The sequence below is a fragment of the Palleronia marisminoris genome, from assembly GCF_900172315.1.
Lineage (GTDB): Bacteria > Pseudomonadota > Alphaproteobacteria > Rhodobacterales > Rhodobacteraceae > Palleronia > Palleronia marisminoris.
In genome coordinates this window covers 167,702-496,243 of record NZ_FWFV01000002.1, presented here as the reverse complement: position 1 = coordinate 496,243, position 328,542 = coordinate 167,702, and the positions used below count along the sequence as shown (strand labels likewise).

Here is a 328,542-nt window from a genome sequence, read left to right as displayed (position 1 = left end):
TGACGGGCACGGTCCAGCTGGCCGAGGGCACCGAGATGGTGATGCCCGGCGACAACGTCTCGTTCGGCGTCGAGCTGATCGCGCCGATCGCGATGGAAGAGAAGCTCCGCTTCGCCATCCGCGAAGGTGGCCGCACGGTCGGCGCCGGCGTGGTGTCGAAGATCCTCGAGTAAGCCACGCGCTAGCGTGTCGCGGGGGTGCGCCTGTCGGGCGCACCCTTTCCAATTGGTCCGATGTGGGCGGGGAATGAGCCCCGTCCACCTCTCGACCGCCACCCTGCCCAGGGAATGAGAACAATGGCCGCAAGCCAGAATATTCGTATCCGCCTGAAGGCGTTCGATTACCGGGTGCTCGACAGCTCGACCCAGGAAATCGTCTCGACCGCCAAGCGCACCGGCGCGTCCGTCCGCGGGCCGATCCCGATGCCGAACAAGATCGAGAAATTCACCGTTCTGCGTGGTCCCCACGTGGACAAGAAGTCGCGCGATCAGTTCGAGATCCGCACGCACAAGCGGATGCTCGACATTGTAGACCCGACTCCGCAGACCGTGGACGCGCTGATGAAGCTCGACCTGGCTGCCGGCGTTGCCGTCGACATCAAGGTAATGGGGGCCTGATCATGCTGCGTTCTGGTGTTATCGCCAAGAAGGTCGGCATGACGCGGATCTTCCAGGAAGATGGCCGGCAAGTGCCCGTCACCGTCCTTCAACTCGACAAGCTTCAGGTCGTTGCGCAGCGCACCGCCGAAAGCCACGGCTACACGGCCGTTCAGCTGGGCGCGTGCAACGCGAAGCCGAAGAACGTCTCCAAGGCCATGCGCGGCCACTTCTCGATCGCCAAGGTCGAGCCCAAGCGCAAGATCGCCGAGTTCCGGGTTGCACCCGAGAACATGATCGACGTGGGCGAAGAGATCACCGCGAACCACTACTTCGCGGGCCAGTTCGTCGACGTCTCCGGCACTTCGATCGGTAAGGGCTTCCAGGGGGCCATGAAGCGGCACAACTTCGGTGGTCTTCGTGCCTCGCACGGCGTGTCGGTCTCGCACCGCTCGCACGGTTCGACCGGCCAGTGCCAGGATCCCGGCAAGGTGTTCAAAGGCAAGAAGATGGCCGGTCACATGGGCGCCGCCCGCGTGACCACGCAGAACCTGCAGGTCGTCCGCACCGATGCCGACCGTGGCCTGATCATGGTCAAGGGCGCGGTTCCCGGCTCGAAGGGTGGCTGGGTCACGATCAAGGACGCGGTGAAGAAGCCGACGCCCGAAGGCGTGATCTATCCCGCCGCGCTGCGGTCTGCCGCCGAGGAAGCGGAGCGCGCCGCGCAGGCCGCTGCCGAGGAAGCCGCCGCCGCGGAGGCCGCCGAGCAGGAACGCCTGGCCGCCGAGCAGGCTGCCCAGGAAGAGGCCGCCCTCGAGGAGGCCCAGGCCGACCTCGCGGAAGAGCAGTCGGATGCCGACAACTCGGACGCCGAGAAGAAGGAAGGTGACCAATGAAAACCGATGTCCTGACGCTCGACGGCGCGACGAACGGTTCGGTCGATCTCGACGACGAGATCTTCGGCCTCGAACCGCGCGCCGACATCCTGCACCGCATGGTCCGCTGGCAGCGCAACAACGCGCAGCAGGGCACCCACAAGGTGAAGACGCGGTCCGAGACCAGCTACTCGACCAAGAAGATCTATCGCCAGAAGGGCACCGGCGGCGCTCGTCACGGTGACCGGAACGCACCGATCTTCCGCAAGGGTGGTGTCTACAAGGGTCCGACCCCGCGTTCGCACGGCCACGACCTGACCAAGAAGTTCCGCAAGCTGGGCCTGAAGCACGCGCTTTCGGCGAAGGCGCGCGAGGGCAACCTGATCGTGATCGAGTCGGCCGATCTTGCCGAAGCCAAGACCAAGATGCTTGCGTCGAAGGTCAAGGAGCTGGGCTGGAAGCGCGCGCTCATCATCGACGGTCAGTCGGTGAACGAGAACTTCGCCAAGGCCGCCCAGAACCTCGAAGGTCTGGACGTGCTGCCGTCGATGGGCGCCAACGTGTACGACATCCTCAAGCGTGACACGCTCGTGATCACCAAGGCGGGGATCGAAGCTCTGGAGGCTCGACTGAAATGAGCGACAAGATCAAGCACTACGACGTGATCCGGAAGCCCGTGATCACCGAGAAGGCGACTATGGCGTCCGAGCATGGCGCCGTGGTGTTCGAAGTGTCCAAGGATGCCTCGAAGCCCGAGATCAAGGCTGCCGTCGAAGACCTGTTCAACGTCAAGGTGAAGGCCGTGAACACGACCATCACCAAGGGCAAGGCCAAGCGGTTCCGTGGCATCATGGGGCGCCGCAACACGGTCAAGAAAGCGTATGTGACCCTCGAAGAGGGCAATACCATTGACGTGACTACGGGCCTGTAATAGCAGGCTGCATCTTGGCGGCCCTGGGGTAACTCGGGGCCGCTTCGTTTGGGGACCTTCGGGGCCCTTCATCACTCGCGGCCCCACAATCGAGGGTCGCCACAGAAACGGAAGACAGAAAGCATGGCACTCAAGTCGTACAAGCCGACGACGCCGGGCCAGCGCGGGCTGGTACTGATCGACCGTTCGGAGCTGTGGAAAGGCCGTCCTGTAAAGGCCCTCACCGAGGGTTTGAACAGGCATGGCGGCCGGAACAACACCGGACGTATCACGATGCGCCGCATCGGTGGTGGGGCAAAGCGCCTCTACCGCGTCGTCGATTTCAAGCGCAACAAGCACGACGTCGAGGCTGTCGTCGTTCGGATCGAATATGACCCGAACCGGACCGCCTTCATCGCGCTGATCCAGTACACCGATGGCGAGCAGCGCTACATCCTGGCGCCGCAACGCCTTGGTGTCGGTGACAAGATCATTGCCGGCCGCAAGGTCGACGTGAAGCCCGGCAACGCGATGCCGTTCATGGGCATGCCGATCGGTACCATCGTTCACAACATCGAACTGAAGCCCGGCAAGGGCGGTCAGATCGCGCGGGCTGCGGGCACGTATGCCCAGTTCGTCGGTCGTGATGGTGGCTACGCGCAGATCCGCCTGTCCTCGGGCGAGCTTCGCCTGGTTCGCCAGGAATGCATGGCCACGGTTGGCGCAGTGTCCAACCCGGACAACTCGAACCAGAACTTCGGCAAGGCCGGCCGGTCGCGCCACCAGGGCAAGCGTCCCTCGGTTCGAGGTGTCGTCATGAACCCGATCGACCACCCCCATGGTGGTGGTGAAGGTCGGACCTCGGGCGGCCGTCACCCCGTGACGCCGTGGGGCAAGCCCACCAAGGGCGCGCGCACCCGCAACAAGAACAAGGCGTCGCAGAAGCTCATCGTGCGCTCGCGTCACGCTCGCAAGAAAGGCCGGTAATCGATGTCTCGTTCCGTCTGGAAAGGGCCTTTTGTCGACAGCTATGTCCTCAAGAAGGCTGAAAAAACCCGCGAGTCGGGCCGCAACGAGGTCATCAAGATCTGGTCGCGCCGCTCCACCATCCTGCCGCAATTCGTCGGCCTCACCTTCGGTGTGTACAACGGCAAGAAGCATGTGCCGGTGAACGTGACCGAAGACATGATCGGCCAGAAATTCGGCGAATACTCTCCGACGCGGACCTACTACGGTCACGCCGCGGACAAGAAAGCCAAGAGGAAGTAAGCCAATGGCGCAGGAAAAGAATCCCCGCCGCGTGGCCGAAAACGAGGCGATGGCGAAGACGCGGATGCTCCGCACTTCTCCGCAGAAGCTGAACCTCGTGGCCGGCCTGATCCGTGGCAAGAAAGTCGAGAAGGCCCTGCAGGACCTGACATTCTCGAAGAAGCGCATCGCGCTCGACGTGAAGAAGTGCCTGCAATCCGCCATCGCGAATGCCGAGAACAACCACAATCTCGACGTCGATGAACTCGTCGTCGCCGAGGCTTACGTGGGCAAGAACCTGGTGATGAAGCGCGGTCGTCCGCGGGCGCGTGGCCGGTTCGGCAAAATCGTCAAGCCGTTCTCGGAAATCACGATCAAGGTCCGCCAAGTCGAGGAGCAAGCCTGATGGGTAACAAGGTCAACCCGATCGGCATGCGGCTCCAGGTCAACCGGACCTGGGACAGCCGCTGGTATGCCGACACGAAGGATTACGGCGACCTCCTCCTGGAGGACATCGCGATCCGCGAGTTCATCAAGGAAGAGTGCAAGGCTGCCGGCATCAGCCGCGTGATCATAGAGCGTCCGCACCGCAAGTGCCGCGTCACGATCCACACGGCTCGTCCGGGCGTCATCATCGGCAAGAAGGGCGCGGATATCGAGACGCTGCGCAAGAAGCTGTCGAAGATGACCGATAGCGAACTGCACCTGAACGTGGTCGAAGTTCGCAAGCCCGAGCTCGACGCCACGCTGGTCGGCGAGTCGATCGCTCAGCAGCTCGAGCGCCGGGTATCGTTCCGCCGCGCGATGAAGCGCTCCGTCCAGAACGCCATGCGCATGGGTGCGCTCGGTATCCGTGTGAACCTCGCCGGCCGCCTCGGCGGCGCCGAGATCGCGCGGACGGAGTGGTATCGCGAAGGTCGGGTGCCGCTGCACACGCTCCGCGCCGATATCGACTTCGCGAACATCGAGGCGAAGACGGCTTACGGGATCATCGGGATCAAGGTCTGGATCTTCAAAGGCGAGATCCTCGAGCATGATCCGCAGGCCCGTGACCGCCGCGCCCAGGAACTGCAAGACGGCCCGACGCCTCGCGGCGCCGGCGGCCGTCGCTAAGGAGGGCTAGCCATGCTTCAACCGAAGCGCACAAAATTCCGCAAGATGCACAAGGGCCGGATCCACGGCGACGCGAAGGGCGGGTCTGACCTGAACTTCGGGTCGTTCGGTCTGAAGGCTGTCGAGCCCGAGCGTATCACCGCACGCCAGATCGAGGCCGCCCGTCGTGCCATGACGCGTCACATGAAGCGTCAAGGCCGTGTGTGGATCCGGATCTTCCCGGACGTGCCCGTGACCGCCAAGCCCATCGAAGTTCGTATGGGTAAAGGCAAGGGTTCGGTCGATCGCTGGACCGCGAAGGTCAAGCCCGGCCGCGTGATGTTCGAGCTTGACGGCGTGACGGATGGAGTCGCCCGCGAGGCCCTTCGCCTTGCGGCGATGAAGCTGCCGATCAAGACCCGCGTGGTTGCCCGCGAAGACTGGTAATCCGGTCGTCGTGCAAGTTTCGAAGCCCCCGTCGAGTGATCGGCGGGGGCTTCGGTCGTTAATGAGTAGGGACGCATGGCGCGGTACGTGGTGTTTTTGCGGGGTCGCATGACGGTCTACCGCGCCTGCACCGAGCGGATGGCCGCCGCCGACCCGGCCGCGATGATGCCCCACCTGAACGTCCAGGAGATCTCGCGCCGTTGCTGGATGCGGGCGCGCCTGACGTCCGATGGTGTAGCGGGGTTCATCTATTATGGTCCCGAGCCGACCTGTCCGTAGTTTCATTTTCTGCGTGTCGCGGGTAACCAGAACGCCAAGTAGAACTCACCTCTTCCAAGGTCCGCCATGCCCGATTTGTCATCCCTCTTCGTGACCCGCCTCTATCGCGCTCCGCTCGGGGAGCATGGTCCTGCAATAGACCAGCCCGAGTTGGAAGCGACGTGCTACTCCATCGCCGAGGATGACGAGGCGGGGCAGGAATGGTGCGAAGAGAACGGCTATCCCGGCTACACCTCCTACGCGTCGTTGACTGATCTGGCGTGGCGGATGCCGATTTTCGCTGATCTGGTGAAGTCGCTCGACGCCCACGTGGCAGCCTTTTCCGAGGAACTGTGCTTCGACTTGGGCGAAGGGCGACTTGAGCTCGAGGATCTCTGGATCAACATTCTGCCTGAAGGTGGCAGCCATTCCGGCCATCTCCATCCCCATTCGGTGATTTCGGGCACGACCTATGTCGCGATGCCGAAGGGGACGAGCGCCATCAAGTTCGAGGACCCGCGCTTTCCGATGATGATGGCGGCACCGCCGCGCCGGAAGGATGCGGCGGACGAGTTGAAGACGTTCCGCTATGTCGCGCCGGAGGTGGGCGAGGTGCTCCTGTGGGAGAGTTGGCTTCGCCACGAAGTGCCGATGAACTTGGCCGAAGAGGAGCGGATCAGCGTCAGCTTCAACTACAAGTGGGTATGATCTCAGCTCCCGGCGTGAACGGGGGCGGCCCAGCCGCCTGCCGATATTGGACGGGTTGCGTCCCGAACGGGATGCCCCTATAGGGACCGTTCACCTACCTCCACCGGGAATCAGGGTGACCCCGACGCGGTATCGAACAGGGGCCCACCGGTGATGTTGACGAAGGAGACCGCGATGGCGCTCGACGCCCAAGACCTCCGGGGCAAGACTCCGGACGAGCTGCGTGATCAGCTCGGACAGCTCAAGAAAGAGCAGTTCAACCTGCGCTTCCAGCAGGCCACGAACCAGCTCGAGAACACCGCCCGCATGCGCATCGTCCGCCGTGACGTCGCCCGGGTGCAGACGATTCTGAACGAAAAGGCGCGCGACGCCGCCAAGTCGGAGGCCTGAGACCATGCCGAAGCGTATCCTCAACGGCGTCGTCACCTCGAACCAGAACGAGCAGACCGTGACCGTCTCGGTCGAGCGTCGCCTGACGCACCCGATCTACAAGAAGACGATTCGCAAGTCGAAGAAGTACCGTGCCCACGACGAGACCAATCAGTTCAACGTCGGTGACAAGGTAAGCATCCGTGAATGTGCACCGCGCTCGAAGACGAAGCGTTGGGAAGTCATGACGGACGAGATGATGCAGGCCTATCTCTCCGAGAAGGCCGAGTCTGCCAAGGCACAGCAGGTGTCCGACGAGCAGCGCCATGAAGAGAAGGAAGCGGCCGAACACTGATCGGTCGTCCATCCGGGGCCCACGCGGCCCCGGTTCCATTAGCGAAACCCCAGGGCGAGAGTCCCTGAAGGTCGGGAGACACATCCATGATCCAGATGCAGACCAATCTGGATGTCGCTGACAATTCCGGAGCCCGGAAGGTTCAGTGCATCAAGGTCCTCGGCGGGTCGAAGCGGAAATATGCCTCCGTGGGCGACGTCATCGTCGTCTCGGTGAAAGAGGCCATTCCGCGCGGCCGCGTCAAGAAAGGCGATGTGCGCAAGGCCGTCGTCGTGCGCACCGCCAAGGAAGTGCGCCGCGAAGACGGCACCGCGATCCGTTTCGATCGCAACGCCGCCGTGATCCTCAACAACAACGGCGAGCCCGTCGGAACCCGTATCTTTGGGCCGGTGGTGCGTGAGCTTCGTGCCAAGAACTACATGAAGATCATCTCGCTTGCTCCGGAGGTGCTGTAATGGCTGCCAAACTCCGCAAAGGTGACAAGGTCATCGTCCTTGCCGGCAAGGACAAGGGCAAGCAGGGCGAGATCCAGACGGTTCTGCCCGCGAAGGGCAAGGCCGTGGTCGAGGGCGTGAATGTCGCCATCCGCCACGTGCGTCAGAGCCAGACGAGCCAGGGCGGTCGCACGCCCAAGGCGATGCCCATCGACCTGTCGAACCTCGCCCTCATCGACGCCAACGGCAAGGCGACCCGCATCGGCTTCCGTGAGGAAGACGGCAAGAAGGTCCGCTTCGCCAAGACCACGGGAGACGCGATCTGATGCTCGACCAAGCAAACTACACCCCGCGTCTCAAGGCGAAGTTCCGCGACGACATCCGTGCGGCTCTGAAGGAGGAATTCTCCTACAAGAACGCCATGCAGGTGCCGCGTCTCGAGAAGATTGTGCTGAACATCGGCGCGGGCTCCGAGGCCGTTCGGGACTCCAAGAAGGCGAAGTCGGCTGCCGACGACCTGACGAAGATCGCAGGTCAGAAGGCGGTCATCACCAAGGCCAAAAAGTCCATCGCGGGCTTCCGGGTGCGTGAGGACATGCCGCTCGGCGCGAAGGTGACCCTTCGTGGTGACCGGATGTACGATTTCCTCGATCGTTTCGTCACGATCGCGCTGCCGCGCGTGCGTGACTTCCGTGGCGTGAAGCCGTCCTTCGACGGCTACGGCAACTTCGCCATGGGCATCAAGGAACACATCGTCTTCCCCGAGATCAACTTCGACCAAGTGGACGAAGTCTGGGGCATGGACGTCATCATCGTCACCACCGCCAAGACCGACGCGGAAGCCAAGGCGCTGTTGAAGCATTTCAACATGCCGTTCAGCAGCTGAGCCTGGGAAGGAATATCATGGCCAAGAAAGCAATGATCGAACGCGAGAAGAAGCGTCAGGCTCTGGTGGACAAGTATGCCGCCAAGCGTGCCGCTTTGAAGGAAGTCGCTCGCGATGAAGAGAAGCCGATGGAAGAGCGGTTCAAGGCCCAGCTGAAGCTGGCCAAACTGCCGCGCAACTCGTCGGCTACCCGTCTGCATAACCGTTGTCAGCTTACCGGCCGTCCCCACGGCTACTACCGCAAGCTGAGAATGAGCCGGATCGCGCTCCGGGACCTGGGCTCGCAAGGCCAGATCCCCGGCATGGTCAAGTCGAGCTGGTAAGGAGGGTTACAAATGATGAACGATCCTCTCGGCGATATGCTGACCCGCATCCGCAACGCGCAAATGCGCGGCAAGTCCACCGTCCGCACGCCGGCCTCCAAGCTTCGCGCCTGGGTCCTCGATGTGCTGCAGGCCGAGGGCTATATCCGCGGCTACGAAGACATGACCGACGACCGGGGCCACCCGATCATCGAGATCTCCCTCAAGTATTACGAGGGCGATCCGGTCATCAAGGAAATCAAGCGCGTTTCCAAGCCTGGCCGCCGCGTCTACATGGGCGTGTCGGACATTCCGTCGGTCCGTCAGGGCCTCGGCGTTTCGATCGTCTCGACCCCCCGGGGCGTGATGTCGGACCAGGCTGCTCGCACCGCCAATGTTGGCGGCGAAGTGCTCTGCACCGTATTCTAAGGAGGGAGAAATGTCTCGTATCGGAAAACGTCCCGTCGAGCTGCCCTCGGGTGTCGAGGCGAATATCGACGGTCAACGGATCGAAGTGAAGGGCCCCAAGGGTTCCCGCTCGTTCCAGGCCACGGACGACGTGACGCTGGCGGTTGAAGACAACGCCGTCACCGTCACGCCGCGCGGAAGTTCCAAGCGGGCGCGCCAGCAATGGGGCATGGCCCGGACCAACATCGCGAACCTCGTGCAGGGCGTGACGATCGGTTTCAAGAAAGAGCTCGAGATCACGGGCGTGGGTTACCGCGCGCAGATCCAGGGCAACGTCCTGAAACTGAACCTTGGCCTCAGCCACGACGTGGATTTCGAGGTTCCCGAGGGCGTGACCGTCACTGTTCCCAAGCCCACCGACATCATCGTCGAGGGCATCAACGAGCAGCATGTCGGCCAGGTCGCCGCGAACATTCGCGACTGGCGGCGTCCCGAGCCCTACAAGGGCAAGGGCATCCGCTATAAGGGCGAGTTCATCTTCCGTAAGGAAGGCAAGAAGAAGTAAGGAGCCGGACATATGGCAAACAGCAAACTCCAGCTGTTCCAGAAGCGCCGCCTGCGCGTCCGGAACAAGCTTCGCAAGGTGAACAACGGGAAGCTCCGGCTTTCCGTGCACCGTTCGAACAAGAACATCCACGCCCAGCTCATCGACGATGTGCAGGGAATCACGCTGGCTTACGCCTCGACCCTCGAGAAGGATCTTGGCGTGATCGGCAAGAACAACGTGGATGCGGCGGCCAAAGTCGGCTCCGCAATCGCGGAACGCGCCAAGGCGAAGGGGGTCGAAGAGGCCTATTTCGACCGCGGTGGCTTCCTCTACCACGGCTCCATCAAAGCGCTCGCGGATGCGGCGCGTGAAGGTGGTCTGAAGCTGTGACCGCGCAGGCCGGGGAACCTCCCCGGCCTCGATGATCCGGGCCTTCGGGCACCAGGATTGGATTCTAAGGGCCACTCGGCCCGAACCGGAAGGAGCTGGCATGGCCAGAGAAGATCGCCGGAACAATCGTCGCGAGCGCGACGAGACCCCGGAATTCGCCGATCGCCTTGTTGCGATCAACCGCGTGTCGAAGACCGTCAAGGGTGGTAAGCGCTTCGGCTTCGCCGCGCTCGTCGTCGTTGGCGACCAGCGGGGCCGTGTGGGCTTCGGCAAGGGCAAGGCCAAGGAGGTCCCCGAGGCCATCCGCAAGGCCACCGAGTCCGCCAAGCGCAACATGATCCGCGTCCCCCTGCGCGATGGCCGCACGCTGCACCACGACGGCCTCGGCCGTCACGGCGCCGGCAAGGTTGTCATGCGGACCGCGCCGCAAGGTACCGGCATCATCGCCGGTGGTCCGATGCGCGCCGTGTTCGAGATGCTGGGCGTTCAGGACGTGGTCGCGAAGTCGAACGGCTCGCAGAACCCGTACAACATGATCCGCGCCACGCTGGATGGCCTGAGAAATCAGACGTCCCCGCGTTCCGTGGCACAACGCCGTGGCAAGAAGGTTGCCGACATCCTGCCCAAGCGGGATCAGCAGCCTGACGCCTCGAGCCAAGTCGCCGAGGAGGCGTAAACCATGGCCAAGACCATCGTCGTCAAGCAGATCGGCTCGCCGATCCGCCGCCCCGCCGTCCAGCGCCAGATCCTCGTCGGGTTGGGCCTGAACAAGATGCACCGCACGCGCGAACTCGAGGATACGCCCTCGATCCGCGGCATGGTGAACAAGGTCCCGCACCTCGTGCAGATCGTCGAAGAGCGCGGCTGAACGCCTCGCTCGGTCGAATTGAAGCGCCCCGGCCGATGTGGCCGGGGCGTTTTTGTTTGGAGCGGTGCTTTACCTTACAGCAGTTGGGCGTTCAGCATTCTCCAACATGGTGATACAGGCGGCGACCGGGTTCACAGAGACATGCTCATCCGCCCGCGCCTCGTTGCCTGTCACCGGCTTCAGACCCGCCAGTTCGTCGAGGTTTCGATATTCGCGCCTCCATGGGCTTTGCGCATGGCGGAAGGCGAAGTTGAATTGCAGAATTCGCGCATTCCCGCGATTGCGCGCTCATCGTCAGCGGCGGTGACCGGCTGCAACTCCCACTCGGTCGAGGCGAAGCCAACGACCACGGTGCCGGCCGTGCCGCCGTCCATCCGCCCGAGCTTCATTGTGGAGTAGGGCTGGTCGAGGCGGCAACCCGCAGGGGCAGGGTGCTTCACTCTTGCCTGCGGTCCAGCAAGCGCGAGACGACGCGCGCGGCGAAGATGTTGGCCTCGCCGACCTCTGGCACGTCCAGCACGCGGACCCGCGCCCCAAGCACTCCGAGGTTCGAGATCGTGGAAACGCAACGAAATCGGATAAGTGCTGCTTTGCCGCCGACGGACGCATCGATTGAACACCGATTACGCGAATATTCATATAGCCAATCGTCCCTTCCACTTGCCTCAGGATCGGCACGGTGATTTCGATGTCCCCATCCTTCATCCAGAGTGCGGGCATGACGGTGGACCACCATGTCGGGGGCGCAGGAAGGTCTGGTCCGTCTCGTGGATCGAGACGGTGTGCGCGCCCCAGTCGGGCAGGATACCCCCCAGTCCGGCAGAAGGGCGCGTGGCAGCCGGCGAGACTAAGATCGCGGACTCCTCGTTCTGGAACGGGCGGCCGTCCCAGGTCAGGTGCGGCACGGGCGTCGAAGCCGGACGGCAGCAGGGGGCGATGGCAGGGCAGTCGCCCGAGGCGTCGCCGGTCCCCATGATGCCGTCGCAACAGGTCTCGGCCATGCCGCGTTCGACCTGCTCCGTGCCGCCGTGGAAGAGGAGGCCGAGGCGGCCCCGGGTCGAGGGGTTGGAACCGCACCCGCGCAGGCGTATTGCGGGGCAAGGCAACCAAAGGAGGGTGCGATGGACGACGCGCGGCAGAACGATCAGTTGGGACAATGGGATCGCGATAGCTTCCTGCACCCGTCCACGCATCTGGGGCAGCACGCACGGGGCGAGGCGCAGGGGCGCATCATCCGCACGGGCGAAGGCGTGTATATCGAGGATCGCGACGGCCAGCGCTGGCTAGACGGGTTCGCCGGGCTCTATTGCGTGAACGTAGGCTACGGTCGGCAGGAGATCGCGGACGCCATTGCCAAGCAGGCGCAGGAGCTTGCCTATTATCACGCCTATGTCGGCCATGGGACCGAGGCCTCGATCACGCTGGCGAAGATGGTGACCGACCGTGCGCCCGACCACATGAACAAGGTCTATTTCGGGCTTTCGGGATCCGACGCGAACGAAACGAACCTCAAGCTGGTCTGGTACTACAACAACATCCGTGGACTGCCGCGGAAGAAGAAGATCATCTCGCGCTGGCGGGGCTATCACGGGTCGGGGCTGATGACAGGCTCGCTGACCGGCCTGCCGCTGTTCCACGACAAGTTCGACCTGCCGCTTTCCCCGATCCTGCACACGACCGCGCCGTATTTCTATCGCCGCGACAATTTCGAGCAGAACGAGGCGGAGTTCGTCGCCCAATGCGCCTCCGACCTGGAAGAGATGATCGAGCGCGAGGGCGCCGACACCATCGCCGCCTTCTGGGCCGAGCCGATGCTGGGCACGGGTGGCATCGTTCCGGCCCCCACCGGCTATTGGGAGGCGATCCAGCCGATCCTGGACAAGCACGACATCCTGCTGGTGGCCGACGAGGTCATCACCGGCTTCGGGCGCCTCGGAACGATGTTCGGGTCCGAGCATTACGGGATGAAGCCCGACTTCATCACCATCGCGAAGGGGCTGACCTCGGCCTATGCGCCGCTGTCGGGATCGATCGTCAGCGACAAGGTGTGGAAAGTGCTAGAGCAGGGCACGGACGAGAATGGCCCCCTGGGCCACGGCTGGACCTATTCGGCTCACCCGATCGGGGCTGCGGCGGGTGTGGCGAATCTCAAGCTGCTGGACGAGCTGAACCTCGTACAGAACGCGGGCGAGGTCGGCACCTATCTGAACCGTCGCATGAAGGAGGAACTGGCAGACCATCCGCATGTGGGCGAGGTAAGGGGCGAGGGGATGCTCTGCGCCGTCGAGTTTGTCGAGGACCGCGCGCGGCGGACGTTCTACGACCCCTCCCGCAAGATCGGCGCGAAGGTGGTGGCCGAACTCGCCAAGTCGCATGTGATCGGCCGTGCCATGCCGGGCGGCGACATCCTGGGCTTCGCGCCCCCGTTCAGCCTGACGACGGACGAGGCCGACCGGATCGTCGAGGCAACGGTCAAGGCGGTGAACGGCGCGGGGCTCTAGGGTCGCATCCGCTTGCGGCCCAGGAACACCACGACGCAGATGCCCATCAGGCCCATCGATAGCAGGAAAGGCAGCCCCGGCAGGTAGATCGGGGCGTTCTCTGCGGTCGCGAGCCAGAACACCTGGCTCATCACCAGGGGCGAGACGATCATGGCGAGCGCGCCTGCGCTCGTCAGAAGGCCCTGCAGACCGCCTTGTGCGTTGTCGGGGATCGCGCGGCTCATCATCGCCTGCAGGGCCGGGATGACCACGCCGCCGATGGCAGCCAGCGGGGTCAGCATCAGCGCAATCGTGCCGTCCTCGAGCACTCCGAGCAGCAGGAACACGACGGCGTTGAACAGAAGGCCCCACAACACGGTGCCGCGGTCGCCGAACCAGCGCAGGACGTAGCGGATCAGCCAGCCCTGCACGATGGCCAGGGAGATGCCGAACAGGCCCAGCGACAGGCCGATCGTGCGGGGGGACCAGTCGAACCGCTCGACCGCGAAATAGGCCCAGATCGCGGGATAGACGAAGAAGGCGGTCTGGTAGAGGAAGAACAGGAAGGTCAGCCGCCCGACCCTTTCGGTGCGCCCCAGGTCGAGCAGCGTGCTCCACGGGTTCGCACGTTTCCAATGGAAGGGGCGGCGGATCTCGTCGGTCACGGTCTCGGGCAGGATGAACAGGCCCAGAAGCATGTTCGCCAGTGCCAGCGCTGCGGCGGCCCAGAACGGCGCGCGCGTTCCGAACTCGGCCAGAAGGCCGCCCAGCAGCGGGCCGGCAACGAATCCCAGCCCGAAGGCCGCCCCGACGAGGCCGAAGCGCGCGGCCTTCTGCTCGGGGGTCGAGATGTCGGCGATGAAGGCCGTGGCGACCGACCGGGTCGAGGCCGCGATCCCGCCCATGACCCGCGCGCCGAGCAGCAGCCAGACGCTGCCGGCAAGTGCCACGATGACATAGTCGAGCGACATGATCGTCAGGGTGATCAGTAGCAGCGGCCGCCGTCCGTAGCGGTCCGACAGCGCGCCCAGAAGCGGGCCGCACAGGAACTGCATCAGCGCGTAGACCGTCGAGAAGATGCCCCCCCAGACCGCGGCCGAGGCGATTGTGCCGCCCTCGATCTCGCGGATCAGCGCCGGCATCACCGGGATCACCACGCCGATCCCCATCGCGTCGATGGCGAGCGTCATGAAGATGAAGAGAAGGGGCAGGCGGTGGCGCATCGGATCTCCGGTGGATCGGCGCGGTATCGGGGGGCCGCTTTCGCAGGTCAACGCTGTAAGTGCGAATTCTTCGGCGGTGCGGTGGTATCGCCGCGGCCCCGTCAGATGCAATGGCCGATCCGTGAGAGGAACCTGCCGATCCTTGGCGCGACCTCTTGGGGTGCGTCCAGTACCGCGACGTGCCCCGCGCCGCGCAGCAACACGACCTCTGCGCCCGGGATGAGCTGAGCCGTCTCGCGGGCGAGGTCCGGGGGCACGGCGCGATCCTCGGTCCCGGCAAGGATCAGCGCAGGCAGGCGCAGGGTTGCCGTCGCTGCCATCAGGTCAGTCCCGGCGATGGCCGTGCAGGCGCCGCGATAGCCGCGCGGGTCGCAACGCAGGAGCCTGTCCCGCAGTGCTTCGGGTTCACACCGCCGAGGCACCCAGGCGCGGGCGCGGTCGGTGGCGACGGCCTCCATGCCGCGTTCCGCCCACCTCGGCCTCGGCGTGCCATTGCGCTGCCGTGCCCCTCTTTGCGGCGCTGCCGGTCAGGACGAGGCCACGGGCGAGGTCCAGCCGCTTCACGGCCAGCGCCTGCGCAATCATCCCGCCGAGCGCGTGGCCCACGAAAACCGCGTCCTTCACCCCGTGATCGTCCAGCGCCGCCTCGATATCGCGAACGAGCGCACCCATGGCGTAGGGCGGCTCCGTGACCTCGGATCCGCCATGCCCGCGCAGGTCCACGGACAGAACGCGGCCGGCAGGGTGAGCCCGTTCCAGATCGACCCGTGGAGCCCCTCGCCATGCAGCAGAACGACCGGCGCGCCGCGGCCGCTTTCGCGGATCGCGAGGGGGCCATCAGAGGGTCAGCGCGCGGGCGAGCGTCTCCGGGTCGGCGTTCCCGCCGGAAACGACGACAGTCACCGCGTCGCCCTCGATCTGGTCCTGCCGGAACAGCGCGGCGGCCAGCGACACGGCACCGCCCGGTTCTGTCGCGAGCTTGAGGCGGATCGCCGCATGGGCCATGGCGTGCAATGCCTCGTCGTCGGTGACCACGAGGCCCGGCCCCGCCAGGCGTTGCAGGATCGGAAATGTCAGCTCTCCGGGCGCGGGTGTCAGGATCGCGTCGCAGATCGACCCGCTGAGCCGGTCGTTCGTCACGCGCTGACCCGACCGCAGCGACCGGGTCGTATCGTCGAAGCCCGCAGGCTCGACCGGGCGGACCCGCAGATCCGGGCGCCTTGCCTCGAGCGCCAGCGCGACGCCCGAAGACAGCCCGCCGCCGCCGCAGCAGACCAGCACATCGCCCTGCACATCGGCGGGCAGCTGATCGGCCAGCTCCAGCCCGACCGTCCCCTGTCCCGCGATCACGTCGGGGTCGTCATAGGGCTTCACGAGGTGCAGGCCCCGCTCGGCCGACAGCGCGGCGCCGATTTCTTCGCGGCTCTCCCCGGCCGCACGGTCATACAGCACGACCTCAGCCCCCAGCGAACGGGTGTTCTCGATCTTCAGGGCCGGAGCATCGTCCGGCATCACGATCACCGCCTCGCGACCCTGAAGCCGGGCGGCCATGGCCACGCCCTGCGCGTGATTCCCCGAGGAATAGGCGAGCACGCCGAGCCCGGAGGGCAGGGCCGACAGCGCCGATAGCGCGCCGCGGAACTTGAAGCTGCCGGTCACCTGCAGCGGTTCGGCCTTCACGAAGACCCGCCGCCCCGCGATCTCGTCCAGGAACGGAGAGGTCAGGATGGGCGTCACGCGGGCCAGCCCGCGGATCCGCTCTTGCGCGGCTTCGATCCGGTCGATGTTCACAGGAGTTCTCTCCATTTCGCGATGGCTTGCAGCGCTTCGGGTTCGTCGAGGAATGGCACGTGGCCGCGGTCGGGCACCTCGGCGACGATCATGTCGGGCCGGCGCGCCAGCATCGCCGCGACGGTCCCGGGGGCCAGAAGGTCCGAGTTCGCGCCCCGGATGCAGGCCAGCGGAAGCCCCCGGGTCGCGTCGAACAGCGGCCAGAGATCCGGTGCGGCGCCGTCACCTTCGAGGGTGCGGGCCAGCGCGGGATCGTAGGTGATGACGAGGCCGTCGGGCGTTTCCTCGTAGTGTTTCATCACCTCTTCGCGCCAGCGGCTTTCGGGAATGTTGGCAAAGCCCGGCAGCAGCGCCGCGCGGCCGGCGAGCGCCTCGTCATACGTGCGGGCGGCGGGGTTCCGGCCGACATAGCCCCGGATCGCGTCGAGGCCGGCGGGCGCGATATCGGGCCCGATGTCGTTCAGGCAGATGCCGGCGACGCGGTCCCTGGCGGTGGCGGCCAGCAGCATCGCGATCAACCCCCCGCGCGAGGTGCCGATGATCGCGGCGCGGTCCAGCCCGAGGTGGTCGAGAAGTTCCAGCGCATCCCGCCCCTCCGTCTGGATGTTATAGCTGTCGGGGGCACCCCAGTCGGACATGCCCCGACCGCGATAGTCGAGCGTGATCATCCGCGCGTCCGACAGGTGCGGGGCAAGGTAGTCGAAATCGCGACCGGTCCGGGTCAGGCCGGACAGGCACAGGATCGGCTGGCCCGTGCCGCAATCTTCGTAATGCAGGCGCAGGCCATCCGAGGTGGTGAAATCGGGCATGGGAACTCCTTGCGCGCGACCGTCGCATGGGGCGGTGCGCCGCACAAGATGGCTGATTTCCGTGGAAAAGGCAGAAAATCACGCGAGAATCGGGATTATTTGGCGGACACCGGTTGAGACACGGGGCCTGCTGCCCCATGTCGAAGGGGTCTCACCGAGTACCCGCCGAGACTGGCGGCCTCGACAAACTCTCACTCCCCACACGGAAGGATTAGACATGAGCCAGGCAAAGGCAGGCGATACCGTACGTATGCACTACTCCGGCAGCCTCGCTGACGGGACGCAATTCGACAGCTCCCAAGGTCGCGACCCGCTCGAGTTCCAGCTCGGCAGCGGCCAGATCATCCCGGGCCTCGACAACGCGCTGCAGGGCATGGCCGAGGGCGACACCAAGCAGGTGGTCGTCGAGCCCGCCGAAGCCTATGGCGACCGTGACCCGGCCCGCATCCAGGCTGTCCCGCGCGAGCAGATCCCGGATCACATCCCGGTCGATCCCGGCACGCAGCTGCAGATGCAGACCCCCGACGGCCAGACGCTGCCGGTCATGGTGACCGAAGCGAATGACAGCGAAGTCACGCTTGACGCGAACCACCCGCTCGCCGGTCAGAAGCTGACCTTCGACGTCGAACTGGTCGAGATCAAGCAGGCCAGCTGATCCAGTCACCGACTGCGTGATCCCCAGGTGCACTGCTGCGAGGTGGTGCACCTTTTTCGTCTAACGGCCCCGGGACTCTCCCAAAGCAAAGGACGAGACAATGTCCGACTTCAAGAACCGCGTCAGTGAAATCTGGACCCGACTGAACCCGTCCGAGCCGGGGGTTGCCTACCTGTCGAAGCTGATGGCGTTCATGATCGGCGCGTTCATCATCGGCCTCGTCCTCGGGCACTTCTGACCCAGCCCACCAGATAGGCTACGTTGCCGACTACTTCCCGCGCCCAGGCTTTCGCCGTGACGGACCGACGCGGTGCGGGGATTGACCGGTGCGCCGAGGCGAGCTGCACCGACAGCCCCTCGGTTTGGAAGGCAACCCATATCCGCGTCAGGTGATACCGGTCCGAAACCGCCGTTATTCGCGCATAGGGCGGAACCATCCGCGCGACGTTTTGCGCGGTCTCGATCGTGCGGGTCGCGTGCCGTTCGGGTCGGATGGCCGATTCAGGCACCCCGGCGGCGATCAGCAGATCGGTCATCACGTCCGCTTCGGCCGGGGGATGCTTGCCCACGCCGCCCGAGGGGATCACCGCGTCGAACCCGCCTTCATGCCAAAGCACTGCGGCCGCCGCGCAACGGCGCCGCAGGGTAGGAGAGGGCGCGCCTTCGGCCCAGACAGCGGCGCCCAGGACGACGAGGACCCGCTCAGCCCTGGATGTTGTCGACCTGGGGCATTCCGAGGACATGGAACCCTCCGTCCACGTGGAGGATCTCGCCGCTGGTGCAGGCACCGCCGTCCGAGGCGAGGTAGACCGCCGTGGCGCCGATCGCCTCGAGCGTCGCGTTGGCGCGCAGGGGGGCGTTCCGCTCGGTGAACTTGAACGTCTTGCGCGCGCCGCCGATGGCCGCTCCGGCGAGGGTCTTCATCGGGCCGGGCGAAATCGCGTTCACGCGGATGCCGTCGGGGCCGAGATCGTTCGCGAGATAGCGCACGGCCGATTCCAGCGCGGCCTTCGCCACGCCCATGACGTTGTAGAACGGGGTGACCTTGTTCGAGCCCTGGTAGGTCATCGTCAGGATCGTCCCGCCCTCGGTCATCATCTGCGAGGCACGCTTCGACACGTCGATCAGGCTGTAGCACGAGATCGACAGCGAGTTGCGGAAGTTCTCGCGGCTGGTGTCGATGATCCGGCCCGTGAGCTCGTTCTTGTCCGAGAACGCGATGGCGTGAACGACGCAGTCCAACCGGTCCCACTTCTCCTGCAGGGCGACGAAGGCGGCGTCCATGCTGGCATCGTCCGACACATCGGCCGGGATCAGGATGTCGCTGCCGACGCTCTGGGCCAGCGGTTCGACCCGCTTCAGCATCATCTCGCTCTGGTAGGTGAAGGCAAGCTCTGCCCCCGCATCGGCCATGGCCTTGGCGCAGCCCCACGCGATCGAGCGCTCGTTCGCGACCCCCATGATCAGGACGCGTTTGCCGTCTAGTGCGCCCATCGGGTCAGTCCTTCCACTTGGTCAGCAGCATCGACCCGTTGGTTCCGCCGAAGCCGAACGAGTTGGTCATCACCGTGTCGAGGCCGGCGTTTTCCACTAGGGAAGTCGCGATCTCGCCCTCGTGGATGGCCGGGTCCAGCGTTTCGACGTTGATCGACGGGGCGATGAAATCATGTTGCAGCATCAAGAGGCAATATACCGCCTCCTGCGCGCCGGTGGCGCCCTGGCTGTGGCCGGTCATCGACTTGGTCGAGCTGATCGGCGGGGTCTTTCCCTCGCCGAAGACGCGGCGCACCGCCTCGACCTCGCCCACGTCGCCCACCGGCGTCGAGGTGCCGTGCGCGTTGATGTAGCCGATGCGGGACGGGTCGAAATCGCGCAGAGCGCGGCGCATGGCACGCTCGCCGCCCTCGCCCGATGGGGCCACCATGTCGTGACCGTCGCTCGTCGCGCCGAAGCCGGTGACCTCGGCGTAGATCTTTGCTCCGCGGGCTTGCGCGTGTTCGAGCGACTCCAGCACCACCATGCCGCCGCCGCCGGCGATGACAAAGCCGTCGCGGTCCTTGTCGAAGGCGCGGCTGGCCTTTTCGGGCGTGTCGTTGAACTTCGACGACATGGCGCCCATGGCGTCGAACAGGCAGGACAGGGTCCAGTCCAGTTCTTCGCCGCCGCCTGCGAACATCACGTCCTGCTCGCCCAGCATGATCTGCTGCGCGGCCATGCCGATGCAGTGCAGCGAGGTGGAGCAGGCCGAGGTGATCGAGAAGTTCATCCCCTTGATCTTGTACGCCGTCGAGAGGTTCGCGCTGACGGTCGAGGACATCGCCTTCGGCACCGCGAAAGGCCCAATGCGCTTAGGGCTGCCCTTTTCCTCGACAATCTTGTGCGCCTCGTAGAGCGCGCTGGTCGACGGCCCGCCCGACCCGGCGATCAGGCCGGTCGCGGGATTCGACACCACCTCTTCGGGCAGGCCGGCATCGGCGATGGCCTGTTGCATCGCGATATGCGCGTAGGCCGATCCCGGCCCCATGAAGCGCAGGGTCCGCTTGTCGACATGGTCGGCCACGTCGATCTTGAGCGTTCCGGCAACGCGGCTGCGAAAGCCGTGCTCGGCCATTTCGGCCGAGGCTTCGATGCCCGAGCGGCCGGCCTTGAGGGCCTGTGTGACTTCCTCGGCCGAGTTGCCGATGGGCGATACGATCCCGATGCCTGTGACCACGACGCGGCGCATGGGTCTCTCCCTGTTGTTGGGGTCAGCTCTCGGAAAGAGCGACCTTCATGTCCTTGACCTGATAGATCAGCTCGCCGTCGGCGTGAACAGTTCCATCGGCGACGCCCATCGTCAGGCGACGGGTCTGGACGGCCTTGGTGAAATCGACGTTGTAGGTCAGCATCTTGCGGTCGGGACGGACCATGCCCGTCAGCTTGACCTCGCCCACGCCGAGCGCGTAGCCGCGCCCCTGCCAGCCGCGCCAGCCGAGATTGAAGCCGGTCAGCTGCCACAGCCCGTCGAGGCCCAGGCAGCCGGGCATGATCGGGTTGCCCGGAAAGTGACATTCGAAGAACCACAGGTCGGGCGTGATGTCGAACTCGGCCACGACGTGGCCCTTGCCGTGGCTGCCCCCGTCGCCCGAGATGTCGGTGATGCGATCCATCATCAGCATCGGCGGCAGCGGAAGCTGCGGATTTCCTTCGCCGAAAAGCTCGCCCTTCGCGCAGCGGATCAGGTCGTCCTTGTCGAAGGAAGTGGGGTAGTCGGCCATGGGCTGCCCTCCTGGCGGCGTGCTCACATTTGGGCGAGGCCCTATCAGAGCCGTCGCGCACGGTTCAAGGCAGTCATAGATTGAAACTCCCCGCGGGTAAGGCCTATATAGCAGGAAATGGCTATTATCGACACACGCATAGACGACGCGAAGATCGCCCTCGGGCGCCAGTGGCTGGCGACGGCGGAGCTTCGCCCGACGAAACAGCGCCTGTCGCTCGCCGCGCTTCTGGTCGGCGACGGGGAAGATCGGCACGTCACGGCCGAAGCGCTTTATGCCGCAAGCCGCGAGGCGGGCGAGGCGGTGTCTCTGGCGACCGTCTACAACACGCTGCGCGCGTTCTGCGGCGCCGGCCTGATGCAGGAAGTCCATGTCGAAGGCGCGAAGAGCTATTTCGACACGCGGACCGAGGATCACCCCCACTTCCTGTTCGAGGAAGACGGCCGCCTTGTTGATGCCTCGCCGCAAGAACTGAAGATCGAAAGCCTGCCGCAAACGCCCGAGGGCTACGACGTGGCCTCGGTGGACGTGATCATCCGCCTGCGGCGGAGCTGACGCTCAGAACCACTGGCCGGGCTCCATCAGCCCGAGATCGAGCAGCTGCTGCGAATCCCACTCGAACGGGACGGACCGGTGCCACATGAAGGTGTCGATGGCGTCCCGCGAGCCCGCGTTGCGCATCAACGCCTTGGCAGCCCGGAAGGAACAGATGCTGGCCGTCAGGTTGTGATGCCACGGGCAGGCGTAGGTGTTGTATTCCGGTGCGCTGAACGTGTGGTCGTCGCGCAGATCGACACGGTGCACCGCGCGGAACAGGCCGATTCGGTCGATCCGCCGCCGCTGCGGGGGCACGTGTTCCTCGAACCTCCAGCGCAGACCGCCATGGAAATTGAGCTGCCGTTCCATTGGGTGACCGTGATTGGCCGGGTCGGGGCGGGCCTCGGCGAAGTATCCCGATGCATCCAGATGCGCGCGCTCACGCGATACCGGGCCGACCCCGCGCAGATCGTCGGAATAGAGGTCGACGACGTAGGTCAGCATCGAGTCGCGGCGTTCTTCGGTGTGGAAGGTCAGCATCTCGCCCACACTCCGCGTTTCGCAGAAGGGGAAGTACAGGTACTCGGCGTTGAAGCAGTAGTGCATCCAGAGGCCCGGCCCCTTCCGTGCCACCGCGTTGACGGCTGCCGGGACCGCCCCGCGCTGCGCGTTCCGCCAGCCCACCCTGAGCATGTGCGTGCCGTCGGGCGGGGTGAGGGAGATCGCTTCGGGGCCCATGGCCACGATGCTGCGAAAGCCGATGCGGGCCATGTGGTCGAGCGATGATTGCGCCTCGACCTCGTCTTCGACCAGAAGGATGCCCACGGGGCCCTTGTCGAAGGATGCGGTCGATCTTTCGAACGCCGCCGGGTCGTCATATGTCTCGATCCGCGTCACGCGAGGGGGTTTGCCTCGCCGCGCTGTGACTTGGCAAGCGCTCGGGTCGGTTGCGACAAACGCCGGGCCGGGATAGATGCGTTGCTCGCACAGTGGGGGATCCGCCATGACCGCGCCCAAGAAGCTCTACATCAAGACCTATGGCTGTCAGATGAACGTCTATGACAGCGAACGCATGGCCGAAGCGCTGGGCGCGTCGGGCTATGTCGAGACCGGATCGCCCGATGACGCGGACATGATCCTGCTGAACACCTGCCACATACGCGAGAAGGCGGCGGAAAAGGTCTATTCCGAGCTCGGGCGCTTCCGCGATCTGAAGGATGCCAAGCCGGACCTGAAGATCGGCGTGGCGGGCTGCGTCGCGCAGGCCGAGGGCGAAGAGATCCTGCGCCGCCAGCCGATGGTCGACCTCGTCGTCGGTCCCCAAAGCTACCACCGCCTGCCCGAGATGGAGGCGAAGGCGGGGAAGGGGGTCAAAGCGCTCGACACCGACTTCCCCGAGGAAGACAAGTTCGAGCGGCTGAAATCCCGTCCCAAGGCCAAGCGCGGACCTACTGCATTTCTGACGGTGCAGGAGGGCTGTGACAAGTTCTGCGCCTTCTGCGTGGTGCCCTACACCCGTGGATCCGAAGTCTCGCGCCCCGCGTCGCGGGTGTTGGCCGAGGCACAAGACCTGGTCGAGCGTGGCGTGCGCGAGTTGACCCTCCTGGGCCAGAACGTGAATGCCTATCACGGGGCATCGGACACTGGCGAGATGACCCTCGCCCGCCTGATCCGCGAGCTGGCGAAGATCGACGGGCTCGAGCGGATCCGCTTCACCACGAGCCACCCGAACGACATGGATGACGACCTGATCGCCGCCCATGGCGAGGTGGAAAAGCTGATGCCCTATCTCCACCTGCCCGTTCAATCGGGCAGCGACCGGGTGCTGAAGGCGATGAACCGCAAGCACACCGCCGAAAGCTATCTGCGCCTGATCGAGCGCATTCGCGCCGCGCGGCCCGACATCCTGATTTCGGGCGATTTCATCGTGGGCTTCCCGGACGAGACCGAAGAGGATTTCTCGCAGACCATGGCTCTGGTCGAGGCGGTCGAATACGGCCAGTGCTACTCATTCAAGTACTCCACGCGCCCCGGCACCCCTGCGGCCGAGCGCGCGCAGGTGGACGAGGCTGCCAAGGACGATCGTCTGCAACGCCTTCAGGCGCTTCTGCGTGACCAGCAGGTGGCGGTGCAGGATCGCATGGTGGGCAAGGAGGTCGGCGTGCTGTTCGAGAAGCCGGGTCGCGAGGCGGGACAGATGGTGGGCAAGTCCGACCACCTGCACTCGGTCTTCGTGGAAGGCGAGGGGCTTTCTCCCGGCGACCTGCGCAAGGTCCGCATCACGCGAAGCGCGTCGAATTCGCTCGCCGGGACGCTTCTCTGACAATCTGTCGGATTTCTCCGTCCTGTGACCACTCCTGGTAAACCAATGGCGGGCTAAAGGGGATGAAGCCGGTCCTCGGGACCCGCTGGGTTCTGAAGGAGGTCGTGGTGTTGCTCAGCTTTTCCGCCCTGTTCCGCATGGCTCTTGCAGCGTTGCTCGTCGTCGCGGGGGCGGGGACCATGCACGCTCAGGAACGGGCGGTCGGCACGATCTGGATCGACCCCGATGGCTGCGAGCACTGGGTGCGCGACGACGGCTGGGAGGGCTACGGCTCGAACCGGCTGGCCCGCGACGGCACCCCCGTCTGCCACAAGGTCGAGACTTGTGGCGTGGTCAGTTCGGACATCCTGTTCGCCACCGACAGCCACAGGATCAGCGACCAGGGCAGAGCCCACCTGAGCGACTTCTTCGCCCGAACCAACGCGCACGCCTTCACCATCATCGGCCATACCGACAGCCGTGCGAGCGACGAGCACAACATTCGCCTTAGCCATGACCGGGCGGCCACGGTGGCGCGGATCGCTGCCGGCATGGGCAAGACAGTCAACGATGTGCGCGGTCACGGCGAACGGCAGCCCGTCGCGTCGAACGATACGGCGGCCGGAATGCAGCGCAACCGCCGCGTCGAAATCATCTGCATCCGGTGAACCCATGAAAACGCTTCTCCTCATGCTTCTCGGGTGTGCGACGCTGCTTGTGGCCTGCGGCACCAAGCCCGACCAGACCGCGGACCGGTTCATCGACGGCAAAAGCCTGGCGAACCTGACAAAGACGCCCGGCATCTGGGTGGATGGCGACGGCTGCGAACACTGGGCCATCGATGACGGGATCGAGGGCTACCAGATGAACCGGCTCGACCGGTACGGCAAGCCGATCTGCGGTCGCCTGCAGCCCTTCACGCTTTACGGGCCCGACGAAGCCGGCTCGCCGGTTCCGGATCCGATCTGATCGCCCCACTCTTGTCGCCTTTTCGTATCCAGCTGCGCGCGAGCCCTTGTCACGGAGAAGGCGAGGACCCACGATAGGTGCGTAGCCGCTGTGCCTCAGGAGAACCGCTTGGCCCAATCCCCCAGCCCGTTGCCCCCGCTGGATCATACGCAACCCGAGTCCGCCGAGACCTCCGTCGAGTTTCCCGACAACCGCCTGCTGATCGACCTATGCGGCGTGGGAGACTCGCATTTGGTCCAGATCGAAAGCCATCTCGGCGTTCAGATCTTCCGGCGGGGCAACCACCTGACGCTGATCGGCGATAGCGACACACGGGCCCGCGCGGCCGAGGTTCTGGGCGCGCTCTACGGGCGCCTCGAGGCGGGGCGCGACGTGACGCCCGCCGATATCGACGCCGAGATCAGGATGGGCGGCGCCGCTCCCGCCACAGACGAGGCGAGCGACGGCGACCAGATCGAGATGTTCCAGGGCGGCCGCATCGAAATCCGTACCAAGAAGAAGCTGATCGAGCCGCGCACCGACGCGCAGAAGGCCTACGTCGCCTCGCTTTACCAGAACGAGCTCGCCTTCGGGATCGGTCCCGCCGGCACCGGCAAGACCTACCTTGCCGTGGCCGTGGGCGTGAACCTGTTCATCCAGGGCGAAGTCGACCGCATCATCCTCTGCCGACCCGCCGTCGAGGCAGGCGAGCGCCTGGGTTTCTTGCCCGGCACGCAGGAAGAGAAGGTCGATCCCTACATGCAGCCGCTCTATGACGCGCTGAACGACTTTCTGCCGGCGAAGATGCAGCAGAAGCTGAAGGAAGAGAAGAAGATCGAGATCGCGCCGCTGGCCTTCATGCGTGGCCGGACGCTGGCCAACGCCTTCGTGGTGCTCGACGAGGCGCAGAACGCGACCGCGATGCAGATGAAGATGTTCCTGACCCGCCTGGGCGAGGGCAGTCGCATGGTCATCACCGGCGACCGGACGCAGATCGACCTTCCGCGAGGGCAGGTCTCGGGGCTTGCCGATGCCGAGCGGTTGCTCACTGGGATCGACCGGATCGCTTTCAACTACTTCACGTCCAAGGACGTCGTGCGCCATCCGCTGGTCGCCAAGATCATCGAGGCCTACGAGGCGGACCAGTAGGGTGAGTCCCTCCCTGGAAGTGGACGTGGTGGTCGAGGACGACCGCTGGAACGCGCTCGACCTCGATGGATTGGCTTTTCGGGCAGTGGGGGCGACGCTGGCGCATCGCGGTTTATCCGGGGGCGAGGTCGTGATTCTAGCCTGCGACGACGCGCGGATCACGGCGCTGAACGCCGATTTCCGTGGCAAACCGCGCCCGACGAACGTGCTGTCCTGGCCGTCGGAGGGACTCGGGGCGGAGGCGGACGGCGGCGAGCCGCTTGCGCCGGAGGACGAAGCGTACGGCGACATCGCCATCGCGTGGGAGACTTGTGCGGCCGAGGCCAGCGCCGCCGGGATCGAAATGGCGGACCACGTGACCCACCTGATCGTGCATGCGGTGCTGCATCTTCTGGGTTACGACCACGAGCGGGACGGCGATGCGGCGCTCATGGAAGGGCGTGAAGTCGAAATTCTTGCACAATTGGGGTTGCCCGACCCATATACTCGATGAGCGGCCATCAGGGCCGGAGCGATGGAAGGTGACATGGCGCAAGCCGAAAGCGACACCGGGACGGACCGCGCCCCCGGAGATATCGAAGATGACAGTCCGGAACGCGGGTTCTTCGGAAGACTGTTCACGGCGTTCTCCCAGCCGGAAGATGGGGAAGGCGATGGCGAGGAGCGGCACGCGTCGCGCATGCCGCCCGACCTGCTGAACCTTGCGCGGATGCGAGTCGCGGACGTGGCCATTCCCACGATCGAGATCGTGTCGGTGCCCCTCGACGTCGCGTGGGAGGATCTGGTCGAGACGTTCCGGGAGACCGGTTTGACCCGACTTCCCGTTTACGACGGGACGCTCGATCATCCGAAGGGCATGATCCACCTCAAGGACTTCGCGCTGCGCCACGGGTTCGGCAAGCAGGCCGAGTTCGACATGACGCAGATGCTGCGGCCGGTGATCTACGCCCCGCCCTCGATGCCGATCGGGGTGCTCTTGCAGCGGATGCAGAGCGAGCGGACCCACATGGCGCTGGTCATCGACGAATATGGCGGCGTGGACGGACTGGTGACGATCGAGGATCTGATCGAGCAGGTGATCGGCCAGATCGAGGACGAGCACGACGAGGACGAGGACAAGCTGTTCCTCGAAGAGAAGTCGGGCGTCTGGATCGCGCAGGCTCGTACGCCCCTGGCCGAGTTCGAGGACGCGACCGGGACGAGTTTCACCGATGACGACGAGGATGAAGAGATCGACACGCTCGGCGGGCTGGTCGTCGTGCTGACGGGTCGCGTGCCGGCGCGCGGCGAGGTCGTCGCGCATCCCTCCGGGGCTGAAATCGAGATCGTCGACGCCGATCCCCGCCGCCTGAAGCGCCTGAGGGTCCGTCTTCCGGCCTGACGCGGCGCGAGCCGCCGTCCTTGAGGCGGCCGCTTGTTTCGCGCCTTCCGGGGCAGTAAGCGGCCGGTGGGTTCCCGAGCGCGATGGAGATCGGCAATGACGGCTGTTTCATCCGACGCTGCGAGGGGCGGTGCCTTGGCCCGGCCGTGGCTTCCGCTCGCGCTTTCGGCATTGGCGGGCGTCGGCGTGGCGCTGGGACAGGCGCCGTTCCACCTGGCGCCGCTGGCTCTTCTTGCGCTGGGCGCGGCGGGTTGGCTCTGCCGTTCGGCGCCCGATGCGCGGGGGGCGGCGTGGCGCGGGTTCGCGGCCGGCACCGCCCATTTCGCCGTCACCCTCCACTGGATCGTCGAGCCGTTCCTCGTCGATGTCGCGCGGCACGGTTGGATTGCGCCTTTCGCGCTGCTTTTCATGGCCACCGGATTCGCGCTGTTCTGGGCACTCGCCTTTTGGGTGGCGCGTCGTCTCGCGGCGGGCGGCTGGCGGTTCGCCCTTGCCTTCGGCGCGGCGCTCGCCGGGGTCGAGGTGCTGCGGTCCCTGATCCTCACCGGCTTTCCCTGGGCCCTGATCGGATACATCTGGTCCGAGGGGCCCGTGGCACAGGCCGGGGCGTTCGTCGGGCCGTTCGGGCTGACCCTTGCGACAACGCTCGTTGCGGGCCTACTGGCCGCGATGGGGCCACGGCCGGCGGCGGTGCTCGCGGGGGCGGTGATCTGGGGCGCGGCGGTGCTGGCGTTTGGCGCGAGGCCACCCGCGCCGGCGGCGGAGGCGGAGGCGCCCGTTCTGCGCCTCGTCCAGCCCAATGCCCCGCAGCATCTGAAGTGGGATCCGGACTACACGCAGATGTTCTTCGATCGCGCGCTGGATCTGACTGCCGCGCCGGGCGCGCCGGACCTGATCCTGTGGCCCGAGACCTCGGTGCCCTACCTGATCGAACCAGGCCACCCGGTGCTGCAGATCCTGTCGCAGGCCGCGGGAGGGGTGCCGCTGGTCGTCGGCGGTCAGAGAGCCGAGGGCAGCCGCTATTTCAACAGCCTCGTCGTGATCGGCGAGGACGGCGCCATCGGCGACGTCTACGACAAGCACCACCTGGTCCCGTTCGGCGAATACGTCCCCTTCGGCGATCTGGCCGAGCGGTTCGGCATCCGCGGGCTCGCGCAGGGAGAGTACGGCTATTCCCCCGGGCCGGGACAGCGGTTGGTCGACCTGGGCCCGCTCGGCCAGGTCCTGCCGCTGATCTGCTACGAGGCGATCTTCCCCGAAGAGGTCGGGGCCGTCGCCCCCAGGGCGAACTGGCTCTTGCAGATCACGAACGATGCCTGGTTCGGCACCTTCGCGGGGCCGCAGCAACATCTGGCCATCGCGCGGATGCGGGCGATCGAGCAGGGGCTGCCGATGGTTCGCGTGGCGAATACCGGGATCTCGGCCGTGATTTCGGCGACCGGAGAGATCACCGCGCAACTGGGGCTGGGCGAGGCGGGATACCTGGACGCGCCCTTGCCGCCGGCCATGTCACCGACGCCTTACGCCAGGACGGGGGATTGGCCCGCTTTTGCGCTGATTTTGCTGCTCTTGGCGGGAACGATCGCATTGCGCGCAAAATCGTCTTGATTGCGGCCGCGCCGCTCGCTACGGCGCAAGGTGACCGCGCACAACGGCTTCCTGGCGTGCGTGGAAAAATTCAATGGAGCACTCCCCCATGCCGCGTCAGAATTACATCTTCACCTCGGAATCCGTATCCGAGGGGCACCCCGACAAGGTCTGCGACCGGATCTCGGATGCCGTCCTCGACGCCTTCCTCAGGGAAGAAGCCGAGGCGCGCGTCGCCTGCGAGACCTTCGCCACCACGAATCGCGTCGTCATCGGCGGCGAGGTGGGGCTGTCGGACAAGTCGAAGCTGGCCGAGTATCTCGACCGGGTCGACAGCATCGCGCGCGAGTGCATCCGGGACATCGGCTACGAGCAGGACAAGTTCCATTGGAACTCGGTCGAGGTCACCAACCTGCTTCACGCCCAATCCGCCCACATTGCGCAGGGGGTGGACAAGTCCGAGATCAAGGACGAGGGCGCCGGCGACCAGGGCATCATGTTCGGCTACGCGGTCGAGGACACGCCCGAGCTCATGCCAGCGCCGATCCACTACGCGCACCAGATCCTGCGGCGCCTGGCCGAGGTCCGCAAGTCCGGGCAGGAGCCGACGCTGCGCCCCGACGCAAAAAGCCAGATCAGCCTGCGTTACGAGGATGGCAAGCCGGTCGAGGTGACCAGCATCGTCCTTTCCACCCAGCACGAGCGCGAGAATCAGACCTCCGCCGACATCCGCGCCATCGTCGAGCCGTACATCCGCGAAGTCCTCCCGGACGGCTGGATCACCGACGCGACCGAATGGTGGGTGAATCCCACGGGCGTCTTCGTGATCGGCGGACCGGATGGCGATGCGGGCCTGACCGGGCGCAAGATCATCGTGGACACCTATGGCGGCTCGGCCCCCCATGGCGGCGGCGCGTTCTCGGGCAAGGATCCGACGAAGGTGGACCGCTCGGCCGCCTATGCCGCGCGCTACCTCGCCAAGAACGTGGTCGCGGCCGGCATGGCCAAGCGCTGCACGATCCAGTTGTCCTATGCCATCGGCATCTCGAAGCCGCTGTCGATCTATGCCGACACCTACGGCACCGGCGAGGTGCACGAGGAGAAGATCGAGAACGCGATTCGCGAGGTCATGGACCTGACCCCGCGCGGCATCCGCACGCATCTGGGCCTCAACCGCCCGATCTACGAGCGCACGGCGGCCTACGGTCATTTCGGCCGCGCGCCGGAAGCCGATGGCGGATTCTCGTGGGAACGGACGGACTTGGCCGACGCCCTGCGTCGCGCGGTCTGACAGTTGGTTCGGGGGTTGGCCTGGTCGGGCCAACCCCCGAGCCGCGCTCTGTCCGGGCGGGCCGACTTCACGCACCTGGTGAGCGCCTGCCGGCCGGACGTCCGGCGGATTGTAGCGAAGTGCTTCCCCGGCAAGCTTCGGTTCGTTTCGTGAAGATTGTGCGCGTGACCCGGACCCGCGACTTGCTCGAACCTGGGACGCTCGGGATCGGACGCAACCGACGGGGGTGACAGGCGCCGCTTGCGCCCTGCCGGCCCCTCAAATACATCGCCGCCATGTCCGAAAAATCCCAGGGCGCCCCGTGGCGCAACTTCTACGGCCGCCGCAAGGGCCATACTCTGCGCCCCTCGCAAGAGAGGTATCTGCAGGAGGATCTCGACCGGCTCTCGCCCGGGCCGGTCGACTGGGAGGTAAACCCCGACCGCACCCCGCTCGATCTGGGGTCCCTCTTTGGCGAGCGCGAAACCTGGGTCGAGATCGGCTTCGGCGGGGGCGAGCATCTTGTCCACCAGGCCGCCGGCAACCCCGATGTCGGGATCATCGGGGCAGAGCCCTATATCAACGGCGTGGCCATGCTGCTGGGCAAGATTCGCGCGGCAGGCGTCACCAACCTGCGAATCCATCCCGGCGACGCGCGCGATCTGTTCGACGTGCTGCCGCCGGCGTCGGTGTCGCGGGCGTTCCTGCTCTACCCGGATCCGTGGCCAAAGGCGCGCCACCATCGCCGCCGTTTCGTCACGCCCGAGCACCTGGAGCCGCTCGCCCGCTGCCTGAAGCCCGGCGCCACATTCCGCGTCGCGACCGATATCGCCGACTATGTGCGCCAGGCTCTCGAAGAGGTGCCCGAAGCCGGGTTCGAATGGCTGGGCGAGGGGCCGTCGGACTGGAGCGCGCCGTGGGACGATTGGATCTCCACGCGCTACGAGCAGAAGGCGCTGCGCGAGGGCCGCTCGCCGCACTACCTGACATTCCGCCGCCTCTAGGCGCAGTCGGCGGAAAACTGTTGCGCCCGGCGCCGGATGAGCGGAGCGGCGCCCGGCCGTCGAATCACGCCGACGGAACCCGCGACATGTGCCGTTGAAGCTGTAAGTTATCCACAGTGCAGCTCCGGTCCCTTGCCATGAAACGCCCCCGCCAGACGAAACTCTTTACCTTCGCGCCGTTCCTCCTGTTCGTGTTCATCGTGTTGCCGCTTCTCGCGGCGGCCTGATTGGCGCTTGCGCCGTCACGGCACCCGTGCCACCCACTCGGTCGGATTTCGAACCGACGGTGAGGTGACCCCATGTCTGCGCACGGCACGCCCGAACCCCTCATGTCCCGAAAGGCCGGAGCCCTTTCCGGCACGGCCGAGGTCCCCGGCGACAAGTCGATCTCGCACCGCGCGCTGATCCTTGGCGCCATGGCAGTGGGCGAAACCCGGATCACGGGGCTGCTCGAAGGGCAGGACGTTCTGGATACGGGGCGCGCCATGCAGGCGTTGGGCGCCGAGGTCGTGAACCATGGGCAGGGCAGTTGGTCCGTCCACGGCGTGGGCGTCGGCGGTTTCTCGGAACCCGACCAGGTGATCGACTGCGGCAACTCGGGGACGGGCGTCCGGCTCATCATGGGCGCGGTCGCCACGCACGGTTTCGCCACGACCTTCACCGGGGATGCTTCGCTGACCTCGCGGCCGATGGCGCGCGTGACCGATCCGCTCGCCCTGTTCGGGGCGCAGGCCGTCGGACGCGCGGGCGGCCGCCTGCCGCTGACGCTGGTGGGGGCGTCCGACCCGGTGCCGGTGCGCTACGCGACGCCGGTGCCCTCGGCGCAGGTGAAGTCCGCCGTCCTGCTGGCGGGGCTGAACGCCCCCGGCGAGACCGTCGTGGTCGAGCGCGAGGCCACCCGCGATCATTCCGAGCGCATGCTCGCGGGATTCGGCGCGACCATTTCGACCGAAGTCACCGACGAGGGCCGCGTCATCACGCTGACCGGCCGACCCGAATTGCAGCCGCAGGAGATCGCCGTACCGCGTGACCCTTCGTCGGCCGCTTTTCCGGTCTGCGCCGCGCTGATCACCGAAGGGTCCGACGTGCTGATCCCGAATATCGGCCTCAATCCCACGCGTGCCGGCCTGTTCGAGACGCTGCGCGAGATGGGCGCGGACCTGACCTACGAGGATCCGCGCGACGAGGGGGGCGAGCCGGTGGCCGATCTGCGCGCGCGCTTCTCGCCCGAGATGAAGGGCATCCGCGTTCCGCCCGAGCGGGCGGCGTCCATGATCGACGAATACCCGATCCTTTCCGTCGTCGCCGCTTTCGCGGAAGGGGTCACAGACATGCCCGGCGTGGCCGAGCTGCGGGTGAAGGAAAGCGATCGCATCGACGCGATGGCGCAAGGGTTGCGCGCCGCGGGCGTGACGGTCGAGGAGGGCGACGACTGGTGGCGCGTCCATGGACGCGGGCCGGGCGGGGTCGAGGGCGGAGTGACGGTCGCCGCACGGCTCGACCACCGGATCGCGATGTCGTTCCTGTGCCTGGGCATGGCCTCGAAGCAACCGGTGACGGTGGATGACGCAAGCCCGATCGCCACGTCCTTCCCGATCTTCGAGCCGCTGATGACCACGCTCGGCGCGTCGTTCTCGCGCCCCGAGGGCTGACGGCCGCGAGCGTCGCGCTAGATCGCGCCCGAAGGAGGAACCATGTCCGACATTTTCGACGCCGACCCGCGTAACCTGTCCGTGACCGGAGGCTGCCTTTGCGCCGAGGTCTCGTTTCGCGTGACCGGGCCGCTGAGGCCCGTCATCGCCTGCCATTGCAGCCAGTGTCGCCGGACGACCGGGCACTTCCTTGCGTCCACGTCCGCCCCGCGCGACACGGTCGAGATCGAGGGCGAGGTGAAGTGGTACGACTCGTCGGACAGCGCCAAACGCGGATTCTGCCCCGAATGCGGCTCGAACCTGTTCTGGGACGGGGGCGGCGAACTGCTGTCGATCATGGCCGGCTCGCTCGATGCGCCGACCGGGCTGTCGCTGGTGGGGCACATCTTCTGCGCGGATAAGGGCGACTATTACGAGATCTCCGACGGCCTTCCGCAAGCCAAGGGCTCCGATCCGCGCATGACGACGCGCAAGCCCTGATGGCCTTCACCGTTGCGATAGACGGGCCCGCGGCGGCCGGGAAGGGCACGATCGCCCGCGAGATCGCCGTGCGGTTCGGCCTCGCCTACCTGGATACCGGGCTTCTCTATCGTGCAACGGGGCGCCGTGTGCTCGACGGCGAGGCGCCGCTGGTGGCGGCGAAGGCGCTGACGCCTGCCGATCTTGCGGCGCCGGGGCTGCGCACTGCCGAGGTGGCCGAAGCGGCGAGCCGCGTCGCCTCGGATGCCCAGGTGCGCCAGGCCCTCGTCGAATTCCAGCGCCACTTTGCCCGCCGGGACGCAGGCGCAGTGCTGGACGGGCGCGACATCGGCACGGTGATCTGCCCGGCGGCCGAGGTGAAGCTTTTCGTGACGGCCAGTCCCGAGGTGCGCGCCCGCCGCCGGCACCTCGAGTTGAGCGACGGCACGAGCTACGAGGCCGTGCTCGAGGATGTCCGCCGCCGCGACGACCGTGACATGGGCCGCGCGGATGCGCCTCTGCGCCCGGCCGACGACGCCCATCACATCGACACGACCGACCTGACCATCGAGCAGGCGGTCGATCGCGCGGCGGCCATCGTCAAGGCGATCCGGGCGCGCTGATCGGCAAGTGAGCAGGATTTCGGCACGGCTGCAGCCGCACCGTATCCCGGCGATCAAAGATTGGGCGAGTGCCCGATTTCCGCGCCGCGTTCTTGACCGATACCCTCCCGATGGTAGCGTGGAGTCTCATCAACCGGCTCGATCGCCGCAGTCAGAGGTACAACTTGACCGACATCTCGCCCCGCAACGCGATGACTCGGTGCGCGCCCGCGTCGAACCCACTGTCCGAGGCACAAGCATGAGCACCCGCGTCGTGGAGGCCCGGTCCCTCGACCTGACGTTCAGCACCAATGACGGCCCTGTGCACGCGCTGAAGAACGTGGACCTCACCGTGGACGCGGGTGACTTCGTGTCGTTCATCGGCCCCTCGGGTTGCGGCAAGACGACGTTCCTGCGCTGCGTCGCCGCGCTGGAACAGCCGACGGGCGGGACGCTGACGGTCAACGGGATGTCGCCCGACGAGGCGCGCCGCGCCCGCGCCTACGGCTACGTCTTCCAGGCTGCGGGGCTCTATCCGTGGCGGACCATCGGCGGGAACATCCGTCTGCCGCTCGAGATCATGGGCTTCCCGGAAGCCGAGCGGAAGCGCCGCGTGGCCGAGACGCTCGAGCTGGTGGACCTCGAAGGGTTCGAGCACAAGTATCCCTGGCAGCTTTCAGGTGGCATGCAGCAGCGCGCGTCGATCGCCCGCGCGTTGTCCTTCGACGCGGACCTGTTGCTGATGGACGAACCCTTCGGTGCCCTCGACGAGATCGTGCGCGACCGGCTGAACGAAGAGCTGCTGTCGCTGTGGGACCGGACGGGCAAGACGATGCTGTTCGTGACCCACTCGATCCCCGAGGCAGTTTACCTGTCCACGCGTATCGTCGTGATGTCGCCGCGCCCGGGGCGGATCACCGACATCATCGAGAGCCCGCTGCCGCGCCACCGCCCGCTCGACATCCGCGACAGCCCCGAGTTCATCAAGATCGCCCACAGGGTTCGCGAAGGTCTGCGCGCCGGCATGGAGGCCGCATGACCGACAATACCGCACCGATTTCGGGGCAGGGTGCTGGGGTGGGACGCTCGGCCCGGGCCGCTCTCCGCGTTCGGGCGTTGGGCCAGACGGCGCTGCCGGTGCTGACGGTCGTGGTCGCCCTTCTTGGCCTGTGGTATCTTGCCTGCATCCCCATGAACGCCGCGCAGTCGGTACTGACGGCGTCCCGCGCCGGGATCGAGGTCATGCCGGAAAGCCCGCGCGACCGTCGCGGGATGTCGGGCGCCGCACTGGCGCTGGCCAATCCGGGTCCCGCCGTCGCGGGTGCCTTCGCGCAGGATCGCCCCCGGCTGCCGGCCCCCCACCAGGTGGCGATCGAGCTGTGGAACAGCACGGCCACGGTTTCGCCCACCTCGAACCGGAGCCTCGTCTACCACGCCTGGGTCACGATGAGCGCGACCCTGACCGGGTTCGTCATCGGCACGTCGCTGGGGATCCTGCTGGCCGTCGGGATCGTCCATTCCCGCGTCATGGACATGAGCGTGATGCCCTGGGCCATCGTCAGCCAGACCGTCCCTATCATCGCCATCGCGCCGATGATCATCGTGGTGCTCTACTCCGTGGGGGTCGAGGGGATCCTGCCCAAGGCGGTGATCTCCGCCTACCTGTCGTTCTTCCCGGTGGTCGTCGGCATGGTGAAGGGCCTTCGGGCGCCTGACGCGATGCAGCTCGACCAGCTTCGGACATACGCCGCGAGCCGTGCGCAGACCTTCTTCAAGCTCAGGCTGCCATCCTCGACCCCGTACCTCTTCGCCTCGCTCAAGATCGGCATCGCGGCCAGCCTCGTCGGCGCCATCGTCGGAGAATTGCCGACAGGTGCCGTCGCCGGGCTGGGGGCGCGCCTTCTGGCCGGCAGCTACTACGGGCAGACGGTGCAGATCTGGTCCGCGCTGTTCGGCGCCGCGATCCTCGCCGCGCTGGCCGTCGGGGTAATCGGGGTGATCGAGCGTGTCGCCCTGCGCCGGATGGGCCTGCGATGATCGGGGCAAGTGAGCGCCGGCTTCTCGTGGTCGAGGTCGGCCTCGTGGCGCTCGCGGCACTTCTGGATCCAAGGCTGGCGATGATCCTTCTGATCTGGTTCGCCGGCTGGACGGTGAACACGGGGATCGCGAGGTCCGGCACTCGCGCCGCCGCGACAGCCGTGCCGGTGATCTTCGGGATCACCGTGCTGATCCTGTGGGAGGCGGTGGTGCGCCTGTTCGACGTACCGGGCGTCATCCTTCCGGCCCCCACCGCCATCGCTTCGGCCTTCGCGGCGAACGCACCCACGCTTTGGACCGACTTCGTGCAGACGGTCGTGAAGGGCGCGCTGTCGGGCTACCTGATGGGCTGCATCGCCGCCTTCGCGGTCGCGCTGCTGGCGGATCGGTTCGACTTCCTGCGCCGGGGCCTGCTGCCCGTGGGCAACTTCATGGCCGCGCTGCCGATCGTCGGCACGGCGCCGATCCTGGTGATGTGGTTCGGATTCGACTGGCAGTCGAAGGCGGCCGTCGTGGTGGTGATGGTCTTCTTCCCCGTCCTCGTGAACACGGTTGCGGGGCTTGCCGACAGCCAGGCCATGCAGCGCGACCTGATGCGGACTTTCGGTGCAAGCTACTGGCAGGGCCTCGTGAAACTGCGCCTGCCCTCGGCCATGCCCTTCATCTTCAACGGGTTGAAGATCGCGACCACGCTGGCGCTGGTCGGCGCGATCGTGGCCGAGTTTTTCGGCTCTCCCGTGCAGGGCGTCGGCTTTCGCATCTCGGTTTCGGTCGGTCAGCTCGCGCTCGACATGGTCTGGGCCGAAATCGTGGTCGCGGCGCTTGCGGGAAGCGCCTTCTACGGCATCATCGCGTTCGTCGAAAGACGCGTGACGTTCTGGCATCCGTCCAACCGGGGCTGAACCCGGGGACACCACAGGAGAGGGTACTTCATGAAACACACGATCTTCGCGGCCGTGGCCGCGTTCGGAACGGCTGCAACACCTGTCCTCGCGCAAGACATGGACGAGGTTGCGCTGCAGCTGAAATGGGTGACACAGGCCCAGTTCGCCGGCTATTACGTGGCCGAAGAGCAGGGCTTCTACGAGGAAGAGAACCTCGACGTCACCATCAAGCCCGGCGGCCCGGACATCGCGCCCGAGCAGGTGATCGCGGGCGGCGGCGCCGACGTCATCGTCACCTGGATGGCAGCGGCGCTGGCCGCGCGCGAGAGGGGGGTGCCGCTGGTGAACATCGCGCAGCCGTTCTCGACCGGGGGCCTGCAGCTGACCTGCCTTGCCGAAACCGGCGTCGAAACGCCCGAGGACTTCCCCGGCCGCACGCTGGGCGTCTGGTTCTTCGGCAACGAGTATCCGTTCTACGCCTACATGGCCTCGCTCGGCATCCCGACCGATGGCAGCGAGGAGGGGGTCGAGGTTCTGAAGCAGGCGTTCAACGTCGATCCGCTGCTGCAGGGGCAGGCCGACTGCATCTCGACCATGACCTACAACGAGTACGGGCAGATCCTCGATGCCGGCTATGGCGAGGACGAATTGATCAACTTCAACTACCTCGAAGAAGGCGTGGGGATGCTCGAGGACGGGCTCTACGTGCTCGAGAGTGACCTCGAAGACCCTGCGTTCGTCGACAAGATGGTTCGGTTCGTCCGCGCCTCGATGAAGGGCTGGAAATGGGCCGAAGAGAACCCCGAGGAGGCCGCGCAGATCGTCGTGGACAACGACACCAGCGGCGCGCAGACGCTGGATCACCAGGTCTACATGATGTCCGAGGTCGCCAAACTGACCGAAGGCTCGGACGGCGCGCTCGATCCCGCGGCCTATGAGCAGACAGTCGAGACGCTGCTTTCCGCGGTGTCCGAAGAGAACCCGGCGATCACGGAAGAGCCCGAGGGCGCCTACACGACCGAGATCACCGACCAAGCGCTGAACTGACCGCGCTGTCCTGACAAGGGCCCGGCACCATCTGGTGTCGGGCTTGCCAGTCATGCGTGGTACGCGCGGGGACAGGCCGGCGATGCCGCATCCTCGGCTGATCTACTGAGGGCAGATCCGGCGGCGGCTGATGGTGTGCACAATGACGACCACGACGATCATGACAGGTCCGCGGAAGTCACCGGACCGGATGGCGAAAGCACCCGCGGTCTCGGGCAGGGCGAAACGAAAAAGGGCGCCCGAGGGCGCCCAGTTCCAAGCCAGGTTCGACCGTTCAGGCGAGCTGAAGGTTCGTCGCCGACTCGCGGCCGTCACGGCCGGATTCGATGTCGTAGGTGACTTTCTGGTCGTCGTTCACAGTCGAAAGACCGGCGCGCTCGACGGCCGAGATGTGAAGGAAGACGTCCTTGCCGCCCGTATCGGGAGCAATGAAGCCGAAGCCTTTGGTGGGGTTAAACCATTTCACGGTGCCAGTAGCCATCGTGAGATCTCCTGTAGTTTCAACCTGTTCGCGGAAGTGCAACAGCGTGGCGAAGTTGGCCAAGATCGAGTTCGCTGAAGTCCGGTAGGGAAAGCAGGGATCGATAGAGGGAACGTAGCCCGACCCTTCTGACAGATCGAAAGGGTTCTGTCCAGAGGGGATCGCATATCGGTTCGAGAGGCCATGCGCTGAAGCTCGTCGAGGATGCCGCGCTTGCCGTGCACCACGTCCTGTTCGTCGCTGTTCATCATGTCCCTTCGGCTCGGTGCCGGAGCTACCGGCCAGCGCGGTGGCGCCGGGTAGAATCGAAGGATCGTTGGAACCCGGCGCGCGCGTCGGGCCTTCGTATGGCAATGGGTACGACGGACACCATCAGGCAGTCATCTCGCGTGGCGCTCACCGCGGAGCCGTTGCGGGCAGGGTTCGGCGCGGATGTATCCGGAACCGCGGATCTGGCGTAGAAGGGGGTGCCTGTGAGAGTTGCGACACTAGCAGGCGCCGTAGAAACTTGTGTGTGAACACTCTGACTCACGAAGCGAGCGAACGAATGGCAGAAAACAAGACACGCGCGCTCAGCGATGTCCTCGATCAACTCGAAGCGGCCGCGCATGACGACAGCATCCAGGTTCAGGAGGTCATCGAGAAACTCGGGCGCAAGTCATTCGCTTCGCTGATGCTGGTCTTTTCGTTGATCAGCACATCCCCTGCGAGCGCGATTCCCGGCATCACGACGATCGTTGCCGCCATCGTGTTCATCCTGGTCGTGCAGATGATCATCGGGCGCAACTGCGTCTGGCTGCCGGAGTTCATCACCCATCGGCGCATGTCTACCCAGAAGCTATGCAAGGGCATCGCGTGGCTGCGCAAGCCCGTCCATTTCGTCGAGCGGTTTCTGAAGGCGCGGCTCACGTTTCTCTTGCACCGACCGTGGCTCTGGCTGCCGCTCATCGCGATCCTGGGACTCACGCTCTTCATGCCGTTCATGGAGATCATCCCGACCTCCGGCTCCATCGCCTCGGCCGTCATCGCGCTGTTTGCGGCTGGGCTCCTGACCCGGGACGGTGGCTTGGTCGTGCTGTCGCTGATCCTGCTTCTCGGCGTGCCGATAACCGTCTGGCACTTCGGGTTCAGCGGTTGATACGAGGGGGCGCTGCTTTGCCCATTGCTGCGCGCTATGAGAATGCGGACCTGAACGCTTCGAGCGCAGCCTCGGGGTCGCCCGATGCCCACGCCTCCAGTCCGACCGGGCCGGCGTAGCCCATCTCGCGCAGGGCGCGTGCAATGCCGGGATAGTTGATCTCGCCGGTGCCGGGCTCGCATCGGCCGGGCACGTCGGCGACCTGGATTTCGCCGACCCATGGTAGGCAGGCGCGGCAGAGCTCGATCAGGTTCCCCTCGCCGATCTGGGCGTGGTACAGGTCGAGGTTCAGCCGCAACTGCGGACGGTTCACTGCGGAAACCAGCGCCAGCGTCTCTTCCGCACGGGCGAAGGGCACGCCCGCGTGGTCCACGGGAAGATTGAGGTTCTCGAGCGTGAATATGACGCCCACCTCTTCGGCGAGGTCGCAGATGCGGTTCAGCGTGTCGCGGGCCTTCACCCATTTGAGCGGTGTCGCAACCTCGGCAAGCTTCGGACGGCCCCCGTCGCCAAGGCCGGTGCCGTGCAGGTTCAGCCGTGCGACGCGCAGGCGCTTGCCCACCTCGGCCGCCTCGCGCGCCGATGCCAGGAGGATGTCGGCACCCTCGTCATCGGTCAGCCGCCCCTCGAGATACCCGTTCATGATCGAGAACGTCGCGCCCGATGCCTCGAGCTTGCCGAGGTCGTGGTCGCACCAGTTCCATAGACCGACCTGAAACCCCATCTCGTCGAGCTTCGCGCAGCGCCATTCGATGGGCTTGTCGAGCCACAGCATCTCGGCGCAGGCGGCAAGGGTGAGGGCCACGGCTCAGGCTCCGGTCATGTCGGAGGTGACGTCGACGGGGCGGCCTTCGGACAGCGATCGGTTCGCAGCCTCGGCCAATGCCAGCGCGTTCACGCCGTCCTGAACGGTCGCGGGAACGCCCTTGCCGTCCACGCAGGCATCGACGAAGGCCGCCCATTCGATGGCGTAGGCGCGCATGTAGCGCTCGAGGAAGAAGTAGACCGGCTTGGCCGAAACCGCACCGGCTTCGGTCGTGGTGACCACCGTGTTCTCGGTCTGGTTCCGTACCTCGATCGTGCCCTTCGACCCCAGAACCTCGACGCGTTGGTCATAGCCGTAGGGCGCGCGGCGCGAGTTGCGGATCGTGGCGATGCGCCCGTCGGCATAGGTCAGGACGACGACGCCGGTGTCGATGTCACCCGCCGCGCCGATTTCCGGATCCACGAGGCAGGCGCCATGGGCCATCACGCTTTTGGGCATCCCGAAGAGGAACGCGCACATGTCGAAGTCGTGGATCATCATGTCACGGAAGAGCCCGCCCGAGACCTTGATGTAGCTGACCGGGGGCGGCGCAGGATCGTACGAGGTGACGGACAGGAGCTCTCCGTCGCCCACGTCGCCGGCATCCAGTGCGGATTTGAGTGCGGCGAAGTTCGGGTCGAAACGGCGGTTGAAGCCCATCATGATGGGCCTGTCATGGGTGGCGGCGATCTCGCGCACCTTGAGCGCGCGGTCGAGCGACAGGTCGATGGGCTTCTCGCAGAAGATCGCCTTGCCCGCCTTAACGCCCGCCTCGATCAGGTCGGAATGGGTGTTGGTCGACGAGGCGATCAGGATGGCGTCGATGCTGTTATCCCCGAGGATCTCGTCGGCCGACCGGGTGGCGATGCCGTGCTCCTTCGCCAGTGCCTCGGCCGCGTCCGCCATGACGTCCGTGACGGCGACGAGTTCGGAACGGGGATCCATGCGGATCGAGGCGGCGTGAACCTTGCCGATGCGGCCGGCGCCGAAGAGGGCGACTTTCATCGTGGAACTCCCTTTGGGTTGTCAGAAAGTGACGCGACGGCCCTCTCGGGCCGAGACGTCGATGGCGTGGATCGCGCGCTCGAACGCCCGCGCGTCGGTGAATGTCGGAAATGCGTCCTCTCCGGCGGCGATTGCCCGCAGGAAGCTTGCGACCTCGATCGTCTTGAGGTCGCCGAACCCCAGTTGATGGCCCGGTGCGGGACAGAACGCGCCATAGGGCGGATGCTCGGGGCCGGCGAGGATCGTCCGGAAACCCTGCTCGCCCCGCGGCCCGTCATCGACGTAGAGCTGCAGTTCGTTGAGCCGCTCCTGGCTGAAGGCGATCATGCCGCGCGTGCCATGAACCTCCCAGTCGAGCTTGTTCTTCCGACCCCACGCGGAACGCGAGGTGCAAAGCGTACCCTGCGCCCCATTTGCAAACCGCAAGATGGCCGAGGCGGTATCCTCGTTCTCGACCGGCGCGCGGCCCGTTCCGTCGGGCAGGGGGCGTGTCTCGTGAATGATCTGCGTGTCGGCCACGAGGCTTTCGATTGCGCCCATCAGAACGTGGCTGATCGACACCAGGTGACAGCCGAGGTCACCCAGCGCGCCGAGCCCGGCATCGGCGCGGCTGGATCGCCACGTCCATGGCAGGTCGGGATCGGCCTGGTAATCCTCGTCCACCCAGCCGCGGAAATGCACGGGACGGCCGATCGTGCCGTCGGCCACGAGCTTGCGGGCATGCCGAACCATCGGGTTGTGGATGTAGTTGTATCCGACCAGGGTGCGGACGCCGGCTTCGCGGGCAGCGGCCTCCATCTCGTGCGCGTCGTCCAGCGTCAGAGCCAGCGGCTTCTCGCAATGAACGTGTTTGCCTGCCTTGATGGCTGCCAGCGCCATCTCCCTGTGCGAAGCGTTCGGTGTCGTGATCGAGACGATGTCCACCGCGGGATCGGCCACCAGCGCCGTCCAGTCGTCCGTCACCGCGTCGAAGCCGAACTGGGCGGACAGGGTGCGGGCGCGCTCGGGCGGCGTATCGCAGAACCGTGCGAGGCGCACGGGCGGCAGATCGCCGAAGACGGCGCCCGCGCTGCGATAGGCCAGCGCATGGGCCTTGCCCATGAAGCCACCACCGATTAGCCCGAGTCCCAGTTCCACGTCGCACCCGCAGATGAAATTTTTATTCTGAAAACGGGATGCGCGGTTATCATGCCCCTGTCAAGACGGAGTCGATATCATGGCCGATCCGGCAGAGGTCACGAATGCCCCCGAGACGGTGACGGAAGCGCTGGCGCGCATGGATGCGATGGCCGAGGGCTTCCCGAAGCGCCTGAAGCAATCGGCGACGTTCACCCGCCGCCACCTGCACCTGATTGCGGTGTCCACCGTGTCCGAGATGGCGCAGGGGGCCGATGTCGCGCCGTCCGCCTACATGCGCTTCTGCCAGGCCATGGGCTTCTCGGGGTATTCCGAGATGCAGGCGCTGTTTCGTGCGCAGTTCACCTCGTTCCGTCCCGACTACGACACGCGCCTCGCGCAGCTTCGTCCGGACATGGCCGTCGATGCCGGCCGGCTTTTGATGGATTTTTCGGAGTCTGGACACAAGTCATTGCTTTCATTGTCGAACACAGTGACGTCAGGCAGCATGGAGCGGGCTGCGAAGACGATGGCAGGGGCCCGCCTTGTTCACCTGATCGGGCTCAGGCGGGCCTTCGCCGTGGCCGCGAACATGTCCTATTACCTTGGAAAACTCGAGGTCCCGTCGGTGCTGCATGCCGGGGTCGGGCTGCAGGATTCCGGGCTTGCGATCACCGCGGAGGACGTACTTTTCGCGATCACCTTCGCACCGTTCTCGGAAGAGACCGTCCGGCTTGCCAGGGGCGCGTCCGAACGCGGCGCGCGGGTGATCGGCCTGACCGATTCCGAGGCCTGCCCACTGAGCACCTTTGCCGAAGACATGTTCCTCGCGCGGGAAAACGAGGTCGGAGGCTTTCGTGCCCTCAACGCATCGATCACGCTGACCACCGCACTGGCCGTCGCCGTTGCGGCGGCAAAAAACGGTGATTGACTCGTAGGCACTTCCGGCTCCAAATGGAACATACATTCCATCACGGCATCGTCGTGGAATGGAGGGGGCCCCAAGTCCGGTCGATGCCGGGCAAGGTCCCAGGTTCCAAGGGAGGAAACATGACCAATCTCGTGAAAACGGCGTCCTTGCTTGCCGGCATGGCAATCGCCGCACCCGCATTCGCCCAGGACATCATCGTGGTGGCGCATGGCCAGGCGAACGATCCCTTCTGGTCGGTCGTCAAGAACGGCGCCGACCTGGCCGCCGAGCATACCGGCGCAAATGTCGACTTCCGCTCGCCCGAGACCTTCGACATGGTCCAGATGAGCCAGATGATCGATGCCGCCGTCAACCAGGAGCCGGATGGCCTGGTTGTCTCCATTCCCGATGCCGATGCGCTCCGGCCGTCCATCGAGCGTGCGGTTCAGGCGGGCATTCCGGTGATCTCCATGAATTCGGGCGGCGACGTCGCCTCGGAAGTCGGGGCGTTGCTGCATGTCGGCCAGGACGAGTTCACCGCCGGCAAGGTGGCGGGCGAGAGGCTGGCCGAGATGGGCGGCACGACCGGCATCTGCGTGAACCAGGAGGTGGGCAACGTCGCCCTCGACCAGCGCTGTGCCGGTTTCGAGGAAGGGTTCGGGGGAAGCGTCGAAGTGATCCCGACGCTGAACGACCCCGCCGAAGTCGAGGCGAAGGTGCAGGCCGCGCTGGAATCCAACCCCGATATCGACACGATCATGGGCCTTTCCGCGCCCCTCGTGGGGGAACCCGCCCTGCGCGCCGTCGAGGCGGTGGGCCGCACCGGTGACGTCAATGTCGCGACCTTCGACCTCTCGGCGGGCTTTCTCGAGGCCGTGGCCGCCGGCGACGCCGCGTTCGGCATCGACCAGCAGCAATTCCTGCAGGGCTACCTTCCGGTCGTGTTCCTGGCGATGAACGCCCAGTACGGCCTGGTTCCCGGCGGCGACGTGCCCTCCGGTCCCAACCTGGTCACGCAGGAGAAGGCCGAGCAGGTCGTCGAGCTTTCCGCGCAAGGCATTCGCTGAAGGGTTCCCGGCACGCAGCCGGTCCGAATGGGGCCGCGGCGCAATCGCCGCGCCACGGCCCCATTCCGTTCAAGGGGAGGAGACAGCCATGGCCGACACGGCGCAGGTCATCCAGGACGAACGACTGAAGAAGGAAGGCCTCGGCACACGGCTCCTGCGACGACCGGAGCTTGGCGCCATCGCCGGGTTCGTCCTCGTCACCGCGTTCTTCCTCTATACGGCCGACGGCGCGATGTTCACGCTGTCCGGCATCCTGAACTTCATGACGCCCGCCGCGCAGTTGGGCATCCTGGCCATCGGGGCGGCGATGCTGATGATCGGCGGCGAATTCGACCTCTCGATCGGGTCCATGGTGGCCTTCGCCGGCCTGATCTTCGGTGCCGGTGTCGTCACGCTGGGCCTGCCGCTGATCCTGGCGATCCCGCTCACGCTGATGGTGGCCGCGGGCATCGGTGCCATCAACGGCTCGATCGTGCTGAAGACGGGACTGCCCTCGTTCATCGTGACGCTCGCCTTCCTCTTCATCCTGCGTGGGGCGTCCCTTGTCGGGCTCAAGCTCGCCTCGAACGGATCGACGCAGCTGCGCGGTATCCGGGACGCGGTCGAGGGGGACTGGCTCGCCCCTCTCTTCTCGGGGGATGCACTCGGGCCGCTCTTCGTCTGGCTGGCCGACATCGGACTGGTAGAGACGTTCAGCAACGGCACACCGAAAGTGACCGGTATCCCGGTCGAGATCATCTGGTTCGTCGTGATCACCCTTGTCGCGACCTACGTCCTGCTCAGAACGCCTTTCGGCAACTGGATCTTTGCAAGCGGCGGTGATCGCGATGCCGCGTCGAATTCGGGCGTGCCGGTACGACGGGTCAAGATCTCGCTTTTCATGTTCGCCGCCTGTTGCGGTGCCATCGTCGCCATCATCACGGTGATGGACGCAGGCTCGACCGATGCGCGGCGCGGCTTCATGAAGGAGTTCGAGGCCATCATCGCCGCAGTGATCGGCGGCTGCCTCCTGACCGGGGGCTACGGTTCGGCCATCGGCGCGTTCTTCGGGGCGCTCATCTTCGGGATGGTGACGATCGGCCTGACCTACACCGACTTCGACCAGGACTGGTTCCAGGTGTTCCTGGGCGGGATGCTGCTGATCGCGGTCCTGTTCAACAACTACATCCGCAAGCGCGTGACGGGGGAGCGGTAGATGGCTCTGGACACGAACTTCCACCACGGAGACTCCCCGAAGGACGCGCCGCCGATCCTCGAGATGCGCGACATCGAGAAGCACTTCGGCAACATCATCGCACTGGCGGGCGTCAGCTTCGATGTCCGTCTGGGTGAATGTCACTGCCTTCTCGGTGACAACGGTGCGGGGAAGTCGACCTTCATCAAGACCATGTCGGGCGTCCACAAGCCCACGAAGGGCACGATCACCATCGGCGGCAAGCCCATGAACTTCTCGAGCCCGCGCGAGGCGATGGAGGCCGGGATCGCGACGGTCTTCCAGGACCTCGCGATGATCCCGCTGATGAGCGTGACGCGGAACTTCTTCATGGGGCGCGAGCCGACCAAGGGCGTCGGCCCGTTCAAGCGCCTCGACGTCGAGAGGATGAACGAGGTCACGATGACCCACATGCGCGAGATGGGCATCAACCTGCGCGCGCCCGACCAGGCCGTCGGCACCCTGTCGGGTGGCGAGCGTCAGACCGTCGCCATCGCCCGCGCCGTGTATTTCGGCGCGCGCGTCCTGATCCTCGACGAGCCGACCTCGGCGCTTGGCGTGCGCCAGACGTCGAACGTGCTCGCGACGATCGACCGGGTGCGCAAGCAAGGGGTCGGGGTAGTCTTCATCAGCCACAACGTCCGCCACGCGATGGCCGTGGGCGACCGTTTCACCGTGCTCAACCGGGGCAAGACCCTGGGCACCGCCAGGCGCGGCGAGATCACGGCCGAAGAGCTTCAGGACATGATGGCCGGCGGGCAGGAGATGGCGCAGCTGGAAGGGTCGCTCGGAGGCACCGTCTGATGACGAAGGACCTTGACCTCATCACCATCGGGCGGTCGTCCGTCGATCTCTATGGCACTCAGGTCGGCGGGCGGCTCGAGGACATGCGCTCGTTCCAGAAGTATATCGGCGGCTCGCCGACGAACATGGCCGCGGGCACCGCCCGTCTGGGTCTGCGCTCGGCGTTGCTGACCAAGGTCGGCGACGAGCATATGGGCCGCTTCATCCGCGAAGAGCTTGCCAGGGAAGGCGTCGACACCACCGGCGTCCTGACCGACCCCGAGCGCCTGACCGCCCTCGTTCTGCTCGGCATCCGCGACGAAGAGCGGTTTCCGCTGATCTTCTACCGCCAGAACTGCGCCGACATGGCCCTGTCCGAGGAGGACGTGGACGAGGGCTTCATCGAACGGGCGCGCGCGGTCGTCGCGACCGGGACGCACCTGTCCAATCCGCAAACCGAGGCCGCCGTGACGAAGGCGCTTCGCCTGGCGCGTCAGCACGGGGCGCGAACGGCGCTCGACATCGATTACCGGCCGAACCTCTGGGGCCTGGCCGGGCATGACGCGGGCGAAGAGCGGTTCATCGCGTCAGGGGCCGTGACGGAAAAACTGCAGAACCACCTGCGCCATTTCGATCTGATCGTCGGCACCGAAGAGGAATTCCACATCGCCGGCGGCACGACCGACACGCTGGCGGCGCTGCGCGCGGTGCGCGCCGTCTCGACCGCCACGCTGGTATGCAAGCGGGGCGCATCGGGCGCCGTCGCGTTCGAAGGGGACATCCCCGGCAGCCTCGATGACGGGCAAACCGGCCCCGGTTTTCCGATCGAGGTCTTCAACGTCCTCGGCGCAGGCGACGGCTTCATGTCGGGCCTTCTCAAGGGATGGCTGGACGACGCGGATTGGCCGACCTCGCTGCAATACGCCAATGCCTGCGGCGCGCTCGCCGTCTCGCGCCATGGCTGCACCCCCGCCTATCCGAGCCTGGAGGAACTGCGCTTCTTCCTGAAGCGCGGCATCGTCAGGCCCGACCTGCGCAACGATGCCGAGCTGGAGCAGATCCACTGGTCCACCAATCGCAAGGGCGACTGGTCCACGATGCGCGTCTTTGCCTTCGATCACCGCATTCAGCTCGAGGAACTCGACGGCGCCACGCCCGCGAAGATCGGCGCCTTCAAGGAGCTTTGCCTCGACGCGTGTGCCCGCGTGGCGAACGGGCGGCCCGGCTATGGGCTGCTCTGCGACAGCCGGCTGGGCCGCACCGCACTGCACCGCGCGGCGGAGCATGATCTGTGGATCGGGCGACCGGTGGAGTGGCCGGGCTCGCGCCCCCTGACGCTCGAACCCGAACTTGGCCCCGATCTCGGCGGGCTTGCCGAATGGCCGGCTGGCCACGTCGTCAAGTGCCTGTGCTTCTATCATCCCGATGACGACGCCAAGATCCGCGAGGACCAGGAGGAACGGGTGCTGCGGCTCTTCCATGCGGCGCGGCGCAACCGGCTGGAATTCCTGCTCGAGATCATCCCGTCGAAAGTCGGTCCCGTGGACGACCACACCAGTGCCACGATCATCCGCCGGTTCTACGAGATCGGCGTGTATCCTGACTGGTGGAAGCTCGAACCCATGCGGACCGAAGCCGGCTGGGCCGCCGCCTGCCGCGCGATCGCGGAGAACGACGCCCATACCCGCGGAATCGTGGTGCTGGGTCTGGCCGCCGGCGAGGACGCACTGTCCGAAGCGTTCCACATCGCAGCAGGATTCGACCTGGTGAAGGGCTTCGCGGTAGGCCGAACCATCTTCGGCGATGCCGCGAAATCATGGATGCGCGGCGAGATCGACGATGCCGCCGCCGTCGCGCAGATGACAGACACCTATGCTCGTCTCTGTGACATGTGGGATGCCGCACGGACGAAGATGACGGAGGCAGCGCAATGAGCACGATCCGATTGACTGCCGCGCAGGCCATGGTCCGGTACCTGGCCGCGCAGATCAACGAGGATGGCGAGCCGTTCCTCGCCGGCATCTGGGCAATCTTCGGCCACGGCAACGTCGCGGGAATGGGCGAGGCGCTGCATGCCGAGCGTGCACGCTTCCAGACCTGGCGCGGCCACAACGAGCAGACGATGTGCCACGCGGCGATCGCCTATGCCAAGCAATCCAGGCGTCGCCGCGCCATGGCGGTGACGTCCTCGATCGGGCCGGGGGCTACCAACATGGTCACGGCCGCAGCGCTTGCGCATGTGAACCGGCTGCCTCTTCTGATGATCCCTGGTGACGTCTTCGCCGGCCGCGGGCCGGACCCGGTGCTCCAGCAGATCGAGGATTTCGACGACGGCACGGTCTCGGCCAATGACTGCTTCAAGCCGGTCACCCGCTATTTCGACCGGATCACGCGGCCCGAGCAGCTTCTGACCGCCCTGCCGCGCGCGTTCCGCGTGATGACCGACCCGGCGGATTGCGGCCCCGTCTGCCTGTCGTTCTGCCAGGACGTGCAAGCCGAGGCCCATGACTGGCCCGAGAGCTTCTTTGCCGAGAGGGTCTGGCGCACGCGTCGTCCGCATCCCGACCCGGTCGAACTGGACCGGGTTGTGGACCTGCTGAAAGCGGCGGAAAAGCCGGTGATCGTGGCGGGCGGCGGCACGCACTACTCGGGCGCGGCCGACGCGCTGCAAGCCTTTGCCGAGGCGCACAACATCCCTGTGGTCGAGAGCCAGGCGGGCAAGTCCGCGCTGCCTTGGGATCATCCGATGAACCTTGGCCCGGTCGGTGTCACGGGCGCCTCCTCGGCCAATGTCACCTGCGCCGAGGCTGACCTGGTGCTGGGCGTCGGCACGCGGTTCCAGGATTTCACGACCGGCTCGTGGAACCTGTTTCGCAACCCGGAGCGCAAGCTCGTCTCGTTGAACGTCGCCGCCTACGACGCGATGAAGCACGGGGCCGAGCCGTTGTGCTGCGATGCGCTGGTGGGCCTCGAGATGCTCGGCGAGGCGCTTGGCGACCATGCCTTCGCGGCCCCCGACGAGGACCTCAAAGCGGAGTGGCTCGCCGCCGTCGATCCCCTGACCGCCGCGCCCCCGGCCGAGGACAACAGCCTGCCCACGGACCAACAGGTGATCGGCGCGGTCCAGCGTGCCAGCGGCCCCGACACCGTCGTGATGTGCGCCGCCGGGACCATGCCCGGAGAGTTGCACAAGCTGTGGAAGGCCCCGCGCCCGGGCGCCTATCACATGGAGTACGGCTATTCCTGCATGGGCTACGAGATCGCCGGGGCCCTGGGCATCAAGATGGCCGAGCCCGAGCGCGACGTGGTCTGCATGCTCGGCGACGGCAGCTACATGATGGCCAATTCCGAGCTTGCGACGGCGGTGATGCTGGGGCTGAAGATCACGGTCGTCCTGACCGACAACCGCGGTTACGGCTGCATCAACCGGCTGCAGATGGGCTGCGGCGGCGCCGAGTTCAACAACCTGCTGGACCACGCGCAACACGAGACGGCTTCGAACATCGACTTCGCTGCCCATGCCGGCGCGATGGGGGCGGCGGCGGTGCATGTTGCGACCATCGCCGAACTCGAGGACGCGCTTGCCCGGGCCAAGAACGCCACTGGCCCCTTCGTGGTCGTCATCGACACGGATCCCTATCCCTCGAGCCCCGATGGCGGCCATTGGTGGGATGTCGCGGTCCCCGAAGTCTCGGACCGCGAAGAGGTGCGCGCGGCGCGTGCCGCCTACGAAGACCAGTTGAAGGCGCGCGCGCTCAACTGACGTGCGGCCATACTTCCAGACGAAAGACCCCCTCATGACCGTCAAGATCGGCATCTCTCCCATCGCCTGGCAGAACGACGACCTGCCCGAATTGACCCGCGACTTCACCATGGACGACGCGCTGCGGGATGCCGCGGAGATCGGCTATACCGGCATCGAGCGCGGACGACGGATGCCGGCCGACACCGAAGGGCTGCGCGCGTATCTCGACCGGTACGGCTTGCAGCTTTGCGGCGGCTGGTGCTCGGGTTCGCTTCTGGCGAACGACTTCGATGCCGAGACGGCCCAGATGCGCGATCAGGTGACGCAATTCGCCGAACTCGGCGCGCCCTGCATCGTCTATGCCGAATGCTCGAACACGGTGCAGGGCGATCGTCTGACGCCGGTGAACAAGCGCCCGAAGCTGGGCCGGGACGAGGTGACGGACTACGCGCGGCGCCTGTCCGAGATCGCAAAATGGACTGCGGATCAGGGCCTGCCGCTCGTGTATCACCACCACATGGGCGCGATCATCGAGGATCAGGAGGACGTGGACTGGCTGATGGAGGGCTCGTCGCCCGAGGTCGGCCTGCTTTTCGACACCGGGCACCTGGTCTTCGGCGGCGGCGACGTGATGGCCACGCTCGACCGCTGGGGCGATCGCATCAGCCACGTCCACTACAAGGACCTGCGCGCCGGGATCGCGCGGCAAGCGCGCGCCGAGGACTGGTCCTTCCTCGACGCCGTGGAGGCCGGCGCCTTCACCGTGCCGGGCGACGCCGAGGGCTCGATTGATTTCGCCGCCGTCACCGACCGGTTGGCCAGGATGGACTACGCCGGCTGGATCGTGGTCGAGGCCGAACAGGACCCGGCCAAGGTCGCGCCTTTCGAGGCGTCGAAGCTCGGCTATGACACGATCCTCGAACAGTGCCGCGCCGCGGGGCTTACAGTCGAAACCCGCTGAACCAGTCAACGGAGGCAACATGTCCCTGCTTCATCGCCCCTTCGGGACCCATGGCGAGGTCCACCGCATCACCCCTGCGTCAGCCGGCTGGCGCTATGTCGGCTTCGCGCTCCATCGCCTGCGGGCCGGCGAAACCGTCGGGGCACCCACGGGCGAGCGCGAGGTCATCCTCGTCATGGTCGAAGGCAAGGCCGAGATCACCGGCGCCGGCCAGCACTGGGGCGAGATCGGTGACCGGATGGACGTGTTCGAAAGGACGCCGCCGCATTCCCTGTATCTTCCGAACGGCACGGAATGGACCGCACGCGCCACGACAGACTGCACGATCGCGGTCTGCTCGGCGCCCGGGAAGGGCGGGCACGACGCGCGGCGGATCGGACCGGACGGGATCACCCTGACCGAGCGCGGCAAGGGCACGAACACCCGCTACATCAACAACATCGCGATGGAGAACGAGGACTACTGCGACAGCCTGCTGGTGACCGAGGTGTTCACCCCCGCCGGCCACTGGTCCTCTTTCCCCAGCCACCGCCATGACGAGGACGACTACCCCCGCGTCACCTACCTGGAAGAAACCTACTACCACCGCCTGAACCCGGCCTCGGGCTTCGGAATCCAGCGCGTCTACACCGACGACCGAAGCCTGGACGAGACGATTGCCGTCTCGGACGGAGACGTCGTCTGCGTCCCCCGCGGCCATCACCCGTGCGGCGCGCCCTACGGGTTCGAGATGTACTACCTCAACGTCATGGCGGGGCCGCTCAGGAAATGGCGCTTCCTGCCCGCGCCCGAGGTGGAGTGGATCTTCGAGCGAGACGCTTGAAAGCTGCGTGGCGCGAGACCTTGAGGACCCTGCGATGCGGCATCAGCGTGGGGTAGCCTTCTACAACCCCAGGGAATTGTAGACGTTCGAGATGCGCCGGATGGCCACGACATAGGCGGCGGTGCGCATGTCTTCGACCTTCGGGTTGCTCATCCAAACCTCCTTCATCTTCTTGAAGGACTCTCGCATCGTGTCGTCGAGCCCCGATCGCACGAGTTCCAGCTCGTCTGCGCCGGTCAGGAAGCCCTCCTTGAACCCTTTCGACAGTGTCCAGTTCAGGCCGCTATCGGCAGACAGTCGCTCCAGCTCCTCGACCATCATCCGCGCGCGCGCCTCTTCATGACGACGCTCGAGCCGCCCCAGGCTGATCTGCGACAGGTTCTTGACCCATTCGAAGTAGGACACGGTCACGCCGCCCGCGTTGGCATACATGTCGGGAATGATCATGATGCCCCTGTCGCGCAGGATCTCGTCGGCATCGGCGGTCACAGGTCCGTTCGCCGCTTCGATGATCAGCTTGCACTTGATGCGATCGGCGTTCCCGGCGTTGATGACGCTTTCGACCGCGGCCGGAACCAGGATGTCGCACTCGTCCTCCAGCGCCGCCAGACCGTTCTCGCGATACTCTCCGCCCTGGAACCCCTTGATGCCGCCGGTCGCCCGGATATGGCCGCGCAGCGCGTCGATGTTGATCCCCTGCGGGTTCACGATGGCGCCGTCACGCTCGATCACGCAGGTGACCAGGGCGCCGTCCTCGGCCGAAAGAAACTGCCCGGCATGATAGCCGACATTGCCCAGACCCTGAACGATCACGCGCTTGCCGGCCAGCGTGCCACTCAGCCCTGCCTGCTTCATCACGTCCGCATGGCGGAAGAACTCGCGTAGCGCGTATTGCACGCCGCGTCCGGTCGCTTCGACGCGGCCATCGATGCCGCCCGCGTGCCGCGGCTTGCCGGTAACGCACGCCTTGGCGTTGATGTCGTCGGGGTGCAGCCGCTTGTAGGCATCCGCCATCCACGCCATCTCGCGTTCGCCTGTTCCCATGTCGGGAGCGGGAACGTTCTGCGAAGGCGAGATCAGGTTGCGGCGCGACAGTTCATAGGTGAAGCGGCGGGTTATCCGTTCCAACTCGTCATCGTCCCATGCCCGCGGATCGATGCGGAGGCCGCCCTTCGAGCCGCCGAACGGCACTTCGACCAGTGCGCATTTGTAGGTCATCAGCGCCGCCAGGGCCTCGACCTCGTCCTGGTTCACGTCGAGCGAGTAGCGGATGCCGCCCTTCACGGGCTCCATGTGTTCCGAATGGACCGACCGGTACCCGGTGAAGGTCTGGATCTGCCCCCGCAGACGCACGCCGAAGCGCACGGTGTAGGTCGAATTGCAGACCCGGATCTTTTCCTCCAGCCCCGGTGCCATCTCCATCAACCCGGCGGCGTGAGCGAACATGCGGTCCACGGATTCGCGGAACGATCCAGTTGCAGTCATGGTCTTCTCCTCAAACGGACCACCAGGGGGGTCTTCAGGCCAAACCTTTCGCCAGCTTCACATGCGGCGGCACCCAAACGAATCCACTGCTACGCGCCATCACTTCGCTCGTGCGGTCGATCTTACCATACATGGACCGAAAGTGCCGAATAGCAGGAGGCGCCGTCCCTTTTGCCGCCGCCACTCGCGCGAGAGGTTCCGTGCGACCGTTTCGGAAGGAGGGATGTCAACGATGAAGCCCTATCGTTTGGCGCCCTCTCGCCACAGGCTGCGGTAGCGCGCGAGGCTGCCTTCCAGGTGTTGCTCCATTCGCGCTTCCGCCAGCTCGCGGTTTCCATCGACGATGGCATCGGCGATCGCGGCGTGTTCGGTGACGAGGTCCGGGTTCGGTCTGTATCGGCGCGGCGGCCCGTCCGTGGCCAGAAGTTCGACCCGAGGAACGATCCCGGGGCGGATCAGGGTCAGAAACTCGGGGAAACGCCTGTTGTTCGTTGCGTCGGCGATCGCGCTGTGGAAAGCGAAATCGGCTTCGCGAGGAGAGCGGCCGGCGTCGATGGCGGCGACGACGTCGTCATTGGCGCGCTGTATCGCCTCGATCTGTTCGGCCGAACGCCGCATGGCCGCCAGCCCCGCCCCGCGGATCTCGAAGGCCGAGCGTAGTTCGAACAGCTCGATGACACTCGACAGGCGCTCCACGTCGATATCGCCGAAGGGCTGGGCGACCCGCACCGGATCGATCGCGTAGACGCCGGAGCCCTTTCGCGCCTCGACCAGGCCGTCGACGCGCAGAAGCGCCACCGCCTCGCGCACGACCGTGCGGCTGACCGAATGCGCCTCGGTCAGTTCGCGCTCGCTCGGCAGGCGGTCGCCGGGCTTGTACCGCCCCTGTTCGAGATCGCGGCGCAGGCTGTCCGCGATCATGGTGGCACGGGTCCTGGGCATACCCTCCACGGTGTTGGCTTCCATCTCGGTGCTTACGTCCATTCTGTATGACAGGCGTACTATAGCTGCGAAGCAGCCGGTGGCCAATAACTTCGATATTCTTGGGTGAAGCGGATTGACGGACCGTGGCGGCCGCCATAAGCTGTATAACAAGTTGTCAGGGTATATTACAGATTTCCCCCGGAAGGAGTCCGCCAGTGATCATCGTCGACGCCACGGTAACGGTGTTCCGCCACATGACGCGCCGGCACTCGGACTCCGCCGGGCACGCGCATCCCGGACCGGAACACCCCGTGGAACAGGCGATGCTCACCATCCGGACCGAGGACGGGGACGAGGGGTATTCCTTCTGCCCGCCCGAGGTGATCCGGCCCCATGTCCTCGACAAGTTCGTCCGCAAGGTGCTGATCGGCCAGGATCACCGCGACCGCGAACGGCTGTGGCAGGACCTCGCACACTGGCAGCGTGGGTCCGCCGCGCAGCTGACCGACCGCGCGCTTGCGGTCGTCGACTGCGCCCTGTGGGATCTGGCGGGCCGTGTCCTGAACCAGCCGGTCCACAAGTTGATTGGCAGCTACCGCGACCGCATCCCGGCCTATGGCTCGATCATGTGCGGCGACGAGGTCGAGGGCGGATTGGCGACGCCCGACGATTACGGCCGCTTCGCCGAAACGCTCGTGGCTCGCGGCTACAAGGGCATCAAGCTGCACACTTGGATGCCGCCCGTGTCCTGGGCGCCCGACGTGCGGATGGACATCAAGGCCTGTGCCGCCGTGCGCGAAGCGGTCGGGCCTGACGTGGCGCTGATGCTCGACGCGTTCCACTGGTACACGAGGACCGAGGCGATGGAGCTGGGGCGCGGCCTTGAAAAGCTAGGCTTCGCGTGGCTGGAAGAGCCCTTGGACGAGCAGTCGCTGTCGTCCTACAAGTGGCTCGCGGACAACCTCGACATCCCGGTGATCGGCCCCGAAAGCGCCGCCGGCAAGCACTGGCACCGCGCCGAGTGGATCAGGCAGGGTGCCTGCGACATCCTGCGGACCGGCGTGAACGACGTCGGCGGGATCACCCCGGCGCTCAAGACGATGCACCTTGCCGAAGCGTTCGGGATGGAATGCGAGGTCCACGGCAACACCGCCATGAACCTGCACGTCACCGCCGCGTCCAAGAACTGCAAATGGTACGAGCGTGGCCTGCTGCACCCGTTCCTCGAATACGACGACGGGTTCGACTACCTGAACGCGCTGTCCGATCCGATGGACAAGGATGGCTTCGTGCACGTCCCCGACCGGCCGGGTCTCGGGGAAGACATCAATTTCGAGCATATCGAGAACAACCGCGTCGCCTGACCGGCGCCGCCAAGCCCTTCGCAAGAAGGGGCGAACGTCTCATCTTCACGTTCTGGGAGGAACCATGAAACATTTCTTCGCTTCGGCCGCCATGGCCGCCTTGATGGTCAGCACACCCGCGCTGGCCGATACGCCCGACGACCAGCTTGTCGCGGCCTTCACCATGAACAACATCCTGACGATGGACCCCGCCGCGATCACCGGCGGCGAGGCCGTACAGGTTCTCAACAACGTCTACGACGCGCTGGTCCAGTTCGACCCCGAGACCTACGAGCTTCAGCCCCGGATCGCCGAAAGCTGGGAGTACTCGGACGACAACCGGTCGGTCACGCTGACCCTGCGCCCCTACGTGACATTCGCCTCGGGAAATCCGCTGACGGCCGAGGACGTGAAGTTCAGCCTCGACCGGGTGATGAAGCTTGGGCTCGCGCAGTCCTCGGGACTCAGCTCGCGCGGGTTCACGGCCGAGAATGTCGACGAGCATTTCGTGGTGGAGGACGACCACACCTTCACCATCAACCTTCCGCAGGCCGACGATCCGCAGCTGATCCTGATGTATCTCACGCAGGCCGGCATTGGATCGATTCTCGACCGGGACCTCGTGATGGAGCACGAGGAGAACGGCGATATGGGGCAGGCCTGGCTGACCAACAACTCGGCCGGATCGGGGGCCTTCGTGCTCGACCGGTGGCAGTCGAACGAATACGTCATTCTCACGCGGAACGACGAGTTCTGGGACGGCGTTCCCGAAATGCAGCGCGTCCTGATGCGCCACCTGCCGGAAAGTCAGTCGCAGCGACTGGGCCTCGAGCAGGGCGACATCGACGTCGGCTTCACCTTGGCGGCTCCGGACCTGCGCGCGCTGGAGGATGCCGAGGGCATCGAGGTCGAAACCGTCCCGTCTGCCGGGTTCTACTACCTCGCCGCGTCGATGGAGGACGAGCGTTTCGCCAACCCGAAGGTTCGCGAAGCCCTGCGCTACCTGATCGACTATGACGGCATCAACTCGGCCATCATGCCGTATTTCGGCGTGGAACGTCAGCGGCCCGTCAACACGAACGCGTTCGGTGCGCTCGATGACCCCGGCTACGAGCTGGATGTCGAACGCGCCCGCGAGCTTCTGGCCGAGGCCGGCTACGAGGACGGATTCGACACGACGATCCGCGTGATCTCCGAGCAGCAGTTCCTCGACAGTGCGACAGCCATCCAGAACACGCTCGGGCAGGCCGGCATCAATGCCGAGATCATCACCGGCGATGGCGGCCAGATCTACGGCGCCATGCGGGACCGCGATTTCGAACTGCTCGTCGGCCGCGGCGGTGGCGGACAGGAGCCTCACCCGGACTCGAACCTGCGTGCGACGGTCTACAATCCCGACAACAGCCAGGAAGCCGGGCTGACCAACTACCAGGGATGGCGGACCTCGTACCAGGACGAGGAGCTGAACGAGATGATCGAAACGGCTTTGACCGAGGGTGATCGCGATCGCCAGATCGAACTCTACGGCGAGATCCAGGAAGCGATCGACGAGAAGGTGACGACGATCCAGCCGTTCTCCGAACGCGTCGTGACCGCTGCCTACCAGGATGAGGTGGACGGCCTGATCATCAACCCGTGGATCACCCGGTTCGAGGATGTGACGAAGGATCGCTGACGCTCCTCCCTTGGCAGTCAGCGTCAGGGCGCGGCCTTTGCGGGTCGCGCCCTTTCTGCGTGCTCAGGCGAGGTGTCCGACGAGGAAACCGACGGCGGCGTCGATCACCTCGGGCGGGCAGGTGTGGCCGTGTTCGTGAAAGGCGGTGTCGGGGGGCGGACCGCCCGCGGCGGAAGCGACCGCGCCCAGATGCGCCCAGGCCTTCGCGACGCTCGCCTCGGGCATGTGGCGGTCGTTCCGGCCCGACCGGAAGAACAGGGGGCGGTCCGCGGCGAGGCCGGCGAGGTCGGGGAAATCCGCCCGATGCGACAGGCCCGGAAGCAGGAAGTGCCACGCCGAGTGGCCGACCAGCAGGGGCTGTCCGGGTGCCATGAGATCGGAACGGCAGGCAAGCCACCCGACCGAGGCCGCGGCACGGATCATCGGCGACAGCGCCGCGGCGGTCCATGCGGCGTGCCCGCCCATGGAAAACCCGAACACGCCGATCCGCCCGAACCGGGGATCGGCGGATAGCCAATTGACCAGACCTACGGACTCGGATGCGGTGATTCCGGCGAGGCTCCATCCCAAAGCGAGCGCGTTTGCCGCGAAGGCTTGTTGGCCCTCGTAGCCGCCGCATTGTCGCGCGCCGAAGCAGGGCGCATCGCAGGTCAGCGTGGCGATCCCGCACTCGTGGAACGCCTGTGCAACCGGGCGCCCCCCGTAAAGCGCCGCCCGGGTGTCCAGCGATGCCGGGTGGTCGTGAAGCTTCTCCCACCCGATGTCGAACGTCCCGCCGTGCTCGTGGAACAGTAGAGCGACGGGATGAGGGCCGGGGCCGGGCGGTATCGTCACGATGCCGCGGACCTTCGCGCCCGTCGCGTGGGTCAGGCGCAGAACGCCGCCGTCCTCTTTCGCATCGACGATCCCGACGGGAGGCAGCGTCGCGCGCCACGCGCCCAGCAGCCGGTCGCGCCACGGGGCAAAGTTGCCGCCGCGCCAGCCCAGGTCGTAGGACAGGGCGGCGCGGCGGGCCTCCAGGAACGGAGGCAGGCCGTCAGGCGATCCGTTCGTATTCAAGGCTCGCCGCGATCAGTTCGCGCGCGTAGGGTTCGGTCGCGCCATTGCTCGAAATCGCGTCGTGATCCAGAACCTCGACCACCCGCCCGGTCTGCATGACCGCGAAACGGTCGCACATGTGGTCCACCACGGCCAGGTCGTGGCTGACCATGATGTAGGTAAAGCCCTTTTCGTCCCGAAGCTTCGCCAGCAGGTTCAGGATCTCGGCCTGCACACTCACGTCGAGCGCGGATGTGGGCTCGTCCAGCAGCAGCACGTCGGGCTCGACGATCAGCGCACGGGCGATCGCGACCCGCTGGCGCTGGCCGCCCGACAGCTGGTGAGGATACCGGTCGAGGAAATCCACCGGCAGGCCGACATCGCCCAGGGCTTGTTCCATGCGCGCGTCGCGATTGTCGAAGCCCTGGATCTTCAGCGGCTCGGACAGGACGGTGCGGATCGCGTGGCGGGGGTGAAGCGAACCGTAGGGGTCCTGAAAGACCATCTGCAGGGTCCGGCACCGCTCCGCGGGGCTCATGTCCTGAACGCTGACGCCGTCGATCTCGACCCTGCCGGTCCACTGGGACCAGAGCATCGCGGCGCAGCTCAGGACCGTGGATTTGCCCGAGCCGGACTCGCCCACCAGGCCGAAGCACTCGCCGGCGCGGACGTCGAAGCTGATGTCGTGCAGAACGCGCAGGGCGCCGAAGCTGACGGACAGGTCGCGGATCGACAGGGGTTTCATCGGGCCGGCTCCTCTTCCCAGGCAGGGTCCCGTTTCAGGACAGGCAGGATACCGCGGCCGCCCGCGATGCGGGGCTGCGCGGCAAGCAACCCGCGGGTGTAGGGATGCCGGGCCTGGTCTAGTTCGCGAGCGTTCAGCGTCTCGACCACGCGGCCGGCATACATGATGAGGACCCGGTCGCAGAAATTCCGCACGAGGCTGAGGTCGTGGCTGATCATCACGAGGCCGATGCCCTTCTCGCGCACCAGCCCGTCGAGGATGCGCAGAACTTCGAGACGGACGGTGACATCCAGAGCCGAGGTCGGTTCGTCGGCGATCACGAGGTCGGGGTCGGTCAGCAGCATCATCGCGATCATGATGCGTTGTCCCATGCCGCCCGAGACCTCGTGCGGGTAGAGGTCGTAGACCCTGCTTGCCTCGCGGATCTGGACCGCTTCGAGCATGTCCACGGCCTTCTGGCGCGCCTCGGCGGGGCGGCAGCGGAAATGGGTGCGATAGGCCTCGGCGATCTGGTCGCCGCATTTGCGGATCGGGTTCAGCGAGAACTTCGGGTCCTGCAGGATCATCGACATCCGCCGGCCGCGCACCTTCAGCATCTGGCGCTCGGTCGCGTTCAGCAGGTCGACATCCTCGAATTGCATCCTCTCGGCCGTGATCTCGGCCGAGGGCAGCAGGCGCATCAACGCGCGTCCCAGCGTGGATTTTCCGGATCCGGACTCGCCAACGATCCCGAGGCGTTCGCGGCCAAGGGTGAAGGACACGTCCCGAACGGCGGGGCCGGGGGCGCCCGCGTAGCGGACCGAGAGGTTGCGGATATCGAGAACGGGATCGCTCATCTGGTCACCTCCGGTGCATCTGCTTGGGATCGAGCGCGTCGCGCAGGCCGTCGCCCAGCAGGTTGAAGGCAAGGCTGACTGCCAGGATCGCGAGGCCGGGGAAGGTAACGAGCCACCACGAGTCGATCATGTAGCGCCGCCCCGTCGCGATCATCGCGCCCCATTCGGGCAGCGGCGGCTGCGCGCCGAGGCCGAGGAACCCGAGCCCCGCGGCCGTCAGGATCACCGTCGCCATGTTCAGCGTCAGCCGGATCAGCACCGAGGGCATGCACATCGGAACGATGGACTTCCAGATGATCCGCGCGGGCGAGGCCCCCTGCAGGCGTGCAGCCGAGATGAAGTCGGCCCGGCGGAAGGTCATCGTCTCGGCCCGCGCCAGACGCGCGATCGGGGGCCAAGCGGTCAGCGAGATCGCGATGATCGCGTTGTTCAGGCTCGGCCCGAGGGCCGCGACGAAGGCCAGCGACAGGATGAGCGACGGGAAGGACAGGAAGATGTCGGTCAGCCGCATCAGGACCGTGTCCGTCCGCCCGCCGAAATATCCCGCCACCGTTCCCACGAACAGGCCGATGGGTCCGACCGTGATCGTCACCAGGAAGACGATGGTCAGCGTGATGCGCGAGCCGTGCATGAGCCGACTGTAGACGTCGCGCCCCAGCTCGTCCGTTCCGAAAAAATGCGCGCTGGATGGCGGCAGCAGGGTCGCTGTCAGGTCCTGCACGTAGGGGTCGTGCGTCGCCAGGACGGGCGCGAGAACGGCCGACCCGATCAGCAGGACCAGCACGACGAGGCCGAAAGCCGACGGAGGCTGCCTGAACAGGAAGCGCAGGATATTGCCGGTTGCCGTCACCCATTGCGGCGACTTGGGCTTCGGCTGCGGGGGAAGGGTGTCGGACATCACGCGCGGGTCCTCGGGTCGAATACACGGTACAGGATATCGGAGATGACGTTCAGCGCGATGAAGATGACGCCGACGACAAGCACGCAGGTCATCACCGCGTTCATGTCTCCGATCAACAGGTTAGCGGTCAGATACGAGCCGAAGCCGGGCCAGGCGAAGACCGTCTCGATCAGCACAGCCCCTTCCAGAAGCGCGCCGTAGGCGAGGGCCACGATCGTGACCAATTGGACGCGGATGTTTCCGAACGCGTGGCGCCAGATGGTCTGGCGGTTCGACAGACCCTTCACGCGGGCGGTCGTGATGTACTCCTGGTTGATCTGGTCCAGCATGAAGCTGCGCGTCATCCGGGTGATGTAGGCCGACGAGGAATAGCCGAGCAGCGATGCCGGCAGCAGGATGTGGTTGATCGCGCTGCGAAACACCTCCCATTCCCCTGCTATCGCGCTGTCGATCAGCAGGAAGTTTGTCCTCTCGGGCACGAGGCCGATGTAGAACTGGTCCATCCGCCCCGACCCGCCGACCCAGCCGAGCCAGGCGTAGAAGACGAGCAGCCCGATCATGCCGGTCCAGAAGATGGGCATCGAGTGCCCCATCAGGCTGAACACCCGGATCAGGTGGTCCGCCCAGCGATCCTTGTTCACCGCGGCAAGCACTCCCAGCGGGATCCCGACGATGGCACCGAAGAGGATCGCGAAGGTCGCAAGCTCGATCGTCGCGGGCAGGACGCGCAGGATGTCGGTCAGGACGGGCTGACCGGTCCGGATGGAGGTTCCGAAATCCAGTGTCGCCACGTCGCGGACGTAGAGGAAGAACTGCTCCCACATCGGGCGGTCGAGGCCGAGTTGGCGGTAGACCGTCTCGTAGACCTCGCGGGTGGCGTCTTCGCCGACGATCGCCCGCACCGGGTCCGCGGGCATGATGCGGCCGATCACGAAGGTCAGGATCAAGAGACCGAACAGGGTGACGAAGATCGACCCGCCCTGCCCGATGAGGGCCGTCATGCGTCTCCGGTCGAGTATCATGATACTTCCTCCAACCTCTGCCGTCTCGCTGTATGACACATCTAGCAATCTGTAATACAAGTTTGTGCGAGTCAAGCCGAGGCTGCCCAATGGAGCGCCCCGGAATTCCCCTTGGTTGTCTGAGCTGGAGTGCGCCGCCGAGGACGCTATGCGGTTCCCGGCACTACCGCCGTTACGCTATCGCGACGAGAAGTCGTTTATCGCGTCCCGCGTCGCCCTCTGGCTTCCTTCCACGTGGGCGGAGAAGGGGCGAACCGTCTGAACCGTGGCTCACCCGCGCCGTGCGGCCCCGAAGCGCCGGGGCCGCATCTGTTCACACCACGGTCGGTTTTCTGCGACCACGAATCAGGATCATGTAGGCGAACAGCACCGTCAGCAGCAGGAAGAACAGGCTGTCGAGGCTGGTCAGGAAGACCATCGGGTTGCCATCCGCCAGGGACAGGGACCGGCGCAGATACTCCTCGAGGTCAGGCCCGAGGATGAAGCCCAGCAGCATCGATACGGTCGAGTAGTTCTGCCGCCGCATCACGTATGCCAGCACGCCAAAGCCCACCGCCAGAGACATCTGGAAGATCGAGTAGGTGGCGACGTAGCTGCCCACAAGCGCGACCACCGCAATGGCGCTGTAGAGCAGGCCCTTCGGGATCGAGACGATGCGCACGAAATACGGGCCGAACAGGAACAGCGTCAGCGGGATGAGGACCAGTGCGCTGATGAAGAGCGACGCGAACATGGGCGCGATCAGGTCCGCCTGGTTCTCGAGAAGCCGCGGGCCGGGCTGAAGACCGTTGATGACGAGCACCCCCAGAACGATGGCCGTGGTCGGGTCGCCCGGGATGCCGAACATCAGCATCGGCACGAACGCGCCGCCGCACATCGAATTGTTGCCCGATTCCGCTGCCGCGATCCCCTCGCGCGAGCCTTTGCCGTACTCCTCGGGGTAACGCGAGGAACTGCGCGCGGTGGCGTAGGTCACGAAGGCCGCCATCGAGCCCCCGGCGCCCGGCAGGATGCCGATGCCGTAGCCGATGAAGGCGCTTTTAAGATAGGTGAGTGCCCCGATGCGCCGGATCTCGGACAGGGGCGGGACGAAATCGCGCCGGCGGATCTTCATGTCCTTCGTCTCGGCGTCGATCACGCCCGTCGAAGAACGCCAGCTTTGCGCCTGGATCAGGACCTCGCTGATGGCGAAGGCTCCGATGACGATCGGCATGAGGTCGATCCCCTCGACCAGCGTTTCCGTCCCGAAGTTGAACCGCGGGATCGGCTGAAGAACGTCGATGCCGACGGTCGCGAACATCACCCCCAAAAGCGTCGCCACCACGCCTTTCGCGATGGCGCCGCGGTCGACGATGATGATGACCACGAGCGCGAAGAGCACGAGGGAAAACTTTCCGGGCGTGCGGATCAGCAGCGAGATCTCGGCCGCGAGGGGCAGGAACGCCATCAGAAGAAGCGCCCCGATGCTGCCGCCGATCATCGAGCCGAGCGCTGCGTGACCCAGCGCATTGGCGCCGAAGCCCTTCTTCATCAGCTGGTGCCCCTCGATCGCCGTCATCATCGACGATGGCGCGCCGGGAATGTTGATCGTGGTCGCCGTGATCGAGCCGGAATACATCCCCGCCATGAAGATCGAGGCGCACATGACCAGCGCGGGCACCACGTCGATCGTGTAGGTGATGGGCAGGATCAGCGCGATCGCCAGCACCGAGGTAAGGCCAGGCATGGCGCCGAAGAAGGTGCCGACCAGGAAGCCGGCGATCATGAAGGCCAGCACCTTCAGGTCGAGCAGCGCCCCGAAGCCACCTGCAAGTGTGAGAAGAGTGTCCATCAGAATTCGATCCCGGGGAATGTGGGAAGGCGCACGCCGAAGACGAGCGCGAAGAGGCCGTAGAACACCGCCGTCACGCCGACGGCATAGAGCGCGAAGCGAAGCGGTCGGCGGGTCTCGAAGCCGAAGGTGACGAACAGCGCGGCGACGAACAGGAGCGTCGAGAGGCTGTAGCCCAGCGGGCGAAACAGAAGGATGTAGGCGCCCGTCGCCACCACCACGAGCGCGGGCCGCAGGAGCGATCCGTCATCGCTCTCATCTGGCAGGTCTGGTGGGGAGCGGATCTCCTGAACCAGCACCACGAGGAGGGCCACGTACATCAGCACCGCCGTCAGGATCGGGATCCCGTTCGGGCTGATCTCGCCGGGTGCGGCAAAGGGCGAGCGTATATCGAACGCGGCGGCGAGGTAGATCGTCGTGACGGCGATCAGCACCAGCGGGAACAGGATCCCGGCGCGCAGGAATCTGCTTTTGGCGTCCATCTTGGTCCTCCCGGCCAAGTGCGGTGCCGGGTCGCGGCCCGGCACCGTCTTGTCATGTCAGCTAGGGATTCGGATCATTCCGACAGCACGCCGGCTTCCTTCAGGGCGTCCATCTCGGTGAACAGGCCCTGCGCCGTCTCGTCGGCCCATTGCGTGACCTCGTCGCTGCCGAGCCAGTTGGGCGTGACGCCGATCTCGGACACCCAGCTCTGGAACTCGTCGCTTTCGTAGGCGGCCTTGTAGGCGGCTTCGAGCGTCGAGACGGCCTCGTCCGGAGTTTCGGCCGGGGCGGCGATCACGATGAAGCTGCCGTTCTGCAGATCCACCCCGGCCTCTTCCGAGGTCGGCACGTCGTATGTCGGGTTCTTCGCGGTCGAGAACTCGACGAGGCCGCGAACCGTGCCGTCGTCGATCAGGTTGGCGAAGTCGCCGAGGCTGGTCAGCGCCACGTCCACCTCGTCGGACAGGATCGCTTCCTTCTGCGGGGCCGCGCCGCCGGGATAGGAGACGATCTTGAACTCGGCGCCAGTCAGATCCTGCAGCTGCAGGAGGGTCAGGTGGACCCGACCGCCGAGGTTCTGCACCGCGACGCGGACCTGGCCCGGATCGGCCTTTGCGGCGTCCACGAGGTCCTGCAGCGTCTGGTATTCAGAGGACGCGTCGACGAGGATGGCGTCGGGCTCGCTGGTGATCCGCGCGATCAGCTTGAGCTTGTCCATGCTGTAGGTCGGCAGCATGTCCTGGTACGGCACCGTGACGATGCTGTCATAGGTCAGCGCGCCGATGGTGTAGCCGTCCGGCCGCGCGCTCATGAGCTGGCCGATGCCGGTGGCGCTGACGCCGCCCTCGATGTTCTCGACATACATGGACGCGCCGTCCAGCTCGGCCTCGGCGAGGTTCGTGACCTTGCGCACGATCCCGTCGGTGCCGCCGCCGGCGCCCCACGGCACGATCACTCGGATGTCACGCTCGGGGTATTCCGCGAGCGCCGCCACGGGGACGAGCGCGGTTGCGGCCAGCGCGGCCACGGCAATCAGGTTACGTCTATGCATGTGGTGTTCCTCCTCTGGGTGCAGCGGCCTGCCGCCAAACGTCCGGTCCGGCTTTGCGACGCATCGGCCGCGATCCGAGCCGGCCGTCTTGCCTTTCGGCCAACTGATATATTACTATACGAATGGCGAAGCGGCTGGCAAGCTATCATGTGAGAGCCCTGCGACGCGCAGCCTCAGCGGCCTGATAAGGAAAGAGAAATAGAATGATCTACGACCACAGGACCTATGTCTGCCGACCCGGAACCATCGGGAAGCACATGAAGCTTTACGCCGATCACGGCTGGACGATTCAGCGCAAGCACCTCGGCGACCCGGTGGTCTACGGCGCGGTCGAGACCGGCGACGTCAACTCGTACGTCCATATCTGGCGCTTCGAGGATGCCGCTGACCGCGCGCGCAAGCGTGCGGCCATGAAGGACGATCCCGATTGGCAGGCCTACCTCGCCAAGAGCGCCGAGGCCGGATACCTCGTGCGGCAGGAGAACAAGATCCTCACCCCCGCGCCCTTCTTCAAAGGCTGACCGACCTCATTCCGGCAGGTCCATATGCGCCACGATCGCGTCGAGTTCGGCGATGTCGTGCTCGTCCAGCCTGCCGCCAGGCGCCCGCATCGCCGCCGAGGCCAGTGCGCCCCGGCGGCGCATGCTCTCCTTGCGGAGCGCGATCCCGAGCGTGCCCTGCGCCTCGTGCTTCAGAAGCGGAAGGTAGCGGTTGAAGAGCGCATGCGCGGCGGCCACGTCGCCTTCCTCGCGCATCAGCCGGTCCACGCCCGACAGCATTTCGGGGTACGAGAATCCCGCCATCGGGCCGTCCGCCCCCCGCGCAAGTTCCTGCGGCAGATAAAGGCCGTTGTTGCCCGTCAGGATCCGGACGTGCCGGGGCAGGGCGCAACGCAGTGCTGCGACCTTGCGCGCGCTTGGCAGGTCCTCTTCCTTTACCACGCCGATCTGCGGGAACGCCTCGACGAGCCGCGCCATGGCCGGGACGGACATCTGCACCCCGGACGCCGCCGGGAAATCCTGCAGCACCGTCGGCACGTCTCCGATCCGCTCGAACACGGTGTCGAAGTAGGACAGCAGCGCCTCGTCGGTGCGGGCGCTGGCGGCGGGTGCGATCATCACGCCCCGCGCGCCTTCTGCCATGACCTGTGCCGCGACATCGGCGAGGATCGCGAGGTTGGGGGAAGAGACACCTGCGAAGATCGCGCGCCCGCCGCTCGCCGCCACGAAAGAGGCTGCGACGGCCACGGCCTCGTCCGGGGCAAGCGTCTGCGCCTCGCCGCTGACGCCCAGAACGGTCAGGCCGCGCGCACCGTGTCGATAGTAGAACTCGGACAGCGTGGCGATGCTGTCATGGTCGACCGCTCCGTCGGGGTGAAACGGAGTCTGGGCGACGACGTGAAGGCCTTGGGTTGTCTCGGGCATGACTTCTCCTTCCGCGCGACGGGGGCCGCACGCTTTTCGTGTTTCGGTCGACGTCGGATCGAGCGGCGGGACCGCTCAGGCGAAATAATCCTCGTGTGCCTCGCGATATTCGTCGACCCAGTCGGGGGACTTGCGCAGGTGGCCGCGGATTGCCGCAAGAGCGCCCGCGACGTCACGCGCCTCGATGGCGGAAACGATCTCCAAGTGCCCGTCGAGGATCGCCCGGATCTTCCGGGGCGAGTGGCGCTGAAGCCGCCGCACCCGGTCGAGATGCCCTGCGCGCGAGCGGATCAGGTCATGCAGCGCGATCTGCCCGGCCCCGTCGAACAGGGTGCGGTGGAACAGCTCGTCCAGCTCCTGGAACAGCCTCAGGCGCTCGTCGTCATTCTGGATGGATTTCTGCAATTCGATGATCGAGCGCGCGCGTTCGACGGCCTTGGGGGCGCCATCGGTCGCCAGGCGGCGCACGACCTCGGTTTCGAGCGCACGGCGCAGGAAGTGCCCCTCGTGGACCAGCGCGGTGTCGATCCGCGTCACCTGCGTGCGGGACTGGGGATAGATCTTCACGAGACCGTCGGCCTCGAGCCGCTGCAGCGCGTCGCGCAGGGGTGTGACGCTGACGTCGAACTGCCGCGCAAGCTCGGCGCGCAGCAGGTTCGTCCCGGGCGGCAGGTCGAGCGACAGGATGCGCTGGCGCAATTCGTCATGGATATGCGTCGCTGCGGACGGGCGGCCCTGCGGAGCGGCGTCACGCCGTCCAAGCTCCAGAGCCGCCTTGAGCGAAATATCCATTCGTGTCGCCTTCCGCCTTGGATGTCCCTGCGCCGCCATCGCGCGCGCGGGCCCCATACTTCCACGGTTGACCATTAGAATAAACTGAAATATTAGTGCATATCAATAGCCTGTCCTCGGACGTCGCGCGATTGCGGGGGACCCCTTCCTTCGGCTCCCGCCTGCCACGAGAACATGATCAAGGCGCTGCTGTCAGGCGAACCGTCCTGTCGGCCCGCATCCACCAAACGAGGAGAGCGGCGATGATTGCCCCTTCGGACCTGCGCGAGATCATCCGGCACGGCCTTCTGTCCTTTCCGGTCACGCCCTTCGACGCCCAAGACCGCTTCGCGCCCGACCCCTTCAAGGCGCATCTCGACTGGCTGTCCGCCTATGACGTCGCGGGCCTGATCGTCGCTGGCGGAACCGGCGAGATGTTCTCGCTCACGCCGGCCGAGATCGTCGACGTCGTGCGCGCCGCGCGCGAAGTGTCCGGCGACGCGCCAGTGATTGCCGGGTGCGGCTACGGCACACGCGTCGCCTGCGATCTTGCGCGCGAGATCGAGGCGGCGGGCGGCGACGGCATCCTTCTGTTGCCCCACTACCTGACCGAGGCGCCGCAGCGTGGCGTCGCGGATCGCATCCGCGCGGTCTGCAAGGCGACCGACATGGGCGTCATCGTCTACAACCGCGGTCAGGCCCGCATCAGTGCCGAGACCTTGGAACAGCTGGCCGACGAGTGCCCGAACCTGATCGGGTTCAAGGACGGAACCGGCGACATCGACACCGTGCGCCGCGTCACCATCCGGCTTGGCGACAGGCTGTCCTATATCGGCGGGATGCCGACCCACGAGCTTTTCGCGCAGGCCTATCGCGGGGCAGGCATGCCGACCTACTCCTCTGCCGTGTTCAACTTCGTGCCCGAGACGGCGCTTGCCTTCCACAAGGCGTTCGTTGACGGCGACGAGGCGGGCTGCGAAACTCTGCTGCGCGAGTTCTACTACCCGTTCGCCGAGATCCGGGACCGCTGCGCAGGCTATGCGGTTTCGGCAGTGAAGGCCGGGGTGCGGCTGCGCGGTTTCGACGCCGGCCCGGTCCGCGCGCCGCTGACCGACCTGACGGAGGAAGAGGTCGAGATGATGCGCAACCTGATCGAGGGGCGCGGCTGACGATGTCCGGACCCGTGGTTGCAGTGCTCGAACCCGCGAGCGACGAGATGCGCGCGCGGATGGAAACGCTGTGCCCCGATTTCGACCTGCGCTTCGCGGCAAGCGGCGATCCTGCCGATTTCGCCGAAGCGCTGGGCGAGGCGCGGTACGCGGTCACGCGCGGCCTGCGCTTCCCGGCCGCGGCGCTCGATGACGCGCCGAAGCTCGAGTTGATCCACCAGTGGGGCACGGGGACCGACGGAATCCCGATCGAGGCCGCCCGGTTGCGCGGCATCACCATCGCCCGCAGCCCCGGTGTCAACGCGCCCACGGTCGCCGAGGCGACGGTCGCGTTGATGCTCGCCACGCTCAGGCGTCTGCCGCAGGTCCATGCCTCGCTGCGCTCGGGACAATGGGAACAGCCGGACCTGTGGCGTGAGGCGCGCGATCTGGGTTCGCTGACGGTGGGGCTTGTCGGCATGGGCGCCATCGGCACAGAGGTGGCCAAGCGCCTCGACGGCTTCGGGTGCGCGGTCATCTATACCCGCGCCTCCGGCCCGATGGCCGACTGCGCCCTGCGGTTTGCTCCCCTGGACGCGCTCGTTGCCGAGTGCGACGTGATCTCGCTGCACCTGCCGCTTACCGACACCACGCGCGCAATGATCGACGCCGATGCGCTGGCGTCCATGAAACAAGGCGCCGTCCTCATCAACACGTCCCGTGGCGGCCTCGTGCACGAGGCTGCGCTGGTGGCTGCGCTGGTTTCGGGTCATCTTTCGGGCGCCGGGCTCGACGTTTTTTCCAGCGAGCCGGTTTCGGCCGACAATCCACTCCTGTCGATGCCGCAGGTGGTGACGCTGCCACATGTCGCGGGCCGGACCTTGGACAATTTCGACCGGATGGTATCGCACTGGGCCGACAATATCCGCGCCCATGCCGCAGGCCGCCAGATCGCACCGGAATGCCTCGTGTCGGCCTGAGTGCCAATGAACAATGTTAGGAGAGGGACCGCCATGGATGGATCGCAGATGAAGACGAGAACCGGCGGACAGGTGCTGGTGGACCAGCTTCTGCTGCATGGGGCCGACTGCGCCTACTGTGTGCCGGGCGAAAGCTATCTCGAGGTGCTGGACGCGCTGCATGACGTGCGCGACCGCTTCACCCTCTACAATGCGCGGCACGAAGCCGGTGCGGCGGACATGGCCGAGGCCTACGGCAAGCTCACCGGGCGGCCCGGCATCTGCATGGTCACCCGCGGCCCCGGAGCATGCCAGGCCGCCGTGGGCGTCCATATCGCGTATCAGGACTCGACGCCGATGATCCTGCTGGTGGGGCAGGTCGGTCGTGGCACCATGGACCGCGAAAGCTTCCAGGAGATCGACTACCGCCAGATGTTCGGCCCCGTCGCCAAGTGGGCCGCGCAGATCGACGACGCGGCGCGCGTGCCCGAATACATGGCGCGCGCCTTTCGCGTCGCAACGTCCGGGCGGCCGGGTCCGGTGGTGCTGGCCCTGCCCGAGGACATGCTGACGGATGCCGTGGAGGTGGCCGACGCGCAACCCTATGCGCCCACACAGGCCGCACTGTCCGAAGCGCAGGCGGATGCCGTGATCGCAGCGCTCGAAGGGGCCGAGCGTCCGCTGATCCTTGCAGGCGGCCCCGGCTGGACCGACGAAGGCGCCGAGGCCCTGCGTCACTTCGCCGAAGCCAACGACCTGCCTATCGCGACATCCTTCCGCCGTCAGGACGTGATCGACAATCGCTCGGACGTCTACGTGGGCGATTTCGGCACCGGCGTTGCCCCGAGCCTCGTCAAGCGCCTCGCCGAGGTCGATACGCTGCTGGTCATCGGCGCCCGGCTGGGCGAGATCACCACCAAGACCTACGCCACGCTGTCGGTCCCGACCCCCGCGCAGCGCGTGATCCACATTCACTGCGATCCCGACGAGATCGGGCGGGTCTACAGCCCCCATCTGGGCATTGCGTCCGGTGCCACCGAGGCCGCTCTGGCGCTTGCCGAGCGCAAGGTCGCGACCGGCGCCTCTTCCGATTGGCGGCGGACGCTGCGCGACGAGTATCTCGCCGACAGCGAGCCGCCGCCGCACGACTACCCGCTCGACATGGGGCAGGCGATGGCGGACGTGCGGGACCTTCTGCCCGAGGATTGCGTCGTCACGCTCGACGCGGGCAACCACACCGGCTGGGCGCAACGCTTCCTTCGCTTCGGGCGGCCGGGGCGGCAGATCGGTTCGACCTGCGGGTCCATGGGCTATGCCGTTCCCGCCGCGGTCGCGGCCTCGCTGCAGAACCCTGAGCGGCAGGCGATCGCCTTCGTCGGCGACGGCGGCTTCCAGATGAGCGGCGCCGAGCTGTCCACAGCGGTCCAGCATGGCGGGCGGCCGATCGTCCTGCTGTTCAATAACCGGACATATGGCACGATCCGCATGCACCAGGAGCGGGATCACCCGCGCCGCGTCTCGGGAACCGACATCGTGAACCCGGATTTCGGCCTGCTCGCGCAGGGCTACGGAGCGGCTTACGCTCAGGTGACCGAGACCGCCCAATTCCGCCCCGCGCTCGAGGCCGCTTTCGCACATGACGGGCCGACATTGATCGAACTGGTGACCGACCCCGAGCGCATTTCCACGCGCACGACCGTCGCCAAGTTGCGCGGAGAGGGCTGAGCCATGAAGACACGCAAACTGGGCGCACAGGGGCCGAAGGTTTCGGCCGTCGGTCTGGGCGCCATGAACATCTCGGGCTTCTACGGGCCCGCCACGCAGGACGAGGCCTTCGCGCTTTTCGACAGGGCCCGAGAGCTTGGGGTCGACCATCTCGATACCTCCAACGTCTACGGGAAGGGGCATTCCGAAGAGACGATCGGGCGCTATTTCAAGGACAGGGGGGCCGTGTTCCGCCTCGCCACCAAGGCGGGCATCTGCACGGATCCCGACACCGGCGCGCGCTATTTCGACAACAGCGCCGAACATCTCACCGCCTCGCTCGACGCCAGCCTCGCGCGCCTCGGCGTGGAGTGTGTCGACCTTTTCTACGTCCATAGGCGGGAGGCCGACCGCCCCATCGAAGAGGTGACGGAGACGCTTGCCGGCCTCGTGCGCGCCGGCAAGACCCGTGCTTTCGGGTATTCCGAGATCGCGCCCGCCTCGCTCAGGCGCGCCGCTGCGATCCACCCGGTTGCCGCGGTGCAGTCCGAATACTCCCTTGCCACCCGCGCACCCGATCTGGGCCTCGTCCAGACCTGTGCGGCACTGGGTACGGCGCTGGTGGCCTTCAGCCCGGTGGGTCGGGGCCTCTTGACCGACACGCCGCCCGACCAGGCGCGGGCCGACGCGTCGGCGTTCCTCAAGGTCAACCCGCGCTTCGTGGCGCCGAACCTTGCAGCCAACCTGACGGCGACCGACCGGCTTCGTGAGCTCGCAGCCGAGATGGGCCTGCCTGCCGCCTCGCTTGCGATCGCATGGCTTCTCGCGCAGGGCGACCATGTCCTGCCGATCCCCGGCACGCGCAACCCGGACCACCTGGCCGAGGCCGTGCGCGGTGCCGAACTCGACCTCGACGCCGAGGATCTTGCCCGGATCGAGGACGCGCTGCCCGTGGGGTGGGCGCATGGCGACCGCTACAATCAGGCGCAATGGATCGGGCCGGAAAGCTTCAGCTGAGGCGCTTCGGAGTGCCGCCGCGGGACTACTTCTCGCCCGGACCTGCCATGCAGAAGCTGGTCCCGCTTCAGCCTTGGACGGGAGCCGCTGCATTGGGGGTGATGCGCGCTCCTTCCTGGTCGAACAGATGAAGCTTCTCGCGATCGAAGATCAGGCCGCAGCGTTCGCCGGAGCGCAGGTCGACGTTGCCATGCGCCCGGACCAGCAGAGGCCCCAGATGCGCGGCCTCGGTGTAGATGTTGGTGTCCGAGCCCAGCCGCTCGATCACCTGCGCCTCGACGGTGATGTCGCCTTGCCCGGCCGGAACGATGCGCAAGTGCTCGGGTCGCATGCCGAGATGTCGGGCGCCGCCGGTGCCGGCGATCCGGGCGCCGCTGTCCAGCTTCAAGCCGCCCTCGGGCGGCAGTTCGAGCACGTTCATCGTCGGAGAGCCGATGAACTGCGCCACGAAGCGGTTCGCGGGCGCCTCGTAGAGCTCCAGCGGCGTGCCGATCTGCTGGATTTCCCCGGCGTTCAGAACGACGATCCGGTCGGCGAGGGTCATCGCCTCTACCTGGTCATGGGTAACGTAGACCATGGTCGTGCCCAGCCGCTGGTGCAGCCGCGCGATCTCGAGCCGCATCTCCACCCGCAGGGCCGCGTCGAGGTTCGATAGCGGTTCGTCGAAGAGGAAGGCCTTGGGATCGCGCACGATGGCCCGCCCCATGGCGACCCGTTGCCGCTGTCCGCCCGACAGCGCCTTGGGAAAGCGGTCGAGGTAGGGCTCCAGTCCCAGCGTCCGGGCGGCCCTGGTCACCGGGCCCTTGCGCTCGGCGGCCGGTTTGCGGCGGATCTCCATGGAGAAGCCCATGTTCCGATCGACGGCCATGTGCGGGTAGAGCGCGTAGGATTGGAACACCATGGCGATGTCGCGGTCCCGCGGCGGCACGTCGTTCATCTGCTTGCCGCCGATCAGGAAGTCGCCGCCGCTGATCGGCTCCAGTCCGGCGATCATGCGCAGCAACGTCGATTTCCCGCAGCCCGACGGCCCGACCAGCACGACGAATTCGCCGTCCTCGATCTTCAGGTCGATGTCGTGCAGCACGTCGATGCGGCCGTAGCTCTTGCGGACGTCGCGCAGTTCCAGTTCGGCCATGGCTTATCCTTTCACGGCGCCAGAGGTGAGCCCCTGGACCAGGTATCTCTGGATGAAGAGGAAGAAGAGGCAGGACGGGATCAGCGCCAGCACGCCGGCCGCCATCATCTGTCCCCAATCGACCGAGAACTTGCTCACGAAGGTCAGAAGCCCGACCGGAAAGGTCATGGCGTCGGTCTTGCTGACCAGCATCAGCGCGAACAACAGCTCGGACCATGCCGCGGTGAAGACGAAGCCCAGCGTCGCCGCGAGGCCCGGCAGCGTCAGCGGCAGGATCACCTTGCGCAGCGCCTGGAAGCGGGTGCATCCGTCCATCATCGCGGCCTCCTCGAGGTCCTTCGGGATGCCGTCGAAGAAGCTCTGCATGAGGAAGGTCGCGAAGGGGATGTTGAAGGCGGTGTAGACGATGATCAGGCTCCAGAGCGAATTCAGCAGCCCGACCGCGGCAACGATCTTGTAGATCGGCGCGATGATCATCAGCAGCGGGAACATCTGGGTCAGCAGCATCAGCGCCACGACCCAGCGCTTTCCGCGGAACACGAAGCGCGAGAAGGCATAGCCCGCCGCCGCCGCGATCAGGGAGGTGGCCGCCGCCGTGCTCAGCGACACGATCACCGAGTTGCGGAAGTAGTCCAGGAAGTCCGAGGCGAAGATGACCGACCGGAAGTTCTCCAGCGTCAGCGCCGACGGCCAGAGCGCGGTGCCGTCCGTATAGATCAGCGCGTCTGGCGTCAGCGCGATCTTGAACAGCCAGTAGAGCGGGAACAGCGCGAAGGCGACGTAGAAGGCCACCGCGAGATACTTGCCGACGACGAGGGCGGGGTGAGGGCGAGAGATCGAAGCCATCAGAACCTCACCAGCTTCGAGCGGACGAAGAGCAGGATCGCCGCGTAGGCCATCAGCACCGCCAGAAGCGCGACGGCGATGGCCGAGGCATAGCCGAAGTCGAGGCGGCGGAAGGCGGTCGTGAAGATGTACGAGGACAGGATCTGCGTGGAATTGGCCGGCCCGCCGCCGGTCATCACGTAGATCAGGTCGGCGAAATTGGCGATCCAGATCGCCCGCAGCATCACCGTGATCGCAATCATCGGCCCGAGGAAGGGCAGGGTGATCTTTGTGAAGCTCTGCCAGCGCGACGCCCCGTCGATCTCGGCGGCCTCGTAGAGCTCACCTGGAATCGATTGCAGCGCGGCCAGCAGCGTGATCGCGAAGAAGGGCACGCCGTACCAGACATTGGCGAGGATCGGGCCCCACATCGCCGTGTCGGGGTTGCTGAGGATGTTGTAGGGCTCGTCCAGCAGGCCCATGGCAGCCCACCAGTGGGGCAGGGGGCCGATGACCGGGTTCAGAAGCCAGGACCATGTCAGCGCGATGAGGAAGGTCGGCACCGCCCAGGGCAGGAAGACCAGCGCCTGCACCACGCGCTTGCCGTGGAAGGGCTGCGAAAGCAGCAGCGCGAGCCCGAGACCCAGCAGGAATTGAAGGCTGACCGAGCCGAAGGTCCACCAGAAGGTGTTGACCGTCGCCACCCAGAACTTGGGATCATCGCCAAGGGCAGCGAAATTCTCGAGCCCGACGAAGCCCGTGTCGAACGGGTTGAGCAGGTTGATCGACTGGACCGAGTACGAGATGCCGATGGCCAGCGGCACCAGCATGACGATGCAGATCAGCAGCATCGCCGGCGACAGGTAGAGCCAGGGCTCCACCGCGTATCGCAGGTAGGCCCGGCCGAAGCGTGTCCGGGGCATCCCGGGCACGCTCTTGGGTTCGTAGACCTCGGTCACTGGTTCTCTTGCCAGGCCGCGTATTGCTCGGTCAGGAACTCGGCCCACTGGTCGGCCATCTCCTGCGCCGTGATCTCGCCCAGCAACGCCTGCTGCGAGGTCTCGAGCGCGATGGAGTCTGCGAAGTAGCCGAACTGCTCGAGATAGGCGGGCATGGTGATCGGCTCGTAGGCGGGGTCGTTGAGCTCGGTGAACCAGCCCTTGAACTGCTCGGACTGGTAGTAGGGGTCCCGGTCCGCGCCTTCATGGATCGGGATGACGCCCACGCGTTTCGCCCATGTCTCGTTGGACTCAGGCTTGGAAAGATGCGCGATGAGCGACCAAGCCTCGTCCGGATGCTCCGTGGAGTCGAACGCGGCCCAGCCGGCGTAGCCGATGGTCGGGAACGCCTTGCCGTCCGGGCCCTTGGGCATCGGCGCCACGGCGAAGCTGTCTGCATCCATGCGCTCGGACACTGCGATCAGCGCGTCCGGGTCCTGGTCGAGGAAGGCGCAGGTGCCGGAATAGAAGCCGGCCACGATCTCGTTGAAGCCCCACGACACGGAATCCCGCGGCGCAAGGCCATCCTGGTACATGTCGATCAGGAACTGCAGACCCTCGACGGCTTCGGGCGAGTTGATGGTGCTCTGGCCGTTCTCGTCGAAGAACGCGGAGTCGCCGCGCATCGCCGCCGCCATCATCATCCAGGCGTTCAGGCCGCCCGGTCCGCCGCGCAGGCAGTAGCCGGACTTGCCGTCAAGCTCCGACACCGCCGCGGCGGCTTCGCGGAACTCCTCCATCGTCTCGGGCGGGCCGTCGATGCCGGCCTCTTCGAGCAGGTCCTTGTTGTAGAACATGGCCCGCAGGTAGAAGCCGTAGGGGATCTCCTTCAGCGAACCGTCGGAGGTTGCAGAGCCCATGTCGGTCGTGGCCTGGGTCAGCGTGTCCGCATGCTCCCACCCCTCCACGTGCGGCGCGAGATCCATCAGCCGCTGCCCGTAGAGCGCCAGCCAGCGGTCGGGCATCTCGACCACGTCGGGGATGTCACCGCCCGCGACCATGGTGGCGAACTTCTCGAAGGCCTGGCCCCAGGGAAGCGAGACGATCTCGACGGTGTTGCCGGTTTCCTCCTCCCAGGCGGAGGTAAGGCTTTCCAGCGTTTCGGTGCGCTCGGGGCTGGTGATGACCTCGACGAGGGTGAGGTCCGCGGCTTGTGTGCCGCCTGCCGCTAGCAGGGCGAGCGCCGTGGCGCAGGTCAATCGTTTCATCGTGTTGTCTCCCTGTTGGTTGATCTTGTCGGTCGGACGGCCCTCTTGATTGGGGCCTTATGCAGTTGCCGTGTCGAGCGCGCGCTCGATGTCGCGCCAGAGGTCTTCCACGTCCTCGAGCCCCAGCGAGAGCCGTACGAGCCGCTCGGGCACGCCGAAATGCTGGGCGGAGTTCTTCGGCCCCGCCTGCTTCAGGGTGATCGCGGCGGGAACCACGAGGCTTTCGAAGCCACCCCAGCTGACCCCGAGGCGGAAATGTTTCAGCGCATCCGCGAAGCGCGGGATGTCCACGGCATCGGTGAACTCGACCGACATGAGCCCCGAGCGTCCAGTCAGGCCGGGGACGCTGTTCGGCCCGGGCGAGCGGACCTTCGCAACCTCAGATCGGGACGACAGGCGGTCGACGAAGATGTCGGCGGTGCGCTGATGCTCGCGCATCCGCGCGGGCAGGGTGCGCAGGCCGCGCACCAGCAGCCAGGCCTCGAACGGGGCGAGCTTGGCCCCGAAGAGCGGCAGCGTCAGGCCGCGCAGCTTCGCGATGATCTCGTCGGACGAGATCACGACCCCGGCGACGGTGTCGGAATGGCCCGAGATGTATTTCGAGGCCGAGTGCAGGACCACGTCGATGCCCTGTTCCAGCGGCCGCTGGAAGACCGGGGTCGCCCAGCTGTTGTCGATCACCGTCAACACGCCGTGGCGCCGCGCATGTTCGGCCGTCGCTCCCAGGTCGGTCACCTCCATCATCGAAGAGTTCGGGCTTTCGAGATAGGCGAGCGTCACCCCATCCAGCAGTTCGGGGTTTTCGGCGAAGGCGCGGGGGGCGTGATAGGTGATCTCCACGCCCCAGGGGCGCAGCACCTGCTCGAACAGGCGGAAGGCGTCGGGATAGACGTGCTCCACGCAGGCGACGCGGTCGCCGGGCTTGAGCAGCGCGAACAGCGTCGACGAGATGGCGCCCATGCCGGACGCGAAGCCCACGGCCGCCGCACCCCCCTCGAGCCGCGCCATCGCCGTCTCGAACGCCGCCACGGTCGGGTTCTGGACGCGGGTGTAGAGCGCCCGGTCGCTGTGGCCGGCCATGCGCGCCTCGAACGAGGCGAAGTCGTCGAAGGTGAAGAGCGAGGTCTGGAACAGCGGCGGCGTGACCGATCCCTCCGGTCCGCCATGGGGCTGGGACAGCCAGGTCTCCATGGCCAGCGCCTCGTCGCTCTGCGTCATCTGCTCTTGTCCTTCATGATCTGTCTTGCGGCGATCTCGGTTTCCTCGAGGATCTCCTGCATCAGTCCCGCGGCCACGGCGTCGCGCCCCTCGACCACCGCCTCGGCCAGCGGCCTGTGGCGCGGCACCGTCGCGTGGCCCAGCTGCGGCTCGCCGAAGGGCGCCTCGTAGACCTCGGCGAAGGCGCGCTGCAGCTGGGTGATGATCTGGCCAAACAGCGGGTTGCCGCTGGCCTCGTGGATCGCGGCGTGGAAGCGGTGATCGGCCGCGCGCCAGTCGTCGCCGCTGTCGTAGGCCTGCATCAGGTCGAGCATCCGGCCGGTGATCGCGTGCCGGTCGCGTTCCGTGGCGTTGCGCGCGGCGAGCCGGACCGCCTCGATCTCGAGCGGGCGGCGCACGGCAAGGGTGCGCAGCAGGCTCTCGGCCTCGAGGCTGACCGAAAGCGGCAGCTGCATCGAGCGTCCCGAGATCTCGGCGGCCAGCACGGTGCCCGCACCCTTGTTGCGGCTCACGATCCCCATGTCCTGCCACGATCGCAGCGCCTCACGCACGGTCGAGCGGCCGACCCCCAGTGTCCGGGCCAGCTCCATCTCGGGGGGAAGCCGATCGCCGATGCCGAGCTGCCGCGCCTCGATCATCCCCAAGAGCGCATCCAGCACATCGCGTTGTTTGGTCGTGACATGAGGCGAGGCGAGCTGGTTCATGCAGTCGAGGCTGCGGCGGATTGTCGGACATAGTCAAGGGTTATGTCGGACATAGCGGACAAGGCTGCCGCCATGCATCTGGCGACAGTGCCGCAGCCAGAGGTCGAGCCCGTTTCAACAGAGTCGGGCGAGGAACGTCAGCGTTCGCTGAGCCGCTTCTCGATGGCAGCAAGTCGGGTCAGGATCTCGTCGCGATAGGCGTCCGTGGCCGCCACGCTTTCTTCCTCGTGTGCCGATTGCATCGAGTTCACGATCAGGCCGACGATCAGGTTCGTCACCGCGAAGGTCGTGATCAGGATGAAAGGCACGAAGAAGGCCCAGGCGGCCGGATATGTTTCCATCACCGGGCGAACGATGCCCATGGACCAGCTTTCCAGGGTCATGATCTGAAACAGGGTATAGGCAGAGCTGCCGAGGTCGCCGAACCATTCGTGGAATGCGTCCCCGAACAGCTTCGTCGCGATCACGGCGCCGATGTAGAAGATCAGGGACAACAACAGGAAGACGCTGGCCATGCCGGGAAGCGCAGTCAGGAAGCCTTCGACCACGCGCCTCAGACTTGGCGCCACCGAGACGACCCGCAGGACTCGCAGGATGCGCAGCGCGCGCAAGACCGACAGCCCGTCCGTGGTGGGTGCCAGGGCAATCGCCACCACCGCCAAGTCGAAGAGGTTCCACCCGCTGCGGAAGAACCTTGGCCCCAGGGCGTAGAGCTTCGTCGCCAGCTCGAGCACGAAAACGGCCAGACAGATCCGGTCGATGGCCAGAATGAGACCGCCAACCTCGGCCATGACGGCATCGGAAGTCTCCAGGCCAAGCGTCACCGCGTTCACAAGGATGATGCCGGTGATCGTATGGCGCGTGATGCTACGGTCTAGGAAGGCGGCAAGGCGGTCGCGGTGGGTCATGGGGCTCTCGAGAAAGCGGCTCGGCATTTGACGACGATGGCGCGCGCCGTCAACCGGACGCCTTGCCACGCTCACAATACTTGACCGTTTTAATATGAAACCGTATGAGGAGTGACAGCTGCGCCAATCCATGGCGCGATCGAGATGATGTCACTTCGCGCGGGGCCCACACCCATCCTTCGGGCGCGCGTGCTCACACTGAAAGCGACCTGATATGCCCACAACACGCCTCTCCTCTCCTCTGCTGACCGCCGCAGTGCTGGCTGGTCTCGGTACTCCCGTCGTTGCGCAGGACCTCGTCCTCTATTCGGGACGCGGTGAATCCCTCGTGGCGCCGCTTATCGAAATGTTCGAGGAACAGTCGGGTGCCGATGTCGAAGTGCGTTATGGTGGCACTGCCGAACTCGCCGTCCTGCTTCAGGAAGAGGGCGAGGCCAGTCCCGCCGACGTGTTCTGGGCGCAGGATCCCGGTGCGTTGGGTGCCGTCGGCGACATGTTCGCGCCTCTCCCCGAAGACATCCTGAACCGCGTGCCGGAGGGACTGCGCGACGACCAGGGCCGCTGGGTCGCCGCCTCGGGCCGCGCCCGCCTCTTCGTCTATTCGCCCGATCGGGTGAGCGACGACGAGATGCCGGCCTCGATCACCGACCTGACGGGGGACGCCTATGCGGGCCGCGTCGGCTGGGCGCCCACCAACGGTTCGTTCCAGGCCCACCTGACGGCCATTCGCGAAGAGCTCGGAGAGGACGAGACCCGCGCCTGGCTCGACGGAATGGTCGAGAACGACACGCAGGCCTACTCGAACAACTCGTCGCAGGTCCAGGCGATCGCCGACGGAGAGATCGACTTCGGCCTCGTCAACCACTACTACCTGCTGCGCAGCAAGGAAGCCGACCCGAACTTCCCGGTCGACCAGGCGCTTTTCGAAGATGGCGACATCGGCAACCTGCTCATGGCCGCGGGTGTCGGGGTGCTGCAATCCTCTGACGATCAGGAGCTCGCACAGCAATTCGTGTCCTTCCTGCTTTCGGACGAGGCGCAGGCCTACTTCTCGGAAGACAATCATGAATACGCGGTGGTCGAGGGCGCGGGCAGCGGCAATCAGGAACCGAGCTTCGAAGAGGTGCGCGAGGCCGCGCCGGACGTCGACCTCAACACGCTCGACGATCTCGAAGGCACGCTGAACCTGCTCCGAGACGCCGGACTGCTTTGACAGCGCAGATCAAGGGCGGCCGCAGGCGCGCGCCGCCCGCCATCCTCACCGCACCTGCCATCCTGGTGGGTGCGGCGATGATAATCCCCGTATTCTACCTGCTTCTGCGTGCGACCGAGGGCGACCCCGCCACGGTCGTTTCTCTCGTTGTGAGGGGGCGGACGGCGGAGTTGATGGCCAACACTGCCGCACTCGTCGCGGGGGTACTGGCGCTGACCACGCTGATCGCGGGTCCGCTGGCGTGGCTGACGACCCGCACCGCGCTCGCGGGCCGCGGGCTGGCGACTCTGCTCGTCACGCTCCCCCTGGCGGTCCCCGGCTACGTCATGGCGTATTCGCTGATCGGCATGTCGGGCCATTACGGATTCATGAACCAGGTATTCGGTTGGAGCCTGCCGCGCCCGGAGGGCTGGCTGGGAGCGACCCTGGCACTTGGCCTTTACACCTTTCCATACGTATTCCTGAACCTGCGCGTCGCTCTTTCCACCCTCGACCCGAGCCTGGAGGAAAGCGCTCGCGCCCTCGGCTGCACCCCCCGCCAGGTCTTCACCCGCGTGACGCTGCCCCATCTCCGGCCGTCGCTGTTCGCCTCGTGGCTCGTCGTCGGCCTCTACACGATCGGGGATTTCGGGGCGGTCGCGCTCATGCGCTACGAGGTCTTCTCATACGCGCTCTACACCCAGTACGTCGCCGCCTACGACAGGATCTACGCCGCCTGGATCGCCCTGATCCTCGTGGCAATCGCGGTTTCGGTCATCTGGTGGGAAGGCCGGCTGCGCGAGGGCACCCACTATGCGCGTACCGGAGTCGGCACAGGCGCCGCGCGGCGCCTGGTGGAACTCGGGCCTGCGGGACAGGTCGCAGCCTGGGGTTTCGTCACGCTGGTGGCGCTGGCGGCCGTCGGCCTGCCCATCGCCGTGCTGGCCTTCTGGCTGAGCGCGGAACCAGTCCTCCCGTCGCTGCCCGTCCTCGGCCGCGCCTTCTGGCAGTCGGTGTCGGTGGCAGTCCCGTCGGCGATACTGGCGGCCATGCTCGCGCTGCCGGTGGCGGTGCTGGCGGTTCGATACCCTTCGCCGCTATCGCGGCTGATCAATCGGCTGGCCTTCGTCGGCTACGCGGTGCCGCCGATCGCTTTCGCCCTGGCCTTCGTGTTCCTGTCGCTGTCGACGGCACGCTTTCTCTACCAGTCGCACATCCTGTTGATCCTTGCCTATTCCCTGGCGTTTCTCGCGCTCGCGCTCGGACCGATCCGGTCGGCCCTCTACCTCGCGCGCCCGAGCCTCGAAGAGGCCGCGCGCTCCCTTGGCTATCGGCCGTTGGGCGTCTTGCGGCATGTCACGTTTCCGTTGATCCGCCGCAGCCTGATCAGCGGCATGGTGCTGGTCTTCGTCATCGCGATGAAAGAGCTGCCGATCGCGTTCCTGCTGGCGCCGACAGGGTTCCGCTCTCTCGCGATCACCATGTTCAGCCGCACCTCCGAAGGGATGCTGGTGGATGCCGCGCCCTACGCCGCGGCCATCATCCTGTTCTCGGGGCTTTTCGTCGGGGTCGTTCTCAGGCAGGAGGGCAGACATGACTGACGATCACCCGGCGACGGCCGCCCGTCCGCTGCTCTCGGTTCACCACCTCGTGCGCCACTTTCCCACGGCCGCGGGCGCCGCAGTCAACGGCGCCTCGTTCGACGTGGCCGAAGGAGAGATCGTGGCCCTTCTTGGCCCCTCCGGCTGCGGCAAGACGACGACGCTCCGCCTGGTCGGCGGGTTCGAGAGGCCGGATAGCGGCACGGTCCTCTTGCGCGGACGCGATATCACCGCGCTTGCGCCCGAGCGGCGTGGCATCGGGTTCGTCTTTCAGGACTACGCCTTGTTTCCGCACCTTTCGGTGGCCGCGAATGTCGGTTTCGGCCTGCGCGGCCGCCCCGCGTCTGAGGTGCGCGCGCGCGTTGCCGAGATGCTCGAGATGGTAGGGCTCGCGAACCTTGCTGACCGGATGCCGCATCAGCTGTCGGGCGGTCAGCAGCAGCGCGTGGCCCTGGCGCGAACGCTGGCGCTCGCTCCGCCGCTGGTGCTGCTCGACGAGCCGTTCTCAAACCTCGACGCGGCGATGCGGCTGGAGACGCGGCAGGAGGTCCGTGCCCTGCTCAAGCGTGCCGGGTCGGCCGCCATCCTCGTCACTCACGACCAGGAGGAGGCGCTGGCCCTGGCGGACCGCGTCGCGGTCATGCAAGCTGGCCAGATCCTGCAGATCGACGCCCCCGCCGCAGTGTACCGGAGCCCCACATCCGAATTCGTGGCCGGTTTCCTCGGGCGCTCCAACATCCTCGAGGGTGAGGCGCGCGGTAACTGGGCCGAGACGCCGCTCGGTCGCGTGGGGATCGATCGCTCGGCCGAAGGGCACGTCCGGCTTGCCGTCCGACCCGAACAAATCTCGCTGAGCGCGGCCGAGGGCGCAGGCGGGAATGGCGTGATCACGGGCCGCGAGTTCCGGGGTCACGACCAGGTTTACTGGGTGCGGACGGCGGATATCGACGTGATGGCCCTGATCGGTCCCAACGACATATACCCGATCGGCACGCGGGTGCGCCTTGCCACGTCCGAGCCGGTCGTATTGCTCGGCAGAGGCTGACCCTTCAGTAGCATCCGAACAGTCACCGCTGATCAGCCAAGTCGCAACGCGGCTGAGACTGGTAACGCGAGCGGCCCCGAGCAGGCCTTCGAGAGCTTTCGAAGCTATGCAGCGTCGCTTTCGGGCAGGGTCGTTCACGCCGCCTCTGCTGCAGCCTCACATTATTTTCGGCGACCACTTGAAGCGCGTCCCGGCATCCCGATTTCTATCGCGCGGACCGGGCCCCTCTGACGATGGCTACCCCCTCGTGATGTCGGACCGCACCGGGCACGCCCGGCGTCGCGATCGCAATTCCGCGCCCGTGACCTCCCGTGCGTGCGGTGCTTAGAGGTCCATATCGTGGAATTCCTTCTTCTGCTCTTTCTGGGCAAGCCGCTCTGGATGTGGCTGGTCTTTCTTGTCCTGGTCATCGGCCTTCTCGCCTTCGACCTGGGCGTCCTGCACCGCGACGATCACGAGATCGGCGTGGCCGAAAGCCTGCGCATGTCGGCGATGTACATCGCGCTTGGCCTGTCCTTCGCGGGGTTCATCTGGTGGCAGATGGATGCCGAGGCGACGGCACAATACCTGACCGCCTTCGTCGTGGAAAAGACCTTGGCGATGGACAATATCTTCGTCATCGCGCTGATCTTCGGGTTCTTCGCGATCCCGCGGGAATACCAGCACCGGGTCCTGTTCTGGGGCATCCTGGGCGTGATCGTCCTGCGTGGGATCATGATCGGGCTGGGCGCGACCATCGTCGACCAGTACCACTGGGTCCTCTACGTCTTCGCGGCCTTCCTGGTCTTCACCGGGATCAAGATGCTCTTCGTCTCGCACGACGCGGAGCCTGACCTCGACGACAACCGGATCCTGAAGTTTCTCAAGCGCCGCATGAATGTGACCGATGGGCTGCGCGGCCAGGCCTTCTTCGTCCGTGAGCCGAACCCGACGACCGGCAGGATCACGCGCTACGCGACCCCGCTCTTCCTTGCCCTCGTCCTGATCGAGATCGCCGATCTGGTCTTCGCGGTGGACTCGGTGCCGGCCGTGTTCACGATCACCACCGATCCCTACCTCGTGTACACGTCGAACATCTTCGCGATCCTCGGGCTTCGCGCGCTCTACTTCGCGCTGGCCGCGATCCTGCACCGCTTCGCCTACCTGAAATACGCGCTGTCGGTCCTGTTGATCTTCATCGGCTCCAAGATCTTCGTGGCCGATCTGATGGGCTGGGAGAAGTTCCCGCCCTCCTGGTCGCTCGGCATCACCTTCGCGATCCTGGGTGCCGGCGTCGCATTCTCGCTCTGGAAGACGGGTGGAGGGGGCGGATCGGCCGCCACCCTGTCGAAAGGCGCGGCGGGATGACGCAATCCGCGGCATCACGAAACTTCCACCCTTCTGGAGACACGACGTGTCCTCACCGAACCTCGAACGCGGCCTCACTGTTCCTCATGGGCCCGAGCCGCTGCCCCAAGCCGCCAACCACCCCCACAGCCCCGCGGCGGCGATAGCCGCGGAACCCTGGGGGTCGCAATCCGCCGAGCCTGCGCACCGCTCCAAGCAGCAGCCCGCCGACGCAGCCTGCACAAGTTGCGGAACTTCCATCCCGGGGTTCGAGACCGAATGCGCCTTCTGCCAGCGGCAGAAGGCGGCGGGATCGGGGTCAGGCGGGACTCTGCTGCACTGGGTGGTTCTGGCGATCACGATGAGCGTACTGTTCGGCGGAGGATATCTCCTGTCCCAGTAGGCGATGCGGCGGCGGGAAGGCCGCCGCCGCCCTCGGGATTCAGGTATCTCCCGGTTTCATCTCCAAGCGCCGGCGTCCTGTGTTCCCATGTCGCCCCACCGGTCATTGCGTCGGGGCTAGCGCACCGCGACAACCTCGATCTCGACAAGCCATGACGGGTTCGCCAGCCCTGCCACTTCGAAGACGGAACGGGTGGGCAGGTTCGGCTGCTCGTCCGTCCCGAAATACTGGGTATAGCTGTCCATGAAGCCGGCAAAATCCATGCCATCCGCGCCCTCGGGCGCGACGAGATAGACCTGCATCTTGATGACGTCGCCCATGTCCAGATCCAGGCTTTCGAGCTTCGATTGGATTGAGGCGAGCGTCGTTTCAGTCTGGGTCGCCGTATCGCCGAAGCGTTCGGCCGAGCCTTCCTCGGCGCTGTCGTCGGCGACCTGCGGGACGGTGCCGCTCAGGTAGACCAGCGTCGCGTCGGCGGGAACCTCGACGGCCTGCAGGATCGGGAAGTCGCTGTTCGGGATCGGGTGGCGCGTGACCTCGGAGGATTGCGCGTGAAGAGCAGGGGCGAAGGCTGCGAAGGCGAGTGCCGTCAGGATGGTGCGCATCAGTGTTCTCCGGTCGTGGCGTCGGGATCCGCGGGACGGGCCGTCTGCACGGCCTCGATCGTGGCGTCGGGCTCGTAATCGTTGCCGAAGCTCGTCTGGATGTATTCGGTCACGGCGACGACCTGCTCGTCGGACATCACCGGCCCCAGTGGGGGCATGTTCCCCTGACCGTTGACGATGATGTAGATGGGGTATGACGCGAATTCGAGGTTCGGGTTACCGGCGAGGGCAGGGTAATTTCCTGCTCCGACCGCGCCCTGACCGTCGGGCATGTGGCAGCCCGCGCAGACGGCGCCATAGACCTCGTGCCCTTCTTCACCCGTTATCGTGTCATCGGCGAAAAGGTCGGTCGGCTGGCGGTCCGCGGCCATGGTCTCGGCGCGGCCGGAATCGTCCTGGGCAAGGGCCGGGAGGGCAAGAAGGATCGCCGCGGCGGTAGTGAGGGACTGTTTCATCTGTCTCATCCGTTCAGAACCTTATCATGAAGCCGCGAGATCGCGTCGAGCGACGACAGGATCGCGCCCTCCTGCCACGCGGGCAGGTCGGACAAATGCTCGCCCGCGCACACGACGCGACGATCGATCGCCACGGCCTGCTCGTAGTCGCGCTCCTTGTTCTGCCAGATGCCCGAGCAACCCAGCGTCCAGGGCACCTTGTGCCACGATACGGTAACGCCCGTCTTGAACTCGTCACGATACTGCGGGTGGATCCGCGCGCCGTATTCCAGCGCGACCTCGATGCGTTCGGCGGGACTCATCGCGTTGAATTCAAAGCTGTTCGCGCCGCGCCAGGTATAGCCCCCCAGAAGCACGGCCGGCCCCGGAGAGAGATACCCGTTGGACGGATAGCTGATCTGGGTGATCGGCAGGTCGGTATAGCTGATCCCGCCATAGATATGCTCGTCCTCTTCCCAGAAGCGGCGGTTGAACTCGAGGCCCCACTTCACCGAGCCGTTGTAGAACATCGTGTCGATGACGGAGGACAACTCGCCCGACAGGTTGTGCTCGATCTGGCCAAGGACCGAGAAGGGGATCGTGCAGACGCACCAGTCCGCGGTCGAGGTGCGCTGGCCGCCATTCGCCGTGTCTTCCCACGTCACGGTCACGCCGGAATCATCCTGCTGGAGCGAGGTGACCTTGGCGTTGTAGGTTATGAGATCGCCGACCTCGCGCGCGAACCCTTCGGCGATCGCGTCCATGCCGCCCACCGGCTGGAACATGGTCATCTGGTGGTTCAGCGTCTCGTGCGTCGCGAGCCACGTCCACAACTTTGAATCCAGGATCGTGGACAGGTCTATCGGGGTGGACGGAATCGCCTGGGCGGTCATGCCGCCACCGGGGCCCTTCTCGTATCCGCGATAGTAGCTGGTATCGAGGCTTTCGACATATCCGTAGTTATCGTTCAGCACGCCGACGGTCTTCAGACTTTCGAGCAAGGCCTCCTTGTCGTCGGCGCTGATCATGTCGTCGAGCTTGCCTTGATCGACCGCCTTGGCCAGCAGTTCCGAGGTATGGCCTCGATGGTCGGTCGCGATCTCCTTGAGACGCTGCGGCTTGCCGCCGAAGGCATCCGAGCGATGCAGGTAGCTGTTGTAGTTCTTCTGCATGAACGGTTCGAGCTGGACCCCGAGGCGCCGGCAGTAATCCAGCACCGCATGGTGGTGATGCGGGATGCGCCATGGCCCGGGGTTGAGGTAGTTGCCCTCGGCGAAGTCCACTGTCTGGGTGTCGCCGCCAAGCTCGGTATAGGTATCGCCCGACCTGAGGGTCCAGCACCGCCCGCCAGCCTTCTCGCGGAACTCGAGGACTTCGACCTCGTACCCCGCCGCGCGCAGCTCGAGTGCCGCCGTCAGGCCCGCAAGCCCAGCGCCGAGAACGAGGACCTTCGCCCCCTGCGGATCCCCGTCGAGCTGGATCGGCCCCGAATAGGTCGACCCCTGCGCATGCCCCATGGCGGTCATGGCGTGGTACATCGCAGTGCTGCCGGCCGCGGTGCCGATCAACTGCAACAAGTGTCTGCGTGAAATTCCTGTCATTCTTGAACCTCGAAGAAATGCGCTGTGACAGCTGTTTGCGAAGAGGCGGCGCCAGAGGAAAGACGAAGTCGGCAAAGGTGGCGCCGTGACGGCAGATCTGCCCAAACATTGAACGCCTCAAAGTTGTTCGCGTCAACTATGTGGCGAAAGCCGGCCCGAGGACGAAGCGCCGAACGACGCCTCAACTCGGTGGCGAAACGCGAAGGGTCGGCTGGTTGCTGCCGCGCGACGGTCATGCCGCTCGCGCCGGGGGCTTTCGCGCGGAAGGCGGCGCTCGGGCCAGAGTCGGGGGCGCCGTACAACCGAAGCTTGCTTCCGACGGGTTCGGCGGAATAGCGTGACGTATTGGAGTCCACCTGCGGACATTCCGCCTTGGGCACCGGCGCGAGGGAGGAAGCTCAATGCCAACACTAACCGTCAACGGAACGACCCACGAGGTGGATGCGGAGCCCGATACCCCGCTTCTGTGGGTCCTGCGCGAGCAGCTCGGCTTGACCGGCACGAAGTACGGTTGCGGGATCGCCGCGTGTGGTGCGTGCACCGTCCAGATCGAGGGACAGCCTGCGCGGTCCTGTCAAATCCAGCTCCAGGACATAGCCGAAGGTGAAGAGATCACCACGATCGAGGGCCTGTCACCCGACCGATCGCACCCGATCCAGCAGGCCTGGATCGAGCTCGACGTGCCCCAGTGCGGCTATTGCCAATCGGGTCAGATCATGGCGGCGGCTGCACTTCTGCGGGATATTCCCGAACCGACCGACGAGGACATCCGCAGCAGCATGGGCAATCTCTGCCGCTGTGGGACCTACAACCGGATCCGCGCGGGTATCAAGCGCGCCTCCGAACTGACGTGAGGGGGGAGCCATCATGACCGAACAATTCACACTGTCCCGCCGGGGCTTTCTTGCCTCTGCGGCCGCGACCACCGGGGGCCTCGCAATCGGCTTTCCGCTTGGCGCGGGTGCACAGCAGCTTGCCGGGCTGGCCGAGCCAGAGATGAACGCCTGGGTCGTTGTCCAGCCGGACAACACCGTCATCGTCCGCGTGGCGAAGATCGAGATGGGGCAGGGCACGCTCACCGGTCTCGTGCAACTCGTGGCCGAGGAACTCGACGCCGACTGGGAGACCGTCAGCTGGTCCTATCCATCGCCAGGCGAGAACGTCGCGCGTGAAAGGGTCTGGGGGTCCTTCGGGACGTTCGGCAGCCAGGGTATCCGCACCAGCCAGGAAATGGTCCGGCAGGGCGGCGCAGCGGCACGCGCGATGCTCATGCAGGCTGCTGCGAACCGCTGGAATGTCGACGTCGCCGAGCTTTCCGTCGAGCGCGGGGTGATCACCGGCCCCGGCGGCGAAACGCTGACCTATGGCGACGTCGCCGAAGATGCGGCGAAGCTCGATGTGCCAGAGAGCGTGACGCTGAAGGACCCGTCCGAGTGGACGATCGCGGGCCAGTCGCTCCTTCGCCTGGACACGGCCGGGAAGACGGACGGCAGCCTCGTCTACTCCATCGACTTCGCGGTCGACGGCATGGTGAACGCGGCGATCCGCCAGACGCCGGTTCAGGGCGGCACGGTCGCGAGTTTCGACGCGTCGACCGTCGAAGACATGCCCGGGGTCATGCGCGTAATTCAGGTGGACGAGTCGACCGTTGCCGTGGTCGCCGATACCTGGTGGCGGGCAAACAAGGCGGTCGAGGCGCTCGAGATCGAGTGGGACCTGCCGGAAGAGGCTGCGTCGTTCGGGACAGAAGAGCTCGAGGCGATGCTGAACGATGGCCTCGATGCCGACGAGACGTTCGTCGGGAACGAGACGGGCGACGCCGCGCAGGCCCTCCAGGATGCCGCTCAGGTGGTCGAGGCGACCTATTCCTACCCATGGCAGCACCACGTCACCATGGAGCCGATGAACGCGATGGCGCTCGTCACGGATGACAGCTGCACGGTCTGGACCTCTACCCAGAACGCGGAATCCGACCTGGCTGCGGCGTCCGAGGCATCAGGACTCGAGATCGCGCAATGCGATATCCACCGGATGCATCTGGGCGGCGGCTTCGGGCGCCGGGGCGCGTCCTCGACCGACTACACGACCCTCGCGGTCAAGATCGCGATGGAGATGAAGGGCACGCCCGTGAAGGTCATCTGGTCTCGTGAAGAGGACATGACCCACGGCACCTACCATCCGGTGACCAAGGCCAGGCTCCGGGGGGGACTCGACGCCGAGGGCAACCTGACCGGCATGCACATGCGGATCTCGGGGCAGTCGATCTTCGCGGGCCTGATGCCATACGCGCTGGAGGACGGGATGGATCCTCTGGTGTTCCAGGGGCTTCAGCCCGAGGGCGAGGAAGGGCGGTTGGGCTATACCGTCCCGAACCTGCTGATCGACCACGCCATGCGCAACCCGCCCCTGCGGCCCGGCTTCTGGCGCGGGGTGAACAACAACCAGAACTCGTTCTACCTCGAAAGCTTCATCGACGAGCTGGCCCTTGCCGCGGATCGCGACCCGCTCGAATTCCGGCGCTCGATGATGCAGGACCATCCCAAGCATCTCGCCGTGCTGAACAAGGTGGCCGAGGGGATCGGCTGGGAGGAAGGCCCGCCCGAGGGTCGCGCCTACGGGCTTTGTCAGCACATGGGCTACGGCTCGTATGTCGCTGCCGCGGCCGAGGTTTCGGTCGAGAATGACGCGGTGAAGATCCACCGGATCGTCGCGGCGACCGATCCGGGCCACATCGTCAACCCGCAGCAGGTCGAGGCGCAGATCGAGGGGTCCTTCGCGATGGGTCTCTCGGCCTCGATGCTCAGCGAGATCACCGTGGAAGACGGGCGGGTGCAGGAGCAGAATTTCGACACCTATCCCATCATGACCATGTGGGAGATGCCCGACGTCCAGATGCACCTCGTGCCCTCCGGCGGGTTCTGGGGCGGCGTCGGCGAGCCCACGATCTTCGTGGCGACGCCTGCGGTGTTGAACGCGGTTGCCCGGCTCACCGGGAAGCGAGTGCGAGAGCTTCCGCTCTATCGCAGCGGGCTGCGCCTCGCGTGACGCTCTTCGGGGCGGCGCCCGCCGCCCCGACCAAACTCGAGGCTCGGAGATCCGCAATGCGCGCCTGTTTCGCTGCCGCCCTTCTGTGTGTCGCCGGAAGCGTGTCGGCTCAGGACCGGACCGATCCCCGGACGGCTCCGCCCGGGGCGCTCGCCTGTTCCGGCTGCCATGGGGCCGGGTCGGACATTCCCTTGCGCGGTTTGTCCACGGACGAGATCGAAAGCGCGATGCTTGAATTCCGGGACGGCTCGCGGGACGCGACGGTGATGGGGCGGCTGGCAGCAGGGTTCGACACCTCTGAGATTGCGCTGATCGCAGCGTGGATTGCCGCGGAAGGAGGCGACGAATGACCACCGACAGACGCACGCTCCTGAAGGGCCTCGGCGCGACGGCGGCGTTGACACTGCCACATCCCGTGTCGGCGCAGAGCCGGGGGCGAGTTGTCGTCGTTGGCGGCGGTTTCGGTGGGGCGACCGCCGCGCGCTTTCTCGCCCGGATCGGCCACGATGTGACGCTTGTCGAGCGGGACCCGGCCTATGTGACCTGTCCCTTCAGCAATGCGGTCATCGGGGGCTTTTATTCGATGCCCGAGATCACGTTCGACTATGCAGCCCTGGAGGCCGAGGGCGTGCGCCTGGTCACGGGCGCGGCGACCGAGGTCGGCGACGGGGCCGTGACGCTTGACTCCGGCGAGGTGCTTCCCTTCGACCGGCTGCTGCTCTCGCCCGGGGTGGAGATGCGCTTCGACGCGCTGCCGGGCTATACCGAGGCCGCCGCGCAGAAGATGCCGCACGCGTGGAAGGCCGGCCCTCAAACGGCGCTCCTGCAGGCCCAACTGGCGGACATGGAGGACGGCGGACTCGTGGTGATCGCGCCGCCCGCCAATCCCTATCGCTGTCCCCCGGGCCCCTACGAGCGGGCGTCGCTGATCGCGCACTACCTATCCGCCCGAAAGCCGGCATCGAAGATCCTCATTCTCGACGCGAAGGAGGCGTTCTCGAAGCAACCGCTGTTCGAGGAAGCCTGGTCGACCCTCTATCCCGGCATGATCGACTGGATCCCCCCGTCCATGGGCGGCCGGGTGGCAGAGGTCGACCCGACCACCATGACCGTCGTCACCGACTTCGATCGCTACGAGGCGGCCGTCGCAAACATCATCCCGCCGCAACAAGCCGCGACCATCGCGCGAGCGGCCGGCGTCACCGACGAGACGGGATGGTGCCCCGTCTCGGGCGTCACGTTCGAAAGCGATCTCGTGGCAGGCATCCATGTCATCGGTGACGCGTGCTTCGCGGGCGTGATGCCGAAATCGGCCTTCTCCGCGAACGCCCAGGCAAAGGTCGCTGCCGTGGCGATTGACGCGCTGCTCCGAGGGGAGGCCCCGAACTCACCGAAATTGCTCAACACCTGCTACAGCCTTGCTGCGCCCGACTACGCCTTCACGGTGGCGGGAGTTTATGGCGAGGCCGACGGAAAGCTCTTCGAGGTCGAAGGGGCGGGAGGTCTGAGCCCACTTGGAGCGCCGGCTGCGGTCAGGTCGGCGGAAGCGGAATATGCACGGTCATGGTATGCAACGATCACGACGGAAGCTTTCGCTTAGCATCATGCTGGGTTTATGCGCGGCCGGGGCGCCGGCGCAGACTCTGCCGGAGCCACTGACCGAGCAGGCAGGCGATCCGGTGGAGGGGCGGGCCATCGTCACCACGCGCGAGCGGGGGCTCTGCATCCTCTGCCACACGGGACCGTTTCCGGAGGTGGATTTCATGGGCGATCTGGCCCCCGATCTGACCGGCGTCGGCGGACGGTTGTCGGTGCCCGAGCTTCGGCAGCGGATCGTCGACAGCCGCGTCGCGAACCCCGCCACGATCATGCCGCCCTACCACTCCACATCCGGCCTGAGCCGAGTGGGCGAGCCGTGGCAGGGCGCTACCATTCTTTCCGCGCAAGAGGTCGAGGATGTCGTCGCCTTCCTTGCCGCGCTGACGGAGGAGCCGAGATGACGCCGACACGCCGGCAGGCCATCGTGATGAGCCTCGCCCTTCCACTCGTGCTGCGGGTCCGGCCCGCGCTCGCCACGCCCGAAGAGATGCAGGCCGAGATCGACAGGTTCACGGGCGGTGCCGCAATCGTCGAGGCGGGCGTGGAGCTCAAGATCCCGGCCCTCGTGGAGAATGGGAACTCGGTTCCCGTCTCGGTATCTGCCGAGAGTCCGATGACGGATGACGACTTCGTGGAAGAGATCGCGATCTTCAACGAGGTCAATCCGCTGCCCAACACGGTGCGGTTCCGCTTCTCGCCCCGCTCCGGCCGGGCGGAGGCACAGACACGCATCCGCCTCAACGGCTCGCAACACGTCACGGCCATCGCGCGCAAGAGCGACGGCACCTTTCACTCGGCACAGGTGAACGTCATCGTCACCGCGCCGGCCTGTCGGGAGAGTTGAATGTCCGCGCTCGTGAACGTCCCCGAAAGCGCCGCGCCGGGCGAGATTGTGGACATCAAGGTGCTCCTGCAGCACCCGATGGAAACGGGGTTCCGGACCGGGCCCGACGGCAAGCTCGTGCCGCGCAACATCATTCACTCGCTGCGCTGTCTCTATCTCGGTGAGGAAGTCTTCGCCGCCGAGCTGTTTCCGGCCGTCACGGCGAACCCGTTTTTCGCCTTCACCCTCGTGGCCGAGATGACCGGCCAGGTGGAGATCCTGTGGGTCGACGACTCGGAGGAAGAGCACCGCGAGACCCGGACACTCACCGTCGGATGAGCCGCGCCGCACTCCTCGTGTTCGCGCTTGCCATGCCGGCTGTCGCCCAGGACCGGGTGACGGGCTTCGAACAGATGTCGGAAGACCTGCAGGCAATGCAGAACGATCCCGTGGCCAATCCCGGTCTCTTCTGGCTTCTCGACGGCGAGACGCTCTGGAGCGAAGACCCCGGAACCGGCGCGGAGAGCTGTGAAGGATGTCACGGCGACGCCTCGGACAGCATGGCCGCGGTCGCTGCCAGCTATCCGGCATGGGACGAGGAGAGCAGCCGGCCCGTCGACCTCGCCGGCCGCATCAATCTCTGTCGAACCCGGCACCAGGACACCGGTCCGTTCGAGCGTGAGAGCGCCGAGTTGCTCTCGCTTTCCGCGTACGTCACGCACCAGTCGAAAGGCATGCCGATCACGCCTGACGACGATCCCCGGCTCGCCCGATGGCGCGAGCGAGGCGAGGCCCTGTTTTCGACACGGATGGGGCAGCTCAACCTGTCCTGTGCACAATGCCACGACACTCTGGCAGGCGGCCATCTCGGCTCTGCGCTCATCCCCGAGGCGCATCCGACGGGATACCCTCAGTACCGCCTCGAATGGGAGACGATGGGCTCGCTCGCGCGTCGGTTCGACAACTGCTTCTTCGGCGTTCGCGCCGAGCCATTCGGGGCAGGGTCCGAGGCCTACCTCTCCCTCGAGCTTTTCTTGAAGTCGCGCGCAGCCGGCCTCTTGATGGAGTCTCCAGCCATTCGGCCCTGACACCGTTCCGCAGCGCGATCGAGGCCAGGAATGTGCAATCGAACGTCGTTCGCGACCCGGCCCTTCCGCGTCGCATCGGCTCGGCCGGAGAACGAGGGCCAGCCGAGTACCGCTCCTGCCGGGTCCCGACCTTCTGCCATCGAGCGGACGTCGCGATCAATCACCTCCCCGAAGAGCAACCGGACGCGGACGAGGTGATCGCCCTGATCGAGGAGGCCGGCCGTACCGCCGTGGCCCTGCCGGGCGACATCCGCGACGAGAGCTTCTGCCAGCAGTTCGTCTCGGATGCAGTGGATCAGCTTGGCGGCCTCGACATCCTGGTCAACAACGCGGTCTACCAGAATGGCAGCCGTCGATCACCGACATCACGACCGAGCAGTTCGACCGGACGATGAAGACCAACGTCTACGCAATGTTCTGGATCACGAAGGCAGCTTTGCCGCATCTGGCGGAGGGGGCCACGATCATCAACACATCGTCGGTCGTCGCCGAGGAAGCGCCCGAGATCCCTGCTGGACTACTCCGCCACGAAAGCCGCTATCCGTGCGTTCACCCGCTCGCTGGCCAAGCAGCTTGCCGGAGACGGTATCCGGGTCAACGCGGTGATGCCGGGGCCGTTCTGGACGCCGCTCCAGGTCACGACCGGGCAGAAGACCGAGAACGTCGTGAACTTTGGCAGCAGCACACCCCTCGGCCGCCCCGGCCAGCCGGCAGGGATCGCGCCAATCTACGTGATGCTCGCCTCGCGCGAGGAGACGAGCTACGTGACCGGCCAGAGCTTCGGCGCCTCGGGTGGCACTGGCGTGCCCTGAGCGAACAGATGGGATGGGGGGGCGGGCTACCCGGCAGCTGTTCGACCCTCTTACCGCCGTCCCTGCCGCGAGATATTCGGGTGATCTTTCACCCGTGCTTTGGGTGGTTCGGCTCTTCGGCTGCGCACCGCACCTTTGGAACAAGGATCCGGCAGGACAGTTTGAGTCTCAGTTTGGGAGACGTGCAATGGCACCCAGGGCAACATGGAAGGGAACCATCAAGCTGGCAGAGCTTGCGTTCCCGATTTCTCTTTATGCAGCCGCGACGACCTCGAAGCGCGTCTCCTTCCATATCCTGAACCGCGAGACCGGCAATCGCGTGCAGCGCGAGTATATCGACGAGGGAACCGAAGAGCCTGTCGAGAAAGAGCACCAGGTCAAGGGATACGAGACCGGCAAGGATCAATACATCATCCTGGATCCGGATGAAATTGCCGACGCCGTTCCCGACAGCGACAAGACCCTCAAGATCGAGGCGTTCATTCCCTGCTCGGCAGTCGAGACCACCTACTTCGACAAGCCCTACTTCATAGCGCCCGCTGACGAGAGCTTCTCGGACTCGTTCGCGGTCGTCCGCGAAGGGATGCGCAAGAAGAAGGTGGCTGCGCTCGCCCGCACGGTCATCTTCCGGAGGGTCCGGACGGTGATGCTGAGGGCCCAGGGGCTCGGCCTCGTCGCTCACACGTTGAACTTCGACTATGAGGTCCGGTCGGCCGCGGAAGTCTTTGACGACCTTCCCGACACCAAGATCGAGGGCGAGATGCTCGACCTGGCGAAGCACATCATCGAGACGAAGTCCGGCAAGTTCGACCCCCGCGACTTCGATGATCGCTACGATACCGCCGTGGCCGAGCTCGTGAAGGCGAAGATCGAGGGACGCAAGATCAAGCCGCCGAAGAAGCCGGAGGAAACGAAGGTCAGCAGTCTCATGGATGCCCTTCGCGAAAGTGCGAAAGCGTCGGGCAAGACGAAGCCTTCGGCTCCGTCGAAGAAGAAGGCCTCCTCTGGCTCCGGGTCGAAGAAGACACCGGCGTCGCAGCGCCGGAAGACCGGCTGAATGGGGCTCGAGACCTACAACAAGAAACGCGACTTCGAGGCGACGCCAGAGCCGCGCGGCGAGGTGGGTGCCTCGAAGAGCGGTGACAGCTACCTGATCCAGAAGCATGCGGCGCGCCGGCTTCACTACGACCTGCGGCTCGAGCTCGACGGGGTCTTGCTGAGTTGGGCTGTGACGAAGGGACCAAGCCTCGTGCCGGGGGAAAAGCGGCTTGCGGTTCAGACCGAGGACCATCCTCTCACCTACGGCGACTTCGAGGGAACGATCCCCAAGGGCGAGTATGGCGGGGGCACCGTCGTCCTGTGGGATCGCGGCTCGTGGAAGCCACTGAACGATCCTCGGACGGGTCTGAAGAAAGGTCATCTGGAGTTCGAGATACAGGGCGAGAAGCTGGGCGGCCGCTGGCACCTCACGCGCATGGCCCGGAAAGCGCGCGAGAAGAGGGACAACTGGCTCCTCATCAAGGGCGATGACGAGTTCGCACGTGAAGAGGGCGACCCGCAGATCGTAGAGGAACGTCCCGAGTCCGTGAAGACGGGGCGCAATGTCGACGAGGTGGCCGGCGAGGCCCCTGGCTGGTCATCGAAGACGGGCAAGCTCGAGCAGCCGCAGGAAGAATTGCCACCGATGCCGGCGAAGGCGAAGGAGGCGACGTATCCCGACTTCATCCCCCCGGCGCTCGCCACGCTGAGATCCGCGGCGCCGTCCGGTGAGAAGTGGCTACATGAGATCAAGTTCGACGGTTATCGCCTGCAGGCCCATGTTCGTGAGGGAAAGGCGACGCTTTTCACCCGCAGCGGGTACGACTGGACAGACAGGTTCGGCAAGGCGATCCCTGCGGCACTCGGTCAACTTGACGCGCGCGATACGGTGATCGACGGTGAAGTCATCGTCGAAGGGCCAAGCGGTGCGTCGGATTTTTCCGCACTGCAAGCCGACCTTTCGGAAGGCCGGACCGATCGCCTGGTCTACTTTGCCTTCGACATTCTGCACCTCGACGGCAAGGACCTCCGACCGGCTCCGCTGATCGACCGGAAGGCGACCTTGGAGGCGCTCCTTCGCGGGGCGCCGGATGTGCTGAGATATAGCGAGCATTTCGAGGAGAACGGCGATCTGGTCCTCCGCCACGCCTGCCGCCTCAGCCTCGAGGGCGTGATATCGAAGGAGCGCAACGCGCCGTACCGGTCGGGCAGGGGGAAGACCTGGATCAAGTCCAAATGCTCGGAGCGGCAGGAGTTCGTCGTCGCCGGATACACGCCATCATCGACGTCCCGCAGAGCGATCGGGTCGCTGATCCTCGGCTACCATGACGATGGTGATTTGGTCCATGCCGGGCGAGTCGGCACCGGCTTCACCCAGAACGTTGCCGCCGACCTCTTCAAGCGCCTCGACGAAATGAAGCAGAAAGAGAACCCCTTCGCCGCGGAGCTTTCAGCCGAGGACGCGCGAAACGCGATCTTCGTTCAACCCGAGCTGGTGGCCGAGGTGGAGTTCCGTGCCTGGACCGCGAGCGGGAACGTGCGGCATGCATCCTTTCGCGGGCTGCGCGAGGACCGAAACGCCGAGGAGGTGGTGCGGGAGTCGGAAGACAGCGTGGTCGAGAAGCCGCGCCCTGCGGTTCGCCTGACCAGCCCGGACCGGCTCTACTGGAAAGATGAAGGTGTCACGAAGCAGGGGTTGGCCGACTACTACTCGGACGTGTGGTCGCGCATGGGGCCGTTCGTCGTGAACCGCCCGCTGGCCCTGGTCCGCTGCCCCGACGGTGTCGGCGGCCAATGCTTCTTCCAGAAGCACGCCTGGCGCGGGCAGTCTGCCGAGATCCTGAAGGCTCACGATCCCAAGGACAAGGACGACGAGCCAATCATCGCTGTCGACAGCCTCCCGGGCCTGCTTGGCATGGTGCAAGGCGGGACCCTCGAGATTCATCCCTGGGGCGCCCAGATCACAGATCTCGAGCGTCCCGACTTCATCAACATGGATCTCGATCCTGGCCCCGGCGTGTCGTGGCAGGAGGTGATAGAGGCAGCGCTCGAGGTTCGGGAACGCCTGCGGGAGGTCGGGCTCGAGAGCTTCGTGAAGACCTCCGGAGGAAAGGGGCTGCACGTCGTGGCCCCGCTGAAGCCCAAGGCGGAATGGCCGGAGGTGAAGGCGTTCGCCAAGGGCATCGCGGATGCGATGGCGTCCGATAGCCCCGACCAATACGTGGCCACCATCACCAAGTCGAAACGCAAGGGAAAGACACTGATCGACTACCTCCGCAACGGGCGCGGAGCGACCGCCGTCGCACCTTACTCGACCCGCGCCCGTCCCGGCGCCGCGGTGTCGATGCCTCTCGAATGGGATGAGCTCAGCGGCACGATCGGACCGGATTTCTTCACCGTCACCAACTCCCTGAGCCGCATCGCGAACACGCCGGACCCGTGGGCAGATTTCTGGAAGGCCGCGAAGCCGTTGGCCGGCAGCAAGCGCAAAGCCCGCTGATCCCCGCTACTTCTTCTTTTCCTGCGAGATCGACTTGCGCAGTGCATCCATGATGTTCACAACGTTGTCCGGTTCGGCGGTCTCTTCGGCCCGCTTTGCCTTCTTCGGCGCCCCGCGCTTCTTCTTCTTGCTTGCGATCAGCTTCTTGAGGTTCTCTTGAACCGGATCGCAGACCATCGATTCATCCCATGGCTTCGACCGCTGATCGATTACTTCCTGCACCATCTTCACCAGTTTAGGATCCGCCTTGCGGTCGGCGATGTCACCGAAGACCTCCTTGGGTTCACGTACTTCATCCCCGAAGCGCAGCGTCCAGAGCACGATGCCCTTCCCGTGAGGCTGGAGCATGACCGCGCGCTCCCTGCGCGCGAGAACAAGCCGCGAGATCCCCAGGGTTTCAGTGGACTCCATGGCCTTCCGGATGACGGCGAACGCCTCCTGGGCGACCTCGTCGTCCGGCATCAGGTAGTATGGAGTGTCGTACCAGATCCACTCGATGCTGTCCGAGGGCACGAACTGCTCGATGTTGATCGTACGGGTGCTCTCCAGACCGACGGCCTCGAGCTCTTCGTCCTCGATGATGATGTGGCGGCCCTTCTCGACCTCGTAGCCCCTGACCTCGTCATCGTCTTCGACGGGATCGCCTGTCTCCGTGTCGATGTACCGGCTGCGCACCCGGTTACCGGTCTCCGAATTGACGGTGTGAAATCGCACCTTGTCACGGCTGCTGGTCGCCGGCGTCAGAGATACCGGGCACGTCACGAGGGAGAGCTTCAGGTAGCCTTTCCAGTAGGGGCGTGGAGCCATCCGATCCTCCGGGTCTGCAATCGCCAACGCCTTCAAGGGCCTTTGGTTCGACCAGCTTTGAAGGAGGAAAGCGCGGGTAGTTCTGAAGGCGCCTCGAATGGCCACCGCCCAAGCCCCGGATTGCCGGGGTGTGCACAGACAGAGCGGCTCGACCGCCACGCTCGCCTTGGATAACGACAAGCCAGCGCGATCAGCACCGTCAGGATCAGAGTACGCCCATGCCCGCACCTCGGAATGTCTTCAAGGAACGCCTGTTCGCGGGCAAGTCGCAGATCGGCCTCTGGGTGTCGCTCGGTGATCCCTCGGTTGCGGAATTGGTCGCCGGCTGCGGGTTCGACTGGCTCGTGATCGATGGCGAGCATGGGCCGAACGGGTTGCGCGACGTGCTCGCACAGCTCCGCGCGGTGGGGCAGGGCACGCATCCGGTCGTCCGCACGCGCGATGACAACCGCGCGCTCATCAAGCAGATGCTGGATATCGGCGCGCAAACCTTGCTGATCCCGATGATCGAGAGCGGCGAGCAGGCGCGCGAGGCGGTGCGCTCGGTGCTGTACCCTCCCCAGGGGGCGCGGGGCGTCGGCGCGATGCTTGCCCGCGCGTCAGGCTACGGCTCGGTCCCGGACTATCTGGCTACCGCGGATGACGAGATCTGTCTCCTCCTGCAGGTGGAAAGCCGCGCCGGCCTCGCGGCGCTGGACGACATCCTGACTATCCCACGGGTGGATGGCGTCTTCATCGGCCCGGCCGATCTTGCTGCTGACATGGGCCATCGGGGCAATGCCGCGGCCGAAGAGGTGCAGATCGCCGTGAATGACGCGCTGTCCCGCATCCGCGCGGCGGGCAAGGCTGCGGGAATTCTCTCTGCCGACCGCAGCCTTGCAGCGGATTATGTCGAGGCGGGCGTCGAGTTCGTGGCCGTCGGCTCGGATGTGGGCGTCTTGCGAACGGCATTGAACAGCCTGAGAAACGCGTTCCCTTGAACGATCCGTGGACGAGGATGTTCGCCCAATCCGGGGCGGGGCAGCTCGCAGCGACCGCGGCCTAGCCATGGGGGTCAGCGATGGACGCCAGGGAATTACGGATGATCTTCAGTCCGAAGCGTGCCTGCTCGACGCCGCAGTAGAGCGGAGGGCGATCCGCCACGAAGCTCAAGAAAGGCAGGAGGCCCAGCCGTTCGGCCTCGAGGCGACCTAGACGTAAAAGTTCCCGGCGCGGTCGCTGCATCGCGTGTGATCTCGGCGATGGACGCGGGATCATCTTTTCTGCTGACCGCAGAAGACGAGCCTACCGAGCCCGAACCGACGCTTGCATCCCTTGAGCACGGATATGAGATGGGCACCTCGAAATTGCACCGCTCCAGCATCATGTAGGCAGCCAAGTGTTGATCGCGGACCGAAGCACCTGCTTCGGCGGGTGAAATTATTCTGCGAAATGCATGGAGCGGGACGAACCCTTTACCGAAGTCCGAAGCGCAAAGGGCGTACATCCGCCACCGCCGGGGAAGCAAAAGCAGCCTCAGGATGGGCGGCCGCGCGTGTCCTCCATCACGGAGCGAAGAGCCCGCCACTCGCCCTGAGCCACGTGACGATCTCGGCCACCCCCGCGCCATGGCGAAGGTCGGCGAAGATCGTGGGGCGGCCTGCTCGCGCAGTGGCGGCGTCCTTGCGCATCCGGTCGAGGTCGGCGCCCACGTGCGGCGCGAGGTCGGTCTTGTTCACGATCAGAAGGTCCGAGCGGCTGATCGCCGGCCCGCCTTTGCGCGGAATGTCGTCGCCCTGGCACACGCTGATGACGTAGATCGTGACATCGGCAAGGTCGGGCGAGAAGGTCGCGGCGAGGTTGTCGCCCCCGGATTCGATCAGCACCACGTCCAGATCGTCGTGACGCTCGCGCAGCCGCTCGATGGCGCGCAGATTGATCGAGGCATCCTCGCGGATCGCCGTATGGGGGCAGCCGCCGGTCTCGACCCCCTCGATGCGCGACGATTGCAGCGCCTGCATCCGCACCAGCGCGTCGGCATCCTCGCGGGTGTAGATGTCGTTCGTCACCACGCCGATCGACAGGTGGTCCCGCAGCGCCTCGCAGAGCCGCGCGGTCAGCGTGGTCTTGCCCGCGCCCACGGGACCGCCGATGCCGACACGAAGCGGACCGGTGGTCTGGGCGTGACGTTCTGGGAGGAGCGCGTCTTTCATGACAGGAACAACCTTCCGTCCAGCGTTTCGTGTCTGAGGCTATCGATCTCGGGGCCCGGTGCGAAGCCGCCCAACGCATCAAGGGTGCTGTCCGCCGCGCGGGCAGCGGTTTCGGCGATCAGGGGTTGCAGCGCCGCCAGCACCCGCGCCGCGCCGTCCTGCCCCGTCACCGACAGGCGGATTGCGGCCTGCGCCTGCGCCGAGGCCCAAGCATGGAGGAACGTCGCGCACATCGACAAGGGTGCGATGCCTGCCGCGGCCGAAAATGCACCCAGCGTGACGGGGAACGGAGCGTCTTCCTGCAGATCAGGCGGATTGACCCAGTAGGCCGCCGCCCCGCGGAAGGCGCGGCCCTGGTCGACCGTCTCACGCAGGCGCTCTTTCGATCCGGCCAGAGCGATGGCCAGGTCGCACACATCCTCGCCGCGCCACGCCGCCACCGCCAGCACCGCGTCGTTCCACAGCGCCCCCTGCCCTATGACGCAGCCGATCCGCCGCGCGAGGGGCTCCGGGCCGTCCACGCGCCCCTCGGCCACCGCAGCCTCCAGCCCGCCGGAGTAGGCGTAGCCGCCGGTGGGAAAGACGGGCGAGAGCCAGCTGAGCAGCGTCAGCTCAATCATGGTGATGGTGGTCGTGCCCGTGGCCGCCATAGGCACCGCCCTCGGGGTCGAAGGCCTCGTCGACCTCCTGCAGGACCGCGCCGAGGCCCTCCAGCATCTCGGCAATGACCCGGTCGTGGCGGATCAGGACGCGGCCATCCTCGATCTGCGCGGCGAGGTGGCGGTTGCCGATCTGCCAGGTCAACGCCAGCAGGTGCCGCGCGTCACGGCCGCGTACTTCGAGCAGGCGTTCGGGCACGGCGCGGACCTCGATCACGCGGCCATCCTCAAGCCGCAGCCCTTCGCCGTGACGCAAAAGCCGCGCGGCGGGCAGGTCGAGCAGGAACTCCACACCGCCATCCGAGCGCATCGCCACGCGCCGCCGGTGGCGGTCGCCCTGGTCCAGGGTGATCGTGTCGGCGGGGTGATGGGTGTGGGACAGGATCTCGGTCGCGCGGATCAAAACAGGAAATACCTCTGGGCCATGGGAAGGACGTCCGCCGGCTCGCAAGTCAACAACTCGCCATTCGCGCGGACCTCGTAGCTTTCGGGATCGACCATGATCTCGGGCATGGCATCGTTCAGGATCATGTCGGCCTTGCCGATCTTCCGGGTGTTCTCGACCGCCACCAGCTCTTTCGCCACGCCGAGCCGGTCGCGCAGCCCGTTCCCGGTCGCCGCAGCACTGACGAACGTGACCGAAGTCGCCGCCAGCGCCCCGCCATAGGCGCCGAACATCGGGCGCAGGTGCACGGGTTGGGGCGTCGGGATCGAGGCGTTCGGGTCGCCCATCGGGGCCGCCGCGATCATGCCGCCGATCATCACCATCTCGGGCTTCACCGCGAAGAAGGCGGGGTGCCACAGGACCAGGTCGGCCCGCTTGCCGACCTCGACCGAGCCGATTTGGCGGGACATCCCGTGCACGATCGCCGGGTTGATCGTGTATTTGGCGATGTAGCGGCGGACGCGGAAGTTGTCGTTCTCGCCCGTTTCCTCGGCTAGCGGCCCGCGCTGGCGCTTCATCTTGTCGGCGGTCTGCCAGGTGCGGATCAGCACCTCGCCCACCCGGCCCATGGCCTGGCTGTCGCTCGCGATGATGCTGAACGCGCCCATGTCGTGCAGGATGTCCTCGGCCGCGATGGTCTCTTTCCGGATGCGCGATTCGGCGAAGGCGATGTCCTCGGGGATCGACGGGTCGAGGTGGTGGCAAACCATCAGCATGTCGAGATGCTCGGCGATGGTGTTGCCCGTATAGGGCCGCGTCGGGTTGGTCGACGAGGGCAGGAAGTTCGGCAGGCCCGCGACCTTGATGATGTCGGGCGCGTGGCCTCCGCCCGCGCCCTCGGTGTGGAAGGCGTGGATGGTGCGGCCGGCGACGGCGTCGATGGTCGATTCCACGAAGCCGGACTCGTTCAGCGTGTCGGTGTGGATCATCACCTGCACGTCCATCTCGTCGGCGACGATCAGGCAGCAATCGATGGCGGCGGGCGTGGTGCCCCAATCCTCGTGCAGCTTCAGCGCGCAGGCGCCGCCCTCGACCATCTCGATCAGCGCAGCAGGGCGGCTGGCGTTGCCCTTGCCCGACAGGCCGATGTTCATCGGAAAGGCGTCGAAGCTTTGGATCATGCGGCCAAGGTGCCACGGCCCCGGCGTGCAGGTGGTCGCGAGCGTGCCATGGGCGGGGCCGGTGCCGCCGCCCAGCATGGTGGTCACGCCCGACATCAGCGCCTCTTCGATCTGCTGGGGGCAGATGAAGTGGATGTGGCTGTCGAAGCCGCCGGCGGTCAGGATGCGACCCTCGGCGGCAATCGCCTCGGTGCCGGGGCCGATGATGATGTCCACGTTCGACTGGGTGTCGGGGTTGCCGGCCTTGCCTATGGCGGCGATCCGGCCGTCCTTCAGGCCCACATCGGCCTTGTAGATGCCCGTATGGTCCACGATCAGCGCGTTGGTGATGACGGTATCGACGGCGCCCTCGGCGCGGCTGGCCTGCGACTGGCCCATGCCGTCGCGGATCACCTTGCCTCCGCCGAACTTCACCTCTTCGCCGTAGGTGGTCAGGTCACGCTCGACCTCGATCACGAGGTTCGTGTCGGCCAGCCGCACCTTGTCGCCGGTGGTGGGGCCGTACATCGCGGCATAGTCGGCGCGGCTGATTTGAGCCATGTCAGAGTGCTCCCATCACGTCGCCCCGGAAGCCGAAGACGCGGCGGTCCCCGGCGTAGGGGACCAGCGTCACGTCGCGCGCCTGGCCGGGTTCGAACCGCACGGCGGTCCCGGCGGCGATGTCGAGGCGCTTGCCCCGTGCCGCGGCGCGGTCGAAATCGAGCGCCGGGTTGCTTTCGGCGAAGTGGTAGTGGCTGCCGACCTGCACCGGGCGGTCGCCGGTATTCGCGACCTTCAGCGTCAGGGTCTCGCGCCCCTCGTTCAGGGCGAGGGTGCCGTCGGCGGGCATGACCTCGCCGGGCATCATTCCGGGTCCCGGTCCGACCGGCGGAACAGGATGCGACCGCCAGCCAAACCCACGGCGGCGACGAGGCCAAGGGCCAGGACGACGATCAGCCACGAGCCCGAGCCGTGGGGGTGCAGGTGCGCACCGTCGTGGGCGGCGGCGGGAAGGGCGAACAGCATCAGGACGGGCAAGGCGCGCATCGGGGTTCCTCTAGCGGATCGGTTGGTGAACAGTGACGAGCTTGGTGCCGTCGGGAAAGGTGGCCTCGACCTGGACGTCGTGGATCATCTCGGCGATGCCCTCCATGACCTGGTCGCGGGCCACGACGGTCGCGCCGGCCTCCATCAGGTCGGCGACCGGGCGACCATCGCGGGCGCCCTCGACGACGAAATCGGTGATCAGCGCCACGGCCTCGGGGTGGTTCAGCTTCACCCCCCGTTCCAGCCGGCGCCGCGCCACCACGGCTGCCATTGAGATCAGCAGCTTGTCCTTCTCGCGCGGGGTCAGGTTCATGTCTCTTCCTCAAAGCCTCCAGAGGCGCGGCACGTCGCCGGCCAGCAGCGAGACGAGCGGCACGAGGCGCTTGCGCAACTCGTATCCATCAGGCGCCATCAGCCGACAGACCAGCTTGTCCCCGATCACCGAAGCTCCTCCGGTTTGCCCGATAATGCGGCGCGTTTCAGCCAACATGCCTTCGGCTCGGGCAGAGATGAAAACGACGGTCGCCAGTGCGCAGGCCCCTTGCGCCGCGGCTTCCAGTTCGGCGGGCAGGTCGTCAGTCGCGAGGCGCAACGCCTCGGCGTGGAGCAGCCGCCCCCCGCGCGCCAGCCGCCAGTCGTCGCGCAGTTCCACGCGGCGCACGGTCTCGCCCATGGCGAGGCGGCCGAAGAGCAACGGCTCGACCACCAGAAGCTCGGCATCCGGGGCGATCTCGGCCTCGATCCGGCGCCGATAGCGGGCGCCCTCGAACAGCAGGGTCTCTTGCGGAAGCCAAGCCAGCCGCGCCCCGGTCCCGGCGGTCAGCCGCACCGTCGTCTCGGCGCTGTCGTCGTCGCACCGGTAGATGCGTTCGCAGGCCTGGGTGGTGAGGGTGAGGTCGGCGCCGGCCTCGGCCTCCCAAAGCATCCGGTCGCCGGAAGTCATGCCGCCCGAGGTGTTCACCAGCACCGCCTGCATGCTGCCTGGTCCGTGCGGCAGGCCGATGCGGGCGGAACCCTCCTGGCGCAGCCCCGTCAAGCCGCGCGGGCCGACGACGATCCGCCCGTGCCCGCGGCTGCGTTGATGGACCGGGTCAGCCAGCATATTCGGCATCGGAAACCCGCTCCGCCCAGTTTGCAGCGCTGCCGTTCTGCATTTCCTGCATGGCGATATGGGTCATCTCGTCATCAGCCGTGGCGCCGTGCCAGTGCCGCTCGCCCGGAGCGAAAAGCACGACGTCACCTGCGCGAACTTCCATCTTCGGCTCGCCGTCGCGCTGCACCCAGCCGATGCCGCCGGTGATCACAAGCGTCTGGCCTACGGGGTGGGTGTGCCAGTTCGTTCGCGCGCCGGGGCCGAACCGAACCTCTGCCGCGGCAAGAGCGGAGTGCCCCTCGGGCGAGGTGACAGGGCGCATCGTCACCTCTCCGGTGAACCAGTCGGGGTTCGCGGCGCTTTCGGCGCGGTCTTCGTTGCGGTGGATCTGCATCTGGCCTCTCCATGTGGCATCGGCCGACAAGAGCCGCGCCCCGAGACGGCGTCAACCGGCGGGCGGCCTACGCCCGCCGGACGAGTATGCTTCCGAGTTCCGCTGGAGCGTCGGCACACGGGCCATCGACACGACTCCGGCGTGCGTGGGGGCATGCCTCGCACGGCCGCTTTCGCCCTGCGATTCCCTGTGCGCGCGACCGACAGGGACACATGTGCAAGCACCTTCCCACCACTGCGGCACCCATCACGCGCATCTTGCCCGCCAGTCACTCTGACCTGCGCGTGCCCAACCGCTACCGATCTGGCTGCGGAACGATGCATAAGGGCATGTGTTGGCAACCCATGGAAAAGTCGAGGAACGCCCGCTGGAGTGCCCCGTGCGTGTGGTTTGGCCTGATCGCGATCGCCGCGTTGTTCTTGCGCGTTCCGATGGCTGCGGCTCAAGGAGCCGAGCGAACGCGCGGCCAAGGATCAGACCCCGTCGCCGGATGGATTGACAGCGGCCTGCATTGGACCGTCAGGGCCATCGAGATCGTCGGCATCGCGACGATCGTCATCGGCGCCGTCGCCGCGACCATGATCTACCTCTACCGGACAATGCGGAAGGGCCCGGTGGAGGCCGTGTATCACAACTTCAGGTCCTCCCTCGGTCGCTCGATCCTGTTGGGGCTGGAGTTCCTTGTCGCGGCCGACATCATCAACACCGTTGCCATCGACCCGACGCTCCAGAGTGTCGCCGTCCTGGCGGCTGTCGTAGCGGTCCGTACGTTCCTGAGCTTCGCGCTCGAAGTCGAGATAGACGGGGAGTGGCCCTGGCGAAAGCATCGGAGCAAGGAAGATTCCGTGTGACCCGTTCGTCAGGATTGGCGACGCGCGAGATGCCGGTGATGCGTGTGGAGCGTCATTTCAGGCGCACCTGTATCCGCCCGGCGCAGGATGAGGGTTCCCCGCTTGTAGAAAGACATGTCCCGTTCGGGGACCATAGGAAACAATGCCGAGGTACTTTGTGAGAAGCGACGAAACCTATCTGTTCCCACAGCAGCAGCCTTTCCTGCTGATCTTTCTGGGTGGCCTGGGGATCCTGGGGACGGTGTCCACGATCACCGCGATCGCGGTCGCATCGGTCATTGTGCCCGATCACAACTGGATCTCCGAGACCATCAGCGACCTCGCCGCCGGTCCGATGGAGATCATCACCGACGCGGCGCTCTACGCTTTTTCTGCAGCGCTGGTCGCTACGGCGATGGCCGCAAGCCATGACCACCTAGGGCGGAGACTGTGGTCCGTCGGTGTCGTGTCGTTGGGAGCCCTCGCAGCCGTGGTCGCGGTTATCGCAGCCCATGACGAATACGGTGACAATGATCACGTGGGCATAACCGTCCACACCGAGCTCGTATATGCCACTGGCATCTTGTTCCTCGTCGCGATGCTCGGCATGGCGCGGGGTGCAGGTTGGCACCACCCAAGGCTCCGACTGATCTTGGTGCTGCTCGGGTCGGCATGGGGCTTGCTTTCTCCGGTGTTCTTCTTCCTGCCCGACAGCATCGACGGTCTTTATGAGCGGGGCCTCGGCCTGATTGCGAGCGCGTTCGTGATGAGCCTGTCGTGGGCCTTCCTCCGCCGTGGCATCGTCGGCCTCCCCTATCGCTAGCGGAACTCGCGAATACCGCGCGGGCTGCCTCCACGAAAACCAAGGCCACCACTGGTCATCCTTGGCTTCGAACCTGATCAGCCACCCGTGAGCAGATCCGGGCCTGGCGGGACGACGACAACCACCACCGCCCCCGCTCCGGCCTCTGGCACATCCCGCCGGCAGAGATTGGCAGAAGAACAGGCCGGCGATCAGACGGCAGATTTTCTCGGGCTCAAGGAGATCACGAGAACGAGCCACAAGGCCGACGAGCCAAGCATTGGCAAACCTGAGGAAAGGTTCGCCAAAAAGATACCACCACGCCCCTGATAAAAAGGAAGAAAATGATGTGGGTGGCGGAGGGGACGGGCCTGATATACAACCTTCTCCACCATGCGGTACTCACGCTGCGATGAGCGACAGGCTCGTAGGTTCCTATCCGCTGCGCTCGAGGATCTCGACGGCAATACCGTCCGGGCCTTCTATGAAGCACATACGCGAACCGGGGCGCGAACTATGCGGCTCGACCGTGAATTGAACATGACGGGATCGGAGATCGTCGACGGCAGCATCGAGGTCTTCGACAAGTAGAGCTAAATGATCAAGGCTAGCCTCCTTCGAGCGAAGCGGCCTTGAATTGGACGTGCCTGTCTTCGCATCAATGAAGATTCTGATCTCTCCGAACCTAGCTTCTATACGCGCTGGCGAAACAACTATCTCTGCGCCAAGAACATCTTCAAACCACGCACCAGTGGCCGCAGGATCGGAAGCCAGAACATGTAAGTGATCCCAGTTGTATCTGATTTTAGTCTTGGTCATTCGGCAACCTCTTAACTACCGGCAAGGGCTTGTTAGATAGGAAAGGTATGTACCGCGCGTCTATCGAAGCGACAGGAAAGCGTCGACACCGATACGAAGTGAAACTACTGTCAGCAAGGCCAAGATGATCCTGTCGAACATCGCGCGCGACATCCGCCGGGCCAGCGCCGCGCCCAATGGCATGGCTGCCAGGAGGGGAACGAGCGCCCCCGCGCTCAGCACCGCGCGCATTGGGGTCAACACGCCCCACGCCATCAGCAGCGGAATCTGAATCGCGGAAATCAACGCAAAGAATACTGAGATGGCAGAAATGAAGGCGCCTCGTTCCATCCGAATGGCACTCATGAACGTGATGGAAATTCGGGGCGGAAAGACCCGCCGCTCCTTGTAGAACCCCTCCCGCGAATCCGACTGGGATCGCTAAGCGCACAGCATTCTGCATGGCAAGTCTCCAATCAGGCCGTGCTAGATGGAAAGCTACATAGAGCAGAACGGCTGCCGCTACCCCCAACATCAGAAAATCGGACGGCACGCTGATCAGCAATGCGCTACCAACGCCGGCACCAACGCCTCCGCTCAACGCGAAGCCGTAAACTAGCGCAGGAGGGGGGAGGTGACGGCGATAGATCCACCCTTGCCAGATGTTCGAGACGAGGTTCGGGATAGTCATCAAAGCTACCGCCAAGCGAACGTCGTACAGCAGCGCTAGAAGCGGAACCACAAGGATGGCTGTGCCCGCGCCGGTCGCGCCTTTGAGCAAGCCTCCAAGCGCCAAGCCCGTAGCGCCCAAGAGTAATCCGGTCGGTGCTGTCAGAGGAATTCGAACCAGTCTCAAACATCCGGCGGAGGCAGGTGTCTATGCTGCTCCGAGCCCGCGCCACTCGGCGAGAGCGGCGGCGCGGTTCAGCTTGAAGATGGCTCGGCTTGAAAGGCTTCGCTCCAGGTTGAAATGGTTTGAGACAGAGGCGTGAACGGCGCCGAATTTCTGCAGACTTCGCATCCGCCGGAAACGCTGCATCGCCCGTTCTCGTCGTCGGAACGGCAAGTGGGAATTCTCCGCCCGGTTGTTCAGCCACCGATCGGTCTCCTGCCGGTCCGCCACGCCGAGGTCTTTTCGTGCCGCGCCATAAGAGCGACGCTTGTCCGTCACGAGGACCTCTGCCCGGCCATGCTTCTTCAGTGCTTTCTTGAGGAATTTCAGTGCGGCCTTCTTGTCCCGCCTCTTGGTCACGAAGCTCTCCAGCACCTCGCCCTCATGATCGATCGCTCGCCAGAGGTAGTGCTGTTCGCCGTTGATCTTCACGAACATCTCGTCGAGATGCCACCGCCAGCGGCTCGACTTCCTTCCCTCGATGCGGCGCTTGCGGATCTCGCCCGCAAACATCGGTCCGAAGCGATGCCACCAGAACCGCACAGTCTCGTGGCTGACATCGACGCCGCGCTCGTGCAGCAGGTCCTCGACGTTCCGAAGCGACAGCGGAAAGCGGACGTACATCATCACCGCCAGGCGAATGATCTCGGGCGACGTCTTGAAGTACTTGAAGGGACTGCGCTTGCTCATGCGCAGAGGCTATCCAGCCGCCTGCCCCGCCTCAAGCCGAGTTCTTCTGACAAGACCGGCCGGAGCGTCTGGCACTGACCGAATGGCGTCGAAGCCCGCTTTAGCTCCGCTTGGAAAAGCAATTCATTACTACATCGAGAACTCCAGCAAAATTTAATAGAATCCATGCTCCTTTAGTTGGCGCCCGAGCTCATCCCGCCAGACAGAGAATGAGAATTTCGAAAGAGCACGCTCTGCAAGCGCTCTGCCGACTTCAACACGAGCATCATCATCAAAAGTCAGCACTTTCGCCTTGTTGTATGCTTCATTCTCACTCTCGTAAAAAAAAGGGTAATCGTCACCGAGATGCCACACAAATGTATCGAGCTTGCTGCACATAACCGGAACGCCCAGCGACATTGAGTCGAGCGTTTTTTGATTTCCAAGAGTGTTATTCAACTCGCTCTCATTTGTCAGTGTGGCGCAGCTCGCCCTTAGTAGAGACGGCATGTCATCGTACGGGATCTGACCCAAATAAATTACATTCTTTCCAGTAAAAGAGGAGCCCCGCCGAAACTTGCCCGCCAACGAAATGATTGGGTCAAGTGACGAGCCCTCTTCAAAGAGACGCTCTAGGGCGGAAAAGGCGGTATAAGGGAAGAGGTCATTAGACAAGTTTCCATAAAACCCAAAGGCTCGGCCGAGAGACATCCGCGCATGTAACGCAAACTCCTTTTTGGGATTGCGCTCCCTCAAGACAAAGCTTTCATCATAAACCTGCCCAACATTTATTACTGGACAATTGAAGTGGGGGTCGGCATTTCCGTATGCGGCCTCGAGAGCTCTCTCGCTCTCCATCGACCCCGACAAAAGATGGCGCCGCCAATTTTCCGTGAGAACAAAGAGGGCATCTGCCTGCTCGAAAACTTCTTGCACAAATGGATGAGCAAACGAGAATCGAACACCACGGATCGAATGAAAAACTGCGGGGTTGTGGCGTATATAGTAGTAATCATATTCACGGTTTGGCCCAAGCGTGCCGGAATTTCCGCAGGCCGGACCCCTAAAGTTAAATATCTCATTGTTATAGTACACGTCGAAATATTCAGAGAGTCGAGAAAGCAGTCGAATCTCGTTAATCCGATCGCCTGTCGAGGGCTCGATGCGATCGACATTCGAGTATAGGGCATAGAGACTCTTTTTAGTCATGACTTGCGGATGACCCAGTTATTGCATTTATTGTATCCGTTGCGCTACTCGCGGAGAAATAAACTTCTTCTGCATCCTTCGCATAAGTGGCTGATACTTCTTCGAACCTTGTAGAGTTTCTCATAATTAGCACTGCAGCCTCACGTGGAGAAGAAAAATGGTGGGCTGACGGATAAGTCCGCTCCGCTCCTTTGAAGGCAATATGTAGCGGCCAACGCCGAACATATGGTATACAACCTTGCAGCATTGCCTCCGCGACGAATTCATGTGAACCCTCTGATAAGCTGCATGAGAGAACGTGGCCCATGTCTATGAAGTGAATGCTCGGATCCGAAATGTGCCCATACTCGCGAACACTGTTAGATAGTTCTGATCTTAGGGCTGCGAAATCTCGAAGATAGCGCTTCCAATGGCTCTCGGCCCACAAATGTGGAGTCGCTGCCCCGAGGGGGCTACCGATCAAGTGTAGTTCATATCTCCGATCAGTTTTCCGGATCTCGCGAAGTACCTGAAGCGCAAATAGGGGATCTTTATAAGGAGTGCCGTTGACGCCCATACATATCTTATAAACTGAGGAATTAGCGTCGCGGATACTTGAGCTAGGCTTAGGCGCGGTCCTTAGATTGCTACATACGAGAGCGCGGCTTCGAAGCTCCTCGGCTGCGGCCGTTCGCATCAAATATAGATCGCGGATATGGCTTTCAATGAAAATGAACTGATCAACACGCGCTACGTTAATCAGATTCGTCCATAGGGTGAAGGCTTCACCCCTATGGCACCGTACCACCAATCGTTTTTGTAAAGGAAGCCAGCTGGAAAACCATGCGGCAGCTTCCGTCGCCCATTCAACGAAGATGATGTCAGCCCACTCCAAGATTCGGGCATCGAGCGGTGCGACCTCGCGAAGGATCTGGGTGTGTAGTTTGTTGTCGTATGGGAGGACCTTCTGACATGCAATCGCGTTCCGGGTGCTGTATTTTTGAGCTATGCGAGCGCCGTCGCGAGGTGCATAATCGTTTACCTTCTTCCTCAGATCAGTCCAATTTATCGTTCTGGCTTCGATTCCGGACGAAGTTACGGCCTCGATCACGTTTTGAAGAAACGTGAAATTACCAGAAACAAAGGCACAGCGAAGAGGGCGATCATTTGGAGGCACCCAAGTTTCTGCGATGTCTTGTTTAGGCGGTTTGGCCTGCAGGGCGCCGAGGTTGAGGCGGCTCAGCCGTTTACGATATTTGGGAAAATTATTAACGTGGCGCTGCGCGACCGCTGGGTCGCTCAAGGATTTTTCAGTTCCCGGCAGGGAAGGTGATTCGATGTACACTAGCGCATCGAAAATGCTCTTCCGCATGAAGTTCCGGGCGGCCTCTTTCTTGTGGCTCTCTTCGCTTCCTGAGAATCGTTCGGCCCGCCTCACAGCCTCGCGCAAGACGATACTGTGTAGGCCAAATAACCTTGCGAATTTAACTTGGACCTTCCTCACGGTTTTTTTCAAAGACGCACCCCTCTTCCTCATCTTCTTCACCAAGCGACCTTCTTCATGATCCTAGAGTGGTGGACATCCAGCTAGCGAGCAATGGCCTGTCCAATCATTCAATAGCGACGCGTCTCTGCCTGTGCAACGGATGGGGCGTTGTTGCAGAACTCTGACGGGGGACGATTCACAACGCGAATCCATGCGGTTAGACGGGTCGCATGAGCAAGCCTCCACCCGCCCGCTACCGCACGACGAACTGGTCCAGCTATAACGCGGCGTTGCGCAAGCGCGGCTCGATGCTGCTCTGGGTTGACCAAGAGATGGCTTGGCTGGCGCCGCATGAGGGCCGTCCCGGGCGCCCTCCCGTCTTCTCCGATGCCGCGATCCAGTTCTGCCTTTTGATCACGTGGCAGTGGCCAGCACCAAAGCTACTGCCCGGCGGCAGCCCCTTCCCCTCTTCATTGCCTTGGTTCTGAACCGGGGTCCGGTTTCGCGATGACCGGCCGGCGATCCGAGCCGCGGTAGCTTGTGCCCGCAACCTTGGGGGTCGTCGCCTCTCCGAAAGCCTCTGCACGAGGTCCGGCGACGAGCAGATGGTCGATTGCGCGGCCCGGGTAGAACTGTCGGACGTATGTGTGCGGCAGCTCCGCCGAGAGGAGCCGGGCGTTTTCGCCAAGACCGAGAAGAGCCGCGATGCTGTCGTCGTAGCCGTCCTTCACTCCCGCCCCGCAGAACCCGTCACAGATGCCTTCAGGCTGGCAATCCTCGGCAGGATCGCTGCCGACCCGCAGGTGCCGACCCGGCGCCTGTATGTTCAGATCGCCGGCGATCACGACCGTTCGTCCGTCGCCCAGTGCCTCGGTTGCGTTCACGACGAGGCCCTCGGCCTGATCCTGCCGCTGTTCGGCGTTGGCCAGATCCTCCGCGTTGCAGGACGCTCCCCTCGAAGATTTCCAGTGGGTGGCAAAGACCGACCAGTCGTGCTCCAAGTCTACCCGTAGAAATCCACGGGACGGGACACTCCCCTCGAACTCGATCCCGATTTTCAGCTCCTGCGTCGCAGGCGAGTCGGACGAGAGCCGTGGCGTGTATGCGTCATCGTACGGGTCCCATTCCGCCGCAGCGGTGATCGGAACTGCACTTACGACCGCGACTTCCAGCGACTTGAACCACGCTCACGTGATCTCGATGGGCGGTGAGAAGTCGCTGATCGCCCAGTGATCGAGGCCCAAGCCGTCCGCGATCGCCTGGACCTGCTCTTCCGAGATCACCTCCTGGAGGGCAAGCAGGTCGATCTCTCCTGCGTCCGCCTCCATCTCTGCCGCAGACGACCGCAACTCTGCGGGAGTGCGCTGCCCCCCGTCGATGTTCCAGGTCGCAATGGCGAGGTCCGCCGCCGCAGGAGAGGCCAGTATCGCTGCGAAGATGCCGAGGGGGGCAGCCATGCTGACTGACATGAGGAAATCCGATCATTGGCGAACTCGTCGAGGTGAGCATCCCGCGACAGGGCTCGCGATTCAAGCCGCAGGTGGCAGACTGCGCGAGATGCCGGAGACGATCATCGTCACGTGCCGCCGGCCGAGGGGTCTTCGATTATCTTCAGCAGGTTCCGCACGTTCGACACGTGCCACTGCCCGCCGCGTCGCGTCCTAGTCCCGCAGGCGTTCAACTCGGCGGCCGGAACAGAACGCGGCGATTGTGAGGCGCGAGAGCGGCCCGTCATCCTGGAGGCCGCGGGCCGGGGACGGGGACGGGGACGGGGACGGGGACGGAATGGCAGTTGCCGGCCGTAGCTGCCACAGTGCAGTCTAATCCATTGGAATGCCGAAAGCCCAGGTCATTGATTCGCCTACAACAACGCCCATTGTTCAGATTTCTGGCTGTTCCCTTCGGGAGATCCGCCCGCGCCATGGAGCTGGACGTGGATTACATCCGGATCACACGCCGCAGCCAGGTCGTGTCCGTGTCGTTGGAGTCGTTAGCGACCGCCCCTTGCCTTAGGAAGGGGATGCTCGGAACCGCACTGACCGTCAGGTCGGGCGAGTTTGAGGATGTCACGCTGAAGGGCGCGAGCCACCAAAATGCCCGTGACTTTTCGGAACGGATCAAGGAAGCGTGGACTCGCTACAATCTCGCTGCCCTCGAGAAGGAAGCCGCGCGGCTGGACCGGATCCTCGCTGAGGTGATGTCGCTGGCAGCCCCGTCCCGATACCCTGCCGCGTGTAATATCGCGCCTCTGCTCGAACAGGCCCGTGCCCTGGATACTTCGCTCCTGTCGAAGTTGAATGCGGAGGCCATCGGACGTGAAACCGTCGCGCGCGTTGCGCCCGTGCGGAAGTTTGCAAGCGACCCGCGCACGTCGCGGGCGAACGGCATCGCGGCCTTCGTCACCGCCGAACTGGACCGCTGGAAGGATTTCTTCGACAACATCGAGAGCAATCCCCTGACGCCGGAGCAGCGCCTTTCGGTCGTCGTGGACGAGGATGCGACGCTGGTCCTTGCCGGTGCGGGATCGGGCAAGACCAGCGTCATCACCGCCAAGGCCGCCTACCTCGTCAAGGCGGGCATCCGTCAGCCGGAAGAAATCCTGCTTCTGGCCTTCGCGAAGAACGCGGCGGATGAAATGTCGGAACGGGTCGAGGCCCGATCCGGCGTTCCCATCGTGGCGCGGACCTTCCACGCGATTGCCTATGACATCATCGGGATCGTCGAAGGATCGAAGCCCGCCCTGGCCGACCATGCCACCGACGACATGGCCTTCACCAACCTGATCAAGCAGATCCTGAAGGACCTGGTCTACCGCCTGTCAGAGGTATCGAAGGCGATCATCCAGTTCTTCGCGCATTTCCTGGTCGAGCCCAAGACAGAATGGGACTTCAAGACCAAGCACGATTTCTACACGCACATGGAGAGCCAGGACCTGCGGACGCTGCAGGGCGAAAAGGTCAAGAGCTACGAAGAACTGCAGATCGCCAACTGGCTCTACGAGAACGGAGTCGAGTACGAGTACGAGCCGGTCTACGAACACAAGATCCCCGAAACGGGCAGGCGCGATTACCAGCCGGACTTCCGCCTGATTGAGAGCGGCATCTACATCGAGCATTTCGGGGTGCGCCGCCAGAAGATGGCCGATGGCAGCGAGCGGTTGGTCACGGCGCCCTTCGTCAACCGCGATGAATACCTAGCTGGCATGGAGTGGAAGCGGCAGGTCCATGCCGAACACGAAACCACCCTGATCGAAACCTACAGCTATGAGCGCCAGGAGGGGCGCCTGCTGAGCGGCCTTGCTGAAAAGTTGGCATCCCATGTCACCCTGAACCCCCGCCCAGTCGACACGATCTATGACCGGATCGTCGAGTTGAAGCAGGTCGATGACTTTTCCAAGCTGCTTGGAACCTTCCTGCGCAAGTACAAGAGCGGCGGTTACAGCCTGCAGGACTGCGAGATCAAGTCCGACCGAATGAAGCTGGGCAAGTGCGCCCGCGCGTTCCTCGACGTCTTCGCGCCCGTCTTCGAGGAATACCAGAAACGCCTGGAAGGCCGGATCGACTTCGAGGACATGATCCTGCGTGCCGCGCGCTATGCCGAGACCGGGAGCTACGTCAGCCCGTTCCGCCACATCCTTGTCGACGAGTTCCAGGACATCTCGCAAAGCCGGGCACGGCTGGTGAAGGCGCTGAAGGCTCAGCATCCGGATGTGCGCGTTTTTGCCGTCGGTGACGACTGGCAGTCGATCTTCCGCTTCGCCGGCTCCGACATCCACCTGATGCGTCACTTCGGGCGGGAGTTTGGCGGCAGCTTCGATGGCGAGGCTGGCGTGCACCGGAGCGTCGATCTCGGCCGCACGTTCCGATCGGTCGACCAGATCGCCTTTGCGGCCAGAACCTTCGTGCTGCGGAACCCGGCCCAGATACAGAAGCAGATCGTTCCGGCCGGGACGGCGACCGAACCGGCCGTAAGGATCGTGACCGTGTCCAAGGGCGAGGATGCGGCGAAACTGTCCGGAGTGCTTGCCGCCATGTCAGCCGCTGTGGCAGCGGAGGCGAAGCCTGCGACGGTCCTGCTTCTCGGCCGCTACCGCTTCGTCGAACCAGACCTCCAAGATCTGAAGCGGCGCTTTTCGCGGCTGAAGATCAGCTTCAAGACGATCCACGCCTCCAAGGGTCTGGAGGCCGACCACGTCATCCTGCTGAACGCCGACAGCGGGCGCACAGGGTTCCCATCAGAGATCGTCGACGACCCCCTGCTGTCTCTGGTGTCCCCGGAGGAGGAAGCGTTCCAGAATGCGGAAGAACGGCGCGTCATGTATGTCGCGATGACCCGGGCCCGACACACATTGACGATCCTCGCCTCGAACGCCCGGCCCTCGTCCTTTGTCACTGAGCTGAAGAAGGATCCCGCATACGGCATCGCCGCTCCTCCTGGCGTGGAGTTGGAGGAACATGGCTGCGGCGAATGCGGCGGGCGGTTGTTGGGCGTCACCGGGAAGGATGGCCGCATCTGGTATCGCTGCGAGCATGTCCAGCATTGCGGAAACCTGCTGCCCGCCTGCCAATCCTGCGGAACCGCATTGCCCCGCGGCACGGATGGAACGACCGAGCTTCGATGTGCCTGCGGTGCCACCTATCCGACGTGCCCCGAATGCGAAGATGGCTGGCTGGTCGCACGCAGCGGCAGCTATGGAAAGTTCCTTGGCTGCGTCCGCTATCCGACCTGCGTCGGGAAAGCGAAAATGGAGCGGTGACCGGTTCGCGGTAACCCAGCCGCGGCGCCGAAAGAGGGCATGACATGAGGTGCACTTTTTGCCCATGCCGGTCAGGACATGTTTGGCCGCGCCTACCACCATCTACCTGCAGCTAGTCCCTGTTGCTCGTTGATCGCGTGAAACCGTAGCACGAGCCGTGCGATGCGCCGCGATCGATGGGACTCGCTCCTCCGCGAGCTGGCTAGGCGGTGCTGTCAGACGAATTCGAACCAGTCTCAAATGTCCGATGGAGGTAGATCTCTATGCCGTGCAGAGGCCGCGCCATGCGGCGAGAGCGGCGGCGCGGTTCAGTTCGAAGGTGGCTCGGCTGGAGAGGCTGCGTTCCTGGTTGAACTGGTTGGAGACAGCGGCGTGAACCGCGGCGGACTTCTGCAGACTTGGCATCCGCCGGAAACGCTGCATCGCCCGCTCTCGTCGTCGGAACGGCAGGTGGGAATTCTCCACCCGGTTGTTCAGCCACCGATCAGTCTCCTGCCCGCCTCAAGCTGGGTTCCTCTGACAAATCCCCGACGCATAAACCTCCACACCTAGCGATCTGAAAAACGAATTCGTAGCACACATTGCGTAACGCACTCCCCATCTTGAGAAAGGTACGTCTCGCAATCACGCAGATGCCCGACAACGTGGGGCGCAGTCACCGCTTACACCTCTACAGTCGAGCCAGTTTTAAGTTGAGCCGTGACGCTGCTCTTGCCGAGTGGCACGGCCTCACCACAGAATAACAGCTGCCTCCGTTGGAATTGAGACTGGTTCGCATTGGCCTGACATCACCAAATGCAGACCTACGCCAAGCTTAGCCTAAGGCCGCCGCGCTCAGCAGAGCCCTTGGAATTCCACTGCTCGCTCAGAGGCTCAAATATCTTCCCTACTCTAAGCAACTCGGTCGCAATATGTCGTTCCTCCACAATTGATTCTACGATGATCGGTACCCTAGACATAACATCGGCAAAAGGCTTATAGGCCAACTGGGCTGCATAAGAGACCCCGAAATGTTTGCCCCGACTATTGAGTTCGCTGATATGAACTTGCGCTAATCTGCTTCCAAACCGTTCAAGAATGCGAGCGGCCTCCATCATCGTTGGATCTACTTGCCTCGCATGGGCAATATCAAAGCACAGCTTCGCCTCAGTTACCTCATTGAAAAAGCCTTCCAGCTCATCGGCGGTTCGACCCGTTTTCCTTCTGGAGTCGAGGTTCTCCAAGCAGAGATACGATCCTAGCCGCCGCCAAGCTTTAGCACTAACTATGGTGTCCGGATGAACCACGATGTTCAAACCAAGATCGGCTACGTACATTAACTGCTCTACCAGCGCGACCTCATCCTCGAAGTTAGTCGGCGCATGAAAGCTAACGTAGCGGTACTGGTTTCTTATCGCCCCTAGGAGCGGTTGTAGCGCGTCTAAAAGCTTCGGGAGTTCGACAGCGCGAAGAGCCGACAGCTCAACCGCACTAGCCTTTGTTTCATTTAGCAGCTTCAAGGCGTGATTAAAATCACTGAGCGCCAAAGCACCCGTCGAAAATCCGATCGTCAGCATCAGAACACTCCATATTTCTTTATGAGGTCGGCGACACGTTTGTCCGATTCAAACATAAGCTTCAATAGCGCGCTATCGAAATCGATAGCAATCTCTCGTGCGTTAAGAAACACCGGGTTCTCATATGCTTCCTCGGGACTCAGGGACTCAAGTGTCTCACGAGCTTCATTTTCAGTGAGCAGAGACAGGAACCTGTCATAGTTGCCCAATATGTCATCTGCTAAATTGGGGGCGTGCTCCTTAACCAGCAGAGCCAGCGACTCGAGCGGAGGTCGCTGTGTCCACAGAAGGAGGTGCTCCTTGAGCTTTAGGCTGCGAAACGCATCGGTATCACTGCCTTCATCGTTCAGTGCCCACGTCGCGCACATGAAAAGCCCAGACACAAAGAGCAATTTGCGCGACATTCGAAGCTTGATGTTGCGAAGGGCCCACTTTTCGCCCCCTCTTTCGCGATGCTTGTTCGCGTAGTCGACGGCCATAGTTCGCCAGAAGCGGACGACGTCGTTCAGAAGGAACCTTGGAATCCTCCCTTTTTGCTCGTCTGGGCGGATGAAGCTTGCGTCTTCTTCGACATACCTCGTAATGATGCCTCGGATGATGCGGCTATGAACAATTTGACTCGCGGACTCGGTGATAGGCGCGGACTCAAGCAACAATAATAATCTTCGGGTCATGTTTCTGTTTGTGTCCTCGTCGTCGCCGATAGCGTGAATCAGCTCATGGCTGAATACGAGGCCGCCGAAAACACCAGTCGGGCCAGGTCTGCCGAAGCCAGCTTTCTCCACTTCAATTTTTATTTCTCGGGCGATTTGCAGGTGCTGGGAGTTCGCTTGGCCGTCAATCAACACTGCCCAGTCAAGATCGCTGCCCAAGGTAAACTCGCGTCTTGCTAAAGAGCCAAAGACAATCAGTCCGCCCTCGTCGGTCGGGAGCAGGCCCCTCACGGCGTCCGTCAGCAGAGCCAGCTTTCGGCGGCTAAGGTCCTCGGCTGCTGTTATGTTGGGCCAGCGGGTGGTGTCAGGGCCGCGAAGCTCGTTGAGGGCGCTCATCTCTCTGTCCGATCTTAGTGGGAGCTGCAAACTGTGTCCGGGCATCTCTCCCCTACAGCGAGGTAGTACTCAAGGGCGACTTGTCCGGATCGCGCTGTTCAAAGCCAACCGGCTCATAGTAGCAACTTCTTGAGGTTTGGGCTGCGATATGTTTGCTCGGCTTGTCGGGAGGGCAAGTTAGCGGGCGGCCCGCGCTGCCTCGGGACGACATATTGCTGCGCATCTTTGTACGTCGTTGATCCCCCTGTCCGAACCTGGAGCGCGTGAACGTGCCGGTGACACTGATCGTCAGCCGCAAGGTGCCTCCAGCATTGCCCTTCCGCCGCCACTGGTGAAGCTGGCGGAGACCTTCACGCGCAGGATCTCGGGTTGCAGTGCTGCGTCACGCCGCGCACGATCCGACAGCCGGGTCGGATCGGCCCGCTTGCCCAGATGATCGTAATAAGTGGACGGGGCAATCGGCAGGACGTTGCAGATCGGCTCGACCCCATGCTCCCCACGATGCATGTCGATGAACGACACCATCACTTCGACCGGCGGTCGAGCATCTCAGGCAGCGCTTGAAGCGATGCCGCTGCTGCCTTCGATCATCGCAAAATAAGCTGATGCTTTGCGCATTATCTCATTGGCTTGGCGCAGCTCGCGGTTCTCCCGCTCCAGCGCCTTCAGTTCTCGGCCGTGTCGCTCGGGATGCCTGCTCGCGTGCCGCTGCTCACCTCGGCCTTCTTCACCCAGGCGTTAAGCGTGTTGGCCGAGCAGCCGATCTTAGCCGCGATCGAGACAATCGCCTGCCAGCGAGACTCATGCTGCCCTTCGTTGTCGAGAACCATTCGCACCGCTCGCTCGCGGACCTCGGGGAAGAATTTGCTCGTCGTCTTGCTCATGATGGCTCCATCTTACTCAAGAGTTGGAGCCTCCGGCAGACCCGGGGCGGTTCAGCGACACTTGCCTCTCGCGAGGAACGTCGCTAGCCCATCGTGTCTTCGGACCCGGCATCAAGCGACAGATTGCTTGGTATTGGTAGGCTTTAAGCAAGGCCACCACGGTAGAGCCGCCTCAGCAAGTTCCGCACTGTCGACACATGCCACTGCCCGCCGCGCCGCGTCCTGATCCCGCGCGCGTTCAGTTCAGCCACCACTGCCCGCAAGGAGGTGCTCCCTGCCGCCCTGATCTCTTCGACCACCGGCATCACCTCCACCGCGAAGGCATCCGCGTTGCACCTGACGGCCTCCCGCAGCGCCGCACCGCCCTTGCCGGCCCGTCTGAGCGCCGCAGCACCGTTGGGGTTGCCCAGCTTCACGCCCCGCGCCTTCGCCGCTGCCAACGCCTCCTTCGTACGCCGGGAGATCGCCTCGCGCTCTTGCTGGGCGACCAGCGCCATGATGCCGACGGTCAGGTCGTTGGCCTCCGGCAGGTCGCAGGCGACGAAGCGGACGCCGCTGCCCTGCAGGGTCAGCAGGAAGGCGGCGTTGCGGCTGAGGCGATCCAGCTTGGCGATGACCAGTGTGGCGCCTGTGAGACGCGCCAGGTTCAGCGCCTTCTCCAGTTCCGGACGGTCGTTCCTGCGCCCGCTCTCGATCTCGGTGAAGCGCGCCAGAACTTCAACTCCCCTGGACACGGCGAAGTCGTCGATGGCCTTTCGTTGGGCGGCGAGCCCCAACCCGGACCGACCCTGCCGGGCCGTCGAGACCCGCTCGTAGGCCACCAATCTGAGCGCCGGTATTTCCCTGACCATGTACACACCTGCCTGACGTTCGTTGCGCAGGTGTGTACGTCGCTCGGGAGCCGGACGAAGTGTAGTCCCAGGTGCGCCTCAGAGCCTCTCGTCCAGTTCGATCGCGTCCGGCCGATCCTCGACGATGTTGCCCAGCGCGTCCCGGCATGTGCCGTCAGAGCCTTCGAAGATGACCTTGAAGACCAGCGGCTCCTCCTCGGCGGAGGGATCAAGGATGTCGGCCAACCTGGTGCGCGAGGTGGGCGTCAGGCCCAGCTCCGCCATGTACCGCCCCATCAGCTCCAGCTGCTTGTTCGCGATCCCGATCCAGGGCGACTGCTGCACGTAGCCCGACGGCGTCTTGAGAAGCTTCGGGGTCTCGCTCTGTTTCCTGACGGCCTCGACCCATTGGCTGTAGGAATGGCAGTAGGCCGCGAATGCCGCTCGATCGGCGACGGTGAGGATGCCTGCCTCGAAGAGCGGGCTGGCAAGCCTGCGCCATTCCTTGCGGGCGACGTGATCGAGGTGGTCCGGGCAGCGCGGCAGGCCGCCCGCCTTCAGCGCGGGCGCTGCCTTGGGCCGGGGCTTAGGACCGCGTCTCATCGGCGCCTGCCTCCGTCACTCGGTCGACGCCGATGCGCGCCTTCCGTTCGGCGATCTGGTCGAGCATCCGGGCGATCGCGTCGGACGCCTTGCCCTTGTGCTCGATGCTGGCGCCGCCCGAGTGCTGGATCTCGGCCGTCTCCCGCCACCCGGCCTGGGTCTTGAGATAAAAGATCGACGAAGTCGTGCAGCCCGACCGGGCCTTCTGCAGCAGCCCGTTGGCGACATGGGCGATGGCCTTCGCCTTGCCCCTTTTATACCGCGCGAGAACCTCGGGCTCGCGGTCGCAGATCGCCCGGAAGGTATTGCGCGCGATCCCGAAGTAGTCGGCGATCTGCTCCTGGCTCAGAAGAGCCGCGAGCGTTTCGACCTCCGCGCGCTGCGCCTCCGAAAGCGTGATCTGCGGCCGTGCCATGGTCACCCCCTCCCGCGGCCGTAGCGTTCGAAGAAGCGGCGCACCAGATAGCTCCGCGCCAGCGAGACGAGCGTGAAGACGGTCCCGATCAGCAGGTGCCGGTCCATCGACACGCGAAGCCCCAGGGCCGAGAACAGGGCCATCTGCGTCAGAAGCGCCACGATGAACCCGATCGCGACATTCACCGCGGCTTCGGTCAGGGACAATAGGCGTGACTGCATCTTCCTCCTCCTCACTCGAACTGTGCAAACGGATCGTCTGCATCGAGAGTTTGTGCCGCCGAGACCCGGCTGCGGGCCGAGGGCGTGAGACCGAACTCCGACGCGTAGCGCACCATGTCCGCCATCGCCTTGTTGGCCGTGCCGACCAGCGGGTTCTGGATCGCGTTGCCGCTCTGGGTGCGGATGACGAGCCCCGCTGTCACCGCGTCCCGGGCGGCCATGACCCTGAGCGCCCGTTCGGCGGCCACCCACCGACCATAGGCCTGGGCATAGGCCGCCAAGGCTCCGCGATCGAGCGCGGACAGGATGCCCATCTGTGCCATCTCCTCGGTGACCCGCATCCATTCCGCGTGCGCCTCAATGCTCAGATGGTCGGGCGCCTCGGGAACAGCGGGCTCGATCTTTGGCTCGGCCGGGTTCAGGCGATGCGCCCGGGCGGTACCGGTCAGCACCTTTAGCCGGGTCGGCTTCGGTTTCGGGCCACGAGGTGCCATCAACGATGCCCTTCCCTCATTCTGACCCCCGGTCCGAATTGTGGCCGTGCGTGCGTTTTCCGGGACCGCCGGTTTCCGGATCGGAGGCTCCAGAGTTTGACCCTCCCCCCCGGGTGTCGGCGACGGTGGCGAAGGTCTCCCCACTCTCCGCATGGACGCGTCATGCCCGGTGAAGGCCTGCCAGCGCTGCACGGCCACGTCGACATAGGCCGGGTCGAGCTCGACCGCGTGACACACCCGGCCGGTGGTTTCCGCCGCAATGATCGTGGTCCCCGATCCGCAGAACGGCTCATAGACGGCTTGTCCGGGGCTGGAGTTGTTCAGGATCGGCCGGCGCATGCACTCGACCGGCTTCTGGGTCCCATGCACGGTGGCGACGTCCTGGTCCCGGTTCGGGATTGTCCAGAGCGTCGATTGCTTGCGATCGCCTGACCAATGCCCCGTCCCGCGGACAGCGTACCAGGCCGGCTCGTGCTGCCAGTGATAGTGCCCGCGGCTGAGCACCAGGCGCTCCTTGGCCCAGATGATCTGGGACCGGATTTCGAAACCTTCGGCGGCGAGGCTTTCGGCCACCGTGGTTGCGTGCAGCGCCCCGTGCCAGACATAGGCCACGTCGCCGGGGAACAGCGCCCAGGCCTCCCGCCAGTCGGCGCGATCGTCATTTGCGACCTTGCCCGTCCGCTTCGTCTTCGCCGCCCCGGTCTCGTTCCGCCAGGCGGGATCGTAGTTCACGCCCTAGGGCGGATCGCTGACCATCAGGTGTGGACGCACGCCACCCAGCAGCCGGCTCACGTCATCCGAGTTGGTCGCGTCGCCACAGATCAGCCGATGGTTGCCCAGCACCCAGAGATCGCTCGGTCGGCTCACCGGATCGGCCGGTGGTTCCGGCGTCGCCTCTTCTCGCGGGTCGCCGGCGCCATGGTTCAGGAGCGCGTCCAGCTCGGCGCCATCGAAGCCCAGATCACCGAGGTCGATGCCCATCTCGCCCAGATCGGCCAGTTCGAGACCCAGCAGGTCCTTGTCCCACCCGGCCTGCTCGGCCAGCCGGTTGTCGGCGAGAATGTAGGCTCGCTTCTGCGCCTCACTCAGATGCGCCAACTCGATCACCGGCACCCTGTCGAAGCCCAGCTTCCGGGCCGCCAGCACCCGCCCGTGTCCCGCGATGATCCCGTTCGCGCCGTCGACCAGCACCGGGTTGTTGAAGCCGAACTCGCGGATCGAGCCGGCGATCAACGCCACCTGCGCATCGGAATGGGTTCTGGCGTTCCGGGCGTAGGGGACGAGATCGGCCACCGCGCGATGCGCGATCGATTGCGCGCCGGTCGGTCCCTGCGCCTGCTTTGCAACTGCCTTCGCCATGCCCCGCTCCAAATTGTTCGCCTGTCTGCCAGCCTCTCCCGGTCAGTATAGACACCCGCCAAGGCATTGTAATCTTGACATAGTACGCCAGTTGACGACACGATCCGACATTTTCGAAGCCGCGCGGAGCGGCAGCGGAGCTCGGGCTAGCGTGGGCATGGCAGGGGTTGTCGTACGCGAACTCACCCGACGGTGATCGATGCTGCTATTACTAAGCCGCGTCACAGATCAGCCGCCACGACCTTCTCTTCCTGTATTGCCGCTGATAAGATGTCTCAGATGGACAATCCCGATCTCGATACCCGCCGTGACTTGGAGCGGGTCGCCGATTTTCTGGTAGCAATCTCCGCACGTCTTCTTCAGGTCTCCGACCGTAAAGCAGGCGTGGCAATGGGAGTAGCAACCAATGCGGTGGTCGGTTCGGCGTTCGCGGCGTCCATAACCGGCATTGTAGGTTCGCTCGGCACGGCAGGCACAGGGGCGGCCATCGCCGGGCTCTCAGGCGCGGCTAAAACGTCTGCGACGCTTGCGTGGATTGGCGGGATCGTCGGTGGTGGTATGGCCGCCGGAACTGTGGTTCTGGGAGCCGGAGCATTAGGGGCCGGCATCTACGGTTCCATCAGGTTTCGTCGCGTGATCCTCGGCTATGCGCGCCGAAGCGAAGACCTCTCCGAGGCGGAACAGCGGATCGTAGAGGCCGCCGGTGTTTTGACAGTTGCCATTCGCAATGCCCTCGCGGTGGAAGAGCACATCAGTGGACGCGAAGTTGCGGTCCTATCCCGCGTTGCAGTCGAGCCGCTTTTGGCGGACGTCGAAGCGGCTCTCAAGGCGGGGCTGCTCGACGACCTCAACACATTCAATCGGGCTCGCTTGCGAGGACACGTGATCAACCTGCGATCCCACCTGAGGAGGCTCGAGGCCAATGCCGACCCGTCGTAGCGCTGCCGTTGCCATCGCCGTAACCCTGCAAAAGCTCATCGAAGGCAAGACGGCCAGCTGGACCGCCGATCAAGAACTGGTTCTCAGCGCACTACGACGGTCAACATCTAGCTTGTCCGATGCATCCACTTCCGAACTCGGCGAATACCTCCGCGACCTAGACCCGAGCCAACTGCGCGGCGTCGCCGCAAACGTGAAAGGCATCTTCCATGAGATGTTGGTTGTCCGAGCCGAAAACCTCGATGGCGACACCGTCACGGCGCGGATTTTTGAACAAACCAATCACCCGGGAGCAGATATCGAGTTCGTCATCGATGGGGACGTGATCGGCGAGGTACAGTTGAAGGCTGTGCAGGACCCAGCTGCCATCGCAGAGCATTTTGCGCGCTATCCAGATGTCGATGTTTTAGCAACGTCGGAAGTCTATGCTGCCACCGAAGGCGCGTATGCGGGACGTTTGACTGCATCAGGAGTGAGTAACGATGAGATCGCGGCGCTGACGCAAGACACGTTGGAAGACTTGGCCGGAGAGAGCCTGGACGGATTTATTCAGGATGGGATAATTACGTCGGTTCTTGTGAGCGGGGCGCTTCAAGCGCGCGCAGTGTTGCAGGGTAAGGCACCCGATGCGCGGCAAGTCCGATCGACCCTGGAACTTTTGGGTGTCGGTGCGGGAACGGCAGCCACGATGGATGTGCTTCTGAATTTGGCATGACGGGGTGTATGCGAATGGGAGATGGAACAGCGCAGCCGACCGGATGGCGCCGAAGCCATTTCGCCTAATCGACTTGCCATCCGTCCAGGAGGCCTGGCGTTGCTTCCAGCCTTGCCCAAATAGTGGTGGCAGTCCCGCTAAACCAGCACGCCGACTGCCACCACCGGCCACGAGCGGGGCACCCATAGGTAGCGGCTTTGCCCCCCTGATCATGGGCTGGAGACGGTGACCTGCAACGGATGCAACAGATGCAACACGACAATCTGTTTGTTGCTTCGCGCGCCCGCGCGCGAAGACCCATGGTTTTCTCACGTCACATCTGTTGCATCTGTAGCCTGTTGCTCTGCCAGCTTTGACACTTGTTAATCCTCCGGGTTCAAATTGAATGGGCGCGCTGGAGGGAGGACCACCGCTCATGGGACACAATACGCTCGGTGTCCTGCCTCGGAGCAGGCACTGGCAGGACGTCGTCCGCTTGCTCGATGCCGGCGCTGCGGACAGTGAAGTGGTCGCGGCCAGTGCGCGGGCAGCCGAAAAGGACATGCTCGCCGCCGCAGACGACCCTGTCTTCGTCGAAGCTGTGCGTCTCCTGCTCAATATTCCCCTCGCTGCGCGGTCCGACGATTTCGGGCAAGCGCTTCGGAACATCGGGCTGCCGGTGCACCACCGGCCCGAGCTTCTCGACCTGGTGGCGGCCGTCGCGGAACGGCTCGATGCCGTGCGACGCGAGACACGAACGCGCTCCGATTTCGGCGAGATCGCAGCCCGTGCCCTGACCAGCACCTTGACCATCGCGATTGGCGACGCGCTCCCGGGCCTCTTCGGGGCCACTCCGGACGACGTGCAGGCTGTGGCCCGCAAGATGTCCTGGGCCAAGGGCATCTCAGGGTTCTCGCGGGAATTCTTCGGGACACTCGTTTCCGGGACCCTTTCCTACTGGCTCGACAGAACCCTCGCTCTTCAGGTTGGCGAAGGGCGCCGCTTTCCAACGACCACGGACCGAAACGCCTTCGATCGCGAGCTGGATCAATATTCGAGCGAGGCGACGCGCATCATCAAGGAGTTTTCGAGCGGCTGGTACGGAAAGACGCTGCACCGCGAAGGCGGTTTTCGCACGAAGGACGCCACCATCTTCGGGGCGGTGGCCATGAAGAAGACCGTGGCGGAACTACGTGCCAGGAGCATGATCGATGGGTGAAGCCATCGTGCGGGTCGACGGCAGTCAGACCCCGATCATTGTCCGGATCAACGGGCAACGACCGACCTTCAATCTCGGGACAGATGCCCTGCAGGCAAAGGCACTTCGTGAGCTTGATCCTGTCCTTCTCGATCTGATGGAGATCGCCTCGACCGTTTTCGCAGCTGACGGAGCAATAGCCCGCGGAGGTGCGACACGCCCGGATATGGGTGCGGGGTGGTATCGCCAGTTCGACTTTGAAATCCCCGTTCGAAACCCGGAGCTCTGGCAGCGACCAGACGTGACCGCGGCGCTATGCGAAGTCGTCGAGACCCTGACGGAAGACAGCGTCAGGTTTCGGTTCACGCAGTCGAACGCAGATCCGATCCTGCAGCCTTATCTCGATCTGGACCCGAACGGCGCCAGCTTCGACGCCGACGAGGTGGTCCTCTTCTCGGGCGGCCTCGATTCCTTCGCAGGCGCCCTGGAGCTTCTCGCAACGACATCGTCGCGGGTGATCCTCGTCACGCACAGGTCTGCACAGAAGGCGATCCCGCGACAGGTCGAACTGGGACAGTATCTGGCGAAGAGATTCCCGGGCCGGGTGCTCCACGTGAATATCCTCGCGCGGCGAACGGATCAGGAAGCGCGAGATTCCACGCAACGGTCTCGCACCCTTCTGTTCGCCGCTTTCGGCCAAGCCGTGGCCCATGCGTTCGGCGCCGGGCGCGTCTCCTTTTTCGAGAACGGCATCGTCAGCCACAACCTGCCGCTCAGCCCACAGATCGTCGGAACCATGGCGACCAGAACGACGCATCCGCTCACGTTGAGGACCATCAATCGCCTCATGCAAGTGGTTCTTTCTGAACCCGTTGGGATCGAGAACAAGTACCAGTGGCTGACGAAAAGCGAAGTCGTTTCACGGATCGAGCAGTACGGAGCCGCCAAACAGATTGTGCGCGCCGTCAGTTGCACGAGCATTCGCGAGCAGAACAGCCTCCACACTCATTGCGGGGCCTGCACGCAGTGCTTCGATCGGAGGTTCGCCATCCTCCATGCGGGGTTGGCCGACTACGATCCCGAAGAAATCTATGGCACGGACATCTTGTTCGGGGAACGCACCACCCATCGGGCGATCACGATGGCGGTCGAATGGACGAGCCACGCCCTTCGGCTAGGCGACCTCGACGAGCAGGCTTTCATGACGGCTTTCGGCCACTAGGCCAGCCGGATTTTCCGGGGCCATCCTGACCTCCCGCGCAAAACGGCGCTCGATCTCACCCTTCAAATGCATCAGCGGCACTCGAACGCCGTCAAGAGCGTTCTTGAGCAGGTGCTTCGCGACCGCGCTTCCGACCTCGCGTCCCGGCAGATTCCCGCATCATCGCTCGTGGTTCTCCACCTGTCTTCAGGCGGCGGATTGGTCGGGCAGGTACCAGAGTTCCGGCAAGCGTCGGTGCCGCGCATTTTCATCGGGGAAGTCGATGAAGTGGACCAGGTGCCGGAACCTGGCGCCCCTTTGCAGGTGGCTTTCTCCGTGGATGGAAACCGACATATCGTGGACGTGATCGGGCTGGCGACGCTAAGGGGACCGTCTGCCCGTGTCCCACATGCGCTGAAGCCCTCCTTCGACGACGACAGACGCAACGGAGTTGCCCCCGCGGACTACCGTTACACGATGGGAACGAGGCTTCCTGACATGGGCGGGATGAACAAAAGAACGATACGGAAAGCTGTTGAACGTTGCCGCAAGCAACTCGCCCAGGGATACGAGGAGATCCATGGCGAGCCGCCGGTCGAACCTCTCCTGATCCAGACCCGGGTATCGAAGGGCTATCGCCTCGACCCATACATCATCGTCCTACCGGCGAATCGGGCACCCTGAGTCGCGGTGAACCCGGGCATAGGTATTGAACTGGCTCGCCCGCTTGTCACGTCGCAGGTGCGTTTGTCACGCCAGAGGGACTTGACCGAGCGGATCTACCAGAAGCGCGGATTCGACTGTCACGCCGAGGCCCCGTCATGTCACGCCGCCAGCCGCCAAACCTGCCTGTTTCGGCTGTATTTTCGCTGGCATGGCAAACGATCCAAACACATCACCCGGTTTCGAAAACCCACGGCTCTTGATCCGCGAGCGCGAGCTTGCCGAGCGTTGGAGCACGTCCCAGCGGACGCTGCAGCGCTGGAGAGCCGAGGGCAAAGGTCCCGCGTACATTCTGATCGGCGGCGCGATCCGCTACAGAATGGCAGACATCGCAGACTTTGAGGACAGGATGCGATGCGGCGGGGGCAAGCCATGACCGCGCCCCGGACCTCTTCCCTCGGCGCGACGGTCGAGGCGCAATCCATCCGCAGGTACTGCGACATTGTATTTGGCTATCTGGACGGCCTCGTCCCGATCCGGCTCCTCCCGGAAACCGGGACCCCGGACCAGAAGCCACGCCTCGAATTTCCCGGCACTGCCTCGGTCACCGACCGCCTGATCAGTATCGCGTCCGCGGCGGCGGAGCAGCAACGCGGCGTCTTCGTCGTTCCGGGCACCGTCATATCCCCCGGATCGGCGAAGGCAAAAGACATCCAACAGACGGGTGTCATCCTCGTGGATCTCGATCACGGGGACATTTCGGCGAAGTTCGCACATCTCGCTCAATACGTCGGGCCTCCATCGCTCGAAGTGGCCTCCGGTGGGGTCGCGGATGACGGGCAGACAAAGCTCCACCTTTACTGGCGCCTGACCGAAGCCGCCGTGGGTACGGACGCGGCTCGCGTCGCAGCACTGCGTGGTATGCTTGCTTCAAAGGTGGCCGGCGATCCCGCCTTTGGAAGCATCCATCAGCCCATCCGGGTCGCCGGGACCATTCACGGCAAGAATGGTCGACGCACAGGCGTCCGCATTCTCTCCGACAGGCCCAGAGAATACGAACTCACGGAAATCGCCGAGGCCATCGCGGCCATGCCGCCGATGCCCGGTCTCCCGGTCCCGCAAGACAGGGCCCGACGCTGCCCGGGCGGACGGACCCCGCATGACTTGGCGAGGACGCGGATAGCGGCGGGAGGGGTGAACGGGGAGACACGCTTTGTCGCCTTGTCGAAGGTGATCGGCCATTGGATTCGCAACGCGCGCAGGGGCGTCTGTACGATCGAGGAGGCGTGGACTGCTGTCGAGGACCATAACGCCGCCATGATTGCTCCGCCGTGGGAGGTGACCTACCTCAGACGGGAGTTCGACGCATTGCTGGCAAGGACACCGCTGAAAAGGGCCCCATGCGCGTGCAGGCGCAGCCGGAACAAGAGCAGATTGCGCCTGCTCTGAGTGACGATGCCATCGCGGCGGAATTCGTCTCAGTTCACGGACAGAACTGGAAACACGTCGCCGCCTGGGGGGCCTGGTATCGGTGGTCCGGCACGGTCTGGGAACGCGACGAGACGGGCCTGGTGCGGGAAATGGTGCGCCAGGTCTGTCGCTCAGCGGCGCAACAAGCGGACAAGCCTGCCGAAGCACGCCACATCGCAAGCGACAGGAAGATGTCGGCCGTGCTGCGCGTCGCGGCCGCCGATCCCGGGATTGCCGTGGCCCCATCACGATGGGACGCCCACCCAATGTTGCTTAACACACCTTCGGGCATGGTCGATCTGGCGACAGGGGAAATCGGTCCACACGACCCCGATCTCCTCATCAGCCAGATGACGACCGCGTCCTCAGGCGGCGATTGCCCTCGTTGGAGCACGTTCCTGCACGAAATCACCGACGGGTATGCCGACCTGCAGGCCTATCTCGCGCGTCTTGCTGGCTATTGCCTTACGGGATCGACGAGGGAGCAAGCATTCGCGTTCCTCCATGGCCACGGAGCGAACGGCAAGTCCGTCTTCCTTCAGACACTGGCCTCGATCATGGGCAACTATGCCTCCACCGCTACGCTCGACACGTTCATGGCGTCGAAAAGCGAGCGCCACCTGACGGAATTGGCCGGACTTCGCGCCGCACGACTGGTCCTTGTGCCCGAGACCGAGGCCGGGCGCAGCTGGGCGGAGGCACGCATCAAGGCAGTTACCGGTGGGGAAAGACTGCGCGCAAATTTCATGCGCCGCGATCACTTCGAGTTCGAGCCGCAGTTCAAGCTCATCGTCGCTGGCAATAATCGCCCCGCACTCAATGGCGTGGGCGAGGCAATGCGCCGTCGCCTCCACCTCGTGCCATTCACCGTCACCATTCCACCTGAGCGTCGCGACCCCCGCCTCGTGGAGAAGCTCCTCGCCGAGCGTGACGGCATCTTGGGATGGATGCTGGCTGGCTGCGCCGATTGGCAGCGCGAGGGGCTCTCCCCACCGTCATGCATAAGGGCGGCTGCCGAGGAATATTTCGAAGAAGAAGATCTGATCGGGCAATGGATACAGGAGCGCTGCATCTGCGACGGAAAACACAAGGCGCCGGCCGCCCAGCTGTTCCAGTCATGGAAGGCATGGGTCGAGGATGGCGGCTACCCGTCCGGATCGCAAAAGGCTCTCGGCGAGGCCCTTCGCGCACGCGGGTTTGAACCGACCATGGTCCGCCGTCAGCGGGGGTGGGCAGGGATTGGCATCTCACGAAGCTCGGCTTCGACGGAGGTGGGAGAATGAATCCCCTTAATCCGTGTCATCTGAAACCGATGGAGCGCCGTACGGAACTCTGCGCGATCCTCGCCCGGGGACTCGTTCGCCTTCAGCTCCGCCAGTCAAATGAACTCTGCGAACGCCATGGAGATAGTTCGCTTCACTGTCCGGCCGCCCAGAGCGGTCATGCAACTCCAACTCACCGGAGAAATGCATGAACAAGCCCGATCCCATCCCCGCGCGCCTCGCCGCGCTCAAGACCACGCCGACGCATGACCTGAAGAAGCAGTGGCGCGACCTGTTCGACAGCGAGCCGCCGCCGTTCAACCGGCGCTACCTGGAAAGCCGGCTCGCCTACCGTATTCAGGAACTCACCTATGGCGGGCTCAAGCGTGAGACGGTCCGGCGACTGGAGCGCTTGGGAGAGGAACTGGACGGCGGCGACCGCAAGAAGAGCCGCGTCCGCGCCGACCGCGACCGGCCCACCACCGGCACGCGCCTGCTGCGCGAGTGGCAGGGTGTCGAGCAGGTCGTGACCGTCACCGCCGATGGTTTCGAGTGGCAGGGACGGCCCTACAGGTCGCTGTCCGCCATCGCCCGCGCGATCACCGGCACGCGCTGGAACGGCTGGGTCTTCTTCGGGCTGAAAAATCACCGGAGGGGCGCATGACAAAACCACCGGAGAAATCGAAGATCGTCCGCAAGCTGCGCTGCGCGATCTACACGCGCAAGTCGTCCGAGGAAGGGCTGGAGCAGGAGTTCAACAGCCTCCATGCGCAGCGAGAAGCCTGCGAGGCCTACATCGCCAGCCAGCGCTCCGAAGGCTGGGTGCTGGTCCGCGACCAGTACGACGACGGCGGAATCTCTGGCGGGACGCTGGAACGGCCCGGCCTCAAGCAGCTTCTGGAGGACATCGAGGATGGGCTGGTCGACGTGGTCGTGGTTTACAAGATCGACCGCCTCAGCCGCTCGCTCGCCGACTTCGCCAAGCTGGTCGAGGTGTTCGACCGCAACGGCGTGACCTTCGTCTCGGTGACGCAGGCGTTCAACACGACCACGTCGATGGGGCGGCTGACATTGAACATCCTGCTCAGCTTCGCCCAGTTCGAGCGCGAGGTGACGGCCGAGCGCATCCGCGACAAGGTCGCCGCCAGCCGTAAGAAGGGCATGTGGATGGGAGGGGTGCCGCCCTACGGCTACCGGGTGAAAAACCGCAAGCTGGTCGTCGACGAAGAAGCCGCCGCGGATGTCCGCTGGATCTTCGCCCGCTTCCTCGAGATCGGGTCCTGCACGGAATTGGCGCGGGAGGTCGCGAAACGCGGCATCCGCACGCCGCGCGGTAACCGCATCGACAAGAAGTACCTCTACCGGATGCTGAACAACCGCGCCTACATCGGGGAGGCGGTCCACAAGGGAGAAAGCTACCCCGGCGAGCACGACGCCATCATCGACCGAGAGACGTGGGATCGCGTCCACGCCATCCTGCAGGAAAGCCCCCGCAAACGCGCCGCCCGCACCCGCGCCGAGACGCCCGCGCTGCTGAAGGGCCTGTTGTTCGGACCCGACGGCGCGGCATTCTCCCCGACACACACGCGCAAGGGCGAGAGGCTATACCGCTACTACGTCAGCCAGACGGTGCTGAAACACGGCGCCGGGTCCTGCCCGGTCGGCCGCGTACCCGCGGGCGAGATCGAGGCCGCCGTCATCGAACAGCTGCGGGTGGTGTTTCGTCAGCCCGAGATCGTGGCGGGGACGTGGAAAGCAGCACGCGTCCACGTCGACGACGTCACCGAGGCCGACGCCCGGACGGCACTGCAACAGCTTGATCCGCTATGGGACGAGCTATTCCCTGCCGAACAGGTGCGCATCGTGGCGCTGTTGGTCGAGCGCGTGGACATCGGCACGGACGGGCTCAACGTCCGGCTGCGCATCGACGGGCTCAGCGGTCTGGCCCGCGAGATGCTGGCCGGCGACATCGGAGAAGCTGCATGACCCGCGGGGCTCCAATCCCGGAGACGGTCACGCTCCACGTCCCATTTCGCGTCGTGAAGCGTGGTGGCCGGAAGGAGATGCAGATGCCCGAGGGCGCCACGCAACCGCGGCGGACAGACAACACGCTGGTCAAGGCGTTGGCCCGCGCGTTCCGCTGGAAACGGATGCTGGAGTCGGGCGAGTTCGCGTCGATTTCCGAACTGGCTGAGCGAGAGGGCATCGCCTTCACGTACATGGCGCGGCTTATGCGCCTCTCTCTGCTGGCCCCGAAAATCGTGGATGCCATCATGGAGGGCAGCCAGCCTAAGAGCGTCACGCTTGCGAACATGATGGATCCTTTCCCTTTGGACTGGAAGGAACAGCGGATACGATTCCTCCAGCCCGGGACGAGTGACATCTAGCGTCTGGCTCAATCACTCCAGCGTTCACGCCCAGATATCGCCGGCTCGGGTCGTGAAGGCCTTCTTCGCGTCGACATCTGCGACAAACTCAGACCACAAATCCTTGCCCAGCTTTCGACGCGCGAAGGCGCCCGCCATTGCGAGAAACGCCTTGAGCAAAGCGTGCATGTCGTCCACGTACCCGGAAAGGATCGTTTCGGTGCCGGAGCCGTATGCGAGAAAAAGCGCCTCGCGATAGTTCGCCTTGCCGCGGTAGCGGGCTGCCTGGTGAACAAACCCCATGGACCTACGCTTGAACCACTCGTCCAGCAGTGCCCTCGCGTCTTTCGAGCGGAAGTTGCTGACGCCCAACTCCTTGAAGGCGCGATTGCCTTTCAGGTCCTCCTCCGTCTTCCACGCGTACCACTTCGCAGATCCCGACAGATACCCTGCAGCGGCGCCCAGCGCGTCGTCCTTTGTCACCGGGCGCGTCTGAAGCTTGCCGGGGCTGCCATTGCGCAGTGCATCGACCTCCGCCTTGTAGGCCTTCTCCACGAGACTGCTCACTCTCCAGCTGAACGGCGCCAGGGCGAGGCCCCGGCTGGCGATCTGCTCGTCCCACAGCCGCGCCGTCCCAGCATGGTCCTCCCGGAAAGATCCGGATTGCGCGGCGGTCATAGCGCTCGCCGCGTTGGCGATGCGTAGTACCAAGCCAACACTCCGACCCTCGCGTAGTCCGCGGCCGTCGTTCCGCCTCGGAATTGGTCGAGGGCAGAAAGATGATGAAGCCCCAGGAAGATTTGCTCGAGCACGGTGTTCTCGACGCGGATATCCATCTTCCGCTTTCCTTCCTTCGTGTAGAAGGCAGTCGCCGTTCCGAAATCGATCCCTTCGTCCTCCGCAAGGATTCGCAGCGCACGCATCCAGTTGACCGTCGACGGCAGCGCGAACTACGGATCCGGCTTGCCGTCCGGCTCCTTGATGGTGCCCTGTTTGATGATGCGGTCGTACAGCATGGTTTCTCGATCTGACATAAGGATTGCCGCGCCGGATCGGCGGAATCGGGCGTGCAAAACAAAGATTCGCGCGATAGTCTTCTGGAAAACAAGCCCTTTTCGTGAGTGCCCGTCCCGCATGTCCGACAGTCTGACCGACCTGATCCTTTCCCTGACCCCCGAAGATGGCTTTTCCATCGGCAACGGCGCGATGATGGCGCTGTTGCGCGAGCAGGTGCCGGGCCTCTCCGACGACGACTACTTCGTCGCGCGCGACGCCCTAGTGGATGATGGCCTGCTTGCCAAAGGCCGTGGGCGGGGCGGGTCGATCATGCGGGTGGTCGATGCCGACGAGGATGAGGACGACGACGGGTTCGAACTGACCCCAACCGACGAGCCCGCACCGCGGCAGCGTGCCGCCGCTCGCGGCAAGAAGGCGGCGCGCAAGCCGAACGGGCCCACGCAGGTGCTGAGCTACCGCCATGGCGAGACCCGGGTGAACAACCCCGAGGTCGGGATGGTCCATGCCGGGACCGATCCGGATGGCGAGAAGACGGTCTGGGCCTATGACCCGCATCTCGACCCGGTGCTGAACTTCGACTCGGCGCGGGCGGGGATCGAACGGCTCGTCGATGACGCGCTGACCAGCGACGATCCCGAACGGATGCGGGACGCGCTGCAGGAGCTGAAGCGGCTGCAGGCGCCCTATCTCAACTGGACGGGCAAGGCGGAGCGGACGAGCGTCGAGGTCGATACCGTCTCGCTCCATGTCCACGAACGGGTGGACCCGGCGACGATCCTCGCCAATGCGGCGAAGCGGCTGAAGGGGAAGGACGCGGCGACGCAATGGCGGCAGCCGGACCTGTTTGCGGCCCCGTTCGAGAACCTGCCGCTGCGCCAGGCGCTGGACTTCTATCATCACGAAAAAGGATGGTCGAACCGGCTGGTGGCAGGCGACAGCCTGCTGGTGATGAACTCGCTCCTGACCAAGGAGAGCATGGGCGGCTGCGTCCAGATGATCTACATCGACCCGCCCTACGGCATCAAATACGGGTCGAACTTCCAGCCTTTCACGAACAAGCGCGACGTGAAGGACCGCTCGGACGACGACCTCACCCAGGAACCCGAGATGATCAAGGCGTTCCGGGACACCTGGGAACTCGGCATCCACTCCTACCTCACCTATCTGCGCGACCGGTTGATGCTGGCGCGAGAACTGCTGACCGAGAGCGGGTCGGTGTTCGTGCAGATTTCGGATGAGAACCTGCACCACGTTCGGGAGTTAATGGACGAGATTTTCGGCGACGAAAATTTCCTGTCAAACATCGCTTTCGTAAAGACGACTGGGCAAACAAGTGAACTGCTTTCAAATATCACCGATTACTTGGTTTGGTATGCGAGAGATAAATCAAGAGTGAAATTCCGCCGCCCACTCAGGCCCAAGATATTCGGAAGTGATGGCACAGGCGAATACACGGTTGTTCAGCATCCTGACGGATCACGTCGCCCTATGACAAAGGGGGAGAGATCGGGGACTACGCCAGTTTCGAACGAGTGCCGCATACTCCGCCTTGACACCGCAACCAGTCAAAGGCCGCCAGGAGACTTCCCTGTCGAGCTTAACGGGATCACCTTCCGACCAGGAAGCGGTTATTGGAAAACGTCCGAGAAGGGGTTCCAACGCCTCGCCAAAGCGAAGCGCATCTCGGAGAGAACTGTTGGCTCGACACTTTGTTATGTGCGGTACGTCGATGACTTCCCAGCAATGGCAATCGGCAATCTATGGGGCGATATGGCCTCAGGTGATAACCAGACGCTTCAGAAACTATATGTCGTTCAGACGCTTCCGAAGGTTGTTGAACGCTGCCTGCTCATGACCACCGATCCGGGCGATCTGGTGCTCGATCCGACCTGTGGCGCTGGCACCACCGCCTTCGTCGCCGAGAAATGGGGGCGGCGCTGGATCACCTGCGACACCTCCCGCGTGGCGATCACGCTGGCCAAGCAGCGGCTGATGACCGCCAGCTTCGATTACTACGCTTTGCGCTATCCGCATGAGGGGCTGGGTGGCGGATTCGACTATGAAACCGTCCCGCACATCACCCTCAAAAGCATCGCCAACAACCCCGACATCGACACGATTTACGACGAAGACCACCCGAAGATCGCGGCGGCGCTGGCCGAATTGAACGCAGCACTTTCCGCCGCCCCGCCAAAGCCCCTGAAGCCCGCACAGGGCGTGCGCAAGGGCAAGCCGGTAGACTTCGCCAAGGGCGACACCCTGCACGAATGGGAGGTGCCCTTCGACTTGCCGGAGGACTGGCCCGACGCCGCCCGCGCGCCCTTCGACGCATTTCACGCCGCCCGGCAGTCGATGCAGCGCCGCATGGACCAGTCCATCGCCGACCATGCCGAGCAAGAGACGCTCTACGACAAGCCGCGCATCGACAAATCCAAGCTGCGCATCTGCGGGCCCTTCTCGGTCGAGGCGGTGCCGGCGCCAACCGTCCTCTCCCTGGACGAGAGCATGCCACCGCAGGAGGCCGACGAGACCGTCGCCCGCTCTGGCGAGACCTCGCGCCAGGCGCTGTGGCGCGACGAGCTTCTGAAGACCGGCGTGCGCGGCAAAGGCGGCGCCATGCTCCGCTTCGCCGAGTTCGAGACGCTGCCGGGGCTGCGCTACCTCCACGCCAGCGGATCGCTGGCCGAGACGGGCGAGCGCGTCGTCGTCAGCTTCGGCCCCGAGCACGCGGCGCTGGAGCAGAGGCAGGTGGAACTGGCGCTGACCGAGGCCGAGACCCTGCGCCCGTCGCCGAAATTCATCCTGTTCTGCGCCTTCACCTTCGACCCCGAGGCCGCGAAGGACATTGACGAGGTGAACTGGCCGGGCGTGACGCTGCTGAAGGCACAGATGAACACCGACCTGCTGACCGAGGATCTGAAGAAGAAGCGCGCTTCGAACCAGTCCTTCTGGCTGATGGGCCAGCCGGACGTGGAGCTTCGCAAGCGCAAGGACGGGCTGTGGGAGGTTGAGGTGAACGGCTTCGACTATTTCGACCCCAAGGCGGGCGACCTCGTGTCCGGCGGCAAGACGCAGATCGCGATGTGGTCGCTGGACGTGGACTACGACAACCGCTCGCTGATGCCGCACCAGATGTTCTTCCCGATGGCGGATGCGAAGGGCGGCTGGAACCGCCTGCGCAAGACCGTGAGGGCCGAGCTCGACGAGGATCTGCTGGAGCAGTTCCACGGCACCGTCTCGCTGCCCTTCGATGCGGGCGAGAACCGGCGGATCGCGGTCAAGATCGTGGACGACCGCGGGATCGAGTCGCTCAAGATCATGCCGCTGGAGCGGTAGGCCCATGTCCCTCATCATCAACACGCCGTTCGTCTGCCCGGCCCAGCACTGGATCGAAGGCAAGGGCGGCAAGCTGGAGATCAAGCCCGAGCGCCGGCCAGCGAGCTACGAGGTCTTCGACGCGCGCAACAACACCAAACGCACCGAGGTGCTGGAGCTGGTGAACACGATCCGCACCCGCGTGGACGCCTGGCGCGAGGCGGGCTGGCCCGGCGTGACCATTGTCACGCGCAAGCTGCTGGAGCACTGGCACGACCGCGATGCGCGGCAGTACCCGTTCTATTTCTGCCAGCTCGAGGCCATCGAGACACTGATCTGGTGGGTCGAGGGGGCCGAGGCGTACAAGCAGGGCATCGCAATCCCCGGCGACGGCGGCGCGTGGGAGCGGCTCTGCAACAAGATGGCCACAGGGGCGGGCAAGACCACGGTGATGGCGATGATCATCACCTGGCAGGTGCTCAACGCGCTGACCTATCCGAAGCGGAACAAGGACTTCAGCCGCGCTGTCTTCATTGTGGCGCCTGGCCTGACCGTGAAGGAACGGCTGCAGGTGCTGCTGCCCAGCGAGGGCAGCTACTACGACGAGTTCAACCTGTGCCCCTCCGAGGCGCTGCGCCAGAAGCTGAACCAGGCCGAGGTCCTGATCGAGAACTGGCACACGCTGATGCCGCTGAAGGAAACTGACCGCTCGGTGGTGAAGAAGGGGCGCGAGTCCGACGAGGCCTTCACGCGGCGCGTGCTGGGCAAGCTGGCCGCGCACAAGGACATCATCGTCATCAACGACGAGGCGCACCATGCCTACCGCAAGCCGCCAGAGGTGAAGATCAGCAAGAAGGTGGCCGCGGAACAGGGCATTGACCTCGATGAGGCGACCCGCTGGATCGAAGGGCTGGACAGGATCCACAAGACCCGTCGCATCCAGCGCTGTTTCGACCTGTCGGCCACGCCCTTTGCGCCCACCGGCAAGAAGAGCACCGACACGGCGCTGTTCGACTGGATCGTCTCGGATTTCGGCTTGAACGATGCGATCGAGGCCGGGCTGGTGAAGACCCCGCGCGTGGTGGTCCGCGACGATGCTGTTCCGGACGCCAAGACGCTGCGCTCGAAACTCTACCACATCTATCGCGACCCATCCGTGTCCGAGGACCTGAACCGCGCAAAGGCGGAGCAACACGAGGCGCTGCCCAAGCTGGTACAGGACGCCTATACGCTGCTCGGCGCCGACTGGCGGGAAACCCGGGCACGCTGGAAGGAGGCCGGTCACCACTCGCCTCCTGTCATGCTCACGGTCTGCAACCGCACGGAGACCGCGGCCCGCATCGAGAACTACTTCAACAAGGGCGATGCACACTGGCCCGAGCTGCACGCGCCAGACCGGACGCTTCGCGTCGACTCGAAAGTGCTCGAGAAGGCAGAGATCGGCGAGACCGCCTCATCCGACAAGGACTACGAGGCGCGCCTGAAGGACATCATCGACGCGGCTGACCTTCCCGAAACGCGCCGCCAGCAGTTCCTTGCCCTTAAGAAGGAAGAACTGCTGCGCGAGATCGTGGACAATGTCGGGAAAAGGGGTGCCGCCGGTCAGGACCTTCAGAACGTCATATCGGTGGCGATGCTGTCGGAGGGATGGGACGCCAAGAATGTGACGCACATCATGGGGCTCCGGGCCTTCACGTCCCAGTTGCTCTGCGAACAGGTCGTAGGACGCGGACTGCGCCGGGTGTCCTACGACACTGACGAGAACGGCCTGTTCCTGCCCGAATACGTCAACGTCTTCGGCGTGCCGCTCTCGATCTCGGAGACCGGCGAAGGCGGTGAGGCGCCGCCACCGCCGAAGCCCACCACGCAGATCGAAGTAGTGCCCGACCGCGCGCATCTGGAGCTTCGCTGGCCGAACGTGCTGCGCGTGGAGACGGTCGTCAAACCGGAGCTCGCCATCGACTGGAGCAAGGTCCAGCCGCTCGTGCTCGATCCCGCCAGCACACCGATCAGCGCCGAACTTGCCCCGGCGCTCGGCGGCGCGACGGACATGGGCAAGGTCACCGCGATCGACCTTGGGAAGCTACCGGATGGCTTCCGTCTGCAGCGCCTCGTATTCCAAGCTGCACGGAAGGCATTTGCCGAGCTGAGCCATGGGTTCACCGGCACCCACGAGTATCTGGCGGCGCAACTGGTCAGGATCGTCGAGGCGTTCCTCAACTCAGACCGCCTCGACATCCCGTCGCTTTTTCACTCCGATCCGCTTCGGCGGCGTATCCTGATCGCGCTCAACATCGATCTCGTGGTCCAACATGTGCTGAGCAACGTGACCGAGCAGAACACTGAACGTCTGACGCCGGTGTTCGACGAGGAAAGCCCGATCGGTGCAACCGGGTTGATGCGCACCTGGTACACGACCAAGCCGTGCTTTCCGACGACCAAGTCGCACATCAGCCATTTGGTGGGAGATTCTGCCTGGGAGGGCCACGCGGCCAATACCTTCGAGAAGCGCGAGGACGTTCTTGCCTACGCCAAGAACGATCACCTCGGTTTCCAGATCTACTACATGTGGGCGGGCTCCCGGCGGCGATACGTCCCGGATTTCCTGGTCCGTCTCGCTGGCGGCACGATCCTCGCACTCGAGATCAAGGGCACAGACAGTCCTCAGAACAAGGCCAAGCGGGACGCGCTGAACGAATGGGTGAAGGCGATCAACGCAGCAGGCGGTTTCGGACGCTGGGCTTGGGACGTCGCCTTCAAGCCGGGCGAGGTGCAGGACATCATCACGAGGCACGCTGCCGTCGCCGAGCCTGCAGAATAGAGCTGGCGTTTCAGCCAAAGCGCGACATCGTTGTTCGATCCCGGTTCCATCTCGATGGCGCCACTAGCATCGAAGTGTTCAGGTCAGCCTTCTATTTTTGCCATTCCTTTCTGATACTTAAATGCTCTACACCGAAATCGAGCAGTCGAGAGGTCCAGAGAATACTGGCACTGAGAGACCGCTTCCGGGCCACTTGGCGCCAGGGGCAGTGCTCAGCCCTTCCTGCATAACCCCCGAATACAACGGAAAAATTCGGCCGGAGCCGGATCGGGAGAACGCTTTCGCGGGGGCAAGTGGCGGAGACGAAGGGATTCGAACCCTCGAGACGGTTTCCCGCCTACTCCCTTAGCAGGGGAGCGCCTTCGACCACTCGGCCACGTCTCCGCTGACCCGTATAGCGGGGCAAACCACGGAATTACAAGGCGAAACTCCCCGTCCTGCAACGTAGATCATCATGGGCCTCAAGCCCTTGAAATGGCTCCGAAAGGCACCGGGAAGCACCGGTCGGCGGAAGATTGGGCCATCTTCCTCAGGGTGTATTTTCTCAACTCCATCACCTTCAGCGTCATCCCGGGACAAAAGCTGCGACAGCCAAGCCTGCGCGCGCTGTCTCGGAATCGATTGGCTTCGTATTTCCGCCCTAAGGTGCCGAACCGACCTCCTTCAGAGCACGGAGGTCTGACCATGCATAGGATATCGCGACAGCCGAATCCCGGGTGCATCCGCGCGCAAATGCCGAGTGTGAGGCGCCCCGGCAGACACGTGCTCTGACTGCGCACGCTCAGTCATCAGAGGCCGAGAGCTTGTCTGAGAACCTCGAATCCCAAGGCATATAAACGTCACCGGTACCGGTACCGGTACCGGCACCGGTCACGAAGCGATGTGATACGTGCTCGAGTCCAGCCCCCGTGTCGCGTTTGCAAAACAGCCAAATCGACGCACATCGCGAGCGAAGCCCCTGATTCTTGCGCTGGCTCCCGAGCGAGCGCCTGTGCCCAAGTCTGACCGCGGGCGCTATTCCGGCCCGCTGGATCGACGGGCCCGATCCCAATGACGACCATCCTGCGCTGCAACGAATTTCGACACCGACTGAGACCCGGATCCCGCCGGATCTGACGGAAAAAAGATTTTCTCGGCGGATGATCTCCTGAAGCTTGAGGTGGATCTCAGGGTTCGAGAATGACGACCGACGGCACCGACATGGGCGGCATCCGGATCACCGGTCGCCTGGGATTCTCCAACTCGCTCAGGCCCACGTGAAGCCGCAGGCCACGGCATAGGCCGCCGGGGACATCATCGACGCCCGCCACAGGAACCGCTCATGATCGGAAGAGCCACCCTGCGGTATGGTAGGAGCTTCCGCCGAGGGCGATGAGCCAGCCCGCGTTGCCGAGTGTCGTGGCAGCCGTTCGAGACGGCGCCAGGCTGGCACCCGACCGCGCACGATGCTGCGTCCGGCCGGATTGCCAGCCCCGTGCGAGGCCGCTACCGTCCGCGCCATGATCACCCTTATCGCTTTCGCCGCAGCATGACCGGGGCTCTGGACGGTCTGAAGATCCTCGACCTGTCGCGTGTGCTGGCGGGGCCGACCTGCACACAGCTTCTGGGCGACATGGGCGCCGAGGTTTGGAAGGTCGAGAACCCGGCGACGGGCGGCGACGATACGCGCCACTGGGGGCCGGTGTCGGTACGCGACGCCGACGGGCGCGAGACCGACCTGTCGGGATATTTCCTTTCCGCCAATCGCAATAAATTTTCCGTCGCCCTGGATCTCGCGTCACCCGAGGGGCAGGCCGCCGTGCGCCGCCTGGCAGCAGAGGCCGACGTGGTGGTCGAGAATTTCCGCCCGGGGTCGCTGGCGAAGTTCGGGCTCGACTCCGAAACGCTCTGCGCCGCTGAGCCGCGGCTGATCTACTGCTCGATCTCAGGCTTCGGTCAGACCGGCCCGAACCGCGAGAAGCCGGGTTACGACCTGATGGCGCAGGCTTATGGCGGGATCATGAGCCTGACCGGCGACCCTAAGGGGGAGCCCATGAAGGTAGGCGTCGCGGTGGCGGACGTGATCTGCGGCCTCTACGCGGCGACCGGCATCCTGGCCGCGCTGCGTCACCGGGATCTGACGGGGCAGGGGCAGTCGATCGACCTTGCCCTGCTGGATACGCAGATGGCGTGGCTGATCAACGTGGGCACGACGTACCTGGAGACCGGTGAAGAGCCCCACCGGCACGGCAACGCCCACCCCGCCATCGTGCCCTACCAGGTGTTTCAGGCATCGGATGGGCATGTCGCCGTCGCAGTGGGCAACGACCGCCAGTTCACCCGCTTCTGCGATTTCCTTGGTCTGCCCGGCCTGGCGGACGATCCGCGCTACGCGACGAACCCGGCGCGGACGCAGAACCGGGACAGCTTGATGCACGAGATCCTTCCCGCGATCGGCGCCATGTCGGTCGCGCAGGTGGTGGACGGTCTGACCGAGCGTGCCGTCACCGTTTCGCCGGTGCAGACGGTGGGGCAGGCGCTGACCTCGGACCAGGCCGCGGCGCGCGAGATGGTGGTCAAGGTCGCCCGCTCGGGGACGGCGGCCGGCGCAGTGCGGCTGCTGGGCAATCCCCTGAAATTCTCGCGCACGCCGGTCCGCTACGACCGCCCGCCGCCCTTCTGCGGCGAGCACACCGACGAGATCCTCGGGCGCTACGCCACACCGGATCAGACGTCGGAATAGAGGCCCTCGTAGATCGGGCCGAGCGTCTCGGCTTCGAACAGTGAACTGACTGAGGTGCCGTTCCAGATGTTCAGGATCGCCTGCGCGAACATGGGCGCCGTCGGGACGATGCGGATGGCCTCGCAGTCGCGCACGGCTTTCGTCGGTTCGATCGAGTCGGTGGTGACGAGAGTCTTCATGACCGAGTTCGAGATTCGCTCGACCGCCGGGCCCGACAGCACTCCGTGCGAGATGTAGGCGTGGACCTCGGCCGCACCCTGCTGGATCAGCGTGTCGGCTGCCTTGCACAATGTTCCGGCCGTGTCGCAGATGTCGTCCACGATGATGCAGGTCTTGCCAGTCACGTCGCCGATCACGGTCATCTCGGCGACTTCGCCCGCCTTCTCGCGGCGCTTGTCCACGATCGACAGGGGCGCGTTGATCCGCTTGGCCAGATCGCGCGCGCGGGCCACGCCACCGACGTCAGGCGAAACGATCATCACGTCCTCCATCCGGCCCCTGAACGCGTTCTTCAGGTCGAGCGCGAAGACCGGCGACGCATAGAGGTTGTCCACCGGAATATCGAAGAAGCCCTGTATCTGCGCGGCGTGCAGGTCCATGGTCAGGACCCGCTCGATCCCGGCCTCGGTCAGCATGTTCGCGACAAGCTTGGCGGTGATCGGCGTGCGCGCCTTGGTGCGGCGGTCCTGCCGCGCGTAGCCGAAATACGGGATCACGGCCGTGATGCGCGCAGCCGACGACCGGCGCAGCGCGTCGGCCATGATCAGCAGCTCCATCAGGTTGTCGTTCGCCGGGTTCGAGGTCGGCTGGATGATGAACATGTCCTCGCCGCGGACATTCTCGTAGACCTCGACGAAGATCTCGGCATCGTTGAACCGTTCGACTCGCGCGTTCACCAGGTCGAGGGACTGCCCCCGGTGCATCGACATCCGCCGCGCGATGGCGCGGGCGAGCGTCGGGTTGGCGTTTCCGGCGATGAGCTTGGGTTCTTGGGTGCTGGGCATGTGCGTCCTCGGGATAGCCGTCGCGACTCGCGCGTTGACGCCGGGTATCACAGGCATAGCTCGCTCGGAATATGAACGCTGGGAAAGGAGGCCGGTGTGGCCCGAATAGACTACTACTTTGCCCCAACGTCGCCCTTCACCTACCTCGCCGGTACCCGGCTGGAAGGGATCGCCGCTCGCCATGACGCCGAAATCCGGTACAAACCGCTCGACGTCATCCAGTTGTTCGCCCGGACCGGAGGTGTCCCGCCGAAGGACCGGCACCCGAACCGGCAGGCCTACCGTCTGCAGGACCTGGCGCGCACGGCGGCGATGCAGGACATGCCGATCAACCTCTCGCCGGCGCATTGGCCCACAAACCCCGCACCGTCCTCCTTCGCCATCATCGCGGCGCAGAAGGCGGGAGGTGGCGATCTGGGCGCGCTTGTCCACGGTCTCTGCCGCGCCTGCTGGGCCGAGGAGAAGAACATCGCCGAAGACGACGTGATTGCCGACTGCCTCGAAGTTGCGGGCTTCGACCGAGGGCTCGCGAATTCGGGGATGCTGTCGGGCGCCGACACCTACGCCAGGAACCTCGACGAGGCCGTCCTCGCCGGCGCCTTCGGCGCGCCCTTCTACATCACCGAGGACGATCAGCGCTTCTGGGGGCAGGACCGGCTGGCGCATCTGGACTGGCATCTCGGCAACCGGAATGCCTAGCGAGACGCGGGCAGGGATCGACACGCACTGGATCGAAGTCGGCGAGGGGCCGCGTCCGGCCCTGCTCCTGCACTGCTCGCTGGCCTCGGCCCGGTCGCTCAGACCGGTGATGGAGCGGTTGGACGATCCCTCGGTCGCGATCAGCCTGCCCGGACACGGTCAGAGCGCCGATTGGCACGGGTCCGGCGACTATGTCGCGCGCGCAACCGATGTGGCCGAGACCTTCTGCGACGGCCCCTGCGACATCGTCGGCCATTCGCTCGGCGCCGTCGTCGCCCTGTCGCTGATGGTGCGACGCCCCGACCTCGTCCGCCGCGTGGTGCTGATCGAGCCGGTCCTGTTCGCCGCGGCCGCCGGCGACGAGGCCCATGACGAATACCGGCAGGATCATGCGGCGATCATGGAGGCCATCGCCAAGGGCGAGCGCGAGGCTGCAACCCGCGCCTTCACCGGGATCTGGGGGGCGTCGCAGTCATGGGACACGCTCCCGCAGCCGATGCGGAAGGCGATGACCGACCGGATCCACCTCGTTGCCGCCACCGCTCCGGCGCTTGACGAGGATGCGAACGGCCTGCTCGGACCGGGGCGGCTCGAAGCGGTGACCGCCCCCACCCTGCTGATCCGCGGCGGGCGGAGCCACCCCGTGATCCCGGCGATCTTCGACACGCTTTCACGGCGCTTGCCGGATGTTAGGGACGCGGTGGTGCCCGGCGCGGGACACATGGCGCCGATCACGCACCCGAAGGAGGTTGCGTCGCTGGTGCAAGCGCACCTCCGCGCCGCGTGACGCCTCAACCGGCGAGGATGTCGAGGAACCGGTCGGTATTCGCGTCGGTGGCGGACCAGTCGCAGACCAGGCGACCCGCGACCGCCTCGTCGCCCGGCCCATCGAGGGAGCCGATGGAGTAGAACTGCGCGCCAGCCTCCCGCAGGCGCCGATGTGCGGCGCGAGGGAAGGCGGCATAGACCATGTTCGCATCGACGGTGTGCAGTACCGTCGCCTCCGGGATGCGCTTGAGCCCCGCGACCAGCCGCGCGGCGGCCGCGTTCGCCTGGCCTGCCATGTCGAGCCACAGGTCGCCTTCGAGATAGGCTCCCATCTGCGCCGACAGGAACCGATGCTTCGAGAACAGGTGCCCGGCGCGCTTGCGTCGCAGCTCGAACTCCCACGCGAGTTCCGGGTCGAAGATCACCGCCGCCTCGACGCCCAGAAGCCCGTTCTTGGTGCCCCCGAAGCTCAGCGCCGTGACGCCCCGGGTCATGTCGCGCGCGGCACAGCCGAGAGAGGCCGCAGCATTGGCAAAACGCGCTCCGTCCATGTGGACCGGCAGCCCGAATTCCGCGGCAACCCCCGTCAAGGCGTGCAGTTGGTCGAGCGAATAGACGGTGCCCCGCTCGGTCACCGTGGTGATCGAGACCGGTCCGCGCTGCACACCATGGACGACGCCCTGTGCAGTGTCGTCGATCCGCGCGCGCAGGGCCTCGGGGGTCATCATCGCGTTGGGCGCGTCGATCAGGGCCAGCTTGCTGCCGTCGGTGAAGAACTCGGGCGCGCCGCACTCGTCCTCTTCGATATGGGCGACTTCCGAGCAGTAGATCGCCTGCCAAGGGCGGGACATGGCGGCGAGCAGCAGCGAATTCGTCGCGGTGCCCGTGGCGACCAGATAAACGGCCGCGTCGGGCGCGCCGAAGAGGTCGCGCAGCCGCTCGCGCACCGCCTGCATGGCGGGTTCGGCGCCGTAGGGCATGGTGTAGCCGTCGTTCGCGGCAACCAACGCCTCGATTACCTTTGGGTGGGCCGGGCCGGAATTGTCCGAGGCGAAATGCATCAGGTGGGTTCCTCGATGATGTGGTCCTCCAAATCCTCCTCGTCGACTTCGAACTCGGGGATCGTGATGCCGCGGGCCGAGACGCCGGCCTCGTGCACCGTCTCGGGGTCGCCCGAGATCAGCGGGTGCCAGTGGTATAGCGGCCGACCCTCGTGCAGCAGGCGATAGGCGCAGGTCTGCGGCAGCCAATAGCTGACCTCGTCCATGCGGTCGGGGGAAAGCTGGACGCATTCGGGCACGAACTGCTTGCGGATGTCGTATTGCGCGCAGCGGCAGCTTGCGTCGTCGAACAGGCGACAGGACACGCAGGTCAGCGCGACCTCGCCCGTGTCCTCGTCCTCGAGCTTGTTGAGGCAGCATTTCCCGCAGCCGTCGCACAGCGCCTCCCATTCCGCGTTGGACAGCTGATCGAGGGGGAACCGCTCCCAGAAGCGGGAGCGGCCGACCTGGCGGCGGATCGGGTCCTTCTTCATGCGAGGATCTCGCGGGCCTGGCTGCTGTCGCGGTCCATCTGCTCGATCAGCGCGTCGAGCGTGTCGAACCGCGCCTCGCCACGCAGGAAGGACACGAGGCCGACCGACAGGTGCGTGTCGTAGAGGTCGCCGTCGAAGTCGAAGATGAAGGTCTCGAGGTTCGGGGTATTCTCGCCGAACATCGGGCGCACGCCCAGCGACGACACGCCGCTGTAGCGCCCGGCCTTGGCGCCCGACAGCACGTCGACGGTGACGGCATAGACGCCGAACTTGGGCAGGTGCAGCCCCTCCATCGACATGTTCGCGGTCGGGTAGCCCAGCAGGCGGCCGCGCTTTTCGCCATGGATCACGGGGCCATCGATGCGGTGCAGGTGGCCCAGCATCTCGGCCGCGCGGGCGGGCTCTCCGGCGCTCAGCGCCTCGCGGATGCGGGTCGAGCTGATGCGTTCGTCGCCGGTCGCCAGAAGCTCGGCCACGGTGACGTCGAAGCCCATGCGCGCGCCGAAATCGCGCAGCATCGCGGCATCCCCGGCGCGGCCCTTGCCGAAGCGGAAGTCCGCGCCGATCACCACGTGCGACAGGCCAAGCCCGTCGGCCAGCACGTCCTGCGCGAAAGCCTCGGGGGTGAGGGAGGACAGGGCACTGTCGAAGGACAACTCGTAGAGGCGGTCGACGCCGAGACGGGCGAGCCGATGCGCCTTGGTCTCGGCGTTCGTCAGGCGGAAGGGCGGGGCGTCGGGGGCGAAGACCTCGCGGGGGTGCGGCTCGAACGTGACGACACCAAGCGGGACGCTGCGGGTTTCCGCCTCGGTCCTCGCAAGCTGCAGAACGGCTTGATGGCCCCGGTGCACGCCATCGAAATTACCGATGGCGGCCGAGGCATTTCGGTCGTCGGCCGTCAGATCGGCGTGGCTGCGGAGTATGCGCATGGGCGCGACGTAGCCTCGCGCCCGCGCGCCTGCAAGTGTCAGCCTGCCGCGCGCGAAGGGGCGAGAACCAGCGCCTCGCCGCGCAGCACCACGGTGTCGCCCACGCGGCAGCGGGTGGATAGGGTCACGCGTCGCTTGCGGGTGTCAATGGCCAGCACCTCGACCTCGGCGCGGACCGTGTCGCCGGGGCGGACGGGCGCGAGGAAGGCCATGTCCTGCCGCAGGTACACGGTGCCGTGGCCCGGCAGCCGCTCGCCCACGACGGCCGAGATCAGGGCCGCGGTCAGCATCCCGTGGGCGATGCGTCCCTCGAACATGGTGGTCTTGGCATAGGCATCGTTCAGGTGGACCGGGTTGCGGTCCTCGGACACCTCGGCGAACAGCTCGATGTCGCGGTCGGTCACCGTCTTGTCGAGGTGCCGCGTCATGCCCACGGTCATGTCCTCGATATAGACGGGACCCTTGCCATCGGTTGCGTCGAGCATGCCGACCTCCATCGATATTGCTTCAGTGCGCAACTTGCTATCACCCGGTCTTCGTGCATCGCAAGTAAATTACTTCGCAGCTGCAGAAAGGTTCCGCTGTTTCTTTCGCTAGCGCAACATGCCGATGGCATAAGTGGGCGACAGCCCTTCCTTCCCGATGAAAGCGTCGAGGCGCGCCTGATCCGGGGTCCCGTCCTGGTGGATCTCGGCGGCGGCGAGGCCACCCGTGACGAAGAGAGAGTCGATCCCTTCGCCGATCGCCCCTTTCACATCCGTGAGGATACCGTCGCCCACGGCAAGGATCCGGCCCTCCGAAATATCGCTCCCGCCGGCCTCGGAGAGGCGACGCCGGGCCATGTCGTAGACCGGGGGATGCGGCTTGCCGAAGGCGTGTACGGTGCCGCCCATCTGCTCGTAAAGCTGCGCGACCGCGCCGCCGCAGAACTCGCGCGCGCCGCCACGATCCACCACGATATCGGGGTTCGCGTTCAGCATCGGCAGGCCGCGGGTCTTGGCCTCGAGCAGGATCGGGCGCAGCGTCGACGGGTCTGCGGTAGGATCGAACGGCCCGGTGCAGACAACGCCCGTGGCCTGCGACAGGTCCTTGGTCCGCGTGATCTCGACCGGATCGTCGATGATGGCGAGCGGCTCGAAGAAGCCCTCGTCCTTGGGTTCCCCGATATGGAAGACGGTCGAGCCAACCGACCCGGTGAACAGCGCCACCCGCGCCGCGTCGCCAGAGGTCGCGATCGTGTCCCATGCGTCTTCGGGCACGCCGAACTTCGCGATCTGCTCGGCAACCTCGGCGCGGGGGCGGGGGGCGTTCGTCAGAAGCACTACCATGCCGCCGCGTTCGCGGTAGGCCTGAAGGGCCGCGACCGCCTCGGGGAACGCGTCGATACCGTCATGCAGGCATCCCCACAGATCGCAGAACAGCGCGTCGTAATCGTCGGAGATGTCGGAGAGGGCTTCGATGATCTGGGTCATGGCGGTCCGGGACTTGGGCAAAGGTTCCCGCACTCTGTGCCACCCCGCGACGCCTGCGCCTAGGGCCGATGCCCGGGGCGGACGCGAAAAGCCCCGCGGGTGTCCGCGGGGCCTTGGGTTCAGTGGACCGAGACCGGCGCCATGTCGTTCTGGCGCGCCACCACAAAGGCAAGCTTGCGGTCCTTGACCAGCGCGAGGCGCTCGCCCTCGCCGTTATGGACGGCGTAGAGCTCGTGCAGGCCCTGCGCCTGCTCCTGGATTTCCTCGGGCAGGTCGCTGATCGCGACCGGCCGGACGTAGACGATGTTTTCCGGCGTGCGGATGACGTTCTCGAAGGTCTCAATCATTCTTGGTCCCCACCTCTTGTTATGCTGATCGTCCGGACGACGCTCTCGGGCAGAGCTTTCGTCAGATCGATGTGAAGAAGGCCGTTCTCCATGTGGGCGCGGGCGACTTCGACGCCATCGGCCAGCACGAAGCTGCGCTGGAACTGGCGCGCCGCGATCCCGCGGTGGAGGAAGACCCGCTGATCTTCGCTCGCCGCGATGCGGCCGCGGATGACCAGTTGGCGATCCTCGACCGTGATGGAGAGATCCCCCTCGCTGAAGCCCGCCACGGCAAGCGTGATGCGGTAAGCCGATTCGCCGGTCTGTTCGATGTTGTAGGGCGGATAGCCCCCGCTATCGGATTTCGCGGTGCGTTCCACCAGGCGCTCGAGCTCGTCGAAGCCGAGCAGGAAGGGGTGTGCCCCCAGGGCGAGTTTCGTCATCGACACGTCCTTCATCTTAAAGCGACTGTGCACTGTCCGCGGTCCCGTTCCGGCAACCGCTTGGGATAGAATATGGTGTTAGGACCTCGTTGACACAAGATCTTCGCCAGACTTGCGAGACGCGCCCGGGCGGTGCATGAAACGAACATGGATGACGCCTCGCTTGACCACCACCGGATGGAAGACGCCGAGATGCTTCGCGTGAGGCTCGAGGTGCTCAAGAGCGAGCATCGCGATCTCGACGAGGCCGTGCGGGCCCTGCACGAGGCGGGGCGCGGCGACATGCTGACCCTCCAGCGGCTCAAGCGGCGCAAGCTGCAGTTGAAGGACCGGATCGCCGATATCGAGGATCGCCTGCTGCCCGACATCATCGCCTGAGTTGCCCCCGCCCGCGCGCCTGCCTATGGTCCCGCGCGAAACCGCAGGGAGCATCGGCATGGCGGATGTGGGCATCATCATGGGCAGCCAGTCCGACTGGCCGACGATGAAGGCGGCGGCCGACATCCTCGACGAGCTGGGCATAAGCTACGAGGCGCGCATCGTGTCGGCTCATCGAACCCCGGATCGCCTGTGGGACTACGGCAAGACCGCAGTCGAACGCGGCCTGAAGGCGATTGTCGCCGGAGCAGGGGGCGCTGCGCATCTTCCGGGGATGATGGCGTCGAAGACCCGGGTGCCGGTCATCGGAGTGCCGGTTCAGACCAAGGCGCTGTCGGGCGTGGATTCGCTCTATTCGATCGTCCAGATGCCCCGCGGCTATCCGGTCGCGACCATGGCGATCGGCGGGGCTGCGAACGCGGGGCTGATGGCGGCGCAGATCCTCGCGCTGTGCGACCCCGCGCTGGCCGAGCGGCTCGACCGTTGGCGCGCCGACCTGTCCGCATCCATCCCCGAGGAGCCCATCGATGACTGAGCCGCTTCCCCCCGGATCGACCATCGGCATCCTTGGCGGTGGGCAGCTTGGCCGGATGCTGGCCGTCGCTGCCGGCCGGCTTGGCCTGCGCGTTCACATCTTCGAACCGTCCGAGACGCCCCCCGCGGCAGAGGTCGCCTGCCACCATACTGCTGCCGCCTTCACCGACGAGGCTGCGTTGATCTCCTTCGCGCAGGGCGTCGACGTCGTGACCTACGAATTCGAGAACATCCCCACTGCCGCGCTCGACATCCTCGAGGCGCATCGCCCGATCCGCCCGAACCGCGAGGCGCTGCGGGTCAGCCAGGACCGGCTGACGGAAAAGACGTGGCTGTCGGAACTGGGCCTTGCCGTGGCGCCCTTCGCCGACATTGCGGACGCCGCTGCGCTGGGCGACGCGCTGGATCGCATCGGCACGCCCGCGATCCTCAAGACCCGGCGCTTCGGCTATGACGGCAAGGGTCAGGCACGCATCGCCGACGCGACCGCGGCCGAGCAGGCGCTTGCCTCGCTCGAGGGCGCGCCGGCGATCCTCGAAGGGTTCGTGCCTTTCACCAAGGAGATCAGCGTGATCGGCGCCCGCGGCCTCGACGGGCGCGTGGCCTGCTTCGATCCCGGTGAAAACGTCCACGAAGACGGCATCCTGCGCCGCACCACGGTGCCGGCCGGGGTCTCTCATGCGCTGGCCACGGATGCGGTGCTGATCGCGTCGCGCATCCTGACGGCGCTGGATTATGTCGGCGTGCTGGGGGTCGAGCTGTTCGTGACCGATGGTGGCCTCATCGTGAACGAGATTGCGCCGCGGGTCCACAACTCGGGGCACTGGACGCAGAACGGCTGCGTGATCGACCAGTTCGAACAGCATGTCCGTGCCGTGGCGGGCTGGCCGTTGGGCGACGGCAAGCGGCACTCGGACACCCAGATGGAAAACCTGATCGGCGACGACGTGGACCGCATCCCGCAGATCGGGGCCGAGCCGGGGGCGGCGCTGCACCTCTACGGCAAGGCCGAGACGCGGCCCGGCCGCAAGATGGGCCACGTGAACCGGCTGCGCTAACGGGTGAAGGCGCCGGTCCGCAGGAAGGCGACGACCTGCTCGATCACTGCCGGGCGCACCATCATGAACGTGTGCGAGACCGGCAGAACGATGAAATCGTCCATCCCCTCGATCTGCGCGCTGTCGACCGAGACCTTGCCGTCATCCGGCCCGTCGATGATCGACGAGTAGAGTGGGTTGTACGAGCGGTTCCCGGCGATCACCCCCAGCTCGAACCGGGGCAGGCCCAGCTGGTTCGGGACGCTGCCGGGGCCGGTCCCGAGCTGCAGCCCCGCCGGCCCGTTGATCCATTCGAACGGGGCGAGGTCCCCGAAGGCGTCCACCAGCTCGGTCCCGTGATTGGGCGGGGCAAGCATGACGACGCGGCCCATGTCGACCGGGCGGTGGTCCTGCAGCCACGCGCGCACAAGGATGCCGCCCATGCTGTGCGTGACGAAATGCACCCGCGCGTCACCGCAGGTCTTCACGGCGGGGGACACGGCTCGTTCGACCAGTTCGGCGATGGGCGCGTCGGTCGAGTCGTAGTTCGAGTTGGCGGTGGCGAAGCCGGCCTCCTGCAGGGCCTCCGCCATGATTTCCATCGACAGGGACGAGCGCGCAAGCCCGTGCAGCAGCACGACACAGTCGGCCGCGCGGGCGGGCAAGGGCGAGAGCAGGAGAAGGACGAGAAGAATTCGGGCCATGCGCAGCGTTCTAGCGAGCCCTGCCGCGAACGCCATTCACGTCTGCCGGCGTGGGGCGGCGAGGCCGAAGGCGACGCCTCCGACAACCAGCGCGCAGGAGAGGACCAGCCGCGCCGTCACCGCCTCGCCCAGAAGCGCGACGCCTCCGACGACCGCGATCACCGGCACCGTCAATTGCCACAGTGCGGCCCGCGTCGCGCCGAGCGCGGGCAGGACACTGTACCACAATGCATACCCCAGGCCCGAGGTCGCCGCCCCCGAAAGGATCGCCAGCATCACCCCGGTGCCGTTCAGCGCCGCGTCGGGCGCGAGTGCCCACGCGACCAGGGCAAGCGGCACGGCGCCGAGGAAGCTCGCCGCGGTGGTGTCGATCGGGGGACCACCAGCGCGTCCCCGTAGCGAGTAGACGCCCCACCCGATCCCCGCTGCGGCCATCGCGATTGTGGCCGGCAGCGGAAGGCCCCCGGTGCCGGGCAGGAACATCCAGCCTAGCCCCAGCAGTGCCAGCGCCGCCCCGATCCAGCGTTGCCACGGAACCGCCTCGCCGCCCGACACGGCGCCGCCGAACATGGTGATCTGCACGGTCCCGAACAGGATCAACGCACCGGCTCCGGCGGGAAGCGCGCGGTAGGCGAGCGAGAAGGCCAGCATATACAGCGCCAACGCCCCGACATTCACCGCCCGGAACGCGCCCAGCCACCGCCGCCCGCCAGAGACGCTCGCCAGCACCCCCAGCACGGCGGCGCCCGAAACGAGGCGCAGCGCGGCGAAATCCATCGAGCCGATATGTCCAGCCCCGACCGCCGCGCGGTTCAGCACCGAGTTCGCCGCGAAGGCGCACATGACCAGCAGGGTCAGCAGAACGGTCTTCACCCGAAGGCGGCCGGATAGTCGAGAGCGACCGCCGCGGCTCGTCCCGCGACCAGCGTGTGGGTGACGGGATAGGGCGAGGTCAGGCCGCGGGGCGCAGGAAGGAAGCCGTGGCGGGTGTAGAAGCCCGGATCGCCCAGGACGACGACCGCCTCGGCGTGCTCGGACGTTGCGGCGGCCTTGGCTAGCCGATCGCCGATGCCGCGGCCCTGTGCCTCGGGCCGGACCGAGAGCGGGGCGAGGCACGCCCAGTTAGACGGCCGAGCCATGCGCGACAGAGTGGCTTGCCCGATGATCCGACCGTCCTCGACCGCGACCAGCGTGCACAGGACAAGGCCGTCCGCATAGAGGCGGTCGATCAGTTCGGCCTCGCGCGCACGGTCGAAGGCGGCTTCAATGACGGCCCGCATCTCAGGCCGTTCGCCCTTATGGATCTCGCGAATCTGCACCCCGCGAAGGTGGCCGGGCCGGTGGCCCGGCGCAAGCCTCACTCTGCGGCTTCGGGGGCGACCAGGACGATCGGGCCGAGGTCGGTGTTACGGAGGCGGTCGCGATGCTTCAGTCGGCCATCCACGATGTAGAGCCGCGCGAGGTCGTAGCTTTCCACCTCGCCATCGATATTCAACTCGAGCGACTCGCCCTCGCTTGCGGGGACCAGCGTGGCGCGGGGGTCATTGGCGGCCACATCGGCCAGCACCTGCCGGACCTGCTCGGGTTCGGTGATGCGCTCGACCTGGAAATAGCAGGCGCCCTCGAACAATGCGCCGCCGGCCGCCGCGACCGAGCCCACGGTCAGCGTTACGGGCGCCATCAGGATCGCGCCGACGGTGCCGATCTGGGCGGTCGCACCGGCCAGCGCTCCCGCAGCCGTGCTGGCTGCAGACGCGGTCGTTCCGGGGTGGAGCAGGGCGTAGTGCCCCACATCGCGCGCCACACCCGTGGTCGCGCCGTTCGACAGGCTGCTCGCCGCCATGGCCGCGAGCTGCGTGGGGCGGTAGTCGCACGGGGCCGCCTGGGCCGTGGCCGAGACGGCTGCGAATACGGTGGCGAGGGCAAGTGTCCTGAACATGGCAGATGGTCCGAATGAGGAATGCAGGAATTTAGGTCCCGCACACGCCAAAGAAAAGGGGCGGCCCGCTGGACCGCCCCCACAAACGTTCAGAAGAACGTGTGTTTACATCATGCCGCCCATGCCGCCCATGTCGGGCATGCCACCGCCGCCCTGGCCATCTTTCTGCGGCTTGTCGGCGATCATCGCCTCGGTCGTGATCAGAAGACCGGCGATCGACGCGGCATCCTGAAGCGCGGTGCGGACGACCTTCGCGGGGTCGATCACGCCGAACTTGAACATGTCGCCATATTCTTCGGTCTGGGCGTTGAAGCCGAACGTCTTGTCTTCGCTCTCGCGGATTTTGCCCGCGACGACCGAGCCGTCGACGCCCGAGTTCTGGGCGATCTGGCGCAGCGGGGCCTCTAGGGCCTTGCGCACGATCGAGATGCCGACGTTCTGGTCGTTGTTGGCACCTTGCAGCCCGTCGAGGACCTTGGCGGCCTGGATCAGGGCGACACCGCCGCCGACAACCACACCTTCCTGCACCGCGGCGCGGGTGGCGTTCAGGGCGTCATCGACGCGATCCTTGCGCTCCTTCACTTCGGTTTCGGTCATGCCGCCGACGCGGATGACGGCAACGCCGCCGGCCAGCTTGGCAACACGTTCCTGCAGCTTTTCACGGTCGTAGTCCGAGGTGGTGTCCTCGATCTGCTGACGGATCTGGCTGACGCGGGCTTCGATCTCGGCCTTGTCGCCGGCACCGTCGACGATGGTGGTCTCGTCCTTGGTGATCGACACTTTCTTGGCCGAACCGAGCATGTCCATCGTGACATTCTCGAGCTTCATGCCGAGGTCTTCCGAGATCACCTGGCCGCCGGTCAGGATCGCGATGTCCTGCAGCATGGCCTTGCGGCGGTCGCCGAAGCCCGGAGCCTTCACGGCGGCGATCTTCAGGCCGCCACGCAGCTTGTTGACCACGAGGGTGGCAAGCGCTTCGCCTTCCACGTCCTCGGCGATGATCAGAAGCGGCTTCTGCGACTGGATCACCTGCTCGAGCAGCGGAACCATCGGCTGCAGCGACGAGAGCTTCTTCTCGTGCAGCAGGACGATGCAGTCATCGAGATCGGCGACCATCTTGTCGGCGTTGGTCACGAAGTAGGGGCTGAGGAAGCCGCGGTCGAACTGCATGCCTTCGACGACGTCGGTCTCGGTCTCGAGGCCCTTGTTCTCTTCGACGGTGATGACACCCTCGTTGCCGACCTTCTCCATCGCGTCGGCGATCTGGCGGCCGATTTCGGACTCGCCGTTGGCCGAGATGGTGCCGACCTGGGCGACTTCGTCGTAGCCCGACACGTCGCGGGACGCGGCGCGGATGGCTTCGACGACCTTGGTGGTGGCAAGGTCGATGCCGCGCTTGAGGTCCATCGGGTTCAGGCCGGCGGCAACCGACTTGACGCCTTCCTTGATGATGGCCTGGGCCAGCACGGTGGCGGTGGTGGTGCCGTCGCCGGCTTCGTCATTGGTGCGGGAAGCGACTTCCTTCACCATCTGCGCGCCCATGTTCTCGAAGCGGTCCTCGAGCTCGATCTCTTTCGCGACCGACACACCGTCCTTGGTGATGCGGGGCGCGCCGAAGCTCTTCTCGATGACGACGTTACGGCCTTTGGGGCCCAGCGTGACCTTGACCGCATCGGCCAGGGTGTTGACGCCCTTGAGCATCTTGTCGCGGGCGTTCGTTTCGAACTTGACGTCCTTGGCAGCCATGATGGTTGCTCCTTGTCTGTCGTTTCAGTTGGGAAGGGAAGCGGACTGGGCTCAGGCGGTGACGCCGAGGATGTCCGATTCCTTCATGATCAGAAGTTCTTCGCCGTCGATGGTGATCTCGGTGCCGGACCACTTGCCGAAGAGGATGCGATCGCCCTGCTTGACGTCCATCGCGATCCGCTCGCCGTCCTCGTCACGCGCACCGGCGCCGACTGCGACCACTTCGCCCTCCTGGGGCTTTTCCTTGGCGCTGTCGGGGATGATGAGACCACCCTTGGTCTTCTCGTCGGATTCGACGCGGCGGACCAGGACACGGTCGTGAAGGGGAGTGAAAGCCATGTCGTGAACGCTCCTTGGTTCATCATAATCTGGGTGTTGGCACTCTTTCGGGTCGAGTGCTAACGAGCTGGAGATATGCAGGGGGCACGAGACTGTCAACGGGGTGAAAGGGGTGCCGCACAGGAATTCGGGAGGGAGCGTCGTTACCCTTTGGAACCGCTCGATTTTCGCCCTGCGTCACTGAGGCCGTAGAGCCCGCGCGAGACCTTCTCGAACCAGCCATGGTGGTTGTCGGCCATGATGCGGCGCGCCTGCACGACCCCTGTCTCGCGGGCAAGGTCGGCGCCGGTGCGGGGCCCGTCGGCCAGCGCCGCGACGAGGCGCAGCGCGTCCTGCCGATATGCCGTCACCAGGCCCCGCCGTGTTCCGCCGCCCGCGTTCGGATCGCCCTCCAGCCGGGCGAACTCGCGCAGCAGCCGCGCGGTGCGCTTGGGGAACCGGCGGGGGCGGTAGGGGGAGGGGTCGCACAGCACCTCGATCCAGCCATCCGACAGCCGCACGGTGATCAGGCCAAGCCCGAGGCGGCGGCAGAGCGTGACGTTGCGCCTGTCGTCCCGGCGTGCGCCCTTGGGCACGGCAAGATAGACCTGATCGCTCAGCGCCTGCCGGTCCACGCCCTGGTGGACGAGCGACAGCGAGAACGAGAGCTTCAACTCGACCACCACGGGCGGTTCGTCCCCGCGCACCGCCATCACGTCGAGGGTGCCGACCTCTCCCTTGACCTCGTAGCCCTGTCCCTGAAGCAGCCGCTTGACCGGCGCGTAGAGGTCGCTTTCCCGTTCTGCCATGCTCCGTTCGTGCCCCGATCGCCGCTGGGTGACAAGCCGTGCGGGTGCGCCTATACCGCGCGCGAAGAATAGGCTCGCCCATCAGGAGTTCTCGCCAATGCCCACGCTCGTCTTCGGCCACAAATCCCCCGACACCGACTCGACCGGATCGCCCATCATCTGGTCCTGGTACCTCAACGAGGTCAAAGGCCTCACCACCGAGCCCGTGCTGCTGGGCGAGCCGAACACCGAGGCCGCCTGGATGCTGGACCGGTGGAAGCTGGACAAGCCGCAGATCATCGAGACGCTGGAAACCGGACAGGACGTGGTGATCGTCGACACGAACAACCCCGCCGAACTGCCCGACAGCATCGCCGACGCCGACATCCGCCAGATCATCGACCACCACCGACTCGTCGGCGGCCTGACGACAAAGGGCCCGATCGAGATCATCGTCCGACCGCTGGCCTGCACCGCGACGATCATGTTCGACATGATGGGTAACGATGCCGGCCGCATGCCCGACGCGATCAAGGGCGCGATGCTGTCCTGCATCCTGTCGGACACGCTGGAGTTCCGCTCGCCCACCACCACCGACCACGACCGCGACGTGGCCGAACGGCTCGCCTCCGAACTTGGCGTGCAAATTCCCGGCTACGCGGCCGAGATGTTCGCGGCGAAGTCCGACGTCTCGGACTTCTCGGACGACGAGCTCGTGCGCATGGACTCGAAGAAGCACGATGTCGAAGGCAGGACGTTCCGCGTCTCGGTCCTCGAGACCACGTCGCCCGATACCGTTCTCAAGCGCAAGGACAGCCTGATCGAAGCGATTGCCCGCGTCGAGAAGGAGGACGGCGTGGATCACGTCCTGCTCTTCATCATTGACATCCTCGAGCAGCAGGCGACGGTGATCCTGCAGAACGACCAGGTGCGCCAGATCGTCGAGAAGAGCTTCTCGACCGTCTGCGGCGAAGCCGACACCGTCACCCTGCCGGGGATCGTCAGCCGCAAGAAGCAGATCATCCCGAACATCGCGGTCTGACTGCGGATTTCGACGCGACGAGGGCACGCCCGGGCCAGGGCGTGTCCAGCTTCGGAGCGCAAGAATGTGCCCCGTGAAAAACCCGCCGAGGACCGCAATGCTCCGCCCCATTCTCGTGGCATCCTTCGTCCTGGGCGCCTCGGCGCAGTCGAGCGGCAGCCTTCCTCCGGCGCCGCATGACCGGGTGATCCTCACGGTGAGCGGCGATATCGGGTGCACGAATCAGGGCGAAGACGCCGTCTTCGATCTTTCCGGCCTCGATAGCCTCGGCTCCGACGTCATCCATACCACGACGAAGTGGACCGAAGGCCGGCAGATCTTCGAAGGCGTTCGAATCGACACCCTGCTCGACGCCGTATGCGCCGACGCAGGCACGTTGCGCGCCATCGCGATCAACGAATACGAGGTCGGGATACCGCTCGACGACAGGATGCTGGAGGGCGCGCTGATCGCATATCGTCGCAACGGCGCCCCGATGACGTTGCGCGAGAAGGGGCCGCTCTGGATCGTCTTCCCGTGGGACCAGGATGACAGCTTCAGGAACGAGGCGTATTATTCGCGCAGCGTCTGGCAATTGGATCGCATCGAAGTGATCGAATAAGCAGATCCAGATGCCGGTGACGAGGACGAAGATGCCTATGCGACGATTGCGGCTGAGGGGTCGTCACGACCGCATCCCCACGTTCCTCGGCGCGGCGCTGGCCCTGCTGACGGCCGCCTGCCTGTTGCTCGGCACCTCGATTGCACGCCAGATCGAAAAGCACGACGTCGAACCGACGGAACCCGACATCTTCGGTCTGGCCCAGATCGAAGTCGAGTTCATGAAGTTCGATCGGGCTCTCAGGGATGCCGCGACGGGACAGGGCGATCTGGAAGACCTTCGCCTGTGGTTCGACATCTTCTATTCAAGGGTGATCCCGCCCGAGACCTCCGGCACCTTCAGCCACTACATCGACGACCCGGACTTCATCGAGGCGTATGACGAGGTCCGCGGCTTCGTGCAGGCGGCCCTGCCGGTCCTCGAGGCAGACGACGCGCGCGTTGCCGCGTCGCTTCCCGAACTGGTGGCGATGTCGGCTGCGGTCGAGCCCTGGGTCCGCAAGAGCGCGCTGATCGGCCTCACCTATGCGTCCGACCGCAACGCCGCGTTGTGGGACCGGGTCTCGACGTCGCTCAGGGCGACCGGGCGTTTCCTTGCCGCGGGGGTGGCGGGACTTGTCCTGCTGTCCGCCGCGCTTCTCGTCGTGTTCCGCACCACCGTAAACCGGGCCCGCGAGATCGAGACCCAGTCGAGCCAGATGCGGACGATCGTCGGCACGTCGCTCGATGCCATCTTCGTGCTGGATTCCCGCGGCCGGATCAAGACGATGAACAAGGTCGCGCAGGACCTGTTCGGGCTCGACCCGGCCGAGGTCGCGGGCCGCGACATGCTTCCGCTTCTCTTCGACGAGGCCGAGCGTGGCCGGCTGCGGTTCCTGGGCGAGGGCCGTCGCCCCGGACCGGACGAGCGGCGCCTCGAGGCGACTGCCCGGGCCTCGGACGACCGGCCCGTCCCCATCGAGATCTCGGTGGATGCCACGAAAACCCCGGAGGGTTGGGCGCAGGTCGCCTTTCTGCGCGACATCTCGCAACGTCGCGAGACCGAGGCCGCATTGCGCGAAGCCCGTGACCGCGCCCTGGCCGGCGAGCGCAGCAAGGCCGACTTCCTCGCCGTGATGAGCCACGAGATGCGCACGCCCCTCAATGGCATCCTGGGTGCCCTCGAGCTTTTGCGCGACACGTCCCTGGACGGGCGGCAGCAGCAACTGGTCAACACGATCGAGAGGTCGGGCGACCTGATGCTCGGGCTGGTGGAGGATGTGCTCGACATCGCGAAGTTCGATGCCGACCGGGTGGAGCCCGACCTCCGCGCCGGCGATCTGCCTACGCTGGTGGAAAGCGTCGTCGGCACATTGGGCGCGTTGGCGGATTCGGCGGGGCTGACGCTGTCCTGGACGCGTGCGGACGAGGTGCCCGACCGGATCGTCACCGATCCGAAGATGCTGCGGCACGTTCTGCTGAACCTCGTCGGGAACGCCATCAAGTTCACGCGCGAGGGCCGGGTCGACATCGCCCTCCACCTCGAGGACGGAGAGACCCTGGAGATCCGCGTCTCGGACACGGGCATCGGCATCGCGCCCGAGGATCGCGAGCGCATCTTCGGCGCGTTCGAGACCGCCGACCCCACCTATGCGCGGCGGCATCGGGGAACGGGCCTTGGCCTCGGCATCGCCACGCGGATCATGAACAGCCTGGGAGGCACGATCGGCGTCGAAAGCGAGCAGGGCGTGGGCAGCACGTTCTGGGTGCGCCTTCCCGTGAATGTGGCCGTGCCGGAGCCGGTCGTCCGGACTGCCGCGCCAAGCCGGCCCCTCAGGGTCCTGCTGATCGAGGACAATGACATCAACCGCCTCGTCGCGCGCGATTTCCTGCGGGCCGAGGGGCACGAGGTGGTCGAGGCGCGAGACGGGTTGGAAGGAGTGGCCTGCGCCGAGAAGGAGGCATTCGACGTGATCCTGATGGATATCTCGATGCCGGTGCTGGACGGCCCGACGGCGGCGCGGCGGATCCGCTCGGGGGGCGGTCCGTCGTCGGGTGCGCCGATCATCGGCGTGACGGCGCATGTGCTGCCCGAAGAACTCGAGGCGTTCCGTGCCGCGGGAATGAATAGCTGCGTGACCAAGCCGCTCGACCGGGCCGCGCTGGCGGAAACGGTGACGCGCGCCGCGCGGGCGCCCGAGCCGCTCTGCCGGCCGGAGATGATCGAGTCGATACTCGCCACGCTGGGACCGGACCGCACGGCGGAGCTGGTCCAGTCCCTGTCGCGCCAGATGGAGCGCGACCTGCCCGCCCTCTCGGATCCGGCGCAGTCGGTCGAACAGCGCCGGCGCCTGGCCCATGACCTGGCGGGGGCCGCGGCGAGCTTCGGCATGATGCGTCTGCACGAGTCTCTGTGTGTGATCGAACGGTCGATCAAGACGGATGGCGAGGTGCCGACCCGAACGCTACCGCAGCTGCGCGGCCTCTGGGACGGAAGCCGCCGGGCACTCGGGCATCATCTGCCCGCGTCGCGTGCCGGGCAGTTCAGCCGCGCGGGCGCAGGATGAAGCCGTCGACGGGATAGGTGCCGCCATAGGTACCGGGCTGGCTCTCCACGCGGACCTTCGACCAGTCGCCGGCCTCGGACACGTCGATCACGCCCATGTCGAGCGAGACCTTGTTGCGGTGCCAGTTCGCGTGATGAATCGTGATCTGCCGGTCAGAAATGCGTCGGGACACGACCGCGAGGTGGCCCCGGTTCAGCTTGGACGACGAGCTGAACGCCATGATCGCGCCCACGGCGGGCTCGTGGCTGCGGGCGTAGGGCGCTTCGGCCTGCGACCACCAGGTGCCGGCGTCGCCGCGGATCTGGATGCCGGTGGCGTTGCGGGCGAAGGGGACGCACCAAACGCGCTTGCCTTGAGAGTCCATGCGCGTCGCGACGTTGATCGCTTGCGACAGAAGCCCCGTATCCAACCCCGCCCGTCGGGTGACGTCGACATCGTCGACTGTCCGTGCGCCGCAGGCGGACAACGAGGCGATAAGCAGGCCGAGCATGGCCGTCCGTGTCAGGGTACGTTTCATGCTGGTCTGTCCCTCAAGCCGCGCGCCCCGTGTTTGGCCGGGGCTTCACGGGCAGATTGCCAATTCGTGATCCGGGCGCAAGCAGCCGGAATTGGGGGGCGGCGTGAATCCGCCGATCGGCTGAACAGGAAGAAGCGCCCGTCCGGCCCGGACGGGCGCTTTCAAGGTCCCGGTCGGAATCAGTTCTGCGACAGCTCGACGCCCTCGGCCGCCATCTCTTCCGCGAGGGTGCCGCCCGTGATCGTGACGGTGCCGACGCCGTCATCCTCCTGCACGAACTCCAGAGAGGTCTCGCCGTCGTCGTTGCCCGAGGTGGTCACGTCCGTCACCTCGGCGGTGACATCGCCCGCGCCTTCTTCCTCGTAGACGAAGCCCACGCCGCCATTGTCGTTGGCCGATGCGCCGGACAGCAGGCCGATGGCCGCGCCGTCGTCGGCTTCGCTGTGCTTGTAGGCGTCGTCGGTGTTGCCGCTGGCCGCGGTGCCGACATAGGTGGCCACGAGGTCGCCCGCGCCCATCTCGTCCATGTCCATGCCTTCGTCGAGATTGCCGTTCACTTCGCCGCCGACCACGAGGATGTCGAGCGATCCGTCATCGGCCTCGTCCACGTCGAACCCGTCGTCGAGGTCGAGGGCGAACTCGTATTCCTCGACCGAACCGTCGTCGTAGGTTTCGACCGCGCGCTCGATGCAGGCATCGTCGGGGCTGCCCTCGACCTTGGCGGGGATGTCGGATTCGGGCATCTGGCCGGGCTCGAACTCGCCCTCGGGCTGGTCGGGCAAGTACTGGGCCATGATCTCGGGGTCGCAGTAGAACCCGTTCTTTGAGAAGGTCGAGTCGGTCGCGGTGACGATCACGTCGCCCGCGCCGCCCTCGTCCAGCTCGACCCCGTCGGCGCCGATTCCGGTGAAGGACGACCGGCGGATGGTCGCCCGGATGCCGCCGTCGCCACGCTCGTCGATGCGCAGGCCGTCGCGGTCGAAGGCGCCGGTGCCGACGTTCTCGACAATCACGTCGCTGAGCTCGGCCACGATCGACACGCGCGAGCCGCTGCCCGCGCCGCCGCTGCCGGCGCCGCACTGGTCGGCCATCGAGCAGTCGGACACATGGATGCCGTGCCCCGAAACGCCGCGCACGGCGACGGTGTCGAGGACCAGGCGCGCCTCGCCGGCCTGCTCGTCGCGCATCTGCAGCGAGATGCCCTTGGCGCCGCCGGTCTTCGACTTGTTCTCGATCGAGAAGCCGCCCGGCCCCTCGAAGCTCAGGTCGGTGATCGACACGCTGGCACCCTGCGTCGAGTCGAAGATCGTCTCGTCCACGTCAAGGCTGATGGTCTGGCCCCGGCCGACGATCTCGACCGGGACCTGCCCGGTATAGGCGAGGCCGCTTTCCACTGCGATGTCGCCCTCGGTCAGGATGACGATCCGCGCGCCCTCACGCTCTTGCGCCGCCAGTTCCAGCGCATGGCGGAAGCTGCCTTCGCCGGAGTTGGCAGTGTTGGTGACGGTGATCGGCGCCTGGGCCTGGACGGCACCGGCCGCCAGAAGAGCGACAAGGGAGAGGGAAAGCGTCGTGCGCATGGATACGTCCTGTGGTGGCAGATTGCGGCCCGACCTAGTCCGGCAGCGTGACATATCGATGACACCACAGGGGGTTGGCGCGGCCGGATCATCCGAGTAATGTGCTCGGGAATGATCCGGGGAACCGCACCATGACGCAGACCGTCCGCAGGATAGAAGCCGACATCGCACCGGTCATCGGCACACAGCCGCCGTTGATTGCGTTCCTTCGCCTGTCGGCGCTGGCCTGCCGGACGGCGCCGCGTGGATCGCTGCGGGCCTGCGCCCTCCTGGCGGCGGATGCGGGACCCGACGACTATGCCATGGCGCTTGCCCGGACCCTGCCCGAGATGACCCTGCGCCGCCCGGTGATCTGGCGGCCGGGCGCGCCCGGACGCTCGTTCGACGAGGAATGGCTCTTGTCCCTGCAAGAGGCGGTCCACCGGCGCGACGGGGCCAGCCTGCGGTTCCTGACCCGCAGCCGGGTCCGCCCCGAGGCGGTGCCTTACCTGCAATTGCTGGTGCGGGGGCTGAGCGAGCGGCTGGACCGCACCGGCTGAGCCCGCGCGCGCGCTGGCGAAACTGGACAGGACGGAGCGGATTCCTATGTCTTGGGGGACCAAGGCAGCAAGCCGTCGCAAGCCAGCCTTTCGCCACAGCAGACAGGACATCCCATGGCCGAAACAGCTTCCGATCTTTCCCCCGACGCCAGCGCCGAGATCGCCAACGCGCTCCACCAGGCGCTGGCCGAGACCGTCGTGACCACGATGCTCGCCCAGAACTACCACTGGAACGTCGAGGGCATGTCCTTCGGCCCGCTCCACGCGCTGTTCCAGGAGATCTACGAGGATCACTTCGTGGGTCAGGACGACCTGGCCGAGCGTGTGCGCACCATCGGCCACAAGGCCGAGGGCACCCTTGCCGGGCACCTGAAGCGCTCGAAGGTCAGCGAAGGCGACGAAGAGGCGCAGGACCGCGAGATGATCCGTCACCTCGCCGAAGCGCAGGAGACCATCGGTGCCACGCTTGCCGGACTGTCCGAAGTCTCGGCCAAGCATGGCGACATCCGCACCGAGGACCTGGCGATCGAGCGCGGCCGCATCCACGACAAATTCGCCTGGATGCTACGCGCCCACCTGCGCTGACGGCCTTAGCTGGCCTCACGATCCCGGATCAGGGGCGGCACGGGCCGCCCCTTTTTCATGCAGCGCTTCAGGTAGGCGCCGCGCCAGTGATCGAAGCGGCCCATCTGCTGCTGCTGCGCCACGATAAGCGCCAACATCGCCTCGGCCGCCTCGGGCTTCTTCTGTTTCTTCGCGATCTTCTTCTGCGGCTTTGTCATCGAACAGCCGATGCAATGCGCGCCGGCGGGGCCGGGGCGGTTGAACTTGCACACGCCGATGCAGGCGCTCTGGACCTTGGCCATGGGGCTACCCTTTTGCTGGGGTCACTTCGTCAGAATCAACTTTCCCGCGCGCGTCAGGCGCAGCGTGTAGACCCTGTCTTCTAGCCTGATTTCCGCCGTGGTCGAGCCACGCAAGAGGTCCGAGGCTTCGTGTCGCGGCGTGGGGTCGGAGGTCACGTCGCTGCGGTCGGGAAGGGTGCGTTCGATCATGGGCGACGGTCCTCGCTTGGGCGCATCAGGTCGAGAAGCGGCTCGGGCACCTCCATGTCGCCAGCTACGGCAAGCAGGTCCTGCCAGGAGGGTATCGGGGCGTCATGCGCACCAGGGTCCGGGCGCGACGGGGGAAGAGGGTCGTCCATGGGACCTCCGGTGGCTGCCTCTGCCAATAGCTGACAATATCAGTCGGGAAACGTCAAGCGGCTTGGAGGCGGCGACAGAGGGGTCTTGCGATAAGGCCGCAATGCCTGTATCACCTTTCGCGTCTAAGGGGCGGCAGATCCCGGGCGCGAGCAGGGTCGGTTTCACCGGCCCTTTTTCGCATACCGGACCCCCGCCATCAGTGACCAAATCCACCCGAGACCCGCGGAGACAACCGCGCGGCCAGAATAGATGTAAAAAGGAAATCCGAGACCTTATGGCTCAAAATACATCCATGGAGGAGTTCGAAGCGCTCCTTAACGAAAGCTTCGACATCGACACCCCTGACGAGGGTTCTGTCGTCAAAGGCCGCGTACTCGCCATCGAGGCAGGCCAGGCCATCATCGACGTCGGCTACAAGATGGAAGGCCGCGTCGATCTGAAAGAATTCGCTGAACCCGGCCAGACGCCCGAGATCAACGTCGGCGACGAGGTCGAGGTCTATCTGCGCCAGGTCGAGAACGCGCGCGGCGAAGCCGTGATCTCCCACGAGATGGCCCGCCGCGAGGCCGCTTGGGACCGTCTCGAAAAAGCCTATGCCGACGAGAACCGCGTCGACGGCGCGATCTTCGGCCGCGTCAAGGGTGGCTTCACGGTCGACCTCGGCGGCGCCGTTGCGTTCCTGCCCGGCTCGCAGGTCGATGTGCGCCCCGTGCGCGATGCCGGTCCGCTCATGGGTCTGAAGCAGCCGTTCCAGATCCTCAAGATGGACCGCCGCCGTGGCAACATCGTGGTCTCGCGCCGCGCCATCCTTGAAGAATCGCGTGCCGAGCAGCGCGCCGAAGTGATCGCCAACCTCGAAGAGGGTCAGGCTGTCGACGGCGTGGTGAAGAACATCACCGAATACGGTGCGTTCGTGGACCTCGGCGGTGTCGACGGCCTGCTGCACGTCACCGACATGGCATGGCGCCGCGTGAACCATCCTTCGGAAATCGTGACCATCGGCGAGACCATCAAGGTCCAGGTGATCAAGATCAACAAGGAGACCCACCGCATCTCGCTGGGCATGAAGCAGCTCCAGGACGATCCGTGGGATACCGTCGAAGCCAAGTTCTCGTTGGGTTCGGTCCACCAGGGCCGCGTGACGAACATCACCGACTACGGTGCATTCGTCGAGCTGGAGCCGGGCGTCGAAGGTCTGGTGCACGTCAGCGAGATGTCGTGGACCAAGAAGAACGTCCATCCGGGCAAGATCGTGTCCACCTCGCAAGAGGTCGAGGTCATGGTTCTGGAGATCGACAGCCAGAAGCGTCGCGTGTCGCTTGGCCTCAAGCAGACCCAGCGCAACCCGTGGGAAGTCTTTGCCGAGACGCACCCCGAGGGCACGCAGGTCGAGGGCGAGATCAAGAACATCACCGAGTTCGGTCTGTTCGTGGGTCTCGACAACGACATCGACGGCATGGTCCACCTTTCGGACATCTCGTGGGACGAGCGTGGCGAAGAAGCCATCCAGCGCTTCCACAAGGGTGACGTCGTTCAGGCCGTCGTGACCGAAACCGACGTCGAGAAAGAGCGGATATCGCTTTCGATGAAGGCGATGGACGACAGCTTCTCGGACGTGGTCGGCGGCGTGTCGCGCGGTGCGATCATCACGGTGGCCGTCACGGCGATCGAGGATGGCGGCGTCGAGGTCGAGTACGAGGGCATGAAATCCTTCATCCGTCGCTCGGACCTCAGCCGCGACCGGTCGGAGCAGCGCCCCGAGCGCTTCGGCGTCGGCGACAAGGTCGACGTCCGCGTCACCAACGTCGATCAGAAGTCGCGCCGTCTCGGCCTGTCGATCAAGGCCCGCGAGATCGCGGAAGAGAAAGAGGCCGTCCAGCAGTACGGTTCGTCCGCTTCGGGTGCCTCGCTCGGCGACATCCTGGGCGCCGCGCTGAACCGCGACGACGACTGATCCAGCGGTCGCAGCTTCGAAAAACTTTGACCCCCGCGAGGAATCGCGGGGGTTTTTCTATGCCCCGTTGAGCGATAGGCATAAGAGAGTTATCATTCGTTCAGTTCAATTCGCCGTGTTCCCAGAGGCGCTTCGCCCTATCTAGCAAGGTCCGATGAGGAGGCATTCGCGATGATCCGCTCCGAACTGATCCAGAAGATCGCCGACGACAACCCGCATCTGACCCAGCGGGACGTCGAGCGGATCGTGAGCACGATCTTCGAGGAGATCATCCACGCCATGTGCGAGGGCAATCGCGTCGAGCTGCGCGGCTTCGGGGCCTTCTCGGTCAAGAAGCGCGATGCGCGGGTCGGACGGAACCCCAGGACTGGCGAGGCGGTTCCCGTCGATGAAAAGCATGTTCCCTTCTTCAAGGCGGGCAAGCTACTGAGGGACAGGTTGAACGGGGACTGAACCATGCGTGTCGTCAAATTCGTCGTACTGGCTATCATTGCGGTGCTGCTGATCATGGTGGCGCTGGCAAATGCGCAGGCCGTGACGCTGCGCCTCCTGCCCGAGGCCATGGGCGGTTTCCTGGGGCTGACCTGGGCCGTCACGTTGCCGATGTTCGTGGTGATTCTCGGGGCCGTGGTGATCGGCCTGCTGATCGGCTTCGTCGTCGAGTTCGCGCGTGAGCACAAGCACCGCGCCGCGGCCCGGCATGAACGACGCGAGCGCGAGGCGCTGGAGCGTGAGGTCGGCGACATGCGCCGGTCCGGTGCTGCAACCGGCAAGGGGAACGGCAACGACATCATCGCGCTGGTCGAAGACGGTTCGACCCCGGCCAGGCGGGCCTCGTGACGCCGACGCGATTCAAGATCTGCGGCATCACCGACCCGGCCGACGTGCCTGCCGCGCTGTTGGCCGGCGCCTCCTACCTGGGCTTCGTCTTCTTCCCCAAGTCGCCGCGCAACCTCGATCTGCCTTCGGCCGCGGCGATGGCCGGCGCTGTCCCGCCCGGTATCATGAAGGTCGCGCTGGTGGTCGACCCCAGCGATGCGGCGCTGGACCTGCTGACGGACAAGGTGCCGATCGACATGTTGCAGCTTCACGGCAGCGAGTTGCCCGAGCGGGTGCGCGAGATCAAGACGCGCACCGGCCTGCCGGTGATGAAGGCGATCGGCGTCGCCGGCCCCGAGGATCTGCCGCGAATCGACGAATACGCCGAGGTGGCCGACCAGCTTCTGATCGATGCAAAACCGCCCCGCGACACGGAGCTGCCGGGCGGCAACGGGTTGTCCTTCGACTGGACCCTGATCGCGGGGCGGCATTGGGCCAGGCCCTGGATGCTCGCCGGGGGACTGACGCCGGAAAACGTGGCCGAGGCAGTGCGCGTGACCGGCGCGCCGCAGGTGGACGTCTCGTCGGGCGTCGAACGCGCGCCGGGCGTGAAGGACCCCGACAAGATCGCGGCCTTCGGCCAGGCAATCGCTGTCGGTTGAGGCACGCAAACTTGCACGCGCCTCGTGCCTTGACGCGAAACCACCCCGCATCCATCTGATCGACGTGTCACACCCTCTCCGCCCCTCCGAACGCCTGCGCCGCCGCCTCGATCGGCAGTTCGATGCCATCGCACATGCGGTTCCCTTCACCGCCCGTCCCATCTCTGCCCTGCGCGGCCGCGGTGCGGCGATCATCCGGCTTCCGGTGGCGATCCTGCTGATCATCGGCAGCCTGCTGTCGTTTCTTCCGGTGCTGGGGCTTTGGATGCTTCCGGTCGGGCTGCTGCTGCTGGCGGTGGACCTGCCGGTGCTGCGGCCCTTCGTGACCACCGTAGCGATCCAGTTCCGCATCAAGGTTCGGCGCTGGAGGCGTCGGTTGCGATAGGCGGAACGCCGCAGCCGCCGGTCGCTCTGCTTGTGCCGCCCGCCGCCCCGGTCTATCGCTGGGATCGGACAGGGAAGGGTGGCGATGCCGGACGATCTGAAGAACTCCTACCGCGCGGGCCCTGACTCGAGGGGCCGCTTCGGCAATTTCGGCGGTCGATTCGTTTCCGAGACGCTGATGCCGCTGATCCTCGAGCTCGAGCGTCAATACGAGCACGCCAAGACCGACGACAGCTTCTGGGCCGAGATGCACGATCTCTGGACCAACTATGTCGGCCGCCCGTCGCCCCTTTACCACGCCGCGCGCCTGACCGAACGTCTGGGCGGCGCGAAGATCTACCTCAAGCGCGACGAGCTGAACCACACCGGCGCGCACAAGATCAACAACGTGCTGGGCCAGATCATCCTCGCCCGCCGCATGGGCAAGACCCGTATCATCGCCGAGACGGGCGCCGGACAGCACGGCGTTGCAACCGCCACTGTCTGCGCCAAGTTCGGCCTGAAATGCGTCGTCTACATGGGCGCCCACGACGTCGAGCGTCAGCAGCCCAACGTCTTCCGCATGCGCCTTCTGGGGGCCGAGGTGATCCCGGTGACGAGCGGCCGCGGCACTCTGAAGGACGCCATGAACGATGCGATGCGCGATTGGGTGACCAATGTGCGCGACACGTTCTACTGCATCGGCACGGTGGCGGGGCCGCACCCCTATCCGGCGATGGTCCGCGATTTCCAGGCGATCATCGGCACCGAGGCGAAGGCCCAGATGCAGGAGGCCGAGGGCCGCTTGCCCGACACGCTCATTGCTGCAATCGGCGGCGGGTCGAACGCCATGGGGCTGTTCTATCCGTTCCTCGACGACCCGTCGGTGCGCATCATCGGGGTCGAGGCGGGTGGCAAGGGCGTCTCGGACGAGATGCAACACTGCGCCTCGCTGACCGGTGGCCGGCCGGGCGTGCTGCACGGCAACCGCACCTACCTTCTGCAGGACGATGACGGGCAGATCCTCGAGGGATTCTCGATTTCGGCAGGACTCGACTATCCGGGTATCGGGCCCGAGCATGCGTGGCTTCATGATATCGGCCGGGCCGAATACGTCTCGATCACCGACCGCGAGGCGCTCGACGCGTTCCAGTTGTGCTGCGAGACCGAGGGCATCATCCCCGCGCTCGAGCCGTCGCATGCGCTGGCTCACGTCGCGAAGATCGCGCCCGAACTGCCTGCGGATCACATCATCTGCATGAATCTGTGCGGGCGCGGTGACAAGGACATCTTCACCGTCGCGCGCGCGCTCGGAATTGACATTTCATGACAAGAGGCTGGACAGACATGCTCGGACGTACCGCACTTCTTGCACTATTCGCACTTTCTGCTGCACCGGCCTTGGCCTCGGACGTCGAGACCGAAGCGCGGGACTACCTCACGGACCATGGGTTCGAGACCATCGAAATGACCCATGACAGCGGCCTGCTGACCGCCACGGCGACGGGCAAGGGCAAGCGGATCGAGGTTCGCTACAACGCGACGACGGGCGAGATCCTGTCGCAAGAAATGACCATGCTTTCGGACGCGCCCGACGAAAGCTGACCTTCGCGGTCAGTCCGCCGCGTGGGCGCGCAGCACCTCGAGCGACACGATATCAAGCGCGCGCTCGTGGGTCGCTGCCAAGTTCACGAGCGGTCCGGCCCCTTCCGAGACCGCCTGCAGGAACCGCGCCGCACAGAGGCACCAGCGATCGCCAGCCTTCAGCCCCGCAAAGCCGAATTCGGGCCGGGGCGTCGAAAGATCGTTTCCCAGATATTTCGACAGGGCGAGGAATTCGTCCGTCATGACCGCGCAGACGGTGTGGCTGCCTTGATCCGCCTCGCAGGTATTGCAATGGCCGTCGCGGAAGTAGCCCGTCACCGGCTGGCGCGAGCAGGGGGCGAGGGCCTCGCCCAGGACGTTTATCGGGTCGTCGATCTTCATGGCGCCTCCTTGCGGCGGAGGTAGGGCGCTGGGTCGCTCAAGGAAGGGCGGTGGGGCCGGTCCAGTCGATCCAGCGACCGTGAAAATCGACCCGGGCGAGGGGATGCGTCGTGCCGTCGGGCCAGATCGACAGCGTCAGGGCAGCATTTCGGGCGGTCCCGTCGGCCTCCATGCTGATCCGGGCGAGAGGGCGCCCGGCCTGTTCCATCGCAGCCAGTGCCGCGGCCTTGGAGGTGTCCGGGAAATACTGCCAGGCGACCGTGTGATAGACGACCGGCAGCGCGCCTTCGGGCGCGTCCGCGAGGGCGGGGGCCAGCCACGCGCCGGCGTCGCCGGCCTCTACCGCCGTATCGGCCACGGCTATGGCGGCAAGGGTGCGATCCCTCCGTTCGGGCTGATCGGCCCAGAGGAATGACAGGAGGCGTAGCCGGTCCCCGGGGTTTCGCGGATCGACCGGCGCCAGGTCGACTCCCCGTCGCGCGACGATCTTGACCGCGGCGGGCTGCGGCGCGGGGCCCGTCCAGTCGGGTTCCAGGGTCAGCGCAGGGGTGTCGGGACCGAAGCGAACCGGCCCGGCCTGCAGGGAGAACCGGTCGAGATGCAGGTTCAGCCCGGCGCTCGCCCCGAGCTCGTAGAGCGCCAGCGGCAGGCCATACCGCGCCGCCAGCATGTGAAGCGCGGGGATCAAGGCTGCTGCCCGGCGCACCTCGTTGGTCTGGGGCGCAGTGTCGAGCGCCGCGAGAATGGCGTCGCCGCGACGCTGGAACGCACCTTCGACCGCCTGCCAGAGCGTGTCGTCATCGGTGATAGGGTTGGGCGGCCAGTGGAGCGCGAGATCATCGCCGGACAGGACCAGCCTGTGCAGCGCCCCGGCAAGGCGCAGCGGCACGGACTGGCCGCGGCTGGTGACGTTGCCCTCCCACGCCAGAAGCCGACGGCCTACGGGCGTTTCGTCGGTCAGCCGCTCGGCGGTCAGCGTCAGGAGGCGCGCGGTGAAGGGCGAGCCAAGCTGACGGCAGCTCTCGGACTGATCCAGAAGCGCCGCGCGCAGGCTCACCTGAAGCGGTCCACCAGCTTCTGAAGCGGGCTCCTTGCCGCCTCCGCCTCCGCCTCCGGTTCCGGGGCAGGCGCGGGATCGGGCTTGGGTTCGGAGGCTTTCGCACCTTGTGTGCCGGTCGAGGGGCGCGGCGGGTTCAGGCGCAGGGCGACCGCGTTCATGAAGCGCCCCTGGTCGCCCTCGGCCAGCGCCGGCGCGCCGTCCGAGCAGCCGCGCAGCATGTCGTCGAGCCAATCCTCGTCCGCCTTCGCGAAATCGTGCAGCACGTAGCCCGGCACGCGATCCTTGTGGCCCGGATGGCCCACCCCCATGCGCACACGAGCGTAGTCCGGCCCAAGATGCTGGTGAATCGAGCGCAGGCCGTTGTGGCCCGCGTGCCCGCCGCCCGTCTTGCATTTCAGCTTGCCCGGCGCGAGGTCGATCTCGTCATGGAAGACGACCACGTCGGCGGGGTCGATCTTGTAGAACCGCGCGGCTTCGCCCACTGATTGGCCCGAGTTGTTCATGAAGGTCGTGGGCATCAGGATCGCGACGCGCTCGTCGCCGAGGCGACCCTCGGTCACCTGGCCCTGGAACTTCGCGCGGAACGGGGGAAAGCCGTGATCTTCGGCAATGCGCTCGACCGCCATGAAGCCGATATTGTGGCGGTGTTTCGCATATTTCGGCCCGGGATTCCCGAGCCCAACGAACAGACGCATGCGCTTTCTCCGTTGTTCTTCCTGGCCGGCGGCGGGGCCGTGGTTCGATATAGGGGCGGTGGGGGCAAAAGAAAAACGGCGCGGAGGGGGCCCCGCGCCGTCGGTGTTCCAGGTGCCGGAAGGCTCAGGACTCTGCGTCGTCCCCGGCTTCAGCGTCCACCTCGGTCGCGGGGACCTCGTCGGCGGCAACTTCATCTTCGTCTTCCGCGGCCTGCGAGGCGAGGCCCGAGGGCGCCGAGATGTTGGCGAGCACGAAGTCCCGGTCGATGGTCGCGCGCGTGCCCTCGGGCAGCTCGACCTCGGAGATGTGGATCGAGTCACCGATCTCCTTGCCGGCGACCGACATCACGATCTTCTCGGGGATGTCGCCCGCGGTGCAGCGCAGTTCGACTTCGGACCGGACCATGGTCAGCACGCCGCCGGCCTTGAGGCCCGGGCACTCGTCTTCGCCCACGACTTCGACGGGAATGTAGAGCGACACGCGGCTGTTACGGCGCAGGCGCATGAAGTCGACATGCGTCGGAAGGTCTTTCACGACGTCACGCTGGACGCTGCGGCAGATGACGCGGACGTCTTCCTGGCCCTCGACCTTGAGGTTGAAGAGCGTCGCGAGGAAGCGACCGGCCTTCAGCTTCTTGATGAGCGCGTTGTAGGGCAGGTTGATGGGAAGAGGGTCTTTCTCGCCGCCATACACGATGCCGGGCACGAGGTTGTCGCGCCGAGCTTGACGAGCGGCCCCCTTGCCTGTCCCCGTCCGTTCGTAGGCGATGATGTCGGGCGTTTCGCCAGCCATATCGTATCTCCTGAAATTGCGTGGATCCCCGCCGCCTCCAAGGGTGTCAGCACGGGGATGCGGGCGTATAGGACAGGGCCGGGGCGGGTGTAAAGGCCCTGCCTACAGGTGGTCGAGCGCCGCGTCGAGCTCGGGCAGGGCCGCGTCGGGCAGGGGCAGCACGGGGCGCAGCGGGGGCAACGGCGTCCCGTAGTCCCGCGAGGCGATGGCGTGCACGACCCGGTAGCCGCCGAACCGGCGGAAGAGGGACCAGATCGGCTCGAGGGGCTCGGCAAGTTGGCGGGCGAGGTCGAGGTCGCCGCCGATCGCGGCGCGGGCGGCTGGAACGACGGCCTCGGGACGGGTGCCGGCGAGGACGCTGAAAAATACGTCCCCTCCGCCGGCTAGGGCGTCGAGCATCCCCCAGTCCTGCGAATAGCCCAGCGACAGGTCCGACGCAGCGCGGAGGGGGGCAAGGTCGGCAGCGACGTCGCCCTCGGGCAGGGGGCGCTTGGCGGCGACGACCGTGGGAAGTGCTGCGATGCGCAGGATTAGGTCATCCGAGAAGCGGAAGCCCGTGGTGGCAGGGTTGTCGTAGATGCAGAGCGGCAGGGCCGTCGCCGCGGCGGCATCGGTAAAGAGGTGGAACACCTCGTCGTCGGTCAGGCGCTGGTACGACACGGGCTGCAACAGAAGGCCGTCCGCGCCCGCCGCCTCGGCCTCGCGGGTATGGGCGCAGACGGCTTCGGTCGTCAATGCGCCGATCCCGACCCAGAGGGGGATGCGGCCGGCGGTGGTCTCGGCCGCGACCGCCACGGCCCGGCGGCGCGCCTTGGCCGGCAGGTAGGGGCCGGCGCCGGTCGAGCCGAGGGCGCCGACCGAATCGCAGCCCGCCGCAACGATGCGCTCGATCATCCGGGCGAAGATCGCGTCGTCCAGCGCCCCGTCCGTGATCGGCGTGATGGGGAAGGCGGAGAGTCCCTTGAGCATCACCGCAGCTCCTCGTGCAGCCAGACGGCGCCGTAGGGCGGGACGACGATCCGGTCGGCCTCGCGGGTGGGCATCGTACCGGTCAGCATGTCCATCGGGATGGCGTCGGGATCGATACCGATGCGCTGCGCCTCGATCTGCTGGTCTTCGGCGGTGATGTTGTAGAGGCCGGTCAGCGTGCCCTCGGTGCCCGGGCGGCGGACGACCAGCAGCTTGTCGTGGCCGGTGTCGAGCACGCGGGCAGGCACGTCGCCGCGCAGGGCGTCGATCTCGGCCCGGACGCGCAGGATGTGCCGGGTGCCGCGCCAGATGCGGCCCGCGGGGGTATCGGCCCCGGGTGCGGTTTCGGCCGTCGCCCAGTCCATCGCCGGGCGCTGCATCCAGCGACCGTCGGCCGCGCGGTCGGGGTCGTCGCGGAAGCTCTCGTCGTTCGGCAGGCCGATCTCGTCGCCCATGTAGATCAGCGGCATCCCCCCGAAGCCCGCGATCAGCGCGTGGCCCAGAAGGATGCGCAGGACGGCGAGGTCGATCTCTTCGGGCGTGCCCGCCGCCTGAAGCCCCGTCAGCGCCGCAGTCGTGCCGTTGGTACGGGCGTCGCCGGTGCGTTCGTTCACCTGGAAATCCGCGCCGCGGGCGAAGCTGCCGGGGAAGCGGCCGGCATAGAAGTCGGTCAGGAACTTGCGGTGGCCCGGGCCGGTCGCGCCGACCGTTTCGGCGTCGTCCTCTGTGATCGCCCAGCCGATATCGTCGTGGCAGCGGATATAGGTGGCCCACTGGGCGTTGGTGAACCGCTCGGGGAAATGGGTGCGCAGGACGTGGGTCATCAGGTCCGCCTTGCCGGTCGCCAGCGCTGACCAGTACTGCACCATCAGCGAGTTGTGGTAGGCGAGGTTCGAGACCTTCCCCGTATGCCGACCCGCGCCCAGGTAGGGCACCAGCTGATGGGGGCCGACGATCGCCTCGGCCTTGAAGATCACCGCCGGGGCCGCGACCGACGCGGCCTGGTTGATCGCCTGGAGGATGTCGTGCACCTCGGGCTCGTTCTGGCAGACGGTGCCAAGGCGCTTCCACATGAAGGCCACCGCATCGAGCCGCAGCACCTCGGCGCCCGAATTGGCAAGGTCGAGGATGATGCCGAGGATCGCGAGGAAGACCTCGGGGTTCTCCCAGTTCAGGTCCCACTGGAAGGTGTTGAACGTCGTCCAGACCCATTTCCCGAGGTCGTCGTCCCAGGTGAAGTTGCCCGGCGCCTGATCGGGGAACACCTCGAGAAGGCTCTCCTCGTAGGCAAGCGGGATCGTTGCGTCGTCGTAGAGGCGGTAGAACCCTTGGTAGAATGGATCGCCCTTGCGTGCCCTCACGGCCCAGTCGTGCTCGCGCGCGGTATGGTTCAGCACCATGTCGATGCAGGGGCTGATGCCGGCCTTTCGCATCTTCTTCGCGACCCGCTTGAAGTCGCCCATGGAGCCCAGCCGCGGGTCGATCTTGCCGTAATCCATCACCGCATAGCCGCCGTCGGAATCGCCGGGGCGGGGTTTGAGACAGGGCATGAAGTGGGCGTAACGGATCCCCAGCAACTGCAGGTAGAGGATGCGGTCGGCGACGCCGGACATGCTGTCGGCGAAACGGTCCACGTAGAAGACGTAGCCCGCCATGTCCTGGCTCAGGTACCAGTCGGGGGTGATATCGCGCGACAGGTCCAGCGTGCGCAGATCCTTGGGACGCTCGGCCCATTTCTCGGCCAGAAGGGCGCGGACCCGCTTCCTGATCGTCGCCGGCTTCATCGCCCGGCCGTAAAGCCTGGTCAGCGGCGTCATCAGGTCGCGCTCGGCCCGATTCCAGCGCATCGTGAACAGCGTGTCGTCGGGCACGGTCGCGGCGGAATCGTCTTTGGCCATGTGTCTCATCCTTCAGGGTCGGCGGAGACTAACCTGCCCGCGTGCGGCGGCAAGACCGCTACATGCGCCAGGCTGTTTCCTTTCCCGGCGCAGCACCCTATCCCTCAAGCCGCCATGAATGTCGTTCTTCTCGGTTTTCTCGCCAGTCTTGCCGCCGGTTCCATGACCGCCGTGGGTGCGCTGCCTGTCCTGCTGGGCCGCAACGTCTCGGCGCCGGCGGCGGATGCCCTTCTGGGTTTCGCGGCCGGTGTCATGATGTCGGCCAGCTTCTTCTCGCTGATCCTGCCCGGCCTCGAGGCCGCGACACCCGATTATGGCGAGACCGGCGCCGCCTTCGTCGCCGCGGCGGGGATCGCGATCGGTGCGGGCTTCGTCGCGCTTCTGAATCACACCATCCCGCACGAGCACTTCGGTGGTGGCCGAGAGGGCGTGGGGGCCGCGAAACTTGCGAAGATCTGGCTCTTCGTCATCGCCATCGTCATCCACAACTTTCCCGAGGGGATGGCCGTCGGGGTCGGCTTCGGCGGTGGCAACATCGAGAACGGCCTGCCGCTGGCCATCGGCATCGGCCTGCAGAATGCGCCCGAGGGGCTGGCCGTGGCCATCGCGCTGCTGGCGAACGGCTATTCGCGGCGGATGTCGGTGATGACGGCCGCGGCCACCGGGCTGATCGAGCCTGTGGGCGGGGTGCTGGGGGTGCTGGCCGTGTCCGTCTCGGAGGCGATGCTGCCCTGGGGCATGACCTTCGCCGCCGGGGCGATGCTCTATATCATCAGCCACGAGATCATCCCCGAGACCCATGCGCGGGGGAATCAGAACGTCGCCACGACGGGCTTCCTTGGCGGGCTGATCCTGATGATGCTGCTCGACGTGATCTTCGGCTGACCGGGCTCAGTGCAGCTTGAGCTTCGGCCGCGTCACCCGGTTGAACTCGTGCGCGAGGATCACGAGCGGCCCGCGCCACGGACCATGCACCGCCATGAGGTGCACCCGGTAGAGCGACATGTAGGCGAACCGCGCGATGCGCCCCTCGATCTCCATCCGGCCGCCGACGAGGTTGCCCATAAGCGAGCCATGCGTCGCGAAGCGAGACAGCGACACCAGCGCGCCGCGGTCGCGGTAGACGAAGTTCCGAAGGGGCTCGCCCTTCTGCGCCCGGTCGAGCTGTCCCACCATGTGGTCCGCCATCTGCTGTGCCGATTGCGCGCGCGGCGGGACAGGCTGCTCTTTGCCCGGCAGGACGCAGTGGCAGCAGTCGCCGATGGCGAAGATCCGGTCGTCGGCGGGGGTGCGCAGGGTCGGCTCCACCACGATGCGCCCCTGCCGCGACAATTCCAGGTCGGTCATCTTGGACAGGGCGGGGTCGCCGCGGACCCCGGTGGCCCACAGGATCATCTGCGCCTCGACGTCGGTGCCGTCCTTCAGCGACACCCGCCCCGGCGCCACCTCGGTCACCATGGCGCCGAGGCGCACGTCCACGCCTAGCTCGCGCAGCCGCTCGGCGACCTTGTCCGAGATCTCCTCATCCAGCGCCGGCAGCAGGCGCGGTCCGGCCTCGAGCAGGGTGATCTTGAGCGCCTTCTCGTCGAACACCTCGAGCCCGTAGGACCGCAGCGCCTTCGCGGCGTTCACCAGCTCGGCCGACAGCTCGACCCCCGTCGCGCCACCGCCGACGATGCAGACGGGCAGTGTGACGTCCCCGCCATGCGTCCCGGCGTCGTTCGCCCGCAGGCAGGCGTTCAGCAGCTTGCGCCGGAAGCGGTCGGCTTGAGGGCGGCTTTCCAGGAACATCGCATGGTCCAGCACGCCCGGAATGCCGAAATCGTTCGAGACCCCGCCCATGGCGAGCACGAGGTAATCATATCGGATCTCGTGCCGGTCGATGACGATCTCGCCCTCTTCGTCGCGCAGGGGGGCGGTGACGACCATGCGCCGGTCGCGGTCGATCCGCTCGAGCGCGGCGTTGAAGAAGCGATAGCCCCAGCGGGCGGCGTGCCCGCCATAGCCGACCTCGTCCGCGTTGGCGTCCATCGACCCTGCCGCGACCTCGTGCAGCAGGGGCTTCCAGACGTGGGTGCGGTTCTTCTCGATCAGGATGATGTCATGGGAATCGCGCCCATAGGTCGCGGCCAGCTTGCGCACCAGCCCCAGCCCGGCGGCGCCGCCGCCCACCACGACGATCTGCGTCTTGCGTTCGGCCATGCCCGCCTCCTTCATGTCCGCACACAGATAGCAGGGCGGGTCGCCCTGTCACGACCCTCAGACCCTGCCATTGGCCGAGAGCATCACCGCAAGCGGACGGGTCTGGTTGATCTCGGCCAGGACCAGGACGAGGCTCGCCGTCATCGGCACGGCGAGGATCGCGCCCGCAAGACCCCAGAGCGCACCCCAGACCGACAGCGCGACCACCACCACGAAGGGCGACAGGTTGAAAGTCTGGCCCATCATCCGCGGCTCGAGGTAACCGCCCACGAGAACCTGCGCGGCGGACAGTGCAATCAGCACCGCCCCGGCGCCGAGGAACGATCCGAACTGCGCGAGGCTGAGCAGCACCGGAAACGCCACCCCCGCGGCCGAGCCAATATAGGGGATGTAGTTGAAGAAGCCGATCAGGACCGCCCAGAACAGCGCGAACTCGATCCCGATCAGCAGCATGATGACGTAGGACAACGCCCCGAGGATGACGTTCAGCACGGTCTTGACGAAAAGGTAGCCGCCGATCCGTTCGTTGATCCGGTGGACCAGCGACATGGCTCGCGCGCCGTCATCCGCACTGCCGGCTGCCGTGATGAGCTTCGCGGTGAAGGCGCCCCGCTCGGCCATGAAGAAAGAGGCGTACAGCACCACGAGGAACAGCGTCGACCCGATGCCCTGCAGCGACATCAGTGCGGGACCCACGAGCGCGCGCGTGCTGATCTGATCGAAGGTCACCTGACGGAGGCTTGCCCATGACGGCTCGTCCTCGAGCCCAAGAAGCGACGCGCCGCGGTCCACCAGCGCGTCGAGGTTGTCCTCGTACCGGGGCAGGGCCGAGACGACCAGTGTGAGGTTGCGCGAGACCAGCGTGAACAGCCCCACCACGGCCAGCGCGAAGCCAAGCACCACCAGCGCGCGGCGCCAGACGACGGGCACGCGGCCGAACGGGGGGATGCGCCCCATGGCCTCGGCGCCCGAGGACAACACGTAGACCGCGATGAGCGCCGCGATGATCGGGATCAGCACCGACTGGCCGACCCAGAGAAGCCAGCCGATCATCAAGGTCAGCGCCAGACCGTAGGTAAGCCTGCTCAGCTTCAAGCCGGAATCTCCGATCACGTCACCCTCGCGCCCCTTGCATTCAGGCCCGATGCGCCCCGTCGGCAAGGGATTTCACGAAGGCCAGAACCTCTTCGACCGGCTTGCCGGTCGCGTTCTCGGCCACGATGGCCGATCCCACCACGCAGCCATCGGCCACGCCCGCGATCTCTTCCGCGGCCTCTGGGGTGCGGATCCCGAAGCCGACCACCACCGGCAACCCGCCCTGTTCGCGGATGCGGGCGACCTCGGGGCCGACCTCGGACGCCTGCGCCGCCGCGCCGCCGGTGATGCCGGTGACGCTGACATAGTAGACGAAGCCGCTGGTGTTTGTCAGCACAGCCGGAAGGCGCGCGGCGTCCGTCGTGGGCGTCGCAAGACGAATGAAGTCGATACCGGCAGCCTTTGCGGGCAGGCAGAGTTCGTCATCCTCCTCGGGGGGCAGGTCGACGATGATCAGCCCGTCGATGCCGGCCTCGACGGCGTCCTTCAGGAAGCGATCGACCCCGCGGGAATAGATCGGGTTGTAGTAGCCCATCATCACGATCGGCGTCGTGTCGTCATCCTCGCGGAAGGCGCGCACCATCTGCAGCGTCTTTTCCAGTGTCTGGCCGCCCTCCAGTGCGCGCTGGCCGGCCAGCTGAATCGTCGGCCCGTCTGCCATCGGGTCGGTGAAGGGCATCCCAAGCTCGACCACGTCCACCCCGGCCGAGGGCAGCCCCTTCATCAGCGCCAGCGATTGGTCGTAATCCGGGTCGCCCCCCATGATGTAGGCGACGAACGCACGGCGCCCTTCTGCACCCAGAGTGTCGAACCTGTCCGAAATGCGTCCCATGGCACCGCTCCGCTTCTTCCTGCCCGAACTACTCCGGGGCCTCGCCATGTCTGACGAACCGGGCCCGCTTGCGCAATGCCTCGCGACCACCCACATTCCTCGCATGAACTACGTACTCGCGCTTTTCCTTCCGCCGCTGTCGATCTTCCTGACCGGCCGGCTGTTCCTGTCGATCCTGGTCTTCCTGATCTGGGTCCCTGCGATCATCTTCTCGGGCGGGCTGAGCCATCCGATGTTCATCGCGCTCGCCTGGATCCTGATCTACCAGGACCGCGCCGACCGCCGCGGCGGCTGAGCTTGCCTCTGCGCCCCTCGCGCCGTATGAGCGCGCCCGACCGAACGCGCAGACCGGAGACGATCGCATGGGCTTCAAGATGGGCATCGTGGGCATGCCGAATGTCGGCAAGTCCACCCTTTTCAACGCGCTGACGAAGACCGCCGCCGCGCAGGCTGCCAACTTCCCGTTCTGCACGATCGAGCCGAACGTGGGCGAGGTCGCCGTGCCCGACCGCCGGCTGGACACGCTGGCCGGGATCGCGAAGTCCAAACAGATCGTGCCGACCCGCATGACCTTCGTGGACATCGCCGGCCTCGTGAAGGGCGCCTCCAAGGGCGAAGGCCTGGGCAACCAGTTCCTGGCCAACATCCGGGAATGCGACGCGATCGCCCACGTACTGCGCTGTTTCGAGAATGACGACGTCACCCATGTGGATGGGCGCGTCGATCCCGTGGCCGACGCTCAGACCATCGAGACCGAGCTGATGCTGTCGGACCTCGAGTCGATCGAGCGGCGCTTGCAGAACATCGTCCGCAAGGTCCGCGGCGGCGACAAGGAGGCCGTCCAGCAGGAACGTCTTCTGAAGGAGGCGCAGGTCGCGCTGGAGCAGGGGCTTCCGGCCCGCGTCGTGAACGTGTCCGACGAAGACCAGAAGGCGTGGCGGATGCTGCAGCTTCTGACGACCAAGCCGATCCTCTATGTCTGCAACGTCGCCGAAGACGAGGCCGCCACCGGCAACGCCCATTCCGAGCGCGTCCGCGAAATGGCGGCCGAGCAGGGTGCTGGCGTCGTCGTGATCTCGGCCCAGATCGAGGAAGAGATCGCGCAGCTCGACGCGGAAGAATCGGCCGAGTTCCTGTCCGAGCTTGGGCTTGAGGAGGCTGGCCTCGACCGGCTCATCAAGGCGGGCTACGAGCTTCTGGGCCTGATGACCTACTTCACCGTCGGTCCCAAGGAAGCCCGCGCGTGGACGATCAAGCAGGGAACGCTTGCTCCGCAGGCCGCCGGCGTCATCCACGGCGATTTCGAACGCGGCTTCATTCGTGCCGAGACAACGGCCTATGACGACTACGTCGCCCTTGGCGGCGAGGCCGGTGCGAAAGAGGCCGGCAAGATGCGCGTCGAAGGCAAGAGTTACGAGGTCAAGGACGGCGACGTCCTGCACTTCCTGTTCAACGCCTGATCCCGCGGGCTTGGCCCCGCGGCGTGTCATCCCCTCGACAAGCGCTGCAAAGGGCAGCATATCCGTGTCATGACCGAGCTCAAATATATCCGCAATTTCTCCATCGTCGCGCATATCGACCACGGGAAATCGACTCTGGCCGACCGGCTGATCCAGTTGACCGGCACGGTTGCCGAGCGCGACATGAAGGATCAGCTTCTCGACGCGATGGATATCGAGCGCGAGCGCGGGATCACCATCAAGGCCAATACGGTGCGGATCGACTATCCCGCCAAGGACGGTCACACCTACATCCTGAACCTCATCGACACCCCGGGCCACGTCGACTTCGCCTACGAGGTCAGCCGCTCGATGCAGGCGGTCGAAGGGTCCCTGCTGGTCGTCGATGCCTCGCAAGGGGTCGAGGCGCAGACGCTGGCCAACGTCTACACCGCGATCGAGGCCGATCACGAGATCGTCCCGGTCCTGAACAAGGTCGACCTGCCCGCCGCCGACGTGGAACGGGTGAAGACCCAGATCGAGGACGTGATCGGGATCGAGGCGCATGACGCCGTGCAGATCTCGGCCAAGACCGGCCTCGGCATTCCCGACGTGCTGGAAGCCATCGTCCAGCGCCTGCCCGCGCCGAAGGAGGGCGACCGCAACGCGCCGCTCAAGGCGATGCTGGTCGATTCGAAATACGATCAGTACCTCGGCGTTATCGTCATCGTCCGCATCATCGACGGCGTCCTGAAGAAGGGCGACCGGATCCGAATGATGAAGACGGGCGGCACCTACGACGTCGACGACGTGGGCATCTACCGTCCCGCGATGACTGCCGTGGACGAGCTGGGCCCGGGCGAGATCGGCTACCTCAACGCCTCGATCAAGCAGGTCCGCGACACCCGCGTCGGCGACACGATCACCCACGAAAAGCGCCAAACTGCCGCGCCGCTGCCGGGCTTCAAGCCGTCCGTCCCCGTGGTCTTCTGCGGCCTCTTCCCCGTCGACACCAACGATTTCGACGACATGCGCGACGCCATCGAAAAGCTCGCGCTGAACGACGCCTCCTTCACCTACGAGATGGAAACGTCGGCCGCGCTCGGCTTCGGCTTCCGCTGCGGGTTCCTGGGCCTGCTGCACCTCGAGGTGATCCGCGATCGGCTCGAGCGCGAGTACGACATCGACCTCATCACCACCGCGCCGTCGGTGATCTACCACGTCCACATGCGCGACGGCACGCGGCTGGACCTGCACAACCCGGCCGACATGCCCGACATGACCCATGTGGAGCATATCGAAGAGCCGCGCATCAAGGCGACCATTCTGGTGCCGGACGACTATCTGGGCGATGTGCTGAAGCTTTGCCAGGAGCGGCGGGGCATCCAGCTGGACCTCACCTATGCCGGCACGCGCGCGATGGTGGTCTACGACCTGCCGCTGAACGAGGTCGTCTTCGATTTCTACGACAGGCTGAAATCCATCTCGAAGGGTTATGCCAGCTTCGATTATCAGATGATCGGGTACCGCGAGGATGCGCTCGTGAAGATGCAGGTGCTGGTCAACGACGAGCCGGTCGACGCGCTGTCGATGATGGTCCACCGCGACCGAGCCGAGGGGCGGGGCCGGGCGATGTGCGAGAAGCTGAAAGAGCTGATCCCGCGCCACATGTTCAAGATTCCGATCCAGGCGGCCATCGGCGGCCGCGTGATCGCGCGCGAGACGCTCTCGGCGATGCGCAAGGATGTGACGGCAAAGTGCTACGGCGGCGACGCCACCCGAAAGCGGAAGCTGCTGGACAAGCAGAAGGCCGGCAAGAAGAAGATGCGGCAGTTCGGCAAGGTAGAAATTCCGCAGGAAGCCTTCATCAACGCGCTGAAGATGGACGGCTGACGGACAGCAGTTCTTGTCGAAGCCGTAAGGCGCGCTGTGGACCAGCGCGCCTTGATCTCGCTCCGAAGTCAGTAAGCCGGCGGATCGCTGGCCGGGAAGCTCTCGTCGCCAGCCTCATCCACCCGGTCCCACCGGTCCTGGCGGTCGCGCATGGAATTGGGGCCGGCGCTGCGGAATTGAGCGGGGTCGGTTTCGGTTCCGCCTTCGCCCTGGGCATAGGCGACGCGGCGATGGTCGGTGCGCGTCAGCCAACGGGCGAAAAGGATGCCGCCCAGGATCAAGGCCGGTTTCGAGGTCAGCAAACGGAACATCTGACGATATCCTCCAGAAGTGTGACGGGGTTCTGACCCAACAGCGCCGCCGGATGGCTCTATGTTCCGCGGCGGCTCATCACGCGGTGTTTCAGCGCGTAGGGTTCACAAGGAATAGGGCCGCGCCTTCCGACGCAGCCCGTTTTTCCCCGCGGCGGGGTCGCTTAAAGGTCGTTCTGGACTTCCTGTGCCGAGCCTTGGACGAATTCGCCGGTATTTTCGACGTCCTGACCGAAGCCACCGACGGTTTCGCAAGCGGCAAGCCCGAGAAGGGCCACGAAGGCAGTCAGATAGATACGCATGGTCGCTCTCCTGATTGTGTTCGGGGAGTCAAGTCATAGTGCCCCGCAAACGTTCCATGCATGAGGGGAATTGCGCTAGTCGGCGCCCCTGTCGAGGAAGGCGCGGATCGCGGCCTCGGTCTCGCGCGGCTTTTCGGCGTGCAGCCAGTGCCCCGCATCGGGGATCGACGCGAACCGCGCCTTGGGGAACAGGTCACGGATCGCGGGGCGACTGTCGGGGGTCACGTAGTCGCTGTCGGCGCCGCTCAGGAACAGGGCGGGGCCGGGGAAACTCCCCGACAGGCCCGGCCATCCCACGATCCCCGGCATCTCGCGCTCCAGAACGTCCAGGTTGAGCTGCCACCGCCGGTTCTGCACGTCGAGGCTTTGCAGCAGGAAGGCGCGGACGCCCTTCGTCTCGACATGTTCGGCCAGCATCTCGTCGGCGTCGCGTCGGGTGTTGATTGCGTCGAGGTCGAGGGACTTCATCGCCTCGACCAGGTGCGCCTGCGTGTGGGTGTAGGCCACGGGCGCGATGTCAGCGACGATCAGGCGGTCGACCAGGTCGGGGTGACGGAGGGCGAGGGCCATCGCGGCCTTCCCCCCCATCGAATGACCCATTACGTGACTGGGACCGGAAAGCGTCTCGGCCAAATCCCCCGCGAGTGCCTCGTAGGAGTGATCGTCGGACCAGCCCGAATCGCCGTGGTTCCGCATGTCCACGGCGGTGACCCGGAAGCTGTCCGACAGCCGCTTCTGGATCACGCCCCAGTTGCGCGCGGACCCGAAGAGCCCGTGCGCGATCAGAAGGGCGGGCGCGCCTTCGGGACCCGAGATGGTGGTTTCAAGCTTCATGGCCGCCCCACCGTTGACTGCGCCGCGCTCACAGCTGCGGGTAGATCGGGAAACGGGCGCAAAGATCTGCCACTTCGCCGCGCACGGCGGCTTCGACCTCGTCGTTGCTATCGGCTCCGTTCGCGGCAAGGCCGTCCACCACGCGCACGATCCAGTCGCCGATCTGGCGGAACTCGGGTTCGCCGAAGCCGCGCGTCGTTCCGGCGGGACTGCCGAGGCGGATGCCGCTGGTGACCGTGGGCTTCTCGTCGTCGAAGGGAATGCCGTTCTTGTTGCAGGTGATGTGCGCCCGGCCGAGCGCGGTTTCCGTCACGTTGCCCTTCACGCCCTTCGGCCGCAGGTCGACCAGCAGAAGATGGCCGTCGGTCCCGTTGGTCACGATATCCAACCCGCCCTTCATCAACTGGTCCGCCAGTGCCTTGGCGTTCTGGATCACCTGCTGCTGATAGGTCCTGAAGCCGGGCTCGAGCGCCTCCTTGAAGGCGACGGCCTTGGCGGCGATCACATGCATCAGCGGCCCGCCCTGGATGCCGGGGAAGATCGCCGAGTTCACCTTCTTGGCGATCGCCTCGTCATTGGTCAGGATCATGCCGCCCCGCGGTCCGCGCAGGGTCTTGTGAGTCGTCGTCGTCACCACATGCGCGTGCGGGAAGGGCGACGGATACTCTCCGGCCGCAACGAGGCCCGCGAAATGGGCCATGTCCACCAGAAGGTAGGCGCCGACCGCATCCGCAATCTCGCGCATCCGGGCGAAGTCGATCACGCGCGGAATGGCTGAGCCGCCGGCGATGATCAGCTTCGGTTGGTGCTCTTTCGCGAGCGCCTCGACCTGGTCGTAGTCGGGCAGCAGGTCCTGCTTCTTGACGCCGTACTGGATGGCGTTGAACCACTTGCCCGACTGGTTCGGCTTGGCGCCGTGGGTCAGGTGCCCGCCCGCGTCGAGGCTCATCCCCAGGATCGTGTCGCCGGGCTTGATCAGCGCGGTGAAGACGCCCTGGTTGGCCTGACTGCCCGAGTTCGGCTGCACGTTCGCGAAGTCGCAGCCGAAGAGCTGCTTGGCGCGATCGATGGCGAGATTCTCGGCGATGTCGACGAACTGGCAGCCGCCATAGTAGCGCTTGCCGGGATACCCCTCGGCGTACTTGTTGGTCAGGACCGAGCCCTGCGCCTCCATCACGGCGCGGCTGACGATGTTCTCGGACGCAATCAGCTCGATCTCGTCGCGCTGCCGACCAAGCTCCTGGCCCATTGCCTGGCTCAGTTCGGGGTCGATTTCGCTGAGGCTCTTGGTGAAGAAGCCTTCGTCGCGGTGAGGCGCGTTCATCGGGCCGGTCCTTTCCTCTGACGGTTCGAGGCTCCATTAAACCGAACATTGCCATTGGGGAAGGGGATCGCACGACGCACCGCTTGCGTTTCGCGACTTCAGGGGCAACGGTCCGAGGGACGGAAAGGGTAGTCATGAGCCGCAAGATCGCCTTCACGGCCAGCCGCAGCGACGTGGCCCAGAAGGCCCTGGCAACGCTGACCCGCAGGTATGGCAACGCCGCGCAGGACGAGGCCGACGTGATCGTCGCCCTGGGCGGCGATGGCCACATGCTGCGCACGCTGCACACCACGCAGAAACTGCGCGCCCCGGTCTATGGCATGAATTGCGGGACCATCGGGTTCCTGATGAACGAATACCGCGAGGATGACCTGCTGGAGCGGCTGGATGCCGCCGAGCAGGAAGAGATCAACCCGTTGTCGATGCAGGCCACGCGCGCCGACGGCACGATCGAGACCCATCTTGCGATCAACGAGGTCTCGCTGCTGCGCCAGGGCCCGCAGGCGGCCAAGCTGTCGATCCAGGTGGACGGGCGCGTTCGGCTGGAAGAGCTCGTCTGCGACGGCGCGCTGGTCGCCACGCCTGCCGGGTCGACGGCCTACAATTACTCGGCCCACGGTCCGATCCTGCCGATCGGCACCGACGTTCTGGCGGTGACGGCCGTTGCGGCGTTTCGGCCCCGTCGCTGGCGCGGCGCCTTGCTGCCCAAGACGGTGACGGTGCGCTTCGACGTGCTCGAGGCCGACAAGCGGCCGGTGATGGCCGATGCCGACGGCCACTCCGTGCGCGACGTCATCTCGGTCGAGGTGATGACCGAGGCGCGCGTGGTCCACTCGATCCTCTTCGACCCCGGCCACGGCCTGCAGGAGCGGCTGATCCAGGAGCAGTTCGTCTAGAGCCGCGGCGCGTCGCCCAGTGGGAACGGACCGAGATAGACGAGGCCATCGCGGAAGCTCAGCGGCAGTTCCAGCCGGTCGCCGTCGCCGGCCACGAAGCGCAGCCCCAGGCGAACCTGTTCGGCCTGGTTCGGCGGGAGCAGCCCGGCAGCGACGGCGATGTCCACGGCGCGCGACCAGTTCCTGAAGGCGACCGAGATCTCGCCGGTCAAGACGCCATCGGCCCCGACCGACAATGCGCCCGAAGCATCCAGACCGACCTCGCCCCAATCGATGTCCAGTCGCGAGATGTCGATCTGGCGAAGCTCGATCGCCTCGCCTTCGAAGGTGCCCCGGTCGATCGGCTCGGCCAGCGTGACCGTCGCATCGAGCGTTGCGCCGTCCACCACTCCGGCCACGCCGAGCTGATCGGCGAAGGCCGGGGGCAGGGCGACCTCGTCGAGCGTCAGGCCGATATTCTGCACCCGACCGTCCTCGGCGTCCTCGGGAACCCGTGTCGCCGCCAGAACCCTGGCCACCGCAAGCGTCAGATCGTCGGATGCGATCCGCAGATCGTCGACGACGAGGTTCGCATGATCCAGCGCCAGAGCCGTGGTCAGCGTCATCGAGGCGCGGGCGCTTTCGGTCGTGATCTCGGCGGTGCCGAAGGGCCCGGCGACGGTCTGCTCGTTCGGCAGCGCGGCGATCAGCTGGTTCGGGCGATAGCTCAGCGCGAAGACCTGCAGGAACGGCGCGCTCCATTCGATCCCCGAGGCCGTGCGGATCCGCGGCTCTTCTATGATCGTGTCGAACCGGTTGGGAAAGCCGGTCACGTCGAGCGACGCCACTTCGACCTCGACCCCGTCCGCCCGGGCGTCATCGATCGCCTCGCGCAGGGTGCTTTCGAGGGCATTCGCCCCCACGAACCAGTAGGCCGACCATCCGACCGCGGCGAGCAGGATCGCAAGAATGAGCAGTCGCATCGATGGCCTTTCGTGTCGCTTGCCCAAGCGATATAGGCGCGGGCATGGCGCAACAAGAACATCACGGCGCGATGTGGGTCTTCGGCTACGGCTCGCTCGTGTGGAACCCCGAATTTTTCGTGGCCGAACGGATCGTCGCACGGCTGGACGGGTACGCCCGGTCGTTCTGCATGTCGTCGATCCACCACCGCGGGACGCCCGAGACGCCGGGCCTGGTCCTCGCGCTCGACGAACGGGACGGGGCGACCTGCACCGGGTTGGCCCTCCGCGTCGAGCCGGGCCACGAAGACGCCACCCTCGCCATGTTGCGCGAGCGCGAACTTGTGACGTCGGCGTATCTCGAACGTCGCCTTTCGCTCGATCTTGCCGACGGGCGCCGGGTCGAGGCCGTAGCCTACGTCATCGACCAGGCGCACGAGCAATACATGCGGGATCTTGACCTCGAAATGCAGGCCCGCATCATCGCCGGGGCCACGGGCGGGCGGGGGCCGAATGACGAATACCTGCACAATACAACGGCACATCTGACAGAGCTGGGAATTTCCGATCCGGATCTCGACTGGTTGAGCACACGTGTCCGCAAGTTGCGCCGGCATCCCGGTTGACGCCCTTGGCGCACCGAACCCCTTGATTTAAGGTCCTCGGACCAAGACAGAGCAGGACAGGCCGATGCAGCGCCGCCCCGACGGGGATCAACGCCCGATCTTTACCCAACCCGTCCGGCAGATCGTCTCGATGATCGTGGTTCTCGTGCTCACGGGCATCGGCATTTTCTTTGCCCTGCCCAACGTGCTGCCGGTCTTTCTGAACAACCCGCTCCTGAATGGCTTCATCGCCCTCGTCTTCCTCGTCGGGGTGCTGGCGTGTTTCTGGCAGGTCCTCCAGCTGATCCAGTCCGTCGGCTGGCTCGAGGGGTTCGTTCGGGATGACCCCGACTTGCGGTTCTCGGCCGCCCCGCGTCTTCTGGCGCCCCTCGCGTCGCTTCTGCGGTCGCGCGGTCGCGAGATGCAGATCTCGGCCACGTCGTCGCGCTCGATCCTCGATTCCGTGGCGACCAGGATCGACGAGGCCCGCGACATCACGCGATACCTCGTCAACCTGCTGATCTTCCTAGGCCTTCTCGGCACGTTCTACGGCCTCGCCACGACCATCCCGGCCCTCGTGGACACCATCCGCGCACTCGCCCCGACCGAAGGCGAGGACGGGATGGAGCTCTTCGGCCGCCTGATGGACGGGCTCGAGGCGCAGTTGGGCGGCATGGGCGTGGCGTTCGGCTCGTCGCTTCTCGGGCTCGCGGGGTCGCTGGTGGTCGGGTTGCTAGAACTCTTCGCGAGCCACGGCCAGAATCGGTTCTACCGCGAACTCGAGGAATGGCTTTCGACCATCACCAAGCTGGGCTTGGCCGGGGCCGACTCCGATGGCTCCGGTGCAATGGGCTCGAACGAAATCCTCGAGCATATGGTCGGTCAGATCGACCGGCTGGAGGCCCTGTTCGAGCAAGGCGAGGAGGCCCGCGCCAACACGGATCGCCGGTTGGGACAGCTCGGCGAGGGGCTGGCGCGCCTGCACGAGCGCCTGGAAGGCGAGGGCGACCTGTCGGGGGTGCTCGCGCGGGTGGCCGATGGTCAGGACAAGCTGGCGGATGCCCTGACCGACGCCTCGGCCGGCACGCTCGACGCCGAAAGCAAGATGCGGTTGCGCTCGATCGACGTGCAGATTCTGCGACTGATCGAGGAAATGGCGGCGGGACGGCACGAAACCACGTCCGAGCTGCGGCAGGAGCTTCGCCAGCTGACACGGGCACTGGGACGCGCAGCGGGGTAAGCCATGCCACTTTCGCGACGGTCTTCTCAGCGGGTCACGGCGAATATCTGGCCCGGATTCGTCGATGCGGTGACGTCGCTGCTGATGGTCATGACGTTCGTGCTGACGATCTTCATCGTCGTGCAATTCGTCCTGCGCGAAGAGATCTCCGGCCAGGAAAGCCAGCTCGACGAGTTGAACCTGGAACTGACGAGCCTTGCCCGTGCGCTTGGCGCGGCGACCGACCGGGCAGAACGCCTCGCCGGCGAACGCGACACTCTCAGCGCCGAGGCTGCACGGCAGGGTGACGTCATCACCTCGCTGCGCAACCGGGTGGGCGAACAATCGGCGCAGATCGCCAGCTTCGAGGATCAGGTCGCCTCGCTTCTGGCCGCGCGCGACGAGGATCGCGCCCGGATCGCCGGCCTGCAGGACGAACGGGACAGCCTGCAGACGCGCGAGGCCGAGCTGGTGTCCGAGCAGGAGGCGCTGAACCTCGCGCTGGCGCAGGCGCGGGACGAGGTCGATGCCGCCGCCGAGCAGGCCCGCCTGGCCGCCGCCCGGCGCGAGGCGCTGCAGGCGCTGATCGCGGATCTCGAGACGGAGGCCGAGCAGGACGCCGAGCGGATCGCCGCGACCGATGCGCAGGTGGCCTCGCTCGAGGCGGACTTGTCCGAGGAAGAGGCCGCTCGCCTGGCCGAAGCTGCCGCGGCCGAAGCGTTGCGGGCCCGGCTGCAGGAAAGTGACGCGGAACTGACCGCCATGTCGCTTGCGCTCGAAGAGCAGCGCCGCGAGGCTGAAGAGACGCTGACCCTTCTCGCGGCGGCCGAAGTGGCCCGGGCGGACCTCAACGATCGCCTCCTCGCCGCGCTGCTTTCGCGCGACCAGGCGGCCGACCAGCGCGACAGCCTCGAAGCATCGCTGGCGGAGGCGCAGGCGCGCAGCGCTGAACTGGACGAGACAACCGAAGATCTGCGGACCGAACTCGCCTCGACCGAAGAGCGCGCGTCCGGCGCCGAGTCGGAACTAGCCAGCGCCCGCGACGCCCGGACCGAGGCGCTGACTCGAGCGGAACGATCGGAGGCGCTTTTGCAAGAAGCCCTCGCGCAACAGGATGCGCAGGCGCGGGAGCTGGCGTCGATCGCGGATGCCCTCGACGCTGCAAGGGCGGCGCGGCTGGCGTTTCAGGGTGATCTCGAGAATGCCCGCGCCGAGTTGGAGGCCGCCGAGGCCGAAGTCGCCGAATTGCGTGCCGAAGCTGGCCGCGAAGCTGACGAGCGCGATCGCTTGGCCGCCGAGCTTGCCGCGGCGCAAAGCGAGGCACAGGCACTGGATGCGGCTCGAAATACGCAGGCAGACCTGCGCGAGCAGCTTGAAGAGGCCCTCGCGCTGAAGCTCGAGGCCGAGAACAGGACCCGGGAGCAACTCGACGAGGCGGAACGTCGCGATGCGCTTCTGGCCACGGCGCGCGAGCGTCTGGCCGAGGAGGAGCAGGTCAGCGACGCGCGGCAGCGCGAGGTCGCCGCCCTCAACGCTCAGGTGGCCGAACTGCGCGACCAGCTTGGCAGCCTGCAGGGGCTTCTGGACGCGGCCGAGGAGGCCGATGCGGAAAGTGCGGCCCGGATCGAAACCCTCGGCGCGGAACTGAACGCCGCCCTGGCCCGCGAGGCAATGGAGCAAAGGCGCATCGCCGAGCTGGAAGCGGCCGAACGGCAGCGGCTCGAGAACTACCAGTCCGAGTTCTTCGGCAGGCTGCGCGAGGTCCTGGGCGACCGGGAGGGCGTGCAGATCGTGGGCGACCGCTTCGTCTTCTCGTCCGAGGTGCTGTTCCCCTCGGGCTCGGCGGACCTGTCGACGGCTGGGCGCGAGCAGGTCCGGCGCGTGGCCAACCTGCTGGAAGAGGTGGCGGACGAGATCCCGGACAATATTGACTGGGTGATCCGCGTGGACGGGCATACGGACGACGTGCCGCTGTCCGATACCGCGAATTTCGACGACAACTGGGAGCTCAGCCAGGCGCGCGCCTTGTCGGTCGTGCGGTTCATGGCCGATGATCTGGGCTTCCCGGAATGGCGCCTCGCGCCCACGGGCTTCGGCGAATATCGCCCTGTCGATCCGCGCACCACACCGGCCGCGCGGGCGGCCAACCGCCGGATCGAGTTGAAGCTGACCGAGCGCTGAGCCCGCCGCTGTTCGAACCGCTGTTGGACAAGAAAAAACGCCCCGGTCGGAAACCGGGGCGTTTTCTGGACTACTCGGCGGTCAGAAGCGGCGGCCGCTTGGACGAGAGCCGCTTGGTCTCGGGCGGGTTTATGCGCAGGTCGATGGCGCCATCCTTCACGCTCACCTGCACCACGCCGCCCTTTGCCAGATCGCCGAACAGCAGCTCTTCGGCCAGCGGCTTCTTGATGTGCTCCTGGATCACGCGACCCAGCGGACGTGCGCCCATCTTGTCGTCGTAGCCCTTGTCGGCAAGCCATTCCGCGGCCTCGGCGGTCAGCTCGATCGAGACGTTGCGGTCCATCAGTTGCGCCTCGAGCTGGAGGACGAACTTCTCGACCACCCGCATGATCACTTCCTTCGGCAGCGAGCCGAACGAGATCACCGCGTCCAGACGGTTGCGGAACTCGGGGGTGAAGGTCCGCTCGATCGCGGCGGTATCCTCGCCCTCGCGCTTGTCGCGGCCGAAGCCGATGGCTTCCTTGGCCATGTCCGAGGCACCGGCATTCGACGTCATGATCAGGATCACGTTGCGGAAATCCACCGATCGGCCGTTATGGTCGGTCAGCTTGCCGTGGTCCATCACCTGCAGGAGGATGTTGAACACGTCCGGGTGGGCCTTCTCGATCTCGTCTAGTAGCAGCACGCAGTGCGGGTGCTGGTCGACGCCGTCGGTCAGCATGCCACCCTGGTCGAAGCCGACATAGCCCGGAGGCGCACCGATCAGGCGCGAAACCGCGTGCTTCTCCATGTATTCCGACATGTCGAACCGCAGCAGTTCGACGCCAAGCGTGTCTGCAAGCTGCTTGGCCACCTCGGTCTTGCCGACGCCCGTCGGGCCGGCGAAGAGGTAGTTGCCGATCGGCTTTTCGGGCTCGCGCAGGCCGGCGCGGGACAGCTTGATCGCGCTGGACAGAGCGGTGATCGCCTGGTCCTGGCCGAACACGACGCGCTTCAGCGTGTTCTCCAGATCCTTCAGCACCGCCGCATCGTCCTTCGAGACGTTCTTGGGCGGGATGCGGGCGATCTTGGCGACGACGGCCTCGATCTCCTTCGTGCCGATGGTCTTGCGCCGCTTGGACTGCGCCACGAGATGCTGAGCCGCGCCCGCCTCGTCGATCACGTCGATCGCCTTGTCGGGCAGCTTGCGGTCGTTGATGTAGCGGGCCGACAGCTCGACCGCGGTCTTGATCGCGTCGTGAGTGTAGCGGATGTCGTGGTGCTGCTCGAAGTAGGGCTTGAGGCCCTCGAGGATCTTCACGCTGTCATCCACGGTCGGCTCGTTCACGTCGATCTTCTGGAACCGGCGCGACAGGGCGCGGTCCTTCTCGAAGTGCTGGCGGAACTCCTTGTAGGTGGTCGAGCCCATGCAGCGCAGCTTGCCGCCCTGAAGTGCGGGCTTCAGCAGGTTCGACGCGTCCATCGCGCCGCCCGAGGTCGCGCCGGCGCCGATCACGGTGTGGATCTCGTCGATGAAGAGCACGGCGTCCTCGTGTTCCTCCATCTCGGTCATGACGGCCTTCAGCCGCTCTTCGAAGTCGCCGCGATAGCGGGTGCCGGCAAGCAGAGCGCCCATGTCGAGCGAATAGATCGTGGTGCCGGACAGAACCTCGGGCGTCTGACCCTCGACGATCTTCTTGGCGAGCCCCTCGGCGATGGCGGTCTTGCCCACGCCGGGATCGCCCACGAGCAGCGGGTTGTTCTTGCGGCGACGGCAGAGGACCTGCACGCAGCGCTCGACCTCGTGCTCGCGCCCGATCAGGGGGTCGACGTCACCCTTCAGCGACTTCTTGTTCAGGTCCACGCAGTATTTCGCGAGCGCGGAGTCCTTGGTGTCGACGTCCTCGACTTGGGCATCCTCTTCGGCGTCTTCCTCGGGCGCACCCGAGACCGAGCGGCTTTCAGACTGAGCGGGGTCCTTGGCCACGCCGTGGGCGATGAAGTTGACCGCGTCGTAACGGGTCATCTCCTGCTCCTGCAGGAAGAAGGCGGCGTTGGATTCACGTTCGGCGAAGATGGCGACCAGAACGTTGGCCCCGGTGACTTCGGACCGGCCGGAAGACTGGACGTGGATGGCGGCGCGCTGGATCACGCGCTGGAACGCGGCGGTCGGGACGGCCTCGTTGCCCTCGATCTCGGTCACGAGGGTCGAAAGGTCGTCGTCGATGAAATCCACCAGCGACTGCTTCAGCTCTTCGAGATCGACGGAACAGGCACGCATGACCTTGGCCGCGTCCGGCTCGTCCGTGAGGGCGAGCAGGAGGTGCTCCAACGTCGCGAGTTCGTGCCGCCGCGTGTTCGCGAGGGCGAGTGCCTGGTGGATGGCTTGCTCGAGCGTGGTGGAGAATGACGGCACGGGGGTGCTCCTTATCGTTCGGGCGGGGCAACGCAAGGGAGCGTCTCCCCCATCGTGGCCTCGTAAACTTAAAGCTTGGTTGTTGTGGGCTCAGCTTCAAGCAATTTCTGGTCGCGCTTCGTCACATTTATCGTGAGTTGCGAAACAATGACGCAAGGTTGGCGAAAGGAAACGCTGCCCGCGGGCACGGGATCAGAAGGCGTCCTTCCGGGAACGGATTTCGGCGAACGCGGCTGCGTCGTCCGCGTGAGGCATAGATATGGCCTCTTTGACCTCCTGCAAGGAGGCCCGGAGGAACGGGTTGGTCGCCTTTTCCTCGGCCAGCGTCGAGGGGACCGTGAACCGCCCTTCGGCGCGGGCGGCCTCGACCGCGGCCACCCGTTTCTTCAGCGCGTCGTTCCCCGGCTCGACCGTCAGCGCGAAGCGACCGTTGTTCAGGGTGTATTCGTGGCCGGAATAGATCACCGTCTGGTCGGGCAGGGCGGCGAGCTTGCTCAGGCTCTGCCACATCATCTCGGGGGTGCCCTCGAACACCCGCCCGCAGCCGAGTGCCATCAGGCTGTCGGCGGTGAAGGCGGCGTCTGCGTCGGGGACGTGGAAGGCGATATGCCCGATCGTGTGACCCGACACGTCGATCACGCGCACTTCGTGCCCCTCGAACTGGAAGGCATCGCCGTCGCCGACCTCGCGGTCGAGCCTGGGCAGACGGTGCGCATCCTCGCGACCGCCGGTGACGCTGAGGCCAGGATGCGCCTTTCTCAGGTCGGGCAGGCCTTCAACATGGTCCGGATGGTGGTGGGTGATCCAGACCTCGTCGAGCGACCATCCCCGTTCGGACAGTGCGTCGAGGACCGGCGCGGCCTCGGGCGCATCGACCAGTGCGGTCCGCCCGCCCTCGTGCAGGAGGAACGCATAGTTGTCCGTACGACACGGTACGGTGACGATTTCCATGGTCATTGGCATGCCCTCCAGAGACGGTATGTTCTGCACGGAACGGTAAGCCGGAGGGGCCGGGCGGCAATGCATCTGGACGTGCAGGATCTGCGAAACTTCTATTACCGCACGAAGCTTGGCCGTGCGGCGCAGAAGGTGATCCGCGAGCAGGTCCGCTCGTTCTGGCCGAACGCCGGCGGAGATACCGTGGCTGGCTACGGTTTCGCCGTGCCGCTGCTGCGGCCGCTGATGGGCGAAGCGCGCCGGACGGTGGCGTTGATGCCGGGTGGGCAGGGCGTGATGGCCTGGCCGCCGGGGCAGGGGAACATCTCGGTCCTGTGCGAAGAGACCCTGCTGCCCCTGCAGACGGGATTTCTGGACAAGTTGATTCTGCTCCACGGGCTCGAGACGTCGGACACGCCGGGGCGGCTCCTGCAAGAGTGCTACCGGGTTCTGGGGCCGGGGGGCCGCGCGTTGTTCATCGTGCCGAACCGGGCGGGCCTGTGGGCGCGAAACGACCGGACGCCGTTCGGCTATGGCCGGCCCTACAGCCTGTCCCAGCTCGAGGGGCAGTTGCGCAGTTACGACTTCAAGCCGCAGGGCCACGCGGCGGCGCTGTATCAGCCGGTATCCGAAAAGCCATTCTGGCTGCGCTCTGGCGGATTGATGGAAAAGTGGGGCCGGTCGATCACCGGGCGCTTTGCCGGAGGGGTGCTGATGGTCGAGGCGACCAAGCAGGTACCGGCGCGGGCCGGGGGCGTGGGCGCCGTCGAGCGCACGCCCTTGCGTATCCTCGAGGGGGTCGGGCGGCCGGTGCCGGGACGGGCGTTGCAGGAAGATGACGGACGGTGCGCCAACGGGTGAGGCGCGGCGATTGGCGCCCTGCTTTGCGCGGTTGCGGCCCCGTGAACCCTCTGCTAGATCAAGCGCGATTTTCCACGACGGGCCTTCGGCCCAAGCCCCGGCACAGCAAGCCTCGCGCCCGACGGACGCGGGTTTGGTGTGCGAGTAACATCGAAAGGGTGGACGTGTCCGAACCGACTTCGATCTCATCCGGCATTGCGCAACGCTATGCCACGGCCATTTTCGAGCTGGCGAAGGAAGATGATTCCATCGACCAGGTCGCGAACGACGCTGACCTGCTCACGTCGGCGCTGAAGGAAAGCGAGGCGTTTCGCGACCTGATCCACTCGCCGATCTACACGCGCGAAGAGCAGCGCCGCGCGATCGCCGCGCTGGCCGAGAAGATGGGCCTGCACCACATCACTGCGAACACGCTGCAGCTCATGGCGCAGAAGCGGCGCCTCTTCGTGCTGCGCCAGCTGGCCGGGCAGCTGCGTGAAATGATCGCACGCGAGCGCGGCGAGGTCACCGCCGAGGTGACCGCCGCGCACGAGCTGTCGGACGACCAGCGCACCCGCCTTTCCGAGGCGCTGAAGCAGGCCATCGGCCGGGACGTCAACATCAACCTTTCCGTCGACGAACGCCTCATCGGCGGCCTCGTCGTCAAGGTCGGCTCGAAGATGATCGACACGTCGATCCGCTCGAAGCTCGACACCCTCCAGAACACCATGAAAGAGGTCGGATAAATGGGCATCCAAGCTTCCGAGATTTCCTCGATCCTCAAGGATCAGATCAAGAACTTCGGGCAAGAAGCCGAGGTCGCGGAGGTCGGTCGCGTGCTGTCCGTCGGTGACGGGATCGCCCGCGTCTACGGCCTCGACAGCGTCCAGGCCGGCGAGATGGTCGAGTTTCCGAACGGCATCCAGGGCATGGCCCTGAACCTGGAAAGCGACAATGTCGGCGTCGTGATCTTCGGCACCGACCGCGACATCAAGGAAGGCGACACCGTCAAGCGCACCAACTCCATTGTGGACGTGGGCGTGGGTGACGCGATGCTCGGCCGCGTGGTCGACGGCCTCGGCCAGCCCATCGACGGCAAGGGCGAGATCGCCTATGCCGAGCGCCGCGTCGCGGACGTGAAGGCCCCCGGCATCATGCCGCGGAAATCGGTCCACGAGCCCATGGCGACCGGCCTCAAGGCCATCGACGCCATGATCCCGATCGGCCGCGGCCAGCGCGAGCTGATCATCGGCGACCGTCAGACCGGCAAGACCGCCGTGGCGATGGACGCGATCCTGAACCAGAAATCCTACAACGATGCCGCCACGAACGAGGGTGACAAGCTCTACTGCATCTACGTCGCGATCGGCCAGAAGCGGTCGACCGTTGCCCAACTGGTCAAGAAGCTCGAAGAGACCGGCGCGATCGAATACACGACCGTCGTGTCCGCGACCGCCTCCGAGCCGGCGCCGATGCAGTACCTCGCGCCCTACACCGCCACCGCGATGGCCGAGTACTACCGCGACAACGGCCGCCACGCCCTCATCATCTACGACGACCTGTCGAAGCAGGCCGTGGCCTACCGCCAGATGTCGCTTCTGCTGCGCCGCCCGCCCGGCCGTGAAGCCTACCCGGGCGACGTGTTCTACCTCCACTCGCGGCTCCTCGAGCGTTCGGCCAAGCTGGGCGACGAGTACGGCAACGGCTCGCTGACGGCTCTGCCGATCATCGAGACCCAGGGCGGCGACGTCTCGGCGTTCATCCCGACCAACGTGATCTCGATCACCGACGGCCAGATCTTCCTCGAGACCGACCTGTTCTACCAAGGCATCCGCCCCGCCGTGAACACTGGTCTGTCGGTGTCGCGCGTCGGCTCGTCCGCGCAGACCAACGCGATGAAGTCGGTCGCCGGCCCCGTGAAGCTGGAGCTTGCGCAGTACCGCGAGATGGCCGCCTTCGCGCAGTTCGGGTCCGACCTCGACGCGGCGACGCAGAAGCAGCTGAACCGCGGCAAGCGCCTGACCGAGTTGATGAAGCAGCCGCAATACGCGCCGCTGACCAACGCCGAGATCGTTTGCGTGATCTTCGCCGGCACGCAGGGCTACCTGGACAACGTCGCCGTGGGCGACATCCGTCGCTACGAAGAGGGCCTGCTGTCCTTCCTGCGCAATCAGCATCGCGACGTTCTGGACTGGCTGACCAACGAGGATCCCAAGATCAAGGGTGACGCGGCCGACCGGCTGAAGAAGGTTCTCGACGAATACGCCGCGGACTTTTCGTAAACCGGCCGGAACGGCGAAGGAGGAGGGCTGAATGGCCAACCTGAAGGACCTCAAGAACCGGATCTCCTCGGTCAAGAACACCAGGAAGATCACGAAGGCCATGCAGATGGTCGCGGCGGCCAAGCTTCGCCGTGCCCAGGAGGCCGCCGAGAACGCGCGCCCCTATGCAGAGCAGTTCAACGGCGTGATGGGGCAACTGGCCTCGTCCGTCGGCGACAGCCCCACCGCGCCGCTTCTGCTGCGCGGCACGGGGCAGGAGCAGACCTATCTGCTCGTCGTCATGACGGCCGAGAAGGGGCTGTGCGGCGGCTTCAACACGAACATCGCGAAGAAGGCGAGCGCGCGGATCCGCCAGCTCGTGTCCGAGGGCAAGACGGTCAAGATCATCACCGTCGGGAAGAAGGGCCGCGCGGTTCTGCGCCGGACCTATGGCGACATGCTGATCGACCACGTCGACATGACGGACGTGAAGCGCGTCGGCTATGGTGACGCGCAGGGCATCGCGAAGAACGTGCTCGACCGGTTCGATGGGGGCGAATTCGACGTCGCCTACATCTACTATGGCGAGTTCGAGAACGTGATGACGCAGATCCCGACGGAACAGCAGATCATCCCGGCGACCTTCGACCGGCCCGAAGGCGACAGCGCCGCCGGCAATACGCTGTTCGACTACGAGCCCTCGGAAGAGGCGATCCTGGCCGACCTGCTGCCTCGCGGCGTGGCGACGCAGATCTTCGCGGCGCTTCTGGAGAACGGCGCCTCGGAGCAGGGTGCGCGGATGTCCGCGATGGACAGCGCGACGCGGAACGCGGATGACATGGTCGAGAACCTGAACCGCGAATACAACCGGACCCGCCAGGCCGTCATCACGAACGAGCTGATCGAAATCATTTCGGGCGCCGAGGCGCTCTAAGACGAACCGGAGAAACACCATGGCTGACGCAAAAGGCAGAGTGACCCAGGTCATCGGCGCCGTCGTCGACGTTCAGTTCGACGAACACCTGCCGGCAATCCTCAACGCGCTCGAAACCGAGAACCACGGCAACCGCCTTGTCCTCGAGGTTGCCCAGCACCTCGGCGAGAACACCGTCCGGACCATCGCGATGGACGCGACCGAGGGCCTCGTCCGCGGTCAGGAAGTCCGTGACACCGGCGGCGCGATCAAGATGCCCGTGGGCGACGCGACGCTCGGCCGGATCATGAACGTCATCGGCCAGCCGGTGGACGAAGGTGCACCGATCGAGACGACCGAATACCGCGAGATCCACCAGAAGGCGCCGGAATTCGCGCAGCAGGCGACCTCGTCCGAGATCCTCGTGACCGGCATCAAGGTCATCGACCTGCTCGCCCCGTATTCGAAGGGCGGCAAGATCGGCCTCTTCGGCGGTGCCGGCGTGGGCAAGACGGTTCTGATCATGGAACTGATCAACAACATCGCGAAGGTGCACTCGGGCTACTCCGTGTTCGCCGGCGTGGGTGAGCGGACGCGTGAGGGCAACGACCTCTACCACGAGATGGTCGAATCGAACGTCATCAAGCCGGACAACCTGACCGAGTCCCAGGTGGCCCTGGTCTACGGCCAGATGAACGAGCCGCCGGGAGCGCGGATGCGCGTCGCCCTGTCGGGCCTGACGCTGGCCGAGCACTTCCGCGACCAGTCGGGTTCTGACGTGCTGTTCTTTGTCGACAACATCTTCCGCTTCACGCAGGCGGGCTCCGAGGTGTCGGCGCTTCTGGGTCGTATCCCTTCGGCCGTGGGCTACCAGCCGACTCTGGCCACAGACATGGGCCAGATGCAGGAGCGGATTACCTCGACCAAGTCGGGCTCGATCACCTCGATCCAGGCCGTCTACGTTCCCGCGGACGACCTGACCGACCCCGCGCCTGCCACGACCTTTGCCCACCTCGACGCCACCACGGTTCTGTCGCGCTCGATCTCCGAGCAGGGCATCTACCCGGCCGTGGACCCGCTCGACTCGACCTCGCGCCTGATGGACCCGTCCATCCTGGGCGAAGAGCACTACCAGGTTGCGCGTGACGTGCAGGGCATCCTGCAGCGCTACAAGGAACTGCAGGACATCATCGCGATCCTTGGCATGGACGAACTGTCGGAAGACGACAAGGCGACCGTGTCGCGGGCCCGCAAGATCCAGCGGTTCCTGTCGCAGCCCTTCGACGTCGCCAAGGTGTTTACCGGCTCGGATGGCGTGCAGGTGCCGATCGAGGACACGATCTCGTCCTTCAAGGCGGTTGTGGCCGGCGAGTACGACCACCTTCCCGAAGGGGCGTTCTACATGGTCGGCGGCATCGAGGACGTTAAGGCCAAGGCCGAGCGCATGAGCGAGAACGCCTGATCCACGCGGTGCGCGGCCAGCCCGCGCACCCGTCTCCAAGGAGAACCTGAATGGCCGACATGATGCAGTTCGACCTCGTCAGCCCCGAGCGGCGGATCGCCTCGTACAAGGCGAGCGCCGTCAAGCTTCCGGGCGCCGAGGGCGATCTTACCGCCATGGCAAATCACGCACCGCTCATCACCACGCTGCGGCCCGGTGTGCTGCATGTCGAGGGCGAGCAGGGGACGGACGAGTACGTCGTCACCGGTGGTTTCGCGCAGATCACCCCGGAGGGCATCTCGGTGCTGGCCGAGGAAAGCTACCACCGCGACGAGATGAGCCAGGAAATTCTGGACCGCATGATCGACGAGGTTGCCGAGAAGCAGCGCAAGTCGATCGAGGCGTCTCACAACCAGCCCGGGCCGACCGACGACGCGGCCAAGCTGTTGTCGGACATGATGGCGATGGGAAGCCACATCGGTCTATCGCCGAAGCAACCCAATCTCTGACGCTTCAGGGGCCGGTGATCCGGCCCCTTTTTTTGCCGTGAGCGTCCGGGCGTCAGAAATCGACGCCCACGCCGGGCAGGTTCAGGGTGCGCAGCAGGTCGCGCAGCTCTTGCCGCGCGGCGACGTTCGACAGGTTCAGTCCGCCCACGCCCAAATCCTTCAGGTCCAGCAGCGTCAGGCCACGCGGGAATAGCTCGCGGAAGATAACGCGTTCGGAAAAGCCCGGGCAGGCGCGGAAGCCGATGCGCTTTGCGAGGTTCTCGACCGCATCTCCCACACGCTTCTTGTTGCGCATCTGCTGTGAGCCAAGACGGTTGCGCACCACGATCCAGTCGATCGGCGGCATCCCGGCGCGGGCGCGAAGCTGGCGCGCGTTCCACACCATCTCGGAATAGACAGAGGGGCCGAGGATCTTGTTGGTGTTGCCATCGACGCGGGCCAGAAGGTCGAAGTCCACGAAGCTGTCGTTCAGGGGCGTGATCAGCGTGTCGGCGAGACTGTGAGCGACCTGGCTGAGCCGTGTGTGCGAGCCGGGGCAATCGATCAGGACAAAGTCGGCGCGGTCCCCCAGCTCCGCCACAGCGCTGGTGAGGCGGTGATCCTGCACGTTCTCGCCGGGGGCGATGGCCTCGGGGTCGGGGTCGGGCAGAAGGCGCCATTCCGGGGTCGGAAGATCGAGCCCGGAGGATTCCATGAACGATAGCCGGTTTTCGATATAGCGACCGAAGCTCTGCTGGCGCAGGTCGAGGTCCAGCGCCCCCACCTTGTGCCCCATCCGGGCGAGCGCCGTCGCCACGTGCATCGAGGTCGTGGACTTGCCCGACCCGCCCTTCTCGTTCCCGACGACGATTATATGCGCCATACCGCTCGCTATTCGTTACCTTTTCCCCCTGCCTATATTGGCGAAGTACCGGCAATGGAAGCGCTGGGGGCCACCTGTGAACGGACGGCGGGCCTCCGCCCCAAGCGCGCCGGGAGAGTGTCGCGCAAACCGCAGCAGCACGGGGGTGGGCGAAGCCGGGCGGGTGCGGGTACTTCACTCTGGTCGAAACGATGCAATGCCATTGCGGTTATTCCGGCCCTCTGCCGGTCAGGGTCCTGATCGCAGGCCCATTCCCCATCGGGGGACGCCCCAAACGCAAGTCGCCCGCGCCACCGTCAGGTTGCGCGGGCGAGGATCCTTCAAGCCGAGGCGTCGATCAGAAGCCGAGGCCCTTGTACTTGTTTTTGAACTTCGACACGCGGCCGCCGGTATCCATCAGGCGGGTCGAGCCGCCGGTCCAGGCGGGGTGCACGGACGGGTCGATGTCCAGCGCCAACTGGTCGCCTTCCTTGCCCCAGGTGCTGCGCATCTGAACGACGTCGCCGTTGACCAGCTTGATGTCGACCACGTGGTAGTCGGGATGGGTGTCCTTTTTCATGGTCCGGCTCCTTACTTGTCGGTCTGCTGCGAGGCGGTGGAAGCGGTATCGGCCTTGGGGGCGCGATAGTTCGTCTGCTCGACGATACGGGCCGACTTGCCGCGGCGCGCGCGCAGGAAATACAGCTTCGAGCGGCGTACCTTGCCGCGACGGACGACCGTGATCGATTCCACATTGGTCGAATAGAGGGGGAACACGCGCTCCACGCCCTCGCCGAAGCTGATCTTGCGCACGGTGAACGAGCCGGCGATGCCGCGGCCGTTCTTGCGGCTGATGCAGACGCCTTCGTAGTTCTGCACACGGGTGCGGGTGCCCTCGGTGACCTTGTAGCCCACGCGGATGGTGTCGCCGGCCTTGAAGTCCGGAATTTCCTTGCCGAGCTCCTGAATCTGCTCGGCTTCGAGTTGTGCGATCAGGTCCATGCCTGTCACTCCTATCTCTGCCCAGGGTTTTCCCCCGGAGGTGTCTTGCGCCTCAGAGCTCTTGGTCTTCGCCCGGGTCCCTACCATGCGCCGCACGATAAGCCCGCCAGAGATCAGGTCGCCGTTCCTTCGTCAGCCTCTCGGCCTGGTCCCGCCGCCATTCCGCGATCTTGCCGTGATGACCCGAAAGAAGAACCTCGGGCGTCTCAAAGCCGGACCAGCTGGCGGGTTTCGTGTATTGGGGATGCTCCAGCAGATGATCGGAGAATGACTCCTCCTCCGTGCTGGCTTGATTCCCAAGCACGCGCGGTATAAGGCGCACGGCCGCGTCGATCAAGGCCTGTGCTGCGATCTCGCCCCCGGTCATCACGAAGTCGCCGAGGCTGATCTCTTCGACGTGGTGAGCCTGGAGCACGCGCTGGTCCACCCCCTCGAACCGGCCGCAAAGCAGCGTCATGCCCTGCGCGCGGCTCAGCCGTTCCGCGGTCCGCTGATCGAAGGGCCGGCCGCGGGGCGACAGGTAGATGACCGGCCATTCCTCGCGATCCGCCGGCACCCCCTGTGCCGCCACCCTCAGCGCGCGGTCGACCACGTCGGGCCGCAGGACCATGCCGGCACCCCCGCCCGTCGGCGTATCGTCGACATTGCGGTGCCTGCCCTCGCCGAAGGGACGCAGGTCGATGGGCGTCAGCCGCCAGAGGCCCTCTTGCAGCGCCTTGCCGGTCAGGCTGAGGCCGAGCGTCCCCGGAAATGCCTCGGGGAACAGGGTGATCACCCGGGCCTCCCACGCACCATGCAGGCGGGGCGCGCCGTCCATGAGGTCGCGCGGCTTGGCAGAGGCAGAGATGCTGAGGCGGCCGTGAGACCGTGAGGGCGTGTCGGACATGCCGGTTCCGGTGGCCCCGGCACGGCGTCTTGTCAAGGTCCACCGCCGCGGATCGGGTAGGGGGCAGGTGCCCCCTACCTCAGGCGATAGCGATGATCCCGAGCAGGATCAGGAGGAACGCTATCAGTGCGACGAAGATCAGGACCTTGGCGCCGGTCAGGGCGACGCCCGAAACCCGGCCGAAGCCGAGCAGCGAGGCGATGGCCGCAACGGCCAGAAGAATGAGAATTAGTTCGAGCATGGGCGCAAACCTTGGTTTGGGTGGGGCGGACGACCCGCCATTCCCACGCCAACCAAAGCCTGCCCCCTGCGGTTCCTCAGTCGTCGATCAGACCCTCGGGCGGATCGACGACGATCCGGCCAGCGGCAACGTCGACCGTCGGGACGATCGCCTTTGTGAAGGGGATCAGCAGCGTCTCGGATCGGCCGGGGGCCGAAAGCTCGAGCAGGTCGCCCCCGGGCTGTTCGACCACGCCAAGCACGCGCCCGACCTCGGCACCGCCCGTATCGACGACCTGCAAGCCGACGAGGTCCATGTGGTAGAACTCGTCCTCGTCGGGGTCGGGCAGCCGGTCGCGGGGCACGTAGAGCCGCGTGCCCTTCAGCGCCTCGGCCTCTTCGCGCGTGTTGACGCCGGTCAGACGCGCCGCAAAGCCCGCCGTCAGCGTCACGCCAAGGCGGATGTCGAAGGTGCGCCCATCCTCGGTTTCGACAGGGGAATAGGCCGCGATGGCTTCCGGCTGGGCGCAGAAGCTCTTGAGGCGGACCTCGCCTTTGACCCCGAAAGAGCCCGCAATCGCGCCGACGCAGGTGCGGCTCATGTCAAGGTCCCCGATGCGGGCGCGCTACCCGGGCGGAGGTCCGCCCGGGCGCTCGCGTATGGCCTTTGCATGGCCAAGGCGCGGATTACTCCGCGCTTTCTTCGGCGGGTGCTTCGGCCGGGGCTTCGGCGGCGGCAGCGGCCTTGTCGGCCTTCTCTTTCGCGCGCTCCTCGGCCTTCTTGCCGGGCTTGGCCTTCTCGAGGTTGGCGCGCTCTTTCTTCTCGACGACGCCGGCGGCTTCGAGGAAGCGCGAGACGCGGTCGGTGGGCTGTGCGCCGTGGGACATCCAGTACTGCACGCGCTCGAGGTTCATGATCACGCGGCGCTCGTCGCCCTTGGGCAGGAGCGGGTTATAGGTGCCGAGCTTCTCGACGAAGCGGCCGTCGCGCGCATAGCGGCTGTCGGCGGCGACGATCGAGTAGTGGGGGCGCTTCTTCGAGCCGCCACGGGCGAGCCGGATCTTCATGGACATGTCATTGTTCTCCTGAGATTTTTCTGTGGTTTTCCTTGACCCGATCGACGATCAGGCCGTGTATCTGGCGCGCGAACTCGGGGTCGAGCCCCGTTTCCGTCGCGAGCGCTTCGATGCGGGCGCGTTGCTGCGCCTCGCGGTCGGGGTCGAGGGCGGGCATCCCGCCCTTCGCCTTCAGGTCGCCGACCTTGGCGGTCTGGCGGAATCGCTCCGCTAGGGTGTGGATCAGGATCGCGTCGAGCCGGTCGATCCGCTGGCGGAGGTCGTCGAGGACAGGTTCGGTCATGCCGCGTCTCCCAGGTGGCGGAAGACGAGGGTCTCGGGCTCGGGGCGCGGGGCGGTCGCGTCCTCGGTCCCGCCGATGCGGCGGGCCACGGCGGCCGAGCGTGCGTTGTCGGGCGCCACGTACGAGACGAGGCTTGCGGGCGACAGCTCGACCCGCGTCCAGTCGAGGACGGCTGCCGCGGCCTCGGTCGCGTATCCGTGCCCCTCGTGGCCGCCATACAGCATCCAGCCGAGTTCGAGGTCGGGGAAGGCCGGGATGTCATTCAACCCGACCTGACCGACGGTCGTGCCGTTGGTCTCGATCGCCAGGGCGCCCGCGCCGGTGATGGTCCAGCCCGCGATGTCCGAGGTGAACATCGCCCAGGCGGCGTTCTCGGCGAAGGGGCCGCCCATGTGGGTGCTGCGGTCGCTGCCCATCGTGTCGCGATAGAGCGGCCAGTCGCCCAGCGTCATCGGCCGGAGCGTCAGACGCTCGGTCGTGATGGTCGGCGCGGCACCGGGGCGGCCGATCCGGGGGAAGGGGCGCGCGGTCATTGAAGCGCCTCGGGGCCGGGGTGGCGCATGATCGCAACGTCCGTCCCGTTGAACTGGAACGAGCCGTCCGGCTTGCAGCCCATGCGCGCAGCCAGGTTCATGGAGCGCGTGTTCTCGGGGGCCACAGCGCTCATCACGGTACGCCAGCCAAGGGTGTCGTAGGCGTAGGCGCGCGCGGCCGCCGCGGCGGCGAAGGCGATGCCGCGGCCCTCGGCCCCGGCATAGACGGACCAGCCGATTTCGGGTTCGGGCCATTCGTCGGGGTGGTGCAGGCCGACGAGGCCTAGGGGCGCGTCGGTCGCACGGTCGGCGACGATCCACCGGCCGTAGCCACGCAGGACCCATTGCCCGGCGGCGCCGCACAGGTGGTGCCACGCCGAGGCGCGGTCCGGCCACGGCCCGCCGACATGGCGCGACCGGTCCGAGGCGCGGAACGCGGCATGGGCGTCGAGATCGGACGCGGCCGGTGCGCGCAGCACCAGGTCGCCGACCTCGAGCCGGGGGATGGCGGCGGCGACGCTCACTTCTTCTTTCCGAAGCCCGAGAGACCCTGGGGCAGGCCGCCGGCGCCGCCGAACGGGTTCTGGCCGCCCATGCCCTTCATCTGGGCCTGAGCGGCGGCCATATCAGCCTCGGACGGGCCGCCCTTGCCCATCATCTGGCCCATCATCTTCTTCATCATGCCGCCCTTGCCCATCTTCTTCATCATGTCCGCCATCTGGCGATGCATCTTGAGAAGCTTGTTCAGGTCGGAGACTTCCATGCCCGCGCCCTGCGCGATCCGCTTCTTGCGGCTGGCCTGGAGGATCTGCGGGTTGGCGCGCTCCTTCTTGGTCATGGACTGGATCAGGGCGATCTGGCGGGTGATGACCTTGTCGTCCATCCCGGCCTCGGCGACCTGCTTCTGCATCTTGCCCATGCCGGGCATCATGCCCATCAGGCCTTCCATGCCGCCCATCTTGATCATCTGCTCAAGCTGCTGGCGCAGGTCGTTCATGTTGAACTGACCCTTCTGGAAGCGCTTCATCATGCGCTCGGCCTGCTCGGCCTCGAGCGTCTGCTGCGCCTTTTCCACGAGGGCCACGATGTCGCCCATGCCGAGGATGCGGCCGGCGATGCGCTCGGGCTCGAAGGTTTCGAGGGCGTCCATCTTTTCGCCGAGGCCGACGAAGCGGATCGGCTTGCCGGTGACCGCGCGCATGGACAGGGCGGCACCGCCGCGGCCGTCGCCGTCCATCCGGGTCAGGACGACGCCGGTGACGCCGATCTTGTCGTCGAACTCGGTCGCGACGTTCACCGCGTCCTGACCGGTCAGGCCGTCGACGACGAGGAGGGTCTCGCGCGGGTTGGTGACGTCGCGAACCTCGGCGGCCTGCTGGATCAGCTCCTGGTCGATATGAAGGCGACCTGCGGTGTCGAGCATGTAGACGTCGTAGCCGCCAAGCGAGGCCTGCGTCTTGGCGCGGCGGGCGATCTGGACGGGAGTTTCACCCTTGACGATGGGCAGGGTGTCGACGCCGATCTGGACGCCGAGAATCTGCAACTGCTCCATCGCGGCGGGGCGGTTGGTGTCGAGCGACGCCATCAGCACCCGCTTGCCGTCGCGATCCTTGAGGCGCTTGGCGAGCTTGGCGGTGGTCGTCGTCTTGCCCGAGCCCTGGAGGCCGACCATCAGGATCGGGGCAGGGGGACTGTCGATGCGCAGCTTGCCGGGGTCTTCGGTATCGCCGGCGAGGGTGTGGACCAGCTCGTCATGGACGATCTTCACGACCTGCTGGCCCGGCGTGACGGACTTCGTCACCGCCTGGCCGGTGGCCTTGTCCTGCACCCGCTTGACGAAGTCGCGGGCCACGGGAAGCGAAACGTCGGCTTCCAGAAGGGCGACGCGGACCTCGCGGAGGGCAGTCTTGACGTCCTCGTCCGACAGGGCGCCCTGCTTGGTGAGGCGGTCGAAGACGCCGGAGAGGCGCTCGGACAGGTTCTCGAACATGGCGCGGGTGCCCCCTTGGTTTCATACGGAATTCGCCCCCGCGGGCGAAACTCGCTGGCGGGGGGCGATCCCGGCAAAGCGCCGGGACCGGAAGCCTGAGACTCCCGGAAACGACGCTCAGATATGAGAGTGAGGGGCCGGTGTCAACTGCGACGCAAGTCGATCACCAGAAGCGTCGTCGCAAGAATGAAGAGCGCCAGCAGGTGCACGAGCGGCGGGCCGACGAAGAGGACGCGGGCGGCGAAACCCGTCACGGTCACCACCATCAGCGCCAACGCACCCACGGGCGCGGCGGCGGTCCAGAGGATCAGGGCGGACACCGTCTCGATCGCGCCGGCGACGTAACGCGGCCACTGGCCGAGCCCCGTTTCCGCGTAAAGCGCCACGATTGAGGGCTGGCCGAGGAGCTTTTCGATGCCGAAATAGAGGAAGACGAGCGTCAGCCCGGCGCGCAACACCGGGCCGGCGCGGTCAATCATCCTTCTTGGCGGCATTCACGACGTCGTCGAAATTGCTCGACCGCTGCTTGTCGAGATCGGCCGAGAGGGAGTTCAGGCGGTCGGTGACGCGGTTCAATTCCTCTGCAATCTCTTCCTCGCTCGTGAAATAGCCGGCCACCGCATCGCGGGCGCTGCGCAGCTTCTGCGGCGCGAAGATCGCCGTCAGCACCGTCGGCACGACCAGCGCCGCGGCGATGCCGCCGCCGATGATCGTCAGCGGCGAAACCCGCGGCGTATCGTAGCTGTCGTCGAGGTCGCGCGGATCGAGCCGGTGCGCCAGCTCGTCGAGGCTGCGCATGATGCGGCGGGTGCGGTCTTCGAGTTCGGCGGCGGTGGCGTCGTACACGTCATGCGCGCGGTCGCCGATGGTGTGGCGCGCGCCGCGGATGTGCGAGTCGGTCTTGAAGAGGCTGTCATCGAAAAGAGAGGACACGCGGTCGCCAATGGTGTGGCCAAGCCGGCGGGTGCGGTCGGGATAGGTCAGAGCTGCCGCAGCGGCCGGAAGAATGGTGGCCGCCGCGGCGAGGGCGATATTGCGGGCGGTCGGGGTCATGGCACAGCTCCTGTCAATGATTGGCAAGGAAACCATGCCCTCCCGCAATGGGTTCCGTGACCGACCTCAATGGGTGGTACCCGTGCCTTTTTCGGCGCGGAGCTCGTCGAAGATCTTCTGAACGCGGGGAGAATGCGCGCTCGTCACGTCGGCGATGCGGAAGCCGTTCGAGTCGCGGGTCTGCTGCGCGGACGCGGGGCTCGGAACCGGGTAGACGCCGGACGTCGGGGCGGTCTGCGCAAAGGCGGGCGCGGAGAGGGCGACGAGGGCGAGGGCGGTTGCTGCGATGGTGCGTTTCATGGCTAATCTCTCTTTTGTGTTAAGTAGTGAGGATCATCTAGGAAGCTGGACAAGCGCAGATAAGGCTCGTAATCCGCCGGCATCTGTTCACCAAAGCACAGACGAGAATAATGGCCATTTCGACTTGGGACGAAGTCCGCACTGCCTATCAGGTGGCGCGGATCGGTACGGTCAGCGGAGCGGCGCAGGCCCTGGGCGTGCATCACGCCACGGTGATCCGTCACATCGACGCGCTCGAGGGGCAGTTGGGCGTCAAGCTGTTCCAGCGGCACGCGCGGGGCTACACCGCGACCGAAGCCGGGCACGACCTGCTGCGCGTGGCACAGGCCACTGACGACCAGTTCGCGCAGCTCGCCGGGCGGCTGAAGGGCAAGGGCGAGGGGGTCGCGGGGGATCTGGTTGTCACGTCGCTGGAAATCCTGTCGAACCTCCTGACGCCCGCCCTCGTGGACTTCCAGCAGGCGCATCGCGATGTCACGATTCACGCGCTCCACGGCGACCGGGTGTTCCGCCTGGAATACGGCGAGGCGCATGTGGCGATCCGGGCGGGCAACGCGCCCGACGACCCTGACAACGTGGTGCAGCCCCTGGGGCGGCTCGCCTTCGCGCTCTATGCTGCGCAGAATTACCTCGATCGACACGGCCTGCCGCGCACCGATGCCGAGCTCGCCGGGCATGGTTTCGTCGGCCCCGAGGATGCCGCGTCGCGCGCGCCGTTCTACCAGTGGATGGCGCGGACGGTGCCCGAGGCGCGGACCGTTCTGCGCACGACGGAGGCGCGCGTGATGCTGGACGCGGTGCGGGCCGGGGCGGGGTTGGGGTTCTCGACGCCGTCCAATGCGAGAGGGCTGGTCGAGGTCATGCCGCCGCGCGAGGAGTGGAGCGTATCGCTTTGGCTGGTCACACATGTGGACCTGCACCGGAGCACGAAGGTGCAAAGCTTCCTGCGGCACCTCAAGAAGGCTGCCGCCGACTGGGAAGGCGTGGTGCGCTAGTCGTCCGCAGGAGGCAAAAGCCGCTCGGCGGACAGCAGGCGTTCGAGCTGGTCGAGCTCGACCGCATCGAATTGGCCGAAGCCTTGCATCCATACGCTCGCGATGCGCAGGGCGTCGGGTTCCAGCTTGCACCACACGACCCGACCACGCCGCTCCTGGCTGACGAGCCCCGCGCGGGTGAGGATCGCCAGGTGCTTCGAGATCGCGGCCAGCGAGACGGTGAAGGGGGCCGCCACATCCGTCACCGCCATGTCGTCCTCGAGCAGCATCGCAAGGATGCGGCGCCGCGTCGGGTCGGCCAGCGCGGCGAAGGCAAGGTCGAGCGGATCGGGCATGACCCTCCATCGCCGCCTCCCGCGGCGCTGACAAGCGGTTTCGCATGATGTTCAACCGGAACGTTGAATATGGCGCGGGACGGTCGCGGCAGGCAAGCCACTGACAAGCAAAGGTTTTACCTGCCTTGACGGTTCCGACCCCCCGCCATAGGGTCCGCGTCGAACGTCGAGGGGATGCCCCCATGGTGGACGAGGAGACGCGCTCCCGCATGGCGGCGCTCGAGAAGCGGCTGGCCGAGCGCAAGCGTCGCGACACGCCTCCGCCCAGCACGTCGGGGCAGGGCTATTCGGGGGCCGAAGTGGCTTACCGGATGGTCATCGAGCTCGTGACCGGATTGGTCATGGGACTTGGCATCGGGTACGGGCTGGACAGCCTGTTCGGCACAATGCCGATCTTCCTGGTGCTGTTCGTGTTCGTGGGCTTTGCGGCCGGCATCAACGTGATGCTGCGGACCGCGAAGGATGTGAAGCTGGGCGGGACGCCGCCCGATGAGACGAGGGACGACGATGGCGCAGCACGAAGCCGCGACGATAGTTGACAACGGCGCGCTCCACGCGGGCGAGATAGTCGCGCATGAGGGCGGCTCGGGCTTCAACATCCACCCGATGGACCAGTTCATCGTGCAGCCGCTGTTCTCGGACGGCGCCGTGGGCATGTTCACCCTGACCAACGCCGCGCTGTGGATGCTGATCGTCGTTCTCTGCACGGCGCTGCTGCTTGTCCTCGGCACCCGCGGCCGCTCGGTCATCCCGGGCCGTGCGCAATCGGTGGCCGAACTGGCCTACGGCTTCATCTACAAGATGGTCGAGGACGTGACGGGCCGCGATGCGGTCAAGTATTTCCCCTACATCATGACGCTGTTCATGTTCATCGTGCTGGCGAACTTCCTTGCCCTCATCCCGATGAGCTTCTCGCCGACCTCGCACATCGCCGTCACCGCGGTGCTGGCGCTGATCGTGTTCCTCGGCGTGACGATCCTGGGCTTCGTGCTGAACGGGGCGAGCTTCCTGCGCCTGTTCTGGGTCTCGTCCGCGCCGCTGGCGCTGCGCCCGATCCTCGCGATCATCGAGCTCGTGTCCTACTTCGTGCGCCCCGTCAGCCACTCCATCCGTCTTGCCGGCAACATCATGGCCGGTCACGCGGTGCTCAAGGTGTTTGCGGGCTTTGCCGGCGCGCTTGGCATCTTCTCGATCGTGCCGATCCTGGCCATCACGGCGATCTTCGCGCTCGAGGTGCTCGTGGCCTTCATCCAGGCCTACGTGTTCACCATCCTTACCTGCGTCTACCTCAAGGACGCGCTTCACCCCCATCACTAAAGTTGCGGCGCGCGGGCTCATCCGCGTGTCTCACGCCACTTCCAACCAAGGAGAGAGTTCAATGGAAGGCGATATTTCGACCCTGGGTCAGTTCATCGGTGCGGGCCTTGCGGGCCTGGGTTCCGGCATCGCGGCGCTCGGCGTCGGCAACGTTGCGGCGAACTTCCTGAACGGCGCCCTGCGCAACCCGTCGGCTGCCGCGTCGCAGACCGCCACGCTGTTCATCGGCATCGCCTTTGCCGAAGCGCTGGGGATCTTCTCGTTCCTCGTCGCGCTGCTGCTGATGTTCGCCGTCTGAGCGACGCCTGACCTCTCCGAATTCCGGGGGCCTGCATGACGGGCCCCCGGACGACCGTTTCCAGGGAGACGCCGATGGCTACCGATCCGAGAGAGTCCGTGCTGGGCGAAGGCGACGCCGTCGCCTCCGGTATGCCGCAGCTCGACCCTTCGTCCTATCCGAACCAGATCTTCTGGCTCATCATCGCGCTGGTCGCGATCTATTTCATCCTGTCGCGCGTCGCGCTGCCCCGGATCGGGGCCGTCCTGGCCGAGCGGCAGGGGACGATCACCAATGACATCGCCGCCGCCGAAGAGCTGAAGCTGAAGGCGTCCGAGGCCGAGAAGGCCTACGACAAGTCGCTGGCCGATGCCCGCGTCGAGGCAAATCGCATCGTCGAAGAGAACCGCGCCGCGCAGCAGGCCGATCTGAACCGCGCCATGGAGCGCGCGGACGCCCAGATCGCCGAGCAGCTGGCCGAAAGCGAGACCCGCATCGCCGAGATCCGCGACAGCGCCACGGCCAATGTCGAGCAGATCGCGCGCGAGACCGCCGAAGCCCTCGTCAACGCCCTTGGCGGCGAGGCCGACAGCCAGCGGATCAGCCGTGCCGTTAACGACAAGATGGGAGGAGCCGCCTGATGCGCCGTATCCTGACCGCCGCGGCCCTTGCCGCCCCGGCCCCCGCGCTTGCCGCGACGGGGCCGTTCTTCTCGCTGAACAACACCAACTTCGTCGTGTGGCTCGGTTTCCTCGTCTTCGTGGGGATCATCCTGTACTACAAGGTCCCCTCCACGCTGCTGAAGATGCTCGACAACCGCGCCGCGGGGATCAAGTCCGACCTCGCCGAGGCGCGCCAGCTGCGCGAAGAGGCGCAGACGCTGCTGGCCTCGTACGAGCGCAAGCAGAAAGAGGTGCAGGACCAGGCGCACCGCATCGTTACCTCGGCTCGCGAGGACGCGAAGGTCCAGGCCGAAGAGTCGCGGAAAGAGCTGGACCGCTCGATCGAGCGTCGCCTGGCCGCTGCGAAGGACCAGATCGCGCAGGCTGAAGACGACGCCAAGCGCCGGGTTCGCAACGAGGCCGTCGACGTCGCCGTCGCCGCCGCGCGGCAGGTTCTGAGCGAGCAGATGGACGCGAACCGGTCGGCCACGCTGGTCGACCAGTCGATCGACACGGTTGGTCGCAAGCTTCACTGACTTCGCTGTTTCATGGCAGATGGAAGGGCCTCGGCGCGCGCGCCGGGGCTTTTTCTTTCGTATCGCCACCGGCCCGACCCGAACTGAAAAGGCCCCGGCGCGGGATGCGCGACGGGGCCTTTTCGTTGCGATCGCCGGTGAGATCAGTTCGTCGGGCGGATGACCACGGCGACGCGGCGGTTCTGCTGACGGCCCTCGGCGGTGAGGTTCGACGCGATCGGCTGGTTCTCGCCATAGCCGACGGCGCGAAGACGCGCTGGCGAAACACCGTTCTGGATCAGGATCGAGCTGACGGCCTGGGCGCGACGCTCGGACAGGTCCTGGTTGTAGGCGGCGGCACCGGTATTGTCGGTGTGGCCCTGGATCTCGACGGTCGACGCGTTGTACTTCTGCAGGCTGTTGGCGAGCAGTTGCAGGTCGTCGCGCAGGCCCCCTTGCACCGCAGCGCTGTCGGTGGCGAACAGGATGTCCTGCGGCAGGCGCACGATCAGCGCATCGCCGGTGTTCTGGATCACGATGCCCGTACCCAGCTGCTGGCGCAGTTCGCGCTCCTGCGCGTCGAGGAAGGCACCGCCAGCAGCGCCGGCACCGCCGCCGACCACGGCTCCGATGGCAGCGTTGCGCAGGCGGTCATTGCTGTCGTCGGCGTCGAGCGCGGCACCGGCGAGAGCACCGCCGACCGAGCCGATCAGCGCGCCCTGACGGGTGCGGTTGGGGTCGGTGGGGCCGGTGGAGGTCACGCAGGCCGACAGCAGCAGAACGCAGGGCAGGCCAACGGCGAGCGGAGTCTTGAAGGAAATCATGAATGTCCTCTGAATTTTGCGAGACGCACATCTCGGCTTAGTAATATAGGCCAAGGCCTGCCGGTTCCCAGAGAATTCCTCGTGAACGGCGTGTTTTCGCTGCCTCAGAAGCCGGTGCGCGCGGCCTCGTCGGCCAGCAATGCGCGCTTGACCGGCAGGCCCCAGTGATACCCCCCCAACTCGCCCGACTGGCGGAGCGCCCGGTGGCAGGGGATCAGCCACGAAATCGGATTACGTCCCACGGCCGTGCCGACCGCGCGGTGCGCCTTGGGATGGCCGATGGCGCGGGCGATTTCGGAGTAGGTGGTCACGCGGCCCTCGGGGATCGCCAACAGCGCCTCCCACACCTTGATCTGGAACGGTCCGCCCATGAGGTGCAGCCGGGATTCGCCGCCTTGGGAGATGGCGGTGAAATGAGGGGCGAGCGCCGCGTCGTCCTCGACGTAGGTTGCCGCGGGCCAGCGGCCGCAGAGATCGGCAAAGGCGGCCTCGTCGCCGCTTTCCTCGGTGAAGGCGAGGCCGGCGAGGCCTTGCGGCGTCGCCATGGCCAGCATCCGTCCGAAGGGGCAGTTGGCGGAAGCATAGGCGATCGTCAGCCCCTCGCCCTTGCGGGCATAGGTGCCAGGGCTCATCGCCTCCCACCTGAGGAACAGGTCGTGCAGACGCGAGGTGCCGGAGAGGCCAAGCTCGCCGCTCGTGTCGATCAGCGTGTGCCGTTCGGCCAGCAGGCGCTTGGCGTGGCCGAGGGTCAGGAACTGCTGGAACCGCTTGGGCGATATTCCAGCCCAGCGAGAGAACAGGCGCTGGAAATGGGCGGGGCTGAGGGTCATCTCGGCCGCGATCTCTTCAAGGGTCATCTCGCGTCCCGTGTCCAGCCGCTCGATCGCCCGGCGCATCAGCTGCCAGTGGTAGTGGGTTTCGATGTTCTGCATCTGGGTCATGAGAGGAAGCTACGCCGGGTGTCCGATCGCCGCGACCTGATTCCTGCGCAATAGCTGTCATCGATCAAATACCCGACGCCCCGCGCTTGCCACCGGACCGGCCTTCGGGGCAGAAGCGGGCCGATGGCCAAGCCGCTTCCATATCCGCTCCAGAAGGAGATCTTCACCCGCTTCCGCGATGCCGAGCCCGAACCCGAGGGCGAGCTGGAGCATGTGAACGTCTACACGCTGGTGGTCGCCGTGGCGCTGTCGGCGCAGGCCACTGATGCCGGGGTGAACAAGGCCACCCGCGCGCTGTTTGCGATCGCGGACACGCCACAGAAGATGCTGGACCTGGGCGAAGAGGGGCTGACCGAGCACATCAAGACCATCGGCCTGTTCCGCAACAAGGCGAAGAACGTGATGAAGCTGAGCCGTATCCTCGTCGAGGAATATGGCGGCGAGGTGCCCTCGTCCCGCGCGGCGCTGGAAGGTCTGCCCGGGGTGGGGCGCAAGACCGCAAACGTGGTGCTGAACATGTGGTTCAGGTATCCCGCGCAGGCCGTCGACACCCACATCTTCCGCGTCGGCAACCGCACCCGGATCGCACCCGGCAAGGACGTGGTCGCGGTCGAGCGTGCCCTGGAAGACAACGTGCCGGCCGAATTTGCGCAGCATGCCCATCATTGGCTGATCCTGCACGGCCGCTACACTTGCGTCGCGCGCAAGCCGAAATGCCCGGCCTGCCTGATCCGCGACCTCTGCCCCTACGAGGAGAAGACCCAATGACCACGCCCCACGTCATCGGCATCGGCAATGCTATCGTCGACGTCATCGCCCGCGCCGACGATCATTTCCTGGAGCATATGGGGATCGAGAAGGGCATCATGCAGCTGGTTGAGCGCGAGCGGGCCGAGCTGCTTTACGCCTCGATGGGCGAGCGGACGGAGACGCCGGGCGGGTCGGTGGCGAATACCATCGCGGGACTGGGCAAGCTGGGTCTGCAATCGTCGTTCATCGGCAAGGTGAAGGGCGATTCGCTCGGCCGCAGCTATGCCGAGGGGATGGAAGCCGATGGGATCGCCTTCCCGAACGCGCCGGTGGCCGACGCGCCGCTGCCGACGTCGCGGTCGATGATCTTCGTCTCGCCGGATGGCGAGCGGTCGATGAACACCTATCTCGGAGCGGGGGCCGACCTGGGCGCGGATGACGTGCCCGAGGCGCCCTTCGCCAAAGGCGGGTTCGTGTTCCTCGAAGGGTACCTGTTCGACAAGGACGAGGGGAAGACCGCCTTCCGCCGCGCAGCCGAGCTGATGCACCGCGCGGGCGGCGAGGCCGGGATCACCCTGTCCGATCCGTTCTGCACCGAACGCCACCGCGAAGACTTCAAGGCGCTGATCGCCGGCGAGATGGACGTCGTGATCGGCAACGAGAAGGAATGGACCACCCTCTACGAGACCGACCTCGACAGCGCGCTTGGCCTGGCGGCCGAGGCGTGCCGCACGGTGGTCTGCACCCGCTCGGGCGAGGCGGTGGTGATCCTGAAGGACGGCGCGCGGGTCGAGGTTCCGGTGACCCGGATCGTCCCGGTGGACGCGACCGGGGCAGGGGATCAGTTCGCGGCCGGGTTCCTCTATGGCTATGTCGGCGGGCGCGATTCCGAGACGTGCGGACGGATGGGTGTGGCCGCCGCGTCCGAGGTCATCAGCCATATCGGCCCCCGGCCCGAGGCCGACATGATGACCCGCTTCCGCGAGCTGGGTCTGGTCTAGGCCGGCGTCCCCGGCGCCTTGCCCGAGGCGCCGCGCCGCTCTGCCATCGCGTTCGCCCAGAGGAGCAGCACGATGATGGCGGCGCCGGCGATTTCGTAGGCAAGGTTGGGCCAGAACACCCCGATCCCCCCTGCTGTCGCCAGAATGCGCTGCCACCAAGGCATCGGCGCGAAAAGATACCCTTCGAGCGCGGCGGCAAAGGCGACCAGGGCCAGGATCGCGATGAACCCGTTCCACAGGACGAGGGGGATCGGCCCGCCGACGATGATCGGCTCGTTGAAGATCATGAAGAGCGGGATGAGGTAGAGGCCCTTGGCGAACTTCCACGCCTGCACCGACGTCTCCATCGGGGGGGATCCGGCGATCGCCGCCCCTGCGAAGCCCGCCAATGCGACGGGTGGCGTGACGTTGGAATCCTGGCTCCACCAGAACACCACCAGATGCGCGACGAGAAGCGGGATGCCGAACTGTTCGGTCAGGGCCGGGCCGATGAGGATGATGAGCACGATATAGGCCGCTGTCACCGGCAGCCCCATCCCGAGGATCAGGCTGGCCAGCACCACGAGAAGCAGCGCCAGCAGGAGGTTGCCGCCCGAGAAGGCGATCATCATGGCCGAGAACTTCAGCCCCAGCCCGGTCAGCCCGACGACACCGACGATGATCCCCGCGAGCGCGCAGGCGACCGACACCGCGACGGCGTTCCGCGCACCAAGTTCCAGCCCCTGAAGGGTTGTCGTCACCCCCGACTGCAGCAGGGCCACGGCGGACCGCCATGTCGGCCCCTCGCGCAGGAAGGCGATCACGGCACGAAGCACCGCCGAGGCGGCGACGGCGACGATGGCGTAGAACCCGACCCGCATGGGCGAGTAGCCCGCCACCAGAAGCCAGACCAGCACCCCGAGCGGCAGGAGGAAGTGCCACCCCTCCACCAGGACCTCGCGGACGCGGGGCAGCTCTTCGGCGGGCAGGCCTTCGAGGCCGCGCTTGACCGCCGCGATGTGGACCAACAGGTAGACGGTTCCGAAATAGAGGAAGGCCGGGAAGATCGAGATCATGACGATCTCGATATACGGCGTCCGGGTGAACTCGCTGATCAGGAACGCGCCCGCACCCATGAGGGGCGGCATGATCTGACCGCCGGTCGAGGCCGCCGCCTCGATCCCGCCCGCCTGTGCCGGACGATAGCCCAGCTTCTTCATCAGCGGGATCGTGAAGGCGCCTGTGGTGACGACGTTGGCGATGGCGCTGCCCGAGATCGATCCCATGCCCGCCGACGCGATCACCGCGGCCTTCGCCGGCCCGCCGCGCTGGCGGCCCGTGGTGGCATAGGCGAGGTCGATGAAGAACTTGCCGGCGCCGGTGACTTCGAGGAAGGCTCCGAAGAGGACGAAGATGAAGATGAACGTCGCTGCCACGCCAAGCGGAATGCCGTAGATGCCTTCGGCCCCGAGCGTCAGCTGGCTGGCCAGCCGTTCGAGCGAATAGCCGCGGTGATTGAGGATGCCAGGCATAAGGTCCGACAGGAACGGCAGCTCGCCCCGGTTGCCCGCGAAGGCGTAGACGATGAAGACGGCCCCGATGACGGTGATGGTCGCGCCGATGGCCCGCCGTGAGGCCTCGAGCACCAGGATGGCCGTGATGACCCCGACCACGACGTCCTGCGTGCGGGGAAAAATGGCGTTGGCGATCGCGTCGATATTGGCCGGAACCCAGTAGCCGACCAGCACGCCGCCCAGGATAAGGGGGGCATCGATGGCCCAGCCGATCAGCCCGCGCGGGCGGTCGCGGGTGACGGGGAACATCAGGAAGCACAGGACCAGGATGAACCCGAGGTGGATGGGGCGCTGGAAGAACAGGCCCAGCGGCTGGATCCCGGCGGCATAGAGCTGGAACAGCGACAGCGCGATCCCGACGACCGAGATTGCGCCCAGCACCGCCTTCGGCTGTATGGCCGCGACGCCCAGCTTTTCCACGTCAGGCTCTTGCATAGACGGTTACTCCAAAGCGATCCGAACGCGCCGATGCTCCGCGCGGGCCGAGAGCGAGACCTCCTCGTCCCCCGCCCGCAGGCGGTGATCGACCTTCATGCTGCCTGCCCTCAGGACATAGGCGTCGCCCGGCACAGGCTCGTCGATGTCCAGAATCCAGTAGCCCCCGTCCCCGTCCGAGACCTGTCGGCCCCGGCCGGGGATGTGACCAAGCCCCGCCGCAAAGTCGGGCTGGTGGGACCTGACGAGGACCATGCGTCCGTCGCGATTCTCGTAGCAATCCTCGACCTCGAAGCCCTGCACGGAGTGCCGCCAGAGGACGCACCAGCCATCGGTGTCGGCGATGTCGAAGCGGGCGATCTCGGTTCCGTCGTCAAGCCGCGCGGTAAGTTCGGCGGCCCCGACAGGCAGGGATAGCAGGAGGGTCAGCGACCCTCCTGCAAGAAGCGCGCGCATTATTCGCGCAGATCGTCGGGGATCTCGGCGCCGGTCTCTTCGAAATAGCGGATCGCGCCGGGGTGCAGCGGCACGGGCGTCGCCGACATGGTGAAGTCCACAGTCGTTTCCTCGGCCGCGGGGTGCACGGCGCGCAGCTCGGCGATGTTCTCGTACATCGCCCTGGTGACCTGGTAGACCATGTCCTCGTCCATCTCGGACGAGACGACGAGCACGTTGGGGACGCCGATGGTGGTGATTTCCTCGTCGACGCCCTCGTAGGTGCCGCCGGGAAGCGAAAGCGAGGTGAAGGTGGGGTCGGCCTCTTGCGCCGCCGCGACCTGCTCGTCGGTCAGCGGGACCATGCGGATGTCCTGGGTGGTCGCGAGGTTCAGGATCGACGAAGTGGGGGCGCCTACGCTCCAGAACCCGGCGTCGATGTCACCGTTTGCGAGCGCGTCCGCGGTCTCGTTGAAGTTCAGCCGCTGCGCGTCGAAATCCTCGAACACCATGCCGTTCGCCTCGAGAAGCGTCTGGGCGTTCACCTCGGTCCCCGAGCCGGGGGCGCCGACCGAAACGCGCTTGCCGGCCAGGTCGTCGATCGACTCGATCCCGGAATCGGCGGTCGTCACGATCTGCACCATGTTCGCGTAGAGCGACCCGATGGCACGGACCATCGGCAGCTGCTGGCCCTCGAACCGGCCGGTGCCGGCATAGGCCTGCTGGACGGTATCGGCGAGCGCGATGGCGAGGTCGGCGTCGCCGGTGGCGATCAGGCCCATGTTCTCGACCGAGGCGCCGGTGACCTCGGCGGTCGCGCTCACGCCCTCGACATGGTTGTTGATGACCTCGGCGAGGCCGCCGCCCATCGGGTAATAGACGCCGCCCGTGCCGCCCGTGGCGATCGAAAGCTGCGATTGCGCGACGGCCGGACCGGCAGCGAGCACCGCCAAGGCTGCGATTGCACGAAGATGTAGCATGTTTTCCTCCCTGAGTTTCTTGCTGGCAAGCCTATCGGCTGATCAGGGGTTTTCAACATACATAATGCGACCGGATCAAAGGCGGGCGATGGTGAGGCCGTCATTCTCGAGCCGCTGGCGCAGGGTGCGGGCGGCGGTGACGGCCGAGGGTTCGTCGCCATGCAGGCAGACCGTGTCGATGCGCGTCTCGATCCGGGCGCCCTTGGCGGTGATGATCGCGCCCTCGCGGATCATCTGGCTGATGCGGGCGGCGGCTTCCTCGGGGTCGGTGATCATGGCGCCGGGCTGGCCGCGCAGGATCAGCGTGCCGTCCTCGGCATAGCCACGGTCCGCGAAGATCTCGGCGGCGTATGGCACGCCGAGGGCGCGGGCGGCCTCTTCCATGGGCGTGGCGGCCAGCACCATCAGCACGATGTCGGGCTGCACTTCCAGCGCGGCGGCATAGGCGTGACGCGCGAGCTCTCCGTCGGCCTGCGCCATGTTCGACAGCGCCCCGTGGAGCTTGAGGTGCCGGACGGTCCCCCCCGCGGCGCGCGCCATCGCCTGGGCGGCACCCAGTTGGTACTGCACCAGCCGCGCGACGCTGTCATGGGGCATCTTCATCGCGCGCCGGCCGAAGCCTTGCAGGTCGGGAAAGCCCGGATGTGCGCCGATGCCGACGCCGTTCGCGACGGCCGCCCTCATGGTTGCGGCCATGGTGTCCCAGTCGCCGGCATGGAAACCGCAGGCGATGTTCGCCGAGGTCACGATGTCCAGCAGCGCGGCGTCGTCGCCCATGCGCCAGGGGCCGAAGCCTTCGCCCATATCCGCGTTGAGGTCGATCTGGGTCATGCTGTCTCTCCGGTCGTGACGCCGCTGATGAGCTGGTAGGCCCCGAGATCGCGAATGTCGTGAGGGTCGCGGATGCGGGGGGCCGTGCGGGCGCGCATGTCGCGCAGGATGTCGTCCTCACCTTGCCACGTCGCCTCGTCCAATGGGACGAAGCTGAGGCGCAGGGTGGCGCCGGGCGGCGTCTGCATGGCGCGGGGCAGGTCGTCGGGGTGCAGGCAGCCGATGCGCGGATAGCCCCCGGTCGTCTGGCATTCGGGGCCGAGCAGCATGGGACTGCCGTCGCCGGTGATCTGGATGTCGCCGGGGCGCGCGATCTCGGACAGCAGGGACAGCTGGCCTTCGGTGCCGAACGGTGCGCCGTCCTGGGTCAGGCGGATGCCCTGCCGATTGCCGCGCGGGTCGCGGGTGAAGGTGGTCTCTTGCAGTCTTGCGATCTGGTCTTCAGGGAAGAGCGCGGTGTGGGCGGATGGCAGAAGGCGCAGGGCGGCGCTCGCCGTGCGCTCGGCTTCCAGAACAAGGTCGGCCGCATCGCCCCCGTCCGGCCCGAGGAGGAGTTCATCGCCCGTCTCGACCGGCGCGCCGATCCCGGCGGCAAGATGCGCGGCGCGGCTGCCGAGGCGGATCGGCGTCGCAAGCCCGCCGCCGAACGAGACATAGGCATAGCCGCCGGTGCCGGCGGCCAGGGTCAGCGTCTCGCCCTCCGCAAGGCGGTGACTGCCGTTCCACGCAAGGCGGTTGCCCTCGACCTGCGCCGCGCGTTCCGAGCCGGTCAGGGCAAAGCGGAGCGGGCCGTTGGCGCGCAGCGCAAGGGGGGAGGGGGGCAGTTCCAGCGCCGCCGTCACCTCCTGCCGCAGAAGCGCCGCCGCAGCCAGCAGCGCGGTGCGGTCTGCCGCGCCGCCGCGCGACAGCCCCTGCGAGATGTAGCCGCGGCGTCCAAGGTCCTGAACGGTGATCCCCGGTCCCGCGCGGGTGAGTGTCACGGTGGTCATGCGATGTCTTCCAGGGTCACGCCGCCCTCGGGGGCACAGAGCGCTTCGAGTTCGGCGGCGGATACGGGGGTAAAGCGGACTTCGTCCCCGGGGGCGAGCACGATGGGTCGGTCGGGGTCATCGGGGCGGAAGCCGTGGAAGCGAGTCATCCCGATCTGACGCCAGCCGGTCGGCGTGGTCGTGGCGAAGACGATCAGCTGCCGCACGGCGGTGACGAGGGCGCCGGTCTCGACCCTTGGCGTCAGGTCGCGCTGGCGGTCGATGTTCCAATGGGCGTCGAGCTCGCCCAGATAGGCCTGCCCCGGCGCGTAGCCCAGGGCGAGGGCGCGGACCGGGCGGGCGCAGATTTCCTCGATGGCCTGTGCGCGGGTCAGGCCGGCGAGGTCTGCCGCCTCGTCGAGCTGGGGCGCGTGATCGCCCTCGAACGACACCGGGATCGTCAGCCGACGGCGGCCCGTGGGCAGGTCTGCCGCGAACCAGTCGCGCGTGCCCAGAAGCTTGCGCAGGCGCTCTGCCAGCGTCTCACGATTCAGCCGGGCAGGGTCGAAGGCGATGAAGGTCGAGGCGAGGGAGGTGGCGGTCTCGATCATCCCCTCCCACCCCTCATCATCCACCGCCGACCGGAACGCCAGCGCGGCGCGGTTCGCCGCCTCGTCCAGCCGGTCCGCGAAGGTCACGAGAAGGCCGTCGATCCCCAGAGGGGTCAGGCGGGGAAACGCATCGGAGGTGTCGGTCGCACTCTGCATCCTGACTCGGACCCTAGCAAAAAGCGCGGAGGAATCGAGGGGTGGCGGACACGATACCACGTGCATTCTCATCCGGCAGCCTGAGCGACAGGTGGAGTATAGCGCTGAGTGCGAGGCCTCGGTTGGTGCAGAAAAAGGCCGGGAGTTGCCAAGACTCGATCACATGGGTGAGCAAAGTTGATCACCATTGCTGGGCTGCCGACAAAAGTCTTGCACACTTGATCATCTTGCGTCATCCTGCCGGGGATTGGTGGAATGGAAGACGCCAAGCGGGGAGGGGATGGAGGAAAACCTTCGACATCAGGCCGTCGTCGAGGCGTTGCGCGAGCGACCGTTTCTTTCGGTGAACGAGCTGAGGGATCTGGTGGGCGTGTCGGCGGCAACGGTGCGGCGCGATATCGAAAAGCTGGCTGCTGCAGGGCGGGCAACCAAGGTCTACGGCGGAGTGACTGCGCTGGATGGGGCGCTACAACAACGCCCGGTAGCTCTTCCGTTCTCTGACAATCGCGACATTGCGGTCGATGCGAAGCGCGCAATCGCCGCGGCTGCCGCAGAACTCGTCCGCGATGGCAGCCAGATCATCGTCCATGCCGGCTCCACCTGCTTCCATTTCGGCGTCCGCATCGCTGATCGGAACGTCCGGGTCGCCACGCATTCCATGCCGCTCGCCGCATATCTGGGCGAGCACGGGACGTGCCAGGTCATCGTCGGTGGCGGCGACCTGCATCGTGAACCCGGGCTGCTCTACGAGGCGGGGGGGCTCGATACCGATTTCTTCGCGCAGCAGTTCTTCGTCGGCGCTCTCGGGGTCAGCGCGAAGGGGATACTGGAGTCGCACCCGCTTCTCGTGAAGTTCGTGCAGCACTTCGCCGACCGGGCGAACGAGGTCATCCTGCTGGCCGACAGCCGCAAGTTCGAGGAACGCCCCCCGTCCGTGGCGCTTCCCCTGTGGCGCGTCGCCCGGGTCGTCACGGATAGCGGGCTGAGCGACGCGCACCGCCAGATGATCGAGGATGCGGGCGTACAACTGACCATCGCCGACCCGGAGGTGCGACCATGACCGACGACGTGCCAATGCTCGAGATGCGCAACATCTCCAAGACCTTCGGCACCATCAAGGCGCTACAGGACGTATCGCTGCGGGCCTACGGTGGCGAGGTCCACTCGCTGATGGGCGAGAACGGGGCCGGCAAGTCGACCTTGATGAAGGTGCTGTCCGGCGCGCACGCGCCCGATGCGGGCGGTGAGGTGCTGGTTGACGGCGCTCCGATTCCGCTGGGGGATCCGAAGCTGTCGAAAGCCCGCGGCGTCGCCGTGATCTACCAGGAGTTGACGCTCGCTCCGAACCTGACGGTGGCGCAGAACGTGTTCCTGGGCGCCGAGCCACACCGGGGCGGCATCGTCAGCCGTCGCGAGATGCTGGAACGGACGCAGCCCATCCTCGACCGGCTGGGGGTCACCTTCGATGCCGGCACGAAGGTCTCCCGCCTGTCGCTGGGCGAGCGGCAACTCGTCGAGATCGCCCGCGCCATGTCCACGGATGCCAAGATCATCGTCATGGACGAGCCCACCACGTCGCTGTCCGAGCGCGAGACCGACAAGCTTTTCCAGGTCATCGCCGGGCTGAAGCGCGACGGGATCGCCGTTGTCTACATCAGTCACCGGATGGACGAGATCTACCAGCTGTCGGATCGCTGCTCGGTGCTGCGCGACGGCGCCTTCGTGGGCACGCTGGAGAAGGACGAGATCGAGGCCGACCGCCTCGTTTCGATGATGGTCGGCCGCGATCTTTCGAGCTTCTACAAGAAGGAGCATGTCGCGGAGGGGGACGCGCAGCAGAGGGTTCTGCGCGTCGAGGACATCGGCGACGGCGTCAAGGTGAGGGGCTGCTCGTTCGAGGTCGGCCGTGGCGAAGTGCTGGGCATCGCGGGCCTCGTGGGGTCCGGTCGCACCGAGCTTCTGCGGTTGATCTATGGCGCGGACTCGGCCTCATCGGGGCGGGTCTGGCTTGATGGTGAGGATGTCACGCCCCGCTCGCCGCGCGACGCGCTTCGACACGGCATCGCTTACCTGACGGAAGATCGCAAGGAGCTCGGCCTCTTCCTCGACATGACGCTGTCCGACAACATCAACATGGCGGTGGCCGAAGGGGATGCACGGGCCGGTGGTCTGCGCAACTTCCGGACGGCGGCCCGGCGCGCGCGAAGCGCCCTCGACTCCCTGAGCATCCGCGCCCCGTCGGCGCGCGCCAATGCCGGCTCCCTGTCGGGGGGCAACCAGCAGAAGGTGCTGCTGGCCCGCCTGCTCGAGGCTCAGCCCAAGGTGCTGATGCTCGACGAGCCGACGCGGGGCGTCGACGTGGGGGCCAAGTCCGAGATCTATCGGCTGATCGACGAACTCGCCCGCAGCGGGCTGGCCATCGTCGTGGTGTCGAGCGAACTCCCCGAGATCATCGGCATCTCCGACCGCTGTCTCGTCATGCGCGAAGGTAAGATCGCGGGCGAGGTCTCGGCGGCCCCGGGTCGCTCCATCGAGCAGACGGACATCATGGCCCTGTCCACCGGCGCGCAGGCCGGGACGAGAACCGAAACGCCCCCCAAGATCGCAGAGAAGGAAGGCCTATGACCGACGACACCACGTCCTCGAGCGGCAGCAAGCGCGCGGCGCTGAGGACCTCGATCATGGCGCTCGGCATGTTGCCCGTCCTGATCCTGCTGGCCATCGGCTTCGAGGTCCTGAGCGGCAAGTTCCTGACCGTGAACAACATCTCGATCGTCATGCAGCAGGCGTCAATCAACATCGTCCTGGCGGCCGGCATGACCTTCGTCATCCTGACCGGCGGGATCGACCTGTCGGTGGGCTCGATCCTCGCGGCCTCGGCAGTGGGGGCCGTCACCGTTTCGCTGCTCGACGGTTACGGCATGGTGGGTATCCCGGTCGGTCTGGCGCTCGGCCTGGCCTTCGGCCTGGTCAATGGCGTCCTGATCGCGTTCCTGAAGCTGCCGCCCTTCATCGTCACGCTGGGTTCGCTGACGGCGGTGCGGGGGGTCGCGCGTCTCATGGGCAACGACACCACCGTCTTCAACTCGGATCTGCCCTTCGCCTTCCTCGGAAACGGCGACTTCCTCGGGGTCCCATGGCTCGCGATCATCGCCCTGGCGGTGATCCTTCTGTCCTGGTTCATCCTGCGGGCCACCATTCTCGGCACGTGGATCTACGCGGTCGGCGGCAATCAGGAGGCAGCGCGGCTCACGGGGATCAAGGTCTCGCTGGTCTTGCTGTTCGTCTACGGGTTCTCGGGCCTGATGTCGGGCCTCGGCGGCGTGATGTCGTCGGCGCGCCTCTATGCGGCCAACGGCTTGCAGCTCGGCCAGGCCTATGAGCTCGACGCCATCGCCGCCGTCATCCTGGGCGGTACCAGCCTGATCGGCGGCATCGGCTCGATCTGGGGCACGCTGATCGGCGCCCTGATCATCGCGGTGCTTTCGAACGGTCTGATCCTGACCGGCGTGTCGGACATCTGGCAATACATCATCAAGGGTCTCGTCATCATCGGCGCCGTGGCGCTCGATCGATACCGGATCAAGAGCGGCGCCCGGACCTGAGCGCCGCTGACCGGACCACCAAACGCAACCTGGAGGAGAAACCAATGCGTATACTAGACAAGCTCGCTCTCGGCACCGCCATGGCCGTCGGCCTGGCCGCCACGGCCTCGGCGCAAGAAGACAAGACGCTCGAAAGCGTCGGCATCTCGGTGGGCCTGCTCGGCAACCCGTTCTTCGTCGCGACGATCGACGGCATCACGGACGCCGCGAAGGAGATCAATCCGGACGTGGAGATCACCTCGGTCTCGGCCGATTACGACCTCAACAAGCAGGTCAGCCAGATCGACAGCTTCGTGGCCTCCGGCGTCGACATCATCATGCTGAACGCAGTCGACGACAGCGCCATTGCTCCCGCCGTGGAGCGCGCCAAGGAGGCTGGCGTCACCGTGGCCGCGTTCGACGTGTCGGCACCCGGTGCCGAGGTGACGGTGATGACCGACAATGTCGCTGCCGGCACGATTGCCTGCGAATACATCGTCGAGCAGCTTGGCGGTGAGGGGAACGTCGCGATCATCAAGGGGCCGTCCTCGTCGTCGCTGAACGACCGCTTCAAGGGCTGCTCGGACGTGTTCGCCGCGGCCGACGGGATCACCGTGGTCTCGGACGACCAGAACGGCATGGCCTCGCGCGATGGCGGGCTCGAAGTGATGCAGGGTCTTCTGACCCGGTTCGACGACCTCGATGCCGTGTTCGGCGCCAACGATCCGATGGCCCTGGGTGCCCAGCTGGCGGCACGGCAGCTCGACCGCACGGACATCATCATCACCGGCGTGGACGGCGCACCGGACACCGAAGAGGCGTTGCAGACCGAGGGGTCGCTCATCAAGGCGTCCGCAAGCCAGGATCCCTATGGGATGGCGGCCGAGGCCATGCGGCTCGCCCACGACGTGTTTCAGGGCAACCCGCCCGAAGACGACACCGTCCTGATCCAGCCCGAGCTCATCACGGCCGAGAACGTGGACGAGTATCAGGGCTGGACTGCCGAGCGCTGAACACAGGGCCTGCGCCGCTAGCCGGCGGCGCAGGCTGCACCAACGACGAAAGGGCTCCGACATGGACCTCACCGAACTGAAGGCTGCCGTCTGCGAGGCCAACCTCGCCACTGTGCAAACTGGCCTGGTGATGGCGACCTTCGGCAATGCCAGCGGTGTCGACCGCGAAACCGGTCTGGTCGCGATAAAGCCGAGCGGCGTGCCCTACGACAGAATGACCTCCGACGACATGGTTGCCGTGCGCCTCGACGGTTCGGTCGTCGATAACCACTACAAGCCGTCCTCCGACCTCGATACGCATCTGTTGCTGTATCGCGCGTTCGACGGCGTCGGTGGCGTCGTGCACACCCACTCCACGTTCGCGACGATCTTCGCGCAGGCGTTGACGCCCATCCCGTGCTTTGGGACGACGCATGCCGACTACTTCCGCGGCACCGTCCCGGTGACACGGCACCTCACCGAGGCCGAAATTGCCGACAGTTACGTCGCCTCTACCGGCCAGGCCATCATCGACGCATTTGCCGGACGCGATCCGCTGGAGGTTCCCGCAGCCCTGGTCGCCGGTCACGGCCCCTTCGTCTGGGGTCGGACACCGGCCGAGGCGGCGATGAACGCGCATATCCTCGAGGAATGCGCCCGGATGGCCTGGTATTCGTTGCAGCTTCGCCCCGATCTGGGCAGCCTGCCCGTCGCGCTTCGCGACCGCCACTTCCTGCGCAAGCACGGCCAAGCTGCCACCTATGGACAGGAGACGCGCGCATGACCGTCGTCGCAGGCGCAGATTTCGGAACGCTCAGCGTCCGCGTCACATTGATGGAGACCGGCACCGGCGAAACGCTGGGGACGGCGGTCGCAGAGTATCCGCTGAAGCGATCCAAGGCAGAACCATTGGCCGCGAAGCAGTCCCACGACGACCATATGTCCGCCCTCTGCTCCGCCATGAGCCAGGCCATCGCGGCCGCGGGGATCGAGGGCAGCGACATTGCCGCCTTCGCCGCCGACACGACGGGTTCGAGCGTCGTCATGGTGGATGCGGACCTCACGCCGCTCGACGACTACTACCTGTGGTGTGACCACACGGCCCATGTCGAAGCCGAAGAGATCACGCGCATGGCCCATGAAGAGGGCCTCGAGGCAATCCGCTGGTGCGGCGGCGTCTATTCGCACGAATGGGGCTACGCGAAGCTGCTGCATTTCCTGCGGCACAACCCCGGCAAGCGGGACCGCGTCGCGACCGCGCTCGAGCACTGCGACATGCTGGTGGCGACCCTGACAGGCGCCAGGATCGACGACCTTTCGCGCTCGGTCTGCGCGATGGGGCATAAATGGATGTGGGGCGAGGCTTGGGGCGGACTGCCGGACCAGGACTTCCTTTCGCGCGTCGACCCGCTTTTCGACGGTATCAACGCGAAGCTTGGCGGACGCTATGGCACATCGAACCAGATTGCCGGGCACCTGACCGAAGAGTGGGCGGCGAAGCTTGGACTCAGGCCCGGTATTCCGATCCCGTTCGGTGCCTTCGATTCGCACTGGGATGCCATCGCATGCGGCTGTGGGCCGGGGGACCTCGTCAACGTCGTCGGCACCTCGACATGCATGATCTCGATCGCGCCGTCAGGCATCGAGCCGGTGCCCGGAATCTGTGGCGCCGTCCCGGGGAGCGTGGTGCCGGGGTATATCGGCGTCGAAGCGGGGCAGTCGGGCACTGGCGACATATTCGACGCCATCGCCACCCGTGCGGGGTCGGACGTGGCGGCGCTTTCTGCGGGCTTCGACAACCGCGAACCGGGGTCGACCGGGCTTCTCCGCATGGTCTGGGACAACGGCGACCGCACCATCCTCGTCCGCTCGGACCTGGGCGGCATCACGTTGGGGTGGGATCTTCATCACACCGCCGCCGACGAGCTGCATGCGGCCATCGAGGGTATGGCGATGCACGTCCGCCTGATCATCGAGCGGATGAAGGAGCACGGCGTCGTCGTGAACCGCGTGATGAACGGCGGCGGCATCCCGCAGAAGAACAGTGCGCTGAACCAGATCTACGCGGATGTGCTGGGGACGGAGGTGCATGTCCCGCAACATTCTCCAACCGGTGTCGGCGCCTGCATCTTCGCCTCGCTCGCGGCAGGATTGTTCGAGAATTACGAGGCCGCGCAGGCGCGGCTTGCACCGCCGCACCGGGTCTACGCTCCACGCGCCGAAGCGACGGATGCATACGACCGGCTCTATGCCCTCTTCCGCTCGGTCTATTTCGCGTTCGGCGAAGGAGAGAAGCTGGATCTGGGAATCGTCCTGCCGGCGCTGCGCGGGTTTCGACAAGGTGGCTGACGGTAGTGCATCAAGAAACCCGGCGCAGCACCGCCAGCACATCGAAGCCAAGCGGGGCCGCTAGATGAATATCTGGGTCAAGACGGCGCCGGCATAGATCAACAGGATGAGAAGGCTCTCGCCACCGATCTTGCCCGGTCCCTGACGCTGCCGCAGAATGAGCCCGCCGAGCAGGACGCTCGTCATCAGCAGTGCCGTCGCGATCCAGAAGAAATCGCCCATGCCGGCGGCATGGTAGAGCGACCCGTCCCGGTAGGCTACGTCGGACGCCATGAGGAACAGCGTGTCGAACGTGTTGCCGCCGATGATCCCGCCGACCGCCAGCTGAAGCGCGCCGCGCCTGACTGCGGCGACGGTCGTGACCAGCTCGGGAAGTGAGGTCACCACAGCCGTCGCGAGGACGCCGACCAGCGTCTCGGACAGCTCCATGCGATCGGAAAGGACCGACGACGTCTTCGCGATGACCCACCCCGACGTCCCCATCAGAAGCATCAGGCCCCCGAAGATCGCAGCCAGGCGCGCGGTGCTGGTGGCGGCGCTTTCGGCGTCCTCCTCGTCGGGTGTGTCCTCGTCGGTGTCGGAGGTTTCGACCGGCTTCCACATCGGCGTTTCTCGCGCCGAACGACTTGCGACCAAGCCCCCCGCGTAGACCAGCGGAATGACGAGCGAGAGGGGGTGGATCGCCCAGATCGTCACGTCCGGCGACGTCATCGCCAGAAATGGAATGGTCAGCAGCACCATCAGGACCAGGCCCTGGAGGACGTTCGCCAGATCGGCGGCAGCGTGTTCGAGGTTGATCCGGCGATAGAACATGTCCGCCACCGCAAGGAACACCGTCTGCGCCGCGATGCCCCCGACCGCGTTCGAAAAGGCCAGCGACGCGCGACCGTCGAGAGCCGCGGTGATCGAGACGATGATCCCGCTGAGCGACGTCGCCGCACCCAGGAGGACGCCGCCGACGATAGCCTCTCCGAGTCCGGTGCGGTCGGCCAGCCGGTCTGCGACGCTGGTCATCCGAAGTCCCGAAAAGAAGATGACGAGCGCGGCGACGAGGAAGCCGCAAATCAGCGCCACGGTGGGCAGGTCGGTCCACATGAAGAGGCAATCTCCTTTGGTTTTCGCCCCATTGCACCGAACCGGTAGTCCGGAAGAAGGACGTGGCTGCAACGCGCAAAGGCGGGCTGCGTTCAGCCTTGTTCTGGTCGAAATTGCGGAAGTCACCGGTGCCGAAAGGTCCGGGGCGGACGCCAAGGCGCGCCACGGCCCCCTTTTTGCAGGCGTGAAATGCGCGCCCACGCGGACGGGACAATGCTCAGTGCGCGGCTTCGCCTGAGGCGTTGTCGTCCTCGCCGGGGACATCGACCCTTTCGTGCAGAACGTCCCGCATCCAGTGCTTCTTGACCAGAACCAGGCATACGACCGCCAGTGGGGTGGCGAGCAGCACGCCGAGGGTACCGAACAGGACGCCGAAGCTGAGGATCGCGAAGATCGTCACCACCGGCGGCAAGTCGACGGCGCGTTGCTGGACCAGTGGCGTGATCAGGTTCCCTTCGACCTGCTGCACAAGGATGTAGAGGCCGAGGACCCACAGCCCGGTCGTCGGGCTTTCGGACAGCCCGAGCGCGATCGCGGGAACTGCGGCCAGGGCCGGTCCGACAAAGGGTACGAATTCGAGCAGCCCGGCCAGAAAGCCGAGCGCCATGGCAGACTGAATCCCGAGCAGCCACAGCCCCAATGTCGTCAGCACCCCGACCAGAACCATGGCGACGAGCTGGCCCAACAGCCAGAGCTTGAGGGCATCGCCGATTGTCCCGATCGTGTCGCGAGCTTCGGACTGCCGCTGTTCGGGGAACAGCCTCTTCAGGCCTTGTGCGTAGGCGCGCGGCCTCGTCGCGAGGTAGATGCCCGACGCGATCACGATCAACACGTGGGCGAGGATGCTCGCGAAGGTCGTGGCATACGTGGCCACGCTGACGGCGATCTCGCCGTCCCGCAGCACGTCGGCAAGCTGTTCCTCGAGCCAAGCTCGAAGGCCGGAGATGCCGAAACGCTGCTCCAATGCCTCGAGGAGGTCCGGCAATCCCTCGACAAGTGTCTTCGCCTGGGTCTGGATCTGGGTACCCATCAGGGTAAAGAAGCCGACCAGGACCCCGCCGACGATCAGACAGGCTATGGCGACCGACCATCGCTCCGAGAGGGGCGTGAACCGCTCGACAGGACCAGCCACGGCCTTCAGCAGCACCGCCACGAGAATCGCGCCGAACAACAGGAGCAACACGTTCGCGAGTTGCCAGGCGAGAAGCATCGCAGTGACGACGGCAGCCGCCACCAAAAGAAGCTTCGCTGCCGTCCACGGCCAGTCATTGCTAAGCTGGGGCATAGGTGATCCTTGTATTTTTGTCGCGGCATTCGGGCGATCCGGTTCGAGCTTCGTCGTGGCTGGGCTTCCATGCCACTGGATTGCCAACGCAGTTCGGGCGACTTAGGACCCCAAACGTGCGAGACAGAAATGATCTCGGGCTTGGGCGGCAGCGAACGGGCAGGCATTGTCGCGAAATATGTCATCACCGCGAGAACCCATGAAGCGACAGCACTCCGACGACTCTCCGCTGCTCCGTCCGGGCGAGACCTGCTGGCGGATCGAGCGTGCGACCCGCCTTGCGCTCATCATCGACGCCGCGGATTACTTCGCGACGATAAGGGCGGCTATCCAGAAGGCCCGGCATAGCGTCATCTTGATCGGATGGGACTTCGACACCCGCATCACGCTCGATCCGCATGATGGCGACTCCGAGGTGCCCAACAAGCTGGGCAAGTTCCTGAACTGGGTCGTTTCGCAGAATCCGGAGCTTCACGTCCACATGCTCAGGTGGAACCTCGGCGCGATGAACGCGCTCGGCCGCGGCACGACTCCGCTCTTCATTCTGGACTGGATCACCGACGACCGGATTCGCTTCAAGCTCGACAGCGCGCATCCGGTGGCAGCGGCGCATCATCAGAAGATCGTCGTGATCGACGACACCCTCGCCTTCTGCGGCGGCATCGACATGACCGGTGACCGCTGGGACACGCGTGAACACCTCGACGACGATCCGCATCGGGTCCGGCCGAGTTCGCGCAGGCGATACGGGCCTTGGCACGATGCCACCACAGCGGTCGAGGGCGATGCGGCGAAGGCTCTGGGCGACCTGGCGCGGGATCGCTGGAAGCGGTCGACCGGCGAAGATCTGGACCCACCGCCGGCGTCCATCCCGACTGCTTGGCCCGATGGCCTCGACGCGTCGATGTCCGATGTTGATGTCGCGATATCGCGGACGGCTCCGGCATACGGAGAGGAAGAGGGCAAGCACGAGATCGAGGCGCTCTACCTTGCTGTGATCGCCGCCACTCGGAAGACGCTCTACATCGAAAGTCAGTACTTCGCTTCGCGCAAGATCGCCGAAGCGATGGCCGCCCGCCTGCGTGAGCCTGACGGGCCCGAGATCGTCATCGTGAACCCGGAATCCGCCGACGGGTGGCTGGAGGAGGAGGTGATGGGATCGTCCCGGGCGCGCCTGCTGCGCGTGATCGGCGAGGCCGATATCCACAACCGGTTCCGCCTCTACACGCCCGTGACGCAAAAGCGCTCACCCATCTACGTGCACGCCAAGGTGCTGGTCATGGACGACCGGCTGCTCCGCGTCGGGTCCTCGAATCTCAACAACCGGTCCCTCGGCTACGATACGGAATGCGATCTATCGGTCGAAGCACACAGCGGCGCTGACAACGAAGCAGAGATCCGGCAGCGCATCCTGGGTTTGCGCAACGACCTGTTGGCCGAGCATCTCGGAGTCGACAACGACACGTTCGAAAGGGCTGTCGAGACGGAAGAGGGCTCCGTCATCTCCGCGATAGAGCATCTGCGCTCGGACGGTCGATCTCTGGTTCCGTTCCAGCCGCCGGAGTTGAACTTCGCCGAGGAGATTGGACTGCGCGAGAACGAACTGCTCGATCCTGAACGACCCTCGCATCGTTGGAAGCACTTGAGGCGCGCCGTCAGGGCCGTGCGTGGAAGCGTTCTGAGAACCTGACCTCGGTTGCGCGGCGGCTATCGTCTTTGACGCAGCAGGCCAGGACCGTGAGCCGATCGCCTATTCGATGGTTCGCTCGTCCCGGTCAAGCGGCAGCACCAGGTCCCGGATCGAGCGGTAGCTGGAGACCGCGAGTGTATGGATAACGGCAATCTCCCGACGGATCGATCTCGTGCGCCGGCTTGCACGGAAGGTGCCGGGGTCAAGGCCGGATAGGCACGTGCCTCAGCTGCATCAGGATCTCGCCGCACGACATAAAGAGGTTCTCTCGTCTTCGGCGATCGGCAGGGTGAAGGGTGCTGAGGCGGACGAGCAATCCTGCCCGCCCACCTGCCGGCTTATTTCTTCTTTTCGCCGAGCGAAACAGGCTTGCTGGCGCCGGAGTTGGCAGTCGCCAAGGTCTTGGGCGCCTCCTTCTTCGGCTTCTTGGCTTCCTTGTTTCCGCGCTGATTATTGCCTTTTCCCATCACGACCTCGCAGGTGACAAACCGCTCCGGCGACATGCCGGACGGATCGATACTCAGGAAAATCAGGGTTGCCTGACCGGCGTCAGGGCGATGACTTCGATGAGTTGTGCTCGGTGTCCGAAAAGGATCACCGCACCCCCATGAGATACGATCGAACCGGATGCCTCACAAGCCTGGAAGACTCGGATCTATATTCGCGATCCTGCGTCGAGCCCCGCGCAGGTGCAAATCCGGGATACAAATCAGCGCCGAGCCCTTCCTATTGTTCAGGATGCGACGTCGGTCGGAGATTGCGAGCGCAAACGTACGGAGCCCTTCTGGCCCGCGATCTACTCCTGCAGAGAGCCGCGACCACGATGAGTTGGCTGGTCGGGTGGAGCATGGTCTTGGTCGGGCGCATTGGATCGGCCAAGGCGGTTATGCTTTCGAGGGTCTGCGCAACGTTGTCATGTTCACACCACCTCGGCAGAGGGCCGCAGAGCCTTCACCCGGTCATGCAAGCTCGGCGAGCCCCTGCCGGAGAGCATCAGCAACCTCCTCGCTCATCTCCGCCTCGAGCGCCGCGTGTTCCGAGCGCCAGACCTCCACGGCCTTCCGCATGAGGGCGACGCCGTCCGGTGTGATCCGTAGCCGACGGGAGCGGCGGTCATCGGGGTCCGCCTCGACCGTCAGCAGGCCGCGCCGGGCGAGCGGCTTGACGGCGGCGGTGAGGGTGGAGGGCTCCATGCCCAGAAACAGCGCAAGCCTGCCGAGAGGGGGTGGCTCGGGCTGATTGAGCGCCACCATCAGCGAAAACTGCCCGTTGGTCAGGCCGAAGGGCCGAAGTGCGGCATCGAAACGGCGTGCAAGTCGCCGTGCGGCGCGCTGCGTCGCCAGGCACAGGCAGGTGTCTCGGATGTGGAGGACGGTCTCGCGGGGCAGAAGATCGAGGATTGCGTCAGGCATGTTACTTCGATATCAAAATAGTGCGACGGACGCAACCGTCGATTCTGTCACAGGGAGGATCCAATGGCAGAGTCCAATGAGATGCAGGGCGTCATTCCCTACCTGGCCATGAACGGCCGGGCGGGCGACGCGTGCGACTTCTATGCCCGCGCGTTCGGGGCCGAGGACAAGGGGCGGATGCCCATGCCGGAAGGGCAGGTCGGGCTGATGCACGCGCAGGTCCTGATCAACGGCGGCATGCTGATGCTGACCGACCACACGGGCGACGGCACGCCGCCAGCGGCCAATTTCGGCCATCTGCAATTGGTGGTCGCGGAGGGGCGCACGTGGTGGGATCGTGCCGTCGCCGCAGGCTGCTCGGAACTCGTGCCCTACGAGCGGCAGCCCTGGGGCGACGACTGGGGACTGCTGGAGGACCCGTTCGGTATCAAATGGGCGGTCCTGGAGACGGGCCCTCAACCCGCTCGGCAAGCGGGTCCGGTCGGCACGGAGGCGGTGTCATGACCATCGAGATCAGCGGCTTCGCCTGGGTGCCGCCTTTTGCGCAAGGGTACGTCAAGGATATCCGACCTCGGTGGGCGTTTGCCGAGGCAGGGCTCGACTACAAGGTTCATCTCGTGTCGGACGGGGATGCGGACAAGCCCGAGTATCGCCGCTGGCAGCCCTTCGGCCAGGTTCCGGCCTATCGCGACGACGAGGTCGAGCTGTTCGAGTCCGGGGCAATCCTGCTGCGCATCGCAGACCGATCCGACGTGCTGCGGCCGCGGAACGCGCAGGAGGCGGCGCAGACACAGGCCTGGGTCATCGCCGCGCTGAACTCGGTGGAGCCGCGCGTCGACAACCTGATCCTGCCGGGTGTCTTCTATGCCGGAGAGGAATGGGTGGCCGGTTTGCGGCCCCACGCCGAGCGGCTGGTGGGGCTGCGCCTGAAATCCCTCGCGGGTTGGCTCGACGGCCGCAACTGGCTGACCGGGAGGTTCGGCGTCGCCGACATCGTCATGGCCACTGTCCTGCGCGGCCTGCAGGAAGAGCCGATCCTCGCAGACTATCCGGCCGTATCGGCCTACCTGGAGCGCTGCCTGGCGCGGCCAGCATTCGAACAAGCGCTGCAAGCGCAGCTGCAAAGCTTCGCCGAGAACGCCCCGGCGTGACCAAGCCGGCGCCGGTTGCCAGCCGGCGTCCACGAGGTCGGTCCGGGCAGTGTCGAGCCTGGATGGTGAAGCCCATGACGGTTCCCGGAGATACCATTGCAAGTGCCGAAAGTAGTGCAGGACAGCCGGAACCGGAACATGCCGATGTGGAGCGCCCAGTGACCGACATCCCCGCCCTCGAAGGCAGCATGAGCCTTCCGCGAATCCAGCACTTTCCGGAACAGCCGGTGCTCGTTCGCCATGCCGACCTGTCGATGGCCGAGATCGCCAGCATCGACAGCAAGGGGTCGGCGATCCTGCAGGACGTCTTGTCCTATCTCGATGCCAACGGCATCGAGGAACGAGGTGCCGCCTTCTTCAGGTACGACGTGGTCGACATGGATGGGGTCATGTCGATGTCGTTCGGTGCCCAGGTGGCCGAGGGGACTCTCGGAAGCGACGACATTCGGGCGGAGATCCTGCCGGCCGGACGCTACGTGACGCTGAACCACCACGGGCATCCGGATGAGCTCTACGACGTGACTGTGATGCTAATGGCATGGGCCGAGGTGCGTGGCTTGCGATGGGATGTCGAGGAAACGCCGGCCGGTGACCGTTTCGCCGCGCGCTTGGAGTTCTACCACAACGGCCCCGAGGATCCCCCGGAACAGTGGACCTCGGAAATCCGCATCCGTCTGCGCGACTAGCGGGGCGAGTCTCAGCGGCGGCTACGACGACCGAGGTCGCTGATCTGATGTTCAGCCTCGAATGAGACTGCATCGAAATCGAGGTGCCTGATGAAAACGTCTGACCGGAAGCGGCCGAACGAGGAAATCATCGCCCTGCCGCCTGACGGCGGGCGGCGCTACGAGATGGGAAAGCTCACTGCGCTGTTCAAGGCGGACGAAGCGGACACCGCCGCGCGGTACAGCGTCTCCGAATGGATCCTCGCGCCCGGACAAACGGGTGTCGGGGCGCACCTCCACGAGGACAATGACGAGATATTCTTCGTGCTCGACGGCCTGCCCGAACTGCTGATGGAGCGGGAATGGACGGAGTTCCCGGCCGGTGCTTTCATTCGCATCCCCGCAGGCGTGACCCACGATTTTCGCAACAGGTCCGACCGGCCCGCCCGGCTCCTCAACATCTTCATACCCGGTGGCTTCGAGCGGGATATGCCCAAGATCGTGGAATGGTTCGACAAGAACGGGACATGAGCGCTGGACGGTCGCCTTGTTCACTGACGGTGCTACTCTAGCAGCAGCCGGTTCACCGGGCCTCGACGGAATACGCAAGCATCCCACGTCTTCCGCTCCGAAACCCGTTGCGCTCTGGAATTTGGCCGCTGAACCGGGGTCACGCTCAGCGTGACCTCCGCCGCCTCGTCGGCTTCCTTGAACGCGACCCAAGCGTCGACATGCTTCGGCTCGTTCTGGCCCCACGGAAGGGAGCGATCATCCCGCCAGTCCCTGCGCGTAGGCCTCGAGCTGTGTCGCCACCGTGCCCCACCCGTCGATGAACCCCATTTCCTCATGCGTCTTGCAGGAGTCGGGATTGCGATGGCGCGCGATCGCCGTGTAGGTCGTGCCGCCATCCGGCGTATCGGACAGAAGCAGGATGGCGGTCATGAAGGGCTCGGGGGCGGGCTTCCAGCCTTCGCTATAGCCATCGGTGAATACCAGCTTCTCACCCGGCACGATTTCCAGGTAGACGCCGTGATTGTCCATCTGGTTGCCCTCCACCTCGAAGGTGGTGTTGAACCGTCCGCCGACTCGAAGGTCGATATCCACCGCCGTCACCTTGTGCGGCGCAGGAATGAAGAAGTGCGGAATGTGCTCCGGCTGCGTCCAGCATTCCCAGATCAACTGCCGTGGCGCGGCGAGGGTTCTGGTGAAGCTCAGATCGGTTTCGGGATCGAGATCGGGTTTCATGACTTCCGTTCCTCCATCAGTTTCATCGCGTAGTCCTCGAGCCGGTCGAGCCGACCCTCCCACAGCGCCCGCTGTTCATCGAGCCATGCCCCGACCGGAGCGAGCGCTTCGGGGACGATGGCGCAGGTCCGCACGCGCCCGTCCTTGGCGGTGGCGATCAGCCCCGCCTCTTGAAGCACCCCAAGATGCCGCATGACCGTCGGAAGCCGCAGGCCCGTGGGCTCGGCCAGTTCGGTCACGGGCGCCGATCCCCGGGACAGGCGCGTCAGGATGGATCGCCTGGTCGGGTCCGCCAGGGCGTGGAAGAGCAGCGAGAGGTCAGGATCATGCTTAGCCATACCGCTAACTATTGATCAGGAGCGAACCATTGGCAAGAAAAAAGTTCGCGAGTCGGCTAAGTGTTAAGCTGCCCTTCGGGACGAGGACAGTGGCTCACATCGCCCGGAAGAACAGCGTTCTGTGTTTCTGACTGGCGGCGGCCCTAAGTGGTGGCGATGATTTCGAGCGGAGCGGATGGCGGGCTCGTTCCGTGTCTCGGGACGATTCTGCCCATTTCTTGACGGAAAGACCTTGCACGTTCTCCACCGTCTCTCGCGAAACGGACTGGCGCGATCCGATCGACGCCGGAGCGCCTGCAGCGGGAATCGATCAGAAACGCGAGAAGAAGGTTGGCGTGAGCATCATGACAGCTTGGCTGATCAGGAAGGCGAACGGGTCACGATCGGCGCCGGGCCCACCGGCACCGTGACATCGAGACCGTGGGTCATGGAGTGCCTTCGCCAGTTCGGAAGCCCGCTTCGCCCCTCCCTGCTGGCACCCGTTCACAGCGCAGCGAAAGGGCCGCTTTCAAAGCGACAGGACAGAGGCAGCTTCTCTGCGCCAAAGGGCAGAACTACCTGGGACTTCACGAAGGGGATTTGGTGGACCCTAGCGGGATCGAACCGCTGACCTCCTGCATGCCATGCAGGCGCTCTCCCAGCTGAGCTAAGGGCCCGTCTGCGCCGCGTCGCCGTGGCGTAGGGCGCTCTCTAAGGATGAACCGGGGGCGGTTCAAGCAGAAATTTCACCCCCGGATACAGGTTTTTCAGTCGTCGTTGTTGTCGTCGGCCACGTCGGCGATCTCGTCCAGGGAGACGTTGTCGTCATCCTCGTCATCCTCGAGCACATCATCGCCCAGATCGACATCCGATTCCGAGTCGTCGTCCAGCACGACGTCTTCTTCGTCCTCGTTCTGGTCCTTGCGGCTGTTCTTGTCGGCCTTGTCGGCCAGCATCGTCCGGCTCGACTTGCCGGTATCAAGCTGCACGGTCTCGCCCGTGTAGGGCGACACGATGGGCGTGCGGTTGAGGTCGTAGAAGCGCTTGCCCGTGGTCGGGCAGATACGCTTCGTTCCCCATTCTTCTTTGGGCATGGCAGCCTCGCAATAAACGTGTCTCGGGATCGGCGTCCCCTGCCACAGCGCCGGTGGGCTGTCAAAGCCTTTCCCCGGCGCGCGCATGGCGGTAGAGCCATGAACATGGGCGTTCAGCAGTCGCATGTGAAGGTGCTACCCGGTGATCCGCCGGTCGAGATCGTGCTGCGACGTTCGGCGCGGGCGCGGCGAATGACGCTGAGGGTGTCGGCGCTGGACGGTCGCATCTCGCTCACCCGGCCAATGCGGGTCAGCGAGGCGGAGGCCATGCGCTTCGCTTCCGAGAAAGCGCCCTGGATCCGGGCGCAGGTGGCGAGGCTCGAGCCGGTGCGCCGGGTTGCTCTGAGCGTGGCGATTCCAGTCGAAGGCGTGCCGCTGGCCGTGTGCTCAGGAATCCCGGGTGTGGATGCCGCCGGGATCAGGGTTTCGACGACGCGCCCGCCGGGGCCACAGGTCGCCGCGATCCTCAAGACGCTGGCGCGCGAGAGGTTGGCCGCTGCGGTCGTGCGCCATGCCGCGGCGCTGGACCTGTCGCCGGGGCGCCTGACCCTGCGCGACACCCGTTCGCGCTGGGGCTCGTGCACGGGGCGGGGCGACTTGATGTTCTCGTGGCGGCTGGTGATGGCGCCGGCCGATGTGCTGGACTACGTGGCCGCGCACGAGGTCGCCCACTTGCGCCACATGGACCATTCCCGGGCCTTCTGGGCGACGGTCGAGCGAACCCGACCCGACTGGCGCGACCAGCGCGATTGGCTGCGCACGCACGGGCCCGCATTGCACGCCTGGAGTTTCGCGGCAGATTGACGGCGCGAGCGGGGCGGCGCATGACCATCACATGCTGATCCAGCCCCGCGCCGAGCCGCCGCAATCCCTGCCTGCCCACGACCGGGTGTACCGCACTCTGCGCACCCGCATCATGCACGGCGAACTGGCGCCCGGACAGGCGCTGACCCTGCGCGGGATCGGGGCCGAGTATGGCGTGTCGATGACGCCGGCGCGCGAGGCTGTCCGGCGGTTGGCGGCCGAAGGGGCGCTGTCCCTCTCGCCCTCGGGCCGCGTGACGACGCCGGAACTGTCGGCCGATCGCATCGAAGAACTGGCCGCACTGCGCGCCTTGCTGGAGGTCGAGCTTGCCTCGCGCGCGCTGCCCCGCGCCCACTTGGCGTTGATCGAGCGGATGGAGACGCAGAACACCGCCATCGCCGGCGCGATCGCCAAACACGACGCGGTGGCCTATATCCGGCTGAACCTCGAGTTCCACCGCATGCTCTACCTGCGCGCGCAGGCGCCGGCGATCCTCGCCATGGCCGAGACCGTGTGGCTGCAGCTCGGCCCGACGATGCGCAAGCTCTACGGGCGGCTGCGGCGGACTTCGGTGCCGGCGGGGCATCGGCTGATCGTGGCTGCACTGAAGGCGGGGGACGAGCCGGGGCTGCGGCTTGCGGTGCGGCAGGACGTGACGCAGGGGCTGCGGATGATCCTGGCCGGCGAGGGCTGAGGGGGCGATCCGGGACCGCCCCCGCGCCGGGTCAGGCGTGGATGGCGCCGTCGCCGCAGGCAAGTGCGGCTTCGCGCACGGCCTCCGAATAGGTCGGATGGGCGTGGCAGGTCAGGGCGATGTCCTGTGCCGCCGCGCCGAACTCCATCGCGACGCAGATCTCGTGAATGAGGTCGCCGGCCATCGGGCCGATGATGTGCGCACCGAGGATGCGGTCGGTTTCCTTGTGCGCAAGGATCTTCACGAAGCCGTCGGCCGCGAAGTTCGCCTTGGCGCGGCCGTTCCCCATGAAGCTGAACTTGCCGGCCTTGTAGGGGACGCCCTCGTCCTTCAGCTCGGCCTCGGTCTTGCCGACGCTGGCGACTTCGGGGTGGGTGTAGATGACTGACGGGATCACGCCGTAGTTGACGTGGCCATGCTTGCCGGCGAGGACCTCGGCGACGGCCATGCCCTCGTCCTCGGCCTTGTGGGCCAGCATCGGGCCGGTGATCGCGTCGCCGATGGCATGGATGCCCTTCACGCTGGTCGCCCAATGCTCGTCCGTCTTGACCTGCCCGCGATCCGTCAGCTCGACACCCAGATCGGCCAGCCCCAGCCCGTCGGTGTAGGACTTCCGCCCGGTCGCCACGAGCACCACATCGGCGTCGAGCGTCTGTTCGCTGTCATCCTTCTTGAGCGTGTAGCTGACCTTGGCCTTCTTGTTCTTGACTTCGACGCCCTTCACGGCGGCGCCGAGAACGAAGGTCATGCCCTGCTTGGCGAGAAGCTTCTGGAACTGCTTCTGCACCTCGCCGTCCATGGTCGGCGTGATCGTGTCGAGGTATTCGACCACCGTCACCTCGGCGCCGAGGCGGGCATAGACCGACCCCATCTCGAGCCCGATGACGCCGGCGCCGATCACGACCATCTTCTTGGGGATCTTGCCCAGCGACAGCGCCCCGGTCGACGAGACCACGATCTCCTCGTCGATCTCGACCCCCGGCAGGGACGAGGGCACCGAGCCCGACGCGATCACGATGTTCTTCGCCTCATGGACCTCGTCGCCGACCTTGACCTTGCCGGCCTCGGGGATCGAGCCCCAGCCCTTCAGCCAGTCCACCTTGTTCTTCTTGAACAGGAATTCGATCCCCTTGGTGTTCTGGGCGATCGTGTCGTCCTTGTAGGCCTGCATCTGTTGCCAGTCGACGCTGGGGGATTTGCCCTTCAGGCCCATCTTCTCGAAGTTGTGCTCGGCCTCGTGCAGCATCTCGGTCGCGTGAAGCAGCGCCTTCGAGGGGATGCACCCGATGTTGAGGCAGGTCCCGCCCAGCGTCTCGCGGCCTTCGACACAGGCGGTCTTGAGCCCGAGTTGCGCGCAGCGGATGGCGCAGACATAGCCGCCGGGGCCGGAACCGATAACGATGACGTCGTAGCTGGACATGATAGTCTCCTTCGTGAGCCGCGTCAGAAAAGCGCGGCCAGTAGCATGAGGACGGTGGAAAGCCAGCCGATCCCGAACAGGATCGAGCGACCCGGGACCCAGCCGTTGGCATAGGCGGGGACATAGACGATGCGGGCGATCAGGTAGACCCACGCGCAGGCGGCGGTGAACCAGCTGGACTCGTCCGCCACGGCTATGATCAGGGCGGCTATCGCGAACAGCAGCAGCCCTTCGTTATGGTTCTGGTAGGCGCGGGCGAGGCGGCCGGTGCGGGTCGAGACCTGCTCCATCAGCGGCTTCGTCAGCCGCTCGGGGTCGCGGGGGGACAGGGTCTTGCCCACCCCGAGCTCCAGGTTCGCGGGCACGGCATAGAGCGCGAGCTGCACCACCTGAACGAGACCCGCGAGGGTGAGGACGACCAGTTCCTGTGTCATCGGGCGGCCTCGCAGGCCGGGCGGCCGATCATCGGCGCTGAACGGGCGGCGGCCATGGTCATGGGGCGGTCGCGGTGGCGAGGAAGTGCGTCTCGTGGTCCCGCACATGGGGGGCGAGGGCCGCGGTGCGCGTCAGCCAGCCCCGCGCCCTGTCCTCGTCCGACACGCCGTAAAGCGCCCAGACCCGGTCGGGGGTCTCGGCCTCTTCCCAGAGCTGAAGCTGTGTGAGCCCCGCCTGATCGCGATCTTCGCGGGCGGCGTCATAGGCCTCGCGGAACGCGGCGCGGTCGTTCGTGTCGAAACGAATAAGCAACTGCATGGTGATCCTCCCTCTTGAAGGGCTCAGCTATTGCAGATCAGCGGCGCGGCGAGAAGCGTCTCCGCGTAGGCGGCGCCTTGTTGTCGCGTGCGCTCCTCGATCTGGCTGCGGGGTCGGTCCACCCAGCGGCAGTCGCGCTCGGTCGCGACCTGGGCGCGGGCGAGGTCGATGCGCTCGTCCAGGCTGCGCGGAACGCGGGGATCGAAGAGGAACAGGTGCCAGCGCGCTCCGTTTCCCGCCGTCTCGGTCGAGGCGCTGTGGCGCACCGTGACGTCAGGGGGTAGCGTCGGCCCCGCACAGGCGGCGAGCGACGCCACCGCCGCCGCGCCCAGCGTGAGGCACAGCCGCCCGCCCCGGATCGAGGCGGGCAGGGGAGAAGCCGGGAGGCTCACAGGTCCATCAGCAGGCGGCGGGGATCCTCGAGCGCCTCTTTCACGCGGACGAGGAACGTCACCGCGCCCTTGCCGTCCACAATCCGGTGGTCGTAGCTGAGCGCCAGGTACATCATCGGGCGGGCGACGATCTGCCCGTCCACGACCATCGGACGCTCCTGGATCTTGTGCATCCCAAGGATGCCCGACTGCGGCGGGTTCAGGATCGGCGAGGACATCAGCGAGCCATAGACGCCGCCGTTCGAGATGGTGAACGTGCCCCCCTGCATATCGGCCATCGAGAGCTTGCCGTCGCGCGCCTTCTTGCCTTTCTCGGCGATGCCCTTTTCGATCTCGGCGAAGGACATGCTGTCGACGTCGCGGATGACCGGAACCACGAGCCCCTGCGGCGTGCCGGCGGCGATGCCCATATGGACGAAGTTCTTGTAGACGACGTCGGTGCCGTCGATCTCGGCATTGACCTCGGGCACTTCCTTCAAGGCGTGGCAGCACGCCTTGGTGAAGAAGGACATGAAGCCCAGGCGCACGCCGTGCTTCTTCTCGAACAGGTCCTTGTATTCGCTGCGCAGGGCCATGACCTCGGTCATGTCCACCTCGTTGTAGGTGGTCAGCATGGCCGCGGTGTTCTGGGCGTCCTTCAGGCGCTTGGCGATGGTCTGGCGCAGACGGGTCATCTTGACCCGCTCTTCGCGGTCCGCATCCGCGGCCGGCGAGGGCGCGCGCTTGGGGGCTTCGGCCTTGGGCGCTTCGGCCTTCGGGCCGCCTTCCAGCGCCTTCAGCACGTCTTCCTTCATGATGCGGCCGTCCTTGCCGGACCCCTGCACCTGATCGGTCGAGAGGTTCTTTTCGGCCATCAGCTTCTTGGCCGAGGGCGCATCCTCGCCCGCCTTCTGCGCATCGTCCTGCGGCTTGGGCTCTTCTGCCTTGGGCTCCGTCTTGGCGCTGGGCTGGCTGGCGCCGCCACCTTGGGTCATCACCGCAAGCTGGCCGCCGGCCTCGACGGTGTCGCCCTCCTGCTTGAGGATCTTCGTCAGGGTCCCGGCCGCAGGCGCGGGCACCTCGACCGAGACCTTGTCGGTTTCCAACTCGCAGAGCATCTCGTCGGCTTCGACGGTGTCGCCCTCTTTCTTGAACCAGGTGGCGATCGTCGCCTCGCTGACGCTCTCGCCCAGCGAGGGCACCATGACCTTGACCTCTTCGCCGGAACCGCCGTCATCGGGCTTTTCCTCGGACGACTTCTCGGCGTCCGAACCCGAATAGCCGGCCTTCTTGTCCTCGTCGGAGCGGGGCTTGGTCTCTTCCGGGCCGGCATTCCCGGCTTCGGCGATATGGGCCAGAAGGGCGTCGACGCCGACCGTCTCGCCCTCTTGCGCGACGATCTCGTCCAGGGTGCCGGAAACGGGGGCAGGAACCTCGACCGTGACCTTGTCGGTCTCGAGCTCGCAGAGCATCTCGTCGGCCTCGACGCTGTCGCCCGGCTTCTTGAACCAGGTCGCGATGGTCGCCTCGCTCACGGATTCGCCCAGGGTGGGCACACGAACTTCGGTCATGGTCTTATCCTTCGATTCCAAGCGCCGCGTTCACGAGCGCCTCTTGTTGGGCTTTGTGCGTGGAGGCGAGGCCGGTCGCTGGCGACGCCATGGCGGGACGCCCGGTGTATTCGGGGCGCTTGTAATCGGCCTTGGACCGCGTGAGCACCCATTCGATGTTCGGCTCGACGAAGCTCCAGGGGCCCTGGTTCTTGGGCTCTTCCTGGCACCAGACCATCTTGGCCTGCTTGAAGCGTCCGAGCTCCTTCACGAGGCTGTGGGCCGGGAAGGGATAGAACTGCTCGAGCCGCAGCAGGTAGACGTTGTCCAGGCCCTCGGCGTCACGCTTCTCCAGAAGGTCGTAGTAAACCTTGCCCGAGCACATCACCACGCGCTCGATCTTTTCGTCCGCGGCGAGTTGCAGGTCCGAGTTGCCGTATTCGGCGTCGTCCCACAGCACGCGGTGGAAGGACGATCCGGTCACGAAATCCTCGGTCTTCGACACCGCCATCTTGTGACGCAGAAGCGATTTCGGCGTCATCAGGATCAGCGGCTTGCGGAACGAGCGGTGCAGCTGCCGGCGCAGAATGTGGAAGTAATTCGCCGGCGTGGTGCAATTCGCGACGATCCAGTTGTCCTGCCCGCATTGCTGCAGGAACCGTTCGAGCCGCGCCGACGAGTGCTCGGGGCCCTGGCCCTCGTAGCCGTGGGGCAGCAGGCAGACGAGGCCCGACATTCGCAGCCACTTCGATTCGCCCGACGAGATGAACTGGTCGAACATGATCTGCGCGCCGTTGGCGAAGTCGCCGAACTGCGCTTCCCACAGGGTCAGGGCGTTCGGTTCGGCCAGCGAGTAGCCGTATTCGAAGCCCAGCACCGCGTATTCCGACAGCATCGAATCGATGACCTCGTACTGCTGTTGCCCCTCGCGGATGTTGTTGAGGGGGAAGTAGCGATTTTCGGTCTCTTGATCGACGATGGCCGAGTGCCGTTGCGAGAACGTGCCGCGGCCCGAATCCTGGCCCGACAGGCGCACGGGGTAACCTTCGAGAAGCAGAGACCCGAAGGCCAGCGCCTCGGCGGTGGCCCAGTCGAAGCCCTCGCCGGTTTCGAACATCTTGCGCTTGGCGTCGAACAGGCGGCCGATCGTCTTGTGCACGTTGAAGCTGTCAGGCGTGGTGGTCAGCGCACGACCGATCTGGTCGAGCGTGTCCTTCTTGATCGCGGTCTTGCCGCGCTGGTACTTCTTGCCCTCGCGGTCGAGATGCGACCAGCGGCCGTCGAGCCAGTCCGCCTTGTTGGGGCGGAAGTCCTTTCCGGCCTCGAATTCGTCCGACAGCAGCGACTGGAAGTCGGACTTCATGTCCTCGATCTCGCCCTCGGGGACGAGCCCGTCCTTCACGAGACGCTCGGAATAGAGCGACAGCGTCGTCTTCTGCTGCTTGATCCGCTTGTACATCGCCGGGTTCGTGAACATGGGCTCGTCGCCCTCGTTATGGCCGAACCTGCGGTAGCAGATCATGTCGATGACCACGTCCTTGTGGAACTTCTGGCGGAACTCGATCGCGACCTTGGCGGCGTGGACCACGGCCTCGGGATCGTCACCGTTGACGTGGAAGATCGGCGCCTCGACCATCAGCGCAATGTCGGTCGGGTAGGGCGAGGTGCGCGACAGCGCAGGCGAGGTCGTGAAGCCGATCTGGTTGTTCACGACGATATGGACGGTGCCGCCCGTGCGATGGCCGCGGATGCCCGACAGCTGAAAGCACTCGGCCACGACGCCCTGGCCGGCGAAAGCGGCGTCGCCGTGGAGGAGCACCGGAAGGACCGTCGTCCGCTCGGGATCCTTGAACTGATCCTGCTTGGCGCGGGCCTTGCCGATGACGACCGGGTTCACCGCCTCGAGATGCGAGGGGTTCGCGGTCAGCGACAGGTGCACGTTGTTGTCGTCGAACGTCCGGTCCGACGAGGCGCCGAGGTGGTACTTCACGTCACCCGAGCCTTCGACATCGTCGGGCTTGAAGCTGCCGCCCTGGAACTCGTTGAAGATCGCGCGGTAGGGCTTGCCCATGACGTTGGCGAGCACCGACAGGCGCCCGCGGTGCGGCATCCCGATGACGATCTCCTTCACGCCGAGCGCGCCGCCGCGCTTGATGATCTGCTCCATCGCGGGGATCAGCGCCTCGCCGCCGTCGAGGCCGAAGCGCTTGGTGCCCATGTACTTGACGTGGAGGAACTTCTCGAAGCCCTCGGCCTCGACCAGCTTGTTGAGGATCGCCCGGCGGCCGGTCTCGGTGAACTTGACCTCCTTGCCGTAGCCCTCGATCCGCTCCTTCAGCCAGGCCGACTGCTCGGGGTCGGAGATGTGCATGTACTGCAGGGTGAAGGTGCCGCAATAGGTGCGCTTCACCAGGTCGAGGATCTCGCGCAGGGGCGCGATTTCCAGGCCCAGCACGTTGTCGAGGTAGATCTTGCGGTCGAGATCCGACTCGCTGAAGCCGTAGGTCTTGTAGTTCAGCTCGGGGTGGTCGCCCACATCCCGCAGGCCGAGCGGGTCTAGATCGGCAGCCAGGTGGCCGCGGATACGGTAGGCGCGGATCAGCATCAGCGCACGCACGGAATCGAGCACCGCGCTGCGGACCTGGCTCTGGTCGATCTTCTGGCCGCTGGCGTCGGCCTTCTTCGCGATCTTCTCGGCGATGGCCTTGCCGTCCGCCTCGGGCGCCGATGGCCAGTCGCCGTCCAGCGCATGGGTCAGGTCGTCATTCGGCTGCGGCGGCCAGTCGCGGCGCGCCCAGGAGGGGCCGTTCGCCTCGGCCTTGGCGTCGCTTTCGTCGCCGAGCTGGGCGAAGAAGTCCTGCCATCCCTCGTCCACCGATGCGGGGTCGTCGGAATAGCGGGCGTAGAGCTGTTCGAGATACGCGGCGTTCTGGCCCTGCATGAAAGACGAGGCGCGGAAGACGTCGTTGCGGGATTGTTCGGTCATGGTGTCACCTCAGGGGAGTGGGCCGTATGTGTTGCCGCCGGGTCGGTCGGGCAACAGCCGTACTGGTAAAACGTGAAAAGAGGATGCATGGCGCTCAACCTGGTCTGGCGGGTTCGGGCCCGAAGGCGTTGTCGCGCGGTTCGCTGGGGCGGGTCAGCCACCAGATCACCAGAAGCGGCGAAAGGAACATCACGAAGAGGGCGATGCCCAGGACGAGCACGTAGCCGCCGGCCAGCACGGCGCCGAAATCCCCCGCGGCGAGCGGTGCGAATCCGCTGACAAGCCCCGTGAAGATGCCCACGCCGAAGATCACGATCACCGGGTACAGAAGATAGAGGCCCGATCGGCCGGTGTCGTGCATCCGGCGCCAGCCGGCCGAGATCGCCGGCACCACCGTCGCCAGGCCGAAGGCCGTCGCGACCGGGCCGTTATTCTCGACCTCGATCGAGCCGGGCGCGGTTTCGATGTGGGGGGTGTCGAACAAGGCGGTGTCAACCAAGCCGCAGATGATGCTGCCGAGAAAGATAAAGAGGATGAAGTACCAGTATTCCTGGCGTCGCGCGCGGCCCGAGAAGGTCACGTATTTACGCAGGCAGCGCGAGACGGCTCGGGCGAGGGTCATGGCCGCCCCTCCCAATGCGCTGCACACCCGCAACACAGGGACATTTCGGCGTCTGAGATGTTTGCCGCTCGTCGCATTCTGCGCGCCCGAAAGGGTGGGGCCGGGGCTGGATGCCCCGGCAGAAGGTTTGTCAGCCGATGGCCTTCAGGACCGCTTCGCCGAGCGAGGCAGGGCTGTCCGCAACGGTGATGCCGGCCTCTTGCATGGCCGCGATCTTGGAATCCGCGTCGCCCTTGCCGCCCGCGACGATGGCGCCCGCGTGGCCCATGCGGCGGCCCGGAGGTGCGGTGCGCCCAGCGATGAAGCCGGCGGTGGGCTTCCAGCGGCCCTTCTTGCGCTCGTCGGCGAGGAACTGGGCGGCTTCCTCTTCGGCGGAACCCCCGATCTCGCCGATCATGATGATCGCTTGGGTCTCGTCATCGGCGAGGAACCATTCCAGCACGTCGATATGTTCGGTCCCCTTGATCGGGTCGCCGCCGATGCCGACGCAGGTGGACTGGCCGAGGCCGACGTCGGTGGTCTGCTTGACCGCCTCGTAGGTCAGGGTGCCTGAGCGGGACACGACGCCGACCTTGCCGCGCTTGTGGATGTGGCCGGGCATGATGCCGATCTTGCAGGCGTCGGGCGTGATGACGCCGGGGCAGTTCGGGCCGATCAGGATCGTCTTCGACCCTTCGAGCGCGCGCTTGACCTTCATCATGTCGAGCACCGGAATGCCCTCGGTAATGCAGCATACCAGCGGGATCTCGGCGTCGATCGCCTCGAGGATCGAGTCGGCGGCGAACGGGGGCGGCACGTAGATCACGGACGCATTCGCGCCGGTGCGGGCGACGGCCTCGTGGCAGCTGTCGAACACCGGCAGGTCGAGGTGGGTTTGCCCGCCTTTGCCGGGAGTCACGCCGCCGACCATCTTGGTGCCGTAGGCGATGGCCTGTTCGGAGTGGAAGGTGCCTTGCGAGCCGGTGAAGCCCTGGCAGATCACCTTGGTGTTTTCGTCGACGAGAATGGCCATTCGTGGTCCTTTTTCAGTCTGTCGGGGCGGTCAGAAGAGCCGTTCCTGCTCGTCCGCCGCCATATCCAGAAGGCGGACGAGGACGAGCCCCGCGCCCATGATGACGAGTGTCCGGCCCATCGAGCCGGTCATGTTTCCGGGAAGGATCCGGGCAATCAGGTCCCGCGTCTTGCGCGCTATCCGGCTCGTGCCGCGGTCCAGGTGCGGCCGCGTGGGCCGATCGGGAAGGCGGAGCGCCTCGGGTTCCCAGTTGCGCAGGACAAGACCTGCGCCGACGAGGGCTGCGCCGAGGAGGAGCGGGGAGGTGCGTGCCGGAGCTTTCATGCGTCGGATCCTTGGAAAGAGGTGTGCCTCGGGGCCAACGCGCCCGAGGCCATTCGGGTCACCCCTTCACCGCTTTCACGATCTTTTCAGCTGCATCGTTCAGGTCGGAGGCCGCGATCACGTCGAGGCCGGACTGGTTGATGATCTCTCTGCCCTTCTCGACATTCGTGCCCTCGAGCCGGACCACCAGCGGAACCTGCAGGCCGACTTCCTTGACCGCGGCGATGACGCCCTCGGCGATGACGTCGCAGCGCATGATGCCGCCGAAGATGTTGACCAGGATGCCCTTCACGTTCTTGTCGGACGTGATGATCTTGAACGCCTCGGTCACCTTCTCCTTCGTGGCGCCGCCGCCGACGTCGAGGAAGTTCGCGGGCTCGGCGCCCTTCAGCTTGATGATGTCCATCGTCGCCATGGCAAGGCCGGCACCGTTGACCATGCAGCCAATCTCGCCTTCCAGCGCGATGTAGTTGAGGTCGTACTTGGATGCCTGAAGCTCCTTCGAGTCCTCTTCCGTCTCGTCACGCAGGGACGCGATGTCCTGGTGGCGATAGAGGGCGTTGCCGTCGAAGCCGACCTTGGCGTCGAGCACCTTGAGGTCGCCGGCTTCGGTAACGATCAGCGGGTTGATCTCGAGCTGCTCCATGTCCTTCTCGACGAAGGCCTTGTAGAGGATGCCCATCAGCTTGACGCACTGCTTCATCGCCTGGCCTTCGAGGCCCAGCGTGAAGGCGACGCGGCGGCCGTGGAAGGGCTGGTAGCCCGTGGCGGGGTCCACGTCGAAGCTGAGGATCTTCTCGGGGGTGCTGGCGGCGACCTCCTCGATGTCCATGCCGCCTTCGGTGGAGCAGACGAACGAGATACGGCTGGTCTGACGGTCAACCAGCAGCGCAAGGTACAGTTCGCGCGAGATGTCCGAACCGTCCTCGAAATAGATGCGATTGACCTGCTTGCCCGCCGGGCCGGTCTGGTGCGTGACCAGCGTGCGGCCGAGCATCTTCTTGGCTTCCTCGGCGGCTTCCTCGACCGACTTGGCCAGGCGCACGCCGCCCTTTTCGCCGGCATCGGCTTCCTTGAACGATCCCTTGCCGCGACCGCCTGCATGGATCTGTGCCTTCACGACCCAAAGGGGGCCATCAAGCTCTCCGGCGGCAGTCTTGGCTTCCTCGGCCTTGGTGACGACGCGACCGTCCGAGACGGGGGCGCCATACTCGCGCAGCAGCGCCTTGGCCTGGTATTCGTGGATGTTCATGCAAACGCACTCCGGCTGGTTCCGTTTGTCGGGCCTTTTGCCACCCTCGGAAGGATGCGGCAAATGAAATAGGCCCGAAACCGCCCAGAGCCCGCTAACATGCGCGGTTTGTGATCACACGCTTTGCGCCAGTGATCACGACTTTGGCGACCAGGGGAACAATCGGCGAGCGAAACGCAAGACGCCCGGAGTTGCCCCCGGGCGCTGCAATCAAACTACGAAGCCGGGGTCAGGCGAGGCTGTCGTCGATACCCTTGCAGGCCTCGACGAGGCCCTTCACCGCGTCGACCGACTTGTCGAACATCGCCTGCTCGTCCTTGTTCAGCTGGATGTCCACGATCCGCTCGATCCCGTTCTCTCCGATGATCGTGGGGACGCCGACATACATGCCCTTCAGGCCGAACTGGCCGTCGCACCACGCGGCGCAGGGCAGAAGGCGCTTCTGGTCCTTTAGGTAGGACTCGGCCATCTCGATCGCCGAGGTGGCGGGCGCGTAGAATGCGGAGCCGGTCTTCAGCAGGCCGACGATCTCGGCACCGCCATCGCGGGTGCGCTGGACGATCGCGTCGAGCTTGTCCTGCGAGGTCCAGCCCATCTTCACCAGGTCGGGCAGGGGGATGCCCCCGACGGTGGAATAACGGATCAGCGGAACCATCGTATCGCCGTGGCCGCCCAGCACGAAGCCGGTCACGTCCTTCATCGATACGTCGAACTCGAGGCTCAGGAAATGGCGGAAGCGGGCGCTGTCGAGAACGCCGGCCATGCCGCAGACCTTCTGGTGGGGCAGGCCCGAAAATTCGCGCAGGGCCCACACCATCGCGTCGAGCGGGTTGGTGATGCAGATCACGAACGCGTCGGGGGCATTGTCGCGGATGCCCTCGCCGACCGACTTCATGACCTTGAGGTTGATGCCCAGAAGGTCGTCGCGGCTCATGCCGGGCTTGCGCGGCACGCCGGCGGTGACGATGCAGACATCCGCGCCCGCGATGTCTGCGTAGTCCTGGGTACCCTTGAGCTTGGCGTCGAACCCTTCCGAAGGCCCGGATTCAGCGATGTCGAGCGCCTTGCCTTCAGGGGTTCCCTCGGAAATGTCGAACAGCACGACGTCGCCAAGCTCTTTCAGGGCGGCGAGATGGGCGAGGGTGCCGCCGATCTGGCCCGCGCCGATCAGGGCAATCTTGGGTCTGGCCATGGAAGTCTCCGCTGGTTGAGCAATCGCGCGGAGGGTTACGGGCAAGAGGTGCGCAAGGCAAGGCCAACCTAAAATGACGACGGCCGCACGGAGGCGGCCGTCGGCCAGGCATAACGCACCCGGCACTGGTTACTTACTTGGGCAGCCTCAGTTCGCCGAGGTCGCCTCGTCGGTGACGTTCTCGATGGCGTCGCCGGTCTGTTCGACGGCTTGGCCAGCCTCGGACGCTGCCTCGCCAGCCGCGTTGCCGACGGCTTCACCAGCATTCTCGACGGCCTGGCCGGTCTCGCTGGCCGCGCCCTCGACAGCTTGCTCGGCCTCTTCAGCGGCGCCTTCGACGGCCTGTTCGGTTTCGGCGGCGGCCTCTTCGCCAGTGCTTTCGATCGTGGTCACCTCGGGTTCGACGGTTTCCATTTCGCTGCTGGACTCGGTTGTGGTCTCAACCTCGACATTGGCGTCGCTCTCGGTCGTGGCCTCGATGGTCTCGACCTCCGCATTCGCCTCGGTCTCCGCCGTGCCGGCATTCTGGGCGGTTCCCTCGACCAGCGCCGGATCGAACTCTGGCGCGTTCTCGATCTGCTCCTGCGAGGCGGAGATCATGATCATGTACTCGCCTTCGTTCTGCGGATCGGGCTCAACCGACAGCGCGTCGAAGTTCACCGCGACGTTCTGCTCGCCGATGCCGAGGAAGCCGCCCACGCCGAGAACGACGTATTCGAGCTGGCCATCCTGCGTCATGATGATGTCGCTGATCTGGCCAACGCTTTGCGGCTGGGCCGTGGCAACGCTCTCGCCGGTGGCTGTCGCATTCGGGTCAGCGGCGGGATCGGCGACTATCTCGCCGTCCACCGGGGCCTCACCTTCGGCCGGCGCGGTCGTCACTTCCTGGGCCGACGCCTCAGCTTCGTTGCCGAGCGTCGAATAAACGGTTTGGCCGATGTAATCGGTGCCAAGCAGCATCGTGGGATCGTTCGGCACGTCGGCGAAGATCTGGCTGGGTTCGGTGGCTTGCTGGGCGTGGGCGGCGCCGGACGCCATGAGAATGGTCAGGGCGCTCGTGGACAAAATGCGTTTCATGATTGTTCCTTTCGGTTGCCGCGACCTCGGCCGCGCTATGGAGGCATAATTGCCGCCGCGCACCGTTGTTCCGCTGTGGTCCGTCCACATTCGCGTATCCGTGCCGCACCGGCAGAATCTCGCTGTAGGACACGCATGACGATGCGCCCGGCCCCCGGGTCCGGGGCGTCGGTAGTTGAGGCAGCGTTGCGATTGGCAGCCCGGAAGCGCTCACGCTGGTCCGGCGTGGTTCGCGTTCGTTTCGAAGGCCGCGCCCGAGGCCAGAAGGCAGCTGATGCCATCCGGACGGGTGATCAGGACAGTCCAGCTTCCGTTGTCCGCCGCGAACGTCTCGACCACGGACCCGTTTTGCGCCGTTCCCGAGAATCGCCAGCTTTCGCCGTCACGCTTGGTCAGGAGCTCGATCAGGTCAGGTCGCGGGGCGCAATCCGGCGTGGCGCCGAGCGCGGGACGCATGGCCAGCAGGCAGCCGATCGAAAGCGTGGAAAGGCCGAGGAGGATCAGGTTACGGGTCATTGCGCCAGCTCCGGGGGAATCTGCGTGGGAGGTGACGCGAAAATGGATTACGGACCGTTAATGGCGCGCCACGCCGCGGCGAAAGCCCCTTGCCTGATCATGCGAGCCTGTGTCACCTCGCGACGGGATGCTGCGTGCAGGGAGAAGTCGATATGCGGTCCTGGCGGTCGGTCCTCTACATCCCGGGTTCGAACGAGCGGGCGCTCGAAAAGGCGCGGACGCTCGACGTGGATGCGATCATCCTCGATCTCGAGGACGCCGTCGCCCATGGCGAAAAGGCGGCTGCGCGGGAATGCGTGGTGAAGGCGCTCCACGCGGGGGGCTATGGCGGGCGCGCCACGATCGTGCGGATCAACGGCCTGGATACCGATTGGGGTCGCGAGGATCTGGACGCGGTCGCTGGTGCCGCTCCCCATGCGATCCTTCTGCCCAAGGTGAATGTTCCGGACGACGTGGAGCGGCTCGCGAACAGGCTCGCACGTTATAGCGGTGCCGAGTCCACGCGCATCTGGGCGATGATGGAGACCACCGCGGGCGTGTTCAACGCGGCCGAGATCGCGCGGGCGCCCCGGATGGAAGGGTTCGTCATGGGCACCAACGACCTCGCGGCCGAGATCGGATGCGAGATCGGCACCGATCGCATGCCGCTGATGATGGCGCTTCAGACATGCCTGGCGGCGGCGCGGATGGGCGGAATTGCCTGCGTCGACGGTGTCTACAACGCGTTCCAGGACGAGGACGGCCTGCGGCGCGAATGCCAGCAGGGCAGGGCGTTCGGCATGGATGGCAAGAGTGTCGTCCACCCGGCGCAGGTGCCGGTTTGCAACGAGGCGTTCACCCCGTCAGAGGCGGATGCGGACCTTGCAAGACGTCAGATCTCAGCGTGGCAAGGGGCCGAGGCGACCGGACGCGGGATTGCCGTCTTGGACGGGAAAATCGTCGAGAACCTCCACGTCGCCACGGCCGTCAAGACGCTGGCCAGGTTCGATGCTGCGAAAGGACGGAACTGATGGCACTTCTCATCCTTGGCCTTGCCCTGTGGATCGCGGGGCACGTGTTCAAAAGGGTCGCCCCCGGTACGCGGGCGGCCATGCAGGCGCGAATCGACAACGCGTCGAAAGGCGTGTTCGCCGTGGTTCTCGTGATTGCCTTGATCCTGATGGTGATCGGCTACCGCAGCGCCGATTTCATCCCGGTCTACATGCCGCCGAAATGGACGGTGCACCTGGTCGATCTCCTGATGATCGTGGCGATCGCGCTTTTTGGCCTTGGCTCGTCGAAGTCGAGCCTGCGCGGCAAGATCCGCCACCCGCAGTTGACCGGCCTGGCCCTGTGGGCCGCCCTGCACCTGACGGTGAACGGCGATCTCGCCTCCATCGTGCTGTTCGGCGTGCTCCTCGTCTGGGCGCTGGGAGAGATGGCCCTCCTGAACGCCACGACACCGCGGCCCGAGCCGTATACGGAGGGTTCGACGAAAGGGACGATCCGCCTTCTCGTCATTTCGTTGATCCTGTATGCCGTCATCACGTCGGTCCATGCGTGGCTCGGCTACTGGCCCTTTCCGCGGTGAACCGATGATCTACAGACTGCTGACCGCCGACGATACGTCGGCCTTCTGCCACAAGGTGTCCGAGGCCCTCGCAAAAGGGTGGGAGCTTTACGGCAGCCCGTCCTATGCCTACGATTCCCAGAACAACGTTATGCGCTGCGCTCAGGCCGTCGTGAAGCACGAACACGCGCCATACTCTCCTGACCTCAAGCTCGGTCAGCAGTGACGGCGCCACATGAGCCCGGGCCAGCGCGCGGAACGCTACGGAACACGATTTCCGTTCTGAGCGGTCGCTCGGCTCTCATCGTGATCACATGCCGAGTTGGTGTGATCGCAAATCCGCCTGTTAGCGTGTATGCGTCGCGATGACCGGGGGCGGGGTCGTGACACTTGCATCAAAATACGTAACTACGGGGTAACAGCTGCCCTCTATGGAACAGGGCGCCGCGCCAAGAAGGGAATGCCATGGCCGATGTGAACCGCGGAAATAGACCGCTGTCGCCGTTCATGCTGGGCAAGTACTATCGCTTCCAGCTCAATTCCGTGACCTCGATCATGACCCGGGTGACCGGTAATGCCCTCTTGCTGGGCGGTCTGCTGGTGACGTGGTGGCTGCTTGCCGCCGCGGCCGGGCCCGTGGCCTTTGCGCGGGCCGACTGGGTGCTGACCTCGTGGATCGGGGACATCGTGATGTTCCTGTCGCTCTGGGCGCTGTGGTACCACGCGCTCGCGGGCCTGCGGCATCTTTACTGGGACACTGGCCGCGGCTTCTCGCTCGACCAGGTTCGCATCATGGGGTGGGGCATCATCGGCGGCTCGGTCGTGCTCACCATCTTCACCGCACTCATCATCTGAGGCCCGCGCAATGCCCGAGACGCCCAGCGACCATTCGCACCTGACAAACCGCAAGCGCGCCGAAGGCCTCGGCTCCGCCAAGCGGGGCACCGAGCATTACTGGGGCATGATCCAGTCCTCGGTCGGCCTGCTGATCCTCGTCCCCCTCTTCATCTTCACCTTCGGGCCGATCCTGGGGGAAAGCTACGAAGAGGTCGTCCTCTACTATTCCCGCCCGTTCCCCGCCATCGTCGCCGCCCTGACGATCGTGGTGAGCTGGCTGCACTTCAAGAACGGCGCCCAGACCGCGATCGAGGATTATCTGCGCGGCACGACCCGCAAGGTCTTGATCATGGCGGTGAACGCCGTGGCCTATGTCGCCATCGCAGCGGGGCTCTTCGCCCTGGTCGCGCTGGTGCTTTGAGAAGGAGCTGACACATGGCTGCCTACGAATACGAGACGCATAACTACGACGCCATCGTCGTCGGCGCCGGCGGCTCTGGCCTGCGCGCAACGCTGGGCCTGGCCGAGCAGGGACTTCGCACAGCCTGCGTCACCAAGGTCTTCCCGACCCGCTCGCATACCGTCGCGGCGCAGGGCGGCATCGCCGCGTCGCTCGGCAACATGGGCCCGGACAACTGGCAGTGGCACATGTACGACACAGTGAAGGGGTCGGACTGGCTCGGCGACACTGACGCCATGGAATATCTCGCGCGCGAGGCCCCCAAGGCGGTCTACGAGCTCGAGCATTACGGCGTGCCGTTCTCGCGCACCGAGGAAGGCAAGATCTACCAGCGGCCCTTCGGCGGCCACACCACCGAATTCGGCGAAGGCCCCCCGGTGCAGCGTACCTGCGCCGCCGCCGACCGCACGGGTCACGCCATCCTGCACACGCTGTATGGCCAGTCGCTGAAGCAGAAAGCCGAGTTCTACATCGAGTACTTCGCCATCGACCTGCTGATGAGCGATGACGGCCGTTGCCAAGGCGTCGTCGCCTGGTGCCTCGAGGACGGCTCGATCCACGTCTTCAACGCCAAGATGACGGTTCTGGCCACGGGCGGCTACGGCCGCGCCTATTTCAGCGCCACCTCGGCCCATACCTGCACCGGCGACGGCGGCGGGATGGCGGCGCGCGCGAACCTGCCGCTGCAGGACATGGAGTTCGTCCAGTTCCACCCCACCGGCATCTACGGCGCCGGCTGCCTCATCACTGAAGGCGCACGGGGCGAGGGCGGCTACCTCACCAACTCCGAGGGCGAGCGCTTCATGGAGCGCTACGCCCCAACCTACAAGGACCTCGCCAGCCGCGACGTGGTCTCGCGCTGCATGACGATGGAGATCCGCGAGGGCCGCGGCGTCGGCAAGGACAAGGACCACATCCACCTGCACCTGAACCACCTGCCCAAGGAGGCGCTGCACGAGCGTCTGCCCGGGATCTCGGAAAGCGCCAAGATCTTCGCGGGCGTGGACGTCACGAAAGAGCCGATCCCGGTTCTTCCGACAGTCCACTACAACATGGGCGGCATCCCGACCAACTACTGGGGCGAGGTGCTGAGCCCGACTTCTGCAGACCCCGACCGGATCGTTCCGGGCCTGATGGCTGTGGGCGAGGCCGGCTGCGCCTCGGTCCATGGCGCGAACCGGCTGGGCTCGAACTCGCTGATCGACCTCGTCGTGTTCGGCCGCGCCGCTGCCATCAAGGCGGGAGAGGTCGTGAATCCCGAGACGGCGCCGGCGCCGGTGAATGCGGCTCAGGTCGACAAGGCGCTCGACCGTTTCGACAGCCTGCGCTACGCCAAGGGCTCGGTCCCGACGGCCGAACTGCGCAACGAGATGCAGCGGGCTATGCAGGATGATGCCGCCGTCTTCCGCACCGACGAAACGCTCGCCCACGGGGTCGAGAAGATGTACGACGTGGCTGGAAAGATGGACGACCTCAAGGTCACCGATCGCTCGCTGATCTGGAATACCGACCTGATGGAAACGCTCGAACTCACGAACCTGATGCCGAACGCCTTGGCGACCATCGTCTCGGCCGAGGCACGCAAGGAAAGCCGCGGAGCCCACGCGCAAGAGGACTATCCGGACCGCGACGACGAGAACTGGCGCAAGCACACGCTGGCGCGGGTGAACGGCAAGGTCGAACTGGACTACCGCCCCGTCCACCTGAACCCGCTGATCGGGCACAACGAGGGCGGCATCGACCTCGACCGCATCAAGCCGAAGGCACGGGTCTACTGATGCGCGTGCCGGCTCTCGCTCAGGCGCTCGCTCTTCCGGTCCCCGCGGTTGCGGGACGCTGTGAGGGATCGGGCGCCTCCGGGCGGGCGGTGCCGAGATGCGGCGTACCGGCTGCATCCGGCGAGATGTGCGTGCCGAGCGGTCCAGTGGCCATCCGCGCCGACGTGAAGTGCGGCAGCATCTTCTACGAGGTGGTCCGCAAGCGGGGCCCTGTCGAACGCGACCGGGGGCGGCGCTGCTCGTACCTCACGCGCCCGAGCGACAGCGTGTTCTCCAGCGGTTCGAGCTACGTCATCAAAAGTCACGAGCGGGCGGGCTTCGGATGCGTATTCTGATTGCGGCGCCCCTCCTACTCGCGGCCTGCGGGCCTCCGTCGCCCGAGGCGGCGTACCGCGCCTGTGCCGCGCGCGCGCAAGCCGCGGCCGGACCCCAGGGCGCGGCCGAGATCGGCGTGGGCAGCGGCGGCGTCGCCACCGGCCTGTCGCTTTCGGTTACCAGCGATTACCTGCGCGGCCGCAATCCCGAGGACGTCTACGACGCCTGCATCCGTGCGCGAACGGGGGAGGGGCCCACGCGCCCCCTGGTATTGCGATGATCCGGGCGGCACTGATCCTGTCCCTGGTCGCTGGCTGCGTCCCGATGAGCGGCGAAGAATTGACCCGCTCGGCCGCCCGATCGGTCGTGACGCGATCCATCGCCACGCGCTATCCCGACCTGCCGATCGAGCCGGTGCTCGACTGCGTGATCGACAACGCCACCCAATCCGAGCTGATCGGCCTGGCCTCAGACAGTGTGACCGGCCCTACAGCCTCGACGTCCGCCACCATCGCCGCGATCGCCAGCCGTCCCGCAACGCTGGCATGCCTGACGCAGTCCCAGGCCTTCGCCCTTCCGACATGATTCCGCATCCGAGGAATTGACATGGTTCAACTGACGCTTCCCAAGAACTCGACCATCCGCACCGGCAAGACGTGGCCCAAGCCCGAAGGTGCGGCGAATCTCAAGCAGTTCGACATCTATCGCTGGAGCCCGGACGACGGCGAGAACCCGCGAGTAGACACCTATTTCGTCGATCTCGACGGGTGTGGGCCGATGATGCTTGACGCGCTCATCAAGATCAAAAGCGAAATCGACCCCACGCTGTCGTTTCGACGGTCGTGCCGCGAGGGGATCTGCGGCTCTTGCTCGATGAATATCGACGGCGTGAACACGCTCGCATGCATCTATGGTATCGACGAGGTTGGCGGGACGGTGAAGATCTACCCGCTGCCGCATTTGCCGGTGGTGAAGGACCTGATCCCAGATCTGAGCCATTTCTACGCACAGCACGAAAGCGTCATGCCGTGGCTCGAAACCTCGTCGAGCACGCCGCAGAAGGAATGGCGCCAATCGATCGACGACCGGAGGAAGCTCGACGGGTTGTACGAGTGCATCATGTGCGCCTGCTGTTCGACGTCGTGCCCGTCCTATTGGTGGAACGGCGACAGGTATCTCGGCCCGGCCGCATTGCTCCACGCCTATCGCTGGATCGCCGACAGCCGTGATGAAGCAACGGGAGAGCGGTTGGACGAACTGGAAGATCCGTTCAAGCTGTATCGTTGCCACACGATCATGAACTGCGCGCGGACCTGTCCCAAGGGACTGAATCCTGCAAAAGCCATCATGGAGATAAAGAAGCTGATGATCGAGCGCGCGGTCTAAGCTTCCGGCAGGACAAAAGAAAGAGGCCGTCCGGATCGCCGGGCGGCCTTTTCGTTTCGGACGAGCGTCTGGATCAGATGGCGAAATTCTCCAGGTTGCGCCCTTCGTCCAGAGCCGCCTTGACCCAGCCGGGTTGCCGGCCCCGACCCGACCAGGTCTGGCGCGGATCTTCGGGGTTCCGGTATTTCGGCGGGTTCTTCTTTCCGCTTTTCTTCTGTGCGGACAAGAGGTCATCGAGGCTGAATCCGTGGTCGCGGGCGGCCTTTTCCGCAGCGGCCCGCGCTTCGGCCTTTTTGCGGTCGTCATGTGTAGCGAGGGCGCGATCGACGTCCTGCTTCAGCGTGAGCAATTCGTCACGTGACATCGATTCCAGATCTTTCGACATGCAGCGCATCCTTTGCAAATCAGGTTTATCTGCATTCGATATGATCGAATGCAGCCCAGGTGCAACTCAATTCTTCGAACTCCACATGATGTCCGCACGCGATTTGGCGGGTCGCCGCTATTTCTCAGCGATGTGCCGAGGTCGGCTAAACTCACGATCATCATCAATGACCCGGTTCATTGCGGAATCTTGGGGTTTGAAGCCACGCGACCCATTCGGCGGGCACGCGTTCGGTATCCGCTTAGATTAGAGTTCCACCGCCAACGTCGTGGATGTCGATGTACTTCTCAGGGAGCAATGACATGACTGTAAACGGCACACGGCAACCTGGACGAAAGAGCCGAGGGCCGTATGGATGCTCTTCGAACACGTGTCTGCCAATGTCGCGTGGGGCAGGAGAATTCCGGTCAGGCGATTGCCGCAACGTTAAGTGAGGGCGGCCATCTGTTGGAGGTCAGACGTGGAACTTCGATCTTAGATCACTGCGCCGCCGTAGGTCGTTCCATTCGCCGTCTCAAGCCCGTATCTGCCTGTGATCTGGCGCAGCTACGCCCGCGCTAGTTGAAACAATCCGCGGTTCTTGTGCTTGAAGGTGCGATTGCGGTCAGAGACGCCCTCCATTCTTGAGAGGCGGTTTCGATGGCAATGTCTCACTGCATTCTCAGGGACTGTTGATCCCAGGGAAGGTTGGATCTCCGTATCGCACGGTTGCGGGGCGACCTCGCGTCGCTCCAAGATGCAGCGCCTGCAAGACACGCATTGCAGTTGCAGCATCCGTGCCATCTTCCCTAAGCTCGCTGGTTACGGCAAGCGGAGTGCAATGTCCGATTCCGTGACCCTACCGTTCTGGCTATTCGTGGTGATCCTGCTGTTCGCGGCGATCACGGCGCTCAGCCATGTCTTCATACCGCCCGTCCGCTGGTTCCTGCGGCGGCGGCTGGAGCGGGCCGTGGCCCGGCTGAACCGGCGGCTGGTCCTGCCGATCGAGCCGTTCAAGCTGCTCCGGCGGCAGGATACGATCCTGCGCCTGTCCTATGATCCCGCGGTCATCGAAGCGGTCCAGGCCCACGCAGCCGAGACCGGTATCCGCGAAGACGTGGCCCATTCCACCGCCCGTAGCTACGCGCGCGAGATCGTCCCCTCGTTCAGCGCCTCGGCCTATTTCGGTTTCGCCACGCGGGCAGCTCGGTGGTTGTCCACGCGGCTCTTCGATGTCGAAGTCTCGCGCGCCGAAGATGCCGTGATCCGGTCCGACGCGACCGTGGTCTTCGTGATGAACCACCGCTCGAACATGGACTACGTGCTGGTCACGTACCTGGCCGCCGAGCGGTCGGCCCTTGCCTATGCCGTCGGCGAATGGGCGCGGATCTGGCCGTTGTCGCGTCTTCTGCGCGCGATGGGTGCCTATTTCATCCGGCGCCGGTCACGCAATCCGCTCTACAGGCGGGTATTGGCGCGCTACGTGCAGATGGCAGTCGCGGGCGGTGTCACACAGGCGATCTTCCCCGAGGGCGGGCTCAGCCTTGACGGGCGGGTGGGAGCGCCGAAGCTGGGGCTATTGAGCTATATCTGCGACGGCTACGACCCCGCTGCGCGCGAGATCGTCTTTGTTCCTGTGTCGCTGAACTACGACCGGGTGCTCGAGGACAACATCCTACTGGCGGCCGGGCGCGAGGGGACGCGCCGGTTCCGCGGCTCTTTCCCGACGGCGACCGGGTTCGCCCTGCGGTGGCTATACCGCCGACTGAGGGGGCGGGTACGAAAGTTCGGCGTCGCCGCGGTAAGTTTCGGCGCGCCGATCCCGTTGTCCGACTATGGCCGCGATCCCGACGTTCCGAAGTTGGCGCGGGATATCATGGCGCGCATCCGGTCGAACGTGCCCGTGCTTGCGGGGCCCCTGGTTGCCGCCGCGCTGCTCGACGGCAACCAGACGCGCAGCGAGATCCTGGAGGCGGTCCTTGCCCGGGTGGCCGCGTGTGAGGCGGCTGGCCACTTCGTCTGCCTCGGTGGACCTGCGGACCACGCGGTCGAGCGGATGCTGCAAATGTTCGTCCTGCGCCACATGGTTCGGCGGACCGGAGAGCAGGTCGAGGCCACCGAACGGGGCCACCGTGTCCTGCCCTTCTACGCCGCGGCCGTGCCAAGCGGGGATGCAGCGCCGCAATACCGTCCGGAAGACCGCGAGACATAAAGTTGCCCACAATGCGGCCACTCGCATTGCTTCATTGCTCGTCACCCAATATTTCGGTGGGGCCGCAAGGCGTTCGAGGGTGTCAATCCAGCCGAGGGTGGCGAATCAATGACCAAGACCGACGCGCGGGAACTCTACGATGTAGGGGAAATCCCGCCCTTGGGTCACGTTCCCGCGCAGATGCACGCCTGGGTTATTCGCCGCGACCGGCACGGCGAGCCCGAGCAGGCGTTCCAGCCCGAGGTGGTGGATACGCCGCGGCCGGATGGCCACGAAGTGTTGGTCTTCGTGATGGCGGCCGGGGTGAACTACAACGGTGTCTGGGCCGGGCTAGGCGTTCCGATCAGCCCGTTCGACGTCCACGGAGCCGAGTTCCACATCGCCGGATCCGACGCCAGCGGCATCGTCTGGGCGGTCGGCGACAAGGTCAAAAGCTGGAAGGTCGGCGACGAGGTTGTCATCCACTGCAACCAGGACGACGGCGACGACGAGGAATGCAACGGCGGCGATCCGATGTTTTCTCCCAGTCAGCGGATCTGGGGCTACGAGACGCCGGACGGCTCGTTCGCCCAGTTCACGTGCGTGCAGGCCCAGCAGCTCATGCCGCGGCCCAGGCACCTGACGTGGGAGCAGTCGGCCTGCTACACCCTCACTCTGGCCACTGCCTATCGGATGCTGTTCGGCCACCACCCGCACGAGTTGAAGCCGGGGCAGAACGTGCTCGTCTGGGGGGCTTCCGGCGGCCTCGGCTCCTACGCGATCCAGCTGATCAACACCGCCGGGGGGAACGCGATCGGCGTGATCTCGGACGAGGACAAGCGGGACTTCGTCATGGGGTTGGGCGCGAAGGGTGTCATCAATCGCAAGGATTTCGACTGCTGGGGTCAGCTTCCGACGGTGAATTCCGACGGCTACAAGCGCTGGCTCGCCGAGGTCCGCAAGTTCGGCACGGCCGTGTGGGAGATCACGGGCAAGGGCGTCAACGTGGACCTGGTGGTCGAACATCCGGGTGAGGCGACATTCCCGGTCTCGACCTTCATCTGCAAGAAGGGCGGCATGGTTGTGATCTGCGCCGGGACCACGGGCTACAACCTGACCATGGACGCCCGTTACATCTGGATGCACCAGAAGCGCGTCCAAGGGTCGCACTTCGCGCATCTCAAGCAGGCCGCGGCCGCGAACAAGTTGATGATCGAACGCCGGCTGGACCCCTGCATGTCCGAGGTCTTTGCATGGGCCGAGGTTCCGGCGGCGCATACCAAGATGCGAAAGAACCTGCACAAGCCCGGAAACATGGCGGTTCTGGTGTCTTCCCCGAAGACCGGGCTCAGGACGATCGACGACGCGATCCACGCTCGAAGCTGAGCTTCGCCTCTCCTGCCTTCCGACCTCCCCCATATTGGTGAGGTTCGCTCCGTGCACGAAACATTAAGGTAGAAATGAACAGGCCGCGGTTAAGCGTTCGTTAGGCATTTCAGGAGAGTTTCGCTATGAAACAAGATTGGATGATCCAGGTTTTGAATGACCTGCGGGAGTTCGCGGCGCTCAACGGTCTCGAGGACCTCGTGTCGAAGCTCGACGAGACCACGGTCGTGGCGCGGTCGAGCCTGGGACGCGGTGAAAGCAAGTCGCGAAGCGTCTCCGCCGGGCCTGCAGGTCGGAGCGTCAAGCTCGCCTGAGGCATATTCGAACGAGGGCTCCGTCTGTGCAATGGAGGGAGCCGATGCTCTTGGAGATACTGTCGCCTGACGACGCGGTCGCCGCCGCGATCGAGGACATGGACGGGGCAAGGAGCATCCCGGAACTCGAAACTCGGATCGCGCAGGTTCGGGACGAGATCAGAGCTACCCATCTGCTCTATCACTGGGTGAACACGGGTGGCGAGTTGGTCGGCGCCGGAACCTACACCCACGCGTGGCGCGCGCATTACATGGCCGAAAACTTCCAGGCGGTGGACCCGGTAATCCGGGCGGCCTCGCAGGGCTTCCACGCCTTCGAATGGGCGCATCTCGACTGGAGCGGGAAGCGCGCGCAGAAGCTGGCCGCGGATGCCCAACGCTTCAGTCTTGGCAACAATGGCCTGACCATTCCCATTCACGGACCGCGCGCCCAATTTGCCCACCTCACGGTCACGCTCGAAGGCAGCCAGGAAGATTGGGATCTGTTCAAGGATCGCACCGGCCGCGCCCTGATTCTGCTGGGGCATTTCGTTAATCGAAAGGTGCTCGAGGTCTGCGGATACCTCGACACGTCCGAAGAAGTGTCATTGTCCCCGCGGGAAACGGATGCGCTGAAATACCTGGCGATGGGAATCAGTCGCGCTCGGGTCGCGGACCAGCTGGGCATCTCCGAGCATACCTTGCGCGTCTATATCGAAAGCGCACGGCACAAGCTGGGCGCCGCGAACACCACCGGGGCTATCGCCAAGGCGGTCCGCCTGGGCCTTATCCTTACCTGATGGTTAACCCGGGGCGCGGCGGCACCCGGAACGCTTAACCGCTCCTGGGCTGAATGGGGACATTCCAGCCCGCCCAGGAGACACCCCGATGATCCGCTACCTCTACGCCACCGAGCTCGCCAACCACCCCGTCCTCGCCGACAGCATGTTCCGCGACCGCGCCGCGCAGTTCCACGACCGCATGGGCTGGGACGTCACCGTGGACGAGAATGGCCACGAGCGCGACCAGTACGACGTGCTGAACCCGCTCTACGTGATCTGGGAGCAGCCCGACGGCACCCATGGCGGCTCAATGCGGTTCCTGCCCACCACCGGCCGCACGATGGTGAACGAGCATTTCCTGAACCTCACCGACGGTGTCCGCATCGAGAGCCCGCTGATCTGGGAATGCACCCGGTTCTGCCTGGCGCCCGACGCCTCGCCTCGTGTTTCGGCCGCGTTGATGCTTGCAGGCGGCGAAATTCTCCGCGGATTCTACCTGGATCACTTCGTCGGTGTCTTCGACGCACGGATGATTCGCGTCTACAAGATGCTGGGCGGGTCGCCCGACATCCTGGGCATGTCCGGCGACGGCCCGGACGCCATCGGCGTCGGCCTGTGGGAGTTCACGGGTTCCGCCCATGCCAAGCTGATGCGCCGGGCGGGCATCACGGCCGAGCAGTCGGAGGCATGGTTCCACGCGGCCTTCCGTGAACCCGGTGGGACCACGTTGAAAGCCGCCTGACGGGCCTAGGCACGGCCTCCGGCAGCGGATAAGCCGGAGGCCATGGCCGAGCCTCTTCCCGTTCTCTCACCCGACCAGGCCCGTGCCGAGGCGATGGTCGGCGACCTTCTCCGCAGCGCAGGCGTCGATCTGGCGAATACCAAGCTGACCCCGCTGCAAGAGGGCCGCTCGTCCGTCATGGGCGTGACCGGCAAGGCCGGCTCGGGCAAGACGATGCTCCTGTCGACCCTCTACCGCGCTCTGTCCGATGCCGGCGTCAAGGTGATCTCGGGCGATTACGAGGCACGGCGGCGGCGCGATCACCGCACCCTCGCGATCCTGTCGCCCACGAACAAGGCCGCGAGCGTCCTGCGCAGCCGCGGCGTCCCGGCCACCACGATCCACCGCATCCTCTACACCCCCGTGTATGCCCCGGAATACGAGCGCATCGCCGAGTGGCTGTCGGGGCAGGGTGACCGCCCCGAGGTCGAGATCGAGGGCATGACCGAACAGGCGCTGGACCGCGCCTACGCCTTCTATCAGCAGATGAACTCGGTCCCCGGCGCTTTGGCCGCCGCGGGCCTGCGCGGATCGGACTTCATCTCGGGCTGGAAGCGGCGGGACGAGCCGCTGGACATCGGGATGGTCGATGAATCCTCGATGCTCGACAAGCGCCAGTTCGAGGATCTGCAAGAGATCTTTCCCACGCTCCTTCTCTTCGGCGACCCCGCGCAGCTTGCCCCTGTGCAGCAGTCCGGCAGCATGGTGTTCGACGATCTGCCGCCCGAGCGTGTCGTGCATCTCAGCCGGGTTCACCGGCAAGAAGCGGGCAACCCGATCCTCGACCTCGCCCACGCGCTCGCCGATCCCGACCTCACCTTCGAGGCGTTCGAGAAGATGGTCGAGGACGCCGCCGCCAAGGATGACCGCGTCGTCATGGCGGGCCGGGTCGAGGCCGCCAAGATGGCGCGCTCCCCCGTGCTCGTCTGGCGCAACGCCACGCGGATCCGCCTGATCCACGCCTTCCGTGCTGCCTACGGCGCCCCCGCCGACGCGCTGCTGCCGGGCGAACCGCTGATCTGCGACGGGATCGAGCTGCCCCTGAAGCACCGCAAAAAGCGCATCGACCTCGAGGCGCGGGGCCTCATCAAGGGCGCGCAGGTGATCTACCTGGGCGAGGGGAAGAAGCCGGGCTTCTCGCGCCTCCACGTCGTCGGCGCACCTGATCCGCGGGTCAACGTCGCCTCGATCGTCAAGATCGAGATGCCGGACGAGGAAGAACCCTTCATCCCCTTCGCCGCCCGCATGGGGGCCGCGTTTCTGCACGGCGCCGCCGTCACGATCCACAAGGCGCAAGGGTCGCAATGGCCCGAGGTTCAGGTCTTTGCTCCCGACCTCTGGGCCGCCGCGCGGGTCGGCCGGGTCGAGGCCGGGCAGCCCCTGTGGAAGCGTCTCGCCTATGTGGCGATCACCCGGGCCGAAACGCGCCTGTTCTGGGTGATGCGCAATCGCCTCGCGCGTCCGCCTGACGCATTGTCCATCGACGATCTGAACGCGACGCCCGCTCCGCTGACGCTGGAGCCGGACGATCAGGACTGAATGTAGCGGAACACGGCCGAAGCGCCCCAGCCCGCGGCGATCGCGATGGCGAGGGACAGGAACCCGTAGGCCAGCGGCTGTTCGTGCGCGAGGGTATAGAGGAACCTCTCCAGCCCGACTTTCTCAACATAGATCGTCTGTGACGATTGGGTGACGACCTCTCCGTCCGAGGTGAGGAACAGGCGGGCTGTGTAGACGCCCTCGACCAGGTTTGCCGGCAGGATGAAGGACGTGTTGAACAGCGTCTCTTCGCGCACCGTCACCGCATCGATATTGGTCTGGTAGAGGCCGTTTTCTTCCCGGATGCGGATCAGCGCTTCGGTGAAAGCGAGGCTGTCGGAGATGTCGGGTGGCGCGCCGACCGAGCGGATGGCCTCGCCCACCGTGATCTCGTGCCGCAGGTCTGCAGTGAAGTTCAGGATACGCTCCAGCGGGGCCGAGGTGTTCACCGCATAGAAGCTGGGGGCGGCATCGACCTCGACCGAGCTGCGATTCACCCAGATGGGACCGACTCGGTCCTTGCGGCGGACGGTCAGCGGAACCCGCGGCCCCTCCAGCGTGATGATGACGCCGCTGTCCGGGTCTGATGGATTTGCACCCTGCTTCAGCGCGCCGAACAGAAGGATCTCCGAGCCGTCAAAATTCGTGGAGATCGAGATGCGGTTCTGGCTGAGCCCGGCCACGATCTCCTGCGCCGGGACGGGCAGGGCAAAGAGGATGAGGGCGAGGACGAGCCGGACCATCACGCCCCCGCCAGCCCGATGGAATAGAGCTCGTCCGGGCGCAGCAGCAGGTCCAGCGCCAGCTTTCCGCAGACCGCGAGGACGAGGGCGGCCAGCAGAATGCGCAGCTGCTCGGCCTTCAGGCGGGACCCCATCCGGGTGCCGACCTGCGCGCCGACGACGCCACCGAACAGCAGTAGCAGCGCCAGCATCATGTCCACGCTGTAGTTCGTCGTGGCGTGCAGCAGGGTGGTGAAGGCGGTCACGAAGATGATCTGGAACAGCGACGTCCCGATCACGACTTTGGTCGGCATTCCCAGCAGGTAGATCATCGCCGGGACCATGATGAACCCGCCGCCCACGCCCATGACCGCGGCGAGCACGCCGACCGCCATCCCCACGAGCACCGGCGGGATCACGGAAATATAAAGGCCTGAGGTCCGGAACTTCACCTTCAGCGGCAGCGCATGGATCCAGTTGTGCCGCCGCCGCGGCTGCCGCTTGCCCGAGCGGGACGAGCGGATCGCGTTGAGGCTTTCGATGAACATCAGCCCGCCGATGATCCCGAGAAACACGACATAGCAAAGGTTCACCAACAGATCGACCTGGCCCAGCTGGCGCAGCATGGTGAAGATCCACACTCCGACGGCCGATCCCGCAAGGCCACCCGCCAGAAGCACGCATCCCATCCGGAAATCGACCGTGCGCCGCTTGATATGGGCAAGAACGGCGGACATCGACGATGCCACGATCTGGTTCGCAGAGGTCGCCACCGCGACCGCCGGCGGGATGCCGACGAAGAACAGCATCGGCGTGATCAGAAAACCTCCGCCCACGCCGAACATGCCCGACAGGATGCCGACCACGCCCCCGATCCCGAGGATCAGGAACGCGTTGACCGAGACTTCGGCGATGGGAAGGTAGATCTGCAAGGGCGCGCCTCGTGCCGTCGATGCCTATCCCTGTCTCACGATCCGTCAGGCCGCGCCAGACATAGCGGAACCCTAGAAAGCGGCGAGCGTCCGCCGGATCACGGTTTCCAGCTTGGCGGCCCCCAGCGGCGCCATCTCTTTCGTATGCGCATGGCCGATCTTCTCTGCCGATAGCCCCGCCGCCATGTTGGTGATCGCCGAGATCGCCGCCACGCGCAGCCCCAGGTAGCGCGCGAGGATCACCTCGGGCACGGTGGACATGCCCACGGCATCGGCCCCCAGCGTGCGGATCGCCCGGATCTCGGAGGGGGTCTCGAACGAGGGGCCGGAATACCAGGCATAGACGCCCTCGAAGGCCGGCGTTCCCGTGTCCAGCGCCGCGCGGCGCAAGAGGCGGCGCAAGTCCGGATCGTAGGCGTCGGTCATCGGAACGAAGCGGCTGTCGGTCGGTTCGCCGATCAACGGGTTCAGGCCCGAGAAGTTGATGTGGTCCGAGAGGATCATGATCGACCCCGTCGCCATCTCGGGGGCCAGCGATCCCGCCGCATTCGTCAGGATCAGCGTGTCGGCCCCCAGCGCCGCCAGCACCTCCAGCGGCAGGCGCATCGCCCGCGGGTCGCCCTTTTCGTAATAATGCGCCCGCCCGCCAAGAACGGCGACCCGTTGCCCCTCGAGCGTGCCGATCGTCAATTCGGGAGAGTGTCCCGAGACGCCGGCATGGGGGAAGCCCGGAAGCTGATCGTAGGGGATCGACACGCCGTCGACCGCCTGCGCGACATGGCCAAGCCCCGACCCCAGGATCAGGCCCAGCTTGACCGGCTCGGCCCCGGCGCGGTCCTGGATGAAGCGGACGAGGTCGGCGGTTTCGCGGTCGGGCATGGATCAGCGCTCCTTGATGTAGGGTTCGCCGCCGGCGCGCGGCGGGGTGGCCCGTCCGACGAACCCGGCCAGGATCACGACGGTCAGGATGTAGGGCAGGGCGAGGACGAAGGCGTTGGGGATCTCGATCAGGCCGAGGTCCAGCGTCGAATACCGGTTCGACAGCGCCTGCAGGAACCCGAACAGCAGGCAGGCGAACAGCGCATACCACGGCCGCCACTTGGCGAAGATCAGCGCCGCCAGCGCGATGAAGCCCCGCCCCGCCGTCATGTCCTTGGTGAAGCCGGCGGCCAGCCCGGTGGCCAGGTAGGCGCCCGCCAACCCGCATAGCAGGCCTGCGATCAGCACCGCCGCATAGCGCAGCCGGTTCACCGAGACGCCGGCCGTGTCCACCGCACCCGGATTCTCGCCCACGGCGCGCAGGCGCAACCCGAACCGCGTGCGGAACAGCACCCACCACGTCGCCGGCACCGCAAGGAACCCGACATAGACCAGGATCGTGTGCCCCGACAGCGCATCGGCATAAAGCGGCCCCAGGAACGGCACACCCGACAGCGCCTCGGCAAAGGGCAGGTCGAGCGTGTCGAACCGCGCCTCGCCGGTCAGGGCCGGGGTGCGCGAGCCCTGCTGAAACCAGTCCTGCGCGATCAGCACCGTCATCCCCGCGGCAAGGAAGTTGATCGCCACGCCCGAGATCAGCTGATCCCCCCGGAAAGTGATCGAGGCGACCCCGTGGATCAGCGCGAACACCATCGACGCCGCAATCCCGGCCAGCATCCCCAGCCAGACGTCCCCTGTCAGCGCGGCCACGGCGGCCGAGAAGAACGCCGCGACCAGCATCTTCCCCTCCAGCCCGATGTCGACGATGCCCGACCGCTCGCTGAACAGCCCCGCAAGGCAGGCCAGCAACAGCGGCGTGGCCAGCCGGATGGTGGAATCGAGGATCTGGATGATGTCGAAAAAGCTCATGTCAGGCCTCTCTGCGCCCTGTGGCGACGGTCATTCGGCGGGCACGCCGGGCTTTGGCTTGTTGCGGAACCTGAGGAAGCTCTTCTCCAGCGGCCCCCGCACCATCCCGTCAAGCGCGCCTGTGAACAGGATCACCAGCGCCTGGATCACCACGACCATCTCGCGCGGCACGCTCGTCTCGAACTCCAGCTCGGCCCCACCCTGGTAGAGCGCCCCGAACAGGATCGCCGCCAGCAGCACGCCCACCGGGTGCGACCGCCCCATCAACGCCACCGCGATGCCGACGAAACCAGCGCCCAGCACGTTGTCCTGCAGCAGCCGCTCCTGCTCGCCCATTACGGCGTTGATACCCATCAACCCGGCCAGCGCCCCCGAAATCAGCATGGTCAGCATCGTGATCCGCAGCGGAGAGATGCCGGCATAGCGTGCCGCCGGCTCGGAATGCCCGAAGGCCCGGATCTCGTAGCCCAGCCGCATCCGCCACAGCAGCAGCCATACGCCCCAGCAGGCGATCAGTGCCACGAGGAAGCTGATGTTCAGCGGCGTGCGAGAGAAGGGGATGCCGACCACCGCCAGAATTTCCTGCGCCGAGGGCAGGCGCGCGCCCTCGGGAAAGCGCACCGTCTCGGGCGCCATGCCCGGCGCCTTCAGTGCGCCCACCAGCAGGTAGACCAGCAGCGCCGAGGCGATGAAGTTGAACATGATCGTCGTGATGACGATGTGGCTGCCGCGCTTGGCCTGCAGGTAGCCCGGGATTGCCGCCCAAGCGGCCCCGAACAGCGCGCCGCCGACGATCGCGGAAGGCAACGCCAGCGTCCAGTGCGGCCACGGCACCGCAAGGCAGACGAGTGCCACGCCCAGGCTGCCCAGCTGCGCCTGCCCCTCGCCGCCGATGTTGAACAGCTTGGCGTGGAAGGCGATCGCGACGGCGAGGCCGGTGAACACGAAGTTCGTCGCGTAATAAAGGGTGTAGCCCCAGCCATAGGTCGATCCGACGGCGCCCCTGACCATGATCGCCAGCGCCTCGAACGGGTCCTGTCCGATCAGGCTGACGACAAGGCCCGACACGATCAGCGCAAGCGCGAGGTTGATCGCGGGGATCAGGCCGACATCGGCCCATTTGGGAAGCTTCTGCATCAGCCGGCCTTTCCGCTGGACTGCGCCAGGTTCTGTTCGATCTCGTCGTGCGAATGCTCGTGTTCGGTATCCGTGATGCCGGCCATCAGGAGGCCAAGCTCGCGCTCGTTCGTGTCCGCGGGCAGCCGCTCGCCCATGATCCGCCCGTCGAACATGACGGCGATCCGGTCCGACAGCGACATGATCTCGTCCAGCTCGACCGAGACGAGAAGGATCGCCTTTCCCTGGTCACGCAGGGCGACGATCTGCTCGTGGATGAACTCGATCGCGCCGATATCTACGCCGCGGGTGGGCTGGCCGACCAGCAGAAGGTCCGGCTCGCGCTCCAGCTCGCGGGCGATGACGATCTTCTGCTGGTTCCCGCCCGAGAAGTTGCGCGCCGTGTGCCAGCAATTCGCCGGCCGCACGTCGAACTTCGCGATCTTGGCCTCGGCATCCTCGCGCAGGGCGTGGTTGTTCATCAGCGGCCCGCGATTGTAGCGCGGATCGTCGTGATAGCCGAAGCCGACATTCTCCCATGCGTAGAAATTCATGATGAGGCCCTCGGTCTGGCGGTCCTCGGGGACGTGACCGACGCCGACGCGGCGCCGCGTACGCGCATCCGATCCGGCCCCGGCAAGCGGCAGCGGCGCGCCGTTCAGCAACACCTCGCCGGTGCCTTCACGCATGCCGCCCAGCACTTCCAGAAGCTCGGACTGGCCGTTCCCGGCCACGCCGGCGATCCCGAGGATCTCTCCGCGTTTGACCTCAAGCGATATCTTGCGGACCCGTTCGACCCCGGATTCGTCCACGACTTGCAGATTTCGAACCTCGAGGACTGTCTCGCCCGTCTTGGCCGGCGCCTTGTCCACCTGCAGCAGGACCTTGCGGCCGACCATCAGCTCGGCCAGTTCCTCGGGGTCGGTCTCGGCGGTCTTGACCGTCGCCGTCATCTCGCCGCGCCGCATGACCGAAACCGTGTCCGTCACTTCCATGATCTCGCGCAGCTTGTGGGTGATCAGGATGATCGTCTTGCCCTCGCGCTTGAGCCCTTCGAGGATGCGGAACAGGTGGTCCGCCTCGGATGGCGTCAGCACGCCGGTCGGCTCGTCGAGGATCAGGATGTCGGCCTGACGGTACAGCGCCTTCAGGATCTCGACTCGCTGCTGCATCCCGACGCCCAGGTTCTCGATTCGGGCATCGGGGTCGACATGCAGCTCGTATTCGTCCGAAAGCTGCTTCAGAAGCTTGCGCGCCCGCCCCAGCGACGTCTTCAGCAGCGCGCCCTCTTCGGCGCCGAGCACGATATTTTCCAGCACCGTGAAGTTCTGCACCAGCTTGAAATGCTGAAACACCATTCCGATGCCGGCGCGGATCGCGGCCTGGCTGTCGGGGATGTCGACCTTGTTGCCGCGGACGTGAATCTCGCCCCGGTCGGCCTTGTAGAAGCCGTAGAGGATCGACATGAGCGTCGATTTCCCCGCGCCGTTTTCGCCGATGATGCCGTGGATCGTCCCGGGCATCACCCGCAGGTCGATGTCCTTGTTGGCATGGACGGGTCCGAAGGACTTCGAGATGCCGCGAAGCTCGATGGCGGGGTCGCTCATGGCGGTTCCTCTGAAATGGATAGGGCCCCGCGCCGAAGGCACGGGACCCGCCTTGTCATCGACCGATCAGAACGTCAGCGCGGGGCAGCTGTCGTCCTCGGTATAGTCGTGGACCTGGATCTCTCCCGAGGCGATCTGCTGCCTGGCTTCGTCGACCCGCTGCTGCATCTCGTCGGTCACGAGCTCTTCGTTGTGCTCGTCCATGGCGACGGCCACGCCCTCGTCCTCGAGGCCCTTGACCTGCACACCCGGCTGGATTTCCTCACCGGCCTGGAAGGCGTCGTAGACGGCGTTGTCGACCCGCTTGACCATCGAGGTCAGCATGGTGCCGGGGTGGAGGTGGTTCTGGTTGCTGTCCACGCCGATGGCCAACGCGTCCTCGTCGGCGGCGGCCTGAAGCACGCCGACGCCGGTGCCGCCAGCAGCCGCGAACACCACGTCCGAGCCCTGGCTGATCTGCGAACGCGCAAGTTCGCCACCCTTCACCGGGTCGTTCCACGCGGCGGGAGTCGTGCCCGTCATGTTCGAGATCACCTGGATATCGTCACTGACCGCCTTCGCGCCCTGGGCATAGCCGCAGGCGAACTTGCGGATCAGCGGCACGTCCATGCCGCCCACGAACGAGACGGTGCCGCTCTCGGACGCCATCGCCGCCATCATGCCCACGAGGTACGAACCCTCGTGCTCGGAGAACACGATCGACTGCACGTTGGGCTGGTCGACCACCGCGTCCACGATCACGAAGTCGGTGTCGGGGTAGTCGGGGGCCACCTGCTCGAGCGTCGAGGCGTTGGCGAAGCCCAGCACGACGACCGGGTTGGCGCCACGCTCGGCCATGCGGCGCATGGTCTGCTCGCGCTGCGCTTCCGAGGCAAGCTCGGTCTCCATGTACTCGCCACCGGTCTCTTCGACCCAGCGCTGGGCGCCGGTATAGGCGCTTTCGTTGAAGGATTTGTCGAACTTGCCGCCAAGGTCGATGATGAGGCCAGGCTCCGCCAGCGCGGCGCCGGCCGAAAGGGCCGTGGCGGCAGCGGCCGTGAGAAATTTCTGCATGAGGGTCATCGGTCGGGAACTCCCTTTGGTATTCGGGACGGCCCCGCCGACCGGAACCGCGCCCCTTGTTGATTGAGTGATAAGGCCGAAGGCCCGTTCGAGGGTCAAGGGAGTCGCGGGTCAATTCCGCACTTGCATGCAGCAGACGCCGAGATTCCGGGCATGTGACGGCGCGTCATAGGGACCGGGACATCACGATGGCGGCAACGTGTGGAGTGACCTCTGTATAGTACCCGGCGCGCCGCCCGACCTCGGCGTAGCCATCCAGGGCATAGAGTGCGCGGGCCGCCTCGTTGGTTTCGGCGACCTCGAGGTAGCTCGTGACCGCTCCGAGCCGCGCCGCCGCCTCGTGATACGCCGCGAGAAGCGCCCGACCGATCCCGTTGCGCCGGGCATCCGGCAGGACGGCGATCGTCAGAAGCTCTGCCTCGTCCGCGGCGATCCGGCCGAGGGCGAATCCCTCGGCGCGGGTGCATTCGATCGCGCCAGGCATGAGGCGCAGCACGCCGATCTCGTGCGCGGCCCACGGCCGGGGCAGCGTCATCGCGGCGGCATGCAGCCGGGCGAGGGCATCGTTCGTCATCTGACGGGGGGAACCGGCCGCGCCGGGGCGGCGTCCGCGTCGCGTATGTAAAGCGGAGCGGGGCGGGCGATGGCCCCGCCGCCGTTCAGCCGAGCGGCGGCCAGTCGCGCGATCCGGGCGGCGGCCGTGGACCAGTCGATGTCGCCGCCAGCCGACTCGTGCGGCTCTTCGGCCAACCACGGCGCGCCCTGCGGCGCGCCATCCTCGACCCATTGCAGGTAGAACGCCCCGCGGGGCGCCGCGATATGCGCCAACGCCCGGCCGTCGACCCCTTCGGCCAGAAGATCGAAGCCCGAGACGCCGACGGCCGGCACCCCGGCCCCCAGCGCCAGCCCGCGCGCAGCCGACACCGCCACGCGGATCCCGGTGAAGTTGCCCGGCCCGATCCCGACTCCGATCGCGTCCAGATCCGCGAGCGCCACGCCCGCCCGGTCCAGCAACACGGCCACCATGGGCATCAGCCGCTCGGCCTGCCCACGGGGCATCTCCTCGAACGCCTCGGCCACGATCTGCCCCCCAGACAGCAAAGCGGCCGCGCAATGCGCGGCCGATGTGTCGAAGGCAAGGATCGTCCGGTCAGGCAACCGGGCGCACCTCGACCACCTCGGGAATGTAGTGCCGCAGCAGGTTCTCGATCCCCATCTTCAGCGTCAGCGTGGACGAGGGGCACCCGGCGCAGGCACCCTGCATGTGCAGATAAACCACACCCCGGTCGAAGCCGTGGAACGTGATGTCGCCACCGTCCTGCGCTACGGCCGGACGGACGCGGGTGTCGAGCAGTTCCTTGATCTGGACGACGATCTCCTGATCGGGGCCGGTGTGCTCGGCATGGCCCGAGGCGTGGTCGGACTCGCCCGACATAACCGGCTGGCCGGACTGGAAATGCTCCATGATCGCGCCGAGGATCGCGGGCTTCACGTGATCCCACTCGGTCGCGTCGGTCTTGGTGACGGTCACGAAGTCATTGCCGAAGAACACGCCGCTGGTGCCCTCGATGTCGAAGATGCGGCTGGCGAGGGGCGAGTTTCCGGCCGCCTCGCGCGTCGGAAAGTCGGCGGTCCCGGTCTCGAGCACCGTTTGCCCCGGCAGGAACTTCAGCGTCGCGGGGTTCGGCGTGGATTCGGTCTGGATGAACATGGGGCGCACTCCTTCGGGGGCTTGCACCCTATATGCGGGATCGTCGCCGCGGGGTCAAGGACTTGGAACGATTCTAAACTAGCCCGACCTGCCGCGCCGCCATGAGCAAACCGAACAGGATCGGCTGGTGCAGCAGGTAGATCGCAAGGCTGTGCCGCCCCATCAGCGCCAGCAGGTCGGGCGCCACGGGCGAGCGCGGCGTGGGCACGAACGGCGCCGCGGCGACGCCGGCCAGCATCGCCGCGAACCACGGGAAGATCGGCTCGTAGTCGAAGGACGGGATCGGCGTCGGGTCCAGCCCCAACGGGTAGAGCAGGGGCCCCGAGAACGCCTCGGACTGCACCGCGAACGGCACGAGGAACACGACGACCGCCAGCACCGCCGGCACCCATGCCGGCGCCCGCAGGAAAGGCAGGGCCAGCACCGAGAACACCGCGATCGCGTGCAGGATGCCGAACGTCACCGGCGTCCCCATGCCGACCCACGTCCCCACCGTGACGGCCACCGCCGCCGCCGCCAGAAGAGCCAGCCGTCGCCCGAAGGCCCGCCAGCGGATGCCGCCCGAAGCGGACAATGCGAGCGACAGGCCCGACAGGGCGATGAAGCTGGCGGCGATCAGGATGGCGAAGCCGCGCCAGTGGGGGGCCGACGACACCCGCCACTCCACGATGCCGAACAGCGACAGGTCGAAGCTGGCGTGGTAGACGACCATCGCCACCAGAGCTGTGCCGCGCGCCCGGTCGATCCATGCGACGCGTTGCGGCGGAGCGGCCGACACGGGCGCAGATGTCACGTGATGGCCTCGAGCTGATCCTTGCTGAGGCTGCCCGGCACGATGGTCAGCGGCACCGGCAGCCCGCCCGCCCCGCGCGACAGCTGCGTCACGAGGGGGCCGGGCCCGTTTTCGACGCTGGCCCCGAGGACGAGGACACCGATCGCCTCATCCTCGCGCACCTGGGCGAGGATCTGTGCGACGGCCTCACCCTCGCGCACCACAAGCTCGGGGAAGACGTTCTGCCGGTCGCGCATCCACTTGGCGAAGACCTCGTAATGGGCCTCGATCCGCTCGCGGGCTTCCTCGCGCATCAGGTTGCCGACGCCCAGCCAGTGCTGGAACTCGTCGGGCGGGATGATCGACAGGATCGTGACGCCGCCGCCCGTCTTGGCCGCCCGCATCGCGGCGTAGCGCATGGCATTCAGGCATTCGCGGCTGTCGTCCAGGATGACGAGGAACTTGCGCATCATGACCCTCCGAGGCGATCTTGTCCGAGGGGCCGGCCCGTGTCCACGTCCGTCTCGGACAGCGCCCAGTCCCAGTAGAGCTGCCGGGCCCGCTTCGCGATGGGGCCGACCGCGTAGGTCGTGTCGTCGAACGCGGTGACGGGGGTGATCTTGGACATGTTGCCGGTCAGGAAGACCTCGTCGGCGGCGCGGACATCGTCGAAGGTGACGACGGTTTCCACAACTTCGACCCCGTCGCGGCGCAGCAGGTCGATATGGCGTGCGCGCGTGATGCCGGCCAGGAAGGTGCCGTTCGGGATGGGGGTGAAGACCACGCCGTCCTTGGCGAGGAACACGTTGGCCGTCGCGGTTTCCGCCACGTTGCCAAGCGCATCGGCGGCCAGCGCATTGCCGAACCCCTTGGCCTGCGCCTCGCGAAGCATGCGCGCGTTGTTGGGGTAGAGGCAGCCTGCCTTGGCGTTGACCACCGCGCTTTCCAGCACCGGGCGGCGGAAGCGCGTGGTCGTCAGCGTCGTCGTCGCGTCCTCCGAAGCGAGCGGGATGGACTCGAGGCAGATCGCGAAGCCGGTGGTCTCGCCCGGAGCGATCGCGCCCGGCGCGGCGTCGATCGCCCAGTACATCGGCCGGATGTAAAGCGCCGCGTCAGCCGGATACAGCGCCAGCCCCTCGCGCACGATCTCGACCATGTCCGTGGCCTCCACCGTCGGCGTCATCATCAGCGCCTTGGCCGACCGGTTCACCCGCTCGCAATGGGCCAGCAGGTCAGGTGCCACGCCCCGAGCATAGCGGGCGCCGTCGAAGACCGACGAGCCGAGCCACGCCCCGTGATCGGCGGCGCGGATGATGGCGGGGTCGCCCTCGTGCCACTGCCCCTCGAACCAGGTCCTGATCTCCGTGCCGATCGCCATTCCCGCGCTCCCTCGTCTCGTCCGTGCCGCGCAGGGGTAGCGCGATTGGCCGGGGGGCGTCCAGATGGAGGCGTCAGGTCGACAGCAGGTCCTGCAGATCGAGCGGCCGCGTCACCATCGCGATCCGGCCCGCCTCGTCCCGTGGCCAGTCGGCTTGCGCGCGGTCCCAATAGAGTTCGACGCCGTTACCATCGGGATCGTCCAGATAGAGCGCCTCGCTCACCCCGTGATCCGAGGCGCCGGTCAGGGGCCAGCGCGCGTCGCGCAGGCGGTGGAGCGCATCGGCAAGCGCGGCGCGGGTAGGGTAGAGGATCGCGGCATGGAACAGCCCGGTATGGCCCGGCGGCGGAGGGGTTCCCCCGGCGCTGCCCCAGGTGTTCAGACCGATATGGTGGTGATAGCCGCCGGCAGACAGGAACACCGCCTGATCCCCGTAGCGCTGCGTCACCTCGAACCCCAAGACGTCCCGCCAGAAGCCGAGCGCGCGGTCGATATCCGCGACCTTGAGGTGGACGTGACCGATACGTGTGCCGGGGTCGATGCTCATGAGGGCCTCCTGTGCTGGCCCTGTGTATTTAGGAGCAAGCCCGTTCCCACGGCAGTCGCACGGGCGCACAACCTGCGTGCGCCCTCCGCGTCACCGGACGAGGCCGACAATCCGGTAGGTCTCGGCCAGGATCGGCGCCGCGATCTCGCGGGCACGCTCGGCCCCGCGGGCCAGGATGCGGTCGATCTCGGCGGGGTCCTCCATCAGGCGGGCCATCTCGGTCGAGATTGGCGCGAGCTTCTCGACCGCCAGGTCGGCAAGTGCGGGCTTGAACTCCCCGAAGCCCTCCCCGGCATGTTTCGCCATCACGTCGGCCACGCTGCACTCGGCGAGACCCGCGTAGATGTTGACGAGGTTCCGCGCCTCGGGCCGGTCCTTCAACCCCTCGTAGGTCTCGGGCAGGGGCTCGGCATCGGTCCGCGCCTTGCGGATTTTCTTCGAGATCGTGTCGGCGTCGTCGGTCATGTTGATCCGGCTGGCATCCGAGGGGTCCGACTTCGACATCTTCTTCGACCCGTCCCGCAGGGACATGACGCGGGTGGCGGGGCCTTCGATCACCGGCTCGATCAGGGGGAAGAACGCCGTGTCGTAGTCGTGGTTGAACTTGGTCGCGATGTCCCGCGTCAGCTCGACATGCTGCTTCTGGTCCTCGCCCACGGGCACGTGCGTCGCGTGGTAGATCATCATGTCCGCCGCCATCAGCGCGGGATAGGCGAACAGCCCCAGCGACGCGGCCTCGGCGTTCTTGCCGGCCTTGTCCTTCCACTGGGTCATCCGGCCCATCCAGCCCATGCGGGCCACGGTGTTGAAGATCCACGCCAATTGTGTGTGCTCGGGCACCTGGCTCTGGTTGAACAGGATGGATTTCTCGGGGTCGATGCCGCTTGCCAGGTAGCCCGCGGCCAGTTCGCGCGTGTTACGGGTCAGCGCGGCAGGGTCCTGCCACACGGTCATCGCGTGCAGATCGACGATGCAATACAGCGTCTGGTGCCCGCCGGCGTCCTGCGTTTCCACGAAGCGCTTGATGGCGCCGAGGTAGTTGCCCAGCGTCAGGCCGCCCGAGGGCTGGATGCCGGACAGGACGCGGGGGGTGAAGCTGGTCTCGGCCATGTGTGGGATCCGGGGCTTTTCCATTGGACCGGGACGGCTTACCGAGGGGGCCGGACCCCGTCAAGGAAGCTGCCCGATGTCCCTATCCGACCACAACTCCAACCCCTTCAACGCGCTGCCCCCGGTGGTCGTGGCGCTGGCCGTCGCGATCTTCGCGATCGAGCTGCTGTTCCAGGCCGGAACCATCGGCGTCGTCGGCGGCGCGCGCGGCGTCGGCCTCAGGATCGAGGCGCTGAACGGGTTCGCCTTTTCGCCGCAGCTTTGGGACCGGATGGTCGAGGTCGGGCAGTTCCCGCCGCGCCAGCTGCTGCGGCTGGTCAGCTATTCCTTTGTGCATCTGGGTTTCACCCACATGCTCTTCGTCGTGGTGTTCCTTCTGGCGATGGGCAAGCTCGTCGCCGAAAGCTTCGCCGCCTGGGCGGTGCTGGCGGTCTGGGCTGTGTCTTCCATCGCCGGCGCACTGATCTATGGCCTCGTGCCGAGGGTCGAGACGGCTCTCGTCGGCGGCTACCCGGCGGTCTACGGCCTGATCGGGTGCTACACGTTCCTGATGTGGACGGGCCTGGGCGCACTGGGCGAACAGCGCATCCGCGCCTTCACGCTGATCGCGTTCCTCCTGGGGATCCAGCTGGTCTTCGGCCTGTTCTTCGGCGGCTCGACCGCCTGGGTCGCCGACCTGTCGGGTTTCGTCGCGGGCTTCCTGCTGTCCTTCGTGGTCTCGCCCGGCGGGTGGGGCCGCGTCATGGCGAAGCTGCGCCAAAGGTAGGCTCAGCGCCGGACGGAACCCTTGATCTCGCGGAAGGAAACCGCCCCGGCGAGGTGCCCGATCCCGAAATAGGCTGCGGCCCCGCCCGCCACGAGAATCGCAAGCGCCAGCACCTGCCAGGGTCCTGCGAAAAGCGGGGCCAGCACGAGGTTCAGCACCCAGATCACAACGCCCATGGCGATGGACGCGCCGATCAGGCGGGGCAGGCGGCGGCGGAACCTGTCGTCGGGCCGCGCCGCCTCGCCCATGCCGCGTGCACCCCGGATCAGAAGGCCCGCCATGACCCACGCCGCCAGCGTGGTGCCGAGCGCGGCCGCGGGGTAGCCGATCAACGGCGCCAGCCCCACGGCGACGACCGCGTTCACGACCAGCGAGACCAGCGCATAGTGAAACGGCGTCCGCGTGTCCTCACGTGCGAAATAGAGCGGCTGCCACACCTTCTGCAGGACGAAAGCGGGCAGGCCCAGCCCGTAGATCCCCAGGATCAACGCCGTCGCCGCCGTATCGTCATAGTCGAACGCGCCGCGCTGGAAGAGCGTCGCCACGAGCGGCATCGGCACCACGAGGAACGCGACGGTGCAAGGCACGGTCAGGACGAGCGCGAACTCGGCAGCGCGCGACAGCGCATGCTGCCCGCCCGCATCGTCCCCCGCCCGCAGGCGCCGTGACAGGTCGGGCAGAAGGACCACCCCGATGGCGATGCCCACGACCCCCAGCGGCAACTGGTACAGCCGGTCGGCGTAGGAGAGCCACGCGATGGCTCCGTCGAAGAAGCTGGCGACCTGCCGGCCCACCAGCAGGTTCACCTGCACCACGCCGCCTGCCAGCATTGCCGGGCCCATGATCCGGGCAAGGCGCTTCATCTCGGGCGTCAGGCGGGGCAGGCGGGGCAGCAGAGTGAAGCCCGCGCGCGAGGCCGCGAACCACACGACGCCAAGCTGCAGCACCCCGCCCACCGGAACCGTCCAAGACAGCGTCAGTCCGGGCGGCCAGCCCATTCGGTCACCGACGACCAGCGCGCTGACGAGCGCGATGTTCAGAAGGACGGGTGCGGCCGCCGCGGCGACGAAACGGTCGGTGGCGTTCAGCACGCCCGACAGCAGCGCAGCCAGCGAAATCAGCAAGATGTAGGGGAAACAGATGCGCCCGTAGGTCACCGCTAGGTCGAAGCGGTTGTCCTCGACGAAGCCCGAGGCCATGGCGAAGACCAGCGCGGGCATGGCCAGATGGGCCACGAAGGACAGCACGATCAGCACCGTGGCGAGCCCGGCAAAGGCGTTCTGGGCGAAGGTCTGAGCGTCCTCTCCGCCCTCGACCTTCTTCGAGAACATGGGCACGAACGCGGTGTTGAAGGCGCCCTCGGCGAAGAAACGGCGAAACATGTTGGGCAGGGCAAACGCCACAAGGAATGCCTCGGCCACGGGACCGGCGCCGAGGAACGCGGCGATCATGATGTCTCGCACGAAGCCGAGAACCCGCGAGGCCAGCGTCCAGACGCCAACGGTCATGAAGCCTGAGATAAGGCGTGTGGGGGGCATTCGTCTCTCCGAAGGTCCGGTGTCCGGACCCCGCTATGGATGCGCCGCGCCTGCGAGGCAAGCCGCTCGGAAGGTTCCCGGCCCCGGTCGAGACGCCGATCCACAACGGCGTAGCCACCCGAACGAAGCGCACCCACCCCTTCATCCTGCCCGAAATAACGCCGGGGAGCGCGAGGGGCAGCGCCCCTTGCTCTGTCACCGCGATCAGCGCGGCGCTTCAGGCACGGGCGCGCTTGGCCCCAGCGTCGATGGCCTCGCGCAGCTTCCGGTCGAGCGCCTTCTGCTTGGCCTCGGTGTAGATCTTCAGCCCGAACATGTCCTTGACGTAGAACGTGTCCACGACCTGCGCGCCGTAGGTGGCGATCACCGCGCTCGCAATCGAGATGTTGCTGTTGGCCAGCACCCGCGTCAGGTCGTGCAGAAGGCCCGGGCGGTCGCGGGTATCGACCTCGATGATCGTGTAGATCTCGGAGCCCTCGTTGTCGAAGGCGATCGACGTCGGTACCCGGAAGCCGCGCTCGCGTTTCTTCAGCTTGTCGCGGCTTTCCATCGCGTCGCGGGCGATGACCTCGCCCCGCAGGGTCTTGTCGATCATCCCCTTCAGGCGGTCGTGGCGATAGGGATCGTAGGGGTGGCCGTCGCCGTCCTGCACCCAGAAGACCGCCGTGGCGTAGCCATCTTTCGAGGTATAGGTCCGCGCGTCCACCACGTTCGCCCCCACCAGCGCCAGCGCCCCGGCGAGGCGCGAGAAGATGCCGGGGTGATCGACCATGGCAAAGCAGATGCGGGTGGCGTCGCGGTCCACGTCGTCGGTGATGTCGATGCGGATCTGGTCGTCTTCGATGTTGCGCAGCAGATGCGCGAAGGCCGTGTGGCTGGCGATGCCGAGGCCCCCCCAGTAGGGGGCGTAGTGCCGTGCCGTCTCGGCCCGCAGGTCCTTGGCCGGCCAGTCCGACAGCGCCTCGCGCAGGGCGCGCTTGGCCTCGTTCCCGCGGTTCTCGCGGTTCAGCGCCTCGAGGCCGTTTTCCAGCGCGAAGGCGGTTTCCCGGTGCAGCGTCCTGAGAAGCTGAGCCTTCCAGTTGTTCCAGGTGCCGGGACCCACGCCGCGGATGTCGCAAACCGTCAGCAGGGTCAGCAGGTCAAGCCGCTTCCTGGTCCGCACTGCCTTGGCGAAGTCACGGACGGTGCGCGGGTCGCTGAGGTCGCGCTTCTGGGCCATGTCGGACATCAGCAGGTGATAGCGCACCAGCCATTCGACCGTCTCGGTATCGGTCCGGTTGAACCCCATGCGAGGACAGACTTTGCGCGCGATCCGGGCGCCGACCACCGCGTGATCCTCGTCCCGGCCCTTGCCGATGTCGTGCAGAAGCAGCGCGGTGTAGAGCAGTTTGCGCGAGACGCCATCGTCGACGATCTTCGTGGACAGCGGCAGGTCCTCGCGAAGCTCGCCGGCCTCGATCTCGGACAGGTGGCGGATGCACTGGATGGTGTGCTCGTCCACCGTGTAGTGGTGATACATGTTGAACTGCATCATCGCCACGATGGGCTCGAATTCCGGGATGAAGGCGGCCAGCACGCCAAGCTCGTTCATCCGCCGCAGCGCGCGGTCGGGGTTCGGATGCTTCAGCAGCATGTCGAAGAAGATGCGCACAGCCTCGGGGTTGCGCCGCATCTCGTCGTCGATCAGCCGCAGGTTCGCGGCGATCAGGCGCATCGCGTCGGGGTGCAGCAGGTAGCCCGTCCGGAGCGCCTCGTCGAAGATGCGCAAGAGGTTCAGCTTGTCGGCCAGGAACGCATCGGCATCGACATAGGTCAGGCGGTTCTGCTTGAGGGCATATCCTTCCCGCACCCGCCTGCGCCGGCGGAACAGGCCGATGAGCGCAGGCTCCTGCTTCTTGTGGTCCGCCTCGAGCGCGGTCAGCAGGATGCGCGTCAACTCTCCCACGCGGGTGGCGTGGCGGAAGTAGTCCTGCATGAAATGCTCGACCGCGCGGCGTCCCTTGCCGTCCTGGTAGCCCATCCGCTGGGCGACCTCGACCTGCATGTCGAAGGTCAGCTGGTCCTGCGCCCGACCCGCGATCAGGTGGAGGTGGCATCGAACGGCCAGAAGGAAGCTTTCGGCCCGGACGAAGCTGTCGAACTCCTCGGCGGTGTAGGTGCCCTTTTCCACGAGATCGGCGACGTCGGGCACGTGATTGACGTATTTGGCGATCCAGAACAGCGTCTGCAGGTCGCGAAGGCCGCCCTTGCCCTCTTTCACGTTGGGCTCGACCACATAGCGCTGGCCGCCCTGCTTCTGGTGCCGGTCGGTCCGCTCGGCGAGCTTCTTTGTGATGAACTCGGATTCTGTCCCCTCGAACAGTTCGGACCACAGGCGTGATTCGAGTTCGTCCGCGATTACACGCTCGCCGCACAGGAAACGGTGTTCCAGCAGGGCCGTGCGGATCGTCACATCATCTCGGCCAAGGCGGATGCAGTCCGTCACCGTGCGCGAGGCATGGCCAACCTTCATCCGCAGGTCCCACAGGATGTAGAGCATCGATTCGATGACGCTCTCGGCCCAGCCGGTCAGCTTCCACGGGCTTAGGAACAGCAGGTCCACGTCGGAAAACGGGGCCATCTCGGCCCGGCCGTAGCCGCCGACCGCCAGCACGGCGAGCCGCTCGCCCTTGGTGGGGTTCGGCTTTGGGTGGAGATGCGTGACAACCAGGTCAAAGGCGGTCTCGACCAGGCGGTCGGTCAGCCAGGAATATGCCGAAAGCGTCTCGCGCGAGGCGCGAGGGTTGGCGGTGAAAGCTTCGGCGAGGCGAGCGCGGGCGGCGTCCTGAACGCGGCGCAGTTCGTCCACGGCGGCCGTGCGGACACTTGCGGGGTCATCGAGGTCGATCCCCGCCTCGATCGCGGCGCGCACGGCGGAGGCGTCGAAAAGCTCTTCCGCCGGAACGATGAGGTCCGGCGGAAGGCGGTGCGTGTCGTCGGGTCCGGCGGCTTCAGAAGCCCGCGCGACCGGTGCTGGATGGGGCTGGGTCAAGGATGACGACTTCGTTGTTCCGGATGGTGGCTACCGCGAGCGCGCGGTCGTTGGTGCCGTTGGGTAGCAGGCGGAAGGCCCCGTAGGCGCCCTGGAACCCGTCGCGGCGGGTCAGCGCCCGCGCCGACAGCGCGTCCGACCGTCCCTGTCCCAGCAGCGTGCTGACGGCGCGCATGCCGTCATAGGCGACACCGGCCAAGGGGTGCGGGTCGGACCCGTAGGCCGCACGGTACTGCGCGTTGAACTGCTCGAGCGCGCTGTTGTCGGGCAGGGCGAAGAGGCCGCCCTGGAGGCCCGGCAGGCTCAGGGCCTGGGGTGCGGCGGACCAGCGGGTCAGTCCCATGTACTGCACCTGCGCGGGGCTGATGCCGTTTTCGGGCAGGGCGGCTGCGATCACCGGCAGGTCGGCATCCACGTTGGCGGTCAGGAACATCGCTGTCGCACCGGACTGGTTGACAGCCTGTGCGATGCGCGGTGCGGCCTCGGCGATGCCCTGCTGGCTCAGCGGGTAGGACTGCACGGTCGCGACTTCCATGCCAGCGGCTTGCGCGGCTTGCAGGATCGCGTCGCGGCCCGCCTCGCCGGCGACGCCTTCCGCATGGACGACCGCGACCGAGGGACGGCCCTGCTGGCGGGCATAGGTGGTCAGCCGCTCGGCCACGTCGACGAAGGTCTGCCCCAGGACGAAGACGTTGCCGCCCGCGACGGCGGGGTTGTTCGAGAAGCTCAGCACGTTGATGTTCTGGCCCGAAACGACCGGTGTGATTGCGCTGATCGACTGGCTGTAAAGCGGCCCGAGGATGATCTGCGCACCTTCGTTGATGGCCGTGGTCGCGGCCGAGGACGCGCCTGCCGGCGATCCGGCGGTGTCATAGACCCGAAGGTCGATCTGTGCCCCGGGCACCGACGCCATGGCGAGGCGCGCGGCGTTCTCCATCGAGGCCGAGACCGAGGCGTCGCTGTCCGAGCCGCCGCGCGGCAGAAGCAGGGCCACGGGAACCGGGGCGCTCGTGTCGACGCGGGGCGAGGCACCGCCGCCGGGGCCTGTCGCGGGAAGGTTCGCGCAGCCGGCCAGCCCGGCCACGGCGAGAAGAAGGCCGGCCGCGGCCCGCTTGCGAAGGTCGGAAAGAAAGGCGAACATCACGGGCATCCCTGAAACTGGAGAACACGGTGAGTTGTATGGAAGCGCGGGCCTGCTGTAAATCGCGAGCCTGCCGATGAGCGATCTTGCTCCGGGCCTGTACCTCGTTGCCACACCGATCGGGGCTGCGCGCGACATCACGCTTCGGGCGCTGGACGTTCTGAGGGATGCGGACATGCTCGCGGCCGAGGACACGCGGGTCCTGCGCCACCTGATGGAGATCCACGGGATCCCGATCGACGGTCGAACCGTGATCAGCTACCATGACCACAATGGCGAGCGCGCGCGACCCGGTATCCTCGCGGCGCTCGCGGCGGGCAAGTCGGTCGCATATGCTTCGGACGCCGGAACGCCGCTCGTGGCGGATCCGGGCTATGCCCTGGCGCGCGAGGCGCGGGCGGCGGGACACCTCGTGACGACGGCACCGGGCCCGTCCGCGGCGCTCGCCGCGCTGAGTCTTTCGGGGCTACCGACCGACCGGTTCCTTTTCGCCGGGTTCCTTCCGGCCGCCTCCGGCGCCCGAACGCGGACCCTGGACGAGCTTGGGCGGACGCCGGCGACGCTGGTATTTTTCGAAACGGCCCGCAGATGTTCGGTAACCATTAGGGAAATTCTGGCACGACTCGGAGATCGGGAGGCTGCACTCTGCCGGGAGCTGACCAAGCGATTCGAAGAAGTGCGGCAAGGGCGCCTGTCCGAGTTGCTCGAGGGGATCGAACGCGATCCGCCGCGGGGCGAGATCGTGCTGGTCATCGACCGTGACCGTCGCGAGGCCGGAGCTGACGACATCGAGGCGGCATTGCTGGAGGCGCTTGAGACGATGAGTGTGAAGGACGCGGCGAAAGTAGTCTCCGAATCGGTCGGCGCGCCGCGTCGTGACGTGTACCAGATGGCGCTTCGGCTGGGGCGCGGGTCGTGAGCGCGCAGCTTTCCCTTCAGCTGCCAGGCGGGGGCGCGGTGCGCCCTGCACGGCGCCGCGGCACGCGCCGCCCGCAGTACGAGACGCCCGATCAAGCTGCCTTCGCCCTTGTTCCGCCGCCTGATCCGGCGCGCGAGAAACGTCTTGCCGGCGCCCTTGCCTATCACGCCGGCCTGGCCGCCGAGGACCAGGTTGCGCGGGTCTATGTCCGTCGGGGCGCCCGGCTCGTCGCGCGCCGGTGGCGATCGCGCTGGGGCGAGATCGACCTGATTTTCCGCGAGGGCGACCGCGTCATCTTCGTGGAGGTCAAGCGCGCCAAGCGGCACGCATGGGCGCTGGAGCGGGTGTCTCCGCGGCAGATCGCGCGCATCCACGCGACGGCGGAACTCTATCTGGACGCCGAGGCAGAGGGGTCCCTGACCGAAGCGCGGGTGGATGTGGCGACGGTGGACGGGACGGGTCGCGTCGAGATCCTCGAGAACGCCTTCATGTGATCGCCTTGCCACGGGGGCCGCAACGGCCCAGATTGCGCTGCGTCCCAGCGTGGAGAAAGCTTTCGCATGACCCTGTCAGTTGCCATCCAGATGGATCCGATCCAGGCGGTCGATATCGACGCCGACAGCACGTTCCGCCTCGCCGAAGAGGCGCAGGCGCGGGGCCATAGCCTTTTCGTCTACACGCCCGATCGCCTCGCCTGGCAGGACGGTCGCGTTCTGGCGCGAGGGGCGGATCTGACGGTGCGGCGTGTGAAAGGCGACCACGCGGAACTCGGCGAGACGCGAGAGGTCGATCTTGCGGAGTTCGACGTCGTCTGGCTGCGTCAGGATCCGCCCTTCGACATGGGCTACATCACGACCACGCATTTGCTCGACCAGCTCGCGGGGCGCGCGCTCGTGGTCAATGACCCGTTCTGGGTGCGCAACTATCCCGAGAAGCTCCTTGTCCTGCAGTTTCCGGGTCTCATTCCGCCGACCGTCATCGCGCGTGATCTGGCGGCACTGCGCACGTTCAAGGCCGAGCATGGCGACATCATCGTCAAGCCGCTTTTCGGAAATGGCGGCGCGGGCGTGTTCCGCCTGGGGCGCGATGACGGCAACCTTGCCTCGCTGCACGAGCTTTTCTCGGGCATCAACCGCGAGCCCCTCATCGCGCAGAAGTTTCTGCCCGCGGTGTCGAAGGGGGACAAACGCATCATCCTGGTGGATGGCGAGCCGGCCGGGGCGATCAACCGTGTGCCGCAGGCTGGCGAGACCCGCTCGAACATGCATGTGGGCGGGCGCGCAGAGAAATCCGAACTCACGGATCGGGATCGGGAGATCTGCGCGGCCATCGGTCCGCTCCTGCGCGAAAAGGGGCAGGTCTTCGTAGGGATCGACGTGATCGGCGACTACCTGACCGAGATCAACCTGACCTCTCCCACGGGAATCCAGGAGATGGAGCGGTTCGACGGCTCCAACGTTGCCGGCACCATCTGGAACGCGATCGAGCGCCGGCGTGGGCAGGGCGGCTGACCAGGGACGGCGTGATCCCCCTCAATCCATGACGCGGCGAGTGACGAGGCGGTAGGATAATGCCTCGCCGATATGGTGGCTGCGGGTGTTGGTCGCCCCCTCGAGGTCGGCAATCGTGCGGGCCACGCGGAGGACCCGGTGATAGCCGCGTGCCGTCAGGCCGAACCGATCGGCTGCCTTGTGGAGGAGCGCCTTGCCAGCCTCGTCCGGCGCGGCCGTTCGGTCGAGCAGCGCCCCTTCGAGATCGGCGTTCACCGTCACCTCGGGATGGTCGCGGTAACGTTTGGCCTGCAGGTCTCGCGCGGCGGCGACCCGCGCCGCGACGGTTGCCGTCGGCTCTCCGGTCGGCGGCAGGTCGAGATCGGTGAAGGAAACCGGCGGCACCTCGATCCGTAGGTCGAAGCGATCCATCAATGGACCCGAGATGCGGCTCATGTAGTCCTCGCCGCAGGCCGGCGCGCGGGAGCAGGCGCGGGCGGCGTCGAATTGATGGCCGCAGCGGCATGGATTGGCGGCGGCGACCAGCAGGAAGCGGCAGGGATAGCGCACGTGGGCGTTGGCGCGGGCGATGACGACTTCACCCATTTCGATTGGTTGGCGGAGGGTCTCGAGCACGGGGCGCGCGTATTCCGGGAACTCGTCCATGAACAGCACACCGTTATGTGCAAGGCTGATCTGGCCCGGTTTCGCGCCCTTGCCGCCGCCGACGATGGCGGCCATCGACGCAGTGTGGTGCGGCTCCTGGAACGGGCGGCGTCGGGTGATGCCGCCTTCCTCCACAAGCCCGGCGAGCGAGTGGATCATCGAGGTGTCGAGCGCCTCGCGCGGGCTCATCGGGGGCAGAAGGCCCGGCAGGCGACGGGCGAGCATCGACTTGCCGGATCCCGGCGGGCCGACGAAGATCAGGTGGTGCCGCCCCGCCGCCGCGATCTCGAGCGCGCGCTTGGCCCGCTCCTGGCCGCGCACATCGGCAAGATCCGGGCCGTCGGGCGCGATTTCCACCTCGCCCGGTTCGGCCGGGGCGAGGGGGCGCTGCCCGGTGAAATGCGCAATCGCCGCGTGCAGCGTATCGGGGGCGAGCACACGGGCGGCGTCGACCCAGGCCGCTTCGGCGCCGCACGCCTTGGGGCAGATCAGGCTGCGGTGGCGGCTTGCGGCGTGGAGGGCTGCCGGCAGCGCGCCGATCACCGGCAGGAGCGTCCCGTCGAGCGACAATTCGCCAAGGGCCGTGACGCTTTCGACCATCTCGCGCGGAAGCACGTCGATCGCAGCGAGGAGGGCGAGCGCGATCGGCAGGTCGAAATGCGACCCCTCCTTCGGCAGGTCCGCCGGCGAGAGGTTCACGATCACCCGCTTCGAGGGCAACGCGATCGACATCGCCTGCAAGGCCGACCGCACACGGTCCCGCGCCTCGCTGACCGCCTTGTCCGGCAGCCCCACGATGGCGAAGCCGGGCATGCCGGGGGCCATGGCGCACTGGACCTCGACTTCGCGGGTCTCGATGCCCTCGAAGGCGACGGTGTAGGCGCGGGCGGTCATGGACCGTCGGTAGCGCCAGTATGCTTAGCGCCCGGTTAACGAATGCAGAGGTTCGGCCATCCGACCCGGGGGTAGGGCTGGCGATAGACCGTCTCGTGCAGGTCCGGCCCCTTGCGCAGTCCCATGGACCGCCACGCGTTGAACGTGTCGTCCTGCAAGTGAAGCGTCGCATAGGCGGCGGAGGTTCGACCGACCGGCAGTCCGTAGCCGGCGATCCGCGCGGCCACCGGGGCGAAGAACGAGTCGGCGATCGACCATTCGCCGGCGAGCCAAGGCCCCCCCGAACGCTCCAGCGCATCCGACCAGACAAGTTCCAACCGGTCGAGATCGGCGGCGAGGTCGTCCGGCACCGGCACGTCGCCATACGCAACCCGCAGGCACATCGGACATCGATTGCGCAGGGCACCGAACGAGGCGTGCATCTCGGCAGCGATCGACCGGGCAAGTGCGCGCATCGCGGGATCCGAGGGCCAGAGCGGCAGGTCTGGGTGACGAGAGGCGAGCTCTTCGGCGATGGCCAGGCTGTCGCGGATCGCGGTGCCCTCGGGCGTCACGAGCACGGGGACGGTGCGCGCCGGCGGCAATCCGATCTGCGCGGGCAGGGGCGGATCGATATACATGCGATGCACGGTAAGGTTGTGAGGGATGTCGAAGCGCGACAGGATCAACCCGGCGCGCATGGACCACGAGGAATAGCCGGGATCGGCGATATGGAGGGTGTAGCTCATGGCGCGCAATCTGCGCGACGCCCCGCATTCCTGTCCAATCGCGAAATGTGGACCGGTCGATCACGAAGCGGCGTTCCTAGGGCGGCTCCTGCCATTTGCAACATTTTTACGGGAACTTTCCTCGGCGGCCGGTGCTTGAGGCCTTGAACGCGCAGATCAGGCATGGGGCATTCGTCCGACAAGAACATGCGCGCCCACGAAAACACTGGGGAGCAAGACACGTGGCTTTCGATGGATTTTCCGATCAGACACTATCACGCCGTGCAATGCAGGCAGAGCTTCTGGACGCAGAGACCGAGCTGAGGCTGGCCTATGCATGGCGCGATCACCGCGACGAGGCGGCGCTGCACCGGCTGATCACGGCCTATATGCGCCTCGCGATTTCGATGGCCGCGAAGTTCAAGCGCTACGGCGCGCCGATGAACGACCTCATCCAGGAGGCCGGGCTGGGCCTCATGAAGGCGGCCGACAAGTTCGACCCCGACCGCGGGGTGCGGTTCTCGACCTACGCCGTGTGGTGGATCAAGGCGTCGATCCAGGACTACGTGATGCGCAACTGGTCGATGGTGCGGACGGGGTCGACCTCGTCGCAGAAGTCGCTGTTCTTCAACATGCGCCGCGTGCAGGCGCGGCTGGAGCGTGAGGCCGCGGCGCGTGGCGAACGGCTCGACCGGCAGAAGATGCGCGAGATGATCTCGACCGAGGTCGGGGTGCCACTTCATGATGTCGAGATGATGGAGGGGCGCCTTGCCGGCTCCGATTTTTCGCTGAACGCCACCCAGTCCACCGAGGACGAGGGGCGCCAGTGGATCGACGCGCTGGAAGACGATGCGGCGCAGGCAGACGAGACGGTGACTCACGCCAAGGATGTCGACACGCTGCGGGTGTGGCTGGTCGAGGCGATGGGGCAGCTCAACGACCGCGAGCGGTTCATCGTGCGCGAGCGCAAGCTGCGCGATCAGCCCCGGACTCTGGAAAGCCTGGGGACCGAGCTTGGCCTGTCGAAAGAGCGGGTCCGCCAACTCGAGGCAGCCGCCTTCGGCAAGATGCGCAAGTCGCTCGAAACTCAATGCTCCGAGGTCAGAAACTTTCTGGCGTGACGCGCGTATGCATATGACGGCCGGGTCAAGCGCCCGTGCCGCCCGTCTCGGCGCCGCCCTCTTATCCCTCGGGGCGGCGCCGGACTTCGTTCAGCTTGCCGGGCCGCGGTGCGGCGCATAGGGTCCGGCCATGCTGACGGGTAAACGCATTCTTCTCATCATCGGCGGCGGTATCGCGGCGTACAAGACGCTGGATCTGATCCGTCGCCTGCGCCGCTCAGGCGCTGCGGTCACGCCGGTTCTGTCGCGCGCGGGGGCGGAGTTCGTCACGCCCCTGTCGGTCTCGGCGCTGGCGGGCGAGAAGGTCCACGACGACCTCTGGGATCTGACTGACGAGGCCGAGATGGGACATATCCAGCTCAGCCGTGTGGCCGACCTGATCGTGGTGGCGCCGGCGACGGCGGACCTGATGGCGAAGATGGCGCAGGGGCGGGCAGACGACCTCGCCTCGACACTGCTTCTGGCGACCGATACGCCGATCCTGATCGCGCCGGCGATGAATGTGCGGATGTGGCAGCACCCCGCGACGCAGAGGAATCTGGGTATGCTGAAGGGCGATGGCGTGCGGACCGTTGGGCCCGAGGTCGGCGACATGGCCTGCGGAGAACAGGGACCCGGCCGCATGAGCGAGCCCGCAGACATCATGGCGGCGATCGAGGCGCAGCTTGGTGGAGGGCCGCTTTCGGGCCGGCACGTCCTGGTGACCAGCGGCCCGACTCATGAGCCGATCGACCCCGTGCGCTACATCGCCAACCGCTCGTCCGGAGCGCAGGGAGCGGCCATTGCGCGGGCGGCGCGGGACGCGGGCGCTCGGGTCAGCTTCGTGACAGGGCCTGCCAGTGTTCCGCCGCCCGAGGGCGTTGACGTGATCCGGGTCGAGACGGCGCGCGAGATGCGCGAGGCGGTTTTGGCCGCGCTACCGGCCGATGTGGCCATCTTTGTCGCCGCAGTCGCCGATTGGCGCGTCGCGACGCCCTCGGATCGCAAGATGAAGAAGTCGGGTGGCGCGCTCCCGGTGCTCGACTTCGCCGAGAACCCGGACATCCTTGCCGAGGTCTCGCGCCACGACCAGCGGCCCACGCTCGTCATCGGCTTCGCGGCAGAGACGCATGATGTCGCCGATCACGCCCGGGCCAAGCGCGAACGGAAGGGCTGCGACTGGATCCTGGCAAATGACGTCTCGGATGGCACGGGCATCATGGGCGGGGCCGAGAATGCCGTCACGTTCATCTCGGCCGAGGGGGCCGAGGAATGGCCCCGCGCCGGCAAGGATGCCGTCGCCACTCGCCTGATCGAGCGCATCGCCGCGAAACTTGCCGGCGAATTGTGAGAATAGCACAAGTCGCTGCGGCCGGCCGGACTGCACCCCTGCCAAAACATCGCATAAGTGAAACTTACGACAGCCCCGTCGAACCGAAGCCGCCACCCCCGCGGGCGGTCTCGGAGAGGGTTTCGACCTCCTGCACGTCAAAGCGCACGACGTCGGCGATGACGGCCTGAGCGATGCGGTCGCCGTGGTGGATCGTGAAGGGGTCGATACCGAGGTAGTAGAGCCCGACCATGATCTCGCCCCGGTAATCCTCGTCCACCGTGCCGGGGGCGTTGGGGATGATGAATCCGTGCTTCAGCGACAGGCCGGATCGCGGGCGCACCTGCATCTCGGTCCCCGGGGGCAGGGCGACGGCGAAGCCCGTGGGGATCAACCGCAGGGTGCCATGCTCGAACACGACATCTCCGCCGGGAAGGAAGGCGCGCAGGTCCATGCCGGCTGCCCCGGCGGTCGCATAGCCGGGCAGGGGAAGGTCGTTTCCCGGCAGGCGTTGGAACTGGATGCTGCGCGTCATGGTCACCCCCGATTGGCGTTGCGGATGTGCTAGCCGCACGCGCCGCGCGCGTCACTCCCCGGCGTCATGCGCGGCGATCCGGTCGGCGAAGGTGGTCAGCAGCCGGTGCTTGAGGATCTTGCCGGTCGAGGCCGCCGGCAGCGCGTCGACCACGAAGATCGCGCTGGGCCGCTTGTAGGCCGACAGCCGCTCGCGCGCGAAATCCGCCAGGGCGGCGGGGTCGACTCCCCCGCGGGCGGGCTGAACGAAGGCGAGCACATCCTCGTTTCCGTTCCGCGCGCGGCCGATGACGGCACATTGCACCACGTCGAGGTGATCGTTCAGCGCCGCCTCGACCTCGGGCGGGTGGACGTTGAAGCCCGAGCGGATGATCAGCTCCTTCTTGCGGCCGACGATATGCAGCCGGCCCGCATCGTCGATCCGCCCCAGATCGCCGGTCTTGAGCCAGCCTTCGGGATCGAGCGCTTCGGCCGTCAGTTCCGGCAGGCGATAGTAGCCCTTCATCACGTGGGGGCCGCGGGTCTCGATCTCGCCGATGCCATCGCGGTCAGGGGCGGCGATGCGTATCTCGCAGCCGGGCAATGGCGGGCCGACCGAGGTGTCGGGATCCCCGATCGCGTTCCTTGTCGCGCAGACGCCGGCGGTCGTCTCGGTCATGCCGTAACCGTTCTGTAGCGGCAGACCGTAGAATGCCTCGGCCTTGCGCTTCCACGCCGGATCGAGCGGCGCGGCACCGGACGAGACATAGCGCAGCGCGGCCCCTCTCAGCCGTTCGATGCCTTGCGCGGCGGTGTGCGCCATCAGCACGGCATGCATCTGCGGGACCGCGGGCAGGACGGTTGCACCGCCTTGAAGTGCCGCCAGCAGCTTGTCGGGGGCGAACCGCGCCTCGAGCTGCACCTCGGCCCCGGCGACGGCCCCCGCCGTCAGCATCGAGGCAAGGCCGAACACATGGGTCAGGGGCAGCGCGCCGTACAGCCGCTCGCCCGGGACCATCCCGCGCAGCGTCGCCGAGGCGCGACCGGCGAAATTCAGGTTGCCGTGGGTCAGCATGACCCCCTTGGGATCGCCCGTCGTTCCCGTGGTGTAGAGGATGACGGCCGTGTCGTCGGGCGCCTCGAACCGGGCGCCGGGGTCGGTGGTGAGGGCGATCTCGCCATAGGACGTCTGCATCACCTGCGCCCCTGCTGCGTGGGCGCGGGCCTCGGGCGAGGCGTCGGTGGCGAAGACGGTGAGGCGGGGCCGGCAGTGGCCGGCGATGCGGGCGATCTCGGGCGCGGTCATGCGGGCGTTCACCGGGACGAGGCGCGCGCCGATGCGGCTGGTGCCGAAGACCAGCGCGGCCAGCGCGGCAGAGTTCTCGGCCACCGCCATGACCCGGTCGCCGGGCTGGACGCCGTGATCCTTCAGGAGGGTCGCCGCGGCTTCGCTCGCGGCCTTGTATCCCGCCCAGTCGAACGCGATCCCCTGGCTGTCGCGCAACGCGGGGGCAGTCGGACGTTCGGCTGCGTGGCGGTCGATATGGGCGTGGATCAGAGTCATTTCCGGTATTTTCCCCAGTCCGGACGGCGCTTTTCGAGGAAGGCCGAAATCCCTTCGGCCGCCTCGGGCGTGCCTTGGGCGCGGGCCATCGCGTCGCGCTCGGCGTCGAGCTGCTCGTCAGGGTTGCGGTCGAAGGCGGCGTGGGCGAGCGCCTTGATGCGCGTCTGCGTGGTGCGGGGGCCGTGCCCCAGGCGGTGCGCGTGGTGGCGCGCGGCGTCGAGCGCGCCGCCCGTCGCCGTCAGTTCCGACACGGCGCCAAGGGCGTGGAGGCGTGCGGCCGAGATGCTGTCGCCGTGCAGCAGCAGGGGCAGCACGGTGGCAGGCGGCAGGAGGCGCGCGAGGTTGTGCGTCAGGCCGCCATCGGGCGTCAGGCCCGCGCGGATATAGGCGGCGGTGAACTGCGCATCCTCGGCCGCCACGACGATGTCGCAGGCCAGCGCGAGGGCGAAGCCTGCGCCCGCCGCGCCGCCCTCGACCGCCGCGATCACCGGGGCGGGGCAGGCGCGGATCGCGCGGATCACGCCGTGCAGCGCCTCGATCTTTTCGGCCCGCTCGCGTTTCGGCAGCTCGGCGCGGGTGGCGAGCGCGTTCAGGTCGCCGCCGGACGAGAAGTAGCCGCCCGCGCCGGCGAGGATCACCGCGCCCACGTTCCCGTCCGCCCCCGCGCGGTCGAGCGCGTCGTGGAGCGTCGCGTAGTATTCCGGCGTCAGCGCGTTGCGGCGGTCCGGGTTGTCGTTCCAGACGATCAGCGCGTGGTGCCCGGTTTCGATCCGCCCGGTCATGCCGCGCGCAGCCCCGCGAACCGGGCCCGGTGGAACAGCGCGTCGCCGAAGCGGTGATGAACCATCGTCAGCCGCTGCACGAAATGCCCAAGGTCGTATTCCTGCGTAACGCCGATGCCGCCATGCATCTGGATCGCTTCCTCGACCACCTGCTTGGCGACGCGGCAGGTCAGTTCCTTCGCGGCCGAGACGTGGATCTCGCGCGTGGTCCGGTCGGCGTCGAGGTGACCGGCGATGTTGATCGCGGCGGAGCGGACTTGCTCGATCTCGATCAGCAGGTCGGCCATGCGGAATGCGAGGGCCTGGAACTTGATGAGCGGCTGGCCGAACTGGGTGCGGCTTTGCAGGTAGTCGGCAGTCAGGTCGCGGATGCGCTCCATCATGCCGAGGGCCTCGGCGCATTGGGCGGCGATGCCGCGGGCGACGGCAAGTTCGATCTGGGGGAAGGCGTGGCCGGCCTCGCCCAGCAGCGCCTCGCCGGGCAGGCGGACATCCTGAAGCGCGAGTTCGGCCGCGCTGCCGCCGCCGGTCAGGGGGTAGTCGAGCAGGTCTAGCGCGTTGCGCGGCACGAGGAAAAGCGACAGGCCGTCGGTAACGTCGATGTCCCCGGCGGTGCGAGCCGAGACGACGAGGTAGTCCGCTGCCCCGGCATTCACGACGACGCTTTTGCGGCCTGCAAGCACCCAATCTTTGCCGTCCTGCCGTGCCGTAGTCGCAACGCGCGACAGGTCGAAGCGTGCGCCGGGCTCGGAATGGGCGAAGGCCAGCTGCGTGCCGCCGGCGATGATCTCTTCGACATGGGCCGTCTGGCCGGCGTTGCCGAGTTCGGCGATCAGGCGCCCGGCGATCAGGCTTTCGATCAGCGGCTCGGGCGCGCCGGCGCGGCCAAGCTCCTCGAACACCACCATCAGGTCGTAGCCCGCGCCACCGAAGCCGCCCTGGTCCTCGGTGAAGAGGGCGCCTATCACGCCCATCTCGGCCAAGGCGTTCCAGGTGGCTTGCGACCAGGGGGCGTCGCCCTCGACGATTTCCTTCAGGTTCACCGTGTCGGCCAGCATCCGGCGCAGGCCGTCCTGCAGCATCTGACGTTCTTCGGTCAGTTCAAAGCGCATGGTTCAGGCCCCCAGCTTGGTCTTGGCGATGATCTGCCGCTGCACCTCGTTCGATCCGCCATAGATCGAGAGCTTGCGGTTGTTGAAATAGCCGGGCGTCGCCGCGGCCGCGTAGTCGGGGCCGGGCGCCTTGACATTCGAGCCTGGCTCCAGCGCCTCGGACACGAAGGGCATCGCATAAGGGCCGCAGGCGAGGCGGGTGAGGTCGTTCAGCTCCTGCCGGATCTGGGTGCCCTTCACCTTCAACATCGAGCTTTCGACCCCGGGCGCATTGCCCTCGGCAGCGGCCGAGACGACGCGCAGGTTGGTCGTGGCCATCGCCATCAGGTCGATCTCGAGCCGCGCGATCTCGGCCGCGAAAAGCGGGTCCTCGAGCAGGGGCTTGCCGTTCTGGTACTCGAGCCCGGCGATCCGCTTGAGGTTCGCCAATGCCTCGGAGCAGTAGCCGACGCCGGCGATGTTGGTGCGCTCGTGCGTCAGGAGGTACTTGGCGATGGTCCAGCCTTGGTTCTCCTCGCCCACGAGGTTTTCCACGGGCACGCGCACGTCCTTGAACCAGACCTCGTTCACCTCGGCGCCGCCGTCGATCAGGACGATGGGGCGCACCTCGATCCCCGGATCGTTCATGTCGACCAGGAGGAAGCTGATCCCTTCCTGCTTCTTGCCCTCTTTCGAGGTGCGCACGAGGCAGAAGATGTGGTCGGCATATTGTGCCAGAGTGGTCCAGGTCTTCTGGCCGTTGACGATGTAGTGGTCGCCGTCCCTCTCGGCCGTGGTCTTGAGCGAGGCAAGGTCGGACCCGGCGCCGGGCTCGGAGTATCCCTGGCACCACCAATCCTCGCCCGACAGGAGGCGGGGCAGCCAATGCGCCTTCTGCTCGGCCGAGCCGAACTTCATCAGCACAGGGCCCAGCATCGCCACGCCGAAGGGTACGACGCGCGGGGCATGGGCGCGGGCGGTCTCTTCCTCGAAGATGTGCCGCTCGACCGGGTCCCAGCCCGAGCCGCCGTATTCCTTCGGCCAGTGCCCGGCGAACCAGTTCCGCTCTTGCAGGGCGGCGTGCCATTCCTCGTGGTCTTCCTTGGTCAGCCGCTGGCCGAGGCGCACGCGCTCGGAGATATGCTCGGGCAGGCGGTCGCGCAGGAAGGCGCGCAGGTCCTGGCGGAAGTTTTCATGGGCGTCGCTGTAGGTCAGATCCATCGGGGATCTCCTTCTTTGAATGTCATCGCCGGGCGGGGCCGGGGGCGTGGCCCAGGGCGGTTTCAAGCTCGCGCACCGCGGCGCGCAGGGCGGGGCCGACCTCGGCTTCCATCCGGGCGACGGTCAGGTCCTCGGGCAAGGCGCCGCAGGTGAAGACGACGGGCTCGCTGAGGTCGCGGGGGTGGAACGGGGTCGAGACGGCGTGGATGTTCGCCGCGAAATACTCGGCCGGATCGGTGATCGCGAAGCCCCGCGCGAAAAGCTGGTCATAGGCGCTGGCGCGGATCGCGGCGGCTGTTTCGCTCGTCAGGCCACGGTCGCCCTGCGCCTCGTCCACCACGCGGGGCAGCATTTCTTGCGGCAGTGCGCCAAGGTAGCAGGCCCCCGAGGACGACCCCCGGATCGGCACCCGGTGTCCCACGTCGAGCCAGATCGACGACACCCCGGCCGGCCGCCACACCTTGGTCAGCAGAAGCCGCCCCCGGTCGCGCACACCCAGGAGCGCCAGCGTCCGCGTCTCGTCCGCGAGGCGCTGCATGATCGGGCCGGCAAGCTCGACGAAACCGATCGAGGCCGCCGCGACGTTGCCAAGTGCCAGCAGCGCTGGACCGGGGCGATAGCGTTCGCCGTGGCGGGCATGGGTCAGGTAGCCCAGGCTGTGCAGCGTGTAGGTCAGGCGCGAGACGGTGCTTTTCGGCAGGCCGGTGCGCTCGGCGATCTCGGCATTCCCGAGGCCGTCATCGGCGGGGCGGAAGGCGCGCAGGACCGACAGCCCCCGGGCGAGGGTGGTGGCAAAGCGGCGGTCGGTATCGGACATGTCCTTCATTGCATCGTCGCCGGGATCAGGAGGGACAGGGCGGGCACGGCCATGATGATGCCAAGAACGATGATGTCGATCGACAAGAACCGCACGAGGCCCGAGAAGATGCGGTCGATCGGAACCTCCTTACCGACGACCGAGGATATGACGAACACGTTCAGACCCACGGGCGGCGTGATCAATCCGATTTCCAGCAGTTTCACCACGACGACACCGAACCAGATCAGGTCGAGGCCGTAGCTTTCGACCAGCGGCACCATCAGCGGCAGGGTCAGCACCATGATGCCGATCGGGTCGAGGAACATGCCGAGCGCCAGGTAGATCAGGGCGATCACGATCATCAGGACGGCGACGTTTGGCTCGGCGTCGGTGACGGCGCCGACGATCTCGGGCGCGACGCGGGTCAGCGCGATGAAGGCTACGAAGATCTTGGCGGCCGCGGCGATCAGGAAGATGGAGGTCGTCTGAATTGCCGTTTCACGCAGCGCGGCCCAGAAGCTGGCGAGGGTCAGCTTGCCCTGCGCGAAGCCGGTGATCGTGACCAGCGCGACGGACACGGCGGCGGCCTCGGTCGCGGTGAACACGCCGCCATAGATGCCGCCGACGATGACGACGAAGAGGGCGGCGGCGGGCCAGGCCCTCACGGCCGCCCTCCAGCGATCGGCGCCGGTGATCGTGCCCTCGTAGCGGGGGGCGTCCTGCGGCCGGCTGCGCACCCAGAGCCAGATGACGAAGAGGAACCCCAGAAGGCTGAGGATACCCGGCAGCACCCCGGCAAGGAACAGGGCCGAGATCGAGGTCTCGGTGAAGATGCCGTAGATGATGAACAGGACCGAGGGCGGGATCAGCGACCCCAGCGTGCCGCCTGCCGCGACAGAGGCCGTCGCGAGGCGCTTGTCGTAGCCCATGGCCAGCATCTCGGGCGAGCAGATGCGCCCCATGGTCGAGGCGCAGGCGATGGAACTGCCCGAGATCGCCGAGAACCCGCCGCAGCCGACGACGCTGGCCATCGCGACCCCACCGGGGATCTTGGCCAGCCAGACGCGGGCGGCGTGGTAGATCGCCGTCGTGATCTCGGCCCGGTAGGCGATGTGGCCCAGCGCCACGAACAGCGGGATCATCGACAGGTCGTAGCTGTGGATCAGGTCGAACGAGTTCGAGAAGACGAGGCTCGACGTGGGGCGATAGGCCCGTTCCGGCGTGAAGGCACCGGTGCGGAACGCGAAGATGACGAAGGTGCCGACGGTCGCCACCGCCGCGAGAGCGAAGGCGATGGGAACGCGGATCGCCAGAAGGCCGATGACCGCCGCGAAGGCGACGATGCCGACGAGGGTGCCGTCCATGTCAGCCTTCCTCCATGAGGCTGTGTTCGGCCCCGGTCTCGATGTGGTGGCCGTCGGCGACGGTGCGAATGTCCTGCGCGACCTGTATCGCGAGGCGCAGCCAGCAGACGCTGACGCCGAAGAGGAAGATCACCCGGCCCGGCCATTTCGGCAGGTTGAGCTGCCCGAAGTAGAAGGCGCCGCCCTGGATGGCGCTGTGCGCCTCTTTCCAGCCGGCCCAGATCAGCGGCAGCAGGGCGAAGAGGCCGACCACGCCGCCGAAGATCACCAGCCAGTCCTGCACCCGGCGCGGGAAATGCTGGCTGAGGACCTCCACCACGATGTTCGCCCGCGCGGCCACGGTCGCGGCCAGCGGCAGGACGATGGCGGCGACCATCAGCTCGGTCACCATGACCACGGTGTCGGGGACGCCGGTGTTCAGCGTCGCGCGCAGAAGGACGCTGAGCGAGATCAGCAGCCCGAGCGCGGCGATCGCGGCGGCGGCAAGGTCGAGCAGGAAACGCTCGGTCCAGCGAAGCATGACGGCCTCTCGTTCAGGATGTCAGAGGATGCCCGCACCACGGGGGTGCGGGCGGCAAGGATCAGCGGGTCCAGGGGTAGCCCTGGTCCTCGACTTCCTGCGTGTACTGGTCGATCAGCGACTGGTACTCGGACATCAGCGTTTCGCCGTCGATGCCGACATTCGCGGCCGTCTGCTGCCACTGGTCCACGTAGGTCGAGCCCGCCTCGACGAGCTTCTCGCGCTCGGCCTCGGGCAGTTCGACCACCTCGATGCCCTGATCGCGCATCATCTGCACGGCGGCGTCGTTCTCGACCGAGAGGATCTCGCCCAGCTCGTCGGGGATCGCGCGTCCGGCTTCCATCAGCCAGGTCTGCTCTTCCTCGCTGAGGCCGTCGAACACGTCCTTGTTCATGAACACGCCAAGCGCGCCAACCTGGCCCCAGTTCAAGATCGTGTAGCTGTCGATGATCTCTTGCCACTGGAGGGCGGGAACGACGTAGCTGTAGCCCTGCGAACAGTCGATGAGCCCGGAATCCATGCCCTGGTACGCATCGTAGATCGACATGGACACGAGGTTCGCACCCTGGTCCGCGAAAGCCTGCCCGTAGGCGCCGACGCCGCGGACCTTCAGCCCGGCGATATCGTCCACCGAATCAATGGTCGCTCCCTTGCAGCCGACATTGATCTGCGAGGTGGTGAACGTGCCGATATAGACGAGGTTCTGATCGGCCAGGTTCTGCTGGATCTGCTCGTTCGAGCGCATCAGCTCGTCCGTCGCCTTCATGCCGACCCAAGGGTCGGGGTTGTTGATCGGCAGGTCGGCGATGCCGTAGCCGGCCATCTCCTGCGGGAAATAGACGGCGATGATGGTGCCCGCGTCGGCCACGCCGTCGGCGATGCCCGACTTTGCCGCCTCGGCCTTGAAGAGTGCGCCACCCCACTGGATGTCGAAGGTCAGATCGCCTTTGGACAGGCGCTCGACCTCGTCGGCGAAGAAGTTGATCGCATCGGCCCGCGCGCCGCGGTTCGGGCCCGCCTCGCCGAAGAAGAGCGTCGTCTGGGCAGCGGCCGCGCCGGTGCCCAAGGCAAGCGCAAGAGCTGCCGTCGTCAGAAACTTGGTCATGTTTTCCTCCCTTGACCTCGTGTTCCGCAGTGCAGAACCGAGTTTCAATATATCGAATGCTAGAGAGGCCGCGTCCGTTTGTAAACGGCCATGCGCCAAGGCGTCCGTGTTGCGGGGCGCGGCGGGTCGTGGCACTCGGGCAGGAACGTCCGACAGGGGGGCCGAAGCGGCATGACCACCCACAGATCCCTCGGGGTGGCCGCGGTCATCGCGGCCGCTGTTCTGTGGGGCACGACCGGCACGGTGCAGACGCTGCTGCCACCCCTGCGCGAGCCGCTGGCCGTGGGCGCGCTACGGCTGATCTTCGGCGCGGTGGCGCTTCTTGTCCTTGCCATGGCCGATCCGGCGAGCCGCCGCGCGTGGCACCGCCTGCCCTGGCGGGGCGTCCTGTTCGCGGGCGTCTCGATCGGCCTCTACAACCTCTTCTTCTTCTGGGCGGTGACGAAGGCCGGCGTCGGGCCGGGCACCGCCATCGCCATCGGCAGCGCGCCGATCTGGGCGACGCTCTACGAGGTTGCCGTGGCAGGACGGCGGCCGGGGCCCGTCCGCTTGGCCGGACAAGCCGTGTCGGTGCTGGGCGTGGCGATCCTGTCGCTGTCGGGGGGCGGTCCGGCCGGGTCGCTCGTTGGCGTCGGGCTCGCGCTGCTGGCGGGGGCGTCCTACGCCTCGTACTCGCTGGCGACCTCGGCGATCGGGCATCGCGCGCCGAGCACGACCCTTGCGGCGGCAACCTTCGCGGTGGCGGCCGTCTTCACCGCTCCGGTCCTGTTCATGGTTCCGACGGCGTGGATCGTGGGACCGATGGCATGGGGCGCGCTGGCGTTCCTGGGCGTCGCGGCGACGGGGCTGTCCTATGCGCTCTATACCTGGGGGCTGACGCGGGTGGCGGCGTCGACCGCGGTGACGCTGGCCCTGGCCGAGCCGGTGACCGCGTGGCTGCTGGCGACCTTCGCCGTGGGCGAGCCGGTGACGCTGCAAAGCGCGCTGGGCGTGGCGCTGATCCTGGGCGGGTTGGCAGTGGTTACGGGCCGTTCGGACCGGGGCCGCTAGAGCGCGGCAACAAGACCGGGCAGGGCGGCCCAATCCTCGAAAACCGCGCGGTGGGGCAGGGTTTCGACTGCCGCCTTCCGATAGCCGCGGGTGAACAGAAGGAACGGGACGTCGGCCCGCGCGGCGGTCTCGGCGTCGGTCTCGCTGTCGCCGACATAAAGGCTCGGCCCGTCGCCCAGGGCGTCGAGCGCGGCGTGAAGGGGCGCGGGATCGGGTTTGCGGGTGGCAAGGCTGTCGCCACCGATGCGGGTGGCGAACAGGTCCTCCAGCCCGAAATGTCGCAGGACGGCGTCGGCGGGGCCTTCGGGCTTGTTCGTGCAGAGCCCAAGCACATGGCCTGCATCGATCAGCGCACGCAGGGCATCCGTCACACCGTCATACATCTCGGTCAGCTCGACGGCGCCCTGATAACGGGGGAGGAAGGCCGCGTGCAGCCGCTTTTGTTCGGTGTCGGGAATGTCGCGGGCGGCGCGCATCCGGGCGACGAAGACAGAGGTGCCTTCGCCGATGAAGGCGACGGTTTCGGCCAAGGACAGCGGCGCACCGCCTTCCTCTGCCAGCACCGAATTCGCCACGGCGCGAATGTCGGGGGCCGAGTCGACCAGCGTGCCGTCGAGGTCGAAGACGATCCGGGCCATCAACCCTCCTTGTCGATCTTGCGGACGTAGAGCTCCATCCGGTGGGCGACGATCTCGTAGCCCGCCTCGGCGGCAAGCTCGGATTGCAGCCGCTCGATCTGGTCCGAGTGGAACTCGACCACCTCGCCGCTGTCGAGGTCGATCATGTGGTCATGATGCGCCCCGTCCGCCGGCTCGAACCGGGCGGTGTCGTTCTGGAACTGGTGCCGCTGGACGACCCCATGCTCTTCGAGCGCGCTGAGCGTCCGATAGACGGTGGACAGCGAGATCCCCGGCATCTGGTCGGTCGCGCGGCGGTGCAGCTCGACCGCGTCGGGATGGTCGTCCGAGCGCGAAACGATGTCGAGCAACAGCCTGCGCTGCCGCGTGAGGCGGATGCCGCTTTCGCGCAGGGCATCGGTCAGTTTCTCGGCGCGTTCGGCTGGGTTGGACATGGCATCGTAATGCAACGGGTGGGGGCCGGCATCAAGACGTACTTGCAAATCGTTCGCAACTGGTTGAAACCTGCAAACGGTTCCTAAATGCAACTGGAGCACCCAACCGGAGAACCGCCCGTGCCGATCCGCATCCTGACCCTTCTTCTCGCATCCGTTGCGACACCTGTCCTGGCGCAGGACAAGCTGAAGGTCGTGACCACCTTCACGGTTCTTGCCGACATGGCGCAGAACGTCGCCGGCGACGCGGCCGAGGTCGTGTCGGTCACCAAGCCGGGCGCCGAGATCCACGGATACGAACCGACGCCGCAGGACCTCGTGCGCGCCTCGGGGGCCGACCTGATCCTGTGGAACGGACTGAACCTCGAACTGTGGTTCGAGCAGTTCCTCGACAACCTGGGCGACGTTCCCTCGGCTGTGCTGAGCGACGGCATCGACCCGATCCCGATTGCGACGGGGGAATACGAGGGCGCGCCGAACCCCCATGCGTGGATGGGGCTCGAGAACGCCGGGGTCTATATCGACAACATCGCCGCCGCCCTGTCCGAGCACGACCCCGAGAACGCCCAGGCCTATGCCGCCAACGCGGCGGCCTACAAGGACGAGCTGTCGCGCACCATCGCGCCCCTGCGCGCCCGCATCCGCGCGCTGCCCGAAGAGGCGCGCTGGCTGGTGACCTGCGAGGGCGCGTTCAGCTACCTCGCCCGCGATTTCGGGATGCAAGAGCTGTTCCTGTGGCCGATGAACGCCGATCAGGTGGGTACGCCGCAGCAGGTGCGTGCGGTGATCGACGGGGTGCGAGAACACGAAATCCCTGTCGTCTTCTGCGAAAGCACCGTCAACACCGCCCCCGCCGAGCAGGTCGCCCGCGAGACCGGGGCGGCCTATGGGGGCGAGCTTCATGTCGACTCGCTGTCGGCCCCGGATGGCCCGGTGCCCACCTACCTGGACCTGCTGCGCGTCACGGCCGAGACGGTGGCCGACGGCCTGACCCGGGCCGACCGATGAGCGTCGAAAGCGCCCCCTGCACACCCGGCCTCATGGCCGAGGGCGTGACGGTCAGCTACCGCAACGGCCTCACCGCGCTGAATGACGCCAGCCTCGAGGCGCCGCGGGGAAGCGTCACGGCGCTGGTCGGGGTGAACGGTGCGGGAAAGTCGACCCTCTTCAAGGCGTTCATGGGCTTCGTGCCGCTGGCGTCCGGGCGGATTCGCATCCTCGGCCTGCCCGTCCGCGACGCGCTGCGCCAGAACCTCGTGTCCTACGTTCCGCAAGCCGAAGAGGTGGATTGGAGCTTTCCCGTCCTCGTCGAGGATGTGGTGATGATGGGCCGATACGGCCATATGGGGTTCCTGCGCCGCACGAGACCGGCCGACCGGGCGGCCGTGGACACGGCGCTGGGCCGCGTCGGGATGGAGGCGTTTCGGCACCGCCAGATCGGTGAGCTTTCGGGCGGCCAGCGCAAGCGTGTCTTCCTGGCCCGCGCGCTGGCGCAGGACGGGCAGGTCATCCTGCTGGACGAGCCGTTCACGGGGGTCGATGCCGGGACGGAAGAAGCCATCATCGCCCTGATCCGCGAGCTGCGGGCCGAGGGGCGGGTCATGCTGGTCTCGACCCACGACTTGGGGTCCGTTCCGCAATACTGCGACCGGGTTGCGCTGATCCGAGGCACCGTCCTTGCCCAGGGCCCGACCTCCGAGGTCTTCACCCGCGCGAACCTCGAGGCCGCGTTCGGCGGCGCGCTCCGCCGTTTCGCCTTGCCCGGCGATCCGGCGCCCGAGGCGCGGCAGCGCATGGTCGCAGAATGAGCGTGCTCTTCGAGCCTTTCGCCTACACCTACATGACCAACGCCATGTGGGTCTCGGCCCTTGTGGGCGCGGTCTGCGCATTCCTGTCGGCCTACCTGATGCTCAAGGGCTGGTCGCTGATCGGCGACGCCCTCTCCCATTCGGTCGTGCCGGGGGTGGCAGGGGCCTACATGCTGGGCCTGCCCTTCGCGCTGGGCGCGTTCCTGTCCGGAGGGCTGGCGGCTGGCGCGATGCTGTTCCTGTCGAACCGATCGGGACTGAAGATCGACGTCATCATCGGCATGATCTTCACGTCGTTCTTCGGGCTGGGGCTTTTCCTCGTGTCGGTGAACCCGATGGCCGTCTCGGTCCAGACGATCACCATGGGCAACATCCTGGCGATCACCCCCGGAGACACCGTGCAGCTGGCGATCATCGGGATCGTTTCGCTGGCCCTACTCACGGCCAAGTGGAAGGACCTGATGGTCACCTTCTTCGACGAGGCGCACGCCCGCAGCATCGGCCTTCCGGTCGGCGCACTGAAGGCCATGTTCTTCGTGCTGCTTTCGGCCAGTGTCGTTGCGGCGATGCAGACGGTGGGGGCATTCCTGGTGGTCGCCATGGTCGTGACGCCCGGCGCCACGGCCTACCTTCTGTGCGACCGATTTCCCCGGCTGATCCTGTGTTCGATCGCGATCGGCGCGGGGAGTGCCTTCCTTGGCGCCTGGGCGAGCTACTTCCTGAACGGTGCGACGGGCGGGATCATCGTGTCGCTCCAGACGCTCCTGTTCCTTGTCGCCTTCGCCTTCGCGCCGAAGCACGGGATGCTGGCCGCCCGCCGCCGCGCCGCGGCGGGGGAGGGCGCGACATGAACGCCGAGACGCTTCTTCTTCCATTCCAGTTCCCGTTCATGCGTACGGCCTTCCTGATCGGAGCGGTCGTCTCGGTGCCGGCGGCGCTGCTCTCGTGCTTCCTGGTCCTGAAGGGCTGGGCGCTGATGGGCGACGCGATCAGCCACGCGGTGCTGCCCGGCATCGTCCTGGCGCACATCCTGGGCCTGCCGCTGATCGTCGGCGCCTTCGCGGCCGGAATGGCCTGCGCCGTGGCGACGGGGTTCCTGACGGGAAATTCCCGGGTCAAGCCGGACACGGTGCTGGGCGTCGTCTATTCGGGGATGTTCGCGGCGGGGATCGTGCTGTTCGTGTCGGTCGAGACGGGCGTGCATCTAGATCACATCCTGTTCGGCAACATGCTGGGCGTCTCGACGTCGGAACTATGGACCGCCGCCGCGATTTCGGCCGGGGTCGGGGGGGCGATTCTGCTCAAGTGGCGCGACTGGCTGTTGCACGCGTTCGATCCGGCGCAGGCGCGGGCCTCGGGGCTGGCCGTGGGGTGGCTGCATTACGGGATGCTCGCGATGCTGTCTCTGACCATCGTCGCGACCCTCTCGGCGGCGGGGCTGATCCTGGCGATCGGTCTGCTGATCGCGCCCGGCGCCATCGCCTTCCTGACGGCGCGGACGTTCCGGGGCATGCTGATCGTGGCGGTGCTGGCCTGCATGGGGTCGATGCTGCTTGGTACCTACCTGTCGTTCTTCCTCGACAGTGCCCCCGCGCCGACCGCGATCCTGGTGCTGACGGCGCTGTTCGTTGCCGCGTTCCTCAACCGTGCGCTGCGGGGCGCGGCCGCCGCTTAGGTCCGGCTATCGACATTCCCCCCGTGTGCGTGGCTCTCTGGGGCAAACACGGAGGTACCCTTGGACGCCCGCATCATCACCTACGACGCCACCCGGCCGCGCCTCTCCTGGACCGACACGATGGAGGCGATCCGCGCCGGCCATACCCGCCCCCGCGCACAGATCGGAGACCTGTTCCTCGGCCCTTCGGACGGCACGCTCCTGACGCGGGGCGCCTATGTCGAGGGGCTGGGCTATGGCGTGAAGTCCGTCACCGTGTTCTCGGGCAACGCGGACCGGGGGCTGCCGACGGTGCAGGGGGCGATGTTCGTCTTCTCGCCCGAGGATGGGCACCTCGAGGCCATCGTGGACAGCCGCCTCGTGACCGAGTTCAAGACGGCCGGCGACTCGATCCTCGGCGCGCGCCTGCTGGCTTGCCCCGACCCGGTCGAGCTGCTGATCGTCGGCGGCGGGACGGTCGCGCGCAGCCTTATCCTGGCCTACGGCGCCGCCTTCCCGTCCCTGGAGCGGATCTCGATCTGGTCGCGCCGGCCCGAGCAGGCCGAGGCGCTGGCGGACGAGTTTCCTTCGCATTCCGCCTCGGTCGCGGCAGTGGACGATCTGGCGAGGGCCGCGGGGCATGCCGACATCGTCTCGACCGCGACGATGGCGCGTGAGCCGGTCCTGAGGGGCAAGTGGATCGCGCCCGGCACGCATGTGGACCTGATCGGCGCCTTCAAGCCCGACATGCGCGAGGCCGACGACGCGCTCATTTCGGGCGGGTCGCTGTTCGTCGACAGCCGCGAGACGACCATCGGGCATATCGGCGAACTGAGCATCCCCATCGCGGCCGGCGTCATCACGCCCGAGGACGTGCGGGGCGATTTCCACGACCTCGTGTCGGGGGGTGCGGGGCGCCGCTCGGACGACGAGATCACAGTGTTCAAGAACGGAGGCGGCGCGCATCTGGACCTGATGGTCGCGCGCTACATCGCCTCGGTGGCCTGAGCGGTCAGCTTCCCTCGCGGATCTCGCGCTGGCGCATCGGCATCTTGTCGATCGAGCGGGTGATCTCGCGCACGTCCCAGGGGAACGGCTTGCGCAACGCGACCGAGCCATCCTTGCCGATGACGGTCAGCTGAAAGCCTCGTGGCCGCAGGTTGCGGCGGATGTCGCTCATCGCAGCGGGGTCGGTATCGGTGACGACGACCACGTCGCGGCGGGCGAGTTCCTCGGGACGGTCCGCGATCAGATCCATCTGCTCCTGAAAGGCCGGCATCTGCGGTGCGTCGGCGAAAACCACCACCGGGCGCGCGATCCACAGGAAATCATCGAGGTCGATCTCGGCCGCCTCGAACACGGTGGTTGGATCCTCGCGCCAGCGGGCGACGGCATCGTCGGCCTCCTGCGCGGCGAGGGGGGCGGCCATGAGCGGCAGCAGCGAAAGCAGGGCAGGCAAGAGGATGTGTCTGAACATGACTGGAATGTAGGGGGCCGCGGGCACTTCGCGAAGCCCTATGCGACAGTGGGGCACGATCACAAGCGCGCGGGGTGATTTTCGCATCGGTCCAAGGGGCGGTACCAGTGGGGTTCGGCGTATCGCTGCGCGGCCGCGTTTCCGTTCCGCGATCCGGCTTGACGAGGTCGCACCTGCGCGTGACGGTCCACGGCATGGAATATCTCGACACACGTACCGGGCGGCGCATCGCCTATCATCGCACGACCGGAAAGGGCCCGTGGGTCGTCTTTCTCGGTGGATTCAAGTCCGACATGAACGGCACGAAGGCCGTGCACCTAGAAGGATGGGCCGGCGGCGCCGGCCGGGCCTTCCTACGGTTCGACTATTCCGGCCACGGCCAGTCGTCGGGGGCCTTCGAGGACGGCTCGATCGGGGACTGGGCGCAGGATGCGATCGACGCGATCGAGGCGCTGACCGAGGGGCCGGTGGTGCTGGTGGGCTCTTCCATGGGGGGCTGGGTCTCGCTGCTTGTCGCGCGCGCCATCGACCGGGTGGTGGGGCTTGTCGGCATTGCTGCGGCGCCGGACTTCACCGAGGACAGCATGTGGGCCGGCTTCGACGAGGGTCAGCGGGCCGAGCTGGCCGAGCACGGGCAGGTCAGCCTGCCGTCGGATTACGACGAGCCCTACGTTATCACCCGCCGGCTGATCGAGGACGGGCGGACGCAGCTCGTCCTGCGCGAGCAAGTCGCCCCGTTCGGCCCCGTCCGCCTGTTGCAGGGAACGGAGGACGCCGATGTCAGCCGCGAGACTGCCCTGCGGCTGCTCGACCACCTGGCCGGCGACGTGCGCCTGACCTTCGTCAAAGGGGCCGACCACCGCTTTTCCGACGACGCCTGCCTCGAGCTGATCGAACGGACGGTCGAGGAGGTGCTCGCGTGCGCGTGATCGCGGCGGTCTTCTGCTTCCTCGTCGCAGCGGCCGCGGCCGTGTTCTACTACGCCCCGGGTGCGGTGATGAACCGCCTGCCGTCGCCCGATGCCATCGATATCGGGACAAATGTCTCGCGGCACCTCGAACGGCGCGAGGCGCGGTTCAACGACATCGTCGAGGGCACCGAGAAGCGCGTCGACTGGGCGGGAGAACCGGGCGAACGCACCGCGTGGTCGGTGGTCTACCTGCACGGCTTCTCGGCATCGTCCGAGGAGATCCGCCCGGTGCCGGAACTGGTCGCCGCGGCCCTGGGGGCGAACCTCTTCTACACCCGGTTCCAGGGCCATGGGCGCGACGCCGAGGACATGGCCGCGGGGTCGACCGCCGGATGGGGGCGCGACGTGGCCGAAGCGATCGCCGTGGCCGAACGGATCGGCGACCGGGTTCTGGTGATCTCGACGTCCACGGGCGCGACGCTGGCGGCCATCGCCGCCGCCGACCCGGTCACGATGGGGCGGATCGACGCGCATGTGATGATCTCGCCGAATTTCGGGCTGCGGAACAGGGCGGCGCAGATGCTGACATGGCCCTTCGCGCGCCAGTGGGTGCCCCTGCTCGCCGGCAGGACGCGTGGCTTCGAGCCGATGAACGAGTTGCACGCGCGCTACTGGACCGAGACTTATCCCACCGTCGCCACCATCCCGATGCAGGCCGCGGTGGTGCGGGCGCGTGCGCTGGACCTGTCGGCGGCGGAGGCGCCGCTACTGGTGATCTACTCTGAAGAGGACGAGGTCGTCAGCCCCGCAGCGATCCGGGCCGAGACCGCCGAGTGGGGTGGCCCCGTCACGATGATGGAGATCCCGCCGGGCGAGGGCATCGACCCGATGAACCATGTCCTCGCGGGCGATATCCTCAGCCCCGCCGCGACAGCCGTCGTCGTGGCGCGAATCCTCGACTGGATGGGCAGCATCTGACGCGGAGCGCCGGCTGCGCGCCCCGTTCAGACCGGGGTCGGTCCACTTTCCTCGAGCGTGGAGGTATCGGCCGCCTGACCCGTGCCATTCGCCGGCCTGCGGTTGGCCGGGCGACCCGCATTGTCGTCGATGAAGTCCAGGACCAGCGGCCGGATGTTGTTGCGCCAGGAGCGGCCCGCGAAGATGCCGTAATGCCCCGCGCCCGGCTCGAGATGGGTCTTGGTCTTCGCGGCCGGCAGGTTCGTCAGAAGATCCATCGCCGCGAGGCACTGGCCGGGGGCCGAGATGTCGTCGTTCTCGCCCTCGACGATCATCGTCGCCACCTCCTTGATCTTCGAGATGTCGACGCGCTGTCCCTCGATCTCGAACACGTTGCGGGCGATCTCGCGGTTCTTGAACACCCGCTCGACCGTCGACAGGTAGAACTCGGCCGGCATGTCCATGACGGCGAGGTATTCGTCGTAGAACTTGTTGTGGCGGTCGTGATCGCCGGCCTCGCCCTTGGCAACCTTCATGATCTGGTCGCGGAAGGCGGTGGTATGGGTATCGAGGTTCATCGAGATGAACGACGAAAGCTGCAGCAGCCCCGGATAGACCGAGCGGCCGGCACCGGCATGTTTGAAGCCGACCCGCTGAATCACCAGGTGCTCGAGCTGGCCCATCGTCACGCGGCGGCCGAAATCGGTCACCTCGGTCGCGTTGGCGTCCGGGTCCACCGGACCGCCGATCAGCGTCATCGAGGCGGGCTGGGCTTTCGGCTCGTGCTCGGCCAGCCACGCCACGGCGGCAAGGGCCAGCGGCACCGGCTGGCAGACCGCGACGAGGTTGGTGTCGGGCCCCATCTTGCGCAGGAAATCGACGACGTAGCGGGTGTAATCCTCGACATCGAACTTGCCGGCCGAGACGGGGATGTCGCGCGCGTTGTGCCAGTCGGTGACGTAGACCTCGCAATCGGGCAGCAGCGACGCCACGGTCGAGCGCATGAGCGTGGCATAGTGCCCCGACATGGGCGCCACCATCAGCACCTTGCGCTGGCTTTCGGGGCGGCCCTGGACGCGGAAGCGGATCAGGTCGCCGAAATCACGCTTCTGCACAATCTCGACCTCGACCACGTGATCGCGGCCGTCCTCGCCGACGACCGTGTCGATCCCCCAGTCCGGACGCGCGACCATCCGGTCGAAGCTGCGCTCGGTCACGTCGCCCCACGCGGACAGCATCCGGAACATCGGATTCGGTGCCAGTCCGTGGACGGGATACGACCCGAGGGCCTGAGCTGACGCGCCGAGCCACTGGTTCGTGACGCGCATCGTCTCCATGATATCGTAGGCGAACATGTTGTACATGAAAGGTCCTTCAAAAACGGGCCCACTATTTAAATAGCGATCGGCTCTGCTAGGGTCACACTTGTGGACGACGACGCCCGGACGTTCCGAGCGGCCGCAACAGAGCCTGCTGCTGTGCAGCATTAAAGGACGGGAGGGGGCCATGGCAACGAAGGATCACGAAACAGGTACAAATCTTTCGCAACATTCCGAGGCAATGGCGCGAAACATCGCGCGGCTCGAGGTTCTTTCGGCCCGCCTGGCGACGGTCATGTCGAACAAGCGGCAGGTGCCCAAGTCGCTGCAGGGCCCCGCGCAGGAGCTCTACGCGAAGGCCGGCCTCGCCTACATGCGCGAGATGATGGAGAACCCGGCCAAGATCATGCAGACGCAGATCGACTACTGGGGCAAGACGATGACACACTATGTCGACGCGCAGTCGCGGATGATGCAGGGCGACTTCACCCCGCCGCCCGACGCGACCGGCTCGGACGGGCGGTTCTCGGGCGAGCTCTGGGAGAACCACCCGATGTTCAACTACGTCAAGCAGCAATACCTGATGAATGCCGAGCTTGTGAGCAGTGCGGTCGCCTCGATCGACGGGCTGGCCGAGCGGGACAAGAAGCGGCTGGAGTATTTCAGCCAGCAGATCGTGGACATGATGAGCCCTGCGAATTTCCTCGGCACCAATCCCGAAGCGCTGGCCCGCGCCGTCGAGACCGAGGGGCAGAGCCTCGTCGACGGTCTGGAGAACCTCGTGCGCGACCTCGAGCGCAACAACGGCGAGCTGGTCGTCACGCTTGCCGATCCCGACGCATTCACGGTGGGTGAGGACCTGGCCACCACGCCCGGCAAGGTCGTCCATCGCAACCGCATGTTCGAGCTGATCCAGTACGCGCCGACGACCGAGCAGGTGCACAAGACCCCGCTCGTGATCTTCCCGCCATGGATCAACAAGTTCTATATCCTCGACCTGAAAGAGAAGAACAGCCTGATCCGCTGGATCGTCGAACAGGGCTTCACCCTGTTCGTGGTCAGCTGGAAGAACCCCGGTCCCGACTACGCCGAAGTGGGCATGGACGAGTATGTCGAGGAAGGGTTCCTCGAGGCGATCGGCCAGGTGAAGGAGATCACCGGCGAGAACCAGGTCAATGTCGTCGGCTACTGCATAGCAGGCACCACGCTGGCGATCACGCTGGGGCTGATGTCGAAGCGCGGCGACAAAAGCGTGAAGTCCGCCACCTTCTTCACGACGCTGACGGACTTCTCTGACCAGGGCGATGTGGGCGTTTTCCTCGACGACGATTTCGTGGACGGGATCGAGGAAGAGGTGAAGCGCGCGGGCTACCTCGACAGCTTCTACATGAGCCGCACGTTCTCGTTCCTGCGGTCGAACGACCTGATCTATCGCCCGGCCATCCGCAGCTACATGATGGGCGAGACTCCACCCGCCTTCGACCTGCTGTTCTGGAACGGGGACGGGACGAACCTGCCGCGCGACATGGCGATTGAATACCTCCGCGGGCTCTGCCAGCAGAACCGGCTGGCAATGGACGGGTTCGAGATCCTTGGCGAGACAGTGACACTGCAGGACGTGAAGGTGCCCCTGATCGGCATCGCCTGCGAGACGGACCACATCGCGGCCTGGAAAAGCTCGTATCGTGGGCTTCAGAAGATGGGCTCGCGGTCCAAGACGTTCCTTCTGTCGGAGTCCGGGCATATCGCGGGCATCGTCAATCCGCCCTCGAAGAAGAAGTATGGCCACTACACGAATGGCGATTGGAACGGTTCTCCCGAGGACTGGCAGACGGCTGCCGAGTTCCACTCCGGTACGTGGTGGATGCGGTGGGGCGAGTGGCTGGCAAAGCGGTCGGGGCGCAAGGTCGAGGCGCGGAACCCGGAAGAGGGGCTTTGCGATGCCCCGGGAACCTACGTGGTCGAGAAGCCTCTCACCTGAACTGGGCGCTGCTGCACGCGCGAAAGTCGTGCGGCGCCTTTTGTTGCGCCAGTCGAAGATTCCGGGACATGTATGCGATGGATCAGGCCGGATCGCCGGGGTTACCCAACGGAACTTTTTTTGCCGCAGCGCAGAAAACGGGCTTGTAATGCCGCAGCGCGGCACAATATGAGTATCACACAAGACAAGAGAGGGCGATGCACCGCCCCGCCCGCACACACACAGCCCGACACACCGAATTGGAGCGATTGAATTATGGCGACCAAGACCAACACCGACTACACCAAGATGATGCAAGAGATGATGTCCTCGATGCCGACCGACATGTCGGCCTTCCAGGACGCGTTCAAGTCCTACGCCAGCTTCGGCGAGAAGATGTCCCGCGTCACGCTCGAAGCCGCCGAGAAGTCGCACGAGATTTCGTCCAAGTGGACCCAGGACACGCTCAAGCGCATGAACGCCGCCGTCGTCGTCCGTGAAGAGCCCGCCGATTACGGCAAGGCCATGACCGATTTCGCGTCGGCCCAGGCCGAAGTGACCGCCGAGACCATGGCCCAATTCGCCGAAGTCGCGAAGAAGGTCCAGATGGAGACGGTCGAGCTGATGCTCGCCGCCGGCAAGGACGTCTCGGAGGACCTGACCGCCGCCGCGAAGAAGGCCACTGGCGACGCCACCTCGGCCGCCAAGCGCTCGACCGCCGCCGCGAAGTAAGGCTACGAAAAATACGTCGTCCGACCATCGGCGACGTGAGAAAGGGCGGACCTCGGTCCGCCCTTTCTTTTTGCGATTCATGCGCCTAGGCTCGACTCGAGACACAAGGCGCATGGGGGGCAATGCCATGCCGGAAGAGCAAAAGCCGCTTCTGATCAAGCGATACGCGAGCCGCAGGCTCTACAACACCGAGACCAGCGACTACGTGACGCTCGAGGATATCGCGGGGTTCATTCGCGAGGGTCGCGACGTCAACGTCATCGACCTCAAGTCCGGGGACGACCTGACCCGTCAGTACCTTCTGCAGATCGTCGCCGAACATGAATCGAAGGGCGAAAGCGTCCTGCCAATCGAGGTGCTGACCGATCTCGTTCGATCCTACACGACGCAGGCGAACTCGGTCGTTCCGCAATTCCTCAAGATGTCCTTCGACATGCTGCGCAAGGGCCAAGCGAACATGCTGGGACCGATGGCCGTCATGCCCGGCTTCGGTGCCGTGCAGAAGCAGCAAGAGGCGTTCCTGAAGGCGATGACCGGCGGTTGGACGGGTGCTGCAGGCTCGACCGGACCCGAATCCGGCCAGACCGTCCCCGTGGAAGAGGTGCGCGAGAAGGAGGAGGAACTCGATGAGATCCGCCGCCAGCTCGCCGAGATGCAGGCCGTCCTGAAGAAAATGAACGGTTAGTCGGGCCCGAACATCCGTCCGCGCTCGGCTACCGCGACGAGGGCGAAGGAGGCGACCGACAACACGAGAAAGCCGCTCAGCAGCGGCACGAGGGTGCCGTCGTAGAAATAGGCCACTGCCGCGCCCAGGATGCCGCCTCCCAGGGTCTGCGCGGTGCCGAGCACGGCCGAGGCCACGCCGGCGACGGCCCCCATCGGCTGCATGGCAAGCGCGTTGAGGTTCGGCGGGACGAAGCCGAAGCAGCACATCATCAGGATGAACATGCCCATGAAGAGGGGAAACGGGGTCACGCCGCCATAGGCGATCGCGAGTCCCAGGTGGGCGGCGGCGATGATGATGAACGCCACCAGGGCGGTCTGCGACAGGCGCCGAACGCCGAAGTGCCGGGTCAGGCGCGAATTCGCGAAGCTCGACGCGGCCATGAACGCGGCGACCAGCGAGAAATACAGGGTGAAGCTGTCACCCAGGCCATATGTGCGCGTGTAGATCTGTTCGGCCTGGTTGATGAAGGCGAACAGGACCCCGAAGAACGCGGCCATGGCAGCGGTATAGCCGGCGGCAATGCGGTTCGACACGACGATGCGGAACGCCTCTGCCACGCGCTTTCCGGTCAGCGGCCGACGATCCGCGGGATCGAGGGTCTCGGGCAGCCGGATCGACGTCCAGACCAGCGCTGCTACGCCGATCAGCGCCATCACGATGCCCAACTCGTGCCAGGCGCCGAAGGCGAGGACCAGCGCCCCGATATTGGGGGCGACGATGGGCATGATCATGAAGACCATCATCACCAGCGACATGACACTCGCCATTCGTGCGCCGTCGAAGCGGTCCCGCACGAGCGCCATCGCCACCACGCGGGTTGCGGCGGCGCCGATGCCCTGCACCAGGCGCATCGCAAGCAGCGCGCCGAAGGTGGGCGCCCAGATGGCGCCAAAGGCACCGGCGATGTAGATCAGAAGCCCGACCAGGAGGATCGACTTGCGGCCGAACCTGTCGACCAGCGGTCCGTACACGATCTGCGCGGCACCGAAGCCCAAGACGTAGGAAGTGATGACGAACTGGTGCGCGTTGGAGTCGGTGACGTCGTAGCTGTCGCCGATCGTCGTCAGCGCGGGGATCAGGATGTCGATGGCAGCCGCGTTCAGCGCCATCAGAAACGCGATCATGCCGACGAATTCGACATAGGACAGGGCCGGGCCCGCCGGTGTCTCGGAGTTGCTGGCGACGGTCATCGCGGATCCTTCTCGGATGGGAGGCTTCCCCTTCACCCATTTCGCCCCTGCGTCAATGGCATGGCGGTCATGTGAGCCATGCGCCTGGTGCAACGCTCAGACGTTGATGAGAAGGTGCTCCCGCTCCCACGGAGAGATGGCCTGCAGATATTCGTCGTATTCCGTGCGTTTGACGACTGAATAGACCTTCGCGAATTCGGGACTCAGCAAGTCGTGCAGCGCATGTGCGCTATCGAACAGCTCCAGTGCATCGAACAGGCCGCGCGGCACGCCCTGGTCGCTGTCATAAGCGTCACCGTTGCATTCCTCGCGCGGCTCGCGCTGCTCATCCATTCCGAGGAGGCCGCAGGCCAGGGACGCGGCGATCCCGAGATAGGGGTTGCAGTCCATCCCCGCGATGCGGTTCTCGATCCGGCGCGCCTGTGGTTCCGCGATCGGGATGCGCAGGCCGGCCGTCCGGTTGTCGCGCCCCCATTCCAGGTTCACGGGCGCGGCGAATTCCTTAACGTAGCGGCGGTAGCTGTTGACGTAAGGTGCAAGTAGCGCCGTCACCGAGGGCAGGTGGTGCTGCAACCCGCCGATGAAGTGGCGGAAGGCGTCGGTCTCTTCGTCGTTCGGCCCCGAGAAGATGTTCCGCCCGTCCGCGTCGATGATCGAGTGGTGGATATGCATGGACGAGCCGGGCTCGTTCTCGATCGGCTTGGCCATGAAGGTCGCGAAGCAATTGTGGCGCAGCGCGGCCTCGCGGATCAGGCGCTTGAAGAAGAAGATCTCGTCGGCCAGCTTCACCGGCGAGCCGTGGCGCAGGTTGATCTCGAGCTGCCCGGCGCCGCCTTCCTGGGTGATGCCGTCGATCTCGAATCCTTGGGCCTCGGCGAAGTCGTAGATGTCGTCGATCACGCCGCCATATTCGTCCACCGCGGACAGCGAGTACGCCTGCCGCGCCGCCGCCGCACGGCCCGTGCGGCCGATCATCGGTTCGATCGCATGGCCGGGATCGGTATTGCGGGCGACGAGGTAGAACTCCATCTCGGGCGCCACGACAGGGGTCAAGCCACGCGCCTCATAGGCCGCCACGACGCGCTTCAGCACGTTGCGTGGGGCTGCGGGGACGGGACCGCCTTCCTGCAACTCCATGTCGTGGATCACCTGCAGCGTCCGGTCGGCGGTCCAGGGCGCGGCCGTGGCTGTGGAGTAATCCGGCGTCAGGATCATGTCGGGCTCGGTCGCGTCCTCGGGGACGGGGACGGTGGCCCAGCCACCGGTGATCGTTTGGTGGAAGATCGTCCGGGGCAGGAAGAACCGCGACTGCCGGGCGAACTTGCCCGCAGGCATCGCCTTGCCGCGGGCGATCCCCGGCAGGTCCGAGACCATGCACTCGATCTCTTCCGGGCGCTTGCCGTTCAGGTACAGGCGCGCTGCCTCGGGGGCCTGGTCCAGCCAGTCGGTCATCGGGCATTGTCCCGGAAGAAGGTGGCGAGGCGCGCGCCGGTCATGGCGTTGTCGGTCGGCTGGGGCAGGGTGGCCTCGGCCTCGGCGAGTAGGGGCTCGGGCACGGTGCCACGGCCCACCTGGTCCATCAGGCCGGCGATGAAGCCCGCGTCGAACTCGGGATGCGGTTGAATCGTCAGGGTTTTCCCGCAGGACAGCCCGGCATGGGTGGTGAAGTCGTTGGTCATGATCGTCTCGAACCCCTCTGGCGGGCGGATCACCTGGTCCTGGTGCCAGGCGTTCAGGTGAACGATCTCGCCCTGCCAGTCATAGGCGCGCCGCCCTACCGACCAGCCGCCGGCGAACTTCTCGACCTGGCCGCCCAGGGCCTGAGCCACGACCTGGTGGCCGAAGCAGATACCGACCAGCGGCCGCCGCCCGTGAATGTCACGGATCAGCGCCTCCAGCGGCTCGATCCAGTCATGCCCCTCGTAGGCGCCGTGACGCGAGCCGGACACCAGCCAGCCGTCGCAAAGCTCGGGGTCGTCTGGCACGTCACCCTCGAAGACGCGGAACACGCTCCAGTCGAAACCGGGTCCGACAAGCTGTGCATAAAGCTGTGGATAATCCCCGTGCTGCTTGGCGAGGGGCTCCAAGATCGCGCCGCATTGGAGAAGGCCGATGCGCATGGCTCAATCGCCCTCGAACGAACAGAGCGACTCGACCCTGAGGCCCATCTCTTCCAGCCGCTTGCGGCCGCCCAAGTCTGGCAGGTCGATGATAAAGGCGCAGCCGACGATCCTGGCGCCCAGCCGCTCGCACAGCTTCACCCCCGCACCGGCGGTGCCGCCGGTGGCCAACAGGTCATCTACCAGAAGCACGCGCTCGCCCGGCGTGAAGGCGTTGTCGTGGACCTCCATCGTGGCCTCGCCGTATTCCAGCAGGTACTCCTCGCTGATCGTGGCGCCGGGCAGCTTTCCCTTCTTGCGGATCGGCACGAAGCCCACGTTCAGCTGGTGCGCGATGGCGCCGCCCATGATGAAGCCGCGCGATTCCAGCGCCGCCACCTTGTCGAACCGCTGATCGGCGAAGGGGTCCAGCAGCTGGTCGATGCAGATGCGGAACCCCCGCGGATCGGCGAACAGGGTCGTCACGTCCCGGAACATGATGCCGGGCTTCGGAAAATCGGGGATCGTCCGGATATAGTCGCGGACGGTCTTCTTCTGGCTCATCGGGCTCTCCGGGCGGCATGGTCCGGAGGCGGACCTAGCGCATGGTCCGACCCGCGCCAAGCACTCAGGTGCCCAGCACCCGCCCCGCCACCGAGTCGAGCTTCGCGACGAGGGCGGGATCGCGCTGGTCGGGCGCGGTCATGATCGCATGCTCCAGCGCGCGGTCGCAGCCACGGGGGCAATCCGGGTGCGCGCCCTCCAGCGCCGAGGCCAGGCCCCGAACCAGTGCGCGCGCCTTGTCGGCGTTGCCCTGCAGGGTTGCGATGATGTCGGTGATGTCGACCGAGCCGTGCTCGGGGTGCCAGCTGTCGTAATCGGTGATCATGGCGACCGCTGCGTAGCAAAGCTCGGCCTCGCGCGCGAGCTTGGCTTCGGGCATGTTCGTCATGCCGATCACGTCGCAGTTCCAGACGTCCCGGTAGAGCTTGGATTCCGCCGCGGTCGAGAATTGCGGCCCCTCCATGCACAGGTAGGTGCCGCCGTCATGCAGGGTGATATCCTCCGAGGCCGAGGCTTTCACCGCGTCCCGCAGGCGCTCGCAGACCGGGTGCGCGACCGAGACATGGGCGACGCACCCGGTGCCGAAGAACGACTTTTCCCGCGCGAAGGTCCGGTCGATGAACTGGTCGACCAGCACGAAATCGCCGGGCGCCATCTCTTCGCGGAACGACCCGCAGGCCGAGATCGCGATGACGTCCGTCACCCCCAGCCGCTTTAGCGCGTCGATATTGGCGCGGTAGGGAACCGTGGTCGGCGAATGGATGTGCCCTCGGCCGTGGCGGGGCAGGAACGCCATCTCGGTCTGGCCGAGCCGGCCGGTCAGGATCTTGTCCGACGGGTCGCCCCACGGAGTCTCGATCTGCTGCCAGCGCGGGTCTTCCAACCCGTCCATGTCGTAGATGCCCGATCCGCCGATGATCGCGATTCTGCTCATATGCGCCCCCTGTCCGGTTGCGGCGGAGCATGGCGTTGCTTCGTCCGAAGGAAAAGGGGCGATCGCGGCGCCTCAGATGGACACGCAGATCTTGCCGAAATGCGCGCCGGACTCCTCGTGGCGGAAGGCGTCGGCGAGTTCGGCTAGCGCGAAGGTGCGGTCGATCGCGGGGCGGATGCCGGTGACCTCCATTCCGCGGACCATGTCGCGCTGCATGGCGTGCGAGCCGACGATGAGCCCCTGCAGGCGCTGATGCTTTGCCATCATCGCGGCGGTCGGAATCTCTCCGGACCGGCCGGTCAGCACCCCGATCAGCGCCATGTGGCCGCCGATCCGGCAAGCCTGGATGGACTGAGCCAGCGTCGCGGGGCCGCCAACCTCGATCACGTGATCGACGCCGCCGCCCGACAGGCGCGCGATTTCGGCGCCCCAGTTCTCGGTCGTCCTGTAGTTGACGGTGGCCGTGGCGCCCAGCTCCTCGAGGCGGGCGCGCTTGTCGTCAGAGGACGAGGTCGCGAAGACCCGGGCGCCCATGGCGCGGGCGATCTGCAGCGCGTAGATCGACACGCCGCCGGTGCCCAGCACCAGCACGTCGTCGCCCGCCTTCAGCCCGCCATCCACGACGAGCGCACGCCACGCGGTCAGCCCGGCGGTGGTGATCGTGGCGGCTTCCTGGTGCGACCAGCCCTCGGGCGCCTTGGTGAAGTAGCGCGCCGGGCGGGTGACGTATTCGCGGGCGTAGCCGTCGACGCCGTCGCCCGGCGTGGTCGAGAAATCCGCGATGGGTGGTGGGCCATCGGCCCAGTCGGGGAAGAAGGTCGACACCACGTGGTCCCCGACCGCGAAGGGGGCGCCGTCGCCCGCGGCCTCGACCTCTCCGGCGCCGTCGGCCATGGGGATGCGGCCGTCCTCGGTCGGCATGATCCCCGCTGCGATCCCGTAATCGTGGAAGTTCAGGGACGAGGCGCGCAGGCGGACGCGGATCTCGCCCGGCCCGGGATCGGGCGCGTCGGGGATGTCGGTGTGGGTCAGGTGGTCGAGGCCGCCGGGGGCGACGCAGCGTATCGCTTTCATGGGGTCTCCGTTTTGCTCTGTCACAGCGGCGTCATGGGTGGCACCGTAGAAAGCGGCCCCGCGTGAAAGGAGTTCCACGATGACCATCCGACTGTCCCGCCGTTCCTTCCTTGCCGCCTCGGGCGCGGCTGCCGCGCTGCACCCGTTCTCGGTCCGGGCGCAGGCGAACCAGGCGCATCTGCGACTGATGGAAACCACGGACATACACGTCCATGTCTGGCCCTACGACTACTACGCGGACGAGGCCATCGACACCGCGGGCCTTGCGCGCACCGCCGCCCTGATCGAGGGCGTCCGGTCCGAGGCGACGAACGCGCTGCTGCTGGACAACGGTGACTTCCTGCAGGGCAACCCGATGGGCGACTGGGTCGCCTACGAGCGCGGGATGGAAGACGGCCAGATGCACCCGGTCATCGAGGCGATGAATACGCTGGGCTACGACGCCGCGACGCTGGGCAACCACGAGTTCAACTACGGCCTGCCGTTCCTTCTGTCGGCCGTCGCGGGCGCGAACTTCCCCGTCGTCACGGCGAACGTCGCCACGCAGCTGGGCGACACCCCCACCGATGACGAGACGCTGGTGCCGCCTTACGTCATCCTCGATACGGTGGTCACGGACGGTGCGGGCGAGACGCACCCTGTCCGCGTCGGGCTCATCGGCTTCGTGCCGCCGCAGATCCTGCAGTGGGACCGCAGCCACCTCGACGGCAAGGTCGAGGTCCGCGACATCGTCGAGACCGCCGAGGCATACGTCCCCCAGATGAAGGCCGAGGGCGCCGACATCATCGTGGCGATGGCCCATACCGGCATCGGCGCGGCCGAGTACGAGCCGATGATGGAAAACGCTGCGATCCCGCTCGCGGCGGTCGAGGGGATCGACGTGATCCTGACCGGCCACCACCACCGCGTCTTCCCCGGCCCTGACTACGAGGGCACCGAGGGCGTCGATGCCGAAGCCGGCACGATCCAGGGCAAGCCGGCGGTCATGGCGGGCTTCTGGGGCTCGCATATGGGTCTGATCGACCTGATGCTGGAACGGACGGATGCCGGCTGGACCATCGCCGGCGCCGAGGTCGAGGCGCGCCCGATCTACCTGCGCGGCGAGGATCGCTCGGTCGAGCCGACGGTGGAAAGCGTCCAGCCGGTGCTCGACGCGACCGAGGACGACCACCAGGCGACGCTCGACTACGTGCGCCGCGCGGTGGGCAAGACGGACGCGCCGCTCCACAGCTACTTCGCACTGGTCGCGGATGACCCGTCGGTGCAGATCGTATCGAACGCGCAGACCTGGTATATCGAGCAGATGCTGGCCGGCACCGAGCACGAGGGCCTGCCGATCCTTTCGGCCGCAGCGCCCTTCAAGGCCGGCGGCCGGGGCGGGCCGGACTACTACACCGACGTCGAACCCGGCGATATCGCCATCAAGAACGTGGCCGACCTGTATCTCTACCCGAACACGGTTCGCGCGGTGAAGATCGACGGCGCGACGGTGCGCGAATGGCTCGAGCGCAGCGCGGGGATGTTCAACCAGGTCACGCCGGGCGAGCAGGACCAGCAGCTTCTGAATCCCGACTTCCCGTCCTACAATTTCGACGTGATCGACGGGGTGGAATACCAGATCGACCTCAGCGAGCCCTCGAAATACGGGAGCGAGGGCGAGGTGGTGAACCCGGACGCCAACCGCATCAAGAACCTCACCTTCGAGGGCGCGCCGATCGACGAGGACCAGGAATTCATCGTCGCGACGAACAACTACCGCGCGGGCGGCGGCGGCAGCTTCCCCGGCGCCGACGGCTCGACCACCATCTTCGAGGCGCCCGACACCAACCGCGACGTGATCGTGCGCTACATCGTCGAGCAGGGGACGGTCTCGCCCTCGGCCGACGCCAACTGGACCTTCGCGCCGCTCGAGGGGACGACGGTGCTGTTCGACACCGGCCCCCTGGGCGTGCGCTATGCCGACCAGGTCGAGGGCGTGACCATCGAGCCGATGGGCGAGGCCCAGGAGGGCTTCTTCCGCTACCGCATCGCGCTGTGACCATGGCCGGGGGCCTTGCGCCCCCGGACCTCCGAGAGTGTTTTCGGCAGGATGAAGATGGGGCGGGGCCGCGATGTCGGTCCCGCCCTTTGGTCATTCGCCCGGTCGGGGCATCGAGAACAGCTCGGTCACCTTGGCGAAGTCGCGGTAGCCGAGGCGCGAGACCGGGTTGAACGACAGCACGTCGAAGCGGCCGTCCTTCAGCGCGTCCTCGTGGATGTGGATGCCGGTGACGGTGCCGATCACCAGGAAGTTGCTCTGCCCCTCGAGCGCGATGATCCGGGTCATCCGGCATTCCAGGTTGGCCGGCGCGTCGGCGACGCGGGGGCAGGCGATGGTCTCGCATTGCGCCTTGGTCAGGCCGGTATGGGCGAACTCGTCCGTTTCGCGCCCCCAGGGACCCGAGCTTTCGTTCATCGCCTCCTTCAGCGCGTCCGAGACCACGTTGCAGCAGAACGCCCCCGTCTCGCGGATATTGGCGACGGTGTCCTTCGTGTCGCCGCGGTCGGGCTTGGCCGAAGTGGACGCGAACACGACTTGCGGCGGCGTGTAGGCGACCGCGTTGAAGAAGGAATAGGGGGCGAGGTTCTCGGATCCGTCCGCGCCCCGGGTCGATATCCAGCCGATGGGGCGGGGGGCGACGATGGCACTGAACGGGTTGTGGGGCAGGCCGTGGCCATCCTCGGGGCGGTAGAACATCAGGGCTCCTTTGGTTTGCCGGGAACGTAGCGTCGTGCTACGCGCCGCGCCAGTCTTTGGGGGAATGCGCGCGATGCTCTCTGTCGAGCGGCCGGACGATTGGTGGGAGGTCGAAGCCCTCTACGACCTGAGCTTCGCGCCCGGGCGCGAGCTTCTGTCCTCGTATCGGCTGAGGGACGGGGTAAAGCCCGTGAAGCCCCTGTGCCTCGTCGCGCGTGACGAGGCCGGAATAGTGGGCGGCGCGATCCGCTATTGGCCGGTGAGGGCCGGCGGCGCGCCGACGCTTCTGCTGGGGCCCGTGGCGGTGCACCCGACGC

General features: G+C 66.0%; 365 protein-coding genes, 2 tRNA genes, 5 pseudogenes, 1 riboswitch and 1 other annotated feature (1 of these 374 running past the window's edge). Of the genes and pseudogenes, 183 read left to right on the top strand and 189 right to left on the bottom strand.

From position 1 onward, the window contains the following. The 23 genes from PAM7066_RS06275 to rpmD form a co-directional block, all read left to right on the top strand. A partial coding sequence (locus tag PAM7066_RS06275) for an EF-Tu C-terminal domain-related protein (RefSeq protein ID WP_503121354.1) occupies positions 1 to 173 on the top strand: 173 nt, incomplete at its 5' end. A 123-nt stretch (positions 174 to 296) separates the two neighbouring features. Continuing rightward, positions 297 to 617, top strand: a complete 321-nt coding sequence (rpsJ, locus tag PAM7066_RS06270) for a 30S ribosomal protein S10 (RefSeq protein WP_085853270.1) — start codon at positions 297 to 299, stop codon at positions 615 to 617. Between the two features lie 2 nt (positions 618 to 619). Continuing rightward, a complete protein-coding gene (rplC, locus tag PAM7066_RS06265) occupies positions 620 to 1,492 on the top strand; it encodes a 50S ribosomal protein L3 (protein WP_085853269.1) in 873 nt (290 codons plus the stop codon). After that, positions 1,489 to 2,109 (top strand): 50S ribosomal protein L4, encoded by a 621-nt coding sequence (rplD, locus tag PAM7066_RS06260; RefSeq protein WP_085853268.1) that lies wholly within the window; start codon positions 1,489 to 1,491, stop codon positions 2,107 to 2,109. Before rplC ends, rplD begins: the two co-directional genes overlap by 4 nt. Then, positions 2,106 to 2,402, top strand: a complete 297-nt coding sequence (locus tag PAM7066_RS06255) for a 50S ribosomal protein L23 (protein ID WP_085853267.1) — start codon at positions 2,106 to 2,108, stop codon at positions 2,400 to 2,402. The genes rplD and PAM7066_RS06255 overlap by 4 nt, the downstream gene beginning before the upstream one ends. A gap of 123 nt (positions 2,403 to 2,525) precedes the next feature. Then, positions 2,526 to 3,368, top strand: coding sequence for a 50S ribosomal protein L2 (gene rplB / locus PAM7066_RS06250; RefSeq protein WP_085853266.1), 843 nt, complete (start codon positions 2,526 to 2,528; stop codon positions 3,366 to 3,368). Between the two features lie 3 nt (positions 3,369 to 3,371). After that, positions 3,372 to 3,650 carry a 30S ribosomal protein S19 gene (gene rpsS / locus PAM7066_RS06245; protein ID WP_085853265.1) on the top strand — a complete coding sequence of 93 codons (279 nt, stop codon included), beginning with the start codon at positions 3,372 to 3,374 and terminating at the stop codon, positions 3,648 to 3,650. Positions 3,651 to 3,654: 4 nt separating this feature from the next. Continuing rightward, on the top strand, positions 3,655 to 4,035 hold the full coding sequence (rplV, locus tag PAM7066_RS06240; RefSeq protein ID WP_085853264.1) for a 50S ribosomal protein L22: 381 nt from the start codon (positions 3,655 to 3,657) through the stop codon (positions 4,033 to 4,035). Beyond that, on the top strand, positions 4,035 to 4,742 hold the full coding sequence (gene rpsC / locus PAM7066_RS06235; RefSeq protein WP_085853263.1) for a 30S ribosomal protein S3: 708 nt from the start codon (positions 4,035 to 4,037) through the stop codon (positions 4,740 to 4,742). Before rplV ends, rpsC begins: the two co-directional genes overlap by 1 nt. A gap of 12 nt (positions 4,743 to 4,754) precedes the next feature. Next, positions 4,755 to 5,168, top strand: a complete 414-nt coding sequence (gene rplP / locus PAM7066_RS06230; protein WP_085853262.1) for a 50S ribosomal protein L16 — start codon at positions 4,755 to 4,757, stop codon at positions 5,166 to 5,168. 75 nt (positions 5,169 to 5,243) lie between these two features. Next, a complete protein-coding gene (locus PAM7066_RS18875) occupies positions 5,244 to 5,447 on the top strand; it encodes a hypothetical protein (protein WP_085853261.1) in 204 nt (67 codons plus the stop codon). A 66-nt stretch (positions 5,448 to 5,513) separates the two neighbouring features. Beyond that, complete coding sequence (locus PAM7066_RS06220) at positions 5,514 to 6,134, top strand: TIGR02466 family protein (RefSeq protein WP_085853260.1); 621 nt, start codon at positions 5,514 to 5,516, stop codon at positions 6,132 to 6,134. 174 nt (positions 6,135 to 6,308) lie between these two features. After that, positions 6,309 to 6,524: a 50S ribosomal protein L29 gene (gene rpmC, locus PAM7066_RS06215; protein WP_085853259.1), complete on the top strand. Its 216-nt coding sequence runs from the start codon at positions 6,309 to 6,311 to the stop codon at positions 6,522 to 6,524. Between the two features lie 4 nt (positions 6,525 to 6,528). Continuing rightward, positions 6,529 to 6,858 carry a 30S ribosomal protein S17 gene (gene rpsQ, locus PAM7066_RS06210; protein ID WP_085853258.1) on the top strand — a complete coding sequence of 110 codons (330 nt, stop codon included), beginning with the start codon at positions 6,529 to 6,531 and terminating at the stop codon, positions 6,856 to 6,858. Positions 6,859 to 6,944: 86 nt separating this feature from the next. After that, entirely contained in the window at positions 6,945 to 7,313 is a 369-nt protein-coding gene (gene rplN / locus PAM7066_RS06205) for a 50S ribosomal protein L14 (protein WP_085853257.1), read from the top strand. Then, a complete protein-coding gene (gene rplX, locus PAM7066_RS06200; protein ID WP_085853256.1) occupies positions 7,313 to 7,618 on the top strand; it encodes a 50S ribosomal protein L24 in 306 nt (101 codons plus the stop codon). Before rplN ends, rplX begins: the two co-directional genes overlap by 1 nt. Beyond that, positions 7,618 to 8,178: a 50S ribosomal protein L5 gene (gene rplE / locus PAM7066_RS06195; protein ID WP_085853255.1), complete on the top strand. Its 561-nt coding sequence runs from the start codon at positions 7,618 to 7,620 to the stop codon at positions 8,176 to 8,178. The genes rplX and rplE overlap by 1 nt, the downstream gene beginning before the upstream one ends. A gap of 17 nt (positions 8,179 to 8,195) precedes the next feature. Beyond that, positions 8,196 to 8,501, top strand: a complete 306-nt coding sequence (rpsN, locus tag PAM7066_RS06190) for a 30S ribosomal protein S14 (RefSeq protein WP_085853254.1) — start codon at positions 8,196 to 8,198, stop codon at positions 8,499 to 8,501. A gap of 15 nt (positions 8,502 to 8,516) precedes the next feature. After that, positions 8,517 to 8,909 carry a 30S ribosomal protein S8 gene (gene rpsH / locus PAM7066_RS06185; protein ID WP_085853308.1) on the top strand — a complete coding sequence of 131 codons (393 nt, stop codon included), beginning with the start codon at positions 8,517 to 8,519 and terminating at the stop codon, positions 8,907 to 8,909. A gap of 10 nt (positions 8,910 to 8,919) precedes the next feature. Further along, positions 8,920 to 9,453, top strand: a complete 534-nt coding sequence (gene rplF, locus PAM7066_RS06180) for a 50S ribosomal protein L6 (RefSeq protein ID WP_085853253.1) — start codon at positions 8,920 to 8,922, stop codon at positions 9,451 to 9,453. Positions 9,454 to 9,465: 12 nt separating this feature from the next. Then, entirely contained in the window at positions 9,466 to 9,825 is a 360-nt protein-coding gene (gene rplR / locus PAM7066_RS06175) for a 50S ribosomal protein L18 (protein WP_085853252.1), read from the top strand. A 100-nt stretch (positions 9,826 to 9,925) separates the two neighbouring features. Then, positions 9,926 to 10,501: a 30S ribosomal protein S5 gene (rpsE, locus tag PAM7066_RS06170; RefSeq protein ID WP_085853251.1), complete on the top strand. Its 576-nt coding sequence runs from the start codon at positions 9,926 to 9,928 to the stop codon at positions 10,499 to 10,501. A gap of 3 nt (positions 10,502 to 10,504) precedes the next feature. Beyond that, complete coding sequence (gene rpmD, locus PAM7066_RS06165; protein WP_085853250.1) at positions 10,505 to 10,693, top strand: 50S ribosomal protein L30; 189 nt, start codon at positions 10,505 to 10,507, stop codon at positions 10,691 to 10,693. 179 nt (positions 10,694 to 10,872) lie between these two features. Here rpmD and PAM7066_RS06160 read toward each other — a convergent pair whose 3' ends face one another. Then, entirely contained in the window at positions 10,873 to 11,067 is a 195-nt protein-coding gene (locus PAM7066_RS06160; protein ID WP_085853249.1) for a hypothetical protein, read from the bottom strand. A gap of 327 nt (positions 11,068 to 11,394) precedes the next feature. Beyond that, positions 11,395 to 11,694: a hypothetical protein gene (locus PAM7066_RS18520; protein WP_139214940.1), complete on the bottom strand. Its 300-nt coding sequence runs from the start codon at positions 11,692 to 11,694 to the stop codon at positions 11,395 to 11,397. Between the two features lie 120 nt (positions 11,695 to 11,814). On the opposite strand from PAM7066_RS18520, the gene PAM7066_RS06155 reads away from it, so the two are divergent. Continuing rightward, entirely contained in the window at positions 11,815 to 13,194 is a 1,380-nt protein-coding gene (locus PAM7066_RS06155; RefSeq protein WP_085853248.1) for an aspartate aminotransferase family protein, read from the top strand. Here PAM7066_RS06155 and PAM7066_RS06150 read toward each other — a convergent pair. The 4 genes and pseudogenes from PAM7066_RS06150 to PAM7066_RS06135 all read right to left on the bottom strand — a co-directional run bounded on the left by PAM7066_RS06150 (position 13,191) and on the right by PAM7066_RS06135 (position 16,996). Next, entirely contained in the window at positions 13,191 to 14,396 is a 1,206-nt protein-coding gene (locus tag PAM7066_RS06150) for a TCR/Tet family MFS transporter (RefSeq protein WP_085853247.1), read from the bottom strand. The genes PAM7066_RS06155 and PAM7066_RS06150 overlap by 4 nt on opposite strands. 101 nt (positions 14,397 to 14,497) lie before the next feature. Then, positions 14,498 to 15,155 (bottom strand): annotated as a pseudogene (locus PAM7066_RS19290) (alpha/beta fold hydrolase). A 78-nt stretch (positions 15,156 to 15,233) separates the two neighbouring features. Next, positions 15,234 to 16,202, bottom strand: a complete 969-nt coding sequence (locus tag PAM7066_RS06140; protein WP_085853246.1) for a threonine ammonia-lyase — start codon at positions 16,200 to 16,202, stop codon at positions 15,234 to 15,236. Continuing rightward, on the bottom strand, positions 16,184 to 16,996 hold the full coding sequence (locus PAM7066_RS06135; protein ID WP_085853245.1) for an alpha/beta fold hydrolase: 813 nt from the start codon (positions 16,994 to 16,996) through the stop codon (positions 16,184 to 16,186). The genes PAM7066_RS06140 and PAM7066_RS06135 overlap by 19 nt, the downstream gene beginning before the upstream one ends. A 217-nt stretch (positions 16,997 to 17,213) precedes the next feature. On the opposite strand from PAM7066_RS06135, the gene PAM7066_RS06130 reads away from it, so the two are divergent. Next, positions 17,214 to 17,651, top strand: coding sequence for an FKBP-type peptidyl-prolyl cis-trans isomerase (locus PAM7066_RS06130; protein ID WP_085853244.1), 438 nt, complete (start codon positions 17,214 to 17,216; stop codon positions 17,649 to 17,651). A gap of 100 nt (positions 17,652 to 17,751) precedes the next feature. Further along, positions 17,752 to 17,889, top strand: coding sequence for a hypothetical protein (locus PAM7066_RS18870; protein ID WP_175484563.1), 138 nt, complete (start codon positions 17,752 to 17,754; stop codon positions 17,887 to 17,889). Here the strand turns inward: PAM7066_RS18870 and PAM7066_RS06125 are convergent. From PAM7066_RS06125 to fabA, 4 genes are read right to left on the bottom strand one after another with little or no spacing between them, the layout of a single operon-like run. Beyond that, on the bottom strand, positions 17,861 to 18,394 hold the full coding sequence (locus PAM7066_RS06125; protein WP_085853243.1) for a YdcF family protein: 534 nt from the start codon (positions 18,392 to 18,394) through the stop codon (positions 17,861 to 17,863). The genes PAM7066_RS18870 and PAM7066_RS06125 overlap by 29 nt on opposite strands. Then, positions 18,354 to 19,145, bottom strand: a complete 792-nt coding sequence (locus PAM7066_RS06120; protein ID WP_085853242.1) for an enoyl-ACP reductase FabI — start codon at positions 19,143 to 19,145, stop codon at positions 18,354 to 18,356. Before PAM7066_RS06120 ends, PAM7066_RS06125 begins: the two co-directional genes overlap by 41 nt. A 4-nt stretch (positions 19,146 to 19,149) precedes the next feature. Then, a complete protein-coding gene (gene fabB, locus PAM7066_RS06115; protein ID WP_085853241.1) occupies positions 19,150 to 20,376 on the bottom strand; it encodes a beta-ketoacyl-ACP synthase I in 1,227 nt (408 codons plus the stop codon). Positions 20,377 to 20,398: 22 nt separating this feature from the next. Further along, positions 20,399 to 20,908, bottom strand: a complete 510-nt coding sequence (gene fabA, locus PAM7066_RS06110) for a bifunctional 3-hydroxydecanoyl-ACP dehydratase/trans-2-decenoyl-ACP isomerase (protein ID WP_085853240.1) — start codon at positions 20,906 to 20,908, stop codon at positions 20,399 to 20,401. 117 nt (positions 20,909 to 21,025) lie between these two features. Between fabA and irrA the strand changes: the two genes are divergently transcribed. Continuing rightward, complete coding sequence (irrA, locus tag PAM7066_RS06105; protein ID WP_085853239.1) at positions 21,026 to 21,463, top strand: iron response transcriptional regulator IrrA; 438 nt, start codon at positions 21,026 to 21,028, stop codon at positions 21,461 to 21,463. Between the two features lie 3 nt (positions 21,464 to 21,466). Here the strand turns inward: irrA and PAM7066_RS06100 are convergent, their stop codons facing one another. Continuing rightward, the gene (locus tag PAM7066_RS06100; RefSeq protein WP_245749579.1) at positions 21,467 to 22,270 is read right to left on the bottom strand and encodes a hypothetical protein; all 804 of its coding nucleotides are present in this window, start codon (positions 22,268 to 22,270) and stop codon (positions 21,467 to 21,469) included. Positions 22,271 to 22,448: 178 nt separating this feature from the next. On the opposite strand from PAM7066_RS06100, the gene miaB reads away from it, so the two are divergent. The 16 genes from miaB (at position 22,449) to PAM7066_RS06020 (ending at position 37,767) form a co-directional block, all read left to right on the top strand. Next, positions 22,449 to 23,768: a tRNA (N6-isopentenyl adenosine(37)-C2)-methylthiotransferase MiaB gene (miaB, locus tag PAM7066_RS06095; protein ID WP_085853238.1), complete on the top strand. Its 1,320-nt coding sequence runs from the start codon at positions 22,449 to 22,451 to the stop codon at positions 23,766 to 23,768. Positions 23,769 to 23,830: 62 nt separating this feature from the next. Further along, on the top strand, positions 23,831 to 24,415 hold the full coding sequence (locus PAM7066_RS06090; protein ID WP_245749580.1) for an OmpA family protein: 585 nt from the start codon (positions 23,831 to 23,833) through the stop codon (positions 24,413 to 24,415). A gap of 4 nt (positions 24,416 to 24,419) precedes the next feature. Further along, the gene (locus tag PAM7066_RS06085; protein ID WP_085853237.1) at positions 24,420 to 24,716 is read left to right on the top strand and encodes a hypothetical protein; all 297 of its coding nucleotides are present in this window, start codon (positions 24,420 to 24,422) and stop codon (positions 24,714 to 24,716) included. A gap of 108 nt (positions 24,717 to 24,824) precedes the next feature. Further along, complete coding sequence (locus PAM7066_RS06080) at positions 24,825 to 25,844, top strand: PhoH family protein (RefSeq protein ID WP_090928716.1); 1,020 nt, start codon at positions 24,825 to 24,827, stop codon at positions 25,842 to 25,844. Between the two features lie 13 nt (positions 25,845 to 25,857). Continuing rightward, the gene (ybeY, locus tag PAM7066_RS06075) at positions 25,858 to 26,337 is read left to right on the top strand and encodes an rRNA maturation RNase YbeY (protein ID WP_085853305.1); all 480 of its coding nucleotides are present in this window, start codon (positions 25,858 to 25,860) and stop codon (positions 26,335 to 26,337) included. A gap of 33 nt (positions 26,338 to 26,370) precedes the next feature. Next, on the top strand, positions 26,371 to 27,225 hold the full coding sequence (locus PAM7066_RS06070; protein ID WP_085853235.1) for a CBS domain-containing protein: 855 nt from the start codon (positions 26,371 to 26,373) through the stop codon (positions 27,223 to 27,225). Positions 27,226 to 27,321: 96 nt separating this feature from the next. Then, positions 27,322 to 28,833 (top strand): apolipoprotein N-acyltransferase, encoded by a 1,512-nt coding sequence (lnt, locus tag PAM7066_RS06065; RefSeq protein WP_085853234.1) that lies wholly within the window; start codon positions 27,322 to 27,324, stop codon positions 28,831 to 28,833. A 32-nt stretch (positions 28,834 to 28,865) separates the two neighbouring features. Then, a riboswitch (SAM-SAH riboswitch) is annotated at positions 28,866 to 28,914 on the top strand. Between the two features lie 7 nt (positions 28,915 to 28,921). Then, positions 28,922 to 30,103 (top strand): methionine adenosyltransferase, encoded by a 1,182-nt coding sequence (gene metK / locus PAM7066_RS06060; RefSeq protein ID WP_085853233.1) that lies wholly within the window; start codon positions 28,922 to 28,924, stop codon positions 30,101 to 30,103. A 275-nt stretch (positions 30,104 to 30,378) separates the two neighbouring features. Further along, complete coding sequence (gene trmB, locus PAM7066_RS06055; RefSeq protein WP_085853232.1) at positions 30,379 to 31,086, top strand: tRNA (guanine(46)-N(7))-methyltransferase TrmB; 708 nt, start codon at positions 30,379 to 30,381, stop codon at positions 31,084 to 31,086. A 299-nt stretch (positions 31,087 to 31,385) separates the two neighbouring features. After that, a complete protein-coding gene (aroA, locus tag PAM7066_RS06050) occupies positions 31,386 to 32,738 on the top strand; it encodes a 3-phosphoshikimate 1-carboxyvinyltransferase (protein ID WP_085853231.1) in 1,353 nt (450 codons plus the stop codon). Positions 32,739 to 32,780: 42 nt separating this feature from the next. Continuing rightward, complete coding sequence (locus PAM7066_RS06045; protein ID WP_085853230.1) at positions 32,781 to 33,218, top strand: GFA family protein; 438 nt, start codon at positions 32,781 to 32,783, stop codon at positions 33,216 to 33,218. Then, positions 33,218 to 33,820, top strand: coding sequence for a (d)CMP kinase (locus PAM7066_RS06040; protein ID WP_085853229.1), 603 nt, complete (start codon positions 33,218 to 33,220; stop codon positions 33,818 to 33,820). The genes PAM7066_RS06045 and PAM7066_RS06040 overlap by 1 nt, the downstream gene beginning before the upstream one ends. Positions 33,821 to 34,058: 238 nt before the next feature. Continuing rightward, entirely contained in the window at positions 34,059 to 34,838 is a 780-nt protein-coding gene (locus PAM7066_RS06035) for an ABC transporter ATP-binding protein (protein WP_085853228.1), read from the top strand. Further along, the gene (locus PAM7066_RS06030; protein ID WP_085853227.1) at positions 34,835 to 35,836 is read left to right on the top strand and encodes an ABC transporter permease; all 1,002 of its coding nucleotides are present in this window, start codon (positions 34,835 to 34,837) and stop codon (positions 35,834 to 35,836) included. The genes PAM7066_RS06035 and PAM7066_RS06030 overlap by 4 nt, the downstream gene beginning before the upstream one ends. A gap of 80 nt (positions 35,837 to 35,916) precedes the next feature. After that, positions 35,917 to 36,738, top strand: coding sequence for an ABC transporter permease (locus PAM7066_RS06025; RefSeq protein WP_245749597.1), 822 nt, complete (start codon positions 35,917 to 35,919; stop codon positions 36,736 to 36,738). A 30-nt stretch (positions 36,739 to 36,768) separates the two neighbouring features. Further along, the gene (locus PAM7066_RS06020; RefSeq protein WP_085853225.1) at positions 36,769 to 37,767 is read left to right on the top strand and encodes an ABC transporter substrate-binding protein; all 999 of its coding nucleotides are present in this window, start codon (positions 36,769 to 36,771) and stop codon (positions 37,765 to 37,767) included. Positions 37,768 to 38,041: 274 nt separating this feature from the next. On the opposite strand, the gene PAM7066_RS06015 is transcribed toward PAM7066_RS06020, so the two are convergent. Continuing rightward, positions 38,042 to 38,248, bottom strand: coding sequence for a cold-shock protein (locus PAM7066_RS06015; protein WP_085853224.1), 207 nt, complete (start codon positions 38,246 to 38,248; stop codon positions 38,042 to 38,044). 547 nt (positions 38,249 to 38,795) lie between these two features. On the opposite strand from PAM7066_RS06015, the gene PAM7066_RS06010 reads away from it, so the two are divergent. Next, complete coding sequence (locus PAM7066_RS06010; protein WP_085853223.1) at positions 38,796 to 39,386, top strand: exopolysaccharide biosynthesis protein; 591 nt, start codon at positions 38,796 to 38,798, stop codon at positions 39,384 to 39,386. Between the two features lie 34 nt (positions 39,387 to 39,420). Here the strand turns inward: PAM7066_RS06010 and PAM7066_RS06005 are convergent, their stop codons facing one another. Genes PAM7066_RS06005 through PAM7066_RS05995 form a run of 3 tightly spaced genes read right to left on the bottom strand, consistent with a single transcriptional unit; the run spans position 39,421 to position 42,333 of the window. Next, positions 39,421 to 40,191, bottom strand: coding sequence for a TIM barrel protein (locus PAM7066_RS06005; RefSeq protein ID WP_217639915.1), 771 nt, complete (start codon positions 40,189 to 40,191; stop codon positions 39,421 to 39,423). A 3-nt stretch (positions 40,192 to 40,194) separates the two neighbouring features. Beyond that, the gene (gene iolG, locus PAM7066_RS06000; protein WP_085853222.1) at positions 40,195 to 41,196 is read right to left on the bottom strand and encodes an inositol 2-dehydrogenase; all 1,002 of its coding nucleotides are present in this window, start codon (positions 41,194 to 41,196) and stop codon (positions 40,195 to 40,197) included. 21 nt (positions 41,197 to 41,217) lie between these two features. Continuing rightward, the gene (locus PAM7066_RS05995; RefSeq protein WP_085853221.1) at positions 41,218 to 42,333 is read right to left on the bottom strand and encodes a Gfo/Idh/MocA family protein; all 1,116 of its coding nucleotides are present in this window, start codon (positions 42,331 to 42,333) and stop codon (positions 41,218 to 41,220) included. Positions 42,334 to 42,412: 79 nt separating this feature from the next. Between PAM7066_RS05995 and PAM7066_RS05990 the strand changes: the two genes are divergently transcribed. The 8 genes from PAM7066_RS05990 to iolB all read left to right on the top strand — a co-directional run bounded on the left by PAM7066_RS05990 (position 42,413) and on the right by iolB (position 51,814). Further along, the gene (locus PAM7066_RS05990) at positions 42,413 to 43,243 is read left to right on the top strand and encodes a MurR/RpiR family transcriptional regulator (protein WP_085853220.1); all 831 of its coding nucleotides are present in this window, start codon (positions 42,413 to 42,415) and stop codon (positions 43,241 to 43,243) included. A 119-nt stretch (positions 43,244 to 43,362) separates the two neighbouring features. Continuing rightward, the gene (locus PAM7066_RS05985; protein ID WP_085853219.1) at positions 43,363 to 44,289 is read left to right on the top strand and encodes a sugar ABC transporter substrate-binding protein; all 927 of its coding nucleotides are present in this window, start codon (positions 43,363 to 43,365) and stop codon (positions 44,287 to 44,289) included. An 88-nt stretch (positions 44,290 to 44,377) separates the two neighbouring features. Further along, positions 44,378 to 45,484: an ABC transporter permease gene (locus tag PAM7066_RS05980; RefSeq protein ID WP_085853218.1), complete on the top strand. Its 1,107-nt coding sequence runs from the start codon at positions 44,378 to 44,380 to the stop codon at positions 45,482 to 45,484. After that, positions 45,485 to 46,306, top strand: a complete 822-nt coding sequence (locus PAM7066_RS05975; protein WP_085853217.1) for an ATP-binding cassette domain-containing protein — start codon at positions 45,485 to 45,487, stop codon at positions 46,304 to 46,306. Further along, entirely contained in the window at positions 46,306 to 48,219 is a 1,914-nt protein-coding gene (locus tag PAM7066_RS05970; RefSeq protein ID WP_085853216.1) for a bifunctional 5-dehydro-2-deoxygluconokinase/5-dehydro-2-deoxyphosphogluconate aldolase, read from the top strand. Before PAM7066_RS05975 ends, PAM7066_RS05970 begins: the two co-directional genes overlap by 1 nt. Next, positions 48,216 to 50,048 carry a 3D-(3,5/4)-trihydroxycyclohexane-1,2-dione acylhydrolase (decyclizing) gene (gene iolD / locus PAM7066_RS05965; protein ID WP_085853215.1) on the top strand — a complete coding sequence of 611 codons (1,833 nt, stop codon included), beginning with the start codon at positions 48,216 to 48,218 and terminating at the stop codon, positions 50,046 to 50,048. Before PAM7066_RS05970 ends, iolD begins: the two co-directional genes overlap by 4 nt. Positions 50,049 to 50,082: 34 nt before the next feature. Further along, a complete protein-coding gene (gene iolE, locus PAM7066_RS05960; protein ID WP_085853214.1) occupies positions 50,083 to 50,991 on the top strand; it encodes a myo-inosose-2 dehydratase in 909 nt (302 codons plus the stop codon). A gap of 19 nt (positions 50,992 to 51,010) precedes the next feature. Beyond that, entirely contained in the window at positions 51,011 to 51,814 is an 804-nt protein-coding gene (iolB, locus tag PAM7066_RS05955; protein ID WP_085853213.1) for a 5-deoxy-glucuronate isomerase, read from the top strand. 60 nt (positions 51,815 to 51,874) lie between these two features. On the opposite strand, the gene PAM7066_RS05950 is transcribed toward iolB, so the two are convergent. Continuing rightward, positions 51,875 to 53,299: a Glu/Leu/Phe/Val family dehydrogenase gene (locus PAM7066_RS05950; protein WP_085853212.1), complete on the bottom strand. Its 1,425-nt coding sequence runs from the start codon at positions 53,297 to 53,299 to the stop codon at positions 51,875 to 51,877. A gap of 240 nt (positions 53,300 to 53,539) precedes the next feature. Beyond that, the gene (locus PAM7066_RS05945; RefSeq protein ID WP_090928724.1) at positions 53,540 to 54,283 is read right to left on the bottom strand and encodes a FadR/GntR family transcriptional regulator; all 744 of its coding nucleotides are present in this window, start codon (positions 54,281 to 54,283) and stop codon (positions 53,540 to 53,542) included. 155 nt (positions 54,284 to 54,438) lie between these two features. Here PAM7066_RS05945 and PAM7066_RS05940 point away from each other — a divergent pair, with 155 nt between their 5' ends. Both PAM7066_RS05940 and PAM7066_RS05935 read left to right on the top strand, forming a co-directional pair. Next, the gene (locus PAM7066_RS05940; RefSeq protein WP_085853210.1) at positions 54,439 to 55,587 is read left to right on the top strand and encodes a mandelate racemase family protein; all 1,149 of its coding nucleotides are present in this window, start codon (positions 54,439 to 54,441) and stop codon (positions 55,585 to 55,587) included. 64 nt (positions 55,588 to 55,651) lie between these two features. Continuing rightward, entirely contained in the window at positions 55,652 to 57,241 is a 1,590-nt protein-coding gene (locus PAM7066_RS05935) for an ABC transporter substrate-binding protein (protein WP_085853209.1), read from the top strand. A 63-nt stretch (positions 57,242 to 57,304) separates the two neighbouring features. Here PAM7066_RS05935 and PAM7066_RS05930 read toward each other — a convergent pair whose 3' ends face one another. The 8 genes from PAM7066_RS05930 to PAM7066_RS05895 all read right to left on the bottom strand — a co-directional run bounded on the left by PAM7066_RS05930 (position 57,305) and on the right by PAM7066_RS05895 (position 65,148). Beyond that, positions 57,305 to 58,300, bottom strand: a complete 996-nt coding sequence (locus PAM7066_RS05930) for an alpha/beta hydrolase family protein (RefSeq protein WP_085853208.1) — start codon at positions 58,298 to 58,300, stop codon at positions 57,305 to 57,307. Then, on the bottom strand, positions 58,278 to 59,024 hold the full coding sequence (locus PAM7066_RS05925; RefSeq protein WP_085853207.1) for an ABC transporter ATP-binding protein: 747 nt from the start codon (positions 59,022 to 59,024) through the stop codon (positions 58,278 to 58,280). Before PAM7066_RS05925 ends, PAM7066_RS05930 begins: the two co-directional genes overlap by 23 nt. Continuing rightward, complete coding sequence (locus PAM7066_RS05920) at positions 59,021 to 59,860, bottom strand: ABC transporter ATP-binding protein (RefSeq protein ID WP_085853206.1); 840 nt, start codon at positions 59,858 to 59,860, stop codon at positions 59,021 to 59,023. Before PAM7066_RS05920 ends, PAM7066_RS05925 begins: the two co-directional genes overlap by 4 nt. 4 nt (positions 59,861 to 59,864) lie before the next feature. Then, positions 59,865 to 60,758 (bottom strand): ABC transporter permease, encoded by an 894-nt coding sequence (locus tag PAM7066_RS05915; protein WP_085853205.1) that lies wholly within the window; start codon positions 60,756 to 60,758, stop codon positions 59,865 to 59,867. Next, positions 60,758 to 61,783, bottom strand: a complete 1,026-nt coding sequence (locus PAM7066_RS05910) for an ABC transporter permease (RefSeq protein ID WP_085853204.1) — start codon at positions 61,781 to 61,783, stop codon at positions 60,758 to 60,760. The genes PAM7066_RS05915 and PAM7066_RS05910 overlap by 1 nt, the downstream gene beginning before the upstream one ends. Positions 61,784 to 62,096: 313 nt before the next feature. After that, positions 62,097 to 63,614: a tripartite tricarboxylate transporter permease gene (locus PAM7066_RS05905; protein ID WP_085853203.1), complete on the bottom strand. Its 1,518-nt coding sequence runs from the start codon at positions 63,612 to 63,614 to the stop codon at positions 62,097 to 62,099. Further along, the gene (locus tag PAM7066_RS05900) at positions 63,614 to 64,096 is read right to left on the bottom strand and encodes a tripartite tricarboxylate transporter TctB family protein (RefSeq protein WP_085853202.1); all 483 of its coding nucleotides are present in this window, start codon (positions 64,094 to 64,096) and stop codon (positions 63,614 to 63,616) included. Before PAM7066_RS05900 ends, PAM7066_RS05905 begins: the two co-directional genes overlap by 1 nt. Before the next feature lie 74 nt (positions 64,097 to 64,170). Further along, positions 64,171 to 65,148, bottom strand: coding sequence for a Bug family tripartite tricarboxylate transporter substrate binding protein (locus PAM7066_RS05895; RefSeq protein WP_085853201.1), 978 nt, complete (start codon positions 65,146 to 65,148; stop codon positions 64,171 to 64,173). A 203-nt stretch (positions 65,149 to 65,351) separates the two neighbouring features. Between PAM7066_RS05895 and PAM7066_RS05890 the strand changes: the two genes are divergently transcribed. After that, positions 65,352 to 65,669 carry an NIPSNAP family protein gene (locus PAM7066_RS05890; RefSeq protein WP_085853200.1) on the top strand — a complete coding sequence of 106 codons (318 nt, stop codon included), beginning with the start codon at positions 65,352 to 65,354 and terminating at the stop codon, positions 65,667 to 65,669. 6 nt (positions 65,670 to 65,675) lie between these two features. Here PAM7066_RS05890 and PAM7066_RS05885 read toward each other — a convergent pair whose 3' ends face one another. Beyond that, complete coding sequence (locus PAM7066_RS05885) at positions 65,676 to 66,572, bottom strand: dihydrodipicolinate synthase family protein (RefSeq protein WP_085853199.1); 897 nt, start codon at positions 66,570 to 66,572, stop codon at positions 65,676 to 65,678. A gap of 75 nt (positions 66,573 to 66,647) precedes the next feature. Beyond that, positions 66,648 to 67,364 carry a GntR family transcriptional regulator gene (locus PAM7066_RS05880; RefSeq protein WP_175484564.1) on the bottom strand — a complete coding sequence of 239 codons (717 nt, stop codon included), beginning with the start codon at positions 67,362 to 67,364 and terminating at the stop codon, positions 66,648 to 66,650. Positions 67,365 to 67,609: 245 nt separating this feature from the next. Between PAM7066_RS05880 and PAM7066_RS05875 the strand changes: the two genes are divergently transcribed. From PAM7066_RS05875 to PAM7066_RS05860, 4 genes are read left to right on the top strand one after another with little or no spacing between them, the layout of a single operon-like run. Continuing rightward, positions 67,610 to 68,512, top strand: coding sequence for a 5-dehydro-4-deoxyglucarate dehydratase (locus PAM7066_RS05875; RefSeq protein ID WP_370738081.1), 903 nt, complete (start codon positions 67,610 to 67,612; stop codon positions 68,510 to 68,512). Between the two features lie 2 nt (positions 68,513 to 68,514). Next, on the top strand, positions 68,515 to 69,471 hold the full coding sequence (locus PAM7066_RS05870; protein ID WP_085853196.1) for a 2-hydroxyacid dehydrogenase: 957 nt from the start codon (positions 68,515 to 68,517) through the stop codon (positions 69,469 to 69,471). A gap of 48 nt (positions 69,472 to 69,519) precedes the next feature. Beyond that, positions 69,520 to 71,175, top strand: coding sequence for a thiamine pyrophosphate-dependent enzyme (locus PAM7066_RS05865; RefSeq protein WP_217639916.1), 1,656 nt, complete (start codon positions 69,520 to 69,522; stop codon positions 71,173 to 71,175). A gap of 3 nt (positions 71,176 to 71,178) precedes the next feature. Continuing rightward, the gene (locus PAM7066_RS05860) at positions 71,179 to 72,171 is read left to right on the top strand and encodes an aldo/keto reductase (RefSeq protein ID WP_085853194.1); all 993 of its coding nucleotides are present in this window, start codon (positions 71,179 to 71,181) and stop codon (positions 72,169 to 72,171) included. 67 nt (positions 72,172 to 72,238) lie between these two features. On the opposite strand, the gene PAM7066_RS05855 is transcribed toward PAM7066_RS05860, so the two are convergent. From PAM7066_RS05855 to PAM7066_RS05825, 7 genes are all read right to left on the bottom strand, one after another. Continuing rightward, entirely contained in the window at positions 72,239 to 73,306 is a 1,068-nt protein-coding gene (locus tag PAM7066_RS05855) for an ABC transporter ATP-binding protein (protein WP_085853193.1), read from the bottom strand. A 3-nt stretch (positions 73,307 to 73,309) separates the two neighbouring features. Then, the gene (locus tag PAM7066_RS05850; RefSeq protein WP_085853192.1) at positions 73,310 to 74,152 is read right to left on the bottom strand and encodes a carbohydrate ABC transporter permease; all 843 of its coding nucleotides are present in this window, start codon (positions 74,150 to 74,152) and stop codon (positions 73,310 to 73,312) included. Further along, positions 74,152 to 75,090: a carbohydrate ABC transporter permease gene (locus PAM7066_RS05845; protein WP_245749583.1), complete on the bottom strand. Its 939-nt coding sequence runs from the start codon at positions 75,088 to 75,090 to the stop codon at positions 74,152 to 74,154. The genes PAM7066_RS05850 and PAM7066_RS05845 overlap by 1 nt, the downstream gene beginning before the upstream one ends. Further along, positions 75,087 to 76,337: an ABC transporter substrate-binding protein gene (locus tag PAM7066_RS05840; RefSeq protein ID WP_085853191.1), complete on the bottom strand. Its 1,251-nt coding sequence runs from the start codon at positions 76,335 to 76,337 to the stop codon at positions 75,087 to 75,089. Before PAM7066_RS05840 ends, PAM7066_RS05845 begins: the two co-directional genes overlap by 4 nt. Before the next feature lie 57 nt (positions 76,338 to 76,394). Further along, complete coding sequence (locus PAM7066_RS05835; RefSeq protein WP_085853190.1) at positions 76,395 to 77,555, bottom strand: aminotransferase class I/II-fold pyridoxal phosphate-dependent enzyme; 1,161 nt, start codon at positions 77,553 to 77,555, stop codon at positions 76,395 to 76,397. Next, a complete protein-coding gene (locus PAM7066_RS05830) occupies positions 77,552 to 78,259 on the bottom strand; it encodes a FadR/GntR family transcriptional regulator (protein ID WP_090928727.1) in 708 nt (235 codons plus the stop codon). Before PAM7066_RS05830 ends, PAM7066_RS05835 begins: the two co-directional genes overlap by 4 nt. Positions 78,260 to 78,396: 137 nt before the next feature. Beyond that, positions 78,397 to 79,167 (bottom strand): ion transporter, encoded by a 771-nt coding sequence (locus PAM7066_RS05825; protein WP_085853301.1) that lies wholly within the window; start codon positions 79,165 to 79,167, stop codon positions 78,397 to 78,399. A gap of 214 nt (positions 79,168 to 79,381) precedes the next feature. Between PAM7066_RS05825 and PAM7066_RS05820 the strand changes: the two genes are divergently transcribed. The 4 genes from PAM7066_RS05820 to PAM7066_RS05805 all read left to right on the top strand — a co-directional run bounded on the left by PAM7066_RS05820 (position 79,382) and on the right by PAM7066_RS05805 (position 84,352). Next, the gene (locus tag PAM7066_RS05820) at positions 79,382 to 80,380 is read left to right on the top strand and encodes an iron ABC transporter substrate-binding protein (protein WP_085853189.1); all 999 of its coding nucleotides are present in this window, start codon (positions 79,382 to 79,384) and stop codon (positions 80,378 to 80,380) included. Next, positions 80,377 to 81,960, top strand: a complete 1,584-nt coding sequence (locus PAM7066_RS05815) for an ABC transporter permease (RefSeq protein ID WP_245749584.1) — start codon at positions 80,377 to 80,379, stop codon at positions 81,958 to 81,960. The genes PAM7066_RS05820 and PAM7066_RS05815 overlap by 4 nt, the downstream gene beginning before the upstream one ends. Beyond that, positions 81,953 to 83,005, top strand: a complete 1,053-nt coding sequence (locus tag PAM7066_RS05810; RefSeq protein WP_085853188.1) for an ABC transporter ATP-binding protein — start codon at positions 81,953 to 81,955, stop codon at positions 83,003 to 83,005. The genes PAM7066_RS05815 and PAM7066_RS05810 overlap by 8 nt, the downstream gene beginning before the upstream one ends. A 339-nt stretch (positions 83,006 to 83,344) precedes the next feature. Next, positions 83,345 to 84,352: a TerC family protein gene (locus PAM7066_RS05805; RefSeq protein WP_085853187.1), complete on the top strand. Its 1,008-nt coding sequence runs from the start codon at positions 83,345 to 83,347 to the stop codon at positions 84,350 to 84,352. A 498-nt stretch (positions 84,353 to 84,850) separates the two neighbouring features. Here PAM7066_RS05805 and PAM7066_RS05800 read toward each other — a convergent pair whose 3' ends face one another. From PAM7066_RS05800 to PAM7066_RS05790, 3 genes are read right to left on the bottom strand one after another with little or no spacing between them, the layout of a single operon-like run. Beyond that, positions 84,851 to 85,339 (bottom strand): RidA family protein, encoded by a 489-nt coding sequence (locus PAM7066_RS05800; RefSeq protein WP_090928730.1) that lies wholly within the window; start codon positions 85,337 to 85,339, stop codon positions 84,851 to 84,853. Continuing rightward, positions 85,339 to 85,794 carry a c-type cytochrome gene (locus tag PAM7066_RS05795; RefSeq protein WP_217639917.1) on the bottom strand — a complete coding sequence of 152 codons (456 nt, stop codon included), beginning with the start codon at positions 85,792 to 85,794 and terminating at the stop codon, positions 85,339 to 85,341. The genes PAM7066_RS05800 and PAM7066_RS05795 overlap by 1 nt, the downstream gene beginning before the upstream one ends. A gap of 5 nt (positions 85,795 to 85,799) precedes the next feature. Beyond that, the gene (locus tag PAM7066_RS05790; RefSeq protein ID WP_370738080.1) at positions 85,800 to 87,341 is read right to left on the bottom strand and encodes a flavin monoamine oxidase family protein; all 1,542 of its coding nucleotides are present in this window, start codon (positions 87,339 to 87,341) and stop codon (positions 85,800 to 85,802) included. Positions 87,342 to 87,775: 434 nt separating this feature from the next. Between PAM7066_RS05790 and PAM7066_RS05785 the strand changes: the two genes are divergently transcribed. From PAM7066_RS05785 to ligD, 13 genes and pseudogenes are all read left to right on the top strand, one after another. Further along, positions 87,776 to 88,228: a (2Fe-2S)-binding protein gene (locus tag PAM7066_RS05785; RefSeq protein WP_085853183.1), complete on the top strand. Its 453-nt coding sequence runs from the start codon at positions 87,776 to 87,778 to the stop codon at positions 88,226 to 88,228. 13 nt (positions 88,229 to 88,241) lie between these two features. Then, on the top strand, positions 88,242 to 90,419 hold the full coding sequence (locus tag PAM7066_RS05780; protein ID WP_085853182.1) for a xanthine dehydrogenase family protein molybdopterin-binding subunit: 2,178 nt from the start codon (positions 88,242 to 88,244) through the stop codon (positions 90,417 to 90,419). Between the two features lie 227 nt (positions 90,420 to 90,646). Next, the gene (locus PAM7066_RS19530; protein WP_276326058.1) at positions 90,647 to 90,769 is read left to right on the top strand and encodes a hypothetical protein; all 123 of its coding nucleotides are present in this window, start codon (positions 90,647 to 90,649) and stop codon (positions 90,767 to 90,769) included. Beyond that, positions 90,766 to 92,019 carry an NAD(P)/FAD-dependent oxidoreductase gene (locus PAM7066_RS05770; RefSeq protein WP_085853180.1) on the top strand — a complete coding sequence of 418 codons (1,254 nt, stop codon included), beginning with the start codon at positions 90,766 to 90,768 and terminating at the stop codon, positions 92,017 to 92,019. Before PAM7066_RS19530 ends, PAM7066_RS05770 begins: the two co-directional genes overlap by 4 nt. 4 nt (positions 92,020 to 92,023) lie before the next feature. Continuing rightward, entirely contained in the window at positions 92,024 to 92,419 is a 396-nt protein-coding gene (soxX, locus tag PAM7066_RS05765; RefSeq protein ID WP_217639918.1) for a sulfur oxidation c-type cytochrome SoxX, read from the top strand. Further along, positions 92,416 to 92,862 (top strand): thiosulfate oxidation carrier protein SoxY, encoded by a 447-nt coding sequence (locus PAM7066_RS05760; RefSeq protein ID WP_085853178.1) that lies wholly within the window; start codon positions 92,416 to 92,418, stop codon positions 92,860 to 92,862. The genes soxX and PAM7066_RS05760 overlap by 4 nt, the downstream gene beginning before the upstream one ends. Beyond that, positions 92,863 to 93,180: a thiosulfate oxidation carrier complex protein SoxZ gene (gene soxZ / locus PAM7066_RS05755; protein WP_085853177.1), complete on the top strand. Its 318-nt coding sequence runs from the start codon at positions 92,863 to 92,865 to the stop codon at positions 93,178 to 93,180. It begins immediately after the preceding gene. Beyond that, positions 93,177 to 93,929 carry a sulfur oxidation c-type cytochrome SoxA gene (gene soxA, locus PAM7066_RS05750; RefSeq protein WP_085853176.1) on the top strand — a complete coding sequence of 251 codons (753 nt, stop codon included), beginning with the start codon at positions 93,177 to 93,179 and terminating at the stop codon, positions 93,927 to 93,929. Before soxZ ends, soxA begins: the two co-directional genes overlap by 4 nt. A 32-nt stretch (positions 93,930 to 93,961) precedes the next feature. Continuing rightward, positions 93,962 to 94,324, top strand: a complete 363-nt coding sequence (locus PAM7066_RS19525) for an SDR family NAD(P)-dependent oxidoreductase (RefSeq protein WP_175484559.1) — start codon at positions 93,962 to 93,964, stop codon at positions 94,322 to 94,324. Further along, a pseudogene (locus PAM7066_RS19625) lies at positions 94,321 to 94,368 on the top strand (hypothetical protein); the annotation flags it as partial. The gene PAM7066_RS19525 and the pseudogene PAM7066_RS19625, both read left to right, overlap by 4 nt. A gap of 4 nt (positions 94,369 to 94,372) precedes the next feature. Next, on the top strand, positions 94,373 to 94,741 hold the full coding sequence (locus PAM7066_RS19520; protein ID WP_306456058.1) for an SDR family oxidoreductase: 369 nt from the start codon (positions 94,373 to 94,375) through the stop codon (positions 94,739 to 94,741). A gap of 187 nt (positions 94,742 to 94,928) precedes the next feature. Beyond that, positions 94,929 to 95,798, top strand: a complete 870-nt coding sequence (ku, locus tag PAM7066_RS05740; protein WP_085853175.1) for a non-homologous end joining protein Ku — start codon at positions 94,929 to 94,931, stop codon at positions 95,796 to 95,798. Further along, positions 95,799 to 98,279: a DNA ligase D gene (gene ligD / locus PAM7066_RS05735; RefSeq protein WP_085853174.1), complete on the top strand. Its 2,481-nt coding sequence runs from the start codon at positions 95,799 to 95,801 to the stop codon at positions 98,277 to 98,279. A gap of 6 nt (positions 98,280 to 98,285) precedes the next feature. Here the strand turns inward: ligD and ku (PAM7066_RS05730) are convergent, their stop codons facing one another. Beyond that, complete coding sequence (ku, locus tag PAM7066_RS05730) at positions 98,286 to 99,122, bottom strand: non-homologous end joining protein Ku (protein WP_246799780.1); 837 nt, start codon at positions 99,120 to 99,122, stop codon at positions 98,286 to 98,288. Between the two features lie 182 nt (positions 99,123 to 99,304). Here ku (PAM7066_RS05730) and PAM7066_RS05725 point away from each other — a divergent pair, with 182 nt between their 5' ends. Further along, positions 99,305 to 100,066: an aldolase/citrate lyase family protein gene (locus tag PAM7066_RS05725; protein WP_085853172.1), complete on the top strand. Its 762-nt coding sequence runs from the start codon at positions 99,305 to 99,307 to the stop codon at positions 100,064 to 100,066. A 564-nt stretch (positions 100,067 to 100,630) separates the two neighbouring features. Here PAM7066_RS05725 and ureG read toward each other — a convergent pair. The 9 genes from ureG to PAM7066_RS05675 are packed head-to-tail and all read right to left on the bottom strand — an operon-like array spanning position 100,631 to position 106,016. Beyond that, entirely contained in the window at positions 100,631 to 101,278 is a 648-nt protein-coding gene (gene ureG / locus PAM7066_RS05715) for an urease accessory protein UreG (protein WP_085853170.1), read from the bottom strand. Further along, entirely contained in the window at positions 101,275 to 101,898 is a 624-nt protein-coding gene (locus PAM7066_RS05710; protein ID WP_085853299.1) for an urease accessory protein UreF, read from the bottom strand. The genes ureG and PAM7066_RS05710 overlap by 4 nt, the downstream gene beginning before the upstream one ends. Continuing rightward, positions 101,891 to 102,340 (bottom strand): urease accessory protein UreE, encoded by a 450-nt coding sequence (locus PAM7066_RS05705; protein WP_085853169.1) that lies wholly within the window; start codon positions 102,338 to 102,340, stop codon positions 101,891 to 101,893. Before PAM7066_RS05705 ends, PAM7066_RS05710 begins: the two co-directional genes overlap by 8 nt. Next, positions 102,337 to 104,043, bottom strand: coding sequence for an urease subunit alpha (gene ureC / locus PAM7066_RS05700; protein WP_085853168.1), 1,707 nt, complete (start codon positions 104,041 to 104,043; stop codon positions 102,337 to 102,339). Before ureC ends, PAM7066_RS05705 begins: the two co-directional genes overlap by 4 nt. A gap of 1 nt (position 104,044) precedes the next feature. After that, on the bottom strand, positions 104,045 to 104,350 hold the full coding sequence (locus tag PAM7066_RS05695) for an urease subunit beta (protein ID WP_085853167.1): 306 nt from the start codon (positions 104,348 to 104,350) through the stop codon (positions 104,045 to 104,047). Further along, positions 104,347 to 104,529, bottom strand: coding sequence for a hypothetical protein (locus PAM7066_RS05690; RefSeq protein ID WP_085853166.1), 183 nt, complete (start codon positions 104,527 to 104,529; stop codon positions 104,347 to 104,349). Before PAM7066_RS05690 ends, PAM7066_RS05695 begins: the two co-directional genes overlap by 4 nt. Before the next feature lie 10 nt (positions 104,530 to 104,539). After that, complete coding sequence (locus PAM7066_RS05685; RefSeq protein WP_085853165.1) at positions 104,540 to 104,842, bottom strand: urease subunit gamma; 303 nt, start codon at positions 104,840 to 104,842, stop codon at positions 104,540 to 104,542. A 9-nt stretch (positions 104,843 to 104,851) separates the two neighbouring features. Continuing rightward, on the bottom strand, positions 104,852 to 105,640 hold the full coding sequence (locus tag PAM7066_RS05680) for an urease accessory protein UreD (protein WP_085853164.1): 789 nt from the start codon (positions 105,638 to 105,640) through the stop codon (positions 104,852 to 104,854). Beyond that, a complete protein-coding gene (locus PAM7066_RS05675; RefSeq protein ID WP_085853163.1) occupies positions 105,621 to 106,016 on the bottom strand; it encodes a (R)-mandelonitrile lyase in 396 nt (131 codons plus the stop codon). Before PAM7066_RS05675 ends, PAM7066_RS05680 begins: the two co-directional genes overlap by 20 nt. Positions 106,017 to 106,228: 212 nt before the next feature. On the opposite strand from PAM7066_RS05675, the gene PAM7066_RS05670 reads away from it, so the two are divergent. Both PAM7066_RS05670 and PAM7066_RS05665 read left to right on the top strand, forming a co-directional pair. Next, a complete protein-coding gene (locus tag PAM7066_RS05670) occupies positions 106,229 to 106,867 on the top strand; it encodes a DUF1622 domain-containing protein (RefSeq protein WP_217639919.1) in 639 nt (212 codons plus the stop codon). Positions 106,868 to 107,024: 157 nt separating this feature from the next. Next, on the top strand, positions 107,025 to 107,669 hold the full coding sequence (locus PAM7066_RS05665) for a DUF998 domain-containing protein (RefSeq protein WP_245749586.1): 645 nt from the start codon (positions 107,025 to 107,027) through the stop codon (positions 107,667 to 107,669). Positions 107,670 to 108,083: 414 nt separating this feature from the next. Here the strand turns inward: PAM7066_RS05665 and PAM7066_RS05660 are convergent, their stop codons facing one another. The 6 genes and pseudogenes from PAM7066_RS05660 to PAM7066_RS18500 form a co-directional block, all read right to left on the bottom strand. Continuing rightward, complete coding sequence (locus PAM7066_RS05660) at positions 108,084 to 108,467, bottom strand: VOC family protein (protein WP_085853161.1); 384 nt, start codon at positions 108,465 to 108,467, stop codon at positions 108,084 to 108,086. A gap of 60 nt (positions 108,468 to 108,527) precedes the next feature. Beyond that, complete coding sequence (locus PAM7066_RS19280; protein WP_245749606.1) at positions 108,528 to 108,812, bottom strand: hypothetical protein; 285 nt, start codon at positions 108,810 to 108,812, stop codon at positions 108,528 to 108,530. An 82-nt stretch (positions 108,813 to 108,894) separates the two neighbouring features. Further along, positions 108,895 to 109,188, bottom strand: a pseudogene (locus PAM7066_RS19275) (TSUP family transporter); the annotation flags it as partial. 135 nt (positions 109,189 to 109,323) lie between these two features. Then, complete coding sequence (locus tag PAM7066_RS05650; RefSeq protein ID WP_085853160.1) at positions 109,324 to 110,028, bottom strand: IS6 family transposase; 705 nt, start codon at positions 110,026 to 110,028, stop codon at positions 109,324 to 109,326. A gap of 153 nt (positions 110,029 to 110,181) precedes the next feature. After that, positions 110,182 to 111,216 (bottom strand): glycosyltransferase family protein, encoded by a 1,035-nt coding sequence (locus tag PAM7066_RS18505; protein WP_139214942.1) that lies wholly within the window; start codon positions 111,214 to 111,216, stop codon positions 110,182 to 110,184. Next, positions 111,209 to 112,741: a glycosyltransferase family protein gene (locus tag PAM7066_RS18500; protein WP_139214943.1), complete on the bottom strand. Its 1,533-nt coding sequence runs from the start codon at positions 112,739 to 112,741 to the stop codon at positions 111,209 to 111,211. The genes PAM7066_RS18505 and PAM7066_RS18500 overlap by 8 nt, the downstream gene beginning before the upstream one ends. 170 nt (positions 112,742 to 112,911) lie before the next feature. Between PAM7066_RS18500 and PAM7066_RS05635 the strand changes: the two are divergent. Further along, a pseudogene (locus tag PAM7066_RS05635) lies at positions 112,912 to 113,097 on the top strand (transposase); the annotation flags it as partial. A 54-nt stretch (positions 113,098 to 113,151) separates the two neighbouring features. Here PAM7066_RS05635 and PAM7066_RS05630 read toward each other — a convergent pair. Both PAM7066_RS05630 and PAM7066_RS05625 read right to left on the bottom strand, forming a co-directional pair. After that, a complete protein-coding gene (locus PAM7066_RS05630) occupies positions 113,152 to 113,682 on the bottom strand; it encodes a hypothetical protein (protein WP_085853157.1) in 531 nt (176 codons plus the stop codon). Positions 113,683 to 113,868: 186 nt separating this feature from the next. Then, a complete protein-coding gene (locus PAM7066_RS05625) occupies positions 113,869 to 114,138 on the bottom strand; it encodes a hypothetical protein (RefSeq protein ID WP_139214944.1) in 270 nt (89 codons plus the stop codon). A gap of 464 nt (positions 114,139 to 114,602) precedes the next feature. Between PAM7066_RS05625 and PAM7066_RS05620 the strand changes: the two genes are divergently transcribed. Continuing rightward, entirely contained in the window at positions 114,603 to 117,437 is a 2,835-nt protein-coding gene (locus PAM7066_RS05620; RefSeq protein ID WP_085853155.1) for a UvrD-helicase domain-containing protein, read from the top strand. 261 nt (positions 117,438 to 117,698) lie between these two features. Here PAM7066_RS05620 and PAM7066_RS05615 read toward each other — a convergent pair. The 11 genes and pseudogenes from PAM7066_RS05615 to PAM7066_RS19605 form a co-directional block, all read right to left on the bottom strand. Beyond that, positions 117,699 to 117,932 (bottom strand): annotated as a pseudogene (locus PAM7066_RS05615) (DDE-type integrase/transposase/recombinase); the annotation flags it as partial. A 308-nt stretch (positions 117,933 to 118,240) separates the two neighbouring features. Next, positions 118,241 to 118,993, bottom strand: a complete 753-nt coding sequence (locus PAM7066_RS05610) for an IolE/MocC family protein (RefSeq protein WP_085853154.1) — start codon at positions 118,991 to 118,993, stop codon at positions 118,241 to 118,243. Continuing rightward, a complete protein-coding gene (locus PAM7066_RS05605; protein ID WP_175484565.1) occupies positions 118,993 to 120,042 on the bottom strand; it encodes a DUF294 nucleotidyltransferase-like domain-containing protein in 1,050 nt (349 codons plus the stop codon). The genes PAM7066_RS05610 and PAM7066_RS05605 overlap by 1 nt, the downstream gene beginning before the upstream one ends. A 288-nt stretch (positions 120,043 to 120,330) precedes the next feature. After that, positions 120,331 to 120,564 carry a hypothetical protein gene (locus PAM7066_RS19620; RefSeq protein ID WP_370738079.1) on the bottom strand — a complete coding sequence of 78 codons (234 nt, stop codon included), beginning with the start codon at positions 120,562 to 120,564 and terminating at the stop codon, positions 120,331 to 120,333. After that, positions 120,493 to 120,646: a sequence feature (AL1L pseudoknot), on the bottom strand. Its footprint overlaps the gene before it by 72 nt. Before the next feature lie 61 nt (positions 120,647 to 120,707). Then, the gene (locus PAM7066_RS19615; RefSeq protein ID WP_370738078.1) at positions 120,708 to 120,926 is read right to left on the bottom strand and encodes a transposase; all 219 of its coding nucleotides are present in this window, start codon (positions 120,924 to 120,926) and stop codon (positions 120,708 to 120,710) included. A 143-nt stretch (positions 120,927 to 121,069) separates the two neighbouring features. After that, a complete protein-coding gene (locus PAM7066_RS05595; RefSeq protein WP_085853152.1) occupies positions 121,070 to 121,777 on the bottom strand; it encodes a recombinase family protein in 708 nt (235 codons plus the stop codon). 78 nt (positions 121,778 to 121,855) lie between these two features. After that, the gene (locus tag PAM7066_RS05590; protein WP_085853151.1) at positions 121,856 to 122,359 is read right to left on the bottom strand and encodes a phage terminase small subunit P27 family; all 504 of its coding nucleotides are present in this window, start codon (positions 122,357 to 122,359) and stop codon (positions 121,856 to 121,858) included. Further along, on the bottom strand, positions 122,343 to 122,774 hold the full coding sequence (locus tag PAM7066_RS05585) for a hypothetical protein (protein ID WP_085853150.1): 432 nt from the start codon (positions 122,772 to 122,774) through the stop codon (positions 122,343 to 122,345). Before PAM7066_RS05585 ends, PAM7066_RS05590 begins: the two co-directional genes overlap by 17 nt. 2 nt (positions 122,775 to 122,776) lie before the next feature. After that, on the bottom strand, positions 122,777 to 122,995 hold the full coding sequence (locus PAM7066_RS05580; protein ID WP_175484566.1) for a DUF7220 family protein: 219 nt from the start codon (positions 122,993 to 122,995) through the stop codon (positions 122,777 to 122,779). An 11-nt stretch (positions 122,996 to 123,006) separates the two neighbouring features. After that, positions 123,007 to 124,221 (bottom strand): phage terminase small subunit P27 family, encoded by a 1,215-nt coding sequence (locus tag PAM7066_RS19610; protein ID WP_085853148.1) that lies wholly within the window; start codon positions 124,219 to 124,221, stop codon positions 123,007 to 123,009. A 3-nt stretch (positions 124,222 to 124,224) separates the two neighbouring features. After that, positions 124,225 to 124,848: a ParB/Srx family N-terminal domain-containing protein gene (locus PAM7066_RS19605; RefSeq protein ID WP_085853147.1), complete on the bottom strand. Its 624-nt coding sequence runs from the start codon at positions 124,846 to 124,848 to the stop codon at positions 124,225 to 124,227. A gap of 279 nt (positions 124,849 to 125,127) precedes the next feature. On the opposite strand from PAM7066_RS19605, the gene PAM7066_RS05565 reads away from it, so the two are divergent. The 11 genes from PAM7066_RS05565 (at position 125,128) to PAM7066_RS05510 (ending at position 134,662) form a co-directional block, all read left to right on the top strand. After that, positions 125,128 to 125,787: a hypothetical protein gene (locus PAM7066_RS05565; protein ID WP_139214945.1), complete on the top strand. Its 660-nt coding sequence runs from the start codon at positions 125,128 to 125,130 to the stop codon at positions 125,785 to 125,787. After that, positions 125,771 to 126,502: a hypothetical protein gene (locus PAM7066_RS05560; RefSeq protein ID WP_085853145.1), complete on the top strand. Its 732-nt coding sequence runs from the start codon at positions 125,771 to 125,773 to the stop codon at positions 126,500 to 126,502. The genes PAM7066_RS05565 and PAM7066_RS05560 overlap by 17 nt, the downstream gene beginning before the upstream one ends. A 475-nt stretch (positions 126,503 to 126,977) precedes the next feature. After that, a complete protein-coding gene (locus PAM7066_RS05555; RefSeq protein ID WP_139214946.1) occupies positions 126,978 to 127,700 on the top strand; it encodes a hypothetical protein in 723 nt (240 codons plus the stop codon). Beyond that, a complete protein-coding gene (locus tag PAM7066_RS05550) occupies positions 127,693 to 128,901 on the top strand; it encodes a hypothetical protein (protein ID WP_085853143.1) in 1,209 nt (402 codons plus the stop codon). The genes PAM7066_RS05555 and PAM7066_RS05550 overlap by 8 nt, the downstream gene beginning before the upstream one ends. A gap of 66 nt (positions 128,902 to 128,967) precedes the next feature. Beyond that, on the top strand, positions 128,968 to 129,564 hold the full coding sequence (locus tag PAM7066_RS05545; protein ID WP_085853142.1) for a hypothetical protein: 597 nt from the start codon (positions 128,968 to 128,970) through the stop codon (positions 129,562 to 129,564). A 190-nt stretch (positions 129,565 to 129,754) separates the two neighbouring features. Beyond that, on the top strand, positions 129,755 to 129,979 hold the full coding sequence (locus tag PAM7066_RS05540) for a helix-turn-helix domain-containing protein (RefSeq protein ID WP_085853141.1): 225 nt from the start codon (positions 129,755 to 129,757) through the stop codon (positions 129,977 to 129,979). Then, positions 129,976 to 130,992 (top strand): hypothetical protein, encoded by a 1,017-nt coding sequence (locus PAM7066_RS05535; protein WP_139214947.1) that lies wholly within the window; start codon positions 129,976 to 129,978, stop codon positions 130,990 to 130,992. The genes PAM7066_RS05540 and PAM7066_RS05535 overlap by 4 nt, the downstream gene beginning before the upstream one ends. Continuing rightward, the gene (locus PAM7066_RS05530) at positions 130,944 to 132,296 is read left to right on the top strand and encodes a phage/plasmid primase, P4 family (protein ID WP_085853139.1); all 1,353 of its coding nucleotides are present in this window, start codon (positions 130,944 to 130,946) and stop codon (positions 132,294 to 132,296) included. The genes PAM7066_RS05535 and PAM7066_RS05530 overlap by 49 nt, the downstream gene beginning before the upstream one ends. Before the next feature lie 187 nt (positions 132,297 to 132,483). Continuing rightward, entirely contained in the window at positions 132,484 to 132,939 is a 456-nt protein-coding gene (locus PAM7066_RS05520) for a DUF2924 domain-containing protein (protein ID WP_085853137.1), read from the top strand. Next, positions 132,936 to 134,261, top strand: a complete 1,326-nt coding sequence (locus PAM7066_RS05515; protein WP_085853136.1) for a recombinase family protein — start codon at positions 132,936 to 132,938, stop codon at positions 134,259 to 134,261. Before PAM7066_RS05520 ends, PAM7066_RS05515 begins: the two co-directional genes overlap by 4 nt. An 83-nt stretch (positions 134,262 to 134,344) precedes the next feature. Next, positions 134,345 to 134,662 carry a hypothetical protein gene (locus PAM7066_RS05510; protein ID WP_306456057.1) on the top strand — a complete coding sequence of 106 codons (318 nt, stop codon included), beginning with the start codon at positions 134,345 to 134,347 and terminating at the stop codon, positions 134,660 to 134,662. A 24-nt stretch (positions 134,663 to 134,686) separates the two neighbouring features. On the opposite strand, the gene PAM7066_RS05505 is transcribed toward PAM7066_RS05510, so the two are convergent. Next, positions 134,687 to 135,352, bottom strand: coding sequence for a hypothetical protein (locus PAM7066_RS05505; protein ID WP_217639921.1), 666 nt, complete (start codon positions 135,350 to 135,352; stop codon positions 134,687 to 134,689). A 68-nt stretch (positions 135,353 to 135,420) separates the two neighbouring features. Between PAM7066_RS05505 and PAM7066_RS19125 the strand changes: the two genes are divergently transcribed. The 3 genes from PAM7066_RS19125 (at position 135,421) to PAM7066_RS05495 (ending at position 141,794) form a co-directional block, all read left to right on the top strand. Then, complete coding sequence (locus PAM7066_RS19125; RefSeq protein WP_217639922.1) at positions 135,421 to 135,672, top strand: hypothetical protein; 252 nt, start codon at positions 135,421 to 135,423, stop codon at positions 135,670 to 135,672. Between the two features lie 103 nt (positions 135,673 to 135,775). After that, complete coding sequence (locus PAM7066_RS05500; RefSeq protein ID WP_085853134.1) at positions 135,776 to 138,994, top strand: site-specific DNA-methyltransferase; 3,219 nt, start codon at positions 135,776 to 135,778, stop codon at positions 138,992 to 138,994. A 4-nt stretch (positions 138,995 to 138,998) separates the two neighbouring features. Next, positions 138,999 to 141,794 (top strand): BPTD_3080 family restriction endonuclease, encoded by a 2,796-nt coding sequence (locus PAM7066_RS05495; RefSeq protein ID WP_085853133.1) that lies wholly within the window; start codon positions 138,999 to 139,001, stop codon positions 141,792 to 141,794. A gap of 294 nt (positions 141,795 to 142,088) precedes the next feature. Here PAM7066_RS05495 and PAM7066_RS05490 read toward each other — a convergent pair. Further along, positions 142,089 to 142,178 (bottom strand) — tRNA-Ser (locus PAM7066_RS05490). Positions 142,179 to 143,322: 1,144 nt separating this feature from the next. Here PAM7066_RS05490 and PAM7066_RS05485 point away from each other — a divergent pair. Next, positions 143,323 to 144,516 (top strand): CaiB/BaiF CoA transferase family protein, encoded by a 1,194-nt coding sequence (locus PAM7066_RS05485; protein ID WP_085853132.1) that lies wholly within the window; start codon positions 143,323 to 143,325, stop codon positions 144,514 to 144,516. Here the strand turns inward: PAM7066_RS05485 and PAM7066_RS05480 are convergent. Further along, the gene (locus PAM7066_RS05480) at positions 144,501 to 145,520 is read right to left on the bottom strand and encodes a ribose-phosphate pyrophosphokinase (RefSeq protein WP_085853131.1); all 1,020 of its coding nucleotides are present in this window, start codon (positions 145,518 to 145,520) and stop codon (positions 144,501 to 144,503) included. The genes PAM7066_RS05485 and PAM7066_RS05480 overlap by 16 nt on opposite strands. A gap of 96 nt (positions 145,521 to 145,616) precedes the next feature. Here PAM7066_RS05480 and PAM7066_RS05475 point away from each other — a divergent pair, with 96 nt between their 5' ends. After that, positions 145,617 to 146,219, top strand: a complete 603-nt coding sequence (locus tag PAM7066_RS05475) for a 2-hydroxychromene-2-carboxylate isomerase (RefSeq protein WP_085853130.1) — start codon at positions 145,617 to 145,619, stop codon at positions 146,217 to 146,219. Beyond that, entirely contained in the window at positions 146,212 to 147,006 is a 795-nt protein-coding gene (locus PAM7066_RS05470) for an alpha/beta fold hydrolase (RefSeq protein ID WP_085853129.1), read from the top strand. Before PAM7066_RS05475 ends, PAM7066_RS05470 begins: the two co-directional genes overlap by 8 nt. Before the next feature lie 4 nt (positions 147,007 to 147,010). On the opposite strand, the gene PAM7066_RS05465 is transcribed toward PAM7066_RS05470, so the two are convergent. From PAM7066_RS05465 to PAM7066_RS05435, 7 genes are all read right to left on the bottom strand, one after another. Beyond that, on the bottom strand, positions 147,011 to 148,048 hold the full coding sequence (locus tag PAM7066_RS05465; protein WP_085853128.1) for a threonine aldolase family protein: 1,038 nt from the start codon (positions 148,046 to 148,048) through the stop codon (positions 147,011 to 147,013). Then, complete coding sequence (locus tag PAM7066_RS05460; protein ID WP_085853127.1) at positions 148,048 to 148,521, bottom strand: YcgN family cysteine cluster protein; 474 nt, start codon at positions 148,519 to 148,521, stop codon at positions 148,048 to 148,050. Before PAM7066_RS05460 ends, PAM7066_RS05465 begins: the two co-directional genes overlap by 1 nt. Continuing rightward, a complete protein-coding gene (locus PAM7066_RS05455) occupies positions 148,518 to 149,450 on the bottom strand; it encodes a bifunctional riboflavin kinase/FAD synthetase (protein WP_085853126.1) in 933 nt (310 codons plus the stop codon). The genes PAM7066_RS05460 and PAM7066_RS05455 overlap by 4 nt, the downstream gene beginning before the upstream one ends. A gap of 38 nt (positions 149,451 to 149,488) precedes the next feature. Continuing rightward, positions 149,489 to 149,935 (bottom strand): MaoC family dehydratase, encoded by a 447-nt coding sequence (locus tag PAM7066_RS05450; protein WP_085853297.1) that lies wholly within the window; start codon positions 149,933 to 149,935, stop codon positions 149,489 to 149,491. A 108-nt stretch (positions 149,936 to 150,043) separates the two neighbouring features. After that, entirely contained in the window at positions 150,044 to 150,922 is an 879-nt protein-coding gene (locus PAM7066_RS05445) for a TIGR01459 family HAD-type hydrolase (protein WP_085853125.1), read from the bottom strand. A gap of 119 nt (positions 150,923 to 151,041) precedes the next feature. Continuing rightward, positions 151,042 to 151,269 carry a DUF1150 family protein gene (locus PAM7066_RS05440; protein ID WP_085853124.1) on the bottom strand — a complete coding sequence of 76 codons (228 nt, stop codon included), beginning with the start codon at positions 151,267 to 151,269 and terminating at the stop codon, positions 151,042 to 151,044. Next, a complete protein-coding gene (locus PAM7066_RS05435; RefSeq protein WP_085853123.1) occupies positions 151,266 to 151,691 on the bottom strand; it encodes an Hsp20 family protein in 426 nt (141 codons plus the stop codon). Before PAM7066_RS05435 ends, PAM7066_RS05440 begins: the two co-directional genes overlap by 4 nt. Positions 151,692 to 151,838: 147 nt before the next feature. On the opposite strand from PAM7066_RS05435, the gene PAM7066_RS05430 reads away from it, so the two are divergent. The 3 genes from PAM7066_RS05430 to PAM7066_RS05420 are packed head-to-tail and all read left to right on the top strand — an operon-like array spanning position 151,839 to position 153,661. Beyond that, complete coding sequence (locus PAM7066_RS05430; protein ID WP_085853122.1) at positions 151,839 to 152,069, top strand: YdcH family protein; 231 nt, start codon at positions 151,839 to 151,841, stop codon at positions 152,067 to 152,069. Between the two features lie 58 nt (positions 152,070 to 152,127). After that, positions 152,128 to 152,604, top strand: a complete 477-nt coding sequence (gene purE, locus PAM7066_RS05425) for a 5-(carboxyamino)imidazole ribonucleotide mutase (protein WP_085853121.1) — start codon at positions 152,128 to 152,130, stop codon at positions 152,602 to 152,604. Further along, on the top strand, positions 152,597 to 153,661 hold the full coding sequence (locus PAM7066_RS05420; RefSeq protein WP_085853120.1) for a 5-(carboxyamino)imidazole ribonucleotide synthase: 1,065 nt from the start codon (positions 152,597 to 152,599) through the stop codon (positions 153,659 to 153,661). The genes purE and PAM7066_RS05420 overlap by 8 nt, the downstream gene beginning before the upstream one ends. On the opposite strand, the gene PAM7066_RS05415 is transcribed toward PAM7066_RS05420, so the two are convergent. The 7 genes from PAM7066_RS05415 to PAM7066_RS05385 all read right to left on the bottom strand — a co-directional run bounded on the left by PAM7066_RS05415 (position 153,658) and on the right by PAM7066_RS05385 (position 159,156). Continuing rightward, the gene (locus PAM7066_RS05415; protein WP_085853119.1) at positions 153,658 to 154,344 is read right to left on the bottom strand and encodes an alpha/beta fold hydrolase; all 687 of its coding nucleotides are present in this window, start codon (positions 154,342 to 154,344) and stop codon (positions 153,658 to 153,660) included. The two genes, PAM7066_RS05420 and PAM7066_RS05415, sit on opposite strands and share 4 nt — an antisense overlap. Positions 154,345 to 154,380: 36 nt before the next feature. Then, a complete protein-coding gene (locus tag PAM7066_RS05410; protein WP_085853118.1) occupies positions 154,381 to 155,217 on the bottom strand; it encodes a DMT family transporter in 837 nt (278 codons plus the stop codon). Further along, positions 155,214 to 155,624: a GNAT family N-acetyltransferase gene (locus PAM7066_RS05405; RefSeq protein WP_139214948.1), complete on the bottom strand. Its 411-nt coding sequence runs from the start codon at positions 155,622 to 155,624 to the stop codon at positions 155,214 to 155,216. The genes PAM7066_RS05410 and PAM7066_RS05405 overlap by 4 nt, the downstream gene beginning before the upstream one ends. Before the next feature lie 77 nt (positions 155,625 to 155,701). Beyond that, on the bottom strand, positions 155,702 to 156,283 hold the full coding sequence (locus PAM7066_RS05400; protein ID WP_085853116.1) for a hypothetical protein: 582 nt from the start codon (positions 156,281 to 156,283) through the stop codon (positions 155,702 to 155,704). 105 nt (positions 156,284 to 156,388) lie between these two features. After that, the gene (gene groL, locus PAM7066_RS05395; RefSeq protein ID WP_085853115.1) at positions 156,389 to 158,029 is read right to left on the bottom strand and encodes a chaperonin GroEL; all 1,641 of its coding nucleotides are present in this window, start codon (positions 158,027 to 158,029) and stop codon (positions 156,389 to 156,391) included. Positions 158,030 to 158,080: 51 nt separating this feature from the next. Further along, positions 158,081 to 158,368, bottom strand: a complete 288-nt coding sequence (groES, locus tag PAM7066_RS05390; RefSeq protein WP_085853114.1) for a co-chaperone GroES — start codon at positions 158,366 to 158,368, stop codon at positions 158,081 to 158,083. 143 nt (positions 158,369 to 158,511) lie between these two features. After that, entirely contained in the window at positions 158,512 to 159,156 is a 645-nt protein-coding gene (locus PAM7066_RS05385) for a DUF2161 domain-containing phosphodiesterase (protein WP_085853113.1), read from the bottom strand. Between the two features lie 97 nt (positions 159,157 to 159,253). Here PAM7066_RS05385 and PAM7066_RS05380 point away from each other — a divergent pair, with 97 nt between their 5' ends. From PAM7066_RS05380 to PAM7066_RS05370, 3 genes are all read left to right on the top strand, one after another. Continuing rightward, on the top strand, positions 159,254 to 160,177 hold the full coding sequence (locus tag PAM7066_RS05380) for a manganese-dependent inorganic pyrophosphatase (RefSeq protein WP_085853112.1): 924 nt from the start codon (positions 159,254 to 159,256) through the stop codon (positions 160,175 to 160,177). Between the two features lie 97 nt (positions 160,178 to 160,274). After that, on the top strand, positions 160,275 to 160,778 hold the full coding sequence (locus PAM7066_RS05375; RefSeq protein WP_085853111.1) for a putative pterin-binding protein: 504 nt from the start codon (positions 160,275 to 160,277) through the stop codon (positions 160,776 to 160,778). 31 nt (positions 160,779 to 160,809) lie between these two features. Then, complete coding sequence (locus PAM7066_RS05370) at positions 160,810 to 163,323, top strand: ATP-binding protein (protein WP_175484567.1); 2,514 nt, start codon at positions 160,810 to 160,812, stop codon at positions 163,321 to 163,323. Here PAM7066_RS05370 and PAM7066_RS05365 read toward each other — a convergent pair. Both PAM7066_RS05365 and PAM7066_RS05360 read right to left on the bottom strand, forming a co-directional pair. Further along, a complete protein-coding gene (locus PAM7066_RS05365; RefSeq protein WP_085853109.1) occupies positions 163,301 to 163,840 on the bottom strand; it encodes a CHAP domain-containing protein in 540 nt (179 codons plus the stop codon). The genes PAM7066_RS05370 and PAM7066_RS05365 overlap by 23 nt on opposite strands. A 179-nt stretch (positions 163,841 to 164,019) precedes the next feature. Next, a complete protein-coding gene (locus PAM7066_RS05360; protein WP_085853108.1) occupies positions 164,020 to 165,420 on the bottom strand; it encodes a hypothetical protein in 1,401 nt (466 codons plus the stop codon). 131 nt (positions 165,421 to 165,551) lie between these two features. Here PAM7066_RS05360 and PAM7066_RS05355 point away from each other — a divergent pair, with 131 nt between their 5' ends. Together PAM7066_RS05355 and PAM7066_RS05350 are read left to right on the top strand one after the other, a co-directional pair. Continuing rightward, on the top strand, positions 165,552 to 165,959 hold the full coding sequence (locus tag PAM7066_RS05355; protein WP_085853107.1) for a hypothetical protein: 408 nt from the start codon (positions 165,552 to 165,554) through the stop codon (positions 165,957 to 165,959). Between the two features lie 114 nt (positions 165,960 to 166,073). Further along, positions 166,074 to 166,544, top strand: coding sequence for a Dps family protein (locus tag PAM7066_RS05350; RefSeq protein ID WP_085853106.1), 471 nt, complete (start codon positions 166,074 to 166,076; stop codon positions 166,542 to 166,544). A gap of 5 nt (positions 166,545 to 166,549) precedes the next feature. On the opposite strand, the gene PAM7066_RS05345 is transcribed toward PAM7066_RS05350, so the two are convergent. From PAM7066_RS05345 to PAM7066_RS18865, 3 genes are read right to left on the bottom strand one after another with little or no spacing between them, the layout of a single operon-like run. After that, positions 166,550 to 166,825, bottom strand: a complete 276-nt coding sequence (locus tag PAM7066_RS05345; protein WP_085853105.1) for a DUF1289 domain-containing protein — start codon at positions 166,823 to 166,825, stop codon at positions 166,550 to 166,552. Between the two features lie 21 nt (positions 166,826 to 166,846). Continuing rightward, positions 166,847 to 167,014 carry a hemin uptake protein HemP gene (gene hemP / locus PAM7066_RS05340; protein ID WP_085853104.1) on the bottom strand — a complete coding sequence of 56 codons (168 nt, stop codon included), beginning with the start codon at positions 167,012 to 167,014 and terminating at the stop codon, positions 166,847 to 166,849. Further along, a complete protein-coding gene (locus PAM7066_RS18865) occupies positions 167,011 to 167,163 on the bottom strand; it encodes a hypothetical protein (RefSeq protein ID WP_175484568.1) in 153 nt (50 codons plus the stop codon). The genes hemP and PAM7066_RS18865 overlap by 4 nt, the downstream gene beginning before the upstream one ends. 101 nt (positions 167,164 to 167,264) lie before the next feature. Here PAM7066_RS18865 and rpsA point away from each other — a divergent pair, with 101 nt between their 5' ends. The 7 genes from rpsA (at position 167,265) to PAM7066_RS05305 (ending at position 172,567) form a co-directional block, all read left to right on the top strand. Then, the gene (rpsA, locus tag PAM7066_RS05335; RefSeq protein WP_276326059.1) at positions 167,265 to 169,118 is read left to right on the top strand and encodes a 30S ribosomal protein S1; all 1,854 of its coding nucleotides are present in this window, start codon (positions 167,265 to 167,267) and stop codon (positions 169,116 to 169,118) included. Between the two features lie 171 nt (positions 169,119 to 169,289). Beyond that, on the top strand, positions 169,290 to 169,571 hold the full coding sequence (gene ihfB, locus PAM7066_RS05330; RefSeq protein WP_085853102.1) for an integration host factor subunit beta: 282 nt from the start codon (positions 169,290 to 169,292) through the stop codon (positions 169,569 to 169,571). Positions 169,572 to 169,574: 3 nt separating this feature from the next. Continuing rightward, a complete protein-coding gene (locus PAM7066_RS05325) occupies positions 169,575 to 169,958 on the top strand; it encodes a lipopolysaccharide assembly protein LapA domain-containing protein (protein ID WP_085853101.1) in 384 nt (127 codons plus the stop codon). After that, the gene (locus tag PAM7066_RS05320; protein WP_085853100.1) at positions 169,955 to 170,599 is read left to right on the top strand and encodes a phosphoribosylanthranilate isomerase; all 645 of its coding nucleotides are present in this window, start codon (positions 169,955 to 169,957) and stop codon (positions 170,597 to 170,599) included. Before PAM7066_RS05325 ends, PAM7066_RS05320 begins: the two co-directional genes overlap by 4 nt. Before the next feature lie 64 nt (positions 170,600 to 170,663). Continuing rightward, entirely contained in the window at positions 170,664 to 170,984 is a 321-nt protein-coding gene (locus PAM7066_RS05315; protein WP_175484569.1) for a hypothetical protein, read from the top strand. 84 nt (positions 170,985 to 171,068) lie between these two features. Then, complete coding sequence (gene trpB, locus PAM7066_RS05310) at positions 171,069 to 172,292, top strand: tryptophan synthase subunit beta (RefSeq protein WP_085853099.1); 1,224 nt, start codon at positions 171,069 to 171,071, stop codon at positions 172,290 to 172,292. 17 nt (positions 172,293 to 172,309) lie between these two features. Continuing rightward, positions 172,310 to 172,567 carry a hypothetical protein gene (locus tag PAM7066_RS05305; RefSeq protein ID WP_085853098.1) on the top strand — a complete coding sequence of 86 codons (258 nt, stop codon included), beginning with the start codon at positions 172,310 to 172,312 and terminating at the stop codon, positions 172,565 to 172,567. A 9-nt stretch (positions 172,568 to 172,576) separates the two neighbouring features. On the opposite strand, the gene PAM7066_RS05300 is transcribed toward PAM7066_RS05305, so the two are convergent. The 6 genes from PAM7066_RS05300 to PAM7066_RS05275 all read right to left on the bottom strand — a co-directional run bounded on the left by PAM7066_RS05300 (position 172,577) and on the right by PAM7066_RS05275 (position 178,363). Then, positions 172,577 to 172,948 (bottom strand): DUF2237 family protein, encoded by a 372-nt coding sequence (locus PAM7066_RS05300; protein WP_085853097.1) that lies wholly within the window; start codon positions 172,946 to 172,948, stop codon positions 172,577 to 172,579. Positions 172,949 to 172,985: 37 nt separating this feature from the next. Then, positions 172,986 to 174,005: a DUF2332 domain-containing protein gene (locus PAM7066_RS05295; protein ID WP_085853096.1), complete on the bottom strand. Its 1,020-nt coding sequence runs from the start codon at positions 174,003 to 174,005 to the stop codon at positions 172,986 to 172,988. Then, positions 174,002 to 174,703 (bottom strand): aminoacyl-tRNA hydrolase, encoded by a 702-nt coding sequence (gene pth, locus PAM7066_RS05290; protein WP_085853095.1) that lies wholly within the window; start codon positions 174,701 to 174,703, stop codon positions 174,002 to 174,004. The genes PAM7066_RS05295 and pth overlap by 4 nt, the downstream gene beginning before the upstream one ends. Before the next feature lie 124 nt (positions 174,704 to 174,827). After that, positions 174,828 to 175,496 carry a 50S ribosomal protein L25/general stress protein Ctc gene (locus PAM7066_RS05285; RefSeq protein WP_085853094.1) on the bottom strand — a complete coding sequence of 223 codons (669 nt, stop codon included), beginning with the start codon at positions 175,494 to 175,496 and terminating at the stop codon, positions 174,828 to 174,830. Between the two features lie 102 nt (positions 175,497 to 175,598). Beyond that, the gene (locus PAM7066_RS05280) at positions 175,599 to 176,465 is read right to left on the bottom strand and encodes a dihydrodipicolinate synthase family protein (protein WP_085853093.1); all 867 of its coding nucleotides are present in this window, start codon (positions 176,463 to 176,465) and stop codon (positions 175,599 to 175,601) included. Continuing rightward, positions 176,465 to 178,363 carry an alpha-amylase family protein gene (locus tag PAM7066_RS05275; protein WP_085853092.1) on the bottom strand — a complete coding sequence of 633 codons (1,899 nt, stop codon included), beginning with the start codon at positions 178,361 to 178,363 and terminating at the stop codon, positions 176,465 to 176,467. The genes PAM7066_RS05280 and PAM7066_RS05275 overlap by 1 nt, the downstream gene beginning before the upstream one ends. Before the next feature lie 162 nt (positions 178,364 to 178,525). Between PAM7066_RS05275 and PAM7066_RS05270 the strand changes: the two genes are divergently transcribed. Next, positions 178,526 to 179,248: a ZIP family metal transporter gene (locus PAM7066_RS05270; RefSeq protein WP_245749587.1), complete on the top strand. Its 723-nt coding sequence runs from the start codon at positions 178,526 to 178,528 to the stop codon at positions 179,246 to 179,248. A 6-nt stretch (positions 179,249 to 179,254) separates the two neighbouring features. Here PAM7066_RS05270 and PAM7066_RS05265 read toward each other — a convergent pair whose 3' ends face one another. Genes PAM7066_RS05265 through trpA form a run of 3 tightly spaced genes read right to left on the bottom strand, consistent with a single transcriptional unit; the run spans position 179,255 to position 182,492 of the window. Continuing rightward, positions 179,255 to 180,565: an NAD(P)/FAD-dependent oxidoreductase gene (locus PAM7066_RS05265; RefSeq protein WP_085853090.1), complete on the bottom strand. Its 1,311-nt coding sequence runs from the start codon at positions 180,563 to 180,565 to the stop codon at positions 179,255 to 179,257. Between the two features lie 57 nt (positions 180,566 to 180,622). Further along, positions 180,623 to 181,660, bottom strand: coding sequence for an AI-2E family transporter (locus PAM7066_RS05260; RefSeq protein ID WP_085853296.1), 1,038 nt, complete (start codon positions 181,658 to 181,660; stop codon positions 180,623 to 180,625). 40 nt (positions 181,661 to 181,700) lie between these two features. Beyond that, positions 181,701 to 182,492, bottom strand: coding sequence for a tryptophan synthase subunit alpha (gene trpA, locus PAM7066_RS05255; protein ID WP_085853089.1), 792 nt, complete (start codon positions 182,490 to 182,492; stop codon positions 181,701 to 181,703). Between the two features lie 103 nt (positions 182,493 to 182,595). Between trpA and PAM7066_RS05250 the strand changes: the two genes are divergently transcribed. From PAM7066_RS05250 to lepA, 3 genes are all read left to right on the top strand, one after another. After that, entirely contained in the window at positions 182,596 to 182,787 is a 192-nt protein-coding gene (locus PAM7066_RS05250) for a hypothetical protein (protein WP_085853295.1), read from the top strand. A gap of 67 nt (positions 182,788 to 182,854) precedes the next feature. Then, the gene (gene ychF / locus PAM7066_RS05245) at positions 182,855 to 183,952 is read left to right on the top strand and encodes a redox-regulated ATPase YchF (RefSeq protein WP_085853088.1); all 1,098 of its coding nucleotides are present in this window, start codon (positions 182,855 to 182,857) and stop codon (positions 183,950 to 183,952) included. 69 nt (positions 183,953 to 184,021) lie between these two features. Next, the gene (gene lepA / locus PAM7066_RS05240; RefSeq protein WP_085853087.1) at positions 184,022 to 185,824 is read left to right on the top strand and encodes a translation elongation factor 4; all 1,803 of its coding nucleotides are present in this window, start codon (positions 184,022 to 184,024) and stop codon (positions 185,822 to 185,824) included. Positions 185,825 to 185,892: 68 nt separating this feature from the next. On the opposite strand, the gene PAM7066_RS05235 is transcribed toward lepA, so the two are convergent. The 4 genes from PAM7066_RS05235 to glyA all read right to left on the bottom strand — a co-directional run bounded on the left by PAM7066_RS05235 (position 185,893) and on the right by glyA (position 188,595). Next, on the bottom strand, positions 185,893 to 186,135 hold the full coding sequence (locus PAM7066_RS05235) for a hypothetical protein (protein ID WP_085853086.1): 243 nt from the start codon (positions 186,133 to 186,135) through the stop codon (positions 185,893 to 185,895). Positions 186,136 to 186,299: 164 nt separating this feature from the next. Then, positions 186,300 to 186,437 (bottom strand): entericidin A/B family lipoprotein, encoded by a 138-nt coding sequence (locus PAM7066_RS05230; protein ID WP_085853085.1) that lies wholly within the window; start codon positions 186,435 to 186,437, stop codon positions 186,300 to 186,302. Positions 186,438 to 186,512: 75 nt separating this feature from the next. Continuing rightward, positions 186,513 to 187,271, bottom strand: coding sequence for an alpha/beta fold hydrolase (locus PAM7066_RS05225; RefSeq protein ID WP_085853084.1), 759 nt, complete (start codon positions 187,269 to 187,271; stop codon positions 186,513 to 186,515). 28 nt (positions 187,272 to 187,299) lie between these two features. Next, positions 187,300 to 188,595 carry a serine hydroxymethyltransferase gene (gene glyA / locus PAM7066_RS05220; RefSeq protein ID WP_085853083.1) on the bottom strand — a complete coding sequence of 432 codons (1,296 nt, stop codon included), beginning with the start codon at positions 188,593 to 188,595 and terminating at the stop codon, positions 187,300 to 187,302. A 134-nt stretch (positions 188,596 to 188,729) separates the two neighbouring features. Here glyA and PAM7066_RS05215 point away from each other — a divergent pair, with 134 nt between their 5' ends. After that, the gene (locus tag PAM7066_RS05215; RefSeq protein WP_085853082.1) at positions 188,730 to 189,491 is read left to right on the top strand and encodes an NAD kinase; all 762 of its coding nucleotides are present in this window, start codon (positions 188,730 to 188,732) and stop codon (positions 189,489 to 189,491) included. Here PAM7066_RS05215 and PAM7066_RS05210 read toward each other — a convergent pair. Continuing rightward, positions 189,488 to 190,453, bottom strand: a complete 966-nt coding sequence (locus PAM7066_RS05210) for a DUF2125 domain-containing protein (RefSeq protein WP_085853081.1) — start codon at positions 190,451 to 190,453, stop codon at positions 189,488 to 189,490. The two genes, PAM7066_RS05215 and PAM7066_RS05210, sit on opposite strands and share 4 nt — an antisense overlap. A 44-nt stretch (positions 190,454 to 190,497) precedes the next feature. On the opposite strand from PAM7066_RS05210, the gene PAM7066_RS05205 reads away from it, so the two are divergent. The 3 genes from PAM7066_RS05205 to PAM7066_RS05195 all read left to right on the top strand — a co-directional run bounded on the left by PAM7066_RS05205 (position 190,498) and on the right by PAM7066_RS05195 (position 194,437). Beyond that, entirely contained in the window at positions 190,498 to 191,058 is a 561-nt protein-coding gene (locus tag PAM7066_RS05205; RefSeq protein WP_245749588.1) for a gamma-glutamylcyclotransferase, read from the top strand. Between the two features lie 64 nt (positions 191,059 to 191,122). Then, positions 191,123 to 192,277, top strand: a complete 1,155-nt coding sequence (locus PAM7066_RS05200) for a biopolymer transporter ExbB (RefSeq protein WP_085853080.1) — start codon at positions 191,123 to 191,125, stop codon at positions 192,275 to 192,277. A gap of 3 nt (positions 192,278 to 192,280) precedes the next feature. After that, positions 192,281 to 194,437, top strand: a complete 2,157-nt coding sequence (locus tag PAM7066_RS05195) for a peptidoglycan -binding protein (RefSeq protein ID WP_085853079.1) — start codon at positions 192,281 to 192,283, stop codon at positions 194,435 to 194,437. Positions 194,438 to 194,507: 70 nt separating this feature from the next. Here the strand turns inward: PAM7066_RS05195 and clpA are convergent, their stop codons facing one another. Continuing rightward, positions 194,508 to 196,832 (bottom strand): ATP-dependent Clp protease ATP-binding subunit ClpA, encoded by a 2,325-nt coding sequence (gene clpA / locus PAM7066_RS05190; protein ID WP_085853078.1) that lies wholly within the window; start codon positions 196,830 to 196,832, stop codon positions 194,508 to 194,510. Positions 196,833 to 197,024: 192 nt separating this feature from the next. Next, entirely contained in the window at positions 197,025 to 197,789 is a 765-nt protein-coding gene (gene gloB / locus PAM7066_RS05185) for a hydroxyacylglutathione hydrolase (protein WP_175484570.1), read from the bottom strand. 63 nt (positions 197,790 to 197,852) lie between these two features. Here gloB and PAM7066_RS05180 point away from each other — a divergent pair, with 63 nt between their 5' ends. From PAM7066_RS05180 to PAM7066_RS05155, 6 genes are all read left to right on the top strand, one after another. Beyond that, a complete protein-coding gene (locus PAM7066_RS05180; protein ID WP_085853076.1) occupies positions 197,853 to 198,629 on the top strand; it encodes a methyltransferase domain-containing protein in 777 nt (258 codons plus the stop codon). A 158-nt stretch (positions 198,630 to 198,787) separates the two neighbouring features. Then, on the top strand, positions 198,788 to 199,354 hold the full coding sequence (locus PAM7066_RS05175) for a F0F1 ATP synthase subunit delta (protein WP_085853075.1): 567 nt from the start codon (positions 198,788 to 198,790) through the stop codon (positions 199,352 to 199,354). Then, the gene (gene atpA / locus PAM7066_RS05170) at positions 199,355 to 200,890 is read left to right on the top strand and encodes a F0F1 ATP synthase subunit alpha (protein WP_085853074.1); all 1,536 of its coding nucleotides are present in this window, start codon (positions 199,355 to 199,357) and stop codon (positions 200,888 to 200,890) included. 31 nt (positions 200,891 to 200,921) lie between these two features. Beyond that, a complete protein-coding gene (locus tag PAM7066_RS05165) occupies positions 200,922 to 201,803 on the top strand; it encodes a F0F1 ATP synthase subunit gamma (protein ID WP_085853073.1) in 882 nt (293 codons plus the stop codon). Positions 201,804 to 201,822: 19 nt separating this feature from the next. Continuing rightward, complete coding sequence (gene atpD, locus PAM7066_RS05160) at positions 201,823 to 203,244, top strand: F0F1 ATP synthase subunit beta (RefSeq protein ID WP_085853072.1); 1,422 nt, start codon at positions 201,823 to 201,825, stop codon at positions 203,242 to 203,244. Positions 203,245 to 203,294: 50 nt separating this feature from the next. Further along, positions 203,295 to 203,732 (top strand): F0F1 ATP synthase subunit epsilon, encoded by a 438-nt coding sequence (locus tag PAM7066_RS05155; protein ID WP_085853071.1) that lies wholly within the window; start codon positions 203,295 to 203,297, stop codon positions 203,730 to 203,732. 52 nt (positions 203,733 to 203,784) lie between these two features. Here the strand turns inward: PAM7066_RS05155 and PAM7066_RS05150 are convergent, their stop codons facing one another. The 14 genes from PAM7066_RS05150 to PAM7066_RS05085 form a co-directional block, all read right to left on the bottom strand. Beyond that, positions 203,785 to 204,594, bottom strand: coding sequence for a division plane positioning ATPase MipZ (locus PAM7066_RS05150; RefSeq protein WP_085853070.1), 810 nt, complete (start codon positions 204,592 to 204,594; stop codon positions 203,785 to 203,787). 337 nt (positions 204,595 to 204,931) lie between these two features. Continuing rightward, entirely contained in the window at positions 204,932 to 205,153 is a 222-nt protein-coding gene (gene rpmE, locus PAM7066_RS05145) for a 50S ribosomal protein L31 (RefSeq protein ID WP_085853069.1), read from the bottom strand. Between the two features lie 11 nt (positions 205,154 to 205,164). Next, entirely contained in the window at positions 205,165 to 205,575 is a 411-nt protein-coding gene (gene rplS / locus PAM7066_RS05140; RefSeq protein WP_085853068.1) for a 50S ribosomal protein L19, read from the bottom strand. 52 nt (positions 205,576 to 205,627) lie between these two features. Then, positions 205,628 to 206,461 (bottom strand): tRNA (guanosine(37)-N1)-methyltransferase TrmD, encoded by an 834-nt coding sequence (trmD, locus tag PAM7066_RS05135; RefSeq protein ID WP_085853067.1) that lies wholly within the window; start codon positions 206,459 to 206,461, stop codon positions 205,628 to 205,630. 79 nt (positions 206,462 to 206,540) lie between these two features. Continuing rightward, positions 206,541 to 206,702, bottom strand: coding sequence for a DUF1328 family protein (locus PAM7066_RS05130; protein WP_085853066.1), 162 nt, complete (start codon positions 206,700 to 206,702; stop codon positions 206,541 to 206,543). 76 nt (positions 206,703 to 206,778) lie between these two features. Beyond that, complete coding sequence (gene rimM / locus PAM7066_RS05125; protein WP_085853065.1) at positions 206,779 to 207,282, bottom strand: ribosome maturation factor RimM; 504 nt, start codon at positions 207,280 to 207,282, stop codon at positions 206,779 to 206,781. A gap of 85 nt (positions 207,283 to 207,367) precedes the next feature. After that, the gene (gene rpsP / locus PAM7066_RS05120) at positions 207,368 to 207,754 is read right to left on the bottom strand and encodes a 30S ribosomal protein S16 (protein WP_085853064.1); all 387 of its coding nucleotides are present in this window, start codon (positions 207,752 to 207,754) and stop codon (positions 207,368 to 207,370) included. 1 nt (position 207,755) lies between these two features. Continuing rightward, a complete protein-coding gene (locus PAM7066_RS05115) occupies positions 207,756 to 208,040 on the bottom strand; it encodes a chorismate mutase (protein WP_085853063.1) in 285 nt (94 codons plus the stop codon). Next, positions 208,037 to 208,573 carry a GNAT family N-acetyltransferase gene (locus PAM7066_RS05110; RefSeq protein WP_085853062.1) on the bottom strand — a complete coding sequence of 179 codons (537 nt, stop codon included), beginning with the start codon at positions 208,571 to 208,573 and terminating at the stop codon, positions 208,037 to 208,039. The genes PAM7066_RS05115 and PAM7066_RS05110 overlap by 4 nt, the downstream gene beginning before the upstream one ends. Continuing rightward, the gene (locus PAM7066_RS05105) at positions 208,570 to 209,097 is read right to left on the bottom strand and encodes a GNAT family N-acetyltransferase (RefSeq protein ID WP_245749589.1); all 528 of its coding nucleotides are present in this window, start codon (positions 209,095 to 209,097) and stop codon (positions 208,570 to 208,572) included. The genes PAM7066_RS05110 and PAM7066_RS05105 overlap by 4 nt, the downstream gene beginning before the upstream one ends. Then, the gene (gene ffh, locus PAM7066_RS05100; RefSeq protein ID WP_085853061.1) at positions 209,094 to 210,563 is read right to left on the bottom strand and encodes a signal recognition particle protein; all 1,470 of its coding nucleotides are present in this window, start codon (positions 210,561 to 210,563) and stop codon (positions 209,094 to 209,096) included. The genes PAM7066_RS05105 and ffh overlap by 4 nt, the downstream gene beginning before the upstream one ends. A gap of 143 nt (positions 210,564 to 210,706) precedes the next feature. Then, positions 210,707 to 211,042 carry a hypothetical protein gene (locus PAM7066_RS05095; RefSeq protein ID WP_139214949.1) on the bottom strand — a complete coding sequence of 112 codons (336 nt, stop codon included), beginning with the start codon at positions 211,040 to 211,042 and terminating at the stop codon, positions 210,707 to 210,709. Beyond that, complete coding sequence (locus PAM7066_RS05090) at positions 211,035 to 211,616, bottom strand: hypothetical protein (RefSeq protein WP_085853059.1); 582 nt, start codon at positions 211,614 to 211,616, stop codon at positions 211,035 to 211,037. Before PAM7066_RS05090 ends, PAM7066_RS05095 begins: the two co-directional genes overlap by 8 nt. A 66-nt stretch (positions 211,617 to 211,682) precedes the next feature. Then, entirely contained in the window at positions 211,683 to 211,916 is a 234-nt protein-coding gene (locus tag PAM7066_RS05085) for a hypothetical protein (RefSeq protein ID WP_085853058.1), read from the bottom strand. 110 nt (positions 211,917 to 212,026) lie between these two features. Here PAM7066_RS05085 and PAM7066_RS05080 point away from each other — a divergent pair, with 110 nt between their 5' ends. Next, entirely contained in the window at positions 212,027 to 212,911 is an 885-nt protein-coding gene (locus PAM7066_RS05080; RefSeq protein WP_085853057.1) for a LysR family transcriptional regulator, read from the top strand. Here the strand turns inward: PAM7066_RS05080 and PAM7066_RS05075 are convergent. After that, positions 212,908 to 213,246 (bottom strand): ArsR/SmtB family transcription factor, encoded by a 339-nt coding sequence (locus PAM7066_RS05075; RefSeq protein WP_085853056.1) that lies wholly within the window; start codon positions 213,244 to 213,246, stop codon positions 212,908 to 212,910. The genes PAM7066_RS05080 and PAM7066_RS05075 overlap by 4 nt on opposite strands. Before the next feature lie 182 nt (positions 213,247 to 213,428). On the opposite strand from PAM7066_RS05075, the gene PAM7066_RS05070 reads away from it, so the two are divergent. From PAM7066_RS05070 to PAM7066_RS05050, 5 genes are all read left to right on the top strand, one after another. Continuing rightward, complete coding sequence (locus PAM7066_RS05070; RefSeq protein WP_085853055.1) at positions 213,429 to 213,785, top strand: AtpZ/AtpI family protein; 357 nt, start codon at positions 213,429 to 213,431, stop codon at positions 213,783 to 213,785. Positions 213,786 to 213,852: 67 nt separating this feature from the next. Then, positions 213,853 to 214,563: a F0F1 ATP synthase subunit A gene (locus PAM7066_RS05065; RefSeq protein ID WP_245749599.1), complete on the top strand. Its 711-nt coding sequence runs from the start codon at positions 213,853 to 213,855 to the stop codon at positions 214,561 to 214,563. 61 nt (positions 214,564 to 214,624) lie between these two features. Beyond that, positions 214,625 to 214,861, top strand: coding sequence for a F0F1 ATP synthase subunit C (locus PAM7066_RS05060; protein ID WP_085853053.1), 237 nt, complete (start codon positions 214,625 to 214,627; stop codon positions 214,859 to 214,861). A 74-nt stretch (positions 214,862 to 214,935) separates the two neighbouring features. Then, positions 214,936 to 215,481: a F0F1 ATP synthase subunit B' gene (locus PAM7066_RS05055; protein ID WP_085853052.1), complete on the top strand. Its 546-nt coding sequence runs from the start codon at positions 214,936 to 214,938 to the stop codon at positions 215,479 to 215,481. Beyond that, positions 215,481 to 216,038 carry a F0F1 ATP synthase subunit B gene (locus PAM7066_RS05050; RefSeq protein WP_085853051.1) on the top strand — a complete coding sequence of 186 codons (558 nt, stop codon included), beginning with the start codon at positions 215,481 to 215,483 and terminating at the stop codon, positions 216,036 to 216,038. Before PAM7066_RS05055 ends, PAM7066_RS05050 begins: the two co-directional genes overlap by 1 nt. Before the next feature lie 143 nt (positions 216,039 to 216,181). On the opposite strand, the gene PAM7066_RS05045 is transcribed toward PAM7066_RS05050, so the two are convergent. Both PAM7066_RS05045 and PAM7066_RS05040 read right to left on the bottom strand, forming a co-directional pair. Then, the gene (locus PAM7066_RS05045; protein ID WP_085853050.1) at positions 216,182 to 216,841 is read right to left on the bottom strand and encodes a YiaD family glycine zipper/OmpA-like lipoprotein; all 660 of its coding nucleotides are present in this window, start codon (positions 216,839 to 216,841) and stop codon (positions 216,182 to 216,184) included. A gap of 104 nt (positions 216,842 to 216,945) precedes the next feature. Beyond that, a complete protein-coding gene (locus tag PAM7066_RS05040; RefSeq protein ID WP_090928770.1) occupies positions 216,946 to 217,773 on the bottom strand; it encodes a methylated-DNA--[protein]-cysteine S-methyltransferase in 828 nt (275 codons plus the stop codon). Between the two features lie 132 nt (positions 217,774 to 217,905). Here PAM7066_RS05040 and nth point away from each other — a divergent pair, with 132 nt between their 5' ends. Both nth and PAM7066_RS05030 read left to right on the top strand, forming a co-directional pair. Further along, positions 217,906 to 218,550 (top strand): endonuclease III, encoded by a 645-nt coding sequence (nth, locus tag PAM7066_RS05035; protein ID WP_085853048.1) that lies wholly within the window; start codon positions 217,906 to 217,908, stop codon positions 218,548 to 218,550. Next, positions 218,547 to 219,533 (top strand): adenosine kinase, encoded by a 987-nt coding sequence (locus PAM7066_RS05030; RefSeq protein WP_085853047.1) that lies wholly within the window; start codon positions 218,547 to 218,549, stop codon positions 219,531 to 219,533. Before nth ends, PAM7066_RS05030 begins: the two co-directional genes overlap by 4 nt. On the opposite strand, the gene PAM7066_RS05025 is transcribed toward PAM7066_RS05030, so the two are convergent. From PAM7066_RS05025 to PAM7066_RS05000, 6 genes are all read right to left on the bottom strand, one after another. After that, positions 219,530 to 221,521: a TRAP transporter permease gene (locus PAM7066_RS05025; protein WP_085853046.1), complete on the bottom strand. Its 1,992-nt coding sequence runs from the start codon at positions 221,519 to 221,521 to the stop codon at positions 219,530 to 219,532. The genes PAM7066_RS05030 and PAM7066_RS05025 overlap by 4 nt on opposite strands. 6 nt (positions 221,522 to 221,527) lie before the next feature. Then, the gene (locus PAM7066_RS05020; protein ID WP_085853045.1) at positions 221,528 to 221,977 is read right to left on the bottom strand and encodes a DUF1850 domain-containing protein; all 450 of its coding nucleotides are present in this window, start codon (positions 221,975 to 221,977) and stop codon (positions 221,528 to 221,530) included. Beyond that, positions 221,977 to 222,936 (bottom strand): TAXI family TRAP transporter solute-binding subunit, encoded by a 960-nt coding sequence (locus PAM7066_RS05015; protein WP_085853044.1) that lies wholly within the window; start codon positions 222,934 to 222,936, stop codon positions 221,977 to 221,979. Before PAM7066_RS05015 ends, PAM7066_RS05020 begins: the two co-directional genes overlap by 1 nt. Before the next feature lie 75 nt (positions 222,937 to 223,011). Then, positions 223,012 to 223,767 carry a LamB/YcsF family protein gene (locus PAM7066_RS05010; RefSeq protein ID WP_085853043.1) on the bottom strand — a complete coding sequence of 252 codons (756 nt, stop codon included), beginning with the start codon at positions 223,765 to 223,767 and terminating at the stop codon, positions 223,012 to 223,014. Further along, on the bottom strand, positions 223,764 to 224,756 hold the full coding sequence (locus tag PAM7066_RS05005; protein WP_085853042.1) for a 5-oxoprolinase subunit C family protein: 993 nt from the start codon (positions 224,754 to 224,756) through the stop codon (positions 223,764 to 223,766). The genes PAM7066_RS05010 and PAM7066_RS05005 overlap by 4 nt, the downstream gene beginning before the upstream one ends. Further along, positions 224,753 to 225,502: a 5-oxoprolinase subunit B family protein gene (locus PAM7066_RS05000; protein ID WP_085853041.1), complete on the bottom strand. Its 750-nt coding sequence runs from the start codon at positions 225,500 to 225,502 to the stop codon at positions 224,753 to 224,755. The genes PAM7066_RS05005 and PAM7066_RS05000 overlap by 4 nt, the downstream gene beginning before the upstream one ends. 280 nt (positions 225,503 to 225,782) lie before the next feature. Between PAM7066_RS05000 and PAM7066_RS04995 the strand changes: the two genes are divergently transcribed. From PAM7066_RS04995 to PAM7066_RS04970, 6 genes are all read left to right on the top strand, one after another. Further along, complete coding sequence (locus PAM7066_RS04995; RefSeq protein WP_085853040.1) at positions 225,783 to 226,562, top strand: DeoR/GlpR family DNA-binding transcription regulator; 780 nt, start codon at positions 225,783 to 225,785, stop codon at positions 226,560 to 226,562. Continuing rightward, a complete protein-coding gene (locus PAM7066_RS04990) occupies positions 226,559 to 228,127 on the top strand; it encodes a sugar ABC transporter ATP-binding protein (protein WP_085853039.1) in 1,569 nt (522 codons plus the stop codon). The genes PAM7066_RS04995 and PAM7066_RS04990 overlap by 4 nt, the downstream gene beginning before the upstream one ends. Then, positions 228,124 to 229,107, top strand: coding sequence for an ABC transporter permease subunit (locus PAM7066_RS04985; protein ID WP_085853038.1), 984 nt, complete (start codon positions 228,124 to 228,126; stop codon positions 229,105 to 229,107). Before PAM7066_RS04990 ends, PAM7066_RS04985 begins: the two co-directional genes overlap by 4 nt. Positions 229,108 to 229,151: 44 nt before the next feature. Further along, positions 229,152 to 230,099 carry an ABC transporter substrate-binding protein gene (locus tag PAM7066_RS04980; RefSeq protein ID WP_085853037.1) on the top strand — a complete coding sequence of 316 codons (948 nt, stop codon included), beginning with the start codon at positions 229,152 to 229,154 and terminating at the stop codon, positions 230,097 to 230,099. A gap of 61 nt (positions 230,100 to 230,160) precedes the next feature. Then, complete coding sequence (araD, locus tag PAM7066_RS04975) at positions 230,161 to 230,862, top strand: L-ribulose-5-phosphate 4-epimerase AraD (protein WP_085853036.1); 702 nt, start codon at positions 230,161 to 230,163, stop codon at positions 230,860 to 230,862. Beyond that, positions 230,859 to 232,427: a ribulokinase gene (locus PAM7066_RS04970; RefSeq protein WP_085853035.1), complete on the top strand. Its 1,569-nt coding sequence runs from the start codon at positions 230,859 to 230,861 to the stop codon at positions 232,425 to 232,427. The genes araD and PAM7066_RS04970 overlap by 4 nt, the downstream gene beginning before the upstream one ends. Positions 232,428 to 232,487: 60 nt before the next feature. Here the strand turns inward: PAM7066_RS04970 and PAM7066_RS04965 are convergent, their stop codons facing one another. Beyond that, the gene (locus PAM7066_RS04965) at positions 232,488 to 233,522 is read right to left on the bottom strand and encodes a sodium:calcium antiporter (protein WP_085853034.1); all 1,035 of its coding nucleotides are present in this window, start codon (positions 233,520 to 233,522) and stop codon (positions 232,488 to 232,490) included. Positions 233,523 to 233,739: 217 nt separating this feature from the next. Next, positions 233,740 to 234,807, bottom strand: a complete 1,068-nt coding sequence (locus PAM7066_RS04960) for an AI-2E family transporter (RefSeq protein WP_217808383.1) — start codon at positions 234,805 to 234,807, stop codon at positions 233,740 to 233,742. A 199-nt stretch (positions 234,808 to 235,006) separates the two neighbouring features. Here PAM7066_RS04960 and PAM7066_RS04955 point away from each other — a divergent pair, with 199 nt between their 5' ends. Continuing rightward, complete coding sequence (locus tag PAM7066_RS04955) at positions 235,007 to 236,497, top strand: phospholipase D-like domain-containing protein (RefSeq protein ID WP_085853033.1); 1,491 nt, start codon at positions 235,007 to 235,009, stop codon at positions 236,495 to 236,497. A gap of 338 nt (positions 236,498 to 236,835) precedes the next feature. Here the strand turns inward: PAM7066_RS04955 and PAM7066_RS18860 are convergent, their stop codons facing one another. Next, positions 236,836 to 237,000, bottom strand: a complete 165-nt coding sequence (locus tag PAM7066_RS18860) for a hypothetical protein (protein WP_175484561.1) — start codon at positions 236,998 to 237,000, stop codon at positions 236,836 to 236,838. Between the two features lie 456 nt (positions 237,001 to 237,456). Beyond that, positions 237,457 to 237,909, bottom strand: a complete 453-nt coding sequence (locus PAM7066_RS04950; protein WP_085853032.1) for a MarR family winged helix-turn-helix transcriptional regulator — start codon at positions 237,907 to 237,909, stop codon at positions 237,457 to 237,459. Between the two features lie 63 nt (positions 237,910 to 237,972). Between PAM7066_RS04950 and PAM7066_RS04945 the strand changes: the two genes are divergently transcribed. The 4 genes from PAM7066_RS04945 to PAM7066_RS04930 all read left to right on the top strand — a co-directional run bounded on the left by PAM7066_RS04945 (position 237,973) and on the right by PAM7066_RS04930 (position 240,256). Beyond that, entirely contained in the window at positions 237,973 to 238,413 is a 441-nt protein-coding gene (locus PAM7066_RS04945; RefSeq protein WP_085853031.1) for a VOC family protein, read from the top strand. Further along, positions 238,410 to 239,060 carry a glutathione S-transferase family protein gene (locus tag PAM7066_RS04940; RefSeq protein WP_085853030.1) on the top strand — a complete coding sequence of 217 codons (651 nt, stop codon included), beginning with the start codon at positions 238,410 to 238,412 and terminating at the stop codon, positions 239,058 to 239,060. Before PAM7066_RS04945 ends, PAM7066_RS04940 begins: the two co-directional genes overlap by 4 nt. 62 nt (positions 239,061 to 239,122) lie before the next feature. Continuing rightward, on the top strand, positions 239,123 to 239,746 hold the full coding sequence (locus PAM7066_RS04935) for a GyrI-like domain-containing protein (protein ID WP_085853029.1): 624 nt from the start codon (positions 239,123 to 239,125) through the stop codon (positions 239,744 to 239,746). 90 nt (positions 239,747 to 239,836) lie between these two features. Next, positions 239,837 to 240,256 (top strand): cupin domain-containing protein, encoded by a 420-nt coding sequence (locus PAM7066_RS04930; protein WP_085853028.1) that lies wholly within the window; start codon positions 239,837 to 239,839, stop codon positions 240,254 to 240,256. 237 nt (positions 240,257 to 240,493) lie between these two features. On the opposite strand, the gene PAM7066_RS04925 is transcribed toward PAM7066_RS04930, so the two are convergent. The 4 genes from PAM7066_RS04925 to PAM7066_RS04910 all read right to left on the bottom strand — a co-directional run bounded on the left by PAM7066_RS04925 (position 240,494) and on the right by PAM7066_RS04910 (position 242,381). Next, the gene (locus PAM7066_RS04925) at positions 240,494 to 240,970 is read right to left on the bottom strand and encodes an SRPBCC family protein (protein WP_085853027.1); all 477 of its coding nucleotides are present in this window, start codon (positions 240,968 to 240,970) and stop codon (positions 240,494 to 240,496) included. Continuing rightward, positions 240,967 to 241,308: an ArsR/SmtB family transcription factor gene (locus PAM7066_RS04920; RefSeq protein ID WP_085853026.1), complete on the bottom strand. Its 342-nt coding sequence runs from the start codon at positions 241,306 to 241,308 to the stop codon at positions 240,967 to 240,969. Before PAM7066_RS04920 ends, PAM7066_RS04925 begins: the two co-directional genes overlap by 4 nt. A gap of 580 nt (positions 241,309 to 241,888) precedes the next feature. After that, positions 241,889 to 241,964: transfer RNA gene (locus PAM7066_RS04915), tRNA-Ala, on the bottom strand. Positions 241,965 to 242,054: 90 nt separating this feature from the next. Beyond that, positions 242,055 to 242,381, bottom strand: coding sequence for a TIGR02300 family protein (locus tag PAM7066_RS04910; RefSeq protein ID WP_085853025.1), 327 nt, complete (start codon positions 242,379 to 242,381; stop codon positions 242,055 to 242,057). A 99-nt stretch (positions 242,382 to 242,480) separates the two neighbouring features. On the opposite strand from PAM7066_RS04910, the gene PAM7066_RS04905 reads away from it, so the two are divergent. After that, the gene (locus PAM7066_RS04905; RefSeq protein ID WP_245749590.1) at positions 242,481 to 243,185 is read left to right on the top strand and encodes a M48 family metallopeptidase; all 705 of its coding nucleotides are present in this window, start codon (positions 242,481 to 242,483) and stop codon (positions 243,183 to 243,185) included. A 31-nt stretch (positions 243,186 to 243,216) separates the two neighbouring features. Beyond that, positions 243,217 to 243,879, top strand: coding sequence for a GntR family transcriptional regulator (locus PAM7066_RS04900; RefSeq protein WP_085853024.1), 663 nt, complete (start codon positions 243,217 to 243,219; stop codon positions 243,877 to 243,879). Between the two features lie 31 nt (positions 243,880 to 243,910). Here the strand turns inward: PAM7066_RS04900 and lpdA are convergent, their stop codons facing one another. The 13 genes from lpdA to PAM7066_RS04835 all read right to left on the bottom strand — a co-directional run bounded on the left by lpdA (position 243,911) and on the right by PAM7066_RS04835 (position 256,954). Then, positions 243,911 to 245,299 carry a dihydrolipoyl dehydrogenase gene (gene lpdA / locus PAM7066_RS04895; protein ID WP_085853023.1) on the bottom strand — a complete coding sequence of 463 codons (1,389 nt, stop codon included), beginning with the start codon at positions 245,297 to 245,299 and terminating at the stop codon, positions 243,911 to 243,913. Between the two features lie 23 nt (positions 245,300 to 245,322). Further along, complete coding sequence (locus PAM7066_RS04890) at positions 245,323 to 245,733, bottom strand: MAPEG family protein (protein WP_085853022.1); 411 nt, start codon at positions 245,731 to 245,733, stop codon at positions 245,323 to 245,325. A gap of 58 nt (positions 245,734 to 245,791) precedes the next feature. After that, positions 245,792 to 246,052, bottom strand: coding sequence for a hypothetical protein (locus tag PAM7066_RS04885; protein WP_245749591.1), 261 nt, complete (start codon positions 246,050 to 246,052; stop codon positions 245,792 to 245,794). 23 nt (positions 246,053 to 246,075) lie between these two features. Continuing rightward, positions 246,076 to 246,444 (bottom strand): hypothetical protein, encoded by a 369-nt coding sequence (locus tag PAM7066_RS04880; RefSeq protein ID WP_085853020.1) that lies wholly within the window; start codon positions 246,442 to 246,444, stop codon positions 246,076 to 246,078. After that, complete coding sequence (gene odhB, locus PAM7066_RS04875; RefSeq protein ID WP_085853019.1) at positions 246,441 to 247,994, bottom strand: 2-oxoglutarate dehydrogenase complex dihydrolipoyllysine-residue succinyltransferase; 1,554 nt, start codon at positions 247,992 to 247,994, stop codon at positions 246,441 to 246,443. Before odhB ends, PAM7066_RS04880 begins: the two co-directional genes overlap by 4 nt. A 4-nt stretch (positions 247,995 to 247,998) precedes the next feature. Next, positions 247,999 to 250,959: a 2-oxoglutarate dehydrogenase E1 component gene (locus PAM7066_RS04870; RefSeq protein WP_085853018.1), complete on the bottom strand. Its 2,961-nt coding sequence runs from the start codon at positions 250,957 to 250,959 to the stop codon at positions 247,999 to 248,001. A 94-nt stretch (positions 250,960 to 251,053) separates the two neighbouring features. Continuing rightward, positions 251,054 to 251,581, bottom strand: a complete 528-nt coding sequence (locus PAM7066_RS04865; protein WP_085853017.1) for a DUF805 domain-containing protein — start codon at positions 251,579 to 251,581, stop codon at positions 251,054 to 251,056. A gap of 130 nt (positions 251,582 to 251,711) precedes the next feature. Beyond that, entirely contained in the window at positions 251,712 to 252,593 is an 882-nt protein-coding gene (gene sucD / locus PAM7066_RS04860; RefSeq protein ID WP_085853016.1) for a succinate--CoA ligase subunit alpha, read from the bottom strand. A gap of 30 nt (positions 252,594 to 252,623) precedes the next feature. Further along, complete coding sequence (locus PAM7066_RS04855) at positions 252,624 to 252,917, bottom strand: hypothetical protein (protein ID WP_085853015.1); 294 nt, start codon at positions 252,915 to 252,917, stop codon at positions 252,624 to 252,626. A gap of 58 nt (positions 252,918 to 252,975) precedes the next feature. Continuing rightward, positions 252,976 to 254,169: an ADP-forming succinate--CoA ligase subunit beta gene (gene sucC, locus PAM7066_RS04850; RefSeq protein WP_085853014.1), complete on the bottom strand. Its 1,194-nt coding sequence runs from the start codon at positions 254,167 to 254,169 to the stop codon at positions 252,976 to 252,978. A 229-nt stretch (positions 254,170 to 254,398) separates the two neighbouring features. Beyond that, complete coding sequence (gene mdh, locus PAM7066_RS04845; RefSeq protein ID WP_085853013.1) at positions 254,399 to 255,361, bottom strand: malate dehydrogenase; 963 nt, start codon at positions 255,359 to 255,361, stop codon at positions 254,399 to 254,401. Positions 255,362 to 255,508: 147 nt separating this feature from the next. Next, on the bottom strand, positions 255,509 to 256,528 hold the full coding sequence (locus PAM7066_RS04840; protein WP_085853012.1) for a PRC-barrel domain-containing protein: 1,020 nt from the start codon (positions 256,526 to 256,528) through the stop codon (positions 255,509 to 255,511). Positions 256,529 to 256,648: 120 nt separating this feature from the next. Continuing rightward, positions 256,649 to 256,954: a hypothetical protein gene (locus tag PAM7066_RS04835; RefSeq protein WP_085853011.1), complete on the bottom strand. Its 306-nt coding sequence runs from the start codon at positions 256,952 to 256,954 to the stop codon at positions 256,649 to 256,651. A gap of 152 nt (positions 256,955 to 257,106) precedes the next feature. On the opposite strand from PAM7066_RS04835, the gene PAM7066_RS04830 reads away from it, so the two are divergent. The 10 genes from PAM7066_RS04830 (at position 257,107) to PAM7066_RS04785 (ending at position 263,279) form a co-directional block, all read left to right on the top strand. After that, a complete protein-coding gene (locus PAM7066_RS04830; protein ID WP_085853010.1) occupies positions 257,107 to 257,964 on the top strand; it encodes an HpcH/HpaI aldolase/citrate lyase family protein in 858 nt (285 codons plus the stop codon). Next, positions 257,964 to 258,524 (top strand): NnrU family protein, encoded by a 561-nt coding sequence (locus PAM7066_RS04825; protein WP_085853009.1) that lies wholly within the window; start codon positions 257,964 to 257,966, stop codon positions 258,522 to 258,524. The genes PAM7066_RS04830 and PAM7066_RS04825 overlap by 1 nt, the downstream gene beginning before the upstream one ends. A 4-nt stretch (positions 258,525 to 258,528) precedes the next feature. Next, a complete protein-coding gene (locus PAM7066_RS04820) occupies positions 258,529 to 258,729 on the top strand; it encodes a DUF1737 domain-containing protein (protein WP_085853008.1) in 201 nt (66 codons plus the stop codon). 239 nt (positions 258,730 to 258,968) lie between these two features. Then, positions 258,969 to 259,358 (top strand): succinate dehydrogenase, cytochrome b556 subunit, encoded by a 390-nt coding sequence (gene sdhC, locus PAM7066_RS04815; protein ID WP_085853007.1) that lies wholly within the window; start codon positions 258,969 to 258,971, stop codon positions 259,356 to 259,358. A gap of 10 nt (positions 259,359 to 259,368) precedes the next feature. Continuing rightward, a complete protein-coding gene (locus PAM7066_RS04810) occupies positions 259,369 to 259,761 on the top strand; it encodes a succinate dehydrogenase, hydrophobic membrane anchor protein (RefSeq protein ID WP_085853006.1) in 393 nt (130 codons plus the stop codon). 14 nt (positions 259,762 to 259,775) lie between these two features. Continuing rightward, positions 259,776 to 261,578, top strand: coding sequence for a succinate dehydrogenase flavoprotein subunit (sdhA, locus tag PAM7066_RS04805; RefSeq protein ID WP_085853005.1), 1,803 nt, complete (start codon positions 259,776 to 259,778; stop codon positions 261,576 to 261,578). A 146-nt stretch (positions 261,579 to 261,724) separates the two neighbouring features. After that, the gene (locus tag PAM7066_RS04800; protein ID WP_085853004.1) at positions 261,725 to 261,913 is read left to right on the top strand and encodes a hypothetical protein; all 189 of its coding nucleotides are present in this window, start codon (positions 261,725 to 261,727) and stop codon (positions 261,911 to 261,913) included. Continuing rightward, the gene (locus PAM7066_RS04795) at positions 261,901 to 262,173 is read left to right on the top strand and encodes a hypothetical protein (RefSeq protein ID WP_085853003.1); all 273 of its coding nucleotides are present in this window, start codon (positions 261,901 to 261,903) and stop codon (positions 262,171 to 262,173) included. The genes PAM7066_RS04800 and PAM7066_RS04795 overlap by 13 nt, the downstream gene beginning before the upstream one ends. Then, a complete protein-coding gene (locus PAM7066_RS04790) occupies positions 262,170 to 262,478 on the top strand; it encodes a hypothetical protein (protein WP_085853002.1) in 309 nt (102 codons plus the stop codon). The genes PAM7066_RS04795 and PAM7066_RS04790 overlap by 4 nt, the downstream gene beginning before the upstream one ends. Positions 262,479 to 262,499: 21 nt before the next feature. Then, positions 262,500 to 263,279 (top strand): succinate dehydrogenase iron-sulfur subunit, encoded by a 780-nt coding sequence (locus tag PAM7066_RS04785; protein WP_085853001.1) that lies wholly within the window; start codon positions 262,500 to 262,502, stop codon positions 263,277 to 263,279. Positions 263,280 to 263,352: 73 nt separating this feature from the next. Here the strand turns inward: PAM7066_RS04785 and PAM7066_RS04780 are convergent, their stop codons facing one another. Beyond that, positions 263,353 to 263,664 (bottom strand): H-NS histone family protein, encoded by a 312-nt coding sequence (locus PAM7066_RS04780; protein WP_085853000.1) that lies wholly within the window; start codon positions 263,662 to 263,664, stop codon positions 263,353 to 263,355. 820 nt (positions 263,665 to 264,484) lie between these two features. Between PAM7066_RS04780 and PAM7066_RS04775 the strand changes: the two genes are divergently transcribed. The 6 genes from PAM7066_RS04775 to PAM7066_RS04750 all read left to right on the top strand — a co-directional run bounded on the left by PAM7066_RS04775 (position 264,485) and on the right by PAM7066_RS04750 (position 270,615). Then, positions 264,485 to 265,855 carry a 1-acyl-sn-glycerol-3-phosphate acyltransferase gene (locus PAM7066_RS04775; RefSeq protein WP_085852999.1) on the top strand — a complete coding sequence of 457 codons (1,371 nt, stop codon included), beginning with the start codon at positions 264,485 to 264,487 and terminating at the stop codon, positions 265,853 to 265,855. Between the two features lie 108 nt (positions 265,856 to 265,963). Then, positions 265,964 to 267,220, top strand: a complete 1,257-nt coding sequence (gene ccrA / locus PAM7066_RS04770; RefSeq protein ID WP_085852998.1) for a crotonyl-CoA carboxylase/reductase — start codon at positions 265,964 to 265,966, stop codon at positions 267,218 to 267,220. 125 nt (positions 267,221 to 267,345) lie between these two features. Beyond that, complete coding sequence (locus PAM7066_RS04765; protein ID WP_085852997.1) at positions 267,346 to 267,534, top strand: hypothetical protein; 189 nt, start codon at positions 267,346 to 267,348, stop codon at positions 267,532 to 267,534. A 44-nt stretch (positions 267,535 to 267,578) separates the two neighbouring features. Next, positions 267,579 to 268,313 carry a helix-turn-helix transcriptional regulator gene (locus PAM7066_RS04760; protein ID WP_085852996.1) on the top strand — a complete coding sequence of 245 codons (735 nt, stop codon included), beginning with the start codon at positions 267,579 to 267,581 and terminating at the stop codon, positions 268,311 to 268,313. 88 nt (positions 268,314 to 268,401) lie between these two features. Then, the gene (locus tag PAM7066_RS04755; RefSeq protein WP_085852995.1) at positions 268,402 to 269,037 is read left to right on the top strand and encodes an acyl-homoserine-lactone synthase; all 636 of its coding nucleotides are present in this window, start codon (positions 268,402 to 268,404) and stop codon (positions 269,035 to 269,037) included. A gap of 42 nt (positions 269,038 to 269,079) precedes the next feature. Beyond that, complete coding sequence (locus PAM7066_RS04750) at positions 269,080 to 270,615, top strand: ATP-dependent DNA helicase (protein WP_085852994.1); 1,536 nt, start codon at positions 269,080 to 269,082, stop codon at positions 270,613 to 270,615. Here PAM7066_RS04750 and PAM7066_RS04745 read toward each other — a convergent pair. From PAM7066_RS04745 to trpS, 15 genes are all read right to left on the bottom strand, one after another. Further along, a complete protein-coding gene (locus PAM7066_RS04745; RefSeq protein WP_085852993.1) occupies positions 270,606 to 271,358 on the bottom strand; it encodes a TIGR02186 family protein in 753 nt (250 codons plus the stop codon). The genes PAM7066_RS04750 and PAM7066_RS04745 overlap by 10 nt on opposite strands. Then, positions 271,358 to 272,269, bottom strand: a complete 912-nt coding sequence (locus PAM7066_RS04740; protein WP_085852992.1) for a sulfite exporter TauE/SafE family protein — start codon at positions 272,267 to 272,269, stop codon at positions 271,358 to 271,360. Before PAM7066_RS04740 ends, PAM7066_RS04745 begins: the two co-directional genes overlap by 1 nt. A 72-nt stretch (positions 272,270 to 272,341) precedes the next feature. Then, positions 272,342 to 273,148 (bottom strand): purine-nucleoside phosphorylase, encoded by an 807-nt coding sequence (locus tag PAM7066_RS04735; protein ID WP_085852991.1) that lies wholly within the window; start codon positions 273,146 to 273,148, stop codon positions 272,342 to 272,344. A gap of 3 nt (positions 273,149 to 273,151) precedes the next feature. Then, positions 273,152 to 274,117 carry an ABC transporter permease gene (locus tag PAM7066_RS04730; protein ID WP_085852990.1) on the bottom strand — a complete coding sequence of 322 codons (966 nt, stop codon included), beginning with the start codon at positions 274,115 to 274,117 and terminating at the stop codon, positions 273,152 to 273,154. A 30-nt stretch (positions 274,118 to 274,147) separates the two neighbouring features. Further along, on the bottom strand, positions 274,148 to 275,254 hold the full coding sequence (locus PAM7066_RS04725) for an ABC transporter permease (protein WP_085852989.1): 1,107 nt from the start codon (positions 275,252 to 275,254) through the stop codon (positions 274,148 to 274,150). Further along, positions 275,254 to 276,840: an ABC transporter ATP-binding protein gene (locus PAM7066_RS04720; RefSeq protein ID WP_085852988.1), complete on the bottom strand. Its 1,587-nt coding sequence runs from the start codon at positions 276,838 to 276,840 to the stop codon at positions 275,254 to 275,256. Before PAM7066_RS04720 ends, PAM7066_RS04725 begins: the two co-directional genes overlap by 1 nt. Positions 276,841 to 276,906: 66 nt before the next feature. Beyond that, positions 276,907 to 277,902, bottom strand: coding sequence for a BMP family lipoprotein (locus tag PAM7066_RS04715; protein ID WP_085852987.1), 996 nt, complete (start codon positions 277,900 to 277,902; stop codon positions 276,907 to 276,909). A gap of 166 nt (positions 277,903 to 278,068) precedes the next feature. Continuing rightward, complete coding sequence (locus PAM7066_RS04710) at positions 278,069 to 278,476, bottom strand: GNAT family N-acetyltransferase (RefSeq protein WP_085852986.1); 408 nt, start codon at positions 278,474 to 278,476, stop codon at positions 278,069 to 278,071. Further along, positions 278,473 to 279,060, bottom strand: a complete 588-nt coding sequence (gene tsaB, locus PAM7066_RS04705) for a tRNA (adenosine(37)-N6)-threonylcarbamoyltransferase complex dimerization subunit type 1 TsaB (RefSeq protein WP_085852985.1) — start codon at positions 279,058 to 279,060, stop codon at positions 278,473 to 278,475. The genes PAM7066_RS04710 and tsaB overlap by 4 nt, the downstream gene beginning before the upstream one ends. Beyond that, a complete protein-coding gene (locus PAM7066_RS04700) occupies positions 279,053 to 279,613 on the bottom strand; it encodes a NifU family protein (protein WP_085852984.1) in 561 nt (186 codons plus the stop codon). The genes tsaB and PAM7066_RS04700 overlap by 8 nt, the downstream gene beginning before the upstream one ends. Before the next feature lie 73 nt (positions 279,614 to 279,686). After that, positions 279,687 to 280,406: an acetyltransferase domain-containing protein gene (locus PAM7066_RS04695; RefSeq protein WP_090928744.1), complete on the bottom strand. Its 720-nt coding sequence runs from the start codon at positions 280,404 to 280,406 to the stop codon at positions 279,687 to 279,689. After that, the gene (locus PAM7066_RS04690) at positions 280,403 to 280,855 is read right to left on the bottom strand and encodes a universal stress protein (protein ID WP_085853290.1); all 453 of its coding nucleotides are present in this window, start codon (positions 280,853 to 280,855) and stop codon (positions 280,403 to 280,405) included. Before PAM7066_RS04690 ends, PAM7066_RS04695 begins: the two co-directional genes overlap by 4 nt. Then, positions 280,855 to 281,763, bottom strand: a complete 909-nt coding sequence (locus PAM7066_RS04685; protein ID WP_085852982.1) for a branched-chain amino acid aminotransferase — start codon at positions 281,761 to 281,763, stop codon at positions 280,855 to 280,857. The genes PAM7066_RS04690 and PAM7066_RS04685 overlap by 1 nt, the downstream gene beginning before the upstream one ends. 73 nt (positions 281,764 to 281,836) lie before the next feature. Beyond that, on the bottom strand, positions 281,837 to 282,310 hold the full coding sequence (locus PAM7066_RS04680; RefSeq protein WP_085852981.1) for a VOC family protein: 474 nt from the start codon (positions 282,308 to 282,310) through the stop codon (positions 281,837 to 281,839). 90 nt (positions 282,311 to 282,400) lie between these two features. Further along, positions 282,401 to 283,420 carry a tryptophan--tRNA ligase gene (gene trpS, locus PAM7066_RS04675; protein WP_085852980.1) on the bottom strand — a complete coding sequence of 340 codons (1,020 nt, stop codon included), beginning with the start codon at positions 283,418 to 283,420 and terminating at the stop codon, positions 282,401 to 282,403. Between the two features lie 76 nt (positions 283,421 to 283,496). Here trpS and PAM7066_RS04670 point away from each other — a divergent pair, with 76 nt between their 5' ends. Further along, positions 283,497 to 284,186, top strand: a complete 690-nt coding sequence (locus tag PAM7066_RS04670; protein ID WP_245749592.1) for a rhomboid family intramembrane serine protease — start codon at positions 283,497 to 283,499, stop codon at positions 284,184 to 284,186. A 2-nt stretch (positions 284,187 to 284,188) separates the two neighbouring features. Here PAM7066_RS04670 and murJ read toward each other — a convergent pair whose 3' ends face one another. The 3 genes from murJ to PAM7066_RS04655 all read right to left on the bottom strand — a co-directional run bounded on the left by murJ (position 284,189) and on the right by PAM7066_RS04655 (position 289,896). Then, the gene (gene murJ / locus PAM7066_RS04665) at positions 284,189 to 285,724 is read right to left on the bottom strand and encodes a murein biosynthesis integral membrane protein MurJ (RefSeq protein WP_085852979.1); all 1,536 of its coding nucleotides are present in this window, start codon (positions 285,722 to 285,724) and stop codon (positions 284,189 to 284,191) included. Between the two features lie 217 nt (positions 285,725 to 285,941). Further along, a complete protein-coding gene (locus PAM7066_RS04660; protein ID WP_085852978.1) occupies positions 285,942 to 288,755 on the bottom strand; it encodes a [protein-PII] uridylyltransferase in 2,814 nt (937 codons plus the stop codon). Further along, positions 288,715 to 289,896 carry a penicillin-binding protein activator gene (locus tag PAM7066_RS04655; protein WP_085852977.1) on the bottom strand — a complete coding sequence of 394 codons (1,182 nt, stop codon included), beginning with the start codon at positions 289,894 to 289,896 and terminating at the stop codon, positions 288,715 to 288,717. The genes PAM7066_RS04660 and PAM7066_RS04655 overlap by 41 nt, the downstream gene beginning before the upstream one ends. A gap of 76 nt (positions 289,897 to 289,972) precedes the next feature. Between PAM7066_RS04655 and rsmI the strand changes: the two genes are divergently transcribed. The 3 genes from rsmI (at position 289,973) to gshB (ending at position 292,326) form a co-directional block, all read left to right on the top strand. Further along, positions 289,973 to 290,815, top strand: coding sequence for a 16S rRNA (cytidine(1402)-2'-O)-methyltransferase (rsmI, locus tag PAM7066_RS04650; protein ID WP_085852976.1), 843 nt, complete (start codon positions 289,973 to 289,975; stop codon positions 290,813 to 290,815). A gap of 173 nt (positions 290,816 to 290,988) precedes the next feature. Then, a complete protein-coding gene (locus tag PAM7066_RS04645; protein ID WP_245749601.1) occupies positions 290,989 to 291,309 on the top strand; it encodes a YraN family protein in 321 nt (106 codons plus the stop codon). Positions 291,310 to 291,375: 66 nt separating this feature from the next. Then, positions 291,376 to 292,326 (top strand): glutathione synthase, encoded by a 951-nt coding sequence (gene gshB / locus PAM7066_RS04640; RefSeq protein WP_085852975.1) that lies wholly within the window; start codon positions 291,376 to 291,378, stop codon positions 292,324 to 292,326. Between the two features lie 21 nt (positions 292,327 to 292,347). Here gshB and PAM7066_RS04635 read toward each other — a convergent pair whose 3' ends face one another. Together PAM7066_RS04635 and PAM7066_RS04630 are read right to left on the bottom strand one after the other, a co-directional pair. Further along, complete coding sequence (locus tag PAM7066_RS04635; RefSeq protein WP_085852974.1) at positions 292,348 to 293,865, bottom strand: YifB family Mg chelatase-like AAA ATPase; 1,518 nt, start codon at positions 293,863 to 293,865, stop codon at positions 292,348 to 292,350. A gap of 35 nt (positions 293,866 to 293,900) precedes the next feature. Then, positions 293,901 to 294,593, bottom strand: coding sequence for a glutathione S-transferase (locus PAM7066_RS04630; RefSeq protein ID WP_085852973.1), 693 nt, complete (start codon positions 294,591 to 294,593; stop codon positions 293,901 to 293,903). A gap of 221 nt (positions 294,594 to 294,814) precedes the next feature. Here PAM7066_RS04630 and PAM7066_RS04625 point away from each other — a divergent pair, with 221 nt between their 5' ends. Both PAM7066_RS04625 and coaBC read left to right on the top strand, forming a co-directional pair. After that, the gene (locus tag PAM7066_RS04625) at positions 294,815 to 295,693 is read left to right on the top strand and encodes an RNA polymerase factor sigma-32 (RefSeq protein ID WP_085852972.1); all 879 of its coding nucleotides are present in this window, start codon (positions 294,815 to 294,817) and stop codon (positions 295,691 to 295,693) included. Between the two features lie 130 nt (positions 295,694 to 295,823). Next, positions 295,824 to 297,023: a bifunctional phosphopantothenoylcysteine decarboxylase/phosphopantothenate--cysteine ligase CoaBC gene (coaBC, locus tag PAM7066_RS04620; protein ID WP_085852971.1), complete on the top strand. Its 1,200-nt coding sequence runs from the start codon at positions 295,824 to 295,826 to the stop codon at positions 297,021 to 297,023. 64 nt (positions 297,024 to 297,087) lie between these two features. Here the strand turns inward: coaBC and dut are convergent, their stop codons facing one another. The 9 genes from dut to PAM7066_RS04575 form a co-directional block, all read right to left on the bottom strand. Beyond that, the gene (gene dut, locus PAM7066_RS04615) at positions 297,088 to 297,537 is read right to left on the bottom strand and encodes a dUTP diphosphatase (protein ID WP_085853287.1); all 450 of its coding nucleotides are present in this window, start codon (positions 297,535 to 297,537) and stop codon (positions 297,088 to 297,090) included. 51 nt (positions 297,538 to 297,588) lie between these two features. Continuing rightward, complete coding sequence (locus PAM7066_RS04610) at positions 297,589 to 299,079, bottom strand: class I adenylate-forming enzyme family protein (RefSeq protein ID WP_085852970.1); 1,491 nt, start codon at positions 299,077 to 299,079, stop codon at positions 297,589 to 297,591. Then, positions 299,076 to 299,861: an oxepin-CoA hydrolase, alternative type gene (locus PAM7066_RS04605; protein WP_085852969.1), complete on the bottom strand. Its 786-nt coding sequence runs from the start codon at positions 299,859 to 299,861 to the stop codon at positions 299,076 to 299,078. Before PAM7066_RS04605 ends, PAM7066_RS04610 begins: the two co-directional genes overlap by 4 nt. Further along, on the bottom strand, positions 299,858 to 300,973 hold the full coding sequence (locus tag PAM7066_RS04600) for an acyl-CoA dehydrogenase family protein (protein ID WP_085852968.1): 1,116 nt from the start codon (positions 300,971 to 300,973) through the stop codon (positions 299,858 to 299,860). The genes PAM7066_RS04605 and PAM7066_RS04600 overlap by 4 nt, the downstream gene beginning before the upstream one ends. 3 nt (positions 300,974 to 300,976) lie before the next feature. Beyond that, the gene (locus PAM7066_RS04595) at positions 300,977 to 302,173 is read right to left on the bottom strand and encodes an acyl-CoA dehydrogenase family protein (protein ID WP_085852967.1); all 1,197 of its coding nucleotides are present in this window, start codon (positions 302,171 to 302,173) and stop codon (positions 300,977 to 300,979) included. 22 nt (positions 302,174 to 302,195) lie between these two features. Continuing rightward, on the bottom strand, positions 302,196 to 302,990 hold the full coding sequence (locus PAM7066_RS04590) for an IclR family transcriptional regulator (RefSeq protein WP_306456056.1): 795 nt from the start codon (positions 302,988 to 302,990) through the stop codon (positions 302,196 to 302,198). A 5-nt stretch (positions 302,991 to 302,995) separates the two neighbouring features. Next, the gene (locus tag PAM7066_RS04585) at positions 302,996 to 304,336 is read right to left on the bottom strand and encodes a TRAP transporter large permease (RefSeq protein WP_085852965.1); all 1,341 of its coding nucleotides are present in this window, start codon (positions 304,334 to 304,336) and stop codon (positions 302,996 to 302,998) included. Position 304,337: 1 nt separating this feature from the next. Next, on the bottom strand, positions 304,338 to 304,856 hold the full coding sequence (locus PAM7066_RS04580) for a TRAP transporter small permease (protein ID WP_085852964.1): 519 nt from the start codon (positions 304,854 to 304,856) through the stop codon (positions 304,338 to 304,340). A 61-nt stretch (positions 304,857 to 304,917) separates the two neighbouring features. Continuing rightward, entirely contained in the window at positions 304,918 to 305,961 is a 1,044-nt protein-coding gene (locus PAM7066_RS04575) for a C4-dicarboxylate TRAP transporter substrate-binding protein (RefSeq protein WP_085852963.1), read from the bottom strand. Between the two features lie 171 nt (positions 305,962 to 306,132). Here PAM7066_RS04575 and PAM7066_RS04570 point away from each other — a divergent pair, with 171 nt between their 5' ends. Then, positions 306,133 to 307,011 (top strand): DMT family transporter, encoded by an 879-nt coding sequence (locus tag PAM7066_RS04570; RefSeq protein ID WP_085852962.1) that lies wholly within the window; start codon positions 306,133 to 306,135, stop codon positions 307,009 to 307,011. On the opposite strand, the gene gph is transcribed toward PAM7066_RS04570, so the two are convergent. Beyond that, positions 307,008 to 307,649, bottom strand: a complete 642-nt coding sequence (gph, locus tag PAM7066_RS04565) for a phosphoglycolate phosphatase (protein WP_085852961.1) — start codon at positions 307,647 to 307,649, stop codon at positions 307,008 to 307,010. The two genes, PAM7066_RS04570 and gph, sit on opposite strands and share 4 nt — an antisense overlap. Beyond that, positions 307,649 to 308,083, bottom strand: a complete 435-nt coding sequence (locus tag PAM7066_RS04560; RefSeq protein WP_085853286.1) for a Fur family transcriptional regulator — start codon at positions 308,081 to 308,083, stop codon at positions 307,649 to 307,651. Before PAM7066_RS04560 ends, gph begins: the two co-directional genes overlap by 1 nt. 120 nt (positions 308,084 to 308,203) lie before the next feature. Between PAM7066_RS04560 and PAM7066_RS04555 the strand changes: the two genes are divergently transcribed. The 5 genes from PAM7066_RS04555 to PAM7066_RS04535 are packed head-to-tail and all read left to right on the top strand — an operon-like array spanning position 308,204 to position 312,553. Then, positions 308,204 to 309,091 (top strand): metal ABC transporter substrate-binding protein, encoded by an 888-nt coding sequence (locus tag PAM7066_RS04555; RefSeq protein WP_370738077.1) that lies wholly within the window; start codon positions 308,204 to 308,206, stop codon positions 309,089 to 309,091. Continuing rightward, positions 309,088 to 309,891 (top strand): manganese/iron ABC transporter ATP-binding protein, encoded by an 804-nt coding sequence (locus PAM7066_RS04550; protein WP_085852959.1) that lies wholly within the window; start codon positions 309,088 to 309,090, stop codon positions 309,889 to 309,891. Before PAM7066_RS04555 ends, PAM7066_RS04550 begins: the two co-directional genes overlap by 4 nt. Further along, positions 309,888 to 310,742, top strand: a complete 855-nt coding sequence (locus PAM7066_RS04545; protein ID WP_085852958.1) for a metal ABC transporter permease — start codon at positions 309,888 to 309,890, stop codon at positions 310,740 to 310,742. Before PAM7066_RS04550 ends, PAM7066_RS04545 begins: the two co-directional genes overlap by 4 nt. Beyond that, the gene (locus tag PAM7066_RS04540) at positions 310,739 to 311,566 is read left to right on the top strand and encodes a metal ABC transporter permease (RefSeq protein ID WP_085852957.1); all 828 of its coding nucleotides are present in this window, start codon (positions 310,739 to 310,741) and stop codon (positions 311,564 to 311,566) included. Before PAM7066_RS04545 ends, PAM7066_RS04540 begins: the two co-directional genes overlap by 4 nt. A 60-nt stretch (positions 311,567 to 311,626) precedes the next feature. Continuing rightward, positions 311,627 to 312,553 (top strand): ornithine cyclodeaminase family protein, encoded by a 927-nt coding sequence (locus tag PAM7066_RS04535; protein WP_090928748.1) that lies wholly within the window; start codon positions 311,627 to 311,629, stop codon positions 312,551 to 312,553. Positions 312,554 to 312,557: 4 nt separating this feature from the next. Here PAM7066_RS04535 and PAM7066_RS04530 read toward each other — a convergent pair whose 3' ends face one another. After that, on the bottom strand, positions 312,558 to 313,022 hold the full coding sequence (locus PAM7066_RS04530) for a DUF4174 domain-containing protein (RefSeq protein ID WP_085852956.1): 465 nt from the start codon (positions 313,020 to 313,022) through the stop codon (positions 312,558 to 312,560). Between the two features lie 194 nt (positions 313,023 to 313,216). Between PAM7066_RS04530 and PAM7066_RS04525 the strand changes: the two genes are divergently transcribed. Beyond that, positions 313,217 to 313,951 carry an alpha/beta fold hydrolase gene (locus tag PAM7066_RS04525; protein ID WP_085852955.1) on the top strand — a complete coding sequence of 245 codons (735 nt, stop codon included), beginning with the start codon at positions 313,217 to 313,219 and terminating at the stop codon, positions 313,949 to 313,951. Beyond that, positions 313,942 to 314,910 carry an alpha/beta hydrolase gene (locus PAM7066_RS04520; RefSeq protein WP_085852954.1) on the top strand — a complete coding sequence of 323 codons (969 nt, stop codon included), beginning with the start codon at positions 313,942 to 313,944 and terminating at the stop codon, positions 314,908 to 314,910. Before PAM7066_RS04525 ends, PAM7066_RS04520 begins: the two co-directional genes overlap by 10 nt. A 26-nt stretch (positions 314,911 to 314,936) precedes the next feature. Here the strand turns inward: PAM7066_RS04520 and phaZ are convergent, their stop codons facing one another. Then, positions 314,937 to 316,253: a polyhydroxyalkanoate depolymerase gene (gene phaZ / locus PAM7066_RS04515; RefSeq protein ID WP_085852953.1), complete on the bottom strand. Its 1,317-nt coding sequence runs from the start codon at positions 316,251 to 316,253 to the stop codon at positions 314,937 to 314,939. A 142-nt stretch (positions 316,254 to 316,395) separates the two neighbouring features. On the opposite strand from phaZ, the gene PAM7066_RS04510 reads away from it, so the two are divergent. The 3 genes from PAM7066_RS04510 to phaR all read left to right on the top strand — a co-directional run bounded on the left by PAM7066_RS04510 (position 316,396) and on the right by phaR (position 319,585). Next, positions 316,396 to 318,189: a PHA/PHB synthase family protein gene (locus tag PAM7066_RS04510; RefSeq protein WP_085852952.1), complete on the top strand. Its 1,794-nt coding sequence runs from the start codon at positions 316,396 to 316,398 to the stop codon at positions 318,187 to 318,189. Positions 318,190 to 318,444: 255 nt separating this feature from the next. Next, the gene (locus tag PAM7066_RS04505; RefSeq protein WP_085852951.1) at positions 318,445 to 318,900 is read left to right on the top strand and encodes a Phasin; all 456 of its coding nucleotides are present in this window, start codon (positions 318,445 to 318,447) and stop codon (positions 318,898 to 318,900) included. Positions 318,901 to 319,027: 127 nt separating this feature from the next. Then, positions 319,028 to 319,585, top strand: coding sequence for a polyhydroxyalkanoate synthesis repressor PhaR (gene phaR, locus PAM7066_RS04500; RefSeq protein WP_085853284.1), 558 nt, complete (start codon positions 319,028 to 319,030; stop codon positions 319,583 to 319,585). Here phaR and PAM7066_RS04495 read toward each other — a convergent pair. The 6 genes from PAM7066_RS04495 to PAM7066_RS04470 form a co-directional block, all read right to left on the bottom strand. Beyond that, entirely contained in the window at positions 319,582 to 320,817 is a 1,236-nt protein-coding gene (locus tag PAM7066_RS04495) for a multidrug effflux MFS transporter (RefSeq protein ID WP_085852950.1), read from the bottom strand. The genes phaR and PAM7066_RS04495 overlap by 4 nt on opposite strands. A gap of 96 nt (positions 320,818 to 320,913) precedes the next feature. Continuing rightward, positions 320,914 to 322,269, bottom strand: a complete 1,356-nt coding sequence (locus tag PAM7066_RS04490; protein WP_085852949.1) for a glutamine synthetase family protein — start codon at positions 322,267 to 322,269, stop codon at positions 320,914 to 320,916. Continuing rightward, complete coding sequence (locus PAM7066_RS04485) at positions 322,266 to 322,937, bottom strand: type 1 glutamine amidotransferase (RefSeq protein ID WP_085852948.1); 672 nt, start codon at positions 322,935 to 322,937, stop codon at positions 322,266 to 322,268. The genes PAM7066_RS04490 and PAM7066_RS04485 overlap by 4 nt, the downstream gene beginning before the upstream one ends. A gap of 3 nt (positions 322,938 to 322,940) precedes the next feature. Beyond that, entirely contained in the window at positions 322,941 to 323,480 is a 540-nt protein-coding gene (locus tag PAM7066_RS04480) for an adenine phosphoribosyltransferase (RefSeq protein ID WP_085852947.1), read from the bottom strand. A gap of 64 nt (positions 323,481 to 323,544) precedes the next feature. Then, on the bottom strand, positions 323,545 to 324,414 hold the full coding sequence (locus PAM7066_RS04475; RefSeq protein WP_085852946.1) for an S-methyl-5'-thioadenosine phosphorylase: 870 nt from the start codon (positions 324,412 to 324,414) through the stop codon (positions 323,545 to 323,547). A 72-nt stretch (positions 324,415 to 324,486) separates the two neighbouring features. After that, positions 324,487 to 325,488 (bottom strand): zinc-dependent alcohol dehydrogenase family protein, encoded by a 1,002-nt coding sequence (locus tag PAM7066_RS04470; protein ID WP_085852945.1) that lies wholly within the window; start codon positions 325,486 to 325,488, stop codon positions 324,487 to 324,489. 79 nt (positions 325,489 to 325,567) lie between these two features. Here PAM7066_RS04470 and PAM7066_RS04465 point away from each other — a divergent pair, with 79 nt between their 5' ends. Continuing rightward, entirely contained in the window at positions 325,568 to 327,526 is a 1,959-nt protein-coding gene (locus PAM7066_RS04465; protein ID WP_085852944.1) for a bifunctional 2',3'-cyclic-nucleotide 2'-phosphodiesterase/3'-nucleotidase, read from the top strand. A 93-nt stretch (positions 327,527 to 327,619) separates the two neighbouring features. Here the strand turns inward: PAM7066_RS04465 and PAM7066_RS04460 are convergent, their stop codons facing one another. Then, positions 327,620 to 328,225: a flavin reductase family protein gene (locus PAM7066_RS04460; protein ID WP_085852943.1), complete on the bottom strand. Its 606-nt coding sequence runs from the start codon at positions 328,223 to 328,225 to the stop codon at positions 327,620 to 327,622. Between the two features lie 73 nt (positions 328,226 to 328,298). On the opposite strand from PAM7066_RS04460, the gene PAM7066_RS04455 reads away from it, so the two are divergent. Further along, positions 328,299 to 328,542: the 5' portion of a GNAT family N-acetyltransferase gene (locus PAM7066_RS04455; protein WP_085853283.1), read on the top strand. Its footprint extends 266 nt past the window's final position; the window shows 244 of its 510 coding nt (coding positions 1-244); it begins with the start codon at positions 328,299 to 328,301; its stop codon lies beyond the right edge, outside the window.

Bases quoted from the DNA above. Each gene is read 5' to 3' on its own strand.
- rpsJ (WP_085853270.1), top strand. From the start codon at position 297: ATGGCCGCAAGCCAGAATATTCGTATCCGCCTGAAGGCGTTCGATTAC.
- rplC (WP_085853269.1), top strand. From the start codon at position 620: ATGCTGCGTTCTGGTGTTATCGCCAAGAAGGTCGGCATGACGCGGATC.
- rplD (WP_085853268.1), top strand. From the start codon at position 1,489: ATGAAAACCGATGTCCTGACGCTCGACGGCGCGACGAACGGTTCGGTC.
- PAM7066_RS06255 (WP_085853267.1), top strand. From the start codon at position 2,106: ATGAGCGACAAGATCAAGCACTACGACGTGATCCGGAAGCCCGTGATC.
- rplB (WP_085853266.1), top strand. From the start codon at position 2,526: ATGGCACTCAAGTCGTACAAGCCGACGACGCCGGGCCAGCGCGGGCTG.
- rpsS (WP_085853265.1), top strand. From the start codon at position 3,372: ATGTCTCGTTCCGTCTGGAAAGGGCCTTTTGTCGACAGCTATGTCCTC.
- rplV (WP_085853264.1), top strand. From the start codon at position 3,655: ATGGCGCAGGAAAAGAATCCCCGCCGCGTGGCCGAAAACGAGGCGATG.
- rpsC (WP_085853263.1), top strand. From the start codon at position 4,035: ATGGGTAACAAGGTCAACCCGATCGGCATGCGGCTCCAGGTCAACCGG.
- rplP (WP_085853262.1), top strand. From the start codon at position 4,755: ATGCTTCAACCGAAGCGCACAAAATTCCGCAAGATGCACAAGGGCCGG.
- PAM7066_RS18875 (WP_085853261.1), top strand. From the start codon at position 5,244: ATGGCGCGGTACGTGGTGTTTTTGCGGGGTCGCATGACGGTCTACCGC.
- PAM7066_RS06220 (WP_085853260.1), top strand. From the start codon at position 5,514: ATGCCCGATTTGTCATCCCTCTTCGTGACCCGCCTCTATCGCGCTCCG.
- rpmC (WP_085853259.1), top strand. From the start codon at position 6,309: ATGGCGCTCGACGCCCAAGACCTCCGGGGCAAGACTCCGGACGAGCTG.
- rpsQ (WP_085853258.1), top strand. From the start codon at position 6,529: ATGCCGAAGCGTATCCTCAACGGCGTCGTCACCTCGAACCAGAACGAG.
- rplN (WP_085853257.1), top strand. From the start codon at position 6,945: ATGATCCAGATGCAGACCAATCTGGATGTCGCTGACAATTCCGGAGCC.
- rplX (WP_085853256.1), top strand. From the start codon at position 7,313: ATGGCTGCCAAACTCCGCAAAGGTGACAAGGTCATCGTCCTTGCCGGC.
- rplE (WP_085853255.1), top strand. From the start codon at position 7,618: ATGCTCGACCAAGCAAACTACACCCCGCGTCTCAAGGCGAAGTTCCGC.
- rpsN (WP_085853254.1), top strand. From the start codon at position 8,196: ATGGCCAAGAAAGCAATGATCGAACGCGAGAAGAAGCGTCAGGCTCTG.
- rpsH (WP_085853308.1), top strand. From the start codon at position 8,517: ATGAACGATCCTCTCGGCGATATGCTGACCCGCATCCGCAACGCGCAA.
- rplF (WP_085853253.1), top strand. From the start codon at position 8,920: ATGTCTCGTATCGGAAAACGTCCCGTCGAGCTGCCCTCGGGTGTCGAG.
- rplR (WP_085853252.1), top strand. From the start codon at position 9,466: ATGGCAAACAGCAAACTCCAGCTGTTCCAGAAGCGCCGCCTGCGCGTC.
- rpsE (WP_085853251.1), top strand. From the start codon at position 9,926: ATGGCCAGAGAAGATCGCCGGAACAATCGTCGCGAGCGCGACGAGACC.
- rpmD (WP_085853250.1), top strand. From the start codon at position 10,505: ATGGCCAAGACCATCGTCGTCAAGCAGATCGGCTCGCCGATCCGCCGC.
- PAM7066_RS06160 (WP_085853249.1), bottom strand. From the start codon at position 11,067: ATGGACGGCGGCACGGCCGGCACCGTGGTCGTTGGCTTCGCCTCGACC.
- PAM7066_RS18520 (WP_139214940.1), bottom strand. From the start codon at position 11,694: ATGGCCGAGACCTGTTGCGACGGCATCATGGGGACCGGCGACGCCTCG.
- PAM7066_RS06155 (WP_085853248.1), top strand. From the start codon at position 11,815: ATGGACGACGCGCGGCAGAACGATCAGTTGGGACAATGGGATCGCGAT.
- PAM7066_RS06150 (WP_085853247.1), bottom strand. From the start codon at position 14,396: ATGCGCCACCGCCTGCCCCTTCTCTTCATCTTCATGACGCTCGCCATC.
- PAM7066_RS06140 (WP_085853246.1), bottom strand. From the start codon at position 16,202: ATGGAGAGAACTCCTGTGAACATCGACCGGATCGAAGCCGCGCAAGAG.
- PAM7066_RS06135 (WP_085853245.1), bottom strand. From the start codon at position 16,996: ATGCCCGATTTCACCACCTCGGATGGCCTGCGCCTGCATTACGAAGAT.
- PAM7066_RS06130 (WP_085853244.1), top strand. From the start codon at position 17,214: ATGAGCCAGGCAAAGGCAGGCGATACCGTACGTATGCACTACTCCGGC.
- PAM7066_RS18870 (WP_175484563.1), top strand. From the start codon at position 17,752: ATGTCCGACTTCAAGAACCGCGTCAGTGAAATCTGGACCCGACTGAAC.
- PAM7066_RS06125 (WP_085853243.1), bottom strand. From the start codon at position 18,394: ATGTCCTCGGAATGCCCCAGGTCGACAACATCCAGGGCTGAGCGGGTC.
- PAM7066_RS06120 (WP_085853242.1), bottom strand. From the start codon at position 19,145: ATGGGCGCACTAGACGGCAAACGCGTCCTGATCATGGGGGTCGCGAAC.
- fabB (WP_085853241.1), bottom strand. From the start codon at position 20,376: ATGCGCCGCGTCGTGGTCACAGGCATCGGGATCGTATCGCCCATCGGC.
- fabA (WP_085853240.1), bottom strand. From the start codon at position 20,908: ATGGCCGACTACCCCACTTCCTTCGACAAGGACGACCTGATCCGCTGC.
- irrA (WP_085853239.1), top strand. From the start codon at position 21,026: ATGGCTATTATCGACACACGCATAGACGACGCGAAGATCGCCCTCGGG.
- miaB (WP_085853238.1), top strand. From the start codon at position 22,449: ATGACCGCGCCCAAGAAGCTCTACATCAAGACCTATGGCTGTCAGATG.
- PAM7066_RS06090 (WP_245749580.1), top strand. From the start codon at position 23,831: ATGAAGCCGGTCCTCGGGACCCGCTGGGTTCTGAAGGAGGTCGTGGTG.
- PAM7066_RS06085 (WP_085853237.1), top strand. From the start codon at position 24,420: ATGAAAACGCTTCTCCTCATGCTTCTCGGGTGTGCGACGCTGCTTGTG.
- PAM7066_RS06070 (WP_085853235.1), top strand. From the start codon at position 26,371: ATGGCGCAAGCCGAAAGCGACACCGGGACGGACCGCGCCCCCGGAGAT.
- lnt (WP_085853234.1), top strand. From the start codon at position 27,322: ATGACGGCTGTTTCATCCGACGCTGCGAGGGGCGGTGCCTTGGCCCGG.
- metK (WP_085853233.1), top strand. From the start codon at position 28,922: ATGCCGCGTCAGAATTACATCTTCACCTCGGAATCCGTATCCGAGGGG.
- trmB (WP_085853232.1), top strand. From the start codon at position 30,379: ATGTCCGAAAAATCCCAGGGCGCCCCGTGGCGCAACTTCTACGGCCGC.
- aroA (WP_085853231.1), top strand. From the start codon at position 31,386: ATGTCTGCGCACGGCACGCCCGAACCCCTCATGTCCCGAAAGGCCGGA.
- PAM7066_RS06045 (WP_085853230.1), top strand. From the start codon at position 32,781: ATGTCCGACATTTTCGACGCCGACCCGCGTAACCTGTCCGTGACCGGA.
- PAM7066_RS06040 (WP_085853229.1), top strand. From the start codon at position 33,218: ATGGCCTTCACCGTTGCGATAGACGGGCCCGCGGCGGCCGGGAAGGGC.
- PAM7066_RS06035 (WP_085853228.1), top strand. From the start codon at position 34,059: ATGAGCACCCGCGTCGTGGAGGCCCGGTCCCTCGACCTGACGTTCAGC.
- PAM7066_RS06030 (WP_085853227.1), top strand. From the start codon at position 34,835: ATGACCGACAATACCGCACCGATTTCGGGGCAGGGTGCTGGGGTGGGA.
- PAM7066_RS06025 (WP_245749597.1), top strand. From the start codon at position 35,917: ATGATCCTTCTGATCTGGTTCGCCGGCTGGACGGTGAACACGGGGATC.
- PAM7066_RS06020 (WP_085853225.1), top strand. From the start codon at position 36,769: ATGAAACACACGATCTTCGCGGCCGTGGCCGCGTTCGGAACGGCTGCA.
- PAM7066_RS06015 (WP_085853224.1), bottom strand. From the start codon at position 38,248: ATGGCTACTGGCACCGTGAAATGGTTTAACCCCACCAAAGGCTTCGGC.
- PAM7066_RS06010 (WP_085853223.1), top strand. From the start codon at position 38,796: ATGGCAGAAAACAAGACACGCGCGCTCAGCGATGTCCTCGATCAACTC.
- iolG (WP_085853222.1), bottom strand. From the start codon at position 41,196: ATGAAAGTCGCCCTCTTCGGCGCCGGCCGCATCGGCAAGGTTCACGCC.
- PAM7066_RS05990 (WP_085853220.1), top strand. From the start codon at position 42,413: ATGGCCGATCCGGCAGAGGTCACGAATGCCCCCGAGACGGTGACGGAA.
- PAM7066_RS05985 (WP_085853219.1), top strand. From the start codon at position 43,363: ATGACCAATCTCGTGAAAACGGCGTCCTTGCTTGCCGGCATGGCAATC.
- PAM7066_RS05980 (WP_085853218.1), top strand. From the start codon at position 44,378: ATGGCCGACACGGCGCAGGTCATCCAGGACGAACGACTGAAGAAGGAA.
- PAM7066_RS05975 (WP_085853217.1), top strand. From the start codon at position 45,485: ATGGCTCTGGACACGAACTTCCACCACGGAGACTCCCCGAAGGACGCG.
- PAM7066_RS05970 (WP_085853216.1), top strand. From the start codon at position 46,306: ATGACGAAGGACCTTGACCTCATCACCATCGGGCGGTCGTCCGTCGAT.
- iolD (WP_085853215.1), top strand. From the start codon at position 48,216: ATGAGCACGATCCGATTGACTGCCGCGCAGGCCATGGTCCGGTACCTG.
- iolE (WP_085853214.1), top strand. From the start codon at position 50,083: ATGACCGTCAAGATCGGCATCTCTCCCATCGCCTGGCAGAACGACGAC.
- iolB (WP_085853213.1), top strand. From the start codon at position 51,011: ATGTCCCTGCTTCATCGCCCCTTCGGGACCCATGGCGAGGTCCACCGC.
- PAM7066_RS05950 (WP_085853212.1), bottom strand. From the start codon at position 53,299: ATGACTGCAACTGGATCGTTCCGCGAATCCGTGGACCGCATGTTCGCT.
- PAM7066_RS05945 (WP_090928724.1), bottom strand. From the start codon at position 54,283: ATGGACGTAAGCACCGAGATGGAAGCCAACACCGTGGAGGGTATGCCC.
- PAM7066_RS05935 (WP_085853209.1), top strand. From the start codon at position 55,652: ATGAAACATTTCTTCGCTTCGGCCGCCATGGCCGCCTTGATGGTCAGC.
- PAM7066_RS05925 (WP_085853207.1), bottom strand. From the start codon at position 59,024: ATGAAACCCCTGTCGATCCGCGACCTGTCCGTCAGCTTCGGCGCCCTG.
- PAM7066_RS05920 (WP_085853206.1), bottom strand. From the start codon at position 59,860: ATGAGCGATCCCGTTCTCGATATCCGCAACCTCTCGGTCCGCTACGCG.
- PAM7066_RS05915 (WP_085853205.1), bottom strand. From the start codon at position 60,758: ATGTCCGACACCCTTCCCCCGCAGCCGAAGCCCAAGTCGCCGCAATGG.
- PAM7066_RS05910 (WP_085853204.1), bottom strand. From the start codon at position 61,783: ATGATACTCGACCGGAGACGCATGACGGCCCTCATCGGGCAGGGCGGG.
- PAM7066_RS05905 (WP_085853203.1), bottom strand. From the start codon at position 63,614: ATGGACACTCTTCTCACACTTGCAGGTGGCTTCGGGGCGCTGCTCGAC.
- PAM7066_RS05900 (WP_085853202.1), bottom strand. From the start codon at position 64,096: ATGGACGCCAAAAGCAGATTCCTGCGCGCCGGGATCCTGTTCCCGCTG.
- PAM7066_RS05895 (WP_085853201.1), bottom strand. From the start codon at position 65,148: ATGCATAGACGTAACCTGATTGCCGTGGCCGCGCTGGCCGCAACCGCG.
- PAM7066_RS05890 (WP_085853200.1), top strand. From the start codon at position 65,352: ATGATCTACGACCACAGGACCTATGTCTGCCGACCCGGAACCATCGGG.
- PAM7066_RS05885 (WP_085853199.1), bottom strand. From the start codon at position 66,572: ATGCCCGAGACAACCCAAGGCCTTCACGTCGTCGCCCAGACTCCGTTT.
- PAM7066_RS05880 (WP_175484564.1), bottom strand. From the start codon at position 67,364: ATGGATATTTCGCTCAAGGCGGCTCTGGAGCTTGGACGGCGTGACGCC.
- PAM7066_RS05870 (WP_085853196.1), top strand. From the start codon at position 68,515: ATGTCCGGACCCGTGGTTGCAGTGCTCGAACCCGCGAGCGACGAGATG.
- PAM7066_RS05865 (WP_217639916.1), top strand. From the start codon at position 69,520: ATGAAGACGAGAACCGGCGGACAGGTGCTGGTGGACCAGCTTCTGCTG.
- PAM7066_RS05860 (WP_085853194.1), top strand. From the start codon at position 71,179: ATGAAGACACGCAAACTGGGCGCACAGGGGCCGAAGGTTTCGGCCGTC.
- PAM7066_RS05855 (WP_085853193.1), bottom strand. From the start codon at position 73,306: ATGGCCGAACTGGAACTGCGCGACGTCCGCAAGAGCTACGGCCGCATC.
- PAM7066_RS05850 (WP_085853192.1), bottom strand. From the start codon at position 74,152: ATGGCTTCGATCTCTCGCCCTCACCCCGCCCTCGTCGTCGGCAAGTAT.
- PAM7066_RS05840 (WP_085853191.1), bottom strand. From the start codon at position 76,337: ATGAAACGATTGACCTGCGCCACGGCGCTCGCCCTGCTAGCGGCAGGC.
- PAM7066_RS05835 (WP_085853190.1), bottom strand. From the start codon at position 77,555: ATGACGCAGAGCGACGAGGCGCTGGCCATGGAGACCTGGCTGTCCCAG.
- PAM7066_RS05830 (WP_090928727.1), bottom strand. From the start codon at position 78,259: ATGAACCAGCTCGCCTCGCCTCATGTCACGACCAAACAACGCGATGTG.
- PAM7066_RS05825 (WP_085853301.1), bottom strand. From the start codon at position 79,167: ATGACCCACCGCGACCGCCTTGCCGCCTTCCTAGACCGTAGCATCACG.
- PAM7066_RS05820 (WP_085853189.1), top strand. From the start codon at position 79,382: ATGCCCACAACACGCCTCTCCTCTCCTCTGCTGACCGCCGCAGTGCTG.
- PAM7066_RS05810 (WP_085853188.1), top strand. From the start codon at position 81,953: ATGACTGACGATCACCCGGCGACGGCCGCCCGTCCGCTGCTCTCGGTT.
- PAM7066_RS05800 (WP_090928730.1), bottom strand. From the start codon at position 85,339: ATGCGCACCATCCTGACGGCACTCGCCTTCGCAGCCTTCGCCCCTGCT.
- PAM7066_RS05795 (WP_217639917.1), bottom strand. From the start codon at position 85,794: ATGAAACAGTCCCTCACTACCGCCGCGGCGATCCTTCTTGCCCTCCCG.
- PAM7066_RS05785 (WP_085853183.1), top strand. From the start codon at position 87,776: ATGCCAACACTAACCGTCAACGGAACGACCCACGAGGTGGATGCGGAG.
- PAM7066_RS05780 (WP_085853182.1), top strand. From the start codon at position 88,242: ATGACCGAACAATTCACACTGTCCCGCCGGGGCTTTCTTGCCTCTGCG.
- PAM7066_RS19530 (WP_276326058.1), top strand. From the start codon at position 90,647: ATGCTTGAATTCCGGGACGGCTCGCGGGACGCGACGGTGATGGGGCGG.
- PAM7066_RS05770 (WP_085853180.1), top strand. From the start codon at position 90,766: ATGACCACCGACAGACGCACGCTCCTGAAGGGCCTCGGCGCGACGGCG.
- soxX (WP_217639918.1), top strand. From the start codon at position 92,024: ATGCTGGGTTTATGCGCGGCCGGGGCGCCGGCGCAGACTCTGCCGGAG.
- PAM7066_RS05760 (WP_085853178.1), top strand. From the start codon at position 92,416: ATGACGCCGACACGCCGGCAGGCCATCGTGATGAGCCTCGCCCTTCCA.
- soxZ (WP_085853177.1), top strand. From the start codon at position 92,863: ATGTCCGCGCTCGTGAACGTCCCCGAAAGCGCCGCGCCGGGCGAGATT.
- soxA (WP_085853176.1), top strand. From the start codon at position 93,177: ATGAGCCGCGCCGCACTCCTCGTGTTCGCGCTTGCCATGCCGGCTGTC.
- ku (WP_085853175.1), top strand. From the start codon at position 94,929: ATGGCACCCAGGGCAACATGGAAGGGAACCATCAAGCTGGCAGAGCTT.
- ligD (WP_085853174.1), top strand. From the start codon at position 95,799: ATGGGGCTCGAGACCTACAACAAGAAACGCGACTTCGAGGCGACGCCA.
- PAM7066_RS05725 (WP_085853172.1), top strand. From the start codon at position 99,305: ATGCCCGCACCTCGGAATGTCTTCAAGGAACGCCTGTTCGCGGGCAAG.
- ureG (WP_085853170.1), bottom strand. From the start codon at position 101,278: ATGAAAGACGCGCTCCTCCCAGAACGTCACGCCCAGACCACCGGTCCG.
- PAM7066_RS05710 (WP_085853299.1), bottom strand. From the start codon at position 101,898: ATGATTGAGCTGACGCTGCTCAGCTGGCTCTCGCCCGTCTTTCCCACC.
- ureC (WP_085853168.1), bottom strand. From the start codon at position 104,043: ATGGCTCAAATCAGCCGCGCCGACTATGCCGCGATGTACGGCCCCACC.
- PAM7066_RS05695 (WP_085853167.1), bottom strand. From the start codon at position 104,350: ATGATGCCCGGCGAGGTCATGCCCGCCGACGGCACCCTCGCCCTGAAC.
- PAM7066_RS05690 (WP_085853166.1), bottom strand. From the start codon at position 104,529: ATGCGCGCCTTGCCCGTCCTGATGCTGTTCGCCCTTCCCGCCGCCGCC.
- PAM7066_RS05685 (WP_085853165.1), bottom strand. From the start codon at position 104,842: ATGAACCTGACCCCGCGCGAGAAGGACAAGCTGCTGATCTCAATGGCA.
- PAM7066_RS05680 (WP_085853164.1), bottom strand. From the start codon at position 105,640: ATGCCGAATATGCTGGCTGACCCGGTCCATCAACGCAGCCGCGGGCAC.
- PAM7066_RS05675 (WP_085853163.1), bottom strand. From the start codon at position 106,016: ATGCAGATCCACCGCAACGAAGACCGCGCCGAAAGCGCCGCGAACCCC.
- PAM7066_RS05670 (WP_217639919.1), top strand. From the start codon at position 106,229: ATGTGCAAGCACCTTCCCACCACTGCGGCACCCATCACGCGCATCTTG.
- PAM7066_RS05660 (WP_085853161.1), bottom strand. From the start codon at position 108,467: ATGACCAAGACTAAAATCAGATACAACTGGGATCACTTACATGTTCTG.
- PAM7066_RS19280 (WP_245749606.1), bottom strand. From the start codon at position 108,812: ATGAGTGCCATTCGGATGGAACGAGGCGCCTTCATTTCTGCCATCTCA.
- PAM7066_RS05650 (WP_085853160.1), bottom strand. From the start codon at position 110,028: ATGAGCAAGCGCAGTCCCTTCAAGTACTTCAAGACGTCGCCCGAGATC.
- PAM7066_RS18505 (WP_139214942.1), bottom strand. From the start codon at position 111,216: ATGACTAAAAAGAGTCTCTATGCCCTATACTCGAATGTCGATCGCATC.
- PAM7066_RS05625 (WP_139214944.1), bottom strand. From the start codon at position 114,138: ATGGCTGCCCCCCTCGGCATCTTCGCAGCGATACTGGCCTCTCCTGCG.
- PAM7066_RS05620 (WP_085853155.1), top strand. From the start codon at position 114,603: ATGGAGCTGGACGTGGATTACATCCGGATCACACGCCGCAGCCAGGTC.
- PAM7066_RS05610 (WP_085853154.1), bottom strand. From the start codon at position 118,993: ATGCTGACGATCGGATTTTCGACGGGTGCTTTGGCGCTCAGTGATTTT.
- PAM7066_RS05605 (WP_175484565.1), bottom strand. From the start codon at position 120,042: ATGAGCGCCCTCAACGAGCTTCGCGGCCCTGACACCACCCGCTGGCCC.
- PAM7066_RS19615 (WP_370738078.1), bottom strand. From the start codon at position 120,926: ATGAGCAAGACGACGAGCAAATTCTTCCCCGAGGTCCGCGAGCGAGCG.
- PAM7066_RS05595 (WP_085853152.1), bottom strand. From the start codon at position 121,777: ATGGTCAGGGAAATACCGGCGCTCAGATTGGTGGCCTACGAGCGGGTC.
- PAM7066_RS05590 (WP_085853151.1), bottom strand. From the start codon at position 122,359: ATGAGACGCGGTCCTAAGCCCCGGCCCAAGGCAGCGCCCGCGCTGAAG.
- PAM7066_RS05585 (WP_085853150.1), bottom strand. From the start codon at position 122,774: ATGGCACGGCCGCAGATCACGCTTTCGGAGGCGCAGCGCGCGGAGGTC.
- PAM7066_RS05580 (WP_175484566.1), bottom strand. From the start codon at position 122,995: ATGCAGTCACGCCTATTGTCCCTGACCGAAGCCGCGGTGAATGTCGCG.
- PAM7066_RS19605 (WP_085853147.1), bottom strand. From the start codon at position 124,848: ATGGCGAAGGCAGTTGCAAAGCAGGCGCAGGGACCGACCGGCGCGCAA.
- PAM7066_RS05565 (WP_139214945.1), top strand. From the start codon at position 125,128: ATGGACAATCCCGATCTCGATACCCGCCGTGACTTGGAGCGGGTCGCC.
- PAM7066_RS05560 (WP_085853145.1), top strand. From the start codon at position 125,771: ATGCCGACCCGTCGTAGCGCTGCCGTTGCCATCGCCGTAACCCTGCAA.
- PAM7066_RS05550 (WP_085853143.1), top strand. From the start codon at position 127,693: ATGGGTGAAGCCATCGTGCGGGTCGACGGCAGTCAGACCCCGATCATT.
- PAM7066_RS05545 (WP_085853142.1), top strand. From the start codon at position 128,968: ATGCATCAGCGGCACTCGAACGCCGTCAAGAGCGTTCTTGAGCAGGTG.
- PAM7066_RS05540 (WP_085853141.1), top strand. From the start codon at position 129,755: ATGGCAAACGATCCAAACACATCACCCGGTTTCGAAAACCCACGGCTC.
- PAM7066_RS05535 (WP_139214947.1), top strand. From the start codon at position 129,976: ATGACCGCGCCCCGGACCTCTTCCCTCGGCGCGACGGTCGAGGCGCAA.
- PAM7066_RS05530 (WP_085853139.1), top strand. From the start codon at position 130,944: ATGCGCGTGCAGGCGCAGCCGGAACAAGAGCAGATTGCGCCTGCTCTG.
- PAM7066_RS05520 (WP_085853137.1), top strand. From the start codon at position 132,484: ATGAACAAGCCCGATCCCATCCCCGCGCGCCTCGCCGCGCTCAAGACC.
- PAM7066_RS05515 (WP_085853136.1), top strand. From the start codon at position 132,936: ATGACAAAACCACCGGAGAAATCGAAGATCGTCCGCAAGCTGCGCTGC.
- PAM7066_RS05510 (WP_306456057.1), top strand. From the start codon at position 134,345: ATGCCCGAGGGCGCCACGCAACCGCGGCGGACAGACAACACGCTGGTC.
- PAM7066_RS19125 (WP_217639922.1), top strand. From the start codon at position 135,421: ATGATGAAGCCCCAGGAAGATTTGCTCGAGCACGGTGTTCTCGACGCG.
- PAM7066_RS05500 (WP_085853134.1), top strand. From the start codon at position 135,776: ATGTCCGACAGTCTGACCGACCTGATCCTTTCCCTGACCCCCGAAGAT.
- PAM7066_RS05495 (WP_085853133.1), top strand. From the start codon at position 138,999: ATGTCCCTCATCATCAACACGCCGTTCGTCTGCCCGGCCCAGCACTGG.
- PAM7066_RS05485 (WP_085853132.1), top strand. From the start codon at position 143,323: ATGACCGGGGCTCTGGACGGTCTGAAGATCCTCGACCTGTCGCGTGTG.
- PAM7066_RS05480 (WP_085853131.1), bottom strand. From the start codon at position 145,520: ATGCCCAGCACCCAAGAACCCAAGCTCATCGCCGGAAACGCCAACCCG.
- PAM7066_RS05470 (WP_085853129.1), top strand. From the start codon at position 146,212: ATGCCTAGCGAGACGCGGGCAGGGATCGACACGCACTGGATCGAAGTC.
- PAM7066_RS05465 (WP_085853128.1), bottom strand. From the start codon at position 148,048: ATGCATTTCGCCTCGGACAATTCCGGCCCGGCCCACCCAAAGGTAATC.
- PAM7066_RS05460 (WP_085853127.1), bottom strand. From the start codon at position 148,521: ATGAAGAAGGACCCGATCCGCCGCCAGGTCGGCCGCTCCCGCTTCTGG.
- PAM7066_RS05455 (WP_085853126.1), bottom strand. From the start codon at position 149,450: ATGCGCATACTCCGCAGCCACGCCGATCTGACGGCCGACGACCGAAAT.
- PAM7066_RS05450 (WP_085853297.1), bottom strand. From the start codon at position 149,935: ATGCTCGACGCAACCGATGGCAAGGGTCCCGTCTATATCGAGGACATG.
- PAM7066_RS05445 (WP_085853125.1), bottom strand. From the start codon at position 150,922: ATGACCCAGATCATCGAAGCCCTCTCCGACATCTCCGACGATTACGAC.
- PAM7066_RS05440 (WP_085853124.1), bottom strand. From the start codon at position 151,269: ATGATTGAGACCTTCGAGAACGTCATCCGCACGCCGGAAAACATCGTC.
- PAM7066_RS05435 (WP_085853123.1), bottom strand. From the start codon at position 151,691: ATGACGAAACTCGCCCTGGGGGCACACCCCTTCCTGCTCGGCTTCGAC.
- PAM7066_RS05430 (WP_085853122.1), top strand. From the start codon at position 151,839: ATGGATGACGCCTCGCTTGACCACCACCGGATGGAAGACGCCGAGATG.
- purE (WP_085853121.1), top strand. From the start codon at position 152,128: ATGGCGGATGTGGGCATCATCATGGGCAGCCAGTCCGACTGGCCGACG.
- PAM7066_RS05420 (WP_085853120.1), top strand. From the start codon at position 152,597: ATGACTGAGCCGCTTCCCCCCGGATCGACCATCGGCATCCTTGGCGGT.
- PAM7066_RS05415 (WP_085853119.1), bottom strand. From the start codon at position 154,344: ATGGCCCGAATTCTTCTCGTCCTTCTCCTGCTCTCGCCCTTGCCCGCC.
- PAM7066_RS05405 (WP_139214948.1), bottom strand. From the start codon at position 155,624: ATGCGGGCCGTCATTGAAGCCGCCTTCGACCGTGCGCGCGAGGCCGAA.
- PAM7066_RS05400 (WP_085853116.1), bottom strand. From the start codon at position 156,283: ATGTTCAGGACACTTGCCCTCGCCACCGTATTCGCAGCCGTCTCGGCC.
- groL (WP_085853115.1), bottom strand. From the start codon at position 158,029: ATGGCTGCCAAGGACGTCAAGTTCGAAACGAACGCCCGCGACAAGATG.
- groES (WP_085853114.1), bottom strand. From the start codon at position 158,368: ATGGCTTTCACTCCCCTTCACGACCGTGTCCTGGTCCGCCGCGTCGAA.
- PAM7066_RS05385 (WP_085853113.1), bottom strand. From the start codon at position 159,156: ATGGCAGAACGGGAAAGCGACCTCTACGCGCCGGTCAAGCGGCTGCTT.
- PAM7066_RS05380 (WP_085853112.1), top strand. From the start codon at position 159,254: ATGCCCACGCTCGTCTTCGGCCACAAATCCCCCGACACCGACTCGACC.
- PAM7066_RS05375 (WP_085853111.1), top strand. From the start codon at position 160,275: ATGCTCCGCCCCATTCTCGTGGCATCCTTCGTCCTGGGCGCCTCGGCG.
- PAM7066_RS05370 (WP_175484567.1), top strand. From the start codon at position 160,810: ATGCCTATGCGACGATTGCGGCTGAGGGGTCGTCACGACCGCATCCCC.
- PAM7066_RS05365 (WP_085853109.1), bottom strand. From the start codon at position 163,840: ATGAAACGTACCCTGACACGGACGGCCATGCTCGGCCTGCTTATCGCC.
- PAM7066_RS05360 (WP_085853108.1), bottom strand. From the start codon at position 165,420: ATGCGCACGACGCTTTCCCTCTCCCTTGTCGCTCTTCTGGCGGCCGGT.
- PAM7066_RS05355 (WP_085853107.1), top strand. From the start codon at position 165,552: ATGACGCAGACCGTCCGCAGGATAGAAGCCGACATCGCACCGGTCATC.
- PAM7066_RS05350 (WP_085853106.1), top strand. From the start codon at position 166,074: ATGGCCGAAACAGCTTCCGATCTTTCCCCCGACGCCAGCGCCGAGATC.
- PAM7066_RS05345 (WP_085853105.1), bottom strand. From the start codon at position 166,825: ATGGCCAAGGTCCAGAGCGCCTGCATCGGCGTGTGCAAGTTCAACCGC.
- hemP (WP_085853104.1), bottom strand. From the start codon at position 167,014: ATGATCGAACGCACCCTTCCCGACCGCAGCGACGTGACCTCCGACCCC.
- PAM7066_RS18865 (WP_175484568.1), bottom strand. From the start codon at position 167,163: ATGGACGACCCTCTTCCCCCGTCGCGCCCGGACCCTGGTGCGCATGAC.
- rpsA (WP_276326059.1), top strand. From the start codon at position 167,265: ATGCCTGTATCACCTTTCGCGTCTAAGGGGCGGCAGATCCCGGGCGCG.
- ihfB (WP_085853102.1), top strand. From the start codon at position 169,290: ATGATCCGCTCCGAACTGATCCAGAAGATCGCCGACGACAACCCGCAT.
- PAM7066_RS05325 (WP_085853101.1), top strand. From the start codon at position 169,575: ATGCGTGTCGTCAAATTCGTCGTACTGGCTATCATTGCGGTGCTGCTG.
- trpB (WP_085853099.1), top strand. From the start codon at position 171,069: ATGCCGGACGATCTGAAGAACTCCTACCGCGCGGGCCCTGACTCGAGG.
- PAM7066_RS05305 (WP_085853098.1), top strand. From the start codon at position 172,310: ATGCTCGGACGTACCGCACTTCTTGCACTATTCGCACTTTCTGCTGCA.
- PAM7066_RS05300 (WP_085853097.1), bottom strand. From the start codon at position 172,948: ATGAAGATCGACGACCCGATAAACGTCCTGGGCGAGGCCCTCGCCCCC.
- pth (WP_085853095.1), bottom strand. From the start codon at position 174,703: ATGCGTCTGTTCGTTGGGCTCGGGAATCCCGGGCCGAAATATGCGAAA.
- PAM7066_RS05285 (WP_085853094.1), bottom strand. From the start codon at position 175,496: ATGGCTGGCGAAACGCCCGACATCATCGCCTACGAACGGACGGGGACA.
- PAM7066_RS05280 (WP_085853093.1), bottom strand. From the start codon at position 176,465: ATGCTCAAGGGACTCTCCGCCTTCCCCATCACGCCGATCACGGACGGG.
- PAM7066_RS05275 (WP_085853092.1), bottom strand. From the start codon at position 178,363: ATGGCCAAAGACGATTCCGCCGCGACCGTGCCCGACGACACGCTGTTC.
- PAM7066_RS05270 (WP_245749587.1), top strand. From the start codon at position 178,526: ATGACCGCCGTGGGTGCGCTGCCTGTCCTGCTGGGCCGCAACGTCTCG.
- PAM7066_RS05265 (WP_085853090.1), bottom strand. From the start codon at position 180,565: ATGGCCGAACGCAAGACGCAGATCGTCGTGGTGGGCGGCGGCGCCGCC.
- trpA (WP_085853089.1), bottom strand. From the start codon at position 182,492: ATGGGACGCATTTCGGACAGGTTCGACACTCTGGGTGCAGAAGGGCGC.
- PAM7066_RS05250 (WP_085853295.1), top strand. From the start codon at position 182,596: ATGAACTACGTACTCGCGCTTTTCCTTCCGCCGCTGTCGATCTTCCTG.
- ychF (WP_085853088.1), top strand. From the start codon at position 182,855: ATGGGCTTCAAGATGGGCATCGTGGGCATGCCGAATGTCGGCAAGTCC.
- lepA (WP_085853087.1), top strand. From the start codon at position 184,022: ATGACCGAGCTCAAATATATCCGCAATTTCTCCATCGTCGCGCATATC.
- PAM7066_RS05235 (WP_085853086.1), bottom strand. From the start codon at position 186,135: ATGTTCCGTTTGCTGACCTCGAAACCGGCCTTGATCCTGGGCGGCATC.
- PAM7066_RS05230 (WP_085853085.1), bottom strand. From the start codon at position 186,437: ATGCGTATCTATCTGACTGCCTTCGTGGCCCTTCTCGGGCTTGCCGCT.
- PAM7066_RS05225 (WP_085853084.1), bottom strand. From the start codon at position 187,271: ATGAAGCTTGAAACCACCATCTCGGGTCCCGAAGGCGCGCCCGCCCTT.
- glyA (WP_085853083.1), bottom strand. From the start codon at position 188,595: ATGAACGCGCCTCACCGCGACGAAGGCTTCTTCACCAAGAGCCTCAGC.
- PAM7066_RS05215 (WP_085853082.1), top strand. From the start codon at position 188,730: ATGAGCCGCAAGATCGCCTTCACGGCCAGCCGCAGCGACGTGGCCCAG.
- PAM7066_RS05210 (WP_085853081.1), bottom strand. From the start codon at position 190,453: ATGCGACTGCTCATTCTTGCGATCCTGCTCGCCGCGGTCGGATGGTCG.
- PAM7066_RS05205 (WP_245749588.1), top strand. From the start codon at position 190,498: ATGGCGCAACAAGAACATCACGGCGCGATGTGGGTCTTCGGCTACGGC.
- PAM7066_RS05200 (WP_085853080.1), top strand. From the start codon at position 191,123: ATGCAGCGCCGCCCCGACGGGGATCAACGCCCGATCTTTACCCAACCC.
- PAM7066_RS05195 (WP_085853079.1), top strand. From the start codon at position 192,281: ATGCCACTTTCGCGACGGTCTTCTCAGCGGGTCACGGCGAATATCTGG.
- gloB (WP_175484570.1), bottom strand. From the start codon at position 197,789: ATGACCATGGAAATCGTCACCGTACCGTGTCGTACGGACAACTATGCG.
- PAM7066_RS05180 (WP_085853076.1), top strand. From the start codon at position 197,853: ATGCATCTGGACGTGCAGGATCTGCGAAACTTCTATTACCGCACGAAG.
- atpA (WP_085853074.1), top strand. From the start codon at position 199,355: ATGGGCATCCAAGCTTCCGAGATTTCCTCGATCCTCAAGGATCAGATC.
- PAM7066_RS05165 (WP_085853073.1), top strand. From the start codon at position 200,922: ATGGCCAACCTGAAGGACCTCAAGAACCGGATCTCCTCGGTCAAGAAC.
- atpD (WP_085853072.1), top strand. From the start codon at position 201,823: ATGGCTGACGCAAAAGGCAGAGTGACCCAGGTCATCGGCGCCGTCGTC.
- PAM7066_RS05155 (WP_085853071.1), top strand. From the start codon at position 203,295: ATGGCCGACATGATGCAGTTCGACCTCGTCAGCCCCGAGCGGCGGATC.
- PAM7066_RS05150 (WP_085853070.1), bottom strand. From the start codon at position 204,594: ATGGCGCATATAATCGTCGTCGGGAACGAGAAGGGCGGGTCGGGCAAG.
- rpmE (WP_085853069.1), bottom strand. From the start codon at position 205,153: ATGAAAAAGGACACCCATCCCGACTACCACGTGGTCGACATCAAGCTG.
- rplS (WP_085853068.1), bottom strand. From the start codon at position 205,575: ATGGACCTGATCGCACAACTCGAAGCCGAGCAGATTCAGGAGCTCGGC.
- trmD (WP_085853067.1), bottom strand. From the start codon at position 206,461: ATGTCCGACACGCCCTCACGGTCTCACGGCCGCCTCAGCATCTCTGCC.
- PAM7066_RS05130 (WP_085853066.1), bottom strand. From the start codon at position 206,702: ATGCTCGAACTAATTCTCATTCTTCTGGCCGTTGCGGCCATCGCCTCG.
- rimM (WP_085853065.1), bottom strand. From the start codon at position 207,282: ATGAGCCGCACCTGCGTCGGCGCGATTGCGGGCTCTTTCGGGGTCAAA.
- rpsP (WP_085853064.1), bottom strand. From the start codon at position 207,754: ATGTCCATGAAGATCCGGCTCGCCCGTGGCGGCTCGAAGAAGCGCCCC.
- PAM7066_RS05115 (WP_085853063.1), bottom strand. From the start codon at position 208,040: ATGACCGAACCTGTCCTCGACGACCTCCGCCAGCGGATCGACCGGCTC.
- PAM7066_RS05110 (WP_085853062.1), bottom strand. From the start codon at position 208,573: ATGACCGCGCGCCCCTTCCCCCGGATCGGCCGCCCCGGTGCCGCGCCG.
- ffh (WP_085853061.1), bottom strand. From the start codon at position 210,563: ATGTTCGAGAACCTGTCCGAGCGCCTCTCCGGCGTCTTCGACCGCCTC.
- PAM7066_RS05095 (WP_139214949.1), bottom strand. From the start codon at position 211,042: ATGATTGACCGCGCCGGCCCGGTGTTGCGCGCCGGGCTGACGCTCGTC.
- PAM7066_RS05090 (WP_085853059.1), bottom strand. From the start codon at position 211,616: ATGACCCCGACCGCCCGCAATATCGCCCTCGCCGCGGCGGCCACCATT.
- PAM7066_RS05085 (WP_085853058.1), bottom strand. From the start codon at position 211,916: ATGAAACGCACCATCGCAGCAACCGCCCTCGCCCTCGTCGCCCTCTCC.
- PAM7066_RS05080 (WP_085853057.1), top strand. From the start codon at position 212,027: ATGGCCATTTCGACTTGGGACGAAGTCCGCACTGCCTATCAGGTGGCG.
- PAM7066_RS05075 (WP_085853056.1), bottom strand. From the start codon at position 213,246: ATGCCCGATCCGCTCGACCTTGCCTTCGCCGCGCTGGCCGACCCGACG.
- PAM7066_RS05070 (WP_085853055.1), top strand. From the start codon at position 213,429: ATGGTGGACGAGGAGACGCGCTCCCGCATGGCGGCGCTCGAGAAGCGG.
- PAM7066_RS05065 (WP_245749599.1), top strand. From the start codon at position 213,853: ATGGACCAGTTCATCGTGCAGCCGCTGTTCTCGGACGGCGCCGTGGGC.
- PAM7066_RS05060 (WP_085853053.1), top strand. From the start codon at position 214,625: ATGGAAGGCGATATTTCGACCCTGGGTCAGTTCATCGGTGCGGGCCTT.
- PAM7066_RS05055 (WP_085853052.1), top strand. From the start codon at position 214,936: ATGGCTACCGATCCGAGAGAGTCCGTGCTGGGCGAAGGCGACGCCGTC.
- PAM7066_RS05050 (WP_085853051.1), top strand. From the start codon at position 215,481: ATGCGCCGTATCCTGACCGCCGCGGCCCTTGCCGCCCCGGCCCCCGCG.
- PAM7066_RS05045 (WP_085853050.1), bottom strand. From the start codon at position 216,841: ATGATTTCCTTCAAGACTCCGCTCGCCGTTGGCCTGCCCTGCGTTCTG.
- PAM7066_RS05040 (WP_090928770.1), bottom strand. From the start codon at position 217,773: ATGCAGAACATCGAAACCCACTACCACTGGCAGCTGATGCGCCGGGCG.
- nth (WP_085853048.1), top strand. From the start codon at position 217,906: ATGGCCAAGCCGCTTCCATATCCGCTCCAGAAGGAGATCTTCACCCGC.
- PAM7066_RS05030 (WP_085853047.1), top strand. From the start codon at position 218,547: ATGACCACGCCCCACGTCATCGGCATCGGCAATGCTATCGTCGACGTC.
- PAM7066_RS05025 (WP_085853046.1), bottom strand. From the start codon at position 221,521: ATGCAAGAGCCTGACGTGGAAAAGCTGGGCGTCGCGGCCATACAGCCG.
- PAM7066_RS05020 (WP_085853045.1), bottom strand. From the start codon at position 221,977: ATGCGCGCGCTTCTTGCAGGAGGGTCGCTGACCCTCCTGCTATCCCTG.
- PAM7066_RS05015 (WP_085853044.1), bottom strand. From the start codon at position 222,936: ATGCTACATCTTCGTGCAATCGCAGCCTTGGCGGTGCTCGCTGCCGGT.
- PAM7066_RS05010 (WP_085853043.1), bottom strand. From the start codon at position 223,767: ATGACCCAGATCGACCTCAACGCGGATATGGGCGAAGGCTTCGGCCCC.
- PAM7066_RS05005 (WP_085853042.1), bottom strand. From the start codon at position 224,756: ATGACCACCGTGACACTCACCCGCGCGGGACCGGGGATCACCGTTCAG.
- PAM7066_RS05000 (WP_085853041.1), bottom strand. From the start codon at position 225,502: ATGCAGAGTGCGACCGACACCTCCGATGCGTTTCCCCGCCTGACCCCT.
- PAM7066_RS04995 (WP_085853040.1), top strand. From the start codon at position 225,783: ATGGAGGAAAACCTTCGACATCAGGCCGTCGTCGAGGCGTTGCGCGAG.
- PAM7066_RS04990 (WP_085853039.1), top strand. From the start codon at position 226,559: ATGACCGACGACGTGCCAATGCTCGAGATGCGCAACATCTCCAAGACC.
- PAM7066_RS04985 (WP_085853038.1), top strand. From the start codon at position 228,124: ATGACCGACGACACCACGTCCTCGAGCGGCAGCAAGCGCGCGGCGCTG.
- PAM7066_RS04980 (WP_085853037.1), top strand. From the start codon at position 229,152: ATGCGTATACTAGACAAGCTCGCTCTCGGCACCGCCATGGCCGTCGGC.
- araD (WP_085853036.1), top strand. From the start codon at position 230,161: ATGGACCTCACCGAACTGAAGGCTGCCGTCTGCGAGGCCAACCTCGCC.
- PAM7066_RS04970 (WP_085853035.1), top strand. From the start codon at position 230,859: ATGACCGTCGTCGCAGGCGCAGATTTCGGAACGCTCAGCGTCCGCGTC.
- PAM7066_RS04965 (WP_085853034.1), bottom strand. From the start codon at position 233,522: ATGTGGACCGACCTGCCCACCGTGGCGCTGATTTGCGGCTTCCTCGTC.
- PAM7066_RS04960 (WP_217808383.1), bottom strand. From the start codon at position 234,807: ATGCCCCAGCTTAGCAATGACTGGCCGTGGACGGCAGCGAAGCTTCTT.
- PAM7066_RS04955 (WP_085853033.1), top strand. From the start codon at position 235,007: ATGAAGCGACAGCACTCCGACGACTCTCCGCTGCTCCGTCCGGGCGAG.
- PAM7066_RS18860 (WP_175484561.1), bottom strand. From the start codon at position 237,000: ATGTCGCCGGAGCGGTTTGTCACCTGCGAGGTCGTGATGGGAAAAGGC.
- PAM7066_RS04950 (WP_085853032.1), bottom strand. From the start codon at position 237,909: ATGCCTGACGCAATCCTCGATCTTCTGCCCCGCGAGACCGTCCTCCAC.
- PAM7066_RS04945 (WP_085853031.1), top strand. From the start codon at position 237,973: ATGGCAGAGTCCAATGAGATGCAGGGCGTCATTCCCTACCTGGCCATG.
- PAM7066_RS04940 (WP_085853030.1), top strand. From the start codon at position 238,410: ATGACCATCGAGATCAGCGGCTTCGCCTGGGTGCCGCCTTTTGCGCAA.
- PAM7066_RS04935 (WP_085853029.1), top strand. From the start codon at position 239,123: ATGGTGAAGCCCATGACGGTTCCCGGAGATACCATTGCAAGTGCCGAA.
- PAM7066_RS04930 (WP_085853028.1), top strand. From the start codon at position 239,837: ATGAAAACGTCTGACCGGAAGCGGCCGAACGAGGAAATCATCGCCCTG.
- PAM7066_RS04925 (WP_085853027.1), bottom strand. From the start codon at position 240,970: ATGAAACCCGATCTCGATCCCGAAACCGATCTGAGCTTCACCAGAACC.
- PAM7066_RS04920 (WP_085853026.1), bottom strand. From the start codon at position 241,308: ATGGCTAAGCATGATCCTGACCTCTCGCTGCTCTTCCACGCCCTGGCG.
- PAM7066_RS04910 (WP_085853025.1), bottom strand. From the start codon at position 242,381: ATGCCCAAAGAAGAATGGGGAACGAAGCGTATCTGCCCGACCACGGGC.
- PAM7066_RS04905 (WP_245749590.1), top strand. From the start codon at position 242,481: ATGAACATGGGCGTTCAGCAGTCGCATGTGAAGGTGCTACCCGGTGAT.
- PAM7066_RS04900 (WP_085853024.1), top strand. From the start codon at position 243,217: ATGCTGATCCAGCCCCGCGCCGAGCCGCCGCAATCCCTGCCTGCCCAC.
- lpdA (WP_085853023.1), bottom strand. From the start codon at position 245,299: ATGTCCAGCTACGACGTCATCGTTATCGGTTCCGGCCCCGGCGGCTAT.
- PAM7066_RS04890 (WP_085853022.1), bottom strand. From the start codon at position 245,733: ATGACACAGGAACTGGTCGTCCTCACCCTCGCGGGTCTCGTTCAGGTG.
- PAM7066_RS04885 (WP_245749591.1), bottom strand. From the start codon at position 246,052: ATGCAGTTGCTTATTCGTTTCGACACGAACGACCGCGCCGCGTTCCGC.
- odhB (WP_085853019.1), bottom strand. From the start codon at position 247,994: ATGACCGAAGTTCGTGTGCCCACCCTGGGCGAATCCGTGAGCGAGGCG.
- PAM7066_RS04870 (WP_085853018.1), bottom strand. From the start codon at position 250,959: ATGACCGAACAATCCCGCAACGACGTCTTCCGCGCCTCGTCTTTCATG.
- PAM7066_RS04865 (WP_085853017.1), bottom strand. From the start codon at position 251,581: ATGACCCTCGCCCGAGCCGTCTCGCGCTGCCTGCGTAAATACGTGACC.
- sucD (WP_085853016.1), bottom strand. From the start codon at position 252,593: ATGGCCATTCTCGTCGACGAAAACACCAAGGTGATCTGCCAGGGCTTC.
- PAM7066_RS04855 (WP_085853015.1), bottom strand. From the start codon at position 252,917: ATGAAAGCTCCGGCACGCACCTCCCCGCTCCTCCTCGGCGCAGCCCTC.
- sucC (WP_085853014.1), bottom strand. From the start codon at position 254,169: ATGAACATCCACGAATACCAGGCCAAGGCGCTGCTGCGCGAGTATGGC.
- mdh (WP_085853013.1), bottom strand. From the start codon at position 255,361: ATGGCCAGACCCAAGATTGCCCTGATCGGCGCGGGCCAGATCGGCGGC.
- PAM7066_RS04840 (WP_085853012.1), bottom strand. From the start codon at position 256,528: ATGTGGACGGACCACAGCGGAACAACGGTGCGCGGCGGCAATTATGCC.
- PAM7066_RS04835 (WP_085853011.1), bottom strand. From the start codon at position 256,954: ATGACCCGTAACCTGATCCTCCTCGGCCTTTCCACGCTTTCGATCGGC.
- PAM7066_RS04830 (WP_085853010.1), top strand. From the start codon at position 257,107: ATGCGGTCCTGGCGGTCGGTCCTCTACATCCCGGGTTCGAACGAGCGG.
- PAM7066_RS04825 (WP_085853009.1), top strand. From the start codon at position 257,964: ATGGCACTTCTCATCCTTGGCCTTGCCCTGTGGATCGCGGGGCACGTG.
- PAM7066_RS04820 (WP_085853008.1), top strand. From the start codon at position 258,529: ATGATCTACAGACTGCTGACCGCCGACGATACGTCGGCCTTCTGCCAC.
- sdhC (WP_085853007.1), top strand. From the start codon at position 258,969: ATGGCCGATGTGAACCGCGGAAATAGACCGCTGTCGCCGTTCATGCTG.
- PAM7066_RS04810 (WP_085853006.1), top strand. From the start codon at position 259,369: ATGCCCGAGACGCCCAGCGACCATTCGCACCTGACAAACCGCAAGCGC.
- sdhA (WP_085853005.1), top strand. From the start codon at position 259,776: ATGGCTGCCTACGAATACGAGACGCATAACTACGACGCCATCGTCGTC.
- PAM7066_RS04795 (WP_085853003.1), top strand. From the start codon at position 261,901: ATGCGTATTCTGATTGCGGCGCCCCTCCTACTCGCGGCCTGCGGGCCT.
- PAM7066_RS04790 (WP_085853002.1), top strand. From the start codon at position 262,170: ATGATCCGGGCGGCACTGATCCTGTCCCTGGTCGCTGGCTGCGTCCCG.
- PAM7066_RS04785 (WP_085853001.1), top strand. From the start codon at position 262,500: ATGGTTCAACTGACGCTTCCCAAGAACTCGACCATCCGCACCGGCAAG.
- PAM7066_RS04780 (WP_085853000.1), bottom strand. From the start codon at position 263,664: ATGTCGAAAGATCTGGAATCGATGTCACGTGACGAATTGCTCACGCTG.
- PAM7066_RS04775 (WP_085852999.1), top strand. From the start codon at position 264,485: ATGTCCGATTCCGTGACCCTACCGTTCTGGCTATTCGTGGTGATCCTG.
- ccrA (WP_085852998.1), top strand. From the start codon at position 265,964: ATGACCAAGACCGACGCGCGGGAACTCTACGATGTAGGGGAAATCCCG.
- PAM7066_RS04765 (WP_085852997.1), top strand. From the start codon at position 267,346: ATGAAACAAGATTGGATGATCCAGGTTTTGAATGACCTGCGGGAGTTC.
- PAM7066_RS04760 (WP_085852996.1), top strand. From the start codon at position 267,579: ATGCTCTTGGAGATACTGTCGCCTGACGACGCGGTCGCCGCCGCGATC.
- PAM7066_RS04755 (WP_085852995.1), top strand. From the start codon at position 268,402: ATGATCCGCTACCTCTACGCCACCGAGCTCGCCAACCACCCCGTCCTC.
- PAM7066_RS04750 (WP_085852994.1), top strand. From the start codon at position 269,080: ATGGCCGAGCCTCTTCCCGTTCTCTCACCCGACCAGGCCCGTGCCGAG.
- PAM7066_RS04745 (WP_085852993.1), bottom strand. From the start codon at position 271,358: ATGGTCCGGCTCGTCCTCGCCCTCATCCTCTTTGCCCTGCCCGTCCCG.
- PAM7066_RS04735 (WP_085852991.1), bottom strand. From the start codon at position 273,148: ATGCCCGACCGCGAAACCGCCGACCTCGTCCGCTTCATCCAGGACCGC.
- PAM7066_RS04730 (WP_085852990.1), bottom strand. From the start codon at position 274,117: ATGAGCTTTTTCGACATCATCCAGATCCTCGATTCCACCATCCGGCTG.
- PAM7066_RS04725 (WP_085852989.1), bottom strand. From the start codon at position 275,254: ATGCAGAAGCTTCCCAAATGGGCCGATGTCGGCCTGATCCCCGCGATC.
- PAM7066_RS04720 (WP_085852988.1), bottom strand. From the start codon at position 276,840: ATGAGCGACCCCGCCATCGAGCTTCGCGGCATCTCGAAGTCCTTCGGA.
- PAM7066_RS04715 (WP_085852987.1), bottom strand. From the start codon at position 277,902: ATGACCCTCATGCAGAAATTTCTCACGGCCGCTGCCGCCACGGCCCTT.
- PAM7066_RS04710 (WP_085852986.1), bottom strand. From the start codon at position 278,476: ATGACGAACGATGCCCTCGCCCGGCTGCATGCCGCCGCGATGACGCTG.
- PAM7066_RS04700 (WP_085852984.1), bottom strand. From the start codon at position 279,613: ATGTTCATCCAGACCGAATCCACGCCGAACCCCGCGACGCTGAAGTTC.
- PAM7066_RS04690 (WP_085853290.1), bottom strand. From the start codon at position 280,855: ATGCGCAAGTTCCTCGTCATCCTGGACGACAGCCGCGAATGCCTGAAT.
- PAM7066_RS04685 (WP_085852982.1), bottom strand. From the start codon at position 281,763: ATGGCGATCGGCACGGAGATCAGGACCTGGTTCGAGGGGCAGTGGCAC.
- PAM7066_RS04680 (WP_085852981.1), bottom strand. From the start codon at position 282,310: ATGAGCATCGACCCCGGCACACGTATCGGTCACGTCCACCTCAAGGTC.
- trpS (WP_085852980.1), bottom strand. From the start codon at position 283,420: ATGGCCGAGACCAGCTTCACCCCCCGCGTCCTGTCCGGCATCCAGCCC.
- PAM7066_RS04670 (WP_245749592.1), top strand. From the start codon at position 283,497: ATGTCCCTATCCGACCACAACTCCAACCCCTTCAACGCGCTGCCCCCG.
- murJ (WP_085852979.1), bottom strand. From the start codon at position 285,724: ATGCCCCCCACACGCCTTATCTCAGGCTTCATGACCGTTGGCGTCTGG.
- PAM7066_RS04655 (WP_085852977.1), bottom strand. From the start codon at position 289,896: ATGTTCGCCTTTCTTTCCGACCTTCGCAAGCGGGCCGCGGCCGGCCTT.
- rsmI (WP_085852976.1), top strand. From the start codon at position 289,973: ATGAGCGATCTTGCTCCGGGCCTGTACCTCGTTGCCACACCGATCGGG.
- gshB (WP_085852975.1), top strand. From the start codon at position 291,376: ATGACCCTGTCAGTTGCCATCCAGATGGATCCGATCCAGGCGGTCGAT.
- PAM7066_RS04635 (WP_085852974.1), bottom strand. From the start codon at position 293,865: ATGACCGCCCGCGCCTACACCGTCGCCTTCGAGGGCATCGAGACCCGC.
- PAM7066_RS04630 (WP_085852973.1), bottom strand. From the start codon at position 294,593: ATGAGCTACACCCTCCATATCGCCGATCCCGGCTATTCCTCGTGGTCC.
- coaBC (WP_085852971.1), top strand. From the start codon at position 295,824: ATGCTGACGGGTAAACGCATTCTTCTCATCATCGGCGGCGGTATCGCG.
- dut (WP_085853287.1), bottom strand. From the start codon at position 297,537: ATGACGCGCAGCATCCAGTTCCAACGCCTGCCGGGAAACGACCTTCCC.
- PAM7066_RS04610 (WP_085852970.1), bottom strand. From the start codon at position 299,079: ATGACTCTGATCCACGCCCATATCGACCGCCACGCAGCCGAACGTCCG.
- PAM7066_RS04605 (WP_085852969.1), bottom strand. From the start codon at position 299,861: ATGACCGGGCGGATCGAAACCGGGCACCACGCGCTGATCGTCTGGAAC.
- PAM7066_RS04600 (WP_085852968.1), bottom strand. From the start codon at position 300,973: ATGCGCTTTGAACTGACCGAAGAACGTCAGATGCTGCAGGACGGCCTG.
- PAM7066_RS04595 (WP_085852967.1), bottom strand. From the start codon at position 302,173: ATGGATCTGACCTACAGCGACGCCCATGAAAACTTCCGCCAGGACCTG.
- PAM7066_RS04590 (WP_306456056.1), bottom strand. From the start codon at position 302,990: ATGTCCGATACCGACCGCCGCTTTGCCACCACCCTCGCCCGGGGGCTG.
- PAM7066_RS04585 (WP_085852965.1), bottom strand. From the start codon at position 304,336: ATGGACGGCACCCTCGTCGGCATCGTCGCCTTCGCGGCGGTCATCGGC.
- PAM7066_RS04580 (WP_085852964.1), bottom strand. From the start codon at position 304,856: ATGCTTCGCTGGACCGAGCGTTTCCTGCTCGACCTTGCCGCCGCCGCG.
- PAM7066_RS04575 (WP_085852963.1), bottom strand. From the start codon at position 305,961: ATGACCAAGTTTCTGACGACGGCAGCTCTTGCGCTTGCCTTGGGCACC.
- PAM7066_RS04570 (WP_085852962.1), top strand. From the start codon at position 306,133: ATGACCACCCACAGATCCCTCGGGGTGGCCGCGGTCATCGCGGCCGCT.
- gph (WP_085852961.1), bottom strand. From the start codon at position 307,649: ATGGCCCGGATCGTCTTCGACCTCGACGGCACGCTGGTCGACTCGGCC.
- PAM7066_RS04560 (WP_085853286.1), bottom strand. From the start codon at position 308,083: ATGTCCAACCCAGCCGAACGCGCCGAGAAACTGACCGATGCCCTGCGC.
- PAM7066_RS04550 (WP_085852959.1), top strand. From the start codon at position 309,088: ATGAGCGTCGAAAGCGCCCCCTGCACACCCGGCCTCATGGCCGAGGGC.
- PAM7066_RS04545 (WP_085852958.1), top strand. From the start codon at position 309,888: ATGAGCGTGCTCTTCGAGCCTTTCGCCTACACCTACATGACCAACGCC.
- PAM7066_RS04540 (WP_085852957.1), top strand. From the start codon at position 310,739: ATGAACGCCGAGACGCTTCTTCTTCCATTCCAGTTCCCGTTCATGCGT.
- PAM7066_RS04530 (WP_085852956.1), bottom strand. From the start codon at position 313,022: ATGTTCAGACACATCCTCTTGCCTGCCCTGCTTTCGCTGCTGCCGCTC.
- PAM7066_RS04525 (WP_085852955.1), top strand. From the start codon at position 313,217: ATGGAATATCTCGACACACGTACCGGGCGGCGCATCGCCTATCATCGC.
- phaZ (WP_085852953.1), bottom strand. From the start codon at position 316,253: ATGTACAACATGTTCGCCTACGATATCATGGAGACGATGCGCGTCACG.
- PAM7066_RS04510 (WP_085852952.1), top strand. From the start codon at position 316,396: ATGGCAACGAAGGATCACGAAACAGGTACAAATCTTTCGCAACATTCC.
- PAM7066_RS04505 (WP_085852951.1), top strand. From the start codon at position 318,445: ATGGCGACCAAGACCAACACCGACTACACCAAGATGATGCAAGAGATG.
- phaR (WP_085853284.1), top strand. From the start codon at position 319,028: ATGCCGGAAGAGCAAAAGCCGCTTCTGATCAAGCGATACGCGAGCCGC.
- PAM7066_RS04495 (WP_085852950.1), bottom strand. From the start codon at position 320,817: ATGACCGTCGCCAGCAACTCCGAGACACCGGCGGGCCCGGCCCTGTCC.
- PAM7066_RS04490 (WP_085852949.1), bottom strand. From the start codon at position 322,269: ATGACCGACTGGCTGGACCAGGCCCCCGAGGCAGCGCGCCTGTACCTG.
- PAM7066_RS04485 (WP_085852948.1), bottom strand. From the start codon at position 322,937: ATGCGCATCGGCCTTCTCCAATGCGGCGCGATCTTGGAGCCCCTCGCC.
- PAM7066_RS04480 (WP_085852947.1), bottom strand. From the start codon at position 323,480: ATGAGCCAGAAGAAGACCGTCCGCGACTATATCCGGACGATCCCCGAT.
- PAM7066_RS04475 (WP_085852946.1), bottom strand. From the start codon at position 324,414: ATGAGCAGAATCGCGATCATCGGCGGATCGGGCATCTACGACATGGAC.
- PAM7066_RS04470 (WP_085852945.1), bottom strand. From the start codon at position 325,488: ATGAAAGCGATACGCTGCGTCGCCCCCGGCGGCCTCGACCACCTGACC.
- PAM7066_RS04465 (WP_085852944.1), top strand. From the start codon at position 325,568: ATGACCATCCGACTGTCCCGCCGTTCCTTCCTTGCCGCCTCGGGCGCG.
- PAM7066_RS04460 (WP_085852943.1), bottom strand. From the start codon at position 328,225: ATGTTCTACCGCCCCGAGGATGGCCACGGCCTGCCCCACAACCCGTTC.